At 49.2% G+C, this 395165-nt stretch carries 355 protein-coding genes, 11 tRNA genes, 5 rRNA genes, 3 pseudogenes and 1 other annotated feature (1 of these 375 cut by a window edge); of the genes and pseudogenes, 160 read left to right on the plus strand and 214 right to left on the minus strand.

The window, feature by feature from the left end; translation table 11 throughout:
- From BRW83_RS09760 to BRW83_RS09785, 7 genes are all read right to left on the minus strand, one after another.
- Positions 1 to 182, minus strand: partial view of a lysis system i-spanin subunit Rz gene (locus BRW83_RS09760; protein ID WP_232455509.1) — the beginning only. 193 nt of this gene lie to the left of the window's left edge; 182 of the gene's 375 nt are visible here — the first part of the coding sequence; it begins with the start codon at positions 180 to 182; the stop codon falls past the left edge of the window.
- Positions 183 to 283: 101 nt separating this feature from the next.
- Positions 284 to 748: a lysozyme gene (locus BRW83_RS09765; protein ID WP_036602561.1), complete on the minus strand. Its 465-nt coding sequence runs from the start codon at positions 746 to 748 to the stop codon at positions 284 to 286.
- A 2-nt stretch (positions 749 to 750) separates the two neighbouring features.
- Entirely contained in the window at positions 751 to 1008 is a 258-nt protein-coding gene (locus BRW83_RS11915) for a hypothetical protein (protein ID WP_050757687.1), read from the minus strand.
- Positions 1005 to 1250 (minus strand): hypothetical protein, encoded by a 246-nt coding sequence (locus BRW83_RS09770; RefSeq protein WP_036602558.1) that lies wholly within the window; start codon positions 1248 to 1250, stop codon positions 1005 to 1007. Before BRW83_RS09770 ends, BRW83_RS11915 begins: the two co-directional genes overlap by 4 nt.
- Complete coding sequence (locus BRW83_RS09775; protein WP_005879690.1) at positions 1234 to 1971, minus strand: DUF4376 domain-containing protein; 738 nt, start codon at positions 1969 to 1971, stop codon at positions 1234 to 1236. The genes BRW83_RS09770 and BRW83_RS09775 overlap by 17 nt, the downstream gene beginning before the upstream one ends.
- 10 nt (positions 1972 to 1981) lie before the next feature.
- Positions 1982 to 2533, minus strand: a complete 552-nt coding sequence (locus BRW83_RS09780) for a hypothetical protein (protein ID WP_145814919.1) — start codon at positions 2531 to 2533, stop codon at positions 1982 to 1984.
- A gap of 11 nt (positions 2534 to 2544) precedes the next feature.
- Complete coding sequence (locus BRW83_RS09785; protein ID WP_005879688.1) at positions 2545 to 5160, minus strand: host specificity factor TipJ family phage tail protein; 2616 nt, start codon at positions 5158 to 5160, stop codon at positions 2545 to 2547.
- An 80-nt stretch (positions 5161 to 5240) separates the two neighbouring features.
- On the opposite strand from BRW83_RS09785, the gene BRW83_RS09790 reads away from it, so the two are divergent.
- Positions 5241 to 5729: a membrane lipoprotein lipid attachment site-containing protein gene (locus BRW83_RS09790; RefSeq protein ID WP_036602557.1), complete on the plus strand. Its 489-nt coding sequence runs from the start codon at positions 5241 to 5243 to the stop codon at positions 5727 to 5729.
- Here the strand turns inward: BRW83_RS09790 and BRW83_RS09795 are convergent.
- The 34 genes from BRW83_RS09795 to BRW83_RS09975 form a co-directional block, all read right to left on the minus strand.
- Positions 5703 to 6089, minus strand: coding sequence for an NlpC/P60 family protein (locus BRW83_RS09795; RefSeq protein ID WP_005879687.1), 387 nt, complete (start codon positions 6087 to 6089; stop codon positions 5703 to 5705). The genes BRW83_RS09790 and BRW83_RS09795 overlap by 27 nt on opposite strands.
- Positions 6086 to 6610: a DUF1833 family protein gene (locus BRW83_RS09800; RefSeq protein WP_036602556.1), complete on the minus strand. Its 525-nt coding sequence runs from the start codon at positions 6608 to 6610 to the stop codon at positions 6086 to 6088. Before BRW83_RS09800 ends, BRW83_RS09795 begins: the two co-directional genes overlap by 4 nt.
- Positions 6603 to 6998 carry a hypothetical protein gene (locus tag BRW83_RS09805; RefSeq protein ID WP_005879685.1) on the minus strand — a complete coding sequence of 132 codons (396 nt, stop codon included), beginning with the start codon at positions 6996 to 6998 and terminating at the stop codon, positions 6603 to 6605. Before BRW83_RS09805 ends, BRW83_RS09800 begins: the two co-directional genes overlap by 8 nt.
- The gene (locus BRW83_RS09810; protein WP_005879684.1) at positions 6998 to 9706 is read right to left on the minus strand and encodes a phage tail tape measure C-terminal domain-containing protein; all 2709 of its coding nucleotides are present in this window, start codon (positions 9704 to 9706) and stop codon (positions 6998 to 7000) included. The genes BRW83_RS09805 and BRW83_RS09810 overlap by 1 nt, the downstream gene beginning before the upstream one ends.
- An 8-nt stretch (positions 9707 to 9714) precedes the next feature.
- A complete protein-coding gene (locus BRW83_RS09815) occupies positions 9715 to 10353 on the minus strand; it encodes a phage tail tube protein (protein ID WP_005879683.1) in 639 nt (212 codons plus the stop codon).
- Positions 10354 to 10387: 34 nt separating this feature from the next.
- Positions 10388 to 10666 carry a phage tail assembly protein T gene (locus tag BRW83_RS09820; protein WP_005879681.1) on the minus strand — a complete coding sequence of 93 codons (279 nt, stop codon included), beginning with the start codon at positions 10664 to 10666 and terminating at the stop codon, positions 10388 to 10390.
- 65 nt (positions 10667 to 10731) lie between these two features.
- The gene (locus BRW83_RS09825; RefSeq protein ID WP_005879679.1) at positions 10732 to 11091 is read right to left on the minus strand and encodes a hypothetical protein; all 360 of its coding nucleotides are present in this window, start codon (positions 11089 to 11091) and stop codon (positions 10732 to 10734) included.
- Positions 11084 to 11431: a DUF3168 domain-containing protein gene (locus tag BRW83_RS09830; RefSeq protein ID WP_005879676.1), complete on the minus strand. Its 348-nt coding sequence runs from the start codon at positions 11429 to 11431 to the stop codon at positions 11084 to 11086. The genes BRW83_RS09825 and BRW83_RS09830 overlap by 8 nt, the downstream gene beginning before the upstream one ends.
- Positions 11421 to 11762, minus strand: a complete 342-nt coding sequence (locus tag BRW83_RS09835) for an HK97-gp10 family putative phage morphogenesis protein (RefSeq protein ID WP_050757686.1) — start codon at positions 11760 to 11762, stop codon at positions 11421 to 11423. Before BRW83_RS09835 ends, BRW83_RS09830 begins: the two co-directional genes overlap by 11 nt.
- Positions 11755 to 12075 (minus strand): phage head closure protein, encoded by a 321-nt coding sequence (locus BRW83_RS09840; protein WP_005879674.1) that lies wholly within the window; start codon positions 12073 to 12075, stop codon positions 11755 to 11757. The genes BRW83_RS09835 and BRW83_RS09840 overlap by 8 nt, the downstream gene beginning before the upstream one ends.
- Position 12076: 1 nt before the next feature.
- On the minus strand, positions 12077 to 12418 hold the full coding sequence (locus tag BRW83_RS09845) for a head-tail connector protein (RefSeq protein ID WP_005879672.1): 342 nt from the start codon (positions 12416 to 12418) through the stop codon (positions 12077 to 12079).
- Positions 12418 to 12654, minus strand: a complete 237-nt coding sequence (locus BRW83_RS09850; RefSeq protein ID WP_005879670.1) for a hypothetical protein — start codon at positions 12652 to 12654, stop codon at positions 12418 to 12420. The genes BRW83_RS09845 and BRW83_RS09850 overlap by 1 nt, the downstream gene beginning before the upstream one ends.
- 47 nt (positions 12655 to 12701) lie before the next feature.
- Complete coding sequence (locus BRW83_RS09855; RefSeq protein ID WP_005879668.1) at positions 12702 to 13934, minus strand: phage major capsid protein; 1233 nt, start codon at positions 13932 to 13934, stop codon at positions 12702 to 12704.
- A gap of 65 nt (positions 13935 to 13999) precedes the next feature.
- A complete protein-coding gene (locus tag BRW83_RS09860; RefSeq protein ID WP_005879666.1) occupies positions 14000 to 14833 on the minus strand; it encodes a head maturation protease, ClpP-related in 834 nt (277 codons plus the stop codon).
- Positions 14830 to 16059: a phage portal protein gene (locus tag BRW83_RS09865; protein ID WP_005879664.1), complete on the minus strand. Its 1230-nt coding sequence runs from the start codon at positions 16057 to 16059 to the stop codon at positions 14830 to 14832. The genes BRW83_RS09860 and BRW83_RS09865 overlap by 4 nt, the downstream gene beginning before the upstream one ends.
- A gap of 9 nt (positions 16060 to 16068) precedes the next feature.
- Complete coding sequence (locus tag BRW83_RS09870; RefSeq protein ID WP_005879662.1) at positions 16069 to 17757, minus strand: terminase large subunit; 1689 nt, start codon at positions 17755 to 17757, stop codon at positions 16069 to 16071.
- A gap of 3 nt (positions 17758 to 17760) precedes the next feature.
- Positions 17761 to 18099, minus strand: coding sequence for a hypothetical protein (locus BRW83_RS09875; protein WP_005879660.1), 339 nt, complete (start codon positions 18097 to 18099; stop codon positions 17761 to 17763).
- Positions 18100 to 18546: 447 nt separating this feature from the next.
- Positions 18547 to 18623 (minus strand) — tRNA-Ile (locus BRW83_RS09885).
- Positions 18624 to 18914: 291 nt separating this feature from the next.
- Positions 18915 to 19454 carry a hypothetical protein gene (locus BRW83_RS09890; protein WP_005879657.1) on the minus strand — a complete coding sequence of 180 codons (540 nt, stop codon included), beginning with the start codon at positions 19452 to 19454 and terminating at the stop codon, positions 18915 to 18917.
- A 242-nt stretch (positions 19455 to 19696) separates the two neighbouring features.
- Positions 19697 to 20032, minus strand: a complete 336-nt coding sequence (locus BRW83_RS09895; protein WP_005879655.1) for a type II toxin-antitoxin system HicB family antitoxin — start codon at positions 20030 to 20032, stop codon at positions 19697 to 19699.
- The gene (locus BRW83_RS09900; protein ID WP_005879653.1) at positions 20029 to 20397 is read right to left on the minus strand and encodes a helix-turn-helix domain-containing protein; all 369 of its coding nucleotides are present in this window, start codon (positions 20395 to 20397) and stop codon (positions 20029 to 20031) included. The genes BRW83_RS09895 and BRW83_RS09900 overlap by 4 nt, the downstream gene beginning before the upstream one ends.
- A gap of 442 nt (positions 20398 to 20839) precedes the next feature.
- Entirely contained in the window at positions 20840 to 21553 is a 714-nt protein-coding gene (locus tag BRW83_RS09910) for a BRO-N domain-containing protein (protein WP_050757685.1), read from the minus strand.
- A 446-nt stretch (positions 21554 to 21999) separates the two neighbouring features.
- A complete protein-coding gene (locus BRW83_RS09915; protein WP_145814918.1) occupies positions 22000 to 22236 on the minus strand; it encodes a hypothetical protein in 237 nt (78 codons plus the stop codon).
- Between the two features lie 16 nt (positions 22237 to 22252).
- The gene (locus BRW83_RS09920; protein WP_036602543.1) at positions 22253 to 22657 is read right to left on the minus strand and encodes a hypothetical protein; all 405 of its coding nucleotides are present in this window, start codon (positions 22655 to 22657) and stop codon (positions 22253 to 22255) included.
- A gap of 129 nt (positions 22658 to 22786) precedes the next feature.
- The gene (locus tag BRW83_RS09925; RefSeq protein ID WP_005879649.1) at positions 22787 to 23242 is read right to left on the minus strand and encodes a hypothetical protein; all 456 of its coding nucleotides are present in this window, start codon (positions 23240 to 23242) and stop codon (positions 22787 to 22789) included.
- Positions 23235 to 23489 carry a helix-turn-helix domain-containing protein gene (locus BRW83_RS09930; protein ID WP_036602542.1) on the minus strand — a complete coding sequence of 85 codons (255 nt, stop codon included), beginning with the start codon at positions 23487 to 23489 and terminating at the stop codon, positions 23235 to 23237. The genes BRW83_RS09925 and BRW83_RS09930 overlap by 8 nt, the downstream gene beginning before the upstream one ends.
- Before the next feature lie 249 nt (positions 23490 to 23738).
- Complete coding sequence (locus tag BRW83_RS09940; RefSeq protein WP_036602538.1) at positions 23739 to 24095, minus strand: RNA polymerase sigma factor sigma-70 region 4 domain-containing protein; 357 nt, start codon at positions 24093 to 24095, stop codon at positions 23739 to 23741.
- Entirely contained in the window at positions 24092 to 24784 is a 693-nt protein-coding gene (locus BRW83_RS09945; RefSeq protein WP_005879648.1) for a hypothetical protein, read from the minus strand. Before BRW83_RS09945 ends, BRW83_RS09940 begins: the two co-directional genes overlap by 4 nt.
- Positions 24744 to 25571, minus strand: a complete 828-nt coding sequence (locus BRW83_RS09950; RefSeq protein WP_005879647.1) for a helix-turn-helix domain-containing protein — start codon at positions 25569 to 25571, stop codon at positions 24744 to 24746. The genes BRW83_RS09945 and BRW83_RS09950 overlap by 41 nt, the downstream gene beginning before the upstream one ends.
- A complete protein-coding gene (locus BRW83_RS09955) occupies positions 25568 to 25876 on the minus strand; it encodes a DUF1364 family protein (RefSeq protein ID WP_036602529.1) in 309 nt (102 codons plus the stop codon). Before BRW83_RS09955 ends, BRW83_RS09950 begins: the two co-directional genes overlap by 4 nt.
- Positions 25873 to 26334, minus strand: coding sequence for a DUF1367 family protein (locus BRW83_RS09960; RefSeq protein WP_005879646.1), 462 nt, complete (start codon positions 26332 to 26334; stop codon positions 25873 to 25875). The genes BRW83_RS09955 and BRW83_RS09960 overlap by 4 nt, the downstream gene beginning before the upstream one ends.
- Before the next feature lie 555 nt (positions 26335 to 26889).
- Complete coding sequence (locus BRW83_RS11805; RefSeq protein WP_005879645.1) at positions 26890 to 27048, minus strand: hypothetical protein; 159 nt, start codon at positions 27046 to 27048, stop codon at positions 26890 to 26892.
- A gap of 29 nt (positions 27049 to 27077) precedes the next feature.
- The gene (locus tag BRW83_RS09970) at positions 27078 to 27407 is read right to left on the minus strand and encodes a CII family transcriptional regulator (RefSeq protein ID WP_005879644.1); all 330 of its coding nucleotides are present in this window, start codon (positions 27405 to 27407) and stop codon (positions 27078 to 27080) included.
- On the minus strand, positions 27404 to 27649 hold the full coding sequence (locus tag BRW83_RS09975) for a transcriptional regulator (protein ID WP_036602524.1): 246 nt from the start codon (positions 27647 to 27649) through the stop codon (positions 27404 to 27406). The genes BRW83_RS09970 and BRW83_RS09975 overlap by 4 nt, the downstream gene beginning before the upstream one ends.
- A 79-nt stretch (positions 27650 to 27728) precedes the next feature.
- Between BRW83_RS09975 and BRW83_RS09980 the strand changes: the two genes are divergently transcribed.
- From BRW83_RS09980 to BRW83_RS10060, 19 genes and pseudogenes are all read left to right on the plus strand, one after another.
- Positions 27729 to 28394, plus strand: a complete 666-nt coding sequence (locus BRW83_RS09980) for an XRE family transcriptional regulator (protein ID WP_005879643.1) — start codon at positions 27729 to 27731, stop codon at positions 28392 to 28394.
- A gap of 51 nt (positions 28395 to 28445) precedes the next feature.
- On the plus strand, positions 28446 to 29207 hold the full coding sequence (locus tag BRW83_RS09985; protein ID WP_036602521.1) for a hypothetical protein: 762 nt from the start codon (positions 28446 to 28448) through the stop codon (positions 29205 to 29207).
- Positions 29204 to 30055, plus strand: coding sequence for a hypothetical protein (locus tag BRW83_RS09990; protein ID WP_005879640.1), 852 nt, complete (start codon positions 29204 to 29206; stop codon positions 30053 to 30055). The genes BRW83_RS09985 and BRW83_RS09990 overlap by 4 nt, the downstream gene beginning before the upstream one ends.
- A gap of 207 nt (positions 30056 to 30262) precedes the next feature.
- On the plus strand, positions 30263 to 30553 hold the full coding sequence (locus BRW83_RS09995) for a hypothetical protein (RefSeq protein ID WP_005879639.1): 291 nt from the start codon (positions 30263 to 30265) through the stop codon (positions 30551 to 30553).
- A gap of 26 nt (positions 30554 to 30579) precedes the next feature.
- Positions 30580 to 30822 carry a hypothetical protein gene (locus BRW83_RS10000; RefSeq protein WP_005879638.1) on the plus strand — a complete coding sequence of 81 codons (243 nt, stop codon included), beginning with the start codon at positions 30580 to 30582 and terminating at the stop codon, positions 30820 to 30822.
- The gene (locus BRW83_RS10005) at positions 30819 to 31586 is read left to right on the plus strand and encodes a hypothetical protein (protein WP_086131812.1); all 768 of its coding nucleotides are present in this window, start codon (positions 30819 to 30821) and stop codon (positions 31584 to 31586) included. The genes BRW83_RS10000 and BRW83_RS10005 overlap by 4 nt, the downstream gene beginning before the upstream one ends.
- Positions 31587 to 31750: 164 nt before the next feature.
- Positions 31751 to 32380, plus strand: coding sequence for a DEAD/DEAH box helicase family protein (locus BRW83_RS10010; protein ID WP_005879636.1), 630 nt, complete (start codon positions 31751 to 31753; stop codon positions 32378 to 32380).
- Complete coding sequence (locus tag BRW83_RS10015) at positions 32377 to 32994, plus strand: hypothetical protein (RefSeq protein WP_036602515.1); 618 nt, start codon at positions 32377 to 32379, stop codon at positions 32992 to 32994. The genes BRW83_RS10010 and BRW83_RS10015 overlap by 4 nt, the downstream gene beginning before the upstream one ends.
- A 1-nt stretch (position 32995) precedes the next feature.
- Positions 32996 to 33499 (plus strand): siphovirus Gp157 family protein, encoded by a 504-nt coding sequence (locus tag BRW83_RS10020; RefSeq protein WP_005879632.1) that lies wholly within the window; start codon positions 32996 to 32998, stop codon positions 33497 to 33499.
- Positions 33496 to 33669 (plus strand): hypothetical protein, encoded by a 174-nt coding sequence (locus tag BRW83_RS11810; RefSeq protein WP_155811796.1) that lies wholly within the window; start codon positions 33496 to 33498, stop codon positions 33667 to 33669. Before BRW83_RS10020 ends, BRW83_RS11810 begins: the two co-directional genes overlap by 4 nt.
- A 128-nt stretch (positions 33670 to 33797) precedes the next feature.
- Positions 33798 to 34430: a hypothetical protein gene (locus BRW83_RS10025; RefSeq protein WP_148424740.1), complete on the plus strand. Its 633-nt coding sequence runs from the start codon at positions 33798 to 33800 to the stop codon at positions 34428 to 34430.
- A gap of 185 nt (positions 34431 to 34615) precedes the next feature.
- Positions 34616 to 34828 (plus strand): hypothetical protein, encoded by a 213-nt coding sequence (locus tag BRW83_RS11815; protein WP_157661019.1) that lies wholly within the window; start codon positions 34616 to 34618, stop codon positions 34826 to 34828.
- Complete coding sequence (locus tag BRW83_RS10030; RefSeq protein ID WP_036602512.1) at positions 34809 to 35324, plus strand: hypothetical protein; 516 nt, start codon at positions 34809 to 34811, stop codon at positions 35322 to 35324. The genes BRW83_RS11815 and BRW83_RS10030 overlap by 20 nt, the downstream gene beginning before the upstream one ends.
- Positions 35321 to 35761: a hypothetical protein gene (locus BRW83_RS10035; protein WP_036602509.1), complete on the plus strand. Its 441-nt coding sequence runs from the start codon at positions 35321 to 35323 to the stop codon at positions 35759 to 35761. Before BRW83_RS10030 ends, BRW83_RS10035 begins: the two co-directional genes overlap by 4 nt.
- On the plus strand, positions 35758 to 36057 hold the full coding sequence (locus BRW83_RS10040; RefSeq protein WP_050757684.1) for a hypothetical protein: 300 nt from the start codon (positions 35758 to 35760) through the stop codon (positions 36055 to 36057). Before BRW83_RS10035 ends, BRW83_RS10040 begins: the two co-directional genes overlap by 4 nt.
- Positions 36054 to 36302: a hypothetical protein gene (locus BRW83_RS10045; protein WP_005879626.1), complete on the plus strand. Its 249-nt coding sequence runs from the start codon at positions 36054 to 36056 to the stop codon at positions 36300 to 36302. The genes BRW83_RS10040 and BRW83_RS10045 overlap by 4 nt, the downstream gene beginning before the upstream one ends.
- Positions 36290 to 36775 carry a class I SAM-dependent methyltransferase gene (locus BRW83_RS10050; RefSeq protein WP_005879624.1) on the plus strand — a complete coding sequence of 162 codons (486 nt, stop codon included), beginning with the start codon at positions 36290 to 36292 and terminating at the stop codon, positions 36773 to 36775. Before BRW83_RS10045 ends, BRW83_RS10050 begins: the two co-directional genes overlap by 13 nt.
- A gap of 2 nt (positions 36776 to 36777) precedes the next feature.
- Positions 36778 to 37223: pseudogene (gene ssb / locus BRW83_RS10055) on the plus strand (single-stranded DNA-binding protein).
- A gap of 173 nt (positions 37224 to 37396) precedes the next feature.
- A complete protein-coding gene (locus BRW83_RS10060; RefSeq protein ID WP_005879620.1) occupies positions 37397 to 38554 on the plus strand; it encodes a site-specific integrase in 1158 nt (385 codons plus the stop codon).
- A gap of 136 nt (positions 38555 to 38690) precedes the next feature.
- Here the strand turns inward: BRW83_RS10060 and BRW83_RS10065 are convergent.
- Both BRW83_RS10065 and acs read right to left on the minus strand, forming a co-directional pair.
- Positions 38691 to 38781: transfer RNA gene (locus BRW83_RS10065), tRNA-Ser, on the minus strand.
- Positions 38782 to 38861: 80 nt separating this feature from the next.
- Positions 38862 to 40844 (minus strand): acetate--CoA ligase, encoded by a 1983-nt coding sequence (gene acs, locus BRW83_RS10070; RefSeq protein ID WP_005879618.1) that lies wholly within the window; start codon positions 40842 to 40844, stop codon positions 38862 to 38864.
- A gap of 387 nt (positions 40845 to 41231) precedes the next feature.
- Between acs and BRW83_RS10075 the strand changes: the two genes are divergently transcribed.
- The 5 genes from BRW83_RS10075 to BRW83_RS10095 all read left to right on the plus strand — a co-directional run bounded on the left by BRW83_RS10075 (position 41232) and on the right by BRW83_RS10095 (position 45348).
- Complete coding sequence (locus BRW83_RS10075; RefSeq protein ID WP_005879616.1) at positions 41232 to 42770, plus strand: fumarate hydratase; 1539 nt, start codon at positions 41232 to 41234, stop codon at positions 42768 to 42770.
- Positions 42767 to 43618 carry a glutamate racemase gene (gene murI / locus BRW83_RS10080; protein WP_005879614.1) on the plus strand — a complete coding sequence of 284 codons (852 nt, stop codon included), beginning with the start codon at positions 42767 to 42769 and terminating at the stop codon, positions 43616 to 43618. Before BRW83_RS10075 ends, murI begins: the two co-directional genes overlap by 4 nt.
- A gap of 43 nt (positions 43619 to 43661) precedes the next feature.
- Positions 43662 to 44006 carry an MliC family protein gene (locus tag BRW83_RS10085; protein WP_005879611.1) on the plus strand — a complete coding sequence of 115 codons (345 nt, stop codon included), beginning with the start codon at positions 43662 to 43664 and terminating at the stop codon, positions 44004 to 44006.
- 152 nt (positions 44007 to 44158) lie between these two features.
- Positions 44159 to 45001 (plus strand): MBL fold metallo-hydrolase, encoded by an 843-nt coding sequence (locus BRW83_RS10090; RefSeq protein WP_005879609.1) that lies wholly within the window; start codon positions 44159 to 44161, stop codon positions 44999 to 45001.
- A gap of 32 nt (positions 45002 to 45033) precedes the next feature.
- Complete coding sequence (locus BRW83_RS10095; protein ID WP_005879607.1) at positions 45034 to 45348, plus strand: MTH1187 family thiamine-binding protein; 315 nt, start codon at positions 45034 to 45036, stop codon at positions 45346 to 45348.
- A 116-nt stretch (positions 45349 to 45464) separates the two neighbouring features.
- On the opposite strand, the gene BRW83_RS10100 is transcribed toward BRW83_RS10095, so the two are convergent.
- From BRW83_RS10100 to ppsA, 3 genes are all read right to left on the minus strand, one after another.
- Positions 45465 to 46376, minus strand: coding sequence for an SPFH domain-containing protein (locus BRW83_RS10100; RefSeq protein WP_036602506.1), 912 nt, complete (start codon positions 46374 to 46376; stop codon positions 45465 to 45467).
- 41 nt (positions 46377 to 46417) lie between these two features.
- Positions 46418 to 46855 carry an NfeD family protein gene (locus BRW83_RS10105; RefSeq protein WP_005879604.1) on the minus strand — a complete coding sequence of 146 codons (438 nt, stop codon included), beginning with the start codon at positions 46853 to 46855 and terminating at the stop codon, positions 46418 to 46420.
- Between the two features lie 145 nt (positions 46856 to 47000).
- Entirely contained in the window at positions 47001 to 49433 is a 2433-nt protein-coding gene (ppsA, locus tag BRW83_RS10110; RefSeq protein ID WP_005879603.1) for a phosphoenolpyruvate synthase, read from the minus strand.
- A 180-nt stretch (positions 49434 to 49613) separates the two neighbouring features.
- Between ppsA and ppsR the strand changes: the two genes are divergently transcribed.
- A complete protein-coding gene (gene ppsR / locus BRW83_RS10115; protein WP_005879602.1) occupies positions 49614 to 50438 on the plus strand; it encodes a posphoenolpyruvate synthetase regulatory kinase/phosphorylase PpsR in 825 nt (274 codons plus the stop codon).
- A gap of 36 nt (positions 50439 to 50474) precedes the next feature.
- Here the strand turns inward: ppsR and BRW83_RS10120 are convergent, their stop codons facing one another.
- The 16 genes from BRW83_RS10120 to rpsB all read right to left on the minus strand — a co-directional run bounded on the left by BRW83_RS10120 (position 50475) and on the right by rpsB (position 65681).
- Positions 50475 to 51215 (minus strand): PIG-L deacetylase family protein, encoded by a 741-nt coding sequence (locus BRW83_RS10120; RefSeq protein WP_005879601.1) that lies wholly within the window; start codon positions 51213 to 51215, stop codon positions 50475 to 50477.
- 34 nt (positions 51216 to 51249) lie between these two features.
- Entirely contained in the window at positions 51250 to 51909 is a 660-nt protein-coding gene (gene rnhB, locus BRW83_RS10125) for a ribonuclease HII (RefSeq protein ID WP_005879600.1), read from the minus strand.
- Positions 51902 to 53029, minus strand: coding sequence for a lipid-A-disaccharide synthase (lpxB, locus tag BRW83_RS10130; protein ID WP_005879598.1), 1128 nt, complete (start codon positions 53027 to 53029; stop codon positions 51902 to 51904). Before lpxB ends, rnhB begins: the two co-directional genes overlap by 8 nt.
- 63 nt (positions 53030 to 53092) lie before the next feature.
- Positions 53093 to 53878, minus strand: coding sequence for an acyl-ACP--UDP-N-acetylglucosamine O-acyltransferase (gene lpxA, locus BRW83_RS10135; protein ID WP_005879596.1), 786 nt, complete (start codon positions 53876 to 53878; stop codon positions 53093 to 53095).
- A complete protein-coding gene (fabZ, locus tag BRW83_RS10140) occupies positions 53878 to 54345 on the minus strand; it encodes a 3-hydroxyacyl-ACP dehydratase FabZ (protein WP_005879594.1) in 468 nt (155 codons plus the stop codon). Before fabZ ends, lpxA begins: the two co-directional genes overlap by 1 nt.
- Complete coding sequence (lpxD, locus tag BRW83_RS10145; RefSeq protein ID WP_005879593.1) at positions 54342 to 55394, minus strand: UDP-3-O-(3-hydroxymyristoyl)glucosamine N-acyltransferase; 1053 nt, start codon at positions 55392 to 55394, stop codon at positions 54342 to 54344. The genes fabZ and lpxD overlap by 4 nt, the downstream gene beginning before the upstream one ends.
- Before the next feature lie 17 nt (positions 55395 to 55411).
- The gene (locus tag BRW83_RS10150; protein WP_081442176.1) at positions 55412 to 55906 is read right to left on the minus strand and encodes an OmpH/Skp family outer membrane protein; all 495 of its coding nucleotides are present in this window, start codon (positions 55904 to 55906) and stop codon (positions 55412 to 55414) included.
- Positions 55907 to 55982: 76 nt separating this feature from the next.
- Positions 55983 to 58310 carry an outer membrane protein assembly factor BamA gene (gene bamA / locus BRW83_RS10155; RefSeq protein WP_005879591.1) on the minus strand — a complete coding sequence of 776 codons (2328 nt, stop codon included), beginning with the start codon at positions 58308 to 58310 and terminating at the stop codon, positions 55983 to 55985.
- A gap of 50 nt (positions 58311 to 58360) precedes the next feature.
- The gene (rseP, locus tag BRW83_RS10160; RefSeq protein WP_005879590.1) at positions 58361 to 59740 is read right to left on the minus strand and encodes an RIP metalloprotease RseP; all 1380 of its coding nucleotides are present in this window, start codon (positions 59738 to 59740) and stop codon (positions 58361 to 58363) included.
- Complete coding sequence (ispC, locus tag BRW83_RS10165; RefSeq protein WP_005879589.1) at positions 59737 to 60924, minus strand: 1-deoxy-D-xylulose-5-phosphate reductoisomerase; 1188 nt, start codon at positions 60922 to 60924, stop codon at positions 59737 to 59739. The genes rseP and ispC overlap by 4 nt, the downstream gene beginning before the upstream one ends.
- 2 nt (positions 60925 to 60926) lie before the next feature.
- Positions 60927 to 61745 (minus strand): phosphatidate cytidylyltransferase, encoded by an 819-nt coding sequence (locus tag BRW83_RS10170; RefSeq protein WP_005879587.1) that lies wholly within the window; start codon positions 61743 to 61745, stop codon positions 60927 to 60929.
- A gap of 4 nt (positions 61746 to 61749) precedes the next feature.
- Positions 61750 to 62493, minus strand: a complete 744-nt coding sequence (gene uppS / locus BRW83_RS10175) for a polyprenyl diphosphate synthase (protein ID WP_005879586.1) — start codon at positions 62491 to 62493, stop codon at positions 61750 to 61752.
- 16 nt (positions 62494 to 62509) lie between these two features.
- On the minus strand, positions 62510 to 63070 hold the full coding sequence (gene frr / locus BRW83_RS10180) for a ribosome recycling factor (protein WP_005879585.1): 561 nt from the start codon (positions 63068 to 63070) through the stop codon (positions 62510 to 62512).
- A gap of 58 nt (positions 63071 to 63128) precedes the next feature.
- A complete protein-coding gene (gene pyrH, locus BRW83_RS10185; protein WP_005879584.1) occupies positions 63129 to 63845 on the minus strand; it encodes a UMP kinase in 717 nt (238 codons plus the stop codon).
- A 97-nt stretch (positions 63846 to 63942) separates the two neighbouring features.
- Positions 63943 to 64851, minus strand: coding sequence for a translation elongation factor Ts (gene tsf, locus BRW83_RS10190; protein ID WP_005879583.1), 909 nt, complete (start codon positions 64849 to 64851; stop codon positions 63943 to 63945).
- A gap of 89 nt (positions 64852 to 64940) precedes the next feature.
- Positions 64941 to 65681: a 30S ribosomal protein S2 gene (gene rpsB / locus BRW83_RS10195; protein WP_005879582.1), complete on the minus strand. Its 741-nt coding sequence runs from the start codon at positions 65679 to 65681 to the stop codon at positions 64941 to 64943.
- Between the two features lie 269 nt (positions 65682 to 65950).
- On the opposite strand from rpsB, the gene BRW83_RS10200 reads away from it, so the two are divergent.
- On the plus strand, positions 65951 to 67471 hold the full coding sequence (locus BRW83_RS10200; protein WP_005879581.1) for an NAD(P)H-hydrate dehydratase: 1521 nt from the start codon (positions 65951 to 65953) through the stop codon (positions 67469 to 67471).
- Positions 67472 to 67518: 47 nt separating this feature from the next.
- On the opposite strand, the gene lon (BRW83_RS10205) is transcribed toward BRW83_RS10200, so the two are convergent.
- From lon (BRW83_RS10205) to tig, 4 genes are all read right to left on the minus strand, one after another.
- A complete protein-coding gene (gene lon, locus BRW83_RS10205; protein WP_005879580.1) occupies positions 67519 to 69930 on the minus strand; it encodes an endopeptidase La in 2412 nt (803 codons plus the stop codon).
- A 152-nt stretch (positions 69931 to 70082) separates the two neighbouring features.
- Complete coding sequence (gene clpX, locus BRW83_RS10210; protein WP_005879578.1) at positions 70083 to 71354, minus strand: ATP-dependent Clp protease ATP-binding subunit ClpX; 1272 nt, start codon at positions 71352 to 71354, stop codon at positions 70083 to 70085.
- Positions 71355 to 71488: 134 nt separating this feature from the next.
- The gene (clpP, locus tag BRW83_RS10215; protein ID WP_005879575.1) at positions 71489 to 72112 is read right to left on the minus strand and encodes an ATP-dependent Clp endopeptidase proteolytic subunit ClpP; all 624 of its coding nucleotides are present in this window, start codon (positions 72110 to 72112) and stop codon (positions 71489 to 71491) included.
- A gap of 43 nt (positions 72113 to 72155) precedes the next feature.
- On the minus strand, positions 72156 to 73499 hold the full coding sequence (gene tig / locus BRW83_RS10220) for a trigger factor (protein WP_005879574.1): 1344 nt from the start codon (positions 73497 to 73499) through the stop codon (positions 72156 to 72158).
- Between the two features lie 417 nt (positions 73500 to 73916).
- Here tig and fdxA point away from each other — a divergent pair, with 417 nt between their 5' ends.
- The 4 genes from fdxA to nth all read left to right on the plus strand — a co-directional run bounded on the left by fdxA (position 73917) and on the right by nth (position 76892).
- Positions 73917 to 74240 carry a ferredoxin FdxA gene (fdxA, locus tag BRW83_RS10225; protein WP_005879573.1) on the plus strand — a complete coding sequence of 108 codons (324 nt, stop codon included), beginning with the start codon at positions 73917 to 73919 and terminating at the stop codon, positions 74238 to 74240.
- A gap of 112 nt (positions 74241 to 74352) precedes the next feature.
- Positions 74353 to 75411: an NAD(P)/FAD-dependent oxidoreductase gene (locus tag BRW83_RS10230; protein ID WP_005879572.1), complete on the plus strand. Its 1059-nt coding sequence runs from the start codon at positions 74353 to 74355 to the stop codon at positions 75409 to 75411.
- Between the two features lie 79 nt (positions 75412 to 75490).
- On the plus strand, positions 75491 to 76153 hold the full coding sequence (locus BRW83_RS10235; RefSeq protein WP_005879571.1) for an RnfABCDGE type electron transport complex subunit B: 663 nt from the start codon (positions 75491 to 75493) through the stop codon (positions 76151 to 76153).
- 97 nt (positions 76154 to 76250) lie between these two features.
- A complete protein-coding gene (gene nth, locus BRW83_RS10240; RefSeq protein WP_005879570.1) occupies positions 76251 to 76892 on the plus strand; it encodes an endonuclease III in 642 nt (213 codons plus the stop codon).
- Between the two features lie 36 nt (positions 76893 to 76928).
- Here nth and BRW83_RS10245 read toward each other — a convergent pair whose 3' ends face one another.
- Entirely contained in the window at positions 76929 to 78422 is a 1494-nt protein-coding gene (locus BRW83_RS10245; RefSeq protein ID WP_231284533.1) for a pseudouridine synthase, read from the minus strand.
- A 57-nt stretch (positions 78423 to 78479) separates the two neighbouring features.
- Positions 78480 to 79031, minus strand: a complete 552-nt coding sequence (gene scpB, locus BRW83_RS10250) for an SMC-Scp complex subunit ScpB (RefSeq protein ID WP_036602503.1) — start codon at positions 79029 to 79031, stop codon at positions 78480 to 78482.
- A gap of 482 nt (positions 79032 to 79513) precedes the next feature.
- Between scpB and BRW83_RS10260 the strand changes: the two genes are divergently transcribed.
- Positions 79514 to 88327 (plus strand): glycoside hydrolase family 94 protein, encoded by an 8814-nt coding sequence (locus tag BRW83_RS10260; RefSeq protein WP_005879567.1) that lies wholly within the window; start codon positions 79514 to 79516, stop codon positions 88325 to 88327.
- Positions 88328 to 88572: 245 nt separating this feature from the next.
- Positions 88573 to 89505, plus strand: a complete 933-nt coding sequence (locus BRW83_RS10265) for a YeiH family protein (protein ID WP_005879566.1) — start codon at positions 88573 to 88575, stop codon at positions 89503 to 89505.
- A 138-nt stretch (positions 89506 to 89643) separates the two neighbouring features.
- Here BRW83_RS10265 and BRW83_RS10270 read toward each other — a convergent pair whose 3' ends face one another.
- Positions 89644 to 90162, minus strand: a complete 519-nt coding sequence (locus BRW83_RS10270) for a DUF2569 family protein (protein WP_005879565.1) — start codon at positions 90160 to 90162, stop codon at positions 89644 to 89646.
- Positions 90163 to 90404: 242 nt separating this feature from the next.
- On the opposite strand from BRW83_RS10270, the gene BRW83_RS10275 reads away from it, so the two are divergent.
- The 9 genes from BRW83_RS10275 (at position 90405) to BRW83_RS10315 (ending at position 102191) form a co-directional block, all read left to right on the plus strand.
- The gene (locus tag BRW83_RS10275) at positions 90405 to 91172 is read left to right on the plus strand and encodes an exodeoxyribonuclease III (RefSeq protein ID WP_005879563.1); all 768 of its coding nucleotides are present in this window, start codon (positions 90405 to 90407) and stop codon (positions 91170 to 91172) included.
- A gap of 101 nt (positions 91173 to 91273) precedes the next feature.
- The gene (locus BRW83_RS10280) at positions 91274 to 92194 is read left to right on the plus strand and encodes an AEC family transporter (protein WP_005879562.1); all 921 of its coding nucleotides are present in this window, start codon (positions 91274 to 91276) and stop codon (positions 92192 to 92194) included.
- Positions 92195 to 92327: 133 nt separating this feature from the next.
- Positions 92328 to 93432 (plus strand): peptide chain release factor 2 gene (gene prfB, locus BRW83_RS10285; protein ID WP_145814912.1). Its coding sequence is split into 2 segments (ribosomal slippage): positions 92328 to 92408 and positions 92410 to 93432, totalling 1104 coding nucleotides; the frame shifts between segments, so codons are not numbered across the junction.
- Between the two features lie 50 nt (positions 93433 to 93482).
- Complete coding sequence (gene lysS / locus BRW83_RS10290) at positions 93483 to 95018, plus strand: lysine--tRNA ligase (RefSeq protein ID WP_005879560.1); 1536 nt, start codon at positions 93483 to 93485, stop codon at positions 95016 to 95018.
- A gap of 331 nt (positions 95019 to 95349) precedes the next feature.
- Positions 95350 to 95937, plus strand: coding sequence for a Dps family protein (locus BRW83_RS10295; RefSeq protein WP_005879559.1), 588 nt, complete (start codon positions 95350 to 95352; stop codon positions 95935 to 95937).
- A 414-nt stretch (positions 95938 to 96351) separates the two neighbouring features.
- Positions 96352 to 97749, plus strand: coding sequence for a glutamate decarboxylase (locus tag BRW83_RS10300; RefSeq protein WP_005879558.1), 1398 nt, complete (start codon positions 96352 to 96354; stop codon positions 97747 to 97749).
- Between the two features lie 58 nt (positions 97750 to 97807).
- The gene (gene glsA, locus BRW83_RS10305; RefSeq protein WP_005879557.1) at positions 97808 to 98758 is read left to right on the plus strand and encodes a glutaminase A; all 951 of its coding nucleotides are present in this window, start codon (positions 97808 to 97810) and stop codon (positions 98756 to 98758) included.
- A gap of 56 nt (positions 98759 to 98814) precedes the next feature.
- Positions 98815 to 100389: an amino acid permease gene (locus BRW83_RS10310; protein WP_005879556.1), complete on the plus strand. Its 1575-nt coding sequence runs from the start codon at positions 98815 to 98817 to the stop codon at positions 100387 to 100389.
- A 194-nt stretch (positions 100390 to 100583) separates the two neighbouring features.
- Positions 100584 to 102191, plus strand: coding sequence for an NAD(P)/FAD-dependent oxidoreductase (locus BRW83_RS10315; protein WP_005879554.1), 1608 nt, complete (start codon positions 100584 to 100586; stop codon positions 102189 to 102191).
- 21 nt (positions 102192 to 102212) lie between these two features.
- On the opposite strand, the gene BRW83_RS10320 is transcribed toward BRW83_RS10315, so the two are convergent.
- The 5 genes from BRW83_RS10320 to BRW83_RS10340 all read right to left on the minus strand — a co-directional run bounded on the left by BRW83_RS10320 (position 102213) and on the right by BRW83_RS10340 (position 108094).
- A complete protein-coding gene (locus tag BRW83_RS10320; protein ID WP_005879552.1) occupies positions 102213 to 102818 on the minus strand; it encodes a C40 family peptidase in 606 nt (201 codons plus the stop codon).
- A 164-nt stretch (positions 102819 to 102982) separates the two neighbouring features.
- On the minus strand, positions 102983 to 104461 hold the full coding sequence (gene ntrC / locus BRW83_RS10325; RefSeq protein ID WP_036603455.1) for a nitrogen regulation protein NR(I): 1479 nt from the start codon (positions 104459 to 104461) through the stop codon (positions 102983 to 102985).
- Between the two features lie 36 nt (positions 104462 to 104497).
- Positions 104498 to 105568 (minus strand): nitrogen regulation protein NR(II), encoded by a 1071-nt coding sequence (gene glnL, locus BRW83_RS10330; protein ID WP_005879548.1) that lies wholly within the window; start codon positions 105566 to 105568, stop codon positions 104498 to 104500.
- Between the two features lie 93 nt (positions 105569 to 105661).
- Entirely contained in the window at positions 105662 to 107077 is a 1416-nt protein-coding gene (gene glnA / locus BRW83_RS10335; protein ID WP_005879547.1) for a type I glutamate--ammonia ligase, read from the minus strand.
- Positions 107078 to 107305: 228 nt separating this feature from the next.
- On the minus strand, positions 107306 to 108094 hold the full coding sequence (locus tag BRW83_RS10340) for a competence/damage-inducible protein A (protein WP_005879546.1): 789 nt from the start codon (positions 108092 to 108094) through the stop codon (positions 107306 to 107308).
- Between the two features lie 132 nt (positions 108095 to 108226).
- On the opposite strand from BRW83_RS10340, the gene BRW83_RS10345 reads away from it, so the two are divergent.
- Entirely contained in the window at positions 108227 to 108589 is a 363-nt protein-coding gene (locus BRW83_RS10345; protein ID WP_005879545.1) for an FKBP-type peptidyl-prolyl cis-trans isomerase, read from the plus strand.
- Positions 108590 to 108654: 65 nt separating this feature from the next.
- Here BRW83_RS10345 and radC read toward each other — a convergent pair whose 3' ends face one another.
- Positions 108655 to 109329, minus strand: coding sequence for a RadC family protein (gene radC, locus BRW83_RS10350; protein WP_005879544.1), 675 nt, complete (start codon positions 109327 to 109329; stop codon positions 108655 to 108657).
- A 130-nt stretch (positions 109330 to 109459) separates the two neighbouring features.
- Between radC and ispH the strand changes: the two genes are divergently transcribed.
- Entirely contained in the window at positions 109460 to 110380 is a 921-nt protein-coding gene (ispH, locus tag BRW83_RS10355) for a 4-hydroxy-3-methylbut-2-enyl diphosphate reductase (protein ID WP_005879543.1), read from the plus strand.
- A gap of 13 nt (positions 110381 to 110393) precedes the next feature.
- On the opposite strand, the gene BRW83_RS10360 is transcribed toward ispH, so the two are convergent.
- Positions 110394 to 111383, minus strand: a complete 990-nt coding sequence (locus BRW83_RS10360) for a glucokinase (protein WP_005879542.1) — start codon at positions 111381 to 111383, stop codon at positions 110394 to 110396.
- Positions 111384 to 111607: 224 nt separating this feature from the next.
- On the opposite strand from BRW83_RS10360, the gene BRW83_RS10365 reads away from it, so the two are divergent.
- From BRW83_RS10365 to rng, 7 genes are all read left to right on the plus strand, one after another.
- Positions 111608 to 112339 carry a YebC/PmpR family DNA-binding transcriptional regulator gene (locus BRW83_RS10365; protein WP_005879541.1) on the plus strand — a complete coding sequence of 244 codons (732 nt, stop codon included), beginning with the start codon at positions 111608 to 111610 and terminating at the stop codon, positions 112337 to 112339.
- 57 nt (positions 112340 to 112396) lie between these two features.
- The gene (gene purD / locus BRW83_RS10370; RefSeq protein ID WP_036602498.1) at positions 112397 to 113683 is read left to right on the plus strand and encodes a phosphoribosylamine--glycine ligase; all 1287 of its coding nucleotides are present in this window, start codon (positions 112397 to 112399) and stop codon (positions 113681 to 113683) included.
- An 88-nt stretch (positions 113684 to 113771) separates the two neighbouring features.
- Positions 113772 to 114425, plus strand: a complete 654-nt coding sequence (gene nadD, locus BRW83_RS10375) for a nicotinate-nucleotide adenylyltransferase (protein WP_086131814.1) — start codon at positions 113772 to 113774, stop codon at positions 114423 to 114425.
- Positions 114426 to 114908: a ribosome silencing factor gene (rsfS, locus tag BRW83_RS10380; protein WP_005879537.1), complete on the plus strand. Its 483-nt coding sequence runs from the start codon at positions 114426 to 114428 to the stop codon at positions 114906 to 114908.
- Positions 114909 to 114913: 5 nt separating this feature from the next.
- Positions 114914 to 115384, plus strand: a complete 471-nt coding sequence (gene rlmH / locus BRW83_RS10385) for a 23S rRNA (pseudouridine(1915)-N(3))-methyltransferase RlmH (protein ID WP_005879535.1) — start codon at positions 114914 to 114916, stop codon at positions 115382 to 115384.
- A gap of 2 nt (positions 115385 to 115386) precedes the next feature.
- Positions 115387 to 116013: a Maf family protein gene (locus BRW83_RS10390; RefSeq protein WP_005879533.1), complete on the plus strand. Its 627-nt coding sequence runs from the start codon at positions 115387 to 115389 to the stop codon at positions 116011 to 116013.
- Entirely contained in the window at positions 116010 to 117473 is a 1464-nt protein-coding gene (rng, locus tag BRW83_RS10395; protein ID WP_005879532.1) for a ribonuclease G, read from the plus strand. Before BRW83_RS10390 ends, rng begins: the two co-directional genes overlap by 4 nt.
- A gap of 14 nt (positions 117474 to 117487) precedes the next feature.
- Here rng and BRW83_RS10400 read toward each other — a convergent pair whose 3' ends face one another.
- The 7 genes from BRW83_RS10400 to msbA all read right to left on the minus strand — a co-directional run bounded on the left by BRW83_RS10400 (position 117488) and on the right by msbA (position 125390).
- Positions 117488 to 118411: a glycosyltransferase family 8 protein gene (locus BRW83_RS10400; RefSeq protein WP_005879531.1), complete on the minus strand. Its 924-nt coding sequence runs from the start codon at positions 118409 to 118411 to the stop codon at positions 117488 to 117490.
- 116 nt (positions 118412 to 118527) lie between these two features.
- A complete protein-coding gene (locus BRW83_RS10405; protein ID WP_005879530.1) occupies positions 118528 to 119778 on the minus strand; it encodes a WaaS/CpsH family glycosyltransferase in 1251 nt (416 codons plus the stop codon).
- A gap of 166 nt (positions 119779 to 119944) precedes the next feature.
- On the minus strand, positions 119945 to 120766 hold the full coding sequence (locus BRW83_RS10410) for a glycosyltransferase family 2 protein (RefSeq protein ID WP_005879529.1): 822 nt from the start codon (positions 120764 to 120766) through the stop codon (positions 119945 to 119947).
- Positions 120763 to 121815: a glycosyltransferase family 4 protein gene (locus BRW83_RS10415; protein WP_081442175.1), complete on the minus strand. Its 1053-nt coding sequence runs from the start codon at positions 121813 to 121815 to the stop codon at positions 120763 to 120765. Before BRW83_RS10415 ends, BRW83_RS10410 begins: the two co-directional genes overlap by 4 nt.
- A complete protein-coding gene (locus BRW83_RS10420) occupies positions 121808 to 122575 on the minus strand; it encodes a glycosyltransferase family 2 protein (protein ID WP_005879527.1) in 768 nt (255 codons plus the stop codon). The genes BRW83_RS10415 and BRW83_RS10420 overlap by 8 nt, the downstream gene beginning before the upstream one ends.
- 50 nt (positions 122576 to 122625) lie before the next feature.
- Positions 122626 to 123666 carry a lipopolysaccharide heptosyltransferase II gene (waaF, locus tag BRW83_RS10425; RefSeq protein WP_005879526.1) on the minus strand — a complete coding sequence of 347 codons (1041 nt, stop codon included), beginning with the start codon at positions 123664 to 123666 and terminating at the stop codon, positions 122626 to 122628.
- Positions 123663 to 125390 (minus strand): lipid A export permease/ATP-binding protein MsbA, encoded by a 1728-nt coding sequence (gene msbA / locus BRW83_RS10430; protein WP_036602496.1) that lies wholly within the window; start codon positions 125388 to 125390, stop codon positions 123663 to 123665. The genes waaF and msbA overlap by 4 nt, the downstream gene beginning before the upstream one ends.
- A gap of 265 nt (positions 125391 to 125655) precedes the next feature.
- On the opposite strand from msbA, the pseudogene BRW83_RS10435 reads away from it, so the two are divergent.
- Positions 125656 to 125975, plus strand: a pseudogene (locus BRW83_RS10435) (glycosyltransferase family 2 protein); the annotation flags it as partial.
- Here the strand turns inward: BRW83_RS10435 and dnaE are convergent.
- Together dnaE and BRW83_RS10445 are read right to left on the minus strand one after the other, a co-directional pair.
- Complete coding sequence (gene dnaE / locus BRW83_RS10440; protein ID WP_005879522.1) at positions 125967 to 129428, minus strand: DNA polymerase III subunit alpha; 3462 nt, start codon at positions 129426 to 129428, stop codon at positions 125967 to 125969. The pseudogene BRW83_RS10435 and the gene dnaE sit on opposite strands and share 9 nt — an antisense overlap.
- 61 nt (positions 129429 to 129489) lie before the next feature.
- The gene (locus BRW83_RS10445; protein WP_005879520.1) at positions 129490 to 130899 is read right to left on the minus strand and encodes a DEAD/DEAH box helicase; all 1410 of its coding nucleotides are present in this window, start codon (positions 130897 to 130899) and stop codon (positions 129490 to 129492) included.
- A 369-nt stretch (positions 130900 to 131268) separates the two neighbouring features.
- On the opposite strand from BRW83_RS10445, the gene BRW83_RS10450 reads away from it, so the two are divergent.
- The 5 genes from BRW83_RS10450 (at position 131269) to BRW83_RS10470 (ending at position 136410) form a co-directional block, all read left to right on the plus strand.
- Positions 131269 to 132207: a hypothetical protein gene (locus BRW83_RS10450; protein WP_005879519.1), complete on the plus strand. Its 939-nt coding sequence runs from the start codon at positions 131269 to 131271 to the stop codon at positions 132205 to 132207.
- 215 nt (positions 132208 to 132422) lie between these two features.
- Positions 132423 to 133811 (plus strand): TIGR00341 family protein, encoded by a 1389-nt coding sequence (locus tag BRW83_RS10455; RefSeq protein WP_005879518.1) that lies wholly within the window; start codon positions 132423 to 132425, stop codon positions 133809 to 133811.
- 414 nt (positions 133812 to 134225) lie between these two features.
- Entirely contained in the window at positions 134226 to 135455 is a 1230-nt protein-coding gene (gene fmdA, locus BRW83_RS10460) for a formamidase (protein WP_005879517.1), read from the plus strand.
- A gap of 69 nt (positions 135456 to 135524) precedes the next feature.
- Positions 135525 to 135860, plus strand: coding sequence for an FmdB family zinc ribbon protein (locus BRW83_RS10465; protein ID WP_005879516.1), 336 nt, complete (start codon positions 135525 to 135527; stop codon positions 135858 to 135860).
- Between the two features lie 70 nt (positions 135861 to 135930).
- Positions 135931 to 136410 carry an AmiS/UreI family transporter gene (locus BRW83_RS10470; protein ID WP_036602494.1) on the plus strand — a complete coding sequence of 160 codons (480 nt, stop codon included), beginning with the start codon at positions 135931 to 135933 and terminating at the stop codon, positions 136408 to 136410.
- Positions 136411 to 136493: 83 nt separating this feature from the next.
- Here the strand turns inward: BRW83_RS10470 and BRW83_RS10475 are convergent, their stop codons facing one another.
- Positions 136494 to 137030, minus strand: coding sequence for a hypothetical protein (locus BRW83_RS10475; RefSeq protein WP_005879514.1), 537 nt, complete (start codon positions 137028 to 137030; stop codon positions 136494 to 136496).
- Positions 137031 to 137416: 386 nt separating this feature from the next.
- Here BRW83_RS10475 and BRW83_RS10480 point away from each other — a divergent pair, with 386 nt between their 5' ends.
- Complete coding sequence (locus BRW83_RS10480; RefSeq protein WP_145815018.1) at positions 137417 to 138412, plus strand: mechanosensitive ion channel family protein; 996 nt, start codon at positions 137417 to 137419, stop codon at positions 138410 to 138412.
- 158 nt (positions 138413 to 138570) lie between these two features.
- Entirely contained in the window at positions 138571 to 138975 is a 405-nt protein-coding gene (locus BRW83_RS10485) for a hypothetical protein (protein WP_086131815.1), read from the plus strand.
- A gap of 245 nt (positions 138976 to 139220) precedes the next feature.
- Here the strand turns inward: BRW83_RS10485 and BRW83_RS10490 are convergent.
- Positions 139221 to 139311: transfer RNA gene (locus BRW83_RS10490), tRNA-Ser, on the minus strand.
- A 132-nt stretch (positions 139312 to 139443) separates the two neighbouring features.
- On the opposite strand from BRW83_RS10490, the gene map reads away from it, so the two are divergent.
- Genes map through BRW83_RS10505 form a run of 3 tightly spaced genes read left to right on the plus strand, consistent with a single transcriptional unit; the run spans position 139444 to position 143615 of the window.
- Positions 139444 to 140268: a type I methionyl aminopeptidase gene (map, locus tag BRW83_RS10495; RefSeq protein ID WP_257789328.1), complete on the plus strand. Its 825-nt coding sequence runs from the start codon at positions 139444 to 139446 to the stop codon at positions 140266 to 140268.
- Between the two features lie 9 nt (positions 140269 to 140277).
- Positions 140278 to 142848: a [protein-PII] uridylyltransferase gene (locus BRW83_RS10500; protein WP_005879511.1), complete on the plus strand. Its 2571-nt coding sequence runs from the start codon at positions 140278 to 140280 to the stop codon at positions 142846 to 142848.
- Between the two features lie 20 nt (positions 142849 to 142868).
- A complete protein-coding gene (locus BRW83_RS10505; protein WP_005879510.1) occupies positions 142869 to 143615 on the plus strand; it encodes a pseudouridine synthase in 747 nt (248 codons plus the stop codon).
- A gap of 26 nt (positions 143616 to 143641) precedes the next feature.
- Here BRW83_RS10505 and def read toward each other — a convergent pair whose 3' ends face one another.
- From def to smc, 5 genes are read right to left on the minus strand one after another with little or no spacing between them, the layout of a single operon-like run.
- Positions 143642 to 144178, minus strand: a complete 537-nt coding sequence (gene def, locus BRW83_RS10510) for a peptide deformylase (protein ID WP_005879509.1) — start codon at positions 144176 to 144178, stop codon at positions 143642 to 143644.
- A 2-nt stretch (positions 144179 to 144180) separates the two neighbouring features.
- The gene (gene galU / locus BRW83_RS10515; RefSeq protein ID WP_005879508.1) at positions 144181 to 145071 is read right to left on the minus strand and encodes a UTP--glucose-1-phosphate uridylyltransferase GalU; all 891 of its coding nucleotides are present in this window, start codon (positions 145069 to 145071) and stop codon (positions 144181 to 144183) included.
- Positions 145055 to 147112, minus strand: a complete 2058-nt coding sequence (gene ligA / locus BRW83_RS10520; RefSeq protein WP_005879507.1) for an NAD-dependent DNA ligase LigA — start codon at positions 147110 to 147112, stop codon at positions 145055 to 145057. The genes galU and ligA overlap by 17 nt, the downstream gene beginning before the upstream one ends.
- 2 nt (positions 147113 to 147114) lie before the next feature.
- Positions 147115 to 148233: a cell division protein ZipA C-terminal FtsZ-binding domain-containing protein gene (locus BRW83_RS10525; RefSeq protein ID WP_005879506.1), complete on the minus strand. Its 1119-nt coding sequence runs from the start codon at positions 148231 to 148233 to the stop codon at positions 147115 to 147117.
- On the minus strand, positions 148230 to 151760 hold the full coding sequence (gene smc / locus BRW83_RS10530; protein WP_036602492.1) for a chromosome segregation protein SMC: 3531 nt from the start codon (positions 151758 to 151760) through the stop codon (positions 148230 to 148232). Before smc ends, BRW83_RS10525 begins: the two co-directional genes overlap by 4 nt.
- 238 nt (positions 151761 to 151998) lie before the next feature.
- Between smc and BRW83_RS10535 the strand changes: the two genes are divergently transcribed.
- Positions 151999 to 153192, plus strand: a complete 1194-nt coding sequence (locus tag BRW83_RS10535; RefSeq protein WP_005879504.1) for a serine hydrolase — start codon at positions 151999 to 152001, stop codon at positions 153190 to 153192.
- 73 nt (positions 153193 to 153265) lie between these two features.
- Here BRW83_RS10535 and BRW83_RS10540 read toward each other — a convergent pair whose 3' ends face one another.
- The 28 genes from BRW83_RS10540 to BRW83_RS10675 all read right to left on the minus strand — a co-directional run bounded on the left by BRW83_RS10540 (position 153266) and on the right by BRW83_RS10675 (position 180211).
- Positions 153266 to 154567, minus strand: a complete 1302-nt coding sequence (locus BRW83_RS10540; RefSeq protein WP_005879503.1) for an adenylosuccinate synthase — start codon at positions 154565 to 154567, stop codon at positions 153266 to 153268.
- A 6-nt stretch (positions 154568 to 154573) separates the two neighbouring features.
- On the minus strand, positions 154574 to 155740 hold the full coding sequence (locus BRW83_RS10545; protein ID WP_005879502.1) for an ATP phosphoribosyltransferase regulatory subunit: 1167 nt from the start codon (positions 155738 to 155740) through the stop codon (positions 154574 to 154576).
- Positions 155741 to 155804: 64 nt separating this feature from the next.
- On the minus strand, positions 155805 to 156677 hold the full coding sequence (gene hflC / locus BRW83_RS10550) for a protease modulator HflC (protein ID WP_005879501.1): 873 nt from the start codon (positions 156675 to 156677) through the stop codon (positions 155805 to 155807).
- Entirely contained in the window at positions 156677 to 157936 is a 1260-nt protein-coding gene (gene hflK, locus BRW83_RS10555; protein ID WP_005879500.1) for an FtsH protease activity modulator HflK, read from the minus strand. The genes hflC and hflK overlap by 1 nt, the downstream gene beginning before the upstream one ends.
- A gap of 27 nt (positions 157937 to 157963) precedes the next feature.
- Positions 157964 to 159103: a GTPase HflX gene (gene hflX, locus BRW83_RS10560; protein ID WP_005879499.1), complete on the minus strand. Its 1140-nt coding sequence runs from the start codon at positions 159101 to 159103 to the stop codon at positions 157964 to 157966.
- A gap of 24 nt (positions 159104 to 159127) precedes the next feature.
- Positions 159128 to 159367: an RNA chaperone Hfq gene (hfq, locus tag BRW83_RS10565; protein WP_005879498.1), complete on the minus strand. Its 240-nt coding sequence runs from the start codon at positions 159365 to 159367 to the stop codon at positions 159128 to 159130.
- A gap of 146 nt (positions 159368 to 159513) precedes the next feature.
- The gene (gene der / locus BRW83_RS10570) at positions 159514 to 160854 is read right to left on the minus strand and encodes a ribosome biogenesis GTPase Der (RefSeq protein WP_005879497.1); all 1341 of its coding nucleotides are present in this window, start codon (positions 160852 to 160854) and stop codon (positions 159514 to 159516) included.
- Positions 160855 to 160865: 11 nt separating this feature from the next.
- Positions 160866 to 162020 (minus strand): outer membrane protein assembly factor BamB, encoded by a 1155-nt coding sequence (bamB, locus tag BRW83_RS10575; protein ID WP_231284454.1) that lies wholly within the window; start codon positions 162018 to 162020, stop codon positions 160866 to 160868.
- 3 nt (positions 162021 to 162023) lie between these two features.
- Entirely contained in the window at positions 162024 to 162668 is a 645-nt protein-coding gene (locus BRW83_RS10580; protein ID WP_005879495.1) for a YfgM family protein, read from the minus strand.
- Positions 162669 to 162679: 11 nt separating this feature from the next.
- Positions 162680 to 164044 (minus strand): histidine--tRNA ligase, encoded by a 1365-nt coding sequence (gene hisS, locus BRW83_RS10585; protein WP_005879494.1) that lies wholly within the window; start codon positions 164042 to 164044, stop codon positions 162680 to 162682.
- A 25-nt stretch (positions 164045 to 164069) separates the two neighbouring features.
- Entirely contained in the window at positions 164070 to 165341 is a 1272-nt protein-coding gene (gene ispG, locus BRW83_RS10590) for a flavodoxin-dependent (E)-4-hydroxy-3-methylbut-2-enyl-diphosphate synthase (RefSeq protein WP_005879492.1), read from the minus strand.
- A gap of 4 nt (positions 165342 to 165345) precedes the next feature.
- Positions 165346 to 166335: a RodZ domain-containing protein gene (locus BRW83_RS10595; protein WP_005879490.1), complete on the minus strand. Its 990-nt coding sequence runs from the start codon at positions 166333 to 166335 to the stop codon at positions 165346 to 165348.
- Between the two features lie 91 nt (positions 166336 to 166426).
- On the minus strand, positions 166427 to 167590 hold the full coding sequence (rlmN, locus tag BRW83_RS10600) for a dual-specificity RNA methyltransferase RlmN (protein ID WP_005879487.1): 1164 nt from the start codon (positions 167588 to 167590) through the stop codon (positions 166427 to 166429).
- A 63-nt stretch (positions 167591 to 167653) separates the two neighbouring features.
- Positions 167654 to 168079 carry a nucleoside-diphosphate kinase gene (gene ndk / locus BRW83_RS10605; protein ID WP_005879485.1) on the minus strand — a complete coding sequence of 142 codons (426 nt, stop codon included), beginning with the start codon at positions 168077 to 168079 and terminating at the stop codon, positions 167654 to 167656.
- A gap of 124 nt (positions 168080 to 168203) precedes the next feature.
- Positions 168204 to 169661 (minus strand): DegQ family serine endoprotease, encoded by a 1458-nt coding sequence (locus tag BRW83_RS10610; RefSeq protein ID WP_036602488.1) that lies wholly within the window; start codon positions 169659 to 169661, stop codon positions 168204 to 168206.
- 224 nt (positions 169662 to 169885) lie between these two features.
- Positions 169886 to 171016, minus strand: coding sequence for a S1C family serine protease (locus BRW83_RS10615; RefSeq protein ID WP_005879482.1), 1131 nt, complete (start codon positions 171014 to 171016; stop codon positions 169886 to 169888).
- Positions 171017 to 171114: 98 nt separating this feature from the next.
- Positions 171115 to 172065 carry a VirK/YbjX family protein gene (locus BRW83_RS10620; protein ID WP_050757760.1) on the minus strand — a complete coding sequence of 317 codons (951 nt, stop codon included), beginning with the start codon at positions 172063 to 172065 and terminating at the stop codon, positions 171115 to 171117.
- 200 nt (positions 172066 to 172265) lie between these two features.
- A complete protein-coding gene (locus BRW83_RS10625) occupies positions 172266 to 172565 on the minus strand; it encodes an RseA family anti-sigma factor (protein WP_145814910.1) in 300 nt (99 codons plus the stop codon).
- A 39-nt stretch (positions 172566 to 172604) separates the two neighbouring features.
- Complete coding sequence (gene rpoE, locus BRW83_RS10630) at positions 172605 to 173207, minus strand: RNA polymerase sigma factor RpoE (RefSeq protein WP_005879476.1); 603 nt, start codon at positions 173205 to 173207, stop codon at positions 172605 to 172607.
- 84 nt (positions 173208 to 173291) lie between these two features.
- The gene (locus BRW83_RS10635; protein WP_036602484.1) at positions 173292 to 173783 is read right to left on the minus strand and encodes a protein YgfX; all 492 of its coding nucleotides are present in this window, start codon (positions 173781 to 173783) and stop codon (positions 173292 to 173294) included.
- A gap of 94 nt (positions 173784 to 173877) precedes the next feature.
- Positions 173878 to 175116, minus strand: coding sequence for a beta-ketoacyl-ACP synthase II (gene fabF, locus BRW83_RS10640; protein ID WP_222431037.1), 1239 nt, complete (start codon positions 175114 to 175116; stop codon positions 173878 to 173880).
- A 36-nt stretch (positions 175117 to 175152) separates the two neighbouring features.
- Positions 175153 to 175392, minus strand: coding sequence for an acyl carrier protein (gene acpP / locus BRW83_RS10645; RefSeq protein WP_005879472.1), 240 nt, complete (start codon positions 175390 to 175392; stop codon positions 175153 to 175155).
- A gap of 167 nt (positions 175393 to 175559) precedes the next feature.
- On the minus strand, positions 175560 to 176315 hold the full coding sequence (gene fabG, locus BRW83_RS10650; RefSeq protein WP_005879470.1) for a 3-oxoacyl-ACP reductase FabG: 756 nt from the start codon (positions 176313 to 176315) through the stop codon (positions 175560 to 175562).
- On the minus strand, positions 176312 to 177244 hold the full coding sequence (fabD, locus tag BRW83_RS10655; protein WP_005879468.1) for an ACP S-malonyltransferase: 933 nt from the start codon (positions 177242 to 177244) through the stop codon (positions 176312 to 176314). Before fabD ends, fabG begins: the two co-directional genes overlap by 4 nt.
- Before the next feature lie 40 nt (positions 177245 to 177284).
- Positions 177285 to 178271, minus strand: coding sequence for a beta-ketoacyl-ACP synthase III (locus tag BRW83_RS10660; protein ID WP_005879466.1), 987 nt, complete (start codon positions 178269 to 178271; stop codon positions 177285 to 177287).
- A complete protein-coding gene (gene plsX, locus BRW83_RS10665; protein ID WP_257789314.1) occupies positions 178268 to 179377 on the minus strand; it encodes a phosphate acyltransferase PlsX in 1110 nt (369 codons plus the stop codon). Before plsX ends, BRW83_RS10660 begins: the two co-directional genes overlap by 4 nt.
- Positions 179378 to 179498: 121 nt before the next feature.
- Entirely contained in the window at positions 179499 to 179681 is a 183-nt protein-coding gene (gene rpmF, locus BRW83_RS10670; protein ID WP_005879462.1) for a 50S ribosomal protein L32, read from the minus strand.
- 98 nt (positions 179682 to 179779) lie between these two features.
- Complete coding sequence (locus BRW83_RS10675) at positions 179780 to 180211, minus strand: YceD family protein (protein ID WP_231284452.1); 432 nt, start codon at positions 180209 to 180211, stop codon at positions 179780 to 179782.
- 169 nt (positions 180212 to 180380) lie between these two features.
- Here BRW83_RS10675 and BRW83_RS10680 point away from each other — a divergent pair, with 169 nt between their 5' ends.
- Positions 180381 to 181001: a Maf family nucleotide pyrophosphatase gene (locus BRW83_RS10680; RefSeq protein ID WP_005879458.1), complete on the plus strand. Its 621-nt coding sequence runs from the start codon at positions 180381 to 180383 to the stop codon at positions 180999 to 181001.
- Positions 180998 to 181747, plus strand: coding sequence for an SAM-dependent methyltransferase (locus tag BRW83_RS10685; protein WP_005879456.1), 750 nt, complete (start codon positions 180998 to 181000; stop codon positions 181745 to 181747). Before BRW83_RS10680 ends, BRW83_RS10685 begins: the two co-directional genes overlap by 4 nt.
- Positions 181748 to 181768: 21 nt before the next feature.
- Here BRW83_RS10685 and BRW83_RS10690 read toward each other — a convergent pair whose 3' ends face one another.
- Both BRW83_RS10690 and BRW83_RS10695 read right to left on the minus strand, forming a co-directional pair.
- A complete protein-coding gene (locus tag BRW83_RS10690) occupies positions 181769 to 182662 on the minus strand; it encodes a 23S rRNA (adenine(2030)-N(6))-methyltransferase RlmJ (RefSeq protein ID WP_005879454.1) in 894 nt (297 codons plus the stop codon).
- A 73-nt stretch (positions 182663 to 182735) separates the two neighbouring features.
- Positions 182736 to 183611, minus strand: coding sequence for a LysR family transcriptional regulator (locus BRW83_RS10695; RefSeq protein WP_005879452.1), 876 nt, complete (start codon positions 183609 to 183611; stop codon positions 182736 to 182738).
- A 139-nt stretch (positions 183612 to 183750) separates the two neighbouring features.
- Between BRW83_RS10695 and BRW83_RS10700 the strand changes: the two genes are divergently transcribed.
- On the plus strand, positions 183751 to 184725 hold the full coding sequence (locus tag BRW83_RS10700) for a 2-dehydropantoate 2-reductase (RefSeq protein WP_036602479.1): 975 nt from the start codon (positions 183751 to 183753) through the stop codon (positions 184723 to 184725).
- A gap of 48 nt (positions 184726 to 184773) precedes the next feature.
- Here the strand turns inward: BRW83_RS10700 and BRW83_RS10705 are convergent, their stop codons facing one another.
- Complete coding sequence (locus BRW83_RS10705; protein WP_036602477.1) at positions 184774 to 184953, minus strand: hypothetical protein; 180 nt, start codon at positions 184951 to 184953, stop codon at positions 184774 to 184776.
- A 46-nt stretch (positions 184954 to 184999) separates the two neighbouring features.
- Between BRW83_RS10705 and BRW83_RS10710 the strand changes: the two genes are divergently transcribed.
- The 3 genes from BRW83_RS10710 (at position 185000) to BRW83_RS10720 (ending at position 189506) form a co-directional block, all read left to right on the plus strand.
- Positions 185000 to 185464 (plus strand): lysozyme inhibitor, encoded by a 465-nt coding sequence (locus BRW83_RS10710; RefSeq protein ID WP_145814907.1) that lies wholly within the window; start codon positions 185000 to 185002, stop codon positions 185462 to 185464.
- Between the two features lie 71 nt (positions 185465 to 185535).
- Positions 185536 to 188259, plus strand: a complete 2724-nt coding sequence (gene acnA, locus BRW83_RS10715) for an aconitate hydratase AcnA (RefSeq protein WP_005879447.1) — start codon at positions 185536 to 185538, stop codon at positions 188257 to 188259.
- A gap of 359 nt (positions 188260 to 188618) precedes the next feature.
- A complete protein-coding gene (locus tag BRW83_RS10720) occupies positions 188619 to 189506 on the plus strand; it encodes a tetratricopeptide repeat protein (protein WP_005879446.1) in 888 nt (295 codons plus the stop codon).
- A gap of 30 nt (positions 189507 to 189536) precedes the next feature.
- Here the strand turns inward: BRW83_RS10720 and BRW83_RS10725 are convergent, their stop codons facing one another.
- Both BRW83_RS10725 and BRW83_RS10730 read right to left on the minus strand, forming a co-directional pair.
- Positions 189537 to 190742: a heme biosynthesis HemY N-terminal domain-containing protein gene (locus tag BRW83_RS10725; RefSeq protein WP_005879445.1), complete on the minus strand. Its 1206-nt coding sequence runs from the start codon at positions 190740 to 190742 to the stop codon at positions 189537 to 189539.
- A 1-nt stretch (position 190743) separates the two neighbouring features.
- Positions 190744 to 191832, minus strand: coding sequence for a uroporphyrinogen-III C-methyltransferase (locus BRW83_RS10730; RefSeq protein ID WP_005879444.1), 1089 nt, complete (start codon positions 191830 to 191832; stop codon positions 190744 to 190746).
- Positions 191833 to 192452: 620 nt separating this feature from the next.
- Between BRW83_RS10730 and ppc the strand changes: the two genes are divergently transcribed.
- Together ppc and BRW83_RS10740 are read left to right on the plus strand one after the other, a co-directional pair.
- The gene (ppc, locus tag BRW83_RS10735; protein WP_231284451.1) at positions 192453 to 195305 is read left to right on the plus strand and encodes a phosphoenolpyruvate carboxylase; all 2853 of its coding nucleotides are present in this window, start codon (positions 192453 to 192455) and stop codon (positions 195303 to 195305) included.
- A 10-nt stretch (positions 195306 to 195315) separates the two neighbouring features.
- Positions 195316 to 196140 carry an enoyl-CoA hydratase/isomerase family protein gene (locus BRW83_RS10740; RefSeq protein WP_005879441.1) on the plus strand — a complete coding sequence of 275 codons (825 nt, stop codon included), beginning with the start codon at positions 195316 to 195318 and terminating at the stop codon, positions 196138 to 196140.
- Positions 196141 to 196185: 45 nt separating this feature from the next.
- On the opposite strand, the gene BRW83_RS10745 is transcribed toward BRW83_RS10740, so the two are convergent.
- The 15 genes from BRW83_RS10745 to BRW83_RS10815 all read right to left on the minus strand — a co-directional run bounded on the left by BRW83_RS10745 (position 196186) and on the right by BRW83_RS10815 (position 209448).
- The gene (locus BRW83_RS10745; protein ID WP_005879440.1) at positions 196186 to 196812 is read right to left on the minus strand and encodes a septation protein A; all 627 of its coding nucleotides are present in this window, start codon (positions 196810 to 196812) and stop codon (positions 196186 to 196188) included.
- A 10-nt stretch (positions 196813 to 196822) separates the two neighbouring features.
- The gene (gene msrB / locus BRW83_RS10750; RefSeq protein ID WP_005879439.1) at positions 196823 to 197248 is read right to left on the minus strand and encodes a peptide-methionine (R)-S-oxide reductase MsrB; all 426 of its coding nucleotides are present in this window, start codon (positions 197246 to 197248) and stop codon (positions 196823 to 196825) included.
- 121 nt (positions 197249 to 197369) lie between these two features.
- A complete protein-coding gene (rlmD, locus tag BRW83_RS10755) occupies positions 197370 to 198725 on the minus strand; it encodes a 23S rRNA (uracil(1939)-C(5))-methyltransferase RlmD (protein WP_036602474.1) in 1356 nt (451 codons plus the stop codon).
- Positions 198726 to 198797: 72 nt separating this feature from the next.
- Positions 198798 to 199601, minus strand: a complete 804-nt coding sequence (locus BRW83_RS10760) for a peptidoglycan DD-metalloendopeptidase family protein (RefSeq protein WP_005879437.1) — start codon at positions 199599 to 199601, stop codon at positions 198798 to 198800.
- Positions 199602 to 199637: 36 nt separating this feature from the next.
- Positions 199638 to 200480 carry a protein-L-isoaspartate(D-aspartate) O-methyltransferase gene (locus tag BRW83_RS10765; protein ID WP_005879436.1) on the minus strand — a complete coding sequence of 281 codons (843 nt, stop codon included), beginning with the start codon at positions 200478 to 200480 and terminating at the stop codon, positions 199638 to 199640.
- Entirely contained in the window at positions 200477 to 201214 is a 738-nt protein-coding gene (gene surE / locus BRW83_RS10770) for a 5'/3'-nucleotidase SurE (protein ID WP_005879435.1), read from the minus strand. The genes BRW83_RS10765 and surE overlap by 4 nt, the downstream gene beginning before the upstream one ends.
- Before the next feature lie 78 nt (positions 201215 to 201292).
- Entirely contained in the window at positions 201293 to 201700 is a 408-nt protein-coding gene (locus BRW83_RS10775) for a MerR family transcriptional regulator (protein ID WP_005879434.1), read from the minus strand.
- A gap of 11 nt (positions 201701 to 201711) precedes the next feature.
- The gene (locus tag BRW83_RS10780) at positions 201712 to 202065 is read right to left on the minus strand and encodes an integration host factor subunit alpha (RefSeq protein ID WP_081442211.1); all 354 of its coding nucleotides are present in this window, start codon (positions 202063 to 202065) and stop codon (positions 201712 to 201714) included.
- Positions 202066 to 202129: 64 nt separating this feature from the next.
- Positions 202130 to 204559, minus strand: a complete 2430-nt coding sequence (pheT, locus tag BRW83_RS10785; RefSeq protein WP_005879430.1) for a phenylalanine--tRNA ligase subunit beta — start codon at positions 204557 to 204559, stop codon at positions 202130 to 202132.
- 54 nt (positions 204560 to 204613) lie between these two features.
- A complete protein-coding gene (gene pheS, locus BRW83_RS10790) occupies positions 204614 to 205630 on the minus strand; it encodes a phenylalanine--tRNA ligase subunit alpha (protein ID WP_005879429.1) in 1017 nt (338 codons plus the stop codon).
- A 102-nt stretch (positions 205631 to 205732) separates the two neighbouring features.
- On the minus strand, positions 205733 to 206092 hold the full coding sequence (gene rplT / locus BRW83_RS10795; protein ID WP_005879428.1) for a 50S ribosomal protein L20: 360 nt from the start codon (positions 206090 to 206092) through the stop codon (positions 205733 to 205735).
- A gap of 29 nt (positions 206093 to 206121) precedes the next feature.
- Positions 206122 to 206319 carry a 50S ribosomal protein L35 gene (gene rpmI, locus BRW83_RS10800; protein ID WP_036602470.1) on the minus strand — a complete coding sequence of 66 codons (198 nt, stop codon included), beginning with the start codon at positions 206317 to 206319 and terminating at the stop codon, positions 206122 to 206124.
- A gap of 148 nt (positions 206320 to 206467) precedes the next feature.
- Positions 206468 to 207037: a translation initiation factor IF-3 gene (gene infC / locus BRW83_RS10805; RefSeq protein ID WP_391561036.1), complete on the minus strand. Its 570-nt coding sequence runs from the start codon at positions 207035 to 207037 to the stop codon at positions 206468 to 206470.
- Positions 207034 to 208941, minus strand: coding sequence for a threonine--tRNA ligase (gene thrS / locus BRW83_RS10810; protein WP_005879425.1), 1908 nt, complete (start codon positions 208939 to 208941; stop codon positions 207034 to 207036). Before thrS ends, infC begins: the two co-directional genes overlap by 4 nt.
- A 430-nt stretch (positions 208942 to 209371) precedes the next feature.
- Positions 209372 to 209448, minus strand: a tRNA-Val gene (locus tag BRW83_RS10815).
- A gap of 290 nt (positions 209449 to 209738) precedes the next feature.
- Here BRW83_RS10815 and BRW83_RS10820 point away from each other — a divergent pair.
- The 6 genes from BRW83_RS10820 to BRW83_RS10845 all read left to right on the plus strand — a co-directional run bounded on the left by BRW83_RS10820 (position 209739) and on the right by BRW83_RS10845 (position 218269).
- A complete protein-coding gene (locus BRW83_RS10820; RefSeq protein WP_005879424.1) occupies positions 209739 to 211274 on the plus strand; it encodes a TolC family outer membrane protein in 1536 nt (511 codons plus the stop codon).
- A 230-nt stretch (positions 211275 to 211504) separates the two neighbouring features.
- Positions 211505 to 212077: a transglutaminase-like cysteine peptidase gene (locus tag BRW83_RS10825; RefSeq protein ID WP_232451489.1), complete on the plus strand. Its 573-nt coding sequence runs from the start codon at positions 211505 to 211507 to the stop codon at positions 212075 to 212077.
- Between the two features lie 118 nt (positions 212078 to 212195).
- The gene (locus BRW83_RS10830; protein ID WP_005879422.1) at positions 212196 to 214181 is read left to right on the plus strand and encodes a bifunctional diguanylate cyclase/phosphodiesterase; all 1986 of its coding nucleotides are present in this window, start codon (positions 212196 to 212198) and stop codon (positions 214179 to 214181) included.
- Between the two features lie 365 nt (positions 214182 to 214546).
- Positions 214547 to 214894, plus strand: a complete 348-nt coding sequence (locus BRW83_RS10835; RefSeq protein ID WP_005879421.1) for a hypothetical protein — start codon at positions 214547 to 214549, stop codon at positions 214892 to 214894.
- Between the two features lie 44 nt (positions 214895 to 214938).
- On the plus strand, positions 214939 to 217104 hold the full coding sequence (locus BRW83_RS10840; RefSeq protein ID WP_005879420.1) for a type I secretion system permease/ATPase: 2166 nt from the start codon (positions 214939 to 214941) through the stop codon (positions 217102 to 217104).
- On the plus strand, positions 217088 to 218269 hold the full coding sequence (locus BRW83_RS10845) for an HlyD family type I secretion periplasmic adaptor subunit (RefSeq protein ID WP_005879419.1): 1182 nt from the start codon (positions 217088 to 217090) through the stop codon (positions 218267 to 218269). Before BRW83_RS10840 ends, BRW83_RS10845 begins: the two co-directional genes overlap by 17 nt.
- Positions 218270 to 218343: 74 nt before the next feature.
- Here the strand turns inward: BRW83_RS10845 and BRW83_RS10850 are convergent, their stop codons facing one another.
- On the minus strand, positions 218344 to 219009 hold the full coding sequence (locus BRW83_RS10850; protein ID WP_036603421.1) for a response regulator transcription factor: 666 nt from the start codon (positions 219007 to 219009) through the stop codon (positions 218344 to 218346).
- 335 nt (positions 219010 to 219344) lie between these two features.
- Here BRW83_RS10850 and pgi point away from each other — a divergent pair, with 335 nt between their 5' ends.
- Complete coding sequence (pgi, locus tag BRW83_RS10855) at positions 219345 to 220991, plus strand: glucose-6-phosphate isomerase (RefSeq protein ID WP_005879416.1); 1647 nt, start codon at positions 219345 to 219347, stop codon at positions 220989 to 220991.
- Between the two features lie 58 nt (positions 220992 to 221049).
- Here the strand turns inward: pgi and BRW83_RS10860 are convergent, their stop codons facing one another.
- Positions 221050 to 222549: a DUF1254 domain-containing protein gene (locus tag BRW83_RS10860; RefSeq protein ID WP_186447493.1), complete on the minus strand. Its 1500-nt coding sequence runs from the start codon at positions 222547 to 222549 to the stop codon at positions 221050 to 221052.
- 389 nt (positions 222550 to 222938) lie between these two features.
- On the opposite strand from BRW83_RS10860, the gene tal reads away from it, so the two are divergent.
- On the plus strand, positions 222939 to 223874 hold the full coding sequence (gene tal, locus BRW83_RS10865) for a transaldolase (protein ID WP_005879412.1): 936 nt from the start codon (positions 222939 to 222941) through the stop codon (positions 223872 to 223874).
- 143 nt (positions 223875 to 224017) lie between these two features.
- A complete protein-coding gene (locus BRW83_RS10870; protein ID WP_005879410.1) occupies positions 224018 to 226597 on the plus strand; it encodes a cation-translocating P-type ATPase in 2580 nt (859 codons plus the stop codon).
- A gap of 5 nt (positions 226598 to 226602) precedes the next feature.
- Here the strand turns inward: BRW83_RS10870 and BRW83_RS10875 are convergent, their stop codons facing one another.
- Positions 226603 to 227235 carry a TetR family transcriptional regulator gene (locus BRW83_RS10875; RefSeq protein WP_005879408.1) on the minus strand — a complete coding sequence of 211 codons (633 nt, stop codon included), beginning with the start codon at positions 227233 to 227235 and terminating at the stop codon, positions 226603 to 226605.
- A gap of 213 nt (positions 227236 to 227448) precedes the next feature.
- On the opposite strand from BRW83_RS10875, the gene BRW83_RS10880 reads away from it, so the two are divergent.
- The 6 genes from BRW83_RS10880 (at position 227449) to BRW83_RS10905 (ending at position 236172) form a co-directional block, all read left to right on the plus strand.
- Entirely contained in the window at positions 227449 to 228714 is a 1266-nt protein-coding gene (locus BRW83_RS10880) for an efflux RND transporter periplasmic adaptor subunit (protein ID WP_005879406.1), read from the plus strand.
- 20 nt (positions 228715 to 228734) lie between these two features.
- Positions 228735 to 231974, plus strand: coding sequence for an efflux RND transporter permease subunit (locus BRW83_RS10885; RefSeq protein WP_005879404.1), 3240 nt, complete (start codon positions 228735 to 228737; stop codon positions 231972 to 231974).
- Entirely contained in the window at positions 231967 to 233418 is a 1452-nt protein-coding gene (locus BRW83_RS10890) for an efflux transporter outer membrane subunit (RefSeq protein ID WP_005879402.1), read from the plus strand. Before BRW83_RS10885 ends, BRW83_RS10890 begins: the two co-directional genes overlap by 8 nt.
- 359 nt (positions 233419 to 233777) lie before the next feature.
- On the plus strand, positions 233778 to 234104 hold the full coding sequence (gene trxA / locus BRW83_RS10895; protein ID WP_005879400.1) for a thioredoxin TrxA: 327 nt from the start codon (positions 233778 to 233780) through the stop codon (positions 234102 to 234104).
- Between the two features lie 110 nt (positions 234105 to 234214).
- On the plus strand, positions 234215 to 235477 hold the full coding sequence (gene rho / locus BRW83_RS10900) for a transcription termination factor Rho (protein WP_005879398.1): 1263 nt from the start codon (positions 234215 to 234217) through the stop codon (positions 235475 to 235477).
- Positions 235478 to 235758: 281 nt separating this feature from the next.
- Positions 235759 to 236172, plus strand: a complete 414-nt coding sequence (locus BRW83_RS10905) for a rubrerythrin family protein (RefSeq protein ID WP_036602459.1) — start codon at positions 235759 to 235761, stop codon at positions 236170 to 236172.
- A 55-nt stretch (positions 236173 to 236227) separates the two neighbouring features.
- Here BRW83_RS10905 and BRW83_RS10910 read toward each other — a convergent pair whose 3' ends face one another.
- From BRW83_RS10910 to cysS, 7 genes are all read right to left on the minus strand, one after another.
- Positions 236228 to 237472, minus strand: coding sequence for a nitronate monooxygenase (locus tag BRW83_RS10910; protein WP_005879394.1), 1245 nt, complete (start codon positions 237470 to 237472; stop codon positions 236228 to 236230).
- Between the two features lie 298 nt (positions 237473 to 237770).
- Entirely contained in the window at positions 237771 to 238607 is an 837-nt protein-coding gene (locus tag BRW83_RS10915) for a universal stress protein (RefSeq protein ID WP_005879392.1), read from the minus strand.
- Between the two features lie 85 nt (positions 238608 to 238692).
- Positions 238693 to 239943, minus strand: a complete 1251-nt coding sequence (locus BRW83_RS10920; protein ID WP_005879390.1) for an aspartate kinase — start codon at positions 239941 to 239943, stop codon at positions 238693 to 238695.
- A 104-nt stretch (positions 239944 to 240047) separates the two neighbouring features.
- On the minus strand, positions 240048 to 241469 hold the full coding sequence (gene tilS / locus BRW83_RS10925) for a tRNA lysidine(34) synthetase TilS (protein ID WP_005879388.1): 1422 nt from the start codon (positions 241467 to 241469) through the stop codon (positions 240048 to 240050).
- Between the two features lie 11 nt (positions 241470 to 241480).
- Positions 241481 to 242455, minus strand: a complete 975-nt coding sequence (locus BRW83_RS10930) for an acetyl-CoA carboxylase carboxyltransferase subunit alpha (RefSeq protein ID WP_005879386.1) — start codon at positions 242453 to 242455, stop codon at positions 241481 to 241483.
- A 52-nt stretch (positions 242456 to 242507) separates the two neighbouring features.
- Positions 242508 to 243152, minus strand: a complete 645-nt coding sequence (locus tag BRW83_RS10935) for a DNA-3-methyladenine glycosylase family protein (protein ID WP_005879385.1) — start codon at positions 243150 to 243152, stop codon at positions 242508 to 242510.
- A complete protein-coding gene (gene cysS / locus BRW83_RS10940; protein WP_005879383.1) occupies positions 243153 to 244541 on the minus strand; it encodes a cysteine--tRNA ligase in 1389 nt (462 codons plus the stop codon).
- Between the two features lie 295 nt (positions 244542 to 244836).
- Here cysS and BRW83_RS10945 point away from each other — a divergent pair, with 295 nt between their 5' ends.
- Genes BRW83_RS10945 through BRW83_RS10955 form a run of 3 tightly spaced genes read left to right on the plus strand, consistent with a single transcriptional unit; the run spans position 244837 to position 246737 of the window.
- On the plus strand, positions 244837 to 245325 hold the full coding sequence (locus tag BRW83_RS10945; RefSeq protein ID WP_005879381.1) for a peptidylprolyl isomerase: 489 nt from the start codon (positions 244837 to 244839) through the stop codon (positions 245323 to 245325).
- Positions 245326 to 245349: 24 nt separating this feature from the next.
- Positions 245350 to 246126 (plus strand): UDP-2,3-diacylglucosamine diphosphatase, encoded by a 777-nt coding sequence (locus BRW83_RS10950; RefSeq protein ID WP_005879379.1) that lies wholly within the window; start codon positions 245350 to 245352, stop codon positions 246124 to 246126.
- A 14-nt stretch (positions 246127 to 246140) separates the two neighbouring features.
- Positions 246141 to 246737, plus strand: a complete 597-nt coding sequence (locus tag BRW83_RS10955) for a DNA-3-methyladenine glycosylase (RefSeq protein WP_005879377.1) — start codon at positions 246141 to 246143, stop codon at positions 246735 to 246737.
- 9 nt (positions 246738 to 246746) lie between these two features.
- Here the strand turns inward: BRW83_RS10955 and BRW83_RS10960 are convergent, their stop codons facing one another.
- From BRW83_RS10960 to rnr, 5 genes are all read right to left on the minus strand, one after another.
- On the minus strand, positions 246747 to 250109 hold the full coding sequence (locus BRW83_RS10960) for a DUF748 domain-containing protein (protein WP_005879375.1): 3363 nt from the start codon (positions 250107 to 250109) through the stop codon (positions 246747 to 246749).
- 41 nt (positions 250110 to 250150) lie between these two features.
- Entirely contained in the window at positions 250151 to 253420 is a 3270-nt protein-coding gene (locus BRW83_RS10965; RefSeq protein WP_232451490.1) for a DUF748 domain-containing protein, read from the minus strand.
- Positions 253421 to 253594: 174 nt separating this feature from the next.
- Entirely contained in the window at positions 253595 to 254344 is a 750-nt protein-coding gene (gene cysE / locus BRW83_RS10970) for a serine O-acetyltransferase (protein ID WP_005879371.1), read from the minus strand.
- A gap of 66 nt (positions 254345 to 254410) precedes the next feature.
- The gene (gene rlmB / locus BRW83_RS10975; RefSeq protein WP_005879369.1) at positions 254411 to 255160 is read right to left on the minus strand and encodes a 23S rRNA (guanosine(2251)-2'-O)-methyltransferase RlmB; all 750 of its coding nucleotides are present in this window, start codon (positions 255158 to 255160) and stop codon (positions 254411 to 254413) included.
- 31 nt (positions 255161 to 255191) lie between these two features.
- Positions 255192 to 257573 carry a ribonuclease R gene (rnr, locus tag BRW83_RS10980; protein ID WP_005879367.1) on the minus strand — a complete coding sequence of 794 codons (2382 nt, stop codon included), beginning with the start codon at positions 257571 to 257573 and terminating at the stop codon, positions 255192 to 255194.
- 202 nt (positions 257574 to 257775) lie between these two features.
- Between rnr and BRW83_RS10985 the strand changes: the two genes are divergently transcribed.
- Positions 257776 to 257860 (plus strand) — tRNA-Leu (locus BRW83_RS10985).
- Positions 257861 to 257963: 103 nt separating this feature from the next.
- On the opposite strand, the gene BRW83_RS10990 is transcribed toward BRW83_RS10985, so the two are convergent.
- Both BRW83_RS10990 and BRW83_RS10995 read right to left on the minus strand, forming a co-directional pair.
- Positions 257964 to 258668 (minus strand): hypothetical protein, encoded by a 705-nt coding sequence (locus tag BRW83_RS10990; protein WP_005879365.1) that lies wholly within the window; start codon positions 258666 to 258668, stop codon positions 257964 to 257966.
- Entirely contained in the window at positions 258665 to 260281 is a 1617-nt protein-coding gene (locus tag BRW83_RS10995) for an RNA-directed DNA polymerase (RefSeq protein WP_005879363.1), read from the minus strand. Before BRW83_RS10995 ends, BRW83_RS10990 begins: the two co-directional genes overlap by 4 nt.
- A 616-nt stretch (positions 260282 to 260897) precedes the next feature.
- On the opposite strand from BRW83_RS10995, the gene BRW83_RS11000 reads away from it, so the two are divergent.
- On the plus strand, positions 260898 to 261200 hold the full coding sequence (locus BRW83_RS11000) for a hypothetical protein (RefSeq protein ID WP_005879361.1): 303 nt from the start codon (positions 260898 to 260900) through the stop codon (positions 261198 to 261200).
- A 262-nt stretch (positions 261201 to 261462) separates the two neighbouring features.
- Positions 261463 to 262848, plus strand: a complete 1386-nt coding sequence (locus BRW83_RS11005; RefSeq protein ID WP_036602450.1) for a sodium/glutamate symporter — start codon at positions 261463 to 261465, stop codon at positions 262846 to 262848.
- Here the strand turns inward: BRW83_RS11005 and BRW83_RS11920 are convergent.
- Positions 262802 to 263065: a hypothetical protein gene (locus BRW83_RS11920; RefSeq protein ID WP_186447525.1), complete on the minus strand. Its 264-nt coding sequence runs from the start codon at positions 263063 to 263065 to the stop codon at positions 262802 to 262804. The genes BRW83_RS11005 and BRW83_RS11920 overlap by 47 nt on opposite strands.
- Between BRW83_RS11920 and trmB the strand changes: the two genes are divergently transcribed.
- Positions 263025 to 263753, plus strand: a complete 729-nt coding sequence (trmB, locus tag BRW83_RS11010; RefSeq protein WP_005879357.1) for a tRNA (guanosine(46)-N7)-methyltransferase TrmB — start codon at positions 263025 to 263027, stop codon at positions 263751 to 263753. The two genes, BRW83_RS11920 and trmB, sit on opposite strands and share 41 nt — an antisense overlap.
- 48 nt (positions 263754 to 263801) lie before the next feature.
- On the opposite strand, the gene BRW83_RS11015 is transcribed toward trmB, so the two are convergent.
- The 3 genes from BRW83_RS11015 to rpsO all read right to left on the minus strand — a co-directional run bounded on the left by BRW83_RS11015 (position 263802) and on the right by rpsO (position 267660).
- Positions 263802 to 264782 (minus strand): NAD(P)H-quinone oxidoreductase, encoded by a 981-nt coding sequence (locus tag BRW83_RS11015; protein ID WP_005879355.1) that lies wholly within the window; start codon positions 264780 to 264782, stop codon positions 263802 to 263804.
- 259 nt (positions 264783 to 265041) lie between these two features.
- Positions 265042 to 267183, minus strand: a complete 2142-nt coding sequence (pnp, locus tag BRW83_RS11020) for a polyribonucleotide nucleotidyltransferase (protein ID WP_005879353.1) — start codon at positions 267181 to 267183, stop codon at positions 265042 to 265044.
- A gap of 207 nt (positions 267184 to 267390) precedes the next feature.
- A complete protein-coding gene (gene rpsO, locus BRW83_RS11025; RefSeq protein WP_005879351.1) occupies positions 267391 to 267660 on the minus strand; it encodes a 30S ribosomal protein S15 in 270 nt (89 codons plus the stop codon).
- Between the two features lie 158 nt (positions 267661 to 267818).
- Between rpsO and BRW83_RS11030 the strand changes: the two genes are divergently transcribed.
- Both BRW83_RS11030 and bamE read left to right on the plus strand, forming a co-directional pair.
- Entirely contained in the window at positions 267819 to 268298 is a 480-nt protein-coding gene (locus BRW83_RS11030; protein WP_005879349.1) for a hypothetical protein, read from the plus strand.
- Positions 268299 to 268352: 54 nt separating this feature from the next.
- Entirely contained in the window at positions 268353 to 268916 is a 564-nt protein-coding gene (gene bamE / locus BRW83_RS11035; RefSeq protein ID WP_036602448.1) for an outer membrane protein assembly factor BamE domain-containing protein, read from the plus strand.
- A gap of 63 nt (positions 268917 to 268979) precedes the next feature.
- Here the strand turns inward: bamE and BRW83_RS11040 are convergent, their stop codons facing one another.
- The 3 genes from BRW83_RS11040 to BRW83_RS11050 form a co-directional block, all read right to left on the minus strand.
- Positions 268980 to 270497 carry a 2-isopropylmalate synthase gene (locus BRW83_RS11040; RefSeq protein WP_005879346.1) on the minus strand — a complete coding sequence of 506 codons (1518 nt, stop codon included), beginning with the start codon at positions 270495 to 270497 and terminating at the stop codon, positions 268980 to 268982.
- A gap of 311 nt (positions 270498 to 270808) precedes the next feature.
- A complete protein-coding gene (gene pssA, locus BRW83_RS11045) occupies positions 270809 to 271603 on the minus strand; it encodes a CDP-diacylglycerol--serine O-phosphatidyltransferase (RefSeq protein ID WP_005879344.1) in 795 nt (264 codons plus the stop codon).
- Positions 271604 to 271653: 50 nt separating this feature from the next.
- A complete protein-coding gene (locus tag BRW83_RS11050; protein ID WP_186447492.1) occupies positions 271654 to 272307 on the minus strand; it encodes a phosphatidylserine decarboxylase in 654 nt (217 codons plus the stop codon).
- Between the two features lie 351 nt (positions 272308 to 272658).
- Here BRW83_RS11050 and BRW83_RS11055 point away from each other — a divergent pair, with 351 nt between their 5' ends.
- Positions 272659 to 273063 (plus strand): Hsp20/alpha crystallin family protein, encoded by a 405-nt coding sequence (locus BRW83_RS11055; protein WP_005879339.1) that lies wholly within the window; start codon positions 272659 to 272661, stop codon positions 273061 to 273063.
- Positions 273064 to 273073: 10 nt separating this feature from the next.
- Positions 273074 to 275521 (plus strand): endopeptidase La, encoded by a 2448-nt coding sequence (gene lon, locus BRW83_RS11060; protein ID WP_257789315.1) that lies wholly within the window; start codon positions 273074 to 273076, stop codon positions 275519 to 275521.
- Positions 275522 to 275593: 72 nt separating this feature from the next.
- On the opposite strand, the gene BRW83_RS11065 is transcribed toward lon (BRW83_RS11060), so the two are convergent.
- The 4 genes from BRW83_RS11065 to argA form a co-directional block, all read right to left on the minus strand.
- A complete protein-coding gene (locus BRW83_RS11065; protein WP_005879335.1) occupies positions 275594 to 276076 on the minus strand; it encodes a YbhB/YbcL family Raf kinase inhibitor-like protein in 483 nt (160 codons plus the stop codon).
- Between the two features lie 61 nt (positions 276077 to 276137).
- The gene (locus tag BRW83_RS11070) at positions 276138 to 276626 is read right to left on the minus strand and encodes an Hsp20/alpha crystallin family protein (protein ID WP_036603403.1); all 489 of its coding nucleotides are present in this window, start codon (positions 276624 to 276626) and stop codon (positions 276138 to 276140) included.
- A gap of 84 nt (positions 276627 to 276710) precedes the next feature.
- The gene (locus tag BRW83_RS11075; protein ID WP_005879332.1) at positions 276711 to 276983 is read right to left on the minus strand and encodes an oxidative damage protection protein; all 273 of its coding nucleotides are present in this window, start codon (positions 276981 to 276983) and stop codon (positions 276711 to 276713) included.
- Between the two features lie 47 nt (positions 276984 to 277030).
- Positions 277031 to 278335 (minus strand): amino-acid N-acetyltransferase, encoded by a 1305-nt coding sequence (argA, locus tag BRW83_RS11080; protein WP_036603401.1) that lies wholly within the window; start codon positions 278333 to 278335, stop codon positions 277031 to 277033.
- A gap of 116 nt (positions 278336 to 278451) precedes the next feature.
- Between argA and hrpA the strand changes: the two genes are divergently transcribed.
- The gene (gene hrpA, locus BRW83_RS11085; protein WP_231284447.1) at positions 278452 to 282351 is read left to right on the plus strand and encodes an ATP-dependent RNA helicase HrpA; all 3900 of its coding nucleotides are present in this window, start codon (positions 278452 to 278454) and stop codon (positions 282349 to 282351) included.
- A 12-nt stretch (positions 282352 to 282363) separates the two neighbouring features.
- Here hrpA and BRW83_RS11090 read toward each other — a convergent pair whose 3' ends face one another.
- From BRW83_RS11090 to lptF, 3 genes are all read right to left on the minus strand, one after another.
- Positions 282364 to 283305 (minus strand): CysB family HTH-type transcriptional regulator, encoded by a 942-nt coding sequence (locus BRW83_RS11090; RefSeq protein WP_005879326.1) that lies wholly within the window; start codon positions 283303 to 283305, stop codon positions 282364 to 282366.
- 100 nt (positions 283306 to 283405) lie between these two features.
- Positions 283406 to 284551, minus strand: coding sequence for an LPS export ABC transporter permease LptG (lptG, locus tag BRW83_RS11095; RefSeq protein WP_005879323.1), 1146 nt, complete (start codon positions 284549 to 284551; stop codon positions 283406 to 283408).
- The gene (lptF, locus tag BRW83_RS11100) at positions 284551 to 285681 is read right to left on the minus strand and encodes an LPS export ABC transporter permease LptF (RefSeq protein WP_036602443.1); all 1131 of its coding nucleotides are present in this window, start codon (positions 285679 to 285681) and stop codon (positions 284551 to 284553) included. Before lptF ends, lptG begins: the two co-directional genes overlap by 1 nt.
- Before the next feature lie 34 nt (positions 285682 to 285715).
- Here lptF and BRW83_RS11105 point away from each other — a divergent pair, with 34 nt between their 5' ends.
- Positions 285716 to 287215, plus strand: a complete 1500-nt coding sequence (locus tag BRW83_RS11105) for a leucyl aminopeptidase (RefSeq protein ID WP_005879319.1) — start codon at positions 285716 to 285718, stop codon at positions 287213 to 287215.
- Between the two features lie 120 nt (positions 287216 to 287335).
- Here the strand turns inward: BRW83_RS11105 and BRW83_RS11110 are convergent, their stop codons facing one another.
- A complete protein-coding gene (locus tag BRW83_RS11110; RefSeq protein ID WP_005879318.1) occupies positions 287336 to 287608 on the minus strand; it encodes a hypothetical protein in 273 nt (90 codons plus the stop codon).
- Between the two features lie 115 nt (positions 287609 to 287723).
- The gene (locus tag BRW83_RS11115) at positions 287724 to 289349 is read right to left on the minus strand and encodes an AAA family ATPase (protein ID WP_005879316.1); all 1626 of its coding nucleotides are present in this window, start codon (positions 289347 to 289349) and stop codon (positions 287724 to 287726) included.
- 185 nt (positions 289350 to 289534) lie between these two features.
- On the opposite strand from BRW83_RS11115, the gene BRW83_RS11120 reads away from it, so the two are divergent.
- The 4 genes from BRW83_RS11120 to BRW83_RS11145 all read left to right on the plus strand — a co-directional run bounded on the left by BRW83_RS11120 (position 289535) and on the right by BRW83_RS11145 (position 292094).
- A complete protein-coding gene (locus BRW83_RS11120; protein ID WP_005879314.1) occupies positions 289535 to 290134 on the plus strand; it encodes a DUF4142 domain-containing protein in 600 nt (199 codons plus the stop codon).
- A 48-nt stretch (positions 290135 to 290182) separates the two neighbouring features.
- Positions 290183 to 290584: an ElaB/YgaM/YqjD family protein gene (locus BRW83_RS11125; protein ID WP_005879312.1), complete on the plus strand. Its 402-nt coding sequence runs from the start codon at positions 290183 to 290185 to the stop codon at positions 290582 to 290584.
- A gap of 766 nt (positions 290585 to 291350) precedes the next feature.
- A complete protein-coding gene (locus BRW83_RS11140; RefSeq protein ID WP_005879309.1) occupies positions 291351 to 291758 on the plus strand; it encodes a PRC-barrel domain-containing protein in 408 nt (135 codons plus the stop codon).
- A gap of 24 nt (positions 291759 to 291782) precedes the next feature.
- Positions 291783 to 292094 carry a BON domain-containing protein gene (locus tag BRW83_RS11145; protein WP_005879307.1) on the plus strand — a complete coding sequence of 104 codons (312 nt, stop codon included), beginning with the start codon at positions 291783 to 291785 and terminating at the stop codon, positions 292092 to 292094.
- 29 nt (positions 292095 to 292123) lie between these two features.
- Here the strand turns inward: BRW83_RS11145 and BRW83_RS11150 are convergent, their stop codons facing one another.
- Positions 292124 to 292612: a dihydrofolate reductase gene (locus tag BRW83_RS11150; RefSeq protein ID WP_036602434.1), complete on the minus strand. Its 489-nt coding sequence runs from the start codon at positions 292610 to 292612 to the stop codon at positions 292124 to 292126.
- Between the two features lie 54 nt (positions 292613 to 292666).
- Positions 292667 to 294523: a tetratricopeptide repeat protein gene (locus BRW83_RS11155; RefSeq protein ID WP_231284444.1), complete on the minus strand. Its 1857-nt coding sequence runs from the start codon at positions 294521 to 294523 to the stop codon at positions 292667 to 292669.
- Between the two features lie 179 nt (positions 294524 to 294702).
- Between BRW83_RS11155 and BRW83_RS11160 the strand changes: the two genes are divergently transcribed.
- The 4 genes and pseudogenes from BRW83_RS11160 (at position 294703) to BRW83_RS11825 (ending at position 296126) form a co-directional block, all read left to right on the plus strand.
- A tRNA-Arg gene (locus BRW83_RS11160) sits at positions 294703 to 294779 on the plus strand.
- Positions 294780 to 294885: 106 nt separating this feature from the next.
- Positions 294886 to 295026 (plus strand): hypothetical protein, encoded by a 141-nt coding sequence (locus BRW83_RS11820; protein ID WP_155811795.1) that lies wholly within the window; start codon positions 294886 to 294888, stop codon positions 295024 to 295026.
- Positions 295027 to 295383: 357 nt separating this feature from the next.
- Positions 295384 to 295638, plus strand: a pseudogene (locus BRW83_RS11165) (DUF2971 domain-containing protein); the annotation flags it as partial.
- Between the two features lie 242 nt (positions 295639 to 295880).
- Complete coding sequence (locus BRW83_RS11825; protein ID WP_145814905.1) at positions 295881 to 296126, plus strand: hypothetical protein; 246 nt, start codon at positions 295881 to 295883, stop codon at positions 296124 to 296126.
- 18 nt (positions 296127 to 296144) lie between these two features.
- Here BRW83_RS11825 and rrf (BRW83_RS11170) read toward each other — a convergent pair.
- From rrf (BRW83_RS11170) to gyrA, 11 genes are all read right to left on the minus strand, one after another.
- A 5S ribosomal RNA gene (rrf, locus tag BRW83_RS11170) occupies positions 296145 to 296257 on the minus strand.
- Between the two features lie 110 nt (positions 296258 to 296367).
- Positions 296368 to 299244: ribosomal RNA gene (locus BRW83_RS11175) — 23S ribosomal RNA — on the minus strand.
- A gap of 267 nt (positions 299245 to 299511) precedes the next feature.
- A tRNA-Ala gene (locus BRW83_RS11180) sits at positions 299512 to 299587 on the minus strand.
- 9 nt (positions 299588 to 299596) lie between these two features.
- Positions 299597 to 299673 (minus strand) — tRNA-Ile (locus BRW83_RS11185).
- Between the two features lie 103 nt (positions 299674 to 299776).
- Positions 299777 to 301307, minus strand: a 16S ribosomal RNA gene (locus BRW83_RS11190).
- The 16S, 23S and 5S rRNA genes sit together here with 2 tRNA genes alongside, the layout of an rRNA operon.
- 494 nt (positions 301308 to 301801) lie before the next feature.
- On the minus strand, positions 301802 to 303121 hold the full coding sequence (aroA, locus tag BRW83_RS11195) for a 3-phosphoshikimate 1-carboxyvinyltransferase (protein ID WP_036602431.1): 1320 nt from the start codon (positions 303119 to 303121) through the stop codon (positions 301802 to 301804).
- Positions 303121 to 304017: a prephenate dehydrogenase gene (locus BRW83_RS11200; protein ID WP_036602429.1), complete on the minus strand. Its 897-nt coding sequence runs from the start codon at positions 304015 to 304017 to the stop codon at positions 303121 to 303123. The genes aroA and BRW83_RS11200 overlap by 1 nt, the downstream gene beginning before the upstream one ends.
- Positions 304018 to 304020: 3 nt before the next feature.
- Positions 304021 to 305127 (minus strand): histidinol-phosphate transaminase, encoded by a 1107-nt coding sequence (hisC, locus tag BRW83_RS11205; protein WP_005879298.1) that lies wholly within the window; start codon positions 305125 to 305127, stop codon positions 304021 to 304023.
- A gap of 32 nt (positions 305128 to 305159) precedes the next feature.
- On the minus strand, positions 305160 to 306224 hold the full coding sequence (gene pheA / locus BRW83_RS11210; RefSeq protein ID WP_005879296.1) for a prephenate dehydratase: 1065 nt from the start codon (positions 306222 to 306224) through the stop codon (positions 305160 to 305162).
- A 120-nt stretch (positions 306225 to 306344) separates the two neighbouring features.
- Positions 306345 to 307448, minus strand: coding sequence for a 3-phosphoserine/phosphohydroxythreonine transaminase (gene serC / locus BRW83_RS11215; RefSeq protein ID WP_005879294.1), 1104 nt, complete (start codon positions 307446 to 307448; stop codon positions 306345 to 306347).
- Entirely contained in the window at positions 307448 to 310081 is a 2634-nt protein-coding gene (gyrA, locus tag BRW83_RS11220; protein WP_005879292.1) for a DNA gyrase subunit A, read from the minus strand. Before gyrA ends, serC begins: the two co-directional genes overlap by 1 nt.
- A 485-nt stretch (positions 310082 to 310566) precedes the next feature.
- On the opposite strand from gyrA, the gene ompA reads away from it, so the two are divergent.
- The 3 genes from ompA to BRW83_RS11235 all read left to right on the plus strand — a co-directional run bounded on the left by ompA (position 310567) and on the right by BRW83_RS11235 (position 312667).
- A complete protein-coding gene (gene ompA, locus BRW83_RS11225; RefSeq protein WP_005879290.1) occupies positions 310567 to 311190 on the plus strand; it encodes an outer membrane protein OmpA in 624 nt (207 codons plus the stop codon).
- A gap of 93 nt (positions 311191 to 311283) precedes the next feature.
- On the plus strand, positions 311284 to 311979 hold the full coding sequence (ubiG, locus tag BRW83_RS11230; RefSeq protein WP_005879288.1) for a bifunctional 2-polyprenyl-6-hydroxyphenol methylase/3-demethylubiquinol 3-O-methyltransferase UbiG: 696 nt from the start codon (positions 311284 to 311286) through the stop codon (positions 311977 to 311979).
- Positions 311980 to 311989: 10 nt separating this feature from the next.
- The gene (locus BRW83_RS11235; protein ID WP_005879286.1) at positions 311990 to 312667 is read left to right on the plus strand and encodes an HAD family hydrolase; all 678 of its coding nucleotides are present in this window, start codon (positions 311990 to 311992) and stop codon (positions 312665 to 312667) included.
- Positions 312668 to 312734: 67 nt separating this feature from the next.
- Here BRW83_RS11235 and metK read toward each other — a convergent pair whose 3' ends face one another.
- A complete protein-coding gene (metK, locus tag BRW83_RS11240) occupies positions 312735 to 313898 on the minus strand; it encodes a methionine adenosyltransferase (RefSeq protein ID WP_005879283.1) in 1164 nt (387 codons plus the stop codon).
- A gap of 398 nt (positions 313899 to 314296) precedes the next feature.
- Here metK and BRW83_RS11245 point away from each other — a divergent pair, with 398 nt between their 5' ends.
- From BRW83_RS11245 to thiM, 7 genes are all read left to right on the plus strand, one after another.
- A complete protein-coding gene (locus BRW83_RS11245; protein ID WP_005879281.1) occupies positions 314297 to 315175 on the plus strand; it encodes a lysophospholipid acyltransferase family protein in 879 nt (292 codons plus the stop codon).
- A gap of 44 nt (positions 315176 to 315219) precedes the next feature.
- The gene (dapF, locus tag BRW83_RS11250) at positions 315220 to 316083 is read left to right on the plus strand and encodes a diaminopimelate epimerase (RefSeq protein WP_005879279.1); all 864 of its coding nucleotides are present in this window, start codon (positions 315220 to 315222) and stop codon (positions 316081 to 316083) included.
- Between the two features lie 6 nt (positions 316084 to 316089).
- Positions 316090 to 316956, plus strand: coding sequence for an ADP-polyphosphate phosphotransferase (locus BRW83_RS11255; protein WP_005879277.1), 867 nt, complete (start codon positions 316090 to 316092; stop codon positions 316954 to 316956).
- Between the two features lie 525 nt (positions 316957 to 317481).
- A complete protein-coding gene (gene ahpC, locus BRW83_RS11260; RefSeq protein ID WP_005879276.1) occupies positions 317482 to 318048 on the plus strand; it encodes an alkyl hydroperoxide reductase subunit C in 567 nt (188 codons plus the stop codon).
- Between the two features lie 101 nt (positions 318049 to 318149).
- A complete protein-coding gene (ahpF, locus tag BRW83_RS11265) occupies positions 318150 to 319697 on the plus strand; it encodes an alkyl hydroperoxide reductase subunit F (RefSeq protein ID WP_005879273.1) in 1548 nt (515 codons plus the stop codon).
- Positions 319698 to 319792: 95 nt separating this feature from the next.
- Positions 319793 to 320626 (plus strand): SIR2 family NAD-dependent protein deacylase, encoded by an 834-nt coding sequence (locus tag BRW83_RS11270; RefSeq protein WP_005879272.1) that lies wholly within the window; start codon positions 319793 to 319795, stop codon positions 320624 to 320626.
- Between the two features lie 14 nt (positions 320627 to 320640).
- Entirely contained in the window at positions 320641 to 321468 is an 828-nt protein-coding gene (gene thiM, locus BRW83_RS11275; RefSeq protein WP_005879269.1) for a hydroxyethylthiazole kinase, read from the plus strand.
- 55 nt (positions 321469 to 321523) lie between these two features.
- Here thiM and BRW83_RS11280 read toward each other — a convergent pair whose 3' ends face one another.
- The 5 genes from BRW83_RS11280 to BRW83_RS11300 form a co-directional block, all read right to left on the minus strand.
- Positions 321524 to 322141: an epoxyqueuosine reductase QueH gene (locus tag BRW83_RS11280; RefSeq protein ID WP_005879267.1), complete on the minus strand. Its 618-nt coding sequence runs from the start codon at positions 322139 to 322141 to the stop codon at positions 321524 to 321526.
- A gap of 32 nt (positions 322142 to 322173) precedes the next feature.
- Complete coding sequence (locus tag BRW83_RS11285) at positions 322174 to 323601, minus strand: DUF4139 domain-containing protein (RefSeq protein ID WP_005879265.1); 1428 nt, start codon at positions 323599 to 323601, stop codon at positions 322174 to 322176.
- A 226-nt stretch (positions 323602 to 323827) separates the two neighbouring features.
- A complete protein-coding gene (locus BRW83_RS11290) occupies positions 323828 to 325114 on the minus strand; it encodes an O-acetylhomoserine aminocarboxypropyltransferase/cysteine synthase family protein (RefSeq protein WP_005879263.1) in 1287 nt (428 codons plus the stop codon).
- Between the two features lie 74 nt (positions 325115 to 325188).
- Positions 325189 to 325989: a formate dehydrogenase accessory sulfurtransferase FdhD gene (fdhD, locus tag BRW83_RS11295; protein ID WP_005879260.1), complete on the minus strand. Its 801-nt coding sequence runs from the start codon at positions 325987 to 325989 to the stop codon at positions 325189 to 325191.
- A gap of 11 nt (positions 325990 to 326000) precedes the next feature.
- On the minus strand, positions 326001 to 326771 hold the full coding sequence (locus tag BRW83_RS11300) for a TOBE domain-containing protein (protein WP_005879258.1): 771 nt from the start codon (positions 326769 to 326771) through the stop codon (positions 326001 to 326003).
- 94 nt (positions 326772 to 326865) lie between these two features.
- Between BRW83_RS11300 and modA the strand changes: the two genes are divergently transcribed.
- The 4 genes from modA (at position 326866) to BRW83_RS11320 (ending at position 331037) form a co-directional block, all read left to right on the plus strand.
- Positions 326866 to 327627 carry a molybdate ABC transporter substrate-binding protein gene (gene modA, locus BRW83_RS11305; RefSeq protein WP_005879256.1) on the plus strand — a complete coding sequence of 254 codons (762 nt, stop codon included), beginning with the start codon at positions 326866 to 326868 and terminating at the stop codon, positions 327625 to 327627.
- 13 nt (positions 327628 to 327640) lie between these two features.
- A complete protein-coding gene (modB, locus tag BRW83_RS11310; protein ID WP_005879254.1) occupies positions 327641 to 328312 on the plus strand; it encodes a molybdate ABC transporter permease subunit in 672 nt (223 codons plus the stop codon).
- The gene (gene modC, locus BRW83_RS11315) at positions 328309 to 329385 is read left to right on the plus strand and encodes a molybdenum ABC transporter ATP-binding protein (RefSeq protein WP_005879252.1); all 1077 of its coding nucleotides are present in this window, start codon (positions 328309 to 328311) and stop codon (positions 329383 to 329385) included. Before modB ends, modC begins: the two co-directional genes overlap by 4 nt.
- A gap of 200 nt (positions 329386 to 329585) precedes the next feature.
- Entirely contained in the window at positions 329586 to 331037 is a 1452-nt protein-coding gene (locus BRW83_RS11320) for an aldehyde dehydrogenase family protein (RefSeq protein WP_005879251.1), read from the plus strand.
- 67 nt (positions 331038 to 331104) lie between these two features.
- On the opposite strand, the gene fdhF is transcribed toward BRW83_RS11320, so the two are convergent.
- Both fdhF and BRW83_RS11330 read right to left on the minus strand, forming a co-directional pair.
- Entirely contained in the window at positions 331105 to 333261 is a 2157-nt protein-coding gene (gene fdhF / locus BRW83_RS11325; RefSeq protein WP_005879249.1) for a formate dehydrogenase subunit alpha, read from the minus strand.
- Between the two features lie 45 nt (positions 333262 to 333306).
- The gene (locus BRW83_RS11330) at positions 333307 to 333849 is read right to left on the minus strand and encodes a 4Fe-4S dicluster domain-containing protein (RefSeq protein WP_036602420.1); all 543 of its coding nucleotides are present in this window, start codon (positions 333847 to 333849) and stop codon (positions 333307 to 333309) included.
- 318 nt (positions 333850 to 334167) lie between these two features.
- On the opposite strand from BRW83_RS11330, the gene BRW83_RS11335 reads away from it, so the two are divergent.
- Entirely contained in the window at positions 334168 to 336264 is a 2097-nt protein-coding gene (locus BRW83_RS11335) for an FAD-dependent oxidoreductase (RefSeq protein ID WP_005879245.1), read from the plus strand.
- Positions 336265 to 336285: 21 nt separating this feature from the next.
- Here BRW83_RS11335 and mobB read toward each other — a convergent pair whose 3' ends face one another.
- The gene (gene mobB / locus BRW83_RS11340; RefSeq protein WP_005879243.1) at positions 336286 to 336798 is read right to left on the minus strand and encodes a molybdopterin-guanine dinucleotide biosynthesis protein B; all 513 of its coding nucleotides are present in this window, start codon (positions 336796 to 336798) and stop codon (positions 336286 to 336288) included.
- A gap of 27 nt (positions 336799 to 336825) precedes the next feature.
- Positions 336826 to 338553 carry an ABC transporter substrate-binding protein gene (locus BRW83_RS11345; protein WP_005879242.1) on the minus strand — a complete coding sequence of 576 codons (1728 nt, stop codon included), beginning with the start codon at positions 338551 to 338553 and terminating at the stop codon, positions 336826 to 336828.
- Positions 338554 to 338752: 199 nt separating this feature from the next.
- Here BRW83_RS11345 and BRW83_RS11350 point away from each other — a divergent pair, with 199 nt between their 5' ends.
- The 7 genes from BRW83_RS11350 to BRW83_RS11380 all read left to right on the plus strand — a co-directional run bounded on the left by BRW83_RS11350 (position 338753) and on the right by BRW83_RS11380 (position 346934).
- Entirely contained in the window at positions 338753 to 339709 is a 957-nt protein-coding gene (locus BRW83_RS11350; protein ID WP_005879240.1) for a bifunctional riboflavin kinase/FAD synthetase, read from the plus strand.
- A 67-nt stretch (positions 339710 to 339776) separates the two neighbouring features.
- Complete coding sequence (ileS, locus tag BRW83_RS11355) at positions 339777 to 342683, plus strand: isoleucine--tRNA ligase (protein WP_005879238.1); 2907 nt, start codon at positions 339777 to 339779, stop codon at positions 342681 to 342683.
- A 59-nt stretch (positions 342684 to 342742) separates the two neighbouring features.
- Entirely contained in the window at positions 342743 to 343246 is a 504-nt protein-coding gene (gene lspA / locus BRW83_RS11360; protein WP_005879236.1) for a signal peptidase II, read from the plus strand.
- Between the two features lie 39 nt (positions 343247 to 343285).
- Positions 343286 to 344476: a bifunctional phosphopantothenoylcysteine decarboxylase/phosphopantothenate--cysteine ligase CoaBC gene (gene coaBC / locus BRW83_RS11365; protein WP_005879235.1), complete on the plus strand. Its 1191-nt coding sequence runs from the start codon at positions 343286 to 343288 to the stop codon at positions 344474 to 344476.
- A 10-nt stretch (positions 344477 to 344486) separates the two neighbouring features.
- On the plus strand, positions 344487 to 344936 hold the full coding sequence (gene dut, locus BRW83_RS11370) for a dUTP diphosphatase (RefSeq protein ID WP_005879233.1): 450 nt from the start codon (positions 344487 to 344489) through the stop codon (positions 344934 to 344936).
- The gene (locus BRW83_RS11375) at positions 344936 to 346036 is read left to right on the plus strand and encodes a M48 family metallopeptidase (RefSeq protein WP_231284442.1); all 1101 of its coding nucleotides are present in this window, start codon (positions 344936 to 344938) and stop codon (positions 346034 to 346036) included. Before dut ends, BRW83_RS11375 begins: the two co-directional genes overlap by 1 nt.
- 109 nt (positions 346037 to 346145) lie before the next feature.
- Complete coding sequence (locus BRW83_RS11380; RefSeq protein ID WP_005879229.1) at positions 346146 to 346934, plus strand: ZIP family metal transporter; 789 nt, start codon at positions 346146 to 346148, stop codon at positions 346932 to 346934.
- A gap of 24 nt (positions 346935 to 346958) precedes the next feature.
- Here the strand turns inward: BRW83_RS11380 and BRW83_RS11385 are convergent, their stop codons facing one another.
- Positions 346959 to 347585, minus strand: coding sequence for a LysE family translocator (locus BRW83_RS11385; protein WP_005879227.1), 627 nt, complete (start codon positions 347583 to 347585; stop codon positions 346959 to 346961).
- Between the two features lie 269 nt (positions 347586 to 347854).
- Between BRW83_RS11385 and rplM the strand changes: the two genes are divergently transcribed.
- From rplM to iscX, 12 genes are all read left to right on the plus strand, one after another.
- Entirely contained in the window at positions 347855 to 348283 is a 429-nt protein-coding gene (gene rplM, locus BRW83_RS11390; RefSeq protein ID WP_005879225.1) for a 50S ribosomal protein L13, read from the plus strand.
- 9 nt (positions 348284 to 348292) lie between these two features.
- Positions 348293 to 348685 carry a 30S ribosomal protein S9 gene (gene rpsI, locus BRW83_RS11395; RefSeq protein WP_005879223.1) on the plus strand — a complete coding sequence of 131 codons (393 nt, stop codon included), beginning with the start codon at positions 348293 to 348295 and terminating at the stop codon, positions 348683 to 348685.
- A gap of 158 nt (positions 348686 to 348843) precedes the next feature.
- On the plus strand, positions 348844 to 349893 hold the full coding sequence (gene argC / locus BRW83_RS11400) for an N-acetyl-gamma-glutamyl-phosphate reductase (RefSeq protein WP_005879221.1): 1050 nt from the start codon (positions 348844 to 348846) through the stop codon (positions 349891 to 349893).
- Between the two features lie 68 nt (positions 349894 to 349961).
- Positions 349962 to 350312: an iron-sulfur cluster insertion protein ErpA gene (gene erpA, locus BRW83_RS11405; protein ID WP_005879219.1), complete on the plus strand. Its 351-nt coding sequence runs from the start codon at positions 349962 to 349964 to the stop codon at positions 350310 to 350312.
- Positions 350313 to 350484: 172 nt separating this feature from the next.
- Positions 350485 to 350952, plus strand: a complete 468-nt coding sequence (locus BRW83_RS11410; RefSeq protein WP_005879217.1) for an Rrf2 family transcriptional regulator — start codon at positions 350485 to 350487, stop codon at positions 350950 to 350952.
- A 12-nt stretch (positions 350953 to 350964) separates the two neighbouring features.
- Positions 350965 to 352230 carry an IscS subfamily cysteine desulfurase gene (locus BRW83_RS11415; protein WP_005879215.1) on the plus strand — a complete coding sequence of 422 codons (1266 nt, stop codon included), beginning with the start codon at positions 350965 to 350967 and terminating at the stop codon, positions 352228 to 352230.
- A gap of 23 nt (positions 352231 to 352253) precedes the next feature.
- On the plus strand, positions 352254 to 352649 hold the full coding sequence (iscU, locus tag BRW83_RS11420) for a Fe-S cluster assembly scaffold IscU (RefSeq protein WP_005879213.1): 396 nt from the start codon (positions 352254 to 352256) through the stop codon (positions 352647 to 352649).
- A 22-nt stretch (positions 352650 to 352671) separates the two neighbouring features.
- The gene (gene iscA / locus BRW83_RS11425) at positions 352672 to 352995 is read left to right on the plus strand and encodes an iron-sulfur cluster assembly protein IscA (protein WP_005879212.1); all 324 of its coding nucleotides are present in this window, start codon (positions 352672 to 352674) and stop codon (positions 352993 to 352995) included.
- An 18-nt stretch (positions 352996 to 353013) separates the two neighbouring features.
- Positions 353014 to 353535 (plus strand): Fe-S protein assembly co-chaperone HscB, encoded by a 522-nt coding sequence (gene hscB / locus BRW83_RS11430; protein ID WP_005879210.1) that lies wholly within the window; start codon positions 353014 to 353016, stop codon positions 353533 to 353535.
- A 4-nt stretch (positions 353536 to 353539) separates the two neighbouring features.
- Positions 353540 to 355405 (plus strand): Fe-S protein assembly chaperone HscA, encoded by a 1866-nt coding sequence (gene hscA, locus BRW83_RS11435; protein WP_005879208.1) that lies wholly within the window; start codon positions 353540 to 353542, stop codon positions 355403 to 355405.
- 23 nt (positions 355406 to 355428) lie between these two features.
- Entirely contained in the window at positions 355429 to 355764 is a 336-nt protein-coding gene (fdx, locus tag BRW83_RS11440) for an ISC system 2Fe-2S type ferredoxin (protein WP_005879206.1), read from the plus strand.
- A 20-nt stretch (positions 355765 to 355784) separates the two neighbouring features.
- On the plus strand, positions 355785 to 355982 hold the full coding sequence (gene iscX, locus BRW83_RS11445; protein ID WP_005879204.1) for a Fe-S cluster assembly protein IscX: 198 nt from the start codon (positions 355785 to 355787) through the stop codon (positions 355980 to 355982).
- A 25-nt stretch (positions 355983 to 356007) separates the two neighbouring features.
- On the opposite strand, the gene smpB is transcribed toward iscX, so the two are convergent.
- On the minus strand, positions 356008 to 356457 hold the full coding sequence (gene smpB / locus BRW83_RS11450) for an SsrA-binding protein SmpB (protein ID WP_005879203.1): 450 nt from the start codon (positions 356455 to 356457) through the stop codon (positions 356008 to 356010).
- A gap of 58 nt (positions 356458 to 356515) precedes the next feature.
- Between smpB and BRW83_RS11455 the strand changes: the two genes are divergently transcribed.
- Both BRW83_RS11455 and BRW83_RS11460 read left to right on the plus strand, forming a co-directional pair.
- Positions 356516 to 356950 carry a type II toxin-antitoxin system RatA family toxin gene (locus tag BRW83_RS11455; RefSeq protein WP_005879201.1) on the plus strand — a complete coding sequence of 145 codons (435 nt, stop codon included), beginning with the start codon at positions 356516 to 356518 and terminating at the stop codon, positions 356948 to 356950.
- Positions 356943 to 357245, plus strand: coding sequence for an RnfH family protein (locus BRW83_RS11460; protein ID WP_005879199.1), 303 nt, complete (start codon positions 356943 to 356945; stop codon positions 357243 to 357245). The genes BRW83_RS11455 and BRW83_RS11460 overlap by 8 nt, the downstream gene beginning before the upstream one ends.
- A 55-nt stretch (positions 357246 to 357300) precedes the next feature.
- On the opposite strand, the gene BRW83_RS11465 is transcribed toward BRW83_RS11460, so the two are convergent.
- Genes BRW83_RS11465 through BRW83_RS11475 form a run of 3 tightly spaced genes read right to left on the minus strand, consistent with a single transcriptional unit; the run spans position 357301 to position 358874 of the window.
- Positions 357301 to 357903: a DUF3106 domain-containing protein gene (locus tag BRW83_RS11465; protein WP_005879197.1), complete on the minus strand. Its 603-nt coding sequence runs from the start codon at positions 357901 to 357903 to the stop codon at positions 357301 to 357303.
- A gap of 3 nt (positions 357904 to 357906) precedes the next feature.
- On the minus strand, positions 357907 to 358305 hold the full coding sequence (locus BRW83_RS11470) for a DUF3619 family protein (RefSeq protein ID WP_315897815.1): 399 nt from the start codon (positions 358303 to 358305) through the stop codon (positions 357907 to 357909).
- Between the two features lie 2 nt (positions 358306 to 358307).
- Positions 358308 to 358874 carry an RNA polymerase sigma factor gene (locus BRW83_RS11475; protein ID WP_005879193.1) on the minus strand — a complete coding sequence of 189 codons (567 nt, stop codon included), beginning with the start codon at positions 358872 to 358874 and terminating at the stop codon, positions 358308 to 358310.
- A gap of 438 nt (positions 358875 to 359312) precedes the next feature.
- On the opposite strand from BRW83_RS11475, the gene BRW83_RS11480 reads away from it, so the two are divergent.
- Genes BRW83_RS11480 through ilvC form a run of 3 tightly spaced genes read left to right on the plus strand, consistent with a single transcriptional unit; the run spans position 359313 to position 362579 of the window.
- On the plus strand, positions 359313 to 361031 hold the full coding sequence (locus tag BRW83_RS11480; protein WP_005879191.1) for an acetolactate synthase 3 catalytic subunit: 1719 nt from the start codon (positions 359313 to 359315) through the stop codon (positions 361029 to 361031).
- A 1-nt stretch (position 361032) separates the two neighbouring features.
- Positions 361033 to 361524 carry an acetolactate synthase small subunit gene (ilvN, locus tag BRW83_RS11485; protein ID WP_005879188.1) on the plus strand — a complete coding sequence of 164 codons (492 nt, stop codon included), beginning with the start codon at positions 361033 to 361035 and terminating at the stop codon, positions 361522 to 361524.
- A gap of 38 nt (positions 361525 to 361562) precedes the next feature.
- Positions 361563 to 362579, plus strand: a complete 1017-nt coding sequence (ilvC, locus tag BRW83_RS11490) for a ketol-acid reductoisomerase (RefSeq protein ID WP_005879182.1) — start codon at positions 361563 to 361565, stop codon at positions 362577 to 362579.
- Between the two features lie 89 nt (positions 362580 to 362668).
- Here the strand turns inward: ilvC and yfaE are convergent, their stop codons facing one another.
- The 3 genes from yfaE to nrdA form a co-directional block, all read right to left on the minus strand.
- Positions 362669 to 363019: a class I ribonucleotide reductase maintenance protein YfaE gene (gene yfaE, locus BRW83_RS11495; protein WP_269208310.1), complete on the minus strand. Its 351-nt coding sequence runs from the start codon at positions 363017 to 363019 to the stop codon at positions 362669 to 362671.
- On the minus strand, positions 363019 to 364149 hold the full coding sequence (gene nrdB, locus BRW83_RS11500; RefSeq protein WP_005879178.1) for a class Ia ribonucleoside-diphosphate reductase subunit beta: 1131 nt from the start codon (positions 364147 to 364149) through the stop codon (positions 363019 to 363021). The genes yfaE and nrdB overlap by 1 nt, the downstream gene beginning before the upstream one ends.
- 103 nt (positions 364150 to 364252) lie before the next feature.
- A complete protein-coding gene (nrdA, locus tag BRW83_RS11505; RefSeq protein ID WP_005879176.1) occupies positions 364253 to 366538 on the minus strand; it encodes a class 1a ribonucleoside-diphosphate reductase subunit alpha in 2286 nt (761 codons plus the stop codon).
- Between the two features lie 600 nt (positions 366539 to 367138).
- On the opposite strand from nrdA, the gene mutS reads away from it, so the two are divergent.
- Positions 367139 to 369817, plus strand: a complete 2679-nt coding sequence (gene mutS / locus BRW83_RS11515) for a DNA mismatch repair protein MutS (RefSeq protein WP_005879174.1) — start codon at positions 367139 to 367141, stop codon at positions 369815 to 369817.
- Positions 369818 to 369861: 44 nt separating this feature from the next.
- Complete coding sequence (locus BRW83_RS11520) at positions 369862 to 370791, plus strand: hypothetical protein (protein WP_231284441.1); 930 nt, start codon at positions 369862 to 369864, stop codon at positions 370789 to 370791.
- On the opposite strand, the gene recQ is transcribed toward BRW83_RS11520, so the two are convergent.
- Together recQ and BRW83_RS11530 are read right to left on the minus strand one after the other, a co-directional pair.
- Positions 370775 to 372601, minus strand: coding sequence for a DNA helicase RecQ (gene recQ / locus BRW83_RS11525; RefSeq protein WP_005879171.1), 1827 nt, complete (start codon positions 372599 to 372601; stop codon positions 370775 to 370777). The two genes, BRW83_RS11520 and recQ, sit on opposite strands and share 17 nt — an antisense overlap.
- A 32-nt stretch (positions 372602 to 372633) precedes the next feature.
- Positions 372634 to 373464: an undecaprenyl-diphosphate phosphatase gene (locus BRW83_RS11530; protein WP_005879169.1), complete on the minus strand. Its 831-nt coding sequence runs from the start codon at positions 373462 to 373464 to the stop codon at positions 372634 to 372636.
- Between the two features lie 498 nt (positions 373465 to 373962).
- Between BRW83_RS11530 and BRW83_RS11535 the strand changes: the two genes are divergently transcribed.
- From BRW83_RS11535 to BRW83_RS11575, 9 genes are all read left to right on the plus strand, one after another.
- On the plus strand, positions 373963 to 375180 hold the full coding sequence (locus tag BRW83_RS11535; RefSeq protein ID WP_005879167.1) for an efflux RND transporter periplasmic adaptor subunit: 1218 nt from the start codon (positions 373963 to 373965) through the stop codon (positions 375178 to 375180).
- Between the two features lie 2 nt (positions 375181 to 375182).
- Positions 375183 to 377123, plus strand: coding sequence for a MacB family efflux pump subunit (locus BRW83_RS11540; protein WP_005879166.1), 1941 nt, complete (start codon positions 375183 to 375185; stop codon positions 377121 to 377123).
- Positions 377114 to 378478, plus strand: coding sequence for a TolC family protein (locus BRW83_RS11545; protein ID WP_005879165.1), 1365 nt, complete (start codon positions 377114 to 377116; stop codon positions 378476 to 378478). The genes BRW83_RS11540 and BRW83_RS11545 overlap by 10 nt, the downstream gene beginning before the upstream one ends.
- 174 nt (positions 378479 to 378652) lie before the next feature.
- Positions 378653 to 379285: a protein-L-isoaspartate O-methyltransferase family protein gene (locus BRW83_RS11550; RefSeq protein WP_231284529.1), complete on the plus strand. Its 633-nt coding sequence runs from the start codon at positions 378653 to 378655 to the stop codon at positions 379283 to 379285.
- A gap of 41 nt (positions 379286 to 379326) precedes the next feature.
- Complete coding sequence (locus BRW83_RS11555) at positions 379327 to 380631, plus strand: TolC family outer membrane protein (RefSeq protein WP_005879163.1); 1305 nt, start codon at positions 379327 to 379329, stop codon at positions 380629 to 380631.
- An 81-nt stretch (positions 380632 to 380712) separates the two neighbouring features.
- Positions 380713 to 380788, plus strand: a tRNA-His gene (locus BRW83_RS11560).
- Between the two features lie 608 nt (positions 380789 to 381396).
- Complete coding sequence (locus BRW83_RS11565) at positions 381397 to 383247, plus strand: HsdM family class I SAM-dependent methyltransferase (protein ID WP_086131817.1); 1851 nt, start codon at positions 381397 to 381399, stop codon at positions 383245 to 383247.
- Entirely contained in the window at positions 383244 to 384197 is a 954-nt protein-coding gene (locus BRW83_RS11570) for a restriction endonuclease subunit S (protein WP_005879160.1), read from the plus strand. The genes BRW83_RS11565 and BRW83_RS11570 overlap by 4 nt, the downstream gene beginning before the upstream one ends.
- Positions 384198 to 384251: 54 nt before the next feature.
- Positions 384252 to 385139, plus strand: a complete 888-nt coding sequence (locus tag BRW83_RS11575) for a DDE-type integrase/transposase/recombinase (protein ID WP_036602406.1) — start codon at positions 384252 to 384254, stop codon at positions 385137 to 385139.
- Between the two features lie 135 nt (positions 385140 to 385274).
- Here BRW83_RS11575 and BRW83_RS11580 read toward each other — a convergent pair whose 3' ends face one another.
- From BRW83_RS11580 to BRW83_RS11595, 4 genes are all read right to left on the minus strand, one after another.
- The gene (locus BRW83_RS11580; protein WP_005879158.1) at positions 385275 to 385589 is read right to left on the minus strand and encodes a hypothetical protein; all 315 of its coding nucleotides are present in this window, start codon (positions 385587 to 385589) and stop codon (positions 385275 to 385277) included.
- Complete coding sequence (locus tag BRW83_RS11585) at positions 385573 to 386076, minus strand: type II toxin-antitoxin system HicB family antitoxin (protein WP_005879157.1); 504 nt, start codon at positions 386074 to 386076, stop codon at positions 385573 to 385575. Before BRW83_RS11585 ends, BRW83_RS11580 begins: the two co-directional genes overlap by 17 nt.
- Before the next feature lie 8 nt (positions 386077 to 386084).
- Positions 386085 to 386264, minus strand: coding sequence for a type II toxin-antitoxin system HicA family toxin (locus tag BRW83_RS11590; RefSeq protein WP_157658866.1), 180 nt, complete (start codon positions 386262 to 386264; stop codon positions 386085 to 386087).
- Between the two features lie 522 nt (positions 386265 to 386786).
- Positions 386787 to 388046: a 6-phosphofructokinase gene (locus BRW83_RS11595; RefSeq protein WP_005879156.1), complete on the minus strand. Its 1260-nt coding sequence runs from the start codon at positions 388044 to 388046 to the stop codon at positions 386787 to 386789.
- Between the two features lie 300 nt (positions 388047 to 388346).
- Here BRW83_RS11595 and BRW83_RS11600 point away from each other — a divergent pair, with 300 nt between their 5' ends.
- The 3 genes from BRW83_RS11600 to BRW83_RS11830 all read left to right on the plus strand — a co-directional run bounded on the left by BRW83_RS11600 (position 388347) and on the right by BRW83_RS11830 (position 390542).
- Positions 388347 to 389207: a pseudouridine synthase gene (locus BRW83_RS11600; protein ID WP_315897814.1), complete on the plus strand. Its 861-nt coding sequence runs from the start codon at positions 388347 to 388349 to the stop codon at positions 389205 to 389207.
- 18 nt (positions 389208 to 389225) lie between these two features.
- The gene (locus BRW83_RS11605; protein ID WP_005879154.1) at positions 389226 to 389990 is read left to right on the plus strand and encodes a fused MFS/spermidine synthase; all 765 of its coding nucleotides are present in this window, start codon (positions 389226 to 389228) and stop codon (positions 389988 to 389990) included.
- A gap of 306 nt (positions 389991 to 390296) precedes the next feature.
- Positions 390297 to 390542 (plus strand): hypothetical protein, encoded by a 246-nt coding sequence (locus BRW83_RS11830; protein ID WP_145814901.1) that lies wholly within the window; start codon positions 390297 to 390299, stop codon positions 390540 to 390542.
- Positions 390543 to 390560: 18 nt separating this feature from the next.
- Here BRW83_RS11830 and rrf (BRW83_RS11610) read toward each other — a convergent pair.
- The 4 genes from rrf (BRW83_RS11610) to BRW83_RS11625 all read right to left on the minus strand — a co-directional run bounded on the left by rrf (BRW83_RS11610) (position 390561) and on the right by BRW83_RS11625 (position 394089).
- Positions 390561 to 390673 (minus strand): 5S ribosomal RNA (rrf, locus tag BRW83_RS11610).
- Positions 390674 to 390783: 110 nt separating this feature from the next.
- Positions 390784 to 393660, minus strand: a 23S ribosomal RNA gene (locus tag BRW83_RS11615).
- Positions 393661 to 393927: 267 nt separating this feature from the next.
- A tRNA-Ala gene (locus BRW83_RS11620) sits at positions 393928 to 394003 on the minus strand.
- Between the two features lie 9 nt (positions 394004 to 394012).
- A tRNA-Ile gene (locus BRW83_RS11625) sits at positions 394013 to 394089 on the minus strand.
- A 103-nt stretch (positions 394090 to 394192) separates the two neighbouring features.
- Positions 394193 to 395165 (minus strand) — a sequence feature (16S ribosomal RNA rRNA prediction is too short).

Here is a 395165-nt window from a genome sequence, read left to right on the forward strand (position 1 = left end):
ACTGACACCCGGACAGTACCGCGATTGATACGAGCAAGCAGATCATCGTATTTTCGTTTTTCATTGTCATTTTCTTTCTTTGTCTGGATCTGCATTTGACTGACTGTCTCTTTCAGATTCCGGTTTTCTTCCATTGCTTTTTCGAGGCGTTCTGTTTCTTGTCGCGCCTGCGATTCATTCATCTGGCTTTCGCTGGCTTCCCATTGCAGATGGCACAGCCAGTAACCGGCTAGGCATCCCGCAATCAATGCAAGGGTTCCTGTAATCAGACAACTTTTTAAACTCATACTTCCCCCATGCACATGCGGTATTCTTTTTCTCTTCGGTTGACCAACCCCGGCAATACTTTTCCGCCAGCCTTGTTCCAGCGCTTTATCTCACGGCACGATCCGGTGTAGTCGCCCGCGTTAAGCCTCCTGACTAAAGTCGAACCACAAAAATTCTTTGCCCCGATGTTGTACGCAAGGGAAACGTAGGCATCAAATTCGTGCTGATACAGTGGGACTTTAATGCACTGGCGTATATCGTCAGCGTGACGGTTCGCGCTGGTCAGCAGTTGAACCAGTGCGCGATCGGGCGTTGTCCTGCTTTTCATGGTCACGCCTTTCGTTTCTCCGTAACCGACAGTCGGCACGCCGACAGCGTCTTTATAGGCCTCACCCCGATATCCTTCGTTCAAAGCGATAGAGACCAAAAGACTGGCGGAAATGCCAAGTGCGCCGACGCCCATACGAAATTTATTTGACATGATCAGCCACCTTTGTGAGGCCAGTTCGTCAGTGCGAACCAGATTGCATAAATCCCAGAGGCTACACTCCCCATCCAGATCACGACCTTTCCGAACCACTTGAGCATCTTAGCCGTGCCTGCACCAGCTCGAAACATTTCTACGAGTTCCGACGTGTCCGCTTTGATCGACTCGATCTGTTCAGATTGCCGTGCGTCATTCGACTTGATCTCTTTGATATCAGCTTCGAGTTTTGCAACCCGTTCTGAAAGTTCGATCATATTTTTTTCCTCAATTCTTCAGGCAACTGTTTGCGATAAAGTTCCGACTCAAAAGCCGTCTTGCAATGATCAGGTTGCCAGAAAAAAATACAGTCAATTACGCAACGCAAAAACCGCCAGCCATTGCCCTCATCGCGCTTGCGCCATGCCGCACTTGATATCGTTTCATCCGCCCAGCCACCGAAAAGCGTATTGACGAGCTGATCGAACGCAATCGGTATTTGTTCAAACCGTCTGCTCATCGTTTACCTCGCCGTAAATAGACTGGTTGCTTTGTTCGATAAAAGTGACCGGTGTGTCAGTGTTACATGATGCCTCCGTTGCCGACTGCCCCCCTGTAATGTCAGGTTCAGGTTCAAACGTGATAACAATCGCCTCCAGCGCTCCCGGCGTTTCGGCGGCATAAATCCGGTTGCGCAAGCCCCATTTCATTTGATAAAGCGCCTCTGCATGATCGATCACCTCCAGCCGCATTGTTTTCAGTTGGGGCAAATTGACGGTATGAAACGTATTGTCATACGCACAGAAATGAACCGTCTCCCGATCCGTTTCTTCCAGCGCCACGATGAGGTTTGAAATATTGCGTGCCGCCGTCTTGTCCGCATTAATCTCGAAACCGGCAGATGAGGTGCAATGGGCTGTTTCTGCCGCTGTTGTAAATGCGGTGTTCAATTCGGCCAGTTTGGCGGCCTTGGCTTCTTCAAATGTCGGTACATAAGGCGCATTGATCTCATCGTATTTCGCTTGCCAGATTTCAACGTAGGAATTGACTTCACTGGTATAGCTGCTGATTTCGTGATTGCTGATTTTCCCATCGTCTGAAACGATTTCAAGGCTGCCTTTTCCACCATGCCATTGCAGTGCGTGCAGTCCGGGTATATGAGTCTTAAAATCACAAATTAAACCAATTCCGTTGACGATAATAGTCTTGTCTGACGGTATGACTGTTACATGATCTTTCATGTTTTTTCCTTTACAGTTTCATAATGAATGCCAATGCATAAAACGGCGGCAACGTCGGGACAGAACCGGATATGCTGTGTGAGTGGGGTAGAGAACCGCCAGTATTTTTTACAGATGCGAACGGAGAGTAACTGGAAGAGCTACTGTCTGTAGTAGCAATATTGGGTCCTATTGCGTCTGCGTAGGCTTGGCCAACGGTATGGTTGTGACTTGGCATCTGATCAACCGTCAGCGTTGTTGCCCCGGTTACTCCATTGATTGACGAAGAGGCTGCCCCGCCGGTTTCACCTACTGCATAACTACCACCTGCGCCAACAATGAATTTATCTCTCATGTCCGGCGTACCGTTTTCGCCATTGCATAATGTCCATCCTGACGGTATCGCATTTGCTGCGCCAGACCACATGCTGATAATTCCAGATGGGATCAGATTCAGCTTCTGGCCGTTCGACCCGAGCAATTCATTGAGATAAAGCAGTAGCTTATTCAGCGTGACCTTGAAATCGCCTTCTGTGATTCCCGTACCCGTGAATTCAATGATTTCCGGTAATTGATTATCCATATTTCCCCTTTTTAGTTTTTCCACATCAATGCTGTTTCATCCGCATTCCACATCAGTTTGCTTTCATCCGGATTCCACATATAATCCGATCCGGAAGAATAAGCGACCATCGCCCACGGGCCGACCGCGATTCCCGCTGCACATACCCGGAAATAAGTTGCATTTCCATAAAGTGCAATACATGAGAAATTCGGCGCAGAACTCTCGCCAGATCGTGTCCATGTCTTCATGTCTGACGACTGTTCAATGTAGTAATACTCCGCCCAGGGCGACGGCTCCCACGACAAAACGGCTCGCTCCGATGCGTTAGGCATCGATCTGACGATCAGTCCGGTCAGAATTGGCCGCATTTGTGTTATCGGCAACTGGGTATGCGTCGTTTCCGGCGGAATGTTTCCAGTATCAGCCAGATGCACCGCGTCGTCTTCACCAACAAGTTCAATCTCAACCTTGTTGACCCCTCTCGGCTTTAATGACAAGGCCCGAGCCGGTTGTCGCCATGTCTCGCCCCATCCGAATGCCGTATGTGTCGGCTCGCTTGTGTCACCGGTTCTGATCGTGAAGTCTGGTTCCGAACCTTCGGCGATGACGCACTGGTTTTCTGCTTCGCCTTGTGTGACGGCTGCTGGACCAAAGACTGACCCGTTCGGCCTGCGAAGTGCGATGTAATGGGTTTCGCCTGCTTTCCACGTCAAAGGCTCTGTGAGCGTCAGAACTCGCGTTTCTGGGTCATATGCCATCACGCTGGCAGACTGCCCCCATTGCGGCATATCGTGTGCAACGATGCACAGATCTCCCATCGTCGGGATAAACCCTTCCATTTCAGTGGACAGGGTAATCACGCGACGCCGGAACCGGTTACATGCAGCCATGTACATGCCTTCACGCCACGCCTGATCCCGGTTTGTGACACCCAGCAATTTCACCGTAACGGGTTTTTCAGCGATGGAATCCGGCATCTTTGCTTTCACCGTTTTCCATTTCCAGATTCGTGCATCGAAATATTCGATATCCACCGCGTCGGCGGTCTCTTCTGTCGGCATCAGGTACTGAACCTTGAATGACCCCTTCACGATATTGCGCATCGTAAACATGCCGGATGGAACGCTTTGCGGCTGGTCACGAATAATGCGAACCATGCCGCCCTGTCTGAACGGTTTGGCGCGCCCTGCCCGTGCTATCGTTGTTAATGCTTCCCATACCGTCGTTTTGGTATCGAAACGGATATCAATGTAATCTCCCCGTCCTGTCCATATCCTGTCCAGCTCATATAACGCTGGCAGATCAATTCGCCCATCGTTCAGTTTCGCGCTGTATTCGGCTTTGCAGGCATCAGCAAATGCCCATGCGATCGATCGGGTGGCCACAGGAGCCGACCATCCTGTTTCAGGATTCCAGACTGGTAATTTGCGAGTAGCAATAACATTGATTTTCCGGCTGGCCTGCTGACTGATATTATTCGTCGCACGGATCCGGACAGCCAGAAGCGTCATACCCGGATAGACCGTTCCGGCATCTTCAAGATACGCCCGAAGCGATGCCCAGCATATTTCATGACCGGCCCTGCTATTCGTGTTTTTCGTGTCTGTACGGGTAATTCTCGCTTCATAACGGCCCGGGGAAACGGTGTATCGGTAACTCCGGCGCTGTGGGGTTGATGTCGCTGCCTTGATGACTTCCGAACCCAATACCGTCCAGTCACTTAAAGCGGTACCGTAATCATCGATCAGACGGGCTTCACAACGAAATGACACGCTCATTTCACTCAACGTGCCGCTATCATTCGCCCAGTACAAACCTCGTGTACAGACAACATCGAATGCCAGCATATTGGCTGTGGTATCCGCTTCGTTGGCGACAAACGCACCAAGTGGCGTACCCGTTAACATTTCCTGTCCGGACACTTCTCCGGACGTTTCGACATTCGCCGGGAAAAGCGTCAATTTCGCGCCCGGTGGGATAACTTCCGTGCTGACTTCGGCAAACTGGTTAATATCCGTATCTTCGATGCGGATTGTCTCGATGTCGTATTCACCCTGCCCGATGCAGAAAAGCTGATACAGATATTGTTCGTTTCCGCTATATTCAACATACGGCGAAGCCGCGAAATCCGGCCACGAAATATGACGGCCGTACTGCACTGGAATTGGCTCACCGATCCGGGCACTGTTGCCTTGTGACGAGACAGAATAGGTCGGACTGGCGGATTCCGTGGATGCAATCGAACCCGACGATGTTTTAGCCGGGATCAGGACGTTGACCAGTGCGGCGCCAACAATACCGATGGCGGCTGTTACGAAAGTGGTCGCAAGCTTCCCGAATTCTAGGGCAGAACCAATAACCCCTCCAACATATGGCGCAAATACCATCACGGCTAACATCAGAATCATGCGCAAAGGGTTGGAACCACCTCCGCCTTGCGGCAAGACAAGGAACTGGACGATATCGGTTTCTGCGATTTCGCGTGTCCAGTATTTGCGAAGAATGACTTCGCCGTTGACCAGACAAATATACGGTTTTGAAATCACAGGTGCCAAATCACAGATTCGGCTTCCATTGACTGCCTTGATTCTTTGCACGTCTTTACCGGGGTTCCACGGATTGTGATGTACAGCGATTATTGACATGTTTTTCCCATAAAAAAACCGCCTTAAAAGGCGGTTATTGCGTGTTAATATTGAAATAAAACAATTAAAAGGCTTTGATCATGAAAAAACTGATTGTCGTTATTTTTCTATCTCTAATTCTTTCAGGATGCACAACATATCGCCCGCAATATGATGCCGACTATGAAAAGGCGGTATCAGCCGTGATTGACAAAAGTTCTGAAACCATCAAGTTTAATGATCATGCTATTTGGCACCCTAATAGATCAACTATCCCAACCGTTTTTCCTATCCCCACCCCAATTGAGGGAAACATGGTTATAACAGACAAAACACTATATTTTCTCGAATGGGATTCTGATTCAAATGCATACAATATTGTAAAGAAACTACCCATTACTGATATTCAGAATGTAAAAATCACGACGTTTGGGTTAAACCGCCAACTCGCAATACAATCTAAAAACAATAATTTCGATCTTTTCTCTTATACATCTCATATCAAAAGAAACGGAGATATGAATATTGAAGTTTTAAATTACATAAACTCCCTCATTAAAAAATCACCGGTGGTGCCAGAACGTCATTAATCCCCATCCGTCCAATGCCAGCGCCTGCCGCGTCTGGCATACAACGCCCATTCCTTGCGCACAGTGCAATACCTTCCCGCCGTCAACATTTACCCACATGCCAATGTGCGATGGGTACCGGTTTCGCTGCATTAAGACAGCATCGCCGTCCTTCGGGTCCGTTACTTCAAACCAGTTTGACCGTTCATCATGCGTTTCCATCGTCGTGATGACTTGCCGAAGATCAAGCGCGTCAACATCGACCGCCGGAACGTCTCGACCGTAATACGTTGCCTGACAATGCCGGAAAAACGCCCAGCAGTCCCATTCTCCGGATACCCACGGCATCCCGATATATTCTGTAATTTGTGCTGGTGTCATGACGATAAGGACGGAAACTGGTCCAGTGTGTAGGTTTTTCTTGGATAAGCCGTTTTCGACAAGTCAGCGAATCCGGCACGTGCTGTGACACGGAAAACGTCTGTCTCAACCGTGTTGATCACCATTGTCATGGGCGGATCGTTTTGTGGGCCGGACGGGTCAGACATCAGGTAAATCCGGTATGTAATCTCGATCAGGTAAGGCGTTCTGACCGCTGCTTCAATGCTGGTCACAATTTCACGACTGACGTTATCGATCGTCAGCACGATTTCGGGCTTTCCGCTTTCTGCGATTTCAGGTAATTCCAGATCGAATGCATACGGCAGGAATTCAACGGCTTCACCAGCGTTTTCAGGAGCTGACGCTTCCAGCGTTCCAGTAAACGACTTGTGGTCACGGACGACACGAAGCGGCTGCGTGAAGGCCGGATGACGCATTTCTATCGTGTAAACGATAATCTCATCATCCGGAGCACTGGCATAGGCCTCTTTGATCGCTTCTTTCAGTGTGGTATCAGTCAAGATATTCCTCCAGTTCTTCAGACGTCATTACCGACATGTCGCGTACTTCAAGCGTGGCAGACACGTTATAAATCCCTTTTGCGGCCAGCTCAACGGTATAAGGACCTACAAACCGGCAATCGGTTTCCGTCATTCCCATACCGTTATCAACCTCCATTACAAACCACGCTGTCCCATCGAATATCGTATGTTTGAACCACGCTTCAAATACCTTGAATTCAAGGCGTTGCATAATCCATTTAACAGATAGTTGCGTCGGCATACTGGCGCTTAACCGGCGCTGCCGTGCTGGCCCGGTCTCCATCTCTGTCCGGACTGTCGCGTTTTGCGGACTGATCTTGTACCCATCCACGGCACATGCCGGAATCATCTTGGGTATGTTAGCCATCAGTACGCCCCCGCTGCACGGCTCGCGCCAAAGTTACGCATGATGGCTTTGGATACAGATCCGTCGTTCTCGATGTCTTTGGTGACAATATTAACGATCATCGCGTTTCCGTCGAAGTCAGCACTTGAAGACGTTATTTCCTGCCTTGTCCCCTCGTTTTTATGATTGATCTGGATGCTCATGCTTCCCCCTCCGCCCAGCATATTGTTCGGAATAATCGTGCCAGATGATGGCGGCGTAAACAGCTCCGGGCCACGTTCGCCGACAAGATAGGTCTGGCCGCCTGATACGGGGCCACCAAGTGCTTTTTTGCCCACATATGGTTTATCACCGAATATTTCGTTATAGGCATATTCAGAACCGGGTCCATCCCCAAATTTGTATTCAAAAACACCACCAAGTGTTTTTCCGAGAACAGACGTTAACCCGTCGGCTAGACTGGAAATCATTTTCTTTGCCTGAATCCTTGCAAGATCAGCAATAATCGAGTTGGCCAGATCACTAAAAGACAGTTTTCCCGTAGTGACGAATTTCACCCAGACGTTTTCCATTTCCCTGAAAGTGTTTGTCAGCGTGTCACCGATAGATTTTCCTGTCTCTTCTGCTTTTTCCCGATAATCCTGCATGGATTTTCCGAGGTTGACCCATGGATCGTTATTCACGTCATATTTTTTCTGGATCAATTCCAGATTGGCCTGTTTCGATGCTTCGCCGATCTGTTTTATTTTTTCGATTTCTGCAGAAAGAACATCAACGTTTTTTTCGCCGATCTCAAGAGTTGTTCGCTTGATGGCTTCCTGTGTTTCAAGATCAACCCTTCTTGCTTCAGTCAGTTTTTGAATTTCAATCGTGCTTTTACCGATCAGGTCTATTTCAAATTGCCGACTTTCGGTTTCGTTATTCCGGCGATACTCAAACTCTTTTATGTCTTTTCTGAATTTCAGGACAACATTCAGCTGACGCTCTTTCTCGATCAGCTCATCCAGATTTTTTGCGGCATCAATGTAATTCTGTTTTTGTGTACCCGTTAATGCGCTTCGCTTCTCTGATGCTCTTTGTGCGTCAGAGAACCGTCCAAAGGTCACATCGAATTCAGCCATTGCCTCTTTTGACGACTTGATTTTTCCTTCAAATTTTTCAAAATTGGCAATGCCATATTCAAGCCCTGCCGTGTCGCGCCCCATTTGATCCCATGCCTTGTCAAACGGGTCTGTATCAATCGCTTTCTTCTCTTTTGGAGCCGCCACCCATGATTTTCCTTTTTCAAGAGGATCACGTGCTGCCTGCGCCTGCCGTCCGTCAGCCGCAAAAGCCATTTTTATACGCTTTCCGACCTTGTCAGCTCGCTCACCAACTTCATCAAGGTTATTTATTATTCGGTTGCCTGCCTTATCCCATCCTTCCGACACCGCTTTTGCTGCTCCCGTCCAATCACCTGATTCCAACAGTGTTCCGCCGTGAGCCAAGCCTGACAAGAGATCAAAGATAGCCCCAAAAATTCCGGTTACGAGTTTGTAAACGCCATAAATTGCAGTCGCAAAGGTCTGCAATATCGTATTAATGGTAGCGATAGAGTACCGAAATATAGAAACAATCTTCGGCCAGCCGTTCTGGAATATTTCAGCAAACTCAGTTAACACAGGCATTACCTGATCTGCCCATGCCCGGCTAAAACCGTCGGCCGTCATTTTTGCTTCATTTTTGAAGGTGCGCATGGCATCCTGATAAGCGGTGACGGCCTCTTGTGTCTCTCCTCCGATGCCGAGATTGTATTCGTTCAGCCTGTCGCTTGCTTTTCCAAGCTCTTCCTCTGTTACACTCAAATACTGATTGATTTCAGACAAGGAGCCAATACCGATTGCTGTGGCCGCCTGATTTCTGTTCCATCCGTCCGTATATTCTTCCAGAACCTCAGATGCACTGGCGATCAGCTCTTCAACAGAGCCATGCGCTACACCGAGTCTGTCCAATTCTTTGACGTTGCTATTCATCGCGGCTTCGGCTTTCGTATAGACAGTTGTGTAGCCGTCCATACCAATACCCATCGCAGACAGTGCAGCTGCCGTTCCAGATGCTTCGTTCGCTGTCATATGCATTGCAGTTTGCAACTTGTTCAATGCATCAACGGACTTGATAACGTCATCTATGCTTTCCGATTTGTAGCTCTCACCCGTAAATAGACCAGCGACAAATTGAAATCCAGCCTTTATCGCATCAATGGCATAGCCGATCACTTTTATAATCGCCCATATCGCGCCAAGTCCGATAGCTGACAGGACAGCACCGATAAGCACGCCAATGGCAACTGCTTTTGCTGTCGCCCATCCATCCATCCGCTGGCTATCATCCTCCATTGCCTTGTTGGCAGAGCTTATCCCCTCCTTTATTGATTTTGTCATTTCCGTACCGATTCCGGCAAAGATTGACTCTCCGAGTTTTTGCGCTGCATTACTAATTGCATCAAATGCAGTCTCTGATTTATCAGCTGCATTTTTAGCGCCATCAGCAACCGCATCGATTTCGTTTTTCATCGACGCAGTTGCCTTTTTTACATCGTTGGCGGCCTTATCTGTCCCATTCCGAAACTTGTCTATTGACACAACAGCTGCCGACCAGCCAGAAGAAGCCGCATCTTTAACCGCATCCATCGCATCGGAAAATGGCCGGTAATTCGCACTGACTGTTGTTGATAAAGTGCCGAGTGACATTTTTTACCTCACGCTACAATAACTTCACCATCAATTCGCAGCTCCGCCGAACCGCCAATAACTTCGTCAACTGCACCGGATTCAGGCATCGCACGAACGTATGCGCCAAAAGATGCAACCTTTCCATTTGGATAAGTCAGTTTGTAATTCAACCGGCTTGCTGCCGCTTTTGAGGCTCTCATGGCGTTCTGTCCAGCATCTTCATAATCCGGGTTGATATCAAAAGATATCGATCCAAAATCTTGAAGTCCCAATCTGATTTCACGTGCTTTAGAACGCAAATGCGTTACATCGACTTCCGCTGCCTGACCGTCAAAACCAGACCAATTTTTTACGTTTGCAACGGATGTATAGGCTTTTTGCAAGGCACTTGCTGCCAAACCTTCAATATCCTTTCCGGTTGTATTGACCTGAATCGCAAAGGTTCCGGCTGTAGCATTGGTTGCGACAAAACTCTGGTTATTTATTTCGCTGGCATTTGCCCCCGTAAATCCGGATAGAGTAACGACCGTTCCATTTTTTACACCTGCAGCTGTGAGAATCGTCGGGTTTCCGACAACGATACCTGTTACAGCTATCGTTGTTCCGGAACCGGTTTCAATTTGTAAATCTGTGCCTTGGGCGGATATTGCCGAACTTTGAGTCATATTTTTCTCCAAAAAAATACCGCCCTAAGGCGGCTTATTTATCTGCTCGTACTACTTTGAGACCTTTAAATTGCTGTGCAATCAGCTTTTCCGTGATTTGGTCAGCGTCCAACTTTTCCTCATTTTTACGGCCGACCCAAAGTGTGAAATCCTCTGGTTTATACGGCTTTCTGACTTTTTTTACATCACGATTGATATTTGCAAGCGTTGCTAACGCCTGTCCGTGTCGCAAATCCTCTGCAAATTCACCGAATGGCTCAAGCATGAAAAATTCTTGCCATTCCAGGATTTCAGCATGTGGGATATGCTCCACTTCCCCGATTGTTTTACCAAGGGCCAGCGCAAGTCGAAATAAAAACCTGCGTTCAGGGTTTGCCCTTAAATGTTTTTTTCGTCGTTAATAAATCCATTCAGTTTCAAAACACGCTGTGTCAGATTGTGAATTAACGTATTTGCACAGTCTCTCATCCGGTCAATATCGCCATCACAAAAAACACGGCTTCCATCGCTATCGACAATCGACGTAACGATCATTTTTGTGCCGAACAGGTCATTGCTTTGATCACCTTCCTTTTTTTCAGACGATAACCCTGAATCCTTTCTGATCTGCGAAATCTCACGTTCAGAAAGTTGTTTTACAAATAAGCCATTAAAACCGTCGATATCGATCTCTTCAGTCTTCGGGCGATACATTTCAAAAAGCGCTTCTTTATTAAACATAAAATTTCCTTTATTCATTGCTCCAAATTGAAAAATCCTGACGATGCCGGTAAAGTTTTGTTTCCGGTTCGTAGGCCGTGCCATCACTCAAAAAAATAACGGTCATATCGCTTTCAAATAAAGCATTCCTGACCGTTTTCTGTAATTCGTTCCTTTCTTTTGGCGTTCTCGCATAAACGTCGATCTGAAAGCGTTTTTTTGAGACGCCCTGATCTCCCATCAAACACGTATCACGCGCTCCGGAAATTTGTGTATAAACAATGTACGGGACACCTTCGCCTACCCCGACGCTGTCATAGATATCAATTCCATCCAATGCAGCGCGTATCACTGACACGATTTTCATTTCAATTGTCATGAATAGCGTCCTGTATTGTTTTTTTCATAGTAGAAAAAACTGCACTTTTGGATGTGTCTATTGCTGGCCTGAAAAAAGGCTTCGCCGCCATCTTGCTTGTCCCAAACTCGACAAAGCCAGCGTGATCACTATCCGAATAAACAGATACGACTGTCCCGTTTTTTGCCGTTTTGATGCTGTCTCGCAATTCGCCAGTATCTGATGGCGCCCTGTTTCTTATTTCTTTTTTAACCGCATCAGCAGACAGAGACACACCAGCAGAAATGCTTTCACGCACCTTTTTCTTCAGTTTGTCGATTTCCCGATTAAGTCGGACAAGGTCTTTATCCATCACTCACCCCTTTTTTGCACATGAGCGTCATCATCGTGTTTTTGTCGGCGTTCAAGATTGCTATCACGTCATAAGTTTCTCCTTCGAATTTAATCCGAATTTTTATATTGATATCCGATCTCTTCCTGATGATGATTCGAGTAGTGACTTCGTTTTTAATGCTCTGCGCTGCAATAAACTCCCGCCCAGTCATGTCTGATACAGAGGCCCATACCGTGCAGTATTCAATCCATTGCAAAGAGGCACCAAATTCATCTTTCACCTCAACCATCTTTTCAATGATGACTCGCCGGTTCAGTTCCCCTGCTCTCATGTCACACCCCGGGATTAATACGGTAATGATTCAAAATGGACTTCGCACCATTCGGTAACTCGCAGGCGGACACACCCACAATGACATCTTCCCTGTTCGTATACAGATGGCCTGTGATGAGCAAAATGGCCGCGTTGATGGCATCGTTTACAATCATCGGATTATTTCCGGCGGTGCCAGTTGCCACCGCCTCATCAAGCATGGCCTGATCATCGTAAACAGTCCGGTTCATATAATCGGTCACAGTCTGTTTCGCGGCAGAGAGATATAACGCCATCATTTCCGAATCGAAGGATTCTGCGCGACAGTGCGCCATCGCCTGGGACAAACTGACGAAAGCCATTATTTACCCTCGTTTTTCTTCTTGCCAGACGTTGCAGGCGCTTTTGATTCAGCCGCTGCCTGTTCCAGTTCTGGCGGGGTTTCTGCCGGGTTTTCTGCGCTGCCTGATGCCTCAAGCGCCCCTAATTCAGCCGCTGCCTGTTCCAGTTCTGGCGGGCATTCTTCGTCTTTTGCAAAGACGGTTGGATAGATGTCACCTGTCTTCACGCCCCGAAACGCTTTTATAAATTTCGCCATGTTTTCACCTATAAAAAAAGCAGGGGGCAAACCCCCTGCGTTACTGATTAAGCGCCCGCCGCAACTTTCAATGCTCGCAGTGGTTGCGGGTCAAGCAAGCCGCCACCGACACGCTTGGTTGTGTAGAAAGAAACGTACGGCTTGTTGGTATATGGATCGCGGAGAACGCGAACACCAATACGGTCAAGGATCATGTAGCCTTTATTAAAGTCACCAAACATGATTGGCAGTGCATTCGCTGCAACGTCTGGCATATCCGGGATTTCAGTGATCGGGAAATTGCATAGTGTGGCCGGTTGTCCGGCGACATAGGACGGCTGCCACAGGTAATTTCCCTGCCCGTCTTTCAATTTTCGGACAAAACCCTGCGTCTTGCGGTTCATGGTGAACCTGGCATTGCCGGTGTAAACGCTCGGCAAGTCATAGATAAGGTCAATAATGCCGTCCGCCGTAATAGCTGTTGCAGAACCACTATTCACAGCCGCAATTGCGCCATAGGGATGTTTCGCCGCATTAGTTCCACCGGTGACATACGTCAGAATGCCGGTCGGTTTATTTGTGCCATTGCCTGATACAAAAGCAGCTCCTTCCTGAAAGGCGAATTCCTGCTGTACTTCTCCTGCAAGCCATGTCTCAATATCGATTTCAGCGTCATCCAGAATCTGCTGTGTTGCTGCTGGATTGGCATAAATCTCACCAGTGGTATATTCCAGTTCTGCGAACGTCGGATTGGATGTCGCTGGACGTGCTGCCGTTTCGCCAACCCATCCGGAAGTGGCTCCCTTCAGGTTAAACAGTTTCTTGAAATTGGCCTTGGATGTCGGTTGTACAAAGCAAATCTGGCGCATTGGTGACACAAGAACCAGCTTGTCAGCAATGGTACGATCCCATTCGCTTGGAGCCAGATAACCGCCTTCATCAGATGCGCCTTTATTCAGGGCCGCCTGAATTTCTCCTTTTTTGAAGTGGGCATTGAAAGCGTCCGTATATTCTGCGTCCCTGACTTTACGTCCGCCGACACTGGCATTTTGAGAAGCAGCAATTTTTACATGTGCGTCCTCGATTTCTTTTTGGAGGCGGTCAATGTCGGCATTGATTCTGTCGACTTTCAGTGCCTGAAGCGCATCATCGTGCCCTTTTTTGAGCGAGTCAATTTGTTTGGTATGCTCTGCCTTGAACGTATCGAAAGCTTTATTGACTTCATCAACAAGCGCCCTGACTTCGGATGTGCCTGCCTCGGCTCGTACGTCGACTAAACCGCGAATAATTTGTACTGTCATTTTTCTGTCCTTTTATGTATAAAAAAACCGCCCAATGAGGCGGTTTTCATTCAGTGTTTGAGTGTTTAGTTTTTCATGCTATGCAACAGTGACTTGATCAGTGCTGTTGCTTCAGTGCCAGCGCACGGCTTGGCAGGTTCGGCAGCGCACGGCGTACCGCTTTCAAAAAGCGACTTCAAAGCTCCCCGACGGGCGCTTCTCGAATATCCCGCCTTCGCCATCGCCGCTTCAATCATTGCGAGTGGTTTCTTCCTTCCGGCTCCTTCGCTGTGGACAGATTCAACGGATATCTTTCCCGTCGCGAAGCCATCTTCTATTGCCTGATCGGCTGATAACCACGTCTCTTTATCCATCATTTCCGAGACAAATTTTTTGTCTAAGCCAGATCTGCTTGCGTAAAGGGATGCCATTGCGTCGTCAAACGGGGTCATGAGTGCGGACGCTTCGGCTAAATCATGGCGGTTTCCAACTGCCACGGCCCAAGCGTTGTGAATCATCAGAAACGCGCCCTCCCCCATCAGAATTTCATCGCCAGCCATCGCAATGACTGAAGCAGCGGACGCCGCAAGACTAAGAACCCGGCAAGTTACTTTTCCCTTGTGCTCTCTCAACTGGTTATAGATAGCGACGCCTTCGAAGAAATTTCCACCCGGTGAATTGATATCGACGACAATATCCGAACCTTCAGCATTGCGGAGAACGGCTGCAATGCGTTTTGCCGTAATTCCCCCGCCTTCCATGTTCTCACCGATAGTATCCAATATCGATATCGTGGCTGCGCTTTCAGTTGCAGATTTAACATCCGGTAACCATCTGTCAACCGCGTCGGGGCGTAAATCAAACTGGGCTGCCGAAAGCTTGAAATCAGACTTTATTTCTGGCAATACAATCAAACTCATTGTTTTCCTTTCTGTGTCATCGGGTTCCTTAATTCGTCCGCCGAAGAATCGTTTGACCGTGGGAGGTCGACTACTTCGCGAACTTCATTAGGAGTCATCCACGGCGCTTGTCCGCCAGCTCCCAACGCTTTGCTAAGGAAGTTTGCCTGTTCCGTCATCGAGCCGCGCAGCAACGCCGCCTCGTTGAACTGAAACTGATACTGCTCCATTTCTTCTTCTGTCAGCAATACTCTGACAAGTGCCTGCTCCCACGCAGTAAACCAGGGCGCTAACGTGTACTGGACAAGAAAAATACCCAGCTGGCTTATCCCGCTGCCCCATGAAGTGTCATCCATCATTAAAAGCGGCCTTGGAACGCCATAAAGTCTGGCCACTTCCTCAATCTGGTGATTACGGTTTTCTATCTGCTGCGCGTCCGCTGCCGTGCTGCTAAATTTGACGACTTTCCCGCCGCCTTCAATAACCATAAATTTCCCGACGTTTTCAGCGCCGGTATAATTTTCCTCCATTGAAGTTTTTATGCGATCGTATGCGGTTTCACTCAGATTATTCGGAAATTCCAGTGCTCCACCAGCCATATTTCCGGTGTTGAATACTCTAGACGCAGCACGTTCTGCATCTTGCGCCAGCTTGATGGCTTCAGCCCCCAATTTAACGGGAGCCAACCCGATTAGTCCGTCTGTCGTAAGTCCCCTGAGATGAAAGACCTCGGACGATTCCAGCCGAACCGTATTACCTGATGGCGTCGTCCAGTCATAATGGACATTCCAATCATCGCTCTGTTTCGGCACACAAGTTCCCAATTTCATCGGGATCATGCAAATTGGACGCCCAGCCGACCGAATCACCCGCGCATAACCGTTACCGGACAAAAGCGCATGAGTTTGCATCATGCTTTTAAATTCAAACGGTGTTTGCCATTTGTTTGGGCGTCTTTTTACAAGCCGATAGGCTGGATGATTTCCAGCAAGCGTTTTGTCTGGTGATGTTGAAATCAGGTTAAGGGGTAATCTACCTATGCTGTTTGAAATGACTGAAATTGCCCGCATGCAAGCCGTATTTTTCAAGGCATCATTGGATGCGCCACCTTTTACCCCGACGCGTAAAAATTCAAGAAACTCAGGGTCGTCTAAAAATTGCGGAGCCGCCAAAGAACCCTCAGCAGAAACTCTTCTTTCCGGCTCTGCCGCAATTGGCTTTTGCCTGAAAAAATCAAGTAATCCCATGCACTTCCCCTAAACGAATCTCAATCCGCGATCTTCATAAACTGATTTTCCGCTCGTTGGATTCATGTTCATGAGTGATACCGCATTAAAAACCGCCATCAGCGGATCAATTTTTGCCTTGCCTGATGCCTGTTTTGTGATCAGAATGGCGTTCCCTCTATCTTCAACCCGGGCATTTCCAACGCACCATGCCATTATTGGCTGGCCTGCGTGGACCAGTTCTCCGCCTGCAACTTTTCTTTCTGTCGTCTTGATCGCGCCGTTCAACTTCCATCCTTGCGGGACTGCCACCATCTGATCAATGCCGAATCCTCTTCCGTCGGATGTCAGTTCATTGATAATGTCGCCGATCCCGGCAGAATCAACACCCAGGAATTTATCCGCTGCCAACAAACCTGTATCCCGCACGTAGCAGATCATGTCTGAAACATCAGAAATATCATCGCCGGGGTTAGTGACTATCGTTAAATCACCCTGCTTTTCAAAGTCCAGTAATGCAGGGGCAATTTCTTTTCGTCTTTCCAGCGCAATCCGGTGCGCCCATGCGTGTACCCACACAAGCCATTTGCGCGTTTCTTTTTCTCGTCCGATAAACGCTAACCCGAGCAGGTCATCAAGACCCCCGCCATCAATACCGCAAACAATTACTTCGCTTCGATTAATCAGGTCATCGAGTGATGTCAGATTTTTGTCTTGTTCGGCCTCCCAAAAATCGGCACCAGCCCACCTGTCCGATTGCAGGTTTAACCCAATCTCGACATTTAAATGTTTTGCCAAAAAACCGCGTAATGATTCCTCGCCTGCTGATTTTGCTTTCTCAAATTCCCGATTCAAAAACTCGACATCTACGGATGCGCCAAGGTTCGGATTTGTAATGTAAAAGTTTTCCGGGTTGAGGTATTGTTTTTCATCCCGCATTTCATTCGGGAACTCATAAAGCACCGGCAGGAATTTATTATCATCAATCTTTCCGTCTCGAACATCCCTTGCGTATTGCAATTTCTGTCTGAACACTCCGGCCGGAGGCGCATCGGATTGTGTCGTGAGGTAAATAACAAACCCTTCGGGACGTGATGCAAGGCCGCCACACGCTTCACGAAGCATGTTTTCAGCATTCGCCCTTTTCCCGAACAACCATAATTCGTCAACCAGTATGCCTATCGCCTTTTTACCGCCAACGGTTTCACTGTCAGCAGCGACCACTTTTAATGTCGCTCCTGTTGTGCGATGGGTGATAGTCCTGATGTGGTCTTGCACCTGAAGCAATGCGCTTAAGTCCTCGTCTGCGCGTACCATATCCCGCGCCGGATAAAAGGAGTTATTCGCAATCTCGACAGTCGGGGCAAGAATAATAAACTCGCCGGACTGACGCCAATTCAAAATCAACGCTGTCAGCATGATTGCGGCGGCATCTGTTGATTTTCCATTCTTCTTGCTGATCAGCATCATGAATTCCTGAATCAGCCGCCTTCCACTTTCAGGATCATATGCGCCAAAAATACTGGAGACGAAATCAGTTACCCACGGTCTGGATACTTCGGCCATTGTCGGCATACCGGGAGCGTCAACCATTCGCAAACTCCCGAATACATTGAGCGCCTCGCTTGCCTCTGATTCAAATAACGGCGAAAAAGGAATAAGCGATTGCCCAGCAACAATTCTTGTTTTCCAGTCATGGCATGCTGTCGTCCATTCCATTGATTACTTCCCAACTATTTTTAAAGACGGCGGCGCTTTCGGGGCAAAACGTCCTGTTGCCACTTTTTTTGCCGTCTCGTCCTTTGCTTCTTTTTTACCGCCATCGTGCGTCTTGGTATGCAGATATTGCGCCGCTGCAATTGCAGCCCTAACTCTCAATGCCGGGTCAACAGCAGGATTGTTCTGAACGATCAGGAGAAATTCAAGCGGATCACGCTTCTTGCCGTCCATCAGTTCAGCAGTGCTGTTTTCAGAATTCAAAACATTTGATGTTTCTTTGTTTTTCGGCTTGCGACCAGCACCCACACGAGCGCCGCCACTTCGCCCTATTGCGCCAGCCATTTGATTTCCTTTTGAAATGGGGGTTTTTTTCTGCGAATGGGAGCCAACGGGGTCTTTCAATCGAAAAAGTTAAAACTTTTCACTCCCCCCCGCCCATTGAAAACTTTGCGTTCTCTTCTTTCTGTTTATCGCTGCTGTGGTGTTTGTCACATAAGGATTGCCAGTTTGAACTATCCCAGAAGAGCGCCTTATCACCCCTGTGAGGTATCTTGTGATCAACAACTGTGGCTTGTCTGACAGTTCCTTCAGCCGTACACATAGCGCACAATGGATTTGCCAGAAGGAATCTTTCCCTTGCCTTTCGCCATGCGTGTCCATATCCTCGGCTTGCCGCGCTCTGGTCGCTTGTTCTCCACGATCCAGGGACGATGCGTGATAGTTTATTCTCCGCTGGCGCTACTTGAGGCTTTAATGATTTCAGGCGAGCCACGATATAGATGTTTGAATTGGTATGCCGGGATGGATTTGAACCATCAGCCGTCAAATTATGAGTTTGAAGCTCTTACCACTTGAGCTACCGGCACATAAAAAAAGCCCCGATTAAGGGGCTATAGGGTCACACTTTTAAAAAACAAAAATACCCGACTGGTTAGGCCGAGCTTTCTGCTATATTAGCTAGTGTCTATCTCAACTAATATAAGGTAATTCTATGTCAAATAATAATTCAGGAAATACTGATAACAAGCCAAGTGATAATAGCAAAACAACACAAGAAAGCACTTCGCAATATAAGCGACAACCTGATACATCAAGAATGGTCTATGATTCCATTGACGGGCTGAAAAAACGCCCTCCATCAGACAAGCAGAAATAGACTACACTGCCATGTATGCAGCACTTGCGATTATTGCAATCAATGGTGAAACGATAGCAAGAATACGAATGTAGTCAAGCGTTTTTGCCATCGTTTCCAACATTGTTGATATCTCATTTATTGCATTTTCGAGAGCAGCTAATCGAATACGTTTAATCTTGCCAGCCTCTATTTCCTCATCGGTATCAGGATCTTTGTAAATTAAAAGCGCGGGACTTGATGACCCCAATTTTCTCTCCTTTGCCATCATGCACCGGCACAGTAGAACAATTGCCAAGATTGCCCAAAGTACTGAGAAAACAAGAAGTCCTGTCGAAATACATCCCCACGTTGATGACCTCAAATCATTAAGCAAAAGTAAAACCGCTCCAGCAGAACCAGAAAGCAGAATATTAAGCAATTTTTCACTGCCACCACGAAGAAACCCGTATGAAACGGTCATCGCTGCCATTGTTTCTTTTGCCTCTTCTGACGCGTATTCAACAATATCGTCTTTTGCTGAATAAAAGGCGTAAAAAGGAATTGAGTCTTTTTTCTTCATCGCATGATTGTGACATAAAAAAAGCCCCCGAATTTCGGAGGCTCACTAAGAATTTAATTTAAAAAAAAGCCCGGTGGGCTGGTACACCCTCCAAGCTTGAAAATTTAGGATATCGTTTTCGCTAAACGCACTAATGCACAATATCTAATTTAGATGCCATTTTACGGCAAAAAGACGCATCTGTAAATATAAACATGGCTTTATTTACAGTTTGTTGACTTCGGTCAATTTTAATGCTGTGTTCAATGTCGTGTATGCTCTGCAACCGCTTCGACAACCAGATCATTCAAGCTCTTCCCGCTTGCCGCTGCCTTGATCGCAACCTCCGCATGCAATTCAGGAGACATCCGGATATTGAAACGGCCTGAATACGACTTGTACGGCTCAATACCCTTTTCTTTGCACATTTCAAGATAGACATCGAGAGACCGCTTCCCTTCTTTTTTCAGCCCATCAATGTCCGATGCGTAAAAATCAGCGCCGCCAGACAAGCCAAGAAATTCACCTCGAAACATTTCAATTTCCGGATCGTACTGGATAACCGCCTTTTGCCCGTCAATGATCATAATATTGTTCAAAGAAATGCCTTATAAGAAATGTTGTATGCTTTCCCAATCCGCTTTGCCATATCCACAGAAATAGGACGAACACCGTTTTCCATTTCTGAAACCCGTGTCTGTTGAATTCCAAGAACGGCCGCCAGTTGTTTTTGTGTAATCTCTTCTCTGGCCCGTAAACCACGTAATGCCATGCCGGGATTAGCGTCTGGAAATACTTCGTCTATTGTGTAAAGCTTATCGCCTTCTTCGTTGACTGGTCGTATATCTGCCAGTTGCAATAGACTTGAAATAGCGTCACATATCTTTGACGCCATTTCTGTCGGTACGGTGAGACTGATTTCAGTCAATCCGTCCGTAATCTGCGTTTTCATGTGTGCCAACATATCGTACCTCTATTAATCTGATTTCTCTATCTGTTACTTTCCATATAGCCACATAGCGTGGCTTCCCCTTATTCAGGTGGCAGTGATATACATCCTTCTTCCCAACAATCTTTCCGAAATGCGGCCATCCTGTTAATTCAGGCCCTCCCGCTGTCAAATCTTTTTCCAGCAAATACAATACATCCCTCATGCTTTTTGGGAGTTTGTCTTTTTGTTTCCGCGCTTTTCCTGTTGTGAGAACTTGCCACATAGAATATTTAAGTAATATATTATTTTTTAGATATTATATATCAATTTTGGATATATTCCAAGAAAGTCGTTTTAATTTTCACCAAGGTAATCAAAATAAAAACCCGCCGAAGCGGGCATAAAATTCATATCGTCCAAAAAATCGTCATCGCTACAACAAATAAAAACCACGACGTACTATCAATTACATGGCTCATTTCGCACCTCGCAGTTTCAAAATGAGTGCGTCACGATGTTTGGCACGGTGAGATAAAGCTGTGATACAGGCCTGCGCGATTTCTTCAATAGTGGAGTCTTTCAGGCCGATATTGGTAGGGTCAGCAATAGCCTTTGCTAAACCATCGTATGGAGATGGGCGCGGCCTAACGCACACTCTTCCGTCATAGTCGATAGAAAGAAGGAAATCATGCTTCCAAATTGACATTGCCAATATTCCGATAAGCACTTCTTCCGGAACATCTACATCAGGACGACTCTTTCCTTTACTGACAGCATCGCGATATTTTTCAAAAAAATCTGATGCCGCTTCTCTTCCTTTTTGAAAGACGTTCTGATTTAGTAAATCAAATTCTGGTTGTTTGTGGTGAAGGTTTGTTTCTCTATCCAATACATCTAGTACCCATCGCCGGAATTCTTTTGCAATGGGTGTCCGGGAAAACATGGCGACAAGGTGTGCGCCTCGTAAACTAAAAACACGCCGTTCAGCCTTTAAATTCGCCGTGCTACCCAAATTGGGTAAGCGAGTCATTTCGTCGGTAAATTCGTCTGAATTTCGGTTGTAAATTTTGGTTACGGCATTTTCGTTGGCATAGCCAAGCGCCGCAGCCAGTTGTGCAGATGAAATGTAAATTCGATTGTTGATAGACTGGACGTTGAATGTAATGCCGCGGAATGCGAGATTAGACATGATATAACTCCGTACAAGTAGTTTGTTTTTCCACCTACCCCCGACCAAGAGGGTGGGCAGACCATGCAGGTTGGTCGACCGGTGTACGGAACCCGGCAAGCCCGAAGGCTTCCCGCATGACCCGCCCATTAAGGAGCCATGCTGTGGACGAAAAAATACCGCACTGGTGGCGGTTCGTCCGCCGTACACATTCGAGCGACCAAGCCCGGCACCATTTTTTGTGGTGCATATGAAGGATAGCTTGATTGTTCTGATTGTGTCAACATAACAACATGATTGAAAAAATTAAAAATTGGTGGCGGGGGAAATACATACCTCCCCCCAAAAACGATCCTGATAGCCAAATTGTCTTTATCAGCCCGGGGCGCTACGAGAGACCGTTTCTGGCAAAGGTTTACGAGTTTATAAAATACAACCTGCCAAACGAAAAAGGCTGGTTCATAAAGCTACTTGTTGGCGGTGCCGTCGCTTTTGCTATCGCTATCGTCAGCAAATCCCTTTGAAATAACCCCTATCTCCAAGCTATCAACATCCCAAAGCAGAAACTTCGCGCCCATCTCGTCCAACATGGAAATCTGGCTTATAACATTTTCTCTTTGTTCTGCTGTTAAAGGTTTGGTAGTCTTGACGATAATAATGTCTCCTGGACTCGCCTTTTTAACCTGATCAATAATTTTTTCCATACTTTTATTAAATTCCTCAATACCAACGTGCAATATGATTGAGAGCATCTCGCACCAGACGGTTATATTGGCTTTCAGATATCCGCAATACCCTTGCGCCGTCCATCCTACATTTTGCCTTTTCTCTCTTTTCGTTTACTGATGCCTTTCCTAGTACGTAAAGCAAAAATGCTTCCCTCTTTTTCTTGGGTACATTTCGAACGATATCTTCCATATCCTCGGCAGCTAGAACGTCAACAGGCGGGACATACTCGCAAACACAGAGATCCCCGCGATCCGGAAGTTTTACAGCGTAACGCATGATGCAAGTGTAAGACTTCGGGTAAAACCTCTTATCCAATCCCCATCTGATCCAGTTATCTAGTTCAGGCTTCAGCATTTTCATTACTTCCAATGTTTTTAATTGTTCGTAATTCTGCATTCAAACCCTCACAAGAAGTGGCCAACAATAAAACCCCAGACAAACCCGCTTGCCATCGACAAAAAAAACAAAATTAAAAGGCCGGATAGAAAATCGATGTTTGTATTTTTTTTATCCATTTCTTACCTTTCAGAATTCTTGCTTAAGTGCATAACTTAAAAGGGCAAGCGCATCGGCATGGTTATCGTCTACTATGTTAAATCCTCGACGTTTTGCCTCGTTTATCATCGCCTCCTTGTCTGCGTTACCCTTCCCTGTCCAATATTTTTTAATGACGCCGACGCCAACCGGATGACATGGTATGTTTCGTGTCACACACAGCATTTCCAGAATCGCCAGATAGCCGCCGTATGCGTGTGCGGCGAGCACCCCTGCATGTGCCTTCACATCTTCAAAATAAACGATGTGCACACCATCCAAAGCCATCTGTGTCCATTCTTTAAATCGTGCCCATCGGATTGCTTGACGTTCTGTTTTCTTCGGTTTGAAATGTTGTGTCCCACCCGTAATCTTCCCGCCCCGCTCATATTTAGCCCATCCAGTTTTGGTGCCGATGTCTATGGCAAGAATGTTCACTTCATTCACAATTTCGCCTTCTCTCGAGAAAATAGTTTTCGGGAAGCCCTACATCTGCAAGTAATTTTTTCGGGGAAATGTCTAAAACTGTGGCGACATTCAAAAACAAGCGGCTAGAAACTTTATATTTTCCTTTTTTGATTCGTGACATGCCACTGGCATCCATCCCCGTCTTTCGCCACAGATCGGAAAAATCTTCACATCCCAGTCTGTTCCGAAGCTTTCGCAGTAACTCAAATTGATCTATCTCTTTCATTTCTGCGGCCTCTTTTCAATCTTTCCTGTTATTTTTATTGGGAATCCACATTCAAAATCTGGATCTATAGTTTTCTGCATGAAACAGAACACATCGAACGCAAATAAAGCTGCGTCGAAAACCCAGTTAGGACACCAATTTCTAACCTCAACTATCGGTGAGTCCGAAAGCGTGCAGTAAACCGGGGCAATAAAACAAAACATTCCGCAGTGGGTAAAATTTTCCTGAATTTCCTGCTCTGTCAGTCTATTAAAAATAGCCATTGCATCCCCTCGCTCTGAATAACCACTCGTCCATTTCTGTGCGTTTAAAATTCACCTGATCGCCGCTATTTCTGATTATTTCCCTCCGGCTGCCTTTTGATAGCCAATGATCTTTTGGAAAGATGTATTTCGGCTTTTTTGCGTCAATGCCGCGCCCTGCTCTGTAAACCGGCGCTACGTTATTTTTTACCGCTCTCCATGACACAACCCGGATTTGATCGCGCACTTCCCGAATTACTGAACGTACAAAGCTTTGCGATCTGTCTAGCTCTTCCGCAATGTCTTTTACTGCCATCGGTTTTTCAGTAAGCAGCGATAAGATGAGTTTTTCTTTTTCTGTCATGCCAGTTCCTTGATTGCTTCTTGCGCCCAGTTAACCGATATTGCCGGCAACGTTTCTCCGTTTGCCTTTCTTGCCATAATTTTCTTGGCCCACGCCAGCCCGGGTTGCTTTTTAAGGATCCCTGACGCGTTGAGATTTTCCAGCTCACGACTTGCCCTCTCTTTGTCTGTCTCGGTTTTCCCGGGTGCCGGCAACGCTTCCATTACAGCCGGAATATCTGGCCATCCGTTTTTTTGCAGCTCTTTCGACAGTGCGTTTTCCCACCGCGTTTTGATGTTTGAATATGTCTGATTCAGCAGGTCATGAGTCATTTTTGAGGCCGCCCAGAATATCGCCGGATGTGACCACTCGCCCTTTTCTCCCTTTCGCCGCGCCTCCATGCCATTAACTGCTTCGTAGTAGGCGACGGTCATGTCCAGTGATGGCCTGCACAATTCGATAAATTCGTTGAGTGTTGGCGGCCATTTCAGTTTCAGCATGGCTTCTACGCCTGATCTCATTTCAACGCTGGTCAGTGTTGCCATACGTGTGCCCCAAAACTCTTTCAGTTTTTGCGGGTCAGTTCCCTGCCACTGATCCGAAAAGCGTTTTCCGAACGTCATCAACATACGGTCAAACAGGTCATCTATCCATTTTTTGGGTAGGGCCTCAGTGGGCCAGTGTGTTGATGTCGATAATGTTGTTGTCATGGTCGTAATCGCCGCGTGATTCGTTGAGTTTGTTTAGCCAGTCTGATGTCGCGCATTGTTTTGTTTTCTCCGGCGGTCGCCAGTCGGACAGGTAGTGTTCGTCCGGCCCGAAGAACGTCGACGGTTGTTTGATGTATTGCGGATGAACTCCGGTAGCACCGACGTAATGCGCATACCGCATTACCCCGTCGATCAACTCATCGGGCGTTACTCCGTCATTGATTCTGGCTTTCCACGCTTTGAATGCAGATGGTTTGTTTGCCCCGGGACGTTTCGGGTAAAGGGAAAAGGCTTGTTCGAATTCATCCGGATAAGCCTGTTTATTTTTTTTGCCCTGTTTTTCAACGTGGGGGACTATAGGGGGTTTATCTTTATTATCTTTTTTATTTATATCTTTATTATTGGGTACAGAAACTTGACTACCCCCTAGTACAGTTTCTTGACTACCTTTAACAAGTTTCTGGACGGGGGGTACAGTTTCTTGACTACCCGTACAGTTTCTTTCTATTGAGCGGTACGTGTTGAATTTGACTCCGTTTTTTATCGTTTCTTTTTTAACGATCAGGCCTTTTTTAACCAACGCTGCCAAGGCATCAATAATCCCCTGTCTGGATGCCCCAAGCGTATCTTGCAAATAGGATATGGAACCGCTGAAGCATCCTTTTGGGTCTTGTGAGTAGTTGTGTATGGCCGCATAAATAAACGCCTGATAACCGCTTAATTTCAGGTCTGTCAGCATCCAGTCGAACACAACGAAATAACAGGTCTTTCGTTCTGGTTCACTCATTTTGTACCCCTTCCCACTTCCAGAACCCCGGACAAAAACCACCACTCCACCGTTTTACGGTGCGCCTCTTCCCAGCGTTCAATGCGTTCCTGTTTATTCAATTTCGATCCCTGATCTATTTCTGAATGACACCCGTTGCATAGGTACGCAACGCGAAAATCGTATGCTTTAATACCTTTCCCTTTACCGTCTCTCAATTGGTTGCTATGAGCCGCGACAACCGTCCCATCGTTGACTTTTCCACAGCAAAAACACATCGGCGAATGCCGGGCCAGATCCAGCAGTTTTTTGTTCCGGTACATCATGAAAATGCCAGGATGTTGTTAACCACGTTTTCAACGTCACCACGGGTCTGGTTGATAAAAATTCTCTTCAATAAAACGTCTATAACCGCGCTGTAGAGGCTTTCGAATTCATCTTCATCCATATTTGCAAAACTGATGCTTTTCGCCCGAAGTTGAACGGATCCATCCATCCTGACAAATGTTTCGAAGTAACCTGCCAAAATAGTGATATCTTCCCGAAACTGCTTAAAATTCTTCTCGGCAATCTGACCGTGATATACAGCTTCCAGTGGTTTCCACGTGTCAAATCCATAGTTCAGCAAAGCGAAGAATTTTCGGAGAAACATGACATTTCTGGCGCGTGTAATTTTTGCCTTGAAGCCTTGCCCGACTTTGTGTTTTTTGAGATAGTCGGCTGAATCAGAATCAGCTGGAACCAGTGCGCCGGTCGGTGTTTTGGTGAGATAAATATCTGTCACACCACCCTCCACACTTTAATGATCCGTGCGTGAGCGAGAGGAGCCTTGGCTTGGCAACATTCGCCAGTCCATTCGATCAGCCATTTTCTTGCTGCCTCACGTGCGATAGCGCCCCATGCGTTGTGATGCCTCGGTTCAGCTATACCCAAGCAACGGCAATGACGCCGGAACTCTTCGAGTACGAATTGCGGCGGACCCTCTTCTTTCCTGATCGCGCAGAACGTTTCCAGAACGTGCAAAATGTGCTCTGACCATCGCTCATTACGCGACAGAACCAGCTTTATCCCTTTGTCTTTCAGTTGTTGACCTGTGAACATGCTTCCTCCGAAAAAGGAACCCCAGCCATGCTATGCTTATGATTCCGCTCAATAACTTTCATGAAAGGGGTTCCTTATGGACAAATACACATATAATGCGGCGAGAGCCATGCTTGACAAATTTCTAGAATCTCAACCTAACGCAACAGAAAAGAAATCCAGTAACTTGTCAGGATCAGAAGCAGCAAAATTCTGCACCGACTTCTTAGAACACTATGCAAATTGGCTAGAGAACACCTCAAAATCTTGGGATTAATTTTGAAATAGCATTCAATTTCAGCATTTGTTTTTCTAGCAAACGCCGGGCTTCTTTAATTTTGTCCGGCGTTTCGCCACACAGAGCCATTTCACACAGCACATCCGTTATCTTTTGGTTCTGATATTCAGTTAATTTCATTTTTATTCCTTACGCTAAAAATTTTTCCATCACTCACCATCTCCATATCCCTCAAGCTGATCTTCCATCCAGTTAGCAGCCATACGCATAGCTGCCGGAAACGCTTTCTGCATTTCTCGGCTAATTGGCATATCGTTGACGTCTGTAATCTTTAATTCACACGCCGTCAGTAACAGGAAAAACTGAAAAAAGCGGTCGTCATTTGTCCAACGGTTAACGGTTGAGTCATCCACCCCGATGCGCTCCGATGCAGTTACTTGCGTTACGTCTGCAAGTCGTTGCAGAAACTCCGCCCTGAGTTTTTGGGCTTTTCTGCGTGTCTTTGCATGTCGTTCTTGAGATACTGTTTCCGTTGTCATTGATTTGTCCGTTTGTGGTTGTCGGCCAGCTCTGGCCATGTGTACATATAGTTGTTTGGGCGCAAATCTTTCCGAGTAACGATGCCATTTGTAACGCGCTCTATTGCAGAGCAATGGTCGGCGGAAATCTTTCGTTTTTTGTCTCTCCAGAAACAAACGGTTTGAGGCGAGACACCAATGGCTTTAGCTAAAGCTGTGGCACTCCCCATGTGACGAATTGCAAGCAAAATATTTTTATCCATAATTTAATTCTACATTTGTAGATTAAATAAATCAACACTTGTGTTTTGTGTTTTTTCTACAAATGTTTAAAGTTCAAATATGAGCCTCGGAAAACAAATAAAAAAATATCGCCAGCAACTGGATTGGACTCTTGAAAAACTAGAGGAAGAGTCTGGCGTCCCGAAAGGGACGATTAGTGCGCTTGAGGTAAGAGATAGCGACCGATCTAAATATGCACCTGAAATAGCGCGAGCTTTCGGCATATCAGTAGATCAGTTAATGGATGAAAATATTGATGCTTCGGAGGCTGTGAATTCTCATGAGAAAAGCAAAGGCGATGACGAACATACCATCCGGCAGTTCAACACTGGCGGAGGCATGGGAAACGGCCTAATCCTGCAAGAACAATCCGGAATTATTGAAAATTTCCGCGTTTCTTCAGCATGGCTTCATGCAAATATTAAAGGCCACTCATCTACCAAAAATCTTTGCATCGTAACTGGATATGGTGAGTCAATGAAACCGCTTTTTAACCCCGGCGATCCTGTTATTGTTGATTTGCAAATAAAAGAATATGTCGGCGAATTCCCTTATTTTTTCCGCATAGAAAACGAGGGATTTATTAAGCGACTTCAACGAGTGCCTGGCGAAGGCTACCGTGTTTTATCTGATAATCCAAAATACGAAACGTGGACAATTAAGCAAGGAATGGACTTTGAGATATTTGGCAAAGTCATCAAAGTATGGAAGAGCGAGGATTTTTGATTGGTTGTGATTGCACAAATTTGATAAGTGCATAAGGCGACAGAAGAGCGAATGAGAGATACCATGTATATAGGGATTGCGAACGTAATCAATGGAACTGAAACGCCTGTCGGTGATGGTAAAACAGGCGCTGAAAGATGTGTGATTGTGTTGGAAGACGGGTCTCAACGTGCCGCAATCTTGAAAAAAGGAACATTAGGGCAAATAAAAGCTGAGTGCTTTTGCGCTCTACTTCTGAGAGCGTTAGGTCTTACAGTTCCTGATCCATACATTGTTTTTTTATCAAGTGAAGAAATTGCTTTTGCAAGTGCAGATTTAACTTATCCTAATTTAAAAAAACACCTCTCTGTTGACTTACTACCTGACGGGCCAGCAAAAGAAGCCGCAATTAACTGTATTTTGGAACTTGTAGCAAAATTTAAAAGTACGCCTCTCGCTTTATCGATTGATGAAGCAATTGATAATCGAGACAGAAATTTAGGAAATATACTGTGGGATGGTGAATCGGAGGCTTGGATTGATCATGCATATTGTCTTGGTGAAGGAGCGCTTGAAGGAATGGAGGACATCAATAAACTTGCCTGTATGATGCAACAATTAGGTATAGAAGAAAGAATTTCTCGATCCGCTATTGGACAGTCATTTGTAATAAGCGGGATATTAAGCGAAGTAATATTAAATGAAGTATCATCCGCTTTATCGGAACATATTAATGTTGAAGATTCAGTTAAGTTTATTTCAAATCGACTCCCAACGTTACAACGTAGAATACTAGATCGATTTCCAAAAAACGATTTATTGGCGGGGTTATGAGCATAAATTCCACCCATCAAAAAGGATTTATACCGTGGAGAGCATTATTTTGGGAGCCAGTTTCAGGAACTGGTGAGCGGATGATGGTCGGGGTTATTTATTGCTTTAATGATGAGTGGAAAACTTCAAGAATATTGCGGGATGATATACTTGACAGCCTGTACGGAAAATCTTCTTCATCAGCTAAAAATATGATTGAATTTGGACTTAGCTTGTATCTTTCGACAGCTAAAGCAACAAATGAAATTAAATTTCTTGACACCCCGATGGCTGGACTGATGCCGGGGCCATATAGAGAAACTGTAGCATCTTCTGAATCAGATATTTTAAGAACTGCCGCCCTGATGCATTCAAGTTTAGCCAAACTTGATATTTTTGATGCCGAAGAAGAGTTTGACTCTCCACAACCTGAAGAAGTAAACAGGCGATTTAGTACGGAAATTCGAGAAAACGTTACCTCTAAACGCCCAGAGCTTCATCAATGGTTCAATAAAGGTAGCCCATTGATAACAAATGGCTCAATAGTTAAATTTGGCTTTTGCTCCCCTTCTGCCTTAATCCATTTCAGTTTGTTGCGCCCTGTAACACAAAGTGCAAGTGTTAAAGACGCACGAGCAAAATTATGGGAACTTTCAAGAGCGTCAGATATTTCGGGAATAAAGAATGCTGCGTTGATTACTGCTATGCCAAACGAAAATGATCCAACTATCGGACCAAAACAACTTGAACAATTACTCAAATATAAAAAAGATATTGAAGATGAGGCTGATGCTGTAAACATGAGATTACATGCTGTTTATAATGTCAACGAAGCTTCAGACAAGTTAATTGAAATGGCCGCAGCATAAATCATTTTAATTTCTGTTTTTACTAAACAACCACCCCACCCCATTGCGGTGGGTTTTTTGTTGCCTGTTTGTTTTCCCTCCCCTAAAGAAATTGATTTGAGTCAAGGATTGTAGATTTTATCTACTTTGTTTTTCTACATTTGTTGACTTTATATTTCTACAAATGTAGAATTACCACATCGACACACACTTTCACAGGTGACAAAGATGGGAACAGTAAGCGAATACAGTTTCACACCAGCAGGCCAAATCAAAAAGCAATTGGTCATCGCTTCGCAGATCAAGTCTCGCTCTGATATGACTTATCAGGACGACATCTTTGCCGAAACGACGCAAATTGCGGTTGCTGACAATCTCATTAGATATCTGACAGATGCGGACGTTTGCAATCTCATCAATGCGGTTCTCGCAGACGATAAAGACAAAGTTTTCTCTTCGGTTGAAAAACTGATTGATGAGTCTGTAAATGCCATTGCCGAATCCGAGCAAAACGACTGATTTCCTCCGATCTGGTTACCGGTTCCATGCCTGAAACCGGACTTTTAAAGGGTGACGAAATGTATAACGAAACAGCTTACGAATATCTCGGCGTTGCGAGCAATGCGATTGTTCAGGCTATTAACTGCCTGACACGCGAAGAAGAAAGACTCATTAAAGAGCAGGAAGAGTCTGCTGTTATTAGAACAAGAAAACAGCTTGATCGGCTCTATGTTTCGCGTGACGAAATCTCGGCAGTTATGGAAGAACAAAAACGGGTGGCGCAATGAGCGACGAAAACAAAAAGTATGAACTCGTTAAAACAGATACCGTTACGACGTCAGGAAGAACACTGTACCGAATCAGGGCTTTGGTTGCTATTGGTTTGCTCGTAGCCCCGGGAGATTTAGGCGGCTACATCGAAAATGTAAATAACCTTTCGGTCTATGGTGATGCTTGGGTCTCTGGTAACGCTTGGGTCTATGGTGATGCTTGGGTCTATGGTGATGCTTGGGTCTATGGTGATGCTCGGGTCTCTGGTAACGCTTGGGTCTATGGTGATGCTCGGGTCTATGGTGATGCTTGGGTCTATGGTGATGCTCGGGTCTATGGTGATGCTTGGGTCTCTGGTAACGCTTGGGTCTATGGTGATGCTCGGGTCTATGGTGATGCTCGGGTCTCTGGTGATGCTTGGGTCTATGGTGATGCTCGGGTCTATGGTGATGCTCGTGTGTCCGGCGATGCTCGTGTGTACGGCGATGCTCGTGTGTACGGCAATGCTCGTGTGTACGGCAATGCTCGTGTGTACGGCGATGCTCTGGTAAAGGAACGTTACGACATCCAATGGTTTTCAAACGTTGGCTCAGAAAGCGGAACTTTAACGGTCTGCAAAGCAAAGCGCGGTTTATTTGTTAGCCGAGGCTGTTTCTCTGGGACGCTCCCTCAATTTAAAAAAGCCGTCAAAGCGAAACACGGTGACAGCAAGATAGGCCGTCATTATGCAACGCTGATTAAGTCTATCGAAATCTGGTTTAGAGAGGAGAAGGCGAAATGAGCAAGGCTACTGAACTTTTATGTGGCATCGGATGGGGCTTGTTTATCGGCTTGTTCTGGATTGCGGGGGTGCTATGGAAAGGTTTGTAAGCGACGCATTCATATTTTTAGTTTTGTTTTCGCCTGTCCTGTTGTCAGGTCTGGGCTGGATAAAGGGGTAAATCAATGAGCATTAGCACAATTATTCTTGGCGAATCAGGCACAGGAAAAACAACCAGCCTTCGCAATTTGAACCCTGATGAAGTTGCGCTTATTCAGGTTATTAAAAAACCGCTTCCGTTTCGTTCTGCTGGCTGGATGCCATATGTGACGGATAGCTGGGAAAAAATTATCAAAGGCATGAATTTAGCTGTTGAGAAAGGCAGAAAAATTATTGTTATTGATGATTTTCAGTATGTTATGGCAAACGAATTCATGCGTCGTTCTCAAGAACGTGGATTCGATAAATTTACTGAAATCGGTAACCACGCATGGGAAATATTCAATGTTGCCGGAACCCTCCCTGATGATGTTCGTGTTTATCTCCTGTCACACACTCAAGAAAGCGATAACGGCACAGTAAAGCTGAAAACCATAGGGAAGATGCTGGACGAGAAGATCACGCCAGAGGGCATGTTCACCATTGTTTTGCGCACTGTCGTTTCAGATGGACAGCACTTTTTCCGCACTCGTAATAGCGGAAATGACACCGTTAAAAGCCCTATCGGATTGTTTGAAACAGACATCATCGATAATGATCTTGCATTCGTCGATAAGGAAATTTGCAATTATTACTCAATAGGAAATCAGTCATGAAATACACACTCGACACACAAGCCGCACGTCAGGCCAACACTACCGGACGCATTACAGAGACTGGCGCATATACCGGTATTTTCACCAAAGCAAAAAAAGTTGTTAGTCAGAAAGGCGTAATTGGAATTGAATTTTCATTTAAAGATGAATTTGATAACTCAGCCGATTATTTGACTGTCTGGACAGTCAGTAAAGATGGCAACCAGACGTATGGTTACAAGCAATTGATGGCGCTTATGACATGTCTGAGATTGAATGAAATTGCGTCACAAAGCGGATTAGTTGAAGAGTATGACTCTGTAGCAAAACAGGCTATTAACGTTTCCGCCGAAGTCTATCCTGCGCTAATGAATAAACAAATTGGTGTTTTGTTACAAGCTGAAGAGTACGAAAAAAGTACAGGAGAAATTGGCCAACGCATGAATTTATTCGGTTTTTTTGATGCTGCCTCTCGTCTGACCGCTGTTGAAATTCTTGACAAAAAGACATCCCCTGAAGTGTTGGACAAAATGCTTGGAAGCATGCAACCCATAAAAAAACTGAAAAACACTAAACAAGCCGGAGTACAAGTAAATTCATCCAATTTTGATAATGAGATTCCGTCCTGGGTGTGACATGACAAGCCTCTACCAACTTACTGCCGAACTTGAAGCCATGCGCCTGAAACTGATTGAAAACGGCGCAGATGAACAGACGATAGCCGACACTCTTGACGGCGAAGCACTGGATTTTGACAACAAGATTTTGGCCTGTGCATACGCGAAGAAAGACCTTGAAGCCATTGCCGAAGGCAGGAAAGAAGCTGTCCGGGAGATGCAGGAATCACTACGTGCAACGGAACGCCAGATTGAACGACTGGATGAATACATGATCACTGCAATGCTGACCGTTGACCGTCTGAACATACCCGGAAAGCATTTCAATGTTGATGTTAAGGGCAAAGCCCAGTCGGTCATTATCGACGATCCGGCATCAATACCACCGTTTTATTATCGGACGCCGGAGCCGAAAGCCCCTACCCCTGTTATTGACAAAAAGGCTATTGCCGACGCTATCAAACAGGGGGCGGTCGTACCCGGTGCAAAGTTGGATAACGGGAAAAGGCTGGTGATCAAATGAAGATTAAAGACTGGCTGATGGATCAGCAGCAAGACGAGCCGATGAGCGAAGATGAGGAATACACGCCCCCAGCGGATGGTGGGGATATAACCACCGCAGTACAGGCTTTTTTAACTTCAAGTGACTGTACAGTTTCCTTTTTAAAAAATGAGTGCTTAACCGGGTATTAGCCTCCGGTTGACATCCCGGAAAGACGGGAACCGATATGAAAGCAGATTGCGAGATTTAGCAGGGTGTGCAACTTGTAGCTGACAGTAGTGAATGCGTTTTAAACAGATAACGATTCCGTCAGCGCAACTTGCAAATTGCAGTCTGCTCCCATGTCGGTAAATGCACAAGTAGTGATTGTGCGCGGATCATTTCCCATGACGCCCAAAACGCTAGCAGGGTTGCCGGAAATGGAAAAAAGACGGAGTACGCGACCCGTACTGAAGAAACGCCGCTTCTTAAAAAGGGAGCAAGTCGGAGATCACTGCCGACACCGACACAAATTAAACAAACAGGAGACATTATGGGTGACAGAGCAAACATTGTGATGAAACAGAATCACAGTAACAGCAATACAGGCGAGATTTATTTTTACACCCACTGGGACGGGTATCAGCTTCCAAAAATTTTACAAGATGCTCTTAAACGCGGACGCAGACGATGGGACGATGAATCATATCTTGCCAGAATCATCTTTTCAGAAATGATTCAAGGCAATCTTGAAGGAGAAAACGGCTACGGGATCAGCGCCTATCTGACAGACAACGAATACGATCTTCTGGTTGTGGATGCCGAAACGCAGACTGTCACTATTCGTAAAGAAAGTGCCGAACCCGGCGAGGGATTTCCGATACCGTTCGAAAAATTTATTAGTTTAGACCTCACAAATGCCCCGTGGGAAATACTTCAGGAACTGAAAGAGGCCGAAGGAATCGGAGACTGATCATGGGGATTAAAGCAATAACTCGTCAGGTTTATTGGTCGGAGCGCCGAAATCGCAAGGAAATAGAAGCAGGAAAGGTAGAGGTATGAGCATGGGGGACATTATATTTTTAACAACGTTACTTTTTGCGGTACTTGGCGCCCTTGCGCTTTCATTACCGGTCAACCGATCATTTCTTTGAGATTATGATGAACGAATTTTTGGATAAATCACGCCCTGCAATGCCGTTAAATCGTTATGTATTTGCTGGGATATTTCAGGGTAGTTGCCCTCGGTGCGGAGGATTTCTTGTAGGTAAAAAAGATTGTGAATGTGGACAACGCATTTTCTGGGAAAAACAAGAAATTCATGTTTGGGATAAGGCGGGAAAGGAATTTTATGAAAACGCCCGAACCTGAATTACTGCCCTCTCCGCATGACGGAAGCAAAGTCAAATTTTGCGACGAATGCGATAGCGGCTGCCACAGAATTATCGGCAATGGCATAGAGATAGACCTACTGCCAACAATTCGTCAAGGCGACAGCTTGGAGAACCGCAGAGCTATATGCGCTGAGCGATGGAACGCCCGCGTTTACCCACCTCGATTTATACCAGAAACTCCGGCGCAGGTTCTGGAATGGCTATGCAGCAATTATCGCTCGTATGAAGCATTTCCAGATCCGCAAGATGACACCTACACTTTAACTGCACACGACATATTAAGCGCATTCTCGTGGTGGGACGAAGATGAATACCCGCCAGAGGTTCAGGCTGCGATTGATCGAAGCAAAAAAGAAAAAGTGAGTCTTATGCCGGGCGGCATTGGTGTATGTCCAAACTGTCTCGCAGATATTCACGATGAAATCACGCATTGCTGTCACTGCGGACAGCGACTGGATTGGAGCGAAGAATGACTAACGATGAAATCTACATCACTCACCCGGTTACCGGTGAATCGATGGATAAATCAATGTGCAAGCGCGTTATTACGCAGCTTTACGAACAACGCGAAGCATTGGAAAAGCAGATCGATGGACTGCATGATCAGATCATGAATTTGCCTTGCTTGGATCAGCCGGGCGTAGAACGTAATAGCCAGATTGCATACAAGACAGGACACAGAGATGCCAGACATGCTGCCGCTGAACTTGTGGCAATGATCGAGGCAGAAACCAAGAATGAATCACCTGCGATTGAAAGAGATATACCTGTTCAACCGAAATTGATTACAGCAACGAGAGAGGATTTCGACGACACCTTTGAATGCCCATCATGCGCAAAGAGATTTAGTTCTTTTGATGAGTTTGATTTTTGTCCTTGGTGCGGTCAGCGGCTGGATTGGAGCGAATGATGGCCTGCAACATTACTAAACGCGACGGCATGACCATCTTCATTTGCGGAAGTGAGTTGCCGCAGTGGGAAGTGTGTGCCGAATGCGGGGATGTCGCCGATATTCTATGCGACTACCCTGTTGGCGACGGCCTGACGTGCGACCGTAATCTATGTGCTGATTGCGCTGTCGAGGTCGCGCCGAACCTGCATTACTGTAAACCGCACTTTGAAATGTGGAAGCAATTCAAAGAATCGGGAGGCGTTCGTGATGTTCTTCAGAACGTCGTTCCATTTTCGAGATTGGATCGTCCATGACTGTAAAAAATTTACAAAAAGAAATCTCTCCGACTGTAAAAGAAATCATTGAGAAATGCAGAGGGTCTGATGAATTCGAGTCATTCGCATTTTTCGGATCCGTTGCACTGGAATTGTGGGCGATAAACCTGCAAATTTTAGATGAAGAAGATGGAAATAAATTACTTGATCATTTCACATCTGAAGTAAAAAAACGCTCTCAAGAACTTAAAGAAATTGCAAAGGCACCAAAATGGCATCAATAAACAGCAATGAAACGGGAATCAAGCCAATTCTAGATGCTTGCTGTGGTTCTCGTATGATGTGGTTCGACAAGCAGAATCCGTTGGCGGTCTTTGCTGACAGTCGGTCAGAATCGCACACGCTATGCGATGGACGAGTTTTGCATATCAATCCAGACGTTCAGCATGATTTTAGAAATATGGATTTTGCGGACGAGTCGTTCAATCTCGTGTGTTTCGACCCGCCACATCTTGTTCACGCAGGTGAAAAATCATGGTTGGGCAAAAAATATGGCGTGTTATCTGGCGATTGGCAAGACGATATCAAACAAGGCTTCGCTGAATGTTTTCGCGTCTTGAAGCCGTTCGGCACTCTTGTTTTTAAATGGTCTGATGAACAGATCAATACGTCAGAAGCGCTGAAGCTGACACCGCACAAACCATTGTTCGGACACCGTCGCGGGAAAACGGTATTTTTAGTTTTTATGAAAGCTTAAATATGGCATCAATAAACAAGGTAATTCTCATAGGCAACTTGGGCCGTGACCCAGAAAATCGCTATTTGCCCAGTGGTGAACAGGTGACCAGTATTGCAGTTGCGACAACAGAAAGCTGGAAAGATAAAACTACCGGCGAGAAACAAAGCCTGACCGAATGGCATCGCATTTCCTTCTTCGGCAAACTGGCTGAAATTGCAGGCCAGTATCTAAAAAAGGTTCGCAGGTCTACATTGAAGGCCGTCTGAGAACGCGTAAATATACCGACAAGGAAGGCATCGACCGTTACGCGACCGAAATCATCGCCGACACTATGCAGATGCTTGGCAGCCGTCAGGATGGGCAGGAAAGCACTGGGCGCAATAAATATGCGGAACAAACAGGCAGAGACGCGCCAAGTCAGCGCCCTGCTCCTATGTCTGATATGGACGACGATATCCCGTTTTGATGAGGGCTATAAGCTTTGAAATGCTATCGAACGATAAAGAAACACGCGCTTGAAACCGGACTGACTGAATCAGCTATCAGAACAAAAATTCAACGCGGGAAATGGATGGAGGGTCGTGTATGGAAACGCGACCCTGATGGAACAATAATGATTGACGTAGAGGGATATAACCAATGGGTGGAAAACGGGAACGGTCTGGTGTTGTCGCCGTGTCAGAAACGTCAATCCAAATCACCTTTACCTTCAAGGGCGTCCTGTGCCGTGAAAGGCTCAAGCTCAAGCCCACTGCCGCTAACTTAAAACGAGCAGAGTTGCACAGGGCAGCGATATTGCATGCTATTTCTATTGGCACGTTTGATTATTCGGTTACCTTCCCAGATTCGCCAAGACGTTTTAAGTTCAGCGAAGAAAAAGGAGACGGACATTTTTTGGAAGATTGGCTTCAAACATGGCTTGACCGCCAAAAGCCACATATCAAAACCAGCACATGGGATGGCTACAGGAAAATTGTCTATAACGTACTGATACCAGAAATTGGAAAAATATATCTGTCTGACTTGCGACGGAACCATGTCCGGAAAATGTGCGACAAGATGACGAGCGTTACAAATAAACGCTTGTCGAATATTCAAAGCGTTTTGCGCTCATCATTACAGAATGCCCTCGACGACGACATATTAGATGCCAACCCATTATACGGGTGGCGTTACAAACGGGCAGAGGCTCCAAAGCCGAATGATCATGTTGACCCGTTCAATAAAGAAGAACAAGCGTCTATTATCGCCGCTTGCAAAGACAGACTTATCAAAAACCTGTTTCAGGCCGCTTTATGGTCAGGGCTGCGAACAAATGAACTTGTCGCATTAAATTGGGATGATATCGACTTGAAACGCGGAGTAATCCGCATCTGGAAAGGTAAGACACAAGCAGCAAAAGTTGCCGAAACACCGAAAACAAAACGAAGCGTCAGGGAAGTGAAGATATTGCTGCCTGCACGTAAAGCACTTTTAGACCAGAAGAAACTGACTTTCTCGCCAGACAAGAATTCACCTGTGTTCATCAACCCAAACACTGGGGACGCATGGACAGGCGACCAGCAAATCAGAAATGCATGGATGTCAATTTTAGAGATTGCGAATATCCGGTATCGTAACCCTTACCAGACGCGGCATACATACGCTTCAATGATGCTATCAGCAGGTGAAACTCCCGTTTGGCTGGCGGGGCAAATGGGACATACTGATGTCAACATGATTTATAAAATCTACGCAAGATGGATACCTGACGCCGCACCGAATGCAGGACAAAGAGCCGTGGAAATATTTGGATAAGGGCAAAAAATACAACAAAAGAAAAGGCTGCATAAATGCTGCACTACACAGCCTAATCCAGCATCATTTCATACATTTATTTCAAAAAACAAAAAACCGTAACTCGTTTGTATTCAACGAGTTACGGCTAATATCTTGGCGGAGAGAGGGGGATTCGAACCCCCGATAGGCTATGAACCTATACACGCTTTCCAGGCGTGCGACTTAAACCACTCATCCATCTCTCCTGCAATGGATTACTGCGAAGCCATGCATTCTAGCATAAAGATGGGGGATGTCCTCATCTTTATGCAATTTTTTGACAAGATCACAACGATTTCTTGAGCTGGTCAAGGATGGCCGGGTTTTCCAGTGTGGAAATGTCCTGCGTGATTTCCTCGCCACGGGCGATGACGCGCAAAAGACGGCGCATGATTTTGCCCGAACGGGTCTTCGGCAGGTTGGCGCCGAAGCGGATTTCTTTCGGACGGGCAATCGGGCTGATCTCGCGCGACACCCATTTGCGCAGGTCGGCGGCGACGTCTTTCGCGTTCTCGCCTTCCGGCAATTCCTTTTTGAGGATGACGAAGGCGCAAATGGATTCACCGGTCAGATCGTCCGGCTTGCCGACAACGGCGGCTTCGGCAACCATCGGATGAGCGGACAGCACGGATTCGACTTCCATCGTGCCAAGGGCGTGACCCGAAACGTTCAACACGTCGTCGATACGACCGGTGATGGTGAAGTATCCGGTTTGCGGGTCACGGATCGCGCCGTCGCCGGCCTGATACAGTCTTCCGCCGAGTTCTTCCGGCCAGTAATGGGTCTTGTAGCGTTCGTCGTTGCCCCAGACGGTACGGATCATGGAAGGCCAGGGCCGGTTGATGACAAGGATACCGCCCTGCCCGTTCGGCAATTCCTGACCGGTTTCATCGACAACGCTGATCGACAGGCCCGGCAATGGCAATGTGCATGAACCCGGAACGAGCGGGGTCGCGCCCGGCATCGGGGCGATGACGTGACCTCCGGTTTCGGTTTGCCAAAAGGTATCGACGATCGGGCAACGTTCCTTGCCGATATGTTTGTAGAACCAGAGCCATGCTTCCGGGTTGATCGGTTCGCCGACGGAGCCGAGCAGCCTCAGGCTGGAGAGGTCGTAGTTTTCCGGTGCAACCATCGTGTCTTCAGTGCTGGCCTTGATGAGTGAACGGATGGCGGTCGGTGCGGTATAGAAAATGGTGACCTTGTGCTTGTCGATCATTTCCCAGAAACGGCCGGCATGCGGGAAGGTCGGCACGCCTTCGAACAGGACGATGGTGCCACCGACGGCCAGAGGGCCATAGGCGTTATAGGTGTGGCCGGTAATCCAGCCCACATCTGCCGTGCACCAGAAAATATCGTCCGGCTTGATGTCGAACGTCCAGCGCATGGTCATGATCGCCCAGAGGAGATATCCACCCGAGGAATGCTGTGCGCCTTTCGGATTGCCGGTAGAGCCGGAGGTATAGAGGATGAACAGTGGATGTTCGGCGTCGACCCATTCCGGTTCGCAGACGTCGGACTGTGAATCGGTCAGTTCGTGCTTCCAGTGATCGCGGCCCTTGACGAAGTTGATCTCGTTGCCGGTACGCTGGTAAATGATGACGTTTTTGACCTTGTTGTCGTCGATCATGGCCAGTGCATCGTCCACGATGGCTTTCAGAGGCAGGTAACGGCCGCCACGAACCTGTTCGTCGGCGGTGATGACGGCGACAGCGCCGGCATTTTCAATTCTTTCGGCAAGCGACGGCGCAGAGAAACCGCCGAACACGACCGAATGGGTCGCACCGATACGGGCACAGGCCTGCATCGCGATAATCGCTTCGGCCGACATTGCCATGTAGATGACGACACGGTCGCCTTTTTTGATGCCCAGCGATTTCAGGCCATTGGCCATTTTGCAAACCCGTTTGTGGAGTTCGCGATAAGTCAGGCGGGTAACGGTGCCGTCATCCGCTTCGAAAACGATCGCATCTTTTTCCGCGTTGCCATTTTCAAGATTCTTGTCGAGACAGTTGTAGGAGACATTCAGCTTACCATCCTCAAACCATTTGTAAAACGGGGGATTGGTTTCGTCCAGCACTTTGGTGAACGGTTTGTGCCAGAGTACGTTTTCACGCGCCAGCTTGCCCCAGAACCCTTCGTAGTCCTCTTCAGCTTCCTTGCACAGCGCCCAATATGCATCCATGCTCGGGATAGCCGCGTTTTGCGCAAACTCTTCGGATGGATAATAAAAACGGGTTTCTTTTTTTTCGGATGGATTTGCTGCCATTTTGTCACTCCTGTTTTTTTAATGGCCTCCCGTAGCGTTTTACGGGGCGGCCGGACTCTTCTTGTGAATGAGTACACGTTTAAAACAGCCGGAATAAACAGACTTTCCGACCATTCCTTTTGCAGAGATCCCCTAAAAAGAGGATTTCCGTCTGGCAAAACCAGTCCGGTAAGACCGGTTCTTTATTACTATTAAATCTAAGGTATATAACAACTGAAAATATAAGGCATGCAAGATATCGCAAGTTTCCGTTGTCGTCAAATAACTTTTTCACTTTTTTCCGACTCTTGTCAGGGATCGTATTCACATGCCTGTGAAAGAGGCTAAAATAAGCCGATCTGTGAACATGGGTATTCGCCCTGTTTTAATATTGAATCCGACACGCCTATGACTACCATCAAGCAAGAAGACCTGATCGAATCGATCGCCGCTGCGCTTCAATACATCAGCTACTATCACCCCACCGACTATATAAGACATTTGGCGAAGGCTTATGAAATTGAACAAAGCCCGGCCGCAAAAGACGCCATTGAACAGATCCTGACGAATTCACGGATGTGTGCGGAAGGCAAAAGGCCGATTTGTCAGGATACGGGTATCGTAAACGTTTTTCTGAAAGTCGGCATGGACGTGAAATGGGACGGCTTTACGGGCAGCATCCACGACGCGATCAATGAAGGCGTCCGGCGCGCTTATGCTTTCGAAGACAACAAGCTGCGCAACTCCGTCGTGGCCGATCCGCAGTTCGAACGCAAGAACACGAAAGACAATACCCCTGCCGTCATCATGATGGATGTCGTTCCAGGCAACACAGTGGAAGTGACACTCGGTGCCAAGGGTGGCGGCTCGGAAAACAAGTCGTCATTGAAGATGCTGAACCCGTCCGATTCGCTGGTCGATTACGTTCTGGAAACGGTCGAACACATGGGCGCGGGCTGGTGCCCGCCCGGCATTCTCGGCATCGGTATCGGCGGCACGGCTGAAAAGGCTGCCCTGATGGCGAAAGAAGCCGCGATGGAATCGATCGACATGGCTGAACTGAAAGCCCGAGGCCCGCAAAACAAGCTGGAAGAATTGCGCATCGAGCTTTACGACAAGATCAACGCGCTCGGTATCGGCGCGCAGGGTGTCGGTGGCATGACGACCGTTCTGGACGTCAAGATCAATATGTACCCGACCCATGCCGCTTCCAAACCCGTCGCGATCATCCCGAACTGTGCCGCGACGCGCCATGCGCACTTCGTGCTGGACGGTTCCGGCCCGGTTTACCTCGACCCGCCATCTTTGTCAGACTGGCCGCAGATCAACTGGCATCCGGATGTGGAAAAATCGACCCGCGTCAATCTGAATACGCTGACGAAAGAAGAAGTCGCGTCATGGAAACCGGGACAGACCCTGCTGTTGAACGGTAAAATGCTGACCGGCCGCGACGCCGCGCACAAGCGGATTGCCGATATGCTCGCGAAAGGTGAAAAACTGCCGGTCGATTTCACCAATCGCGTGATTTATTACGTCGGCCCGGTCGATCCGGTTCGTGACGAAGTGGTCGGCCCAGCTGGCCCGACAACCTCGACCCGCATGGACAAGTTCACGGAAACGATGCTCGGCCAGACCGGATTGATTGCCATGGTCGGCAAGGCCGAACGCGGCCCGGTCGCGATCGAGGCGATCAAAAAGCATAAATCGGCCTATATGATTGCTGTCGGCGGCGCCGCCTATCTGGTGTCCAAAGCGATCAGGGATGCCAAAATACTGGCCTTCGCCGATCTTGGCATGGAAGCGATCTATGAATTTGACGTTCAGGACATGCCCGTGACTGTTGCCGTCGATTCCAGCGGCACGTCCCTTCATACGACAGGCCCCGCTGAATGGTCGGCGAAAATCGTCAATTTCTGTGATGGAAAAATTCCGAAAGCGAACAATTGAACTCCAGCGCCAGCGACAATTCGGGCAAGCTCAAGGCTTCCGGACCGATCGGCATTTTCGATTCCGGTGTGGGCGGCTTGTCTGTCTTAAGGCATATTGCGACGCAATTGCCGGATGAAGAGCTGGTTTATTTCGCCGACTCAGGCTACGCCCCTTATGGGGACAAACCCGAGGAATTCGTGGTTGAACGTTCGTTTCTGATCACGGATTTCCTGCTGAAGCAGGACATCAAGGCTTTGGTTGTCGCCTGCAATACCGCCACGGCAATGGCGATTCACCTGTTGAGGGAAAAGTATCCTGACCTTCCGATCGTTGGCGTCGAACCGGGACTCAAACCGGCGGCCGCCAAAACGATTACAGGCACGGTCGGCGTGATGGCGACGGAGCGGACGCTGGCAAGCAACAAGTTCCACGTGCTTCATCAGTTGTTGAACGACCAGACCGGCGTTCATTTCATCATGCAAGCGTGCAACGGCATGGCCGATTTGATCGAACACGCGGAACTGGATTCCGAACCGATTTTCGAACTGGTGCAACGCTATCTTTTGCCTCTGCTCGAACAGAAAGCCGATACGATCGTCCTGGGATGCACACACTACCCTTTTGTCAGGCATGTCATTGAGAAGGTCGCTGCCGACTACGGTTCAACGCAGCTGAACATTATCGACACGGGATATGCCGTCGCCCGTCAGCTGAAACACCTGCTCGACATTTATGGACTGAACAAAAACGGATGTTCGCCCGATTCATTAGTCAGGGCGTACACATCGGGCGATCCGGCTACGATTTCGCACCTGATATCCCGATTACTGCAAACCGACATGCCGGTTTTATACGTATCATTGTAAAAATCAAAAAATACTGAATTAACCTCTTTGACGGAGAACGACCATGAAACGTTTATTTCTTTTGCTGGCAGCCCTTCCTCTCGTTGCCTGTACCACGACGAGCAACGAGCTTAACCAGAACCTCGAGCCTTTGCCTGCGAAAGCCATCAGTTACCAGTGCGACAGCGGCAACCGCATCATCGTAACGTACCCGGACAATGAAACGGCCGAGGTCAAATACATGGACGACACGTACCAGATGAAAATCGCCATTTCCGCCAGCGGTGCCCGCTATGTCGGTGATGGCCTTGTCTGGTGGACGAAGGGGAATGAAGCCAGCATGTACAAGGCGGTCAACAATACCGAAACAGGTGACCAGATCGAAAACTGCACGCAGGTCCTGAAATAAACCGCCTGAGCGGCAAAGGTCTGTTTTCGTTTCAAACGGCAAGAGGATGAGGCAAAAAAAAACCGTGAAAACAAGTGCTTGAACCACTTGATACGGCCTCATCTTCTGTTACCATTATTTCCTGAGCCAAACAACAGAAGGGAGATGGATTCGTGAATACTTCAGTCAAAATCACTGTTCTGGTCGATACCGAATCGTTTGACGAAAATCTCGCAAAGGAACACGGGTTTTCGGCATGGATCGAAACGGAAGGCCGCCATATCCTGTTCGATACCGGCCAGACCGGCGGCATGCTGGAAAATGCGAAGCGCCTCGGCATTGACCTGAAAAAGGCCGATACACTCGTGCTCTCCCACGGCCATTTCGACCATACCGGCCAGATCCCCCAATTTCTGGAATTAAATGACAAGGCCGAAATCTATTGCTGTTACGACCTCGGGATCACGCGCTACAGTTGCAAGATCGGGACAGACCCCCGCTCCATCGGCATGCCGGAGGCTTCCAGAGAAGCCCTGTCCACGATTTCACAAAGCCGTATTCACGAAATCGGCACACCCCGTTACCTGACCAACCGGGTTGGCATGACGGGCCCGGTTCCCCGACATTCCATGTTCGAAGATACCGGCGGCCCCTTCTTTCTGGACGACCATAGAAAGGTGGATGATCTGATTGAAGACGACCAGTCCATGTGGTTCGAAACCGATAAGGGCCTCCTGATTCTTCTCGGCTGCTGCCATGCCGGTCTGGTCAATACCGTGGAATACATCAAGGCCATTTCCGGCATCGACAAAATTCATGGCATCATCGGCGGCATGCATCTGGTCAACGCCGATGAAAAACGCCTGCAATATACCTTCGACAGCATGAAAAGCTGGAACCCGGATATCCTTGTCCCGTGCCACTGCACCGGACAGGTTCCCGTTGCCAGAATGATCGAGGCCATCGGCAGCGACATCGTCACGTGGGGCTGTTCCGGTTACACGGTAGAAGCCTGAATTTAAACAATTTATTATCTGGAGAATTTCTTATGGTATTGCTTGAACTCGCCATTTTCCCGAACGACAAGGGCACGAGCCTTTCCCCATATGTCGCCCGATGCGTGGATATCATCGACAAGAGCGGACTGGCCTATCAGTTTTCCGCGATGAGCACGACAATAGAAGGCGATTGGGATGACGTGATGAAAGTCGTCGGCGACTGTTTCAAGGCACTGGCAACCGATTGCGACCGCATCAGCGTCATGACCCGCGTCGATTACCGCGCAGGCAAGGAGTCCCGCCTGAAAAGCAAGGTGACGGCTGTCGAGGAAAAACTGGGCCGCGAAGTCGTCAAAAAACAGTAAATCTTCCGTTTCATTCCGTTCCGTCCATAAAAAAAGCATGGGAGAATTCATTTCCCCATGCTTTTTTGTTACCGGTTCAAACCGGCTCTTTTGCCGTTTATGCCACTTGAGTCCGTTTACGATTTCTTCTGCGACTCGACGATCTTCATCGCACCCGCGATCAGGCCGCCGATATCGCTCAGGTTGGACGGCACGATGATCGAATTATTGGTTTTTGCCAGTTTCTCGAAAGCGGCAACGTATTGTTCAGCCACTTTCAGGTTGACTGCGTCGCTGCCACCCTGTTCGCTGATAGCCTGACCGACCTTGCGCAAGGCTTCCGCATTGGCATCGGCAATAGCGATAATGGCGGCCGCTTCACCCTGTGCACGATTGATGGCACCTTGTTTTTCACCTTCGGACTTGGCGATTTCGGCTTCACGCTGGCCGTCGGCGATATTGATCTGTTCCTGCTTGCGGCCTTCGGAAGCGGCGATCAAGGCACGTTTTTCACGCTCGGCCGTAATCTGCGCCTGCATGGCCTGCAAAATGGCGGCTGGCGGGGTCAGATCCTTGATTTCATAACGCAGGACTTTCACGCCCCAGTTCTGTGCCGATTCGTCGATGGCAGTGACCACACAGGTATTGATGTAATCGCGTTCCTCGAATGTCTTGTCCAGTTCCAGACGGCCGATAACGGAACGCAGGGTCGTTTGGGCCAGTTGCGTAATAGCGGCGATATAGTCGGATGAGCCGTAAGATGCCCGCATCGCATCGGTAATCTGGAAATACAGAATACCGTCCACCTGCAACTGGGTATTGTCTTTCGTGATGCAGATTTGCGAAGGCACGTCCAGCGGGATTTCCTTCAGGTTGTGCTTGTAGGCGACCCGGTCGATGAACGGAACCACGATGTTCAGTCCCGGTGCGAGCGTGGCATGATATTTGCCCAGACGTTCAACGACCCACGCATGCTGCTGAGGCACGACATTGACCGATTTGGCTATAAATACAATGGCGATAAAGAGAAGAATAAAAAAGAAAAACATAAAATCCAATCGAGTATCCGTTTCCTGAAAAATTGAAAAAATTATTCGTGGCAATTATCGACGAGCAAAACAGCTCCCCGAATTTCACGAATGACGAATTGTCCTGCTTTGGGCTCAGCTTCAGGAAGAAGCTCGACATCCCAAAGCGCACCTCTATAATTGACACGGGCCCGGTAATTGCCGTCATCCGGTTTTTCCCATTTCCCGACATCAAGAGTCTGCCCGATATCCAGATAAACAGCCGGATTGCGCTGCGGATGGGGTTTTCTGAACAGCCTGCTTTTTCGCAGAATCAGCGTCACGAGCAGCCCGACAACTCCGGCAACGATAAATTGTACGGAAACGTGGGCACCCGCCATTGCCGCCAGCCCCCCGGCAGCAAGCCCGATAGCGATCATCAGCAGGTAAAACGTTCCGCTGAAAATTTCGATCGCTACCAGAATACCGGCAACCGCCAGCCAAATCATCCAGATGCTCATGAATCCCTTTATCCTCTTAATCCTTTTTGGTCGGCAGATTATTTTCGCAACATTATAGAATAGATAAGGAAAAGGCGAATATCCTTGCGGCCTGTTCACTTTTCAGGGAAAAACAAAACAGGCCGTTCAGGAAGAGCAAGACGGTTTAACAGCCTTTTATCTGGCTATCCGCCAGCGTTTGCCATGTCGAAATGACGGAATCCGGGTTCAGCGACATGGAATCGATACCCTGTTTCATCAGCCATCTTGCAAAATCGGGATGATCAGAAGGGCCCTGTCCACAGATGCCGACGTATTTGCCCTGATTGTTGCACGCGGCAATCGCTTTCGAAATCAGCGCCAGCACGGCAGGGTCGCGTTCATCGAAATCTGCCATCAGGAGATCCAGACCGGAATCGCGATCCAGACCCAGTGTCAACTGGGTCAAATCGTTGGAGCCAATTGAAAAACCATCGAACATTTCGAGGAATTCGTCTGCCAGAATCGCGTTCGACGGCACTTCACACATCATGATGATGCGCAGGCCGTTTTCACCACGGCGCAAGCCGTTGACAGCCAGCAGGTCGAGAACGGAACGGCCTTGCTTGAGGGTCCTGACAAATGGCACCATCAGTTCGACGTTGGTAAAGCCCATTTCATTGCGAACCTTTTTCATGGCGTCGCATTCCATATTGAACGCTTCGGCAAAGGATGGTGCAATGTAACGGGAAGCGCCACGGAAACCCATCATCGGGTTTTCTTCTTCCGGCTCGAACCGCGTGCCACCCATCAGGGTACGGTATTCATTGGACTTGAAGTCGGAAAGACGGACAATAACCGGTTTCGGCCAGAATGCCGCTGCAATCGTCGCGACGCCTTCCGCCAGTTTCTGGACGTAATAGGTACGCGGATTGGCATAACCGCGTGAAACGGATTCGATCGCTTTTTTCAAATCCGGATCGACGTTCGGATAAGCCAGAATGGCGTTCGGATGAACGCTGATTTCATTGATGATGAATTCCAGACGGGCAAGACCGACACCACCATTCGGAATCGATTGCAGTTTGAAGGCCAGCTGTGGATTGCCGACGTTCATGGCAATCTTGACCGGAAGCACAGGCAATTCACCGTAAGTGACTTCCGTTTCTTCCGTTTCCAGCGTGCCTTCATAAATATGACCGTCTTCGCCTTCCGCACAGGAAACGGTGACGAGTTGACCGTCTTTCAACACTTCGGTCGCGTCGCCGCAACCGACTACGGCAGGCACGCCGATTTCACGGGCGACAATCGCCGCATGGCAGGTTCGGCCGCCACGGTTCGTCACAATCGCGGCCGAACGCCTCATGACCGGTTCCCAGTTCGGGTCCGTCATATCGGCAACCAGAACGTCGCCTTCCTCGACCTTGAACATCTCGGAAGGGTCGCGGACGATACGGACGCGCCCGATACCGATTTTCTGGCCGATCGCCCGGCCTGACGCGAGCACCTTGCCCTTGCTTTTCAGTTTGAATACCTGAACGGAATCACCGGACTTCTGGGAATTGACCGTTTCAGGACGCGCCTGAAGGATGTACAGCTTGCCATCGTCGCCATCCTTGCCCCATTCGATATCCATCGGACGACCGTAATGTTTTTCGATGATGACGGCGAATTTCGCCAGTTCCATCACATCGTCATCGGTAATCGAAAAATGGCGGCGCTGTTCTTCAGGCACTTCAATCGTCTTGACCGGTGATTTCGCGTCCGCACTGGTATCGAAAACCATTTCGATCAATTTGGAACCGATTGAACGGCGGATGATCGCCATTTTGCCTTTTTCCAGCATCGGCTTGTGCACGTAGAATTCGTCCGGATTGACAGCACCCTGCACCACGGTTTCACCCAGCCCGTAGCTGGACGTGATGAAAACGACGTCCGGAAAACCGGATTCCGTATCGAGGGTAAACATGACGCCGGAAGACGCGAGATCGGAACGCACCATTTTCTGGATACCGGCCGAGAGCGCCACTTCGGCATGCTTGAAGCCACGCTGCTGGCGATAGGAAATCGCACGGTCGTTATAGAGTGAAGCGAAAACTTCCTTGACGGCATGCAGAAGATTTTCTTCGCCGACAACATTCAGGAAAGTTTCCTGCTGGCCAGCAAACGACGCATCCTGCAAGTCTTCCGCCGTTGCGGAAGAACGCACGGCAACGGAAAGTTCCCCGACCGAGGCTTTGACCATCTTGCGGTAATGCTCAAGCAATTCCGCTTCAAGGCGGGGCTGGAAAGGCGTATCCATAATCCATTGACGGATATCGGCACCGGCCATAGCCAGGGCGCGCACATCGCTGACATCGACACCGGCAAGCCTTTTTTCGATCCGTTTTGCCAGCGTTTCGTCCCCGTTTGCGCTATGGGAAAGAAAATCGCGATACGCCTGCGCCGTTGTCGCAAATCCGCCGGGAACCCTCACTCCCTTTTCCTGCAGCTGGCTGATCATTTCACCGAGAGATGCATTCTTCCCGCCAACCGATGGCACATCTTTCATTCTCAATTCTGTAAACGGAATAACGTAAACAGCCTGATCATTGGATGTTAGTGGCGATGTTTCCGACATGGTGATCTCCTTGCGCGTAAAGTGAATCAGTAACTGGTAAATGGGGAATTACATGGTATTTCGGCAAAACGGCATTTATCTTTTTATTGTACCGCGCCAGAGACTGTGTTTTTCAAAAATAATCTTTACAATAAAAGAAATTCTTCATCTCTTTGATTATTCTTTCAGACAGGTTGAAATATGACGACACAACAGGATATTCCAGGCCGTACCGTATACATAGTTTCTGACGGTACCGGCATCACGGCGGAGGCTTTGGCCCGCTCGGTCCTTTCCCAGTTCAATCTGACTTTTTCCCGGATTCATATCCCCTTTGTCGATACACTGGACAAGGTAAGGCAGGCAAAAGACCAGATTCAGGCCGAACGGGAAAAAACGGGACAGCTACCGATCGTTTTTTCCACCCTCGTCATACCGGAACTCGTTACCGAATTGCGCAAGGCCGATGCCCTGCATCTGGACGTGATCCAGACTTTCGTTGAACCGTTGAGAGCCGAACTGGGGATTTCACCGAAAGAGGAAATCGGGCTGTCTCACCAGAATATGGAAAGTCTGGAATACAAAAAGCGGATAGAAGCCATCAACTTCACACTGGAACACGACGACGGGCAGTCCAACCGGAATCTGGAAGACGCCGACGTTATTCTGGTCGGCGTATCCCGAAGCGGCAAGACACCGACCAGCCTGTATCTGGCCATGCAATACGGATTGAAAGTCGCCAACTATCCCCTGATTCCGGAAGATTTCGAACGCGGCCATATGCCCAAAGCGCTACAACCGTATAAAAACAAGCTTTTCGGATTGACCATCCAGCCGGAAAGGCTCGCCGAAGTCCGTAATGAAAGGCGTCCGAACAGCCGTTATGCGGCACTGGACAATTGCCGTTATGAAATTTCGGAAGCGGAAGGCATGATGAATCTGGAAAACATCCGCTATCTTTCCTCGACCTCGAAATCCATCGAGGAAATCGCGACGGCCATTTTAAGCAATTTGCGTTCTTATTGAAAAAGGCGGCCTGACCAGTCGCCTTTAAAAACCCGTTTACAGGATGTCGATTTCAAAGGAAGCGGCATAAGGCTCGCGAATACCGAGTTCAGTTGCCGTTTTGCGATTCAGCATCAAAACCCGGTCGTCGAACCCGTATTTTCTGTCACGCAAATTACGCTGGTGCTGGGAATCGTGATACCGCAAAAGCTGTGCTTTCCATTGCGCATCAGCTTCATCGAAACCGACGTAGAAATCCTTTTTCATACCGATTGTTTTCACGTCGCTGTTGAACAACAGGGCGATGGGCCATTCCACTTTCGACGCAATCGCCTTCATCATGTTGGCCATATCCCGATGGGCGCGATTGGAATCGTTCCCGTGAGGCATGAAAAGCAAATCAGGATGTATCTGACGGATCAGCTTTTCCAGAAAAAGCCGGTTGGCTTCATCATCGACAACCTGATCGTCAGGTGCATTATTCAGGTTCAGAAAACGGAAGTTTTGATCAGGAAGGCCAAAGAAACGAAGGCTGCCAGTCTGTTCCCTCACGCGTAACTGTCGTTTTTCTTCCTGCGTCATTCCGGCGCCGTAGACCTTATCGATACCGCTGCCTGTTTCGGCGACAAGGGCATGGATATCATGGCCCTGATTTTTCAGATATTTCAGGGTGACGCCGATTGCGTCGAAATCGTCAGGATGGGGTGCCGTCACCAGAACCGTCATCGGACGGGGCCAGACAATACTGCGCAGGTCGGTTGGAGAACTTTTTGGAAGAAGAAAATCCAGATTCGTCACTTGAAAATCCTTTCATTCACGTCCGGTGAAAAACTCAGTCGGAAAACGCTTCCGGTTCAAGGATCTTCCGGACAGGAGCATATGTCTTGCGGTGGACAGGCGAAACACCGTGAATACTTAACTGTTCCAGATGATACGCCGTCGGGTAGCCTTTATGGCGGTCGAAACCATATTCAGGGTATTGACGATGCAAATCCAGCATGACGGCGTCCCGTGCCGTTTTGGCAAGAATGGAAGCAGCCGAAATGGCAGGCACCTTGTCGTCACCCTTGACAATGGCCTTTGCAGCAATTGCAAGCTTCGGACAGCGATTGCCGTCGATCAGGGCCAGCTCCGGCCTGATCGCCAGCGACTCGATGGCCCGTTTCATCGCCAGCATGGAGGCATGCAGGATATTCAGTTCATCGATTTCTTCAATCGAGCATTCGGCGATAGCCCATGCCCTGGCGTACTGTTTGATTTCGAGCGCCAGCTCGTCCCGTCGATGTTCGGACAGTTTCTTGGAATCTTTCAGGCCAGCAATCGGATGATCCGGATCGAGAATGACCGCGGCCGCAAAAACAGGCCCCGCAATTGGCCCCCTGCCTGCCTCATCCGCTCCGCAAAAGAGCGTCACGCCTGATGCATAATCCTCATCGAACAAAGGAAGGGGCAAAGTGGAAGAAGCCGCACGTTTTCCGATTTTGTTAGCCATTGCCGTTCATGACTTCCAGAATGGCGTCGGCACTCGTCTGGGCCGTATTGCGTAACAGCGAATAGTGCATGGCAATGAAACGTTCTTCAAGACGCTGGCGGTTTGCCTGATCCGTCAGCTGGAACCACAATGCATCAGCCAAAGCCTGCCCGGTCGCCGCATTCTGGAGCAATTCAGGAACAATCATTTCACCTGCCAGAATATTGGGCAAGCCGACAGGCGGTTTGACGATATGACGTGCGATTTCCCAGGTCGCCCGCATCAGCTTGTAGGCAATGACCATCGGTTTTTTGAACAGGGCCACTTCCAGTGTTGCTGTTCCGGAGGCAACCAGCACGGCATCAGCGGCTGTAATGGCGGCATGGGAATGCCCGCGCACGATTTGCAGTGGCAAATCATCCAGACGCGCGCCGGATACCAGTTTCGTGAAATATTTCAATTGTTCGTCACCCGCCATCGGGATCACAAACTGGATCGTCGGATCGCGCTGCAACAGTATTTTCGCCGATTCGACAAAAGCCGGACTGTTATATTTCAGTTCCGACATACGGCTGCCGGGCATAATCGTGATAACCGGTTTTTCCCTGTCCAGTCCAAGGCTCGTCCGTGCGGCATCGATATCCGGACGCATCGGAATCGATTCAGCCAGCGGATGACCGACATAGGTAACGGGAATACCCGCTTTCTGGTAAATGGCTTCCTCGAAAGGAAACAGGACGAGAATGCGTGAAACGGCTTCGGCAATTTTCCTGATGCGTCCGCTGCGCCATGCCCATACCGACGGGCTGACGAAATGAACGGTCTTGATACCTGCTTTTTTCAGGGCCAGTTCAAGACTGAGATTGAATTCGGGAGAATCGATACCGACGAAAACGTCCGGCCTCTGCGCAAGCAGATGATCCCGGAGATGGTTGTGGATACCCTTGATTTCACGATAGTGCGCCAGAACCTCGAACAGGCCGTTGACGGAAAGCTTTTCCATCGGCCAGTTGCTGACGAAATCGTATTTCGCCATCTGTGGGCCACCGATGCCGTGCATCAGTGTATCGGGCAATTGGGGACGAAGCGCCGACAGCAGGTTGGCTCCCAGCAAATCGCCGGACGTTTCACCTGCTACCATGGCTATCGATCTCAAAACCCCACTCCCTATCTGTGACAACGAACGGAAACGACCTGCGCCCGATTACCTGAGCAAACCTCTTTGCGCTTCGGAAATGAAGGTATGCATCTGTTCAATATATTTGGCGGATTCCGGAGAAGCGGCCGCTTCTTCCAGCAATTTCATTTTGGCTTCTTCAAGCGTCAGGCCCGACCGGTAAACGGTTTTGTACGCCCTTTTGATCCCCGTGATCTGATCCGGGGAAAAACCGCGGCGTCTCAGACCTTCCGCATTGATGCCGTAAGCCGTTGTCGGCGTTCCGGAAGCCATGACGAAAGGAGAAATATCCTGTGAAATCTTGGCGCCAAACCCGGTCATGGCATGGTCTCCGATCCGGCAAAACTGATGGATCAGCGTAAAACCGCCGAGAATGACCCAGTCGCCGATATGAACGTGGCCTGCTAGCTGGGCGCTATTGGCGAAAATGGTGTTGTTCCCGACCTGACAGTCATGGGCCAGATGGACATACGCCATGATCCAGTTATCGTTACCCAGACGGGTTACGCCAACATCCTGTGCCGTTCCCAGATTGAAGGTGCAGAATTCACGAATGGTGTTGCGATCGCCAATTTCGAGTTTCGTTTCTTCCCCGGCGTATTTCTTGTCCTGAGGCATGGCACCCAGAGAGGCAAACTGGAAAATATGATTGTCTTCACCGATCGTCGTGTGGCCTTCAATGACGACATGTGGGCCGACTTTGGTACGGGCACCGATTTTGACGTTCGGGCCGATGATCGAATAAGGTCCGACTTCGACCGAGCTGTCCAATTCGGCTTTCGGATCGACTATTGCACTGGGATGAATCGCCATCAGGCTTCCACTTTCTGGGCGACGACACCGCCCCGAATGGCACACATCAGTTCCGCTTCAACAGCCAGCTGTCCGTCAACCATGCCCTTCGTCCTGAACTTCCACATACCTCTTGAACTGCGAACCAGTTCCGCTTCCATCACCAGCTGGTCACCCGGTTCGACTGGCCGTTTGAAACGGGCACTGTCAATCGTCGCAAAATAAACGACGGCATCCTTGTCCAGTTTGCTGTCAGCGGACATGAACGCGAAAATCGCTGCCGTCTGGGCCAGCGCCTCGATAATCAGCACACCCGGCATAACAGGATGATTCGGGAAATGGCCGTTGAAAAACTCTTCATTGGCAGTAACGTTTTTGATGGCAGTGATTTTCTTGCCGGCTTCCCAGTCGAGGACACGGTCAACGAGCAACATGGGATAACGATGGGGCAACAACTCGCGGATCTGATGAATATTCAGGGTGTTCATTTTTCAGTTTCAGTTAAGGCTTTTACAGTTTTTTCCAATTCACGGATTCTATCACGCATAGTGCCCAATTTACGCACCAGCACAGCAGTCTTTTCCCACTCCTGATGCTTTGCCAGTGGATAAAAACCGGAATAAACGCCCGGTTCGGTAACCGAACTCTGGACAACACTCGATGCCGTGATATGGGTTCTGTCCGCAATCGTCAAATGACCGCCGATCATGGCCGCTCCACCGACCGTACAGTTCTTGCCGAAAATCGCGCTACCAGCGACACCGACACAACCCGCCATCGCCGAGTTTTCACCGACATGGCAGTTATGGCCGATCTGGATCTGATTATCCAGCTTGACGCCATTTTCGATAATCGTGTCGGACAATGCACCACGGTCGATAGTCGTATTGGCACCGATCTGGACATCGTTACCGATAATGACGCGGCCTGTCTGGGGAATCTTGACCCAGACACCATCTTCATTGGCAAAACCGAAGCCTTCACATCCGATGACGGCCCCAGGACGCAAAACACCGCGTTCCCCGATTTCACATTCATTCAAAAAGATAACCCGAGGGAAGAAACGGCACCCCGCTCCGACTTTTGCCTTCCTGCCGATAAAGCAACCCGCTTCAATCACACAGTTCTCCCCGATTTCAGCTTCCGCCTCAATGGTCACAAAAGGACCGATAGAAGCCGTTGGAGCAACTTTCGCAGACGGATCGATTACCGCACTGGGATGGATGCCTTGCACCGGAGGAATGGTTTTGAAACTTTCGAACAGCTGCGCCGCATGGGCGAAATAGGCGTAAGGATTTTTGGCGACGATGCGCGAACCCTTGAACAGATCGCCAACCAGCTGATTGTCTTTCGGGGAAATGATCAGTGCACCGGCCTGGGACCGTTTCACTTCATTTCTCAGGCGGGGATTGGTCAGAAAAGTGATATGCGAGGAATCGGCATTATCGAGAGGAGCGAAACCGGCTACTTTAGTTTCGCCGTTACCAATAAGTTGACCGCCGAAGCGGTCAACGAGTTCTGCAAGACTGATTAACATCCTGATATTTGAAAAGATTATTTATTGAGTGCTTTCAGAACCTGATCGGTAATATCGACACGAGGATTGATATAGGCAGCATCCTGAACGATCAGATCATATTTTTCCGCTTTGGCAATCCGGTCGATTTCCTTGTTCACACGATCGACAACCTTGGCCAGTTCTTCATTGCGGCGTTGCATCAGGTCTTCACGGAATGCACGCTGCTTGCGCTGGAAATCCTGGGACAGGTCGGCCAGTTCACGCTGGCGTTTCAAACGATCGGACTCGGTCAGAACAGGCATATCCTTTTCAAGTTTTTCGCTCATCGTTTTCAAACGGGCCTGCGCACCGTGCATTTCCTTGGCACGTTTTGAAAAATCGGCTTCGAGTTTTTTCTCGGCTGCCTTGGCAGGAGCGGATTCGCTCATGATCTTGTCAGGATTGATATAACCCACTTTGGACGTCTGGGCCTGTGCGAAACCAAAGATACCCAAACAAAATGCAAGGACGGCTATTTTTTTCGTATCCATAAGAGTTTTAGCAAAATTATTCAAGTTACTTCTCCAAAAAATAAATCGTCAATATGTTTATTATGCCATCGATTCACTAGAAACCGGTACCCAACTGGAACTGGAAGGCTTCTTTTTGATCGCCTTCTTTCGAATTCAGCGGGATACCGTAACTGAGTTTCAAAGGACCGATCGGCGACACCCAACTGACACCGAACCCGGCTGAGTATCTCAAATTACCCAGATCAATGTTTTGATTGTCCGCATAAACGTTACCTGCATCGAGGAAGGTAAACCAGCGCAAAGTCTTGTCGCCGCCCATGCCCGGCATCGGGAATTGCAATTCCACATTACCGACAACGCGTTTGGTACCACCGAGATAAACACGATTGCCATAATAATCGTATTCAACACGTCCCAGAGAAGAGCTTTCATAGCCACGAACCGTACCCATACCACCGGCATAGAAGTTCTTGAAAAGAGGATATGGATTTCCGCCGAGACCTTTACCATAATCGACCATGCCGTTCAAAGCCAGAGTCCCGCTCGAGAAAAGTGGCATGAAATACTGGTGCTGATAGGACAACTTATAGTATTTCATATCGCCCAGAAGAGAAACTTCGGCATTCGCCTTCTGGTATCGGCCTTTGGTCGGAATAAGGGCACTGTCACGATTATCCCTTTGCCAGGCAACCGTCAACGGTACCGACCAGGCAGAAGCTGTAGTCCCGTCTGTACCGAACTGCCGCACGAATTCCAGATATTGCGGTGGACTGTTCCAGTAAGTGTCGATACTGGTATTTTCAACCCCTACACCGAAAAATACCCTGTCCACTTCGGTAAACGGAATACCGAAATTGACGTTTCCGCCCATTGTTTTGACTTTATAATCGCTATCGTTAATCAAAGGCGGCCGGATCGTACGATAAAAGATTTCGTAACGGCGGCTGATACCATCGTCGGTAAAATAAGGATTGGTCTGTGCCAGCGAAATCGTTCTGTAGCGCTGGCTGGTATTGACGTTCAAGGCAACGTCATTACCGGTACCGGCAAAATTCTGCTGTTCGATGGAGCCCGACAGCAACAGTTTGTCACTTTGAGAAAAACCGGCGCCCAGCATGACGTTACCAGTCGGTTTTTCGACGACCTTCATATTGACGTCAACCTGATCGACGGTTCCCTGAACCTCGGGGGTTTCGACAGCCACTTCAGTAAAGAAACCCAGACGGTCAACACGGTCACGGGACAATTTGATGTTCTTGCCGTTATACCATGAACCCTCCATTTGACGGAATTCACGACGAATGACTTCATCACGGGTCTTGTTATTGCCCGCAATCGTAATCTGGCGGACATAAACACGCTTGCCCGGATCGACGAAAATCGTGAAAGCGACTTCTTTCTTTTCACGATCGATATCGGGCTGCGGATTGACATTCGCAAACGCATAACCAAAGTTGCCCAGATATTCGGTAATGTCCCTGGAACTGTTCGTCAGTTTCTCACCGGAATAAACATCGCCTTTTTTCAGCTGGATGAGATTGCGGATTTCTTTTTCACGACCGAAAAGCTCGCCCTCGAGCCGGATGTCGGAAACCTTGTACTTGTCACCTTCCTTGATATTGACGGTGATGTAAATGTCTTTCTTGTCGGATGTGATCGACACCTGCGTCGATTCAACCTGCATTTCGATGTAACCGCGATTCTGGTAGTACGACTTGATAGCTTCAAGATCGCCCGTCATTTTTTCCTTGGAATACTGGTCTGCCTTGGTATACCAGGTAAACCAGCCCGGCGTACGCAACTTGATGACCTCCAGCAATTTCTTGTCCGAGAATGCCTTGTTGCCGACGAATTTGATCTGCTTGATACGCGCCACTTCACCTTCATCAACCGTGAAGTTGACAGCGACCCTGTTCCGTTCAACCGGAGTGATCGTCGTCGTAATCTGGACACCATACAGGCCATGAGACAGGTATTGCCTTTTCAGTTCCTGCTCTGCACGATCAAGCAGCGAACGGTCATAAATACGGCCTTCACCGAGTCCGACATCTTTAAGCGACTTGATCAGGGCTGCCTTTTCGAATTCCTTGGCACCTGTAAAATCCACACTGGCAATCGCAGGCCTTTCTTCAACGATAACGACCAGAACGTCGCCTTCAGCGTCAATTCTGACATCCTTGAAAAAGCCGGTAGCATAAAGCGCCTTGATGGCTGAAACGGCTTTTTCATCATTAAACGTTTCACCCACACGAACAGGCAGGTAATTGAAAACCGTTCCCGCTTCAGTACGCTGAATGCCTTCTACACGAATATCCTTGACGGTAAAAGGCTCGACTGCCTGGGCAACATTCGAATAAAAAGCCATGGATATCGCTGCCAGCAGTGACAAACGAAAAGGCAAACGTTGATGAAATAATTTCATGAATCTGATTTTAGACGCCACAAAAAACTCACATTCAGCCGGTTTTTCACTCAGAAAAAGATCCGGATGACATCATTAAAAACGGCAACCAATAACAATAATCCAAGGATACCGACACCGATTTTATAGCCTATTTTCGCAATACGATCCGAAATAGAACCACCAGTCACAACTTCCACTGCATAATACAGCAAAAGTCCTCCATCCAGAACAGGTATCGGAAGTAAATTCATCACACCGATACTGATACTGATGAACACGATAAAATGGAGATAGCGGATAAGCCCGGCGCGGGCTGTCTGCCCGGCATAATCGGCAATGGCAATCGGACCGGTGATATTTTTCAGCGACACATCGCCAACCAGCATTCTGCCAATCATTTTTACCGTGATATACGAGGTATCCCAGGTTTTCGAAATGCCTTCCATCAGCGCAACCGGAACGCTGTAACTCAGTATGGTCATTTCAGGCATGACAGAAATATTGGCGTCCATTTTGCCGATCAACTGGTCTTTGACCGTTTTCGCTTCCGGCGTCAGGGTAATGCTGACCGGTTCATTATTGCGCAAAACGTCCAGCGCCAACGTTTTTCCGGGGGATTGCCGGATGATATTGACGAGTGCAAGAGAATCCAGAACAGGTTCTCCGTCGATTTTGACGATTTTGTCACCTTCCATAAGACCTGACTGTGCGGCAACACCTCCTTCAATCGTTTTTCCGACAATGGCGGGTGGCCTCTCGACACCGAGGCCGAGTTTGCCGATAAAATCCTTGTCGACGTCTTCAATCGACACCTGATTCATGGGCAACATGACTGTTTTTTCCGGGACACGCGGCGCGCCTTCAGCATCCGTTGGCCCTGAAGAAGCGACCCCGACGGAAACCGCCGACCGTGCTTCCATCAGCATTTCAGTCATTTTCCAGCGTACCTGCTGCCAGTTATGGATCGGCATGCCGTCAATGTTGACGATGGTTTCGCCGCCCCTCAAACCGGCCTGATAAGCAACTGTATTGGTCGGCACTTCGCGAAGTTTTGCAATTGGCTCAGGCATGCCGTAGATATAAAGTCCGGTCAAAACGACGATGGCCAGCACGAAATTGGCCAGCGGCCCTGCCGCAACGATGGCAATACGGCGCCAGACATTCTGGCTGGTAAATTCACGTTTCCTGTCCTCCGGCGAAACCTGACTCAAATCGTCGGCTCTTGCATCAAGCAATTTGACATACCCGCCCAGAGGCAACGCGGAAAGCGCCCACTCCGTCTGGTCAGGGCCGAATTTGCGGCTATACAGGATTTTCCCCATCCCCAGAGAAAAACGCAGAACCTTGACATTGCAAAGACGGGCCATCCAGTAATGACCCAGCTCATGAAAGACGATGAGTACGGACAAGGCAAAGATGAATGCAAAAAATGTTTGAATGAATATCATTGCAAAATCAAATCGGTTGCGACCGTCCGTGCTGCGCGGTCATGCATTAAAACACTATCGATCGTCGTTACAGCACTTTCTGTCATTACCTTGTCCAGAACATTGGCCACAACGTAATCAATCCGTCGGAAACTGATTCTCTCGTCCAGAAAAGCCTGAACGGCCACTTCGTTGGCGGCATTCAGAATGGCCGGTGTCGCCCCACCCGTTTCAAGCGCTTCATAAGCCAGCTTCAGGCAAGGAAAACGGACGAAATCGGGGGACTCGAACTGCAAGGTACCGATCCGTGTCAGATCCAGAGGCGTCACTCCGGACGTCATCCGGTCAGGATAAGCGAGCGCATGGGCAATCGGAATCCGCATATCCGGATTTCCAAGCTGTGCAATGACCGAACCGTCAATATAGGAAACCATTGAATGAATGACGCTTTGGGGGTGAATGACCACTTCAATCTGGCTTGCCGGAATACCGAAGAGCCAGTGCGCCTCGATCACTTCCAGTCCTTTATTCATCATGGTAGCAGAATCGACGGATATTTTGCGCCCCATTACCCATTTCGGATGGGCGATCGCCTGTTCCGGTGTCACGCTATCCAGTGTATCGACTGGTCGATGCAAAAAAGGGCCGCCTGAAGCGGTCAGCAAAACCTTCGAAACACCATGCTGATGCGGAAAACGCTTGTGTGAAAAGGGTAGACACTGAAAAATGGCATTGTGTTCGCTGTCGATAGGCAACAAGGTGGCATCGTGATTGATGACAGCGTCGATAAACAGCTGGCCGGACATCACCAGTGCTTCCTTGTTGGCGAGCATGACTTTTTTGCCTGCACGTGCCGCTGCCAATGCCGGCGCGAGACCTGCAGCGCCGACAATGGCCGCCATGACGGCATCGCATTTTTCGGAGGCGGCCACTTGGCAAAGCGCTTTCTCGCCATACAAAACTTCGGTTTTCAGCCCTTTGGAACGCAAGGATTTCTGAAGAAGCAATGCCGATTCCGGCGTGCCGACAACGGCGACTTCAGGCTGGAATTTTTCGCACTGTTCCAGTAATTGGTCAACATGCCGGTTCGCCGTCAGGGCATAAACGGAATACTGATCCGGATGGCGCGACAGCACATCCAGCGTCGAGACACCGATTGAGCCTGTAGAACCCAGAACTGTGATGACCTGCCTTCGCGCCGTCATTTTTATAGCCACATCCCCAATAAAACGGCCAGTGGCAACATCGGGATCAGGGAATCGATACGATCCAGAACGCCGCCATGCCCTGGCAACAAGTTACTGCTGTCTTTGAAACCGATACGCCGTTTCAGTTTCGATTCAAGCAAATCACCCACGATACTCATGGCGACCAGCAAGACAAGGCCTCCGATCATTCCGCCCCAGCCGTACTTTTCAAATATCAGCACACTGATATTGGATTCAGGAGTTGAAAAATTCATGGAGGCAATGGCAAGCAGTATAACAGTCACCATGCCGCCGACAACACCTTCCCAGGTTTTTCCCGGAGAAATGGCCGGAGCCAGTTTATGCCTGCCGAACGCTCTTCCTGCAAAATAGGCACCGATATCGGCCAGCCATGCAATCACAAGGATCGACAGCAAAAACAGCGCAGAACGCTTATACAGGAGAAGCACGCACAGGAAACTGGAAAGAATGGAAAACAGGTAACAAGCCTGATAAATATGGCCCGACAAGGTATGCAGGGGCGGTATCGTGCGGAAAAGCGACGGGATAAGCAAAGCGATCCAGATCAGCACGGCAACGAAGGCAAACCAGATATAGGCGGTGGAAGACAGCCACAACCCGGTAAATACAAATATCAGGCTTGCCAATACAGCAACGGCTATCGGATATCTGTTATCGAAAAGTCTGGCGTTTTCCCAGGCACCCGCGGCAAAAAACACCAGCAGGAACAGTCCGAAAAGCCATTCACTCCGGGACCAGAGGATCAAAAACAAAACTGCAGCCAGACATAAAGCGGTTATGACTCGTTGTTTCAGCATTTGCCTAATCCGTTAATTGTTCACTGGTTTTTCCGAACCGTCGTTCTCTCGACTGGAAAGACGCGATTGCCTTTTCCAGTTCTTCATTGTCGAAATCGGGCCAGAAGGTTTCTGTAAAATATAACTCCGAATAGGCCAATTGCCAAAGAAGAAAATTTGAAATTCGTGTTTCACCGCCCGTGCGGATGAAAAGATCCGGTTCAGGAGCGTAGGAAAGGGCAAGATAAGACGACAAACGTTCTTCCGTCATGTCTTTTACATCCAGCCCTTCCGAAGACATCCGTCTCGCTGCCTGCAAGATATCCCAGCGGCCGCCATAGTTGGCGCAAACCGTCAGCGTGAGTGTCGAATTTTTCGACGTTTTTTCTTCTGCAACGGTTATAGCCTTCTGTAAAGGCACATCGAAACGGCTCAAGTCACCGACCACTTTGAGCCGGATATCGTTGTCGTGCAATTTATCGGTCTCTTTTTCAAGAGAAGAAAGAAACAGGTTCATCAGGAAACTGACTTCCTCGCCCGGTCTTTTCCAGTTTTCCGAGCTGAACGCAAAAACCGTCAGATAAGGGATATTGCGAACGATACATCCTTCAATTGTCCGCCTGATCGCTTCCACGCCTTTGACATGTCCGGCAACACGGGGCAAAAAACGTTTTTTCGCCCAGCGTCCGTTTCCATCCATCACAATAGCAATATGCTGCGGCATAAGATTCTTATCCGCAGCATATGTTGAAGTCTGATCGCTAACCATATCGGATACGGTCCGCTTATACTGTCATGACTTCTTTTTCCTTGTCGGCAAGCAGCTTGTCGATTTGCTGGACAAATTTGTCAGTCAGTTTCTGGATGTCGTCCTGTGAACGGCGTTCATCGTCTTCCGAGCACTCCTTGTCCTTGACCATTTTCTTCACGGCTTCATTGGCGTCACGGCGAATGTTCCTGACGGCAACCTTCGCGTCTTCACCTTCCGTCTTGACCAGCTTGACCATTTCCTTGCGGCGTTCTTCCGTCAACGCTGGTGTCGGAACGCGAATGATTTCACCCATCGTCGAAGGATTCAGGCCCAGATCGGAATCGCGAATGGCTTTTTCGATAGCGTTGACCATTTTCTTTTCCCACGGCTGGACAGAAATGGTACGTGCGTCCAGCAAGGTGATATTGGCAACCTGGCTGATCTTGGTTGGTGAACCGTAATAATCGACTTCTACATGATCGAGAATACCGGTATGAGCCCGGCCAGTCCGAACCTTGGCCAGATCGGCTTTCAGTGACTCGATCGATTTGTTCATTTTCTGTTCGGCACTTTTTTTCACATCGGCAATACTCATGACACTTCCTTATGCAAAATAAACCTGACCGGAAAAAACCGGATTGTCAGTGTAAGGTTTAAAGGTGAACCAGCGTTCCCTCGTCTTCACCCAGAAGAACACGTTTTAAGGCACCGTGTTTCAGGATCGAGAATATTTTAATCGGTAATTTCTGATCGCGACAGAGGGCAAATGCAGCGGCATCCATGACTTCAAGATGCTTTTCAATCGCTTCGTCAAAAGTGATGTGCGAATAACGGGAAGCCGACGCATCTTTCATCGGATCGGCGCTGTAGACGCCATCGACCTTGGTCGCTTTCAGAACGATTTCAGCACCCATTTCCGCGCCACGCAAGGCAGCAGCGGTATCGGTCGTGAAAAACGGATTGCCGGTACCTGCAGCGAAAACGACTACCTTGCCTTCTTCCAGATACTGGAGCGCTTTCGGCCGGACATAGGATTCGACAACCTGGTCGATACCGATGGCAGACATGACACGTGCCGTCAAACCGGCCTGCTCCATGGCATCGGCCAAAGCGAGGGAATTGATGACCGTGGCCAGCATCCCCATATAATCGGCCGTCGCACGATCCATTCCCTTTGCGCCGGGAGCGACGCCCCGGAAAATATTGCCACCACCGATAACGATAGCCATTTCAACGCCCAGCTTCGCCGCATCGACCACGTCTTCAACCATATGTTCGATAGAAGCACGATTGATGCCGAACTGGTCTTCGCCCATAAGAGCTTCACCTGACAACTTCAGAAGAACCCGCTTGTATACAGGAGTGGTCATGATTGCGATTCCTTAATTGACAACGTTAAGACATTGGAATGAACGAGAAGGACAGAACTTGCAAAAACGGGCCTTTCGGCCCGTTTTCAAATTGCCATCAAGCTTTGGACGCTGCCATCTGGGCAGCCACTTCCTCAGCGAAGTTATCCACTTTCTTCTCGATCCCTTCGCCCACAACATAAAGGGTAAAGGATTTCAAAGTGGTTTTCGCTTCTTTCAGCATTTGTTCAACAGACTGTTTGTCGTTTTTGACAAATGGCTGGTTCAGAAGGGAAACTTCTTTCAAAAATTTCTGTACCGAACCTTCAACACGACGCGCAACGATATCGGCTGGCTGTGCTTTTTTGCCTTCGGCAACGGCCTTGGCGGAATCTTCAGCCGCTTTCTGTGCGGCAACCGAACGTTCCCGTTCGATCAGTTCAGGAGAGACACCTTCCGAAGACAGGGCAACCGGTTTCATTGCAGCGATATGCATGGCAACGTCTTTACCGACCTGTTCGTCAGGGCCTTCGTATTCGACAACAACACCGATGCGGGTTCCGTGCAGATAGGTTGCGATTTTGGCGCTGCTTTCGTGACGGGCGAAACGGCGGATCGACATGTTTTCACCGATACGACCCACGAGCGCTGTGCGATATTCTTCAAGCGTCTTGCCATCGAAAGGCAAGGCGGACAAGGCAGCCACGTCTGCCGGATTGTTGTCATTGACCAGTTTTGCACAGCTGTTTGCCAGTGCAATGAAGTCATCATTCTTGGTAACGAAGTCGGTTTCACAGTTGACTTCGATGATGGAAGCGGTGTTTCCATCGACGTGAATGGCGATAACGCCTTCAGCGGTAACGCGGGAAGACGCTTTCGAAGCCTTGTTGCCCAGTTTGACGCGCAACAGGTCTTCCGCTTTCTGCAGATCACCGTCCGCTTCGGTTAACGCTTTTTTGCATTCCATCATAGGAGCGTCCGTCTTGGCACGCAATTGACCTACCATGGCTGCTGTAATGACTGCCATATTGTTCTCCTCTCAAGGGGAGCTACAGCTCCCGACTACCTGTTTCTTCAAACAGCCTGTTTCCGGACCGGAAACAGGCCTGCAAACTTTTAGTTGCTTTCTGCGGCAACAGCTTCTTCGCCTTTGGCGGCTTCGAGAACGTCGTGCATTGCATTGGCACGGCCTTCGAGGATCGCGTCAGCTACGCCGCGAGCGTACAACTGGATGGCTTTGGACGAATCGTCGTTACCTGGAATAACGTAAGCCAGACCTTCAGGGGAATGGTTGGTATCGACAACGCCGATAACAGGGATACCCAGTTTGGCAGCTTCGGTGATAGCACCTTTGTGATAGCCGACGTCGACAACGAAAATGGCGTCAGGCAAACCGTTCATGTCCTTGATGCCACCGATGGATTTCTGCAGTTTTTCAACTTCGCGCGAGAACATCAGGCCTTCTTTCTTGCTCATCTTTTCGACAGAGCCGTCTTCAATGGCAGCTTCCATGTCTTTCAGACGTTTGATGGAGGTCTTGATGGTCTTGAAGTTGGTCAGCATGCCGCCGAGCCAGCGCTGGTCGACGAAAGGCATACCGGCACGCTGTGCTTCGGCAGCGATGATGTCGCGAGCCTGTCTTTTGGTTCCAACCATCAGAATCGTACCGCGATTGGCAGCCAGCTGACGGATGTAGTTCATCGCGTCGTTGTACATTGCCAGGGTTTTTTCGAGATTGACGATATGGATTTTGTTGCGGTGACCAAAGATGAAAGGAGCCATCTTCGGGTTCCAGAAACGGGTTTGGTGGCCGAAATGGACACCGGCTTCCAGCATTTCACGCATGGTTACGGACATAATAATCTCCAGGGTTAGGTCTTGAATTCGCCCAAGAACTCTTGATGAGCACCCTTTCAGGTCGAATTCGCGATTTTTGCTATAAAAAATAAAACAACTTCTTGAAAAATTTCAAGAGTTCATCATTGTACTGTAAAAACCATTTTGCTTAAAGGGATTAACCGATAAAAATAGCGGCAAACATACAAATTCTTTTTTTTATTCCCGTAACTGTTAGAGTAATACCTTACGTTCCGTTACCTTCAACTCATTTCTCGGATTGAACCACAATGAACGCACTTTACTCCATCGACGCCATCCGGACTATCGAACGCTCTGCTCTCGCCGATCTGCCCAAGGGAACGCTCATGCAGCGTGCAGGCAGTGAAGCCGCCAGTCTTGCCATGCACATGCTGGCGAAATCCGCCGATACAAAAAAAGAAGTCCTCGTTCTCGCCGGTCCGGGCAACAACGGTGGTGACGCCCTGGAAATGGCGACCATTCTGGCAAACGATGGCGTGGCCGTCTCCGTTTTACTGGTGGCAAACCGGAAAAAACAGTCCGAAGAAGCCATTCTCGCCAGAAAAAAAGCCGTCAAGAGCCCTGTGCACTGGGAAGACGCCCTTTCGCTCAAAACGACACTGGAGAGTATCCGTTCAAAAAAATGGGCGCTCGTTGTCGATGGCATGTTCGGCATCGGACTGAAAGAAGCCCTGACAGGCAACCGGCAAAAACTGGTCGAAATCGTCAATACATTCAAATGTCCGATACTGGCCCTTGACGTTCCCAGCGGCCTGAACGCAAATACGGGCAACATCGTCGGAAAAGAAGAAATTGCCGTTCACGCGACCGATACGATTACGTTCATCGCCGACAAACCGGGACTCCATACCCGAAAAGGGCGCGACTGCGCCGGAAGAGTCCATGTGGTCACGCTGGATGTCGACAGGAAATATTTTCCCGAAACCCGGTGCTGGCTGAATTCACCGGATCTGTTTGAATCCTGTCTGAAACCGCGCCCGGAAGATTCGCACAAAGGCAGTTATGGCCGCATCGCCATTGTCGGAGGGACACAAGGCATGAGCGGCGCGCCGGTACTCGCCGCAAAGGCAGCTCTCTTTTCCGGTGCCGGATTGTGTTATGCCATTTACCTGAAAAACCCGCCAGCCTACGACCCGGTTTCTCCTGAAATCATGTTTCGTGCTGCACACCAGTTCGATTTTGCCACCGACGTCATCGTGACCGGGCCCGGATTGGGCAAATCCGGCGCCGCCAGGGATATCGTGATCAAAACGATTGAAGCCCATACGCCAATCGTTCTGGACGCCGATGCCCTGAACATTCTTTCAGAAAACGGGGCGATCGCCCAAATGCTTTCAGAAAGAGATTCCCCGACGATCATCACGCCGCACCCGCTGGAAGCTGCAAGACTTTTGAAAACCACCAGTGACGTCATTCAGGCCAACCGGCTCGAAGCTGCCAGAGAACTGGCCCGGCGATTCAAGGCTGTCGCCGTTCTCAAGGGATCGGGAACCGTCATCGCCTCACCGGACGGCAAAACGGTCATCAACCCGACCGGCAACCCGGCACTGGCAACAGCAGGAACAGGGGACGTTCTTTCCGGAATTACCGGTGCACTGATCGCGCAGGGCTGGCCTGCATGGGAAGCCACCCTCGCTGCCGTCTGGCTGCATGGCAAGGCCGCCGATACACTGGCTCTTCGCCGTCACGGACCAATTGGAACGGTGGCAGGTGAACTGGCTCCTGAAGTCCGCTTGCAACTGAATCTTCTGGTTAAGCGAAAGACTTAAAAAAAGCCCCGGATATCCGGGGCTTTTTCAATGAATCATAAAACCGGTCAATGCGTCATGAGGTTGCCGCCACTGGCATTTTCAGCCGGTTCAGCCGCTACGGCGATGGCTGCCGCCTCTTCCGTAATCGGTTCGGGCTGGCTTTCCAGAGCGATTTCCCAAACCTTGTCGATCCAGCGAACCGGAATGATTTCCAGCTTGTTTTTGACGTTGTCCGGGATTTCAATCAGATCCTTCACGTTTTCCTGTGGAATGATGACCTGTTTAATCCCCCCGCGCAAAGCCGCAAGCAGTTTCTCTTTCAGGCCACCGATCGGCAGGACTTCCCCGCGCAGGGTGATTTCACCCGTCATGGCGACATCTGCCCGAACCGGAATGCCACTGAATACGGAAACCAGTGCCGTCGCCATCGAAATACCGGCTGACGGGCCGTCTTTAGGAGTCGCGCCTTCAGGCAAGTGGATATGGATGTCTTTCTTCTCGAAAGCCTCATTCTTGATACCCAGCTTGTTGGCACGGCTGCGAACAACCGTTCTGGCCGCTTCGATGGATTCCTTCATCACGTCGCCCAAAGTACCGGTACGGATGATCTGGCCCTTGCCCGGAACGGCAACCGCTTCGACTGTCAGCAATTCACCGCCGACTTCCGTCCATGCCAGTCCGGACACTTCACCGATCTGGTTTTCCTTTTCTGCGACACCATAATCGAACTGGCGAACACCCAGGAATTTATCGATATTCTTCGGCGTGACGACAATTTTGCGATTCTGTTTTTTCAACAGGAGCATCTTGACGACCTTGCGGCAAATCTTGGAGATTTCGCGTTCCAGCGCCCGGACACCGGCTTCCCGTGTGTAATAACGAATGATATCCCTGATGGCGCCCTCGGTAATTGAAATTTCCGTTTCCTTCAGGCCATTTCCCCTGATCTGTTTCGGCAACAGATAACGCTGTGCAATGCTCGTTTTTTCGTCTTCCGTATAACCGGAAAGGCGAATCACTTCCATTCTGTCGAGCAGGGCAGGAGGAATATTGTAGGAATTGGATGTCGCAATGAACATCACATCCGACAAATCGAAATCCACTTCGACATAATGGTCGGAGAACGTATGGTTCTGTTCCGGGTCCAATACTTCCAGAAGAGCCGCTGCCGGATCGCCGCGGAAATCCGCGCCGATCTTGTCCACTTCATCCAGAAGGAAAAGCGGATTGCGGACACCGGCCTTGACCAGACTTTGCAAAATCTTGCCCGGCATCGCACCGATATAGGTACGGCGATGACCGCGGATTTCAGCTTCATCACGCACGCCACCCAGCGCCATGCGGACATATTTCCGGTTCGTTGCACGTGCGATAGATTGACCAAGAGAGGTCTTGCCAACTCCCGGAGGGCCGACGAAACACAGAATCGGCGCCTTGACCTTGTCGACCCGCTGCTGGACGGCAAGATATTCAAGGATGCGTTCCTTGACCCTGTCCAGACCATAGTGATCGTCTTCCAGTACCTTTTCGGCATTGGCAAGATCGTTGTTCACCTTGGATTTTTTTCTCCATGGCAGGGAAACGAGCGTTTCGATGTAATTGCGCACCACAGTCGCTTCCGCCGACATCGGCGACATGACTTTCAGTTTTTTGAGTTCGGAGAGAGCCTTGTCACGGGCTTCTTTCGGCATCTTGGCCAGTCTGATTTTCTTTTCAAGATCTTCAAAATCAGTCCCTTCCTCGCCTTCGCCCAATTCGCGCTGGATCGCCTTGACCTGTTCATTCAGGTAGTATTCACGCTGCGATTTTTCCATCTGGCGTTTGACGCGGCCACGGATGCGCTTCTCGACCTGCATGATGTCAAGCTCGCTTTCAAGCCTTTCCAGCAAATATTCCAGACGCCGTTCGACATTGACCATTTCCAGAACAACCTGCTTCTGTTCCAGTTTCAATGGCAAATGCGCGGCTATCGTATCGGCGAAGCGGCCCGGATCGTCGATCGTCGAGAGAGACCCGACCACTTCATGAGGAATCTTCTTGTTCAGTTTGACGTACTGTTCGAACTGCTGGACGATCGCGCGCCGCATGGCTTCGATTTCAGGTTCGTTTTCCCCCGTGGATTCGACAGGCGATACATCGGCAACCAGATGCTGTTCTTCCGACTCGACATGATCGACCCGTGCACGACCAACGCCTTCGACCAGAACCTTCACGGTTCCATCGGGGAGCTTCAGCATTTGCAATACGGTTGCAACGCACCCTATTTCATAAATATCTTCTGCAGACGGTTCATCCTTTGCCGCTGTTTTCTGGGCAGCCAGCATGATGGTTTTTTCATTTTCCATTGCCGTTTCAAGCGCATGAATCGACTTGGGACGCCCGACGAACAGGGGAATGACCATATGCGGAAAGACAACCACATCCCGTAATGGAAGCAATGGCAATCTAGACGGCTTTATATCAGTTGAAGTCATCATGAGAAACCTTAAATAATAAGCATAAGGATAATTTTGGCCCGATCCCTGAAAAAACAAGACCTGACGTGAAAATTATCCAAGACTTTCGGCAGGCTGGCAGCCTGCCTTGAAAATGGAAAAATGACCGGCAATCAAATGCGCAAAAAACAAATTCAGCTTTGTCCGGCTACTTTTTGTTTATCCTGATAAATCAGTAAAGGTTTCGAATCTTTCGTCACCGTATTTTCATCGATGACGACCTTGGTGACATTTTGCTCTGTCGGCAAGTTGTACATCACATCAAGCAATAAATTCTCCATTATGGAACGAAGGCCCCGGGCACCGGTTTTGCGTTCCAGCGCTTTTCGGGCAATCGCACGAAGAGCTTCAGGACGAATCTCCAGTTCAGCGCCTTCCATTTGCAACAACTTCGTGTACTGCTTGACCAAAGCGTTTTTGGGTTTTTCAAGAATATCAACAAGCGCTTCTTCTGTCAGCTCGTGCAATACGGCCACGACAGGAAGACGACCGATCAATTCGGGAATCAGGCCGAATTTGATCAGATCTTCCGGTTCGACGTCGGCAAGTTTCTCGCTTTCGACAATGTCCGTAGGACTTTTCACGCGCGCGGAAAATCCGATGCCGCCCTTCTCGGAACGATTCGAAATGATCTTCGTCAAACCATCGAATGCCCCACCGCAAATAAACATGATATTGGTGGTATCCACGGAAATGAAATCCTGATTCGGGTGTTTGCGACCACCTTGCGGAGGAACCGATGCCATGGTTCCCTCGATCATTTTCAACAGGGCCTGCTGAACCCCTTCACCCGACACGTCACGGGTGATGGAAGGATTATCGGACTTTCTTGAAATCTTATCAATTTCATCAATGTAAACAATGCCTCTTTGCGCTTTTTCGACATCATATTCGCAGCCCTGAAGCAGTTTCTGGATGATGTTTTCGACGTCTTCGCCCACATAACCGGCTTCGGTCAGAGTGGTTGCATCGGCAATGACGAAAGGTACGTTCAACATTCTGGCCAGAGTCTGTGCCAAAAGCGTCTTGCCGGAACCTGTCGGGCCGACCAGAAGGATATTGCTTTTCGACAGTTCGACGTCGTCATTCTTGCCGCCATAGAATTTCAGGCGCTTGTAATGATTGTAAACCGCGACGGAAAGAATTTTCTTCGCCTGTTCCTGACCGATAACGTACTGGTCCAGCAGATTGCAGATTTCTTTTGGCGTCGGCAGTTCGGAACCGTTTTCCTGACCGAATTCAGGGCTTAACAGTTCATCCCGGATAATGTCGTTACATAAATCGATACACTCGTCACAAATGTATACGGATGGACCGGCAATCAGCTTTTTGACTTCATTCTGGCTTTTTCCGCAGAACGAGCAATAAAGCATTTTTTCAGGTGCTGGTGTTTTGTTTTCTGACATGAGTAGAGGGTCAAGTTTTTGGATTCGATATGAGAATTATGAAGATACCATAAACCCGGTTTTCTGGCAGCGGACATCGAAAAAAACGCCCGAACGTAAGATGTTCGGGCTTTTGCATAATGATCGAGGCGCCTTTACATACGTTTGGACAGGACATCGTCGATAAGGCCATAATCCTTTGCCTCATTTGCCGACATGAAATTATCCCTTTCCGTATCGCGAGCGACCTGTTCGATACTCTTGCCGGTATTGTCGGCGAGAATACCGTTCAGCCTTTCACGCAGGTAAAGGATTTCACGCGCATGGATTTCAATATCCGTTGCCTGCCCCTGCGCGCCGCCTGATGGCTGGTGAATCATGATGCGCGAATTGGGCAGTGAAAAACGCTTGCCCTTTTCGCCAGCCGCCAGAAGAAACGCGCCCATCGAAGCCGCCAGCCCCGTACACAGGGTCGAAACCTGCGGCTTGATGAATTGCATCGTATCGTAAATCGCCATTCCGGCCGAAACGGAGCCGCCCGGCGAGTTGATATACAGCGAAATGTCTTTGTCCGGATTTTCGCTTTCCAGAAACAGGAGCTGCGCAACGATCAGATTGGCATTCTGATCCATGACCGGACCGACCAGAAAGACAATCCTTTCTTTCAGGAGACGGGAATAAATATCATAAGCCCGTTCCCCGCGGCCACTCTGTTCGATCACCATGGGGATCATGCCCAGCATCCGGGTGTCCAGTGCAGAATCACGAAACTGTGTCATTTGTCGTCCTGTCAAAATGGTGAAAATCCGGAGATTTTCTTGATTACAGTGGCTGATTCATCAGTTCTTCGAAAGGAACTGCCTTGTCAGTTACCTTGGCTTTTCCGAAAACGTAATCTACTGCGTTTTCTTCCATAATCATTGCTTCCAGTTCTCTGCGACGACCAGGATCATTCAGGTAATAATCGATGACCATCTGCGGATTTTCATAGCTGGCAGCAATTTCAGTTGCCCTTTCCTTCAGTTTATCAGCAGAGACCGCCAGAATATTGTCCTTGATCAACTCGCCCAGCAGCATGCCCAGACGGACACGTTTTTCGGCCTGCGCTGCAAAGAGTTCAGGTGGCAGTGCGATATCTTTCTGTGCAGGATTGCGTACTGACAGATCGTGACGGGTCATTTCGATCAGCTGGTCGGTTTCCTGTTTGACCAGTGCCTGTGGAATGTCGAATTCGGACACGTCGATCAGGGCATCCATCACACGGTTCTTGTTGATGGAAATCAGGCGATTCTTGACTTCACGTTCCAGATTGGTACGGATATCTTCACGCAGTTTTGCAACGCCGCCTTCCTTGATGCCCAGCGCCTGTGCAAATGCATCGTCGAGTTCCGGCAAATGCGACCATTCGATTTTCTTTACGGTAACGGTGAATTCAGCCGTTTTGCCTGCTACATCCTTGCCATGATAGTCTTCAGGGAAAGCCAGCGGGAAAACCTTGGTTTCGCCGACTTTCATGCCACGAATCGCATTTTCGAATTCAGGCAACATCTGTTTTTCACCCAGAACAAACGGGAAGTCTTCGGCCTTGCCACCTTCGAATTCAACGCCGTCGATACGGCCGGTGAAATCGATGGTTACGCGGTCGCCATCCTGCGCGGATACGTCGTCACCGCCCTTGCCGTGTTCGCCGTCTTCACCCTTGACGTGGAAATGTGCCTGACGTTTTCTCAGGATATCCAGAGTCTTGTCGACTTCGGCATCGGTTACCGTTGCAACGGCTTTTTCCAGCTCTACCTTGGCAAGATCGCCAATCTTGACTTCAGGATAAACCTCGAAAGTTGCGGTAAAGGCGATTTCGTCCTTGGAAACGTCGTCACCGGTTTTTTCCTCGAATTTCGGATAACCCGCAACGCGCAGATTGTTTTCTTCGACAGCCTTGGAGAAAGCAGACGAGATTTTTTCATTCAGTACGTCATTCTGGATGCCTGCACCATACATGGATGCAACCATATCCATAGGCACTTTGCCCTGTCTGAAACCGGAAGCTTTTGCAGTACGTGCACGTACTTTCAAACGTTTTTCAACTTCCGTTGTAATGTCAGCGACAGGGATGGAGACGGTCAGACGTCTTTCGAGCTTTTCCAGGGTTTCAACAGCGTTTGCCATGTAATTTGTCCAAAAAATAGAGGCTTTGAAACCAGACACCTGATTTCAAAACCGTTTTTCATTTAACTAAAAATATAAATCGCGCCTTTGTCCCGCAGTTTACCCCCTTGGCGGCGGGCAATCCAAAACAAACGGCAATTATTCATTAAAACAGCTCGACATTTTAGCCGAAATTGTTCAAATACAGCAAAATTCTGATATTTTTCATCAAAAAACAATCAAAAAATCTTCAAAAAAACCGGCAAAGTGCTATTCTTCCACAAACTTATAAATGAGAATGATTATCATTACTATTTTATTTGAAATTTGTTAGGATGTCTGAATTATTCTAGAATGCAGGGTTTTCATGAGGCCGAATTATTTTATAATTCAAATTTTTATCGGTCACCCCCCAAGGAATAAACCAGAAGGACGATTATGACTCACGTTGTCACCGATGCCTGTATTCTCTGTAAATATACTGATTGCGTGGATGTATGCCCTGTCGATTGTTTTCACGAAGGGCCCAATACACTGGTGATCAATCCGAATGAATGCATCGATTGTGCAGTCTGTGTCCCGGAATGCCCGGCCGAAGCGATTTTCGCTGAAGAAGACGTACCGGAGAACCAGCAGGAATTTATCGCATTGAATGCGGAACTGTCCGGAAAATGGCCCACGATCACCCGTTCAAAGGACCCGATGCCCGATGCGGACAAATGGAAAGACGTCAAGGACAAATTGCGTCATCTGATTAAATAGAGAATTAACGATTCATCGTACCGTCGTTTCCTGCCTGCCATGCTCTTGCAGCTGTATTGTGAGCATGGTTTTCTTTACGGGGAGACGGTCATAAACAGGAACTTCATCAATAATGGATGCCAGAATTGACACTATGCCAATCGAAGCCGATGCCGTTATCGTCGGCGCCGGTCCGGTTGGACTTTTTCAGGTATTCGAGCTAGGACTGCTCGAAATCAAGGCGCACGTCATCGATTCCCTGCCCGCTGTCGGCGGCCAATGCGTTGAACTGTATCCCGACAAACCGATTTACGACATTCCGGCGGTTCCTTCCTATACAGGCCTTGAACTGACGGAAAACCTGATGAAACAGATCGAGCCTTTCGGCCCGACCTTCCATCTCGGAGAAGAAGTCGTCAAGGTCGAACGCCGCGAGGATGGCCGTTTCGATCTGGAAACATCCATTGGCAAGAAATTCATTACCAAAACCGTTTTCATCGCGGCCGGCGTCGGCGCTTTCCAGCCACGCACCCTGAAAGTGGATGGTATCGAGCAATTCGAAAATTCCCAGCTCTTTTACCGTGTCAAAGACCCTGAACTGTTCCGGGGAAAAAATCTCGTTGTCTGTGGTGGTGGTGATTCCGCACTGGACTGGGCCCTGAAACTGGTCGACATCGCCGAATCCGTCATTCTGCTTCACCGCCGTGAGGAATACCGCGCCGCGCCCGCTTCCGTTTCCAAAATGAAGGATTTGTGTGAAGAATATTGCATGCAGGCCCTGACCGGACAGGTAACGGGTTATGAAAGCCAGGACGGCAAACTGACGGAAATCAAGGTCACCGGTCTTGACGGCGTCACGCGCCGCCTGCCGCTGGACTGCCTGCTCGTCTTCTTCGGCCTGTCGCCGAAACTGGGACCGATTGCCGAATGGGGCCTCGAAATCGACCGTCGCCAGATTGTCGTCGATACGGAAAAATTCCAGACGAATATCCCCGGTATTTTTGCCGTGGGCGATATCAATATTTATCCGGGCAAGAAAAAACTGATCCTCTCAGGCTTCCACGAAGCCGCACTGGCCGCTTTTGCTGCCGCACCTTACGTCTTCCCGGAAAAGAAAGTCCATCTCCAATACACCACGACCTCTCCGAAACTGCACAAGGTTCTGGGGGTCGAAACGCCGACTTTCGATTAAGACGACAATGAATCGCGCAAGCCGTCAGCATGAAGCTGACGGCTTTTTTATTGCATGAAAAATTTGCGATAATAGCGCTGTGAGAAATCCTGAAGAAAACAAAACCGGACTGATCGACCGGATTCTATCCATACTGCCGCAAACCCAATGTGCCAAATGTGGTTTCGACAGCTGCCGTGCTTATGCCATGGCCATTGTGGAAAACGGAGTCCCCATCAATCGTTGTCCGACAGGCGGACAATCCCGAATACAGAAACTGGCCGAACTTCTACAGCTTGAAGAATTGCCGCTGGACAGAAGCTGTGGCGAGGAAAAACCGTATTCCATTGCAGTCATTGACGAAACGACATGTACCGGCTGCACGATTTGCATTCAGGCCTGTCCGGTCGACGCCATCGTCGGCACCGGCAAAATGATGCATACGGTCATAAACGATTACTGTACCGGCTGTGAATTGTGCATCCCGACATGCCCGCTCGATTGCATAGGCCTGAAAAACATGTCAGCAACGCTACCATTTTCCGAAGTATGGGATACCGGACATGCAAGCGCTGCCCGTGAGCGTTTCGAGAGGCGGCAAAAACGTCTCGATGATGAAAAAAACAAGCTGAACCGCCTGAGTGCCAGCAAGCAACCTGCACAGGAATCCGCTTCACAAGCAGAGAATAAAAAATCGGAAATCCTCCGCAAGGCATTGGAACGTGCCAGGGAAAAAGCAAGAGAATACCGCCATAAACCCTGAACCGTTTTTGTCCTGAAATACGAGGCTGCCAACCGGATTTTCGAAAAAGTGGCATCATGTTGGCTTCGCTTCCACTATTTCCTTACAAAACAGACAAATGACGCCGAAAAAAATAGAAGAAATGTTCGAGCGCTTCAAAAAAGCGAATCCCGATCCCCGATCTGATCTGCAATTCAACAGTCCTTATGAATTGCTCGTTGCCGTGATGTTATCCGCTCAGGCGACGGACATCTCGGTCAACAAGGCGACTGAAAAACTGTATCCGGTCGCCAACACTCCCGAATCCATTATTGCGCTTGGTGTTGAAGGACTGAAGTCTTACGTCAAGACGATCAACCTGTATCCTACCAAGTCCAAAAACATCATTCGCATGTCGGAAATATTGCTGGAAAAACACGACGGCGACGTTCCCGCAGACCGGGAAGCGCTTGAAGCACTTCCGGGCGTCGGGCGCAAGACGGCCAACGTCGTTCTGAACACGGCTTTCAATCAGATGACGATGGCAGTCGATACGCATATCTTCCGCGTGTCGAACCGGACCGGGCTTGCCCCGGGCAAAAACGTGCTGGAAGTTGAAAAGGGACTGGTGAAAGTCATCCCTCCGAAATACATGATGAACGCCCACCACTGGCTTTTGCTGCATGGGCGTTATGTCTGCAAGGCCAAGAATTTCCAGTGTGAAAACTGTCTGATCAACGACCTTTGCGGATACCCCGATAAAACAACGGCAGCAAGGTAAAACCCTGCTGCCATATTCAGTCACTTTCGAAAATTTTTATTTTCCGCGACGACGTTGCCCCTGCTGGCCACGATTTCCGCGAGCATTGCCTCGCATGGTCGTCGATTCAACTCTTCCGGCATAACCGAAAGTCGTTTGAAGCGGATCAGGCTGGCGGGAGCGGGGCGCACCCTTCTGAGCACTGGTCGGCCCTTTTTTCGAACGGGAGTCATTGTTGCGGAATTCATGAATGGACAGTGTTTCGGACCTTCCAAAGCTCCCTTTCCTGTCCTGTCCCTGACGTTTGGCGCCAGCACTGCGGCCTTTTGCCGTTTCCGTCGCGCTCTTGTCTCCTTTCGGTTCCATACCTGACAGACGCATCAGGTTGCGGACAGCGTTATCGTCGAGCTCGTCCCAGCGGCCACGTTTCAGATTCTGCGGGAGTGTTATCACACCGTAACGGGTACGGATCAGGCGGGAAACCGTCAGGCCTACCGATTCGAACATGCGGCGCACTTCACGGTTGCGCCCTTCACCGATCGTGACCCGATACCACTTGTTGATGCCTTCGCCACCACCATCCGCAATACTCGAAAACTGTCCGATCCCATCTCCCAGATCGACGCCCGCCAGCAATTTCTGCCGCATGCCTTCTTCCAGTTCGCCCAGTGTACGGACGGCATATTCACGCTCGATATTGTAGCGGGGATGCATCAGGCGATTGGCAAGATCGCCGTTATTGGTAAACAGAAGCAGGCCTTCCGTATTGAAGTCCAGACGGCCGACAGCCAGCCATTTGCTGTTTTTGAGCGATGGCAGGTTATCGAAAACGGATGCTCTTTTTTCAGGATCGTCACGACTGACGATTTCACCGGCCGGTTTGTGGTAAAGCATGACTTTAGGAAGGCTTTTCGTCACTTTGCGCTGCAAGAGTTTCCCATTGATGCGTACCTGATCCGTCGGCAGGATTCTCTGGCCGATATGAGCCGGTTCACCATTGACGGAAACGCGTCCGGCAATGATCAGTTCTTCCATGTCGCGACGGGAACCGAGACCGGCATCGGCAAGCACCTTGTGAAGCTTGGGAGCGTCGTCTTCAGCCCTCAATTCACGTTTGGCATTCTTTTGTTTCGTTGGTGCATCTGCCGAAGCGTCACCCTCTCCATTGATTTTGTCGTAATCGTCGGAAGTCACAAACCGGAAAACGTTGCCTGCATCGTTCTTGTCCGCATCCTTGCGGTTCTTCGGTACATTCCGGTTCATTTTGGCGACCGGTTTTCTGGCCGGTTTTTTTCCGGATACCGGTTTGTCGGCAACCGCTTCGGATCGGGTATCGTTCACAGCCGGTACCATACCTGTTTGATCAGCTCCATCCAGTGCAGCTTTTGCCCTGGAGGACGGTTTTCCTGCCGTCCGGGATACCGGTTTGGCTGTTGCGTTTTTAGCTGTTTTCTTCCCCGGGCGTGTTTCTTTTTCGGCCTTCACCTCTGGCGGTTCATTTACCGCTTCAACCGGTACTCCAACATCCATATCGTTATCCATTTCAATCATACTCAAACTATAATTATTCCCGTTTCCCGTATTGCACATCCGGCCGCAAAAAGCCGGTCAGATGGAATCCATATCCATTTCCTGCAACACCTGCAAAGGCGGCAACTGTTCCAGCGAAGCCAGTCCCAGATCACTCAAAAACTGTGAAGTCGTGGCCAAAAGCGCAGGCCGTCCCGGAACCTCACGATGGCCGATCGCCTCGATCCAGCCTCTTTCTTCCAGCAGGCGAATAGCCTGCGAATTGACAGTCACTCCACGAATCCGCTCGATATCCCCTCTGGTAACGGGCTGGTTATAGGCGATGATCGCCAGCGTTTCCATCGTCGCCCTGCTGTAACGGGGAGGTTTTTCCTGACGCAGTTTTTCCAGATAGGGTTTCATTTCCGGACGGCTCTGAAAACGCCAGCCGTTCGAGACATTGACCAGTTCCAGTCCCTTGCCCGACCAGTCGTTTTTCAGCTCTTCGATCAGCGACCTGAACCGGTCGGCACTGATTTTCACGCCGCGTGCATCGCCGTCGAACATGCTTCTCATGTCCTGTAGCGACAAGGGTTCCTGCGCACACAACAAGGCCGTTTCGAGGACTTTTTTTTCCTCTTCCATATTCATACGAATCAAGGAATTCCGCGTTTCATCGAAAATCGCAATTGCGAGGCCAGATGAAAACCGGAACTTTTAACGGGCTCTTTAACCCGCGCTAAGGGAAAACCGGCCTGAACACGTTTTTCCAGAGAGAAACGGCTGTGGAAACATCAAACCGGACAAGGCCACACATGCCGAAAACCATCTCAGTCATGCGTGTCGAATTTATTTGCCAAAAAGCACTGTCGAGAATGTAAAACATAAGCGAAAAAGTGTCCAGCCAAAAAAGAAAAGAAAGGCTGAAAACCGGATTAGTGTTGCTACTTTTTCTCTTTTGCACTTTTTTGTCAAGCCTTATCTGTCGCTTGTTTGAAGCAGGAAAAGGCATCGTCAAAAAAGTCGCGATATTCCCGGTTCAGTTGATCTTCACCAAGCCGCCAATATCATTTTATTGCGATGTTATGCCTGATCAGGACCATCCGACATTCATCTTGTAAAGGTTCCCCAAATTGAAGACCATCAGCACATTTTTCAATTTATTCAGCCAGCCCGAGTTTTTCATCCATAATCAGGCCGGCAAAAATACCGCCGCCGATTTCGAACTGGAAGAAGAACCCTTGCGTTCCGAGCTGTACAGCATTACGCAAATGGACCAGTACGGAAAATACCTTGGCCGTACGCATGTATTGTCCGACAAACATGAGAGAGACCATTTGCTGGCCCGTCTTGCCGATAATGAAGCCGTTATCCGCCGGGTATACGACATTCTCGCGTCAGCTGTGCGCTCGGAAAACCGGATCACCCCGGCAGCGGAATGGCTTCTGGACAATTTCTATCTCATAGAGGAACAGATCCAGATAGCGAAAAACCATCTGCCCGAAAAATACAGCAGTGAACTGCCCAGGTTATCCAGCGAGACAATGGGTTCCGTCCCTCGGGTTTATGAACTGGCGCTGGAAATCGTCTCGCACGGTGACGGCCATATCGACGCCAACAGTCTTTCCCATTTCATTTCTTCCTATCAGAGCGAATCCGTCCTGACGCTGGGCGAACTCTGGGCCATTCCGATCATGCTCCGTCTGGCACTGATCGAGAACCTCAGACGCGTTGCCGTCCGGCTGGCCATGTCGCGTGCCCATCACGAACTGGCGGAAGAATGGGTCCAGAAATTCACGGATACGGCCGAAAACGATCCGGGCAACCTGATCCTTCAGGTGGCCGATCTGGCCCGTTCCAACCCGCCGATGGTCAGCGCTTTCGTCGCCGAATTGACCCGTCGCCTGCAAAGCCAGAAAGCCATTCTTGCCCTTCCGCTGACATGGATTTCGCAGCGCCTTGCCGAAACCGGGATGACTATCGAACAGCTGGTCATGATCGAAACCCAGCGGCAGGCAGCCGATCAGGTCAGTATCAGCAACAGCATCGGCAGCATACGGCTGCTCGGTGCAATGGACTGGCACGAATTCGTCGAATCCCTCTCTGTCGTCGAGCAGATTTTGCGCACAGACCCGACGGAAGTATATCCCCTCATGGATTTCGCTTCCAGGGATCATTACCGGCACCAGATTGAAAAAATGGCGAAAAAAAGTGCGTTGACCGAAGTCGACGTCGCAAAAAAAGCCATTGGCCTGACAGAAGAAGCTTTCAAAAACCCGGACAGTGACGAACGCTCCAGACACGTCGGCTTTTACCTGATCGACAAGGGACGGACGGAACTGGAAAAAGCCATACAAATGAAAAAGACCCGTCTGGAAAAATGGATGGGATCGAGTATCTGTTCGCCTGTTTTCGCTTATCTGGGTTCTTTTGCCGCCCTGACCCTGATCCTGTCAGCATGGATGCTTTACGGTTCCGATATCGACAGACTGCCTCTCTGGTTGTGGGCCGTAACCGGTATCAGCACTCTTGTTGCATCCAGCCAGCTTTCCCTTGCCCTCGTGAACTGGCTGACGACGTTTCCGACCGTATCGATTCCATTGCCGAAAATGGATTTTTCCAAAGGTATCCCGGAAGGATATGAAACGCTTGTCGTGATACCGACCATGTTGATTTCCGAAAAACAGATTGAAAAACTGTGCGACAACCTCGAAGTCCACTATCTCGCCAATCGTGACAAACGGCTGAAATTCTGCCTTTTGACCGACTTTGTCGATGCCGACAGGGAAACGATGCCACACGATGCGGCGCTGATTCACCGGCTGACCAGCCTGATCGACGAACTGAACGGAAAACACGCCGATGATGACGAAGGCCCTTTCCTTGCCTTGAACCGTCCCCGCAAATGGAACCTCAGTGAAAAGAAATGGATCGGCTATGAGCGCAAGCGCGGCAAACTGGAAGCCTTGAACGCCCTTTTGACCGGGCACGATACCAATGCATTCACGGTCAAAACCGGTTCGATCGGCAATCTTGACAAGACCCGTTATGTCATTACGCTCGATTCCGACACGAACCTTTTGCGTGATTCTGCCAGACAGTTTGTCGGTGCCATGGCGCACCCGTTAAACCGAGCGCGCTATAACGCGGCAAAAGACAGGGTCGTCGAAGGTTACGGTATCCTTCAGCCCCGCATCACGACCAGCCTGCCTGCAGCCAATGCCTCCTGGTACGAAAGGCTGTGTAGCGGTGACGCAGGTATCGATCCCTATACCAAAACCGTTTCAGACGTTTATCAGGACGTTTTCGGGGAAGGTTCCTTCATCGGGAAAGGCATATACGACGTCGGGATCGTTTACAAGACCCTGAATGAACGATTGCCGGAAAACAGTATTTTGAGCCATGACCTGATCGAGGGCTGTTATGCCCGTTCGGGCCTTTTGAGCGATGGACAGCTTTATGAACAGTACCCATCCAGTTATCTGGCCGACGTCAAACGGCGTCATCGCTGGATCAGGGGCGACTGGCAACTGCTGAAATGGCTGTTTCCGCTGGTTCCCGATGCAAGGCCACAAAACAAAAGCGGCAAACAGCGCAATCCCCTGACGATGCTCTCCCGCTGGAAACTGTTCGACAATTTGCGGCGTAGCCTGTTCGCTCCGGCAGCCGCATTCCTGTTTTTCGCCAGCTGGACTGTCCTGAACCCGACCTGGGCATGGACACTGTTTTTACTGGCCATTTTCTTTTTGCCACCCCTGCTCGCTTCGCTGACCGATCTGGTAAAGAAAGGCCCGGACATTTCCCTGAGACAGCACCTGTCTGCCACGTCAGTTTCCATCCGGCAGCACTTCATGACGGCGATCCTGTCGCTGCTCATGATCCCTCACGAAGCCTGTTATTCGGTCGACGCGATTTTAAGGACACTATGGAGAACGTTCTTCACCAGACGTCACATGATGCAATGGGTACCGTCGGCCATGACGAACCGGCACGATGGGGACGTTTCCTCGTATTTCAAAAACATGTGGTTTGCCCCGGCCTACGCCGTGGCACTCGCTTTCGCGGTCTCCACCTTGCGTCCCGACGCATTCGTTTTTGCCAGCCTCTTCATCTTTTTCTGGCTGATATCTCCCGTCATTGCATGGAAGATCAGCCTGCCGTCTGTCAAGGAACTCCGCGAGTTGTCAGACAAACAAAAGCTTTATCTGCGCAAACTCTCCAGAAAAATCTGGTCGTTTTTCGATGCGTATGCCGGCGCGGAAGACAACTGGCTGCCACCGGACAACATTCAGGAAATGCCGACGTTTACGTCACCGACCGACAAACTGGCCAATGATGGAAACGTTACACAAAAACCGGAAATCGTCGTTGCCCACCGCACATCCCCGACCAATATCGGGCTGGCACTGCTGTCGTATCTGGCGGCGAACGACTTCGGCTATATCCCTGCCAGCCATCTGATCACCCGTTTGTCGAATACCTTCGGGTCGATGGCCAGACTCGAGCGCTACCGGGGCCATTTCTACAACTGGTACGATACCAAAACGCTCCAGCCACTCCAGAACCCGATTTATATTTCTTCCGTCGACAGCGGCAATCTGGCCGGTCATCTGATTACATTGAAGGCAGGACTGGCCGAACAGAAAAACCGGATGGCCTTGACAGGCCGTTTGCTCGACGGACTCAGGGATACGTTTGAATTGTTACGGGATGAAGGCAACGACAAGTATCGTGCACAGATTGTCGACATCGACCGGAAACTCTCCAAATACGAAAAACAGGCGAAACTGACGATCAAGCAACGATTTGACTTGCTGCACAGTCTCGTCGACACCCTGACGACACTGGTCCCCATTACGGCAAGAGATGAGAAAACCCTCTCCAGCTTCTGGAGCAACGCCCTCCTCTCCCAGTGCAACCAGCAGCTCGATGAACTGGCCAATCTGGCACCCTGGGTTCTCCTGCCCGGCTGGCAAAACAAGCCGAACCTCATTTCCGAGCTGAACCGGAACATGAGCCTGCAACAGGTTTGCGAACTGTCGGAACATCTTGTCACGACTTTTGAAGAGATGAAAAAGAAAGCAGGCAAGGAAGATCAGGAATTGCTTGAAGAATTGGAAGTACGTGTCGGGAACGCCTCGAAAGAAGCGGGGAAAAGGCTTGAATCTTTTGCTGATCTCGTCAGACAGATCGACGACTTTTCGCAGATGGATTTCACCTTCCTCTACGACCATTCCACCAACCTGCTGTCCATCGGTTACAACATCACTGACCGCAAGATCGATAACAGTTATTACGATCTTCTCGCTTCCGAAGCACGCCTGACCAGTTTCGTCGCCATCGCGATGGGACAGATCCCGCAGGAAAACTGGTTCGCGCTGGGCCGGATGATGACCGTCATCGGCGGCGATCCGATTCTCCTGTCGTGGAGCGGCTCGATGTTCGAATACCTGATGCCGCATCTGGTCATGCCGAGTTTTGAGAGCACGCTTTTGGACCAGACCCACAAGGCCGCCGTGATGAGACAGAAAGATTACGGTAAACAGCGCGGTGTGCCCTGGGGCATTTCCGAATCGGGATACTATGCTTTCGACGCACGCCTGAATTATCAGTACCGGGCTTTCGGCGTGCCCGGTCTTGGCTTGAAACGTGGTCTGGCCGACGATCTGGTTATCGCCCCATACGCGACCATGCTTTCCGTCATGGTCGAACCCGACATGGCCTGCAACAACCTGATCGAACTGGAAGAGAAGGGATTTGCCGGACAATACGGCCTGTTCGAGGCAATCGACTATACGCAGGCACGTCTGACCCGTGGACAGAATTACGCGATTGTCCGCTCCTATATGGCCCATCATCAGGGCATGAGCTTTTTGTCTCTTGAATCCTGCCTGCTGGACCAGCCGATGCAAAGACGTTTCGCCTCAGACGCGTGGATGCAGGCAACCCTGCCGCTCTTGCATGAACGCATTCCGAAAACCATCGCTTACTATGAAAGGGCGCCGAATCTGGCCAAAACCCAGATGGCGTCGATTCCTGCCGAATTGCCGACCCGTGTTTACACGACGTCCGACACCCGCATTCCGGAAGTCCAGCTTCTTTCCAACGGTTCCTACCACGTCATGGCAACCAACGCCGGTGGCGGGTACAGCCACTGGAAAAACCTCGCCATCACCCGCTGGAAACCGGATACCACACAGGATAACTGGGGAACATTCTTCTATTTGCGCGATCTGGACGACGGGAATTTCTGGTCGACCGCTTACCAGCCAGTCAAAAAAGAAAGCGCCAGGTACGAAACGATATTCTCTGAAGGACGTGCCGAGTATCGCTGTATCGAAAACGGCATTGAAACCCATTGTGAAGTCGTCGTTTCCCCGGAAGACGATATCGAACTCCGGCGTCACAAGATCACGAACCGTTCGGCAAAAAGCCGTACCATCGAGCTGACCAGCTATTCGGAAACGGTCATCGCCACCGCGATTGCCGACCTGTCCCATCCAGCTTTTTCCAAACTGTTCGTCCAGACGGAAATCGTGCCGGAATTCAACGCGATCATCAGCACGCGTCGTCCGCGTTTCGAAACGGAAAAACCGCCTTTTTCTTTTGCCATGATGGTCATTCATGACAAACAGGCAAAAGACATTTCCTATGAAACCGACCGGAGCAAATTCCTCGGCCGGATGAATACCGTGACCGCTCCGGCAGCATTGACCGGCAGGGAACCTCTGTCCGACAGCCAGGGTTCCGTCCTCGATCCGGTCGCGGTCCTGCGCTGCCAGCTTGTTCTGGAACCGGACGAATCGGTCGTGATCGATTACGTCGCCGGCATCTCGCCTGACCGGGAAGAAAGCCTCCGCCTGATCGACAAATATGACGACCGCTATCTGGCTGACCGTGTTTTCGAAATGGCCTGGACGCACAATCACGCCTTCCTGCACCAATTAAATGCCGACGAATCGGATTCCCAGCTTTACGCACGGCTTGCCAGCTCGGTCATCTATCCGAATCCGGCCTATCGTGCCGACAGCTCTGTCCTGTCCAAAAACAATCGGGGACAATCCGGCTTGTGGAGCTATGCCATCTCGGGTGATTTGCCGATCGTGCTGGTCAAGATCCACGCGCAGGAAAATCTGGATATCGTCCGCCAGATGATTCAGGCACATACCTGGTGGCATATGAAAGGCCTGAAAGTCGATCTGGTGATCTGGAACGAGGATTACGTCGGTTACCGGCAAGTTCTTCAGGAACAGATCATGGGCCTGATTTCATCGACCCAGCTGGCAACCGAACTGAATGAGCCGGGCGGTATTTTCGTGCGGCAGGCCGACCAGATTTCGCCGGAAGACCGAACCCTGATTTCTTCTGTTGCCCGGATCATCATTTCGGATATGGACGGCCCGCTCGCGCTGCAAATCAAGCGTAGCGAACGAAAAGAACGCCGCAAATTCCTGCCGTTGCATACGACGCGCAGCTATACGCCATCCAAACCGCCAGAACTGGCCGCCAACAATGCATTGCTGAACAATGGCCTCGGCGGTTACTCTGAAAAAGCCCATGAATACATCATTCACCTGACGGAAGAGATGGCGACACCGGCACCCTGGGTCAATGTGCTTGCCAATGCAAACTTCGGGACGATTGTCAGTGAAAGCGGACAATCGTACACATGGGATATCAACGCCCATGAATTCCGTATCACGCCATGGGAAAACGACCCGGTTTCCGATGTCAGCGGCGAAGCGTTTTACATGCGCGACGAGGAAACGGGCCATTACTGGTCGCCGACGCCGCTGCCTTGCCGCGGGACGGGCGACTATGTCTGCCGCCACGGATTCGGCTACAGTGTTTTCGAACACGTCGAAGACGGTATCCGTACCGAACTCTGGATTTACGTGGCTCTGGAAAACAGCATCAAGTATTCCGTGCTGAAGATAAAAAATGAATCGGGGACGTCCCGATCCCTTTCCGCTACCAGCTACGTCGAGTGGGTTCTCGGAGAGTTGAGGGAAAAAACGCAGATGAGCGTGATCACGGAAATCGATCCTGTCAGCGGCGCACTCTTCGCACGCAATCCGTACAACACGGAGTTCGCCGAACGTATCGCTTTCTTTACCGTCAACACACCGAACCGTACCGTCACGGGCAACCGGACTGAATTTATCGGGCGTAACAATACCCTGAGAAATCCCGCCGCCATGTCCCGCTCTTACCTCTCCAACCGGGTAGGCGCTGGATACGATCCGTGTGGCGCGATTCATGTTCCCTTCACTCTGGCGGCCGGTCAGGAAAAGGAAATCCAGTTCATGCTTGGTACTGCCGGTCGCCGGAGTGCCGACGCCAGCCAGTACGTCCATCGCTATCGCAGTGTCGAAGCGGCGGAACTGGCTCTTGTACAGGTTCAGAAATACTGGGAAAAAACCCTCTCTGCCGTGACTATCCAGACGCCGGATACCTCGCTGAACGTGTTGGCGAACGGCTGGCTGATGTACCAGACGATCGGCTGCCGCCTGTGGGCCCGAAGCGGCTTTTACCAGTCAGGCGGGGCATTCGGTTTCCGCGACCAGTTGCAGGACGCCATGTCGGTCATCCATACCGAACCGGCGCTGCTCAGGAACCAGATTCTTCTTTGTTGCGAACACCAGTTCGTCGAGGGCGATGTCCAGCACTGGTGGCATCCGCCGTCAGGACGAGGAGTGCGAACCCGCTGTTCGGACGATTATCTCTGGCTGCCGCTTGGGCTTTGCCGTTACATCACGACAACCGGCGACATGAGCATTCTCGACGAGAAACGTTACTTCCTTGAAGGCCGTCCGGTTCCGGAAGATGAGGAATCCTACTACGACCTGCCTCAGCGTTCACCGGAAGAAGGAACGGTTTATGAGCACTGTGTCCGCTCCATCCGGCACGGCTTGCGCTTCGGCATTCACGGCTTGCCGCTGATGGGTTCCGGTGACTGGAACGACGGCATGGACCGGGTCGGCATCAAGGGCAAAGGCGAAAGCGTCTGGCTGGCTTTCTTCCTGTACCGGGTCCTGAATGAATATGCGGGTCTGGCCGACAAGACCAATGACTCAGGATTTGCCGACATGTGCCGGCAGGAAGCGAAAGGCCTTCAGCTGCATATCGAACAGAATGCATGGGACGGCCAATGGTATCGCCGTGCCTATTTCGACGACGGCACTCCGCTTGGCTCACACGTGAATCCCGAATGCACGACCGATTCCATTTCGCAAAGCTGGTCGGTTCTGTCGGAAGCCGGAGAAAAAGAACGGACGCTGCAAGCCATGCAGTCGCTTAACCAGCGACTCGTCAAACGGGACAAAAAACTTATCCAGCTCCTTGACCCGCCATTTGACAAGTCCGATCTCAATCCGGGTTACATCAAGGGATATGTCCCGGGCGTCCGTGAAAACGGCGGCCAGTATACGCATGCCGCTATCTGGGCGTCGATGGCCTTTGCGAAAATCGGCAATACGGATCTGGCATGGGAACTCTTCAGGATCATCAATCCGGTCAATCACGGAATGACGCCGGATGAAACTGAACTGTACAAGGTCGAACCGTACGTCGTGGCGGCTGACGTGTATGCCGTTTCGCCGCATACCGGTCGTGGCGGCTGGTCGTGGTACACGGGATCGTCCGGCTGGATGTACCGCCTGATCCTCGAGTCGCTGCTGGGTATACGTCTGGAAAACGGACATCTCGTTTTCGTTCCATGCCTGCCGTCGGAATGGACATCCGCCGAGGTCGTTTACCGGTACAAAAACACGAGCTACCGCATTACGGTAACGAACCGGCCGGATGCGCCGGAAACGGAAGTCTGGCTCGACAACGTCCAGCAAACAACGGCGTCGATTGTGCTTGAAGACGACCAGAAAGACCATCAGGTAATCGTCAAGGCCGGAAGGAACAAAACCGATCCCGAACCTCTGACGCTGATCTGATCACTCAGAAAACACGGTTCCGGATTTCCGAAACAGGATGAATCCGGAATCGTGAATTTGTTTTTTCCAATTAATCAGAAGTTTGCGGGGTTTTCATAAAAAGGAGGGATTGCAGGAACCGTCTGCCTGTTTCCAGACGACAAGCCGAAAGCGGCTTCATCCTGTATCATATCGAAAAATTTCATTTGGCCGGTCGCGCTTTTATCCGAAACACGATTTCGCCCTAACAACGAAGTGATCCGTTCATGTTCAAAGAAAATACGCTCGTCAACAAAGTCCTGTTTTTCATTCTCCTGGTCCTTTGCCTGACGCCTTTCATCTCCATTCCCGTCGCGCTTTTCATGGGCCTCGCATTTGCGCTGGTTTTCAAGAACCCCTATCCGGATATCAGCAAGAAAGCGTCCAAATACCTGCTCCAGTTTTCCGTTGTCGGGCTTGGTTTCGGCATGAATATGTATGAAGCCTTGAAGGCAGGAAAGGAAGGCATCACTTTTACCATCGTATCCGTTTTTGGCGTGCTTCTGATCGGCGTGTTTCTGGGTAAACTGTTCAAGCTGGAAAGAACCATCGCTTACCTGATTTCCGCAGGGACGGCGATTTGCGGCGGCAGTGCCATCGCCGCCGTTGCGCCTATCGTGAAAGCCAAGGATACGGAAATATCGGTGTCCATCGGAACCGTCTTCATCCTGAATGCCATCGCCTTATTTATTTTTCCGATACTGGGCCATCACTTTGGTCTCTCCCAGACACAATTCGGGACGTGGGCGGCGATTGCCATCCATGACGTCTCCTCCGTCGTCGGGGCAGGCGCGGCCTACGGGGAAGAAGCGCTGAAGGTCGCCACTACCGTCAAGCTGACCCGGGCACTGTGGATCATTCCCGTCGCCATCGTGACATCCCTCTTCTTCAAACAGAAAACAGACAAGGTGTACAAACCCTGGTTCATCCTGTTCTTCACACTGGCAATGATCGCCAATACCTTTTTGCCATTGCCACCACTGCTGGTGGAAAACATCCTGATAGTCGCAAAAACCGGTTTTGCCGTCACCCTTTTCCTGATTGGTACCGACCTGTCCGTCGATGTCATCAGGAAAGTCGGTGTCAAGGCGATTTTGTTCGGCGTGATATTGTGGGTGCTCATCAGTACCGTCAGTTTTATCGTCATTACCATGATGTAAAACCCCGAACATCGATTTAACGTCAGTAAGCGGGTATTGCCCTGCCGCTATTCGACAGGAAGCATCCCGGTTTCGTTTTATTTGCAGAAATGAAAAGCGATTTTGTTTTCCGGACAAAAGACAGCAAAATATTTTCTTTTATACACTTTGACGGATGTATGTATTACTGACGCGTTTCGATTTGAGAAGATAGGCGGTCCAGACAACGGCCCAGAATATGGATTTCGTGAAGGGTCCCGACATATCTTTTATGAACCCGCCGATCATGTCGGTCCCGAAACTCATGTAAAAATACAATCCGACCAAAACAATGGAAAAAGGGCCGATCAGCCATAACGCACTGATCGTATACCGGACCGATTTCCACTCGTGTTTTTTCCAGAGCAGACATCCGGCAGCGATACTGATGACGGACGCGACGATGACAGCTCCCCAGCAGAACCATTTATATTGAACGTAAGCCGAAATGTGCAACATGATCGGGTTTTCCATTTCAATTTCATGGAAATCCTTCGCCAGCATGGCAATATTCGCGACCGGACTCAGAATCGTCAATATGATGATCAGGAAAGCCAGCCAGCCTCCCACTCCCTTCGGGCCATCCAGAGATAAATCGGGCAACTCCTTTTTTTCCGGAGGCCTGTTTTCATTTTCCATTTCGATCGCTACCTTTTATTCAGGCTTTCATTAATATCGGAAGTCATTCTAGCCTTTCCATTCGACGGGCTCATTAAAACCGTCAAGCTTTTTGACGATTACTCCGGTTTCGCCTGTTTTTTGTCTTTTTTGCAACCAGGTAACCTTTTAAGTATCCCGTTTTTTTCGAAGACATCCTTGACTCCGTTATCCCGTTAACATGCTAATATCAAAGACCTGTCTTCCCTGAAAGAAAAACAGTCATGAAAATAGCTACATGGAACGTCAACTCGCTCAAAGTCCGCCTGCCTCACGTATTGCAGTGGCTGGAAGACAATCCCGTCGATGTCCTCTGCCTTCAGGAAACGAAACTGACGGACGACAAGTTTCCCGTTATGGAAATCGGGGCAGCGGGTTATCAGGTGGCTTTCACAGGACAGAAAACCTATAACGGCGTCGCTATTCTTTCAAAAAAACCGGTAACGGATATCGTCAAAAACAATCCGCTTTTCCCGGATGAGCAGCAGCGCATTGTTGCCGCAACTGTCGACAATATCCGCATCGTCTGTGCCTACGTCCCCAATGGACAGGCGGTTGGATCGGAAAAATATTCGTACAAACTGGACTGGCTGCGTTCCCTGACCCAATGGCTGGCAGAAGAACGGCAAAAACATCCATATCTGGCACTATTGGGTGACTACAATATCGCGCCGGAAGACCGCGACGTTTACGACCCGGTGGCATGGGAAGGCAACGTTCTCGTTTCGCCACCGGAACGGGATGCTTTCCGGGCATTGCAGGACATCGATTTCATCGACGCTTACCGTCTTTTCGAACAGCCTGAAAAATCATACAGCTGGTGGGATTACCGGCAGCTGGGTTTCCAGAAAAACCGCGGATTGCGGATCGACCATATCCTGCTGTCCAAAGCGTTGGCACCACATTGCACGGCATGCACAATCGACCGCATTCCTCGCAAATGGACACAGCCTTCTGACCATACGCCGGTCATTGCCGAACTGGATATCTGATTCACCCTCTTTGACAAACCAGTACAGCGTTAAAACGGCACTGGTTTGCGCAGTCCCGAAAAGTTACAATAGGCAATTTTTCCGGGTTCTGAAAGCCACTCATGGGTACCGTCCTGCTCAAGGCACTGTCGTTTGTCCTGATCATCGTTTTGGGATATGTGCTCAAAAAACTGGTTTTCAAAAACCCTAAAGATCACCAGATCGTCGCGTTCATTCTCCTGAATGTCACGCTTCCGGCTACAGTCATCCACGCCTTCGGCACGTTCCGTCGGGATGCGTCCCTTTTCCTGATTATCGCAATCGGCTTTTTGTGCGCCGTCATCCCGATGCTCTTCGTTTATCTGATCAGCCGCCACCAGAAAAAGGACAAGCGTGCCTTTTCGATGATCAATGTCTGCGGGTTCAATATCGGCTGTTTTGCGCTGCCGTTTGTCCAGAACTTTTTCGGCCCGGGTGGCATGATCATCGCCTGCCTGTTCGATATCGGCAACGCCTTTATAGTCACCGGTGGCTCGTTCGCTTTCACATCGACTGTCCTGCAAACGAATCCGGATGAAAAGCAAAGCGTTGGCACGCTGCTGAAAAAATTCGTCAGTTCGATCCCTTTCGATACCTACATGCTGATGCTCGTTCTGGTCATGCTGAACATCCCGGTACCGGACGTGGTCATTACCCTCGTCGAGCCAATCGCGTCAGCCAACAGTTTCTTCGCCCTGCTTCTGATCGGCATGATGTTCGAGTTCCGCACCCGTGCCGACAAATACCGGACGATGTTCGGGGTGTTGGGGCTGCGCCTTCTGTTCGGAGCGGCATTTTCGGCAATGCTTTATTTTTTCCTGCCTTTTTCGCTTGAAGTCAGGCAGGTGTTAGCTGTCGTCGCTTTCGCGCCGGTTACTTCACTGGCCCCGATTTATACCGAACGCTGCCAAAGTGACAGTGCCCTGTCCAGCCTGACGCTGTCCATTTCCATTGTCATCAGCCTGACGGTCATGATCGGGCTTGTCCTTGCCATGCAAGCGTGAGCCTCACAAAAAAGTGTGTCAAATCATGTATTTTGCAAGTTTTTAACACGATAAATAAGGCAAAAACCGAAACGGTTTGACTCCTCTCGGGTATAATTTCCCTTTTGCACTTACGATTTCATTACATATCATCATGGAAGCAGAACGTCTCAATTCAATTACCCACCGTATCTCAGACCTGACCGAACGTGAAACTGCCTTACGGGGGTATCTTTGACTTCGCTGCCAAGTCAGACAAGCTTGAGCAGGTAAACGCCGAACTGGAAGACCCGGACGTCTGGAACGATCCGAAAAAGGCACAGGATCTCGGCAAGGAAAAAAAATCCCTTGAAAACGTCGTTCTTTCCCTCACCCGGATCAAATCCGGCCTGGATGACGCGGCCGAACTTTTCGAAATGGCAAAGGAAGAACAGGACGACGATACGTTGAAAGCGGTCGACGACGACACGCTGGAGCTGCTTGACCAGATCGAAAAACTCGAATTCCGCCGGATGTTTTCCAATCCGATGGACCCGTGCAACTGTTTCATCGACATTCAGGCCGGTGCAGGCGGTACCGAAGCGCAGGACTGGGCTTCGATGATTCTCCGCCAATACCTCCGTTACTGTGAACGCAAGGGCTTCAATGCGACGATTCTGGAACAGTCCGACGGTGAAGTCGCCGGCATCAAGACCGCAACGATCAAGGTCGAGGGCGATTACGCCTACGGCTATCTCCGGACGGAAACCGGCGTTCACCGCCTTGTGCGGAAATCGCCTTTCGATTCGTCCAACGGCCGCCACACGTCTTTTTGCAGTCTTTTCGTGTATCCGGAAGTCGATGATTCCATTGAAATCGACATCAATCCGGCAGACGTTCGCGTCGATACCTACCGTGCCTCCGGTGCGGGGGGACAGCACATCAACAAAACGGACTCCGCCGTCCGGCTGACGCATGCCCCGACCGGTATTGTCGTCCAGTGCCAGAACGACCGGAGCCAGCACCGAAACCGTGCCGACGCATGGGAAATGCTGAAGTCACGCCTGTTCGAGCTGGAACTGCGCAAACGCATGAGCGAACAGCAAAAACTGGAAGATTCCAAGACCGACGTAGGCTGGGGTCACCAGATCCGTTCCTACGTGCTGGACAACTCGCGCATCAAGGATTTGAGAACCAACCATGAAACGGGTAATACGAAAGCCGTTCTGGATGGCGATCTGGACGATTTCATTCTCGAATCGTTGAAACAGGGTGTATAAAGAACTTTAAAGAACGTTTTTTCCCAAATAGACAGAACTTACATCGCATCATGACCACGCAAACACAAAACAACGAACCTGCGGCCCCCGCCCAGGATGAAAATTCCATCATGGCCGAACGCCGTGCCAAACTGGCTGCCCTTCGCGAACAGGGCGTCGCCTATCCAAACGATTTCCGTCCTAAAAACAAGGCTGACGATATTCATGCCCAATACGACGGAATGGATAACGAAGCGCTCGAAGCAGCCAAAATCGAGGTTTGTGTTGCAGGTCGCATGATGCTGAAGCGGGTCATGGGAAAAGCGTCTTTCGCGACCTTGCAGGATGCTTCCGGTTTGCAGGCCAACGGCCGTATCCAGCTTTTCCTGTCCAACGACGCAACCGGCAAGGAAGCACATGATGCGTTCAAACGTTACGACATTGGCGACATTCTCGGTGCAACGGGCACCCTGTTCAAAACCAGAACCGGTGAACTCTCCGTTCGTGTGTCCGAAGTTCGCCTGATCACGAAATCGGTTCGCCCCTTGCCGGACAAATTCCACGGCCTGTCCGATCAGGAACTCAAATACCGCCAGCGTTACGTCGATCTGATCATGAGCGAGGAAACGCGCAAAACATTCAAGGCAAGAACGGCAGCGATTGCCTCCATTCGCCGTTTCATGGGCGACAACGGCTTTATGGAAGTCGAAACCCCGATGCTGCACGCGATTCCGGGCGGCGCCGCAGCCAAACCGTTCATCACTTATCACAATGCGCTGGATATGCAAATGTTCATGCGTATCGCTCCGGAACTGTACCTGAAACGTTTGCTGGTCGGCGGTTTCGAACGGGTGTTTGAGCTGAACCGCAACTTCCGCAACGAAGGTGTTTCCCCGCGCCATAATCCTGAATTCACGATGATGGAATTCTATGCCGCCTACGTCGATTACAAGTGGCTGATGGACTTTACCGAAACGGTTATCCGTCAGGCCGTCGTCGATACCTACGGTACCCCTGTCATCACGTATCAGGGCAAGGAACTGGACTTCTCCAAACCATTCCGTCGTTTCACTATTCTGGAAGCGATTTCCAAATACGCGCCACACTACACTTTAGAACAGTTGAACGATGCCGACTTCCTGCGTGCCGAACTCAAAAAATTCGGCGTCAAACTCCTGCCGACCGCTGGCGTGGGTGCCCTGCAACTCGCCCTGTTCGAAGAAACGGCCGAAGCGAAACTCTGGGAACCGACTTACATCATCGACTACCCTGTCGAAGTATCACCACTGGCCCGCGCGTCCGATACCCGCGAAGGCATTACGGAACGCTTCGAGCTCTTCATGGTCGGCCGTGAAATCGCCAACGGTTTCTCCGAACTGAACGATCCGGAAGACCAGTCTGCCCGTTTCATGAAACAGGTCGAAGCCAAGGACGCCGGTGACGAGGAAGCCATGTATTACGATTCCGATTACATCCGCGCGCTGGAATACGGCATGCCACCTGCTGGCGGCTGCGGCATCGGTATCGACCGTCTCGTCATGCTGCTGACCGACTCTCCCAACATCCGTGACGTCATCCTGTTCCCGCACATGCGCCGGGAAGACTGATTCACGAGTTAACGACAAAAAAGCCGGCATTTTCGCCGGCTTTTATTTTGCTTTCCATAAATATCAATACCCCTCTGACTGAGATCAAAACCGGCGCGTCATTCCCTCATTAAGATGGAAGAATGAAAGAAATTGCAGGGAGCGTTTGTCCTGTCACTTTCATTGAAAAATTTCAGCTTTCTGCAAGAAAGTTTCTTTTGATGTAACATGTTCTTACCCTAATGATCAGTTCGCCGATGGGCCGGACAAGGAAAAAATTGACCCCTCATCATCCGCGCACGATCGTTTCAAGACCAAAACACGTTACGTACCTTTTATGATTGGAAAGAAAATGTCCACGAAACAGTCCGTCGCAACAGGTAGCAAGACCGCCAACAAAATTGAATTATCGAGGTCCTCCATGAAAAAATCAAATCCGGTTTCCCGCTTGAACACCACTTCCGACCTCTCTGCGGAAGGCATCACCAAAATCCAGCAGGCATTGAACCCCATGCTGGCGGATGTTTTCGCACTGTACATGAAAACCAAGAATTTCCACTGGCACATGAGCGGCCCACATTTCCGTGATTACCACCTGCTGTTCGACGAACATGCCGACCAGATTTTCGCCATGACTGACGACATCGCCGAACGCGTCAGAAAACTGGGAGCCATCACACTGCATTCCATCGGTGAAGTTTCCAGGTTGCAACGCATTCGCGACAACAACGAACCTTACGTCGATCCACTGGACATGTTGATCGAGCTCAAAGACGACAATCTGAGCCTGTTGGGTTCGATGCGCAAGGCACACGAAGTCTGCGACAAATTCGAAGATGTCGCCACTGCCAGCCTGATCGAAAACTGGATCGATGAAACGGAAAGACGAATCTGGTTCCTTTTCGAAGCGGCACAGGACATGGATTCAACCGGACATTAATCAAGACTTTTCCTTCTCTTTTTCCATTAAACGGAATGGTTACCACCATTCCGTTTTTTTATGCGTGACGATAATCCCTCCTTTCTCACCTGTTTTCCATGCTATTTTTCAACGGATTCTGAAATTTTCCCTGCGAAAATTTTCCGTCAAAACCTTTCATTTTCCCAAGCAACCTGACCGGTTTAATCCCTTTCCTTTTAATGAAGCTCAAAGGGTGAAATGACAGTCCGGGTAAATTAAACCCGTTCGTTTACACGATTTTTCCGTTTTGCATTTTCTGAAACACATTCCGTCACTATCCGGAAACTTCAGTTGCTGCATCACCAATACGGAAAAACAAAAAACGCCCGTATTTGACAGACATGTCTTTACGGACACAAGTGTTATTAACCGTTAAGCAAACTGGAGGCTTCAATGGCATACCTAAGCAATACCGATCTGACTCGTAACGATCCGATTTTCGGCTCTCCCTTCGTTTCGAAGGCCGCCAACAAAAAGACCTTCCCGAATGACGAGCAAAATGCTTACGACGTTTATCAGGTCGTTCACGACGAATTGTATCTGGACGGCAATGCCCGCCAGAATCTGGCCACCTTTTGCCAGACCTTCGAAGAAGAAGAACTTCACGCACTGATGGACCTGTCGATCGACAAGAACATGATCGACAAGGATGAATATCCCCAGACAGCGGCCATCGAAAATTATTGCGTCCACATGATCGCCGATCTGTGGAATGCACCGGATTCCGCCACCACCATCGGTACCTCGACCGTCGGTTCAAGTGAAGCCTGTATGCTGGGCGGTCTGGCTGCCCTGTGGCGCTGGCGCGCGAAACGGAAAGCGGCTGGCAAACCGATCGACAAACCCAACATGGTTTGCGGTCCCGTTCAGGTTTGCTGGCTGAAATTCGCCCGTTACTGGGACATCGAAATCCGTGAAATGCCGATGCGTGACAACCACTACGTCATGGCACCGGAAGACATGCTCTCGATGGTCGATGAAAACACCATTGTCGTCGTACCGACTCTGGGCCAGACGTATACCGGCCTGTACGAACCGGTCAAACCGCTGGCAGACGCACTGGACAAATTGCAGACTGAAAAAGGTCTGGACATCGACATTCACGTCGACGGTGCCAGCGGCGGCTTCCTTGCCCCGTTCTGTGCTCCGGAAATGGTATGGGACTTCCGCCTGCCACGCGTGAAATCCATCAGCACCTCCGGCCACAAATTCGGTCTGGCTCCTTTGGGGGTAGGCTGGGTTGTCTGGCGCGAAACGAAAGACCTGCCGGAAGGCCTGATTTTCCACGTCAACTATCTCGGTGGCGATCTGCCGACCTTCGCACTGAACTTCTCCCGTCCTGCCGGACAGGTCATCTGCCAGTACTACAACCTGCTGCGTCTGGGCAAGGAAGGTTATCAGCGCATTCATGGCGATTGCTACAAGACGGCACAGATGCTGGCGGAAGGCCTGCAAATGATCGGACCATTCGAAATGATCCACAGCGGCAAGGAACAGGAAGGCATCCCTGCCCTGACCTGGAAGATCAAGGATGGCGCGAAAACCAATTACAGCCTGTACGATCTGGCGGACCACCTGAGAACCCGCGGCTGGCTCGTCCCGGCTTACTCGCTGCCACCTCATGCCGACAACATCATTGTCCAGCGCATTCTGGTCAAACAGGGTCTGTCTGCCGATATGGCTTCCCTGCTTCTCGAAGACTTCAAACGCTCCATCGACTTCTTCGACAGCCATCAGCCACACGGCTTTACCGGCAAGGAAGCCCAGATGGGCAACCATAGCGGCAGATAAGGGACACCTTTGGCAATGCAGGGGAAATAAACGAAAACATTCTTGTAAAGGTAAAAAAATGAGCGTCAATCAAAATCAGGAGCAAAGGAAACAGGTGTTGGACTTTATGACCTCTGCTCACCAGACTTTTTCTTCAGACAAGGGCGGAGCGAACGCCAGTTACATTCCGTATCTGGCTTCCGTCCCGTCCGATCTGTTCGGTATCGCCATTTCGTTCCCTGACGGTCAGGTGCTCGAAGTCGGCGATACGAAATATGAATTCGCCATCGAATCCATTTCGAAAGTATTCACACTGGCGAAAGTGCTGGAAGAAATCGGCAAGGACAAGTTCCTCGCCACAATCGGTTCCGACGCGACTGGCGAACCGTTCAATTCGGTCATTGCACTGGAACTGCACAAGGAACATCCGAGTAATCCGTTCGACAATGCCGGCGCGATTGCCACGGTCAGCCTGTTGAATGCCAAATCGGCAGACGATCGCTGGAACCAGATCATCAGTACCTACAGCCTGTTTGCCGGCCGTGATCTGACCGTCAATGAAGAAGTCTACAAATCCGAATCGGACACGAACGCACACAATCGCGGCATTTCATGGCTCTTGAAAAACAGCGGCAAGATGTTCACGGATCCGGATCAGGCATGTGACGTCTATACCCGCCAGTGTTCGGTCGCGATTACCTGTCGCGACCTGGCCATTATGGGTGGAACGATTGCCAATCATGGCGTCAATCCGGTCACGAAAAAACAGGTCATCAGCCGTGAAAACGTCCAGCCGATTCTGGCAGAAATGGCGATGAACGGTCTTTACGACAATACGGGCACCTGGCTGTACAACACGGGCCTGCCCGGCAAGAGCGGCGTCGGTGGCGGTATTCTGGCCATTGTCCCCGGTGTCTGCGCATTAGCGGTTTTCGCACCTCCCCTCGATGTTTTCGGAAACAGTGTGAAGGGACAGAAAGTGGGAGCTTTCCTGAGCGAAAAATTGGGTTGGAGTCTTCTCAACAAATAATAAAGCGTTTCCGGACTTCCAGAGATGGAAGTCCGATTTTCAAAGAAGAGGTATTTATGGCTACCACTACCAATACTAAAGCGCGTACTTATATATCATGGCTGACCATCTCGTTCATGATGGTCGCTGCGGTGGCAAGTATTCGTTCGCTTCCGGCCATGGCTGTTTACGGCCTTGGTTCCATCATGCTGTTTTTGATTCCTGCTGTCCTGTTCTTCATTCCTGTCGCCCTGGTCGCATCCGAACTGGGTACCGGCTGGAACGGCGGTATTTACGGCTGGGTCAAACAGGCTTACGGAGATCGTCTCGGATTTTTCGCGATCTGGTTCCTCTGGATTGAGGTCGTCGTCTGGTATCCGTCCGTTCTGGGCTTTGCGGCCAGTACACTGGCCTACATGTTCAACCCGAAACTGGCGAATAATGGCCTCTTTACCTGTATTGTCATTATCGTCTTTTACTGGGCATCGACATTTCTGGCCATGCGTGGAATGGACACGCTGGCAAAATTCACCAAATGGTTCATGTTGCTGGGTACTGCCCTGCCAGCTCTCGCGCTGGTCATTCTGGGTATCATCTGGCTTGTCATGGGTAATCCTTCCGCAGCTCCCCTCTCATGGAGTGCACTGATTCCATCCGTGTTTCATGAACACGCGCACGTTATCACCAGCCACCGCTTGCATGAATCTTCCCTGCAGGTATTTATCGGAAGTGTTGCCGGTCTGGTTCTGATCGTCAGCAACTTCCTGGCATTTGCCGGTATCGAAATGAATGCCATTCATGCCCGCGATTTGAAAAATCCGGAACGTGAAATGCCCAAGGCCATTTTCCTGGCCTGTATCATGATCATCCTGATCTTCATTCCGCCAACGATCGCGATCTCGCTCGTCGTTCCAGCCGACTCAACCAGCCTGACCGCTGGCGTGATTCAGGCTTATGCCGCCTTCTTCGACGCTTTCCACATAACATGGATCACTCCGATCATGGGCGCATTGCTGATTATCGGTGCACTGGGCGGTGTGCTCTCATGGACTGCCGGCCCATCCAAAGGCCTGCTGTTTGTCGGCAAATCCGGCATGTTCCCGCTGGCACTGCAGAAGGTCAACAAAAACGGCGTTCAGTCAAATATCCTGATCCTTCAGGCCATTCTGGTTACCTTGCTGTCAACGATTTATATCTTCGTTGACAACGTATCCGATGCCTTCTGGATGATTTCGGCAATGGCTGCCCTGATGTATCTGACCATTTATATATTCATGTTCATGTCGGCCATGAAGCTCAGAAAAACCCAGCCTCACGTCAAACGCGGATTTGTGCTCAAGGGCCTGCATTTCTGGTGTTTTCTCGGATTGGCGTCCACGATTGTCGCCATTTTCTTCGGCTTCATTCCGCCAAGCCAGTTCAGTGACATGCCTCTGTTCGAGTATATCGGCATACTGGTGGCAGGCCTGATTGTGACCGGTGCTCCTCCGTTCATTTTCTATGCTATTAGAAAACCGTCATGGATCGTCACACCGAAGAGTGAATATGAACAATATTCCGCGCCTTTGCAGGATTTACAGGACGATGGTGACACCACAACGCCACCAGCCGCTCCGCCTGCCACTTCCGCACCGGCGTCAACGACAAAATAACCCTTCCATAATTCCTTCGTAACTTTCATGCCTTCCCTTCGGGGAAGGCTTTTTTATGGTGTTCCCAGCATCAATAACCGCACCCGCCATCCCTGACACATTTCATTTCCGACTGGGAAGCCATGTACAATATGATCTGAAACCAATCAGGCATTTTTCCTGATTTTTAACACCATTTCCGCTTGTGACACGCCATGCTGCGATTAACTGAAATCAGATTGCCTATTGATCATAATGAAGATGATCTGAAAAAAGCCATCCTCGACCGTCTTTTTATCACTGAAAAAGAACTGGACGGCTTTACTGTTTACCGCAGGAATTACGATGCCCGAAAAAAAACCGCGATCGTCTTTTCCTATACGGTTGATGTCGACGTTGCGAATGAAGACTTCCTTCTCGAACGTTTTGACGGTCACCCACATATCCGCAAGGCGCCTGACATGGAATACAAGTTCGTCGCTCACGCGCCAGACAAACCATTCTCCCGTCCCATCGTCGTCGGCTGCGGCCCCTGCGGACTTTTTGCGGCACTGATTCTTGCACAGAGCGGCTTTAAACCAATCATTCTGGAACGGGGCAAAAACGTCCGCGAACGCACCAGAGATACGTTCGGTTTCTGGCGTGAACGACAGCTGAACCCGGAATCGAACGTGCAGTTCGGCGAAGGAGGCGCTGGCACCTTTTCGGATGGAAAACTGCATACCCAGATCAAGGACCCGAAACATTATGGCCGGAAAGTGTTGACTGAGCTGGTCAAATCCGGTGCCCCTGAAGAAATCCTCTATATCGGGAAACCGCATATCGGTACCTTCAAGCTCGTCAGGATTATTGAAGAAATGCGTGATGAAATCATTTCACTCGGCGGAGAGTATCACTACGAAAGCCGGGTCGACGACCTGATTATCGAAAATGGACAGATTCAGGGAGTCGTTTTGCAGGACGGCCGAACGTTTCATTCTGATCATGTCATCCTCGCTCCAGGACACAGCGCGCGGGATACCTTCGAGATGCTTTACAAACGTGGCGTCACGATGGAAGCCAAACCGTTTTCCGTCGGCTTCCGCATCGAACACCCGCAATCCATGATCGACGAATGCCGTCTCGGCCCCAGTGCCGGGAATCCACTGTTAGGTTCGGCCGATTACAAACTGGCTCATCACTGCAAAAACGGCCGAACAGTATACAGTTTCTGTATGTGTCCGGGTGGTACCGTCGTCGCGGCGGCATCCGAACCCGGCAGGCTTGTCACCAATGGCATGAGCCAGTATTCGCGTAACGAAAGAAATGCCAACGCAGCTATTGTCGTGGATATTTCGCCTGACGATTATCCTGATGGCCCACTCGGCGGAATCGCCTTCCAGCGTGAACTGGAGCAAAAAGCGTTTGAGCTCGGCGGTTCCAATTACAATGCACCATGCCAGCTCGTCGGTGATTTTCTGAAAAACAAACCGTCAACAAAACTCGGCTCGGTTGTTCCCTCATACACGCCCGGCGTCACGCCCTGCAATCTCGCCGACGCATTGCCCGGTTTTGCCATTACCGCCCTGCGTGAGGCCATTCCTGCCTTTGAACGTTCAATCCCCGGATTTTCATTGCATGATGCTGTTCTGACCGGAACGGAAACCAGAACGTCTTCTCCAGTAAAAATCCTGCGTAATCGCGATGATCTGCAAAGCGTCAATATCAAGGGCTTGTATCCTGCCGGAGAAGGTGCCGGTTACGCCGGAGGCATCCTGTCCTCGGCAGTAGACGGCATCGAAGTCGCCGAAGCGATTGCCAGAGATATCGCAGCAGGAAAATAAAAAAGGGAAAACGAAGCCTGATTACTCGGCTTCGTCACGGAAGGCCTGAAGAATCTGTTCCTTTTCAGACTCGATTCTCTGCCTGTCTTCCGGATTGGTGATGCGGCGTGCCCCATTGAAACGGGATTTCCAGTAAGCCATCTCCATATTGTCGATACGGACTTTCTTGCCTGAAGAAGGTGCGTGGATGAACTTGTTGTCGCCCAGATAAATACCGACATGGGAATAACTGCGACGTCTGGTATTGTAAAAAACCAGATCACCGGGCTGGAGATCGGCCTGGGATACTTCTTCACCTGCCCGGCTGAGTTCCAGTGAAGTACGTGGCACGGTAGCGCCCCATGCTTCCTTGAATACGTAACGAACCAGACCGCTGCAATCGATTCCCGTTTCCGGGGAATTGCCACCGTATTTGTAATGCGAGCCGATCAGGGTCATGGCCGTCATGGCCAGTTCGGTGGCTTTATGGGTAAAACTGTGGATTCGTTGCATGGCAGGAGCGGAAGTATCGGAATCCGGCATCACTTCCTGGGCCATTGCAGAAGATTGGGCCATTGTGAACAATAACGCTGCCATCCCGGCAGAAGCACAGAATTTCTGAAAAAAAGAGTGCTTTGTTTTCGCCATTGTCAATTAACCCGTTCGATTTGAAGACCAGCTGAAAATGTAAGCGAATACGGCCTTCTTGTCAAAGATTTTTTAGTAAAAAGGGCCTAATTAAGGCTAACTTCGACGATCTTTAAATTAAAATCAATTCAAATGAAGTGCATTCTTTTTTAACTGATGAGTGATTACCGGGAAGCGGTATCATCGTCCAGTCCCAGCTCTGCAATTTTCCGGGTGATCGTATTACGGCCTATTCCCAGTAAAACCGCCGCCTCGTTTTTGCGTCCCCTGGTATAAGACAGGGCTGTTTTGATGAGAATCCTTTCAAACGTTGCACCCAGTTCGTTCATCAGCTCGTTTTTTCCGTCGCCGAGCATTTTTCTGACGGTTTCCTCAAGCCGTTTTTCCCAGGAAATGAAGTCATCAACTGTGTGGGCGGAAACATCGCTGCCTGATTCACTGCTTCCCGAAAGATGTTTTGCTGCCTCGACATAATCATTTGACGATTCATCGGACTCAAGCAATTCAACTGGCAAGTCCTTGACTTCTATCGTCTGGCCGGCAATCATGACTGTCATCCAGTAGCAGACATTTTCCAGTTGCCGGACATTCCCGGAAAAATAGCACCGTTTCAGAAACGCAGCGGCTTCCTGTGACAGGCTTTTGGAAGGAACGCCTAGCTGTTTCGCACTCTGTTTCAGAAAATGTCTTGCCAATACGGCAATATCCTCTGCCCGTTCACGCAGGCTGGGCAATCTCAGCCGAATGACGTTCAGACGATGAAACAGGTCTTCACGGAATACACCTTCCCGAACGAGCTTTTCCAGATTCTGATGCGTGGCGGCAACGACCCGGACATTTGCTTTCACCGACTGGTTTCCGCCTACCCGATAAAAGTGACCATCGGATAATACCCGCAGTAGTCTTGTCTGCATATCCAGGGGCATATCCCCGATTTCGTCGAGAAAAAGCGTTCCCCCTTCAGCCTGTTCAAAACGGCCGCGCCGCATGACTTGCGCACCGGTAAACGCCCCTTTCTCATGTCCGAACAGTTCCGATTCGAGCAGGTCTTTCGGAATGGCTGCCATATTCAGGGCGACAAAAGGCTGTGATGCCCGTGGACTGTGCCGGTGCAGGGCTCTGGCGACCAGTTCCTTCCCGGTACCGGACTCCCCGGTCACCAGAACGGTAGCATTGGAATGGGACAGTTTGCCGATAGATCTGAAGACTTCCTGCATGGCCGGAGCCTGCCCGATGATTTCAGGCATCCTCTCGACCGGTTTTTCAACGACGGCTTCCCTTTCATTCTCCTTCATGGCCCGTTTGACGAGATCGACTGCCTTGTTGAGATCGAAAGGTTTTGCCAGATACTCGAATGCGCCCCCCTGAAATGCGGATACGGCAGAATCGAGATCGGAATAGGCGGTCATGATAATGATGGGCAAATGTGGGAAACGTTCCCTTGCCACTTCCAGCAGATGGAGGCCGGATGTCCCTGGCATGCGTATATCCGACACCAGCACCTGCGGAACTTCTTCCTTCAATGCCACCAGAACGTCATCGGCACTGGAAAAGGATCTCAACGGGATATTTTCACGCGAGAGCGCTTTTTCCAGTACCCAGCGAATGGAATCGTCGTCATCTGCAATCCAGACTGATCTCATCATTTCCCCCGTCAAATCATGTTTCAATGAAAAGGCTTACGCCCTGACCAGTGGCAGCCTGATCAGAAACTCGGTATGCCCCGGAACGCTTTCGCACTCGATAATGCCGCCATGCTGCTGGATCAGCGTTTGAGACAACGTCAGGCCCAGACCGCTTCCCCCTTCCGTTCCCGATACCAGCGGATTGAAAATTTTCTCGATGAGCTCAGCCGGTATTCCGGGTCCGTTATCGATAATATGCAAATTCAGTGCCAGTTTATAGCGAACTCTGGCAAGCGTTACCTGTCGTGAGACCCGTGTCTTGAAAACCAGTTCCGCGTCCCCTTGCCTTATCCTGTCCGTCAACACATTCGCTGCATTTTGGGCGATATTCAGAACTGCCTGAATCAATTGCTCCTTGTCCCCTGTAATTTCAGGGATAGACAGGTCGTAATCCCGCCAGATTTTCAATCCCTTCGGATGTTCTGCCAGTATGAGGCTCCGGACCCTTTCGCACACTTCGTGAATATTGATATCGTTTTCGATATGCGGACGCCGGTGCGGCACCAGTAACCTGTCCACCAGCTTTTGCAGTCTTTCCGTTTCCTTGACAATGACTTGTGTATATTCGCGCAAATCCTTCATTTCCCGGGCCGGCAATTCCATTTCGAGCAGTTGTGCTGCACCACGAATGCCTCCCAGCGGGTTCTTGATTTCATGGGCCAGATTCCGGACGAGTTCCTTGTTTGCCTGAGTCTGGTCGACCAGCCTGTTTTCCCTTTCCTGCCGGATTTGTGCAATATTTTCACGAAGTTCTATCAGGACAGAAGCATCCGGCAAATCGACCGGCCTGACGATGCAATGAACGTGCAGGGCTGCCCTGCCGATTCTTTCCAGAACCAGTTCCTGCCGCATCTCCAGGCAATCGTGTGAAATGACCTGTTCACACAATGTTTCCAGTACGTCACTATTTGGAAAAACCTGTTTCAGATTCTGGGACAGCAAGACCTTAGAAGAACTTTCGAACAAATCCTCGGCTGCCGGATTGACATAAACAATCGCCCCGTTCCGATCCAGAATCAGGACGGCACAAGCCAGCAAATCCAGTCCTTTCAAGGAATCCATCATGGCCAATCCCGGTTTTTTCCCATTTTATGAAGCATCATAAAAAAAGGCGAAGTTTTCCATCTTCGCCTCTCTCTTTATCCTGCCAGATTCACCTTACAGTGAATAATACATATCGTATTCAACCGGATGAGGCGCCATACGGAAGCGCTGTACTTCCTGCATCTTCAGTTCGATATAGGCGTCAATCATCACATTGCTGAAAACCCCGCCGCGAGTTAAGAACTCACGGTCGGCGTCCAGTGCTTCCAGAGCCTGCTCCAGAGAAGAACACACGGTCGGGATCAGGGCATCTTCTTCCGGTGGCAAATGGTACAGGTCTTTCGAAGCGGGTTCACCCGGATGAATCTTGTTCTGCACCCCATCCAGCCCGGCCATCAGCAAGGCTGCGAAACACAGGTACGGATTGGCCAGCGGATCAGGGAAACGGGCTTCCACGCGACGTGCCTTCGGATTGGCGACATGCGGAATACGGATCGATGCCGAACGGTTACGGGCCGAATAGGCCAGCTTGACCGGTGCCTCGAAACCCGGAACCAGACGTTTGTAGGAATTGGTACCCGGATTGGTGATCGCATTCAGGGCACGCGCATGCTTGATGATGCCGCCGATGTAGTACAGGGCAAAATCGGACAAACCTGCATAACCGTCACCGGCAAACAGGTTCTTGCCGTCTTTCCATACCGACTGATGGACGTGCATGCCGGAACCGTTATCTCCCATGATCGGCTTCGGCATGAAGGTTGCCGTTTTGCCGTAAGTATGGGCGACGTTCCAGATGATGTATTTCATGTTCTGGGTCCAGTCGGCGCGTTCGACCAGTGTCGAGAAACGTGTACCGATTTCATTCTGGCCGGCACCGGCCACTTCGTGGTGATGGACTTCGACAGGAATGCCCATGCGTTCCATCAGGGTACACATTTCAGAACGCATGTCCTGAAAACTGTCGATTGGAGGAACCGGGAAATAACCTCCCTTGACTGCCGGACGATGACCTGTATTGCCGCCTTCGATCTTGAGACCGGTCGACCATGAACCTTCTTCCGAATCGATCTTGAAGAAACAGCCGGACATATCGTTATTCCAGCGAACGCTGTCGAAAATGAAGAATTCCGGTTCAGGCCCGAAAAAAGCGACATCGCCCAGTCCGGAGGATCTCAGGTGCGCTTCCGCCCTTTTGGCAATCGAACGCGGATCGCGGTCATAGCCCTTTCCGTCGGACGGTTCGATCACGTCGCATTGCATGAAAAGGGTCGGATCTTCCATGAACGGGTCCAGTTGGGCCGTTGCCGGATCGGGAATCAGCAACATGTCGGAAGCTTCAATCCCCTTCCATCCTGCCATTGAAGAGCCGTCAAATGCATGTCCTTCCTCGAATTTGTCCAAATCGAAACTCGACACAGGCACACTGACATGCATTTCCTTGCCTCTTGTATCGGTAAAACGGAAATCGATAAACCTGACTTCGTTTTCCTCAATCATCTTCAAGACGTCTTCTGCACTCCTGGACATACATTTCTCCTAAATAATCCTGTTGGTCATGGCTTTACTGTTCTTTTACAATCGGGCGTTCTTTAATAAACCGATATCTTTACATGCATATTCCGTGCCAGATTTTTTCAAAACCGACAATTTACGCTTACTGGCAAATACCGAAAACGCTTCAAGCTTTATTCCCCGATGGTTGCACCATAGCGGTGCATTATATCGCTTATTCATGCATTCATTCAGTGCAACTTTTTATTTATCACCCAACTGATACTTCGCGCCGATCTCGTCAAGGCCCGCAACCAGCATGGAAAATGCCTCATCCAGTTTTTCCGGATGCCCCTTGACACCCAGTTCCACATAATTGCTCAGTCTGGTATTTCCCATATGAGGCAGACTGAAAACCCTGATCGCCGGAAACAGGCCCTCGATTTTCTCCATAAGAGGCGTCATTTTCGCTTCGACTGCGCCATACACGACAACCGATTTTTCGGCATATTCCGTCCGGTGGAACAGGGACTGATGATACGTATCGAGTGCCCATTCAATCATGGCTTTCGCCATTTGCGGAAAACCGGGAACGAAATAATGGGTTCCATAAGAAAACCCCGGAATGCGGTTGACCGGATTGGGAAGGATTTTCGAACCGGAGGGGTATTCTCCCATCTGGAGCCGCCTGATATTGTCGGGAGAATCGTAATCGATATGATTGGGGTCTTTCGCCGTCTCGGCGATCCGTTCAACAATCTTTATTTTCGCTTCGGGATGCAATTCAAGGGGCTTGCCGACGGCGATGGAAACGCATCGTCTGGTATGGTCATCGGGAGTGGAACCGATGCCCCCACAGCAGAAAACGATATCGGGAGTGGCAAAAGATTCCTTCAAAACCGAAACGATTCTGTCCGGATCGTCCCCGAGATACCTTGCCCAATCCAGTTGCAAGCCACGTTCTTTCAGAATTTGCACCACATTCGGGAAATGCTGGTCACTCCTTTTTCCCGACATGATTTCATCACCGATGATGATCAGTCCGATTGCCATGATAATTTATTCAAACTTTTTAATGAAAGATAAGAGACAAATTGATTTTCCATTCTGACATAATTTATGCTTGATGGTACTATTTAACATTAAGAGTGTATTTTTTAAATGAAAATGATCGCGAGGTAAAAGATGACGACTCTCATTACCCTTCCTTCAGGTCTTCAATATCGGGACGAAGTTATAGGTACAGGAACCGAAGCGGGTAAAGGTTCTTCATTCGTAAAAGTCCACTATACCGGCTGGCTGAAAAATCCGGATGGAACGCCGGGCAAAAAGTTCGACTGCAGCCGTGAGCGGAACCAGCCTTTCACATTTCCCCTTGGCGTCTCTTACGTCATCCCGGGCTGGGATCATGGCGTCAAAGGCATGAAAGTGGGCGGCAGACGGACATTGTACATACCACCCAGGCTGGCTTACGGCCCCGCCGGTTTCGGCAATGTCATTCCACCCAATGCCGATCTGATCTTCGATATCGAACTCTTATCCGCCTGATACCGGCAATAAAAAAGCAGCTTTATAAGCTGCTTTTTTTGTTCATGGTTTATGCTCTTCTTCATTCACAAAAAACCATATTCGGCAAAAGAGTAGGTATTCTTGCCTGCAACGATGATGTGATCCAGTACCCGGATGTCCACGAGCCCCAAAGCCTGTTTCAGTGCATGCGTCAGTGTCTTGTCGGCATTGCTGGGGTCCGCTTTTCCGGATGGATGATTGTGGGCAAAAATGACACTGGCGGAATTATTCGCCAGCGCAGCCTTGACGACTTCCCTGGGATAAACACTTGTTTGTGACAGGGTTCCCCTGAACATTTCACTGCATTCGATCAATTTGTTTTTGATATCGAGATGCAAAACGACAAACGACTCATGCGTCAAACGGCTGAAATAAAGCTGGAGATAATTCATCACCTTGTCCGAAGAAGACAAGGTCACCCCGTTTTGCAAGTCCTCTGCCAACAGGCGTCTGGCCAGTTCCACAATCGCCTGCAACTGGGCGAATTTGGCGGGACCGATCCCGTTCAGGTCCGAAAAATCTTTCAGCTGGGCTGAAAACAGTCTGGAGAGTGATCCGAAATGCATCATGATTTCCCGCCCGAGATCGACGGCGCTCTTGCCACTCGTTCCGGTTCTGAGAAAAATTGCCAGCAGCTCGGCGTCGGACAGATACTGTGGGCCCCCCTTGATCAATCGTTCACGGGGTCTGTCGTGCGCGGGCCAGTCGGTGATAGCCATAATCTTATGTGTTAACCTTATTGAATAGTGTTCATCGGTTTTTATTGAATTGTGGAAATTTTATTTCAAACCGGCCTGATTAACAAAAAAATTATATTTATACTCTGTCTTTTTTGGCGATTATCCAACCATGCAACTGATATTGGCACAACCCAGAGGTTTTTGCGCAGGCGTCAAACGCGCCATCGAAACAGTGGAACGGGCACTGGAACTGTTTGGAAAACCCGTCTATGTCCGTCATGAAATCGTTCATAACACCCATGTGGTCAATCGCCTGAAAGAAATGGGCGCCATTTTCATCGAGGAACTGGATGAAGTTCCATCCGGCAGCGTGCTCATCTTTTCCGCACATGGCGTTTCACAGGCAATCAGAAAAGACGCCGGAACCCGTCAGCTGAAACTGTTCGATGCCACTTGCCCACTCGTTACCAAAGTACATGTCGAAGTCGCAAAAAACCGCAAAAACGGCCGTGAAATCATCGTAATAGGCCATAAGGGACATCCTGAAGTGGAAGGAACGATGGGACAAGCCGATACAGGGATGTATCTGGTCGATGGCTATAGCGATATCGAACAGTTGAAACTCGACAATCCCGATGCACTGGCTTACGTTTCCCAGACGACCTTGTCTGTCGACGATACGGCCGAAATCATCCATAAACTGAAAACCAGATTCCCGTCCATAGTCGAACCCAAACAGGCCGATATCTGTTATGCCACGACCAATCGTCAGGAAGCCGTCAAGCGACTGGCTGAAAAGGCTTCACTGATCATTGTCGTCGGCAGTCGCAACAGCTCGAACTCCAATCGCTTGCGCGAAATTGCCGAAAAAAACGGGGCAAAAGCCTATATGGTGGACAATGCCGGCCAGATCGACATGGCATGGCTTGAAGGACACAATTGTATCGGTATCACTGCAGGCGCGTCAGCACCCGAAATACTGGTTCAGGAAGTGGTTTTCCTGCTGCAGCAACATGGTGGTCACTCCATTACCGAACAGGAAGGCCTTCAGGAAAATTTGAGTTTCCCTCTTCCCAAAGGCCTTAAATGACAAGGCGCCTTGCTCACACAACGGAAGTACGTTTGAGGTAATTATCCAGAAGCAGCGAGACCCCCCCGAAAGCCGCATAGGTATCCGTGATGACAAAAACAGGAATCCCGGCCAGATAATCGGAAAAGCGGCCCTTGTCTTCAAAACGTTTCCGGAAACCGGAAGCGAAGAAACGCTCGCCCAGCCGTGGAATGATCCCGCCACCGATATAAATGCCCCCTTTTGCGCCCAGCGTCAACGCCAGATTGGCCGCTATCGTCCCGAACATATCGCAAAAGACATCAATCACCTGATCACACAAACCGTTTTTTTCATTTAATGCATGTTCAATGATGTCACTGGCGGCCAATGAACGTCTTTCGCCCTTCTTTATTTCCGAGAGAAGTTCATACAGAAATTCAATCCCTCTTCCCGAGAGAAAACGTTCTGCAGAGACATGTCTGTATTTCTTTCTGGCGAGTTCAAGAATGTCGATTTCAAGCTCGTCAAAAGGGGAGAAAGTAACATGGCCGCCCTCGGCTTCCAGAGGAATCCAGCCGTCCTGAGCGGGTATCAGACCCGATACTCCCAGCCCGGTTCCGGCACCGATCAGGCCGATGGCCCTTCCTTTTTTTGCTGTTTTTCCACCGCATTGTTTCGTGTATGCTGGTGGTAATGAAGGCAAGGACATCGCCAGCGCCGTGAAATCATTGACCATGATGAAAACCTCAAAACCGAATTCAGTCCTGATACGTTCAATTGAAAAAGCCCAGGCTGAATTGGTCATTTTGATCCAGTCGCCTTCAATCGGATTGGCAATGGCAACTGCTGCGTATTTCAGCTTTTTTGAACCAGCCAAAACCGCTTCTTCCTGTGACAGGTAATGACGCAAGACATCGGCAAAACCGGCAAAATCTTTGTTGGGATAGATAGCCGGCGCCTCAAAACAGCCTGCCGCCGTTTCTATTGCGAAACGGGCATTTGTACCGCCGACATCGCCGACCAGTCGTGGATAGTGTTCCATATTCAATTCATCCGACAAAATCCGGTTGATAATTTAGCTTCAATAACTGTTCGAGAATGCCACGTTCGCCAGCGTTTGAAAACGACATTCCATTCAAAACCATGCGAATTGTTCGATAAATCCACATGAATTTGCACAAACAGATGAATATCGCGATTTTTCAGCCTCTTACAGTATGCTAAAATCCAGTGTCGAATTAGCTAACTTTTCACAGAAAGAACAAGATGTCTGGACATAGCAAATGGGCCAATATTAAACATAAAAAAGCCGCTACCGACGCAAAACGCGGAAAAATCTGGACCCGGTTGATCAAGGAAATTACCGTGGCAGCCAGAATGGGCGGCGGCGACATCAACAGTAACCCGCGCCTGCGACTCGCAGCAGAAAAAGCGACCGCAGCCAATATGCCGAAAGAAAACGTGCAGCGTGCCATTGCCCGTGGCACCGGAACACTGGACGGCGTCAATTATGAAGAAATCCGTTATGAAGGTTACGGCATCAATGGTGCAGCCATCATCGTTGACTGTCTGACCGACAACCGGGTCAGAACTGTTTCTGAAGTTCGCCACGCCTTTTCGAAATTCGGCGGTAACATGGGTACCGAAGGTTCGGTTTCTTTCATGTTCAAACATTGCGGCCAGCTGTTTTTCGCTCCCGGTACCGATGAAGACAAACTGATGGAAGTGGCGCTCGAGGCAGGCGCGGAAGACATCATCAGCGATGACGAAGGCGGTTTCGAAGTCATTTGCGCGCCGAATGATTTTGCGCAGGTCAAGGACGCGCTGGAAAAAGCGGGCTTCATCCCTGAAATGGCGGAAATCGTCATGAAACCGGATACGGAAACCGAATTTACCGGCACAGACGCTGAAAAAATGCAGAAGCTTCTGGACGCTCTGGAAAATCTGGATGACGTACAGGACGTTTATACAAACGCCGTCATCGACGAGGAAGAATAAAATCTTTCGAACGTTTGTAAAAACTGCTTCATCAACAGTCAAGGAAACATTCGCTCAATGAAAATTCTAGTGATCGGTTCTGGAGGCAGGGAACATGCTCTGGCATGGAAACTGGCCCAATCGGTAAAAATCCAGAAAATCTACGTTGCTCCCGGAAACGGTGGAACGGCTCTGGATTCACGTCTTGAAAACGTGAACATCAGCAATCCTGATGAATTGGCTGAATTTGCCATTCAAAACGATGTCCAGTTAACGGTCGTCGGACCGGAAGCGCCACTGGCTGCCGGCATCGTCAATATCTTCAGAGCGAAAAACCTGAAAATTTTCGGGCCTACGAAAGAAGCTGCGCAACTGGAAAGCTCAAAGGATTTTGCCAAATCCTTTATGGAACGGCATGGGATTCCGACCGCGAAATACCAGACCTTCTCCGATCTGGCTGCCGCGCACAAGTACATCGATGAACAGGGTGCCCCTATTGTCATCAAGGCAGACGGTCTTGCCGCCGGAAAAGGCGTTATCGTCGCCATGAACCTTACGGAAGCTCATGATGCCGTCGACATGATGCTCTCCGACAACAAGCTGGGGGATGCTGGCGCCCGGGTCGTTATCGAGGAATTTCTGGAAGGTGAAGAAGCCAGTTTCATCGTTCTGGTCGATGGCAAGAACATCCTTCCACTGGCAACCAGTCAGGATCACAAGCGTCTTCTGGACAACGACAAAGGCCCCAATACAGGCGGGATGGGAGCCTATTCCCCTGCGCCGATCGTCACACCTGCCCTGCATGCACGTGTGCTGAGAGAGATCATCACACCGACAATAAACGGCATGAAAAAAGACGGTATTCCCTTCACCGGTTTTCTGTATGCCGGTCTCATGATCGACAAGGAAGGGAATCCGAAGACACTGGAGTTCAACTGCCGCATGGGCGATCCGGAAACACAGCCTATCATGTCAAGGCTGAAAAGCGATCTCGTCTATGTTATGGAACATGCCGTTAACGGGACGCTGGATAAAGTCGAGCTCGAATGGGACAGGCGTATTGCACTGGGCGTTGTTCTCGCGGCAGCAGGCTATCCGGAAAATCCGGTCAAAGGTGCCATCATTTCGGGTATTCCGAAAGAAACGGAAAACCAGATCGTTTTCCATGCCGGTACAAAACTGGACAGCGAAGGAAAACCGGTTACGTCCGGTGGTCGTGTCCTGTGTGTCGTCGGTCTGGCCGATACCATGCGCATGGCCCAGAAAACGGCCTATGAAGCCGTTGAAGCCATTCATTTTGACGGCGTACAATATAGAAGTGACATCGGGTGGCGTGCCTTGAAATCATATAAAACGGGCTCATGATTTTTTCATCATGAGCTGAAATGTTCAATCCGTCGTTTCCACAACGTCTTGATACGGTGGGAACGGCCCGGGCTTAAATGGAGTCGATTTGACTAGACGATGCATTATTCTTTTGGGAGGCAGCTTCGATCCGGTTCATATAGGCCACGTCGAGCTTGGGAAATATTTTTGCAAGTTGTTCAAGACGAATGAACTGCGCCTGATACCGGCGGGGAACCCCTGGCAAAAACCCCTGTTGAAAGCAACGCCGGAACAACGGATCGATATGCTCCGGCTGGCCTTCGAACCGCTTGACCTGTCGGTTACGGTCGATACGCAGGAAATCGACAGGCCGGGTGCGACATACACGATCGACACCTTGAAAACCATCCGCAAGGAAGTCGGTAACGACACACCACTGGTTTTCATTATGGGTGCCGACCAGCTTTTGAGACTCGATACCTGGCATAACTGGCGACAACTCTTTACGTTGACACACATTGCCGTATCGGCACGACCGGGTTTGTCCAATTCATTGACACTGATTCCGAAATCCATTGCAGACGAATTTTCGAAACGATTCGCCGAACCTGACAGAATTAAATCTTCGCCATACGGTCTAACCTATCTCGCCCGCGATGTCCAGGTAAATGCATCGGCGACAGAAATCAGAACGGCATTGCAGAACGATCAAAGTCCGGTTACATTGGTACCGGAACAGGTTCTGAAATACATTAAAGAAAACAATCTATATAAAAATTAAATGGAAATAGAAAAATTACAGGCTCTGGTCATCGACGCTCTTGAAGACGTGAAGGCGGCGGATATCGCCCTTTTCGACACCAGCAATCTGACGAGCCTTTTCGAACGGATCGTCATTGCATCGGGTAATTCCAACCGTCAGACAAAAGCACTGGCTGCGTCAGTGCGTGACAAGGTCAAGGAATCCGGTGGCGACATCATCAGTATTGAAGGCGAAGATACCGGCGAATGGGTTCTGGTCGATCTTGGCGACATTATCGTCCATATCATGCAACCGGCCATCCGCAATTATTATCGCCTTGAAGAAATCTGGGGTGAACATCCCATCGATATCGAGGCGGCAAAAAAACCGGTTGAGCCGAAAAAGAAAACCGTCAGAAAACCGGCTGCAAAAGCAAAACCGGTTACTGCAGCTGATGCGCCTGCAAAACCCGTTCGCAGAAGAACAAAAAAGGTAACTGAAGACAAACCGGCAGAAGGTTAACCGGCATGCAAGTCACCGTCGTCGCTGTCGGTCATCGCATGCCTGACTGGATCGAGTCGGGTTACAGGGAATACGCCAAACGGATGCCGCCTGAATGGCATTTCGGCCTGAAAGAACTGAAACCCATCGACCGGTCAAGCAGCAAAACAGCCCAGACCGTCATGGCTGGAGAAGCAGCGAAAATCCTGTCCGTCATTCCCAAAAATGCCCGTATCATCGCGCTGGACGAGCATGGGAAGGATTTTTCCACCGTACAACTGGCCAGCAATATGAAACAATGGCAACAGGACGGTCGTGACATTGTTTTCATCATTGGTGGCGCTGATGGTCTGGACCCCGACCTGAAGAAAAAAGCCGATATGCTCGTGCGTCTTTCTTCCCTGACGCTGCCGCATGGCATGGTACGCATTCTTTTGACGGAACAGTTGTACCGGGCATCGACCATTTTGCAAAACCATCCTTACCATCGGAGTTAGCCATGAGCCATTCCGACACGCAAATGATTTATCTGGCATCGAAAAGCCCGAGAAGACAGGAATTGTTGAACCAGATCGGCATTCAGTTTACCGTTCTCGATGTGCCTGCACAGGATACTGCCAATTCCGATATGGTCGATGAGACAGTTTTGACCAATGAAAACGCAGCTGATTACGTCAACCGCCTCTCCCGCAACAAAGCCGACTGCGCATGGCAATTTTTGATATCCCGTGACGTCGCAAAATATCCTGTCCTGACAGCCGACACGACTGTGGTGCTGGACAACCTGATTCTCGGAAAACCGCAAGACCGGGAAGAAGCTTGTGAAATGATGAAACGGCTCTCCGGAAAAACCCATCAGGTATTGACCAGTGTAGCCATCAAAAACGACGAGTTCTTTTCACAGGCTCTTCAAACATCCTGTGTGACATTTGCCGAATTAACTTCCGAAATGATCGAAGCTTATATCGATACCAGTGAGCCTTATGACAAGGCCGGTGGATATGGCATACAGGGACTGGCAGGCAAATTCATCAAACATATTGAAGGCAGCTATTCGGGCATCATGGGGTTGCCGTTATACGAGACAAGCGAACTGTTGAAAAAAGCGGGTATAGCCATACCATGAAAGAAGACATACTGATCAATATCACCCCTCAGGAAACCCGGATCGCAATCGTTTCCGAGGGAACGACACAGGAACTTCATATCGAACGCTCCCTGACGAGAGGACTGGCAGGTAATATTTATCTCGGTCGCGTCGTTCGTGTCCTTCCGGGCATGCAATCCGCCTTTATCGATATCGGGCTTGAAAGAGCCGCTTTTTTACATATCGACGATATCTTCGAAGCGCATCAGGACAAGACATCCGCAGACAAGCCTGTTCCGATCGAAAAAATGCTTACCGACGGACAGTCGATCATGGTACGCGTCATAAAAGACCCCATCGGTACCAAGGGCGCACGTCTTTCCACACAGATTTCCATTGCCGGAAGGATGCTGGTTTACCTGCCAGAGGAACCCCACATCGGCATATCCCAGCGCATTCTTGATGAAAAAGAACGTGAATCGTTGAAGAGTCGTTTGCAGCAACTCATGGCACCGGATGAGAAAGGGGGCTATATCATCCGGACAATGGCCGAAGACGCCTCCGATTCCGATTTGAAAACGGACGCCTCATTTCTTGAAAAAATCTGGAAAACCCTGAAAGAAAAAGCATACGTCACCCCTCCTCCTGCGCTTCTGTATCAGGATCTGAACCTGGCTGAACGGGTACTGCGGGATTTCGTGCATGAAAAAACCAACCGGATTCTGGTAGATTCGGAAGAAGAATTTTTGAAACTTCAGGAATTCGCAAAAATATACACTCCCGACATTCTCGACCGTCTGGCTTGCCATGAAGGCGACAGGCCGCTCTTTGACCTGTATAACGTCGAGGAGGAAATACAGCTGGCTTTATCCAGACGGGTCAATCTCAAATCCGGAGGATACCTCATCGTTGACCAGACCGAAGCCATGACGACCATCGATGTCAATACAGGAGGCTTCGTTAACGGACGGACGTTCGATGACACTATTTTCAAGACCAATCTGGAAGCCGCTCACGCCATTGCAAGACAACTGCGACTGCGCAATCTGGGCGGCATCATCATTCTTGACTTCATCGATATGGTCAATCCCGAACATCGAAACGCTGTCATGGATGAACTCCGGAAAACGCTGGCTCACGACAAGACGAAAGTGTCGGTATCTGACTTTTCGGTTTTGGGTCTTGTTGAAATGACCCGGAAAAGAACACGCGAATCACTGTCGCATATTCTCTGCGAACCGTGTCCCGTCTGTCAGGGGCGTGGCGAAATCAAAACCCCACAAACCATCTGCTACGAAATCATGCGCGACATCATGCGTGAGGCCAAGCAATTCAGCCCGAAAGAATTCCGTATTCTGGCATCTCAAATTGTAGTGGACCTGTTTCTGGAAGAAGAATCCCAGCATCTGGCGGCTTTGGGGGACATGATAGAAAAACCGGTTTCACTGCAGGTTGAACCCACTTATGCCCAATGGCAATATGAGGTCATTCTGATGTAATGTATGAGGCTGCCTTACAAAAATTTTGTTTTGATATAACGCATTCCCCAATTCAAACCAGTCAAATAGTTCCCTTTTTTAAAGGAATATCGTGCATACCTGCGCATTTCCTTATAGTTTTTGGGCATTTCAAGCCCATCCCATACTGTTTTTTTCTGATAATTCAGATACAAGCCAGTTATATCATCAAATATGTTATAACAATGCCATGGTTTGACGGGCCCAACAAAATGAATAAATTTTGCATTTTCTGGAACCGAATATTTCTCCTTTTTCTTGTCTAATTGCTCTGCATTGATCATATAATTCCAAATGTTATCCAGGTAATGCACCTTATCAATCATAACCAGATTCAAAGCATCCTGGTCAATTAGATTGAAGCCGCTTCCTTTTTCATTCAAAACCGATAAAAGCTGCCCATACACGTTATTTTTATTCCATTTTTCAATATCCATCATCAGAACACCTGAATTGAAATAGCGTTTCTGGAATGAAGCATTTTCATTAAGATAAGTTTCCGAGTCGATATCTTCTACAACTGCCAATATTTCATTTTCATCCATTTCCAGATGAAACAAATCCGAAATGTTATTTATACAGATAATATCTGCATCCAGATATAATGCCCTGTCTGTCAGTCCTTGTAATAATTCCGGAATAAAGAATCTTAGAAACGCCCCCGAAGTAATATGTGAGAAATTAGAAAATTTTGGAAATATCGACAAATCAACATCAATAAAATGAAAATTTATTTCTGCCTGAAGCGTAAGCATTGATTTTTTGATTTCATCAATAACCTTATCACTCAAGTCATTATAGATAACATGGAAAATAATATTACTATTCTTATTATTTTCCAGAATGGAGGCTATTGTTACGCACATTTTAGGCGCATATATCGTGTCCACTCCAAAAGCTATATGAAACTCATTCTTCATAATATCATCCTGAACTTAGCTACAATCTCAATTAATATATGTCCAGCTTAACGCATCGTCGAGAATTATACTTTTCAACACGCCCTCTCATTAGAAAGTATAAAATCCCCAGGAACTCAGTAAATCCACCAATCATTACATTGATAATTTTTCAATATATCCGGATGTAACGGCTCAAGATTACCTTTCACAAATGATTCCAATCTATTAATAGAATCATATCCAATTACAAAAAAGCGTGAAGCATCATAAAAATCACTGCTTAAAACCAGCCGACGATTTGTTATGATTTTCCTATTCAAGATCAATGCCTCTGGAATACGAAAAGAAAATCCTTCCTGCTGATTTATACGACACATATCAATGACTATTTCAGATTTGCTTACATAACCCAGATACCTCGAATACGATATGCGTTCTCGCTTAATATTATCTATATTAATGATATATTCATTAATATAATTGGGTGCAGATTGAAAAATTTGACATAATTTTTCCTTTATTTTCGAAAAATCATCCAATCTTGATTTATCCTCTACACTCTTATATGACCCTATGAAAGTGTATAAGTAATCTCTCACACCAATATCCATACTTTTAATCACTTGACCATTAACAGCATTTGGCTTGTAACATATATCAAGTAATTCTGCATCATACTCTGAATAAGATTCAGCCCCCTCAATAACTTTATTTTCAATAAGACTACGAATATCCCCTCGCAGTTTCGCAGGATCATTCGTTATATGGCTGACACAATCATGCAATCGGATGTAAATCTTTTGATTCGGATGTAATATTTTATATGCTTTCAATAAAAAAGGGGAAACCATATTTGCAAATACAGAAATCCCGCTTGTATTATCACACAAAAATTTACGTGAAATACCAGCAAGGACAAAAATTAAAAAATTCCGAGATGGCTTCGAATGGCCTGAAATCTCTTTTACACTATAATCAGGAAAATGGTATTTATAAATTTCAGCAACATGCTCATCGGGTGTAAATATATTCCTTTCACCTACCGAACCGCTTATAATATCAACCAGATTCCATATTCCAATTACTTTGCCATAATTTACAAAGAAACATTTTATTATTGCCCGTTTTATTTTATCAATCAAATTTAAATTTTTCTTTGGAGGGCTTCCATAAAAATGATATCGTCCAGATAATAGTCCCCAAAAAGAAAAATCCTTTATTCCTTTCTTATAATTGATATTTCCAAAATATTTCTTTAAAATGTCAGGCAATTCTTCCAGAGAATGACATTCTGAAAGTATAAAAATTTCAAAATCGTTCTTCGCTCTTGTCTTTCCTCGATATTTAATATTTCCAAACCATCGATATAATGTATGCATTGCCATAACAACGTTCTGTAATATATTAGGATTTCTGTAAAAACCTGGTCAATGTAATCTGAGGAAAAATACATTACAAAAAAAATTTATCATACCTCAAAATTTTTCCAATACTCCAATAAGCCGCTTTCCACATACGAAATACAATTTACATTCAGCTCATCCCCCACACTTATAAACTTGATATACCTTTTAAGGCCTCAATGCGGTTGCCTTTCAACGATCTTTCGAATCGATTCCAGTTTTCAGTTTTTGAACTTCTATCATTTTCAGGATGCCATAAATGCAGAACCGGCACAGCGAAACGACCATCTTTTATATGAACGCCTAATCTGAGCATACGAACGGCAAAATCCGAATCTTCATAACCCCAACCGGAAAAACTGGCGTCAAAACCATCAACGATCAGAAAATCTTTTCTCCAGACTCCGATATTGCATCCTCTCAAAACGCGCCAATCATTGGCACGACGATTTCTGTATTTTTCCAGATCCAGTCTGAGCCAACCAAGAGCTTTATTCGTCTTTCCACTCCATTTGGCAAGAAACCATTGAAAAACACCCCAGGAACAAGGCTCGTTTAGTCTGGATGAAATCAGTAAATCCGATGTATAAGTTTTTGATAAAAGAATTCTGTTACCCGCCACAACTTTCCCGGATTCTGCAAGTCTTTGATGCTGCGAAACAAAATCGGACATAGGAATGCAATCACCATCGAGAAATACAAGATAGTCTCCGGCAGATTCCAAAGCCGCCTTATTCCGTATTTCAGCCAGTCTAAACCCGTTATCTGGATGCCAGACATGTTTCAGGTTTTCACCAAAAAAAGGCCGATATTGTTCGATGACTCGCATCGTTGGCTCCCTTGAGCCATCATCAGCGATAATTAACTCCCAATCGTTTTGATCAATTTCTTTTTGCTGACAAAATCCGGCCAAAACTGCATTGAGTGCATCCGGACGATTATAAGTCGAGACAATGACAGAAATTTTCATGATTCTAAAAGACGAATTAACTCATCAAGATAAGCATCGAAGGAATAAGGATAATGAATGCAGCATTCAGGGGACGCAATCACCAGATTTTCCGAGTCGAACCTATCCAACATTTTCAGCAACAGTTCACGCAATGCATCAGCATTTCGCGCAAAAGAATAACTGGCCGGTTGCGATAACACTTCAACTGCACCAATCGTATCGGCCAATAGTACCGGCGTCCCACATAAAATAGATTCAGGCCCGACCAGTCCAAAAGGTTCATAAACAGAAGCCAGGATCGTTGCATCAGCTGCAGCATAAATTTCAGGCATATTCTCGCAAAATCCCAGATTCAGAACATGAGAACCTTTCAAAGGATTTTTTCCGGCCACAGCTAATACGAGGCGTTCGTCCATCCCTTCCAGCGCATCAAGAATCAGCCGTGCACCTTTTCTTTCGTGATCATTTGAAGGAAACAACAAAACAAACTGATTCGACGTTACCCCCAGTTTCTCTCTGATTTTTTCGCGATTTTTCCTGGCATTGAGATTGAAAACCGCTGTATCAACTGAAGGATAAAGGGCTTTGACCTTTTCCGGACTGATCTTGTATTCGTTAATGATTTCATTCCGAATCTGGTTGGAATGCGCAATTATCACTTTTGCATTGCCGTATAGTTTTTCTTCATTGGCAATAACCTGACGATCGAAAAAACCCGGTCTTTTTCCTTTGTCGCGCAAATGGACCTTGTGGGTTCCACCGGAAATAACAACATCCACTTTCCCCGTTACCCGGGATATGCCAATAGTCGGCCAATTCTCATTCACATAATTTAGTGCCTGATGCTCAAAACGATTATTATTGAAACGAGAAAAAGGCGTTCTGTCAGGCAAAACAACAAACTCAACACCTGAAGGGTTTTCCTTCCATTCGACTTTACGGGTAATCACCCGTAAAGATATGCCTCTGGATGAAAATCCAGTAATCAAGTCCAATACATGCCTGTCCATTCCCCCTTGTGGGCGAATGGAATGAAAAACAAGATTGATTCCCGGCAAATTATTCATTTATTTTATTTTTCCTGGCGCGTCTGATTTCAATTGCATGCGCATATTTAAGATAAGAGCCTACCCCTTTACAAATCGATAATGTCAACCCATCAAGCCCGACCAGAAAACCGGCTTTTAAAACATAATGACTCAGAAACGACCAGAAACCATGCATGAATGGTTGCCAGGAATACAAACGTTTGTCACTATCTGCCAGATTTTTTGCCAGCCATCCCGCATATTTACACTTTTCGACCATATCAAGATAATCACGATATGAATAATGGGTAATATGGATTGGCTCACTGATGGATGATTTCGCTTCAACATAAGTATGTGCGACTACGGGTATAAACGATGCCCTGTCTTTTCTGAACAATCGCTTCACATAATCCGGGTATTGACCAACATGCGGCGTAAAACGATCACCGATAAGATTCCGGCGTCGGGTCTGTATCAGATCGACACCCAGATCATCCAGGTTTGTCCGTTTGACATACTGGACGAAATCATCCTCCAGTCGTTCATCTGCATCCAGATTCAATATCCACTGATGTCGGCAATACGGCAAGCCATGAGTACGTTGCGGTCCATCGCCAAGAAATGGTTTTTGAACAATGACAGTTGCGCCCTCCGCTTTTGCAAGCTCCACCGTATCATCGCTACTGCCCGAATCAACCACCACAATATCATCACAAATCTGCTTCATGGAACGCAAGCAATCGACGATATTGCGGGATTCGTTCAAAGTGATTACCAAACCGCTTATTTCATTCATAGCCAAACCTCAAAATCAATTCGCAAATGTGACAATGCATAGCTTCCGGACTACCTTAAATATTTACTCGTCACGATCTCCTTAACCTTTTCAAAAATGAGTGAAGGCATCAATTTTTCCATGCAGTTATGGTGTCCTAAAGGACATTCTCTTTTCTGACAGGGTGCGCAATCCAGATCCAGTGACATAATATACGACTGGCTTGAAAATGGCGGGGTATGCCGATAATCAGTCGAACCGTAGAGAGCGACAACGGGAAGATCAAAAGCCGATGCCACATGCATCAGGCCTGAATCATTTGTGACCAGAAGATCGATTCCGGCAATCAATGCAATAGCTTCTTTCAGGCTTGTTTTTCCAGCCAGATTCAATGTACCAGGCACATTCGAATGAATGGCTTCACATACATCATTATCCTTTTTTGACCCCAGCAGAACAATCTGTGTCCCAGGGTAGCATTGGATAATTCGCGCGGCCAACGCTGAAAAATGAGAGACAGGCCATCGCTTTGCCGAACCGAATTCGGCACCGGGGGCAAAAGCAACGATCATTGTGCCTTTTTCAAGATTCAGCTTCTTTTTTACAGCATCAACCGCTTTCTCATCAACATGCAAACGGGGATGAAGAGATTCAAACCTGCCCTCTATATTTCCATCAGGTTTATCGATCAGAGCGGCATAAAAAGCCATCATCGGCCGTGGATGACGTTTATCGTCATAATGAATGACATTCAACAATCCATAACGAGACTCACCCAGATAGCCAATACGTTCCGGAATCTTCGCCAGCCATGGAATCAGGGCGAATTTCAGTGTATTAGGCAAAACATAAGCCTGATCATAATTCAACGTCCTTAAAAATTTCGCCATTGTCCAGCGATCTTTCAACTGCAATTTGCCGTGTTTGAAAGTCGATTCATGAACCTGATTCACTTCTTCCATTGCCTGCCAGACGGGAGCTACCCATGCAGGAGCCAAAACATCGATTGCCACGTCCGGATAACGCAGCCTCAACAATTGGAGTAAAGGCTGTGCCATAATGGCGTCACCAATCCAGTTGGGCGAAATGATCAATACGCGCGAAGGCATCATTCTTTGAATTGCAGATGGTAAAGATTCGAATAGGTTCCGTTCTTTTCCAGAAGTTCGGCATGCGTTCCGATTTCCACGATTTTACCGCTGGTTATCACAGCGATTCTGTCTGCATGCTCGATAGTGGAAAGACGATGGGCAATCACTATCGTCGTCCGTCCTTTCATCAAGGTATTCAAGGCAGACTGAACGGCTTTTTCCGACTCGGTATCCAGTGCCGAGGTCGCTTCATCCAGAATCAGAATCGGCGCATCCTTGTAAATTGCACGCGCAATGGCAATCCGCTGTCGCTGGCCGCCGGAAAAACTCATGCCATTAACCCCGACAGGCGAATTCAATCCCTCTGGCAATTGTTCAATCACATCTTTAAGATATGCCGCTTCGATAGCCGCTTTAATTCTTGAGACGTCCGGATTGGCATCACCATAAGCTATATTTTCCGCAACAGTTCCGTCAAACAAGACAACCTGCTGGTTCACCATGGCAATTTGGGAACGCAGGCTTTTTAAAGACAGTTTATGAAGAGGAACACCATCCAGTCTGATTTCACCTGAAACCGGTGCATAAAATTCAGGAACCAGATGGCTCAAGGTTGATTTGCCGCCACCGGACATCCCGACAAGAGCCAGTGTTTCACCCGGATTGACCGTCAGGCTGACATCCGATAAGGCAGGCTTTGCCTGTCCTTCATAACTGAACGTCACATGATCGAATTCCAGTTTTCCCCTGGCTCTTCCTGGCAGATCAAACCCATCCTGCCGTTCGATCGGTGAATTCATAAGATCGAAAACTGACTTTGTCGCAACTATGCCTGCCTGCAAGTTGTTATTGACATCGGCCAGACGACGAAGTGGCGGCAGCATCATTAACATGGCAGTAATGAATGAAACAAACCCCCCAACCGTTGTCTGATCATGACTGGATTGAATCAGGGCAATCAGAATGATAATCGACACACCTGTCGCTGCGATCAGCTGGGTCAACGGCATGGTCATCGCCTGAGTACTCACCATTTTCATCATGAATCGTCTCAACTGGTAAATACACTGTCTGAACCGGTTCTGTTCAAAGGTTTCCCCATTGAAAATCTTGATAACTTCCGAGGCACGGGTTGTTTCAGTCAGCATTTTAGTCAATTGCGCATTGACATTCCTGAAATCCTCGTTCAATTTCCTCAATCGTCTTCCCGACAATCTCATCACCACTGAAACGAGCGGGATCAGGATCATCGTCACAATGGTCAGACGCCAGTTCAGCCATAATAAATACACAAACAGGCCAAATGCCGTCAAAATATCCCGGACAATCGACGTCATGATATTCCTGAGCAGATCAACGACCTGATTTGCTTCATACATGAGCGAATTGACGACCTGTCCCAGCGAATGCTTTGAATAAAAATCCCTTCCCACACGCAAGACACGGACATACATTTTTTCGCGCAACTGGTTGACCAGATTCGATGTTATCCAGGCCATCGTGTAATCCGTCAGAAAAGTGGCACTTCCCCGGATAACGAAAACACCAATGATTACAAACGGAACCAGCCAGAAACTGAAGGTAGGATTTTTGACAAACCCGTCGTCCAGAACGAATTTCAGGATAACAGGAAATATTGGCTCGGTTCCGGCAGTAATCAACATACCGATCAATACAAGAATCATACGTCCCTTGTATTGAAGAGCCAGCTTGATCAATCTTTTGATAGGTGAGGATAAATTCATAAGTTCATATCGTTCTGCAAACATTCTGAATGCAAAATAAAAACATCTTTAATTTGGCAAACCATCGGTCAGTATACCTGATCGACAGGTTTCTCATTCTCAATACAGGAAGCAAAAAGGTGATTTTATTCGAAAAAAACCAAATAACCAATTTCAGATGAAAAAAGACAAGCCCTTTTCATTAATCCGAAAGCTTGTCTTTGTTTGAAGAAAGAATTCGAATAAACTATGCAGACGTACAAAACCTGGCAAGCTATCCATTCAACTGAAACGATCAGTCATTCTTATTGCCAAAAATGAAAGCGCTAATATTCTGGAATGTCTGGATAGCGTTAAATTTGCAGACGAATGGATTATAGTTGATTCAGGTAGCAATGACGATACTGTTCGACTGTCATTGAAACGGACTGGCCCGGTTTCGGTCCACAAAAAAACAGGGCTCTGGATGCGGCAACAGGTGACTGGATTTTATCCATTGACGCAGACGAACGCGTCACTCCCGAGCTCGCCAATGAAATTCTTCATGTTATACACTCGCCCGATACGGTGGATGCTTATGAAATCCCAATAAACCGGTCAATATGTCACTTTAGCGTCTTTAAACTGCTGACTTAAACTGTTAAGACATTCGTCATTCGGGCCCAACAGACAATTGGCTCCAAAATCGATCCGGCATTTATTTCCATCGACAATATAATCAGCAATCAATTGCATCCCATCCTCTGTCTGCCAGGGTGTGATAGTCTCTTTCAGTTTCGCAAGATTGAATTTTTCCGGAAGGGTGAATGAAATATGTTGCCCGAAATGCAATCTTGAACCAGAAATATCCAGCGCATCGTCGGCATTCAGTCTCAAACCGCCGGAAAACCGGTCTTCCGACACTTTTCCAAACACGGCAAGAAATTCATCCTCTTTGAATATCGGACGTTTCTGATCCATCAGTTCGGAAAAAATCGTTACCTCAATGGTTCCGCTTCCATCATCCAGAGTAACGATCATCATCTTGCCACGCTGGGTCATCTGCGTACGGTTACCCGAAATCACACCGGCCACCCACTTCGGATCGCGGGAAGGTTCGAGCTCGATGATTCTCGTTTTGGCAAACTGCCGCGCTTCAGCGGCATAGGCATTGAATAGATGTCCGGAAAGACAAAAACCCAGTACGCCTTTTTCTTCCGTCAATTTATGCTTTTCCGTCCAGTGTGGAACCTGGACATATTCAACGGTATTGATAACGGCTTCTTCCTCACCGAACAGACTGACCTGATTGGCCGATGCTTCCGCCTGCTCAGCCGCTTCAATAGCCAGATCGACTGACGCCAGCAAAACCGCGCGATCGACATTGAAACAGTCGAACGCCCCGGCACGAATCAGGGACTCGATCGTCCTGCGATTGATCTGGTGCTTGTCGACCCGCATGCAAAAATCGAACAGGTCGGTAAACGGTCTTTCTTTTCTGGCTTTGACTATCGCTTCAATGGCACTTTCGCCTGATCCTTTCACCGCACCCAGACCATAGCGGATTGCCGAAACCGGTTTTTTACTGACACTTGGGGCTTCTCCAACCGGAGTAAAATAATATTCGGAATGATTGATATCAGGCGGCAGGATAGTCAAACCGCAAACTTCAACGGCATCTTCGACAAGCACTTTTACCTTGTCGGTATCGTCCATCGCCAGCGACATATTGGCTGCCATGAACGCGGCGGCATGGTGTTGCTTCAAAAAGGCCGTCTGGTAAGACAGCAATGCGTAGGCAGCCGCATGCGACTTGTTGAAACCATAGCCTGCGAACTTTTCCATCAAGTCGAAAATTTCGTCCGCTTTGGCTTCAGTCAAATCGTTCTTGGCCGCACCGTCACGGAAAATCTGGCGATGTCTCGCCATTTCATTCGCATCTTTCTTACCCATCGCACGACGCAACAGGTCGGCGCCGCCAAGCGTATAGCCTCCGATAACCTGCGCCATCTGCATGACCTGTTCCTGATAGACCATAATCCCATAGGTCTCGGACAGAATGCCCTTCGTCCGCTCATCCGGATATTCAAATTTTTCGCCATGTTTGCGGCGGCAGAAATCCGGTATCAGATCCATCGGACCGGGACGGTACAGCGCAACCAGCGCGATAATGTCCTCGAAACGGTCGGGTTTCGCATCTTTGAGCATGCCCTGCATGCCGCGACTTTCAAGCTGGAACACGGCAACCGTTTTTGCCTTGATCAGCAAGTCGTAAGTCGCCTTGTCGTCCAGCGGAATGGTATCCAGATTGAAATTCGCCATTTCCGGATCAAGCTGGCGAATGTATTTCACGGCCAGATCCAGAATCGTCAGGGTCGTCAAACCCAAAAAGTCGAATTTGACAAGCCCGACGGCTTCAACATCGCTCTTGTCGAAATGGGAAACGACGCCGGCTTCTCCACCCTGTGTGTAAAGCGGACAAAAATCGGTCAGCTTGCCGGGCGCAATCAATACCCCCCCCGCGTGCATGCCGACGTTACGGGTAATGCCTTCGACCTGCTCGGCCAGCGCCAGCAACTGTTTGACTTCTTCTTCCGATTCTTCCCGTTCGGCAAGCAGCGGTTCCTCTTTCTTCGCTTCGGCAATCGTGACCTGTTTGCCGGGTTTGAATGGAATCAGTTTGGAAATGCCATCGCAGAAGTTGTACCCAAGATCCAGAACTCGCCCGACGTCACGTACCGCCGCCTTGGCGGCCATTGTACCGAACGTGGCAATCTGGGACACGGCATCCTTGCCATAACGGTCTTTGACGTACTGGATAACCTTGTCGCGGCCATGCTGGCAAAAGTCCACGTCGAAGTCAGGCATGGAAACACGTTCCGGATTCAGGAATCGTTCGAAAATCAGGTTGTACGCCAGCGGATCAAGGTTGGTGATCAACAATGAATAAGCGACCAGCGATCCGGCCCCGGACCCACGACCCGGCCCGACCGGAACGCCATTGTTTTTCGCCCAGCGGATAAAATCGGCCACAATCAGGAAGTAGCCCGAAAATCCCATATTGATGATCGTGCCGATTTCATAATCAAGACGTTCATCATACCGTGGACGCTGCGTTTTTCTTTCTTCCTCATCCGGAAACAATTCTTCCAGTCGCTTTTCAAGCCCGTGTTTGGCTTCGCTGGTCAGAAATTCATCCAGTGTCATGCCATCCGGAGTCGGGAATTCCGGCAATTTGTGATGTCCCAGTTCAAGAACCAGATTGCAGCGACGGGCAATTTCCACCGAATTTTGAATCGCGCCAGGAAGATCGGCAAACAGCTCCGCCATTTCTTCCTGAGTGTAAAAATACTGGCGTTCATTGAAGTTATGGGCACGCCGTTTGTTGGAAAGAATTTCCCCTTCGGAAATACAGGTTCTCGCTTCATGGGCGGCAAATTCTTCCTGGGACAAAAACTGTACCGGATGAGTGGCAACCACCGGCAATTGCAATTTGTCTGCCAGTTCAACGGCATGCCGCAAATACTGCTCCATGCCGGAATGCCCTGTACGCTGAATCTCGATATAGAAGTTGTCCGGAAAAATAGAGGCCCATCTTCTGGCACATTTTTCAGCATTGTCGAAACCGGACGCTTCGAAAGCCATCCCGATATCGCCCTGTTTGGCGCCAGAGAGGGCAATCAGTCCCATATCGCCTGTCTTTTTCGACAGCTCTTCAAGCCATTCGATCCGGATTTCCGCCCGACCACGCCACTGGTTTTCCAGCCATGACCTGGACAGCAGTTCACATAAATTCAGATAACCTGTTCTGTCCTTGACCAGCAACAGAAGCCGGGACGGTTTTTCCCTGTCGGCATCGTTCGTAATCCAGACATCGCAGCCGCCAATCGGTTTGACCCCTTTTTTCCGTGCCGCCTTGTAAAATTTGATCAGGCCGAAAAGATTGGCCAGATCGGTCAGCGCCATGGCCGGCTGGCCGTCTTTGGCAGCGGCGGCGATAACGTCTTCAATCCGGACCAGTCCATCGACGATGGAATATTCTGAATGAAGACGGAGATGAACGAAACGGGTATTATTCATGCGGCTATTTTACTTCGGGTTTTCCTGTCTACCCAGAGAGTTTAACAGGGAAAAATCGATTTTATTTTTTCGGTTTCGGCAATCCGCCCAGCAAAGCGGCAATCGGTTTTTTAACCGTTTTCAAAGCCGGCTTCTCCGACTCTTTATCCGATTTGGTGGCTGATGGCACATAAGGCTGATCGAACCAGGGGTCTTTGCTCTTCTTTTCCAACCCGACCGATTTATAGGGACTGCGGTCGAACCGTTTGCCGTAAGCTGTCCCTCCCGTTTCTGGGGAAACATGCTTTTCACGTTCAAAATCCGTAAGTTTTTCCAGTGGCAACTGGCGTTTCGTCAATTTTTCAATTTCTTTCAGCAAGCGTTCGTCTTTTTCCGAATACAAGGAAATCGCTTCTCCTTTGGAGCCGGCCCGACCCGTTCTACCAATACGGTGAACGTAATCTTCAGCCACGAAAGGCAAATCGAAATTGATCACGCAGGGCAGCTCTTCAATATGCAAACCGCGTGCAGCCACATCAGTTGCCACGAGAATATCGATTGAGCCCGATTTGAACGCTTCCAGCGTCGCCATTCTTTCAGCCTGCGTCTTGTCGCCATGAATGGCGGAAGCCTTCATCCCCTTTCGTTCCAGCTGTCTTGCCAGACGGGACGCTCCCGCTTTGGTATTCGAAAAAATGAGGACCTGTTCCTGATTCCTGTCTTTTAACAGATGTTCAACCGCGGCGTTTTTTTCACTTTCCTCGATCCGGTAAACGGTCTGTTTCACATTTTCAGCCGTGGCATTCTGCCTTGCGACTTCCACTGTAACTGGATCTTTCATGAAACTTCTGGCCAGTTTTTTGATGTCATTGGAAAAAGTGGCTGAGAAAAGCAGATTCTGCCGCTGTTTCGGCAACAGATTCACGATACGCTGCAAATCGGGCAAAAATCCCATGTCCAGCATTCTGTCCGCTTCATCCAGAACCAGAATCTGTGTGTGTGAAAGATTGACGTTTTTTTGCTGAACGTGATCCAGCAGCCGTCCCGGAGTGGCAATGAGGATTTCAACACCGGCGCGAAGAATACTGGTCTGGGATGAAATATCGACACCACCGAAAACTACCGCAGATTTAACTGGCGTGTATTTGGCATATCGTTTGACATCTTCAAATACCTGATCCGCCAGTTCACGTGTCGGCACCAGTATCAGAGCCCTGACGGGATGACGCGCGGGCGACATACTGGTATTGGCTGAAAACAGCAAAGACTGGAGCATCGGAAGAGAATAACCGGCCGTTTTTCCCGTCCCGGTCTGCGCTGCGCCCATCACATCCTTGCCTTCCAGCACAAGGGGAATCGCCTGAACCTGAATCGGGGTGGGAGAAACATATCCCAAATCATCCAGTGCCTTGAGAATATCCGGAGACAAACCGAAATCCTCAAATTTTTTGTCTGAACCAGTTTGGGTCGTCTTTTGCGGTATATCTGACATAACTACTTGATTTCTTTATATAAAACTTGCAACCGGTATAAGGGGGATATTGCGATTCGCCCTTACCGACGAAATAAATCCGGAAAGATGTATTGTACGATAGACGGACTTCAAAAAGCAGGCTTTTGTCTTATTCCGTCTGAAAAGCCTTATATCAAGCTTATACATCCCTTCCATTCGGCCTCTTCGATTTTCAACCGGACCACGCTTTTTTCAGGTCGTGCGCCTTGTGAAAATTCTGAATACAGATTTTTGATTTTTACAAAATCATTCAATCCCAATACACTGTCTTTCCTCTCTTCCTTTTGTATCCACCAGGGAAGGTATAAAATCTTTCCTGTACTCACATAATCACCAGCAGTCTATTCCATGCTTTCCCCTTTGCTTGTCTTTCTCAAAAACTGGACACTGCCTTTAGCCATGCTGGCAGGCGGCATCGGATTCCCGATTTTCAGGAACCTGTCATTTCTGACACCTTATCTTATCTTTACAATGTTACTGCTGACTTTTTGTAAAGTTCCCCTCGAAGATTTGAAATTCAGACCCGTGCATATCTGGTTGCTCGTCATCCAGATCGGTGGTGCCATTGCGGTTTACTCTGTTTTGAGCCCTTTGAATGTTCTGGTTGCGGAAGGCGCTTTCATTTGCGTTATTGCACCAACCGCCACTGCTGCGGCTGTCATTACGGACAAACTGGGTGGAAGTGCGGGCAGTCTGATCAGTTACACCCTTTTGGCCAATCTCGGAACCGCCATCGCCGCACCGGCCCTTTTCCCACTCATTCATCCATTAAGCCATGAAATGAGTTTTTCGATGGCGTTCCTCATTATCCTTCAGAAAGTTTTTCCTCTTTTGATTTGCCCGTTCATTGCTGCAATCCTGTTGCGTCGTTTTACCCCGGGCATTCATAAAATACTGACCAGCTATAACGAAACCGCCTTTTACCTCTGGGCGGTGGCCCTGATCGTCGTCATGGCACAAACCGTCAATACGCTTGTCAACGAACCTGAAGACGGATGGACGGAAATCTGGATTGCCCTGGCAGCCGGGGCTGTCTGCTGTTTGCAGTTTTACATTGGAAAAAGAATCGGCAGCCGATATCGTGAACGCATTAGCGGAGGACAGTCGCTCGGCCAGAAAAATACCATTCTCGCCATCTGGATGGCCCATGTTTACATGAGCCCGATTACTGCTATCGGTGCCGGTTCTTACGTCGTCTGGCAAAACATCATCAATTCCTGGCAACTCTGGAAACAGCGTAAGAATATCAAGGCTGGCCTCGTCGATCCCGCCAAAAAAGAAGTCTGAAAAGAAAAACGGAATCCGTTTTTTCAAACAGCATCCGCCTTTCATTTTTCCCCTGATTTTTCTCAACACCCCCGCGTCCCTTTCTGTCATAAAACTGTTCATAAAGAGTGCTGTCAGACACACAGCCGTTTTAACTGGTAATCCTTCAAAAACGAGTGTCCCGGCAGCGTCTTTACAAAGAACCGTTTGATCCACCACTTTTTTCATTTTTCATAATGGACAATTCCACATCGGATATCGGGGATATCCTCTCCAGAATCAAAAAGGCCTTTGTGACACGCTTCAGCCTGCGCACGGATCAGGCCGATGACGACCAGATCGACCATAACATCCGAAGTGGGGTCGAACTGAACGGAACGTACTTGTGGACACTGATGTGTGCCATTCTGATTGCATCCATCGGTCTTAACATCAACTCTGCCGTTGTCGTCATCGGCGCCATGCTTATTTCACCGCTGATGGGCCCGATCATGGGAATCGGGTACGGTGTCGGCATTTACGATTTTCGCCTGATTCACAAAGCCCTGAAAAATCTGGCAATCGCAACCATCATCAGTTTCATTACGTCGGCCATTTATTTCTACGTCACACCGTTAAATGAAGCCCAGTCGGAATTGCTCTCTCGCACGTCACCGAACATATGGGATCTGTTGATCGCTGTATTCGGCGGACTGGCCGGAATTATCGGGCTGACCCGAAAAGAAAAATCGAACGTCATTCCCGGCGTTGCCATTGCTACCGCATTGATGCCACCGGTCTGTACAGCCGCCTACGGTTTTGTGCACGGAAACATGTCTTACTTTCTGGGAGCCTCCTATCTTTTCCTGCTCAACTGTATTTATATCGCCCTGTCATCTGTTCTGGTTGTCTGGTTCATCAGCCCTGAGGCAAGACGAAAAATCAATGAAAAACTCCAGTTCCGATTGAAGGCTTTTCTGCTCACCGTCGTTTTTGTCAGTTGCATTCCCAGTGTTTTCATCGCCGTCAATTTTGTCAACAACCAGATATTCAATTCCAACGTATCCACGTTCATTTCAAAAGAACTGGTGTTCGATAACACTTTTCCGGTTGACTACAAGTCTTCCTATAAGAACAAAACCATCAGTGTCGTTTTGGTCGGACATGAATTGAATGAACAGACCGTGGAAGACATCCGCAAGAGCCTGGCAAAATATGGACTGCCCGATACAAAACTGGAATTGAAACAGGTCGGCGTTCACGAACAGGACATCAATGCCATCAGGACTGCTTTGGCAAAAGATATCCTCGCAAACAACAATCAGGAAGCGCAAAAAAAAGAACAGATTCTTGAAACCATACAGGCCGAAGCCCAATCTGCAGCGCAAAAAGCGAAAGAAGAAAAAGAAACGCTGTACAAAGGCATTGCAGATGAGGTGTACATCCAGTATCCCGATGTCAATGAACTGTTTTTCGCTGACGCCTATATCTCAAAACAGAGCGCCGAAAACAAATTCAGCGAGGTTCCGACAGTCATCGTCCTCAGCAAGAAAGTGTTGAAAAAAGACGTCAAAAAGAAAATCGAAAAATGGATGAAATACCGTTTCCAGTCACAGAATGTCCAGATTATTTTTGTGAACCGGTAATTTCATACTTTCAAAAAAAACAATAAATCATTAACAGGGAAAAAACCGGCAAGAACAAGACAGCCTCTTATAAGATCACTATTTTAAGGTGGCACCTTTTCTTTGGTTCACACAGCTTTCAAGTGTCGGCTGGCGAAAAGAAACATATAAATATCAAACATGGAATCAATTCCGATATTGTTTTATTTGTAAATGTTATATATTCATTAAGTCTGAAAGATTTCAACACGCTCTACAAGCAACTGTATCTCCGAAGTTAACAGAACCATCTTTTGCCCGGTTTTTCCGAAAAACCGGGCAAGCATGCAGGGCATTTAACCTGACTACGAACAAATGCCGACGATCTGCTGGCGAAGTGGCGTCTTCAGGCTATCAAAAGGTGCCTTTCTGACAATCAACTAAAGGAGTTTCGCCATGACACAAACACTCATCAAAGTCGATCTCAAGCAACCGGCGACACAGAACGAACAGATCCATAACCGCTGGCATCCGGATATCCCCATGGCCTGCTGGGTCAGTCCCGGCGATGATTTCGTACTTGAAACCTATGACTGGACCGGGGGTGCCATCGGAAACAACGACAGTGCGGATGATGTGCGGGACCTGGATCTGACTATCGTTCACTATCTGTCTGGCCCGGTTGGTGTTAAGGGTGCACAACCGGGTGACCTTCTCGTGGTCGACCTGCTTGATCTTGGTGCCAAGGAAGAAGTGCCCTGGGGTTTTAACGGCTTCTTTGCAAAAAAGAATGGCGGCGGTTTTTTGACAGATGAGTTTCCGATGGCACAAAAGTCCATCTGGGATTTTCACGGGATATACACTACCTCACGCCATATCCCGGGCGTCAGATTCGCGGGACAAATTCATCCGGGCCTGATCGGTTGCCTTCCATCTCATGATCTTTTGAAAACCTGGAACAAACGTGAACTCGGACTGATTGCGACTGATCCGGATCGTGTTCCTCCTCTGGCCAATCCACCCGTTTCAAGAACCGCGCATATGGGGAAAATGAAAGGCGAGGCCCGTGATAAAGCGGCAGCGGAAGCGGCCCGAACCGTCCCTCCCCGCGAGCACGGGGGCAATTGCGATATCAAGGACCTCTCCAAAGGATCGCGCATTTACTTTCCCGTATATGTAGATGGGGCAGGACTCTCCGTCGGCGATCTCCATTTCGCGCAAGGCGACGGTGAAATCACTTTCTGTGGTGCCATTGAAATGGCAGGTGGCTGGGTGCATATGCGAGTCGAACTGATCAAGGACGGCATGTCCAAATATGGTATCAAAAACCCAGTCTTCAAACCGGGCCCGCTGACGCCAAACTACAATGATTACCTGATTTTCGAAGGTATATCAGTGGATTCGGACGGAAAACAATACTATCTGGATGCCAATGTCGCCTATAAACAGGCTTGTCTGAATGCGATTGAATACCTGAAAAAATTCGGTTTTTCCGGAGCGCAAGGCTATTCCATTCTGGGGTCCGCTCCGGTTCAGGGACATTTCAGCGGGGTTGTCGATATTCCGAATTCCTGTGCGACCCTGTGGCTGCCGACACAAATCTTTGAATTTGACATCAGGCCAAATGCATCCGGCCCTGTGAAATATCTTGATGGCAGTATCAATATGCCTATTTCATACGACTGAGCTGATAAATCGTCAACGGACAGGTTTGCCTGTCCGTAAAGAATGAAAACCGGTTTACAGGAGGTCAATATGCCCATGTATGAATACGAATGTAAGAGCTGCGGTATTTTTACCGTCCTGCGCCCCCTTGATGAAAGGAATTCACCGACGTGCTGTCCTGCATGTCAAACCGATGCAAAACGGGTTATCCATTCTGCACCGGGAACCACATGGCTTGGGAAACAAACCGTGACGATGCATGAGGTAAACGAACGAAGCCGACATGAACCGAAAACACTGGAACAGTACAAATCCAGTGTTCACGGTGCAGGCTGCAGTTGCTGCTTTACAAACAAAAAATCCACGGCAACATCCGAAAAAGCCCTTAAAACAGGTGGTTCACGCCCCTGGATGATTTCGCACTGACATTCAATAAACGAGCCCAATCCATTCCCTGTCGAGCAAGAGGACAGGGAATATTCGAAGGAGGTTCCCCATGCTTGGAGTGACTTTGCTTTTCGTCGGAATCGTACTGATCAACAATGGCGCCTGCCAACTTTTGAAAGTGGACAAAAAATCCACGGCAGCGTTAAACGTCATTGTCGGTTTCCTGCTCACCTTCATCAATTTCGTTGCTATTTACAAAGGGGATTATTATGCGGCAGGCACTGGGCTGCTATTTGCCTTCACCTATCTTTTTGTCGCCGCGAACAATATTTTCAACCTGAACCTGAAACCCTATGGCATATACTCCCTGTTTGTCGCCATCAATACCATTCCCTGTGCCATGCTGGTCGCTTCGGATGACATGCGCATGACTGTCATCTGGATCGCATGGGGAATTCTCTGGTTTACCGGTTTCATCGAAGGAACGCTACAAAAAAACCTGGGCAAATTCGTACCCTATCTTGCCATCGTCGAAGGCATCCTGACAGCATGGATTCCCGGTTTTCTCATGTTGGCCGGCAAGTGGTGAACAGACTCTGTTTCTTCAATCAAAAAAACAGCCAAAAAACAAAGGCGTCTGGTGCGGCTTTCAAAAAAGCAAATCGAAAAAACTCATTTTTTTCTGTTAACCGAATGTTGCAAGACTTCTGATGGAACCAGCGATTCGATCTCAAACGGCGTCAATTCATCCATTTGATACACAATACGGCGCCTGTTCACGTCTTCTGTATCGACAATATATTTCATGATCCGTATGCCGTTAGAGCGGATCATCGGACGTGAGGCATATGTTTTCAGGACCGTTTCACATTTGCTTCTGTCCTGCTCCGCGCCACTTTTGGCGATCATTTCCTCGACATGATCGAAAACATCCTGAAGCATCTGTGTGGAACTCCCCTCCATCGCCACCACGTTATAGCGATATTTCCAGTGCTGGCTGTCCCACCCGGCAACAGCATTGCAGATATTCCGGTAGTGCGTCCTGAATTCATCAGACGTCATGGCTCGTCTGGATGATTCAGCCTGTACACGCTCAGATGAGTTGTTTCCGTCACCAAATTCCCAATGACGCTTTTCGCGATCAGCAGTAAAAACGTAACCGTCAACATAGACGTTAACGAAGTTTCCAAACGATTCCTCAACTATCATCTGACCTCCCTTATTCCCGGATGAGACTGGCGGTTTGTTCCATGTCGTTTCATTATGAATCATATTCGCCGGTCCATGAAAATTTTTTGGCAGTTGCCACTTACACCCGAATATCTCCCAAACTGGTTTTCGGGCTTAGGTAGCAGTCATGGGACCTTGCCCCCATTTATCTCATCTTCACGTCTTTTAACAAAAAATAAATGACGCTTTACATCTCTCAATAAAATGGTACTCAACAGTGGTGACGAATTCTGTTCCTCCACCATATGACACACCGGGATGAGCCAATTTCCGAATACCCGCCGGAAAACATCGATTCACATTTTCTGAGCTACATGATGGAAGAAAAATTAACAAGCCTCGACACGGTATTTCTGGTCAGTACCATGACTGATCAGCATCTGGTAGCCATTCTTGCCCTTATGGGAGTTCTGGCAATTGCCTACCTGGGCCTGCGCATGAAAAGATTTCGCAACAAAATTCCCTTTCACATTACGCGTGTGGCGATTGCCTTCTTTCTGCTTTACCTGATCAGCAAACTGCTGAGACGCTTCATCGAAATCCATCACATCACGTTTATCACACCAAAAGAAATCAGCTTTTTATATCTTCTGGCCGTTGTCGCCCTTTCCATCAAGGAATCGTTTGTCTTCGCCGACCAGTTCAGAAAATATCTTGTCAATACCGGAAGAAATACAACGTCGGCACAGTTTATTACCAAAGCCATAAAAATCGTCAGTGTGATCTCCATCCTGCTGGTATTCGGTGAACATTTTGGCCTCAGCTTTGCGGGCTTGCTGACCTTCGGAGGCATCGGCGGCATTGCCATCGGTCTGGCCGGTAAAGATATTCTCTCCAATCTTTTTTCAGGCGTCATGCTTTATTTCGATCGTCCATTCAACATCGGCGACTGGATACGTTCCCCCGATCGACAGATAGAGGGAACCGTCGTCGAAATCGGATGGAGAATCACGAAAATCATGACTTTCCAGAACCGGCCCTTATACGTTCCCAACTATCTGTTTTCGTCGATCTCCGTCGAAAACCCCGGGAGAATGCTGAACTGGCGAATCAATTTTTCCATCGGCATTCTTGCTGACGATTCCAGCAAGATAAAACCCATCATCAGCCAGATAAAAGACATGCTCGAGAAAAACGAGGGTATCGACCAAAAGCAACCACTCGTCGTCAGCTTCAACCAGATCGGCGCTTCATCCCTGAACATACTCGTCTATTGTTTTACGAAGACAACCGTCTGGAAAGAATGGCTGCAAGTACAGGAAGACGTTTATCTTTCAATCATCGACATCGTGCAGAAAAACGGTTCACAAATGCCTTATCCGACGCAGACAGTCATTCTGGATCAGGAAACCAAAACCTGAGAATTCAGTTGAAAACCATTACCTGAGGCAAATTGATAAAACATAAACTGATACCCGACAAAATCATTAAAAATAAGTGCATCGTTTTTATGAAGGACTGCAAGTATCAGCGCAGAGCAAGTTTGCCTGTTTTCAATCACCAATGGAGGAAGTGTTTCATGAAAAAAGTAATATTGGCTCTTGTATCAATACCTTTGGCAGCCTGTCTTGGGATAGCTCATGCCCAGGATTCATCAGATGCGTCAGTCGGCAATAATCCGAGTCGTGCTGAAATGCGACAACAACAAGCAGACGGCATCCGTTCGAGAAAAGAGAACGTGGCAGGAGCCCATAAAAAAGCACAAAGAGATCCTGCAACAAGAAAAGCCCGGCAGCAACAAAAAGAAGGCAGGATGGAAAGAGAAAAAGAAATAGCGGGGGCACATAAAAAAGCCAAAAGAGATCCGGCCTCCAAAGCGGCCCGTCAAAAACAGAGAGATGGCATGATGGAAAGGAAAAGCAACATATCCGGTGCACATCAAAAAGCTCGCGATGCCAGAAATGAATCCATGCAAAACAATTAATTTCTCTTGAGCTTCAAAATAACGAAGCGTACTGAAAAATTTCAGTACGCTTCGTTTGACTGTTCATGACTTTCGATATGGTAAAGGCGAACCATTATCAATGGATGAAAACATTGTGAACTGACATCCCCATCTATCTCAAATACAAAAAAGATAGGCATTTCCGCAGATATTCAAGAGCTGTGAGATATTGAGTGAAAAACAGGGAAAAGATCCTGAGAATATTTCCTGCAGGCCTTATATACTGGCGGAAAGGCAGGGATTTGAACCCTGGATACGGGGTTACCGTATACCGGATTTCGAGTCCGGCGCATTCGACCACTCTGCCACCTTTCCGTTTTTGAGCGACAATCTGTCGAGCTCAAAATTATAGCAGGAAACATTCCGGATACCTAGTGCCATATCAATCGTGTTTTTATCCTTCTTTTTGCGTGTGGCTTATAATAATGTTTTGAATCCATTCTCCGCATATACACGATCACAATGGCTATTATTCCCATCAAAAACGCCGAACAAATCGAAGGCATCCGAAAAGCCAGCCAGCTTGCAGCCGAAGTGCTTGATTACGTCGCCCCTTTTGTCAAACCGGGTGTCAGCACGGGCGAGCTCGACAAGCTTTGTCATGAATTCATCATTGCACATGACGCCATTCCGGCACCGCTGAATTATTGTCCACCCGGCTATACCCCTTATCCCAATGCAACCTGTATTTCATTGAACGATGTGGTCTGTCACGGCATTCCCAATTTCAACAAACTGCTGAAAAAAGGCGATTCCATCAATATCGATATCACGGTCATCAAGGACGGGTACTTCGGTGATACCAGCCGGATGTATTTCGCTGGCGAACCGTCGATTATGGCCAAACGCCTCGCGAAAATCACGTATGAATGTATGTGGCTTGGCATTATGGAAGTGAAACCCGGTGCCCATCTGGGCGATATCGGTTATGTCATTCAGGATTATGCCGAAAACGCCGGTTACAGTGTCGTGCGTGAATTCTGTGGTCATGGCGTCGGTCTTGAATTCCATGAGGAACCTCAGGTCCTGCATTACGGCCGTCGCGGTACACTGGCAGAACTGAAACCCGGCATGATCTTTACAATCGAACCGATGATCAACGCAGGCGGCAAATCCATTCGCGCCATGCCGGACGGCTGGACAATCAGGACGAAGGACAGAAGTCTCTCTGCCCAATGGGAGCATACGATTCTGGTGACGGATACCGGGTATGAAGTATTGACGGTCTCTCCCGATATGCCGTCACCTCCCAATTTTGCCAAAAAGAAATAACCTCATATCGTGCCGAACAGACTCGACGTTTCACTGAAAAAGCGTTTGACGCAATTGCGGGAGTCGGCTATTGCCGATTACAGGGAACATCCTCTCCCGCAACAGCTGCTGAAAACGCTTTGCAAGAACGTCGATCAGGTTTTGGGTGAGGCATGGAAAAACCTTGACCTGCCAAACGGTTCTGTCCTGATTGCCGTGGGCGGTTATGGCCGTGGCGAGCTCTATCCTTATTCGGATGTTGATGTCCTGATCCTGCTGGAGGAAAGTCCGGATCAGGCCTTGCAGGCAAAACTGGAATCGCTCATCCAGTTGTTCTGGACATTGGGACTGACGATCGGGCACAGCGTCCGGACGATTGACGAATGTCTGGAAGAATCGGCTAATGACATTACCGTCCAGACCAGCCTGCTGGAAGCCCGCTATATCACGGGAAACCGCAAGTTGTTCCAGCTGATGAGGGAGCGGTATAACGCTCAAATGAACCCTTCGGCATTTTTCATCGCGAAAATGCTGGAAACGCGCCAGCGTCACGTCAAGTTCGGCGATACGCCTTATAGCCTGGAACCCAACTGCAAGGAAAGTCCGGGTGGACTGCGGGACCTTCAGGTCATTCTATGGACAGCAAAAGCGGCAAAACTCGGCCACTCATGGAACCAGCTCGCCCGTCGTGGACTTCTGACTCCATCGGAAGCGCAACAGTTGAAAAAAACGGAAGAGGCATTCAAGGACATCCGTATCCGCCTGCATATCCAGACACAGCGCTGTGAAGATAAACTGCTGTTTGACGTCCAGATTCCGGTTGCCAAAACCTTTGATTTCAGGGAAAACGGCCAGCCGCTCGATTCCCGCCGTGCCAGCGAACACATGATGCAGCAATATTACCGTGCCGCCCATACAGTTGTGCAGCTCAATATGATCCTGCTGCAAAACATGCGTGCATGGCTTTTTCCGAAACCCTATCAGGCGAACAAGATCAACGAGCGGTTCAACGACGTGAACGGCCTGATCGATATCGTCGATGACGATGTTTTCGTGAATCATCCTTCCGCGTTGCTGGAAGTTTTCCTTTTACTGTCTGACAGTACAGACCTGAAAAACATGACGGCACGGACGCTCCGCAACCTGTGGCATGCCCGCATTCATATCGACGACAAATTCAGAAGCGACCCGGCCAATCGCCGTATTTTTCTTCAGATCATGCAGTCGCCCCGCTTCGTTGCAAGAGCCTTGCAACATATGAACGAGCTGGGGATTCTCGGCCGCTATTTGCCGAATTTCGGAAAGATCGTCGGACAGATGCAGCACGACCTGTTTCACCAATACACTGTCGACCAGCATATCCTGACTGTCGTATCCAACGTACACCGTTTTTCCCTGACGGAATACGCTCATGAAAATCCCTTGTGCAGCCAGTTGATGGCCGGTTTTTCCAAACCCTGGCTTTTGTATATTGCAGCTCTTTTTCACGATATTGCCAAAGGCAGGGGCGGAGACCATTCCATTTTAGGCATGGAAGACGCAAGGGAATTTTGCGAACAACATGGATTGTCTGAAGAGGACACGGAACTGGTCGTTTTTCTGGTAAAAGAGCATCTGACCCTGTCACAGGTTGCCCAGAAAAAAGACTTGTCCGATCCCGAGACGATCCGCCATTTTGCCGATATCGTCAGGGATGAGCGTCACCTCATGGCCCTGTTTCTCCTGACGGTTGCCGACATACGCGGTACCAACCCGCAAATCTGGAACGCATGGAAAAGCAAACTGATGGAAGACCTTTTCCATCTCACCCTGCGCGTACTCGGTGGTGAAGACATCTCGGTCGATCACGAGCTTAAAATCCGACAGAAAGAGGCTCAGACCACACTGCGGCTGTATGGCCTGCCCGAACATGCCGAGGATGAATTCTGGAAACAGCTCGACATCGTTTATTTCCTGCGTCATGACGCGTCCGATATCGCATGGCAAACGCGGACGTTATATTACCGTAGCAACGCGGCAGAACCCGTCATCAAGTGCCGTCTCTCTCCGATCGGGGAAGGCTTGCAGGTTACGGTTTACACGCTTGACCGCCCCGATCTGTTCGCGCTGATCTGCAGCTATTTCGCACGAAAGAATTTCAGCATTCTGGATGCGAAAATCCACACGACAAACCACGATTACGCACTCGATACTTTTCTGGTAACGAAACAGGGATTTGAAAAAAACTATCGCGACATCATCACGCTGGTTGAACATGAACTGATGGAACTGTTGAGAACGACAGCACCTCTCCCGCCGCCCCTGCAAACCCGGCTTTCCCGGAAATCCCGCTCTTTCCCGATTGCCCCGACGCTGGATTTGAGACCGGACGCAAGCGGAAAGAATTTCGTCCTGTCGGTCACGGCCAATGACCGTCCCGGACTGCTGTATGCCATTGCACTGGTCTTTTCCCGCTACAAGGTCAACCTGCATACTGCTAAAATCATGACTTTGGGAGAACGCATTGAAGACGTTTTCCTGATCGATAGCGAAATGCTCCAGCATCCCCGTATCCAGATCCAGTTCGAGACAGATATGATCGATGTTTTGAGAGTCAACTGAATTTTTGGGAATGATAAATAATGAGTGAACCTGTCCGCCTCTCCAAACGTATGTCCGAACTGGGAATCAGTTCGAGGCGTGAAGCCGATGAATGGATCGAAAAGGGATGGGTCAAGGTCGACGGGAAAGTCGTCTCGCAGCTGGGGAGCAAGGTATTGCCCCATCAGAAAATCACCATCGAAAAACAGGCTTCGCAGGAACAGTCACGTCGCGTCACCATCCTGATCAATAAACCAATGGGATACGTCAGCGGGCAGGCAGAAGACGGCTACAAACCGGCAGTTGCCTTAATCAGTGAAGACACGCACTGGAAAGATGACCCGTCAAAAGAAAAATTCAGGCCTTCGCAATTGCGCAGTCTGGTTCCGGCCGGGCGGCTGGATATCGATTCCGTCGGGCTGCTTGTCCTGACACAGGACGGCCGGATAGCCAAACACCTGATCGGCGAGAACTCGCCCACAGACAAGGAATATCTGGTACGCGTGAAATATACCAGACCCGGACGTTTGCCGGATAGCGAACTCAACATGCTCAGGCACGGTTTGAAACTGGACGGAAAAGCGCTTTTGCCAGCCAAAGTCGAATGGCAAAACGACGATCAGTTACGGTTTGTCTTGCGGGAAGGGAAAAAGCGCCAGATTCGCAGAATGTGCGAAGCGGTCGGACTAAGGGTAATCGGCCTGAAAAGAATCCGTATCGGCAACGTCAGGCTGGGCGATTTGCCGACTGGACAATGGCGCTATCTGAGACCGGAAGAGAAGTTCTGAATTCAAACTCTTTTCCCGGTCTTTCCTCAGTCGTCCAGCTCTTCAGAATCGTCGTTATCGAAACCTTCGGAAAAGCCGAACAGGCCCAGGTCGTCTATCCTGAACGGATAAAGTATCCCGTCCAGATGGTCGCATTCATGTTGAACGACCCGTGCGTGAAACCCGTCGGCATTACGGCTGATTTTATTGCCGAACTGGTCAAAGCCTTCATAGTGGATTTTGGCCCATCTCGGCACGATCCCGCGCATTCCCGGAATGGACAGGCATCCTTCCCATCCTGCATCGATTTCATCTGACAAAGGCCGGATAACCGGATTGATCAGTACCGTCTTCGGAACAGGGGGCGCGTCAGGATAACGGTTGTTTTCGTCATAGCCGAAAATGACCACACGCTGATTAATGCCGATTTGAGGCGCAGCCAGACCGGCCCCGTCAGCGGCATACATTGTTTCATACATATCTTCGATCAGCTGGTTCAGTTCAGGCGTATTGAACTGTTTGACCGGTTCGGATTCACGCAACAGGCGTGAATCTCCCATTTTCAAAATTTTTCTTACGGCCATTTTTATTCCTTCTCCATCAAATGGGCGTCAGCGATAAAGCGCCTGAATTCCGACATCACTTCCGGATGTTTCAGGCCCATGGTAACGGTCGCTTTCAGATAACCGATTTTCGACCCGCAATCGAAGCGCTGTCCTTCAAAATGATAGGCGCAGACATCTTCCTTTTCGATCAGTTTGGAGATACCGTCTGTCAGCTGAATCTCCCCACCGGACCCCTTGCCGATTTTTTCAAGACAATCGAAAATGCCCGGATTGAGTATATAACGCCCCACGACAGCCAGTGTTGATGGCGCATTGGCCGGATCCGGTTTTTCGACAATCGCATTGACGAATTCGAGATCAGTCCGGTAAGGCGATGCATCGACAATACCGTATTGCTTCGTATCCTGCCTTTCGACTTCCTGAACAGCCAGAATGCTTTTCGATTCCTTTTCATAAAGCCCGGTCATCTGCTGTAACACAGTTGGATGATTTTCTCTGACGTTCATGAAATCGTCCGCCAGCAAAACGGCAAAAGGTTCGTTTCCGACAACCGGTTTTGCACAAAGCACGGCATGTCCCAATCCCAGAGGTTCAGGCTGCCGGATATAAATACAATTGACGTTTTTCGGAAGAATATTCTGGATAAAACCAAGAAGTTTCAATTTTCCGGCCGCTTCCAGTTCGGTTTCCAGTTCATAGGCTTTGTCGAAATGATCTTCAATGGCCCTTTTATTGCGGCCGGTAATGAAAATCAGCTCGTTGATACCCGCTGACACCGCCTCTTCGACAGCGTACTGGATCAGGGGCTTGTCCACGACCGGAAGCATTTCTTTCGGCTGTGCCTTGGTTGCCGGCAAAAATCGGCTTCCCAGACCGGCCACAGGAAAAACAGCTTTAGTTACTTTTGTCATTTTTTACAAGTTGCAAAAATTCGTTTTCATCAATAACCCGGACACCCAGTTCTTCGGCTTTCGCCAATTTGCTGCCCGGTTCACTTCCCGCCAGAACATAATCGGTATTTCTGGAAACGGAACTGCTGACTTTTCCTCCCAGATTCCGGATTATTTCAGCCGCTGCGTCCCGCGTCAATGAAGGAAGGGTTCCTGTCAAAACGAATTTTTTGTTTTGAAATGGAAGCTCTTCCGGCTTTTCCTTCATTTCATGTTCCGGCCAATGAAGCCCGACGCCCAGTAATTTGTCAACAAGCGCCAGATTTCGTTCATCCGAAAAGAACTGTTTGATCGACGCCGCCACAATCGGCCCGATATCGGCTACCTCCAGCAATTGTTCTTCAGATGCCTGTCTGAGATTCGCCAGATTTCCAAAATACCCGGCCAAAGCCCGCGCAGTAGCCTCACCGACATGCCTGATTCCAAGTGCATACAAAAAACGGGCAAACGTCGTTTTTTTCGATTTTTCAAGTTCACCTAACAGGTTGGATGCCGATTTCTCGGCCATTCTGTCCAGTTGAGACAAGGTTTCCAGATCGAGCGTGTAAAGGTCGGCAGCGTCATTGATGACATTTTTATCGACTAACTGATCGATTAATTGCTCACCGAGCCCTTCAATCCCCAGAGCTTTTCTCGACACAAAAAGGAGAAGACCACCCTTTTTCTGGGCCGGGCATTTTATCCAGCCACCGGAACAACGAGCGATTGCTTCGTCTTCAGGACGGATAATGGGCGATCCGCAAACAGGGCAGACTGTCGGCATAACGAATTCACGCGCATCGGCTTGCCTGCGTTCAGGCACAACTGCGAGCACTTCCGGAATGACGTCTCCGGCACGCCTGACGATCACCGTATCACCGATCCGGACGTCTTTTCGCCGCACTTCATCTTCATTATGCAACGTGGCATTCGTTACGGTCACACCTCCCACGAAAACAGGCTTTAATCGGGCGACTGGGGTAATCGCACCAGTACGTCCCACCTGTACATCGATATCCAGCACTTCTGTCAACACTTCCTGCGCCGGAAATTTATGCGCGATGGCAAAGCGGGGTGCACGTGAAATAAACCCCAGTTTTTGCTGTTCGGCTATGCTGTTGACCTTGTAAACGACGCCATCGATTTCATAAGGGAGGGATTCCCGTTTTTCTTCGATACGATTGAAGAAACCCATCAGGCCTTTGAAGCCTTTGACTACTTTGCGCTCATCGCACACCGGGATTCCCAGTTGCACGAACCAGTCTAAAAGAGCGCTTTGCGATCGTGGCAATGGAGAACCTTTGAGTTCCCCTAATCCATAGGCAAAGAACCTGAGCTGTCGGGTCGCTGTGATTTGCGAATCAAGCTGGCGCAAACTCCCTGCCGCTGCATTGCGGGGATTGACGAATTCTTTCTGTTCATTCTCACGCTGCCGACGGTTCAGGTCGTGAAAATCCTTTTTGAACATCAATACTTCCCCCCTCACCTCCAGTACCTCGGGAGGTGCCAAATCGGAAAGCCTGAGCGGTATGGTGCGAACCGTTTTGATGTTATTGGTGATATTTTCACCGGATGTTCCATCTCCACGTGTGGCTGCCTGAACAAGAAGACCGTTTTCATAACGCAAATTGACAGCGAGGCCGTCAAACTTGAGTTCCGCTTCGTATTCGACATTTTCACCATCCAGTTCATCTGAAATACGCTTGTCGAAGGCGGCGACCTCTTCTTCAGACAAGCCATTCTGAAGGGAAAGCATCGGGATTTTGTGTTCGACTTTTTCGAACTGGGCCAGCGGCAAGCCGCCTACCCGTTGTGTCGGCGAGTCGGGAACGACCAGTTCAGGATGGGCCTTTTCCAGTTCCTGCAATTGCCTGAAAAGCCGGTCATATTCCGAGTCGGGAACAATCGGCGCATCGAGGACATAATAGGCAATATTGTAACGCTCGATTTCGCTGCGCAAACGGGCGGCCTGTTCCGCTAAAGATACGGAATTCTGGTCACCGGCAAACAATTCCGTTTGCATGATCAGTTAAAAAGTCTCATGGCACGGGTGGAACCGGCAGGAATCGTACAGGCATGCATTTCACTGTAGAAATCCTTGACCTGTCCTGAAATCTCTTCAAGGAAAGAGTCATTCAACAACTGGTTGCCATCGTCGATCAGGGAACCGTCCAGCCGGACGCAAAGGGCTTTGGCACACTGGATCATCTGCCCGAAACCGTCTTTTTCCGGCGCTACGCAAGGCACGTCCAGCAACAAAGTCAGGCGTGTCGCAATTTCAGAGGCAGGCAATTCATTGGTGGAAAGCGTAAACAAGGTCTGACCGTTTTGCCTGTCTTTCATGACAAACAGGCCATCCGGTCTCAACTCGAATCCCTGTTTTTCCAGTGCAGCATTCAAGGTAGCCACTTGCCAGGGAGCGCCATTGCTTCGGATACTGATGCCGAGTTTGGCATCATGATCGGCAACGAACTGGAACAATTGTTTTGCCTTTTCTGTCACATCCGACATTTCAGGGATTTCCGGTTCTGCCCCGATCACATCCGCGATCTGTCGCAAACGCATCAGCAATTCGGAAAATTCGATTTCATTCAAGGCACTGGTTCTGTTTGCCAGCTGGACACCCGCCTTCAACTGGGTATAGGTCTTTCCGGGAACGACAGCCTGCCAGCTTGTCTGTCCCTGTTCATCTTCCACCAGTCCGACAAAATGAACCGGCTTGTTGCCGGTATAACGCAAGGTCTGGAGCTGGGTCAGAAGTTTTTCGGAACGGGCAGGTTCTTCCAGTGACATCAAAATTTCACAATCGATCAGTTCATCGACAGGAAGCTCGTCTTTTTCGGAAAAACCGGCATCGTCGGAAACGCTCTTTTCAGCAGAAATACCTTCTTCCTGCTGAGAAGCGCTTTCTCCCAGACTGGGTTCCATTTTGTCTCTGGTAGCGGCAAACCCGTCAAGAACAGGTTCCTGACGCTGCGCACCCGTTTCTGCTGTCCCCGTTTTCATCAGGACATCGTCAACAGGATCGGAAAAAGCCCTCTCGACGTGTTTTTTGGCACGATATTCCTGCCATTTATTGTAGGCAATGACACCCACAACGATTGCCACGCCGATTCCAATTAAACTTGCCTGTAAATCTGTCATGCTCTTAAAACCTCATCTGAAAAGTTTGCAGCATCGTTGATATCCACTGTCACGATGCGGGAAACGCCCTGTTCCTGCATCGTGACACCGACCAGTTCTTCTGCCATTTCCATTGCAATTCTATTATGAGAAATATACAAAAACTGCGTTTGTGACGACATCTTCGTCACCATATTGCTAAAACGTTCCGTATTGGCATCATCCAGAGGTGCATCCACCTCGTCAAGCAGGCAAAACGGAGCCGGATTCAGCTTGAACAAGGAAAAAACCAATGCTATCGCGGTCAGGGCTTTTTCTCCACCCGAGAGCAGGTGAATTGTCGCATTTTTTTTGCCCGGTGGCTGAGCCATAATCTGGATTCCGGCATCGAGAATTTCTTCTCCCGTCATGCTCAGTTGAGCATGGCCGCCCCCAAACAATACCGGGAAAAGTTCATTTAAGGACTGATTGACCTCATCGAACGTGTTTTTCAACAGGCTCCTCGTTTCCCGGTCAATACGCCTGATGGCATCTTCCAGCGTTGCAATCGCATCCGTCAAATCCTGAAACTGTTCTTCCAGATATTTTTTGCGGTTGCTTGCCTCGTTCAATTCGATTGCCGCCCCGAGATTGACCGGTCCCAGTCCGTCGATTTCCGCATTCAAACGTCCGATTTCGGTCTGAAACGTCGAAACCCGCGCATTGTCCGGCAACATGTTATTCAAAGCGACGATATCGGCACCCGCCTCGAGCAATTTCTGATCGAACTGCTCGACGTTGATCCGGGCGGCCTGCTCTTTCAATTGCACAGCCACTATTTTATCCCGTTGAGGCTGCAAACTTCGTTCTGTTTGAAGCCTTCGCTCCATCAAAGTTCGCAGTTGCCCTGCCAGATCATCCAGATGTTGCCTCGACTGGGCAAGCGCCTCTTCCTGCGTCATACGCCGGTCAAGCAATACCTGCAGATTTTCCTGTGCGACCTTGTCATCCAGATCCTGCAATTCCAGCTGTCCCTGATTGAGACTGCCGGACACCATCTGAACCTGTTTTTCAGCCGTTTCAATCTGTCTTGCCAGTTCGTCCAGACGTTTGACAAGCGCTCGCTCGTCATATTCCGCCTGTTGCGCCGAGCGTTCAGCCTGATGCACTTTTTCCCGCAAAACCTTGAGTTCATCTTCCTTGCCCGCAACCGTTTCCAGAAAATCCGCTTCTTTTTGCTGCCATTCGCCCAGCGTCATATCCAGTTCTTCAAGCCGCTTTTCTTCCCCGGCAAGTTCGAGTTCCTTTTCCTGCCTGAATTCATCCAGTTCGGCCAATGCCGTGTCTATCTGTTCACTCTGGTCCTTAAAACGACGGTTCAGTTCTTCAAGCTTTAAGATCTTCATCTGGAGATCGTGAAGCCGCTGAACCTGCACATTCGTTTCCGAATGAATGTGCTGTATTTTCGAATTCAGTTCTTTCAGGCGCGACTCAGCTCCCCGGAACTCCTCAATCAGACGGGATTGTTCCAGTTTGTGTTTTTGATGAGATTCTTCCAGTCGCGTTATCTCCTGCTGGCGTGAAAACACCCCTTCACTTTCGGATTCGGCGGCAAAAAACCGGACACTGTACCGGTCGATAATATGGCCGTCAGGCAAAATGAAACAGGCTCCATCCGGCAGCGTTTTTCGACGGGAAAGCGCTTCATTCATGCTATCGATGGCATACACACCGTATAACCAGTTTTCCAGAACAGGTCGTATCCGGTCATTCTGGTATTGAATCCTTGACGAGAAAGATTCGTACGGTTGCGAAGCCTCTTCTTTACGCATCCGGTTTTCAGAATCCGAAGCAAAAAAACAGGTTTTAACGGGCGGTTTGTCTTTCAGAAAAGACTCTGTCCAGTCCAGTGACGACAATCCCCGCGCAAAAATCCGTTCCATCAGTACCGATTCCAGTGCCGTTTCCCATCCGGTCTCAATTTGGATATCCTGCCAGAGAGGATGAAAATCGGACAATCCATGTTTCTCCAGCCAGCCTTGCGCTTTGCCGGTTCCCTGCGTTTTTTCCTGAATCTGCTTCAGGGCCAGAAGCCGTGCTTCTTCCTGAATACAGGCGGCATTGCATTCTTTAAGACGTTTTTCGATTTCAATACAGCTTTCTTCAAATTCAGGCACGAGGTCACGTTGCGACTCTTCAGTAAATCGCAGCTCTTCAAGCTGTTGTTCAGCCTCGGCTTTTTCCTGCTTAAGGAAAGCCAGTTCTTCCATATCGGGTACGTCGATCTGTTCTTTTTGGGAAAGCAGTTTTTCCCGCCGCGACTGGCAGTCGAAAAGGTTTGTCGACAGGTTTTTATGATTGGTTGACGCCACGGCAATCTGCTGCCGGATCTGCACAATATGGTCATGCATTTCCTGTGCCTGTTCCCTCAGTATATCCAGTTCATTTTCAAGGCCTGGCATTTCTTCCTGCTGTTGCAGGAAAAGCTCGTGGGCAATTTCCTTTTGCTGCGACAGTTCGACGAGATTGTCTTTTCCTTCATTCGCTTCATCGACGAAAGAGCTGATTTGTTTCGTCCATTGATCTTTTTGTTCGGTATAAGAAACGATCTGTGCCTGCAAACGTTTTCTGGACTCGATGACATAACGAATCTGGGCCTCGAGACTGCCGATTTCGGAATTCGTCTGGTACAAATCACCTTGTGCCTTGTGTACACTCTCGTTGGCGAAATCGTGAATCTGCCTCAGTTTTTCGAGTTCCGCTTCATGTTTGAACATATCGGCAGAAAGCATTTCCAGAACGGTCTGTTCCTTTCCGATTTCAAAGGCCAGTTCGGATTGTTCCTTCAATGCGTTTTTTTTCTGAAGAAACCACAATAATTTCTGCTGTCTTTCCTGCGTCTCTTTAAGCTGATGATAACGCTCTGCAAGATCGGCCTGAACTTTCAGTTTTTCAAGACTCTGGTCCAGTTCATGCAGGATATCGGATACCCGGTTCAGATTTTCACGGGTATCGAAAAGGCGGTTTTCTGTCTCCCGGCGACGTTCCCGGTATTTGGACACGCCCGCCGCTTCTTCAAGAAAGGTACGAAGTTCTTCCGGACGCGCTTCGATGATGCGCGCTATCATACCCTGCCCGATAATGGCGTAGGCTCTCGGGCCCAGTCCGGTACCCAGAAAAATATCCTGAATGTCCCTGCGACGCACGGCAACGTTATTGATGAAATAAGTCGAGCCGCCTTCCCGCGTCAGGACGCGCTTAACCGCCAGCTCACCGTATTGCCCCCACTGACCTGCAATTCGTCCATCCGTATTGTCGAAAATGAGTTCAACCGAAGCCCGACCGGCTGGCTTGCGCTGCGTCGTACCGTTGAAAATAACGTCATGCATCGACTCACCGCGCAATTCCGAAGCCCGGGACTCTCCCAGCACCCAGCGGACTGCGTCGATGATATTCGATTTGCCACAGCCATTTGGCCCGACAACGCCGACCAGTTTTCCATTGACCCGGATCGTTGTGGGATCGACAAACGACTTGAAACCCGACAATTTGATGGCCGTTAATTCCACAGATAAAAATCTTTCCCCGTTAAAGACGACATCATAACATTCGGACGATAAGGCCCCGTTATGAATCGAAACAAATAGTAAGCCTTTTCATCAATATTTTCCCTAAAAAGCCAAACTTCGCATTCAAATTAAACAAACCATCTTAACTATTTGCCTTTACGCAGTTTTTTTCAATTTTTTGATTCAGGAAAATACACTTTTTTTGTATACTGGGCGTACATTTTCAAAGGAGTACGCCATGCATAAATTCAAAAGTGGACTGCTATCACTTGTAATACTCTGTGTCTGCACTGCACCACTTGGGTTTGCTGCGACCAAGAAGGTCAACAAGACTCCTAAGAAAACCACGACTGCAAAAGTCGCTCCCGCCAGGAAAAAAGGCAAAATCGCCGCTCCGGTCGCGAAACAGAAAACAGGCCAGAAAGCGGTCTCAAAACAGAAGGCCAACGTCAAAGAGGCCAGAAACAGCAAAAGCAAAAAAATCGTGACGGCCCGTTCAGGCAAGATTGTCTCGAAAAAACTGGTCATGCACGATCGCCGGGGCTCTCATGGAAAAGCCTATATAAGACGTGTTTCCCTGAGACCTGCGCCTCCTATCATCACCCGTTTTTCGGCAGGCGATCTCGCTGGCCTGAAAAACACACCTGATCCTCTCTCCCTGAGATCGAACGCCGCGCTGATCGTGGATGAATCGAAACTGGAAATCCTTTTCGAGAAAAACGCGAATATCGCCCTGCCTATGGCATCCGTCACCAAACTGATGACGGCTCTGGTTGTCGTGGAATCGATGCAGGACATGAATGAAATTCTTGAAATCACGCAGGATGACGTCGATATGCTCAAGCATACCGGTTCACGTCTCAAGGTCGGTACCCGCATGAGCCGCGGCAATCTGCTCCATCTGGCTTTGATGAGTTCCGAGAACCGTGCGGCTGCCGCATTGGGGCGTAATTATCCGGGTGGGCTGAAGGGCTTCGTCTCGGCAATGAATATCAAGGCACAGGTTCTGGGCATGTCGGATTCCAATTACGTCGATTCCAGTGGACTGTCCAGCGGAAACGTTGCCAGCGCCCGTGATCTGGCCAAACTGGTCATGGCGGCTTCCCAGTATCCCATTTTGCGGAAATATTCCACCGATACGCATTATTCGGTCGACGACGGATTGCATCAGCTTCAATACGGTTCAACCAACGCGCTGGTCCATAACCCGAACTGGCAAATCCAGTTACAGAAAACCGGATACATTTCCGAAGCGGGACAATGTCTGGTCATGAAAGCGATTATCGACGGGCGCCCGATTGTCATGGTATTCCTCGACTCGAAAGGCAAGGGCTCCCGTATCGCAGACGCCCAGAGAATCCGCAACTGGCTGACCCGGCAACAACAGCCCTCCATCGATCAGCAGCTGGCACGCAACGAACCTAACGTTTGAAGAAAATCCCATGTAAAAAATAAAAAAGCCGGCTTGAAGCCGGCTTTTTTTGTTTCCTGTTTCAGGCTGAATATCAGCCCTTGAACGGATGGCGCAATACCAGTGTTTCTTCGCGGTCCGGGCCGGTTGAAACCATATCGACCGGTTTGCCGACCAGCTCCTCAATGCGTTTGATATAAGCCTGCGCATTGGCTGGCAGGGCATCCATCGATTTGGTGCCGATGGTATTTTCTTTCCAGCCCGGCATTTCCTCGTAGATCGGTTCGCAACGGGAAGCGTCTTCGCCATTGGATGGGAAAATCGAAATTTCCTTGCCATCCATCTTGTACCCGACACAGATCCTGATGGTCTCCAGACCGTCCAGAACGTCCAGCTTCGTCAGACACAAACCAGATAATCCGTTCAATTGTGCGGAACGGCGCAGCAAGGCTGCATCGAACCAGCCGCAACGGCGAGGACGGCCAGTGACCGTACCGAATTCCATACCGACAACGGAAAGATGTTTGCCGACGCCTTCTTCCGTCGACAGCTCGGACGGGAATGGGCCGGAACCGACACGAGTTGTATAAACCTTGGTAATGCCCAGAATGTAGTTCAGCATGCCGGGCCCGATACCGGCGCCTGCCGCCGCATTGCCTGCGACGCAATTGCTGGAGGTAACGTAAGGATAGGTACCGTGATCGACGTCAAGCAGACTGCCCTGTGCGCCTTCAAAGAGAAGGTTGGAACCGGATTCATAAGCGCGATTCAATGCAGTCGATACATCGGCGATCAACGGTTTGATACGCGGGACGATAGCCAGCGTGTCGTTTAATGTTTTCTGGTAGCTGACCGGTTCGACCTTGAGGTAATTTTCCAGAACAAAATTATGGTAATCCATATTCTGTTTCAGTTTTTCCGCAAAGACTTCCGGATTCAACAGGTCGGCAACACGAATGGCGCGACGGGCGACCTTGTCTTCGTAAGCCGGGCCGATGCCCTTGCCGGTCGTGCCGATCTTGGCGTCACCGCGTCTCAATTCACGGGCCAGATCCAGAGCGACGTGGTAAGGAAGAATCACCGGGCATGCGTCGGAAATTTTCAGGCGCGAGGTAACTTCGATTCCGACGGCTTCCAGCTTGTCGATTTCCCGTAACAGGTCAGGAAGGGAAAGGACGCAACCGTTACCGATGTAACAGGCGACGCCGGGACGCATAATGCCGGACGGGATCAGCTGCAATGCCGTTTTCTGGCCACCGATAACCAGTGTATGTCCGGCATTATGGCCTCCCTGAAAGCGGACAACACCTTGCGCATGATCTGTCAACCAGTCGACGACCTTGCCTTTTCCTTCATCACCCCATTGAGTACCGACTACTATTACGTTTCTGGCCATATCTATTTACTCATCTTTGCTTACAGTTTTCACATTCCAGTTTCCGTTTTCGGTTTCGCAAACCAGCTCGCGATCGCAAACGAATTCGTCATGTTCGGATTTGGCGCCCGGCAGTTCGAAAACGACCAGCTCACCCGATTTTCTCAATTCCCTGATTGCCTGACGGCATTTTTCATCGTTGTTCCAGGGAGCGAGAATCGCGCGCCGTTTTTCAGGCGCGGGCAAGAGTCTTGCCAGTTCACGCAAATCCATGGAAAAACCCGTTGCCGGACGGGAACGCCCGAAGGCTTCGGCAACATGATCGTAACGACCACCACGCGCAAGCGCATTCGGCAGTCCCGGAACATAAGCGGCAAACATGACACCACTGTGATAATGGTATCCATGCATGTCCGCCAGATCGATTGTAACCCGACCGCAGTCTGCCTGACCAGCCAGAAATTCCAGTTCATTCAATGCTTTTTCGATTCCCCCGTTTTCAGGAAGGACCTTTCTGGCTTCTTTCAGCACATTGATGTCACCATACATATCCGGCAATGCCAACAGGGCGTTGCGGGTATCTTCATGAAAACCTTTTGTCAGCTCGGTCAATCCCGGCATATCCTTGGTTTCCAGAAGATCGAACAGCTGTGCCTCGAATATCTGGGCAAGCGGATCGGCCGCAATCAGGGATTTCAGGACACCGACGTGGGAGAGATCCAGACAGACGCCGGTAATATTGGCCGCTTTAAGGGATGTCAGAGCCAGATCCTGAATTTCAGCATCGGCTTCAATACCCGGATAGCCGAAAATTTCAGCGCCGATCTGCAAAGGCTCGCGTGTACCCTGTAATCCGGATGGACGGGTATGGAGAATACTCCCGGCATAACACAAACGGGTTACGGCATTGCGATTCAACAGATGGGCATCGATACGGGCAACCTGCGTTGTCATATCGGCGCGAATACCCATCGTGCGACCCGATAACTGATCAATCAGCTTGAAAGTATAAATTTCAGTATCCTGTCCGACACCCGTCAGGAGAGATTCCAGATACTCCAGCATGGGCGGGACAACCAGTTCATAACCATATGAACGAAACGCATCGAGAACCTTACGTCTGATTTCTTCCATTTTTCTCGCTTCAGCGGGAAGAACGTCAGCAATAAATTCCGGTAAAAGCCAGTTAGGCATGATTCAAATTCTGCAAAAAAGTTAAATGATAATACAGACTCGCGCCGTCAAGCGGCAAAAAGTATTATTTTGCGCCTTTCGGGCTTTTCATGTAACGGAAAAATTCCGATGAAGGGTCCACGACAAGAACATCTTTCTTGTCCTTGAAGCTTTCGCGATACGCCTGAAGACTCCGGTAAAAACGGTAAAACTCGGGATTCTTACTGAAAGCCTGCGCATAGATTCGTGACGCCTTTGCATCGCCCTCACCCTTGATTTTTTCCGCGTCCCTGAACGCTTCAGCCAGTATCACGGTCCGTTGCTTTTCGGCATCGGCACGGATTTTTTCCGATTCCGCCTCACCGGTCGATCTCAGCTCGTTGGCCACCCGGGTCCGTTCCGATTTCATCCGTTCGAAAACCGAGTTGTTGATCTGGTCGACATACCGAACACGTTTCAAACGGACATCGACAATCTGTACACCGATATGTTCGGTTTCGCTTGAAATCCGTTTTTTGATGGCTTCCATCAATTCGGACCGGTCGCCGGAAATGACCTGTGCAACCGTTTTCTTGGTGATTTCATCGTTCAAGGCCGCCTTGATGATCTGTTCCATCCTGTCCTGTGCCCGCTGTTCGTCGCCGCCGAAACTGATATAAAAGAGTCTTGGATCGACAATGCGCCATTTGACGAAGGAATCGACCAGAATATTCATTTTCTCAGCGGTAATGATCCGGTCGGATTCATGCGTTTCCGTCGACTGGATACGCTTGTCCAGAAAGAGCACGTTCTGAAGAGGGGACGGCAGCTTGAAATACAGGCCGGGTTCTTCAATCACATCTTTCATTTCGCCCATGCCGAAAATAATGGCGGACTGGCGCTGGTCGACAACGAACATGCCGGTACCGACCGTCAGGGCGGCCAGCATAATGACAAGAAGGGCAAAAACGTAGCGCATTATCGTCCTCCTCTCGACCGGTCTTCACGAACGCGCGAACTGTCGTGATCGCTGTCTGAACCGGATGATGTTTCTGTTGAAGCTCCCGAAGCACTGTTGCCTAAAGAAGAGCTGGCGTTACCGGACTGGGATATCAGTTTGTCCAGCGGCAAATACAAAAGCTGGTTGCCTTTTTTGGAATCGACCATCAACTTGGTGGTATTGGAGAAAATCTCCTGCATCGTTTCAAGATACATCCTGTCTCTGGTTACGGCTGGTGCTTTCTGGTATTCCCTGACGATCTGTTTGAAACGGGACGTGTCGCCTTCTGCATTGGCAATCACACGCTGCCTGTAACCCTCGGCTTCTTCCTTCAGGCGCGCAGCGGCGCCCTTCGCACGTGGAACGACTTCGTTGGCATACGCCTGCCCTTCATTTTTGAGACGTTCACGATCCTGCCCGGCCTTGACGGCATCGTCAAAGGCAGCCTGAACCTCTTCCGGAGGCTGAACGCCCTGCATGGTTACACTCGTCACCAGAACACCGGCATGGTACTGATCGAAGATTTGCTGCATCAGTTTCTGGGCCTCGGATGCAATCTGGTCGCGCCCTTCGTAGAGGACAAAATCCATTTTCTTGCCACCGACCACTTCACGAATGGCCGTTTCCGCCACCTGACGAACCATGTCTTCCTGATCACGGTTATTGAAGACCCAGTCCGAAGCGTTTTTCAACTTGTACTGGACGGCAAACTGGATATCGACGATGTTTTCATCGTTGGTCAACATCAGGGCTTCTTCAAGCCGCTTGTTTTTCAGGGTGGTACGATAACCGACTTCAACGGTACGGACCTGCGAGACATTGACGACTTCATGGCTCTGGATGGGCCATGGTTTTCGCCAGTTGAAACCCGGAGCGGCAAAATGGCTGAAGCGCCCGAATGTCATGACGATACCGGTCTGTCCTTCCTGAACGACAAAAAAACCGGTGGCCAGCCAGAAGGCAGCAGCAATCCCGAAGAGGATACAAAGAGCCATTTTCAGCCCCTTTGTTCCATTTACCTTGTCGTTGTATGGATCATCGTCTTCATCATCCGGCTTTTGCGGATCATTGCCCTTTTTTTTCTTCCATCGGAAAAGGCGGTTGATGCGGTTGTTGAAATCCTTCCACATCTTGTCGAGATCAGGCGGTTTTTCCCGGTCAAAACCATGGCCGTGACCAAACATATCGTCCCGGAGCGGGTCGATTTTTTCTGGCTCGTTTAAAGGAAAAGGCTTCATTTCTTCAATAATGTGAAATGGTTCAAATCAATGGCTGGCAAGGTCGGAATAATGATCGGATCCGTTTCCTTCATCCATGTCACTCATTCGGGAAGTCTTGTCTTCCTTCGCATACTCTGCAATTGCATCCCGCAACAAATCCAGGCCTGCGCCTGTACCGGCACTGACAAATACACGGGAAATTCTACCATACTCATCCCTTTCCAGACCGGGTTCGAGACCGGCAAGATCAATCTTGTTCCAGACCAGCAATTGCGGCACGTTTTCAGCCCCGATTTCCTTCAGAACCAGATTGACCTGTTCGATCTGTTCCTTTCTCATCGGATTGGCGGCATCGACAACATGCAGGAGCAAATCGGCATGGATGGTTTCTTCCAGGGTAGCCCTGAACGCGGCTACCAGCTGATGCGGCAGTTCACGCACGAACCCGACCGTGTCGGATATAACGACGTTACCGGTTTCTTCAATATAGATTCTGCGCGAAGTCGTATCCAGTGTCGCAAACAATTGATCGGCAACATAGGTTCCCGCTTTTGTCATGGCGTTGAACAGGGTTGATTTGCCTGCGTTGGTATAACCGACCAGCGATACGGAAAAGACATGATTGCGGTTTCGGGAACGGCGTTGCGTTTCCCGCTGCCGTTGCAATTTTTCCAGTTTCGATCGCAACATGCGCACCCGCGTACCGATCAGGCGACGGTCTGTTTCCAGCTGGGTTTCACCCGGCCCGCGAAGGCCGATACCCCCTTTTTGCCGCTCCAGATGGGTCCAGCCCCTGACCAGTCTTGTCATGAGATGCTGCAACTGGGCCAGCTCGACCTGAACCTTGCCCTCATGGCTTTTGGCTCGCTGCGCGAAGATATCGAGAATCAGGCTTGTCCGGTCGACGACATTGACTTCAAGACGCTTTTCAAGATTGCGCTGCTGTGCCGGCGAGAGGGCGTGATTGAAAATAACGACGTCTGCCTTGTACAAATGGACAGCGGCTACGATTTCATCGACCTTTCCGCTACCCACATAATAGGCGGCGTCCGGACTGGCTCTTTTGCCTGTCACATTCAAAACGGGTTCAGCTCCTGCCGATTTGGCAAGCAGCATCAGTTCTTCGAGACTTCCTGAAAAATCACCTTTTCCGAAATCGACTCCGACAAGAATGGCTTTTGGCATATCAACGACCCATTCCGGCAATCATCAGGCATTGTCCTCGTCGAAATTCATGTTGATGGCACGTGAAGGTACAACGGTGGAAATGGCGTGTTTGTAAACCATTTGCGTCACGCTGTTACGCAACAGCACGACATATTGATCGAAAGATTCCACCTGACCCTGCAATTTGATGCCGTTGATCAGATAGATGGAAACCGGGATGTGTTCCTTGCGCAGAATGTTTAAAAACGGGTCCTGCAGCATTTGTCCTTTGTTGGCACTCATGTTTGACTCCATTGAATAATAGTTGTAATTGTGAATAGTGGAGACGAAAAAACGGTTTGTTATGTCGCAATGGGCAATAACAAAAACAGATTAACTATACCCTATTTGCCCGGGATTGATATGACCTGCTTCAGTTTCCGGCCATATTATTTCGCAAACGGATTTTTGCCGGAACGGAATTCTATCCTAAGAGGCGTGCCCGTCAATGAAAAAGCGTCACGGAAATGTTTTTCCAGATAGCGTTTGTAATCGTCGCTGATCGCGTCGAGACTATTGCCGTGAATGACGATAATCGGCGGATTCTGACCGCCCTGATGGGCATAACGCAATTTCGGACGGGTTCCACCCTGCTTGCGTGGAGGCTGCTGGTGTTCAACCGCTTCTTCCAGAACACGTGTCAGGCGAGGTGTGGACAGTTTTGCCATCGCAGCGGCATAGGCGGAATCGATGGAACGCATCAATGCACTGATGCCAGTGGATTTCAGGGCCGAAACGTAATGGAACTTGGCAAACGACAGAAAATGGAGTTTTCGTTCCACTTCCGATTTGATCTCCTTGCGCTTGTCCTGATCGAGACCATCCCACTTGTTGATGCCGACGACAAGCGCCCTGCCGCTTTCCAGCACAAAACCGGCAATATGCGCGTCCTGCTCGGAAATATCCTGCTGGGCATCCATCAGCAACAGGACGACATTCGCTTCCGAAATGGCCTGAAGGGTTTTGACGACCGAGAATTTTTCGATCGCCTGAAACACCTTCCCGCGTTTTCTCAAACCGGCCGTATCGACCAGCGTATATTGTTTGCCATCCCGCTCGAAAGGAATTTCAATTGCGTCACGCGTCGTTCCCGGCAAGTCGAAAGCGATCACCCTTTCTTCACCAAGAAGGGCGTTGATCATGGTCGATTTTCCGACGTTCGGGCGACCGACAATCGCCAGCTTGATGTGCTTTTGACCGGATTCAATTTCATCTTCGGTTTCAGCAGGCGAAAGCGGAACCATTTTCAGGGCTTCGTCCAGCAGGGTGTGCACCCCGTCGCCATGAGCAGACGAAATAACGAGAGGATCGCTTCCCAGTCCAAGTTCATAAAAATCCGCAACGACAGCGGTATATTTCATGCCCTCTGCCTTGTTCACCGCCAGAATGACCGGGCGGCCGGATTTGCGCAGATAGTCCGTAATGGCCTTGTCATGCGGTGTGATTCCCTGACGTCCATCGACGATGAAAATAACGACATCCGCTTCGGCGACGGCCTGCTTCGTCTGCTTCGCCATCTCCTGCATGACGCCTTCCTTGACGACAGGCTCGAACCCACCGGTATCGATGACCAGAAAAGGGCGATCCCCCATTCTGCCTTCACCATAGTGGCGGTCGCGGGTCAGGCCGGGATAATCGGCGACCAGCGCGGCTCTCGAGCGCGTCAGGCGATTGAATAAAGTCGACTTCCCGACATTCGGTCGTCCGACCAGGGCAATAACAGGCTTCATTTTTTAATCTTTTAATCCAGTGTAAATGCCTGCAGGGAACCGGCACGTGTTTGTACAACCAGTCGATCGGCTGCAACCAGCGGCGTTGTGCTGATCGCTGAGCCGTCCGTTTCGATCCGCGCCTTGAACGAACCGTCATATGCAGACAGGAAGTGGATAAATCCTTTCGCATCGCCAACAGCAACGGTTGAACGGAAAGGCACTGGCGTCGTCAGATCCCGATACGTCATTTTGTCATTACGCCAGACACTCTGCCCTCTCAAATTGGAAAAGGCATAGACCTTGTCAGCCGTATCGACGGCATAAACAAGACTTTCGTCGATACTGACACCGACCTTGCTGGAAAAATCCTTGACCCAGTAAACCGAACCGTTCACGACGTCAAAACACCCCATTCGTCCCTGATAAGCCGTGGCACAAACCCCCTGACCGTATATGGCAGGCACGCCAGATACATCGGCGATTCTTTCGAGTTCGGTCGCACCGCGAGGTTCACCGATAGGCACTTCCCAACGAATGGCACCGTTATTCAACATCATGGAAATCATTCTGCCACCCGGCAACGCGACGATAGCGGTAGGCCCGATTGTCGCGATACCCGGCGATGAACGCAACATCAGGGCAGGTGCACGGTAAGGTACCATCCAGCGACGTTCGCCGGTATTGGCGTCATAACCGGCGATCTGGTTATCCATACTCCGGATGACGACTATATCCTGTGCAATGACAGGAGTAGTCAGTATTTCGGTAGAAACCGGCGACTTCCATTTTTCATTGCCGTCGGAATCCAGCGCGATCAGATTGCCTTTTTCACCGGCAACCACCACGGTATGACCGTCGCTGGCAACACCGGCCGTCAGATTCATGCCGACATTTTTGCGCCAGATTTCGCCACCGGTTGCAGGATCGACCTTGACCACCGTTCCGTCGGCTGCCGCCGCATAAATGGCGTCGAAAGTATAGGCCGGTGCAAACGTATAGTTATCCGCCGATCCCACATTGACCGACCAGACACGTTGCGGCGTCTTCGACGGTGTGAACTGGACCAGTTCTGCAGGAGGATGCCGTGGCGCCGGTTTTGAAAACCAGCTGAACATACTGCACCCCGAAAGAAGCAACAAAGATGCGCCAGCAAGAGCGAATGCCAATCGTAACCGTTTATTCACACTTTATCCTTTTGTAGCAGAGCCGCCGATTTCTTCAAGTTTCAATTCAATCAACTGTTTTCCCGGATCGTCAGGAGAAGCTTTTTCCAGAGCGGTCTGATAGGCTTTTCTCGCTTCGGGGATCTTGTCCTGCGCTACCAGCAAATCGCCCTTGCGATCTTCCGCCAGACTGACGAACGACTCGGGGAAAGTAACCGACATGATTTTCATGCCTTCGTCATAGGCTTTTTCTTCCAGAAGAATTCCGGCAAGACGAACACGCGCCATGGCCTTGTAACCGTCCAGACTGCCGTTATCGATAACCCATTTCAACTGCGTTTTGGCTTCGTCGATATCTTTGGCGTCATAAGCCATTTTGGCGGCAACCAGACTGATCATAGGCGCATAGGCCGTTCTGCCGAACTTGTCCTGAGTATCTTTTGCGATCCGCTGCGCTCTTTCATTATCGCCGGCAACGACGGCATTTTGCATTTCATAGTAAAGCTGGGATGCCTGTGCGGCCTGTTTTCGCTGGTAATATCCCCAGTATGCATAGGCAGCATAGCCCGCCAGAACGACGATCAAAACCCAGGTAATCCAGTTACCGTGTCTTTTCCACCATGCTTTCAGGGAATCCAGCTTTTCCTGTTCTTCTAAATCGTAAGCCATATCAAAATATATTAATGAGAACAACAATCGTGCGAGGAATGGTTTTCTCCGCACCCGCACTCACCGGCAATCTGGTCCACCAGATAGTCGGCAACTTTTTCAAACGGTACACTCAACTGCTTGTCCGCCGTATTGTCCGAACGCAAAGCCTTGACGCTTGCGCACCCGTTTTTGACTTCGTCTTCTCCGATCAGGACGGCAAAAGCAGCGCCACTTTCATCCGCACGTTTCATCTGCGCCTTGAAACTGCCCCCCGAATTGGCGGCCGTACAGTAAACAATCACGTCCAGTCCCGTATTTCTCAGTGACTCTGCCAGAACAAACGCTTCCGGTAAAGCATCTTCTCCCTGATGTGCGATAAAAACGTCAGCTTTGCTTGTCGTGTTGACGTCGCCTTGCGTTTTCAACAATTCGATCAGACGTTCCATACCCAGCGCAAATCCACAGGATGGTGTCGGTTTGCCACCGAACATTTCAAAGAGCGGATCATAGCGGCCACCCCCGCAAACCGTCCCCTGTGAACCCAGCTCTTCACTGATCCATTCGAAAACGGTCCGATTGTAATAATCCATTCCCCGAACGAGACGGGGATTGATCGTATAGGGAATATTGTTACGCTTCAAAATGCGCTGGACTCCCTCGAAATGATCGAGAGACTCTTTTTCCAGATAATCGAGCAGTTTTGGCGCGGCATTGACCATATCCTGCATGGTCGGATTTTTCGTATCCAGAATCCGCAACGGGTTGCTGTAAAGGCGACGCTGCGCGTCTTCATCCAGCAAACCCTTGTGCTGTTCAAAATAAGCGATGAGGTCAGCACGATGGCGATTGCGTTCCCCGGCATTGCCGATCGAATTGATTTCCAGACGGATATTTTCCAGCCCCAGATCATCCCACAGACGCTGGCAAAGCAAAATCAGCTCCGCATCGATGTCAGGCCCGGGGAAACCGACGGCTTCGGCACCGATCTGGTGAAACTGGCGGTAGCGTCCCCGCTGCGGCCGTTCGTGACGGAACATGGGACCGGAATACCACAGGCGTTTCGGTCCGTTATAGGTCAGATTGTGTTCCACTACGGCACGAACGACACCGGCCGTGCTTTCAGGCCTCAAGGTCAGCTGGTCGCCATTCAATGAATCCTCGAAGGAATACATTTCCTTTTCGACGATATCGGTAACGGCGCCAAGGCCTCTGGCAAAAAGGCCCGTTTCTTCCACGATCGGGGTACGGATCCGTTCGTAACCGTAACTCTTCAAAACGGATTCAACGGTATTTTCCAGAAGTTCCCAGACAGGCGCGTCCTCAGGAAGAATATCGTTCATTCCCTTGATGCCCAGGATTTTCTTTACTTTTTTTGTCTTGTTTTCTTCAGACATGCTTGTTCACGTTCTTGTTTGTTTTTTAATCTGTCAGCTCTTTTACGCCATAATGGGACTGGACGTATTCCAGAATGATTTTCTGGAACTGTTTATCGATATTATCCCCGCGCAAAGTCTTTTTTTTCTGGCCGTCCTCAAATACCGGCACGGCAGGCGATTCCCCGTTACCCGGCAGGCTGATCCCGATATTGGCATGGCGCGATTCCCCCGGGCCGTTTACGATACAGCCCATCACGGCAACACTCATCGTTTCCACTCCGGGATACCGTTCTTTCCATTCCGGCATCTGATTGCGCAAATAATTCTGCGTACTCGTTGCCAGCTCCTGAAACAGGCTGGAAGACGTGCGCCCACATCCCGGACATGACGTCACCAAAGGAACGAAATTGCGCAAACCGGTTGTCTGAAGCAACTCCTGAGCGACAACCACTTCCCTTGTTCTGGCTTCGCCGGGCTCGGGCGTCAAGGAAATGCGGATTGTATCGCCAATTCCTTCCTGTAACAACACGGATAATGCCGCAACGGATGCCACAATCCCCTTGCTTCCGACACCAGCTTCAGTCAGTCCCAGATGCAATGCATAAGAGCAACGATTCGACAACTCACGATAAACGGCAATCAGATCCTGAACCTGCGATACTTTACAGGATAAAACGATGTGATCCGCAGGCAAGCCCAGTTCAACGGCACGATCGGCACTTTCAATAGCAGAAGTAATCAGCGCTTCATACATGACGCCCTGTATCGGCCATGGATCATCGCGTTTCGCATTCTCGTCTCTGATACGTTCCAGCAATGCCTGATCCATACTTCCCCAGTTCACGCCGATCCGGACCGGTTTGTCATACTGGCACGCCACGGCAATCATGTCGGCAAAATGAGCGTCTTTTTTGGCGCCCTGCCCGACGTTTCCCGGATTGATCCGGTATTTCGAAAGCGCTTTCGCACATTCAGGAAATTGCGTGAGCAACAAATGACCGTTGTAATGAAAGTCGCCGACGAGAGGAACGTCACACCCGGCGGCATCCAGTTTTTCCCTGATTGAGGGAACAGCCGCTGCCGCTTCCGGTGTATTGACCGTCAACCGGACCAGCTCCGAACCCGCTTTCGCCAGTTCGAAGACCTGTCGGACGGTCGAATCGACGTCATCAGTGGCGGTATTGGTCATCGACTGGACGACAACGGGCGCGCCGTTACCGATCACGACTGTTTTTTTTCCCTGTCTGACGATGACGCCAAACGTTTTCTTTCTTGGCGCGATACCGGATACGAGCGCTATGCTATTGGATTTCATCAGACTACTTCAATGTCACTTTCGCCACAGAATTGGTGGTATTGGAAACCAGATCAACAGGCGCACCCTTGAACTCCATATTGACGCCCGGTGCAAAACCGACAATGACCGTAACCGGTTCCGTTACTTCAAGCTGCCGTTTTTCGCCCGGCTTGCCGATATATTCAGCAATGACCGCACCATCTTTTTTCTGGATCTGCAACCAGGATTTTTCCCTGAAATTGATCACAAGCAACGATCCCTTTTCTGCAGGTGCCTGTGTTGCTGCGACAGGAGCACTCTGGGTTGCGGGTGTCTGGACAGGTGCATTGGCCTGATTCGTTTGTCCAGCAGTATTGGCCGCTGCCTGATCGGCCGGCTTGTTTTCAGGAGTCGCCTGATCGGCTGCCGGGGGCACTGTTTCTTTTGTTTCGGTTGCCGGTACGACAGGCGGTGCAGGCGCAACTGCCGGAGTGGCTTTTTCAGCCGACTCTTTCTTGAACTTGTCCATAAAACTGAAAAAATTCATGTTCGAGGCGACAACCAGTACACCGACAACGATAATCAGGAGAATGGCTATTTTTCCGGAATTTCCCCGTTTTTTCCTGAAAGGTTCCCGGTTTTTCACGAAAGGCTCAACCGGTTTGCCCTGTTGAACGCTCGCAGAGGCAGAAGCCTTTTTCTTTTCTGCAAATGAAGCGACCAGTGGTTCAGGATCTATTTGCAAAATACGGGCATAGGCCCTGACAAACCCCCTCGCCGTCGCCATGCCATGCAAGGCTTCATAATCGTCGGCTTCGAGAGAACGGACCTGACGTACCGACATTTTCAGGCGGGAGGCAATCTGCTCTTCCGAGATACCGGCAGCCACCCTTCTGGCAGCCAGAATGGCACCCGGCTTTTGGGCTTCGGTTGTCTCAGTAGTCGCGGCAACATTGTTGCCGGGTTGCGGTGTTGACTCTTTTTCGGGGTTGGAGGGATTGTTTTCCATTTTTTCTGATTGTTCGTTATCCATTTACCACTCCATCATAAAAAAGGCACACTCTTCAATCGTGAGATACTTCAATTTATTTTGAAATAAATCGTCTCGCCGCTTCAAGAGTCGTCTAGCAATTGTTCTGAAACCGGTAATTCTCGATGATGGCTTTCGGATCGACTTTATTTTCCGCCATCCGTTCCTGTATTCTCGTTCTGTCCTTTATCTCACCTGCCAGAAGACCACAAGCCGCCTCGATATCTTCGCCTCTTGCCTTACGTACAGTCGTCACTATTCCCGCATCCAGCAAAATCTTTGCAAATGACTGGACGCGAGCGTCAGTTGATCTCTTCAGACCCGGCATGGCAATGGAATTGAACGGGATCAGGTTCAGTTTGCATGATACCGGATTCGGGCCATGTTTAACCAGTTTCACGAGTTCTCTGGCGTGCTCGTCCGTATCATTTATACCATCGAGCATGCAATATTCAAATGTGATGAAATCACGCGGTGCATAGTCGAGATAACGCTGGCATGCGGCCATTAATTCTTTCAGCGGATGTTTTTTATTCAATGGAACGAGATGATCACGCAAGGTATCGTTCGGTGCGTGAAGGGAAACCGCAAGCGCTACCGGACATTCCTTTGCAAGACGGTCGATCATCGGCACGACACCACTGGTGGATACCGTGACACGTCGTCTGGACAACCCATAGGCATTGTCGTCCAGCATCAGTTTCAGTGCGCTGACACTGGCATCAAAATTAAAGAGAGGTTCCCCCATCCCCATCATGACGACGTTCGATATCTGACGCTCGTCTTTGGCGTCAGTCAGGCCTTTCGAGCGGCGAACGGCAAATTCGGCCATCCACAATTGTCCGATAATTTCCGCCGTCGTCAGATTACGGGAAAAACCCTGCTTGCCCGTCGAACAGAAAAGGCAATTGACAGCGCAGCCTGCCTGCGTGGAAACGCACAGTGTACCGCGGGTATCTTCGGGGATAAAAACCGTTTCAATCGCATTGCCAGCTCCGACATCGAGAAGCCATTTGCGTGTCCCATCGCTTGAAACCGTATCTTTGAGAATGTCAGGCGCTTTCACTTCGGCACATAATTCAAGCTTGCCACGGAGCGATTTGGCCAGATCGGTCATTTCAGCGAAATCACTGACACCGAACTGGTGAATCCAGCGCTGCAACTGTTTGGCACGAAAGGGTTTTTCGTTCAGTTTCTGGCAATACTCAACGAGTTGGACCGGACTAAAGCCAAGGAGGTTGGTTCGTGCGTCAGTCATGTGAAATGTCCTGCAAAACTTTTTGCGTCCGGTTTGTACCGGACGCAAAAATCTGAAGCAATATTAGCGAGCGCAAATCTGCATGGTTGGGAAGAAATAAGCAATTTCAACCGCAGCCGTTTCTGGAGCGTCGGAACCGTGGACGGCATTGGCGTCGATGGAATCGGCGAAGTCGGCACGGATCGTTCCCTTGTCCGCTTTTTTAGGATCGGTTGCACCCATCAGTTCACGATTTTTGAGAATGGCATTTTCGCCTTCCAGAACCTGAACCATAACAGGGCCGGAAATCATGAATTCGACGAGATCCTTAAAGAAAGGACGATCTTTATGAACAGCATAAAAACCTTCCGCTTCTGCACGGGACAGCTGCATCATGCGGGCTGCAATGATTTTCAGGCCGGCATTTTCAAAGCGGGAATAAATCTGTCCGATGACGTTTTTTGCAACTGCATCAGGCTTTACGATAGACAAGGTACGTTCGACTGCCATTTTGATAAAACTCCAAATAAAAATAGAAAAAATCCCGATAAACGAGTCAGCTTTCCATTTTATCATGGAAGATTATCAAATTAGCGGAAGATTTCGGCTCTTATTCAATCATTTACACAGGCTTTTACTTCGCTACCGGTTTGACGGGAACATAACGAATCAGATTGTTTCGTGCCACCAGCAAAACAACCATTTTCGCTTTCCCCGCTTTGACAAGCTGGTTCTGGAAATCCTGCTGGCTCGTCACGTCCCCGTTATTGAGCCGTAAAATAATGTCACCTTTTCTGATACCACTTTCAAAAGCAGGGCTGGCTGAAGCGGTCACGACTACCCCGTGATTGATCCCAAGCCGTTTTTTCTGGGGAGCCGTCAGATCGGCCACCTGCAGTCCCAATATCGATGAAGAAAGAGACTCGCCCTGTCGCGAAGATGAGGATTCATCTTTTCTTGCAGGCTTGTCCAGCTCTGCCTTTGAAATGGTCACTGGCAAAACAAGCGATTTTCCTTTGCGAAGAACCGTCAGGCTGACCTTCGTTCCCGGAATACTATCCCCTACCAGCCTTGGCAATTCAGACAGTTTTTCTATCGACTGACTATTGAATTTGAGAATGATATCGCCCGCCTCGACACCGGCTTTTTCCGCAGCGGATCCCTTTTCGACCCTCGCCACCATAACGCCCCTGTCATTGGGCAAATTCATGGCTTTGGCTGTTTCTACCGATACCTCGGCAACCTGTATGCCGATCTGACCACGAGTCACCTTGCCGGTTTTCTTCAACTGTTCCGACACTCTCAGGGCTTCGTCGATCGGAATCGCAAAGGAAATGCCCATATAACCGCCTGAACGGCTGTAAATCTGGGAATTGATCCCGATGGCTTCGCCTGCCATATTGATGAGCGGACCACCCGAATTTCCCGGATTGACGGCAACGTCGGTCTGGATCAGGGGAAGATAATCGCCTGTATCGCGTGCTTTCGCGGAAATGATGCCCGCCGTAACCGTATTTTCAAGAGCGAAAGGGGAACCGATCGCAAGCACCCATTCACCTACTTTGATGTTGGCAGAATTGCCGGTTTTCAGGACAGGGAGATTCTTGCCTTCGATTTTCAGCAAGGCCACATCTGTCCGTTTGTCAGAACCGATGATTTTCGCCTTGAATTCGCGGTTGTCTGTCAATCTGACAAAAACTTCATCGGCATTGTCGATGACGTGATGGTTCGTGAGAATATAGCCATCGGCAGTAATGATGAACCCTGACCCCATTCCACGACGAACCTGTTCTTGTGGCTGTGTACCGGAAAGCTGTCCATCAGGTGCCGGAATACCGAAAAAGCGGAACAGGTATTCCTGAAAATCCCGATCCATGTCCATTGCGGGATTTCGCCTTGACTGGATCTTTTCAATCGTTCTGATATTAACGACAGCAGGCCCGACTTTTTCAACCAATGACGTCAGGTCAGGCAATCCATTGACCATAGTCGCAGGAGCAGCTTCACCAGGCATTAATGGGAAAGAAATAAACCCGACAGTCAGGAATACCAAAAGAAACCGTCTGGCAAAGAAGATTACAGTTTTTTGCATAATAGCCACTTATGAAAAAGTTGTTAATCAGCCCGGTCAACAATTTTTCCATGAACTTGCAGGTTGATACATGCAAGTTCATGGATGGAGAAATGAAACGTTACCAGAAATTTTTATTTCATTCAGCCGAATTTCCTGAAGTGTACATTTAAAAAATGTAACAAGTCCGTTGAAAAGTTCATGGAGCAATATCATCCATTATTCAACTTAGTCTTTGCCTGCTTTCACCATGAAGCATCTATTTTGAATTCGTCAGACTCCGGCATTGTTGAAATCACAATTGGCAGATCGATTATTTTTCCATCACGCATCACCCGCAGTCGAGATGTTGTTCCTGGAGCGGTCTCTCCTACCAGTTTCGTCAGCTGCATTCTGAAACCAACCGGATGATTATTGTAATCAAGGATGATATCGTCTTTTTTCAAGCCTGCCTTCTCGGCAGGAAAGCCTTTTCGGATATCAACAACCAGCAGGCCACGATATGGAGGCAAATGAAGCGATCGTGCCTTGTCCTGATCGACTTCTATCATGGCTACGCCTATGTAGCCCCGAAGAACGCGGCCATGCTTTTTCAGTTGAGCGGCAACTCTGATAGCATCATTAATGGGAACAGCAAGCGACATACCGATATAAGTATTTCCTCCATTCACATCGTAAAGCAGCGTGTTGATTCCAATGGCTTCACCATCCATATTAATAAGAGGGCCACCGGAATTACCCTGATTGGTTACGACATCTGACTGGATATAGCTCAGATACATGCCAATATCTCTTTTCTTTTTTGAAATGATTCCGGCTGTGACAGTATCTTCAAGAAAATGAGGTGAACCGATAGCCATAACCCACTGACCCGCCTTCACACTATCTGAATTCCCGAATTTCAGATATGGTAAATCACAATCTGCCTCGATTTTCATCAAGGCCACATCGGTTTTTTTGTCTGAACCGATAACTCTGGCCGGGAATCCACGTCCATCTTTCATTTTGATAAAAATGGCATCCGCCCCTTCGACGACGTGTGCATTACTTAAAATATAGCCGTCTGGACTGATGATAAAGCCCGACCCTCCTGATGCCATTGCTTTTTCTGGTTCTTCCTGGGCTTCAATTTGTTTAACGCTTGTTTTGGAACCAAATACCTGAGATATGAATTCTCCAAAACTGCCTTTTTTCCGTACCGGTTCAAGATTCACGGTATTCGCGACGAATACAACAGCAGGAGCTGTTTCCTCAGCAAGGCTTTCCAGATCAGGCAAACCGCTTTTGTTATTGACCGGTGCTGCAGCAAGCTGATTGAATGAACAAGTTAACACCACAGCGAACGACACCAGTATATGTCTGGCAATATTATTCATGTTGTTTTGCCTGTCCCATAAAAAAGTATTTAAACTGTTTTATAGCATATCCACTAAACACTGATTAATCTTAAAACTATACTTTCTGAAAATATTGTTTATCCGTCAATCAAACACTGGTTCAAATTGATTTCGATCGTATCCTTTATCGAATCCAGTGCTTCAAAGCGTTTTCTGTACAAACTTCTTTTGCTCGATTTGATCTCTTCCATGCTTTTTCTGGATTCAGTCAGTGGCAATTTATAAAAACGTTTATCCGCCGTCGGCACACCATCCACCTCCTCCCAGAAATCGTTCAGGGAAATTTTCAGTTTTCGGTCGAGCCGGACATGATTGTTTGCATAATAACCGGTATCGGACACGGCATAAATCGACGATACGCCCAACACATTTGCAATGCTCTGGATACCAAACAGGATAAGGTTTTTGGTACGATAGCCATGGAAATGTTTTGTCATTTGACGGATGATGTCCAGGGCATTTTCAGTATTTGAACCCTGTATGGCACCTATCCACAAGGCCGGTCTTTCATCAACAGGATCAGGTGCAAACCAGAAAACGATCTGATACAAAACGATGTTGTCCAGACTGAGCACGAGAGAAAGAAGTCCTTCTTTCTTTTGGCCTGGTGAAAATAGGAGGTGAAAAATCAGATTCTTGTCCTCGCACATTCCTTCCCATAATTTCAGGCCGCCTTCCAGATATAGCTTTCTGACAATTTTATTGTCGAGTCTGCTCTCCAGATAATCGAAATGGTTTTCGATTATCTGGAAACGTTCGGAAAATGAAGATTTTTTATAAAAGAACTGTCTTGTGGCCTGTTCATAAAAAAATGGCAATCTGGATGAAAGCTCTCTTTTGAGAGAGGTTCTCTGAAAAAATTCAAACAACTTTTCCATCTTTTTATTATGGGTCAGTGTCCTGAACAAAAACACGACCATACGCCGACACTCTTTGAAACGCGACGTATCATAAATCTGTTTACTGATTGGTATGTATCTTTTCACTTTATTATCTTTTAATAAAACGTGATTAATCTCCGGATTCATGATCACGCCAAATTATCTGTATTGAAAACCCCGGCTGCCGGAAAATCCGGCCATGGAATAAAGCATGGAATCGGAAATCGTTCTGGAAAAGAATTATATAACACAGAAAACCGCACGCTGATGCGTGCGGTATGGGATAAGTGAAAAATGCCCCGGAAGGATGAATATTACTTTTTCAAAAGACAAACCGGGTTCAAAAATCAGATGACAGACTCTTCTTTTACAGTATTGCCTTCAGCGTAAACGGCTGACACAGAATCACTTTTCCTTGTCGATTGCACCTGAAGACCGGAATACTCGTTCTGCAACGCCTCCTTCAGACGAGCCTGAAACTGATCGCTGACCTGAACCTGCGACTGATTATATCGAATTGACTCACCAATGACTCTGTAAACATTGACGTGTTCTTTCAGTTCATGCCTGTTTTCGTTTTGGAGTTGCTCTGATTCCTTTTCATCCAGCTCGCTGTCAACGAACGCGGATATCAATTCCTTTTTCATTTTTTTCGCTCTCTTTCTGACCACATTATTTTTATTTTTTTACCATCTTTGATCCATTCCGGTTCCAAGCAAGGGTCGAAGCCTGACCGCTATCGATTCGCGGGCACGGAAAATCCGGCTTCTCACTGTTCCGATAGGACATTCCATAATGACGGCAATTTCATCATAACTAAGTCCTTCCATCTCCCTGAGCGAAAGCGCCACCCGCAAATCTTCCGGCAATTCGTCCATCGCGATATTGACTGTTTCCGCAATTTGTTTGGAGGCCAGCATGGATTCCGGTGTATTGATATCCCTCAGGTTTTCACCTTCTTCAAAAGACTCGACCTGTTCGGCTGTCGTATCGGTTGATGTAGGAACCCTTCGTCCCTGATTATCCAGAAAATTCTTGGCCGTATTGATGCCGATCCGGTATAACCAGGTATAAAAAGCGGAATCGCCCCTGAATTGGTGAAGAGCACGATAAGCCTTGATAAAAGTTTCCTGCACAACGTCTTCAGCTTCCGTCTGATTGGAAACCAAACGCAATACCAGCCTGAACAGTTTTCGCTGGTATTTGGTGACCAACAGGTCGAATGCCATCTTGTCCCCCTGCTGGACACGCTCGACAAGCCGTTTATCTATCTCACGTTCAGTTGTCACAATCGAATACCCCATCATGTTGCAACCGCTCGTAACTCCTTTGAGTTACTTCATTGCAATAAGTTCACAAAATTTCCATTTTTTTCATACATTTTTTCTGTGAGCTTCAATCCATCGAATCGAGGTATATAACGATTTGAATTGTTCTTTCTTCAGGCAATCCCGACATATCAGGACTTTGGCCTTTTTTCCGTTTTCCGCTTTCAGTTGCAAAATCATGAAAGTCGGCCATACCGTTGAATTTTCCGATAATTCCCAGATTTCGCTGTAAGCCGAAAAACGGACATCCTCTGTCGATGGTTTTGAAACACTTCTCCTATATTCCTTCAAGCGTATTTGTCCGTTACCAGAAATATCAATCAGAAGCGTTTTTCTTGACCTGAAATAGCTAAAAATGAGAAAGCAGGCAACCAAAAACATCGAGAGTGCCAGCAATTGACGGGCGATGGTCTCGAAATTGCCGATTTTCCCCAGACTGGTCAAAATACCCGTCATGAAAAAAGCGGCTGCAAAGCCGAGATAAAAAAAGGAAAAAGTCCTGGAAGGCCTGATTTCCGCAGATATGGCTATCGACATGACTGGACCATGCTGTAAATGCTTTTCGAGCGACTAATAAATGACAAAAGCCACATTCACTGCTTGTGAATGTGGCTTTAAAAGGCAACAAGGATCAGATCTTGCCGAAGATCAGCGAGCCGTTTGTACCGCCAAAACCAAACGAGTTCTTCAGGGCATAATCAATCTTCATATCCCTGGCTGTGTTGGCGCAATAGTCCAGATCACAAAGAGGGTCCTGATTGAAAATGTTGATCGTTGGAGGCGCAACCTGATTATAAACAGCCAGCGCCGTAATAACCGATTCCAGACCGCCAGCGCCACCCAGAAGATGGCCGACCATGGATTTGGAAGAACTGATGACAACGTTTTTGGCGTGTTCACCCAGCGTCCGTTTGACAGCAGTCGTTTCAGCAATGTCACCCAGCGGAGTCGACGTGCCGTGTGCATTGATGTAATTGACCTGATCAGGATTGATCTGGGCATCGTTGATCGCATTGACCATACAAGTGCTGGCGCCACTTCCGTCTTCCAGAGGAGCCGTCATATGGTTTGCGTCAGCGCTCATACCGAAACCGACGATTTCAGCGTAGATCCTGGCGCCACGGGCCTTGGCGTGTTCATATTCTTCCAGAACCAGTACGCCGGAACCTTCACCCAGAACAAAACCATCCCTGTCTTTATCCCACGGTCTTGAAGCCGTTGCAGGATCGTCATTTCTCGAGGAAAGGGCACGGGCAGCGGCAAAGCCTCCCAGACCCAATGGAGAAATGGTCGATTCCGAACCGCCTGCAACCATGACGTCGGCATCACCATAAGCGATGATACGTGCGCCAAAACCGATGGAATGCAAACCGGTTGAACAGGCTGTGACGATCGACAGGTTCGGCCCTTTCAAACCATAACGGATAGAAAGAAAACCGGAAATCATATTGATGATCGAAGACGGCACGAAGAATGGGCTGATACGGCGTGGACCGCGTTTTTCCAGTTCTCCATGCGTTTGTTCGATCATGGGCAAACCACCGATACCCGATCCAATATTGACGCCGATACGGCCGGCATTTTCGTCTGTAATGACCAGACCACTATCTTCGATTGCCTGAATACCTGCAGCCATTCCATAATGAATGAAGGTATCCATATGACGTGATTCTTTGCCTGGAATATATTTTTCCAGCGGGAAATCCTTTACTTCGCCTGCAAAAGTCGTGCTGAAGGCAGATGCATCGAACCGCGTAATGGGTCCAATACCGGATTTACCCGATGTTACTGCATCCCACATTTCAGCTACAGTATTACCTACAGGCGAAATACATCCCAGTCCGGTAATCACGACCCGGCGTTGTCCCATACGGCTCAAGCTGCTCTCCCTATTCTTTAAATTTGATCAGGACTGCATGTTGGCTGTTGCATAATCGACGGCCTGTTGAACAGTCGTGATTTTTTCAGCCTGTTCGTCCGGAATTTCAATTTCAAATTCGTCTTCCAGCGCCATGACGAGTTCTACGGTATCAAGCGAATCAGCACCCAGATCATCCACGAAAGACGATTCCAGTTTGATTTCGTCTTCAGCAACACCCAGTTGCTCAGCAACGATTTTCTTTACACGTTGTTCGATATCGGACATTTGTTGGCTCCAAGTTATAAAAAATTAGTAATTTATATAAAAATTTGTAGAAAAAGTGCGCGCATTTTAGCAGGTTTGCGCAAAAAAATTCACTTCACAGGTTAAGTTCTTGCTTAAGTGAAATAATTATAGTCAAAAAAATCTGCTGATAAACGGTCCTTTCTCGTTCAGTTCATAAACATGCCGCCATTCACGTGCACAACGGTGCCCGTAATATAAGCTGCTTTTGGTGAAGCCAGAAAGGCGGCTGTGGCGGCCACGTCTTCGGGATTGCCGAAACGGGCCAGAGGAATCTGTTTCAACATGCCTGTTACGACTTCTTCAGGCAGGGATTTCGTCATGTCGGTATCGATAAAGCCCGGAGCGATACAGTTGACCGTAATATTGCGACTGCCGACTTCACGGGCCAGCGCACGGCTCATGCTTTCGACACCCGCCTTGGAAGCGGCATAATTCATTTGTCCGGCATTGCCGATCGACCCGACAACCGAGGTAATGTTGATGATGCGGCCTTCCTTGGCTTTCATCATGCCGCGCAAAACGCCACGGGACAAGCGGGCAACCGCTGTCAGATTGACGTCGATGACCTTGTCCCAGTCTTCGTCTTTCATGCGCATGGCCAGCTGATCCTGCGTAATGCCCGCGTTATTGATCAGGATATGAATGGCGCCATACTCTTTCTGGATTTCATCGATGACTTCGCGTGAACGGTCAGCGTCGGCCACATTCAATACAATGCCTTTTCCGGCATCAGGGCGAACCGTAGCGAGATCCTGCGAAATATGTTGTGCACCGGCTTCCGAAGTGGCCGTTCCGATGACGATAGCGCCATGAGCGGCCAGTTCCATTGCAATGGCGTGGCCGATCCCGCGGGAGGCACCTGTTACCAGCGCGATTTTTCCTGTCAAATCCTGTTCACTCATTTCAGAGTCTCCAATACCTTATCCAGAGAAGCCTGATCGACAATAGCGTCACCAGTCAGAGAAGAATCAATACGTTTGGACAAACCGGCAAGCACTTTGCCCGGGCCGCATTCAACCACATGCGTAATGCCCATGCCTGCCATCTTTTCAATCGTTTCAACCCAGCGGACGGAGCTGGCAACCTGACGGACCAGCGCATCCTTGATTTCTTCAGGATTGGAGAGGATAGCAACATCCACGTTATTGATCAATGGGATTTGCGGAGCCGAGAAATCCAGCTTCGACATATATTCAGCAAGCCGGACCGAAGCAGGTTGCAATAAAGAAGAATGGAAAGGAGCGGATACCGGAAGCATCAACGCACGTTTCGCACCTTTGGCTTTTGCGATGTCACATGCGCGGGCAAGTGCCGTATTATGGCCTGCAATCACGATCTGGGTCGGCGAGTTGAAATTGGCCGGTTCGACCACTTCACCCTGCGCGGCTTCGCCGCAGGCTGCCTTGACCTCATCGCCAGAGAGACCAATGATCGCTGCCATGCTGCCCTGACCGACAGGAACCGCTTCCTGCATGGCCTGCGCACGGAAACGGACCAGTTTGACCGCATCCGCGAAAGGAATGACGCCAGAAGCGACAAGAGCGGAAAATTCACCAAGGCTGTGTCCGGCAACGACTTCAGGTAAAGCGCCACCGGCAGCTATCCAGGCACGATAAAAAGCGACAGACGATGTCAGCATGACCGGCTGGGTATTGGTGGTCAGGTCCAGATCTTCCTTGGGACCTTCAGCAATCATTTTGCCCAGATCGAAGCCCAGTGCGTCGGATGCTTCGGCAAGTGTGTCCTGCACTACTTTATTGTCGGCAAAGCCATTTAACATTCCGACCGCTTGCGAGCCCTGTCCGGGAAAAACAAAAGCAAATTTAGGCATAGCTATTTAATCTCTTCGTTAATCGTCAAAATTGGAGGCATTACATTTTGGCTACAACAGCACCCCAGGTCAAACCGCCGCCGATGGCTGCCAGAAGAATATTCTGCCCCGGTTTGATACGGCCGTCGCGCACACCGGTATCGATTGCCAGCGGAATGGATGCCGCCGAAGTATTACCATGCTGGTCGACGGTGACAATGATTTTTTCATCCGGAATATCCAGTTTCCTGGCCGAACTTTGCATGATGCGCAAATTGGCCTGATGAGGGATCATCCAGTCGATATCCGTATTTTTCAGCCCGGCCTTGCCCATTGCTTCCAGACCGACCTTGTCCATCCATGTCACTGCCAGTTTGAAAACGGCCTTTCCGTCCATATAGACGAAAGCCTTGCCTTCAACAACGCCATTACTCAGTTTGCCCGGTAAAGAGAGGATATCACCATAGTTGCCGTCAGCATGCAGGGCTGTCGCCATAATACCGGGTTCGTCGGATGCGGACAGGACAACAGCACCGGCTCCATCGCCAAACAGGACACAGGTCGTCCTGTCGTTATAGTCGACAATGCGGGAATAGGTTTCAGCACCAACGACCAGAACCTTTTTATAGACACCTGCCCGGATAAAACTGTCCGCGACGGACAGTGCATACAAGAAACCGCTGCAAACTGCCTGCACGTCGAAAGCGGCACAATTGCTGGTAACGCCCAGTTTTTTCTGGACCATACAGGCCGTGCTCGGGAAACCGCCAAAAAAATCAGGGGTGGACGTCGCCAGAATAATCATGTCGATATCGTTAGCCTGGCATTTTGCCATTTCAAGCGCTTTTTCAGCTGCCTTGACCCCCAGATCACTGGACTGAACGCCTTCATCGGCATAATGGCGCGCCAGAATTCCGCTTCGGGTTCTGATCCATTCGTCAGAGGTCTCGACCCCCTGTTTGGCCAGTATTGCGGCCAGTTCGTCATTTGTAATCCGTTTTGGAGGTAAATAGCTACCGGTACCGATTATTTTGGCGTAGATGGTCATACTGTTTCTTGTTCCTGTATCCCGTTTTCTGTATTGGTTTTTTCTACTGCATGATGTTCTTTTGATTTTTGAAGCAGTTCAGCCATCGTTGTCGATATTCTCAACAATACGTCGCGTCTGACCGCTTCATGCGCCCGTCTTATGGCACATTCGTATGCATAGGCATCTGCACTGCCGTGGCTCTTGAAAACCAGACCGCGCAAACCCAGCATGCACGCCCCATTGAAGCGTGAAGGATTCAGTCGCTGCCTGATCGATTTCAGGGCTTTTCCTGCCAGAAGAGCACCAAGGCCATTCAAGAGACTGCTTCTGAATTCTGTCACCAGCACATTGCGGACAAATCGACCAAGCCCTTCAATGGATTTCAATGTGACGTTTCCAACAAACCCGTCGCAAACAATGACATCGCAGGTACCCTCGAAAATATCGTTGCCTTCTGCGTTGCCATAGAAATTAAGTGTACCATTCTCGTGTTCGATATGGAGCAAATCGCCTGCTTTTTTTACGACATCGTTTCCCTTGATGGCTTCGGTTCCGACATTTAAGAGTCCGATTTTGGGATGCGGATTGCCTTCGATATTGGCAAACAGTGCTGACCCCATCAGGGCGAACTGATGAAGATGTTCAGCCTCACAATCGACATTTGCCCCAAGATCGAGAACATAGGTCGGCCCGTTTTTCTGGTTCGGCAAAATGGCGCAAATAGCCGGACGATCAACACCCGGCATCGTTTTGAGAAGATAGCGCGAAATGGCCATCAGGGCGCCCGTATTACCAGCAGACACACAGGCATGAACCTCACCATCCTTGACCAGCTGGATGGCGACACGCATGGATGAATCTTTTTTTCTGCGCAAGGCAACTTCGATCGGATCGTCCATCTTGACGATCTCGCTGGCATTTTTCACCTTGATGCGGGGATGATTTTCAGCCTTGTGCTTTCTCAGCTCGGCTTCAATCAATTCCTGCGGACCAACGAGAACAAGCTCGGCCGCAGCTTCCTGTTTCAAGAAGGAAAGAGACGCAGGCACAGTGACAGACAGGCCATGGTCCCCCCCCATACAATCAATCGAAATTTTTACAGTTTCTGTTTCGTTCTGAAGCACGTTTAAACCGGATTTTTTATCCGTCTCCCTACGTTACCTAATCACGCAAAAAGCAACAATAAAAAAGGCGCCCAGGTACCAAAACCTATTGCGCCATTGATTTCATCAACATTCTGGATGTTTACTGATCGTTTTGGGTGTTCAACACTTTTTTGCCACGATAAAAGCCGTTTGGGCTGATATGATGGCGGCGATGTTTCTCACCGGAAGTCGGCTCAACTGATAACTGGGTTGCTTCCAGAAAATCATGTGAACGACGCATGCCGCGTTTCGACGGCGATTTTTTATTTTGTTGGACTGCCATAATTACTCCTGAATCAAATTTTCGAAAAATTCTAACACATCCACCTTGTTGTATTGTTACAAAATGGATTTAGATCCTTACAAATTCATTTTTTGTTGTTATTCCTTTTTCTTCAACTTCCCCAAAACGGAAAAAGGAGATTGAATGTTGTTTTTCAACTCACCCATTGAAGAATCGGGACAAACCTCATGTTTTGACGATAAAGGCAAAGACAACAGGGCTTCGTCTTCAATCAAATCCAGAACATTTATTTTCCCGTCAGCGACGATAACTTCCACCGAGTCTTCATTACCGAGCGTTTCTTCCATTTCATCGGCCTGTTCTTCGGTTTTTGCAACCAGAACCGTCGTTTCGGAATCGACGTCGAACACGAGCGGTGACAGACAGCGCTGACACATCAGGTTGACCGTACCGGATACCTCCAGACTCAACTCTGGCTGATTTCGCTTGTTGACAGTACCCGTTACTTCCCATTTCAGCTCGCCCGCCTGATCGGCACAGACAGCTGAGAGCCGGTTCAATTCTGACAAGGAAGCGTTTCCCTTTAAAGATCCGCCGTTGCGACAAAATTCAAATGGATCGATCAAATATGAGTTCATAGCTCGCAAAGAGCGGTAAATTCATAATTTTAACAAAATTATTTCTTATTAGTCAAAGCTTTAGTACACTAATTAATACACTCATATTCCACTGACCATTATGCTTCCCGATTCAACTCACAAACTCATACTGGCGTCCTCATCGAAATACCGCAAGGAATTACTGTCGCGACTCGGCTTCCCCTTTACAGCCATCAGCCCGGACATCGACGAAACCCCGTTTCCCGATGAAAAACCACAGGAAACAGCATCAAGACTGGCCTATCTGAAGGCAAAGGCCATAGGAATGCAGTATCCCGGTTCCATCGTCATCGGATCGGATCAGGTGGCAGAATGCCAGGGAGAACAAATCGGAAAACCCGGCACCTTTGAAAAAGCGCTTGCCCAGTTGCAAAAAATGCGTGGCCGGGAAGTCAATTTTCATACCGCCCTGTGCGTCTGGAACGGAATGGACGCCGATCCCGACAAGACCGCACAAAAAGAGATCGTCAAAACAGTCGTCACCTTCCGGGATCTGCCCGACGAAGAACTGAAAGCGTATCTCAACATTGAAGAGCCATACGATTGTGCGGGAAGCGCAAAAAACGAGGCTCTCGGTATCGCCATTCTTGAAAAAATCGAAAGCAGCGACCCAACCGCCCTGACCGGCCTGCCTCTTATTGCCTTGACGACCATGTTGCGCCAATGCGGACTGTCTTTTTTTTCGGGAGCGGCAAAATGAGCAAAGGCACTTTATACCTGATCCCCAATACATTGGGCGGCGATCACACCAATATGAGCCTGACTGACATGATTCCCGATTCAGTCAGTGAAATCACCGCGTCTCTCGACTGTTTCATTGCGGAAAACGCCAAATCAGCCCGTGCCCACCTGAAGCGGATTGCAGAAATATCTCCCCTGAAACTGCCTCTCCAGCAAATCGACATTGCCGAGCTGAACATCCGCACAGACAAGGCAAAACTGCCGGAACTGCTGAAACCCTTACTGGATGGAAAAAACGTCGGCCTGATATCGGAAGCGGGTGTTCCCGCTGTCGCCGATCCGGGTGCCGATCTGGTGCGTCTCGCGCATGAAAAAAACATCCCCGTCAAACCACTGGTCGGCCCCTCTTCCCTGTTACTGGCCCTGATGGCAAGCGGCCTGAACGGCCAGAGTTTCGCCTTTAACGGTTATTTGCCTACCGATAACGAGCAACGCAGCCGTCAAATACGGGCCCTGGAAGAACGGTCGAGACACGACAGGCAGACCCAGATTTTCATTGAAACGCCTTACCGGAACGAGCCGTTTTTAAAGGCATTGTGCGCAGCTTGCCGCCCGGATACATTACTTTGCGTCGCAACCGACATGACTCTTTCTTCCGAGTCGGTCAGAACCCTGCCGGTTTCCGAATGGAAACAGCAAATCGGAAAGGGAAAACTGCCGGATTTCCAGAAAAAACCGACTGTTTTCCTGTTTCTGGCAAACTAGTTTCCTGATTGAAATATGGTTTCAGGACTTGCCAGTACCCGCTTCAAGAAGGTAAGCGGCGCCACTGTCCTTTTGAAGGACAGAGACGAGATACGGCATCGTTTCCTTCAATTCCTCCGCCAGTTTCCAGGGCGGATTGACGACAAACATGCCGCTTGAGACGAGGCCGAAACCGTCCGGAGTCTGGCTGCCAATCGAAAGCGTCACATTCAGCCATTCCTGATTGACTGTTTTTTTCAGACGTTCGGCAAAACGTTGCGATTCAGGCCTTTGCAAGACGGGATACCAGATAAGGTAGGTTCCCGTCGGAAAACGTTTCATTGCATCGGCCATGCTCTCGACGACTTTCTGGTAATCCATCTTGTTTTCATAAGGCGGATCGATCAGCACCACGGCCCTTCTGCCGGGAGGCGGCAATACTGCTTTCAATGCCGCAAACCCGTCATTCCGGTCTACGATGACCCGTTTTCCACGCCCGGCAGGGCGCCCGCCGCCCAGCTGTTCCTGTTTCGCCAATTCCTGAAAATTTTTGGCCAGATTCTGGATTTCCGCCGGATGCAGTTCATAAAGACGTAACCTGTCCTGTGAACGCAATACCTTTTCCGCTATGAAAGGGGAACCCGGATAATATTGGAGTCTGCCTGAAGGATTCATCTCACGAATCAGGTTCAGGTAATCCGCGATATGAGCGGGTGCCTCCTTTTCGGGCCATAATTTATGGATACCCGTTTCGGATTCTGCACTTTTCTGCGCCTGTGCACCTTTTAAGGAATAAACCCCTGACCCTGCATGGGTATCGACATAAAACACCGGCGCTTCTTTCTGAATGGCATATGCAAGTGTCTGTATCAGCACGACATGCTTTAAAACATCTGCATGATTGCCTGCATGAAAAGCGTGTTGATAACTGAACATATGCCTGACCTTCTTTCAATTTGATAAAGTAAACGGCTATTTTAACTTCTGCCAAAACCTTGTTGTAAGGCTTTCAGAACATTTCCAGAAACAATTTTGCGGCTGCCGACAGTGGCTTGTCTTTTTTCCACAAAATGGCGGAGGACGATTGCAATTGGCAATTGGCAATTGCCATTGCATGAAAATCGCCGGAAGGCCTGACCGACAATGTCGATACCGGCAATATGGCGATGCCCAGTTCCGCTTCGACCAGTGAAAGTATCGCCGAGATATTGTCACTCTCGCAAAACACATCGGCATTCACTCCCTTGTTCTTCATTTCATCGATAACCATATCGTGACAATGAATCCCGGCCTGACGCTGCATCAATATAAGAGGGATACCCTCCAGCTCTTCCAGTCCGATATTGTCTTTTCCGATCCATTTTGGATCGTCATTGCGCGAGACAGCCATCCATGATTCCGTCAACAGGGGTTTCGATTCATAAGACCCCATCGGCACCGGCAAACGGGCAATCCCGAATTCAATCATGTCCGCATTCAGCAATTCCAGAATGCGATACGTATTCCCTTCCCGCCACTGGAAGCGGACATGCGGATACTCTTGATGAAAACGCTTTATTCTTTCCGGAATATAGATATTTCCGATGGCAGGAGGGCTGCCGATGGTCAACACGCCATTGACGCCATATTCCACGTCCCTGGCTTCGATGGCAGCCACTTTCATCAACCCGAGAATCTGTTCGGCACGCTGGTAAAAAGCAAGCCCCGCCTTTGTCAGGGAGAGGCTGCGTGTATTCCGGTCAATCAGCTTCACACCCAATTCTTCCTCCAGCAGTTTGAGCTGGTAACTCAGGGGCGGCTGGGCGATATGCAATCTCTGGGCAGCCCGGCTGATCTGTCCTTCCTCGGCAATGGCGCAAAAATATCGCAATTGGCGAATATCCATTTGGCACCTCCAATTTATATTTAAATCATATTTATTATAAACAAAAAAAGTATTTTTTATATAAATAAGAGCTGTGTATACTCATATCAACATCACTTTTATTTCATCCGAACCTGTTGTGCCAAAAAGGAGACTGAACATGAAAATCTGTATATTCGGTGCCGGTGCCATCGGCGGTTATCTGGCAGTTGAACTGGCTCTGGCCGGAAATGAAGTCTGTGCTATCGCACGGGGCGACCATCTGGAAGCGATCAAAAAGAATGGCCTGACTCTCCGGATCGGCGGAAAAGAAAAAAATGCAAAGATTCCTGCCAGCAGCAACCCTGCCGATTTCGGGCCGCAAGACTATGTCATCTGCGCCCTGAAAGCCCATCAATCTTATGAGTCAGCCGGGCAGTTCGCTCCGCTTTTGGGGCCGGATACAGCAATGGTTACCGCCATGAACGGCATTCCCTGGTGGTATTTTTACAAAAACGGCGGCGAATTCGACGGCCGTCATCTCGAATCGGTCGATCCCGGAGCAAAACAGTGGAAGTTGATCGGGCCGGAACGCGCTATCGGTTGCGTCGTCGACCCAGCCTGTGAAATCATCGCTCCGGGTGTGGTTGAACATCATGAATTCAATCGCTTCATTCTAGGCGAACCCGACGGCAGCAAATCCGGCCGCGTCATGGCGCTGTCGGAAGCTATGAAAGCGGCGAATTTCGACGCCCCCGTCCGTGACGCCATCCGATGGAACGTCTGGCTGAAATTGTGGGGTAACGTCTGTTTCAATCCGATCAGTGCCTTGACGCATACGACACTCGACCAGATCACGTCCGGCGATCTGGGCAAACTCTGCAGACAGGCCATGGTTGAAGCCAAAGCCGTTACTGAAGCATTGGGCGTTTTCATTCCGGAAGAAATGATCGACAGGCGTCTGACTATAGCGGGCAAAGCGGTCGGACACAAAATGTCCATGCTGCAGGATCTGGAAAGAAACCGGTCGATGGAAATCGATGCACTGGTAACTGCCGTGCAGGAACTCGGCCGCCTGACCAACGTTCCGACTCCGACAATCGATATTCTGTTGACACTGGTTCAGGCAAGAGGGCGGCAAGCCGGCCTTTATTGAAAACAGTCCGTTAAAACATCCTGCACTTCTTTAGTACAGGATGTTTTTTTATTTCTTTTCGCCATTTATATTCCCGCCGGAAATCTTTTCACCATGATTTTCGCCAGACATTGCCCAAAAAGCGGCTAGCTTTTGATTTATTTGAACTTTATTCCTTCGCAAATCGATAAAAATATTGAAGAAAAGCGGTATCAATGCTTGCAGATTTATCCACAGGACTATTATCATATAGTTGTGCCAACAGCACATTTTCTTCTTTTGAATGAGGCTTAACATGCATAAACTTCTGGCCGCTATTTTCGTTGTCGCAGGATTCGCTCTTCCATTCACCTATGGATCTGCGCAGGCCAAACCTGTCACCAAGTCCCAAAAAGCCAAAAAACCCGTCAAGAAAAAAACTGCTAAAAAAACACAGGCTGCACAAAAAGAAGAAGCAGTTGTCAATGTAGCGGGAATGAGCGGTTCACAATATAATTGTGAACTCGGCAATAAATTAACCGTTTACAAAAAATCCGACGATCCAAGTTACGTCAATCTTCAATGGCGAAACAAGATGCACCGTATGCTGCGCACTGCAACAACCACAGGTGCCGAACGCTATGAAGATAAAAGCACTGGCCTTGTCTGGGTAAACATCCCGGCAAAAAGCATGCTCTTGGATAGCAAAAAAGGAAGCCAGCTGGCTAATGAATGCCGTAATCCTGAACAAAGAAAAGCTTTAGTGGCCGCAAAAAACTGAACTTTTAATTGTTTTTGTTTCAGTCTGACTGATGAATGGCCCGAAAAGGGCCATTCGTATTTGGAGTTTTCATGTCTTGTTTCACACAGAATACCTATAAAGAATTTCCCGTCACCCACGAAAAGAAGGGCCACTTCTACTCAATTCCCGCTCTGGGGAAAGAACTCGGTCTCGACTTGTCCCGCCTGCCAGTCTCCATCCGCATCGTTCTCGAATCCGTACTGCGCAATTGTGACGGCAAGAAAATCACGGAAGAACACGTGCGCCAATTGGCCAACTGGAAGCCGAATGAAGAACGGTCAAATGAAATTCCTTTCGTCGTTGCCCGTGTGATTTTGCAGGACTTTACCGGTATTCCGCTGCTTGTCGATCTCGCTGCCATGAGAAACGTTGCCGTCAAGACCGGCAAGAATCCGAAAAAGATCGAACCGCTGGTTCCAGTCGATCTGGTCGTGGATCACTCCGTCCAGATCGATTATTTCCGTCAGGACAATGCGCTGGACCTCAACATGAAGCTGGAATTCGACCGTAACCGAGAACGTTACCAGTTCATGAAATGGGGCATGCAGGCTTTCGATACATTCGGTGTCGTTCCTCCGGGTTTCGGTATTGTCCATCAGGTCAATATGGAATATCTGGCCCGTGGCGTCCACAAGCGTAATGACGCCGAAGCTGGCGACGTTTATTATCCGGATACACTGGTCGGTACCGACTCCCATACCACCATGATCAACGGCGTCGGCGTCGTAGGCTGGGGTGTCGGCGGTATTGAAGCGGAAGCGGGCATGCTCGGACAGCCGGTTTATTTCCTGACGCCTGACGTCATCGGCATGAACCTGACCGGCAAACTGCGCGAAGGTTGCACCGCAACCGATCTGGTTCTGACCATTACCGAACTCCTGCGCAAGGAAAAAGTCGTCGGCAAGTTCGTCGAATTCTTCGGCGAAGGCGCGGCATCCCTGTCTGCGACCGACCGCGCAACGATTGCCAATATGGCACCGGAATATGGTGCAACCATCGGTTTCTTCACTGTCGATGAAGCCACGATCAGCTATTTCAAGAATACCGGCCGTACCGATGAAGAAGTGTCCGCCCTTGAATCCTACTTCAGGGCACAGGGCATGTTCGGCATTCCTAAAGCCGGCCAGATCGATTACACCCGCGTCGTCAATCTCGATCTCGGCAGCGTCACCGCTTCCGTTTCGGGCCCAAGACGGCCACAGGATCGTATCGAACTGGGCAACCTGAAAAAACGCTTTACCGAATTGTTCAGCGCTCCTGTCAAGGACGGTGGTTTCAACAAGAAACCGGCTGATATGGAAGCGACCTATGTCAATTCCGACAACGTCGAGCTGAAAAACGGCGACATCCTGATCGCCGCCATCACCTCCTGTACCAATACCAGCAATCCTGCCGTTTTGCTGGCTGCAGGTCTTCTGGCGAAAAAAGCGGTCGAAGCCGGTCTTCAGGTTTCCCCACGCATCAAGACTTCGCTGGCTCCCGGTTCCAGAATCGTGACCAACTATCTTGAGAAAGCCGGTCTGTTGCCTTATCTGGAAAAACTCGGTTTCAACGTGGCGGCTTACGGTTGCACCACCTGTATCGGCAATGCCGGTGACCTGACTCCCGCGATGAACGAAGCCATCGTCAAGAACGATGTGGTCGCAGCAGCGGTACTGTCCGGCAACCGGAACTTCGAAGCCCGTATTCATCCGAACATCCGCGCCAACTTCCTCGCTTCGCCTCCACTCGTCGTGGCCTATGCGATTGCCGGAAACGTCACACGCGATCTGACGACGGAACCGCTGGGCAAAGGCAAGGATGGCAAGGACATTTATCTGTCCGATATCTGGCCGACCTCGCATGAAGTGGCTGCGCTGGTTCCTCTGGCTCTGGATGCGCCTTCCTTCCGCAAGAACTACAGCGACATCAAAACGGCTCCGGGCGAACTCTGGCAGAAAATTGCCGGTTTCGCGACAGGTGACGTTTACGACTGGCCACAATCGACCTATATTGCCGAACCACCTTTCTTCAGCGATTTCGGAATGGAACCGAATGCCGCTTCCGCCAATATTTCGGGAGCCCGTGCGCTGGCCCTCTTTGGCGACTCGATCACGACCGACCACATTTCACCTGCCGGTTCGATTCAGGAAAAAAGCCCTGCCGGTCAATGGCTGATGGAACATGGCATTTCGAAAGCCAATTTCAACTCTTTCGGCTCCCGTCGCGGCAACCATGAAGTCATGATGCGCGGTACGTTCGGCAATGTCCGCATCAAGAACCAGATGTTGCCTGTCGGCCCGGATGGCAGCCGTCGTGAAGGCGGGTATACCCTGTATCAGCCGGGCGGAGAAGAAACGTCGATTTTCGACGCGGCCATGCGTTACCAGAAAGAAAACGTGCCGACCATCGTCATCGGTGGCGAGGAATACGGTACCGGTTCTTCCCGTGACTGGGCAGCCAAAGGGACGCAATTGCTGGGCGTGAAAGCGGTGATCGCCCGTTCATTCGAACGTATTCACCGTTCCAATCTGGTCGGCATGGCGGTTCTGCCACTTCAGTTCACCGGTAATGACAGTGCCGAATCGCTGGGACTGAAAGGTGATGAAACGTTCGATCTGACAGGACTGGACGACATCACCCCGTTGCAGGATGTAACGCTCGTCGTCCATCGTGCCGACGGGACAACGCAAAACGTGCCCCTGTTGCTTCGTATCGACACGCCGATCGAGGTGGATTATTACCGTCATGGCGGTATTCTGCCATTCGTTTTGAGACAGTTGCTTTCAAACTGAGTCTTCTAAAACAGTAAAAAAGGGCCGCGATCGCGGCCCTTTTTTACTGTTTGTGATGAATCTGTATGAAGATAAAACGGCGCTCTTATATAAACTGGCAATGTAAAAATCAAGAAAAATGGAATAAGAAAAAACTTTTTCACTTTTACCAGTCAATAGAGAAAAGGGATTTCAAAAAGATAAAAAATGCCTGTTCCTGCAAGATGGGTTAAAGCAGGATATGCTCTCAAAGAAAACGAATTCGTCGTTTTCTTGCAAAATGAAGTTTCAAGTGAAATTTTAGATTCAACAAATCGTTGTAGCGGCTGTTTTTTATATTAAAGTTAAGTATTGCCTACCTTCATTTCAGAGATCCGCATATGAACAGCCAGACTGCCAGAAAAATGTTTTCTTTCGATATCAGGGCAAACCATTTTTTTCGAGCTTTTTTGCTGCTTGCCATGTCACTTCTTGCCGGTGTTGCCTTTGCTGACGATTTCAACGATGGTGTCAGCGCCTACAAAAGCGGGAACTACCAGCAGGCACTGTCGCTATTTGAGGCGGGCGCGAAAAAGGACGACCCGAAATCGACGTATGCCCTCGGCCTTCTGTATAAAAACGGCGTGATCGTCAGAAAAGATATCGGACGTGGCCTGAATCTGATCATGAAATCTGCCAATCAGGGATTCGCGAGAGCCCAGAATTATCTCGGAGTCACCTACTACGATGGCAATGAGGTCGAACAGGACTACAAGGAAGCGTTCGACTGGTATGGCAAGGCAGCCGTTCAGGGTTATCCTGATGCGGAATACAATCTGGCCGTCATGTATGGTCTTGGGAAGGGAACCCGGCAGGATTTTTCCGAAACCATCAAATGGCTGCGCAAGGCCGCCATGCACCAGCTTCCTGAAGCCCAGTACGGTCTTGGCGTAATGTATTCCCGAGGACTTGGTGTCGTGAAAAACGATGAACAGTCCGCTTACTGGTTTTCAAAGGCAGCGCGGGCCGGTTACCTGAAAGCGCAAAACAAACTGGGTATTTTATATTCCGAAGGAAAAGGTCTGGAAAAGGACGAGAAAAAAGCGTTCCACTGGTTCGAGGCCGCTGCCGAAAAAGGCTATGCAAAAGCCCAATTCAATCTGGCGGTCATGTACGACAAGGGAATTGGCGTTGCAAAGGATGTGTCCAAAGCCATTATGTGGTACCGCAAAGCGGCTACACAAGGCAATGTGGCTGCACAGAAACGGTTGAAACAACTGCATTCCTAAGGCCCGAAAACAAAAGAGACATCCGGAAAATCAGGCTTTGAGAATCTGGCGGCTGATCGACGCCTCACGGTAATGCCGGACTGCTTTTTCTTCGTGTCCCAGCCTGTCATGTAATTGCGCCAGCAAAAGATGAGCCTGATACAAGAGTTTCCGGTCGGAAGTGAGAGAAATGGCTTCTTCAAAACAGCTGGCTGACTTGTCAAACTGTTTCTGGCGCGAAGCCAATACGCCTAGCGCCAGCAAAAGCTGCGGCTGCCGTCCATATTTTTCAAGCCATCGTTCACAATGCCCTGCCTGAACCGTTAAATCATCCGGTTCCCTGCTTTCAGCGAATTCGACAAACGCATTTACCAGCCGGTCGTCCCAGAATTTGTCCAGCACACGGTACAGTATCTCTTCACTCTTTTTCGGTAGCATGCAATGATAAAACGCTTTAGCGGCACTGATTGCCACAGCCGGTTTTTCACGCTCTTGTTCAGGAACATCCTGCCAAACAAGCGCAACCGACTCCGCATCCGGCGCTGCTGTATCGAAGAGATTGACATAAGCCGCCTCTTTCAGTTTTTCCGACAAAACCGCCCGGATGGAGTGATGCTTGTCCAGAGACTGGACGAGGCGTAGCACTTCTTTCCAGTTCCCGATCTGCTGGTTTGCCTTGAGGGACAAACGCTGGACGTGGATATGTCGCGTGCCATTTGCATTGAGATCACTTATGACATCCAGCGCCTTGTGAGGCTGATGCTCGTCGATATACAACTCGGCCTTCGTCACAAGACATGCCGTATCGTAATCCTCATTATCCTCAATACTTTTCAGGTATTCGTCACGCTTGTCGTATTGCTGTACCGCTTGCGACGCCCTCGCTCCTATCAGGGCGGCGTATCCCCTGTTCTTTTCCCACTCCCACGCCTTTTCCGCCGCTTTCTGGGCCTGTACGAAACGCCCTTCAAAAAGAGCCTTCAGGGATTGGCGCAAAGCCTGATTGCTTTCCTGCTCTTTTTTTTGTTCACGTATCTGTGAAATCCGGGATGGCAAACGCAAAGCCATATGAATGGCCTTGAAAACCAGAAACAGCAAAATGATCAGCAGGACCAGCAGCAAGAGGAAAAAGTTGAGCGAGATATCGACCCGGTATGGCGGCCAGAAAAAAACGACGTTTCCGGCATTGAAACGCACCAGTACAGCCAGTCCAACTGCTGTGGCAAAAAGTCCGAGTATCCACAGAAAGATTCGCATATCAGTTCTTCATTCGATGATTCTGAACGGCGTTCAAGCTATCCGACAGACTGGGAATGTCCACGGACAAATCACTCGATTCCAAATTTCTCAACGTCGTCCTGACCGGTTTCACCGAATCTGCCGATGTATCGAAATAGCGGTCGAGCAAGTCCAGCGCGGCATTGATATCGTTTTTGAAAGAATTCGGTGAATGCGAAAGCAGGGAAAGCCGCGCCGAGAGCAGACGCAATTTCAGGTTTTCTCTCAGATAATAAGCTTGCGAAGGCGATAGAATCAACGCATCCGGCGCATCCACTTCCTGTACCCTGACCAGTGAATGGATTTCCCCGCGCATGTCGTCAATCCAGTCATTCCATAAAACGGCACTGGAATGCGCCCAGTCCGAAGGCGAGAGTGAAAATTCAAGCTCTTTTTTCATGCGCGAAGAAGCGTCTCTGTCATGATCCGGCAGCGGTTTTTCTCCTGCCATCAAGGGCAACCGGCTGATTTCGCTGATGATACTGTCCAGTTTCAACGCCATGCCAGCTGTATCGACGTTCGGAACCGCACGCAAACGTCCGATATCCCTTGCGATGGCACCTCTGATGGCAATGAACTGGGGTTTATTGGAATGGGCAAGCGTCCTGTCGGCATTTTGCAAGGCGACCAGTGCTCCGTCTATGTTTTTCGAAAGTTGAAGCTGTTGATTGGCCGTCGACAAAACCTGTTCGATTTCGGCCAGAGACCAGTCGTCCCTGCTTTTCGAGAGGTCCTGATACATCTGGGAAAGCGATACCTGCTGGTTCTGGGTTTCTGCCTGTCTGTTTTCCAGCGCGACCACTTTTGCCTGAATGTCGACCATCATGTCCTGCGTGGTTTTGGCGATGGTTTTCGCTTCCATGCTCACATCGTCACCTGACTGCAGACGCTTCGCAATTTCCGCACGCAGTCCCCCGATTTCGATATGCGAATAAACCAAATGGGCAACAAACAGGACGACGAGCACCGTCAGTCCCCAGGTCAGCCAGCGCAAACGCTGCTGCATCCTGGAAAGCGTTTCGGCTTTTCCGGTAGAAACGGTTTCAGATGGTGAGTCAGGTGAGGACATATTCGATCATTTTATTATTCCCGAAGGACATTATAGCCTCTGAATCCTCCTTTTTATGCCCATATGAGAGACAAAAACATCTTCCGGTTTCGATGAAAACGTTTTCAATTGCAAAGGGCAAAAAAAGATGCTCCTTGCTCTATGTGACGGTATGGCATTGTTGGGAATTCACGACATGAACCGCCGCGTGGCAGCCTGTTTGTGGAAACTTTTTGTTTTACGGGCAAGTTTCATTGAATGAGTCATGCTCCAGATACGGGTTCAAATTGAAGAAATTGACAATTTTTTATGCAAAAATCGATCAGGAAAGGTGGGATATGATACGAAAAAAGGTATACTTCTTTATTTGCCCGGTCACAGTGAAAAGCCTGTATTTTCATCTTTTCCCATGATGAAACACCGCTTTATCCTGTAGTGTCGCGTTTTTTATTGTAAAACGACAGGAGTTGCCGGTTTCCACACCGATACCGATCGGCTGTCAGAACCGCCTGCTCCTCCTTTCAGTATGTTTTTTGACACGAAACTGAATAACACCGTTTTTTCGAAAGCCGTCATTACCCATGACCGGTTATTTTGACTTACCTGACCTTATTATCACTATGGCAGATCAGCATCAGGAAATGAGCACGAACACTCCATCCAAATCACAGACAGAAGCGCCCGAAAAAGAAGACATTCGTATGCTCGGGCGCATGCTCGGTGACACCATTCGCGAAAAAGAAGGTGAAGATACCTTCAATCTGGTTGAAAAAGTCCGCCGGACAGCCGTCAGTTTCAGGCGCGACCCCAATATCTGCTCGGCAGATACCTTGAACAACCTGTTGAAAAATCTGTCCCGGAATCAGGCCATTTCAGTGGTTCGCGCATTTTCCTATTTTTCGCATCTGGCCAATATCGCCGTTGACAAGCACGCCAATCTGGCCTATCGATCAGCCCTCATTTCCGGTGCGGCACCGGAAAAAGGCAGCCTGAATTACGCACTGGACCGGCTTGATGCGGCAGGCGTTCCCGGCGCAGCCATCAAAAAATCCCTGAACAAAACGTTCATTTCCCCTGTCCTGACCGCCCATCCGACCGAAGTCCAGCGTAAAAGCACGCTGGACAGCGAACGTGAAATCGCCCGTTTGCTGGCTGAACACGGTAGCAGCCTGACGCCAAAGGAAAGCAAACACAATACGGAAATGCTCCGCGCGCAAATTGCCGCCCTCTGGCAAACCCGTCTGTTGCGTTATACCCGTTTATCCGTTGCCGATGAAATCAATAATGCACTGTCCTACTACCGGACGACATTTTTGAGGGAATTGCCTGAACTGTATCATTCGATTCAGGAAGAAATCAGCGAGCGCTACCCGGAAAGTGCCGACGGTATTGCCGCTCCGGGATCAAAAAGCAAATACCTGCAAATGGGCAGCTGGATCGGGGGTGACCGCGACGGCAACCCGAACGTCAACGCCGACACGATGCTTCATGCACTTGAGCGGCAATCCCACCTGGTCATGGAATTCTATCTGGAAGAAATCCATAACCTCGGTGCAGAGCTTTCCATCTCATCGCTGTTGAATCATGTCAGTCCTGAATTGCAGGAACTGGCAAACACCTCATCGGACACATCCCTGCATCGTGTCGATGAGCCGTACCGCCGTGCCCTGATCGCCATTTATTCGCGTCTGGCGGCAACTGCCCGTGACTATGGCATGACCACCCTTCCCCGCAGCGAAGTCGGAACCGGCGAAGCCTATGCGACACCGGAAGAATTCGGCGCCGATCTCCAGATCATGATCGATTCCTTAAATCAGAATGCCGGGGAACTCCTTGTCAGAATCCGGCTTGGCTCTCTTAAAGCCGCAGTCGATATCTTCGGTTTCCATCTGGCAACGCTCGATATGCGCCAGAGTTCGGATATACACGAACGCATCCTGACGGAAATTTTTGCCACCGCACAGGTCGAACCGGATTACGCGAGCCTTTCAGAAGAGAAAAAAGTGGAATTGCTGATCCATGAACTCAGTCAGCCGCGTCTGCTTTATTCCCCGTTCGCACAGTATTCCGAAGAAACGACGTCTGAACTCAGAATCCTGCGTACTGCCCGTAATATAAGGGAACAGTATGGCAAGCGGGCCATTACGAACTACATTATTTCCCATACAGAAACGGTTTCGGACATTCTGGAAGTGTATCTGCTTCAAAAAGAATCCGGACTGCTCCGTCCGAAACGCAAAACCGGTTCCAATACCGTTTTAGACTGGAATGAAGCCGAAGCGGATCTCATGGCCATTCCCCTGTTTGAAATGATTCCAGACTTGCGTTCGGCAGCGGCCATCATGAAAGAAACCATGAGCATTCCTCTTGTCAGGGAGCTGATCAGAAAACAGGGCGATTTGCAGGAAGTCATGCTCGGTTATTCCGATTCGAACAAGGATGGGGGTTACACGACGTCGAACTGGGAATTGTACAAGGCGGAAAAACAACTGGTCGAACTGTTCAACCAGATGGGTGTGCGACTTCGCCTGTTCCACGGACGTGGGGGTACCGTCGGCCGCGGAGGTGGCCCGACTTATGAAGCCATTCTTGCACAACCGCACGGGACTGTTAATGGCCAGATCCGCCTGACCGAACAGGGTGAAATGATCGCATCCAAATTCGCGGACCCGGAAATCGGCAGCCGCAATCTGGAGCTGCTCGTTGCCGCTACACTGGAAGCCAGCCTGATGCCGGAAGACGAAAACAAGAAATATACCGACAAGATGCGCGACTTCGAGTCGGCTCTTGAAGAAATTTCGGCACTGGCCTACCAGGCTTATCGCCATCTGGTTTACGATACCCCGGGATTCACGGATTATTTCTTCCAGTCGACTCCGATTACGGAAATCGCCGAACTGAACATCGGTTCGCGTCCGGCATCGCGCAAGTCTTCGCGCCGTATTGAAGACCTGAGGGCGATTCCATGGAGTTTCTCATGGGGACAATGCCGTGTGCTGCTTCCGGGCTGGTATGGTTTTGGCTCCGCAATCACCCAGTGGCTGGATGAAGAAGACGCCAGCGTCAAAAACAAAAAAATTGCCCTTTTGCAATCGATGTACAGGGAATGGCCTTTCTTCGAATCCATGCTCTCGAATATGGACATGGTTCTGGCCAAGTCCGATCTGGCGATCGCTTATCGTTATTCCGAACTGGTGACGGACAGGAATTTGCGCGATACCGTCTTCTCGCATATTTGCGCAGAACATCAGCGGACCCTGAACAGTTTCGAAATCATCACAAACGAAAAAGAACGTCTGGTGAACAACCCTGCTCTGGCCCGGGCATTGAAAGACCGGCTGGCCTATATCGATCCGCTGAACCACTTGCAGGTCGAACTGATCAAGCGACACCGTAATCCGGGAAACAATCCGGAAAATCTGGATGCCCGCGCCACCCGTGGCATTCACCTCTCGATCAACGGTATTGCCGCCGGCATGCGCAATACAGGCTGATACCGTCGTCATGACCGACACTGTCACAAGCGGCTCCCCATCGTTTCAGAACGGTCGGGAGCCGGTTTATTTCGAGCGTGAGGGGGAATTTATTGCCACTGTCGTGCTGAACAACCCCGAACGCCTCAACGCCATTACGGCACAAATGTGGCAAAAGCTTCATCAATCCATTCTTGAATTGTCTGCTGACGATTCCCTGCGTTGCATTGTCATCAGGGGAACAGGCGGAAAGGCATTTTCATCCGGTTGCGATATTCACGAATTTACAAAAGTACGGTCGAATAAGGAACAGGCACGCGACTATGGGAAAGTAATGCACGACACGCTCATCGCGTTTCAAAACTGTCCCATTCCCCTCGTCGCTTCTATCGAAGGCATTTGTGTCGGCGCCGGTCTGGAAATCGCATCGACCTGTGATTTCCGGATTTGCAATGAATCGTCCCGTTTCGGTGCGCCGGTCAAAAATCTGGGTCTCGTCATGGCCTATCCGGAACTTGAACCATTGATTGCACTGGCCGGAAAAGACGTGCTTATGGAAATATTGCTGGAAGGCCGTATTTTCGATGCAAGGGAAGCGAAAGAAAGACGTCTCGTAACCCGTGTCGTACCTGACAGCGAGCTTGAAGAATCCGTCAACGACACGGTACGCCGAATTGTTTCGGGAGCGCCTCTTGCGGCACGCTGGCACAAAAAATTCATCCGGAAACTGTTTCGTTTTCCTCATGTGACTCACGATGAAAACGACGAATGTTTTGACTGTTTCGATACGGAAGATTTCCAGACAGGCTGTCTGGCTTTCCTGAAACAGAAACATCCGGACTTCAGGGGAAAATAAAAAAGGCGTGACACCATTCACGCCTTTTCATTATCTCAAATCCGTTTATCGGGCATCCTTGAGATGTCTGGACAGATAAATGCTTTGGCCGATTACGAAAAGGAACATCAGCCCCATCCCGCCGAACAGTTTGAAGCTGACCCATGTCGCCGTTTCATAACCACCCCAAAACGCCACATACAGGTTCAAAACGCCCATGAAGGCGAAAAAAACGATCCATGCCACATTCAGTTTTTTCCAGACCGGATCGGGCAGCTGGACCTTTTTTTCCATCATGCTTCGGATAAGGTTTTTCCTGAATGCCAAAGAGGCGATCAAAAGGGCCGCACCAAACAGCCAGTATAAAACCGTCGGCTTCCACTTGATGAATTCCTCACTTCCGAAATAAATCGTCGCGCCGCCAAAAACAGTGATGACAATCAGGGAAACCCAAAGGGTCGCCTCGATTTTCCGTCTTCTGGCAAGCAGGTAAACAATCTGTAAAACACTTGCGACAATCGCCAGCGCCGTTGCCAGCAGGATAGGCACTGACGATTCGGGAATGCTGTTTCCCGCAACGAACATGGACAGGTATTTATCCGCAATGGCTTGCGCTGTTGCGATATGGCTTTTTGCCCATGAAAAAGAACCGAAAAAAAGGATGACGGGAAACAGATCGAAAAGAAATTTCATTTTTTACTTATCACTTGTCAGAAGATTCTGCCTTCTTCGGTAGCGGGTCGAACCGCAAAGCGGCAGAATTAATACAATAACGCAGCCCCGTTGGGGGTGGGCCGTCGTCAAACACATGGCCCAGATGGGCATCACAAATGGCACAGATAATTTCGGTACGCACCATGCCCAGCGAGACATCGACCTTTTCCCTTACATTTTCAGGGTCGATCGGTGCAAAAAAACTTGGCCAGCCACAACCGGCGTCGAATTTCGTATCGGAAATGAACAGGGGCGTTCCACAATTGACGCACGTATAAACACCGGTCTCGTCATGGTTCCAGTACTCGCCGGTAAAGGGCGGTTCCGTCGCTGCCTGTCGGGTCACGGCATACGCCACAGGGGAAAGCTGCGCTCTCCATTCGGCATCCGTCTTTTGAACTCTGGGTTTGCTCATAATCGCTCCTTGCAGGATATTGAACTCTTTCAATGGAAATGACAGATTACTTGTTCAAAAAGTTTCAGCTATCAGATTTGTTAAATAAAAGTGAGTTCAGTCCTGACAAGAATACCCCATTTTAACGAATGAGTTCGAAGACCGCCATCGATTCGACATGGGAGGTATGCGGAAACATATTGATGACACCGGCCATATCGAGTTTGTAACCGCCCTCCGTAACGAGAATGCCGGCATCCCGTGCCAGCGTCGACGGATTGCACGAAACGTAAACGATCCGTTTCGGCTTGAACTGTGCATGTTTTTCATCCAGATTGGCAATGGCCTGGCAGACTGCCGCAGCGCCATCCCGGGGCGGATCGATCAGGATACGATCGAATTTTCCCAGTGCAACCCAGTTTTCTGCCGTCATCTCGAACAGATTGCTGCATGCAAATTTCGTTTTGTCTTCCAGACCGTTCAGTACAGCGTTTTCCTCTGCACGTTGGGTCAGGATGTCGCTTCCTTCGATACCGACAACTTCTTTTGCCTGTCTGGCTATCGGCAGGGAAAAATTGCCCAGCCCGCAAAACAGGTCGGCTATCCGTTCGTCTTCGCCAATATCCAGCAGGCGCAAGGCACGGGAAACCAGAACCTGATTGATGTGATGATTGACCTGCGTGAAATCGTTCGGCTTGAAAGGCATCTCGACGCTGAATTCAGGCAGGACATATTTCAGCGCATTTTTTTCAGGGTAAAAAAGGGCAATCGTATCGGGTCCTTTTGTCTGGAGCCACCATTGAACTTTATATTCATCGGCAAAACGTTTCAGTTTGCTTTCATCGTCTGCTGTCAAAGGCGCCATGATACGCAACAACAAGGCCGTAATCAGCTGATCACCATCGCTTCCGATCGCTACTTCAATCTGCGGAACCTCACGCATGATGGAGAGCGATTCGATCAACTGCCGCAGAGGCACCAGCATATCGGAAATATGGCGCGGCAGGACATGACACTCTTTCATGTCGACGACATAGCGTGATTGCCTTTCCCTGAAACCGACGAGAATGCCCCCCTTTTTTGGCACGTAATTGACGGACAGGCGCGCGCGGAAACGATATCCCCAGTAAGGTCCATAAATGGGGCGCAGCATTCGTTCCGGCCTGACACGGCCGATATGCCAGAGATTGTCTTCCAGTACACGCTGTTTCATCGCAACCTGCGCCGATGGCTCGACATGCTGCATGGAGCAACCGCCACATACACTGAAATGCGGACATTTGGGTTTGGCCCGAACCGGCGATTCCCTGAAAAGGGAAATCATTTTAGCCAGTTCCCATTTGCTTTTTTTCTTGACTGTTTCGAAATGCACCACTTCGCCAGGCAAGGCACCTTCAACAAAAACGACTTTTCCGGGTGTCCCGTCTTCATTGGACAAATGCCCCACTCCGCGCCCTTCGGCATCCAGGGATTTGATTTGAATAGTATTGATTGGCATAAACCTAGTTTGACAAACAAATAACGCACATTGAGACAATATGCGTTATTCGGGAATTAAATATGGCTGGAATTAATGTTCAGGCAGATATTTCATCGGATCGACCGGTTTGCCCTGATAGCGGATTTCGAAATGCAACTTGACCTTGTCGCTATCGGTATTGCCCATTTCGGCAATCTGCTGGCCCCGTTTCACCAGTTGTTTTTCCTTGACCAGAATCTTGTCATTATGGGCATACGCCGACAGGACTCCATCGCTATGCTTGATAATGACCAGATTGCCATAACCGTTCATGTTGCCTCTGTGCAAGACAGTGCCATCCGCAGCGGCAACCACTTTCTGTCCTTTTGTTCCGGAAATATCGATACCCCGGTTTTTTCCGGGTTGGTATGGAGTTATCACATTTCCTTGCGTCGGCCAGCTCCAGACAATGCCGGACACTTCTTTTGCACTCCCGTTTGCAGCAACGGCAGCAGGAGCAGCGCTGGATTGGGTCACAGTTTTCTTGCCGGATTCCTTTTTGGCTTCATCGATCGAACGGACCTGAACAGCAGAAGAAGAAGCAACAGCCGTCGTCGCAGCAGCCCCTTCAGGTGGCTGTACACGCAAGACCTGCCCGACTTCCAGCGCATTCACGTTGGCAAGATTGTTCCAGCCAGCCAGATCGTGAACGCTATGACCTGAACGTCGGGCGATTTGCGACAGGGTATCGCCGCGCTTGACGGTATAACGTATCGTATTCCTGTCAATTGGCTGATAGGGATTTGAAGTAGTGATACTTGAACGGTCACTGATCGGTGCCGTTTTCTGGGGGCTGCTGCAGGCAAACAGACCTGCACAACTGACTAGCAATAATGGATAAACAATCTTCTTCATTTACCTGTTCCAATATCTGTCGACTTCTGAAATTCCTCAAACCGTACCCTGTTGAAGCGGGACGAAATAACAATCATCTAGTATAACGCTTTCCCACTCACGTTCGGCTACTCTTTTTATCAATTGCAGCTTTTGTTTTTCATCTCCCACGGGAGCGATCAGACGTCCGCCTATGGCCAGTTGATCCAGCAGGGCATCCGGCACTTGCAAACCTGCCGCGGCAAGGATTATGCCATCAAACGGCGCAGCCTGCGGCAGTCCTTTCATGCCATCGCCATATTGCAAACGCAAATTGGCGATTCTCATGGGCCTGAGATTTCTCCGTGCCAGCTCATGCAATGCCTTGATTCTCTCGATAGAATAAACCTCTTCTCCCAGTTTGGCGAGGATTGCCGCCTGATAGCCACAACCGGTTCCGATTTCCAGAATCCTGTTCAAGGGTTGCGTTCCCATACCGGTACGGAGCGCTTCAATCATTTTGGCGACAGTCGAGGGTTTCGAGATGGTCTGGTGCGAACCTATCGGCAAGGCAATGTCGGCATACGCCTGTCCCCAAAGTCCCGATTCAAGGAACAGATGGCGCGGAATCTGTTGCATGGCCTGCAATACGACCTTATCCTTTATTCCGGATTGCGCCAGTCGCTCGACCATTGAACGGGCCGATCGTGTGATGTTCGATTCGTTCCAGCCAACCTGAAGCAACTGGGTCTGTTTTTTAACCGGATCTTTCAAACCCGAATGTGCCACCTTGTTTTGCATGGCTGTCTGGGTTGAAACGTAATTTTTCTTATCGGCTGGCGAGGGCCTTGTTTTGTCAAACGAAGATCGTCCCACCACGGAAGACAGTGGCAAAGGGAAGGTTTTCGTTTTCTTGTTCATGCGAGTATTTTCGTCAAATCAGTCAATATATCGGTATGCGTCCAATCCAGCTGAAGCGGGGTGACAGACACATGCCCCTGATTGATGGCATGAAAATCGGTTCCCTCACTTGCATCCCGAACCGGCCCTGTCGGCCCGATCCAGAAGATTTCCCGGTCGAACGGGTCTTTTTCCCGGATGACCGCTTCAGATTCATGTCGCCGTCCCAGGCGTGTCGCACAGATTTTTTTCAGTTCAGAATAAGGCCTGTTGGGAATGTTCACGTTCAGAAGAAACGGCTTCGGCAACTTTTCATATACCTTCACTACAATTTCCCGTGCCATTTCCGCAGCGCTGTCCAGCTCGGCCCATCCCTTCTCGACCTGTGAAAAAGCGATTGCCGGAATGTCGAAGAGATACCCTTCCATCGCACCGGCGACTGTCCCCGAATAAATGGTATCTTCACCGGCATTCTGGCCATGATTGATACCCGTGACGACCAGATCGGGACGCCAGGGCAACACACCGGTGATGGCAATATGAACACAGTCGGAAGGGGTACCCGTCGTATAGGTGAAACCGTTTCGGCCCTGATAGACGGAAATGGGACGTTCGAGAGTCAGGGAATTGGAAGCGCCCGAGCGATTGCTGTCTGGTGCGACGACAGCGATTTCCGCAATGGGTGAAAGGGCCTTTGCAAGCGCATTGATCCCGGGCGCCAGATAACCGTCATCGTTACTGATTAATATCCGCATCAAACCGCTCTTTCCTGATCGATTAATGAATGTTGAACATATAAAACCCGATATGTTCATCCTGCCAGGGAACTACGATTATTCTTTTTTCGGCAGAGTCAGCAATTGCAAAATATCATTTAATTCGGAACGAATGGCTTCGACGTCCACCGATGGAGGCGCCATGAAACTTTCTTCGGGAAGAACCTCGACAGGTGCCGTTCTGCCTTCACGTTCATTCAACTTGTTACGTGCGCCACTGATCGTAAAACCCTGATCGTAAAGCAGCTCCCTTATCCGTCTTATCAGCAACACTTCATGATGCTGGTAATAACGTCTGTTACCCCTGCGTTTAACCGGTTTTAACTGGGTAAATTCCTGCTCCCAGTATCGAAGCACATGAGGTTTGACTCCACACAGCTCACTCACCTCGCCAATCGTAAAGTAACGTTTGGCAGGTATGGGAGGCAATGCAACCGTTTCAGGCTTGTGGACTCGTTCGTTCATGGAAAATGTAATTACTTGTCAAATTTTTCCGCTGATTCAACCATCGATTTCAGCTTCTGGCTGGCATGAAAAGTCACTACGCGCCTCGCTGTAATCGGAATTTCTTCACCGGTCCTCGGATTTCTCCCGGGACGCTGCGGCTTGTCGCGCAACTGGAAATTGCCGAAACCGGATAATTTAACAGCCTCGCCCCGTTCCAGAGCACCGCAAATTTCTTCAAAGAAGGTTTCGACCATTTCCTTGGCTTCGCGTTTGTTCAAACCGACTTGTTCATATAATAATTCAGTCAGTTCCGCTTTTGTTAAAGTCGAAGTGTTTTTGTCGGAATCGGGCATCGTTTTTTTATCTAAATAATCCAGTCCCATGTTTTCAGCGCCATGCGAATCGGTGGGGTATTTCATTCTTGTTCAAACCTGTAAGCTATTCGACTCAGGCACGCAATCTGGCGCCCAGGTCTTTTTCAACAGCGGAAACGAGCGCATTGACGGCAGTTTCCACGACTTCATCCTGCAGCGTTCCATTGATATCTTGCAAGGTAATCCTGAATGCAAGACTTTTTTCATTGGCATCCAAACCTTTTCCACGATAATCATCAAACAAAACAATGGCTTGCATGATGTTACACAGGGGGTTATTATCTTTTTCCTTGTAGAATCTGTCAATGATTTCTTGCACCGGCATTGATGAATCGACTACCAGCGCGATATCGCGTATGACCGGCTGGAACCGGGAAATCTCCGTATAGACCGGCACATCGACCGTTTGCAAGGCGGAGATGTCCACTTCGAACAGTACCGGAGCATGCGGCAAATCGTACTTGTGCTGCCACGACGGATGCAATTCGCCAAGAATGCCCACTTTTTGCCCATCCACTTCGAGAGCGGCACATCTTCCCGGGTGGAATGCAGGATGGCTTGCCTTGGAAAAGCGTACCTCTTTCGGCGCAAACATGGCTTCCAGATCGGCTTTCACGTCAAAGAAATCGACCTGTCTGTCTTCCTGTCCCCACTGTTCTTCATCGACCAGACCATAAGCGATAGCGGCAAGCCGCTTGGGTTGTTCATAACCAGCCACGGAGAGCGGGCCGTTTTCCACTTTATCGTTGCGCAGGAACACACCGCCGATTTCGAAAAGGCGGATTCTGGAAAATTTCCGGTTGAGATTGAAACGGACATTGGCGACCAGATTGCCGATCATCGTCGAACGCATGACGCTCATCTGGCTGGCAATCGGGTTCAACAGACGAATCGGATTGTCATTGGCGGCAAAATCTTTTTCCCATTCTTCTTCAACAAAACTGTAATTGACCACTTCCTGATAATCGAGATCGGCCATTTGCTGGCGGATCGAAAAAAGCGACCGCATATTTTCCGGTTTGATACGCATGACATTGGATGCGACCGGCGGCAGAGCTGGAATGTTTTCAAAACCGTAAACGCGGGCGATTTCCTCAATCAGGTCTTCCTCGATTTCAATGTCGAAACGATACGATGGAGGCGTAACGGTGAAGTCTTCGCCGTTCTGGACAAAAGACAGACCCAAACGCGTGAAAATGTCGGCGATCTGCTCTGTTGAGAGAGGAATGCCAATGACTTTTTCCGCTTTCTCGCGACGCAAGACAACCGGATCGCGTTTCGGCAAACTGAGGATCTGGTCATCGACAGGCCCGACGGTCGTTTCACCTTCGACACCGCAGATTTCCAGTACCAGCGCTGTAATCCGTTCAAGAGCCGTGACAGTCGCATTGAAATCGACGCCGCGTTCGAAACGGTGTGACGCGTCGGTCGAGAAATTGTACCGTCTGGCGCGACCACGGATGGCATCAGGCCACCAGAAAGCCACTTCAATGTAAATATTTCTGGTATCGGAGGAAACGGATGTTCTGTCGCCCCCCATGATGCCGCCCAGGAATTCAACGGCCGTGTTGTCCGCAATGATACCGACCCACTCGTCCACTTCGACGGTCATGTCATTCAACAACTTGACCTTTTCACCTTTTTTTCCCCAGCGAATGGTCAATCCCCCGTCAATCTTGTCGAGATCGTAAATGTGGTTCGGCTGGCCGCCTTCGAGCATGACATAGTTGGAAATGTCGACGATGGCCGAAATGGAGCGCTGTCCACTGCGTTCCAGACGCTGCTTCATCCATTCGGGAGTCGGCGCATTCGCGTTGATCCCCTTGATCACCCTGCCGGAAAAACGACCGCACAAATCCGGCGCCTCAACCTTGACCGGCAATTTGTCGTTTGACGTGACTTTGGCCGGCTCGGAAACGGGCCGGTTCAATTTGGCGCCCGTCAGCGCGGAAATTTCACGTGCCACGCCAAGCAAAGACAGGCAATCGGCCTTGTTCGGCGTCAGCTTGATGTCGAAAATGGAATCTTCCAGCTGGAGATAATCACGCAAATCCATTCCCAATGGCGCATTTTCAGGCAAGTCCATAATGCCGGAATGGTCTTCGGACAACTGGAGTTCACGCAACGAACACAACATACCGTTTGACTCAACACCGCGCAATTTTCCTTTTTTGATCGTAAAGGCCTTGCCTTCTTCTTCGGTGGGCAGTTCCGCACCAATCAGGGCGCAGCCCGTCATCATGCCGGGACGGACATTCGGAGCACCACAGACAATGTTCAGGATCGTTCCGGTACCGGCATCGACCTGACAGACAGAGAGACGATCCGCATTGGGATGCTTTGCAACTTCCAGCACTTTTGCAACGACGATTTTCGAGAAAGGACGTGCGGCAGGTGTGATACCTTCGACTTCAAGACCTGACATGGTCATCAGATGAGACAATTCATCCGTCGTCAAATCCGGGTTAACCAGTGTCCGGAGCCAGTTTTCAGAAAATTGCATAATCAGCTTTCAATCACAAAAAACGGTAACAGTTATTTTTTCAACAGCACATGCTTAATTGAATTGTTTCAAAAAGCGCAAATCGCCTTCGTAAAACAGTCTCAGGTCGTTAATGCCATAACGCAGCATGGTCAGGCGTTCGAGACCGGAACCGAAAGCGAATCCGATGTACTCGTTCGGATCGATACCCATATTCCGCAAAACATTCGGATGGACCTGTCCTGAACCGGACACTTCCAGCCATCTGCCTTTTAAGGGGCCACTGCCGAATGCGATATCGATTTCGGCAGACGGTTCGGTAAACGGGAAATACGACGGGCGGAAACGTACCTGAAGATTGTCGGTTTCAAAGAAGGCGCGGACAAAATTCAGATACACGCCTTTCAGGTCGGCAAAACTGATGTTCTTGTCGATCCACAGGCCTTCGACCTGATGGAACATCGGGGAATGGGTCGCATCGCTATCGACGCGATACGTGCGTCCCGGTGCAATAACCTTGACAGGCAATTCGTGGGAACGGGCATAACGCACCTGCATCGGACTGGTATGCGTGCGCAGCAATAAAGGCTTGCCTTCGGTATCGTTGCCTTCAATATAAAACGTATCCTGCATGGAACGCGCCGGATGGTTTTCCGGGCTGTTCAATGCCGTGAAATTGGTCCAGTCCGTTTCGATTTCCGGGCCGTCGGCCACGTCAAAACCGATCGAACCGAAAATCCGTTCGATTCTTTCCCATGTTCTCATAACGGGATGAATGCCGCCCTTGCCTCTTCCTCTTCCCGGAAGGGTCACGTCAATGGCTTCGGCATTCAAACGTACCTGCATTTTTTCGTTGGCAAGTTCTTCACGACGGGCATTTAACGACCCTTCAATCTGGCCCTTGGCATTATTAATGACCGCGCCCTGCGCCTTGCGCAGTTCAGGCGCCATCTTGCCAAGCGTCTTCATTTGTTCGGTAATCAATCCGGTTTTGCCGAGATATCTGGCTTTGGCATTTTCAAGCGCAACCGCATCCGGTGCGTCTTTAAAATCTTGTTTTGCCAGAAGAACCAACTGTTCTAACGAGTCCATGCTGTACGTTCCTGTCAGACAACAGAAAATTAAAAGTAAAAATAAAAAAGCGGGGCAAGTTCAGGCCTTGCCCCGCTTTTATCTATGCAAGCTGCAACACGATCAGGCCGCGATAGCAGCCTTAACCTGATTGACGATAGCAGCGAAAGCAGGTTTGTCTGCTACAGCCATATCGGCCAGAACCTTGCGGTCCAGTTCGATGGAGGCTTTTTTCAGGCCATTCATGAATACGCTGTAAGACATACCCAGTTCACGGGTAGCAGCGTTGATACGGGTAATCCACAGAGCGCGGAATACGCGTTTTTTGTTACGACGGTCACGATAGGCATATTGACCTGCCTTCATGACGGCTTCTTTGGCTACACGAAAAACCGAGCTGCGACGGCCACGAAAGCCTTTTGCTTCAGCAAGAATTTTTTTATGACGGGCCCGTGCGGTGACCCCACGTTTTACTCTGGACATGTTCTTTCCTTGTTATTCGTGTTAATGGATCAGGCGCTAGGCATCATGCGCAATACGGACGATACATCGCTCGCATTGACATTAGTCGCACCACGCAACTGGCGTTTGGCTTTAGTGGTTTTCTTGGTCAGGATGTGGCGTTTGAAAGCCTGTCCACATTTGACGGTTCCACCTGGACGAACGCGAAAACGTTTTTTCGCGCTGCTTTTGGTTTTCATTTTTGGCATGTTTACTCCTGTCTTTTCAGACAGTTCCTCTTTTTAATATGATCACAGGTGGCAACACTCGCTGCACTTGAATGCCTGTTCTCACTTGTTTTACAACGGCAAATGCCGCTGCGCTCTATCCGCCGTTTGAAAAACGACGAAAAAGATTCTATTTCTTTTTCTTCGGCGCCAGAACCATTACCATCTGGCGACCTTCCATTTTAGGAAACTGCTCTACCTGTCCGACGTCATCCAGATCCTGTTTCAGACGTTCGAGCATACGGAATCCGATATCCTGATGAGCCATTTCACGTCCACGGAAACGCAGGGTGACCTTGCATTTGTCACCATCTTCGAGGAACTTTATCAAATTGCGTAATTTGATATTATAGTCCCCTTCGTCCGTTCCGGGGCGGAATTTGATTTCCTTGACCGAAACAACCTTCTGTTTCAGCTTCGCTTCATGGGCTTTTTTCTGTTCGGCATATTTGAATTTGCCGTAATCCATGAGACGACAGACGGGCGGATGTGCATTGGGCGCGATCTCGACCAGATCGACGTCCGCTTCTTCCGCCAGCTTGAAAGCTTCCTGAAGGCTGACAATACCAATCGGCTCATTGTCAACGCCGACAAGGCGTACTTCCTGAGCCGAAATCTCCCCGTTCAGGCGATGTGACTTATCAGTAGCTATCTTGATTCCCCGCTTAAAAAAGTTATACCGTTTGCTTTCTGAACTTATTGTTTCGACTGGATTTCGTTTTCCATACGAGCCATCAGTTCTTCAACCGTCATGACGCCCAGATCGACGCCTCCACGTGCACGAACGGCAACTGTGTTTGCATTTTTTTCCTTATCGCCGACAACGATCAAATAAGGAACCTTGTTTACAGAATGATCGCGTATTTTATAGGTAATTTTTTCGTTTCGCAAATCCACTTCAGCCCTGAAACCTGCTTTTTTCATCGTTTGAACAACACTTTGCGCATATTCGGCCTGTGAGTCCGAGATATTCAAAACGGTTGCGTGAACAGGTGCCAGCCACAAAGGCATCGCTCCGGCATGGTTTTCGATCAGAATACCGATAAAGCGTTCCAGCGAACCCAAAATGGCGCGATGGATCATGACGGGAATCTTGCGGGTGTTGTCTTCGGCGACATACTCGGCACCCAGTCTCATCGGCATGGAAAAATCAACCTGGATCGTACCGCACTGCCACATCCGTCCAATGGCGTCTTTCAGGGTGTATTCGATTTTTGGACCATAGAAGGCACCATCGCCCGGCGACAGTTCATATGAACAGCCGGAACGTTCCAGCGACTGGATCAATGCGTTTTCAGCCTTGTCCCACGCTTCGTCGGAACCTACCCGTTTTTCCGGCCGGGTTGCGATCTTGTAAATGATGTCTGTAAAGCCGAAGTCCTGATAAACTTTTTTCAACAAATCGGTGAAAGCGACGCATTCGTCCAGAATCTGGTCTTCGGTACAGAAGATATGCCCATCATCTTGAGTGAATCCGCGAACGCGCATCATGCCATGCAACGAGCCGGATGGCTCGTTACGATGGCATTGGCCGAATTCGCCATAACGCAACGGCAATTCACGATAGGAGTGCAGATTGGAACGATAAATCTGGACATGTCCCGGACAGTTCATCGGTTTTAACGCATAAATGCGGTTTTCCGATTCGGTCGTGAACATATTTTCCTTATAGTTGTCCCAATGGCCGGATTTTTCCCACAGGGAACGATCCAGAATCTGCGGCCCCTTGACTTCCTGATAGCCATTTTCCTGATAGACGCGACGCATGTACTGTTCGACCTGTTGCCAGATCGTCCAGCCTTTTGCATGCCAGAAAATCAGGCCCGGCGCTTCATCCTGGAAATGGAACAGGTCCAGCGAACGCCCCAGACGGCGATGATCGCGTTTCTCAGCCTCTTCAAGCATATGAAGATAGGCGTCCTGATCTTCTTTTTTGGCCCATGCCGTTCCGTAAATGCGCTGCAGCATTTCATTATCCGAATTGCCGCGCCAGTATGCACCTGCCAGACGCATCAACTTGAAAACCTTCAGCTTGCCATTGGCCGGTACGTGAGGGCCACGGCACAAGTCGGTAAAGCCACCACTGGTATAAAGGGAGACATCTTCATTCTGCGGAATGGATTCGATGATTTCGGCCTTATAGTCTTCACCGATCGACTTGAAATAGGCGACCGCTTCGTCACGAGGCAACACTTTCCGGGTCACTTCCTCATTTTTGCGAGCCAGCTCGGTCATTTTCTTTTCAATGGCCTGCAAATCTTCCGGCGTGAATGGACGTTTGTAGGAAAAATCGTAATAAAAGCCATTGTCGATCACAGGCCCGATCGTTACCTGTGCATCCGGGAATAATTGCTTGACTGCATAAGCCAGCAAGTGAGCGGTTGAATGTCGCAGAATATCGACGCCTTCAGGATCCCGATCCGTCACGATAGACAGCTCGACATCGTTATCGATCATATAGGAAGTATCAACCAGTTTGCCGTTTACTTTTCCTGCGATAGCCGCTTTGGCAAGACCGCTGCCGATAGAGGCCGCTACCTGTGAAACGGTTACCGGTTCATTGAATTCGCGTGCAGAACCGTCGGGAAGCCGAACTGAAATCATGTTGTCTCCAAAAACCAGCACAAAAAGACGGCGCTAACCGTCATATAAAATTAAAACGCAACAAAAAAACGCGGGCCGGCCGCGCTTTTCAGACATTCACTGGCATAAAAAACCGGCACAAGCGGAAGAAAAATGAAATTTTTGCCATTGAATAATCATCATTTGAGTAACTTTAGCACAGAACGAATTTCACACAAAGCCATGTTAAAGCCAACCGAAACCCGGGCGGATGAGCCAATATTCACATAAAAGGGATTTCATGAGCTGAAAAACCGACAAAATAAAAAAACCGCTTCAAAAAAGAAGGGGTTTGATTGATAATGCCAGAAGAAAATCCCTTTTTGGGATATGAATGATTCCAGAAAAATCCCGTCAAACAAAAAGGGGAAAAACCGGAACCAGACAGACGGGGATTAACCCGAAAAGATGTTGGTAGGCACGATTGGACTCGAACCAACGACCCCTACCATGTCAAGGTAGTGCTCTAACCAGCTGAGCTACGCGCCTAAAGATTGAAATTATAGCAGGACAAAATAAATTTTGGCAATACCTGTCATTCTTATGATCATCGCGTTGCGTCAGGACAACATTGAAGAATCTTAGTAAACTATCAACATTAATTGCACTTTCTGTTTACGCGAGCGTTGTAAAAAGAGAAAAAGTTTCATTCAATTAATAAATTTGATGCATTTGTATCTCATAAAGAGTTTAATAAACTGAACCCGGCTTTTCATGATTTCCCCAAATGTACATGTAATAATAATTAAACAAGATCCGATTCACGGTGAGGCACCTTTATGAAATTCAAACTTCTTTCCCTTGCAATCAGCAGTGCATTTCTGACGTTGTCCGGATTGGCAAATGCCCAGACGACGTTAACTGCCGCTGTCGATTACACGCTGCGCAACAACCCCGATGTGGCAATAGAGGCAAGGCAGAGACGCTCGGTCGATGAGGCGCTTTTGGGTGCTTATAGCGGATATATGCCAAAAGTTGATCTCGGCTGGGGTATCGGCAAGGAAAAGGCCAAAAACAGCAACACAGCCTATCAGTGGAGCGACAGCCTGACACGTCGTGAGAAATCGGTCACCCTGTCACAAATGCTTTTCGACAGTTTTGCAACGGCAAACGAAGTCGCCAGAAACCGGGCGCGCATGCAGTCCTCGGCTTATAAAGTATCCGGCACGGCCGAGCAAATCGCGTTGAAAGTGGTGGAATCCTATCTGGATGTCCTGCGTTTGCGTGAAAATGTCCGCCTGACCCAGGAAAACCTGCAGAACCACCAGAAAACCTACGACCAGATTTCCCTGCGTGCCACCAGCGGTATCGGTCGCCAGTCCGACGTCGATCAGGCAGAAGCCCGTCTGGCCCTGGCCAAATCGAATCTGGTTTCCGCCGAAGCCAACTTGCGCGATGCGGAAATCAATTACCAGCGTTTTACCGGCAAGCATCCTGACGAGCTGATCCAGCCGGATGGCCCGACAGACGAAATCATGCCGAAAAATCTGGAAGACGCACTTGTAAAAGCACGCGAGAACAATCCACTCCTGAAACAGTCCAAAGCCGATATCGAGGCTGCAAACGCCCAATATAATGCGGCAAAATCAGCATTCGGCCCACGTTTCGACTTGCAGGCCGGCATGAATTACACGGACGATTCCGGCGGGGTTGAAGGCCCGAACGATTCTAAATATGCCATGATCCGCATGAACTGGAATATTTTGCGCGGTGGAGCGGATTATGCACGCCTCGGTGAAACAAAACAGCTTTCATATCAGGCAATGGAAATCATGAAACGTACGATGATGCAGCTCGACCAAAGCACGAGCCTGTCGTGGAACACCTTCGTTTCCGCCCATGAACGCCTGCCAAGCCTCTTGCAACATGCCGAATCAAGCCTGGCTACCCGGGATGCTTACACCAAGCAGTTCAGTATCGGCCAGCGTACTCTGGTCGATTTGCTCGATACCGAAAACGAATATTACACATCGACTGTCGAATACGTTAACGGGCAGTACATGGAATTGTTTGCACGCTATCGCCTGATGGCCGACATGGGCACATTGCTCGCCTCCTTAAACGTCAAACCACTGGTTGAAAGCGATCCAGCCAGACGGGTCGAACACAGCAATCCATGGACTCGCAGCGACTACAAGAAAGAGGAAAAGAAACAGGCTGCCCTCATGCAGGAAGAACCGGCACAACCTGAACTTGAAGCTGATCCGGTAATAAAACCTGAAACGGCAAAACCGGTTGAAGAGAAATCTTCGCTGGATAAAGAACCCGTTCTGAAACCACAGCCTGACTTGACGGCAAATCCCGACAAAAAATAGTTTCCATCCTTTTGACAATACCCGGCACGGTCCCGATCGCTGCCGGGTATATTTATGTTTGAAAAAGAGATTTATGCAATAATCCGGTAATCCTTATCCGAAATTGTCATATGCTTTTTTCGCCATCAAAATACAAGCAGACATCCCAATTTTTCGGACGCTTATTATTTGTTATCTTATTAACAATAATATTGCCGTTGCTGCCTCATGCAGCGGACGTACTCCCCCCCTTGACCGACGCCTACATTAACAGTGCCGCCACCAAATATGGCATCAGTGCAAAAAGGCGACTTCAGGAATGGGACAAACTCATCAAACAAAACCAGAGTAAATCCGAGCCGGAAAAACTTCGTCTGGTAAACGACTTTTTCAACCGGATTCGATATGTTTCCGACCTCGAACATTGGGGCGTCGAAGATTTCTGGGCCACGCCAGCAGAATTACTGGCTTCAAACGGAGGCGATTGTGAAGACTATGCGATTGCAAAATATTTCACGCTTGTGGCAATGCATGTCGATCCCAACAAGCTCAAGATCACTTACGTGAAGGCTCGAGTCAATAACAAAATGATTGCGCATATGGTTCTGACATATTACACACAGCCGAACGCCGTCCCACTGGTTCTGGACAGTCTGAACAAACAGATCCGTCCTGCCACGCAGCGTCCTGACCTGACTCCGGTTTATGCATTCAATGGTGACGGTCTGTGGATTGTAAAGTCGCGTACTGAAAACAGGGTAGGCGGATCGGGAAAAATCCGTTTCTGGAACGAAATGAAAAGCAGGATGGGAAAAGAATTCTAGTACATATTCGACACTGAAAAGACAAATGAAATCAATGAAAAACAGTCATCCGAAGCAAGTTATTTATCAATTAATTGTTTTTTATTGCTAAAATGTTATTAAACTGGAGACGACCGTTATGACATTACGGCGACAATTAACTCTTATCATTGCAACGCTTTTCGTGTTGCTCTTTATCGGGACATTTTCTATCAATGTCCACAATACGCGCGCCTATCTGAACGACCAGCTCAATAGCATCTCGCAGGACATGGCAACCTCACTGGGTCTGACCCTCTCACCTTACATGGCTGACGACGATATGGTTGTCGTTGAAAGCCACGTCAATGCCCTGTATGACAGCGGCTACTATCGGGAAATCGTCATTACCGACATCGACGGCAAACCTTTGATTGAACGTATCAGTACACGTCCAGTCGAAAAAGTGCCTGCATGGTTCGTCAGGATGTTTCCGCTGGATACACCTCAGGGCGAAAGCCTGATCATGAGTGGCTGGAACCAGGCCGGTGCCGTTCGCGTCAGTGCGCATCCGGAATTCGCTTACATTCGCCTTTGGTCAACGTGCGTTCAGTCGTTTTATCTGTTTCTGATCGGCTTTGCCATCCTTTTCGGGCTGGTGCTTGTCGTCCTCCACTACATTCTTCGTCCACTGAAGGCTGTCCAGAAACAGGCGGAAGCCATATCGAACAAAGAGTACCTTATCCAGACACAAATGCCATGGACGCTGGAACTTCGGGACGTCGTTTCCGCCATGAACATGATGTCGGGAAAAATCAGGGATATCTTCAGTGAGCAGGAAGCATCGCTTGAACGCATCCGCAATGCCGCTTACACCGATTCGACGACTGGTCTGGCCAATCGCACTTATTTCAATATGAGATTGCGCCATATGATCGAATCCGGAACGGATTTTGAACATGGCGTACTGATGTTCATTGAAATCAGCCATTTGATCGAATTGAACAAACAATCCGGACATCTTGCAGGAGATACCCTCTTGAAAGGAGTCAGCCAGCTTATCAAGGACCGGATCAGCACTTTCCCTGCCAATGAAATCCTGCTCTCACGTCTTTCCGGCGCCACTTTTGCCGTCGCCATTTCCGGAATTCCGGAAAAACAGGCGGAAGAATTCGCCAACTCGCTGGCATCGGATCTCTCCGGGCTGCATGAAAAAGGGTTGACGCCATTTACGGATGTCGGCCACATCGGTCTGGCATTCCACACCAGCCAGAATTTGCCTGAACTCCTCTCGGAAGCCGACATGGCTTTGCGTGCTGCGCAAATCAAGGGACCTAACGCCGTCCATTATCACCGCAACAATATTGCAGGTGATTTCGACAGCCTGACAGCAACACAATGGATTTCCCTGCTGAACAAGGTCATCGACGAAAAAAGATTTACCCTGTTATTGCAATCCGTCATGATGGCTGAAGACCCGGCAGTCATAAGGCAACAGGAAGTGCTGTTGCGCATTGCCAATGATGAGAACAAACTGATCCCGGCCAGTATTTTCATTCCGATGATTCATCACCACGGCCTGACCAGGGCACTCGATAAAATGATTGTCACCGCTGTGCTTGAACAGCTGGCAAAACAGGAAAATCTGGCAGGAAACGTTTCCGTCAACCTGATGCCGGCATCCATACAGGACCCTGAATTCGTGACCTGGCTCTCATCGACCCTTCTATCCCGGCCAAAACTGGCAAACCGCCTGTTGTTTGAACTGGATGATTACGGGATTTCCCAGAACCTGTACGCCGCTTTGAACCTGCAACAGGCTATCGCTTCAACAGGTGCCGGAATCGGCATCGATCATTTCGGCAGAAACATTACGGCCCTGAGTTCGCTGGGGGCCCTGAAACCGGCCTATCTGAAAATCGACGGCAGTTTCATCCGGAATATCGACACCAACCGGGACAACCAGCAATTTGTCGAGCTGCTGGTCACCATGGCACATGCCCAGGACATTCTCGTTATTGCCGAATCCATTGAAAATGACAATGAAATGGAAATGGTACGAAAACTCCGCGTCGATGGGTTACAAGGCTATGCCCTGCACCGTCCTGAAGTATGGATCAGCAATATTCCCGAGTCATTGAAATAAACCGGAAAAAACGGCACCGATGTCTTCAATCCATAAACATCTTTTCGAAAACTGATGTTTATGGCTCTATACAATTTCCTGAAATTTCTTTTGATATTTCCGGTGCTTATGCGAATATTTTCATTCCATTACCCTTTTTCAGGATGTTTATAAATCTGTTTTTTCGTATAAACATGTTGCCTATTTACTAATAGCGACATTGCTCTGGGACAAATATCTTTTTTTGACATAAAATAAAACCGGTATTTCCTCACTGAAACACAAGGCTGTGATTAATAGGTAAAAACAGGCAGGACCCGGCCTTACTCAGGCAGTGTTCTTGTTCAACAAAATCAACCCCGGATTAACCTTGACGGGATACGACCATGCCCTACATACAGCGAAATGAAAAAGGTGAAATCATCGCCCTGACAGCGGATTCCACTGGACAAGACGACCAGCCGGTCGGACTGGACAACCCTGAAATCCTGCAATTTCTCGCAGGAAACGACAATCCTGCAAAAGGCGATCACTATTTCGAAATGCTGGCCCAGGATCTTCAACAGATTCGTATTCTGGAAGATTTGATCGACTTGCTGACGTCGAAAGGCATCATCATGTTTTCAGAATTGCCGGTAGCCGCGCAGCAAAAAATCCTTAACAAGAAAAGCATTCGCGAAAGTCTTGATCATGCCGGTGACATTCTCGTGCGTGACGAAGCCCCTCTTCTTTAATCAATTTTTATTATCCCGAATTCATTTTCAGAGACGACACTGCAATGGCAGACACAAACGACACCAACTGGAAAATTCCGGTCGACGCTTTAATGTCGGACGATCCGCTCTTGAGATGCCTGGTCATCCTGACCCGACTCTATCAGCATCCTTATTCGGCCCAGACCCTGACTGCCGGGCTCCCGCTTGAAGACGGCAAGCTCAATCCGGAACTGTTTATTCGCGCCGCTAACCGTGCAGGTCTGACATCACGTGTGACCAAGCGCGAATTGCTCGATATTTCGGCTTTGACGTTCCCCGTCGTTTTATTGCTCAAAAACGGGAACGCATGCGTTGCTACCGCCCGCAACGAAGCCAATGTCTGGACGGTTATCCAGACCGAATCCGATGGCGGCGAAATGCAGATATCAAACGAGGAACTGGCCGGGTTTTATTCAGGATTTGCCATATTCAGCCGCCCCTCTTTCCGTTTCGACAGTCGCGCTCACGAACACGAAACGCCAAAAGGCGAGCACTGGTTCTGGAGTGTTTTCCGCCAGTCATGGCCCCTGTATTCAGAAGTATTGATCGCTTCATTACTGATCAATATTTTTGCACTGGTCACCCCGTTGTTCACGATGAACGTTTACGATCGTGTTGTCCCGAATCAGGCGTATGAAACGCTATGGGTTCTGGGTATCGGCATTCTGATCGTTTACATCTTCGATCTGATCATGAAAACATTGCGGGCCTATTTCCTCGATGTGGCCGGCAAACGGGTCGATATTATTCTGTCTTCAACGATATTCGAAAAGATCATGGGACTGAAAGCCGCCGTCCGGCCACGTTCGGTGGGCAGCCTGGCCAACAATCTGCAGGAATTCGAGATGTTCCGGGACTTCATCACTTCCGCGACAATCACGACCCTGATCGATTTGCCGTTTACCATTCTTTTCCTGCTGATCATTCTCTGGATCGGCGGTCCGGTTGTTCTGGTACCTATTGCCGCCATTCCGATCATCATTCTGGTTGCGCTGGCACTGCAACGCCCATTGCAAGGCGTCATCCAGAAAAGTTTCCGTGTGGGTTCCCAGAAGCACGCCACACTGATCGAAACCCTCACCGGCCTTGACACGATCAAAGCTGTCGACGCTGAAGGGATCGCCCAGAGAAAATGGGAAAGAATCATTGGCGAACAAAGCGATCTTGGCCTCAAATCGAAATTATTGACGACAGCGATCGTCAATCAATCCGGATTGTTCCAGCAACTGGCTTATGTCGGCGTCGTAGTCGTCGGCGTTTTCCTGATTACCAACAACATGTTGACCATGGGCGGTCTGATCGCCTGTTCCATGCTGACCGGTCGCGTCACCGCTCCATTGGCTCAGGTCGCCAGCCTGATTACGCGTTACTATCAGGCACGTGCCGCGGTTCAGGGCGTTGATGACATCATGAAACTGCCGGTGGAAAGAACACCCGGCAAGAATTACATTCACCGTCCTGTCATTCGGGGAGATATTGAATTCCGCAATGTGACATTTGCCTATCCGGACCAGAGTATTCCTGCCCTGAAAAACGTCTCATTCAAAATCAGTCAGGGTGAACGTGTCGGTATTATCGGACGAATCGGTTCCGGAAAATCGACACTTGAAAAACTGATACTGGGCATTTACGAACCGAATGAAGGTTCCGTCTGGGTCGATGGCGTCGATTTGCAGCAAATCGATCCGGCCGACCTGCGCAGAAACATCGGTTACATCCCTCAGGACGTGATGCTTTTCTTCGGATCGGTCAAGGACAATATTGTCCTTGGCGCACCTTACGTCGATGACGCCATGATGCTTCGCGCAGCGGAAATTGCCGGCGTGACTGAATTCGTCAATCGTCATCCGCAGGGATTCGACATGCAGATCGGTGAACGTGGCGAAGGCCTGTCTGGAGGACAAAGACAATCCGTCGCGAATGCCCGCGCCCTGTTGCTCGACCCACCGATCTTCATCATGGACGAGCCAAGCAATTCGCTCGACAATCGTTCAGAAGAAAATTTCAAGAAACGTCTCGCCGCCCACCTCGGCAAACATACATTATTGCTGGTAACACACCGTGCATCGCTTTTGACACTCGTCGATCGTCTGATTGTCATGGATAACGGTCAAATTATTGCCGATGGCCCGAAAGAACAGGTCATGCAGGCATTGTCTGGAGGAAAATTGCATGTCGCAAAAGGCTGAAATGGAAGTTGGCAAAGGGCGGCTGGAACGATTCAAACAATGGATTCTTCCTCCCAATGATCCAAATGCCCCTGTACGCGAAGATATCCGGTTCATGCCAACCCGGCTGGGCGCTTTTTTCCTGAACCCGCCCAAGGCCAGCTTCCTGATTATCCGCTACACCCTTATCCTGTTCGTGATCGCCATCATATGGGCCTGCTTCTCGCCTATCGATGAAATCACCCGTGCGGAAGGCAAGATCATTCCATCCAGTAACGTTCAGGTCATCCAGAATCTGGAAGGAGGTATCGTCAGCGATATTCCGGTCAAGATCGGTCAGGTTGTCCATAAAGACGATATTGTCATGAAACTGGATGAGACCCGCTTCGCTTCTTCAGCAGAAGAAAGCAAGGCGGGAATCGACGTCCTGAAAGAACAGGTCAACCAGCGTGCTCAGGAAATCGCCGAAAAACGTTCCCGTCTTTCACAACTTCAACAAAGCTACGCCTTTATCAATAAAGAATTGCAGATGTCCAAACCGTTATTGGCACAAGGTGTCGTTTCAGAAGTTGAAATCCTGCGCCTGCAACGTCAGGTCTCCGACCTCCGGGGTGAAATGGATGCAAACCGTCTGGCGATTCCCCGTCTGGAATCGCAGCTCGCTGAAGCCAAGGCAAAACTCGAAGGCGCGTCTGCTTCGAGTCTGGCCGCCAAGGATCGGCTGGATCGGACGACCGTACGTTCTCCCGTCGACGGTATCATCAAAACAATCAATATCAATACCGTCGGGGGTGTTATCCAGCCTGGCATGAATGTGATGGAAATCGTTCCGGTCGAAGACAAGCTGCTGGTGGAAGCACGTGTACGGCCAAGCGACGTCGGTTTCCTGAAGGTCGGACAACCTGCCATGGTCAAGATTTCCGCCTATGATTTCTCCATTTACGGCGGTCTCGAAGCGGAAGTGGAAAATATTACGGCAGATTCCATCACCAATGAAAAAGGTGAAAGTTTTTATCTGGTTCGCGTCAGAACGAAGAAAAACTATCTGGGCACAGAGGAAAAACCGCTTCCGATCATTCCCGGCATGATGGCATCAGCCAGCATCAAAACCGGAAGCAAGAGCCTGATGACGTATCTGTTGAAACCGATTTTCAAGGCAAAATCAGATGCACTAACGGAAAGATAAGCTTTTGTACAATAAAAAGGCACCATTATTGGTGCCTTTTTATTAACAAGCGTAAATTTCTGCTCCTGCGTCTGTCAGTCGTGTCCGGACATAAAAACGACCAGCTGCAATCTGTCTTTCACATCCAGTTTCTCGAATATGGAACTCAAATGTGCCTTGACGGTTCTCTCTGCGATATCAAGCTCTTTGGCAACCGCCTTGTTGCTGCACCCTTTGTTAACCAGCCTGGCAATTTCCAGTTCGCGCCGTGTCAAACAACTCAGGGGATTGGTTTCGGCTGCAGTAAAAGAGTCTGTTTCTTCGTTTTTTTGTGACTCGGGATTGGTATGTACGGCAGACTCGTGAAGCCTTGCCATCAATGCAGGAATACCGGCAGAAGACAGCCAGACTCCTTTCTTGGATACGACCGAAAGAATTTTCCGGCATTCGGATTCCCCAAGAGTCGGAGGACAACAGGCGACTGCACCAATGGCGAGGCTGGCCAGCTCGGCCGCAGGTGTAAACGAAATTCCCCCGAAAATGAGCCTTGCCTGATCTTTCATGGAAGCGATCTTTTTCAATACTTCCGAATTACGCGCACCCGGCAAATTCATGTCCAGAACGATCAGTTTTGCAGAATTGGCCGACAGAAAATCAAACAATGCGGCAATGGAACCTATCATTCTGACAGTCACCTTGCTGCCGCTTACTTTCATCCAGCGCGCAGCAAACTTTTCATTGGACGTAGCGATGACAAACATGAAAGTGACCTTGAAAAATTTATCCGAAACAGACTGGACAATCCGCAATTTTTGCGATGATGTCGTGTCGGCACCTGTTTGTCCATATTACAAGAAATTTAAAATTTCCTCCCGGTAATCGTTCAACCCAATCGTTTTCGTTATAAAAAAAACCACAAAAATTCCTTTCTGTTGGTATGGCTTTTCTTACCTGCCTGTATCTTCTGTTGCGGATTCATAATCACCCTTGGCAAATTCCCGTTTATAGTGATATTTTAATAGAGTAGCCTTTGGACCTTGAAAGAGCTTTTATTTTGAGGCCGTCAACTGATTGCACTTCCTGTCAAACATTTGCCATGAACTCTCCCAATCTCGTTAACGCAGCCGTCTTTAAAAAACTGACAAATCATCTTCAGGAGGCGAAAAAATGGTCGCTTTCCGAACTTTTCGAAAAAGATCCGGGCCGTTTTCCATCCATGACCCTGACGGCCGGCGGCCTCTTTCTTGATTACTCAAAAAACTGTCTTTCCGGTAAAACAGTGGAACTGCTTGTCGAACTGGCAGAAGAATGTCGGCTGGAACAAAAGCGGGATGACATGTTTCGTGGCGACAAGATCAACACGACGGAACACCGCGCTGTTTTGCATACGGCTCTCCGTGCGCCCCGTTATGAAAAAGTACTGGTCGACGGCAAAAACATCATTCCTGAAATACATGCCGTTCTCGATCGCATGCGCGAATTCTCCGAAAAAATCCATTCCGGCGAATGGAAAGGGTTTTCCGGCAAAAAGATCACCGATGTCGTCAATATCGGCATTGGCGGATCGGACCTTGGCCCAAGAATGGCGACACAGGCATTACGTCATTTTCACATAAAAGGTCTTACCGTTCATTTCGTCGCCAACGTCGACGGGCACGATCTGGAAGCCGTTCTTGATAAAGCCGATCCGGAAACCACGCTGTTTATCGTCGCTTCCAAAACGTTCACAACGCTTGAAACCATGCTCAATGCCCAGTCGGCACGCAGCTGGTTTCTTAACTCGGGCACGATCCGGGACCTGTCCCGACATTTCGTCGCCATTTCAACGAATGCCGCTGCCGTTCGAAAATTCGGCATTCCCGAAGACAATATGTTTCCTTTCTGGGATTGGGTAGGGGGACGTTATTCGGTCTGGTCGGCCATCGGGCTGCCCCTTGTTCTGGCAATCGGATATAACCACTTTACAGAATTTCTGGCAGGTGCATATGCCATGGACGTGCATTTCAAAAACGCACCTCTGGCGTCCAACATGCCGGTCATTCTGGGACTCGTCGGCATCTGGAACCGCAACTTTCTTGGATATTCATCCGTTTCCATCGCGCCTTATCTTCAGGATCTGATCAGTTTTTCGAATTATCTCCAGCAACTTGAAATGGAAAGCAATGGGAAACAGGTTCGGAAAAACGGTGAAGCCGTTGAATACAGGACCTGTCCCGTCATCTGGGGAAATGTCGGGACGAACGGTCAGCACGCCTATTTCCAGCTCTTGCATCAGGGCACAGAAATAATTCCGGTCGATTTCATCACGGCACTCCAGCCCCATCACACTTTGCCAAAACATCATGCGGCATTATTGGCCAATTGTTTCGCCCAGTCGGAAGCGTTAATGGTCGGCAAATCTGCCGAAAAGGTGCGTGCCGATCTCGAGGCTGCCGGTATGTCTACTGCCGAAATAGAAGTACAGACACCCCAGAGAATGTTCCCCGGCAACCGGCCGAGCAACACCATCCTGATGAATGTGCTGCGCCCTGAAACGCTTGGAGCGTTAATGGCACTCTATGAACACAAGACTTTTGTTCAGGGAGCTATCTGGAACGTCAACAGCTTTGACCAGTGGGGTGTCGAACTGGGCAAGCTTCTGGCAAAAACCATTGAAAATGAACTTGAAGGAGACGAGTTGGCCCATCACGACAGTTCAACTTCAGGTTTGATTGCACTGGCAAAAGCAAGCCTGAAAAAATAAATCGTGTCCCAATAAAAAAAGCACAATCGACGATTGTGCTTTTTTTGCTTTCCGGTCTTTATCGATACGCCGTCCTGATGAGAGCAGGTTGTTTCAATTTCGGATAAACAGGTAATGAAACCGATGCACTGTCCTGTGACGAACTGTTATTCATTCTGATGATTTTCGGCGATGGCCACTGACCTTTCAATACTTCTTCTTTTGGCTGGTACAGTTGGAGCAGCAGGAAGAACCTTCCCTCCGGAACCGGCATCCAGTTGGACAGTTTTTCCTCTCCCGGTTTTTGCTGTTGGAGATACAGTGTTAAAGTCCCATCCTCATTCAATTTGAATGATTGCCGTGTCGAACTGATCGTGAAGGAACTGGACGGATTGAATCCTGAAAACTGTTGCGATACCGGATAAGCCGACAGAGACCAGAAAGCGCTGACCGGGGGCAAATTATTCTTTTCGAATCTCAGTTCATACTGGTTCTTGCCGTTCAGTTTCTTGTTACTTGCGCTGACTTCATAGATGATGCCCCAGATTTCCTCTGAAGAATTTCCGTAAAGATTTTTTGAAGCGATATAGGCCCGGTAAGGATAATTTTCCTTCAGCAAATTGGAACTGGTGCCAAACAGGACAGGAGCCTTGACGTTCGTCTTCGACATCGTATCCAGTTCTGCCTGCCCGGCAGCCATTCCATCTATCAAGGCTTTTTTCTCTGAATCCGACATGGTGGAATAATCGAAGGCCTTGCCCGGTACGATTCCGATTTCGGCAAAGCGTTTCATCATGCCGTTTTCTTCTTTTGGAATCGTGCAAAACTGCAGCATGAAATTGAGATAAGTGAAAAATTCCGGCGTTTTGGCCTTTGCCGAGTTATAAACCGGAAAATTCAATGGCTGCGGAGATGGTGGCGGAGTTGTATGAGCATACTGGCTTAAGGGTTCGATTTTATATTGATTCATTATTTTCGTATTTTTTTCAGCGCCGGTCATATCCCCGGTCTGAAGCCGGAACATGACAAATACGAATGCAGAGGGCGATTCGACCACTCGTGAAATACCTTCCGGTTTGTCCCCTTTCCATCCAGGAGCGACAATCAACAGGCGTCCTCCCCTGCTTCCATCTTTCAGGCTGCTGAAATAATCGAAATCGTTTCCGAACAGATCGACGAACTGAACGGAAAAATAACGTTTGCTCTCTACTTGTGAAATCGTAACGACAGCAGGTTCACGACGTAAATCCAGCCAGGCACTCCCGTAGGCCATATCCGTTTTACCCGGTTTCACACTGATTTCGGTCTGGGCCTGTATTTTTTCCTCATTGCCGTTTTCCGTCGCTTCTTCCGTTTCGGTGACTTCCACTTCGGCAGTCAACTGCACAGGCAAAACAGCCAGTTCATTGAAAGGTTTCACGAAATTCGGATTTTGCGTATCGATGGCAGAAATGCTCATATTCCGATAATTTTCAACGATCGGATATCCATAGATATAAGCCTCTTTGGCAATCTGGGTGATTTCCGTTTCATTGAGACGTTTTTTCTGATGACAGGACGCCAGCAAAAAAACCGTCATTAAACCAATCAAAATATGGGTGAATTTCATAAAATCAGTCGATTATGGTCAGCGAAACAATTTTGTCATAAAAACTTAATAAAACACCGTTCAAGTGAAGTGAATCGTACTTCAGCCCATGCCAAATTTCCACGAAAGATTGGATATATCAATAAAATATTTTTTGTCGTTCGCTTATACTGGTACCAGAAACATATTCAGGCGGAACAATACTTCACGGAATTGCAGAGAAATGACAATTCATTCCCCTGTCGGCTGATATCTTCACGCTTTAATCCGTTTTTCATATTGATTATTCCCGTACAGAGGTAACAGAGCCGCCATTATGTGTTAATTTAAAACAGTGATTCCATGTCCAAGCTGCCTCAACCTTTTGTGAAAGTAAATATATGAACCAACTGGAACAATTGAAACACTATACGACCGTTGTAGCAGACACAGGTGATTTCCAGTCTATCCAGCGTTATTCTCCTGAAGATTCCACGACCAATCCCTCGCTGATTCTGAAAGCCGTTCAGAAAGATACCTATGAGTCGCTTCTGGAAAAAACCGTTCGTGACAATAAAGGCAAAACAACGGAAGAAATCATGGACCGCCTGCTGGTCGCTTTCGGGGTGGAAATTCTGAAAATCGTCCCGGGCCGCGTTTCAACCGAAACGGATGCACGCCTGTCGTTCGATACCGAAGGCAGCATCAAAAAGGGTCGTGAACTGATTGCGCTTTACAAGGCAAATGGCATTTCCCCTGATCGTGTCCTGATCAAAATCGCTTCCACCTGGGAAGGTATCCGTGCGGCAGAAGTTCTCCAGAAAGAAGGCATCCGCTGCAATATGACGCTGATGTTTTCCCTGCCGCAGGCCGTTGCCTGTGCCGAGGCAAAAGTCCAGCTCATTTCCCCATTCGTCGGCCGCATTTACGACTGGTACAAAAAACAGACTGGAACCGATTACGCTGGAGCAGACGATCCCGGGGTCCAGTCCGTCAAACGCATTTACGATTATTACCGCAAGTTCGGATATCCAACCGAAGTGATGGGAGCCAGTTTCCGAAACACGTCCCAGATCATCGAACTGGCCGGTTGCGATCTTTTGACGATCAGTCCGGAACTGTTGCAAAAACTGTCCGAATCCGATGCGCCGGTTACCCGCAAACTCAGCCCGGAACTTGCCAAAGCCGATCCGATCGAAAGAGTCAGTTACGACGAAAAATCATTCAGGCTTGCCTTGAACGACGAAGCGATGGCGACTGAAAAACTTTCCGAAGGAATCCGCCTGTTTTGCGCAGATACGGTAAAATTGGAAAAAATGATCGACGCCCTGCGCTGATCGGTTCAAAAAATTCATTTGTTTCATTTCTGAATGGTGCTTTCTTCTGACGAAGAAAGCACCATTCGTGGTTTTGGGGAACGGTTTTTTGATTAATACTCGTTCTCATTTACGGTTTTTATTATTGATTCAACCCTTTTATCATGACGACAAATCAACCCACTATCGGCGAAGTCATCCAGAAAAAGAAAATTCATGGCCTGACATCGAAGGAGGCCGAAGAAAGACTGCAAGCGGAAGGGTTGAATGAACTGTCATCCGCCAAACCCCAATCGATTCTTGCGATTGCATGGGGCGTTGTATCGGAACCCATGTTCCTGTTACTGCTTTCCTGCGGCATCATCTATCTGTTGATCGGTAATCTGGAGGATGCCCTGATTTTGCTGGGTTCCGTCGCGATTATCGTGACCATGAGTTTTTTTCAGGAAAAGAAAAGCGAAAGGACACTTGAAGCATTGCGCGATTTGACGAGTCCGCGCGCACTCGTCTTGCGGGATGATGAACAAATCCGGATTTCCGGCAAAGACGTCGTTCGTGAAGATATCATTTTCCTCTCCGAAGGTGATCGCGTCCCGGCAGACGCCTATTTGCTGGAAGCGCAAAACATGACTGTCGACGAGTCGCTTTTAACAGGTGAATCAGTCCCCGTACGCAAACAGGCTTCCGACACGGGTGATATCTCTTCCGAAAGCAAGCCCGGTGGCGACGATTTGCCTTTCCTGTTTTCCGGTTCACTCGTCGTACAGGGAAAAGGCATCGCCCGCGTGACGGCGATCGGTGAAAGAACCGAACTGGGAAAAATCGGCAAGGCACTTTCTTCGCAGGAGACTGAAACCAGCCGGGTTCAGGCGGAAACGAGCCATGCCGTCAAGGTCGTGGCCACCACCAGCGCCGCACTCGTCGGTCTTCTGGTTATCTGGTACGGCATAACCCGTCATGACTGGTTGAATGGCATTCTGGCCGGTTTGACGCTGGCGATGAGTATCATGCCTGCTGAATTCCCTTTGGTTCTGGCGATTTTCCTCGGCCTCGGTGCATGGCGCATGGCACAAAAACATGTCCTGACACGCCGGATACCTGCTATCGAAATGCTGGGAGCGGCCACGGTTTTATGCGTTGACAAAACCGGGACGCTGACACAAAACCGTATGGTTTTATCGAAAATCATGACTCATGGCGATCTCTACACTTTTGATGGAGAAGCGTCATTAAAACACGATAACTTTCCGGAAAAATTCCATGAAACACTGGAATTCGCCATGCTCTCCAGCCAGCGGGATCCTTTCGATCCGATGGAACGGGCCATCCAGCAAGCCGGGCGGCAGGTATTGGCAGGAACCGAACATATTCATGACAGCTGGTCGCTGGTTGAGGAATACCCTCTTTCACGCGAATTGCTGGCAATCTCCCGTGTCTGGCGTTCTCCCGATCTGACCCAATATGTCATTGCCGCCAAGGGTGCACCTGAAGCGATTATGGATCTTTGCCATCTGGATGAAAAAACGATGGCGACTATTTCTGAACAGGTCAATTCCCTTGCCGAACAGGGTTTGCGCGTTCTGGCTGTCGCCAAAGCGTCTTTCAGCCATAAAGAACTTCCTTCCCAGCAGCATGATTTCGATTTCGAATTTTTGGGAATTATCGGTCTGGCCGATCCATTACGGCCGACTGTGAGAACGGCTGTGAAAGAATGCCTGACCGCCGGTATCCGGGTCATCATGATCACCGGCGATTATCCGGCCACGGCAAAAAAGATTGCCGAAGAAGCGGGTCTGGACGCCAGCGGTGTGGTTCTGACGGGACAGGAAATGGAGTTTTTAAGCCCCGAAGAACTGAAAGAACGCATCCGGAAAGGGAATGTTTTTTGCAGGGCAACACCGGAACAGAAACTCCAGCTCGTCAACATGCTGAAAGAAAATGGCGAGATCGTGGCGATGACAGGCGACGGCGTCAACGATGCCCCGGCTTTGAAATCGGCCCATATCGGTATTGCGATGGGTGAAAGGGGTACCGATGTCGCCCGTGAATCGGCTTCGCTCGTTTTGTTGAATGACGATTTTTCATCCATCGTCTGTGCCGTCAGACTGGGCAGGCGTATTTTCGACAATATCCGCAAGGCGGTCGTCTTCATCGTTGCAGCTCACATCCCTATTGCCGGATTGTCGCTCATTCCTGTCATGCTGGGATGGCCTTTGATGCTGTTGCCGATCCATATCGTGTTTTTCGAATTGATGGTCGATCCGATCTGTTCGGTGGCTTTTGAAAATGAACCGGAAGAAACCGATGTCATGACACGGCCTCCCCGTCCCACTAATGCCAGGATTTTCGACAAATCCATACTGCTGCTGGGCGTCAAACAGGGACTGGCCCTTCTCGCATGGGTCGTCTTCGTTTACTGGTTTGCGCAGAAAAACGGTTTCGATTCCGAACAGGCCAGAACGCTGACCTTTACGGCAATGATTATGGGTGATATCTGGCTGATCCTGATCAACCGTTCCTGGAGCCGGTCTTTTTTCAAATCACTTGTGCAACCGAACAGGATTTTGTGGTCAGTTCTCGCTGCGACGATAGCCGTGCTGGTAGTCGGAATCTTCGTACCGGCAGTACGAACCCTGTTCCATTTTGGCGCCGTTCAGTGGGGATACATCGTCATATCGATTGTAGCAACAGCCGTGTTTACAGGACTGATTTCACTGATTCCGTTTTTCAGAAGGCAAAAATGAAAGGGTCACTTTTTCAGATGTGGATTGTGTCGAAGCATAGCGAAAAGCGCGTTATTCACCCGTTTGGTATCTTCGATCAAATCGAAGCTGTCAGGCATAAACAACCAGCTGCGCAATAGCCCGGAGAAAGTGAATCCCATCAGACGGGAAGCCAGTCCGATATCGAGATCTTCAGGCAATTGCTTTCTCAATTGTGCATTGCTGAGAGTATTTTGTATCATGCTATTGCAATAGGTTTGCCATTCTTTTTGCTGGATGACAATGGCATCGGATTCATCCGTGTATTCGCATTTATGAAAAAGGATATTCAAAACCTTCCGGTAATGCGGGTTATCGATGATGCCCTGCATAAGATTTTCATGCCCGGCACTCAATTGTTCAAGCGGATCTTCTGTATCCTTGTCAGCTGTTTTTTCAACAAGTGCTTTCATCGGACCACGGACTCTGTCGCACATGGCTTCAAACAATTCCACCTTGTTTTTGAAATGCCAATATATGGCGCCACGGGTCACGCCCGCTGCTTCCGCAATTTCGTTCAAGGTCGTCCGTGAAACCCCTCTTGCATTAAAAACATCCTCGGCTGCATCGAGAATTCGTTCACGAGTTTCAAGAGGTTTTTTTCGTACGGCGCCTTCCATTAGCACTTCCTTTTAACAAGTTGTAACAATTTATTAGTGTTGTTGCGCAAAAATATCGTCTGAACGATAATCAGGAGAAATAGATTACATACATTCATGATTGTATGTTAGATTACCTTCCCAGTCATCTACAATATGGCCTTTATTTTTATATAAATTGGTTTTCCTGTTTCCTGACCAATTGAAAACCGATCCATTACACAAAAAAAATCCATGAGATCCATTTCCTGTTTAAAAAGCGTAGGCGCTGCCCTCATAGCCGTTTCTCTCCTTTCCGCCTGCGGCGACAAAGCCGCACCACCGGCCCAGTTGCCAGAGGCGGCATATGTGACGATCGCCCCTGAAAAAAGAGCGGTTGAAAACGAATTGCCAGGCCGTCTGGAATCGTACCGGACAGCAGAAGTGCGTGCCCGTGTTCCCGGTATTGTTTTGAAGCGGACCTTTGAAGAAGGCGCATTTGTCAAGCAGGGACAGGTTCTCTTCAAGATCGATCCCCGAAGCTATCAGGCTTCGGTGCAAAACGCCAAAGCAGCGCTTTCACGTGCAGAAGCCAACAAGGTGCAGGCCGACCTGAAACTGAAACGGTACAAACCTCTGGTCGAAATCAACGCCATCAGCAAACAGGAATATGATGATGCGATTGCCGCTGCAAAACAGGCAAGCGCCGATGTTGAAGCCGCCAAGGCCACTCTGGTCAACAACAAGTTGAATCTGGAATATGCGACCGTTACCGCTCCGATTTCCGGACGGATCGGCCGTGCAATGGTGACTGAAGGCGCACTGGTCGGACAAAACGAAGCGACTCTTCTGGCCACTATCCAGCAGATCAACCCGATTTACCTGAACCTGACCCAGTCGAGCGCCGAATTGCTGAAACTGCGCCAGATGATGCAAAGCGGGGCCTTGAAAGATGCGGAAAAATCCGGCCTGAAAGTTACCATGGTCATGGAAGACGGTTCGATTTACCCACACACCGGTAAATTGCTCTTTTCTGATATTTCTGTTGATCCGACTACAGGTGAACTGGCCTTGAGGGCCCTTTTCCCCAATCCGGATAATATGCTGTTGCCGGGCATGTTCGTCCGTGCCCGCCTCGAACAGGCTGTCAACGAAAATGCCATTACTGTTCCCCAACAGGCTGTCCAGCATACCAATGACGGCTCGCAGGTCATCGTCATCAATCAGGAAAACAAGGCTGAGATCCGTCAGGTCAAGACGACCAGCGCTATCGGTAACCGCTGGCTCGTGACCGAAGGGCTGCAACCCGGAGACCGCGTGATTGTCGAAGGATTGCAGAAAGTCAGACCAGGTTCACCAGTCAATCCAGTTGAATGGGTCGATCCGATGGCTCCTGCCAAGGCTCCAGCCGAAACCCCTGCCGCCGCTGCGCCGGCTACTGAAGCCGGTTCCAAAGCGGCTGACGGCGGGGCTGCCGCTGGCGCCGCTGAAGGACAGGCACAAACCACTCAGGCTAAATAAGCAAAAATAAGGAACATTTTATGGCAAGGTTTTTTATTGACCGCCCTGTTTTTGCGTGGGTCATCGCAATCTTCATTACACTGGCGGGGATCATTTCCATCACCCAGTTACCGGTGTCGCAATACCCGAATATTGCGCCACCTCAGGTCACTGTGTCGGCGACCTATCCGGGCGCAACGGCAAAAACGGTTGAAGACAGCGTTATTTCCATTATCGAACAGGAAATGAACGGTGCTACCGGTCTTCAATATATGGAATCCGAAAGCCAGAGTAACGGCTCCGGTAAAATTACCCTGACGTTCACACCTGAAACGGACGTCGAACTGGCTGCCGTCGACGTACAGAACCGCATCAAGCGTATCGAATCCCGTTTGCCTTCGGCTGTAAGCCAACAGGGTGTGCAGATCAACAAGGCTCGCAGTAACTATGTTGCCATTATCACACTTATTTCTTCCGACGGTAGTATGTCGCCTATCCAGCTGGGTGACTACCTGTCGCGTAACGTGATCAACGATATCAAACGTTTGCCGGGCGTGGGGGACGCAACGATTTTCGGGACGGAAAACGCGATGCGTATCTGGATTGACCCGATCAAACTGACAGGACTCAAACTGACGCCAAATGACGTCGCCAACGCGATCAGGGGTCAGAATGCGGTGGTCACTTCCGGTGCCATCGCCGGAACGCCAAATGTCGGCACGGAAACATTCACTGCCAACGTGAATGTACGCGGGCAATTGAAAACCGCTGAGGAGTTCGGAAATATCGTTTTAAGAGCCAATACGGATGGTTCTCTTGTACGTCTGAAAGATGTCGCCCGTGTGGAACTGGGCGGGCAATCGTATGAAACATATGCCCGTCTGGACGGCCATCCGATCGCCGGCTTCGGTGTCCTTCCGACACCGACCGCCAACACGATGGCGATGATGCAATCCATCCGGGACAAGATGGAAGAGCTGTCACAATATTTTCCGAAAGGCGTAACTTACAGTATCCAGAACGATACATCCAAATTCGTCAAGGTTTCCATTCATGAAGTGGTGAAAACCCTGTTTGAAGGTATTTTCCTGGTTTTCGTCATCATGTATCTGTTCCTTCAGAATTTCAGGTACACGATCATTCCGACCATCGTTGTTCCGATTGCGTTGATGGGAACCTTCGCCGTGATGAATGCGTTGGGCTTTTCCATCAACATGCTCTCCATGTTCGGTATGGTGCTCTCCATTGGCATTCTGATTGACGATGCCATTGTGGTGGTTGAAAACGTGGAACGTATCATGGCGACGGAAGGCCTGTCGCCCCGTGATGCGACTTACAAGGCGATGGGCCAGATCACAGGGGCTATTGTCGGTATTTCCCTTGTCCTGACAGCCGTTTTCATCCCGATGGCATTCTTCGGTGGTTCGGTTGGCGCCATTTATCGACAGTTCTCGATTGCGATGGTCGCATCGATGGCATTCTCGGCATTTCTGGCACTGTCCCTGACGCCGGCGCTCTGTGCAACGATTCTGAAACCGATCGATCCCAACGCTCATGAGGAGAAAAAAGGCTTCTTCGGCTGGTTCAACCGCAAGTTCCACAGCATGACGATGACGTACGAGCGTCAAGTATCCAAAACACTTGGCAGAACCATGCGTTACATGCTCATCTACGGTGCGATCGTCGTCTGTACAGCGTTCATGTTCTGGAAATTGCCGACATCCTTCCTTCCGAATGAGGATCAGGGTTACGTTTATACCAACGTGCAGCTACCTTCCGGCGCGACACAGGCCAGAACGCTTGATGCCTTGAAAGTCGTTGAAGACCAGTTCATGAAAGAGCCTGGCGTCGATCACATCGTGACCGTTGTCGGCCACAGTTTTTCGGGTAACGGTCAAAACGGCGGCCTGGCTTTCGTTACGTTGAAGGACTGGGATGAACGCGGTTCCGACGACTCGGCCGACGCCATCGTCAAACGGGCTTTCGGACGCTTTTCGCAAGTCCGCGATGCGATTATTTTCCCGATGAGTCCTCCTCCGATTCGTGAACTCGGTACGGAATCCGGATTTGTCTTCCGTCTGCAGGATCGTGCAAGTAAAGGCAATGAAGCTCTGGTCGCAGCAAAAAACCAGTTATTGCAACTCGCACGACAAAGCAAGGTATTCAAGAACGTCCGCTTCGACGGTATGGAAAACGCCGCCCAGCTCGAGTTGAAAATCGACCGTGAAAAAGCGAATGCACTTGGCGTGTCGTTTGACGATATCAATTCAACACTGGCTACTGCTTTCGGTTCTAATTATGTGAACGACTTCGACAGCAAGGGACGCCAGCAGCGTGTAGTCGTTCAACTGGACGCGTCTGAACGCATGACGCCGGACGACATCAAGAATCTGTACGTCCGGAATTCGAAAGGCACGATGGTTCCGTTCTCGGCTTTCTCCTCATCGGAATGGTCCAATGGCCCTGTCCAGCTGATCCGTTACAACGGGTATCCGGCCATGCGTATTACCGGTAGCCCTGCCGAAGGATACAGTACCGGTGCGGCGATGGATGAAATGGTAGCGCTCACGCAGCAATTGCCGGAAGGTTTCGGTTATGAATGGACCGGTCAGTCACTGGAAGAAAAAACCTCGGGTTCGCAGGCGCCTATGCTGTTCGCCCTGTCGCTTCTCGCCGTTTTCCTCTGTCTTGCCGCACTGTATGAAAGTACGTCGATTCCGGTCGCCGTCCTTCTGGTGGTTCCACTCGGTGTGTTCGGTGCCCTGATCGGTGTGTTCTTGAGAGGCATGCCGAATGACGTTTACTTCAAGGTCGGGTTGATTGCAACCATCGGTCTTGCCGCGAAAAATGCGATTCTGATCGTTGAATTCGCCAAGGATCTGCAGGCGCAAGGCAAAGGGCTCATCCGTTCCACCCTTGAAGCGGTCAGGTTGCGTTTCCGTCCGATCATCATGACGTCGCTGGCCTTTATTCTGGGTGTCGTCCCTCTGGCGATCGCATCCGGCGCGGGTTCTGCCGCACAGCAGGCTATCGGTACCGGTGTTCTGTTCGGTATGATTGCAGCAACGGTTCTGGCCGTTTATCTGGTGCCGATCTTCTTTATTGTCGTCCGTTCCCTGTTCTCGGGCAGTGCACGCCAACAGTCGATGTACGCACGAAACAATACACAGGACAGAAAGAAACCCTGGAAAATCAGCTGGGACTTCTTAAATCGCGGAAGCAGGAAAGACAAGGAAAGTCAGCAAGACAATGAAAGTCAGAAGGACAAAGAAGATGATTAAGAAATTAACCCTCGTTTTACTGGCTGCCGGTGTCTTGAGCAGTTGCAGTATGGCGCCCAATTACGTGCGACCGGATGCCCCGATTGAAAGCCAGTTCCCGGGCAACGCGGATGACGCTTCTGCAAAAACGCCCGTGACGCAAATCGGATGGAATGAATTTTTCCATGAACCGCGATTGAAAGCGCTGATCGCTGCCGCAATTGAAAACAATCGTGATTTGAGAGTAGCAGCCTTGCGAATTGAGGAAGCGCGTGCCCTGTATGGCATCCAGTGGGCTGACCGTCTCCCGAATTTCGAAGCTCAGGGAGCCGGAACCCGTCAAAGAACGGTCGGCACAACCGGCGGCATGGTAACACAGGGCAATTACACTGTTGGCCTGGGTCTGGCTGCCTTCGAGCTGGACTTCTTCGGAAGGGTGAAAAGCCTGTCGGACGCTGCACTGGCAGAATATCTGGCCACGGAAGAAGCCCAACGTGCCGCCTATATCAGCCTTGTTTCGGAAGTGGCCAAAACCTATCTGACCGAACGTGCACAAGCGCGACAGATTGAGTTGGCAAAAGAATCCTACGAGTCTTACAAACGCAGCTATGAGCTGATGCAAAAGCGTTATGAAGTCGGTGCATCTTCCGCACTGGAATTGCGTCAGTATGAAACGCTGATGCAATCGGCACTGGTTTCGCTCTCCACCCTGCAAAGACAACGCGCCCAGACAGAAAACGCACTTGTCGTACTGATTGGTGGAAAGCAGATCAAGGATCTTCCTGCGGCGCACGACTTGTCGGAAGACGACATCATGCAGGACATTCCCGCCGGATTGCCGTCCGATCTGATCAACAACCGGCCGGACATTCGCCAGTATGAACAATTGCTCAAGTCAGCGAACGCCAATATCGGCGCAGCCAGAGCAGCCTTTTTCCCGCGTATTACCCTGACAGGTTTTGCCGGAACAGCAAGCCCGACTTTATCCGGCCTTTTCGATGCCGGGTCCGGTGCATGGACATTTATGCCGCAACTGACACTGCCGATTTTCGATGCAGGCCGCAATATCAGCAATCTGGATCTGGCAGAGGCTCGCAAGAATATCGCGGTGGCCCAATATGAAAAAACCGTTCAGGTCGCTTTCCGTGAAGTCGCTGACGCCCTGATGGCACGCGACTGGTTGAATGAACAGGTCAAGGCTCAGGCTGCTGTTCTGAAATCAGAGACGGAACGCCTGAAACTGTCCGAAGCGCGGTACAACAACGGTATTGCCAGTTCGCTGGAAGTATTCGATTCACAACGCCAGCAATTTGCGGCACAGCAGTCGCTGGTTGACGCACGTCTGTTACGCCTGATCAATACAGTGGAACTGTATCGTTCACTGGGTGGCGGCATCGTCGATGCCAATGCGCCGAAAACAGCCAAAACAACTGCTGAACCGGTAGCGCAAAATACTGAAGGCTGATAAAAAAACGGATAATGTCTGCCTGTGCAATATTTATTGAAAGAAATATTCAATTCTGTTGCACGGGCAACAACGTTTTTAAATCCGGATAGCTGTTGTTTCAAAATGCCTGCATTTTTTGGCTATAATCAATTTTGATTTTATTGATTATGGCATTATTTTCCGGAACAGGTTTACGTTAAAATCTGTCATTAAATGCCGGACCGGTTTTATTGATCAGTGTTCTGCAATATCAGCGTCTTTCATGTAATATGTTTGCCATTCATATATATTCATGAATCCACGGATATCCAAATATCTCCAATAAACATTTTCGGGTATTTTTTTAACTGATACTCACCTCTTTTTTCGAGGACATCATGGCTAACAATATCAAAACTATCAGCGATGCTTCCTTTGAAGCAGATGTATTGAAATCCGACAAACCTGTACTGGTCGATTTCTGGGCGGAATGGTGCGGTCCATGCAAAATGATTGCTCCTATCGTCGATGAAGTCGCCTCCGAATATGCCGGCAAAGTCAATTTTACAAAGATGGATGTCGACTCCAACCCGGCAACGCCTGCAAAATTTGGCATTCGTGGCATTCCGACATTGATTTTGTTTAAAAATGGCGCTATTGTTTCGCAAAAAGTAGGAGCCTTGAGTAAAAGCCAGTTAACGGCTTTTATTGATAGCAATATCTGATATCATCACGTCAATGGCGGCCCCGCCGCCATTTTCAACCTTCATCATCAGTCTCCAACGATAAATCCCTTCTTGACTCTCTCTCGTTGTAAACCTTAAGTTTTAACATTATGCATTTATCTGAATTAAAGTCTCTGCATGTCTCAGCACTGCTGGAAATGGCGCTTGGCCTCGAAATCGACAACGCTGCCCGTATGCGCAAACAGGAACTCATGTTTGCCATTCTGAAAAAACGTGCCAAGGCAGGCGAGCAGGTTTACGGTGACGGCGCGCTGGAAATTCTTCCTGACGGCTTCGGCTTTCTCCGCTCCCCTGATGCCAGCTACATGGCATCCACCGACGATATCTACATTTCCCCATCACAAATCAGACGCTTCAATCTCCACACAGGGGATTCCATTGAAGGCGAAGTCAGAACCCCGAAAGATGGCGAACGTTATTTCGCGCTGGTGAAAGTCGACAAGGTCAACGGCGCTCCTCCGGAACAGTCGAAACATCGTTTGCTGTTTGAAAACCTTACTCCGTTGCACCCTGATGAACCGTTGAAACTCGAACGGGAAATCAGTTCACAGGAAAACATCACCGGCCGGATCATCGATATGATCGCCCCTATCGGCAAAGGCCAGCGCGGCTTGCTCGTCGCCTCTCCGAAATCCGGTAAAACCGTCATGTTGCAACATATGGCTCATGCCATTACGACCAATCATCCTGACGTTACCCTGTTTGTTCTCCTGATCGACGAACGTCCTGAAGAAGTGACTGAAATGCAGCGTTCCGTCCGTGGTGAAGTCATCGCTTCCACGTTCGACGAACCGGCGACACGCCACGTTCAGGTTGCGGAAATGGTTCTTGAAAAGGCAAAACGTCTGGTTGAAATGAAAAAGGACGTCGTCATTCTTCTTGATTCCATCACCCGTCTGGCACGTGCATACAATACCGTCATTCCGGCTTCCGGCAAGGTTTTGACCGGTGGTGTCGATGCCAACGCCCTCCAGCGTCCAAAACGTTTTTTCGGCGCTGCACGTAACGTGGAAGAAGGCGGTTCCCTGACCATCATCGCTACGGCACTTGTCGAAACGGGCAGCCGTATGGATGACGTGATTTACGAAGAATTCAAGGGTACCGGCAATATGGAAGTCCACCTGGAACGCCGTCTGGCTGAAAAACGGGTTTATCCATCGATCAACCTGAACAAGTCCGGCACCCGTCGCGAAGAACTGCTGATCAAACCGGATCAGTTGCAGAAAATCTGGATTCTTCGCAAACTGCTTTACGGTATGGATGAAATCGAGGCGATGGAATTCATTCTCGACAAGATGAAGGCAACCAAAAACAATGCCGACTTCTTCGACCTGATGCGTCGGGGTGGCTAGTTTCAAAAAGCCTTTATAAAAAAACGGTTACGTCGATTCGTAACCGTTTTTTTCGGGTTAATGAAATTGCCGTGTTTTTCAATAATTATTCAAGTGCGGCCATCAATCATTTGAATAAATGTTTTGATTTGCCATTTCAATAAGATCTTCATTAAATATATTGTAAATTTCGTTCAAATAATCGATTAATTGACTGATAATATATTCATTGTCCACAAATAAAATAATATTTTTAAGATCAATAAAAATATTTATAAGAAATACATTTCGGGGAGGTGAAAATGGATCTTAAAGGAACACGCACGGAACAGAATCTGATCGACGCTTTTGCAAATGAAGCCCAATGTTCTGCCATATACGATTATGCCGGTCGTCGTGCCAGCGTCGAAGGGCACAACGATATCAGTGCAAAGCTGGAAACCAGTGCCAAAATCCGCCAGAATCAGGCCAGAGGCAACCTGCAGATTCTTCAGAAAAATCCGCTTACCGGGCTGTCGAACACCGTCACGCGCCTGAATTTGCAATCGCTCATTTCTACGGCCACGAAAAACTATCACGACAAGTATTCCAAAATGGCAGAAGTAGCCCGTGATGAAGGTTTTGACGGGATTGCGGACTGGTTCGATACTCTGGCAAAAGCAGAACGCATGGAAGCCAGACTGTATGAAGACGCTTTGAAAACCCTGCTGGACTGAGTGAGTCACATGCTTGAAAAAAGGCAGATAATGAATATCTGCCTTTTTTGTTTTCTTATTCGCCGGGAAGAAGAATTTTGTGGTCCTTGCTGAACTGGTAATCCCGGAAAATGTGTGCTGCATCCGGAAGTTCGTAAGACCCGTCACCCATTTGCCGGGTCGTTTCTTTCAAACGGTAGGTATAGTGCCCGCATGTCCAGACATTGTAGTTACGCATATGGGTGCACAGGCAGATCTTGTCCTTCACAGCGATGATCTTGCCATCCGGACGTGATCCGAGTTCGCGATAATATTCGTCCAGATAAGCGCATTTCCCGTTTTCCAGCAGATAACCATACGATTCACAATTGGGACGCAAACCGATCCCGATTGCCGGTGTTTTCTTCAGCATACGCATGGGATAACCGGTCGGCGATACCAGATTCACTTCAATGTCGTCTTCATTGGCAGAGAGATACGCCTGTTTGGCCTTGTCCGGCAAACCGCATTCTTTCGAAATGGTAAAGCGTGTTGCCACCTGAACGCCACCGACACCCTGTTCCATGAAAGAAACAGCGTCCGATCCGGTAAAGACACCCCCGGCGGCGATTAAGGGAATTTCCAGTTTTTCCGCCTTGAGATACTCGATAATCTCGCCCACGATGGTTTTCAGATCATACTTGGCCCAATCCAGCCCGAATCCAAGATGTCCTCCGGCCAGCGGACCTTCAACGACCACATAATCAGGCAAACGGTTCAGCTTGGCGTTACGGCGCAGGAAAATCTGCAGGGCACGAACTGACGAGACGATAATGCCAAGCTTCACGTCACGAAAACGGGGATGATCTTCAATCAGCTTGAAAGAATTGGCGTGAAGGCCTGCTGCCAGGGTAATGCCATCGATTCCTGCATCCATCGCTGCGCGCAAACGGGCACGCAAGGTTTCGCGGGGCGCGTTCATCGTCAGCTTTTCCATGCAGTTGATGAAAATGAGACCGTCACCCTTCTTCTTTTCCATCGCACTGGCGACATGCAGCCGGGTGGCTTCTTCAACTTCGCCCAGATTGAAAACGATACCGGATTTATCCTTCTGTCCGATCAGTGCCTTGAACTGGAAGGTTTTGTTCTTCGTATAGCTTGTTCCAAAATAGCGATCGGCTGAATCCATCGACATCGCATCGGAGATATGACCGATGCCGCCGAGCCGTGCCGCTTCAAGTGCCAGTTTTTCGGTGGAGATATCAACTCCCATGCCACCAATTACGATGGGGACATACTCCTTTCCGTTCAATTTCAAACGGAAATCATCAACACATTTCATCGCTATCCTTGGACTACTGTTAAAGTTAGGCGCCTTATTTTTGTTTCTTCTGAATAAAAGGGAGCCAAAAATATTGTAACTGCGTCGAACTTGCTTCTAAATAGCCCTAATTTCATATTAATGCACTTGATGAACAAATATTTTCCATCGTGCACCACATCATGTCGATCGAGGCCTGACAAGCCAAACTGCACCATTATAATTTTACTTTATGAATATGCAATACAAAAAAACGAAAACTGCATATAACCACCCGCAATGGTGGAATTACGATACAACAACTTTTTTGAAAATCACCTCAATGTGACATCAGCACAGGCATCGTTGCGTCACCGAGAACCGTTCTGGTTACGCCCCCAAGGAGAAACTCCCTGAAGCGCGTATGACCGTAGCCCCCCATCACCAGCAAATCACAAGACTGCTCTTCTGCCAGTGCCAGTACAGCCGAACCGATGTTTTTATCCACCTGCGGCGGCAGCACTTCGACATTAATGCCGTGACGGGCCAGATAAACGGCAAGGTCGTGTCCGGCATGTTCCGCGTTGACATCGGGTTCCTTGTCGATATTGAACATGGCAATCTGTACGACATCGGCACGTCTTAAAACCGGAATAGTATCCGCTACAGCGCGTGTCGCTTCCCGGCTGGCGTTCCAGCAAATCATAACCCTTTTTCCGACTTCTTTCCCGAACGACGACGGCACGATCAAAACCGGACGACCGGCATTCATCATGACATATTCCGGAAAATCGGGTGCCACGACGGGAGAGGTTTCATGAAGGTCGGTCTGGCCGATGACGACGAGATCCGCAAAGCGGGACAAGAGACTGATTCCCTGATTCGCCTCACCATCCACGATGCGCCCTTCAAAGGAAGGCACACCCATTTTTTTCGCCTGCTCCTCGAATTCCTTTACGAAGGCCCCTGCACGATCATGCAGAAAGCGGAGATGGGAAGCGATGACAGGATCTTTCTCGTCGATATGCGCCTGCTGGAAGGTCAGGGTCGATACACCGACCATGGCGGCGCCGATGAGAAAGGCGTCTTCGGCGATAGCCATCTGGCATGCGATGCGGATGCGTTCTTTCGCATGCGATTCCCTGTCCAGATGTACCAGAATTGTTTTGTATGACATGATCACTCCCGTTCAGATTGATTGAGCAAGGAGAAGACAAGCTCGGTAGAAAAAAGGGGGACGACGAAAAACAGCCGCCCGGCTTTTACATTTGTTCCAGACCGAATGCCTTATGCAGTGCCCGTACAGCCAGTTCCATGTATTTTTCGTCAATGATGACGGAAATTTTGATTTCGGATGTCGAAATCATCAGGATATTGATACCTTCCTCGGAAAGTGTACCAAACATTTTCGATGCGACGCCGACATGGCTGCGCATGCCGATCCCGATAGCCGATACTTTCGACACCTTGGCGTCCCCGATGATATCGGTAGCGCCGATTTCCGCCTTGATCTGGTTGTTCAGCAGATCCATTGCCCGGTTGTAATCCGGACGCGGGACGGTAAAGGTAAAATCTGTTTTCCCGTTGATCGACTGGTTCTGGATGATCATATCGACTTCGATATTGGCAGAAGCGATGGCACCCAGAATCCGGGAAGCGATACCCGGTCTGTCAGGAACCCCGACAACCGTAATTTTCGCTTCGTCACGGCTGAATGCAATTCCGGAGATAACAGTTTGTTCCATATGCGAGTCTTCTTCAAAAGTGATCAATGTGCCGGATTTGGCTTCTTCTTCGAGTGGAATGTCGGGATCGGTCATGGATGACAGTACGCGGGTGGGGACATGATAATTTCCCGCCAGTTCCACGGAACGCGTCTGCAGCACTTTCGACCCGAGCGACGCCATTTCAAGCATTTCTTCAAAGGTGATTTTTTTCAGTCTTCTGGCATCGGTCACGACACGTGGATCGGTTGTATAAACGCCATCGACGTCGGTATAAATCAGGCATTCCGCTGCCTTTAAGGCAGCGGCAACCGCTACGGCAGACGTATCGGAACCACCCCGTCCCAGAGTGGTGATATTGCCGTCTTCACTGATGCCCTGAAAACCGGCAATGATGACCACTTTTCCGGCATCGAGGTTTTCCCTGATTTTTTCCTCGTCGATGGACTGGATACGCGCCTTGGTATGGGAGGTATCGGTCTTGACAGGAACCTGCCAGCCGGTGAAGGAGACCGCCTGTTTTCCCTGCTGCATCAATGCCATCGACAACAAACCGACCGAAACCTGTTCGCCGGTCGACGTGACCATATCGAGTTCGCGCTGGTCAGGCTCCGGCATGATTTCCTTTGCCAGTCCGATCAGACGGTTTGTTTCACCCGACATGGCGGATGGAACGACGACAACCTGATGACCCGCGTTGTGCCATTTGGCGACACGCCGGGCGACGTTCTTGATGCGGTCGATCGACCCCATCGATGTCCCGCCATATTTGTGAACGACTAGAGCCATATAATTTTTATGAATAAAAAATAAGAAAAAGTTCAGCTTTTAACTTTACCGTTTGAGGTGAAATTTAACAAGACATACTGCCAACGGCAGCATAAAAAAAGGCATTATGTATCACGTTCCCATCTGATCTGCACACATTTTCCGTTTTTTTTCAGACGAGATGCGCTGATACCGATTCCGGCAACATAAACGAGATCGTCCTCAAAAAATACCAGCGGCAGGAATTGTCTTTCCCATGAGGGTATGCCCCGATCCTGACAAAGCGCTTTCAGTGTTTTGGTGGGCCTGCCCGCCAGTTTCAGTTTGGCGCTTCCCCGGTACGGTTCGATTCTCAGTTTTCGCCTTTGCAGCCAGTCGATATCGAATCCCGTTTCACTCTCTTCAAAATATAGCGTTCCATGCCATTGATGAAGCCTGAACCTGTTTTCGCCGTGCCACTGGATTTCGAGCGGATGAGGCTGATTGCCAGTTGACTCAACTGTCCTGCCAAGCGAAATGTTCTGGCGATAACGCCGGATCGTATAACCGTCCAGAATCAGGTCAATCTGCGCGTCTTCACGTGCTTCCAGCAGCTGTTCTCTGGCCTGCACAAGCCATGCTGTCGAAGGCATGCGCACACGACTGGCCGCAAGCCAGTAGCGGAGCAGATTATCGATCCTTTCCCGATTCAATAAACGCAGCTGCTCCAGATTCAGGCTGTTCTTTCCTGATGTGCAGGCTTCAAAATCTTTTTTCGCCACTTCCTCCAGCAGGCGCCGGGCGGAGCCTGCATGCTGCGCCGTCCGGAACAGACGTTTCTGAAATCCCGGGAAAAGGTCTTCCAGTACCGGAACCAGCCTGTGACGGATGGCGTTGCGCGTATAGGCCACATCGTCATTCGAATCGTCATCGATATGCGTTATGCCCGCTTCCACAAGCCATGAAGCCAGTTCCTTGCGTGAAACAGAAAGAAGCGGCCGCCCCAGAAAAAGCGTTTCATCTCCGAGAAGTTCCGGTGAGTGAGAGCTCGCTTCCATGCCTGACAAGCCTGCGACGCCTGTGCCACGCATCAATTGAAGCAATACCGTTTCAACCTGATCGTCTTCATGGTGAGCCGTCAGTAAAAGAGGAATGTCATGCTTGCGGCACATCTCTCCCAGTGCCCGGTAGCGTTTTTCCCGGGCCTCGGCCTCGATTCCGTCGCCACTTTGAGGGTCAATTTGCACCCGTTGGCTATCGAAAGAGACGCCCAGCCGTATACATTCGTTTTCACAATGGGCCAGCCAGTCATCCGCATGAGGGTTCAATCCATGATGAACGTGAAAAGCGAAGAGTGCGCAATCGTTTTCGATGGCAAAACGATGGGCAAGATGCAACAAGACGCTCGAATCCAGCCCTCCGCTGTATGCGATGGCTATACGTGCATTTTTCAGCGATTCCTTCAAGGAAAACGATACGGAAGCTTTTGCGTCTTCCATACGAAAAACGCGCGTCAGAATGGCTTCCAACGCGCGATCAAATTCTTTTTCGACAGCAGGATTATGCAAAACAATCGCCTTTATTTAGCCTGTTCACTATCTTTGAACTGACCGTAATTCAGCCATTTTTCCTGCCGTGCAGCGATCAATTCATCAATCGGAATATCCTGAATCTGACGATAGGCTTCTGCCAGTTCGCGTTTCAAGGTCGCTGCAATCGCTTTGAAATCGCGATGCGCGCCGCCCAGTGGTTCATCGATGATCTTGTCGATCAGGCCAATCGATTTCAGGCGCTGTGCCGTCAGGCCCAGGGCTTCAGCGGCTTCATTGGCGCGTTCGGCGGTTTTCCACAAGATGGAAGCGCAGCCTTCAGGCGAAATGACGGAATAAACGGAGTACTGCAACATCTGGATGGTATCGGCTACGGCAATCGCCAATGCGCCACCGGAACCGCCTTCACCGATAATCGTGGCGATGACAGGCACTTTCAGGTCGGCCATGGCAAACAGGTTTTTGCCGATCGCTTCGGACTGTCCACGTTCTTCCGCGTCAATCCCCGGGAATGCGCCCGGCGTGTCGACGAAAGTAAAGATGGGCAATTTGAATTTTTCAGCCATACGCATCAGGCGCAAGGCCTTGCGGTAACCTTCCGGACGCGGCATCCCGAAATTACGGAAACTCCGTTCCTTGACGTCACGGCCTTTCTGGTGCCCCATGACGACACATGGAATACCGTTGAAACGGGCAAGTCCGCCCACGATAGCCGGATCATCCGCAAATGCACGATCGCCATGAAGCTCATGGAAATCGGTGAAAATCTCGTTGATATAGTCCAGCGTATAAGGCCGGTTCGGATGGCGGGCAATCTGCGAAACCTGCCATGGCGTCAGTTTGGAATAAATTTCCTTGGTCAGCTGCTGGCTTTTTTTCATCAGCCGCGAAATTTCTTCGGAAATATCGACAGCCGAATCATCCTGAACGAAACGCAATTCTTCAATTTTTGCGTCCAGTTCAGCGATGGGTTGCTCGAAGCTGAGAAAATTCGTTTTAGCCACACTATCTCCTTAAACCGACTGCAAGGCTCAAGCAGTCGCGAAAATTAATTTTTCAGTATTCTACCGGAAGTGGTGTCAAACTGCGCCACAAATACCATGTTGCGACAGTACACCACGGTTCCCATTTCCCTGCAATTTCTTGCACGTCTTTTTTGCCGATGTCTTTACCGGAAAAATAAGACATGCTGATTCCTTTCAACAAGCCGACATCGTCTAACGGCAATACGTTTGGCCGCATCAGATTGAATATCAAAAACATCTCGGCAGTCCAGCGCCCGATCCCGCGAACCTGCGTCAGGTCGGCAATAATTTCTTCATCCGGCATATCGGGCCATTGATCGGCCTGAATTTTACGCTCGACAAAATGAAACGCCAAATCTTTCAGATATTCCACTTTCCGTCTGGATAAACCGGCAGCGGAAAGCATTTCTGCACTGGCAGTCATGATTTCTTCAGGAGAACTGGCCGGGCAAACCAGCAGGAAACGCTTCCAGATGGAATCCGCTGCCTTGACTGAAATCTGCTGTCCGACAATCGACCGGGCCAGTGTCTGAAAAGGTTCTCCACGGGTTTGCAAACGATCCTTGCCCGAGGTGGCAATCAGCTTTTGCATGATGGGGTCGCGCATCCCCAATTCTGCGCATGCCCGATCCCAGCACCCCTCATCGAGCATGGAAATCGTTTGCCCGTCTGTCATTTATGAACGACGCCACTCAGTCAGGCCACCGGGTTTGTCTTCGAGGACAATGCCTTTTTCAAGCAACTCACTTCTGATCTTGTCGGCTTCGGCGAAATTCTTCGCTTTCTTGGCATCGATACGGGCCTGAATTTGCGACTCGATCCATTTTTCCTCGCCTTCATCGACAGCGCCGTCGCCCTGCAGGAATTGGCGCGGATCGCGTTCCAGAAGTCCCAGAACACCTGCCAGCGCTTTCAATTGCGAACCCAGTTCGGCCAAATGGGTCCGGTTCACTTCATTGGCCAGTTCGAACAGGACAGCCACCGCTTCAGGCGTATTGAAGTCGTCGTTCATGGCACTGGCGAAGCGCTTTGCGTATTCGCTGTCCCAGTCAACCGCCTGGTCTTTGACGTCAACATCTTTCAAGGCCGTATAAAGACGGGTCAGAGCATTTTTTGCATCGTCAAGATGGGCGTCGGAATAATTCAACGGACTGCGGTAATGCGAACGGATGATGAAGAAGCGAAGCACTTCGGCGTCATAGCTTTTCAGGACATCGCGAATGGTGAAGAAATTGCCAAGGGACTTGGACATTTTTTCGTTATCGACGCGGACGAAACCGTTGTGCATCCAGTAATTGACGAACGGATGATGTGACGCCCCTTCCGACTGGGCGATTTCATTTTCATGATGCGGGAACTGCAAATCGGCTCCGCCACCGTGAATATCGAAATGTTCGCCGAGCAGTTTGGAGGACATGGCCGAGCATTCGATATGCCAGCCCGGACGGCCAGTCCCCCATCGGGAAGGCCATTTGGCTTCTTCCGGTTCGGTCGGTTTGGCGGACTTCCATAAAACGAAATCCAGCGGGTCGCGCTTTCCGGTATTGATATCGACCCGTTCACCTGCTCGCAAATCATCCAGCGATTTGCCGGACAGTTTGCCGTAGCCTTCAAAATCCCGCACGGAATAATTCACGTCCCCATCCGTGGACTGGTAAGCCAATCCGTTCTTTTCGAGCTTGCCGATCAGTTCCAGCATTTCCGGGACGTACTCGGTCGCTCTCGGTTCATGATCGGGAGGCAGGATACCGAGTGCACAGGTATCTTCATGCATGTATTGGGTAAAACGGGAAGTCAGGCTGGAAATCGGTTCACCGTTTTCGGCGGCGCGATTGATGATCTTGTCGTCGATATCGGTGATGTTGCGGACATAAGTCACCTCATATCCCGTCGCTTTCAGCCAGCGGTAAACGACGTCGAAAGACATCATCATCCGGGCATGCCCTATGTGACAATAATCGTAAATCGTCATGCCGCATACGTACATTCTCACTTTACCCGGTTCAATAGGCGTAAAGACTTCTTTGCTTCTCGTTAAACTGTTATATATCTGCAGACTGTCCATGAGAGAGACTTGGAAATAAATTCAAATAAAACAGATATTTTACTGTGATATACCCTTTTTGGACATGGGTTTTGGTCATGCATTTCAAACCGGCATCATTCCTGACCGACAGTCTGGCAGCCGGACACAGGCAATATCGCTGAAACAAAGAGTTTGCTAGAATGCCGTTAGCGTGAAATGAATGCTTTTTCATTGTTTATTAAAATCATTAGCCTGTTCATCTGTCAGAATATAGGGAATATTTTTTGTTCACGACTGCATCTGGCAGATTTTCAATCTCATCATAAGGAATATTATGGCCGTCGCACTTCACACCAATCTCGGTACGATCAAGATCGAACTCGATGCCGAAAAAGCACCGAAAACCGTTGAAAACTTTCTGAACTACGTTCGTTCCGGACATTACGACAACACCATTTTCCATCGTGTCATCAACGGTTTCATGATTCAGGGCGGCGGTTTCGAACCCGGCATGACCCAGAAAAAGACGAATGCACCGGTTGAAAACGAAGCGAACAACGGTTTGTCCAACGAAACCTATAGCATCGCGATGGCAAGAACGTCCGACCCGCACTCCGCGACGGCCCAGTTCTTCATTAACGTCAGCGACAATGATTTCCTCGACTATCCGGGACAGGATGGCTGGGGCTACTGCGTTTTCGGCACCGTAACCGAAGGCAAGGAAATCGTCGACAAGATCAAGAACGTCAAAACCGGCCGTGCAGGCATGCATGCTGACGTACCGATGGAAGACGTCGTCATCGAAAAAGCGGAAGAAGTCTGATTTCAATTTGAATGCCGAATCCATATGAACCAGCCTGCCTCACCAATGAAAAGTTCAAAAGCGCTTTTCATTTCTGATCTGCACTTGCAGGCTGGCGCCCCAAAAACCATTGCCGCTTTTCAGAAGTTTCTTGAAAAGAAAGCAACGCAGGCTGAACAGCTCTATATTCTTGGCGATTTGTTTGAATATTGGGTGGGTGACGACGATATGGATTCGGAAGCGGTACAAGTCATTGTCGGCGCGATCCGCCAGGTTTCAGACAGGGGCACAGCCGTTTTCTGGATTCCCGGCAATCGGGACCTGCTGACCGGCAGAAAATTCCTGCGATCCATCGGCGCAAAAGCACTTCCCGATCTGGCGATCGTCGAATTCGGCAACAAAAAGCTCATGCTGGCGCATGGCGATGCGCAATGTACGGATGACATCAACTACATGCGCTTCCGGAAACGCACCCATAACCCGATCGTGCGCTTCCTGTTTCTGGCTCTCCCGCTGTCCAAAAGAAGAAAGATCATTACCGGCTACCGTCAGGAAAGCAAAAAAGCCAATGAGAGCAAATCGGCCGACATCATGGACGTCAACGCCTCCGTCATCGCCGATCTCTTCAGGCAAACCGGCGCATCCGTCATGATTCACGGCCATACCCATCGCCCCGGACGCCATATCTGTACCACTGAAAAGGGCGAATGCACCCGTCTGGTCCTGTCGGACTGGAGTCTCGATGGCGACACGCCCCGGGGTGACTGGATCGAAATCGGTATGGATAACGAAATCATCCGGCATTCCGTGCTGGAACTTTAAACCTTGCCAAAGCTATGTTGCTGCGACCTGAAAAAATCGATTTTCTGCAAACATCGAATATCGTCGCGCAACAACTGATCGGTTCGTTTTTTTCTTACCGTGGCGTCGGGGGTATCATCGTCGAAACGGAAGCCTACGACCAGACCGATCCTGCCTCCCACAGTTTTTGTGGCCCGACCGAACGCAACGCGATCATGTTCGGGCCTCCGGAAGCGATATACGTTTACCGCTCTTACGGCATTCACTGGTGCTTCAATTTCGTCTGCGGAGAAGAAAACCACGGCTCCGCCGTTCTGATCCGCGCTATTGAACCCACCGTTGGTATCGACACGATGAAAAAGCGGCGGAACATGTCAGATGTTCGCCTCTTGTGCGCAGGTCCCGGACGGGTTTGTCAGGCACTCGGAATAACGCATCGGGAAAACGGGCTGTCGCTCAGTTCAAAAGAATGTCTCTTTAAGGCAGGAACCCTGCCAGTTAACATCGTTGCCGGGCCGAGAATCGGCATTTCAAAGGCAGTGGACGTTCCCTGGCGTTTCGGTCTGGCCGGATCACGTTTTTTAAGCCGCCCCTTCCCGAAAGGATCGCCGGTTTTCAAGAGCGGCAAATAAAACAGCCAGTCAGTTTTTCCAGCGCAAATTGAAATCGACGCGATGCGCAGGTTTGTCTTTTTCAGCTACACCCTTCTTGCTGGCAAGCAGATAGATTCTTTCATCAGGCACTTTGCCTTTCAGCACCAGCCAGGTCTTGACCGCTTTCGCCCTGCGGTTCGCCAGAAGAATCAGGTTGTCGTTCGTCGAGGCATAATGCCGGATCAGCAATTTCTCCATTTCCGGAACCGGGAGTGCCTTGTCGAAAATAACCAGTTCTTTCGGCTTGTCGAATTTTTCGCTCTTGTAAACTTCTTTCAGCAATTCCGGATATTCCTTTTCACTGACCGTAATCTCTTCGAACGATTGCGCTCCCGTTTTTTTCCGCTTCAGCGAACGGATTTTTCTGTCCAGCGTCGACTGGCCAAGCCCTTCCCTGTCCGCGACGTCGTCATACATTCCCGTAATTTCGAGCTTCAGCTTCGGCCGTTTCACCAGACCTTTAGACAGCCGTTCCAGACGTTTTTCACCCTCTTTCGACAAGTTGGCGCTGCCAGGTTCGAAAACCATGCCCGAGAGGTTTTTCTCTTTCTCATTCAAAGAGGACAGCCATGCGAAAGGAGCTGTCACGATTCTCTTCAGGGTATTCAAAATGACTTTCCCGACTATGCTGCCCAGCGAGAACTGGGGATCGTTCAGTGAACCGGCAATCGGGACATTGAGATCGATGACGCCGTCACTGTCTTTCAACAGGGCCAGAGCCAGTTCGATGGACGAGCTGATCGTTTCCTTGCTTTCGACTTTTTCGCCCAGCGTCAACTGGTCAAGAATCAGAGAATTCTCGGCCGTCAGCATCCCGTTCTGAACCTTGTAAGTTGCTTTATACGTCAGTTTTCCTTTTTCGATCCCATAACCCAGATACTTGCCGGAATAAGCAGAAAATTGCGCCAGTTCCATGCCTGTCACCTGTGCCTTGATATTCAGGGTCAAATTATCACTTAACGGGTTAATGTAACCGGAAATATCCAGCGGTGCTCCATTAACCTGACCCAACAGGCGAATTCTCGATTGCGTTTTCGGGTCGTTCGACAAATTGAGGAATGCGCCACGCAGATTCTGGATATTGGCCGTGTAACGAGGCTTGATGAAATTGTCTGAAAAACGGACGGTTCCGTTGCGGATGATCCATTTTTTGATGACGAGCGAAAAGTCCGGTTTTCCCTGACTGTCCGGTGCTTGTATAACGGCTTTCTGCGTTGCGGTTTCCGGTTTGTCTTGCTCCGGCTTTGCCTTTTCCTGCGTGGCAGTAAGCGGCTCCACTGTAGCTACATCGTTTTGAGCTGTGGCAGGCTTTGGTTCCTCTTCATTTTCAGTCAGGCTTTTCTGTCCGCCAGCCTTGCTGCGCAAAATGTTCTGAAGATTCAAACGACCGTCCGCCAGCAGGATGACTCTGGCAGACACACCATTCATGACCGCCTTGTCGATTGTCACTGCCAGAGGATTCAGATCGACTGTTACCCCTTCAAACGCCAGGTCTTTCCAGCTGACGACCGGACGCCGGCTCAACTGGTCTACAGCAGCCAGACTTCCGATTGCCGCCCCTCCCTTGAACTGCCCCTGCAAACCGCCGGATGCGCCCTCTCCGACCAGCAGTTTGCCCTTGATGGACAAATCGGCTTTTCTCAGGGAAAGGTTCACGTACTCGTCGATATACGGCTGGATAAACCGGATATCGACATTTTTGATATCCACATCCAGATCGGCTTTCATTGGCGAAACATTAATGGTTCCTTTTACGATATACGTACCATGATCGTTGATTTTCGCGCTGGCAGACACGGCAAGCGGTTTGTCCATTGCATCGGACAAATCATTTACCTTGACATCGAGCTGGGATACTTTGGTGACTATCGGTTCCTTCGGGTGTCTGTTTTCAAGATGAAGTGACCAGTTTTCAAGTGCAGCCTGTTTGATCCGGAAATGAAAACCGGACTTTTCCTCTGCCTTGTCGACGGCTTTTTGTACTACGCCAGACTTGTCACCCCCTTTGAACTTGTCCAGCAGTTCGGGCATGCTGTGGATGAAACTGATCCGCGTGCCGGTCGAAACAACGCTGCTGGCAGTCACGTCATGTTTATCCATATCAAGTGACAGTTTTTCAACACTCAAACCGATATTTCTGGCTGATATATTGACCGGCGTCTTGTATGTTTTATCCGTAATGAAAACCTGCCCTCCGCTCACGGCAAGCTGACCCAGATCGATGGCAAACGACTGTTTTTCCGCAGGTTTTTCGTTCTTCGCTGTCTGTGTTCCGGTGTCGGTCTTTTTCCCTGTATTCAACAGGAGTTCAACATTCCATTGCCCGTTATTGTTTCTATCCAGAAACACTTCCGGATTTTTCAAGCCGATACGACCGATACCGATCTTTCCCGAGAGGATATCGCTTTTGTCGATATCGACCTTGAGTTCCGAAAATTTGAGGACGGCAGCACCATTCGATTCCGCGAGCGACACTGAATTCAGGGTAACGTCACCCCGAACCAGAATGCGTCTTTTTTCCTCTTTCTTTCTCGGGAATATGATGTCAAGATCAGCCGAGAATTTGCCGCTTTTCAGTTTGAATCCCGGATCGAATGGAAGATAACCCAGATAGGTCGGCAGATCGAGTTTGTCCAGCTTGACGCTGATCTTGCCGGACTTCTTGTCGTATGCCGGTTTCGTTCTGGATTTCCCGACCAGTTCGATTCTGTCATTGTTGACCTTTGCGCTTATCGCCAGAGCCGTGAAAATCTCGACCTGTGAAGGCATATTGGCAATGACGGGAATATCGATATTCAGCTCGTCGATCAGCAGGGTCTTTTTCCGCTGTAGATCGTCTACCCGTATGGTTCCGTTGTCGATCTGGATATTGTTGATCGAGAAATTCGATTTCGATTCGTCTTCTTTCGGTTGGGTGGCATAAGCCACAAGATCATTGATGTTGTATTGCTTTTTCCCGTAACGGACGATGTGGATTTTCGGATTGACGAGGCGGACTTCTTTCACGACGGGAGCGCGTTCGGAAAAGGTTTCCGGCGACAGTTCGACAAACAGATGATCGAACGAGGCAAACGGGTCTTTCGAACCGGGATCGGTCAGCACAACCCCGTCCAGTTTTGCCGTCAGGTTCAACAGGTCGATATCGAGCTTCTGAATCGTCAGTTCACGATTGAATTTTTCAGCGACAAATTCCTTCGCTCCGGATTCGACGATCCGGGGAAGAAAATAAATGCCTGCGGCAACAAGGACAAGCAACAAAACGAGAAACGACAGAAACCCGACAACCGCCAGTTTCACTCGCGACCGTTTGTTCGGCCGCTTTTCAATATCGGGAGTGTTCTGCTCTGTCATTCAATAAAATCATCCTGTTGGAACCAATCAGCCTCATCCTGTTATTTTAATGAAAAATCGACGCGGTTGCCGGAATCGTTGCCTTCGGTTTTCTTTGCCTTGCTGGCTAACAGGAAGAGTCTTTCTTCAGGAATCTTTCCATCCGTGATCAGCCATTCTTTTACGACCCGCGCTCTCTGGTTCGCCAGCTGGATCAGGTCATCGGACTTTCCTGAAAAATGTTGGGACAACAGTTTTTCCATTTCCGGCACAGGCACCGATTTGGAAAACCCTATCCAGTTTTTGGGCTTTTCGAAATCTTCATTACTGTAAAGGCGCTTCAATAAATCCGGATATTCCTTGTCAGTAACGACCACCTTGGCGTCTCCCGCCTTTTTACCGAGGTCTTTCGCTTTCATTTCCCGCAGCTTTTTCATGATCGTCAATTTGCTGTCGACGACAGGATCGTATTTCCCGGTAATTTCCAGCGTCAGGGCCGGTCTGTTTTCCAGCGCTTTCGCCAGTGCTTCCAGTTTTTTCTGTTCACTTGCGGTAATCGCATGACTTCCCGGCTCGAAAGTCACAAACGACAATTCCGCGTCATTTCCAACGAGTGCCCCCAGCAGCTTGAACGGTGCCGTGACTGCCTTCGTCAACAGATTGACGAACATCTTGAACACAATGCCCCCCACGGAAAACTCGGGATCGTTCAACGAACCGCCCACGGGAAGGTTGATGTCGATGACGCCATTCCTGTCTTTCAACAAGGCGAGCGCGAGACGAACAGGCAAATGAACGGCATCCGCACTTTCGACTTCATCACCCAGTGTCAGCTGGTCGAGAACCAGTGAATTTTCCGCCGTCAACTGATCGTTCAAAACCTTGTAATGGACATCGAAGGAAAGCTTGCCCTTTTCAATGCCATACCCGATGTATTTTCCGGAATAGGCGGAAAACTGCGCCAGTTCCATTCCTTTTACGTTGGCCTTGATGTCGAGCGCAAGCTTATCGCTTAAAGGATTCAACTCCCCTGCAATCGTCAGCGGCGCACCATTGACGCGGCCTTTCACGTCGACTGTCGCCTGCTTGCTGGCATCCGTTGACAGGTTGTTGATCGAGCCTCTCAAATTCACCAGATTGGCGGTATAGCGGGGCTGGATGAAATTATCCGAGAACCGGATCTTTCCGTTTCTGATCAGCCATTTTTTGATCAGGATGGAATAATTTTTCTTGTCTGCTTTCAATTGGTCAGCCTGACCGCTATCGGCAGATTGTTGTGCCGTTTGTTGTGCAACTGCCGTCCCGGCTGCCGGTGTTTTTCCGTTATCTTTTTCCTCGTTTTGCGTCAGGCTCTTCTGGCCGCCTGTTTCGCTTCGCATGACATCCTGCAAATTCAGGCGTCCTTTTGAACTCAGGATGACTCTGGCCATCAGATTGTTCAGCGTTACCTGATCAACGACTACGGAGAGCGGCGACAGGTTCACCCGAACGCCTTTCAGGGACAGGTCACCCCAGTTCACGAACGGCTGCCGCGTCACCTGATCGACCGTCACAAGACGGGAGAGGCCCGCATTGCCCGTAAACTGGCCCTCCAAGCCACGATTTCGTGCTTCTGCGAATTTCAGTTTTCCGGCAAGCGACAAATTGGCCTGACGCAAGGACAAGTTCACGTACTCTTCAATGTAAGGCTGCACGGCACGGATATCGACATTTTTGATATCCAGATCGAGATCGGCTTTCAGTGGCACCGGCTCGACCGTTCCCCTGATATCCAGTTTGCCCTTTTCGTTGATATTGGCCGCGACCGTTATGGCAACCGGTTCATTCAATTTGCTTGAAATATGGTCTGCGGACACGTCCAGTTTCGTGACACGGGTCACGACCGGTTTTCCGGCAACCCTGTTTTCAAAGTAAAGCGACCAGTCATCCAATTCAAAACGGGCGATGGAATAATTGAAACCGGCTTGTGCGGCAGCATCGTCCATCGTTTTTTTAGCCGTTTTTTTGGCGTCCTTATCCGCTATGTCGAGTTTGCCATGAACGAATTTGATATCCGTATTCGCTGACACGATTTTTTCGACAGTCATGTCCCGTTTCGGAAGATCCAGAACCAGCTTGTCCACGACCAGTCCGAAGTTTTTCACGGAGAAATTCGCCGGTACGGCATTGGTCTGATCCCTGATCTGTAACTGGCCTTCCGTAACGGTCAATTTGTCCAGTGCCAGATTGAAAGGCATGCCTTGACCGTCCTGACCGGAGGCATCTGCCTGCGACGTTTCTTTTTGCGGTTTGCTTTTTCCGTTTACCGTCGCGAACATCCGTTCGAAATTCCATTGACCTTTTCTGTTGCGGTCCAGAGATACGACTGGATATTTCAGCTCGACCAGATTGACGGCCAGATTTCCGGAAAGGACATCGCTCTTGTCGATTTTGACATCCAGTTCCGGTATTTTCAGCAAATCGGCACCATTCAGGTCAGCCAGCTGGAATGCATCGAGATCGATCCTGCCTTCCACGAAAAGACCCATTTTCCCTTCTTCGGGCTTGACGAAGCCGATCTCAAGATCGGTGGACAGCTTGCCGTCCTTCAGTTTGAAACCGGGTTTGAAAGGCAAATAACTTATGTATGAAACCAGATCAATACTGTCCAGCTTGAGATTGACGGTTCCATCCCGTTCCCTGAAAAACGGCCTTGTTTTGCCGGATATCTCGATTTTTTCATTATTGACCTTCGCGGACAGGGCCAGATCGACGAAGATATTGACCTGTGACGGCAGGGAAGAAATGAACGGTATCGTCAGATTCAGCTCATCGACAAAGTGCCGCTTGTTTTTCGGCTTGTCGTCGAACTCGACCAGCCCGTTTTTGATCTGGATATTATTGACGGCAAACTTCGCGGATGAATCGTCTTCTTTCGGCTCCATTGCGAAAGCGACGAAATCATCGATGTTGTAACGGTTGTCTTCCTGCCGTTCCAGACGGATTTTCGGATTGGTCAGCGTAAGTTTTTCAACGACAGGCGCCAACCGGAAATACGATTCAGCTGAAAAATCGACGAGTAAATGATCGAACGAGGCAAAACCGTTTTCCGAACCATGTTCGGAAAGCTGCATTCCCTCGAAATCGGCTGTCAGCGTAAATGGATTGAACGAGACTTTTGTAAAACTGAGTTTTCTCTGGAATTTTTCGGCAACGAATTCCTGTGCCTTTTTATTGATGAGGTCGGGAACGATAAAAAAACCCGTCAGACCATACGCAACCAGCAAAACAATGAAGATAATCTGGAACCATTTGGCAAAACGGTTTCGCCAGAACGGTGGTATGCGCTTCAACGGATTTTCCACTTCATTCTCCTTGTGACACGATCGTTTCTGCCGATAATACCTGCCCTGAATAAAGCCGGGTCTTAAAACCCATATTAAATAAAATCCGCCAATAAATAAACAGCCGGTTTGCACATAAAGCAAACCGGCTGCAGAAAAACAATGTTTTTACGGCAATCCGTCTTATTCGACGAGTTTGTTCAGTTGTTCAGGGCTGACTTTCGCCTCTTCCGGCAGGGATTCAAGCTTGATATCAGCTGCTTCCAGTGCGGAAATAATGTTTTTCAACTGATGCTCCTGCGCCGCGGCATTATTGATCAGGCCACGCAATGCCTTGATGAGGGGATCGTCCCCGTTCGGCGTAATGCCGTAAGACGAAAACAGGGCACTGGCAGCATCTTTTTCGTCCCTGTTTTCTTCTTTTTGAATGATCCTAGCAGGATTGCCGACAGCCGTCGCGCCAGCAGGCACTTCCTTGACGACAACGGCATTCGAACCGACCTTCGCCATTTCGCCGACGGTAAAACTGCCCAGCACCTTGGCTCCGGCCCCGATAATGACGCCCTTCCCAAGCGTTGGGTGGCGTTTTTTGCCCTTCGTCAGCGACGTGCCGCCGAGAGTCACTTCCTGATAAATCGTGCAATCGTCGCCCACTTCAGCCGTTTCGCCAATGACGACACCCATGCCGTGATCGATAAACACCCGGCGTCCTATAACCGCCCCCGGATGGATCTCGATTCCCGTCAGGATGCGCGCCAGATGGGAAATGAAACGGGCAAGCCATTTCAGCCCGTGCTTCCAGCACCAGTGCGCCATCCTGTGTACCAGAATAGCCTGAAACCCCGGGTAACAGGTAATGACCTCCCAGGTATTGCGGGCAGCAGGATCACGGGCGATGATGCTTCTGATATCTTCGCGAAGATGGCGGAACATGTGTTTGACAGATAATTAACAAAAGAGCCAGATAATAACCGTTTCGGCAAAATTCTGCACGTCCATTTAGTCCTGTCGCATTTTCATGATGCGCTGGCGACGGGCCTCATACAGGCAAATGCCGGAAGCCACGGAAATGTTCAGGCTTTCAACGGAACCGAACATCGGAATGGCGACCAGTTGATCACAGTTTTCACGAGTCAGACGGCGGATGCCTTCGCCTTCGGAACCCATGACGAATGCCACGCCACCCGAGTAATCCGGTTCATACAGGCTTTCTTCCGCATCATCGGTTGTACCGACGACCCAGATATCGCGTTCCTGCAGCTGGCGCAACGTCCTTGCCAGATTCGTGACGGTAATGTACGGAACGGTTTCAGCCGCACCACTCGCCACCTTCTGAACAGTGGCATTGATGCCCACAGCCCTGTCTTTCGGCGCGATCACGGCATGGGCGCCGACGCTGTCTGCCACACGCAGGCAGGCGCCCAGATTATGCGGATCGGTGATGCCGTCCAGAACGAGCAACAGGGGCGCACCCTCGATAGCGTCCAGCAATTCATCCAGATTGCGCGCCAGCGAAACGGGTGCCGCCATCGCGACAACCCCCTGATGGCGTCGGGTGCCCACCATCTTGTCCAGACGCGCACCGTCCGCCTGAATGATCCGGACACCGGCCGCCTTGGCGACTTTGAGCAAGTCCTGCATCCTGCGGTCAGACCGCTCGGCATCGACGTAAAGTTCTTCGACGGAAGAGGCTTCATGGCGCAAACGCGACGTGACGGCATGGAAGCCGAATATGACTTTATTTTTCATTTTTACTTTCTGCACTATCTGCAATAAACATTCAGCGGGATTTCCGTCTGCGTGAAAACGGACGCCCTTCAACTTTTTCGTCCTTGTCGGTCAGCGTCGCAATATTCCGTTTCTTGTACCGGTCGAAAATAACATGCTGGGCCGGTTCGGTATTCACCGTTTCGCCTTCCTTCTTGTCGGAGGCCTTGAACGGCCCGTCAATCAGTCGCAAATCGATCTGTCGGGCATCCATATCGACCCGGCTGACCTGAACGATCACCCGGTCGGTCAACTGGTACCGGACACCGGAACTCTCGCCTTTCAGCTCGTGGCGCACTTCGTCGAAATGATAGTAATCGTGCCCCAATTCCCCGATATGCACCAGCCCTTCAATAAACAGGTCGTCCAGCTGCACGAAAATGCCGAAACCGGTCACACCGGAAATGGTGCCCGTGAAGTGCTCGCCCAGCTTGTCGCGGATGAAGTAACACTTCAGCCATGCCTCGACGTCACGTGAAGCATCGTCGGCGCGCCGTTCATTGGCGGAACAATGCAAACCGAGCGCTTCCCAAATTGCCTGTTCGGCAGTTTGTTTGTTTTTGCTTTTTTCCTTCGACAATAACTGTTTGCGGATCGAACTCGGCACATTGGTGTTCAACAGGCGCTTGTCGATGCCACTTGGCACATAGCGTTTGCCGAGCAAGAGCGCCTTGATGACCCGGTGCGTCAGCAAATCGGGATAACGGCGGATCGGACTGGTGAAATGGGTGTAAGCCCCGTAAGACAGACCGAAATGGCCGATATTGTCCGGGCTGTACATCGCCTGTTGCATCGAACGCAGCAGCATGGTTTGCAACAAGGGTGCGTCCGGCCGCTCGTCAATCTGTTTGATCAACACGGCGTAATCCGACGGACTTGGAGAATCGCCTCCGGCCAGCGACAAGCCGAGTTGTGCCAGAAACGATCTGACCTGTTCCAGCTTCTGCTCGTTCGGCTGTGCGTGAACACGATACGTTCCAGGATGATTATGCGTCTTGATGAAATCGGCCGCACAAACGTTGGCCACCAGCATGCATTCCTCAATCAGCTTGTGAGCATCGTTGCGCACTCTCGGCAATATTTTTTCGATCTTGCCTGCGGCATTGCTGACAATGTAGGTTTCGACCGTTTCAAAATCGATCGCTCCGCGTTCTTCGCGTGCTTTTGCCAGCACCTTGTACAGCCCGTACAAATCCAGCAGATGCGGCACGAGACTTGAATAAACGATCGCTTCGGGCCCTTTCTGGCTTTTCAGGATCGCCGCCACTTCCGTATAGGTCAGGCGTGCGGCCGAATGCATCACGGCCGGATAGAACTGGTAAGCCTCTACCTGTCCATTCGGGTAAACCAGCGCATCGCATACCAGCACCAGCCGATCGACGCCCGGGTTCAGCGAACACAGGCCGTTCGACAATTTTTCCGGCAGCATCGGAATGACGCGACGCGGGAAATAAACCGAAGTCGCCCTTAACAAGGCATCCGAATCGATCGGTTCGTTCGGTTTGACGTAATGGCTGACGTCGGCAATCGCGACGATCAGGCGATACGCCGTTTCATCGCCGATCTTGACCGGTTCGCAATACACGGCATCGTCGAAATCGCGGGCGTCTTCACCGTCGATCGTCACCAGAGGCACATCGCGCAAATCGACCCGCCCGGCATAATCTTCCGGCAAAACCGTATCCGACAGACGTGCCGCCGCATCCATGCAGGCCTTGGAAAATACATGAGGCAAGCCGAATTTACGGACAGCGATCTCGATTTCGATACCCGGATCGTCGATATTGCCGACCACCTCGACAATGCGGGCAATCGGCTGCGAGTAGCGGGACGGCTGCGTGATCAGTTCGGCATTGACAATCTGGCCTGCCTTGGCATTACCGGGAGAACCTTCTACCAGAATGTCGTGGACGATACGCTTGTCTTCCGGAGCGATCAGCCAGACACCGTTTTCATTGATCAGGCGGCCGACGATATGCGTATGGGCGCGAGTCAATACCGAGACGATAAGCCCTTCGGGTCGTCCCCGCTTGTCGACATTGACCACACGAACCTGCACCTTGTCGTTATGCATGACCTTGTGCATCTCGTTTTCCGACAGGAAAATATCGTCTCCGCCCTCTTCGGGAATGACGAAACCGTAACCGTCCGGATGGCTGTGAACATAACCGGTGATGAAATGGGTCGATTTGTCGACCTTGTAATTGCCTTTTGCGTCGCATAAAAGCTGACCGTCGCGCTCCATCGCGTCCAGTCTCTTCAACAAACCGTCCATCTCGGTTCTTTTGACATGCAACTCCCGCGCGATGACTCTGGCATTGCTGCCCTTTTCTGCTTCACGCACGGTGTCGAGAATTTCTTCCCGGCTGGGGATGGAATAAGGATATTTTTTCAAATGAATTCTTAATAAAATGGGTGGACAGTCGACATTTTAACAACTTCATCATGCTTTTTTTCAACAGATTCGGCAAGATGATTGACATGTTTGTATATCACGCTATAATCGCAGTCTTGCATTTGCGAATCAACAAGAACTGAATGCAATTTGTCACTGTTCAGTTCTTCCGGTTGCAAATATAATATCAGATGTGCAGATTGCCCACGTGGCGGAATTGGTAGACGCGCATGGTTCAGGTCCATGTGCCGCAAGGTGTGGGGGTTCAAATCCCTCCGTGGGCACCATCACCGCAAAAGATACAGCAGAAAGCCTTGAAAACATTGAGTTTCAGGGCTTTTTTGTTGCTCAAGATATAATTTTAACGCATTCAACACAGTTTTCTAAATATCATAGATAATTACGTGGTTGGCAAACATAATCTACGATATCGTCAAATAATTCTGAAGCGCTCTTTCCAGCAATTGATAAGCAACACATGTCTAAATTGTATGTCCACAGCAACCCAACTCGTGGATTTAGTAAAGCAATTTCGTTGATAGTAGAAATGGGTTGTAACCTATTCAACGCACAATATGTCAGAACTTGTCTCAAATCCGATATACGAAATGGGCGATTACCTGCTTTAATTTCGTAAAGCGTTTGACCTACTATTAAGTCACCTTCTGCAGCCATTATTTCTCCGCATCCAGCAAATTTTGGACGTAAAATTGTGTCGTTCATGACCCCAACTGAAGAAAAATAATCATAAAGCCGGCCAGCTAAAGTCATCGCTTCTAAAATATCATTTTCGGTGAGTTGATAAGTATTTAGATTATTCTGAAATCTTGATATGTATGCTGTCGCAGTCTCAATTCCATTCTCTACATAGGCTTTTAATACATTATTATTTTCCCCTGCTTTGACGATATTTGTAAAAGCAACAAATGCAAGCTCATTTATAAAAGCTCGAGAAAAACGATATGCGTTTGTTTTAATTGGTTCCCATTTTTGTAGGATGTGAGCATGCTGAGCACGCCAAAAGGTCTCCCCCATTGGCGCAATATCTCGCCAAAACGAAGAATGTTTCTGAGCTAATTGACGTTCCGAAATCATATTGGAATATGCCAAGCGTTACCTTGTGCCATTTTTTTGCTTCCCGCCCATTTCATGAGATGTTGATCATAAGAATTTAATTCTTTCCTAATACCATCTCGCCAATGTTTACCCTCATCTTCTAAAATGTATGAACTGACAATAAGCGCCCTCCTTTCCCATGTTGTTAATGTGGAATATTGTTTTCGACAATTTGATATCCAGTAATCAGCACCCCGATTTGCCATACTTAATATGAGATCTCTTTTTATCATCATATTGTGCTGTTCTCTTGATAATCTAACTAATACGGCTTCCGTTTCTTCTGAATTATCTATAACTAATACTCTTATTGCAAAGGAAAGGTTCGCCGGCACTTGAGTAATATATGATCCTGAACTTATAAGATCTCTAAGAGCTTTAAATACTTCATTTTGAGTATTATTATCTAAATCAGCCATTACAGCTCTTGTTACAATCATTACTGCAGGAAATACAGGATAAAGAATGTCTAGGCTAGCAAACATAGAAGAAACTGCTCTGTTTTTCATTTGATCGGGCAAATGTCTTACAGCCCCAATGAGTCGTCTAGTTAGACCTTCTTCAATTCTACTTTTTGTCAATTGTCTTCCCAACATCCCAACAATGTCGAACTTATTTAACTCTTCTTTGAGGGCTTCATACTCTTCTTCCGCATTTGGCGAATAAGGATCATATCGTAATCTCAGACGAGAAAATAAACGTGCTTCCTGTTCTTCATGTGTTTCGGCTTTATTTTCTTCGGCCAATGAAGATGTTTGAAGAAATTCTCCGGAAGTAAGTATCCGTGTTTTTGTTTTTTGTAATGAAAGTCCTTCATTGACTAACAACAATTCGCTCAACCGAACTAATGACCTATACGCTTCTTCTCTTGAATTTGCAAAAATTCGATAATCATCAACAAATCTACAATATTGTATTTGTTCGCTTAGCAACAATCGATCAATACGATTCAATAATAATTCACTCAACAATCTAGCAGCAGGTCCGCCAATCGGTAGCCCATATGAAACGTGTTCAGCTATTCGGAAAAGTATCGAATCAATTCTTTTAATTGCATCTGCATCCACAGTTGCACGTTTCAAAGAATTTTCAAGTCGATGATGGTAGATACGAGGATAAAAATCAGAAATATCACATACTAATACATATGAATATTTTCTAGCCAAATCAATCGAACGCATCTGAAATTCATGCCACCCTATACTTGGATCAAACACAGAAGCACTCGTAAAATCAGGTTTATATCGATAGGAAAAGACTACTTCTTTATCGATGGACACTCTTGCTCGTTCAATATCATCGCCTATCCGAAGTACAAGAGATAATAGATAAGCATTCCAAATAGGATCAATCTGTGTCCCCCATCGAAACCCCGCATATCCTACTGCAGCCAAACTCTTAACAGCAAGCAACGGAATTTTCTCAATTGCTTGATCAAATCCTGTATCAATTTCCTTAAGAATATCTATCGTACCAGACGGATCATCATAAAAAACTTGATTATCTATCGGGTAGGGAAATATATCTGTGTCGCCAAATTTAGCTATGTTTTTAACAGCTAACTCAAATGCTTGATCTTTAGTTATCTGCATATTGATGAATTATTAGATAGATATTATTTAGTTTCATAATATTAAAAACGCTGGATACGGATCACGCTATAATTTTTAATAGTATACCAAGCGATACAATAAGTTAAGACACTTTTCAATTGATAATATTTTTCTGATTGACAACCTTCTACCGCATGTAAGATTGATAACGCTCTATCTGTATACTTTTTCATTTTTGAGTGTCTATACATCCTTTTCCTTAATCGTTAGTTTTATCAGGCTGATCGTTATTTCGATGCGTAGATATTCTCTTTCACAGAACTGGTTTCGCTTTTGGAGAATTTTTTAGGTTTTTGATTAGTATAGCTTTTTCCTGATTATCTGATGAGAAAGTTCCAACGAAATTTTCTTGATCATTGCCAGCAAGCTTCTTTTTGTAATTTATCGATTCTCACCCTGTTGAACTATCAACAATAGAATGGCTTGAGAACGATCAACAAAAGCGTCAGAAGGCGACTGAAGACCGTCTGGCGCAGCATAAATCTTCTATAGTTTGGCAAACGCCGGAAGAGCCCAATCTCATCATACATCCGGCGTTTGACACGAATCCGTTGCATACGGACGGCTTTATCAACCAAACCTCGCAGGAGATTTTATGAAAAAGTTGCTTGTTGCCGTTTTTGTCTCTTTATTCGCGATGGGTGCCTATGCCCAGACAACGAGTGCCGACAGCTGTGAAGCCAGAGCGGTCAGCAAGGATGGCAAACCATTGTATGGCGCTGCCAAAGCGGCATCGATCAAGAAGTGTGAACAGGAAAAACGCTCTGCCACCAGCTGTGAAGCGCTGGCTGTCAGCAAGGACGGCAAGCCGCTCTACGGTGCAGCAAAGGCATCTTCCATCAAGAAATGCGAACAGGAAAGAGCCGGAGTTACCGGCAAGAAAACCGGAAAGAAATAATACGCCTATAGCGACTGAAGGACGGGTCTCGCCCGTCCTTTTTTATTGTGTATCAGAAACATGCACTTTCAAAACTGCGCAAAGGGAACCTATTGACACCATTGCAACTGTTTTAATGGATATGTTTGTTTTTTCATCAATCTTGTCTGATATCGTCCGGCAAGGTCTTCAATGTGATTTAATATTCTTCATTTGGGAATGCGAAAAACCCGGCTGCATGAATCCGGCCGTTCTCTGACTGACTTTATCTGAAAGAATTTTAATGATCGCCGTCATGTCCTTTTGCGCCATCAGTGTGCTTCTCGTATTGGGAATCGTCGTCCGGTCGAGCTTTTCCATTTTCCAGCGTTTGTTCATCCCTTCTTCCGTCATTGGCGGCTTTATCGGTCTGATCGTCATCCAAACGCTTGGGCAGTTCATGTCCGCGGACTGGTTTGTCGCTTTCGGACAACTGCCGGGTTTCCTGATCAATATCGTCTTTGCCGGGCTTTTCCTTGGAGCGGCGGCGACTCCGCTGAAAAAAATATGGGGACTGGCCGCGCCGCAGTTCTGTTTCGGACAGATCAATGCATGGGGTCAATACGTCATCGGCCTTGGACTGGTTTTTGTCTTTCTGGGGCCTGTTTTCGGGGTTCCGGACGTTTTCGGCAATTTGCTTGAAATCGGTTTTCAGGGAGGACACGGGACGGTGGGCGGAATGGCGCACACTTTTGACAAGCTGGGCTGGCCCGCAGGCGCCGATCTGGGTTATACGGTCGCCACCTGCGGGATTGTATTCGGGATTGTCATCGGCATGGTGCTGATCAATATCGCCGTGCGCAAAGGATACGTTTCAGGCATCAGAACGTTCGACGACAAGGAAAAGCTCGAAAGAGTGGGCGTTTACCCACGCGGGAAGCAGCCTGCGGCGGGGCTTCAGACGGTCCAGTCGAATTCGCTGGACTCGCTTGCCCTGCATATTTCGCTGGTCGGGATCGCCGTTCTCATCGGTTACGGCATCAAGGAATTGCTGGTACTGGGCGAGACCTTCACGCCTGTTTCGATTCAGGAAATGGGGATTATGGAAAGCCTCCCGCTTTTCCCGCTCTGCATGATCGGTGGCGTCCTGCTCCAGATTTTCCTGCGTAAAACGCGCCTCGATTACATTGCCGACCATGGACAGATGCAACGCATTTGCGGGGCATCGCTGGATTTTCTGGTCGTTGCGGCGATTGCCTCGATCCGGATCGAGTTCGTCGTCGCCTACTGGATGCCTTTGTCCATTCTTGTGGCAGTCGGGGCGATATGGAATATCTTTACGGTTATGTATATCGGGCCACGCATTTTCAAAGAGGCATGGTTCGAGCGCTCCATTGCGGAATTCGGTCAGGCAATGGGTGTCACGGCTACCGGACTGATGCTCTTGCGCACGGTCGACCCGGATCACAAGACCGTTGCAACGGAAGCCTTCGGATACAAGCAGCTGTTGCATGAACCGGTCATGGGTGGTGGTCTGTGGACGTCGCTCGCCGTGCCGCTTGTCATGCTTGGCAGTGGACTGGTCGTCTGGTTCTTTTGTCTTGCCGTACTGGTCGTTGCCGTGATTTGCTGGCTGGTCTTTTTCAGGACGAGCCAGACTGCCATTTCCACCAAGGGCATTCAAAAATAGAGTTTTTCATCCTTTGCAAGAATCCTTTATCCTCTCTATCAACGATTGCCTGCAACGCTTTTCCTTCAACAGGATCAAGTCCATTTTCATAGCCGGCAAAACTGCGTAAAATGACGCACACTTTGCAGCGGTATTTTCCGTAAAGCCTTTTTATCCTTTTTGATCGTTTCAAGCTTATGTCAGACCAACCCGTTTCCCACAAATCCGGCAAACCCATGTTTTTCAATCCTGAAGTCCGCCGTATCAGGAGTTTTGTCACACGTGCCGGACGGCTGTCGACCGGTCAGGAAAAAGCGATCAACGAATACGGCGACACGTTCTGCATCCCTTACGAAAAACGGACGCTGGACTACTCTCAGGAATTCAAACGGGAAGCGAAAACGATTTTCGAGATCGGTTTCGGAATGGGAGAAACGACGGCGACGATTGCCGAAAGCAAGCCTGAACTGAATTTCATCGGTGTGGAAGTACACACTCCGGGCGTAGGCAGCCTGCTGAAACTGGTCGGTGAAAAGAACCTGACGAATGTACGGATCATCCAGCACGACGCTGTCGAGGTTCTGGAAGACATGATTGCGGAAAATTCACTTGACGGGGTTCACGTCTTTTTCCCTGATCCCTGGCACAAGGCCCGGCATAACAAGCGCCGCCTGATCCAGCCGGATTTCGTGAAGTTCCTTTGCACCCGCATCAGGGCTGGGGGGTACCTTCACTGCGCAACAGACTGGCAGGAATATGCCCAGCAGATGCTGGAAGTGCTTACTGGTGAGCAAGCACTTATTAACACGGCAACGGATTACGCAGAAAGGCCCGATTACCGCCCCGTTACCAAATTCGAAAAAAGGGGACTGCGGCTTGGACACGGCGTCTGGGACCTTGTTTTCCAAAAGCGTCAGCCGGAATAACAAAAAAGCCTGAATGTGCAATTCAGGCTTTTTTACAGGCGCAACCGATCAGATGACTTGCAGGACGATTTTCCCGAAGTGGGTATTCGACTGCATCAGTTTCTGTGCCAGCATCGCGTCAGCCAGCGGGAACACCTTGTAAATGACCGGCTTGATCTTGCCTTCGTCGATCAGCGGCCAGATGTGTTTCTGCAGGTTTCTCGCTATTTCCGCCTTGAATTCATTCGAGCGCGGACGCAGGGTCGAACCGGTTACCATCAATTGTCTGTGAACGATCTGCGCCAGATCGACGGTACCCAGACGACCGCCCAGATACGCGATCAGAACCAGCCTGCCCTCGTCGGCCAGACAATCGATTTCCTTGTCCAGCACGGCCGCACCGATAATGTCCAGAATGACATCGACACCGTTGCCGTTCGTCGCGGCCCTGATGTATTCGGCAAAGTTTTCCGTCGTGGAGTTGATGCAGCGTTCCGCACCGATCTTTTCACAGGCACGGCACTTGTCTTCCGTTCTGGCCGTCGCGAATACACGGTGTCCCATCGCTTTCGCCATCTGGATGGCGGTGACGCCGATACCGGATGCACCCGCCTGTACCAGCAGGGTTTCATCGCCTTTCAGCTTGCCCATATCGAAGACGTTGCTCCACACAGTGAATGTGGTTTCCGGCAGGGAAGCGGCTTCGACAGCAGTCAGACCTTTTGGAATCGGAAGACACAAGTCAACCGGTGCAATGCAGTATTCGGCATAGCCACCGCCCTGAACGAGCGCACAAACCATATCCCCGATCCTGAACTGGCTGCCGGAAACATCCCCTCCGATGATTTCACCGGCGATTTCCAGCCCCGGAATGTCCGGTGCGCCTTTCGGGACGACATAACGGCCGATCCGTTGCAACACGTCAGGCCGGTTGATACCGGCAGCGTGTACCTTGACCAGCACTTCTCCCTTTTGGGGCACCGGAATTTCCCTGTCAGTCATTTGCAGATAACCGGCAGAGCCCTTGTTGATGATCTCAATCGCTTTCATACGTCAATTCCCCCTGAGAAATGGGTTTAAAAGGGAACTATTCTGGAATTCCCGGCATGATGTGGTACACCCTGCCTTCATCGCCAACATGATAAGGTCGGCTTTCCAATACAGGTTCTTTTAATATCATACAAACGTCAAATAAGCCGGTTTTTTTATCCGGATTCGGCGCTTCAAACAAAAATCCTCCCGGACAAATGCCCAGGAGGATTTTTTATCAGCATTTCCTACCTGCCTTGCGACAGGTTCCGGAAAACGCTTATTCTGCTGCTTCAGGAGCTGGTGCTGGAGCAGGATTTTCTTCAGCGGCAGCGGCCTTCATCGACAATTTGATACGACCGCGATCGTCCGTTTCAAGAACCTTGACGCGAACGGCCTGTCCTTCTTCCAGATAATCGGTGACGGCATTGACTCGTTCACTGGCGATCTGGCTGATATGCAGCAGGCCATCCTTGCCTGGCAATATCTGAACAATAGCGCCGAAATCAAGTAATTTCAAGACTGTGCCTTCATAGATCTTGCCAACTTCAACAGAAGCGGTCAGTTCTTCGATACGGCGTTTGGCTTCCTGACCGGCAGCGGCATCAACCGATGCAATGGTAACGACGCCGTCGTCGGTGATGTCGATCTGTGCCCCGGTTTCTTCGGTCAGGCCACGGATAACGGCACCGCCCTTGCCGATAACGTCACGGATTTTTTCAGGATTGATACGGATGGTGATCAGGCGTGGCGCGAAGTCCGACAGTTCGGTCTTGAACTGCGGCATGGCTTCCTGCATCTTGGAAAGGATGTGCATGCGGCCTTCCCTGGCCTGAGCCAGTGCAACCTGCATGATTTCCTTGGTAATGCCCTGAATCTTGATATCCATCTGCAAGGCGTTCACGCCATTTGCGGTACCGGCTACCTTGAAGTCCATGTCGCCCAGATGATCTTCATCACCCAGAATATCGGTCAAAACGGCAAACTTGTTGCCTTCCTTGATCAGACCCATGGCAATACCGGCAACGTGGTTCTTGACAGGAACACCGGCATCCATCAATGCAAGGCTGCCACCGCAAACCGAAGCCATCGAGGAAGAACCGTTGGATTCCATGATTTCGGAAACCAGACGGATGGAATAGCTGAATTCTTCCTGAGAAGGCAGGCAGGCGATCAGGGCACGTTTTGCCAGACGGCCGTGGCCGATTTCACGACGTTTCGGGGTACCGACACGACCGGTTTCACCGGTTGCAAACGGAGGCATATTGTAATGCATCATGAATGCATCGCTGTATTCACCCATCAGGGCGTCGATTTTCTGGTTGTCGCGGGAGGTGCCCAGTGTTGCAACGACCAGAGCCTGTGTTTCGCCACGGGTAAACAGGGCGGAACCGTGCGTTCTGGGCAATACACCGGTACGGATCGTGATCGGACGGACGGTACGGGTGTCGCGACCGTCGATACGGGGTTCACCGTCCAGAATCTGGGAACGGACGATTTTCGCTTCCAGATCGAACATGATATTGCCGACTTCGACGGAATCCGGTGCGCTTACACCTTTGTCTTGGGCTTCGGCTGCCAGCGTCTTGCTGACGTTATCGTAAATATGGCGCAGCTCAGTCGAACGGGCCTGTTTCTGGCGAATCTGGTATGCCTTGCGCAATTCAGGTTCTGCAATACGGGTAACGGCTGCGATCAGTTCTTCGTTTTTGGCAGGAGGCGCCCATTCGACTTCAGGTTTGCCACCGTCGCGAACGAGTTCGTCGATGGCGTCGATGACGACTTTCATCTGTTCATGGCCGAAAACGACCGCGCCCAGCATGATGTCTTCAGGCAATTCTTCCGCTTCGGATTCCACCATCAGCACAGCCTGTTCCGTACCGGCAACGACCAGATCCATTTTGGACAATGGCAATTGCGAAGCGGTTGGGTTCAAAACATACTGGCCATCGATATAACCGACACGGGCGGCGCCAAGCGGTCCGTTGAAAGGAATACCGGAAACGCACAGTGCAGCGGAAGCGGCGATCATGGATGGGATGTCAGGATCGACTTCAGGGTTGACGGACAGGACATGAATGATGACCTGAACTTCATTGAAATAACCTTCCGGGAACAGCGGACGGATAGGACGGTCGATCAGGCGGGACGTTAAGGTTTCCTTTTCGGAAGGACGGCCTTCGCGTTTGAAGAAGCTGCCCGGGATACGACCGGCAGCATAGCTTTTTTCAATGTAATCGACTGTCAGCGGGAAAAAATCCTGACCGGGTTTGACATCGTCTTTTGCGACGACGGTTGCCAGCACGACGGTATCGTCCACCGATACCATCACTGCGCCGCTGGCCTGGCGCGCAATCTCACCTGTTTCCATGGTCACGGTTTGTTGACCATACTGGAAGGTCTTGCTTACTTTATTAAACATGTAATTCCTTTCAATTTTGCCGACAGGTTTTCAGGCGCTGTCGTTCGCCTCATTTCAAACAATTAATACCTGTTCACTACGTTTAACACTTGTTGCCTGATCCCTGACGCCTTGCGGCCAGACATTCAGACCGGAAGACCATAACGAAATGCCCGCGACAGACACTGGCGCAGGCATTTCATAAAGATTTCAAGACTCGCAATGCGATTATTTTCTCAATCCGAGTTTTGCGATCAGGTCACGATAGCGGTTGATATCCGATTTACGCAGATAAGCCAGCAGATCTTTACGACGGTTAACCATCTTGATCAAACCACGACGGGAATGATGATCCTTGCTGTGAACCTTGAAGTGATCATTCAGATCGTTGATACGTGCTGTCAACAGTGCAACCTGAACTTCCGGAGATCCTGTGTCGTTTTGACCGCGTGCATTCGCAGATACAATCGCAGCCTTGTCTTCTTTAAGCAATGCCATAATATTAATCCTTAACATGCGACATATGGAGAATTAACCCCAGGTGCCGTGAACAAATAAAATAAATACCGGTCATATAACCGGTAGCGCAGTATAACGGAAAAGCGTTTTCTGTACAATATGGATATTAGCGGATTCTTCATTACAAGGAAAACATCATGAAACGTCTTTCGTTATTGATTCTGCCCGTTTTACTGGCACTCTCTGGTTGCGCTTCCATATTTACCAATCCTGCCCCGGGTTCGACGGTTGCCGAAGTGATTGCATTGAAAGGCCAGCCGGATGCGCAGTATCAGGATGGAAATACAACGCTCCTTGAATGGTCTGTTCCGGCTTACGGGGATCATGCCTGGATGGCACGTATTGGGCCGGACGGAAAACTGATTTCCTACAAACAGGTTTTGACGCGTGAAAATTTCGGCACGATCAAGATTAATGAATTCACCAAAAACGATGTTCTGAAAACGGTCGGTCATCCGACAGAAACTGAAATGTCGCCCTTGTCAGGCTATGAAATCTGGTCTTACCGTTATCTGGAAGAAGGCATATGGCATTCGATGATGCATGTTTTTTTCGATAGCAACGGAGTCGTCCGGAAAATGGAAAACGGGCAGGATCCGATGTACCTGCTCGACTGATAAAGAATGAGCAATGACAAGGGCACAAGGGTAATAAAACGTGAGGAGATTAGCATGAAGCACACGCTTTCGGCACTTGTACTGGCTACCAGCCTGACACTGGCGGGCTGCGCCAGTGTTTTCACTCCCCTGACTCCCGGCATGCCGGTACAGGAAGTCATTGCATTGAAAGGACAGCCTGCCATCCAGTATCCGGATGGCAACACGACCATTCTGGAATGGCCTGCCGGTGAATGGTCCCAATACGCCTATATGGCCCGTATCGGCCCGGACGGCAAACTGATTTCTTACGATAATGTCCGTACCCGTGAACAATTCGCCAAAATCAAGGTCAACCAGTTCAACAAGAACGACGTTTTGCGGACAATCGGCCACCCGACTGAAACGGAATACCTGCCTTTGAAAAAACAGGAAGTCTGGTCTTACCGTTACAAGGAAGAAGGTATGTGGAATTCGATGATGCACGTCTACTTCGACGGCAGCGGTATCGTCCGGGGCATGGAAAACGGACAGGACCCGCTTTATCTCCGGGATGGTTTCTGGGGACCGGGTGTTGGAATCGGTATCGGTAGCGGCGGCCGTATCGGGGGTGGAATCGGCGTCGGCATCGGATTCTGACAAGAGTTTTACCCAATAAAAAAGGATGCGAAATTCGCATCCTTTTTCTGATTTCAAAACTGCTCAGATGACTTTGGAAACGGCATCGATATATGCGTTTACGGAAGCGGTAATGATATCGGTATTGGCCGAGAAGCCATAGAATACCTTGCCTTTGTTCGCTACCTGAATATGGACCTTGCCTACATCGTCAGTGCCACGGGTAAAGGCCTGAATCAGGAATTCTTCGAGCGTGACTTTCTGGGTGATCAACTGGCGAACGGCATTGATCGACGCATCGATAGGGCCGTTACCGGAAGCGGTTGCGACACAGGCTTCACCGTCGATCAACAGACGGACGGTAGCCATCGGGATGGCGTCCTTGCCGCAAACGACCTGCAGGTAATCCAGCTTGATTCTTCTGGCGTCTTCGACCATTTCGGTACCGGCCAGATTGCGCAGATCGTCGTCGGAAACGGATTTCTGTGCATCGGCCACGACGAGGAATTTGCTGTAGGCGACATCCAGTTCGGCATGGGACAGGTTGTATCCCAGACGGCGCAAGTGATGGTCGAGTGCAGCACGGCCACTGCGGGCAGTTAATACGATGGACGAATCGGTAACGCCAATATCGGCCGGATCGATGATTTCGTAGTTTTCACGATTCTTCAGAACACCGTCCTGATGGATACCGGAAGAGTGTGCAAACGCGTTGCGCCCGACGATTGCCTTGTTTGCCTGAACCGGCATACGCATCAGGTTGGAGACCAGACGGGAAGTCTTCAAAATCTTGGTGGTATCGATGTCCGTATAGGCCGGAATGTCCTTGCGGCATTTCAGGATCATGACGATTTCTTCCAGCGAGGTATTCCCTGCGCGTTCGCCGATACCGTTGATCGTGCATTCGACCTGACGGATACCGTTCATGATGCCGGCCAGTGCGTTTGCGGTCGCCATGCCCAGATCGTTATGGCAGTGTGCAGACAGAACGGCACGGTCGACATTGGCGACGTTTTCTTTCAGGTACCTGATCTTTTCGCCGTATTCATAAGGCGTGCAGTAACCGGTCGTGTCAGGCAAGTTGATGACGGTGGCACCGGCAGCGATGACCGCCTCGACGACTTGCGCAAGGAAGGCGTTATCGCTTCGGCCTGCGTCTTCCGCAAAGAATTCAACGTCATCGACGTATTTGCGGGCATATTTCACCATCTGCACGGCACGTTCGAGAATCTGTTCAGGCGTCGAATTGAATTTGGAATAAATATGATAAGGGGACGTACCGATACCGGTATGGATACGGCCTTTTTTGGCATATTTCAGGGCTTCGGCAGCCACGTCGATATCTTTTTCTTTCGCTCTTGTCAGGGCGGAGATGACGGGATTGCTGACGACTTTGGAAATCTCGACAACGGATTTGAAATCGCCCGGGCTGGAAATCGGGAAACCGGCTTCGATGACGTCCACACCCAGTTCTTCCAGAGCTTTTGCCACCTCGATTTTTTCAAGTGTATTCAGCTGGCTCCCGGGGACTTGTTCCCCGTCGCGCAAGGTCGTATCGAATATGATGATTTTTTCTGCTGAATCTGCAGTGGTGGCAACCATGATGAGCTCCTTAGGATAGTTCGATTTCTATTAATTGATCAGGAATAAATTCCAGCTGCCTTTCCTTTTGGGAAAAGACCAGATAAGACAGGAATTGTGGGTAAGAGATGTCAGCACGCCTGGCGCGCTAGAACGGGTAATAGCGACAAGCCAAGGAACCTGTCGCTGAAGGTATATGCTGAATTGAAAATGTCGGTATTCATGGGAAAAAACTATAAGCTCCTTTTTCAATTCTTGCAAACTTTTTCAAAAAGCGGATTCATATAATTCAATATTGTATCCATTTTACAAATTCACGTGTTTTTCCCATCTCACTCGTGGTGGTCTTCTTCCGTCTGGACGATGCTGACCGGTTTTCCCTTCAGCTTGTGCCAGAGATAGACGACATAGCCTGAAACGCCATAAATGACGAACAATCCGAAAAGCACTTTGGGCGGATCGAAAGAAATCGTGACGAAAATCAGGACGACGAGAATGACGGCGATGAACGGTACGGATTTGCGGATGTCCATTACCTTGAAACTGTAGAACGGGACATTCGACACCATCGTCAAACCGGCATACAGAGTCAAAATCCATGATGTCCAGTAAAAATCGCTTCCGGCAAAACCGATGTCATCCATCAGCCAGATGAATCCGGCAACCAGCGCGGCAGCCGCCGGGCTGGGCAATCCCTGAAAAAAACGCTTGTCGACCACTTTTATATTGGTATTGAATCGGGCCAGCCTCAAGGCAGCACAAGCGCAGAAAACAAAAGCCGAAACCCAGCCGATGCGCCCCATTCCTTTCAAAGACCATTCATAAACGACCAGTGCAGGCGCAGCGCCGAACGCGACCATATCGGCAAGGCTGTCGAGCTGCGCGCCGAATTCGCTTTGCGTCCTTGTCAGGCGGGCGACCCGGCCATCCATGCTGTCAAGGATCATGGAAATGAAGATGGCGACGGTTGCCTGCTTGAATTCCAGATTCAGGGACATGACGATGGCATAGAAACCGCAAAACAGGGAAGAGATCGTGATGGCATTGGGCAACAGGTAGATGCCCCTGCGGCGCAACCTGGCTTTTGCCGGATTCGATTCAGTGACTGCTTTTTGCGGCTCATCCATGCCAATACTCCGAAAATATGGAAAGTGTTTTATTTAATACCGGGCCAAACTCAATTTTGTTCGTCAACCAGCTCTGCCAGTATGGTTTCGGTGGCATAAACCTTTTCGCCTACCGTTACTTTCGGTACAGCTGAAAGCGGCAGATACACATCGACACGGGAACCGAAACGGATAAATCCGAACCGCTGCCCTTTCGTCAATTCATCGCCCTTGCCGACATAGCACAAGATACGGCGTGCGATAAGACCAGCCACCTGCACACAGGTCACCATCTGACCATTCGATGCTGAAATGACCAATGCGTTCCGTTCATTTTCAATCGATGCCTTGTCAAGGTCGGCATTGACGAATTTGCCCGGGAAATATTGCACTTTTTCAATCTTGCCGTCGACAGGTGACCGGTTGGAATGGACGTTGAAAACATTCATGAAAACGCTGATTTTCAGGGCATCCCTTTCTCCATAGATGTCTCTCGTCTTTTCGACGACGACGATACGCCCGTCAGCTGGTGAAAGCACCGCTTTTTCATCGTCCGGAACCGTCCTGCCCGGATCACGGAAAAACTGCAATACAAAGAGACTGATGATCCATAACGGAATCGACCATACGCCCCATTTGTAAGTCACTATTCCCGTAATGACGAAAGACACCACAATAAAAAGCCAGCCTTCGCGAGCAATAATGGGATGAGGATAATTTTTCAATGCTACTCCGATTGCATAACAGTCAAGACCCGTATTCTATTCTCAATCGCCCGGTCCTGAAAACAGGCAGTTCTCTTTTCGTTGGAAAAATGAATGGGGGCTCTTGAATAATCGAAAATCGAATCCATATTCACTGTAAATTGAATATTTCCACCAATCACAAAACCTTTTTGAAATTATGGCTGTTTTTTGCCGATTTTGAAATCATCATTGTTAAAGCACAAGCAAGAATTTCACTCATGTGCGAAGGTATCAATCTGATTGGTTCCATCCATTTTGAGTTCCGGTTCCCGGGTACAAGACACTCAGCTTAAACCCGGAACCCTTTTACTTTAGTCGGGAAAATCGATTATGAAGTTTCGTGATCCAAGTAATCCCATGTGGATTCAGGCCCTGAAAATGCTGGAACAGGCAGACCAGCTCCATAAACATTTCTTTCAACTGGTCAAACCAAAACCAAGCGGCCCTGTCTGGGAACCGCCTGCCGATATTCTTGAAACAGACAGGCAGTTTCTGATATTGATCGCACTGCCCGGAGTGGACCCTTCCGGGGTTACGGTCGTCATTGACGAGAATGCCCTGCATATTGTGGGCGAACGGCCGCTCATGATCAGTCGGGATACCGTCATCAGACGGCTTGAAATTCCATATGGCCGATTCGAGAAACGGATCAGTTTGCCCGCCGGAAATTACAAAATGACTGAAAACGTCCTGATGAATGGATGTTTGCGACTGGTGTTGAATAAACTTGGTTGACAGGTGAGTTATGAATTCCCAAGAGTCTGAAAAAATGGATGCCGTCAGTAAAAACGCTGAAAACAATCCGGCGCAGGAAAACAGTTCCGCTGACGAAAAAAACAGTTATCCGGCCATCCCTGAAGATGCCCTGATCATCATTCCCGTCAGAAACATGGTTCTGTTTCCCGGCATGGTGGTTCCGATTACGATTGCACGGGAAAAATCTCTTGCAGCCGCCCAGGCCGCCATGCGCGGTGACCGCCAGATCGGTGTGGTTCTTCAAAAAAACCCGGAGACTGCCGACCCGAAACTGGACGATCTTTATCCGGTCGGCACTGTCGGCAATATTCTGCGTTATGTCGCCACGTCTTCCGACGCGCATCACGTTGTCTGTCAGGGTGAAGGACGCTTTCGTCTGAAAGAAATACTGGATGGTTATCCGTTTCTTGTCGCCCGTGTCGAAGAAATTCAGGGCGAGCCTGAAGATAATGCGGAAATACAGGCACGCCTGCTTCAGTTGAAACAGAAAGCGCTTGAAGTCCTGCAGCTGATCCCGGAAGTGCCGCAGGAGCTGTCCGATTCGATCAATGGCGTTACATCCGCATCCCTCCTGTCCGACCTGATCACCGGCCTTATGGATCTGAGTCCGGAAGAAAAGCAGGAAATTCTGGAAACGTCTGATTTGAAAAACCGGCTCGACCGGCTGCTTTCGCTCGTCAACTATCGCCTTGAAGTCCTTCGTGTCAGCAGGGATATCGATGAGCAGACGAAAAACCGGCTCGACGACCGCCACCGTGAAGCGCTGTTGCGTGAACAGCTGAGAACGATCCAGACCCAGCTGGGAGACATTGACGATTCATCCTCCGAAGCAGCTGAACTGGCTGAAAAAATCGAAAACGCCAAAATGCCCGAGGAGGTGAAAACACATGCCCTGAAAGAATTGAACCGTTTCAGGAACATGTCGGAATCTTCCGGCGAATATTCGATGCTTCATACCTATCTGGAATGGCTGACGGAACTGCCATGGGCGATTTCGTCTGAAGACAGGACGGATATTGCGGAAGCCAGAAAGATTCTCGATGAGGATCATTACGGTCTTGAAAAAGTCAAAAAACGCATTCTTGAATTTCTGGCCGTTCACAAACTGAATCCGGAAGGCAAAAGTCCGCTTCTGTGTTTCATCGGCCCACCGGGGGTCGGCAAAACCTCATTGGGACAAAGTATCGCGAAAGCGACGGGAAGGGAATTCGTCCGGGTCAGTATGGGCGGCGTTCATGACGAGGCTGAAATCCGCGGGCACCGGCGAACTTATATCGGTGCGTTACCCGGCAATATCATTCAGGCGATCCGTCGTGCAGGCACGAACAATTGCGTCATGTTGCTGGATGAAGTGGACAAGCTCGGCAACGGCGTTCATGGCGATCCTTCAGCAGCATTGCTCGAAGTGCTCGATCCTGCCCAGAACAGCACCTTCCGGGACAATTATCTGGCGGTTCCTTTCGATCTGTCGAAAGTGATGTTCATCTGTACGGCCAACAATCCGGATACCATTCCCGGTCCACTGCGCGACCGTCTGGAAATGATCCAGCTGCCCGGTTACACCGAACAGGAAAAAACCCAGATTGCCCTGCGCTATCTGATCAAACGCCAACGGGAAGAAAACGGGCTGAAACCGGAAAATTGCGACATTACGGAAGGCGCCATTCACGACATCATCGGCAATTACACACGTGAAGCCGGGGTTCGTAATCTGGAAAGGCTTATCGGAAGCGTTTTCAGGAATGTCGCCATGAAAATTGCCGAAGGCACCGAAGAAAAGGTCACTGTCGATTCAGCTGAATTACCCGATATTCTGGGTGCACCGATATTCGAAAGTGAAATCGCCATGCGATCCAGCATGCCGGGCATTGCAACCGGACTGGCATGGACACCTGTCGGTGGAGATATTCTCTTTATCGAAGCCAGCCGTGTTGCCGGCAATAACAGGCTGATTTTGACCGGTCAACTGGGCGATGTGATGAAAGAAAGTGCACAGGCAGCCCTGACACTGGTGAAAGCGCGTGCAACCGATTTGAAAATCAATCCGGAATTGCTCGACCATAGCGAAATTCATGTTCACGTTCCGGCTGGCGCCATTCCGAAAGACGGTCCGAGTGCCGGGGTCGCCATGTTTCTGGCACTTTCGTCCGTCATGATGAACAAGCCGATCGCCAGCGATCATGCCATGACAGGCGAGATCAGCTTGCGTGGACTGGTTCTGCCGGTCGGCGGCATCAAGGAGAAGGTTCTGGCTGCGCTGCGTGCCGGTATCAAAACCGTCATGCTCCCGGCACGGAACAAACGCGATCTGGACGATATTCCGGAAGAAGCCCGCAATCAATTGAAGTTCGTTTTTCTGGAAACGGTTGACGACGCCATTCGTTCCGGACTCGTTCATGATGATGGCAAAATCGACGACGAAAATCTGAACAAGTAAAAACGGTAAAAAACAAAGGTGTTTCTCTTATCCGGAGAAACACCTTTTCTCTATCTTTTCAGAAAATCCTCTTCAGGCATTTTCCTTTTTGACGTAAAGGCCGATCATCTCGGTCTGTGCCAGAATGTGCCCTTCCATTTTTTTGACGACTTCCGCCTTGGTCGTATTGCCCATATCCGGCAAAACCGTATCCAGTGCATAAAGCTTGAAAAAATAACGGTGCGTACCGATTGGCGGACATGGGCCGCTATATCCGGCAAACTGGCGGTCGTTCGTGCCGATCAGGGTTCCTTTCGGCAAATCCTTGTCCTGTACCGCTTCCGGCAAGGAACCGGCTTCAGGAGGCAGGTTATACAAAACCCAGTGAACCCAGGTCATTTTCGGCGCTGCCGGATCGGGAGCGTCCGGATCGTCGTTGATCAGTACGAGACTTTTGGTTCCTGCCGGGGGCGCAGTCCATTGAAGTGGAGGAGAAATGTTTTTGCCTTCGCAAGTGTATAGCGCGGGCATTTTCGTTTTGTCGGCAAAAACCGGAGAAGTTATTTCAAATGTCATCGGTCAAAATCCTCAAAGTATGATTTGAACGGTATGAATACCGGACACTTCGGTGGCACGATTACTCGACCGGAATACTCCTGATCGTTTCACTTACCGCTTTTGGCAGACGGATCGTCAGAACGCCATTGACATAGCTGGCCTGCGCTTTTTCACTATCTACATTTTTCGGCAGCGTGACGGTTCGTTCGAACGCTCCATAAGCCCGCTCGACAACGTAGAAATTGCTGCTCGGCGTTTCACGCACAGACCGTTTTTCACCACGGATGAACAAGGTATTGCCTATCACCTGAATGGAACAGTTTTCTTTTTCCACTCCCGGCATTTCAACCCGGACGATCAGCTCGGTAGCCGTTTCTTCCAGTTCCACGGCCATGATGCCCCAATGTGGGAAAGCAATTTCCTGATCGGGATAATCGTCACGTTCATAATGAACCAGTGCATTGCTGCAACGGCTCAACAATTCACGCCAGCCGTCGGACAAACTTTCCCAGGCACGATTCAATTCGCGGCCGATATTTTTTCCGGCCTGTTTTAAAGAATCCAGCATAAATCCTCCCTGAATCTGTTGATAGAAAGACATTAACTGCTGCGTTTCAATAATAACGTAAATTTCCGGCAAACCGGTAATTCTTTACTTCTTCTCCGGAGTGTATCCTTCAGCCTGATCGGCGCCTTCTCCGAAAAAGTGGTTTTCCATCTGTTCTTTCAGATATTCGCGCGCTTTGGGATCGGCCAGATTCAGACGGTATTCATTCACCAGCATGGTCTGCAATCTGACCCATGCCTCCCAGGCTTCCTTTGAAACGTTTTCATAGATTTTCTTGCCGAGCTCTCCCGGATAAGGTGGGAAGTCTAACCCTTCGGCTTCCTTATTCAGTTTGATGCATTGAACCATTCTCGCCATGCTGTTCTCCTAAATAATATGCTTTCTTTTTGAGCAGCGAATGCCCGTTAAAGTTTCTTCATCAATACTTGCGACTTGCGTTGCCAGTTGTATATCCTTTGCCGGTCTTTCGGCAGTTCATCCACGCTGGCATAGACGAATCCGCGTCGCAGGAACCAGTGCGCCGTCTGTGTCGTCAAAATGAACAGTGTCTTGAATCCCTGGGCCCGTGCCCGGTTTTCAATGTGGTGCAGGATTCGTTCACCATCTCCTTCACCCTGAATATCCGGATCGACAATCAGGCAAGCCATTTCCGCCATTTTTTCGGCCGGGAAAGGATACAGGGCGGCACATCCGAAAATCACTCCATCATGTTCGATCACGGAGAAATTTTCGATCTCACGCTCGAGCAATTCCCGTCCGCGTTTGACGAGCGTCCCGTTCTCTTCGTAGGGCTCGATCAATTTTAAAATGGAACCGACGTCCTTGATGGTCGCTTCGCGCAAACTTTCGACATTTTCGTATGTCACCATCGTTCCGATACCGTCATGCGTGAACAATTCCTGCAAAACGGCTCCGTTCATCGCAAATGGAACGATATGGGCACGCGGCGTTCCGCCGATGCAGGCTTTTGCGGAATAACGCAGGTAATCTGCAGCTTCTTCTGAAAGATGACCGGTTTTGAGAATTCCCTCGACCTGATGGGAGGTCACTTCGCGCACTTCATTTCCATTGATGTCTTTTATGATCGGTGTTTCCGTCATGAATATCAGCTTGTGTGCATGCAGGGCCAGTGCAGCCGACACGGCAACGTCTTCCATTCGCACATTGAACGCCTCGCCCGTCGGCGAATAGCCCAATGGGGACAGGAGGATCAGATCACCCTGTGCCAGAATCGGATGGATACTGTCGTATGCTATCTTGCGCACTTTCCCTGTCCATTTCAGGTCGATCCCGTCCAGAATACCCAAGGGTGTCGCCGTCACGAAATTACCCGACACAATCCGTATTTCCGCATGGGCCATCGGGGTGTTGGGAAGGCCCTGACTGAACGCCGCCTCGATATCCATCCTGAGCTCACCGGCCGCTTCCTTGGCGCACTCCAGCGCTTCGGGATCCGTTATGCGGCTGCCGTTATAGTAATGGCTTTTCACATGACGCAATTCCAGCTGTTCCTCAACCTGCGGGCGCGAACCGTGTACCAGAACGACCTTGATGCCCAGCGCATGTAACAATGACAAGTCGTGTGCCAGCACGGGAAGCGCCCCCGCCTTGACCAGCTCGCCAGGGAAAGCGACGACAAACGTCTGGCCACGAAACGAATGGATATAAGGAGCGACGGAACGAAGCCACTCGACGAATTGTTCTTCCATATCGGAATCACCCAAAAATTGATTGAACGTCCGGCGAGTTCCTCTGGCGGACGGTTTTCATTAAAAAAGCCATTATGAGACATTAAAACATCTTTACGATTATAATGCGCAGCGACATGAGTGCTTCTGAATCTTTATCCAAAAAACCACGTTTGACTGCGCATCCGCAACCTGAAAAGGCGGAAAAACCACGCAATCCGCTTCCTGCAATTACCTATCCGGAAGAACTGCCTGTTTCTGCAAAACGCGATGATATTGCACGCGCGATACAAAACCATCAGGTCATCGTGGTTTGCGGCGAAACCGGTTCAGGCAAAACGACACAGCTTCCCAAAATCTGTCTGGAACTGGGTCGTGGTCAAAACGGGTTGATCGGCCATACACAACCCCGCCGGATTGCCGCCAGTTCGACGGCGGGCCGCATTGCCCGTGAACTGAATTCGCCTACGGGTGAAATTGTCGGCTACAAAATCCGTTTTACCGACAAGTTACAGACAGGCGCTTCCGTCAAACTGATGACAGACGGTATTTTGCTGGCGGAAACGCAAAACGATCGCCTGCTGAAACAGTACGACACGATCATTATCGATGAAGCGCATGAACGTAGCCTGAACATCGATTTCCTGCTCGGCTATCTGAAACAGCTCTTGCCGAAAAGGCCCGACCTGAAAATCATCATCACGTCCGCCACCATCGATGCCGAACGTTTTGCAAAACATTTCACGATCGGTGACAAGACCGTTCCGATCATCGAAGTGTCCGGCCGGCTTTATCCTGTCGAAATCCGCTATCGGCCCATCATCGATGACAAGCCATCCGAAACGTCAGAAAAAAACAGGAACGATCCAAGGCAAAGCCGTGACCTGATGGATGCGATTGTCGATGCCGTCGACGAACTCTTTCGGACTGGATCGGGCGACACACTCGTTTTCCTGCCCGGTGAGCGGGAAATCCGCGACGCGGCGGAAATCCTGAGAAAACATCATCCGGCCCATGTGCAGATTCTGCCGCTCTACGCTCGCCTGTCTGCGCAGGAACAGGAACGGATTTTCAAACCGGGCAATGGCAGGCGAATCATTCTGGCGACCAACGTCGCTGAAACGTCTCTGACCGTTCCGGGCATCCGCTTTGTCATCGATACCGGACTTGCCCGCGTCAAACGTTACAGCTACCGGAACAAGGTCGAGCAGCTGCATATCGAATCCATCGCACAAGCCGCCGCAAACCAGCGTGCAGGTCGTTGCGGTCGTGTCGCTTCCGGCATTTGCATCCGGCTTTACGATGAACAGGATTACCTGCAACGGCAGCCTTATACGACGCCTGAAATCCTGCGTTCGTCACTCGCCTCCGTCATCCTCAGGATGAAGTCGTTAAAGCTGGGCGACATTGAAACCTTTCCTTTTCTGGAACCGCCGTTAAAACGCGCGATTGCTGACGGTTACCAGCTTTTGCAGGAACTGGGAGCGCTCGACGATATGAACCGGATGACGCCGGTCGGACGTGAGCTGGCCCAATTGCCGCTCGATCCGCGTATCGGCAGAATGATTCTGGCTGCGCGTGACCATCAATGCCTGAAGGAAACACTGATCATTTCGGCTGCCCTGTCCATTCAGGACCCGCGCGACAGGCCTATTGAAGCGCAGGAAGCGGCCGATAACGCCCATAAAAAATTCGTCGATGTTCGTTCCGAATTCCTGAGCCACCTGAAAATATGGAAATGGTTCGAAGACGCTGTTGAAAACAAGAAATCGAACCGTCTGTTAAACGAGAACTGCCGTGCCAACTTTCTTTCGCATCTCCGGTTGCGCGAGTGGCGGGACATTCACTCGCAGCTTTTGACGATCGTTCGCGAACGGGGCTGGCGACTGAATGAAACAGATGCCACATATGAGCAACTACATCTGGCCCTTCTGACCGGACTTTTGGGAAATATCGGGTGTAAAAGCGAAGATTCATCGGTTTTTCTCGGCGCTCGCGGGATTCGTTTTCAGATCTGGCCCGGTTCTGCATTAGCCCGCAAGAACGGCCGCTGGATTATGGCAGCCGAACTTGTCGATACCAGCCGTCTCTACGCCCGCTGCATCGCGCAGATCCAGCCGGAATGGCTGGAAAAAGTCGGCAGCCACTTATTGAAAAAATCATGGGGCGATGCCCACTGGGAAAAGAAACCGGCACAGGTTACGGCATTCGAACGTGCAACCCTTTATGGACTTGTCGTTTACAGTCACCGGCGCGTTCATTACGGGCATATCAATCCAAAAGAAGCACGCGACATCTTTATTCGCGAAGCATTGGTAAACGGGGATTTCGAGAGCAAGGCGCCTTTTTACCTGCACAACCAGAAACTGATGCGCGAAATCGAAAATCTGGAACACAAATCCCGAAGAACAGACGTGCTGGTAGACGACAGCCTGATTGCCGCCTTCTACGACAAGCATATTCCTGAAACGGTTTTCAACGGTTTTTCCTTTGAAAAATGGCTCAAGGAGGCCACACGGGAAAATCCCAAACTGCTGTTTCTGGATCGTGATGACCTGATGCGCCATGAGGCAGCCGGGATCACGACCGAGCTTTTCCCCAAAACGTTTTCTCACTCGGGTATCGACATGACTCTGAACTATCATTTCGAGCCCGGCAATCCCCGTGACGGAATTACCCTGAACATTCCCATCTATGCACTGAACCAGCTCGACGCCCAGCGTTGCGAGTGGCTGGTTTTAGGCATGCTGAAGGAAAAAACCCAGTTGCTGATCAAGTCGCTCCCGCAAAGAATCCGCCGGAATTGCGTCCCCTTGCCGGAATATTCAGCCGGATTTGTCGATCGTATCCTTGAAAAAAACGCTTTCGGTTCCGGTCCATTGGTCGAGGCGCTTATTGAAGACATCCGTTCGGAAACGAACGCTGTTGCAAAAACGGACGACTTCAGACTGGAAACCTTGCCCTCCCATCTTTTCATGAATTTCCGGGTAGTCGATGAACATGGAAGAATGCTGGAAATGTCCAGAAACCTTTCCGCTCTTCAGGCAGAGTTCAGTCATGAAGCCCGTTCGTCTTTCCAGCAACTGGCTGAAAAACAGGCTCACCGGATTTCAGAAAAGAATCCAAAGGAAACGCCTTCTCCAGCAGCGTTCGCCAGCGCCGGAACAATGGACAAGCCTCCTGAAAGAATCACGACATGGAACTTTGAACCATTACCTGAACTGCTTGAAATTACCCGGGGCAAACAGACGCTCTTCGGGTATCCTGCTCTGGTTGATAAAGAAACACATTGTGAAATCGAGGTTTTCGATGAACCCGCACTGGCAAAACAAATGCACCATGCGGGCTTGCGTCGTCTCTTTACCCTGCAACTGAAAGACCAGCTCAAATTCCTGTCCAAAAATATCAGCGGCCTGACCCAGATGGGAATGCAGTTCATCAAACTCGGTTCACAGGAAGAATTACGGGACCAGCTCCTGCAGGCGGCAGTCGATTCCACTTTCATGGTGTCTCCGTTACCGAAGACGCAAACCGAATTCGAGAAACGGAAAAATGAAGGAAAAGCCCGTCTGGGTCTGATCGCGAATGAAATCGCCCGGCTGGCATCCCAGATCCTTTCCGAGTACCAGAATCTTCAAAAGAAACTGCCTGCGATCCGCGCGCATGAACAAACGCTGGAAGATATCAACCAGCAGGTCAGCCAGCTGGTCACCAAACGTTTCATCACCGAAAACGATCTGGAAAGGCTGAAACATTTCCCCCGTTATCTGAAAGCCTGCAATGTCCGTATCGACAAATGCCGAAACGAACCGCAAAAAGACAAGGCGCTCATGGGTAGCTGGCAGCAGGTTGCGACACCTTACCAGCGTGCGCTTCGGGATTCAAAACAGTCCAAAGCCCGGTTTGACCCGAAAATGCTGGAATATCGCTGGCTTCTGGAAGAGTTGAGAGTATCCCTTTTCGCGCAGGAGTTACGCACTCCTTTCCCGGTTTCAGTCAAGCGGCTGCAAAAAGTCTGGGATACCCTGCAAAGATAGAGAAAACGTCGTTTACAATTCGTAGTCAGAGCCTTCACCGGCCAAAGCCTTTTCGACCAGCTTGCGATTCAGGTTGGGCGAAATCATTTCGATGAAAGCATAGATGTAACTGCGCAGATAAGCGTTTTTCCGGATAAGGATACTGGAACGGCCGGTACCGAACAAATGGCCAACCGGTATTGACCGCAGATTTTTGTCCCGCTCCGCGTCGAATGCCGTTCCGACAATAATACCGACGCCAAGCCCCAGTTCGACATAGGTCTTGATAACATCGGCATCGATCACTTCAAGCAGAATGTCCGCCTTGATATTGCGTTGTTCGAAAACGCTTTCGATCCGGTTTCTGCCGTGAAAAACCCTGTCATACGTAATCAGGGGATATTTTGCGATTTCATCCAGAGTCAGCATCCTGGAATCGTTCAAGGGATGGTCCGGTTTGACGACCAGATGATATTCCCATTGATGGCACGGCAAGGTGACAAGGCCTTCTATTTCAGGGACACTGGCCGTCACGACAGCCAGGTTGGCCTGATCGAGCAATACCATTTCGGCGATATCTTCCACCTTCCGCTGCAATAGCGACAGGCGGACTTTAGGGTATTTCTGCATGAATGCCGGGATGATCTTGGGCAGGAAATAACGTGCCTGTGTATGTGATGCCGCAATAGTCAGGCTACCGGCATCCTGAGCGGCATACTCCTTGCCGATCCGTTTTAAGTCGTCGATTTCCTGCATGATCAGTTCGATCGAATTCAGGATCATTCTGCCGGGTTCGGTCAGGCCGCGAATACGTTTTCCATGACGGCGAAAAATATCAACCCCCAGTTCGTCCTCCAGCTCGATAATCGCTTTGGACACACCGGGTTGCGAAGTAAACAGGGCTTTTGCGGCATCGGTCAAATTGAAATTCTGTCTGACTGCTTCCCGCACAAAACGTAATTGGTGCAAATTCATTGTATTTCTCGTTATATTCAGTCGCGTCTATGATCGCGGCATTTTTTTGCCCGCAGTGAATTTTAAAGCATTCTGAAAGTTCGTGCTGACACAGGAAAAGCTAGTGCCTTTCCACCCACCAAAGCGCGATAACGGCCGACAGAAAGAACAGTGCACTTGGAATGACAGCTGTTAAAAATGGGGGCCATGTGTTCAATAATCCGACATGGGAAAACAAATTGTTGATCAGGATAAATGCCACACCGATCATGATACCTGAAAATATTTTCAGGCTGACCCCTCCTGACCGGAAATGCAGATAGGCAAATGGCAATGCCAGTGCCATCATAACAAATACGGAAAATGGATAAATGATCTTTTTCCAGAAAGCCATCTGATAACTGGTCGCATCCTGCTTGTTTTCAACAAGATGTTGATTGTAAATGGCCAATTCATAAGCGGACATCTTGTTGGCATCGACGGAAATGACAGACAGAATATCCGGCGTAATATCCGATACCATGATGAGAGAATCCAGTTTTTTTGTATTCAGACTGGGAGCGGAATCAGGAAATTTTTTATTTTTTGTATTGGCTGCCGTCAAATGCGATTCGACAACTTCATTCAGTTGCCATTCATGATTTCCAAGATAACGGGCATTTTTTGCAGATACTGTCTTGGTCAATTCAAGATTGTCGTTGAATTCGTATAAACGGATCTGCTCAAGTGTTCCATCGGGCTGCATTTTTTTGACGTTCATGAAGCGGGACCCGATCACCGGGCCATCGATTCCATCTTTGCGAATGGTGTCTTTACTCCACATACCTGTCCGGAATCCATCACCGACGGCGCGACCGATCAGGTTATTCCTGAATTCAGTGGCAACCCGCGCCGAAACCGGTGTTATGACTTCTCCGACCAGAAAGGTGAACACCAGAAAAACAAGACCGACCTTTGCCAGCATCCAGCAGGCGTCCAGCGTTGAAAGTGACGAAACCCGCATGATTGTATATTCGGAATTGGATGCAAACATGGCGAGGGCGTAAATCGTTCCGATCAAAACGGCAAATGGCATCAATTCATATATATAACCCGGGAAACCCAGAAGAATATAAATCAGGACATGCTGAAGCTGATAGCCTCCACGACCGACTGAAGACAATTCTCCGATCAGATCGAAAAAAGCAAACAATCCCAGAAATGCAAACAGGACAAACAGGACAGATCTGAGGATCTGTGACAGAAAATAACGTTGCAGGATCTTCATTATTGTTTCTCCTTTCCCTGCAAACGTTTATGTTTCAAGCTCGATAGCAAAACATAGGGATGATATTTACTGTTCACTCCAAGACGCCATGCGAACAATAGAACAATAACAAGCGCAACGATCAGATGTAATGGCCACCATGCCAGGCCGAACATTATCTTTTTCTGAACGACGTAAGCCTGCATGAAACTCAATAGATTGCTGTACGTCATATACAGCAGGACAGCAATAATCAGGTTGAACGAGCGCCCCGCTCGCGGATTGACGAATCCAAGCGGAATACCCAGCAATATCAGCAGGATCGCCATGAACGGCAAGCCTATTCGCCATAAAAGTTCACCTTGCTTATGACTGTTAATATCGGTCATTAGCTCCATTGTCGTCATGGATCGGGCAGAAACATTTGTTCCGGACATATCCGCCTTGGACGCAATATAGGCGGTATATTTATCGAAATCCATTATCCGGAAGCCGGACTGATCCGGCGTTTCTTCATATCGGATTCCATCATCCAGAACAATGAATTTTTCGCCCTTTTCATTCGTTTCGACAGTTCCTTCCTTGGATACGACCGTCGTGATGTTGCCGTTTCTTGTCGAATTGATGAACACGTTTTTGACCTTGTTCAGATCATCCGACATTTTTTCAACAAAAAAGACTCGCTGTGCGGCAGCGGATTCCTGGAATTTTCCCGGAGAGATTCTTGCAATGTCTTCCCGTTTTTCAAAACGTTCCCTGAATTCGGCGCTTTGTCGATACGCCCAGGGAGTTGCAAAAAACCCCAGAAGGGAAACCAGAACGACAATCGGAATGGCAAATTCGATGACCGGACGCAACCATCTGGTCAGACTCAAGCCTGACGCAAACCAGACGACCATCTCGGAATCCTGATAACTTCTGGTTACGACGAGCAAAACCGAGACAAAACCGGTCAATATGAGTATGATCGGCAGGTAATTCAACGATGTGAAGCCTAAAAGTGCAAGGACGTCATCCGATGCAACTCTTCCCTTGGCTGCCTGTCCCAATATACGAATCAGCATCATCGTAATGGTAATCGTGAACAAAGTCATAAATACGCCAGCAGCTGTACTTATCAGTTCACGTTTTAGCGCTCGTTGAAAGATCATGAGAAGTTAAAAATGATACGTGGAGGATTAAACAATGGACTTTAGCATAAAATCGGCAGACTCAAAAAACTCTCTCGCCACAATTAAAACCGACTGTATCCTTGTTGGCGTATACGAAGACAAAAAGCTGACTTCCGAAGCTGCCGAACTCGATAATCAGGGCATCATCAGCAACGCGCTCAAAAACGGCGATATCGACGGCAAACCGGGTTCCTCCCTTTTGCTGAGGGAACCGGCGACAACCGGTTCCCGAAGAATATTATTGGTCGGGCTTGGGAAAAAACCGGAAATCAGTGAAAAGGATTTTCGCCAGTCTATTGACGCCGCCATCAAATCGCTTTCGCAGACAACGGTCGCCCATTTACTGATCGCCCTGCCGCTGAACAATGTCTCTGGTCGCGACGTCTCATGGTCCATTTACAGTGTCCTGTCTGCGTTTCATGCTTTGCTTTACCGTAGTGATGCACTGAAAAGCCAGAAAGGCCCTTCTTCCAAAATTCAAAAAGTTGCATTTTGCATTCCTTCCTCTGAAGTGACCAATGCAAAAAAAGCGCTGGCACAGGCAAAGGCGATCACGGACGGCATGAGCCTGACGCAAGATCTCGGAAATTTGCCTGCCAATATCTGTACGCCGACCTATCTGGCCAAACAGGCAAGAAACCTTGCCAGAAAATACAAATTTGATATCGAAGTTCTCGACAAAAAACAGATCGAAGCCCTGAAAATGGGCAGTTTTCTGTCTGTTGCCAAGGGCAGCGATGAACCGCCAAAATTCATTGTGTTAAAGCATATGAACGGAAAATCGAAAGAAGCCCCTGTCGTTCTGGTTGGCAAGGGCATTACATTCGACTCGGGCGGCATTTCCTTGAAACCGGGTGCCTCAATGGATGAAATGAAATTCGACATGTGCGGGGCTGCATCCGTTCTGGGTATATTCAAGGCGATTGGCGAATTGAACCTGAAACAAAACATCATCGGCATCATCCCTGCCTGTGAAAACATGCCGTCTGGACGTGCCAACAAGCCCGGCGACATTGTCACTTCCATGTCGGGCCAGACCATTGAAATCCTGAATACCGATGCGGAAGGGCGCCTGATTTTGTGTGACGCCTTGACGTATGCCGAGAAATTTCATCCGGAAACCGTTATCGATATCGCCACACTGACTGGTTCATGTATTGTCGCTCTTGGACATTACAACAGTGGCCTGTTTACCCGTCTGGACGAAGCCCATGACAAACTCGCCAATGATCTCATTGCCGCAGCCAAAAGCAGTAACGACCCCGTCTGGCGTATGCCGATCGAAGACGCATATCAGGAACAGCTGAAATCGAATTTCGCCGATATGGCCAATATCGGCGGACAACCGGCCGGATGTGTGACAGCAGCCTGTTTTCTGGAGCGTTTCACGAAAAAATATACCTGGGCTCATCTGGACATTGCCGGAACTGCATGGAAAAGCGGAACAGCAAAGGGAGCGACCGGCAGGCCGGTTCCCCTGCTTTGCACCTGGCTGATCAACCGGGAAAAATAATAAACGGCGCAAAAAAATACGGCTTCAGTAAATCTCTGAAGCCGTTATCTTTTTTTAACAAATCCTGCAATTTAAATGGACAGTAACTCCATCCATATTGATAACTTCTGATGAGGAATATTATTCTTCAACCGTGGTTTCAGTTACAGTTTTTGTTTTCTTGACAGTTGCTTTTTTCTTGCCTTGTTTGGCTTTAGTGGTTTTTGCCTTGGCAGGTGCCGCTTTCGAACCACGCATTTCAATATCCTGGGCCTGTTTCATGACAGCCTGGGCTGCAGCAGGATCAGTCGTTTCGACAATTTCAGAAGGTGGATAGTATGTCGCAGCAAATGCTACACCTACGAAAGCCGACAACATTGCAAACAAAATCGAATGAGATAATTTCTTCATCATGAGCTCCAAAAAGATTGATACACATTATTTGTGCCTTAGTGACACAATAGGGTCAGAATAAGAAAACAAGCTCAGGGTAATCTTGATTCTACGCAAGAAAATCGCAACATCATTGCTACAAACCTCTAAACTGGGCGCAAGTTTTGAAAACATCCAGTGATGGTGTGACATTTTTCTGACGGCACCATTTTGCAGTCAGTTTCAACAGCTCTTTAATGTCCCGTCCGGAAATATTTTTGAAATGACTGACGAGTTCATCAACGAGCTCGTCTTCCAGGGAAAATTCGAACTGTTTCGACAATACATTCCATATCTGTCTTGCTTCATTCGTTCCCGGCATAACGTAACGGATAGTCGCAATACATCGTGACGCAATTGCGTCATCCACGTCTTCAACCCGGTTTGTCGTCAAAAACAACAATCCGTGGAAATATTCCAGTGTGCGCAAAAATGAAGCCACAACGGCATTGTGATCAATATCGTTGCCACGGCGTCTGATATAGACGTCCGCCTCATCGATCAGCATGACCGCCCCCCAACGCTGGGCACGTTTCAATACTTTTTCCAGATTTTTCTCTACGTTTTCGGATGCAACCCCCAACTGTCCGGAATGCACCCTGTACAGAGGCCTTCCAACGACTTCCGAATACACTTCAGCCGTCAGGGTCTTGCCCAGACCGGGTGCGCCTTTACACAGTATCGTCGTGCCGCCGGATTTTCCGGCAACGATATCGTCCATCAGTACATCCATATCCTGCGTCAGAATATCGATCAGATCACGATGTTCCTCCGGCAGGATCAGTTTTTCACGCAAACTGGCGTCATATTGATATTCAGTCAGATTATCGACATGAATCCACATGTTTGTATGGGTTTCAAGATTGAAACACAAAACCTGCGGATGAACCGGAATCTCGTTATAGTTCAGGCCAAAACTTTGCCAGAACGGTGAATCCGTCCTTGTGAAAAAACGCCGGTGAATCAGACCTTCATCATTAATGACACGACTTGGTACATCGAAAAGAACGCGTTCCGGGAAATGGGTCCGTTCTTCCAGATCGACTTCCATTCCGCTGCCAGTTGCCCAGAACTGCTTGTTCATTTGAGGCATGATTTGGCCAAAAGTTTCCATCGACTTCAGATAGGCTTCTTTCAGTTCCGGTTTTTCTTTCATGTACCCTTTGGTAGCAAGGACATCCGCAATTCTCTTGTACTGGACATCCTCGGCAAAGAAATAGGATATTCGGGACGACGGTCTGATCAAATCGTCTTTGCGGGTGGGAATACTGTTCGCTGTCATATACACAGCGACACACGGCGGAGCATTGGACGCTTCCTGAAATGCGATGTCTGTCACGAGCCAGGGCAAATGTTCTCCATTGTCGCCAATCGTGTAAAGCCAGCCGTCGATTGAATCCTGTCTGATATATTCGCCCATAGCCTGAGCCAGCACAACCAGATCGGAAATCTCTATATTGGCCGGATCTCTTGAAGCTTCCCGCAAACCGGTAATCGTCCCGGCCATGGAGCGATCACCTGCCTCTTTCAATTTTTCGAGTACCCAATCCTGAGCGGCTTCATCGAGCTCATTATAAAAAATGGATATTTCATCATCCCCGCGCAACAAGAGGTAGGCAGGTATATTTCGGGCCCATTCGGCTTCTGCAAAAAATTCTTTTGCCTCTTTGGCAATGGAAGCGGAAATAGTTATGCAGACACCACGAGAAGCTTCATAGTTCATTCAAATACTCCAGGTCGCGAGAGTTTATGACAGGAAAAAAATATTCCATAAGACTAAACCAATTTTAGCAAGTCTGCCGGTCAAAACTTCATGTTCCGGCCAATAAAATTCCGTTTTTTCTCTTTGGGTCTTCCTCCCCAGGAAAAAGTTATCCGGTTTTGCTTATATCCGGCAAAAATTGCCCTATGAAAATTTTGGAACTCCCGATTCATTTTCTCACTCTAATGACGGACCTGATATTTACTTTTAAAGAGGGATATATGAAAAAGATTACATCGTGGCTATTGTTGGCAGCTATTTCTTTGGGTTTTATTTCAATGGCTCATGCACAAAATTACAATAGTGCGCCAGAGGTTGTTTCAACGCTCTATTCAATCAACAAAGCCCAGATTGAAACTGCACAAATTGCAAAAAACAAAACCATTAACGATTCTGTTTTGAAATTTGCAAACAAAATGATCAATGACCATAAAAATGCCCAGACAAAACTTGATCAGATTGCGAAAAGCAATAATATTAACAAGATTTCCAGTGCCGATGCCCGTACCATTCGTGGAGAAGCCCGCAAGGCGATGCGTTCCATGAAAAAGGTCAATGGGATAACGTTCGATCAGACCTATATGGATTACACCATTAACTCCCATAAAAAGGCACTGAATGTCATTAATGATTATATCCTGCCGAGAGTTCAAAATGCCGAACTGAAAAACTATACTCTTGCAATGAGACAAAACATTATGAATCATTTGCAGGAAGCACAGCAGATCCGGATGAATATTCAATAAATAAATTAATGATCCAATCACCCGATAATTCATTAAAAGGATTTAATCATGTTAAACACTCCCGATCCACGTTCTCAAAAAAAACTTAAAGACGGTATGGAATCCGTTTCAGAACAGGTTGAAGTTTCGAAAGAAGATTTCGTGAATGCCGCCAGCAATATCAAGGCGAATATTCAGTCAGAATCAGAACGTTTTCAGGAAGATTTGAAAGACCTGAAAGAAAAAGTCGTCGACTTGTCCAGTACTGGCATTTCCGTCGCCAGACAAACGATTTCGTCCAATATTGAGTCCGCCAGGGAAAAAGCGAACCAGGCAGCTCATTGCGCGATGGACCATGCCGAAAAAAGCCTTGAATCAACCGGACAATACGTCAAGGAAAAACCCTATCAGGCTCTGGGCATTGCACTGGGCATCGGTTTCGTACTCGGCAAATTGCTGTCGCGCAAATAAGTCACTTCAAGGGAGCGCTTCTGTGTTCAATTCGTTAAGAAGAATAAAACAGTTCGGCAAATTCATGCAGGAAAGATCCGGTGATTATGCCCGGTTATTTTTTCTTGAAATTGAAATCCAGAAGCAGCTCTTTTTCAACAGACTGATCTGTATCATCATATTTTCACTGAGTGTATTTTTATCCGTTATATTTCTTGGAATTGCACTCATCGTTTCATTCTGGGATACACCTTATCGTATTCTGGTTGCATGGCTCGTTTTTACAATGTTCATTCTAATCATGATCATTTGTGCTTTTATTTATTCACATAACCGTATAAACAAACCCATGTTTTACGAAATGAAGGCCGAGCTGAAAAATGATTTAAGCCTGATGAAAGATATGTTATGAGCAATCTCAATCAACTTGAAACTGAAAAAAATCTTTTACTTCACAATCTGAAAGTAAAAAGGATCGGCTGGAGAATGCAATTCATAAAGAATGAGCTTGTTTACAAACGATATGAAGATTATATGAACAGTTTCTTTCCAAGAAGCATACTCTTCCGGTTTTTAATAAATTACCCGGCAGTTCCTGTCTTGGCCCTTTCATTTTTAACAGTTAAAAAGAGCAGGCATCTCTTCTTTAATATAATTAAAAAGATATTCTGATTTATCCATTCAGCTAATTCCGATCTTGTTTTCCGTTGACGATTCTCAAGCAGGACAGAATTGAAACCCGGTACTTTTAATTACTAATTTCTTTATTATTAATCCGGAGGTTGAGATGAGCTATTTATTGAAAGATGTCTACGGCATGTACAAGTGCAATATTGAAGGAGGCATTTGCTTTCTGGGTGCCAAGACACTGATCGGCGAAGAAGTCATTGGAAAAAACGGCAAGAAACTGGGTGAAATCCAGGAACTTATGATCGACATGAAAAACCAGAAAGTCGCATACGCCCTGATGTCCTTCGCCGGTTTTCTGGGAATGGGAGAACGTCTGTTTGCCGTGCCATTCGGCGCTCTCAGAAACGACGGGGTAAAAGGACAGTTATATCTGGATGTCGACGAAGAAAAATTCAATACCGCGCCATACATTGACCCTAATGACTGGCCAGACATGGCTGATAAAAACTGGATTCGTGAAGTTCATGCATTCTACGGCGTCGAACCTTACCTGATGGGTATGTAATTCAAATTAATGGGGAAAAATGTCATGAGATTTAAAAAAACCATCCTTGCATTTTTTGTCGCGCTGTTTATGATTTCACTGGCAGGTTGTGCCTCGACAGAAAAACATTCAAGCGCCGCTGAATATATTGATGATGCCGTGATCACCACAAAAGTAAAAGCCGCGCTCTTCGGAGATCCGGATCTTTCCGCTGCTGAAATCAATGTCGAAACCTATAACGGTGAAGTTCAGTTAAGCGGTTTCGTATCGACAAAAGCCCAGATTGCGGAAGCGGTCAAAACGGCAAGAACGGTTGATGGCGTTCGAAAAGTCAAAAACAGTCTGCAATTGAAATAAAAAAATGGCCAGTCAAAACTGGCCTTTTTTTATTTACCCTTAACTCGCTCAAATTCGACGAAAGCATAAGGAATCGAGGCATCGATTTCTTTTCTCGCTTTTTCAACAAACTCTTCTTTTGGCAATTCCGGATAAAACGTTTCACCATCGAAATCGGCATGGACAATGGACAAATACACCTTGTCTGTTACCGGCAATGTCTGACTGAATAATTCGCCCCCGCCTCCAATGACGATATCTTCCTTTCCAAACTCTCTGGCCAGACGGATTGCTTCATCGATATCGTGTACAACATGAGCACCTGGTACTTCATAATCCTTTTTTCGGCTGACGATAATCGTTATCCTGTCTGGCAACACCCTGCCGATCGACTCATGGGTTTTCCTGCCCAGAATCAAGGCCTTGCCTACCGTCAATTCCCTGAATATTTTCTGTTCACCCGGAATATGCCAGGGCATTTGACCATCCTTGCCAATCACCCTGTTTTCTGCCATTGCCACCACATGCGATATCGTCATCAATATTTTGTCCCGTATTTTCAATTCTCAACTACGTTCAACTTTCATGAACACTCAAAGTCCGATTTTCAACCGGGAAAGAGTACTGTGCAACAGTTCGTTCTTTGCATCCTTGGCTTTCGCCTGCCTGAAGAAATCCATAGCACCTTCCTTATCACCCTTTACCCACAAGACTTCCCCCAGATGAACGGCTATTTCCGGATCCGCCCGAAGTTGAAACGCCTGTCGTAATTGCTGTTCGGCCTCATCGATTTTTCCCTGCCTGAACAATACCCACCCGAAACTGTCAGTAATGAACGGATCATTCGGAGACAGCTTCATCGCTTTTTCAATCAAGGTATACGCTTCATCAAGCCTTATATTCCGGTCAGCCAGAGAATATCCCAGCGCATTGTAAGCCTGTTGGTACTGGGGATCGATCTCGATAATCTTTCTCAGGGCAATTTCCATCTCACCATACTTGCCCAGATTTTCTGCCGTCAAGGCATAGTCATACAGGATATTGGTACTTTTTGGAAATTCCGCCATACCGTTTTTGAGAACATCCAGAGCATCGGACTGTTTTTTGATGTCACGCAATATCTGCGCTTCCGTCAACAAAAGGCGCTCTTTTTCATAAGGATTTTCGCTTTCGAGTTCTGAAATTATCTTGCGTGCTCTCTGAACATTCCCTTTTTTGGCATAAAGCTGGGCTTTTTTGATCTCGACAGACATAGACACTTCATCTTCCTCATCCTGATCGATTTTAGCCAGCCAGTCGAGAGCCTGGTCGTAATGATGCTGTTCTTCCGCTATCTGGGACAATAAAAACAAGACCTGTACAGTATCCCGGTTTTCCTTATCCTGTTTAGATGCCGAAACCAGATATTCATTCAGATATTTTTCTGCTGCTGCATAATCATTTTGCTGAATTGACAACAGGCCGAGGGAATAGAGAACCATCAAATCCTGTGGCTGCGACAAGCGGATTTTTTCAAATTCCTTTTTGGCCTTGTCGTATTGTTTTTGCTTGATCATCAAACGCGCCGCTGCAATCCTTACCTCGCGGGCATTCGGATATTTTTCCAGAAAACCGGAAAGAATTTCAATCGCCTCATTTGAATCCGACGATGCCTGAGCCAATGCCAGAACAGCCGTTTCAGAATCCGGCTTCAACGCCAGCGCCTTTTGTGCTTCTTCTTTCGCGCGAACCGAGTCATTATTGAGAAATGCCGAAACAGACAGCGAGATGTGAGCGGCAGGCATATCCAGATACGGCTTCAGCACATCTTCCATTACAGAAAAAGCGGCCGCCTTATCGCGTGTTCCCGATAAAATCTGCTGGAACTGATAAAAGAGCGCCGGACGTTCGGCAGGAGAAGCTTTGGCCAGTCGGGAAGCGAACACATCCCTGACTTCTCCCAGTTTGTTCTCGACGACAAGAAAACCCAGAAAAAAACGTTCCGCTTCCACCGATTGGGGAGCCAGTTTGTGCCATAAGCGTGTTGCATCAAGAGCGTCCCCCGCTTTCCTTGCCTTGACGGCGATTTCAGCCGCCCGTCTTGCCAGTCGCGGATCTTTTGTTTCCTTTGCCGCATCCATCATGGTATCGAATGCATACACTTCGAAACCCCGCTGCTCCGCAATATCTGCGCTTAATATCTGATACAGGAGATCATTGCTTAACGGGATATTCGGCAACAGGTCAGATTTCAGATTTGCCGCTTGCTCGTCGGCAGAAAGCAAATCATCCGTTTTAGCCTCTTCCTTTTCTTTCTTCTCGGGCGCAAGCTTCTGTTTCACATCTTTTGGTGCAGCTACGTTCTTGTTGGACGACCCGGCTGATAACGCAGGCGTGGAACAGAGCAATGCTGCACAGAAAACGGCAAGCATCCGAACAGTAAACTTACCCGGCATAACGGTTTTAGGCATTTTGGACATTATTCAGCTATAGTAGACATTATGATTTTACATGTTTCAATAATTCGGTTACCGAATCCAGATCATCATCGGGTTAATGATACAGATAATACCGATTTTTTGTGTTTTGCTACAACTAATGGAAGAAAATACTGCTTATTTTCTGAAAATAATATATAATGTTTTTCTTCGCGGCTGTAGCTCAGCTGGATAGAGTACTTGGCTACGAACCAAGGGGTCGTGGGTTCGATTCCTGCCAGCCGCGCCATATTCAAACGGATCAGTTAGAAATAACTGGTCCGTTTTTCATTTCTGCCTCCTCCACCTGTCTTCCCTTAATACCCCTGATTGATCAGCCCACAAGGACATCCTGAATGAACTGGATTGAACAATTTTACGAACGCTTCTATTCACACGATATTGGTAAAAAAGACAAAGAGAAGGCATTTCAGTTAAAAAGAAAAACCTGCCGTATTCTTTATTCAAATATCGCTCTGTTGCTGCCTGTTCCTTAAAAAATCTTGATGAAAGTACGATTTGCTTATCCGATCCCATAGCTTTCAGTGATCCATTCGACAGCTTGTTAATCCGGGATATTATAGAAATATTGGATGACTTATTGGTTTGGGGTGGAAAAGATACTACTCAGCTTTTTATTAATAATCATTACCCCCTTTATCCAGAAGCCAAAGAAGGAATCACATCCGTGATTTCATGCGCGACAAATCAACAATGCGAGAACTCATTCTGTAACAACAAAAGCAGTTCAAGGAGACAAATTCAAGGAATCTGCAAAGATATCGTGAAGCAATGAAGATTTCTTCTTTTACTGAACGACTGCCGCACTTCCAATGTGAGTTCACCATGCAAATAATCATCGCGGATTTTGCATGGAATACAAACTGTCATCGCTGACATCAGAATTTGCTGAAAATGTATTTCCTGTCCTTTACACACAAGAAAACATCAACTCCAAAAACATTCTCAAGCAACATTTCTCTGGCAATAAACGTGTCAACCCTGATCGTATTCTAATGGTTCCGGTTATAAAATCCATTGACTGGACCTATGAAAAGCAGTGGCGATACGTTCGGGATAATCCGTCTGTAAAAATGGACTTCCACTAAAAATCGGATTCCCTGATACCGTTTACCTTTGCAATAAACTCAATGAAGAGCATGCCGGAAAAATTGAAGATATACGCAAAAGAAGAAACATCAAGCTGGCAAAAATGGACTTATCTTCCAAAAAAATGGGAATGGTGCCGGTTTTTCCACGTTCATAACAGTCCAGAAGAATCAGCACAATCTGTAGACAGGGTTCAGATTGTTAGAAAGGAGGGATCCAGGAGGGCCAGGCGAAATGGTTTTTGACAAACGCCAGAAGAAAGCACACATTTGCCGGAGAAGAAAGAAGAGAAGAAAGAAAGAGAGTTTTGTATGGAAGCTGTTTTCAGGTGTTGAGTTTAGAGGGTAACCGTTTGGAAGATAAATTCGAAAGACGAACAAAGGAGGAGCAAGAGAGTGGAAAGGTAGGACAATCAGGCAGAGGAAGCGGAACTGGATACAAAGGAATTGTTTTTGGAAGAATAAAAAAAGCCCCTAAGGTTAGTTAGGGGCTTTTTGGGATAATTGCCTGACGATAACCTACTTTCACACTGGTTGCAGCACTATCATCGGCGCAATGTCGTTTCACGGTCCTGTTCGGGATGGGAAGGGGTGGTTCCAACTTGCTATGGTCATCAGGCATAACTTGTCGGTTGTCCGTTCAAAACGAACAACCCAATCTGGAAATCGGTAAGAATTTTAGTATAGATCATGTTTACAGGCAACATCTTCTATAACCATCAAAGTTATAGAGACAAGCCTCACGAGCAATTAGTACTGGTTAGCTTAACGCATTACTGCGCTTCCACACCCAGCCTATCAACGTCCTGGTCTCGAACGACTCTTCAGGGAGCTCAAGGCTCCGGGAAGTCTTATCTTGAGGCAAGTTTCCCGCTTAGATGCTTTCAGCGGTTATCTTTCCCGAACTTAGCTACCCGGCGATGCCACTGGCGTGACAACCGGTACACCAGAGGTTCGTCCACTCCGGTCCTCTCGTACTAGGAGCAGCCCCTCTCAAACTTCCAACGCCCACGGCAGATAGGGACCAAACTGTCTCACGACGTTTTAAACCCAGCTCACGTACCACTTTAAATGGCGAACAGCCATACCCTTGGGACCGACTACAGCCCCAGGATGTGATGAGCCGACATCGAGGTGCCAAACTCCCCCGTCGATATGAACTCTTGGGAGGAATCAGCCTGTTATCCCCAGAGTACCTTTTATCCGTTGAGCGATGGCCCTTCCATACAGAACCACCGGATCACTATGTCCTACTTTCGTACCTGCTCGACTTGTCTGTCTCGCAGTTAAGCACGCTTATGCCATTGCACTATTAGCACGATGTCCGACCGTACCTAGCGTACCTTCGAACTCCTCCGTTACGCTTTTGGAGGAGACCGCCCCAGTCAAACTGCCTACCATACACTGTCCCCAACCCGGATAACGGGCCAAGGTTAGAACCTCAAACAAACCAGGGTGGTATTTCAAGGTCGGCTCCACGCAAACTAGCGTTCACGCTTCAAAGCCTCCCACCTATCCTACACAGATTGGTTCAAAGTCCAATGTAAAGCTACAGTAAAGGTTCATGGGGTCTTTCCGTCTAGCCGCGGGTAGATTGCATCATCACAACCATTTCAACTTCGCTGAGTCTCGGGAGGAGACAGTGTGGCCATCGTTACGCCATTCGTGCAGGTCGGAACTTACCCGACAAGGAATTTCGCTACCTTAGGACCGTTATAGTTACGGCCGCCGTTTACTGGGACTTCAATCAAGAGCTCTCACCCCATCATTTAATCTTCCAGCACCGGGCAGGCGTCACACCCTATACGTCCACTTTCGTGTTAGCAGAGTGCTGTGTTTTTATTAAACAGTCGCAGCCACCATTTTTTTGCAACCCCTTCTCCCTTCTGGCGCAGGCCAGTCAAGATACAAGGGCGTACCTTATCCCGAAGTTACGGTACAAATTTGCCGAGTTCCTTCTCCCGAGTTCTCTCAAGCGCCTTAGAATACTCATCTCGCCCACCTGTGTCGGTTTGCGGTACGGTCTCGTTAGACTGAAGCTTAGAGGCTTTTCTTGGAACCACTTCCAATCGCTTCGCGGCACAAGGCCACTCGTTTCAATTCCTTGGATTACGCTACCGGATTTGCCTAGTAGCCTCCTTCGAATCAATAACCGGGATTTCCAACACCCGGACGACTTTCCGCGATCCGTCCCCCCATCGCATCTAACGACGGTGCAGGAATATTAACCTGCTTCCCATCAGCTACGCATCTCTGCCTCGCCTTAGGGGCCGACTCACCCTGCTCCGATGAACGTTGAACAGGAAACCTTGGGCTTACGGCGTGGGGGCTTTTCACCCCCATTATCGCTACTCATGTCAGCATTCGCACTTCTGATACCTCCAGCATGCTTCTCAACACACCTTCTCAGGCTTACAGAACGCTCTCCTACCATATCCTTACGGATATCCGCAGCTTCGGTGACTGGCTTAGCCCCGTTACATCTTCCGCGCAGGACGACTCGATCAGTGAGCTATTACGCTTTCTTTAAAGGATGGCTGCTTCTAAGCCAACCTCCTGACTGTTTTAGCCTTCCCACTTCGTTTTCCACTTAGCCAATCTTTGGGACCTTAGCTGGCGGTCTGGGTTGTTTCCCTCTTGACACCGGACGTTAGCACCCGATGTCTGTCTCCCAAGCTCGCACTCATTAGTATTCGGAGTTTGCAATGGTTTGGTAAGTCGCGATGACCCCCTAGCCATAACAGTGCTCTACCCCTAATGGTGATACTTGAGGCACTACCTAAATAGTTTTCGGAGAGAACCAGCTATCTCCAAGTTTGTTTAGCCTTTCACCCCTACCCACAGCTCATCCCCTAACTTTTCAACGTTAGTGGGTTCGGACCTCCAGTGCGTGTTACCGCACCTTCATCCTGGCCATGAGTAGATCACTTGGTTTCGGGTCTACACCCAGCGACTCTCGCCCTGTTCGGACTCGATTTCTCTTCGGCTCCCCTATTCGGTTAACCTCGCCACTGAATGTAAGTCGCTGACCCATTATACAAAAGGTACGCAGTCACCCGTATTAATACAGGCTCCTACTGTTTGTATGCACACGGTTTCAGGATCTATTTCACTCCCCTCCCGGGGTTCTTTTCGCCTTTCCCTCACGGTACTGGTTCACTATCGGTCGATTACGAGTATTTAGCCTTGGAGGATGGTCCCCCCATCTTCAGACAGGATTTCACGTGTCCCGCCCTACTTGTCGCAAGCTTAGTACTGTAAAATGGATTTCGTGTACGGGGCTATCACCCTCTGTTGCCATCCTTTCCAGAATGTTCCACTATCTCATTTCACTATTTCTTGCAGGCTCTTCCCATTTCGCTCGCCACTACTTTGGGAATCTCGGTTGATTTCTTTTCCTGTAGCTACTTAGATGTTTCAGTTCGCTACGTTCGCTTCAATAACCTATGGATTCAGTTATTGATGACCCTAAGGTCGGGTTTCCCCATTCGGAAATCTGCGGATCAATGTTTGTTTGCCAACTCCCCGCAGCTTATCGCAAGCTTCTACGTCCTTCATCGCCTGTAATCGCCAAGGCATCCACCCTGTGCACTTTGTCGCTTGTCTCTATAACTTTGATTTCTCTTTCGAGAACCCGTTATACAGTTTTTTGAGTTTACGTTGCCGTATCCAAAGCAATCAAACTTCTTGAGATTACTTCTTTTACTTCTGATTACAATCACTACCCAATCCAATAATCTTCGGCTTCATCTTCAGATTATTGGCTTTACTTCTTACTTTTTTCCAGATTGTTAAAGAACTTTTACTTCTTCGAACTCTTAAAGCCCAAATCAAATCACTTTATCTATTCAAAGTGTTTTGATTTGGCCTTTGTGGTGGAGGTTGACGGGATCGAACCGACGACCCCCTGCTTGCAAAGCAGGTGCTCTCCCAGCTGAGCTAAACCCCCTATTTCGGATGGTGGGTCTGGTTGGTCTCGAACCAACGACCCCCGCGTTATCAACACGGTGCTCTAACCAACTGAGCTACAGACCCTTTTGGATCAGTATCCCAGCATTTCTCGCCTGTACCGACCAGTTCCTGTTCTTTTAAAGTAACAGATGATAAGTGTGAACGCTTGATAGTCGCTTTTCTCTAGAAAGGAGGTGATCCAGCCGCACCTTCCGATACGGCTACCTTGTTACGACTTCACCCCAGTCACGAATCCTACCGTGGTAAGCGCCCTCCTTACGGTTAAGCTACCTACTTCTGGTAAAACCCGCTCCCATGGTGTGACGGGCGGTGTGTACAAGACCCGGGAACGTATTCACCGCGACATGCTGATCCGCGATTACTAGCGATTCCAACTTCATGAAGTCGAGTTGCAGACTTCAATCCGGACTACGATGCACTTTCTGAGATTAGCTCCCCCTCTCGGGTTGGCAACCCTCTGTATGCACCATTGTATGACGTGTGAAGCCCTACCCATAAGGGCCATGAGGACTTGACGTCATCCCCACCTTCCTCCGGTTTGTCACCGGCAGTTTCATTAGAGTGCCCTTTCGTAGCAACTAATGACAAGGGTTGCGCTCGTTGCGGGACTTAACCCAACATCTCACGACACGAGCTGACGACAGCCATGCAGCACCTGTGTTCAGGCTCTCTTTCGAGCACTCCCAAATCTCTTCGGGATTCCTGACATGTCAAGGGTAGGTAAGGTTTTTCGCGTTGCATCGAATTAATCCACATCATCCACCGCTTGTGCGGGTCCCCGTCAATTCCTTTGAGTTTTAATCTTGCGACCGTACTCCCCAGGCGGTCGACTTCACGCGTTAGCTGCGTTACTAAGTCAATTAAGACCCAACAACTAGTCGACATCGTTTAGGGCGTGGACTACCAGGGTATCTAATCCTGTTTGCTCCCCACGCTTTCGTGCATGAGCGTCAGTGTTATCCCAGGGGGCTGCCTTCGCCATCGGTATTCCTCCACATATCTACGCATTTCACTGCTACACGTGGAATTCTACCCCCCTCTGACACACTCTAGCCGTGCAGTCACAAATGCAATTCCCAGGTTGAGCCCGGGCATTTCACATCTGTCTTACACAACCGCCTGCGCACGCTTTACGCCCAGTAATTCCGATTAACGCTCGCACCCTACGTATTACCGCGGCTGCTGGCACGTAGTTAGCCGGTGCTTATTCTTCAGGTACCGTCATCTAATCGGGATATTAGCCCAATCAATTTCTTCCCTGACAAAAGAGCTTTACAACCCGAAGGCCTTCTTCACTCACGCGGCATTGCTGGATCAGGGTTTCCCCCATTGTCCAAAATTCCCCACTGCTGCCTCCCGTAGGAGTCTGGGCCGTGTCTCAGTCCCAGTGTGGCTGATCGTCCTCTCAGACCAGCTACTGATCATCGCCTTGGTAGGCCTTTACCCCACCAACTAGCTAATCAGCTATCGGCCGCTCCAGGAGCGTGAGGCCCGAAGGTCCCCCACTTTCATCCTTAGATCGTATGCGGTATTAGCCAATCTTTCGACTGGTTGTCCCCCACTCTTGGGTACGTTCCGATATATTACTCACCCGTTCGCCACTCGCCATCAGGGTTGCCCCCATGCTGCCGTTCGACTTGCATGTGTAAAGCATGCCGCCAGCGTTCAATCTGAGCCAGGATCAAACTCTTCAGTTCAATCTCTGTTTCGATTGCAATACATTTCTGTATCAATCATTTCTCAAAATACTGACAAGGTTTCTTCTTTCGAAGTCCTTACTTTCTTCTGTGAACGTTTGTTTCTTTAGTTTCGCAACTAACAAACGTCCACGCTTATCATCTGTTTTCTTTTTAAAGATCGTCTCGCTTTACCACCTCTGCTCTTCCAACAAAGCGTTTTGTTTGTCATCAGCACAGAAACGAAATTATGAACCTCTTTTTAATCCTTGTCAACAACTTTTTTTATTTTATTTTTTTAAAACACCAAAAAACAAACTCTAAAATCGCTGCCAACTCCCCACCTTCCTCACCTCAAAACCACTTCAGTGCAGCGGAGAAATGAGATTATGGGCTTACCCTTCCCTCGCGTCAAGTGTTTTTCCGGAAATTTCGCATTTGTTGCTTTTTTGATCCAGATCAATTTTCAATCAGATAGCGAAAAAAGGTGTTTCCCGAAAAGCGAAAAGGAAATATCACTTGTTGGAAATAGCCTTAAACGCCTGAAAATATTCGGGAAATGTTTTGGAGACACACTGCGGGTCGTTAATTCTGATGGTCGCCCCCCTTTTTTCCGTACTGCAAAGGGATGCCAGTGAAAAACACATTGCCATTCGATGATCATCATAAGTATCGATAGCAGCATCATTAATATGTTCTGGTGGCGTGATCTTCAGCCAGTCCTCACCGGATTCCACACTGGCACCCAGTTTTTTCAGTTCCGTCTCCATCGCGGCAATACGATCGGTTTCCTTTACCCGCCAGCTACCGATATTGCGTAAAACACTCGTTCCATCAGCATACAAGGCCAATATGGCGACGGTCATCGCGGCATCGGGAATCAGATTGAAATCTTCATCGATCGCTTTCAATGCACCGCTATGTGAGACTTCAATGTAATTGTCACCATAAACGACATTTGCTCCCATTTTTTCGAGAACGTCTGCAAAACGGATATCGCCCTGGATACTGTATTTTCCGACACCTTCAACCCGCACAGGGCCACCGGCAATGGCAGCGGCAGCAAGGAAATAGGAAGCAGAAGACGCATCCCCTTCCACATGGGCAACACCCGGACTGCGATAAACCTGTCCTTTACGCAAAGTAAACGACTTCCAGCCATCCTGTTCAATTTCCACCCCGAAACTGCGCATGAGATTCAGGGTTATTTCTATATAGGGTTTGGAAATGAGTTCACCGATAACATGAATGGTGACGTCATGCGAACGGGCCATTAACGGAGCCGCCATTAAAAGCGCGGTCAGAAACTGACTGGACACATTCCCTTTGACATGCAAATCATGCCGGTCGATATTGCCCGCATGAATGCGAATCGGAGGATATCCCTGATTTTCCGTATATTCGATTTCCGCGCCCGCATCATTTAAAGCATCAACCAGATCGCCTATCGGACGTTCATGCATGCGTTTGACGCCATGTAGCAGGAAGTCGCCTCCGCCAAGCGCTGCAAGTGCGGCGGTCAATGGCCGGATAGCCGTTCCAGCATTTCCCAGAAACAAATCGGCTTCCTGTCGTGGCAAACGGCCATTTGCCCCGTTTACTTCATATTCATTGGCAACACCGGTTTCATTCCATTGAATGCCCAATGATTTCAGGGCTTCGAGCATCACTTGCGTGTCGTCCGAAAAAAGCAGGTCCTTTATAAGCGTTTTACCGTCTGCCAGCGCAGATAGCAGCAAGGTTCTGTTGGAAATGCTTTTGGATCCGGGCAGACGGACTGTCCCGCTGACATGTTTGACCGGAAGAAGATCGAGATATTTCGGGAAGTCAGCCATCAGTTCATTTTCTTTTTTTCAGGATTTTCAATCGCATTCAGCCAGTTCATTCTCGCTTCCTGCGCATTTGTATATATTTTTTCCAACCCGCAGCCATCCGCCTTGTCGACCAAATCACGAATGAGTTCGATTTCTTTCAGATATGCATCCAGCTCAACAAGCAATTGTTTACGATTGGCGAGCGTAATATCGCGCCACATTTCCGGGGATGAACCGGCAATTCGGGTGAAATCCCTGAAACCGCTGGCGGCATACTGGAAAAACAGGTCTGATTTGGGATGATTGGCCACATAATCCACCAGTCCATAAGCCAGCAAATGCGGCATATGACTGACCGTGGCAAAAACCGTATCGTGATTTTCAGGGGTCAGATGATGGATGATGGCACCACACCGTTCCCAGACGTCGGCCAGTCGTTCCACATCGGCCCGGCTGTTTTCGGGTAACGCGGCAATAACCGCTTTCTTCCCGACAAACAAATCGTCAACAGCCGCTTCAGGGCCATTCATTTCGCTGCCGGCAATGGGATGCGCAGGGATGAATTGGGCGATTTTTTCGCCAAGTACGTCACGGGCCATGGCAACGACATCGGTTTTCGTACTGCCTGTATCCGAAACAATCAAGCCGTCATGCCAATATGGCAAAATCATTTTCAGGGCATTGCCGGTCTGCGCAACAGGAACCGACAACACAATCAGATCGGCATCCCTTAATGTTTCTTCCTGAGACAAACCAGTTTGATCGACGATTCCCAAAGCATGCGCCCGCTCCAGAATGTCGGGACTTCTCTCAAGGCCCAGAATCTTTCCCTTGAATCCCGATTTTTTCAACGCGAGTGCAAACGAACCGCCAATCAGTCCGACACCGCAAATAACAATTTTCTTGAATGGAGTCACGTATTAGGCCAATACTTCTTTGAGTGCAGAAATAAACGCCCGATTTTCTTCAGGCAAACCGATCGATATACGAAGCCATTTCGGCAACCCGTATGCATTCACAGGACGGACGATGATGCCTTTTTTCAACAGTTCCAGATTGACGCGGGAACCGGCCCCATCGTCGTTGCCGACCTTGACCAGCACGAAATTGCCATAAGAAGGAACGTATTCCAGTCCCATTTCGTCAAACGATTGGGTCAGGAAACGGTACCCGTCCGCATTGATTTTGGCGCTCTTCGTTAAAAACACCTGATCGTTCAACGCGGCAATCGCGGCTGCCTGTGCCAGCGCATTGACATTAAACGGCTGTCTGACCCGATTTAACAGTCCGGTCAATTCCGGATGAGCCAGACCGAATCCGACACGCAAACCGGCCAGACCATATGCCTTGGAAAAAGTGCGTGAAACCAGCAGGTTGGGATATTTTTTGACCCAGTCCGTCGAATCGTACTGGATCGAGGAATCCAGATATTCGTTATAAGCTTCATCGATAACCACCACGACACGGGATGGTACCTTGTCCAGAAACGCCTCGATATCGGCCGGTTGCAGGAAAGTGCCTGTCGGATTGTTCGGATTGGCCAGAAAAAGCAATCGGGTATCGGCCGTGATCGCTTTAAGCATCGCATCCAGATCGTGTCCGTACTCTTTTGAAGGAACCTGTATGCCTTTCGCTCCGATCGCTTTGGCAACCAGTGCATAAACAAGGAAAGAATATTCCGAAAAAACGACGGATTGGCCTTGCTGTACGAATGTTCTGGCCGCCAGCTCGATAATGTCGTTACTGCCGTTCCCCAATGTAATCCAGTCCTGAGCAATGCCGTACCGTTCTCCAATCACTTTTTTCAGTGCAAATCCATTGGCATCCGGATAACGGCCGGTTTCCCCGACTTCATTGGCGATCGCTTTTTTCGCGGATTCAGGCATTCCAAGGGGATTTTCGTTGGATGCCAGTTTGATGATCCTGTTTTCGTCGAGTCCGAATTCACGGGCAACTTCAGAAATGGGTTTGCCTGCCTGATACGGGGCAATGGCACGAATATATTCCGGTGCAAACTGATCTGACATGATATTTCCAATAAAATAAAACAGGGAAGCAATTAAATGGGATAGGAACCGAGAACCTTGAAATAGGCAACGCTGTCTTTCAACTCCGCCAGTGCAAGCCGGATTTTTTCTTCCTTGACGTGACCTTCAATATCCACAAAAAAGTAATATTCCCAAGCTCCGGTTTTGGCCGGTCTCGATTCGAACCTTGTCATGGAAACCCCGAATTTCTCGAGCGGGGCAAGCATTTTATAGACGGCCCCCGCTTTATTTTGCACAGACAAAACAAGTGAGGTCTGGTCTTTGCCGCTCGGTTCGGTTTCCTTGTGACCGATAACGGCAAAACGCGTACGGTTCTGGGGCTCATCCTGAATGTGGGCACTCACCACCTGCAAGCCATAATGTTGCGAGGCGATTTCTCCTGCAATCGCCGCCACAGCGGGATCTTCACTGGCAAGACGGGCCGCTTCTGCATTGGAGGCGACTGCCTGTCTCATGATATTGGGATAATGCTGGTTCAACCATCCCTGACACTGTGCAAGCGCCTGTGAATGCGCGCAAATGGAACGCACGCCATCCATGTTTCCGGAAAGCGTCATCAAATTATGGTGAATGGGAATGGAAACTTCGCTACTGATCGTCAATGGCGTCTGCATCAGAAGATCCAGTGTCCGGCTGATCGCGCCCTCGGTCGAATTTTCAATCGGCACAACACCGAAATCAGCCGTTCCGGCTTCTGCCGCCCGAAAAACCTCATCAATCGAAGCACAAGGAATCGCGTTAATCGACTTGCCGAAATGCTGGTAAACCGCCTGTTCGGAAAAAGTGCCTTCCGGCCCGAGATAAGCCACGATCACTTTCTTTTCCAGCGAACGGCACGCCGACATGATTTCGCGGAAAATGGTTTGCAATTCGTTATTGCCCAGAGGGCCAGGATTCCTATCGGCAATTCCTCTCAAAACCTGAGCTTCCCTTTCAGGGCGGAAAACAGGGGCATCGACCTTGTTTTTAACGTGACCGACTTCCTGTGCCACACGTGCCCTACGATTCAACAAATCCAGTAACTGGACATCAATAGCGTCAATTTGATCCCGCAAAGGTTTCAGCAATTTTTCCATGAATCACAAACAATAAGAAAATGAAATAACAGAACAATCGGTCAAAAACAGCGATATCGAAATATCGGTAAAAGCTTATATTGTAAGGCAGAAATCCCCCAATATCCCAGTTTCAGACCTTCAGAGATTTTTATCGATTCGGTGATTCTGCTGAAAAGCCTGCATAAAAGCAATCAGCGCACGAACGCCTTCGACAGGCATGGCATTGTAAAGAGACGCCCGCATTCCCCCGACAGCACGATGTCCCTTGATCTGCAATATTCCTTTTTTCGCCGCTTCATTGGTGAACGCTTCGTTCAATGACTCGTCTGCAAGAAAAAACGGAACGTTCATTCTTGAACGGCTGTCGGCCGCGACGTCATTACGGTAAAAGTCGCTTCCATCGATAAAGTTATATAACAGCGACGACTTTTCAATACTGGCCTGTTCCATACGATCGACACCGCCCTGTCTTTTCAGCCACTTCAGGACAAGGCCGCAAATATAGATGGCATAAGTCGGCGGGGTATTGAACATGGATTGGTTGTCCGCGACGTTTTTCCAGTTGAATACCGATGGACAGCATGGAAGCGCATGCCCGATCAGATCGTCGCGAACGATCACAACCGTCAGACCCGCCTGCCCCATATTTTTTTGGGCACAGGCAAAAACGACGCCGTATTTTGAAAAATCAACCCGCCGGGAAAGCATTTCCGACGACATGTCCGAAACCAGAGGCACTGAACCGGTATCCGGCGTGAAATGAAACTGGTTGCCATTGATCGTTTCATTCGAACAGATATGCACGTAAGCGGCATTCGCTGTCAGACGCCAGTCTTTTTGAACAGGTACATTCCGGAAATGCATACCGGAAGAAGAGGCAGCAATATTGACGTTGCCGTATTTTCCCGCTTCATCCAGAGATTTTCCCGACCAGACCCCTGTATGAACAAAATCGATCGCCGGATCAATACCCTTGCGACCCAGGAGGTTCATGGGAATGATCGCATTCATGGCAGTGGCACCGCCCTGCATGAAAAGAATATGGTGAGTGTCAGGAACCTTGAGCAGTTCCCTGAGATCGTCCCGTGTCTGTTTCAGGATCGATTCGAATGGCGGACTGCGGTGACTCATTTCCATCACCGACAGTCCTGTAGCTTGCCAGTCCAGCATTTCAGCAGAAGCCTGTTTCAGCACCTCTTCAGGCAACATGGCAGGCCCTGCTGAAAAATTATAGGGACGCATTACTCTTTCTCTTGTTCCGAACCTTCTTCAGACGCTTCCGGATTTTCATCCTCGATATCGGATTCAAGAATACGCTGCAAGCCGCTCAATGTCGTCCCTTCTTCCACCGCGATCAGGGTAACGCCTTGTGTAGCACGCCCCATTTCACGAACTTCCGATACACGGGTACGGATCAGAACGCCACCGGTCGTAATGAGCATGATTTCATCATTTTCATTGACCAGTGTCGCCGCAACAACCTTGCCGTTACGTTCCGACGTCTGGATGGCGATCATGCCTTTCGTACCCCGTCCATGACGGGTGTATTCGGCTATAGGCGTCCGCTTGCCGAACCCGTTTTCCGTCGCCGTCAGAACAGACTGGCTTTCATCACCAGCCACCAGCATGGCAATGACTTTCTGATCGTCTTCCAGATTCATGCCGCGAACACCACGAGCGGTTCTGCCCATCGGACGAACGTCGTTTTCATCGAAACGAACCGCCTTGCCCGCATCCGAGAAAAGCATGACGTCGTGTTTACCGTCCGTCAAGGCGGCACCGATCAGGTAATCGCCTTCATCCAGCCCGACAGCGATAATGCCGGCTTTACGCGGGTTGCTGAAATCGGTCAATGAAGTCTTCTTGACCGTTCCCTGACTGGTCGCCATGAAAATGTAGTGATTGTCCGGGAAATTCCGGTTTTCACCCGACAACGGCAGGATGACCGTAATTTTTTCGTCGCCCTGCAACGGGAACATATTGACGATCGGTTTACCCCTGGAATTGCGCGAACCCTGCGGCACTTCCCATACTTTCAGCCAATACATCCTGCCCCTGTCAGAGAAGCAGAGGATATAGTCATGCGTATTGGCAATGAACAGCTGATCGACCCAGTCGTCTTCCTTGGTTGCCGTTGCCATCCGGCCCCGGCCACCCCGTTTCTGGGCACGATATTCGGATAAAGGCTGGGATTTGAAGTAACCGGTATGGGAAAGCGTTACGACCATATCCTGAGGCGTAATCAGGTCTTCCGTTTCCAGATCACTCGCATTCAATTCGATTTCAGAACGGCGAACGTCTTTTGCCTTTTCTCCGTACTCACCGATAACCTGCTTCAATTCATCGTCGATAATCGCCAGAACGCGTTCCGGTTTCGCCAGAATATCGAGCAATTCGGCAATCTGCGCCATAACATCGCCGTATTCGTTCAGGATCTTGTCCTGTTCCAGACCGGTCAAACGCTGCAGACGCATCTGCAGGATTTCGGTCGCCTGTTCTTCCGACAATTTGTAAAGCCCATCTGACTGGATGCCGAACATCTTTGGCAAACCTTCAGGACGGAAATCATCGACACTGTTGGCATGATCTGCTCCGGTGCGTTCCAGCATGGATTTGACCAGTGACGAATTCCATGAGCGGGACATTAATTCCTGTCTTGCAATCGGAGGCGTCGGGGCAGCGCGGATAATGGCGATGAAATCGTCGATATTTGCCAGCGCAACCGCCAGACCTTCCAGTATATGACCGCGTTCACGGGCTTTTCTCAATTCGAAAATCGTGCGTCTTGTGACGACTTCACGCCGGTGGGCAAGGAAGCATTCCAGCATCTGCTTCAGGTTCAGCAACTTCGGCTGACCATCGACCAGAGCGACCATATTCATACCAAAGGTATCCTGCAACTGGGTCTGCTTGAAGAGATTATTCAAAACGACTTCAGGCACTTCATTGCGTTTCAGTTCGATAACGACACGCATACCCGATTTGTCGGACTCGTCGCGAATATCGGAAATGCCGTCGAGTTTCTTTTCACGAACACTTTCCGCGATGCGTTCCAGAAGATTTTTCTTGTTGACCTGATAAGGCAGCTCATCGACGATAATCGCCTGACGGCCCTCCCGCCCATACTCTTCAAAATGTGTCTTGGCTCGCATGACGACGCGTCCACGCCCCGTCCGGTATCCCTCACGAACCCCGGAAACACCATAGATAATGCCCCCGGTCGGGAAATCCGGTGCCGGAATGATATCGATCAGTTCGTCGATAGTGCAATCAGGCTGATGAAGCAACTGCAATGCTCCATTGATCACTTCCACCAGATTGTGGGGCGGAATATTGGTTGCCATTCCGACGGCAATACCGGATGAACCGTTGATCAGCAGATTGGGAATTCTCGTCGGCAAAACGGAAGGCTCTTTCTCCTTGCCGTCGTAGTTGGGAACGAAATCGATCGTTTCCTTGTCGATATCGGCCAGCATTTCCTCGGAAATCCGGTCAAGACGACACTCCGTATAACGCATGGCAGCCGCCGCATCGCCATCGATCGAACCGAAATTACCCTGTCCGTCCACCAGTGTATAACGCAGGGAAAAATCCTGAGCCATACGCACCAGCGTATCGTAAATGGACTGGTCCCCATGAGGGTGATATTTACCCATGACCTCACCGACGACACGCGCACACTTCACATAAGGCCGGTTCCAGGCATTGTTCATCTCGTGCATACCGAACAGCACCCGGCGATGCACCGGTTTCAAACCGTCCCGGACATCGGGAAGAGCTCTGCCCACGATTACGCTCATCGCATAATCGAGGTAACTTTTACGCATTTCATCTTCCAGGGAAATAGAAATGGTTTCTTTTGCAAATTGATCCATGAGATTACTTCTGTCGGACAGAATGAATTGGGGTTAAATACAAAAATTCCGCTTGATTCACAGAATATGAAGACATGATTTTACCACGGTCATATTGCATTCTTTTTGAATTGGTATAATCAATCTCAAGTAATTCTTTTCATTTGATTTTTATTACTTATAAACAAGGTTTTACTTGATTTTTCCGCCTCGGCGATATATATAGGTAAACGCAGCGGTCAGTAATGTTTTTTACAGGATGAGAATCTGGCTAATCGGTTGCGAAAAAGCTACAAATTGATAATAAAAGCTGATTTAATAAACAAAATAGAAAATTGTTTGAACTTCTTGGGTTATCTAGCAATCTTCAATGTGTCAGAATAGCTGTAAACGCATTATTAGAAAAAAATCGAATCTATAATGTGATTGTCATGTTATTGTAATTTCGACGTTAGAAAGAAATGCATGCGCAGCCTGCTGCGGATATCTCAACTAAGAGGATAAATATGAATAAATTGCTTAAAGTTATTTTCGCTGCATCCGCAGTTGTTGCAGCCTCTGCTTCGGCACAGACGATGACCGAATATATGGCTAAAAAACCATATAGCGGTTACCTGCAGACCCAACGCGACACCATCGTTCGCAGCGGCACTGGCCTGTGCTGGCATACCGGCTACTGGACCCCAGCTGACGCTGTTCCAGGTTGCGACGGTCCTTTGACCCAGCCAGCTGCAGCAGCTCCAGTTGCAGTAGCACCTGTTCCAACAGCTGAAAAAGTAACTTACGCTGCTGACGCATTCTTCGATTTCGACAAATCCATTGTCAAACCAGAAGGTAAAGCAAAACTGGACGAACTGATCAAAGCCCTCTCCGGTATGGATACCGAAGTTATCGTTGCTGTTGGTCACACCGACTGGATCGGTACCGACAAATACAACCAGAAACTGTCCGAACGCCGTGCTAACGCTGTCAAGGCATATCTGGTTTCCAAAGGTGTTCCTGCCAACAAGATCTTCACCGAAGGCAAAGGCAAAAAACAACCAATCGCCAGCAACAAGACCCGCGAAGGACGTGCTAAAAACCGTCGCGTTGAAGTCGAAGTTGTTGCAAATCGCGGCGCAAGATCCTGATCGGTTTTTCGCCCAACACAAAAACCCCGCAGAGGCGGGGTTTTTTGTTTTCTGACGATATAATGATACTTTGTCGCTACCATCGACATCGTCATGAATCTCGATACTTCAGAACTGAACAAATTCAATGCCGTAGCGGATAGCTGGTGGGATCCAAAGGGAAACTTCCGGCCATTGCACGATATGAACCCGGTCCGGCTCGACTGGATAAAGACGCATGCATCCCTCGAAAACAGGGATGTGCTCGACATTGGCTGCGGCGGTGGAATCCTGTCCGAATCCCTGGCAAAAGAAAAAGCAATCGTTACCGGAATAGATCTGGCTTCCAATGCGATCGAGACAGCGCGTTCACACAGTATTGAATCAAATCTGTCGATCCGCTATCTCATCAGTTCGGCAGAAGAGCTTGCCGATATGGAACCTGCGAAATACGATGTCGTTACCTGCATGGAACTGCTGGAACACGTTCCCGATCCATCTTCAATCGTCAAGGCATGTTCCCGGCTTGTAAAACCGGGAGGAATGGTTTTCTTTTCAACCCTGAACCGGAACGTCAAATCGTTTTGCCATGCGATAATAGGGGCAGAATATATCCTGCGTTTATTGCCAAAAGGAACCCATGATTTTCAACGCTTTTTGACTCCTGCAGAGCTTTCACGTTTTGTCCGTTCAGCCAATATGACCGTTTCGGCTATAACAGGAATAACGTGCGACTTGCAGGCAAAAAAATTCAATCTCAGTAAAAATACCCAAATCAACTACATGCTCGCCTGTACAAAACAGGTTTGATTCTTCCATGATGCCACCTTCCTCACTTTCGAAAAAACCCAAAATCGTTCTGTTCGACCTGGATGGAACACTTGCAGACTCAGCCCCTGATCTTGCAGGCGCAATCAACGCCGTCCGGATTGAAAGGGGACTGGCACCCGTTCCTTATGAACAGCTTAGACCGGTAGCCTCGGCTGGAGCACCCGGGCTGATCAAGGCCGCATTCCAGCTGACACAGCAGGACGCCTTATACGCCACATTGCGCGAACGTTTTCTGTTGTCTTACGCGAATAACATTGCCGTCAAGACAACCCTGTTTGCAGGCATTCCGGAACTGTTGAAACAATTAAGGAAGACCGGAATTGGCTGGGGTATCGTCACGAACAAAGTCAGCAGCCTGACTCATCCTCTTGTCAAAAAAATCGGTCTCGACGATGCTGATTGTGTCATTTCAGGCGATACGGCTGCTCGCGCAAAACCCTTTCCTGACCCGCTTTTTGCCGCGGCCGAAGCACTTGATGTCGCTCCGGGAGATTGCTGGTTTGTCGGAGACGATTTACGCGATATTCAGGCCGGCAAATCAGCCGGAACGGCCACGATTGCGGCCCAGTGGGGATATTGTACCGATCCCCAGACATGGAATGCAGATTTTCTCGCCGAAAAACCTTTACACATACTGGATCTGATCAATACACTGCCCGCTGCATGAAAAGCCATCTGTATTTACATAACAAAAAAGCCAGCTTGTCGCTGGCTTTTTTGTTGATTCAAAACGATTAAAGTCCGGCAGCTTGTCGCAAATCGGCGGCTTTATCCGTTTTTTCCCAGGTGAATTCCGGTTCATCACGACCGAAGTGTCCGTATGCAGCCGTCTTGACGTAGCGTGGATGCAGCAAGTCAAGCATTTGCACAATGCCCTTCGGACGCAAATCGAAATGATCGTTGACCAGAGCGGCGATCTTGCTGTCAGCGATAACACCGGTACCTTCGGTATTGATCGTGATATTGATCGGCCTGGCAACACCAATAGCATAGCTGACCTGAATCTGGCATTTTTTGGCCAATCCTGCGGCAACGATATTCTTGGCGACATAACGTGCGGCATAGGCTGCCGAACGATCGACCTTGCTCGGATCTTTACCGGAGAATGCACCACCACCATGCGGGCAGGAACCACCGTAGGTATCGACAATGATTTTACGGCCGGTCAGACCGCAGTCACCCTGTGGGCCACCGATAACGAAACGGCCGGTCGGATTGACCAGATATTTCGACTCTTTCAGCCATTCGGCAGGCATCACCGGCTTGATGATTTCCTCGATAACCGCTTCTTCAATCTGCTTGTGTTCAACTTCAGGCGCATGCTGGGTCGACAAGACGATCGTTTCAGCCGCAACCGGTTTTCCATCGACATACCGCAGTGTAACTTGTGATTTTGCATCCGGGCGCAGCCATGCAATGCGACCGTCCTTGCGCAACTGGGACTGGCGTTCGACCAGCCTGTGAGCGTAATAAATGGCGGCAGGCATCAGTTCCGGCGTTTCATCGCAGGCGTAGCCGAACATCAGGCCCTGATCACCGGCACCCTGATCCAGATCGATGCCGCGTCCTTCATCGACGCCCTGGGCGATATCGGGAGACTGTTTGTCATATCCGACCAGCACGGCACATCCACGGTGGTCGATACCGTAATCGTTATTGTCGTAACCGATACGTTTGATGGTATCGCGTGCTACGGAAATGTAATCGATATTGGCTGTCGTGGTAATTTCACCGGCCAGAACAACCAGGCCGGTATTACACAAGGTTTCAGCTGCCACACGAGCATGAGGATCCTGTTCCAGAATGGCGTCCAGAATGGCATCGGAAATCTGGTCGGCAACTTTATCGGGATGTCCTTCAGAAACCGATTCGGAAGTAAAGAGATAATCTTGAGACATAGAAACTCCAAAAAAGGGCCAAATTGCGATCGCAGTCAATTTTGAAGTCTGCGACGCTTTAGCGACATTTATAAACCGCTTCGCAAGTTGTCGGTTAACTCAGCGGCATCGTTATTCTACGCCGAATTGGTTCGTTGACAAGCTCATGTTCTTCGGGAAAATTAAAAATTGAACCCGACAGATTCACCTTTTTTCACATTTCATATGAATGTTTCCTGATTTCTTCAATATAAATCAGGGCAATATCACCAAATACAAAACTCTAAATATGAAACTCTTTCTGCAAATTTGATATCATCTTCTTTTTGCCATTCACACAATTTGCAATCGATTTCAGACAGAACAAGTACTTCACTTATGTTTACTTTGACAAAAGCCTCAACCAGACAGGATAAAGCATGAGGCTGTTCATTTTCATTTTATGGTTGCTCCACTGGCTCCCGTTGCCTGTATTGGGCCGTTTGGGCAAGCTGATGGGTACGATCTCTTTTTATGCGTTGCCCCGGCGCCGGAAAATCACACTGGCCAACCTGAACCTCTGTTTTCCGGATATGTCTGAAACCGAACGTTATAAAATCGCCAAACAACATTTCCAGAATTATGGCCGCAGCATTCTGGAACGAAGCATCCTCTGGTGGGCTTCTGTCGAAAGAGTCAAAAAGCTCATTGTCGTCGATCCTGTCTTTCCGATGGATGAAGTCAAAGCGGGTCCGGTCATCTTTTTATGTCCTCATTTCGTCTGCCTTGAAATGGCCGGTGTCGTCATTACCATGAACACGCCGGGATGTTCCATTTATATGAAACAGTCCAACCCGGTATTCGACGATCTTTTGCGCCGCGGAAGAATGCGTTTTAACGACGACATCATTCTTCTCTCCCGGGATGCAGGCATCAAGCCGATCGTTCGCGCGCTTCATAAAAACATTCCGTTCATGATGCTGCCGGATCTGGATTTCGGCACAAAAGATGCCGCATTCGTTCCTTTCTTCGGTGAACCGGCCGCCACCCTGCTGGCTCCGGCAAGACTTGCCGCCGTCACCAACGCGAAAGTCATTCCTATGATCACCACTTTCCTGCCCGGCTACAAGGGATGGAAAGTCACGATCTATCCTCCTTTCGAAAACTTTCCGGGAAAAGATATGATCGAGGCAACCAGACGGGTCAATGAATTCATCGAACAGAGGATTATTGAAACACCTGCCGAATATCTGTGGACGCACCGTCGTTTCAAAACACGTCCGGAAGGTCGTCCCATGATTTATGAGGATAACGACTAGGTTTTGGCCTTATATTTTCACTCGGGTTTATCTGCGTTCAACATATGAAACTGAAATTCACAAAAATGCATGGTGCAGGAAACGATTTCATCGTTTTGAATGCCATTGATCAAGTCATCAATCTGACCCGGGAGCAATATCGTTTTCTGGCCGACAGACGCTACGGCATTGGTGCCGATCAAATTCTGCTCGTCGAGAAGCCTGATAATCCGGAAGTCGATTTCAAATACCGCATTTTCAATTCCGATGGCGGTGAAGTCGAACAGTGCGGAAACGGCGCACGGGCATTTGCAAAGTTCGTGACTGAATCCGGTTTGAGCCGGCAAAACCCGATCAAAGTCGAAACCAGAGTCGGCATTATTGAATTGCATCTGGAAAAAGATGGCAGTGTCACCGTCGATATGGGAAATCCTGTTTTCGAAACGTCCAGAATTCCTTTTCTGACAAAGGGACTGACCAGCGATGAAATCGGTTCAGACACTATCTGGAATTTGATTCTGGATACAGGAGGCATCAAAAAATCCATACCGATATCGGTTGTTTCCATGGGTAATCCTCATGCGGTTCAGATCGTCGACGATGTCAATCGTGCTGCTGTTGCCGAAGAAGGTCCCCTGATAGAAAATCATGAACGTTTTCCGGAACGCGTCAATGCCGGTTTTATGGAAATTCAGGACAGGCATTCCATAAAACTGCGTGTATACGAAAGAGGTGCTGCAGAAACGCTGGCATGTGGAACGGGAGCCTGTGCGGCAGTCGTTTCCGGAATTCGAAGAAAACTGCTGGACTCGCCTGTGACCGTCAAGGCACGCGGGGGAGAATTGAAAATTGCCTGGGAGGGTGAAGGACATAATGTCATAATGTCCGGACCGGCAATTATCGTTTTTAATGGCGAAATCAACTTGTGAGGCAAAATGAATATTGATACTGAACTTTTCCGTGTTCTGGACGATGCGGAACTCGATCTGAAAGACACTCCTACCGTTATCAAACCGTTTTATCGTTCCAAAAAGGATTATCGCAACATACTGGACGAAGATACGATTGAATTGCGTGACCAGCAAAGTGTCTTGAATGCTTCAGGACAATACTCGCTTCTTATCATTTTTCAGGCTATGGATGCTGCCGGCAAAGATGGCGCGATCAAACACGTCATGTCCGGTGTCAATCCGCAAGGATGTCACGTTCACAGTTTCAAGGCGCCAACCGAAGCGGAACTCAAACACGATTTTTTATGGCGGTGTGTCCAGCAATTGCCTGAACGGGGAGAGATCGGAATTTTCAACCGTTCGTACTATGAAGACGTACTGGTTGTTCGTGTTCATCCTGAAATTCTGGCAAAACAGAAACTTCCTGACATGAAACCGGGAGAGGATTTATGGGAGCAACGCTATGAATCCATCCGCAATCTTGAAAAACATCTCCACAGGAATGGCACCAGAATCATCAAGTTTTATCTGCACCTCTCCAAAGACGAACAACGCAAACGCCTGCTGGAACGCATCGATATCCCCGATAAAAACTGGAAACTCAGCCTTGGCGATTTCACGGAAAGAAAATACTGGGACAAATACATGGATGCATTTGAAAAATGCCTGTCTGCAACCTCAACAGAGGAATGTCCCTGGTACATCGTCCCGGCTGATGACAAAAACAATGCCCGTCTTATCATCTCTTCGGTTATTCTGAAAACGATCAAGGACCTGAAGCTTTCCTATCCCCATGCTACCAAGAAGCATTATCACCAATTGGAAGAACTCCGTAAAAAACTGGAAGAATGATCTTTTTCCGGATTTGAAAACACATTTCGCCGTGAATGGCTGAATTTCTTTCTGACAAAGGCCAAATTGATTCAACAATTTGGCCTTTTTTATAAATTCCTTCCAAAAATCAGGAATATCCGGCAAAAAAATATTGCCTGAAATCATTTTTTTAAATAATTGAGAATAATTTTTATTATCATTCTCAATTAAAAACAGCTCTTCAGGAAAATTCTCAATTTTTTTCCCTCATCAATCTGATTCATCGCAAGTAACGGTTTTTAATAAGTTTTTTATTGCCGAATCTTAATTTCACGCCGCGCAAAACCGTTTAAATTCACAAAAAACCATTGTCAAAAAGTTATCAAAAGTGCCTCTGAAAAAGTTTGGCGCGTTCTGCAGGATTTTAAAAGTCGTGTTTTAATATGAAAAACGCGACGAACACAACGGTTGTTCATCACACGGATTTCAAAGTATCCGGCAGGTTGAAAATCCTGAAGATTTTCAAAACCGGTCGGGCCATTATTTTTATTTAAGGAGAAACACATGTCATCTTTGATCAATACCGAAATCATCCCTTTCAAGGCACAGGCTTATCACAACGGCCAGTTCGTCAAGGTTACCGATGCAGACCTCAAAGGAAAATGGTCTGTCGTATTCTTCTATCCAGCCGACTTTTCTTTCGTCTGTCCTACCGAACTGGGCGATCTGGCTGATCATTACGAAGAATTCAAGAAACTGGGCGTGGAAATCTACTCCGTCTCGACCGACACCCATTTCGTGCACAAGGGCTGGCATGATGCATCCGATACCATCAAGAAAATCCAGTTCCCGATGGTTGGCGATCCAAGCGGCCAGATCAGTCGTAACTTCAATGTCCTGATCGACGACGACGGTGTTGCCTTGCGTGGTACCTTCGTTATCAATCCTGAAGGTGTAATCAAACTGTGCGAAATCCACGATCTGGGTATCGGCCGTTCGGCAACCGAACTGCTCCGCAAGGTTCAGGCCGCCCAATACGTTGCGACCCACAAAGGTCAGGTATGCCCTGCTTCCTGGCAGCCAGGTGCTGAAACCCTGGCCCCATCCCTGGATCTGGTCGGCAAGATCTAAGTATCTCTCCTGTCTCCGGTTCAGACATTTTGTCTGTCCGGAGATAACCCACAATAATAAAAATCGTTTAAAACGCCTATTCCAACCGGAGCAGATAAAGCATGCTGGACAATCAAGTCAAAGAACAATTAAAAAACTATCTCGCCAAACTGGTCAATCCGATTGAGATAGTCGCCTCGATTAACGATACCGAAAAATCCAGGGAAATGACCGCTCTGTTGCAGGACATCGCGGAGCTTTCCACCAAAATCACCCTTATCGAAAAAGCCGACGACGACAGGAGATCACCTTCTTTCTCCATCAATCGTCCTGACGGCGGCGTCAATCTTCGCTTTGCCGGTATTCCGATGGGTCACGAATTCACGTCTTTAGTTCTCGCATTGCTGCAGGTTGGCGGTTATCCGCCCAAAGTCGAACCGGACGTTATCGAACAAATCAAAAATCTGGACGGAAAGTACGAATTCGAAACGTACATTTCCCTGAGCTGCCAGAACTGTCCTGAAGTCGTTCAGGCATTGAACCTGATGGCTGTGCTTAACCCCAATATTTCGCACGTCATGATCGACGGCTCCATCTATCAGGATGAAGTCAATGAACGTCATATCATGGCCGTACCCAGTATTTATATGAACGGTCAGGAATTCGGTCAGGGCCGGATGAACATCAAGGAAATTCTGGCCAAGGTCGATACCGGCAGTTCCAGACGCGAAGCTGAAAAAATATCGGCCAAAGAACCTTTCGACGTTCTCGTCATCGGCGGTGGCTCCGCCGCAGCGACGTCGGCCATTTATGCCGCCAGAAAAGGTATCCGTACCGGACTGGTCACTGAAAATTTCGGCGGACAGATTCTGAATACGACCGATATCGAAAATGTCATTGCCATCAAGAAAATCGAAGGCACCCATCTGGCTGCCGTATTTGAAGACAATATCCGCAATCACGACATTGACGTGATGATGCCTCAACTGGCCGTCAACCTGATTCCCGGCGAGCTGATTGAAGTACAGCTGGCTAGCGGTGCATCCGTCAAAAGCAAAACCGTCATTCTGGCAACTGGTGCAAACTGGAGAAAAATGGATGTTCCGGGAGAAGAACAGTATATCGGGCGCGGGGTAGCGTTCTGCCCTCACTGCGACGGCCCGCTTTACAAAAACAAGCGTATTGCCGTTATCGGAGGCGGTAACTCCGCTGTCGAAGCCGCCATCGATCTGGCCGGTATTGCCGAACATGTCAGCGTTCTCGTTCGCAATACGACACTGACGGCCGACACCGTTTTGCAAAACAAGCTGTTCACACTGAAAAACGTGACTTTGATCACGCAGGCCCTGACTTCCGAAGTGAAAGGAAACGGCCAGAAAGTAACCGGACTGGTCTATGAAGACATGGCTACTGTTTCGAAACGGACTCTCGACGTGGAAGGAATTTTCGTCCAGATCGGGCAGGTTCCGACAACCGAATGGCTGAAGAAAACACCCGTCAAACTCAATGAGAAAAACGAAATCGATGTCGATGCTTATAACAGGACAAACGTTCCCGGCATTTTTGCGGCAGGTGACGTCAGCTCGTCTCCCTACAAACAGATTGTCATTGCGATGGGCGATGGCGCCAAGGCAGCTCTCTCCGCATTCGATTATCTGATTCGCAATTAAGCGGCAATTTATAAAAAAACGGGACCGCATCAGCCGGTCCCGTTTTTTATTTGGGATAAAATAAATGATTCCTTTATAAATTGCACGAATTTCATATGAATAGCGAAGCCATCAAAAAAGCGGCACAACTCATTCATGAAGCCGATAGCCTGTTTATCGGAACCGGTGCCGGTATGGGCGTCGATTCCGGGCTGGCCGATTTTCGTGGTAATCATGGATTCTGGAAAGCCTACCCCAAACTGGGAAACGCCGGGATTGAATTCACCGAAATGGCGAACCCGATGGCTTTTGTCAAAAATCCCAGACAGGCATGGGGATTTTACGGACACCGTTTAAACCAGTACCGGCAGACGAAACCACACGCCGGTTTCGACATACTGAAAAAACTGGGTGAAAGCAGGCCACTGGGCTATTTTGTTTTCACCAGCAATGTCGATGGACAATTCCAGAAAGCCGGGTTCGATCCGGCTATTATTGCCGAATGCCACGGATCGATCCATCATCTCCAATGTCAGGACAGCTGCACAGGCGCGATCTGGGAAGCCGACGATTTACAGGTTGAAGTCGATACGGAAAATTGTCTTCTGACATCGGAATTGCCCGTTTGTCCTGAATGCCGTTCCCTTGCCCGGCCCAATATCCTGATGTTCAATGACTGGGGATGGATTGGCGAGCGCACGGAATGGCAGATTGCCAAACTGAACCAGTGGTATCACCGGACGAAAAAAATGGCGGTCATTGAACTGGGCGCAGGGATTCACGTACCGACCGTCAGGAGAGTATGCGAATCATTCAATGTTCCCATGATCCGGATCAATCCCGGTGAACCGCAGGTTCGCAGCAACAACGATGTGAGTCTGCCTCTGGGGGCTCTTGAAGCGCTGGAAAAGATTTACAGCGAATTTCAAACATTGAATAACCGATCCTGAAAAGCGAATTCAAAATGACATTAAGCGTTCAAGACATATGGAACGACGTCGCCGCCGTCCGTAAAACCGCTCCCCTCGTACACTCGATTACCAATCTGGTTGTCATGAGTTACAACGCCAACGCCCTTCTCGCTCTGGGAGCGGCACCCGTGATGGCACATGCACGGGAAGAAGTGGAAGAAATGGTCGCAATTGCCGGTGCGCTGGTATTGAATATCGGTACTCTTCAACCGGAATGGGTCGAAGCCATGAAACTGGCGGCGAAAAAAGCAGCCTCACTGAACAAGCCGATTATTCTCGATCCGGTCGGCGCCGGAGCGACTTCTTATCGGAACCGGACGATTACGGAGTTGCTCGTAATGGCAAAACCGGCTGTCATTCGTGGAAATGCGTCCGAAATCATGAGCGTATCCGGTCTGGATTCTGCCACAAAAGGAGTTGAAAGTCTTCAATCATCGGAAGCCGCCATCGACGCGGCAAAGACGCTTGCCCGAAAAATTGACGGTACCGTCTGTGTTTCCGGTGCGACGGACATTATTACAGACAAAAACGGCAAGACCGCCTTTCTGCAAAACGGCCATCCATGGATGACGAAAATTACCGGAACCGGCTGTTCCGCCACCGCCATGATCGGTGCATTCACAGCTGTACAATCCGATTACTGGCGTGCAACCGTATCCGCCATGGCCTATCTCGGTGTCGTCGGAGAATTTGCAACGGAAGAAGTACAGAAAAAGAATCAGGGAGTGGGAAGCCTGCAGATAAAAATTCTGGATGCCCTGCAACTGATGCCGGAAAAGGAATTCAGGAAACGGCTGAAAATGTCCCTCAACGGGGATTGAACACTTTTGAAATCCCGGGCGGAACAAAAAAATCGTGGGTGAAAAAAGCTTGCATTCAAGGCATATGCTCTGCCATTGCAAGCTTGCGAACCAGCGCTTTCTGCCGTTTCTGTTCGGCCCTTTGTTCACGCTGGATTTCCGCTTCCTTCCGGCTCAGCAGGCAACCACACCATTTCTGGCGATACAGTCCCAGCTCTTTCGAGAGATTGATGCCATCGTACCAGTAGGGCCGGAAATCCCGATAAAGGAATGCGACACCCGTTTCCAGCGCTACCTGTTCCGCTTCCCGGCAAATCGCTTCATGATGCTGATAACGGGAATACAGCAGGCTCGTCGTGAAAAATCTGAAACCGTGCTTTTTCGCTTCCAGTGCCGTCGCCAGCAAACGCTGCCTGTAACATTGGACACAGCGTTCGCCCTCTGCTGTTATGCCATTCAATGCTTTAATCCATTTTGCAGGTGCTTGCGCTTCGCCTGCCAACACAAGTGGATAGTCCAATTTTTCGGCTGCAAGCTGTGCACAAGCACGTCGGAACTCATACTCCTCTTCAGGATGGATATTGGGATTGAAAAAAAAGGCCGTCACCTCAAATCCCTCCTTTCGCAAATGCATAACCGGCATCAACGAACAGGGGCCACAGCAAATATGCAGGAAAACCGAATTTTCACCCATGTCTTTACAGATCCAGAATTCAACAGGCAATATTATTCAACACGAACACGGTAATTCAAAGTGGACTCACCATTGGCAGGTACTTTGATGTTCCAGACAGCGTTCATCCCGTCTTTCGCATGAGGATGATTTTCCTGCAAAATCTGCCAGCTGCCGGGGATCGGTTCTTTTACCTGAACGGTCACACTATTGTTTTTGGCATTTTTCAGAACGATTTCATAAGCGCTTTCAACCGTCCTCACAGTCTGGTCCTGCGACGGCAACATCTTGTATTCCGTCTGTTTTCTTGACCCTGTCACGTCGAACGATTCACCCATTTTCAGACTGACTGCTCCATTGACCGGTGTATGCGACATCTGGCTTTCGCCCAGAAATTGCTGGTTTCCGTGATTGTCCGTCTGGTAGAAACGAACGGTCCCGCCCGGCAATGGCATACCGAGCCTGTCGCCTTTGGTGTTTCTGAATGTGACCGTTATATTGACCGGCAAATTGTCACTGACATTCGGCATCCGGCTTCTGTAATAATAATTACCGCCATTCAGTACCCATTCTTTTTTCACCTTGACGTCATTCGCACTCAAAAGGGAATACTGTCTCGTCTGATTGTTCGCGAGCGTGACCTTTTGTGGCAGCGTATACAAATGATAGTCGGCAAAGGATTCCTGCGAAATTTCATTATTTGCCGGCATGGCATCGAATTTTGCCGACCGGGCAGCCGCCATCAGGATCGGACGTCCCGACGTTATGTTCGGGTTTCCCGCAATCAGTTGAACTCTGGCATTTTTGAATTCCGACCCGCTGTTGTTGCTAATGGCCGCCCAGCCGGACAAATTCATCCGGTTTTCCTTATCGTTCAACTGGGCAACGTAATTGGCATTCCAGCCGATCCCGTTCGTCAGATAATCCAGTTCAAGTTGCTGCCTCTGGCTTGTATTGCTGTTGATCTCAACCGTCAAAACCGGTTTTGCCAGCAAACCATTCGGAACATGATCGTAAACGATCCGGCCGGGCACACTCGTTTCGATACGGTTTCCGATTTTCAGGACAATTCCGCCCTGAGCTGACAACACTTCAGCCTGTTCTTCCGTTTCCGCTCCTGTTGTCGGATTGGTTTTGACGACCTTCACTTTCTTGCCGACATAGCTTTCCAGAAGCGTTTGGGGAGACAACAGATTATTGTCGAAATAAATCTGGGCGACACTGATTCTGCCCGAAGACATATCCTTCAACATGACGGTTTCCGGCTGAATCCGTTCACTCACATCGGCAAACCGGATTTTGACGGCCCCATTGTGCATCGGGACTTGCCGGATATCCCTGACAAGAGCCATATCGCGCTCATAAATCGTCAGGGAAACCTGTTTCTGGTCGTTTTTGCCAGTCTGTACAGTGGTCACCGCAAAAGCAAGTGGCGTCACAAATATCAGGGAAAAAAGCAGGGAATGTCGGAAGGGTCTCATGAACAGGTTCTCCGTATAAAACCGTCGAAAAATGGATGCCGGGAGGATAAAAAAAAGATTCTCATGTCCAGCTTGCTTTGGTCATTGTATAGGGTAATTGTAAAGGGTCACTGTTTTTTACGTTTGAATACAAAACAAGTCAAGGATTCGAATTTGCCTTTCTGGTTCCATAAAAAAAACAGGACAACTGAAGTTGTCCTGTTTTTTCAAGCATATTGAACCGCTTTTATATCTGTGCCAGAGCCTGATCCAGATCGGCGATAAGATCGTCTGCATTTTCCAGACCGATAGACAGGCGAAGCATGTCTTCGCTGACACCGGCCTTTTTCAGTTCTTCCGTACTCAGCTGACGATGAGTTGTCGATGCCGAATGAGTTGCCAGAGAACGGGCATCACCGATATTGACCAGACGGGTAAACAGTTTGAAGCCATCCAGTACCTTGGCACCTGCTTCGCGTGCGCTCATGCTGCCAGACGGTTTCACACCGAAAGACAGGAGGCTCGGAGCTTTGCCATTCATGTATTTCTGCAAGAGGGCATGATCGCGATGATCCGGCAATGCGGCACAGTTCACCCAGGATACTTTTGGATGATCGTTCAGGAATTTGGCGATGGCCAATGCATTTTCACAGGTTCTGTCCATACGCAGCGGGAGAGTTTCGATGCCCTGCAGAATCAGGAAAGAATTCATCGGCGAAAGTGCGCCACCCATATTACGGAGTGGAACGACCCGGGCGCGTCCGATATAGGCCGCATCGCCAAAGGCTTCCGTATAAACGACACCATGATAGGAAACATCCGGTTCGTTCAGACGTTTGAATTTTTCCTTGTGTTCTTTCCATGGGAATTTGCCACTATCGACGATACAACCACCCAGACTGTTTCCATGACCGTTCATCGATTTGGTCAGGGCATACACCACGATATCGGCACCGAATTCGAAAGGACGGCACAAATAGGAAGTCGGGACCGTGTTGTCGACGATGAGGGGAATACCGTGAGCGTGCGCAATTTTGGCCAGCTTTTCGATATCAGTGACATTGCCGAGCGGATTGCCGACGGATTCACAGAAGATAGCCTTCGTCTTGCTGTCGATCCGTGCGGAGAAATCGTCTTCCAGCAGAGGATCGGCAAAACGGACTTCAACGCCATATTGCGGGAACGTATGGGCAAACAGGTTATATGTGCCACCGTAAAGCGTACTCGACGCGATGATATTATCGCCGACTTCCGTAATGGTCTGAATGGCATAAGACACAGCCGTCATACCGGATGCCAGAGCCAGCCCTCCGACACCCCCTTCCAGAGCCGCAACCCGTTTTTCCAGCACGTCGTTCGTCGGATTCATGATACGGGTATAAATATTGCCCGGCACTTTCAGATCGAACAGGTCTGCGCCGTGTTGCGCGCTGTCGAAAGCATAAGCCACTGTCTGGTAAATAGGCACCGCAACCGATTTGGTAACAGGATCAGGGGAATAACCGGCGTGAATCGCAAGAGTTTCGAATTTCATGGTCAATAATCGCGAGATGAATAATAAAGATATTTCACATTGTACAGATTGATGTGCCGCTGTACAAAAGCAAACTAGACAAGCCTTTGTGGATGGGCGTAAACCGTATGACCGTTTTCGCGGACAAAACCGAGCAGGGTCAGATTGATTTCATTGGCGATTTGGATCGCCAGTGCCGTCGGTGCAGAAACTGCTGCCAGCATGCCGATACCTGCCGATCCGCATTTCTGTACCATTTCATAACTGGCCCGGCTCGTTACGAGCGCTGCCCCTGTGGAACGATCGGCTTTCTGTCTGACAAGCGCACCGATCAGCTTGTCCAGTGCATTATGCCGCCCGACATCTTCCCGAACCAGCCCGACATTGCCATTGGCGTCCAGCCATGCCGCAGCATGGGTTGCACCTGTCTTTTTCTTGAGAAGCTGGAGCTCATCCATTTTTTCAAAACCCCAATGGATGACTTCCGTACTGAAAACTGGATTCGACATGACAAGAGGAGGCATGCGGACCGCCTGAGACAGGGAATCCGTGCCGCACAGGCCACAACCAGTGCGCCCCGTCAGATTTCGCCTTCTTTCCTTCAAATACTGAAACCGTTCGCTGGCAATATCCATTTCAACACGAATGCCGTTTTCAACCTCGACGATCTCTGTCCCGTAAATTTCTTCCGGGACTTCAATAATACCTTCAGTCAGTGAAAATCCCAGTGCAAAATCTTCCAGATCTGCCGGCGTCGCGAGCATGACGGCGTGAGAAATCCCGTTATAAACCAGTGCGACCGGGACTTCTTCAGCAACGGTATCGTCTCTCAGTACCTTTTGTCCGTTTTTCCAATGGCACACACTGACTTTTTCCGCTGTGTCATACGTTTTCATATCATCCTCTTTCAGGGCAGAAGCGCAACCACGACAGCCGATTCATCGACCGAGGCAAACACCCTGTCCTCAAGCTGGATTTTCCTGTCAGCGGAGGCGAACCCGACCAGTTGCAGCCCCGGAATCAATTCCATCGTGACTTCATCTTCCTTGTCACCGGCTGAAATCCGCGCAACCTTTCCGCAAAACAGGTTGGCCGAGGATAAATTGGACGTGTTCGTCTCGTCAAAAACCTTGACCGCTGTCGCCTTGCACATGGCGACGACCTGAAGACCGGGTTTCAGAGCCAGCAGCTCGGCACTCGTGCGGGTAATTCGCGCAATCAGGACCGGCATTGAATCATTGACGGCAAGACAGACCCGGACGATTTGCCCGCTCATTTTCAGGCCCTTGACCCGACATGGCAGATAATTGCGCATACTCGTCCTGATCGACAGACGGGAAAAACGCGCATCGACCGTATCGATGGTTTCCCCCTGAAACTGGTCCAGCACTTCCTGACGTTTTTTTTCAAGAACACCTGCGATCTGAAGCAGCCGTTCCCCCTCATCCGTCAGTTTGGCGCCGCCACCACCAACTCCACCAACGACCTTTTCGACCAGTGAGACCCCAGTCAGGTTAGTCAGCGTATCGATAGCCTGCCATGCCGCCTTGTAACTGATGCCTGCCTCGCGTGCAGCCTGTGAAATGGAACCCGTTTGCCCGATTTGCCTCAAAACCTCGATCCGTTTGTCGGTCGTCCCATGAGCGAAAGCGTTTGCCAGAGAAACTGAATCAGTCATTTTCAATCACGTTAAAAAAATAAAATAGTTGAACATTTGAAAAATGTTCTGCTAGAATCGCTATTCCAATTATGAATAGCGATTGAGTTCAACCATGAAAAAATGTTTCCGTTTACCTTCTTTAATTTTCGGATTTCTGCTTTTAAGCGTATCCGCTTTTGTTTCAGCAGAAACCGTCCACGTCGCCGTGGCTGCCAATTTTGTCGAACCGCTCAAAAATATCAGTGCACAATTTGAAAAAACGACCGGCAACAAAGTCATGGTCACCAGCGGCGCTACGGGCAAACTCTATGCCCAGATAAAAAACGGCGCCCCTTACGACATTCTTCTGGCAGCTGATGCAAAAACGCCAGCAAAACTGGAAAGCGAAGACGCTATTGTACCCGGTAGCCGTTTTACCTACGCTATCGGCAAACTGGCACTCTGGTCCGCAAAACCCGGCTATGTGGACAATAAAGGGGAAATACTGAAAAAGCAACCATTCAATCACATTGCCATCGCATCGCCGAAACTGGCTCCTTACGGATTGGCCGCGCAGCAAACCCTCGAAAAAATGGGCTTGTGGCAAACCATGCAGGCCAAAATAGTGCAGGGTGAAAACATCGGACAAACGTACCAGTTCGTCGCTTCCGGCAATGCCGAACTCGGTTTTGTCGCCCTCTCCCAGATCTATAAGAACGGCAAAGTCAAAAGCGGTTCCGCATGGATCATCGATGCAAGGGATTACCAGCCGATCAAACAGGATGCCGTCCTGCTGACCCACGGAAAAAACAATGCTGCCGCTGTTGCCCTGATGAAATATCTCAAATCCGGCGAATCGTACAAGGTATTGAAATCCTACGGTTACGGCCATTAATGGATAACTGAAAATGCTGGAAATGGATTTTTCTGCTGTCTGGCTGACTTTGAAGCTGGCAACACTGACGACCGCCATCCTCCTCGTTCTCGGGACACCCCTTGCGTGGAAACTGTCCCATACGGATAGCTGGTGGCGAGGCCCCGTCAATGCTGTCGTGGCACTCCCATTTGTGTTGCCACCGACCGTTCTGGGCTTTTACCTGTTGACCATGATGGGGCCAAACGGTCCTGTCGGCCAGTTCTGTGAATGGCTTGGACTGCCTACGCTGCCCTTCAGCTTTTCGGGTCTTGTCGTCGCTTCCGTCATTTATTCCATGCCCTTCGTGGTTCAGCCCCTGCAGAATTCTTTCGAAACCATCGGAAAACGCCCGCTTGAAGCGGCGGCAAGCTTGCGGGCATCCCCGCTGGACACTTTTTTCAGTGTCATTCTGCCGATGGCAAAGTCCGGCTATCTGACCGCCACCGTCATGGGATTCGCCCATACAGTCGGTGAATTCGGTGTCGTACTGATGATCGGGGGCAACATACCCGACAAGACACGTGTTCTGTCCGTTGCGATCTACGACCATGTCGAAGCGCTGGAATATACACAGGCACACTGGCTTTCTGCCGGCATGCTGATATTCTCGTTTTTCGTTTTACTGGCACTTTACCTTTTGAATCCTAACCGGAGGCGGGCATGAAAAATCTGCTTCTCAAAGGAAAAGTGACCCGTAAAAACTTCGAACTGGATTTCGATCTGGCGTTACCAGGATCGGGAATCACGGCATTTTTCGGTGAATCAGGCGCCGGCAAATCCACCCTGCTGCGCGCTGTTGCCGGACTTGTCCAGCCATCAGACGGACAAATCAGGATCGGCGATGAAATATGGCAGGATGATGAAAAGAAAATCTTCGTCCCGACCCATAAACGTTCTGTCGGTTTCGTCTTTCAGGATGCAGCGCTGTTCCCGCATCTTTCCGTCAGGAATAATCTGCAATACGGGATGAAACGCATTCCGGCTGAAAAACGGGTCATATCTCTGGAAAAAGCAGTCGATCTGCTCGGAATCGGCCATCTGCTCGACCGGGTACCCGATACCCTTTCAGGCGGAGAACAGCAGCGCGTCAGTATCGCCCGTGCATTGGCGACAAGTCCGGATATCATGTTGATGGATGAACCGCTGGCAGCGCTGGATATGAAGCGCAAGTCCGAAATCATTCCCTATCTCATGCGTCTGAATGCAGAACTGGAAATCCCGATTCTGTACGTCAGCCATGCACTGGAAGAAGTCAGTATGCTGGCCGATCATCTGGTTCTCCTTGAAAAAGGCAAGGTCATCGCTTCAGGAAAAATCAGCGAAATGTTGACCCGGCTGGATCTTCCTCTCGCTTATTACGATGTCGCTGCTGCTGTCGTAAACGGACAGGTCATCGAGGAAGACAGGGAATACTGCCTCTCCACGATCCGTTTTTCAGGCGGAAACATTTTGCTGCCTTCAGCCAATTTGAGCGTGGGTCAGCAAGTTCGCCTTCGTGTTCAGGCACGGGATGTCAGCCTGACAACTGAAAAGCCGGTGAATACCAGCATCCTGAATGCTTTCGAAGCAACAGTCGTCAATCTGTCTCCTGACGCGAACGGCCAGGTTTTAATCGAACTCGACGCAAAAGGAACACGTTTATTGTCGAGAATCACAAGCAAGTCGGTCAATACCCTCAAACTGGGCATAGGCAAACCCATCTTTGCCCAGGTAAAAGGCATTGCCGTGATTGAATAAGCCTTTAAATACGGCGTCGATCAGACACAGCACCTGAAAAGTTGCTGTGTTCGGCAGGAATTTTTTTCCGAAGATATAATTCATGAAAACAATTCTCATTTAGCCATAAAAAATTGCCTTGCGGCAACACAATGGGTATGAAAGAATAGTTCACATCAACATTTAATAATATTATAAAGTCTTTACGACGGAGGTTTCCAATGAATGCCAAAGCCCAGGTTCCACAATACGAATTGCTCATCAATGGCAAATGGGTCAAACCGAAAAGCGGGAAATATTCGACCATCCTGAATCCGGCGACGGAAGAAGTCATCGCCTATGTCGCGGCCGGTGATGAAAACGATGTCGATACCGCTGCCAAAGCAGCACGGGCTGCCCTGAAAGTCTGGAATGGCATCAGCGCCGCCGAACGTGGCCGGATTCTCAACCGCTTCGCTGATCTGCTGGAAAAAAATCAGGAAGAACTGATCCTTCTCGAAAGCATCAATGCTGGCAAACCGATTTCCAGTGTCAGAAGACAGGATATGCCTGCCGCTATCGATACCCTCCGTTACTACGCAGGCTGGACCGACAAGATCATCGGTCAGGTCATTCCTGCCAGAACGGATGCGCTGACCTATACCGTCCGCGAGCCAGTCGGTGTTGTTGGCGCGATCGTGCCGTGGAATTTCCCGATCATGATCGGCATATGGAAAATCGCTCCGGCGCTGGCCTGTGGTTGCACATTGATTGTCAAACCGGCCGAACTGACCCCGATGACCGCGATTCGTATCGGTGAACTGGCTCTTGAAGCAGGTATTCCTCCAGGTGTCCTGAATATCGTTACCGGTAAAGGCAGTGTCGTTGGCGATGCAATGGTCGCTCATCCGCAAGTCGACAAAATCACCTTCACTGGCTCTCCGAAAGTCGGTCGTGGCATCATGCAGGGTGCGTCGAGCAACTTCAAAAAACTGACGCTGGAACTGGGCGGCAAATCGGCCAATATCATTTTCGACGACGCCGATCTGGATGCGGCCGTTCGCGGTTCCGCTTCCGGCATCTTCTTCAATGCCGGTCAGGTCTGCTCGGCCGGTTCCCGGATTCTGGTCCACAAGAAAATCCACGACGAAGTCGTCGACCGCCTGATCGATCGTGCAAAACACATCAAGATTGGTGATACGGCATCGAAAGAAACCATCATGGGACCGCTGGTTTCCGAAAACCAGTTGAATACCGTCATGGAATACATCGACGTCGGCAAGAAAGAAGGTGCATCCGTCGCGTATGGTGGTGATCGTGTCGGCGACAAAGGCTTCTACGTTGCCCCGACGATTTTCACCGGTGTCAAAAACGAAATGCGCATTTCTCAGGAAGAAATTTTCGGCCCTGTCGCCAGCGTGATTTCCTTCGAGGATGAGGAAGAAGCCGTCGCCATTGCCAACGGAACCGCTTTCAGCCTGGCTGCCGGCGTATGGAGTGCCGACGTGACCCGTATTCACAAAGTCGCACAGGATATCAAGGCCGGTACTGTCTGGGTCAATACCTACGGTTACACAGACGTCCGCCTCCCATGGGGTGGTACGGGTGAATCCGGTTTCGGCCGTGAACACGGTGAAGCCGCTCTGGAAAACTTCACCGAACCGAAAACCATCTGGCTGTCGCTGAAAAGGTAAGCAACAAGCCAGCCCATAAAAAAACCTCTCCATCCGGAGAGGTTTTTTGTTACCTTGAACCGCTTGATCAGGCCGCTACAGCATCATCGACCGCTTTCGCGAGCGAGGCTTTCATCTTGCCGTATTCTTCGACAAGATATTTTTCAGCCCACTTCTGGTCTTCGATCTTGTGAAGCCGGACAGCACTGTATTTGTATTCCGGTGTCTTGGAATACGGATCAAGATGCTCGATCGTCAGTTCATTACAGGCGCCGATCCACCACTGGTAAGTCATGTAAACGGCACCACGGTTCGTGCGTTCACTGACCTTGGCACGGCTGATAACCTTTCCGCGACGGGATTCAACCCAGACCAGCTGTTCATCTTTAATGCCCAGTTCCTGCGCATCCGTCGTATTCATCTGGACATAACCCGGTTCATCAGCCAGCGTCTGCAATGCCGAACAGTTGCCGGTCATGGAACGGCACGAATAATGACCGACTTCACGAACAGTCGAGAGAATCAGCGGAAAATCGTCATCGACCTGATCCAGTGGCGGTCTCCAGTCGGAAGCGATCAATTGCGCTTTCCCGCTCGGTGTCGCGAACCTGTTGCCCTTGTACATCCACTGATCACCCGGATCATCCAGCGTCAGGCAAGGCCAGGGCACATAACCGAGACCTGCCATTTTTTCATAAGTCGCACCGTAATAGAGAGGGCACAACTCACGCATTTCGTCCCAGATTTCCTTCGTATTCTTATACTTCATCGGATAACCCATCGCCGTCGCCATCAGGCTATGGATTTCCCAGTCCGGCTTGACATTGCCCTTCGGTTCGATCGCTTTTTCAAAATACTGGAAACCACGGTCAGCTGCCGAATAGACCCCTTCATGTTCACCCCACGACGTTGCAGGAAAGATAACGTCTGCCTGCATGGCCGTCTTGGTCATGAAGATATCCTGAACAATGACCAGCTCGAGTTTTTCATAAGCCTCACGTACGGAAGACAGATCCGGTTCCGTCTGTAACGGGTCTTCACCAAAAATGTAAACTGCCTTCAGCTTGCCTTCTTCAACGTTATGGCCAACTTCGGTAATTGGAATGCCTTTCTTGGCTGGCAGGGATTTGACGCCCCATGCCTTTTCGAATTTGGCGCGGATTTCAGGATCTTCAACCGATTGGTATCCCGGGAATTGCCCCGGAGTCGCTCCCATATCGCAGGAACCCTGAACGTTGTTCTGTCCGCGAACCGGACCAACACCGACATTCGGACGTGCAAGATTGCCTGTGATGACGGCAATATTGGACAGGCCCATACAGGTTTCGACGCCCTGCCCCCATTGCGTGACGCCCATACCCCACAAAATCGTGGCAGAAGGGGCTGCCGCGTACATGCGAACCGCTTCGCGTACCATTTTCGGATCGAGCCCGGTAATTTCCGCGGTATTTTCCGGCGTGTATTTCGAAACGAGCTCGCGCATCTTTTCGAAACCTTCGGAATAGTTTTCGACGAATTCCCTGTTGTACAGGTTTTCCTCGATCAGCGTATTGATGAAGGCATTGACCAGCGCCATGTTGGAACCGTTCTTCATTTGCAGATGAATGTCTGCAATACGGGACGATTCGATGACTCGGGGATCGCAAACGATAATCTTTGCGCCCTTCTGTTTTGCTTTCAGAATCCGGCGTGCAACGATCGGATGGGAATCGGCTGCGTTGTAACCGAAGATCAGGAGACATTTCGTATCTTCGATTTCAACGATCGAGTTGCTCATCGCGCCGCTGCCAAGCGTTTTTTCCAGCGCGGTAACGGACGGCCCGTGACAGACGCGGGCGCAGCAATCGACGTTATTCGTACCGATAACGGCACGCGCGAATTTCTGGGTAACGTAATTGGCTTCATTGCCGGGGCCACGGGCACACCCGCTGATAAATATGGAATCGGGGCCGTGTTTTTCCTTGATGTCCATCAGTTTCGAACTGGCGAAACGGATCGCTTCATCCCACGATACCGTGGTGAATGGATCGCCTTTCCTGTAGCGAACCATCGGCTGGGTCAGGCGAGGCGTCAACAGGCGGGTATCATTCAAAAACTCCCAGCCGTAATAGCCTTTCAGGCACAGTTCACCCTGATTGGTAAAACCGTTAGCGCCTTCAGCTTTGATGATCTTGTTGTTTTCGACAGTAAAACTGATTTTACAGCCCGACGCGCAGTACGGGCAGACGACGAGTTTCTTTTCCATATTTTCTCCCAGAAGTCCGGGATGCATTACCGGATCTGTTTCGGATTAATCGAAGGAATTCTCCGACATTTTCAAAAGCGTATCATCGCGTCTCTTGTCGACCTTGTTTTCCAGCGCACCCATATCCACGATATGCAAGGCATGAGTCGGGCAAACCGACACACACTGCGGACCTTCAGGGACATTGATACAGAAATCGCATTTTTGCGCAATCTTGACCGATTTGCGAACAGTCACCGGTCCCAATTCGGCTTGCTCTACCGGCTTGGAAACGATTTCCATCGCACCGAACGGACATGCCAGCACACATGTCTGGCAACCGATACAGCGCTCCTTGATCAACTGAACCGTGTCGGCGCTATAAACCAGTGCATTCGTCGGACATACGTTCACGCAAGGCGCATTTTCGCACTGGCGGCACTGTACGGGGGCGGTCAGTTTCAATCCCTTGACCAATCTCAATCTTGGTCTGAAATTCTCAGGGGTCAAATCGTTTTCAGCTCCCGTAGGATGAGCCAGTACACATGCCACCTCACAGGTACGGCATCCGATGCATTTATCTGGTTCCGCGATTACAAACCGGTTCATTCTTTCTGTCTCCTGCCTGTCCAGCTATTACTGGAAAAATTATAAAGATAAGGGCGTCCCCTACAGAGTTACCTGAATAAAAAGGGGAAAAAAGAGAACACCAATGACAACAATATAATGGAAAATTGGAATTCGTGCTGCCCGCTTGCATTTTGCTAGTTGGTAATTATATTCTATCGAATTCACTTTCTGTGCAGAACCTTTCATATTTTGATGTTAATATCTATACCCTATCCAAAGTGTCTGGGCAAAAAAGGCAATTCCACAACAATTGCACGGACACCTGAAACAGTTATATATCTGGCAGATTCATAAACCATGACTACGGAAAAAGAAACGAAAAAGACCTGTCCCGTCACAGATATCCTTGAAAATCTGCGGGCCCAACTCCACACAGAAGGCCAGTTGCCAGCGAAAGCGCGACCTGCCGTCGCGCGTGTTGCGCGTATCGTCACCGAAGTGACCCTTGGCCGTGGCAACATCAGAAATTTTGAAGAACTGGCCAAAGCGGCAAAAGAACTGGAACAAATCGTGCCTTCACTGGGCGCGGCCGTTCTCGCTTCCCTGAAAAAAGACCGTGAAGAATGGACCGCTCATGTCGAACAGAATACCTGTGAAGCCGGCATCTGTTTCGTTCCCCGTTCGGCTCCCTGTCAGGTAGCCTGCCCGGCCCATATCGATATTCCGAGCATGATGGCCCGCGTCGGACATGGTGACTACGCACAGTCCCTTTCGGTTCTGGCTGCCGACACCCCATTGCCGGATTCATGCGGCCTTGTCTGCCCGGCCCCATGTGAAGACGTATGCGTGCAGAAAGCCGTCAGCGGTGCCGCCGTTTTCATCCGTCCGATGAAACACGTTGCCGCCCGCTGCGCAGACGTCAAACCCAATCTGGAAAAAGGGGCACCGACCGGCAAGAAAATCGCCATCGTCGGCTGTGGGCCTGCCGGTCTGACCGCTGCCTACTATCTCGCACAAAAAGGACATGACGTCGAAATCTTCGACGAACGTGCACAGCCGGGCGGCGTCATGCGCTACGGCATCCCGAACTATCGCCTGCCTGAAGCCAAGCTGAATGCTGAAATCGACGTTGTCAAAAATCTCGGTGTCAAAATCAATCTTGGCCATACCGTCAGGGATGCAAAAGAATTCCAGAAAAAAGGATATGACGCGACCCTGCTGGCAACTGGCCTGCAAAACTCCAAACCTCTTGGTGTTGAAGGCGACAAACAGGATTTCGTCATCGGCGGCATGGATTTCCTGTCAGCCGTACGTAACGGGAAAAACCCGCAAGTCGGCCCTCACGTTATCGTCATCGGCGGCGGCAACGCAGCGATCGACGTTGCCATGACAGCCTTTCGTCAGGGTGCGACCAAAGTCCAGATGTGGTATCGCCGCAATCGCGCGCAGATGCCCGCCAACCCGCATGAAGTCGAACTGGCGCTCGCCGAAGGCGTTGAACTGGTCGAATTCTGGGCACCGACCCGTGTCTTGCCAGACAACCGGATCGAATTCGAACGCTCCCGTTACGCACCTGACGCCAAAACCGTTGCGCCCGTTACCGTTCGCGCCGACCATATCATGGCCGGTATCGGACAGGATGCCGATCTGAGCTGGCTGGAAGGGTCGAACATCAAGACGGAATGGGGCAATATCGTTGTCGATCAGACCAGCCTGCTGACTGATGAACCGGGTATTTTCGCCGCTGGCGACATCGCCCACGGCGCCAGCACCGTCGTTGCCGCAATCGGCTCCGGCAAGCGTGCGGCCGAATCCATCAATTCATACCTGATGGGTGTTCCGGCCGATTATGAATCCCTGAAACCCCAACGCCGTGACGAAGTTCCTTTCCTGGAATCGACACCGGCGCAGCGCGTCTCCCCGGAACGTGCCCATATCGAGGAAATCGATCCGCAAGTCCGCAAATTCTCCCACGAATTCATGCAATTCGACTGGGATGAAAAAGTGGCTGCCGTTGAAGCGGAACGTTGCCTGCGCTGCGACATCTGTATCGGTTGCGGCCTGTGTGAACTGGCCTGTATCGAAGTCGGCGCGGAAGCCCTGAAAATGATCGAAACCAAAAACGGCCGTATGGTTTTCAACGATTTCACGACGCCGGCCGAAAAATGTATCGGCTGCGGTGCCTGTACATCAGTCTGCCCGACCGGAGCGATTATCGTGGAAGACCGCGACGGCTATCGTGTCACGGAAATCACGGGAACCGTCGTTCGCAAACAGGCGCTTGAAGTATGCTCCTGCTGCGGCGAAACTTTCTCCGCCTCCGTCAATCAGGAAATGGAAACCCGCATGGAACTGGGCAAAATGACCCGGGGGGGCATCCTGTGCCCGACCTGTGCCCGCGCCAAATCAGCGGAATCCATGCAGCAAATGCAATGGATGACGAGCGTTTTCTGAAATACCTGAAGCAGTAGACAATCAACAGGTGGTTTGACGGTTCAAGATCCAGTCAACCACCTGTTTTTCATTGTTAAGGTCAAGCCATTCCACCGGCCGGGGCAATTTTTCCGGCCGGCCTTCATCCGAAGCGACCACTTCAATACGATCATTCTCCGGATACATCGGCTCTTTTCCCAGAGAAGGTCTGAAAATCTCGATTCGTGGAATCGCCGCATCCTTAAAGCCTTCCACCAGCGTCAGGTCAGCCGGTTTCATCCGTGAAATCAATTCGTCCAGCGTCGGCTCTTCTTCCTCTTTCAATTCGTGCGCCAGCATGAAACGGTAAGGCGATGCCAATATGACTTCCGCAGCCCCGGCTTTCCTGATCCGTGCGCTGTCTTTTCGGGGCGGTTCGAGCTCGACGTCATGATGGCTGCTCTTGACGACGTTCACCGTAAATCCCATCCCGACAAACAGCGGCAGTATCTTTTCCAGCAACGTCGTTTTGCCGCTTCCGGACGATCCGGACAATCCAATGACGGGATATCTCATTTCATTTCCTTAAAAGTCCTGTTCCATTTATTTGTTCACATCCAGATACTGCCAGTCCGACAATAAAATCGGATGTTTCTTGAATCCCATCACCCAGGGACGCACCAGCCAGTTGCGTGTTCTCGAAACATGAACCGACCATGCCGTATCCGCCTCCATCTGCCGGTTCATCTGCACATATAAACGGTCACGCGCTTTTCCCGGCGGCAATTTGACGGCCTGCCGGTAAAGCTTGTCGAATGCCTTCGACTGGTAACAGCCATGATTGCCCTGTCCGGCATTGGGACCATAGAGCAACTGCATGAAATTTTCGCCTTCCGGATAATCGGCATGCCATGCTCCACCCCACATCATCAGACGACAGCCGGTTGCATCCTTCACATTGTCGGCAAAATTACCGACCTCGAATTCGGCCCGGATACCGATCCGGTCGAGCCCGCGCTTCCAGATTTCGGATATGACCCTGGAACTCGCGTTGGCTTCCGTCCGGATTTTCAGAACCAGAGGCGAACCGTCAGGCATCGTCCGATAGCCGTCAGCCCCTTTTTTATAACCGAAATAATCCAGCAAACGCGCAGCGAGTTCCGGTTCATAAGCGATACTGCTCCGATAAGAAGGGTCATGCCCTACGACGCCGGGCGGTACGATCATCTGGGCTTTCGTTGCCTGTCCGTTGCGCAAAAGACTGATTTCAGCCTGCGTGTTGTACGACATGGCAATCGCCCTGCGCAAGGCAATCTTTTCCTTGCTGTATCCGCCTGTAACAGGGTCTTTCATATTGAAAATGGTATAGGTGACTTCCGGTTCCGTCGTACGATAGAGCCGGATGCCCTGCTCTGCCAGATCAGGCTTCAAGCTGCTTCCATCCAGTGCAACGGGAGCAGCCAGTTGGGGCAACTTGTCGAAATCGATTCTACCTTCCTGAAAAGACAACCAGCGGGACTGTTCTTCCTCAATAATGGAAATCTCGACCCGTCCGACCTGAGGCATTTTTTTGCCCTTCATCTCACGGACCAGTTGCTCGTCCCATGCGCTTCCAGTCGATTTGAAATCCCAGATGAAGCCGCGATAATTTGGATTGGCGACCAGCACGACCTTGCTGCGCGGGACGTATTCTTCCAGCATGTAAGGACCGGTTCCGACCGGATGTGAACCGATCTTGTTTCCATAGGCATCGACCGCTTCTTTCGATACTGCTGCCAGCGCTCCATAAGCCAGCACATACAGGAAATTGGAATCCGGCGCATTCAATCTGATACGAAGGGTATAACGGTCCATCGCCTGCAGTCCGGCAACGGGCGCATCGTAATCGAACTTTCCTGTCTTTTTGGCTTTCCGGACCTGTGCGTCCAGTCCGACGATTTTCCCCCGGATGAAATTGGCCGAAGGCGAGCGGTTTTCCGGATCGGCAAGCCGTTTGATGGAATAAACATAATCCTCAGCCGTCAATTCCCTTTTTTTATTGCCGAAAACAGGATCGGGGGCAAAATAAATGTTCTTTTTCAGTTTGAAGGTATAGGTTTTGCCGTCTTTATTGATGACAGGCATCGCTTCAGCCGTATTCGGCACCAGTTTTGCAGGACGCGCCAGATAATCGTAATTCAGCAGAGTCTCGAAAATCGCATCGGCGACCCATCCTGAATAATAGTTTTGTGTCTTGACCATATCAAAACCATCATCGGCCGCCTCGAAGACGCTTCGAATGACCTTGTCCGGACTCGCCGCAAACGAATAAGCGGCCACTGACAGGCTCATCAAAGCCAATCCGAGACAACACAAAAATTGTCCGATACGAGTTTTCATCAGAAACTTTTTATCCATTATTTCTATCAACGCCGATTATTTCACACGAGAGATCTTGCGGGATGATTTCGGCAAAACCGATTAATTTTTCTGCTTGCATATATTAGGCATTATAATTTCAGGTTTAGGTTATCGTTTCCATTCATCTTCAATGAAGGTCTTTCGCGGTTTTTCATACGATGTCCCACGTGGCCCCTGTGCCCTCACCATCGGAAATTTCGACGGTGTCCACCGGGGACATATGGTGCTGCTCGCCCAATTGCGCGAGGCGGCCGATCGCCTTCACTTGCCGGCAGCTGTCCTGACATTCAGCCCGCATCCAAGACAGTATTTCGCGTTCCAGTCTGACAAATCAGTAACCGCTCCGGCTACCATCACTCCCTTGCGTGAAAAAATACAGGCGCTCTCGCAGTGTGGTGTCGATCAGGTCACGATTGCCCATTTCGACCATCTTACCGCCAGTCTGACAGCGGAACAATTCATTGAACAGATACTGGTCAGGGCGCTTGGCGTCAAATGGCTGATCATCGGGGAAAAATTCCGTTTCGGCAAAGGGCGTCTCGGAACGACCGACATGCTGAAAGATGCAGGCAAAAAATACGGTTTTCATGTTGAGGTTCTTCCTGCCGTGAACGATGAAAACGGACGGATATCATCTTCCTGCATCCGGAAAGCGCTTGAGGAAAGCGATTTCCCCAAAGTCGCCGAACTGCTGGAAAAACCCTACATGATGTCCGGCCACGTCGTTCACGGCGACAAGATCGGCCGCGATCTGGGCTTTCCGACGGCCAACCTGCCGATCCGGCATTACAACCCGATCCTGTCGGGCGTTTTCATCACGCAGGTACACGGGCTCTCTGACGAACCGCTCCCATCCGTTTCCATGATCGGGACACGGCCGACGATCGAAAGCGACCGGCATATCATGCTGGAAACCCATATTCTGGATTTTGACCGTATTTGTTACGGAAAGCTGATTGCTATCGAATTTTTGAAAAAATTGCGCGATAATCAAAAGTTTCCCGATTTGAATGCGTTAAAGACGGCCATCGGCAAAGACGTCGAAACCGCCCGAACGTTTTTCAAAGAACGCAAATGTAAAAATTAACTGAAACGCAGACAGAAACTGTAAAATCTTCCGTCTGTTCCGTTGTAAACCATATTGTGTGATAAAAATGTCTAACAAACCTTCTGACAAGTCCGGCAAAGAGGACAAAAACAAACAGGGTAAAGAATATCCGGTCAACATGCCGGACACGCCATTCCCGATGCGCGGCAACCTTGCAAAAAGGGAACCCGACTGGGTCAAACAGTGGCAGGACAAGAAGATTTATCAACGGATCAGAAAAGCGGCAGCCGGTCGTCCCCAGTTCATTCTGCATGACGGCCCTCCATATGCCAACGGCAATATTCATATCGGCCATGCCGTTAACAAGATTCTGAAAGACATCGTCGTCAAATCACGCGGTCTTGCCGGTTTCGACGCCCCTTACGTTCCGGGCTGGGATTGCCACGGCATGCCGATCGAAATCCAGATCGAAAAACTGTACGGCAAAAACCTGTCCGCCACCGAAGTGCAGGAAAAAGCCCGCGCCTATGCCAAAGAACAGGTCGAAAACCAGAAAAAGGATTTCATCCGTCTGGGCGTTCTCGGCGAATGGGGCAATCCTTACCTGACGATGAATCATGGCAATGAAGCCAATGAAATCCGTGCGCTGGCCCGTCTTCTCGAAAAAGGATACGTTTATCGTGGCCTGAAACCGGTCAACTGGTGTTTCGATTGCCGCTCGGCCCTTGCCGAAGCCGAAGTTGAATATCAGGACAGGCGCGATCCGGAAATCGACGTCGGTTTCCCGTTCGCAGAACAGGATAAAATCGCCACCGCATTCGGCCTGGACAAGCTGCCTTCCGACAAGGGATATGCCGTCATCTGGACGACGACCCCCTGGACCATTCCTGCCAACCAGGCCTTGAACGTTCACCCTGAATTCGATTACGCACTGGTCGAAACAGAAAAAGGCTTGCTGATCGTCGCTGAAGAACGGGCAAAACTGCCTTCTTCCGAAGAAGGTCGTACACTCCTGCAAAAACGCTACGGACTGAATAACTGGAAAATTCTGGCAACGGCCAAAGGCGCCGCTTTAGAAGGCATCCGCTTCAAACATCCACTGTATGAAATGCACGAGGGTTTCCGGCGTTTCTCCCCGATTTACGCGGAAGAATACGTTACGATGGATACCGGTACCGGTATCGTCCACTCGGCTCCAGCTTACGGTGTCGACGACTTTTTGTCGTGCAAGCGTCATGGCATGAAAGACGACGAAATCCTGAATCCGGTCATGGCGAACGGCCATTATGCATCGACCTTGCCACTGTTCGGCGGCATGATGATCTGGGACGCTTCCAAACTGATCTGCAATACCATGCAGGAAGCGGGCACCCTCTTCAACCTCGACATGATGACTCACAGTTACATGCACTGCTGGCGTCACAAGACGCCGATCGTTTACCGTGCCACCTCCCAGTGGTTCGCAGGTATGGACGTCAAACCGAACGATACGGACATGACCCTGCGCGAAACGGCATTGAAAGGAGTCGAGGAAACGACTTTCTATCCCGACTGGGGCAAAGCCAGATTGCAGGGCATGATCGCCAACCGTCCGGACTGGACCCTGTCGCGCCAGCGCCAGTGGGGCGTTCCGATGGCTTTCTTCGTGCACAAGGAAACGGGTGAACTCCATCCGAGAATGCTCGAGCTGCTGGAAGAAATCGCCAAACGTGTCGAAAAAGAAGGCATCGAAGCCTGGCAGACACTCGATCCCAAAGAACTTCTGGGCGATGAAGCCGACCAGTACGAAAAGAACAAGGATACGCTGGACGTCTGGTTCGATTCCGGCGCGACGCACCTGACCGTGCTGCGCGGCTCGCATGCAAAGGAATTGCGTTTCCCTGCCGATCTGTACCTCGAAGGTTCCGACCAGCACAGAGGCTGGTTCCATTCCTCGCTTTTGACCTCGTCCATGCTCGATGGATGCCCTCCGTACAAGATGCTCCTGACGCATGGTTTCGTCGTCGACGGGGAAGGCAAAAAAATGTCGAAGTCGATGGGCAACGTCATCGCCCCGCAAAAAGTTTCGGACACACTGGGCGCCGACATTTTGCGCCTGTGGGTCGCCGCGACCGATTACTCCGGCGAACTGTCGATTTCCGATGAAATCTTAAAACGTGTCACGGAAGCCTACCGCCGCATCCGCAATACCCTGCGTTTCCTGTTGTCGAACACCGCCGACTTCGATCCGGCCAAAGACGCTGTCGCCATCGACGAATTACTTGAAATCGACCGTTACGCCCTGGCTTCCATGAAATCGTTGCAAGACGAAGTCATGGCGCATTACGAAAAATTCGAGTTCCATCCGATCGTCGCCAAACTGCAAACCTACTGTTCGGAAGAGCTGGGCAGCCTGTATCTGGATATCCTGAAAGACCGTCTTTACACCTCCGGCGAAGTATCGAAGGCACGCCGCTCGGCACAGACGGCACTCTGGCATATCACTCATGCCCTGTTGCGCCTGATGGCTCCGATCCTGTCTTTCACGATGGAAGAAGCCTGGGCTGTTTTCGCCAGCAAGGAAGAATTCGAAAAGAGCGACGAAACCCTTTTCACCTTAACTGCATATTCACTGCCTGAAATCAAGGACGAAAAAGCGCTTCTCGACAAATATGGCAAGCTGAAAGCGATTCGTGCCGACGTGATGAAAGAACTGGAAGAAGTCCGCATTTCCGGAAAAATCGGCTCATCCCTTCAGGCGGAAATCGAAATCCGCGCAAGCGGTGACAAATACAGCCTGTTGAAGAGCCTGGATGACGATCTGAAATTTTTGATGATCACGTCGAAAGCCGACGTCGTTGAAGTGGCGGATGAAAAAGATGAATCCATCAGCGTCAAACCGTCGGCGTTTGAAAAATGCGACCGCTGCTGGCACTATCGTGGCGATGTCGGCGCGGATTCGAAACATCCTCACCTTTGTGCCCGTTGCGCCGCCAACCTGTTTGGCGAGGGTGAAGATCGCGAATTCGTCTGATTTTTAAAATGCTTTGCCTCCGGTTGCAATGGCATCCGGAGGCATTTATGACTGTATATATGGCAACAAGAAAACCCGTTTTCAAATCGAGCAATACCAGTATTGTCCCCTGGCTGGGCCTTGCCATCATCCTTGTCCTGCTGGATCAATTCACCAAGATATGGATTACCCATGTTCTGAGTTATGGACAGGCCATCCGGGTTACACCCTTTTTCAACCTGACCCTCGTCTATAACGAAGGGGCTGCCTTCAGTTTTCTGGCGACACAGGCAGGCTGGCAACGTTATTTCTTTACAGCAATCAGTATTGTCGCTATTGTTTTCATTGTCTACCTGCTGAAAAAACACTCGCAGGAAAGGCTGTTCTGTCTGGCGCTCGCGCTTATACTCAGTGGCGCTGTCGGTAACCTGATAGACCGTTCCCTTTACGGCCATGTTATCGATTTTCTGGACGTTTATGCCAATGGCTGGCACTGGCCGACGTTCAATATCGCCGACAGTGCCATTTGTATCGGTGCCGTTCTGTTCATTATCGATGAACTGAAACGTGTCAGCAAAAAATAGACATTACATTCATCTGAAAGTCAGGAATCCGGAGATATTATGGACTTGTCAGGCAAAAAAATATTACTCGGGTTAACCGGCGGGATCGCCTGTTACAAATCGGCTGAATTTGCCCGCGCCATGATAAAGGAAGGCGCAACCGTTCAGGTCGTCATGACCGATGGGGCGAAAGAATTCATTACGCCACTCACCATGCAGGCATTGACCGGTCATACCGTTTATTCAAACCAGTGGGATGACCAGCCTGACAACAAGATGCCGCATATCGATTTGACCCGTCAGGCAGATGCCGTCGTTATTGCACCCTGTACCGCCAATTTCATGAGCAAGCTGGCCAATGGCCTTGGCGACGACCTCTTGTCGACCCTGTGCCTCGCACGTCCCGCACATATTCCATTCATCGTCGCACCGGCCATGAATGCAGAAATGTGGAAAAAACCGGCGACACAGAGAAACCTCAACCAGATAAAAGAAGATGGTGCTCTTGTTATGGGCCCCGCGTCCGGATTTCAGGCCTGCGGTGAAATCGGCGACGGCCGTATGCTTGAACCGGCCCAGATGCTCGAGGAAGTGATCGCCGCATTGCAACCTAAAGTCTTGAAAAACAGGCGAATCCTGATTACAGCCGGCCCGACGTTTGAACCGATCGATCCGGTTCGTGGCATCACAAACCGATCGTCCGGCAAAATGGGATACGCCATCGCGCGTGCTGCCCGTGAAGCGGGAGCATCCGTTACCCTGATTTCCGGACCGACTGCTCTGGATACACCTTACCATGTCAATCGTGTCGATGTCATGACCGCGATTGAAATGCGCGACGCCGTCATGTCGCATATCAGCCATCAGGACATTTTCATTTCTGTCGCCGCTGTCGCCGATTGGCGCGTTGCCAATGCCAGCGACCAGAAAATCAAGAAAAACAAAAACGGGGATACCCCCACACTGGAATTTACCGAAAATCCGGATATTCTGGCTTCCATTGCAGCATTGCCTGATCCTCCATATTGCGTCGGCTTTGCCGCCGAATCGGAAAAACTGAGGCAACATGCGGAAGAAAAACGCAGGAAAAAGGGTATTCCGCTTCTGGTCGGCAACATCGGTCACGAAACCTTCGGCAAGGACGACAATACACTCATTCTGTTCGATGACACCGGAACGCTGGAATTGCCGCACGGCAGCAAACAGCTTCTTGCACGCCAGTTGATCGAACAGATCGCCAAACGACTTTAAAGAAGTAAACATGAAAACGATAGATATCAAAATACTGGACGCCAGAATGGGGGAGTATTTACCCTCATATGCCACCAGTGGAAGTGCCGGACTGGATTTACGGGCCTGCATCGACGAACCGATGGAAATCATGCCGGGTGAAACGAAACTGATCCCGACCGGGCTTGCCATTCATATCGCCGATCCGGGCTACGCTGCGCTGATCCTTCCACGCAGCGGACTTGGCCACAAACACGGCATTGTGCTTGGCAATCTGGTAGGACTCATCGACTCCGATTATCAGGGACAACTGATGGTGTCTACCTGGAATCGGGGAACGGATGCATTTACCCTGAATCCGATGGAACGGCTCGCCCAGCTGGTGATCGTTCCCGTTCTTCAGGTCGGCTTCAATGTCGTCGAAGAATTTGAAGAAAGCGACCGTGGCGCTGGCGGATTCGGCAGTACTGGAAAAAAATAATGAATGAGGGTTCAAATAGCATGTTGAAACGCTTGAAATCGCTAAAGAAATTCATCGGGGAACAAAGACTTCTGCCGAAAATTGCCTGTGTTTGCTGCGTTGCCGTTCTCTCTGCCTGTGCGACGGACTCCAGCTGGTACGGCGAGGAAGCTGAACCGACTATCGAAACAACCGGCGCCAAGAAACTCGAACAAATCGTTGCCATGCAGGACCGGCTCGACAAGGTCGGCGGAAAACTGCTCATCAGCAATGCCGACCTGTGCCGCAAACAATTGCGCAACCTCCTCGGCTTTTCTGTCGCCAACAAATATTCCTATTCTCCGGCTTTGGCCAGCATGGCAACGGAAACCTACGGTCTGGGTGAACGCCTGCAGGTCATGAACGTCATTGAAGGCAGTGGTGCAGCGGCAGCCGGTCTGCGTCATGGCGACCAGTTGCTGAAAATCGACAACCGTAATGTCCCGACAGGCGTCAATGCCGAACGGGACACGGTGGAAATGCTCTCTTCCATCGTTTCAAAAAACAAGCCTGTCCGCTTGACCGTACTGAGAAACAAGGCCAGACACAATGTCGTCGTGCCGCTGACCCCATCCTGCGGTTTCCGTATTGAACTGGGTCATGCCAGCAACGTCAATGCCTATTCCGACGGCAGCCGCATCCTGATTACCCAGGGCATGATGCTGTTTACGAAATCCGACCAGGAACTGGCTTATGTGATTGCCAAGGAAATGGCCCATAACGTTCTGGATCACGCCAAATCGATGAATAATACCCGTGCGGCATCGGCCCTGATCGACAACCTGATTCACACCAACGCGAACCAGAAGCCTTCGATCAACGCTTCCACTTTGAAGCCGATGTCCAAGAAATTCGACATCGATGCCGATACCCTGAGTCTGGCCATGGCACTGCGCGCGAATTATGAAATCGACGATGCACCCCGTTTCTGGAAACGGCTGGCTTACCGCTTCCCTGGAACCAACATAAGGAATTACACGGCACAGCATCCTTCGACTTCAGCCAGAATGGACGCGATGCCACAGTCTGTTACCCGTATCAAAGAGATCGACAGACGGCGCAAGGCACTCGCTGTCAAATAGGAATATCGGCAAGCTCCGATAAAGTATCGGATTCGGGAGCTGTTGTACCTCCGACAGCTCCCGGATCTTTTGAATTCTCCGGTTAAAAGCCATAAGAAAGGAGTTGAATATGGACTCCGCACTCATTTGCGCACTCCTTGCCATATTCGCGATCGGTGCGACCAGCATCACGCTGGCTGCCCTGTTATCGTTTTCGATATTGGCGAAAATGATCGAACTGATGATCAGCCTGTCAGTCGGCATGATGTTGTCCACAGCCCTGTTGCATGCCTTGCCTGAAGCGTTCGAAATGCATGTCGAACCCGACAGGCTGTTCATTACCCTTCTGATCGGATTGCTGGCTTTCTTTCTACTGGAAAAATTCGCCATTCTCCGTCATTCGCACCACCACGAAGGTGACGGTCACCATCATGAAGAAGGCTTCGACAAACATGAAGCAGGCCATTCCGGCTGGATGATTCTGGTCGGACACGGCTTTCATTGCATCACGGACGGCATCCTGATCGCCGCCGCTTTTTTGACGAATTTTTACCTTGGCCTGATCACGGCGCTGGCGATTCTGGCTCATGAAATTCCCCAGCAGGTCGGCGACTTCATCGTCCTTTTGAATGCCGGTTTCACACGCAAGCGTGCCCTGCTTTACAGCATGAGCAATACGGTCACCTCCATGACGGGAGCGTTTATCGGCTACTTTACACTGGAACGCGCACAAAACCTGATTCCGTATGTTTTGACACTGGCATCGGCGGGTTTTATTTACATCGCTTTAAGCGATCTGATGCCCCAGATGCAGCGACGCAGCACGATTCGCCAGACGATCCCGCAGATCATTCTGGTTGCCATCGGTATCGGCATTATTTTCCTGATCACGCACAGCCTGCATTCCCATGCACACTGATTGCAGTGACAGCCGGAAAACTGACTAGCGTTCCGTCAATAACAACTTGATTGCCAGACCGATAAACACCGTGCCTGCAAGACGGTTGATCCATCGCTGAATTCTTTGTGAACGGCTGAGCCACTCGCCCAGTGAACCGGCGGCCAATGCAATGGCACCAAAAACCAGAATGGCGGAAAGGATGAAAACAGCCCCGAGGATCAGCATCTGGATCGTAATGGAACCCCGTGCCGGATTGGCAAACTGCGGAAGAAACGCCAGAAAGAAAATGCTCACCTTGGGATTGGTGATATTCATGAAAATGCCGCGCCGGTAAAGCTGGCCGCCTTGCATGACAGATCCGCTTTTTCCTTCAATCGCCGTCGCACCACTCCGGAACGCCCCCCAGGCCAGATAAATCAGATAAAGTGCGCCCGCCACTTTCAGCATAGTGAATGCAATTTCCGACGTTTTGAAAATGACGGCCACGCCAAGTGCAACGGCTGTCGTATGAAACAAGAGTCCCGTGCACAGTCCAAGCACGACCAGAATGCCGGCTTTTCTCCCTTGCAGTGCCGACTGTGTCAGAACGAAAATATTGTCGGGGCCAGGTGCGATGGCAAGAATCAGGCATGCAATAAAATAAGTGCCCAGAACGTCCAGAGGAATCATGTCGAATTTGAAAACGGGTTACCGGAACGGAAAGAATACCCCATCGGCGCGCCCATTAAAATCGTTTTGGGCCTTCACCACCCCCTTGCTTATTGGAAATGACGCTGAAATGCGTCGTTTTTTTCCATACTTGATTGACGACAAGTTATTGAAACGTCTATAATTTCGTTCTTTCCAATCGCTCAGGAAAATAACAGAAGGCTGTGTCTACCTTTTAATTCAGGCGGAACCACCCATTAGAGCGAATCAACATCACAGGAAGTTTTATTATGAAAACCTTTTCCGCAAAGGACAGTGAAGTCCAGCGTGACTGGTATGTGATTGACGCAACCGATAAGGTACTCGGCCGTGTCGCCAGCGAAGTGGCACACCGTTTGCGTGGCAAGCACAAACCGGAATTTACACCTCATGTCGATACCGGCGATTTCATCATCGTTATCAACGCCAGCAAGCTGCGCGTTACCGGAAACAAGATGACCGATAAAAAATATTATCGTCACAGCGGTTTCCCGGGCGGCATCTACGAAACGTCTTTTGAAAAAATGCAACAGCGTTTCCCTGGCCGTGCGCTTGAAAAAGCTGTCAAGGGCATGCTTCCAAAGGGACCTTTGGGCTATGCCATGATCAAAAAGCTGAAAGTGTATGCGGATGAAACTCATCCACACAGCGCCCAACAGCCAAAGCCACTTGAAATCTAAGGAGCAGACATGATCGGTAACTACAATTACGGAACCGGCCGTCGCAAAAGCGCAGTGGCTCGTGTTTTCATCAAAGCAGGCTCCGGCAAAATCACCGTTAACGGCAAACCGGCTAACGAATATTTTTCCCGCGAAACCGGCCTGATGGTCATTCGCCAGCCTCTGGAACTGACCGAAAACCTCGAACGTTTCGACATTCTCGTCAACGTCAAGGGTGGCGGTGAATCCGGTCAGGCAGGTGCAGTCCGTCACGGTATCAGTCGCGCTCTGGTTGACTACGACGCAGCCCTGAAATCAGCACTGTCCAAGGCAGGTTTCATTACCCGCGACGCACGTGAAGTAGAACGTAAAAAAGTTGGCCTGCGCAAAGCCCGCCGCGCCAAACAGTTCTCCAAACGTTAATACCCTACTTTACGGTATCGGTTCTAACCGCATATTCGTATTTTCAAAGTCGTCTGGCTTCGGTCAGGCGACTTTTTTTCTGATTTTTTCCTGCGGGCAAACCGGGACTAATCCCGTTACAATACTGTTCGTGTTTTCTTTTCTAGAGTGAGGTCGGAATGATCAAAGTCGGCATTGTCGGTGGCTCGGGATATACCGGAGTCGAATTGCTGCGCATACTGTCAGCCCATCCGGAAGTCCGGTTAACCACCATTACCGCCAGAGGCGATAACGGCACAAAAGTAGCCGACATGTTTCCGTCCTTGCGCGGCATCGTCGATCTGGCTTTTGTCGCTCCGGAAGAATCGAACCTGAAAGATTGCGACGTCGTTTTCTTCGCCACCCCTCATGGCGTTGCCATGTCGCACGCAAAAGAACTGCTGGACGCTGGCGTTAAAATTATCGATCTTGCCGCAGACTTCAGACTGAAAGACACGGCCGAATTCGAAAAATGGTACGGCATGCCCCATGCCTGCCCGGACATTCTTTCAGAAGCGGTTTACGGCCTCGTTGAAGTCAATCGTGAAGCGATCAAAAAAGCGCGTGTCGTCGGGCTGGCTGGTTGCTACCCTACCTCCGTGCAGCTTGGCTTCGCGCCATTGCTGACACAGGGAAAAGCGCTGGTCAACGAATCCGCCCTTATCGCCGATTGCAAATCCGGCGTTTCCGGTGCAGGACGAAGGGCCGCTGTCGGCACTCTTTTCCCTGAATCATCGGACAATTTCCACGCTTATGGCGTCAAGGGACATCGCCATTTGCCTGAAATCGTTCAGGGCCTGAAAGCCCTGACAGGCAACACACGGGATATCGGTTTGACCTTCGTGCCGCATCTGACCCCGATGATCCGTGGCATTCATTCGACGCTTTACGCCACCCTGACACCGGAAGCCAGAGACATCGATTTTCAGGCCCTGTATGAAAACCATTATCGCAACGACCCGTTTGTCGACGTGATGCCTGCCGGTTCGCATCCGGAAACGCGTTCCGTTCGCGCGTCAAATTACCTGCGTATTGCGGTGCATCGTCCCGGAAACAGCGACACGCTGGTCATTCTGGTCGTGGAAGACAATCTGGTCAAAGGCGCCGCTGGCCAGGGCGTCCAGAGCATGAACCTGATGTTCGGCCTCGATGAAACGACTGGCCTGAAACAGGTTCCCGTCTTGCCATGAGGCGTGACAAACAGGATTTTCCGATCGTGTTTATAATAAACACCATCTTTTAAATACCGGAGTAAAAAATGAGTGACAATCAAGACGTGCCAGCACCGATCAACTTTACGGACAGCGCCGCCAAAAAAGTGGCCGAACTGATCGCCGAAGAAGGCAATCCAAATCTGAAACTACGCGTTTTCGTACAGGGCGGAGGATGCTCCGGATTCCAGTACGGTTTCACTTTCGATGAAAAAGTGAACGAAGACGACACCTCCATGATGAAAGACGGCGTCGAGCTGCTTATCGACCCGATGAGCTATCAATATCTGGTCGGAGCCGAAATCGATTACAAGGAAGACATCAACGGCGCCCAGTTCGTTATCAAGAACCCGAACGTCACCTCCACCTGTGGTTGTGGTTCTTCATTCGCACCTTAAGTACCGGTTTCCCTGAAAAGGACGCTTGAATGCGTCCTTTTTTTGTCGCCTTTAACAGACAGAACAACGACATGGGACGGCTTTATCAACTTCAGCAACATTTTCCCACCTTTGATATACTTGACTAAAATATTCAACTAATCGAGAATACGCATCTTTAATCGGGTATACCATGCGACTGACAACCAAAGGACGATTTGCCGTTACTGCCATGATCGATCTGACCCGCCATCAGGAAACAGGCCCTGTTTCCCTTGCCGGCATCAGCGAACGACAGGATATTTCCGTCGCATACCTTGAGCAGCTTTTTTCAAAACTACGCCGAAAAAATCTGGTCAAATCCATACGCGGACCGGGAGGTGGTTATATTCTGGCAAACGATGCTGCCGATATTACGGTAGCCGATATCGTTTTTGCGGTCGATGAACCGCTGGACGTCACCCGTTGCGGTGGAAACGGCAATTGCGCCAGGGGAAGCATCAAATGCATTTCCCACAATTTATGGGCCAGCCTGAACGAAAAAATTATTGACTATCTGGAGTCGGTACCTTTATCTGAGCTTTCACAAACGATGCCATCGACAGCGAAGAAGAAAAACGGCACGGACAGTACGTTACTTTTTGCAAAACCGGCAGAATAAAAGGAAAAGAGCATGACCAATCCATCCACACCAAGCCAATGCAGCATTTTGAAGGAAATCTCGCGGGAATCCTCTCATCCTGTATACATGGATTATTCAGCCACGACGCCGGTCGATCCCCGCGTGGCTGAAAAGATGATTCCCTATTTGTGCGAAAAATTCGGCAATCCTGCCTCCAACAGCCATATGTATGGCTGGGAAGCGGAGGCAGCCGTTGAAGAAGCACGCTCTCAGGTTGCCGCCCTGATCAATGCCGACCCGCGTGAAATCGTCTGGACGTCTGGCGCGACCGAAGCGAATAATCTTGCACTGAAAGGCGCCGCCCAGTTTTACAAGACAAAGGGCAAGCACATCATCACTGTCAAGACGGAACATAAATCCGTTCTGGATACGTTCCGCGAACTGGAACGCGAAGGTTTCGAAGCCACTTATCTCGACCCGCAGGAAAACGGCCTGATCACGCTGGAAGCGCTTGAAGAGGCCATCCGTCCGGACACCATTCTGGTTTCCGTCATGATGGTCAACAATGAAATCGGTGTCATCCAGCCGATTGATGAAATTGCCGAACTGTGCCGTAGCAAGGGGATCATTTTCCATTGCGACGCCGCACAGGCTGTCGGGAAAATGGAAATCGACCTGCAAAAAACGAAAATCGACCTGATGACGATGACAGCGCATAAAATCTGCGGGCCAAAAGGTATCGGCGCCCTGTTTGTCCGGCGTCGTCCCCGCGTCCGTCTGGAAGCCCAGATGCACGGTGGCGGCCATGAACGTGGTATGCGTTCAGGTACGTTACCGACACACCAGATCGTCGGTATGGGAGAAGCTTATCGCATTGCCAGGGAAGAAATGAAGGAAGAAATCGCCCGCGTGAAAGGGCTGATAAAACGTCTGGCTGATGGTTTGAGCCAGATCGAGGCCGTCGTATTCAACGGCGATATGGAACATCGTATCCCCTACAACCTCAACGTCAGTTTCAACTACGTCGAAGGCGAATCGATGATGATGGCAATGAAAGGCCTGGCTGTTTCTTCCGGCTCTGCCTGTACTTCCGCCAGCCTTGAACCGTCATACGTTTTGCGTGCGCTGGGCCGTAGCGACGAGTTGGCTCACAGCTCGATCCGTTTCTCGATCGGGCGCTTCACGACTGAAGAAGAAGTGGATTACGCCATTGACCTCGTCAAGACGCAGGTCGCCAAACTGCGCGATCTGTCACCCTTGTGGGATATGTACAAGGACGGCATCGATATCAATACCATTCAATGGGCCGCTCACTAAGCCGATGTGTAAAGGAATAAAAAATGACTTACTCCAATAAAGTACTGGATCATTACGAAAACCCGCGTAATGTCGGCAGTTTCGACAAGGACGACGACTCGGTCGGCACCGGCATGGTCGGCGCACCTGCCTGCGGTGACGTCATGAAACTGCAGATCAAGGTCAATGCGGACGGCATGATCGAAGACGCACGCTTCAAGACTTACGGCTGCGGTTCGGCGATCGCGTCCAGCTCTCTGGTCACTGAATGGGTCAAGGGCAAATCGCTTGACGAAGCCCTGCAAATCAAGAATTCGGAGATTGCGGAAGAACTGGCCCTGCCACCCGTGAAGATCCACTGTTCCATTCTGGCCGAAGACGCGATCAAGGCGGCTATCGACGATTACCAGAAACGGCAGGAAAACAAGAACAAGGCATAATGGAATTCAATCAGGAGATTACATGGCTATCACTTTGACTGAAAAAGCGGCCAACCATATCAGCCGTTTTCTGCAGCGTCGCGGCAAAGGCATCGGTTTGCGTTTCGGCGTCCAGACAACCGGCTGTTCCGGCATGTCCTACAAGCTGGAATACGTCGATGAACCAGATGCCGGGGATGTCATATTTGAATCCCACGGCGTGAAGGTTTTCGTCGATCCGAAAAGCCTGCCCTATCTGGACGGCACCGAACTGGATTTTGCCCGCGAAGGTCTGAACGAAGGATTCAAATTCTACAATCCGAACGTCACCGATTCATGCGGATGTGGAAACAGTTTCAAGGTCTGACATTCGACTGGGTCGTTTATGCAAAATCATTTCGAGCTTTTCAAGCTGCCGGTACAATTTTCCATTGACCGGCAGGGACTGGATAAAGCCTACAAGGAAATACAAAATCTGGTTCATCCAGATCGTTTCGTCACGGCAACCGAAGCGGAAAAACGCACTGCCATCCAATGGGCTGCCATGGCAAACGACGCTTATCATATCCTGCGCAATCCGCTCAAAAGAGCGGCTTATCTGTGTGAACTGAACGGGTATAACCTGAATGGCGAAACACACGTGACGATGGACCCGGAATTTTTGATGCAGCAGATAGAATGGCGGGAATCGCTGGAAAACGCACGCGAAGACAAGGACATTGCCCGACTTGAAAAACTGGACGAAGAACAACGAAACCTGCGCAAAGAACAAATGGACATCGTTGAAAAGCATCTGGACGACAAACAGTTCGACAAAGCGGTGCAAGATATCCGGAAAATGATGTTTCTTGAAAAATTCAACGAAGAAATCAGTCTGGCATTCGACGAACTTGATTCAACAAATTAAATAAATGGCACTTCTCCAAATCGCAGAACCGGGTATGTCCACCGCCCCCCATCAATTCCGGCTGGCAATCGGAATCGATCTCGGCACGACTCATTCGCTTGTGGCAACCGTCCGAAACAGCATCCCGGAAGTGCTGGACGATGAACAGGGGCGCCCTTTGCTGCCATCGGTCGTCCGTTATTTCCCTGACGGTCATGCACAGATCGGTTATGCCGCCAGGGAAGCCCAGAATACCGATCCGAAAAATACGATCGTATCGGTCAAGCGCATGATGGGCCGGGGTCTGGCCGACATTTCCAACCGTGAAAGCATGCCCTACCAGTTTCTCGACAATCCGGGCATGGTCAAAATCGAAACGGTTGCAGGCCCGAAAAGCCCGGTTGAAGTTTCCGCTGAAATTCTCGCTACATTGAGACAGCGTGTGGAAGATGCTTTCGATGAAAATCTGGCCGGAGCTGTCATTACCGTACCTGCCTATTTCGACGATGCCCAGCGTCAGGCCACTAAAGACGCCGCCAGACTGGCAGGCATCCATGTCCTGCGACTGTTGAGCGAACCGACAGCCGCCGCTATCGCTTATGGGCTGGACAATGGAGCGGAAGGCGTTTTTGCCGCCTACGATCTGGGTGGCGGAACCTTCGACATCTCCATTCTCAGGCTGCATAAAGGTGTTTTCGAGGTATTGGCAACCGGAGGCGATTCCGAACTGGGTGGCGACGATTTCGACCATCGTATTTTCTGCTGGATTATCGAGCAGGCCAAACTGAGACCCCTTTCAGCAGAAGATACACGCCTGTTGATGACCAAGGCGCGTGAAGCCAAGGAACGCCTCTCCGTCAGGGCACGTGTCACAATCAATACCCTGCTGTCGTCTGGCGAAAAAATCAATCTGGAACTGACCGCCAAAACCTTCGAACAGATGACGCATCATCTTGTCTGCAAAACCATGCAGCAAGTGAAAAAGACACTGCGCGACGCCAAACTGAAAATAGACGATATCAGCGGCATTATCCTGATCGGCGGTGCGACACGGATGCCTCATGTCCGGAGACAAATCCAGAAACTCTTCGGAAAAAAGCCGCACGCCACAATCGATCCCGAAAAGGTCGTCGCATTGGGAGCTGCCGTTCAGGCCAATATGCTGGCCGGGAACCGCGCCCCCGGTGATGACTGGCTGTTGCTCGACGTCATTCCGCTATCGCTCGGCATCGAAACGATGGGTGGACTCGTGGAAAAGATCATTCCGCGCAATTCCACCATTCCATGCACTTACGCGCAGGAATTCACGACATTCAAGGACGGCCAGACAGCGCTTGCGGTTCATGTCCTGCAAGGCGAACGCGAGCTGGTCACAGACTGCCGGTCACTCGCCCGCTTCGAGCTGCGTGGCATTCCACCGATGGCAGCCGGTGTTCCCCGCATCCGGATAACCTTCCAGGTCGACGCCGATGGATTGCTTTCCGTTTCGGCACGTGAAACGCATTCAGGCGTCGAAGCGTCGATTGTCGTCAAACCGTCTTACGGCCTGACCGATACAGAGATTGCGAGAATGCTGGAAGAATCCGGCAAAAGCGCCGAAACGGATATGCAACAACGTGCCTTGCGTGAAGAAATCGTCGAAGCGGAACGGACCATTCAGGCGACACAAGTGGCACTCGACTCTGACGGCGATCTGTTGAATGACACTGAACGCACCGCAATCGAAGCCCTGATGGAAGTCACTAAAAAGCTCCTGAACGACGATTCCACCTCAGCGATTCACGCTGCCATCGAAGCCCTGTCCAAAGGTACGGAAACATTCGCGGCAAGGCGGATGAACCGGAGCATCCAGAAGGCCTTGTCCGGAAAGACCGTCAGGGACATCATTTAACATACCGATTACGGAAAACGAAAATGCCAAAAATTACCGTTTTGCCACATGCCGTACTCTGCCCTGATGGTGCCGATATCGACGCTCCTGAAGGCACGTCGATCTGCGATGCCTTACTGGACAATCACATCGAAATCGAACATGCCTGCGGAAAATGCGGTGCTTGCAGCACCTGTCATGTCATCGTCAAAAAAGGTTACGACTCGCTGTCGGAAATGAGTGAAAAAGAGGAAGACATGCTCGACCGGGCATGGGGTCTGACGGCGGAATCCCGATTGTCATGTCAGGCAAAAGTCGGTGACGAAGACCTGACCGTTGAAATTCCGAAATACACGATCAACCTTGTCAGCGAACGCTGATTTAACAAGCGGATATTATTATGAAATGGTCCGACACCCAAAGAATCGCCGAAGAACTGGTTGACCAATATCCTGATGTCGACCCCTTAAGCGTCCGTTTTACCGACTTGCACGACTGGATATGTAAACTGGACGGCTTTGACGACGATCCCAACCGTTCAAACGAAAAAGTCCTTGAAGCCATCCTGATGGCGTGGATCAGGGAAGCCGAAGACTAGACGCAAAAAAGAAAGAATACCGGGATCAGCGGATATTCTGTTTCATGATCTTTTGCTGTTCCCGCTGCCAGTCCCGTTCTTTTTCAGTTTCGCGTTTGTCGTATTGCTTCTTGCCCTTGGCAAGACCGATCTCACATTTGATCCGCCCTTTTGAAAAATGCATATTCAGCGGAACGAGCGTATAACCGGCACGTTCGACCTTGCCGATCAGTTTGCTGATTTCGTCAGCATGCATCAACAGTTTTCTGTCGCGGACGGGATCGGGCTTGATATGGGTCGAAGCCGTCGGTAGCGGGCTGATGTGCGCGCCGAAGAGAAAAATTTCCACGCCCTTGACGATGACATAAGCCTCTTTTAGCTGTACCCTTCCGGCACGAATGGATTTGACTTCCCATCCTTCCAAAGCCATTCCCGCTTCGAAGCGCTCTTCGATAAAATAATCGTGAAAAGCTTTTTTATTATCGGCAATAGTCATAGTGAAAAAAACTTCCTTGTATAAAATAGAGATTCTATCAAAACCATTTCATTCATAGATGACGATCGTACACAAATCCGTACTGCAGAACTATAGTGCAAAACAAATGTTCGCGCTGGTGGAAAACATCGAAGCGTACCCAACGTTTCTTCCCTGGTGCGACAGTGTCGACGTACAGCGAGACGCAAGCCGCCAGACGGCGATTGCGACCCTCTCCCTGAATTTTTGCGGCATCCGGCAAAGCTTTACCACTCACAATATCAATGTCGCGCCGGAATCCATCAAAATGAAACTGGTCAACGGTCCCTTTCGGAAACTGAACGGCCAGTGGACATTTACGGCTCTGGATGAAAAAACCTGCCGCGTCGAGCTGCACATGAACTATGAATTTTCCCATTTTTTCATGGAAAAACTGATCGGCCCGGTTTTCGACATTGTCACCAACAGCCTTGTCGATGCATTTTGCGAACGCGCGAGAAAAGTCTATGGCTGAAACCTCGACTGATTCAAAAATGATTCCCGTTCAGGTTTGCCATGTCCAGCCGGACAGGCAGATCATTCTGGATATCCGGGTTCCTGAAAAAACAACGCTAATCGAGGCTATCGAAAAAAGTGGCATATTGGACCTTCTGTCACGTCAGATCAGGGAAAACGAAGTCGGCATTTTTGGAAAAAAACGGCCTTTCGATACCGAACTGAACGCGCACGACCGCATCGAAATTTATCGCCCTCTTTCAACGACTCCACAAGAATCAAGACGACTCAGGACAAGCTTGCAAGACCGCTAGTTTTTTTACAGAAAGCACATGCCCGCACGTACGCTGGCAAAAGAAAAGGATATCGTCAGCGCCAGTACTCCGGCACTTCTTCCTGCGCAGGCTGATTGTTCAACGTTTTTTCCGGCTGTTTGATCGGCTCAACCACCTTGTTCGAAGACGGTTCACCCGTCAGGTTGGCGAGTCTTCTCTTCGATTTGGCCCTGGCTGCCAGTGCCCGTTTCTTTTCTTCCGGCAGTTTCTGATACTCTTGCCATTGCTCAGTCTTGAGCTGCGGGTTGAGTTTCTTGAATCCGATGAAATTCTGGCGAGCCTGACGACGCTGTTCCGGCGTCAGATTCAGCCAGTCCTGAATATGGGTCTTGAAACGTTCCTTGTCTTCAGGAGACATATTCTCGGCTTTTTTTGCGACTTCCAGCCATTTTTTCTTTTGTGCGGCACTCATGCCGTTCCATTCTTTTAGCAACGGAGCCAGTGCATCCTGTTGCGATGGCGTCAGGGTATTCCAGGAATTTTCAGCGGCAGCCTGACTATCCTCCATCCCTATAAACGCTTTCAGATTATCCGCAGGCAAAATGGCGTAAACAAGCCCGAAGGCGATGACGATCGTCACAACGACCGCCATTACCCATTTCGGAACCGACTTTTTTTCGGGATAGTCAGACCGCATCAATCAGACTCCGGTCCGGTCGACAATATATGCCCTGAATCCATTATCGGCATATGCGGACGGAGGCAATTCATCCGAGAGCACGGCAATATCGATATCTGCGATTTCCCGGATCTGCCGCTGCTGTTCATGATGGAAAATACCGGCCATACCGACGACCAGCACCAGAATGGGCAGGGAGAGCCCCAGACGGCCTGTCCATGAAACATGTCCCGACGTACCGGCAGAAGCGCCTGCAAACATCTGTTGAAACAGGCTGACATAAAGAGGCCTGCTTTTCTTTTTACGTTTGACCGCCATCGAGCGCGCATCAGCCAGTCGTGCGGAAATATTTTCCGGCAAATCCTCCAGTCGCTCATTCAAGGCATGTCGCACCTTGTAAGCAAAATCTTGTTCATTCATATTCATAATTCAATCCCTCGTGCCTTCAGGGCTTTTGCCAATGCATGTGTTGCTCGGGAGCAATGCGTTTTGACGCTTCCCACCGAACATTTCATCGCTTCTGCCGTTTCGGCTACATCCATATCATTCCAGTAACGCATCAGGAAGGCTTCGCGTTGACGCGCAGGCAACTTTTCTACTTCTTCTTCAATAATTCCCAACACTTCAGCGCGTTCGAGCTTTTCTGCAGACGATTCTACGGTGTCGTTTTCCGATTCGTTCTGATAAATTTCCAAAACATCGAAATCTTCACCATCAGAAGTAGTGGACATGCTGGAAAACAGGCTGACCCAGGTATTCCTGACCTTTTCACGCCGGAAAAAATCGCTGATCGTGTTCTGCAAGATGCGCTGGAATAGCATCGGCAACTCGGCAGATGGCTTGTCGCCATATTTTTCTGCGAGTTTGATCATGGCATCCTGGACAATATCAAGCGCAGACTCATCTTTGCGCACGGCATAGACTGCCTGTTTGAATGCGCGTTTTTCAACGCCAGCCAGAAAATCGGATAATTCTTTGTCAGTTGCCATTCTATTTTGGCAGAAGGATCAACCTTACCGGATTAAAAAAAACACACTGTGAAGTGTCAATCAGGTGCAAATGCTAACAAGAAAAGGCCTTCTTGTGCAGATGTAGTGTAAAATTATTCACTTTATACAATTGTTGAAGTGTTGTACATTTGTAATTGAGTATGGCTTGACCAAAAAGCGCAGGCTGATATCTGTTATCCGCTTTATATACCCTCTGGCGGAATGGTTTTCTCACATGGTGCTCATAATGCCGCCTGTCGTGAAGACATGCTTTGCTACTTTGAAAGCTGTTTGCTCTGACCCGTGCCACAAGTACGAGAAATCGATGTTTATTCCTCAAATTTCACAATAAAATGTGAAATTTGTTTCGTAATACACTCGAATTCGTCAGGAAAGAGCATCCGATCAATTTCCAGTGGACCTTGAAAGGAAGGAAGTATGAGTTTAGAAATGACAGGCTCTGACATACTGGTCAGAAGTCTGGCCGATGAAGGCGTAGAGCACGTTTTCGGATACCCGGGTGGTTCCGTTCTCTATATTTATGATGCCATTTACAAACAGGACAAATTCAAACATGTCCTGGTTCGTCACGAACAGGCTGCCGTTCACGCTGCAGATGCCTATGCACGCAGTTCCGGCAAAGTCGGTGTTGCACTGGTGACCTCCGGCCCGGGCGTAACGAATGCGATTACCGGTCTGGCAACCGCTTACATGGATTCCATTCCGCTCGTTCTGATCAGCGGTCAGGTTTCAACCCATGCAATCGGTTCGGACGCTTTCCAGGAATGCGACGCGGTCGGTATCACACGTCCATGCGTCAAGCACAATTTCCTCGTCAAAGACGTCAAGGATCTTGCCGTTACCATCAAAAAAGCATTTTACATTGCCTCGACAGGCCGTCCCGGTCCTGTTCTGGTCGATATTCCGAAGGACGTCAGCATGCAGGCTGGCCTTTACGATTATCCGAAGGAAATCGAAATGCGCTCCTACAAGCCGATCGACAAAGGCCATACCGGACAGATTCGCAAAGCCGTCCAGATGATGCTTCAGGCTGAACGTCCTCTGGTTTATGCCGGTGGCGGCGTTATCCTGTCGGACTCCGCACCGGAACTGAACCAGCTCGTCGACCGTCTCGACATTCCCTGTGTCACTACGCTGCAGGGTCTCGGTGGCTATCGTGCCTCGAGTGAAAGACACCTCGGCATGCCCGGCATGCACGGTACGTATGAAGCCAATATGGCCATGCAGAATTGCGACGTACTGGTCGCGATCGGTGCCCGTTTCGACGACCGTGTTATCGGCAACCCGGACCATTTTTCACGGGTTCCACGCAAGATCATTCATATCGACATCGATCCGTCCTCCATTTCCAAACGTGTCAAGGTCGACATTCCTATCGTCGGCAACGTCAGGGACGTATTGCAGGAAATGCTGGCCCAGCTCGACGCTGCGCCAAACGCATCGACCAATCCTCAGGCGATGGCCTCATGGTGGAAACAGATCAACGAATGGCGCAAGAAAGATTGCCTCAAATACGAAGAAACCGATCAGGTCATCAAGCCCCAGTACGTTATCGAAAAACTGTGGGAAGTCACCAAGGGTGACGCTTTCGTCGCTTCCGACGTCGGCCAGCACCAGATGTGGGCAGCCCAATACTATCCGTTCGACAAGCCACGCCGCTGGCTGAATTCCGGCGGTCTTGGAACGATGGGTGTCGGCCTGCCGTATGCAATGGGTGTCCAGATGGCCAACCCGGACGCAACGGTTGCGTGCATCACGGGCGAAGGTTCCATCCAGATGAATATCCAGGAACTGGCTACCTGCAAACAATACAACCTGACACCCAAAATCATCATGTTGAACAACGGTGTTCTGGGTATGGTTCGCCAGTGGCAGCGTCTGGATTATGAATCCCGTTATTCGGAAACTTATGTCGCTTCGCTTCCCGACTTCAACAAACTGGCGGAAGCTTACGGTCATGTCGGCATCAAAGTAGAAAAAGCCGTGGACGTCGAAGGCGCCCTGAGAGAAGCTTTCTCGATGAAAGACAAGCTGGTTTTCCTGAACATCCTGACAGATTCGACCGAAAACGTCTGGCCAATGGTCAAGGCGGGTAAAGGATTGACTGAAATGGTGATGAGTCTGGAGGACAAATAACATGCGACACATAATTTCTGTACTTCTGGAAAACGAAGCAGGCGCACTGGCTCGTGTTGTCGGACTTTTCGCTGCTCGTGGTTACAACATCGAAACCCTGAACGTTGCGCCGACCGAAGATCCGACCCTGTCCCGCATGACGGTCGTCACCATCGGTTCGGATGATGTGATCGAACAGATTACCAAACATCTGAACCGTCTGATCGAAGTCGTCAAGGTCGTCGATCTGACGGACGGTTATTTCGTCGAACGCGAAATGATGATGATCAAGATCCGTGCCGTCGGCAAGGAACGTGAGGAAATCAAACGTACCGCAGACATCTTCCGTGGAAGAATCATCGATGTCAGCGATCGTGCATACACTATTGAATTAACCGGCGATAAAGCCAAACTGGACGCTTTCATTGAATCGATCGACCGCACCGCCATTCTGGAAACAGTCCGTTCCGGTGGTTCAGGCATTGGACGCGGTGAACGCATCCTGAAGGTTTAACCAGTTTTATTTTTTGTATTTTTGATTAGGAAACATAAATGAACGTTTTTTATGACAAGGACTGCGATCTGTCCTTAATTAAAGGTAAGAAAGTAACCGTTCTCGGTTACGGCTCCCAGGGTCACGCACACGCACTGAATCTGCATGATTCCGGCGTTGACGTTACGGTTGGCCTGCGCAAAAACGGCGCTTCCTGGAGCAAGGCTGAAGGCGCTGGCCTGAAAGTCAAGGAAGTCAACGAAGCCGTCAAGGATGCCGACATCATCATGATGCTTTTGCCTGACGAAAACATTCCTGACGTATACAACGCAAGCGTTGCACCGAATGCAAAACAGGGCGCCGTTCTGGCTTTCGCCCACGGTTTCGGCGTTCATTACGGTCAGGTTGTTCCACGTGCCGATTTCGACGTCATCATGATCGCTCCGAAAGCACCTGGTCATACCGTTCGCAGCACCTACACCCAGGGTGGTGGCGTTCCTCATCTGATCGCCGTTTATCAGGACAAATCCGGCAAGGCCCGCGACATCGCCCTGTCTTATGCCATGGCTAACGGCGGTGGCCGTGCCGGCATCATCCAGACGACCTTCCGTGAAGAAACCGAAACCGATCTGTTCGGTGAGCAGGCCGTTCTGTGCGGCGGTGCCGTTGAACTGATCAAGGCCGGTTTTGAAACACTGGTTGAAGCAGGCTACGCTCCTGAAATGGCTTATTTCGAATGCTGCCACGAACTGAAACTGATCGTCGATCTGATTCAGGAAGGTGGTATCGCCAACATGAACTATTCCATTTCCAACAATGCTGAATATGGCGAATACGTTACCGGCCCTAAAGTCATTACGGAAGAAAGCAAAAACGCGATGCGTCAGGCTTTAAAAGATATCCAGACCGGCGAATATGCCAAGAGCTTCATTCTGGAAAACAAGGCTAACGCACCTACCCTGTTGTCCCGCCGTCGTCTGACCGCAGAACACCCGATCGAACAGGTCGGTGGCCGTCTGCGTGCCATGATGCCTTGGCTTGCCAAGAATAAACTGGTTGACCAGTCCAAAAACTGATTTCCGGTTTCGGAAGTCCACGAAAAAGAGCGCTTTACGCGCTCTTTTTTGTTTTCTGGACACATCAGGTATTTTATGTCTTCCTTACACTACCGGACATTTTCGATATCCAGTTCAATATCGCATTCGGGTATGCAACAACAGGGCAGTATTTCACCTTCATTGACCAGTGCCAGCGGCTCTTGACGATAAGTCACTTTTCCTGCCGTCATCCGGCAACGGCACGAACCGCAATAGCCGGAACGGCACTGGTACTCGACGGCTATCCCGTGATATTCCAGCGCTTCCAGCAGCGAAGCTGCCTTTTCAGGGTATTCCAGTTTTTTGCCGCCCGGTTTCAAGGTAATGAACTTTTGAGCGTCAGATACACCTGCTTCATTTTCCTGCGCAGAGGCATCAGTTCCTTGCCACAAAAAAGTGGAATGGTTCATTTCAGCCATTACAGTTGAAAATTGCTCAAATCGTCGGCATTGACTTCAGAGTCGATCTGGCCGACCAGATACGAACTCACCTCGACTTCCTGTGGCGCTACCTGAACATTGTCGGAAACGAGCCAGGCATTGATCCAGGGAATCGGGTTGGAACGTATTTCAAACGGAAGTGGCATCCCGACTGCCTGCATCCGGGTATTGGTAATGTACTCGACATACTGGCACAAAATATCCCTGTTCAACCCGATCATGGAACCATCCCTGAACAGATAATCGGCCCATTCCTTTTCCTGCTCCGCTGCCCGGACGAACAGATCAATACTTTGTTCCCGACACTCTTTTGCAATTTCCGCCATATCGGGATCATCCTCGCCGGAACCCATCAAATTTAGCATATGCTGGGTACCCGTCAGATGCAATGCTTCGTCACGCGCGATCAGCCGGATGATTTTGGCATTGCCTTCCATCAGTTCACGTTCGGCAAAGGCAAACGAACAGGCGAAACTGACGTAAAAACGGATCGCTTCCAGCACATTCACGCTCATCAGGCACATGTACAGCTTTTTCTTCAGTTCATACAGGCTGACATTGACCGTTTTTCCATTAACCTGATGGGTTCCCTCTCCCAGCAGATGATAATACCCGGTCATTTCGATCAAGTCGTCGTAATAAACGGAAATATCCGTTGCCCTTCTCACGATATTTTCATTGCTGACAATATCGTCAAATACGATAGCCGGATCGTTGACGATGTTACGGATGATATGGGTATAGGAACGTGAGTGGATGGTTTCGGAAAAAGACCATGTTTCTATCCATGTTTCCAACTCCGGAATCGACACCAGCGGCAGGAGCGCCACGTTTGGACTACGTCCCTGAATCGAATCCAGCAGGGTCTGGTATTTCAGGTTACTGATGAAGATGTGCTTTTCATGTTCCGGAAGTGCCTGATAATCGATACGGTCGCGCGACACATCGACTTCTTCGGGACGCCAGAAAAAAGACAATTGTTTTTCAATCAGTTTTTCGAAAACCTCATGCTTTTGCTGGTCGTAACGGGCCACATTCACCGGCTGTCCGAAAAACATCGGTTCGAGAAGCTGGTTATTCTTCGTCTGGGAAAAAATGGTATAAGCCATAAAATTGATCTCGATTATTCATTTCCAGGGACAGCTTTTTTCTTGTCCCGTCATCCATTCAGTGTTCTGTCTTTTTCATTAGCCAAAGAAAAAACAGTGAAACTTATATCTTGCATGCCCCGCTCTCGCAGCCGTCATCCTCTTTGCTTGCCTGAAGATCTTCCTGTGAATCTTCCGCGCCGTCACGGGTATTTTGATAATAGAGCGTCTTTACCCCCAGCTTGTAAGCCATCAGAAGATCTTTTAAAAGCTGTGTCATCGGTACCTTTCCGGATGGGAAACGCGCCGGATCGTAATTGGTATTGGCAGAAATCGCCTGATCGACAAACTTTTGCATCACACCGACCAGTTGCAGATAACCGTTGTTGTCCGGCAAGTCCCAGAGCAGTTCATAAGCGTCTTTCAGTTGTTCATAATCCGGCACGACCTGACGCAAAATCCCGTCTTTGGATGCCTTGATACTGATATGACCCCGGGGTGGTTCGATCCCGTTGGTCGCATTCGATATCTGGGAAGAGGTTTCGGATGGCATCAGCGCGGAAAGGGTCGAGTTGCGCAAACCATACTGCCTGATATTTTCGCGCAGCGCTTCCCAGTCGTAATGCAAGGGTTCATTACAGAAGGCATCGAGATCCTTTTTATAGGTATCGACGGGCAAAACGCCTTTGGCATACGACGTTTCCCCGAACCAGGGGCAGGCTCCCTGTTCTTTTGCCAATTCATTGGACGCTTTCAACAGATAATACTGAATCGCCTCAAAAGTTTTGTGCGTCAGATTGTTCGCACTGCCGTCTGAATAGCGCACTCCGTGTTTAGCCAGATAATAGGCAAAATTGATGACACCGATACCGAGCGTCCGGCGTCCCATCGCGCCATTTTTTGCCGCGAGGACCGGGTAATCCTGATAATCGAGCAGAGCATCCAATGCACGGACAGCCAGTGTGGCCAGCTCTTCCAGTTCATCCAGTGAATCGATCGCCCCCAGATTGAAAGCCGACAGGGTACAGAGCGCAATTTCACCGTTTTCGTCATTGATGTCATTCAGCGGTTTCGTTGGAAGTGCAATTTCCAGACAAAGATTGGACTGGCGAACCGGCGCGACAGCGGGGTCAAACGGGCTGTGCGTGTTGCAATGGTCGACATTCTGGATATAAATACGGCCAGTGGACGCCCGTTCCTGCATCATCAGTGAAAACAACTCGACTGCTTTCACTGTCTTTTTGCGGATACTGCCGTCCGCTTCATAGAGTGAATACAGGCGTTCGAACTCGTCCTGATCGGCAAAGAAAGCGTCGTAGAGTCCCGGTACGTCCGACGGACTGAAAAGCGTGATATCGCCTCCGGCAATGAGGCGCTTGTACATCAGGCGGTTCAGCTGTACGCCATAATCAAGATGGCGAACCCGATTGTCGTCCACGCCGCGGTTGTTTTTCAGAACGAGCAGACTTTCGACTTCCAGATGCCACAACGGATAATACACAGTCGCCGCGCCACCCCGGACACCTCCCTGAGAACAGGATTTCACTGCTGTCTGGAAATGTTTGTAAAAAGGGATACAACCGGTATGGAATGCTTCTCCTCCCCGGATCGGACTGCCGAGCGCCCGGATACGGCCTGCGTTTACGCCGATGCCAGCCCGTTGGGAAACGTATTTCACGATTGCACTGGCTGTCACATTGATGGAATCGAGACTGTCGCCACATTCGATCAGAACACACGAACTGAACTGCCGGGTCGGCGTCCTGACTCCTGCCATGATCGGTGTCGGCAGGGAAACCCTGAATGTGGAAACAGCCTCATAAAAACGTCTGATGTAATCGAGACGGGTTTGTTTCGGATATTTTGAGAAAAGACAGGCAGCCACCAGAATGTAGAGAAACTGCGCACTTTCATAAATTTCACCGGTAACCCGGTTTTGTACCAGATATTTTCCTTCCAGCTGTTTCACGGCCGCATAGGAAAAATTCATGTCACGCCAGTGATCGATGAATCCATCCATTTCCGCGAATTCCGCCGGAGAATAATCTTCAAGCAGATGGGAATCGTATTTGCCCATTCCGACAAGTCTCTTGACGTGATCATACAAAGCGGGTGGCTCGAACTGTCCATAAGCTTTTTTACGCAGATGGAAAATCGCAAGACGCGCTGCAAGATACTGATAGTCCGGAGTTTCACCGGAAATCAGATCGGCAGCCGATTTGATCATGGTTTCATGGATATCCGACGTCCGTATGCCGTCATAAAACTGGATCTGGGAACGCAATTCCACTTGCGAAACCGATACGTTATTCAATCCCTCGGCAGCCCAATCAATGACCCGATGTATCTTATCGAGATCGATGCGTTCTTTTCTTCCATCACGTTTGGTGACTAACAGCCCCTGGTTCATAAATTATTTGCCCATTCAAATAGTTGTTCTGTTGTGTCTGGCAGATCGAATTGATTCGATGAGAATTTTCTCCAGATTCGAAACTGCTTTTTTTCATACCTGACACAAGATGTGCTCGCCAGAATAACAAAGGTTTTTATTTCCTGCTGGCGACACAATCGAATGAAAACATGTCATTTGAAACAGGCCAATTGTCCACAAACATAATAACCAAGCCATTTCGCAAGCAAATTTCTCTTTTTCCCGACACAAAAGCAGGCACTTAATTAAATACAAAAAATTTGATCAGACTCAGTTTTCTATATATACACGGCACCCCTGCCTTTCAACAGTTTTATTGAAGAAGCAGCTGGGCCTAACTGACACGGCTTCATGGAATGGATACATCCCGGTAACCTTTTTCCCGAATATTCCATTAACAACAAACTGCCCGGAAAAACAAAACACTTTTTCTACTTTCAGGGGGAAAAATCCACAAAAAAAGTGTTTTTATGCGCTCTTTTTTTGCCTCCGTCCCTCCCAGACAGTACAATGGTACTTGCATTGAAGAAAATGTAACTTTTAGCGATAAAAATCGTTTTAACCTGTCTTGTTAAACGTATGACGCCACCATCCACACGGTCTGCTTCAAGGCAGCCAGCGACACCCGACTCAGCCAAACAAACCCCCATGATGCAGCAATACCTGCGCATCAAGGCGGAGCATCCTGACATGCTGTTGTTTTACCGGATGGGCGATTTTTACGAGTTGTTTTTCGACGATGCCGTTACCGCCTCGAAAATTCTGGGCATCACGCTGACCCAGCGTGCGACTACCGGTAAAAACATTGCGATGGCAGGTATCCCGTTTCACGCGCTTGACCAGTACCTCGCCAAACTGATTGCCACGGGTGAATCCGTCGCGATCTGCGAACAAATCGGCGATCCCGCCGCCAGCAAGGGGCCAGTGGAACGCAAGGTCGTCCGTATCGTCACTCCAGGCACACTGACCGATTCAAATCTGTTGCCTGAAAAAGCGGACCGCCCCCTTCTGGCAGTCAACTGCCTTAAAAACCGGAAACAACTGACGTTGGGTATGGCTTGGCTTTCCCTGTCCAGCGGTTCACTGAAACTTCTGGACGTTACGGTCGATGAAAAATATCTTCCTGCCCGTCTGCAACAGGAGCTCGAGCGGATCGGTGCAGCGGAAATCCTGATTGCCGACGGTTTCGACAAATCGCTTTTATTGAATATTTCAGGACGTATCGTGACCGTTCCTGAATGGCATTTCGATCAAGAAAACGGGAAAAAAGAACTTATTGAACAGTTGAATGTCATCACACTTGACGGATTTGGTGTCGGGGACATCAACTCGGCATTGGGCGCGTGCGGTGCCATCCTGAAATATGCCCATACGACCCAATCGCAGAATCTGCAGCATGTCCGTACCCTGTCTGTCGAAACGGAAGACGATTTCATTACCATGGACGCCATGACGAGGCGCAATCTCGAATTGACCGAACCTATCCGGACAGACAGCGGCCGTAATGAATCGCCCACCCTCTTTTCCGAGCTGGACCATTGCAGGACATCGATGGGTGCGCGACTGTTACGGCACTGGATTCACCATGCCAGCCGCAACCAGTCTGTTGCACGTGCCCGCCACGCAACTATTACAGCCTTGACGGAAGCCTGCGTGATTGACGGATTGCGCGGCATACTCGGCAATATTCCGGATATCGAACGTATCGTTTCCCGTATCGCACTCTATTCAGCACGCCCGCGCGATCTGGCAGCCCTGCGTTACGGACTTCAGCAGTTGCCGGGACTTCGTTCTTATCTCGACCAGTGTGTCATGGATGACGGCGCTTCGCTTCTGAAAGAAATCCACCGCAAACTCACCGTTCCTGCTGCCTGTCTCGACCTGCTTGAGCACGCCATCAACGATGAACCGGCTGCCATGATTCGTGATGGGGGAGTCATCGCCGGGGGATTCAGCCCTGAACTCGATGAACTTCGCTCGCTTGCCGACAATGCAGGCCAGTTCCTGGTCGATCTTGAGGCACGTGAACGTGCAAGAACCGGCATTACCAATCTGCGCGTCGAATACAATCGCGTTCACGGCTTTTACATCGAAGTGACTCAGGGACAGGTTTCCAAGGTTCCGGATGATTACCGCCGCAGGCAAACACTCAAAAATACCGAGCGATATATCACACCTGAACTCAAGGCTTTCGAAGACAAGGTTCTGTCGGCGCGTGAAAGAGCGCTTGCACTGGAAAAAAGCCTCTATGAAAAATTATTGCAGGACCTGGTCATCCATATCAGTCCGCTTCAGGAAATCGCCAGAAACACAGCCAAGCTCGATGTGTTGTCCGCGCTGGCTCTCCATGCCCAAAAACAGAACTGGATAAGGCCGGAGCTGACCGATGATTCAGTCATTCATATTGTACAGGGACGTCATCCGGTCATTGAAAACAGGATAGAACGTTTTATCGCAAACGACTGCGAGCTGTCGAATAACAAGAAATTCCTTCTGATTACCGGCCCCAATATGGGCGGCAAATCGACTTACATGAGACAGACGGCGTTGATCGTCCTGCTGGCTTATATAGGCAGCTTCGTTCCGGCCGATCAGGTTGTCATCGGACCGATTGACCGTATTTTCACCCGCATCGGCGCAGCTGACGATCTGGCTGGCGGCCGATCGACTTTCATGGTCGAGATGACCGAAGCGGCCGCCATCTTGAACGGCGCGACAGAAAACTCGCTTGTCCTGATGGATGAAATCGGTCGTGGCACATCCACTTTCGACGGTCTGGCACTGGCATGGGCCATTGCGAATCATCTGATTGAGAGCAGCCGCAGTTTCACCCTGTTTGCAACACATTATTTCGAGCTGACACAATTGCCCGAAACCTGCCCGACAGCAGAAAACGTTCACCTCTCGGCAGTCGAACACAAGGATAACATCGTTTTCCTGCATTCCGTGGAACCTGGCCCGGCTTCGCAAAGTTACGGGCTTCAGGTGGCAAAACTGGCAGGCGTCCCTGCCAATGTCATCCGCGTCGCCAGAAAACATCTGGCCGAACTTGAATCGCATTTCATGCCGGGAAAAGACCAGTTAAGCCTGTTTTCCTATACCCCTTCGACAGAACCGGAAGAAACCACATCAGAAATTTTTGAACAGTTTTCCCCTGTTATCGAAATGCTCGACGAACTCGATCCGGACAGCCTGTCACCCCGCGAAGCGCTCGAACAATTATATTCATTAAAAAAACAGCTAAAAGATTTACAATAAAAGAGTTACCAATTTCCGTTATTTGTTTTTTTATGAAAAACATCATGAAAAAATGGATACTTTTCGTTCTGTTGACCTTCGACGTCATCTCGACGTGTTTTGCGTCGAAGAACGGTCAGGCCGGTTCATTTTATTTCATCGCAATGGATCAGCCTGCCAGCAATAACCATGTCCAGCTGAAAAAAGAACTTTCCAGACTCAAAAACACGAACCCTGAGTTTATCGTCCTAAATGGCATCAAGTCCAACGCTGAATCCTGTGGAGACGATTTATACACGGAACGGAAAGAGCTCTTGAACGATGTCAATCGCCCCGTTATCGTTTCTCTGGCAGGAGGAGACTGGGTTTACTGCAAAAACTCAAGAGGAAATCCTGTTTCCGTCGAACGATTGAGGAGACTGAGAGAGATTCTTTTCGACAGTGGGCACTCACTTGGCAATCAACCAATAAACCTGACACGCCAATCACTAAGCAACCGGTTCTCTGCCTATTCCGAAAATTTTTACTGGTCTCATGGCCCGGTTCTTTTCGCCACGCTTCATCTTCCGGCCAACAACAATAATTATCTGGCTGCTGCGGGCAGAAACAATGAATTCGAGGACAGGACAATTGCCAACAAAAACTGGCTTGATCTGGTTTTCCGGCAAGCAACGCGTGAACATGCAAAAGCCATTGTCCTGTTCACAGACGGCAATCCATACAATGTAAAAACAGCCTCCAGAGACGGTTTTTCCGAAATAAGACAGAAACTGAATACGCTGCTCTCCCATTATTCGGGCCGCGTTCTCATCATTCATGGACAATCGGGCCCGATTCCAAAAGATATCGTATGGAAAGGCAAGCTGGGACTGGCCGGGGTTGGCTCCATCTGGACCCGTTTCAATGTCACGCCCAATTCGGGAGCCATTTTCAGGATTCAGCAAGCTGCGCCCAAAAAACAGGGTAAACAGAAAAAAGCTATACGGACACGTTAAACTCGTTCACCAGCCTGATAATGTCATCGCCCCACTGCGAGAGGCGTTTGTCGCCAATGCCTGAAATCTGTTTCAGCTCATCGATTGTCACCGGCTTCGCAAGTGCGATTTCACGCAATGTGGCATCCTGAAAAATGACATAGGCAGGCATGTTTTGCTCGCGTGCAACTTCCATCCGCCACCAGCGCAATTTTTCGAACAGCTTTTGCTCCTGCGGTGGCAAAACGATTTGGGAGAATTTCGGCTGTGCTTTTTCCTTGCGTTTCTTTTCCGGTTTCTGATACTGCCGCAACAAAACCTTTTTTTCGCCTTTCAGAATCGGGCGTGCCAGTTCAGACAGTTTAAGCGCATTGTACTCGTCCATATCGACCCAGACGTACTGTGCCGCGACAGCCTGCCTCAACACACTTCGCCATTCCGCCACACTTTGCCCGGCTCCGATGCCGAAAGTCGATAGCTGGTTGTGTCGCCACTGTAAAACACGTTCGGAACTGATACCCCGCAAGACATCGATAACATGAAGCGCTCCAAAACGCTGGCCTACCCGATAAATAGTCGAGAGCAGCTTTTGCATGTCTTTTGTCCCGTCTTTGGCGACCGGAGGCGTCAGGCAGGTATCGCAATTGCCACATGGGGCAGCGGATTCACCGAAATATTCCAGTAAACGGACCCGTCTGCAAGTCAAGGTTTCGCAAAAACCCAGCAAGGCATCCAGCTTGCCGATCTGGATACGCCGGTGTTCGGGATCGGCATCCGACTCGTCGATCATTCGCCGCTGCTGAACGACATCCTGCAAACCGTATGACATCCAGGCCGTTGCCGGGTTGCCGTCCCGTCCGGCACGTCCCGTTTCCTGATAATAGCCTTCCATACTCTTGGGCAAGTCCAGATGGGCGACGAAGCGAACATCCGGTTTGTCGATCCCCATTCCGAAAGCAATCGTCGCTACCATGACAATGCCCTCTTCCCTTAAAAAACGGGACTGGTTGACTGAACGCGTCTGCGTATCCATGCCAGCATGATAAGGCAGGGCATTGATATGATGTTCAAGCAGAAACGCGACCATTTCATCCACCTTTTTGCGTGACAGACAATAAACGATACCGGCATCTCCCGGATGCTCGGATTGAATGAAATCCAGCAGTTGATGACGACCGTTTTCCTTTTCAACGATACAGTAGCGGATGTTGGGCCGATCGAAAGAGGAAATGAACTGCCTGGAATTTTCCAGTTTCAGGCGCGAGAGTATTTCTGCACGGGTATGCGCATCCGCCGTCGCTGTCAGTGCAATTCTCGGCACTGCCGGAAAATATTCATGCAGAATCGAGAGCTGGATATATTCCGGACGAAAATCATGCCCCCACTGGGAAACGCAATGCGCCTCATCAATGGCGAACAAGGCGATTTTCGTTTTTGAAAGCCAGTTCAGGCAACGCTCGGTTACAAGACGTTCCGGAGCGATATAAACGAGATCGAGCTCGTTTTTCAGCACAGCCCGTTCAATCCGGGAAGCTTCTTCATACGATAAGGTCGAGTTGAGATAGGCGGCCCGCACCCCGGCTGTTTCGAGGGCATCGACTTGATCCTGCATCAATGCAATCAGAGGGGAAATGACGATCCCGACACCATCCCGAACCAGTGCAGGAATCTGGTAACAGAGAGACTTACCTCCCCCCGTCGGCATCAGGACCAGAGCGTCATGGCCGGAGGCGATTTCGGCAATGATTTCTTCCTGTTGATCTCGGAAAGAAGAATAGCCAAAAACCGATTGTAATATTTCCAATGCCTTTTGACGGCACGCCCGATTCATTGGCTTTTCAAACTCCATATCGCTTTGTTCAGTTAATCAACCCAATTGACCCATCCATAGTAAGCGCTAACTAATATGAACAGTCCGAAAGCGATACGATACCACGCAAAAGGGATGAAATTATGTGAACTGATATATCTTAACAACCAGCGCACGCAGATAAACGCGGATATAAACGCTGCAATGGCGCCCACGGAAAACCAGGGTAAATCCGCAGCGGACAACAATGCTCTTTCTTTATAAACGGAATAGACTGTCGCCCCAAACAGGGTTGGAATGGCCAGAAAGAAAGAAAATTCAGTGGCGACTTTTCGCGACAATCCACAAATCATCCCGCCGATAATTGTCGCACCTGAGCGGCTGGTTCCCGGAATCAGCGCAAAAGCCTGCGCACACCCGACTTTGAACGCGTCCATCATACTCATTTCATCGACAGATTCGATTTTCGAAACCGGATTTCTTTCATTTTTCCGTTCGACAACAATGATGATCAGTCCACCGATAATAAATGCCGCAGCCACAGGGACAGGGGCAAAAAGACAGGACTTGATAATCTTGTTGAATGAAACGCCTAAAATGGCGGCGGGTAAAAAAGCAATGATGAGATTGGTGACAAATCTGCGGTCTCTTGCATTCGTAAAGAAGCCTTTTGTCACGCTGATTATTTTCTCATGATATACCCAGCAGACTGACAGCATGGCCCCGGACTGAATGGCGATTTCAAATACCTTGATTTTTTCGCCGGTGAAATCCAGCAGGCTGCCTGCCAGAATGAGATGCCCCGTCGAGGAAATAGGCAAAAACTCGGTGACCCCCTCGACTATTCCCATAATGAGGGCTTTTAACAAAAAAAGGAAATCCATGATCCAGACTTTAAATGAACGCGAAAAGAACTGGTTTCCGATTCCCGAATCTTCAACTCACTAATTGCAGGAAAGAAATCACTCCTTGACAGGTCGCCATCATACTCGAAAAACAGATGGCTGGAAAAATAAAATTTCTTTCTGTTGAAGCCTGTTATCAGACAGGATCATAAACATGCCTGTGTTTACAATTCTTCACTAACTTTTAACAGTATCGAAATGATTCGCCCTGCTTTCAAGCCGAAAGTGCAAAAGTTGCTGCTATCATTCCTGCCTGTTTTATTAAAACTTTATACATTTGTAACAACTTATTGAATTTCGTGTAATGCTTTGTGAAAAGCACTAAATTCATATCAGGAACAAAACGTATTAAACCGTTAAGCTGTTTTGAACAGAAAACAATTCATACACTCAAATACGGCAATAAAAAATCCGGTAACCATGTCGTCTAAAATCTGAACTTTTGACAAAGAAACGGCTGTTGGAATGAACGCGAACATGCTCGAAAAAATAAAAAAACTCAAAAATCCAAAAGTCTGGATTCCTGTATCGGCCATTATAGTAATCGTCATAGCCGCACTAACGTACTGGCTTGCGACCAGCGAGGACGATATTACTTACATGACGGAAAAAGCCCGTGTGGGCAACATCAGCCAGGTTGTTGAAGCGACAGGCGAAGTCGCAGCGGTCAACCTCGTCAATGTCGGTGCTCAGGTATCGGGACAGATCAAAAAACTCTATGTCGTTCTGGGACAGGAAGTCAAACAGGGCGATATGATCGCCGAGATCGATTCGCAGACTCAGGAAAATACCTTGAATACGGACAGGGCAAAACTTGCCAATTACAAGGCCCAGCTGGAAGCCCGCAAAATCCTGTTGAACATCGCGAAGAAACAATACGATCGTGAACTTGTATTGATCAAGACGAATTCGACTTCACAACAGAATCTCGAAAACGCCAGGGACACGTACGCGACCGCCCGGGCAAATGTCAATGAAATGGAATCCCTGATCAAACAGACCCAGATCACGATTAACACGGATGAAACCAATCTGGGATACACCAAGATCAGGGCACCGTTGAATGGAACGATCGTATCCGTTCCTGTCGAAGAAGGCCAGACGGTCAACGCCAACCAGACGACACCGACGATTGTCCAGATTGCAAACCTCGGCGATATGGAAATCGACATCCAGATTTCCGAAGGCGACATCACCAAAGTCAAACCCGGCATGCCTGTCGATTACACGATTCTGTCCGAACCGAACACGATTTTCCATGCAAAACTGGATTCGATCGATCCGGGCCTGACGACACTGACCGACGGCAGCTACAGCAAGAGCAGCACGTCCAGTTCGTCCTCATCCACATCGACAGCAGCCGTTTATTACTACGGACGTTCCTACGTGAAAAATGATGAAGGCAAACTCCGGATCGGCATGATGACCCAGAACACCATTCTCGTCTCTTCTGCCGAAAACGTTCTGGTCGTCCCGACGATCGCGCTAACGAACCGGAATGACCAATATTTCGTCCGCATATTGACGGATAAAAACAAGGTTGAAAAACGGGATGTCGAAATCGGCATTTCCGATGGTGTCTATACTGAAATCACGTCCGGACTGGCCGAGGGAGACCAGGTCATCACCTCCGAAGTCGGAAAAAATGAAAAAGTCGGTTCCAGCTCGACCCGCAGCAGACCACCGAGGATTTAAGCATGAACATCATCGAACTGCGAAACATAAACAAAATTTATGGATCGGGCAACAATCAGGTCCATGTCCTGAAAGACATCAATCTGGACATCGAATCGGGAGATTTTGTCGCCATCATCGGACAGTCCGGTTCCGGCAAATCGACCCTGATGAATATTCTCGGCTGCCTCGATACCGCGAGCTCGGGAGACTATAAAATCGCCGGTGAAGATCTGGCGGGAATGAGCCCCGACGACCTCGCCACCCTGCGAAGCAAATATCTCGGCTTTATTTTCCAGCGTTATAACCTGCTGGCTACCCTGAATGCGGAAGAAAACGTCGAGCTGCCGGCTATTTACTCCGGCCTGAAATCCCAGGAAAGAAAAGAACGCGCCGACCAGATCCTCTCCAATCTGGAACTGGGCAACCGTATCGACCATTTTCCGTCCGAACTGTCCGGCGGTCAGCAACAGCGTGTCAGTATTGCGCGTGCCCTGATGAATGGCGGCGAAATCATCCTTGCCGATGAACCGACGGGGGCACTGGATTCGAAAAGTGGCCTCAACGTCATGGCCATTCTCCAGCAGCTGAATGATCAGGGGCATACCATCATTCTGGTCACTCATGACCAGAACATCGCCAATTACGCCAACCGGATCATTGAAATCAAGGACGGCGCCATTATTTCCGACATCCGGAAAGCACCGAACAAAAACAAAAAAGAAGAGTTCCCGCCAAAGGACAATTCGAGAAATACCTTCGCTTATCTGAAAGACCAGTTTTTCGAGGCATTCAGAATGTCGATTCAGGCTATCAAGACCCATAAATTGCGGTCTGGCCTGACCATGCTCGGGATCATTATCGGGATTGCCTCGGTCGTTTCCGTTGTCGCACTGGGAAAAGGCTCGCAGGAAAAAATTCTGGAGGACATTAATTCTCTGGGTACCAATACGATTGTCGTGATGCCGGGTAAAGGATTTGGCGACCGCAATTCGAGCAAATATAAAACGCTTACTGTCAACGATGCTGAACTGTTGGCACGCCAGAGTTACGTGGACAGTACGACACCAGCGGTTCGCACTTCCGGCACCCTGACAAGGGAAAACATTTCCGTAACCGGCCAGTTGAACGGTGTAGGTGACCAGTACTTCGACGTAACGGGCCTGAAACCGGAAGCGGGACGGTTTTTCAACAAGGAAGACGTGAAATCGGGTAGCGCCGTCGTCGTTATCGACCAGAACACGAAAGAAAAACTGTTCCCGAACACGACAGACATACTGGGCAAAACCATTATTTTCAACCGGCAACCGCTGAAAATAATCGGTATTTCACAAAAACAGAATGCCAGTTTCGGTACGACCGATACCCTGACCATGTGGTCGCCCTATACGGCCGTTATGAACCGTATTACCGGGGACAGGAATATCTCGTCAATCACGGTCAAGGTCAAGGACAATGTCAGCATGACGGCAGCCGAGAAAAACGTCATCCGCTTTTTGACCGCCAAGCACGGCAAGGAAGACTTTTTCACGGTCAATACCGACAGCATCCGTCAAACGATTGAAAGTACGACGAATACCATGCGTCTCCTGATATCGTGTATCGCCCTGATTTCACTCGTTGTCGGCGGTATCGGGGTCATGAATATCATGCTTGTTTCCGTAACGGAACGAACCCGCGAGATCGGCATACGCATGGCGGTCGGAGCCCGCCGAAACAGCGTGCTACAGCAGTTTCTGATAGAAGCCGTCCTTATATGCCTGATCGGCGGTTTTATCGGCGTTCTGTTCGTTTTCGGTATCGGGTTTCTGTTCAGCATGTTCGTACAGGCCTTCACCATGTCGTATTCAGCCACTTCCGTCATTCTGGCGATAAGCTGTTCGACACTGATCGGTGTGATTTTCGGATATATTCCCGCCCGCAACGCTTCTCTTCTTAATCCGGTGGATGCATTATGCGACTGATTCCCTGTACCCTTTTATGTCTGATTATCGCCGGTTGCGCTACCCAGACCACGACGATTCCCGATATGGGAGTCATTCCCCAGCAAACGATTGTTGCCGGATACAAAATCGATTCCGAATGGTGGAAAACCTATCATGACGAGAATCTGAACAAACTGGTTGCAGTTGCCCTTGAAAACAATATCGACCTGAAAAAGAGCGCGATTACGGTCAACAAGGCCCTGTACGAAGCCAATTTGCTTGGCCAGAATCTGGTACCTGAATTTTCCGGTTCTCTTGGCGCTTCGGTCAGCAATAACATGAAAGCGGGTCAAACATCCCACAATTACACGTCTGAACTGGGTGTCAGCTACGAGATCGACTTGTGGCGTAAACTGAGCAGTGCGGCATCCGCACAGGAATGGGAATACAAGGCGACACAGCAGGATATGGAAACGACACGTCTTGCGCTGATCAACAACATCGTCGACAGTTATTTCCATCTCGTTTATCTGAATCAGGCCATTCGTGTCACTGAAGAGAATATCGGGTTTTATACGCAGCTGCTCCAGATCATCAATAACAAATTCACATCCGGAAAAGTCGATGCACTGGAACCGTTGACGGCAGAAAAATCCCTGCTGGCTTCCAGAAACAGCCTCATGACGCTGGAAAACAATCGCAAAACGGTCGAACAGACATTGAGAAATCTGCTTAATCTGCGCCCGGGTGACAAACTGGACATCAAAACAGCCGACATATTGATGACACCGGCGACGAACGTCGATCTGAACGTACCGATTTCCGCTCTGGGACTTCGTCCCGATGTCAAAGCGGCCGAATACCGGATCCAGTCTGCTTTTCTCGACTGGGAATCGGTAAAAGCCAGTGTTTACCCCAGCGTGACAATTGGCAGTACGCTTAGCACCGCGTCAAATAAAAGCAGCTCGATGTTCAATGTTCCCTTCCTCGGTGGTACGGTCAACATCAATCTTCCATTTTTGCAATGGAACAAGATCAAATGGAACATCAAGATATCCGAAGCCGACTTTGAAAACGCCAGACTCAATCTGACCTCTTCCGTCAACACGGCCTTGAATGAAGTGGATACTTACTATTACTCGTATGAAAAATCGGTTTCACTATTGGACAATCTCTCAAGAAGATACGATAACGATGCCAAAATCAGCGTTTACAACCGCATGCGTTATGAAGCCGGCGCGACAGAACTTAAAGACTGGCTGGATGCAAAAACTTCCGAAAACAGTTCCATGCTTTCCCTGCTGGAAGGGAAATACAATACGATTACCTATGAAAACGCGATTTATAAATCTCTGGGAGCCAAACTGTCTGCCAATCAGGTTTCAAAGCCATAAATCAAATGGTTTTTTTGCCATTTGATTTACAAAAGCCATTGCGAACAAACAAAAAAACAGAAAGTTTCCTTCAATAGTCCGAAAACAGCCGCGCCCGCATGCCTGCATTTGTTAAAATGTCATGCGTCAAATAAATTTTTTCGTCAGGCAATCATGCAGGAAGCGCGCATCAACATGATCGAAAACCAGTTACGTGCCGGCGGCGTGCACGTAAAAGAGGTTTTCGATGCCGTTTCAGCCATCCGGCGTGAAGAATTCGTGCCATCCGAATATCGGCAATACGCTTTTGCCGATATGGAAATTCCGCTTCCTTATGCCCAGAACATGTTAACGCCCCTTTCTGAAGCATTGGTGTTACAGGAAACCGGATTGCGCAAGGACGATACCGTCCTTGAAATCGGTACCGGATCGGGTTATATGGCCGCCCTCCTGTCTCACCAATCAAGACACGTTACCACTGTTGAAATTGAAGAGGGATTGAAGCAGCAGGCTCAAGATAATCTGGACCGTTACGGTATAAAGAATGTCCAGGTTATCCATGACAATGGATTTTTGATCGAGCGTTATGCCAGAGATCGCCTGTTTGACGTAATTGTTTTTTCTGGATCAGTCTCAAACATTCCCGAAACGTTTAAAGATAAACTTGCGGACAACGGAAGAATGATTGTATTTTATGGAACAGAACCTTGCGTTCAGGCAATATTTTTACAGAAAAACTCAGCCATGGACATCAAGACCGGGATATTATTTCAAACATCGGTAAAACCATTGAAAGAACAACCGGGGCGCTCGCCATTCCGGTTTTGAAATCATAAAAACAATCGTTCCAAAACATATTTGGAGTAAGTATGCACTATCGTTCTGCCATACCTGTTTTAGTCGGATGCCTGTTTGCCACCAATGTTCTTGCGGCCGACCTGATGCAAACCTACATGGAAGCCCTTGCCAACGATCCTCAATACGCCAGTGCAAGAGCGTCATTGATGGCCGGTCAGGAAAAAAGCACACAGGGACTGGCAAAACTGTTGCCAAATCTTTCCGCATCAGGTGGTTATGGACGAAACTGGTTCGAAGGACTGAACTATAACGAAAACAAATACACCATCGCGCTGACCCAACCGATTTTCAACTGGGCCAATTACCAGAATTACGAAACAAGCAAACTGCAGGTATCCATCTCTGAAGCCCAGTTTGCACAGGCACAGCAGGATCTGATGATGCGTGTGTCGCAAGCTTATTTCGATATATTGGCTGCTGAAGACGTCGTCACTTTCGCCAAGGCACAGAAAGCTGCTGTTGCCCAGCAGCTCGAATTGGCAAAGCGCAGTTTTCAGGTCGGAACAACGACGATTACGGATACCCATGAAGCGCAGGCCCGCTACAATCTGGCTGAAGCAGATGAAATCAGCGCCTTGAACGATCTTGAAGTCAAACGGACCGCTCTGGAACAGATTATCGGCCACCCGCCGGGCGAACTGGACCCGCTGAAAAAAGGCGTCAAACTCTCCGCCCCGGAACCGAATGTGATGACATCATGGGTCAGCTCTGCTGAAAACCAGAATTATCAGGTCGTTCAGTATCGTCTGTCTCGTGAAGTTGCCAAACGAAACATTAAAGCCACTCAAGCTGGTCACATGCCTACTGTCGATCTGGTCGCTTCATACAACCATACCAACCGCGATCAGTACATGATCGACACCAATGGCGGAATCCAGACCTTCAACACGCAAAAAGTGGTCGGCGTGCAATGGAACATCCCGCTTTTTTCCGGTTTCGAAGTCACCAGCAAGGTAAAGGAAGCGGTCTCTCTGGAAGACAAGGCCCGAAACGATCTGGAAGCGTCACGCCGCAGTGCCGCCCAGCTGGCACGCCAATCCTATCTCGGAGTGAACAACGGCCTTTCGCAGGTCAGGGCACTTGAAGCTGCCGAAGTCGCCAGCTTGTCATCCCTTGAAGCCAACAAGCTCGGTTATGAAGTCGGTGTCCGTATCAATATCGATGTGTTGAACGCCGAACAACAGGTCTTCATGACGAGACGCGATTTGACCAATGCGCGCAACAATACCATCATCAACGGACTCCGACTGAAACAGGCCGCCGGAACATTGAATGAAGATGATTTGAAGAGAGTAAATCTGCTTTTAAAGAAATAACAGCCTTGTCTCTTTTCAGGGAATTTCGTATAATCTCAAATTCGTTGAAATATTCAGTCTGCTAGAATATTTTCATCAATGGTGGACGTAGCTCAGTTGGTAGAGTCCAGGATTGTGATTCCTGTTGTCGTGGGTTCGAGCCCCATCGTCCACCCCATAAAATCAATAACTTACCAGTCGCCTGAATTTTTTTGGAAGATAAATTCCAAAATTTTGGAAGATGATTCGCAAAAAAGCCGACAAAACGCGTTGGCTTTTTTATTGGTTTTCCATTATAAATGTGGATAACTTTATTTAATTTGTTGTCCCACGAATACAAAAGAGCAACAATGCTTGTTGCTGCAACTTCATGCGCCAATTATGTCGTTAACTGATGTGATATGGCGGTTCGCGTAACCGTTTTGGTAGTGGTCTAGTTTGAAATCCTGAATTTGCATTCAGCAGGCAATCAGGCGATTTTGGACATATTATGTGCAAAACCGTGCATTATTCGCACATTTTGCTAGCGCAAAACATCATATTTTGCCATGATGCACCCTATATCCAGCATATTTGACAAGAACAGAAAATGGCAACCAAAAAGGATTTTACACAGGTCGCTTTCTCGGTATTCCAGCAAGCTACTGGAGAAGAAGAGAAACCCAAGCCGCTGACTGGCCGAAAGGCCAATAGCAGTAAAGGCGGGAAAATTGGCGGGGCAAAACGTGCCGAGAACCTAACCAAAGAGCAGCTTTCGGAACAAGGAAAGAAGGCGGCAGAGACTAGGTGGTCATCTACCCCCCCCCCCGCAAAAGCCGTGCCAAGACGGGGAAAAATGAAGCCATCACGGTAGATTTAGTTCGAGATTGGCTCAAAAAGCTTGGGTATGAGAACGATGCGTCAGTCATCATTGAACGCGAACAAACTGCCGATCCAACCATAGATAAACTCCTGAAAAATGCCTCCAAGCGTGGCAGCGGCAAGGGTTATCCTGACTTCATCATAACCAGCCCAACAGTGGCTAAAGATTTTGTCTGCGTCGTGGAATGCAAAGCAGATACCGCAAGACACCAAAGCGACACGCTCACGAATTACACTGATTATGCAGTGGATGGCGCTAGGCTCTACGCGGGCTATCTGTCGAAAGAAAAGGACGTTCTATACGTTGGTGTGAGCGGGCAAAATAAAAATGAATTGCGCGTTAATCACTTCATACAGCTAAAGGATGAAAAGCACTCTCAGGAGATATTAAATCCGAACAAGCTGTACCCATTTAATGACCTGATCGAGCAGTACAAAAAATCGCGCTTTCGCGTTGATTATGAAAGTCTGATCAAATACACGCGCACACTCAACGAAGAATTGCACAAGAAGAAAATTCCTGAAAATAATCGTGCAATTTTGTTTAGCGGAATTTTGATTGCGTTAGAGGATGATACGTTTCATGACACTTTTTCAGGGTATAGGAGCGCGAAGCGATTAAGCGAGTTCCTTGTTTCCAGTGTCGTTCAAAAATTGGAATATGCCAATATTCCAAGTACTCGCGTACATGAAATGCAGCAGGCATTTAACTTCATTAAATCCCATACAGCACTCATTGACGAAGGGTACTTGATAAAGTTGGTTGCTGACATCCAGAAGGAAGTTCGCCCATTCATCAAGTCAAATAAGTATTTCGACATAGTGAGTCACTGCTACGTTGAGTTCTTGAAATACGCGAACAACGATAGTGCGTTAGGCATTGTATTGACGCCTGCACACATTACGGAATTGTTTTGCGATATAGCAGGCGTTACGAAGGATAGCGTTGTGCTTGATAATTGTTGCGGCACCTCAGGATTCCTCATTGCGGCTATGCAAAAAATGGTTGCTCTTGCCAAGGGCGACAGCAAAGAAATTGAAAACATCAAGAAAGAACGCTTGATCGGGATCGAGTATCAAGATCATATTTTCACCCTCGCTGTTTCCAACATGATCATTCATGGGGATGGGAAAACCAACATCATCAAAGGAGATTGCTTCAAGAAAATTCAAGACGCAGCCGCCTACAAGCCAACAGTTGGCCTGCTAAATCCTCCATATAACGATGTCACGGGTATAGATGAGTTGGAGTTTGTCGAGAACAATTTATCTGCCATCCAACAAAACGGCATTGTGGTTGCCATTGTTCCAATGCGGTGCGCTCTCTACCAAGATGGGCGGGGCGCAGAGATAAAAAAGCGCCTGCTTGAAAAGCACACGCTGGAAGCGGTCATGTCTATGCCAGATGATCTTTTCTACCCGGTAGGAGTCGTAACGTGCGTAATGGTTTTCAGGGCGCATGTTCCGCATCAATCCGGCCGAAGAAAAACATGGTTTGGCTACTGGAAAGATGATGGTTTTCTCAAGGCAAAACACAGGGGGAGGATAGATGCACAAGAGCGATGGGGAGGCATCAAATCGCATTGGCTAAACATGTTTCGCAACCGCGAAGTTCATGCTGGCGAGAGCGTTTTGTGGCGCGTTGGAGCGAATGATGAATGGTGTGCAGAAGCGTATATGGAAACCGATTATGACCTTATCACGCCGGAGGTTTTTGAGCAGGTGGTGAAGAATTATGCGGTCTTCAAAATGACCCGTGGAAGCGGCAAAAAATGAAGCTCGTTCGTCTTGATGATTTGTTTGATGTGAGGTACGGCTCGAATTTGGAGTTGAACGCGCTTAAATTATCTCCGAGTGGCATCAATTTCGTTTCAAGGACGGCAAAGAATAATGGGGTTTCTGCAAGGGTTGCGCCTGTAGCGGGTCTTGAACCGATACCATCAGGAGTTTTAACCGTTGCTGGAGGTGGGTCGGTATTAGAAACTTTCTTGCAACCAGAACCATTTTATTCAGGAAGAGACCTTTATTATCTGACTCCATTGCACCCGATGAGTGATGAGGTCAAATTGTTCTATGCGCATTGCATACGTTCTAATAAATATAGATACAGCTATGGCAGGCAAGCTAACAAGACCTTGAAGGGCATCTTGCTGCCTAGCCTGAGCGATCTTCCCGAATTCGTATCTAAAGCGAGGGTGGGGAAATTCACAAAATCTTCAAAAGCGGTATTGTCTTCTCCAATACCTCCCCTTCGCACCAACAAGTGGATGCAATTCAGACTGGGGGAGTTGTTTGATGTTCGCAAAGGACTTCGCCTAACGAAAGCCAATATGTTGCCCGGCCAAATACCTTATGTCGGCGCGTCTGATGCGGACAATGGCATTACGGCGTACATTGGGCAAAGCGCCATTCATCAAGGAGGCACTATCAGCGTCAGCTACAACGGCTCTGTAGGTGAAGCCTTCTTTCAGCCAGAGCCACATTGGGCAACAGATGATGTGAATGTTCTGTACCCACTAGGATTTGAATTGACGCCAGAAATAGCCATGTTTATCTGCGCGCTTATTCGCCAAGAGAAATATCGCTTCAGTTATGGCCGCAAGTGGCATCAGGAAAGGATGCGTGAATCTGTGATCAAGTTGCCCGTGACCAAACAAGGTCAACCTGACTTTTGCTGGATGGAGCAATTCATTAAAACACTACCGTATAGCGCAAATATCAGTTGACACCACACTTACTCAAGCATATAATCTATTCTGAAATCAACGGAATGGATTGCCATGAACCGCCTAGATACCGCCGAACGCGCAAATATCCTTGCTCTACTCTGTGAGGGTATAGGCATTAACGCCGTGTGTCGTGTATCTGATGCCAGCAAAATGACGGTGTTAAAGCTTCTGGCGGATGCTGGACAGGCTTGCGCCGACTACATGGATGTCAATATTCGTGACCTGAAAAGCAAGCGCATCGAGTGCGACGAGATTTGGAGTTTTTGCTATGCCAAGCAAAAGAATGTCGCAACCGCCAAAGCAGCGCCGGATGGCGCAGGGGATGTTTGGACATGGACAGCGATTGATAGTGACAGCAAATTGATGGTGTCCTACCTTGTCGGCACCAGAGATGCCGAATGCGCATTAGCCTTTATGGACGATTTAAGCGGTCGTCTTGCTAATCGGGTGCAGCTTACAACGGACGGCCATAAGGCTTATCTGATAGCCGTGGAGGAGGCTTTCGGCGCAGACGTGGACTATGCACAGCTTGTGAAAATGTACGGAACTGCGCCAGAGAACTTGAAAGGAAAATACAGTCCGGCAGAATGTACTGGGATCAAGAAAACGCCGATTACTGGCACACCAGTTAAAAGCTTGGTTTCAACGTCATATGTAGAGCGCACCAATTTGACAATTCGGATGCAGAATCGCCGATTTACGCGGCTTACCAATGCGTTTTCAAAGAAGTTGGACAATCACATTCATGCATTTAGCTTGTTCGCTATGCACTACAACTACTGCAAAATTCACAAAACCTTGCGCGTTACTCCAGCAATGGAAGCAGGATTGACCGATCATGTTTGGACGCACGAGGAAATCATCGGCCTTCTCAAAGAGAAAGAACAGCCCAAAAAGCGTGGGGCATATAAAAAGCGTAATTCTGAAATTTCAAACTAGACCACTACCACCGTTTTCTGGTTGTTGACAGAAGATCAATGATCTGTAAGCGACCGTATGGTACATATAACCGCCACCGGATCTAGCGAGCAAAACCACAAAATAAGAAGGCCGATTTTTAACCGGTATTCTTATTTATTCTTCATTCACTATATTTTCTTTTTTAGTCACTTTTTTCCTTGTTTTTTTTGCTGGATTGGATATTGAAGCATTCACCGATAGAGGCGTAGCTTCATCCGTCTCAACAAGTCCAATTTTTGCAATACCAATCATTACTCCGGGTGAGCGTTTTTCTGGAGATGGTCCAACAGTACCTGTACCAATCTGAAATTCAACAGCTAAACTAAAGAATCCTTCATGAAAATCGTAATGTTTAATCAAAAGCTCTGTCAGCATTTCAGCTGACAAAAGCGGATTAACTGGAACAGGTTTTTTAGTGGTAACAGACATGGCCTTCCTCATTTTCAGCTGACTTTAAACTGATTTCACTTCCTTGAACAAAATTGAAAAATTGGTTTTCAGTAGCTTTCCATTGTTGCATCGTAATAAAAAACGCCTTTTCTATACCTGGTGCTATGAGACTTATTTTTTCAGCCACTTTCTCTTTTTTCATCAAGTGTTCCGAAAGTGCCCGGGAAACAATTTCATTTAATGAAACTCCATTTTCCATTGCCTTTCTAACTGCCTTTCGATGTAATTCAGGCGGAACACGTACATTGAATTGGCCTTTTAAAGATTTTTGGGGATCCCTGTTTAATTGATGACAAGTATCGATATAATCATCCACAGCGGCCTCAAATTCTACTTTCAACTTGGATGGAGTTTCTGCCTCATAGGTAACAAGATCATTAATAAAAAGGATCTTTCCTCTACAAACACCTCGATCCATGTCAATCTCAGTGGATCCTTCATACCCTTTATATTTGAGGATATCCATATTCTTTCCTAAATGAGCTCGTTTTCTTTTAACTTCTCATGAATATCACTGGCACATCCCTTATCTATATAAGATTGCGGATGTGGCTCATGACAAATAATTAAGACATTCTTATCTTTATTAAAAAATTTTCTTCTTGATCCGCTACCTTTCACCAACTCAAAACCAAGGCTTTTGAGTAGAGACACTACATCATCCCACCTTATGTTAGATGGGATAGGTCTTTTCCTGAGAGCTGCAACTGTTCTATCGTGTTTTGCCATACAAATGGTAGCTATAGGCTAATTGTAACTAAAAACTAGTTACAAATAAATATTAAAATTTGATAAAAAATAACCAGATACAATAAATTCATACATTAGTATAAGCCTCATCAAGGTAAAAAAATTGCTGTTTTTCAACAAAAGCAATGCTTAAAAAATAAGCAATACAGTCAGAAAACACGACTAAAAACAGTGAAATTTCTTTGGAAGATGACAAAAATGACCCTATATTTCATGCGGGTTACAAGATTTTTCCAAATTCCAAAAAAATCCGACTTTATTTATAAAAATCAAATAATTAAGTTATAAAAAATCTCGGATTGTGATTCCTGTTGTCGTGGGTTCGAGCCCCATCGTCCACCCCAGAATGTCGAAAGCCCGAATTTGATTCGGGCTTTTTTATTGTCTTTTACCTGCTTTTTATATAAGCAGAGCTTTACTTTTCCTTTATATTTTCTTGTCGAATGGCGGAAGTTTTTTCGAAACCATCGTATTTTGCAACGTAACATACTCTGGCAATCCCATTTTGTAGGGCGGATAATTTTCACCCTGAACCAATGGCTGGAGATACTTTCTGCACTCTTCGGTAATGCCATACCCGTCGTCACGGATAAAACTCTTCGGCATCATTTTTTCGACATTGGCGACGTTCTCCAGATCGGCCACCCCTATTTCGTAACGATAAGGTTCACTCGACAGTCTTACGATAGTCGGCATCACTGAATTTTTACCTTGCAACGCCAGATTGACCGCAGCAGCACCGACTTCATATGCCTGCTCGACGTCTATGGCGGATGCGATATGCCGCGCCGATCTCTGGAGATAATTGGCTACCGCCCAATGAAACGGATATCCCAGTTCTTCACAAATCATATTGGCGACAACCGGTGCCGCGCCTCCCAGATGGGCATGCCCGAATGCGTCCCGGGCACCCTGATCGGCAAGAAAGGTTCCATCCGGATATTTACATCCTTCCGATACGACTACCGTACAATAACCGTGACGCCGGACCTTGTTTTCCACTTGTGCCAGAAATTTCTTTTCGTTGAATTCCACCTCCGGGAACAGGATGACGACCGGAATGCCATAATTTTCTGCAAGACCGCCCGCAGCGGCAATCCATCCCGCGTGACGCCCCATGACTTCGAGGACGAATATTTTTGTGGACGTCCTGCACATGGAACGGACATCAAAGGACGCCTCGACCGTCGAGACAGCAATGTATTTGGCAACCGAACCGAATCCCGGACAGCAATCGGTCAACGGGAGATCGTTATCGATCGTTTTCGGTACATGAATGGCTTGAATCGGGTATCCCATCAGGGTGGAAAAACGGGAAATCTTGTAACAGGTATCCGCTGAATCGCCTCCACCGTTATAAAAAAAGTAACCAATATCATGCGCCCTGAACACGTCCAGCAAACGCTCGAATTCTTTCCGGTCTTTTTCAGGATCGGCGAGTTTGTAACGACATGAACCGAAAGCACCGCCCGGCGTATACCGCAAGGCGGCAATATCTTCACGGCTCTCCTTGCCGGTGTCGATCAGCTCCTCAGTCAATGCACCGACAATACCATTACGGCCAGCCAGTACATTTTTGATCTTGTCCGGATATTTTCTGGCCGTCTCTATCACGCCACAGGCGGATGCATTGATAACGGCAGTTACCCCGCCGGATTGAGCATAAAAAGCATTTCTGGCAGTCATAAGGACTCCTCATCCATGAACAATCACGCAAACCATTTTTCTCAATTCTGACATAAAGAAATTTGACGATACAGAGAAATACTCATTATTCCTCCATATTTGACATCTCATAGAGTGGAACCGTAACGAAAAAATCTGGAAAAAATGTTTTAAAATCCACTCTTACATTAGAAATTAATTTTTTTCCGGCTTTGTATCCTAATGAATTTCTCAGGGCGACATTTAAAAAAAATCACGATACCGTCCAAAAACGGCATCACGGCCAGTCAGGTTTCCCTGCCGAAAGGTCCTTGGAAAACTATGGAAGATTTTCTTTCGGAAAGATTTCCCGTTCTGACAAAAGAAGAATGGCAAAAACGCGTCATTGCTGGTGACGTTCTCAATGAAAACGGCACACCGCTTTCATCCGGAGCTCCCTATACGCCCTATCAGAAACTCTACTATTACCGCTATCTTCCGAATGAACGACCAAACCCTTTTCAGGAAACTGTCCTTTATCAGGATGACTGGCTGGTCGTCGCCGACAAACCTCATTTTTTGCCTGTCACCCCATCCGGGAAATATGTCAGTGAAACCCTTCTTGTGCGGCTCAGGAAAAAACTGGGTATCGATACACTGACCCCTATTCACAGAATTGACAGGGAAACAGCAGGACTTGTTCTCTTTTCCGTCAAACCGGAAGGACGTAATTTATATCAACGCCTGTTCCGGGAAAATTTTGTCTCCAAGCATTACGAGGCCATTGCCCCATATCGTGATGACATCGCCTTTCCGATGAGATACCGCAGCAGGATCGAGGAAGGGGACTCTTTCATGAGAATGCGGGTCATACCTGATGGCACGCCGAACGCCGAAACGGAAATCAGCATCCAGCAAAAAAGCAATGCATTTGCCCACTATCACCTGAAACCGGTGACTGGCCGGAAACACCAGCTCCGGATACAGATGTGTTCACTGGGTATCCCGCTTTTGAACGACCGGATATATCCCGTTCATTTACCAGAAGCCGTCACTGATGAAATGCAGGCAGAAGAATTCAGATATCCGCTCCAGCTCGTTGCAAAATCGGTTAGCTTCAAAGATCCGGTTTCAGAAAAAATTCATCATTTTGAAAGCCGTCATTGTCTCGATCTCAACCGGATAAGCGACTTTATCGACTAAATCATTTTCTACATAAAGATGAAAAAACCATCCGATTCAATACAGGAAAACCAGCCATTCCCGGAAGTGACGCTTACCGAATTCAGAGGCGTTCAATTTCTACACCTTGGAACCGACTGGATACAGGGCGCAATGCGTCTGAACCATCCTTATGAAATCGTTCTGGATTACGTCCAGCAAATGATGGTCTGGATGCTTTTCAAGGAAAATCCGAAACACATTGTCCAGTTGGGACTGGGCAGTGCCGCATTGACCAAATTCTGCTATCAGCATTTCCCCGATGCTCACGTCACAGCCATTGAATTGAATCCAAACGTCATCGAAATCTGCCGGAATGCATTTCATTTGCCTGAAAACGACCATCGGCTCAAGGTCATCCAGACAGACGCTTTCGATTACATTGAAGCCAGGAAAAATCAGAATGAGATAGACATCATCCAGGTCGATCTCTATGACGAAAACGCAGCTGCGCCCGTATTCGACTCTCCGGAATTTTACAAAAGCTGTGCCGATGCCTTGACTCCTGACGGCATGATGACAATCAATATTTTCGGTGATGAATCAAACAGGACCAAAAGCGTCGAATCCATACAGGAAAGTTTTGATTCCGTCGTCTGGTTACCCGAAGTCGATGGCGGTAACATCGTCATTCTGGCGTTCAGAAAATCACCGGAAGTCAATTTTGAAGAACTCTTCTCACAAGCAAAACGCATTAAAAAAGAGACGAAGCTGAAAGCCGTTCAGTGGGTAAACCATCTTCATAGCTGGATGAAAGATATTTAAACCAGCAAAAGATTCGATTGCGCCAGTCTTATTGATTTGTCATAGCTTCACTTCTTGCTTTTTACCTGCGAAAAACGGTCAATTCAAACATATTAATATTTCGTCAAGCGCATAAACATACAAGTTCCGCGATGTTTCTCTTTCAAAAAAACACAACAAACGAACGCAATGCATTATGAAATACGAAATGTTTCCTCTCACGAAATGACATCGTTTAAAACAAGCGCCGGAAGAATCAGCACAATCTGTAGACAGGGTTCAGATCGTTAGAAAGGGGGCATTCAGGAGGGTCGGGCGAAATGGTTTTTGACAAACGCCAGAAGAAAGCACACATTTGCCGGAGAAGAAAGAAGAGAAGAAGGAAAGAGAGTTTTGTATGGAAGCTGTTTTCAGGTGTTGAGTTTAGAGGGTAACCGTTTGGAAGATAAATTCGAAAGACGAACAAAGGAGGAGCAAGAGAGTGGAAAGGTAGGACAATCAGGCAGAGGAAGCGGAACTGGATACAAAGGAATTGTTTTTGGAAGAATAAAAAAAGCCCCTAAGGTTAGTTAGGGGCTTTTTGGGATAATTGCCTGACGATAACCTACTTTCACACTGGTTGCAGCACTATCATCGGCGCAATGTCGTTTCACGGTCCTGTTCGGGATGGGAAGGGGTGGTTCCAACTTGCTATGGTCATCAGGCATAACTTGTCGGTTGTCCGTTCAAAACGAACAACCCAATCTGGAAATCGGTAAGAATTTTAGTATAGATCATGTTTACAGGCAACATCTTCTATAACCATCAAAGTTATAGAGACAAGCCTCACGAGCAATTAGTACTGGTTAGCTTAACGCATTACTGCGCTTCCACACCCAGCCTATCAACGTCCTGGTCTCGAACGACTCTTCAGGGAGCTCAAGGCTCCGGGAAGTCTTATCTTGAGGCAAGTTTCCCGCTTAGATGCTTTCAGCGGTTATCTTTCCCGAACTTAGCTACCCGGCGATGCCACTGGCGTGACAACCGGTACACCAGAGGTTCGTCCACTCCGGTCCTCTCGTACTAGGAGCAGCCCCTCTCAAACTTCCAACGCCCACGGCAGATAGGGACCAAACTGTCTCACGACGTTTTAAACCCAGCTCACGTACCACTTTAAATGGCGAACAGCCATACCCTTGGGACCGACTACAGCCCCAGGATGTGATGAGCCGACATCGAGGTGCCAAACTCCCCCGTCGATATGAACTCTTGGGAGGAATCAGCCTGTTATCCCCAGAGTACCTTTTATCCGTTGAGCGATGGCCCTTCCATACAGAACCACCGGATCACTATGTCCTACTTTCGTACCTGCTCGACTTGTCTGTCTCGCAGTTAAGCACGCTTATGCCATTGCACTATTAGCACGATGTCCGACCGTACCTAGCGTACCTTCGAACTCCTCCGTTACGCTTTTGGAGGAGACCGCCCCAGTCAAACTGCCTACCATACACTGTCCCCAACCCGGATAACGGGCCAAGGTTAGAACCTCAAACAAACCAGGGTGGTATTTCAAGGTCGGCTCCACGCAAACTAGCGTTCACGCTTCAAAGCCTCCCACCTATCCTACACAGATTGGTTCAAAGTCCAATGTAAAGCTACAGTAAAGGTTCATGGGGTCTTTCCGTCTAGCCGCGGGTAGATTGCATCATCACAACCATTTCAACTTCGCTGAGTCTCGGGAGGAGACAGTGTGGCCATCGTTACGCCATTCGTGCAGGTCGGAACTTACCCGACAAGGAATTTCGCTACCTTAGGACCGTTATAGTTACGGCCGCCGTTTACTGGGACTTCAATCAAGAGCTCTCACCCCATCATTTAATCTTCCAGCACCGGGCAGGCGTCACACCCTATACGTCCACTTTCGTGTTAGCAGAGTGCTGTGTTTTTATTAAACAGTCGCAGCCACCATTTTTTTGCAACCCCTTCTCCCTTCTGGCGCAGGCCAGTCAAGATACAAGGGCGTACCTTATCCCGAAGTTACGGTACAAATTTGCCGAGTTCCTTCTCCCGAGTTCTCTCAAGCGCCTTAGAATACTCATCTCGCCCACCTGTGTCGGTTTGCGGTACGGTCTCGTTAGACTGAAGCTTAGAGGCTTTTCTTGGAACCACTTCCAATCGCTTCGCGGCACAAGGCCACTCGTTTCAATTCCTTGGATTACGCTACCGGATTTGCCTAGTAGCCTCCTTCGAATCAATAACCGGGATTTCCAACACCCGGACGACTTTCCGCGATCCGTCCCCCCATCGCATCTAACGACGGTGCAGGAATATTAACCTGCTTCCCATCAGCTACGCATCTCTGCCTCGCCTTAGGGGCCGACTCACCCTGCTCCGATGAACGTTGAACAGGAAACCTTGGGCTTACGGCGTGGGGGCTTTTCACCCCCATTATCGCTACTCATGTCAGCATTCGCACTTCTGATACCTCCAGCATGCTTCTCAACACACCTTCTCAGGCTTACAGAACGCTCTCCTACCATATCCTTACGGATATCCGCAGCTTCGGTGACTGGCTTAGCCCCGTTACATCTTCCGCGCAGGACGACTCGATCAGTGAGCTATTACGCTTTCTTTAAAGGATGGCTGCTTCTAAGCCAACCTCCTGACTGTTTTAGCCTTCCCACTTCGTTTTCCACTTAGCCAATCTTTGGGACCTTAGCTGGCGGTCTGGGTTGTTTCCCTCTTGACACCGGACGTTAGCACCCGATGTCTGTCTCCCAAGCTCGCACTCATTAGTATTCGGAGTTTGCAATGGTTTGGTAAGTCGCGATGACCCCCTAGCCATAACAGTGCTCTACCCCTAATGGTGATACTTGAGGCACTACCTAAATAGTTTTCGGAGAGAACCAGCTATCTCCAAGTTTGTTTAGCCTTTCACCCCTACCCACAGCTCATCCCCTAACTTTTCAACGTTAGTGGGTTCGGACCTCCAGTGCGTGTTACCGCACCTTCATCCTGGCCATGAGTAGATCACTTGGTTTCGGGTCTACACCCAGCGACTCTCGCCCTGTTCGGACTCGATTTCTCTTCGGCTCCCCTATTCGGTTAACCTCGCCACTGAATGTAAGTCGCTGACCCATTATACAAAAGGTACGCAGTCACCCGTATTAATACAGGCTCCTACTGTTTGTATGCACACGGTTTCAGGATCTATTTCACTCCCCTCCCGGGGTTCTTTTCGCCTTTCCCTCACGGTACTGGTTCACTATCGGTCGATTACGAGTATTTAGCCTTGGAGGATGGTCCCCCCATCTTCAGACAGGATTTCACGTGTCCCGCCCTACTTGTCGCAAGCTTAGTACTGTAAAATGGATTTCGTGTACGGGGCTATCACCCTCTGTTGCCATCCTTTCCAGAATGTTCCACTATCTCATTTCACTATTTCTTGCAGGCTCTTCCCATTTCGCTCGCCACTACTTTGGGAATCTCGGTTGATTTCTTTTCCTGTAGCTACTTAGATGTTTCAGTTCGCTACGTTCGCTTCAATAACCTATGGATTCAGTTATTGATGACCCTAAGGTCGGGTTTCCCCATTCGGAAATCTGCGGATCAATGTTTGTTTGCCAACTCCCCGCAGCTTATCGCAAGCTTCTACGTCCTTCATCGCCTGTAATCGCCAAGGCATCCACCCTGTGCACTTTGTCGCTTGTCTCTATAACTTTGATTTCTCTTTCGAGAACCCGTTATACAGTTTTTTGAGTTTACGTTGCCGTATCCAAAGCAATCAAACTTCTTGAGATTACTTCTTTTACTTCTGATTACAATCACTACCCAATCCAATAATCTTCGGCTTCATCTTCAGATTATTGGCTTTACTTCTTACTTTTTTCCAGATTGTTAAAGAACTTTTACTTCTTCGAACTCTTAAAGCCCAAATCAAATCACTTTATCTATTCAAAGTGTTTTGATTTGGCCTTTGTGGTGGAGGTTGACGGGATCGAACCGACGACCCCCTGCTTGCAAAGCAGGTGCTCTCCCAGCTGAGCTAAACCCCCTATTTCGGATGGTGGGTCTGGTTGGTCTCGAACCAACGACCCCCGCGTTATCAACACGGTGCTCTAACCAACTGAGCTACAGACCCTTTTGGATCAGTATCCCAGCATTTCTCGCCTGTACCGACCAGTTCCTGTTCTTTTAAAGTAACAGATGATAAGTGTGAACGCTTGATAGTCGCTTTTCTCTAGAAAGGAGGTGATCCAGCCGCACCTTCCGATACGGCTACCTTGTTACGACTTCACCCCAGTCACGAATCCTACCGTGGTAAGCGCCCTCCTTACGGTTAAGCTACCTACTTCTGGTAAAACCCGCTCCCATGGTGTGACGGGCGGTGTGTACAAGACCCGGGAACGTATTCACCGCGACATGCTGATCCGCGATTACTAGCGATTCCAACTTCATGAAGTCGAGTTGCAGACTTCAATCCGGACTACGATGCACTTTCTGAGATTAGCTCCCCCTCTCGGGTTGGCAACCCTCTGTATGCACCATTGTATGACGTGTGAAGCCCTACCCATAAGGGCCATGAGGACTTGACGTCATCCCCACCTTCCTCCGGTTTGTCACCGGCAGTTTCATTAGAGTGCCCTTTCGTAGCAACTAATGACAAGGGTTGCGCTCGTTGCGGGACTTAACCCAACATCTCACGACACGAGCTGACGACAGCCATGCAGCACCTGTGTTCAGGCTCTCTTTCGAGCACTCCCAAATCTCTTCGGGATTCCTGACATGTCAAGGGTAGGTAAGGTTTTTCGCGTTGCATCGAATTAATCCACATCATCCACCGCTTGTGCGGGTCCCCGTCAATTCCTTTGAGTTTTAATCTTGCGACCGTACTCCCCAGGCGGTCGACTTCACGCGTTAGCTGCGTTACTAAGTCAATTAAGACCCAACAACTAGTCGACATCGTTTAGGGCGTGGACTACCAGGGTATCTAATCCTGTTTGCTCCCCACGCTTTCGTGCATGAGCGTCAGTGTTATCCCAGGGGGCTGCCTTCGCCATCGGTATTCCTCCACATATCTACGCATTTCACTGCTACACGTGGAATTCTACCCCCCTCTGACACACTCTAGCCGTGCAGTCACAAATGCAATTCCCAGGTTGAGCCCGGGCATTTCACATCTGTCTTACACAACCGCCTGCGCACGCTTTACGCCCA

The organism is Oxalobacter formigenes (genome assembly GCF_002127965.1).
Taxonomy (GTDB): Bacteria; Pseudomonadota; Gammaproteobacteria; order Burkholderiales; family Burkholderiaceae_D; genus Oxalobacter; species Oxalobacter formigenes.

Bases quoted from the DNA above. Each gene is read 5' to 3' on its own strand.
- BRW83_RS10620 (WP_050757760.1), bottom strand. From the start codon at position 172,065: ATGAATCCGGAGATTAATCACGTTTTATTAAAAGATAATAAAGTGAAA.
- BRW83_RS11300 (WP_005879258.1), bottom strand. From the start codon at position 326,771: ATGACTGATTCAGTTTCTCTGGCAAACGCTTTCGCTCATGGGACGACC.
- BRW83_RS10765 (WP_005879436.1), bottom strand. From the start codon at position 200,480: ATGAACAAGAAAACGAAAACCTTCCCTTTGCCACTGTCTTCCGTGGTG.
- BRW83_RS10365 (WP_005879541.1), top strand. From the start codon at position 111,608: ATGTCTGGACATAGCAAATGGGCCAATATTAAACATAAAAAAGCCGCT.
- BRW83_RS10960 (WP_005879375.1), bottom strand. From the start codon at position 250,109: ATGACAGAGCAGAACACTCCCGATATTGAAAAGCGGCCGAACAAACGG.
- lptG (WP_005879323.1), bottom strand. From the start codon at position 284,551: ATGAAGATCCTGCAACGTTATTTTCTGTCACAGATCCTCAGATCTGTC.
- BRW83_RS11380 (WP_005879229.1), top strand. From the start codon at position 346,146: ATGGACTCCGCACTCATTTGCGCACTCCTTGCCATATTCGCGATCGGT.
- BRW83_RS11030 (WP_005879349.1), top strand. From the start codon at position 267,819: ATGAAACGTCTTTCGTTATTGATTCTGCCCGTTTTACTGGCACTCTCT.
- BRW83_RS09840 (WP_005879674.1), bottom strand. From the start codon at position 12,075: ATGAGAGCAGGGGAACTGAACCGGCGAGTCATCATTGAAAAGATGGTT.
- pheS (WP_005879429.1), bottom strand. From the start codon at position 205,630: ATGGACTCGTTAGAACAGTTGGTTCTTCTGGCAAAACAAGATTTTAAA.
- BRW83_RS09850 (WP_005879670.1), bottom strand. From the start codon at position 12,654: ATGGCGAAATTTATAAAAGCGTTTCGGGGCGTGAAGACAGGTGACATC.
- BRW83_RS11330 (WP_036602420.1), bottom strand. From the start codon at position 333,849: ATGAACCGGTTTGTAATCGCGGAACCAGATAAATGCATCGGATGCCGT.
- uppS (WP_005879586.1), bottom strand. From the start codon at position 62,493: ATGGTTAGCGATCAGACTTCAACATATGCTGCGGATAAGAATCTTATG.
- BRW83_RS10480 (WP_145815018.1), top strand. From the start codon at position 137,417: ATGACTGATCAGCATCTGGTAGCCATTCTTGCCCTTATGGGAGTTCTG.
- BRW83_RS10920 (WP_005879390.1), bottom strand. From the start codon at position 239,943: ATGGCTCTAGTCGTTCACAAATATGGCGGGACATCGATGGGGTCGATC.
- BRW83_RS11150 (WP_036602434.1), bottom strand. From the start codon at position 292,612: ATGACGATATCGCATGTGGTGGCAATGGCAGAAAACAGGGTGATTGGC.
- BRW83_RS10660 (WP_005879466.1), bottom strand. From the start codon at position 178,271: ATGACCATCTACGCCAAAATAATCGGTACCGGTAGCTATTTACCTCCA.
- BRW83_RS11235 (WP_005879286.1), top strand. From the start codon at position 311,990: ATGCCACCTTCCTCACTTTCGAAAAAACCCAAAATCGTTCTGTTCGAC.
- BRW83_RS10085 (WP_005879611.1), top strand. From the start codon at position 43,662: ATGAAACGTTTATTTCTTTTGCTGGCAGCCCTTCCTCTCGTTGCCTGT.
- BRW83_RS11290 (WP_005879263.1), bottom strand. From the start codon at position 325,114: ATGAAATTCGAAACTCTTGCGATTCACGCCGGTTATTCCCCTGATCCT.
- BRW83_RS09930 (WP_036602542.1), bottom strand. From the start codon at position 23,489: ATGAAAGAGATAGATCAATTTGAGTTACTGCGAAAGCTTCGGAACAGA.
- BRW83_RS11460 (WP_005879199.1), top strand. From the start codon at position 356,943: ATGGCTGAAACCTCGACTGATTCAAAAATGATTCCCGTTCAGGTTTGC.
- ispC (WP_005879589.1), bottom strand. From the start codon at position 60,924: ATGACGGCGCGAAGGCAGGTCATCACAGTTCTGGGTTCTACAGGCTCA.
- BRW83_RS11570 (WP_005879160.1), top strand. From the start codon at position 383,244: ATGAAGCTCGTTCGTCTTGATGATTTGTTTGATGTGAGGTACGGCTCG.
- BRW83_RS11245 (WP_005879281.1), top strand. From the start codon at position 314,297: ATGAGGCTGTTCATTTTCATTTTATGGTTGCTCCACTGGCTCCCGTTG.
- BRW83_RS10905 (WP_036602459.1), top strand. From the start codon at position 235,759: ATGGATCTTAAAGGAACACGCACGGAACAGAATCTGATCGACGCTTTT.
- BRW83_RS10000 (WP_005879638.1), top strand. From the start codon at position 30,580: ATGCCTGAAACCGGACTTTTAAAGGGTGACGAAATGTATAACGAAACA.
- BRW83_RS09830 (WP_005879676.1), bottom strand. From the start codon at position 11,431: ATGACAATTGAAATGAAAATCGTGTCAGTGATACGCGCTGCATTGGAT.
- rnhB (WP_005879600.1), bottom strand. From the start codon at position 51,909: ATGGCTAACAAAATCGGAAAACGTGCGGCTTCTTCCACTTTGCCCCTT.
- ispG (WP_005879492.1), bottom strand. From the start codon at position 165,341: ATGAAATCCAATAGCATAGCGCTCGTATCCGGTATCGCGCCAAGAAAG.
- BRW83_RS10870 (WP_005879410.1), top strand. From the start codon at position 224,018: ATGACGACAAATCAACCCACTATCGGCGAAGTCATCCAGAAAAAGAAA.
- BRW83_RS11600 (WP_315897814.1), top strand. From the start codon at position 388,347: ATGGAAGATTTTCTTTCGGAAAGATTTCCCGTTCTGACAAAAGAAGAA.
- BRW83_RS10010 (WP_005879636.1), top strand. From the start codon at position 31,751: ATGAGCATTAGCACAATTATTCTTGGCGAATCAGGCACAGGAAAAACA.
- BRW83_RS11605 (WP_005879154.1), top strand. From the start codon at position 389,226: ATGAAAAAACCATCCGATTCAATACAGGAAAACCAGCCATTCCCGGAA.
- BRW83_RS11110 (WP_005879318.1), bottom strand. From the start codon at position 287,608: ATGATGAAGAAATTATCTCATTCGATTTTGTTTGCAATGTTGTCGGCT.
- BRW83_RS10005 (WP_086131812.1), top strand. From the start codon at position 30,819: ATGAGCGACGAAAACAAAAAGTATGAACTCGTTAAAACAGATACCGTT.
- cysE (WP_005879371.1), bottom strand. From the start codon at position 254,344: ATGTTCCGCCATCTTCGCGAAGATATCAGAAGCATCATCGCCCGTGAT.
- BRW83_RS10470 (WP_036602494.1), top strand. From the start codon at position 135,931: ATGCTTGGAGTGACTTTGCTTTTCGTCGGAATCGTACTGATCAACAAT.
- hflC (WP_005879501.1), bottom strand. From the start codon at position 156,677: ATGCGCTACGTTTTTGCCCTTCTTGTCATTATGCTGGCCGCCCTGACG.
- BRW83_RS10150 (WP_081442176.1), bottom strand. From the start codon at position 55,906: ATGGATACGAAAAAAATAGCCGTCCTTGCATTTTGTTTGGGTATCTTT.
- BRW83_RS10390 (WP_005879533.1), top strand. From the start codon at position 115,387: ATGAGCCATTCCGACACGCAAATGATTTATCTGGCATCGAAAAGCCCG.
- BRW83_RS11255 (WP_005879277.1), top strand. From the start codon at position 316,090: ATGAATATTGATACTGAACTTTTCCGTGTTCTGGACGATGCGGAACTC.
- BRW83_RS11540 (WP_005879166.1), top strand. From the start codon at position 375,183: ATGAACATCATCGAACTGCGAAACATAAACAAAATTTATGGATCGGGC.
- BRW83_RS11055 (WP_005879339.1), top strand. From the start codon at position 272,659: ATGAAGTTTCGTGATCCAAGTAATCCCATGTGGATTCAGGCCCTGAAA.
- BRW83_RS10615 (WP_005879482.1), bottom strand. From the start codon at position 171,016: ATGAATAATATTGCCAGACATATACTGGTGTCGTTCGCTGTGGTGTTA.
- bamE (WP_036602448.1), top strand. From the start codon at position 268,353: ATGAAGCACACGCTTTCGGCACTTGTACTGGCTACCAGCCTGACACTG.
- BRW83_RS10100 (WP_036602506.1), bottom strand. From the start codon at position 46,376: ATGTTTTTCTTTTTTATTCTTCTCTTTATCGCCATTGTATTTATAGCC.
- ileS (WP_005879238.1), top strand. From the start codon at position 339,777: ATGTCTAACAAACCTTCTGACAAGTCCGGCAAAGAGGACAAAAACAAA.
- BRW83_RS09780 (WP_145814919.1), bottom strand. From the start codon at position 2,533: ATGGATAATCAATTACCGGAAATCATTGAATTCACGGGTACGGGAATC.
- BRW83_RS10955 (WP_005879377.1), top strand. From the start codon at position 246,141: ATGTTGCTGCGACCTGAAAAAATCGATTTTCTGCAAACATCGAATATC.
- BRW83_RS10535 (WP_005879504.1), top strand. From the start codon at position 151,999: ATGCATAAATTCAAAAGTGGACTGCTATCACTTGTAATACTCTGTGTC.
- BRW83_RS10505 (WP_005879510.1), top strand. From the start codon at position 142,869: ATGAGTGAACCTGTCCGCCTCTCCAAACGTATGTCCGAACTGGGAATC.
- BRW83_RS09870 (WP_005879662.1), bottom strand. From the start codon at position 17,757: ATGGAATGGACGACAGCATGCCATGACTGGAAAACAAGAATTGTTGCT.
- BRW83_RS09835 (WP_050757686.1), bottom strand. From the start codon at position 11,762: ATGGATAAAGACCTTGTCCGACTTAATCGGGAAATCGACAAACTGAAG.
- rplT (WP_005879428.1), bottom strand. From the start codon at position 206,092: ATGTCCAGAGTAAAACGTGGGGTCACCGCACGGGCCCGTCATAAAAAA.
- BRW83_RS11280 (WP_005879267.1), bottom strand. From the start codon at position 322,141: ATGGGTGAAAATTCGGTTTTCCTGCATATTTGCTGTGGCCCCTGTTCG.
- BRW83_RS10075 (WP_005879616.1), top strand. From the start codon at position 41,232: ATGACTACCATCAAGCAAGAAGACCTGATCGAATCGATCGCCGCTGCG.
- BRW83_RS10315 (WP_005879554.1), top strand. From the start codon at position 100,584: ATGCTGCGATTAACTGAAATCAGATTGCCTATTGATCATAATGAAGAT.
- BRW83_RS10265 (WP_005879566.1), top strand. From the start codon at position 88,573: ATGTTCAAAGAAAATACGCTCGTCAACAAAGTCCTGTTTTTCATTCTC.
- BRW83_RS09955 (WP_036602529.1), bottom strand. From the start codon at position 25,876: ATGATGTACCGGAACAAAAAACTGCTGGATCTGGCCCGGCATTCGCCG.
- rpmF (WP_005879462.1), bottom strand. From the start codon at position 179,681: ATGGCAGTCCAACAAAATAAAAAATCGCCGTCGAAACGCGGCATGCGT.
- BRW83_RS10780 (WP_081442211.1), bottom strand. From the start codon at position 202,065: ATGGGACTGGATTATTTAGATAAAAAAACGATGCCCGATTCCGACAAA.
- rlmD (WP_036602474.1), bottom strand. From the start codon at position 198,725: ATGCCAATCAATACTATTCAAATCAAATCCCTGGATGCCGAAGGGCGC.
- BRW83_RS10545 (WP_005879502.1), bottom strand. From the start codon at position 155,740: ATGCCTAACTGGCTTTTACCGGAATTTATTGCTGACGTTCTTCCCGCT.
- fdhF (WP_005879249.1), bottom strand. From the start codon at position 333,261: ATGGAAAAGAAACTCGTCGTCTGCCCGTACTGCGCGTCGGGCTGTAAA.
- rpmI (WP_036602470.1), bottom strand. From the start codon at position 206,319: ATGCCAAAAATGAAAACCAAAAGCAGCGCGAAAAAACGTTTTCGCGTT.
- BRW83_RS10360 (WP_005879542.1), bottom strand. From the start codon at position 111,383: ATGGAACACTATCCACGACTGGTCGGCGATGTCGGCGGTACAAATGCC.
- BRW83_RS11410 (WP_005879217.1), top strand. From the start codon at position 350,485: ATGCGACTGACAACCAAAGGACGATTTGCCGTTACTGCCATGATCGAT.
- ilvN (WP_005879188.1), top strand. From the start codon at position 361,033: ATGCGACACATAATTTCTGTACTTCTGGAAAACGAAGCAGGCGCACTG.
- BRW83_RS11915 (WP_050757687.1), bottom strand. From the start codon at position 1,008: ATGATCGAACTTTCAGAACGGGTTGCAAAACTCGAAGCTGATATCAAA.
- metK (WP_005879283.1), bottom strand. From the start codon at position 313,898: ATGTCTCAAGATTATCTCTTTACTTCCGAATCGGTTTCTGAAGGACAT.
- BRW83_RS11140 (WP_005879309.1), top strand. From the start codon at position 291,351: ATGAGCTATTTATTGAAAGATGTCTACGGCATGTACAAGTGCAATATT.
- lon (WP_005879580.1), bottom strand. From the start codon at position 69,930: ATGATGACTTCAACTGATATAAAGCCGTCTAGATTGCCATTGCTTCCA.
- BRW83_RS09900 (WP_005879653.1), bottom strand. From the start codon at position 20,397: ATGTTGGCACACATGAAAACGCAGATTACGGACGGATTGACTGAAATC.
- hscB (WP_005879210.1), top strand. From the start codon at position 353,014: ATGCAAAATCATTTCGAGCTTTTCAAGCTGCCGGTACAATTTTCCATT.
- BRW83_RS10200 (WP_005879581.1), top strand. From the start codon at position 65,951: ATGAACGCACTTTACTCCATCGACGCCATCCGGACTATCGAACGCTCT.
- fabG (WP_005879470.1), bottom strand. From the start codon at position 176,315: ATGAGTGAACAGGATTTGACAGGAAAAATCGCGCTGGTAACAGGTGCC.
- lon (WP_257789315.1), top strand. From the start codon at position 273,074: ATGAATTCCCAAGAGTCTGAAAAAATGGATGCCGTCAGTAAAAACGCT.
- BRW83_RS09990 (WP_005879640.1), top strand. From the start codon at position 29,204: ATGAGCATAAATTCCACCCATCAAAAAGGATTTATACCGTGGAGAGCA.
- modC (WP_005879252.1), top strand. From the start codon at position 328,309: ATGAAAAATCTGCTTCTCAAAGGAAAAGTGACCCGTAAAAACTTCGAA.
- BRW83_RS11805 (WP_005879645.1), bottom strand. From the start codon at position 27,048: ATGAAATTAACTGAATATCAGAACCAAAAGATAACGGATGTGCTGTGT.
- rpsO (WP_005879351.1), bottom strand. From the start codon at position 267,660: ATGGCATTGCTTAAAGAAGACAAGGCTGCGATTGTATCTGCGAATGCA.
- BRW83_RS10320 (WP_005879552.1), bottom strand. From the start codon at position 102,818: ATGGCGAAAACAAAGCACTCTTTTTTTCAGAAATTCTGTGCTTCTGCC.
- BRW83_RS09915 (WP_145814918.1), bottom strand. From the start codon at position 22,236: ATGGAAAAAATTATTGATCAGGTTAAAAAGGCGAGTCCAGGAGACATT.
- fabZ (WP_005879594.1), bottom strand. From the start codon at position 54,345: ATGAACACCCTGAATATTCATCAGATCCGCGAGTTGTTGCCCCATCGT.
- ahpC (WP_005879276.1), top strand. From the start codon at position 317,482: ATGTCATCTTTGATCAATACCGAAATCATCCCTTTCAAGGCACAGGCT.
- BRW83_RS11015 (WP_005879355.1), bottom strand. From the start codon at position 264,782: ATGAAAGCGATTGAGATCATCAACAAGGGCTCTGCCGGTTATCTGCAA.
- BRW83_RS10915 (WP_005879392.1), bottom strand. From the start codon at position 238,607: ATGTCATACAAAACAATTCTGGTACATCTGGACAGGGAATCGCATGCG.
- BRW83_RS11820 (WP_155811795.1), top strand. From the start codon at position 294,886: ATGAACTGGATTGAACAATTTTACGAACGCTTCTATTCACACGATATT.
- nrdB (WP_005879178.1), bottom strand. From the start codon at position 364,149: ATGGCTTATACCATTTTTTCCCAGACGAAGAATAACCAGCTTCTCGAA.
- BRW83_RS11520 (WP_231284441.1), top strand. From the start codon at position 369,862: ATGAAAAAATGGATACTTTTCGTTCTGTTGACCTTCGACGTCATCTCG.
- der (WP_005879497.1), bottom strand. From the start codon at position 160,854: ATGAAGCCTGTTATTGCCCTGGTCGGACGACCGAATGTCGGGAAGTCG.
- BRW83_RS11270 (WP_005879272.1), top strand. From the start codon at position 319,793: ATGAATAGCGAAGCCATCAAAAAAGCGGCACAACTCATTCATGAAGCC.
- dapF (WP_005879279.1), top strand. From the start codon at position 315,220: ATGAAACTGAAATTCACAAAAATGCATGGTGCAGGAAACGATTTCATC.
- BRW83_RS10015 (WP_036602515.1), top strand. From the start codon at position 32,377: ATGAAATACACACTCGACACACAAGCCGCACGTCAGGCCAACACTACC.
- ompA (WP_005879290.1), top strand. From the start codon at position 310,567: ATGAATAAATTGCTTAAAGTTATTTTCGCTGCATCCGCAGTTGTTGCA.
- BRW83_RS11455 (WP_005879201.1), top strand. From the start codon at position 356,516: ATGACGATCGTACACAAATCCGTACTGCAGAACTATAGTGCAAAACAA.
- BRW83_RS09810 (WP_005879684.1), bottom strand. From the start codon at position 9,706: ATGTCACTCGGCACTTTATCAACAACAGTCAGTGCGAATTACCGGCCA.
- BRW83_RS09815 (WP_005879683.1), bottom strand. From the start codon at position 10,353: ATGACTCAAAGTTCGGCAATATCCGCCCAAGGCACAGATTTACAAATT.
- bamA (WP_005879591.1), bottom strand. From the start codon at position 58,310: ATGAAATTATTTCATCAACGTTTGCCTTTTCGTTTGTCACTGCTGGCA.
- modA (WP_005879256.1), top strand. From the start codon at position 326,866: ATGAAAAAATGTTTCCGTTTACCTTCTTTAATTTTCGGATTTCTGCTT.
- frr (WP_005879585.1), bottom strand. From the start codon at position 63,070: ATGAGTATTGCCGATGTGAAAAAAAGTGCCGAACAGAAAATGAACAAA.
- BRW83_RS09945 (WP_005879648.1), bottom strand. From the start codon at position 24,784: ATGACAACAACATTATCGACATCAACACACTGGCCCACTGAGGCCCTA.
- fabD (WP_005879468.1), bottom strand. From the start codon at position 177,244: ATGCCTAAATTTGCTTTTGTTTTTCCCGGACAGGGCTCGCAAGCGGTC.
- fabF (WP_222431037.1), bottom strand. From the start codon at position 175,116: ATGGGACAACGCCGGGTCGTGATTACCGGACTGGGATGTATTTCGCCT.
- cysS (WP_005879383.1), bottom strand. From the start codon at position 244,541: ATGGACAGTCTGCAGATATATAACAGTTTAACGAGAAGCAAAGAAGTC.
- BRW83_RS11475 (WP_005879193.1), bottom strand. From the start codon at position 358,874: ATGGCAACTGACAAAGAATTATCCGATTTTCTGGCTGGCGTTGAAAAA.
- BRW83_RS10910 (WP_005879394.1), bottom strand. From the start codon at position 237,472: ATGAAATGTGTTGATGATTTCCGTTTGAAATTGAACGGAAAGGAGTAT.
- pssA (WP_005879344.1), bottom strand. From the start codon at position 271,603: ATGGATGAGCCGCAAAAAGCAGTCACTGAATCGAATCCGGCAAAAGCC.
- BRW83_RS10310 (WP_005879556.1), top strand. From the start codon at position 98,815: ATGGCTACCACTACCAATACTAAAGCGCGTACTTATATATCATGGCTG.
- BRW83_RS09860 (WP_005879666.1), bottom strand. From the start codon at position 14,833: ATGAGTTTGATTGTATTGCCAGAAATAAAGTCTGATTTCAAGCTTTCG.
- mobB (WP_005879243.1), bottom strand. From the start codon at position 336,798: ATGAGATATCCCGTCATTGGATTGTCCGGATCGTCCGGAAGCGGCAAA.
- BRW83_RS10410 (WP_005879529.1), bottom strand. From the start codon at position 120,766: ATGAAAATTTCTGTCATTGTCTCGACTTATAATCGTCCGGATGCACTC.
- BRW83_RS10540 (WP_005879503.1), bottom strand. From the start codon at position 154,567: ATGGCCAGAAACGTAATAGTAGTCGGTACTCAATGGGGTGATGAAGGA.
- BRW83_RS11810 (WP_155811796.1), top strand. From the start codon at position 33,496: ATGAAGATTAAAGACTGGCTGATGGATCAGCAGCAAGACGAGCCGATG.
- clpP (WP_005879575.1), bottom strand. From the start codon at position 72,112: ATGACACAGTTTCGTGATTCTGCACTGGACACCCGGATGCTGGGCATG.
- BRW83_RS10035 (WP_036602509.1), top strand. From the start codon at position 35,321: ATGACTAACGATGAAATCTACATCACTCACCCGGTTACCGGTGAATCG.
- BRW83_RS09985 (WP_036602521.1), top strand. From the start codon at position 28,446: ATGAGAGATACCATGTATATAGGGATTGCGAACGTAATCAATGGAACT.
- BRW83_RS09765 (WP_036602561.1), bottom strand. From the start codon at position 748: ATGTCAAATAAATTTCGTATGGGCGTCGGCGCACTTGGCATTTCCGCC.
- BRW83_RS10445 (WP_005879520.1), bottom strand. From the start codon at position 130,899: ATGTCAGATATACCGCAAAAGACGACCCAAACTGGTTCAGACAAAAAA.
- BRW83_RS09785 (WP_005879688.1), bottom strand. From the start codon at position 5,160: ATGTCAATAATCGCTGTACATCACAATCCGTGGAACCCCGGTAAAGAC.
- BRW83_RS10845 (WP_005879419.1), top strand. From the start codon at position 217,088: ATGTCGCAAAAGGCTGAAATGGAAGTTGGCAAAGGGCGGCTGGAACGA.
- coaBC (WP_005879235.1), top strand. From the start codon at position 343,286: ATGGACTTGTCAGGCAAAAAAATATTACTCGGGTTAACCGGCGGGATC.
- thiM (WP_005879269.1), top strand. From the start codon at position 320,641: ATGACATTAAGCGTTCAAGACATATGGAACGACGTCGCCGCCGTCCGT.
- iscA (WP_005879212.1), top strand. From the start codon at position 352,672: ATGGCTATCACTTTGACTGAAAAAGCGGCCAACCATATCAGCCGTTTT.
- BRW83_RS10340 (WP_005879546.1), bottom strand. From the start codon at position 108,094: ATGGCAATCGGACTGATCATCATCGGTGATGAAATCATGTCGGGAAAA.
- BRW83_RS11335 (WP_005879245.1), top strand. From the start codon at position 334,168: ATGACTACGGAAAAAGAAACGAAAAAGACCTGTCCCGTCACAGATATC.
- BRW83_RS11815 (WP_157661019.1), top strand. From the start codon at position 34,616: ATGATGAACGAATTTTTGGATAAATCACGCCCTGCAATGCCGTTAAAT.
- BRW83_RS11465 (WP_005879197.1), bottom strand. From the start codon at position 357,903: ATGCGGTCTGACTATCCCGAAAAAAAGTCGGTTCCGAAATGGGTAATG.
- BRW83_RS11530 (WP_005879169.1), bottom strand. From the start codon at position 373,464: ATGGATTTCCTTTTTTTGTTAAAAGCCCTCATTATGGGAATAGTCGAG.
- rsfS (WP_005879537.1), top strand. From the start codon at position 114,426: ATGGAAATAGAAAAATTACAGGCTCTGGTCATCGACGCTCTTGAAGAC.
- BRW83_RS09795 (WP_005879687.1), bottom strand. From the start codon at position 6,089: ATGACACCAGCACAAATTACAGAATATATCGGGATGCCGTGGGTATCC.
- BRW83_RS10245 (WP_231284533.1), bottom strand. From the start codon at position 78,422: ATGATTGAAATGGATAACGATATGGATGTTGGAGTACCGGTTGAAGCG.
- acnA (WP_005879447.1), top strand. From the start codon at position 185,536: ATGTCTTGTTTCACACAGAATACCTATAAAGAATTTCCCGTCACCCAC.
- BRW83_RS10580 (WP_005879495.1), bottom strand. From the start codon at position 162,668: ATGGCTTACGATTTAGAAGAACAGGAAAAGCTGGATTCCCTGAAAGCA.
- fdhD (WP_005879260.1), bottom strand. From the start codon at position 325,989: ATGAAAACGTATGACACAGCGGAAAAAGTCAGTGTGTGCCATTGGAAA.
- BRW83_RS10760 (WP_005879437.1), bottom strand. From the start codon at position 199,601: ATGAAGAAGATTGTTTATCCATTATTGCTAGTCAGTTGTGCAGGTCTG.
- BRW83_RS10730 (WP_005879444.1), bottom strand. From the start codon at position 191,832: ATGTCCTCACCTGACTCACCATCTGAAACCGTTTCTACCGGAAAAGCC.
- BRW83_RS10345 (WP_005879545.1), top strand. From the start codon at position 108,227: ATGACGACTCTCATTACCCTTCCTTCAGGTCTTCAATATCGGGACGAA.
- fdx (WP_005879206.1), top strand. From the start codon at position 355,429: ATGCCAAAAATTACCGTTTTGCCACATGCCGTACTCTGCCCTGATGGT.
- BRW83_RS10690 (WP_005879454.1), bottom strand. From the start codon at position 182,662: ATGTTCAGTTATCAACACGCTTTTCATGCAGGCAATCATGCAGATGTT.
- acpP (WP_005879472.1), bottom strand. From the start codon at position 175,392: ATGTCCGATATCGAACAACGTGTAAAGAAAATCGTTGCTGAGCAACTG.
- dut (WP_005879233.1), top strand. From the start codon at position 344,487: ATGAAAACGATAGATATCAAAATACTGGACGCCAGAATGGGGGAGTAT.
- pheT (WP_005879430.1), bottom strand. From the start codon at position 204,559: ATGCAATTTTCTGAAAACTGGCTCCGGACACTGGTTAACCCGGATTTG.
- lptF (WP_036602443.1), bottom strand. From the start codon at position 285,681: ATGATCTTTCAACGAGCGCTAAAACGTGAACTGATAAGTACAGCTGCT.
- BRW83_RS10050 (WP_005879624.1), top strand. From the start codon at position 36,290: ATGGCATCAATAAACAGCAATGAAACGGGAATCAAGCCAATTCTAGAT.
- mutS (WP_005879174.1), top strand. From the start codon at position 367,139: ATGACGCCACCATCCACACGGTCTGCTTCAAGGCAGCCAGCGACACCC.
- hisC (WP_005879298.1), bottom strand. From the start codon at position 305,127: ATGTCAGATCAGTTTGCACCGGAATATATTCGTGCCATTGCCCCGTAT.
- BRW83_RS10020 (WP_005879632.1), top strand. From the start codon at position 32,996: ATGACAAGCCTCTACCAACTTACTGCCGAACTTGAAGCCATGCGCCTG.
- BRW83_RS10840 (WP_005879420.1), top strand. From the start codon at position 214,939: ATGGCAGACACAAACGACACCAACTGGAAAATTCCGGTCGACGCTTTA.
- BRW83_RS11115 (WP_005879316.1), bottom strand. From the start codon at position 289,349: ATGAACTATGAAGCTTCTCGTGGTGTCTGCATAACTATTTCCGCTTCC.
- ntrC (WP_036603455.1), bottom strand. From the start codon at position 104,461: ATGAGATCAGTCTGGATTGCAGATGACGACGATTCCATTCGCTGGGTA.
- trxA (WP_005879400.1), top strand. From the start codon at position 233,778: ATGGCTAACAATATCAAAACTATCAGCGATGCTTCCTTTGAAGCAGAT.
- BRW83_RS11350 (WP_005879240.1), top strand. From the start codon at position 338,753: ATGAAGGTCTTTCGCGGTTTTTCATACGATGTCCCACGTGGCCCCTGT.
- rpsI (WP_005879223.1), top strand. From the start codon at position 348,293: ATGATCGGTAACTACAATTACGGAACCGGCCGTCGCAAAAGCGCAGTG.
- BRW83_RS10835 (WP_005879421.1), top strand. From the start codon at position 214,547: ATGCCCTACATACAGCGAAATGAAAAAGGTGAAATCATCGCCCTGACA.
- iscU (WP_005879213.1), top strand. From the start codon at position 352,254: ATGACTTACTCCAATAAAGTACTGGATCATTACGAAAACCCGCGTAAT.
- BRW83_RS11580 (WP_005879158.1), bottom strand. From the start codon at position 385,589: ATGTCTGTTACCACTAAAAAACCTGTTCCAGTTAATCCGCTTTTGTCA.
- BRW83_RS11320 (WP_005879251.1), top strand. From the start codon at position 329,586: ATGAATGCCAAAGCCCAGGTTCCACAATACGAATTGCTCATCAATGGC.
- BRW83_RS10890 (WP_005879402.1), top strand. From the start codon at position 231,967: ATGATTAAGAAATTAACCCTCGTTTTACTGGCTGCCGGTGTCTTGAGC.
- lysS (WP_005879560.1), top strand. From the start codon at position 93,483: ATGACCACGCAAACACAAAACAACGAACCTGCGGCCCCCGCCCAGGAT.
- BRW83_RS09975 (WP_036602524.1), bottom strand. From the start codon at position 27,649: ATGGATAAAAATATTTTGCTTGCAATTCGTCACATGGGGAGTGCCACA.
- BRW83_RS11090 (WP_005879326.1), bottom strand. From the start codon at position 283,305: ATGAATTTGCACCAATTACGTTTTGTGCGGGAAGCAGTCAGACAGAAT.
- lpxD (WP_005879593.1), bottom strand. From the start codon at position 55,394: ATGTTAATCAGTCTTGCAGAACTCGTTGACCGCTTCGGCGGTCAACTT.
- BRW83_RS10745 (WP_005879440.1), bottom strand. From the start codon at position 196,812: ATGAAATTTCTTTTCGATCTGTTTCCCGTCATCCTTTTTTTCGGTTCT.
- BRW83_RS09775 (WP_005879690.1), bottom strand. From the start codon at position 1,971: ATGAAAGATCATGTAACAGTCATACCGTCAGACAAGACTATTATCGTC.
- BRW83_RS09825 (WP_005879679.1), bottom strand. From the start codon at position 11,091: ATGAATAAAGGAAATTTTATGTTTAATAAAGAAGCGCTTTTTGAAATG.
- BRW83_RS11345 (WP_005879242.1), bottom strand. From the start codon at position 338,553: ATGAGCCTGTCAGTGGCCGCTTATTCGTTTGCGGCGAGTCCGGACAAG.
- BRW83_RS10885 (WP_005879404.1), top strand. From the start codon at position 228,735: ATGGCAAGGTTTTTTATTGACCGCCCTGTTTTTGCGTGGGTCATCGCA.
- BRW83_RS10820 (WP_005879424.1), top strand. From the start codon at position 209,739: ATGAAATTCAAACTTCTTTCCCTTGCAATCAGCAGTGCATTTCTGACG.
- BRW83_RS10045 (WP_005879626.1), top strand. From the start codon at position 36,054: ATGACTGTAAAAAATTTACAAAAAGAAATCTCTCCGACTGTAAAAGAA.
- modB (WP_005879254.1), top strand. From the start codon at position 327,641: ATGCTGGAAATGGATTTTTCTGCTGTCTGGCTGACTTTGAAGCTGGCA.
- yfaE (WP_269208310.1), bottom strand. From the start codon at position 363,019: ATGGCTGAAATGAACCATTCCACTTTTTTGTGGCAAGGAACTGATGCC.
- nrdA (WP_005879176.1), bottom strand. From the start codon at position 366,538: ATGAACCAGGGGCTGTTAGTCACCAAACGTGATGGAAGAAAAGAACGC.
- lspA (WP_005879236.1), top strand. From the start codon at position 342,743: ATGGCAACAAGAAAACCCGTTTTCAAATCGAGCAATACCAGTATTGTC.
- BRW83_RS10935 (WP_005879385.1), bottom strand. From the start codon at position 243,152: ATGACAGACGGGCAAACGATTTCCATGCTCGATGAGGGGTGCTGGGAT.
- trmB (WP_005879357.1), top strand. From the start codon at position 263,025: ATGTCAGACCAACCCGTTTCCCACAAATCCGGCAAACCCATGTTTTTC.
- BRW83_RS11920 (WP_186447525.1), bottom strand. From the start codon at position 263,065: ATGGGTTTGCCGGATTTGTGGGAAACGGGTTGGTCTGACATAAGCTTG.
- BRW83_RS11385 (WP_005879227.1), bottom strand. From the start codon at position 347,585: ATGATTCCTCTGGACGTTCTGGGCACTTATTTTATTGCATGCCTGATT.
- BRW83_RS11415 (WP_005879215.1), top strand. From the start codon at position 350,965: ATGACCAATCCATCCACACCAAGCCAATGCAGCATTTTGAAGGAAATC.
- BRW83_RS09855 (WP_005879668.1), bottom strand. From the start codon at position 13,934: ATGACAGTACAAATTATTCGCGGTTTAGTCGACGTACGAGCCGAGGCA.
- BRW83_RS10415 (WP_081442175.1), bottom strand. From the start codon at position 121,815: ATGAATAATTTGCCGGGAATCAATCTTGTTTTTCATTCCATTCGCCCA.
- BRW83_RS11535 (WP_005879167.1), top strand. From the start codon at position 373,963: ATGCTCGAAAAAATAAAAAAACTCAAAAATCCAAAAGTCTGGATTCCT.
- thrS (WP_005879425.1), bottom strand. From the start codon at position 208,941: ATGATTTCAGTTCGGCTTCCCGACGGTTCTGCACGCGAATTCAATGAA.
- BRW83_RS10270 (WP_005879565.1), bottom strand. From the start codon at position 90,162: ATGGAAAATGAAAACAGGCCTCCGGAAAAAAAGGAGTTGCCCGATTTA.
- BRW83_RS10705 (WP_036602477.1), bottom strand. From the start codon at position 184,953: ATGATAATAGTCCTGTGGATAAATCTGCAAGCATTGATACCGCTTTTC.
- msrB (WP_005879439.1), bottom strand. From the start codon at position 197,248: ATGAGCAAACCCAGAGTTCAAAAGACGGATGCCGAATGGAGAGCGCAG.
- BRW83_RS10610 (WP_036602488.1), bottom strand. From the start codon at position 169,661: ATGCAAAAAACTGTAATCTTCTTTGCCAGACGGTTTCTTTTGGTATTC.
- BRW83_RS09920 (WP_036602543.1), bottom strand. From the start codon at position 22,657: ATGCAGAATTACGAACAATTAAAAACATTGGAAGTAATGAAAATGCTG.
- ppsR (WP_005879602.1), top strand. From the start codon at position 49,614: ATGACGACACAACAGGATATTCCAGGCCGTACCGTATACATAGTTTCT.
- hfq (WP_005879498.1), bottom strand. From the start codon at position 159,367: ATGAGTGCCAACAAAGGACAAATGCTGCAGGACCCGTTTTTAAACATT.
- BRW83_RS10695 (WP_005879452.1), bottom strand. From the start codon at position 183,611: ATGGATATTCGCCAATTGCGATATTTTTGCGCCATTGCCGAGGAAGGA.
- BRW83_RS11545 (WP_005879165.1), top strand. From the start codon at position 377,114: ATGCGACTGATTCCCTGTACCCTTTTATGTCTGATTATCGCCGGTTGC.
- lpxA (WP_005879596.1), bottom strand. From the start codon at position 53,878: ATGGCGATTCATCCCAGTGCAATAGTCGATCCGAAAGCCGAATTGGAC.
- BRW83_RS11595 (WP_005879156.1), bottom strand. From the start codon at position 388,046: ATGACTGCCAGAAATGCTTTTTATGCTCAATCCGGCGGGGTAACTGCC.
- BRW83_RS10945 (WP_005879381.1), top strand. From the start codon at position 244,837: ATGGCCGTCGCACTTCACACCAATCTCGGTACGATCAAGATCGAACTC.
- nth (WP_005879570.1), top strand. From the start codon at position 76,251: ATGACGCCGAAAAAAATAGAAGAAATGTTCGAGCGCTTCAAAAAAGCG.
- BRW83_RS11575 (WP_036602406.1), top strand. From the start codon at position 384,252: ATGAACCGCCTAGATACCGCCGAACGCGCAAATATCCTTGCTCTACTC.
- BRW83_RS09950 (WP_005879647.1), bottom strand. From the start codon at position 25,571: ATGAGTGAACCAGAACGAAAGACCTGTTATTTCGTTGTGTTCGACTGG.
- BRW83_RS10170 (WP_005879587.1), bottom strand. From the start codon at position 61,745: ATGCTGAAACAACGAGTCATAACCGCTTTATGTCTGGCTGCAGTTTTG.
- BRW83_RS10465 (WP_005879516.1), top strand. From the start codon at position 135,525: ATGCCCATGTATGAATACGAATGTAAGAGCTGCGGTATTTTTACCGTC.
- BRW83_RS10990 (WP_005879365.1), bottom strand. From the start codon at position 258,668: ATGATTTCGGAACGTCAATTAGCTCAGAAACATTCTTCGTTTTGGCGA.
- ppsA (WP_005879603.1), bottom strand. From the start codon at position 49,433: ATGTCGGAAACATCGCCACTAACATCCAATGATCAGGCTGTTTACGTT.
- BRW83_RS11000 (WP_005879361.1), top strand. From the start codon at position 260,898: ATGAAAAAGTTGCTTGTTGCCGTTTTTGTCTCTTTATTCGCGATGGGT.
- msbA (WP_036602496.1), bottom strand. From the start codon at position 125,390: ATGAATTTATCCTCACCTATCAAAAGATTGATCAAGCTGGCTCTTCAA.
- BRW83_RS10275 (WP_005879563.1), top strand. From the start codon at position 90,405: ATGAAAATAGCTACATGGAACGTCAACTCGCTCAAAGTCCGCCTGCCT.
- ndk (WP_005879485.1), bottom strand. From the start codon at position 168,079: ATGGCAGTCGAACGTACCTTGTCTATCGTAAAGCCTGATGCAGTTGCA.
- waaF (WP_005879526.1), bottom strand. From the start codon at position 123,666: ATGATGCCTTCGCGCGTATTGATCATTTCGCCCAACTGGATTGGTGAC.
- hisS (WP_005879494.1), bottom strand. From the start codon at position 164,044: ATGTCTGAAGAAAACAAGACAAAAAAAGTAAAGAAAATCCTGGGCATC.
- rseP (WP_005879590.1), bottom strand. From the start codon at position 59,740: ATGATATTCATTCAAACATTTTTTGCATTCATCTTTGCCTTGTCCGTA.
- BRW83_RS10280 (WP_005879562.1), top strand. From the start codon at position 91,274: ATGGGTACCGTCCTGCTCAAGGCACTGTCGTTTGTCCTGATCATCGTT.
- BRW83_RS10950 (WP_005879379.1), top strand. From the start codon at position 245,350: ATGAACCAGCCTGCCTCACCAATGAAAAGTTCAAAAGCGCTTTTCATT.
- clpX (WP_005879578.1), bottom strand. From the start codon at position 71,354: ATGTCAGAAAACAAAACACCAGCACCTGAAAAAATGCTTTATTGCTCG.
- iscX (WP_005879204.1), top strand. From the start codon at position 355,785: ATGAAATGGTCCGACACCCAAAGAATCGCCGAAGAACTGGTTGACCAA.
- BRW83_RS11145 (WP_005879307.1), top strand. From the start codon at position 291,783: ATGAGATTTAAAAAAACCATCCTTGCATTTTTTGTCGCGCTGTTTATG.
- BRW83_RS09940 (WP_036602538.1), bottom strand. From the start codon at position 24,095: ATGACAGAAAAAGAAAAACTCATCTTATCGCTGCTTACTGAAAAACCG.
- pheA (WP_005879296.1), bottom strand. From the start codon at position 306,224: ATGGAAAAATTGCTGAAACCTTTGCGGGATCAAATTGACGCTATTGAT.
- dnaE (WP_005879522.1), bottom strand. From the start codon at position 129,428: ATGAATAATACCCGTTTCGTTCATCTCCGTCTTCATTCAGAATATTCC.
- BRW83_RS10725 (WP_005879445.1), bottom strand. From the start codon at position 190,742: ATGCGAATCTTTCTGTGGATACTCGGACTTTTTGCCACAGCAGTTGGA.
- tsf (WP_005879583.1), bottom strand. From the start codon at position 64,851: ATGGCAGTCATTACAGCAGCCATGGTAGGTCAATTGCGTGCCAAGACG.
- BRW83_RS10860 (WP_186447493.1), bottom strand. From the start codon at position 222,549: ATGACGGTTTTTTTGCTGGCGTCCTGTCATCAGAAAAAACGTCTCAAT.
- BRW83_RS10230 (WP_005879572.1), top strand. From the start codon at position 74,353: ATGGATGCCAGAATTGACACTATGCCAATCGAAGCCGATGCCGTTATC.
- BRW83_RS10685 (WP_005879456.1), top strand. From the start codon at position 180,998: ATGAGCAAAGGCACTTTATACCTGATCCCCAATACATTGGGCGGCGAT.
- BRW83_RS10095 (WP_005879607.1), top strand. From the start codon at position 45,034: ATGGTATTGCTTGAACTCGCCATTTTCCCGAACGACAAGGGCACGAGC.
- ppc (WP_231284451.1), top strand. From the start codon at position 192,453: ATGAGCACGAACACTCCATCCAAATCACAGACAGAAGCGCCCGAAAAA.
- BRW83_RS10475 (WP_005879514.1), bottom strand. From the start codon at position 137,030: ATGATAGTTGAGGAATCGTTTGGAAACTTCGTTAACGTCTATGTTGAC.
- ubiG (WP_005879288.1), top strand. From the start codon at position 311,284: ATGAATCTCGATACTTCAGAACTGAACAAATTCAATGCCGTAGCGGAT.
- gyrA (WP_005879292.1), bottom strand. From the start codon at position 310,081: ATGGATCAATTTGCAAAAGAAACCATTTCTATTTCCCTGGAAGATGAA.
- rlmN (WP_005879487.1), bottom strand. From the start codon at position 167,590: ATGACTGACGCACGAACCAACCTCCTTGGCTTTAGTCCGGTCCAACTC.
- BRW83_RS09875 (WP_005879660.1), bottom strand. From the start codon at position 18,099: ATGGCTGGCGCAATAGGGCGAAGTGGCGGCGCTCGTGTGGGTGCTGGT.
- BRW83_RS09980 (WP_005879643.1), top strand. From the start codon at position 27,729: ATGAGCCTCGGAAAACAAATAAAAAAATATCGCCAGCAACTGGATTGG.
- BRW83_RS09805 (WP_005879685.1), bottom strand. From the start codon at position 6,998: ATGGCTAACATACCCAAGATGATTCCGGCATGTGCCGTGGATGGGTAC.
- BRW83_RS10995 (WP_005879363.1), bottom strand. From the start codon at position 260,281: ATGCAGATAACTAAAGATCAAGCATTTGAGTTAGCTGTTAAAAACATA.
- BRW83_RS10710 (WP_145814907.1), top strand. From the start codon at position 185,000: ATGCATAAACTTCTGGCCGCTATTTTCGTTGTCGCAGGATTCGCTCTT.
- argC (WP_005879221.1), top strand. From the start codon at position 348,844: ATGATCAAAGTCGGCATTGTCGGTGGCTCGGGATATACCGGAGTCGAA.
- BRW83_RS11005 (WP_036602450.1), top strand. From the start codon at position 261,463: ATGATCGCCGTCATGTCCTTTTGCGCCATCAGTGTGCTTCTCGTATTG.
- erpA (WP_005879219.1), top strand. From the start codon at position 349,962: ATGAGTGACAATCAAGACGTGCCAGCACCGATCAACTTTACGGACAGC.
- BRW83_RS11120 (WP_005879314.1), top strand. From the start codon at position 289,535: ATGAAAATTTTGGAACTCCCGATTCATTTTCTCACTCTAATGACGGAC.
- BRW83_RS11065 (WP_005879335.1), bottom strand. From the start codon at position 276,076: ATGACATTTGAAATAACTTCTCCGGTTTTTGCCGACAAAACGAAAATG.
- BRW83_RS10485 (WP_086131815.1), top strand. From the start codon at position 138,571: ATGAAAAAAGTAATATTGGCTCTTGTATCAATACCTTTGGCAGCCTGT.
- hscA (WP_005879208.1), top strand. From the start codon at position 353,540: ATGGCACTTCTCCAAATCGCAGAACCGGGTATGTCCACCGCCCCCCAT.
- BRW83_RS10680 (WP_005879458.1), top strand. From the start codon at position 180,381: ATGCTTCCCGATTCAACTCACAAACTCATACTGGCGTCCTCATCGAAA.
- pgi (WP_005879416.1), top strand. From the start codon at position 219,345: ATGAACTCTCCCAATCTCGTTAACGCAGCCGTCTTTAAAAAACTGACA.
- tig (WP_005879574.1), bottom strand. From the start codon at position 73,499: ATGGCAAACGCTGTTGAAACCCTGGAAAAGCTCGAAAGACGTCTGACC.
- BRW83_RS10300 (WP_005879558.1), top strand. From the start codon at position 96,352: ATGGCATACCTAAGCAATACCGATCTGACTCGTAACGATCCGATTTTC.
- BRW83_RS10030 (WP_036602512.1), top strand. From the start codon at position 34,809: ATGAAAACGCCCGAACCTGAATTACTGCCCTCTCCGCATGACGGAAGC.
- recQ (WP_005879171.1), bottom strand. From the start codon at position 372,601: ATGAATCGGGCGTGCCGTCAAAAGGCATTGGAAATATTACAATCGGTT.
- BRW83_RS10450 (WP_005879519.1), top strand. From the start codon at position 131,269: ATGCTTTCCCCTTTGCTTGTCTTTCTCAAAAACTGGACACTGCCTTTA.
- ahpF (WP_005879273.1), top strand. From the start codon at position 318,150: ATGCTGGACAATCAAGTCAAAGAACAATTAAAAAACTATCTCGCCAAA.
- BRW83_RS10740 (WP_005879441.1), top strand. From the start codon at position 195,316: ATGACCGACACTGTCACAAGCGGCTCCCCATCGTTTCAGAACGGTCGG.
- BRW83_RS11105 (WP_005879319.1), top strand. From the start codon at position 285,716: ATGGACTTTAGCATAAAATCGGCAGACTCAAAAAACTCTCTCGCCACA.
- fdxA (WP_005879573.1), top strand. From the start codon at position 73,917: ATGACTCACGTTGTCACCGATGCCTGTATTCTCTGTAAATATACTGAT.
- BRW83_RS11155 (WP_231284444.1), bottom strand. From the start codon at position 294,523: ATGCCTAAAACCGTTATGCCGGGTAAGTTTACTGTTCGGATGCTTGCC.
- BRW83_RS10105 (WP_005879604.1), bottom strand. From the start codon at position 46,855: ATGAGCATCTGGATGATTTGGCTGGCGGTTGCCGGTATTCTGGTAGCG.
- BRW83_RS11070 (WP_036603403.1), bottom strand. From the start codon at position 276,626: ATGCTGGATTCTTTAAAACAGGCCGGAAAAAATATCGGCCGCGAATTG.
- BRW83_RS09995 (WP_005879639.1), top strand. From the start codon at position 30,263: ATGGGAACAGTAAGCGAATACAGTTTCACACCAGCAGGCCAAATCAAA.
- BRW83_RS10720 (WP_005879446.1), top strand. From the start codon at position 188,619: ATGAACAGCCAGACTGCCAGAAAAATGTTTTCTTTCGATATCAGGGCA.
- BRW83_RS09845 (WP_005879672.1), bottom strand. From the start codon at position 12,418: ATGGCTTTCGTCAGTTTGTCCCAGGCGATGGCGCACTGTCGCGCAGAA.
- BRW83_RS09890 (WP_005879657.1), bottom strand. From the start codon at position 19,454: ATGAAGAAAAAAGACTCAATTCCTTTTTACGCCTTTTATTCAGCAAAA.
- rng (WP_005879532.1), top strand. From the start codon at position 116,010: ATGAAAGAAGACATACTGATCAATATCACCCCTCAGGAAACCCGGATC.
- hrpA (WP_231284447.1), top strand. From the start codon at position 278,452: ATGAGTGCTTCTGAATCTTTATCCAAAAAACCACGTTTGACTGCGCAT.
- rpsB (WP_005879582.1), bottom strand. From the start codon at position 65,681: ATGTCCGTAACCATGCGTGAAATGCTGGAAGCCGGTGTCCATTTCGGC.
- BRW83_RS10420 (WP_005879527.1), bottom strand. From the start codon at position 122,575: ATGAATGAAATAAGCGGTTTGGTAATCACTTTGAACGAATCCCGCAAT.
- serC (WP_005879294.1), bottom strand. From the start codon at position 307,448: ATGCGTCCCTATAATTTTTCAGCAGGGCCTGCCATGTTGCCTGAAGAG.
- galU (WP_005879508.1), bottom strand. From the start codon at position 145,071: ATGACAAAAGTAACTAAAGCTGTTTTTCCTGTGGCCGGTCTGGGAAGC.
- BRW83_RS10775 (WP_005879434.1), bottom strand. From the start codon at position 201,700: ATGAACGAACGAGTCCACAAGCCTGAAACGGTTGCATTGCCTCCCATA.
- scpB (WP_036602503.1), bottom strand. From the start codon at position 79,031: ATGAATATGGAAGAGGAAAAAAAAGTCCTCGAAACGGCCTTGTTGTGT.
- BRW83_RS10850 (WP_036603421.1), bottom strand. From the start codon at position 219,009: ATGTTTGTCATCGCTACGTCCAATGAAAAGTTTGCTGCGCGCTGGATG.
- hflX (WP_005879499.1), bottom strand. From the start codon at position 159,103: ATGCCAAAAGCCATTCTTGTCGGAGTCGATTTCGGAAAAGGTGATTTT.
- ispH (WP_005879543.1), top strand. From the start codon at position 109,460: ATGCAACTGATATTGGCACAACCCAGAGGTTTTTGCGCAGGCGTCAAA.
- BRW83_RS11285 (WP_005879265.1), bottom strand. From the start codon at position 323,601: ATGAGACCCTTCCGACATTCCCTGCTTTTTTCCCTGATATTTGTGACG.
- pyrH (WP_005879584.1), bottom strand. From the start codon at position 63,845: ATGACCACTCCTGTATACAAGCGGGTTCTTCTGAAGTTGTCAGGTGAA.
- rlmB (WP_005879369.1), bottom strand. From the start codon at position 255,160: ATGAAAAATAAAGTCATATTCGGCTTCCATGCCGTCACGTCGCGTTTG.
- BRW83_RS11585 (WP_005879157.1), bottom strand. From the start codon at position 386,076: ATGGATATCCTCAAATATAAAGGGTATGAAGGATCCACTGAGATTGAC.
- radC (WP_005879544.1), bottom strand. From the start codon at position 109,329: ATGGCTATCACCGACTGGCCCGCGCACGACAGACCCCGTGAACGATTG.
- BRW83_RS11555 (WP_005879163.1), top strand. From the start codon at position 379,327: ATGCACTATCGTTCTGCCATACCTGTTTTAGTCGGATGCCTGTTTGCC.
- BRW83_RS10040 (WP_050757684.1), top strand. From the start codon at position 35,758: ATGATGGCCTGCAACATTACTAAACGCGACGGCATGACCATCTTCATT.
- BRW83_RS11040 (WP_005879346.1), bottom strand. From the start codon at position 270,497: ATGGTTGCCACCACTGCAGATTCAGCAGAAAAAATCATCATATTCGAT.
- BRW83_RS11375 (WP_231284442.1), top strand. From the start codon at position 344,936: ATGAATGAGGGTTCAAATAGCATGTTGAAACGCTTGAAATCGCTAAAG.
- BRW83_RS11470 (WP_315897815.1), bottom strand. From the start codon at position 358,305: ATGAATGAACAAGATTTTGCTTACAAGGTGCGACATGCCTTGAATGAG.
- BRW83_RS11075 (WP_005879332.1), bottom strand. From the start codon at position 276,983: ATGGCGAGAATGGTTCAATGCATCAAACTGAATAAGGAAGCCGAAGGG.
- BRW83_RS10405 (WP_005879530.1), bottom strand. From the start codon at position 119,778: ATGGCAATGCATACATTATATCGATGGTTTGGAAATATTAAATATCGA.
- purD (WP_036602498.1), top strand. From the start codon at position 112,397: ATGAAAATTCTAGTGATCGGTTCTGGAGGCAGGGAACATGCTCTGGCA.
- BRW83_RS11125 (WP_005879312.1), top strand. From the start codon at position 290,183: ATGTTAAACACTCCCGATCCACGTTCTCAAAAAAAACTTAAAGACGGT.
- BRW83_RS09910 (WP_050757685.1), bottom strand. From the start codon at position 21,553: ATGTCTAATCTCGCATTCCGCGGCATTACATTCAACGTCCAGTCTATC.
- glnL (WP_005879548.1), bottom strand. From the start codon at position 105,568: ATGATGGATTCCTTGAAAGGACTGGATTTGCTGGCTTGTGCCGTCCTG.
- rho (WP_005879398.1), top strand. From the start codon at position 234,215: ATGCATTTATCTGAATTAAAGTCTCTGCATGTCTCAGCACTGCTGGAA.
- fmdA (WP_005879517.1), top strand. From the start codon at position 134,226: ATGACACAAACACTCATCAAAGTCGATCTCAAGCAACCGGCGACACAG.
- rplM (WP_005879225.1), top strand. From the start codon at position 347,855: ATGAAAACCTTTTCCGCAAAGGACAGTGAAGTCCAGCGTGACTGGTAT.
- lpxB (WP_005879598.1), bottom strand. From the start codon at position 53,029: ATGGTAGCAGGTGAAACGTCCGGCGATTTGCTGGGAGCCAACCTGCTG.
- BRW83_RS09770 (WP_036602558.1), bottom strand. From the start codon at position 1,250: ATGAGCAGACGGTTTGAACAAATACCGATTGCGTTCGATCAGCTCGTC.
- ligA (WP_005879507.1), bottom strand. From the start codon at position 147,112: ATGCAAACGGAATTGTTTGCCGGTGACCAGAATTCCGTATCTTTAGCG.
- BRW83_RS10830 (WP_005879422.1), top strand. From the start codon at position 212,196: ATGACATTACGGCGACAATTAACTCTTATCATTGCAACGCTTTTCGTG.
- BRW83_RS11550 (WP_231284529.1), top strand. From the start codon at position 378,653: ATGATCGAAAACCAGTTACGTGCCGGCGGCGTGCACGTAAAAGAGGTT.
- pnp (WP_005879353.1), bottom strand. From the start codon at position 267,183: ATGTTTAATAAAGTAAGCAAGACCTTCCAGTATGGTCAACAAACCGTG.
- BRW83_RS10875 (WP_005879408.1), bottom strand. From the start codon at position 227,235: ATGGAAGGCGCCGTACGAAAAAAACCTCTTGAAACTCGTGAACGAATT.
- argA (WP_036603401.1), bottom strand. From the start codon at position 278,335: ATGGAAGAACAATTCGTCGAGTGGCTTCGTTCCGTCGCTCCTTATATC.
- smpB (WP_005879203.1), bottom strand. From the start codon at position 356,457: ATGACTATTGCCGATAATAAAAAAGCTTTTCACGATTATTTTATCGAA.
- BRW83_RS10295 (WP_005879559.1), top strand. From the start codon at position 95,350: ATGTCCACGAAACAGTCCGTCGCAACAGGTAGCAAGACCGCCAACAAA.
- BRW83_RS11480 (WP_005879191.1), top strand. From the start codon at position 359,313: ATGAGTTTAGAAATGACAGGCTCTGACATACTGGTCAGAAGTCTGGCC.
- glsA (WP_005879557.1), top strand. From the start codon at position 97,808: ATGAGCGTCAATCAAAATCAGGAGCAAAGGAAACAGGTGTTGGACTTT.
- rlmH (WP_005879535.1), top strand. From the start codon at position 114,914: ATGCAAGTCACCGTCGTCGCTGTCGGTCATCGCATGCCTGACTGGATC.
- def (WP_005879509.1), bottom strand. From the start codon at position 144,178: ATGGCCGTAAGAAAAATTTTGAAAATGGGAGATTCACGCCTGTTGCGT.
- BRW83_RS10060 (WP_005879620.1), top strand. From the start codon at position 37,397: ATGGGTGGAAAACGGGAACGGTCTGGTGTTGTCGCCGTGTCAGAAACG.
- BRW83_RS09790 (WP_036602557.1), top strand. From the start codon at position 5,241: ATGAAAAAACTGATTGTCGTTATTTTTCTATCTCTAATTCTTTCAGGA.
- BRW83_RS10700 (WP_036602479.1), top strand. From the start codon at position 183,751: ATGAAAATCTGTATATTCGGTGCCGGTGCCATCGGCGGTTATCTGGCA.
- BRW83_RS10635 (WP_036602484.1), bottom strand. From the start codon at position 173,783: ATGTCGATAGCCATATCTGCGGAAATCAGGCCTTCCAGGACTTTTTCC.
- hflK (WP_005879500.1), bottom strand. From the start codon at position 157,936: ATGAAGCCTTTTCCTTTAAACGAGCCAGAAAAAATCGACCCGCTCCGG.
- acs (WP_005879618.1), bottom strand. From the start codon at position 40,844: ATGGCAGCAAATCCATCCGAAAAAAAAGAAACCCGTTTTTATTATCCA.
- BRW83_RS10625 (WP_145814910.1), bottom strand. From the start codon at position 172,565: ATGAAAAAGGAATTGATATCCGCGTTCGTTGACAGCGAGCTGGATGAA.
- BRW83_RS09970 (WP_005879644.1), bottom strand. From the start codon at position 27,407: ATGACAACGGAAACAGTATCTCAAGAACGACATGCAAAGACACGCAGA.
- BRW83_RS10400 (WP_005879531.1), bottom strand. From the start codon at position 118,411: ATGAAGAATGAGTTTCATATAGCTTTTGGAGTGGACACGATATATGCG.
- BRW83_RS10525 (WP_005879506.1), bottom strand. From the start codon at position 148,233: ATGACAGATTTACAGGCAAGTTTAATTGGAATCGGCGTGGCAATCGTT.
- BRW83_RS10595 (WP_005879490.1), bottom strand. From the start codon at position 166,335: ATGGATAACGAACAATCAGAAAAAATGGAAAACAATCCCTCCAACCCC.
- surE (WP_005879435.1), bottom strand. From the start codon at position 201,214: ATGCGGATATTAATCAGTAACGATGACGGTTATCTGGCGCCCGGGATC.
- ilvC (WP_005879182.1), top strand. From the start codon at position 361,563: ATGAACGTTTTTTATGACAAGGACTGCGATCTGTCCTTAATTAAAGGT.
- BRW83_RS10880 (WP_005879406.1), top strand. From the start codon at position 227,449: ATGAGATCCATTTCCTGTTTAAAAAGCGTAGGCGCTGCCCTCATAGCC.
- tal (WP_005879412.1), top strand. From the start codon at position 222,939: ATGAACCAACTGGAACAATTGAAACACTATACGACCGTTGTAGCAGAC.
- aroA (WP_036602431.1), bottom strand. From the start codon at position 303,121: ATGGCTGACTTCCCGAAATATCTCGATCTTCTTCCGGTCAAACATGTC.
- BRW83_RS10455 (WP_005879518.1), top strand. From the start codon at position 132,423: ATGGACAATTCCACATCGGATATCGGGGATATCCTCTCCAGAATCAAA.
- BRW83_RS09865 (WP_005879664.1), bottom strand. From the start codon at position 16,059: ATGGGATTACTTGATTTTTTCAGGCAAAAGCCAATTGCGGCAGAGCCG.
- glnA (WP_005879547.1), bottom strand. From the start codon at position 107,077: ATGTCCAGGAGTGCAGAAGACGTCTTGAAGATGATTGAGGAAAACGAA.